We start from the raw sequence: 453215 nt of genomic DNA on the forward strand, positions 1-453215 counted from the left end.
TCTGCGCGACTGGATCGGGCGCGAAGAGCGCCAGTCCGAACTTCTCACCGCGGCTCAGGTGCAGCGGTTCAATGCGACCTTCGACCGTGAAGGCCCGCTCGAGGACGGGGCCGAAGCGCCGCTGCTCATTCACCTGTGTCTGTGTCAGCCCGCCGTGCCCGGCGCGCAGCTTGGCCCGGACGGGCATCCGGCGCGCGGAGGCTTTCTGCCGCCGGTTCCCCTGCCCCGCCGCATGTGGGCAGGCGGCGCTTTCGAGTTTCATGACGCACCGCGCATCGGCGAGACGATCACCCGCCGCTCGGTGATCGAAGATGTGACCCTGAAACATGGGCGCAGCGGTGTGCTGTGTTTCGTGACCGTCACCCATCATATCAGCGCGGGCCCGCGCCCGCTGCTCACCGAGCGGCAGGACATCGTCTATCGCGAGGCCGGTGGGGCCGAACCCCCTGCCATGCCGCCCGCGCCCGCCGGGGCCGCGCGGCGGATGCTGCCGCCCGATCCGGTTCTGCTGTTCCGCTACTCGGCGCTGAGCTTCAACGGCCACCGCATACATTATGATGCCCCCTATGCGACGGGCGAAGAGGGCTATCCCGGTCTGATCGTGCACGGCCCGCTGCAGGCCACGCTGCTGGCGCAATTCGCCGCCGATCTGCGCGGCGCGGTGCCCGCGCGCTTCAGCTTCCGCAGCCTTGCGCCGATCTTCGACACCCATGCCTTCTCGCTCAACGCCTGCGCCGAGGGCGACGGGCTGGGCCTGTGGACCGCTGCCGAGGATGGGCCGTTGGCGATGCATGCCGAAGCCGTGTGGTAGGCGGCGGTGCGTGATGCATTATCGTGCCGCAGGCAGCGGCGGGGAATGATTATCGCTCATCGTCCTTGCCTTGAGCGTGCTCCGATGCATCTTCTGCAATGTGTCCACCTTTAGCCTTACGCCGAGATGACAGCCCCAGAGACCCTGCCCCCGTCGCTTCGCGACTATATTCTAAAGTCCAACATCGCGCTTGCGGTGTCCCAGACCGAAGACGACGCGCCGCTCATCTTGGTAAATGACGCTTTCTGCAAACTGACCGGTTACAGCAATGAAGAGGTGGTCGGACACAACTGCCGCTTCTTGCAGGGCCCGGACACCAGCGAAGAGATGCGTCAGCCGCTGCATGATTTTGTGCATGGCGAGGGCCCGGACAATGGCCGCTTTCCGATCCTGAATTATCGCAAGGACGGCAGCAGCTTTCTCAACTTCGTCTTCATGACGCGGCTGCTTGGCGCGGAGCGCAAGCCGCGCTTCATTCTGGCCTCGCAGTTCGACATGACGACGGCGCTGCGCCGCTCGGAGCTGTCGCACAATGATGAGAAGCTGCGCCGCGTGCTGAGCGATGTGGAGCAGATCGGGCGCGAGTTCGGGCTGGCGATGGTGGGCTCGGCACAATTGATTGCGGACTCGATCGCGATGATGGCAAAGCTGTCACTTGACGAAGACGAGCGCTGAGACGACAGGCGCGAACAGGCAGCGAACGGACCCCAGATGAAAGACAAGGATCTCCAGCAGGGCGAGATGACCCGCGAAGAGCGCGAGCGCCTCTGCATCGTGGGCATCGGCGCGTCCGCGGGTGGGCTCGAAGCGATCCGCGAGATGCTGGCGGAGGCGCGGGCCGAGAGCAATCTGGCCTATGTGGTGATCCAGCACCTCGATCCGAACCACGAAAGCCTGCTGGCCGAGCTTCTGGCGCGCCATACCGAGCTGCGGGTGCGGCAGGCCTCCGGCGGCGAGAAGATCGAGGTGGGCAATGTCTATATCATCCCGCCGGGGCATGGGCTGTCGGTGACGGATGGTGTGCTGAACCTGACCGAGTTCGCGCAGCCGCGCGGGCTGCGGCGACCGATCGACGATTTCTTTGAAAGCCTCGCGGTGGATCAGGGGCGCTTTGCCGCCTGCGTGATCCTGTCGGGCACCGGAGCGGACGGCAGCGCCGGGCTGCGGGCGATCAAAGAGCATGGCGGGCTGTGCCTCGTGCAGGAGCCGGGCACCGCGAAATATGACGGCATGCCGACCTCGGCGCAGAACACCGGGCTGGTGGATTTTGTGCGGCGTCCCGACCAGATCGTCGAGGCGATCGAGCAGTTCTATGCGCATACGCTTTACGACACTGCCGACCGGCAGTTGGCGAACACCGTCGAGGCGCATCTGGAAGACATCTGCTCGGTGGTGCGCAACTTCGTCGGGCATGATTTCTCGGGCTATAAGAAGTCGACGCTGATCCGCCGGGTGCAGCGGCGTATTCAGGTGCTCGATCTGCCCGACGCCAGCGCCTATCTCAAGCGGGTGCGGGCCGACTCGCGCGAGTGCGAGGTTCTGTTCCGCGAGTTGCTGATCAACGTCACCCGCTTTTTCCGCGATCCGGCGCATTTCGACCGGCTGCGCGAGACGGCGGTGAAGCCGCTGATCCGGGATGCGGGCAGTGATGACGAGATCCGCATCTGGGTGCCGGGCTGCTCCAGCGGCGAGGAAGCCTATACCATCGCGATGATGTTCGCCGACGAGGCGCGGCAACAGCAGCGCACGGTCAATATCCAGCTTTTCGCCACCGACATCGACGAGCAGATGCTGCGCATCGCCCGAGAGGCGACCTATCCGCAGGCGGCGCTGGCCGACATCCCCGAGGCGATGCGCGACAGTTACACGATTGCCCTCGACGGGCGGTTCCGCATCTCGGCCAAGATCCGCGACATGATCCGTTTCTCGGTGCACTCGATCGTGCGCGATCCGCCGTTTTCGAACATCGACCTGCTGTCCTGCCGCAACCTGCTGATCTACTTCGGCGACACGCTGCAGTCCTCGGCGCTGCCGATCTTCCATTACGCGCTGAAGCCCGGCGCGACGCTGTTCCTTGGCCCGTCCGAGACCGTCGGGCGCTATGACCATATCTTCAAGCCGCTGGATCAGAGCGCGCGGATCTTTCAGCGCAACAACAGCAGGCCGGAATATCCGCTGCATCTGCGCAGCCCGCAGCGCACCCAAAGCTCGGGCCGCCGCCATGCGGAAACCGATTCCGAGCCGCCGACCCGCCTCGACTGGGGCCAGAGCGATGTCGCCGAGCGGATCCTCTCGGCCTATGCGCCGGCAACGCTGCGCGTGACGCCGCGCGGCGAGATCCTGCGTTCGACCGGCAAGCTGGGCAAATATCTCGAAATCACGCCCGGACAGGACAGCGATAATTTCGCCCCCTCGCTGGCGCGCGCGGGCGTGCGCGAAGCGCTTTCGGCAATCCTGCGGCAGGTGGCGCGCGGCAAGAAACGCACCATTTCGCGCGATCTTTCGGCGCGGTCGGAGTTCGGCCAGCAGTCGTTTGACCTGATCGCCGACCCGCTGGAGGATGGCACGATCCTTCTGGTGTTCCGCGACCGCGACCGCTTCGAGGCGCTGGACGACGACGAGTTTGAGGAACTCGACCCCACCGACAGCCATGTGCAGAGCCTAGAGCACGAGCTGCGCGACACCCGCGCCCGGCTGCACACCACGGTGGAGGAACTGGAGACCGCGAATGAGGAGCTGAAAAGCTCCAACGAAGAAATGATGTCGATGAACGAGGAGCTTCAGTCGACCAACGAAGAGCTTTCGACGGTCAACGACGAGCTCAAGAGCAAGGTCGACGAGCTGTCGGTGGCCAACGCCGATCTGACCAACTTCTTCGTGTCGACCGCGCTGCCGCTGGTGGTGGTCGATCAGCGCATGGCGATCCGCAATTTCACCGATGCGATCCAGTCGATCTATCCGTTCCGCGGCACCGACCGGGGCCGCCCGCTGACCGAAGTCACCAGCACGCTGCGCCAGAACGAAGAGGTGCTGACCGCCATCGGCGAGGTGATGCGCGACGGCGACGTGCGCCATATGCGGGTCAACGACCGGGCGGACAGCCGCACGTGGTCGCTGGTCATCACGCCCTATCGCAGCCGCGATGGCGATCTGAACGGCGCGACGCTGGTCTTCACCGAAGTGACCGACTCGCTGCGGCTTGAGGCGGCGCTGAAGCATGAGGGCGAACGCCTGCGGCTGGCGCTCGACGTCTCGGGCCTTGCGGTCTGGGAGTGCGATCCGAAGGCGGGCACGCTCATTCTCGACGACAGTGGCCGGCGGATGCTAGGCATCGACGCAACGCAGCTGTCGGTGACCGAACTGCTCAACGCCGTCGAGCCGGGACAACGCGACGCGGTGGAAGCGGAGTTTAAAACCGCCCTGTCGGACGGCGAGATGCTCGATTTGATTATGAAGCTTGCCTCGGACGGGCCGCACGCCCGCTCGATCCAATTGGTCGGACGGCGCATCGCGACGCAAAGCGCCGAGCGGGTGCTGGGCGTGCTTTTCGACGTGACCGAAGAGCAGGACGCCAAAGACGTGCGCGAGATGATGCTGCGCGAGATGAACCACCGGGTGAAGAACATGTTCTCGATCATCTCGAGCATGGTGCGCATGGCCGGGCGCCGAGCGGAGTCGATCCCCGGTCTGGTCGATGGCGTGCAGACGCGGATCAACGCTCTGGCGCGGTCGCATGACCTGACGCAACGCTCGCCGCGCGCCCGTCACTTCAGTCTAGAGGATGCGGTCCGCGCCTCGATCGAGCCCTATCAGGGCGACGCCGAGGTGACGATCTCCGGTCCGGCGGTGCCCGTGGCCAATCATGAGCTGACCTCGCTCTCGCTGCTGCTGCACGAATGGTCGACCAACGCGTCGAAATACGGTGTCTTTGGGCATTCTCCGGGCCGGCTTGAGGTGAATTGGACACAGGACGGCGGCGCTGTGGAATTGACATGGAACGAAATCCACGAAGCGCGTGTTGAACCTGACAACGGAGCCGAGGGCTTCGGCTCGACGCTGGTCCAACTTTCGGCCGTGCAGCTGAACGGAACGGTCTCTGTCGAATACGGTGATCACGAACGAAGGATGGTGCTGCGCTATGTCCCCGATGAGCGGTGAGACGACCTCGGCTAAGGGCAAGGTGATGATCTGCGAGGACGAGGTGATCGTCGCGATGGATCTGCAGATGCTCCTCGAGGATTTCGGCTATGAGGTGATCGGCCCCTTCCCCAGCGTGGCACAGGGGTTGGCCGCCATCGAAGGGCTGCGCCCCGATGTTGCGCTGCTCGACGTGCGGCTGAAGGATGGCGAGGTCTATCCTCTGGCCGACCGGCTGCAGGAGTTGGGCGTTGGGCTGGTGTTCCAGTCCGGGCACGTCAACGAAGAAGAGATCGCCGCGCGCTACCCGCAGGCGCGCTGCAGCCTCAAGCCGATCAACCCGGCGGGCCTGCAGATGGCGCTGACCAAGGCGGCGATGACGGGCACGACCTGCGGCGCCACCAGCTAACGGCGCTTGCGGGTGGCGCTTCAGGCGGGCAGCACCGCCGCCATGGCGCTCATCGCGACCACCCAAGAGGCGAGCACGGCTCCGGCGACACGGCCCAGCTTCGCCTGAGCGATATCGGCAATTCCCCAGACCAGCAGGCTGAAGGCGGCGATCCCCAAGAGCCCGCCCAATCCCGCCAGCAGCCCCTGCCGCGACAGACCCGCCGGGTCTCCGGCAAGACCGGCGAGCGCCCCTGTGGCTGCCGCCAGCACAATCACCAGAGTCCGCGGCAGCGCCGCGCCCCAGAGCGCCAGCGCCCCCAGCAGCAGCGCCGACAGCGCGATGACGCGCAGCGGCAGGCTTGTTGCGGGCCAGAGCGGATGCAGGATTATTGCGGCGGCGGAGGCCAGCAGCAGGACCGGCAGGGCGATGCGCACATTGGCAATCGGCTGGCGCGCCAGAAAGATCGCCAGCGCGGCCAGCAGCAGCGTCTGCTCGGGCGCCATCAGCGGGTGCAGCAGCCCCGCGTAGAACGGCCCCAGATCCCCGAACGCGTCATGCGCCGAGGCCGCGCCCGGCAACGCCAGAAGCGGCGCCGCGAGCAGTGCCCGCCGCGCCGTGGTGCCGATGCTCACAGCGCGCCGACCAGAAACACCGCACCGAAGGCCGCGATCACCCCGCCAGCGCCGCGCACGGCCAGCGTGCCCAGCTTGGTGCGGGTGAGCATCCCGAAGGCGATCCCGGCAAGGTGCAATAGCCCGGTGCCGATCACGAAACCGCCCGCATAAGCCAGCGGATGCACCGCGCCCGGCATCTCGGCGCCATGGGCGTGGCCGTGGAAGATCGCAAAGACCGCCACGACGATTGCCGCCACCGTCAGCGGCGGCCGGGCGGCGAAGAGCACCGCAAGGCCGATCACCACGCCCGAGGCGGCGATGCCGATCTCGATCCCCGGCAGCGGCACACCGGCGGCGCCCAGCATACCGCCAAACGCCATGACCAGCGGGAAGGTCACCGGCAGCAGCCAGATCGCGGGCTGACCGAGGAACGCGCCCCACAGGCCCACGGCAACCATGGCGATGACGTGATCCCAGCCAAAGATCGGATGCAGGAAGCCGGTGATGAACCCGCCCGCGGCGACGTCCCCGGAATGCGCCAGCGCGGGCGCGGCGGAGATCAGAGTGATCAGGGTGAAGCTCGCCGCAGCGGCGGCAATCTGTCTGGAATGCATGGCAAAAATCCTTTCTCGCCCGAAATAGCCGGACCCGGCGAAGAGTGCCACGCAGAAAAGCGAAAGGCGAGTGGTTTACTCTGGCTTCTGCGCTTGGGCGAGCATCGTCATCTCTGGGATCATCGGCCCGACCGTGACCTCGGCGAACCCGGCCTGCCCAAGCGCCGACGACAAACCCGACGCGTCGAGCGAGGCGGCCTGCGGCGTGAAGGCGGTGTGCTGCAACTGCCAGAGCGCGGTGAGATGCGGCCCGCTTCGGTCGCCGCGCACCACAAAGTCATGCACCAGCAGCAGCCCGCCGGGACGCAGCGCGCGGAAAGCGGCCTCGAAAAGCGGCGCATGGGCCGCGGCGGGCACACCCGACAGAAGGTAAGACATAAGCACGACGTCCTGCGCCTCTGGCCAGTCAAGGTTGGTGGCATCGGCTTCTTTATAGGTGATGCGCTCCTCAAGGCCCGCCTCCGCCACCTTCTCGCGCCCGACGGCGACGACATTGGGGAAATCGACAATGGTCGAATGCAGTTGCGGGAAGGCCTTGCAAAAGGTGATCGAGAAGGCCCCGGTGCCGCCGCCCACGTCCAGCATCCGCCGCGCATTCGACAGATCGTGCCGCCTTGCCAGAACGCCCGCCGGACCCAGCGAGCCCGCGTGCTGGCTGTCGGAATAGAGCCGCGCCTCTTCGGGATCCGAAAACCACTGTGCATAAGACCCGGTGGCGCCTTCGGGCAGATCGTCCTTCAGCGCCGGTTCAAGCTGGCTCATCAACGGGTACATCTGGCGGCCAACCTGCAGGCGCAGGTAGTCGCTGAAATCATATTTCTCGCCCTTCACCAGAAAAGCGGCGGCCGCGGGGGAATTGGCAAAGCGGCCTCCTTCGACCGACACCACCCCCAGCCCGGTCAGCGCGGTGAGCAGCGTGCGCGCGCGTTCGGGATGCAGATCGCAGGCGGCGCCGATCTCCTCGGCGCTGCGCGGCCCCTCGGCCAATGCGTCGAACAGGCCAAACTCCAGCGCGGCAAACAGCGCTTTTGATCCCATGAAGCCGAAGGCGATGTCGGAAATCTCGTGTGCTTCGCTGAGCAATGTCATGCGGTCTCCCTCTCCGTTGACCCTCAAGACGTAGCAAGCGGGGCGTGCGAAAGACAGGAAAAGCCGGAAAGCGCGCTTAGAGGTCGCGGCGCGAGAGGATGTCGGCGAGCACGATATAAGACGCCGCCACATGGCTGCGCATCAGCCCGCGCGCAGCTTCGGCATCCTGCGCGAGGATCGCTTGGGCGATGGAATCATGCTCGGCGCGCGAGCTGCCCAGCCGCGAGGTGTCCACATGGAAGTTCGCCGTCCGCCACGCCTGCGTGCGCAGGTTGAGCTCATCCAGAACCGAGGAAAGCGCGGCGTTGCGCGCGCCGGTCTTGAGCGTGGCATGGAAGCGCGCGTTGATCGCACTGTAGCGCTCGGCATCGTCGCCGCAGTTTTTGCCCTCTTCGAGAATGGCCTGCATGTGCTGGCGCTCGATCTCGGTCATCCGATGCGCCGCGAGCGCGGCCAGCACGCTTTCCACCTCGCCCACCGCCTCGAAGAGCTCGGCCAGATCGCTGGCCTTCATCTGCCGGACCACGAAGGCGCGCCGCGCGCCGCGCTCGGCGAGATTGGCCTGCTCGAGCCGGTGCAGCGCCTCGCGGACCGGGGTGCGCGAAACACCGAACTGTTCGGCCAAGGCCTGCTCGGCCAGCGGCTCACCGGGCTGCATCCGGCCCGCAACGATCCGGTCCACAAGCGTGTCGAAAATGCTTTCTGCTGTCCGAATAATCATCCGCCGCGCGCCTTCGCCAAAATGAACACTTTTATCTTGTTTATGTATACATGTGCCCGCAACCTGAAATCACGTGACGACAGGTCGGTACCGGAGGAAACAGAAAAAATGCCGTCCATTTGGGCTGAACGCCAAGAAAACCGGGGGAACCGGGCAGATTCGGCCCTTTGCACTCATCCGTACAAGGGAGGAGATCATGCCAACAGGAGAGACAAGACATGACGCAAGTCGACCACAAGAAAGTGCTCGCCGAGCGCCTCTCGGCCCGCTTCGGCCGCCGGGCGGTCCTCAAGGGTCTCGGGGCCGGCATCGTCGCCGCCACCAGCGCCGGCAGCTTCCCGGCCATCGCGCGCGCGCAGCAGAGCGGCCACCTGAAGATCGCCTCGGTCAAGGTGATCGACACGCTTGATCCGCATTTCACCGGCTTCCTGTCGGCGATCCAGATCATCAACAACATCCACAACGGCCTGCTGAAGATCGCCTATGACGGCGAGCAGGTGACCTTCGAGCCCGATCTGGCCGAGAGCTGGGATCTCGAAGACGACAAAACCCATGTGTTCAAGCTGCGCGAAGGCGTGAAATTCCACGACGGCACCCCCTGCGACGCCGAAGCGGTGAAATTCTCGCTGCTGCGCGTCAAGGAAGGCGAGCCGAAATCGCCGCACGCGTGGAAGCTGGAACTGCTCGAAGAGATCGAGGTCGTCGACGATCTGACCGTGAAGCTGCACTTCTCGCAACCCTATGCGTTCCTGCCCGTTGCACTGAACGGCTCGACCGGCCGCGCCGGCACCATCGTCAGCCCCGCCGCCGCGCAGAAATACGGCACCGACTATGGCCGCAACCCGGTCGGCACCGGCCCGTTCAAATTCGTCTCGTGGCGCGAGAATGACGCCATCGAGCTGGAGGCCAACACCGAGTATTTCGAGGAAGGCCTGCCGAAGCTCGAACGCGTCACCTTCGTGCTGATGAACGAGGCTTCGACCGCGCTGGCGGCGCTGATGTCGGGCCAGATCGACGGCATGACCGACTGCCCGATGCAGCTGGTGGATCAGGTCGACGCCTTCCCCAAGGCGACGCTCTACGGTGAGATCGAAGGCAACTACACGTTCGTCGGCATGAACTGCAAGAAAGGCCCGTTCACCGACATCAACCTGCGCCGCGCCGTCGCATGGGCGCTGGACCGCGAGAAACTGGTGAAACAGGCCTATTTCGGACGTGCCCAGCAGGCCTATACCCCGATCTCGCCGCCGATGACCGGCTTCTTCGATCCCGATATCGCCACCTCGGGCCGCGGCCAGTGGTTCGATCTCGAGAAGGCCAAGGAATTCCGCGCCATGGCGGAAAATCAGGGCGAGATCGAGGTCACCTACATGATGGCCGAGCGTGGCCCGGTGGGCACCCGCGTGGCGCAGACCGTGGCACCGATGCTGGCCGAGATCGGCATCAAGGTGAACCTCGAGCTGATCGAACCCGCCGCATGGGTCAAGCGCCGCAACGAGGGCGACTTCGACCTTTACGACTTCGAGTGGGTGGCCGACCTCGACCCCGACGAGACCATCTACCCCGAGTTCAAATCGGACGGGGCGTGGAACTTCTGCGGCTGGGTCAACACCGACTTCGACGATCTGTGCAAGCAGGCGCAGGTGATCCTTGAAACCGAAGAGCGCGCCAAGCTCTACCATTCGGCAGAAGACCTGCTGATGGATGAGGCGCCGATCGCGATCATGGCGCATATGCCGATCTACAAAGTGTTCTCGAACAAGGTGCAGGGCTTCAACTACATCCCCGCCGACCTCGTGAACCTGCATACGGTCAGCCTCGCCTGATGATACTGGTCCAGACTCTCGGAAAGATCGGGCAGACGCTCGTCGTGCTGTTCATCGTCTCGGTGGCCACCTTCGGACTTCTGAAGCTGGCGCCGGGCGACCCGGTGCAGATCATGCTCGGCTCGGAATACTCGCAAGAGGCCTATGAGTCGCTCACCGCCGAAATGGGTCTGGACCGGCCCTTTCTGGCCCAATACGCCGATTGGGCGGTAAACTTCGTGTCGGGCGACTGGGGCACCTCCTTTGTCGCCCGCACCGACATCTTCACCTATGCCTTCAAAGAGGCGCTGCCGGTGACGCTGACGCTGGCGAGCTTCTCGCTCGCCTTCGCGGTGCTGATCGGGGTGCCGCTTGGCGTGCTGTCGGCGGTCAAGAAAGACACCGCCTTCGACGCGGGCTCGGCGGTGTTTGCGCTGACCGGCACCGCCTTTCCGTCGTTCCTGCTTGGTATCCTCCTGATCTGGTTCTTTGGCGTGAAACTGGGGCTGTTTCCGGTGATGGGATATGTCTCGCCGTGGGAGGATTTCTGGGGCGGCATCTATCACATGATCCTGCCGGGGCTGACGCTGTCGACCTATTTCATCGCGATGATCACCCGCCTCACCCGCGCCACGCTGATCGAAGTGCTCGACCAGCCCTATATCGCCGCCGCCCGCGCGCGCGGCGAGCCCAGCTGGCGGGTGATCTGGGTGCATGGCGTGCGCAATATCGCCATGCCGCTGGTGACCATCCTCGGGCTGCAACTGGGCACGCTGCTGCAGGGCACCGTGCTGACGGAAACCGTGTTCAACCTGCCGGGCATCGGCCAAATGCTGACCTCGGCGGTGCTGGGGCGCGAGTACATGGTGGTGCAGGCGGGCGTGATGATGACCGCCTTCCTGTTCATCGCGGTCAACCTGCTGGTGGACCTGTCCTACCCGATCCTTGACCCAAGACTGAGAGACCGCAAATGAGCGCAGAGGCCACCAATTCCCCGGCCCCCGCAACGCTGCCGCCCGCCGGGCCGCAGCCCGGCCACAGAAGCCCCGGCAAGGCGCGCCGCGCCCGGCGCTCGATCTTTCTGCGCCGCCCGTTCTTCACCGTGGCGCTGATCGTGGCGCTTGGCTACGTGCTGGCCGCCGTCTTCGCGCCCTTCGTCGCGCCCTATGATCCGGTCATGCAGTCGATGGAGGCGATGATGCAGCCGCCCAGCGGCGCGCATCCGCTGGGCACCGACAGCTATGGGCAGGACATCCTCTCGCGGGTCATCTACGGCGCGCGCTACGCGCTGGTGATCGGCATCTTCTCGGTGCTCATCGGCGCCGCCGGAGGGCTGGTGATCGGCCTTGCCGCCGGGCTGTCGGGCGGTTGGGTGGAATGGGCGCTGATGCGGCTCATCAACTCGATCCTCGCCCTGCCCTCGCTGATCCTCGCCGTCGCCTTCATCGCCATTCTCGGGCAGGGCGTCGACAAGGTGGTGATCGCCGTGGGGCTTTCCATGGTGGGTCCATTCTCGCGCACCGTGCGCGCCGACGTCATGCAGGTGAAGGTGCAGGGCTTTGTCGAGGCGGCGCACCTCATGTCGATCCCCTCGCTGCAGGTGATCCGCCGCCACATCCTGCCCAATGTGATCTTTCCGCTGGCGGTGCAGGTGACGATCCGCATCTCCGAGGCCATCCTCGTGTCGTCCTCGCTGTCCTTCCTCGGCATCGGCGTGACACCCCCCACCCCCGACTGGGGCCTGATGATCGCCGAAGGGCGCGATTTCGTCAGCTTCGCGCCGTGGATGTCGGCGATGCCCGGCTTCGCGCTCGCGCTGCTGCTGATCGCGCTGTCGATCGTCGGCGACGGCATCCGCGAAGAATACGACCCCAAGAGCCGGAGAGGCGCATGATGGTGCAGCAAATAAACGCCGAGGCGCTGCTGAGCGTCTCGGATCTGACCGTGTATCGCGGTCCGGCGAAAATCCTCGACCGGGTGAGCCTGTCGCTCGCCAAGGGCGAAACGCTGGCTCTGGTCGGCGAAAGCGGCGCGGGCAAATCCACCATCGCCACCGCGCTGATGCAGCTGCTGGACGGGGCCGATGTGGAGGGCAGCGCCGAGTTCGAAGGCGCGGGCGATCTGCTGTCGCTGCGGCCACGCCAGATGGTGAAGCTGCGCGGCCAGCGCCTGTCGATGATCTTTCAGGACGCGGGCGCGGCGCTCAACCCGGCCTATACGGTGGGACGGCAGCTGATCACCACGCTGCGCCGCAACCTCGGCCTCTCGCGCGACGAGGCGCGGACCCGTGCCATCGAGCTTTTCACTCAAGTCGGCATCAATGACGCCGAGGCGCGGCTTTCGGCTTTCCCGCATCAGCTTTCGGGCGGCATGCAGCAGCGGGTCATGGTGGCCATCGCGCTGGCCTGCAACCCCGATCTGCTGCTGGCGGACGAGCCCACATCGGCGCTCGATGTGACCATTCAGGCGCAGATCATCCGGCTGATCCTGCAGCTCACCCGCGAGCGCGGCGCGAGCTGCATCTTCGTGCTGCACGATCTGGCGCTGGCGAGCCAGTCCTGCGACCGGATCGTGGTGCTTTATGCCGGGCAGGTCGTGGAATCCGGCCCCGCCGAGGAGGTGCTGAAGCGGCACCGCCACCCCTATACGCGCCAATTGGAAAGCTGCGTGCTGGAGATCGGGCGCAAGGATCTGGTGGCCCCAGAGGGCACCGTGCCCTCGCATGACCAGATGCCCGCCGGATGCCGCTTTGCCACTCGCTGCCCGCGGGCGCTGGCGAAATGCGCCGGAGACGCGCCGCCGCTGACCCCCGCCGATCCGGCGCGCAGCGGCGCGCGTGACCATCTCTTTGCCTGCTGGAACCCGGAATGATGCTCGATACCGCCAAAGCCGACACCGCCCCGGCCCGCACCGCGCCAGTCTTCGAGCTCATCGAGGTCGAGAAGGTCTTTCAGGTGCGCCCGCCGGGCCGCCGCTTCACCCGCGAGAAAGTGGGGCTGCGCGCGCTCGACGGCGTGCGGCTCAGCGTCGAGAAGGGCGCGTCGCTGGCGCTGGTGGGCGAAAGCGGCTCGGGCAAGTCCACCCTGCTGCGCGTGCTGCTGGGGCTTGATGCGCCAAGCGGCGGGCGGGCGCTTTATCATGGCCGTCCGATCCGCGAGGTGCGCGCCGAAGGGCCGGGCTTTGCCCGCGATGTGGCCATGGTCTATCAGGATGCGCGCGGCTCGCTCGATCCGCGGATGACCATCGGCGCGCTGATCGCCGAACCCTTGCGCCATTTCGGCATCGTGCCGAAGGCGCAGGAAGAGGCGCGTGTGGCCGAGTTGTTGCAGCGCGTCGGCCTGCCCGCCGATGCGGCGAAACGCTATCCCTCGGCGCTTTCGGGCGGTCAGGTGCGCCGCGTCGCCATCGCCCGCGCGCTGGCCTCCGAGCCTTCGGTGCTGGTGGCCGACGAGGCGGTCTCGGGGCTGGATGTCTCGACGCAGGCGCAGCTTCTGACGCTGCTGCGCAGGCTGCAGCAGGAGATGGGGCTAACGCTGGTCTTCATCACCCATGATCTGGGCGTCGCCAGCTACCTCTGCGAGCAGATCGCCATTATGTACCTTGGGCGCATCGTCGAGACCGGCCCGACGGACGCCGTGTTGAACGCCCCCGCGCATCCCTATGCCGCCGCGCTGCGCGGTGCCGCGCCGCGCTTCTTCGAGCCGATGCCCGAGCCGCTGCCGGGCGAGATCCCAAGCCCGCTCGATCTGCCCAAGGGCTGCCGCTTCTCGACCCGCTGCCCCATGGCGCGCGAGGATTGCCGCGCCCGCGACCCGCAGCTTGGACGCTACGGCACCGGCCGCGCGGTGGCCTGCCTGCATCCGCTCAGCCCATCAGACACTTGACGAGACTCTGCCGAGACCGCCATCACTCACGGAAAAACACTCGGCACCTTTTATCACCGACAGGACGACCCACGCATGTTCGACTTCTTTTCCGCACGACGCCCCAGCACGCTGGCCTCGCAGGCGATGATCGCCACTTCGCATCCGCTGTCCACCGCCGCTGGCCTCGAGGTTCTCTCGGCGGGTGGCAATGCGGTCGATGCAGCAATCGCCGCCGTCGCGGTGCAATGCGTGGTGGATCCGCTGATGACCGGCATCGGCGGCGATTGCTTTGCGCTCTATGCACCGAAGGGCGGCGCGGTGAAGGCGCTGAACGGCTCGGGCCGCGCGCCCGCCGCCGCCACCGTCGCGGCGCTGAAGGACGCGGGCCTCGGCGATGAGATCCCCCAGACCAGCCCGCATTCGGTGACCATCCCCGGCGCGATCTCGGCATGGTGCCGCCTGCATGAGGACCACGGCTCGATGCCGCTGGCGAAGCTCTTCGAGCGGGCCATCGGCTATGCGGAAAACGGCTATGCGGTGACCCCGCGCGTGGCGCAGGACTGGGCCGAAAATGCCGAACTGGTCGGCAAGGACGAGCACGCCGCCAAGGTCTTCCTGCCTGGCGGGCGCGCCCCGCTGGCGGGCGAGCGCCACGCGCAGCCGCTGCTGGCGGACCGCCTGCGCGAGATTGCCGAGAAGGGCGCGGCGGGCTTCTATCAGGGCGAGACCGCCGCGAGGATGGCCGCGCATCTGCAATCGCTGGGCGGGCTGCACACGACCCAGGATTTCCACGACGGCACCGATCAGGCGTTCTGGACCGATCCGATCTCGGCCCCCTACGGCGGTTATGACGTGGTCGAGTGCCCGCCCAACGGGCAGGGGCTCGCGGCTCTGCTGATCCTGCGCATCCTGTCGAAATTCGACATGGCCGCCGAGATGTCAGAGGCCGACCGCATCCACCTGCACGCCGAGGCCACCAAGCTGGCCTACCACCACCGCGACGCGCTGATCGCCGATCCGGCGCATTGCGAGGGCGTGGTGGAAACCCTGCTGTCGGATGAGGTCATCGACACGCTCGCCGCGCGTATCGACATGGGCCGCGCCATGCCGCCCGCGCTTTGGGACGAGCCCGAGCACAAGGACACGATCTATCTGTCGGTGGTCGATGCCGAGGGCAACGCGATCTCCTTCATCAACTCGATCTTCCACGGCTTCGGCTCGACCCGCCTCGACCCCGAGACCGGCGTGCTGTTCCACTCGCGCGGCGCGTCCTTCCGGCTGATCGAGGGGCACCCGAACGCCATCGCCCCGCACAAGCGCCCGATGCACACGATCATCCCCGGCATGCTCTGCAAGGACGGCGTGGCGGTGATGCCCTTCGGCGTGATGGGCGGGCAATATCAGGCGGCGGGCCACGCGGCCTTCTTGTCCGGCGTGCTCGATCTCGGGCTGGACCTGCAGGCGGCGATGGACGCGCCGCGCAGCTTCGCCTTCGGCGATGAGTTGCAGATCGAGCCGAGCGTGTCGGAAGAGGCGCGCGCCGAGCTCGAAGCCCGTGGCCACAAGCTCAAGGTCATGGACAGCCCCATCGGCGGCAGTCAGGCGATCCGCATCAGCGAGGAGACCGGGCTGCTCTCGGGCGGGTCGGACACGCGCAAGGACGGCATGGCGCTCGGCTTCTGACCCCTTGCCCTGCGGCGCAGGGCAGCCATGCACAAAGCGCGCGGGGGCGGCCATTGAACCACCCCGCTGCCGACAATAAATAGACTGCAGTCTACGAGGCGCCCGCAGACCGGGCGCCTTTTTTCGTTCCATGGTCCCCCCGCGCGTTTCCACCGGCAAATCCAAAGGCACATCCAAAGGCAAAGTTTTTGCGACGGAAGCTGCGGCGGTCCCCGTGTAACCCTCTGAAAGCAATTCGGAGCAGCCCATGAGTTTGCGCAAAACAGCCGTAATCATCGCCCTGCTCGCCCTTGCTGGCGCAGGGGCGGGCTGGGCCTATTTGGACCGCAGCGCCGCCCCCGCCGAGACCGGGCCGCAGACCGTCGCCGTCTCGACGGGCACGGTCGAAAGCACCGTTCTGGCCACCGGGCTGATCGAGGCCGAGAACCTCGTTTCGGTGGGTGCCCGCACCTCGGGGCTGATCGAGGAACTGGCGGTTGCGGTCGGTGACGAGGTGGCGCAGGGCGATCTTATCGCGCGCATCAACTCGCTGGAGCAACAGAACGCCGTGGCGCAAGCCAAGGCCGATCTGGCGCAGATCGAGGCGGAGATCGAGGCCAAACAGGCCGAGATCCGTCAGTCCGAACTGGACCTCGAACGTCAGCAGGGATTGAGCGCGAAGCGTCTGTCGGCCACATCCGACCTCGAAGCCGCCGAGGCGACGCTGGCGATGAACAAAGCCAACCTGCAATCGCTGAACGCACAGCAGGCGCGCGCCGAGATCGAGGTGTCGACCGCCGAGCTTGATCTCGAGCGCACCAAGATCACCGCGCCGATCGATGGCACAGTGGTGGCGGTGGTCAACGGCGAGGGCACCACGGTGAACGCCTCGCAGGAGGCACCGACCATCGTCAAACTCGCGCAGCTTGACCAGATGGAGGTGAAGGCCGAGATCTCCGAGGCCGATGTGGTGAACGTGAAGCCGGGCCAAGAGGTGGAATTCACCCTGCTCGGCGCGCCGGATCTGACCTATCGGGCAGAACTCGCCTCTGTCGAACCCGCGCCCTCGTCGATCGAGGATGACGACGAGATCGATACCGACAGCGCGATCTATTACAACGCCCGCTTTACCGTCGAGAACGCCGACCGGCTGCTGCGGATCGGCATGTCGGCGGATGTGACAATCTTCCTTGGCCGCGCCGAGGATGTGCCGACGCTGCCGCTGGCGCTGCTGCCCGACGCCGGCCCCGACGGGCGCACCATGCTCGACGTGCTGGGCGCGGACGGTCGCCCCAAGCGGCAGGTGATCGAGGTCGGGCTGAAGGGCGCCACCTCGTTCGAGGTCGCCGCCGGGCTGGAGCCGGGGGACGAGGTGATCTCTTCCGCCCCGCCCGCACCGCCAGGCGGCGCGCAGGACAGCGGTCGCGGGCCGGGTGGCCGGGGCGGCCCGCCGCCGATGATGGGCCTTTGAGGAGCGCATCATGGCACTCATAGAGCTTTCCGATATCGAGCGGTCCTTCACCGCAGGCGAGCAGACCGTGCGCGTGCTGCGCGGCATCGACCTTTGCATCGAGGCGGGCGAGATGGTCGCGATCATCGGCCAGTCCGGATCGGGCAAGTCGACGCTGATGAACATCCTCGGCTGCCTCGACCGACCCACCACAGGCAGCTACCGTTTCGACGGGCGCGATGTGCAGCAACTGAGCGATCTCGATCTGGCCGAGCTGCGCCGCGACCACTTCGGCTTCATCTTCCAGCGTTATCAGCTGATGGCCGAGCTAGATGCGGTGGGCAACGTCGAGATCCCCGCCGTCTACCGCGGCGCGGCGCGCAAGGCGCGGCGCGAGCGGGCCAAGGCGCTGCTCACTCGGCTGGGCCTTGGCGAGCGGCTCGGCAACAAGCCCGGCGCGCTCTCGGGCGGCCAGCAGCAGCGGGTCTCGGTGGCGCGCGCGCTGATCAACGGCGGCGAGGTGATCCTTGCCGACGAGCCCACCGGCGCGCTCGACAGCGCCTCGGGGGCCGAGCTGATGGGACTTCTGCGCGAGCTTCATGCCGAGGGGCACACGGTGATCCTCGTCACCCACGACCCGCAGATCGCCGAGGCCGCCGACCGGGTGATCGAGATCTCCGATGGCGAGATCACCGCCGACACCCGCAAGCGCCCGCACAACGCACCCGCTCGCGTGGAAACGGATCACCCCGCCGCTTCGGGTCTTGGCGCGCTGGCCGACCGGCTGCGCGAGGCGACGCGCATGGCGCTGAAGTCCATGGCCTCGCACAAGCTGCGCTCGTTCCTGACCATGCTCGGGATCATCATCGGCATCACCTCGGTGGTCTCGGTGGTGGCGCTTGGCAACGGCAGCCAGCAGAAGGTGCTGGAGAATATCTCGTCGATCGGCACCTCGACCATCGACATCCGCCCCGGTACCGGCTTCGGCGACCGCCGCGCCAACCGCGTCGACACGCTGGTCGGCGGCGATGCGGATGCGCTGGACGGGCGCGCCTTCGCCGCCTCGGTCTCGCCCGAGGTCTCGACCACCGCCACGGTGATCCACGCGGGCACCAGCGCCTCGGCCTCGGTCAAGGGCGTCTCGGCGGGCTATTTCCAACTGGGCGCCTACTCGGTGGCCGAGGGCGCGACATTCACCGAGGCCGACCTTAGGGCGCGCGCGCAGGTGGCGGTGCTGGACAGCGACGCCGCCGAAACCTTCTTTGGCACCGAAAGCCCGCTTGGCCAACGCGTGATGATCGGCCGCGTGCCGCTGCAGGTGATCGGCGTGGTGGAGGCCTCGGGTGCCAGCTTTGGCCCGCAGTCGATCAAGGTCTTCACCCCCTACACCACCGCCATGGCGCGGATCACCGGTGGCGAGACGGTGGATTCCATCTCGGTGCAGGTGGTCGATGATTACGACATGGATCAGGCCGAGCAGGAGATCACCGCGATCCTCAGCCAGCGCCACGGCACGGTGGATTTCTTCCTGACCAACACCGACACGATCCGCGAGACGATCCAGAGCACCTCGCAGACGCTCACATGGCTGATCTCGGCCATCGCGCTGATCTCGCTCTTCGTCGGCGGCATCGGGGTGATGAACATCATGCTGGTCTCGGTCACCGAACGCACGCGCGAGATCGGCATCCGCAAGGCGGTGGGCGCGCGGCAGTCGGACATCACCGCGCAGTTTCTGATCGAGGCCGTTCTGGTGTGCCTAATCGGCGGCGCGCTGGGGGTGGTTCTGGCCTTCGGCTTCGGCGCGCTGATGGGCGTCGTGGCCCCCTCGATGCGGATGGTCTACTCCGGCGCGACCGTGGCGGCGGCCTTCGGCTCGGCAACGCTGATCGGCGTGGTGTTCGGCTATCTGCCCGCGCGCTCGGCCTCGAAGCTCGACCCGGTGGTGGCGCTGGCGCGGGAGTGAGGACGGAACGCGAGCCGGGCGGGCGCCGGCCCGTCCGGGCGGGCTGGCGCTCGCCCGGCGGCTTCGCCTTGATTCCGGGCGCGATTGCGCGCTGTCCCAGTCAGCCTACCGATACGCCCCCGCTTCGTGCAGCCCCTGCTCGAAGCGGGTGATATGCGAGAGCGCCCCGTCTGACTGCACGATCATCGCCGCCACGATGGCCTCGGCCATGGCGAAACTGCCCAGCATGCTCGGTAGCGGCTGCGGCCCATGCATCTGCGGCATCAGCACCACATCGGCGCCATGGGCCAGCGGACTGTCCGTGGTATCGGTGATGGCGATGGTCCGCGCGCCTTGCCGAAGGGCCAGTTCATGCGCGGCGATGGTCTCGACCGAGTAGTGCCGGAAGGAGATCGACAGCACCACATCCGCCGGACCCGCGAGCGCGATCCGGTCGCGGATATCGCCGGGCGCGGAGGCGCGCGGCGCGATATTGTCAAAGGCCATGCGGGCGACATAGCCAAGATAGTCGGCGATGGCGTAGCAACTGCGCACCCCGAAGACATGCACCTGCCGCGCGTTCAGCATCAGGGCGGCCGCCGCCTCGATCGCGGCGCAGTTCTTCTCTGTAAAGGCGCTGTCGAGATTGCGATGGCCCAACTCGTGGATGGCATCCAGAACCGACGCGGCATCATGCCCCGAGAGCGCCCCGGCGCGGGGGCCATAAAGATCGCCGCCCCGGCGCAGCGCATCCTGAAAGGCGTTGCGGCAGGCCTCATAGCCGGAAAATCCCAGCGCCTGCGACAGGCGCACAACCGTGTTTGCATTCGCCCCGGACCGATCGGCCAGCCCGCGCACCGAGTTCAGCGCGATCTCTTCGGGTTGCTCCGCAGCCCAGCGGGCCAAGGCCGCCACGCGCGGCGCGCCGGACTCTCCGAGCCGTCGCAGCGCGCCCGCAAGTTCATCGAGGGATAGGGACGTTGTCAGAGCAGTCTCCCCAAGGCTTTACCCGGCAGAATTCCGTCCTAGGTAAACGGTATTGGCAAAACGATACAAATGTTTTGTTTTGCTTGACCGGGGGGAATGAAATGTTTCACTGACACGTGAGATCCGAATCTCGGACAAACTCAGGGAGACATTCAACATGACCAAACCGCTGATCGGCGCCCTTGTCGCTGCCGCAACGGCCTTTGGCGCAGGCGCAGCCGCCGCGCAGGACCAGACCTTCATTTCGATCGGGACCGGCGGCGTCACCGGCGTCTATTACCCCACCGGCGGCGCGATCTGCCGTCTTGTGAACCGTGGCCGCTCCGAGCACGGCATCCGCTGCGGCGTGGAGTCGACCGGCGGCTCGGTGTTCAACATCAACGCCATCCGTGGCGGCGAGCTGGAATTCGGCGTCGCCCAGTCCGACTGGCAGTACCACGCTTACAACGGCACCTCGCGCTTTGAGGAAACCGGCGCCTTCGAAGGCCTGCGCGCGGTCTTCTCGGTGCACCCCGAGCCTTTCACCGTGGTCGCCCGCGCCGATGCGGGCATCGAGACCTTTGAGGACCTCAAGGGCAAGCGCGTGAATGTCGGCAACCCCGGTTCGGGCCAGCGCGGCACGATGGAAGTGCTGATGGGCAAGCTGGGCTGGACGATGGACGATTTCGCCGTGGCCTCCGAGCTGCAGGCGGCCGAGCAGTCGCAGGCGCTCTGCGACAACAACATCGACGCGATGGTCTACACCGTCGGCCACCCGTCGGGCTCGATTCAGGAAGCCACCACCGCCTGCGACTCGGTGCTGGTCGAAGTGTCGGGCGAAGCGGTTGATGAGCTTGTCTCCGAGAACCCCTTCTACCGCACCGCCACCATCCCCGGCGGCATGTATCGCGGCAATGACGAAGACACCCACACCTTCGGTGTTGGCGCGACCTTCGTCAGCTCCGAAGACGTTCCGGAAGATGTGGTCTACGAAGTGGTGAAAGCCGTGTTCGAGAACATCGACCAGTTCCGCGGCCTGCACCCGGCCTTCGCCAACCTCGACCCCAAAGAAATGGCGTCTGCCGGTCTGTCGGCGCCGCTGCACGCCGGTGCCGAGCGCTATTTCAAGGAAGCTGGCCTGATCGAGTAAGATCGGCACAGCTTTCGCAAAGACAGTCGGCCCGGGCGCTCAGAGCAGCGCCCGGGCCTTACCGGAAGACGGCATCAGAGGGGCCTCAGCATGAGCGACAATCCACAGCAGGGCGGACGCCAGTTCAGCGACGAGGAGCTTCAGGACCTCGTTGCCAGCACGGACAGTGGCGCGCGCGCGCCGAGCAACCGCTACGTCGCGATGCTGATCGCCGGGCTGGCGCTGGCGTGGTCGCTGTTCCAGCTTTGGATCGCGCAGCCGCAGCTTTGGTTCGCCGACATCCTGCCCGCGCTGAACTCGTCGCAGACCAGGCCCATTCACCTCACCTTCGCCATTCTTCTGGCCTTCCTCGCATATCCGGCGCTCAAGTCCTCACCGCGCGACCGCGTGCCGCTGACTGACTGGCTGCTGATGGCGGTGGGCGGCTTCTGCGCCTTCTACGTCTTTCTCTTCTCCGACCACCTCGCGATGACCGCCCGCTCCGGCCTGCCGACGCAGCTGCAGGTGATCATCGGCGCGGTCGGCCTGCTGATCCTGCTCGAAGCCAGCCGCCGCGCGCTGGGACCGGCGCTGACCATCGTCGGCGCGCTGTTCCTGCTGTACGCCTACATGGGCACCGGCTGGCTGATCCCCGAACTGATCGAGCACGAGGGCCTGTCGTTCACCGCGCTGATCAACGCGCAATGGCTCGACACCGCGGGCGTCTTTGGCATTCCGCTGGGGGTTTCGACCGCCTTCGTCTTCCTCTTCGTGCTGTTCGGCTCGCTGCTCGATAAGGCGGGCGCGGGCAACTACTTCATCAAGCTGGCCTTTGCCGGGCTCGGCCACCTGCGCGGCGGCCCGGCCAAAGCCGCGGTGGTGGGCTCGGCGATGACCGGCCTGATCTCGGGCTCGTCGATCGCCAACGTGGTGACCACCGGCACCTTCACCATCCCGCTGATGAAGCGCGTCGGCTTTTCCAACGAGCAGGCCGGCTCGGTCGAAGTCGCCTCTTCGGTCAATGGCCAGATCATGCCGCCGGTGATGGGCGCCGCCGCCTTCCTGATGGTCGAGTTCATCGGCATCTCTTACGTCGAGGTGATCAAACACGCCTTCATCCCGGCGGTGATCTCTTACATCGCGCTGGTCTACATCGTGCACCTTGAGGCGCTGAAAAAGGACATGACCGCGCTTGGCGAGGCCAAGTCCTTTGCCGGGATGATCCTCAAGTTCTTCATCGGCTTTGCCGTCGCCGGTGCCGGGTTCACCGCGCTGATCTACGTCGTCGGCGCCCTGAAGGGCGCGATGCCCGCGCTGGCCGGGCCGATCATGATGCTGGTGCTGGCTGGCCTCTACCTCTGGCTGGTGGCCATCGCCGCGCGCCGCCCCGATCTCGAGGTGGACGATCCGAACAACCCGTCAATCAAGCTGCCCACGGTGGGCGAGGTCTATGCCACCGGCCTGCACTACATCCTGCCCATAGTGGTGCTGGTGTGGTTCCTGATGGTCGAACGTCAGAGCCCGGCGAAATCGGCCTTCTACGCCACCGCGCTGATGCTGCTGATCATCATCACCCAGCGCCCGCTGAAGGCGGTGTTCCGCGGCGAAGGCGCGCATCTGGCGGCCGAGTTCAAGGCGGGCTTTGGCGATCTGATCGAGGGGCTCATCGCCGGGGCGCGCAACATGATCGGCATCGGCGTCGCCACGGCGGCGGCGGGCATCATCGTCGCCACCGTCACCAAGACCCCCATCGGCACCGAGCTTGCGGGCCTCGTCGAGCAGCTTTCGGGCGGCAGCCTGATCATCATGCTGATCCTCGTGGGTCTCTTCTCGCTGATCCTTGGCATGGGCCTGCCGACCACCGCCAACTACATCGTGGTCTCGTCGCTGATGGCCAATGTGGTGGTCTCGCTTGGCGCGCAAGAAGGGCTGATTGTTCCGCTGATCGCGGCGCATCTCTTCGTGTTTTACTTCGGCATCATGGCCGATGTGACGCCGCCCGTGGGTCTTGCCTCCTTCGCCGCCGCCGCCGTGTCGGGAGGCGATCCGATCAAGACCGGCTTTACCGCCTTCTTCTACTCGCTGCGGACCGTCGCGCTGCCCTTCCTGTTCATCTTCAATCCCACGCTGATCCTCTATGGCGTCGACCTCGGCACCGCCTCGGGTATCCTCCACGCGGCCTTCGTCTTCGTGGTGGCGACCTTCGCCATGCTGCTCTTCGCCGCCGCGACGCAGGGCTATTTCCTTGCCCGTTCGCGCATTTGGGAAAGCGCGGCGCTGCTGCTGGTCGCCTTCACCCTCTTCGTGCCCAACGTCTGGCTGAACTGGGTGCAGAGCCCGTTCGAGAATGTGCCCCCCGCGCAGTTCGAGCAGGTGCTGGCCGATCTGCCCGAGGGCAGCCGCATCCGGCTGGAAATCGCAGGGCCGGACTTCAACACCGGCGAGACCGCCTCGACCACGCTGGTCATGGACGCCCATGGCGACAGCGCGCAGGAGCGGATCGACAATTCCGGCCTGATGCTCTTCCCCGAGGGCGATGTTGTGAAGCTTGACGAGCCGATGTTCGGCACGCCCACCGCCGAGAAACTGGCAAACTTCGACTTCTACGCCGATACGCCGGTCACCCTCGCCTCGGTTCTCGTGCCGCAGGATCGTCTGCCCGCACAGATCTTTTACATCCCCGCGCTGCTGCTGCTGGGGCTGGTCATCCTGATGCAACGCCGTCGCCAGACCAAGCCGGCCTTCTGAGGAGCGAAGCCATGTATAAGACGATCCTTCTGCCCGTCGATCTCTCGGCCCCCACCAGTTGGACCAAGGCGCTGCCCACCGCGTTGCAGCTCGGCGGCGAGGGCGTGGTGCTGCATGTGGTGACCGTGCTGCCCGATTTCGGCATGTCGGTGGTTAGCGGCTTCTTCAAGGAGGGCTTCGAGAAAGGGGCCCTGCAAGAGGTCGGCGAAAAGCTGAAGACTTGGGTGAATGAGAACGTCCCCGACAGCGTCATCGTGCATCCGCATGTGCTGCACGGGCGCATCTACGACGAGATCCTGCGCGCCGCCGACAAGCTCTCGGTCGATGCCATCGTGCTGGCCTCGCACACCCCCGAACTTGCGGACTACCTGCTGGGGCCGAACGCCGCCCGGGTGGTCCGCCATGCCAAACAATCTGTCTTCGTCGTGCGCGGCGAATAACCGGAGAACTTCAATGGGACATGTCTTCGGACGCTCGAACGCGCAGCTGCCTTTGGCGGTGCGCGGCGAGGGATGCTATATCCACGACGCGGAGGGCCGCGCCTATCTCGACGGCTCGGGCGGCGCGGCGGTGTCCTGCCTCGGGCATTCCGACCCGGACGTGAGAGCCGCGATCCATGCGCAGCTCGACCAGCTGGCCTTTGCCCACACCGGCTTTTTCACCTCCGAGCCCGCCGAAGGGCTGGCCGATCTGCTGATCCAGAACGCGCCGCAGGGGATCGACAAGGTCTACCTGCTGTCGGGCGGCTCGGAAGCGGTCGAGGCGGCGATCAAGCTCGCGCGGCAGTATTTCCTCGAGACCGGCCAGCCGCAGCGGCACCGGGTGATCGCCCGCCGCCAGAGCTATCACGGCAACACGCTCGGGGCGCTGGCCGCCGGGGGCAACGCATGGCGCCGCGAGAAATACGCGCCGCTGCTGGTCGAAACCTCGCATATCGCGCCCTGCTATGAGTACCGCCTGCGCGAAGACGGCGAGAGCGCCGAGGCCTACGGGCTGCGCGCCGCCGACGAGCTGGAGGCGGAGATCCAGCGCCTCGGGGCGGAGTTGGTCATGGCCTTCATCGCCGAGCCGGTGGTGGGTGCCACGGCGGGCGCGGTTCCGGCGGTCGAGGGGTATTTCAAGCGCATCCGCGAGATCTGCGACCGCCACGGCGTGCTGCTGATCCTCGACGAGGTGATGTGCGGCATGGGCCGCACCGGCACGCTGTTTGCCTGCGAGCACGATGGCGTCTCGCCCGACATCGTGACCATCGCCAAGGGCCTTGGTGCGGGCTACATGCCGATCGGGGCAATGCTCTGCACCTCGGCCATCTATAATGCCATCGCCGAAGGCTCCGGCGCGTTCCAGCACGGCCACACCTACCACGGCCACCCGCTTGCCGCCGCTGCCGGGCGCGCGGTGCTCACCGCCATTCTGGAGCGTGATCTGCTGACGCAAGTGCGCAGCCGGGGCGCCTCTCTACAGGCGGCGCTGACCGAGGCACTCGGCCAGCATCCGCATGTGGGCGACATCCGTGGGCGCGGCCTCTTCCGCGGCGTCGAACTGGTCGAGGACCGTGCCAGCAAGACCCCCTTCGATCCGTCGTTAAAGATCAACGGCAAGGTTAAGAAATTCGCCATGGAAGAGGGGCTGATCTGCTATCCGGCGGGCGGCACGCTCGACGGCAAGCATGGCGATCACGTGCTGCTGGCACCGCCCTTCATCATCTCCGAAGAGCAGATCGGCGAGTTGGTGGGCAAGCTCTCGCGCGCCATCGACCGGGCCATCGCCGCATGAGCCGATTGGCACATCTGCCGCGCATCATGCTGGCCCCCAACGGCGCGCGCCGCACGCGCGCGGGCCACCCTGCCCTGCCCGAGACGATCCCGCAGATCGTCGGGGCGGCGCGGAGCGCTTTCGCCGCCGGTGCAGAGGCGCTGCACGCCCATGTGCGCGACGCCGAGGCCAAGCACTTACTCGACGCCGGGCTCTACCGCGAACTGCTGGCAGAGATGGCGCGCGCGGTCCCCGAGATGCCAGTTCAGATCACCACCGAGGCGGTCGGGCTCTACGCCCCCGAGGCGCAGCGCGCTATGGTGCGCGCGCTGAGGCCCGAGGGTGTCTCGGTCGCCCTGCGCGAGATGTGGCCCGACCCCGGCCCCGACGCCGAGGCGCAGCGCTTCTATGCAGAGACCGACGCCGAGGGCATCGCCCTTCAGCACATCCTTTATGCCCCCGAACAGGTGACGCGGTTGGCGCATCTGGCAACCGAGGGGCTGATCCCGTCGCCCCGGCAGGTGCTCTTCGTCCTTGGCCGCTACGCGCCGCCGACACTGGCCCAGCCCGAAGACCTCGATGGTTTCCTGCGCGCGGCGGAGGCGCTGCCACAGGGCGTGCAATGGGCCGTCTGCGCCTTCGGGCGCACCGAAGAGGCCTGCCTGCTGCGCGCGGCCGAACTGGGCGGCGGCATGCGGATCGGCTTTGAGAACAACATCGAGCGCCCCGATGGCAGCCCGGCCAAGGACAACGCGGGACAGGTCGCCGCGCTTGTCTCGGCGCTGGCCGCGCGGGCAGAAAAGGTCTGAGCCGGGACCGGCCCAGACCAAACGCGTAAGCGCTCAGGCCTCGGCCAACTCCGCCTCGGCACCCTGCCCCCGGCGCCCGACCGTCCACAGCAGCCACGCCAGCGACGCGGGCACCAGCAGCCCCAGCGCCATCGGCAGGGGCGTCCCGCTGCCCCCGAGCGCCACGCAGGACGACACCGAGAAGGCCAGCCCGAACTGGATCGCCCCAAGCAGCGCCGAGCCGATGCCCGCGCCCTCGCGCGCCGCGCCCATGGTGATCGCCATGGCGTTGGCGCTCAGCAGGCCGACCATGCCGATCGCCAGCCACAGCGGTGCCACGAAGACCCACAGCGCCTCGGTGCCCGACAGCACGACCAGCGCCAGCCCCGCCAGCGCGTAGACCGGCAGTCCCGCCGCCATGATGCGGGCCGGGTCGAACCGGTCGAGCAGCTTGTTGTTGAGCTGACCCGACAGGAACAGCGCCGCCGCAATCGCCGCAAAGAGCAGGCCGTAGGACAGCGAGCTGAGCCCGAAGACGCCCTGAAACACGCCCGACGAGCCGGTGATGAAGGCGAACATGCCGCCTTGGATCAGCGCCGCGACCACAGCCGGGACGACAAACTCGCGCCGCGACAGCAGGTGGCCCGCGGTGCGCGCGGCGCTGCGGAACGGCGCAGAGACCCGGCGCTCGCGCGGCAGCGTTTCGGGGATCACCAGCACCGAGAGTGCAAGGGCCAGCAGACCCACCAGCACCATCGCCACGAAGATCGAACGCCAGCCAAAGCCTTCGAGCAGCAGGCTGCCCAGCGTCGGCGACACGATCGGCCCGAGGGTCATCAGCATCACCAGAACGGTCATCGCCTTGGCCGCCTGCCGCCCCTCGTAAAGATCGTTGACCACCGCGCGGCCCACCACCATGCCCGCGCAGGCCCCCACCGCCTGCAGCAACCGCAGCGCGTTGAAGAGCGCGATGTCCTCGACCATGAGCAGCGCCACCGAACAGCCCGAGAAGAGCGCGACGCCCGCCAGCAGCGGACCCTTGCGCCCATAGGCATCAAGCAGTGGCCCCATCACCAGCTGACCAAGGCAGAGCCCGAGAAAGAACAGCGACAGCGACAGTTCGATGGTGGAATGGCTGGTGCCGAAGGCTTCGGCGATATCGCCCATGGCGGCAAGATACATGTCGGTCGCAAGCGGCGGAAAGATCGACAGCAGCGCCAGCGTCGCGGTGATCGCGGTGCGGCGGCCTTGGCTGAGCGAAATGGGTGGAGAGCTTGCGGGCTGCGGTTGCTGCATGGCGAATTTTCCGATCTGTTATGAACGCCCGCTCCGGCGCGGGCTGAATAATGGACTTGAGTCTAGAAAGCACTTAGTAGACTGAAGTCCATAAATCAATGCAGTCGTTCTGTGCGGCTGCAGACAGGAGTATGTGCATGTCGGATGAGGCAAGGCAGGGCGGCAGACCGCGCGACGAGGAAGCGGGCCGCGCGTTGAAGGCGGCGGCGCTGCGCCTCGTGCGGGAACGCGGCTATGCGAAGATGTCGATCGCCGCTATTGCCCAAGCCGCCGGGGTGGCGCGACAGACGCTTTACAATCGCTGGAACACCAAGGCCGATCTGGTGCTCGACGCGGTGTTCGAAGAAGCCGGGCGCAATGTCGCTTTCCCGGCTTCGGACGAGTCCAGCAGCTCTGCCGCGCAGCTCGAAGCCTTCCTCGCGCAGGTCTTCGCGCATCTCACCGAGGATGGCGACACGCTCTGCGCCCTGATCGCCGCCGCTCAGGAAGACGACGGGTTCCGCACGGCGCTGCACACGCGGTTTGTGGCACCCCGCGAAGCGATCGTCACCGACCTGCTGCGCCGGGCGCAAGCGCGCGGCGAGCTTGCCGCAGGGCGCGATCCGCTGATCCTGTCGCAGATGATCCACGGCGCTTTCTGGTACCGGCTGCTCAATGGTGCGCCGGTGGATGCGGATCTGGCCCGGGCGCTTGCCGCCGAAGTGTTTGCGCCCTAAGGCCGTGGAAATTGGCCTGCGGCGCGCGGGGATTTGTCACCGGTTCACCACAACTTGACCGGGATTGCCGCAATCAGGCTGCCGCAAAGGCGAAACTTGATTGAAACGCTCATCTATGCGCGCGATACGCCGCGATACGCCCGCGCGTTTCTTTTGATGATTGCCGACCCGAGCCCTGATGCCCCTCGCCCAAACCCTTTCTTCCAGCCGCGCCGACCGCCCGCCGCGTCTTGCCACGATGAACGCGCGTCTGGCCCAGATCGAAGCGGGGCTCGCGGGGCTCATGCTCGCGGCGGTGCTGATGATCAGCTGTGCTGGCGCTGTGGCGCGCAGCCTTGGCACGCCGCTGATCTGGGCCGATGAGGCGGCGGTGGCTGCGATGGTCTGGTCGGGCTTTCTCGGCGCTGCGGCGCTGTTTGGCCGCCGCGGACATATGGCGCTGACCTTCCTGCCCGAGCGCCTTGGCCGCTGCGGCACCGCAGCCCTGCGGGTGCTGGTGGATGCGCTGCTGCTGGCAGGCTTTGCCGGGCTCGGGCTTGTGGTCTGGCGCTGGTTCGACCTGCCGGGGCTGCGCGCCGCCGGTTCGGCGCAGGCGCTGGCGGATGCGAGCTTCAACTTTCTTTACCTCGAACCGACGCAGACGCTGGGCATCCGCAAGATCTGGATCTGGCTGGTGCTGCCGCTCTTCACCCTCGGCGGCACGCTGCACGCCGCGCTGCTGCTGGCCATGGACCTGCGCGGAGAGACCCCGCAATGATCCCCGTCTTTGCCTTTGCCGGGATGCTGACCCTTGCCGTGCCGATCGCGGCGGCGCTGGCGCTGAGCGCGGTGCTGCTGATCATCCTGCGCGGCGACATGATCCTTTTTGCCAGCCTGCCGCAGCAATTCGTCGCCGGGATCGAAAGCTATGGCCTGCTGGCGCTGCCGCTCTTCATTCTGCTGGGCGAGGCGATGAACGCGGGCGGCTCGGGACGGCGACTGATCGCGCTGGCGGGGCTGCTGGTCGGGCCGGTGCGCGGCGGTCTGGCCTATGTGAGCCTTATCGCCAACGTCATGCTTGCCGCGATCCTTGGCTCGACCGTCGCCCAGCTGACGGTGATGAGCCGTATGGCGGTGCCGCAGATGGTCCGCGCGGGCTATCCGCGCGCCGATGCCGTGGCGCTGACCGCCGCGGGTGCGATGCTGGCCCCGGTGATACCGCCGTCGATGCTGTTCATCCTCTACGGGGTGATCGCGCAGGTGCCCATTGGCGATCTCTTTGTCGCCGGGCTGGTCCCCGGCGCGCTGATGGGGCTGGCGTTCTTCGGCGTGATCTACTGGCGGGCGCGGCGTGTGCCATGGCCGGGAGGAGCGACTGACGGTGCCGCCTCTGGCGAGGTCGAAGCTGCGTATTTGGGGAACAATGAAAGGGCGCGGGTGCTGCGCGAGGCGCTGCCGGCGCTGCTGATCCCGCTCTTTGTCGTGGTCTCGATCCTCTGCGGGATTGCCACACCGACCGAAGCTGGCGGGCTGGCGGCGCTGCTGGCATTGGGGCTGGGGCTTTTTGTCTACCGCGAGATCACCCTTTCGGATCTGCCGGGGCTGTTCACACGCGCGGCGCTTGGGGCGGCGGTGGTGCTGTTTCTGGTGGCCTGCGCGCAGCTTCTGGCGTGGGTGCTGGCCTATGCGGGCATCCCGGCGCAACTGGGCAGCTGGCTTTCCGCCAGCACCGAGAGCCCGCTTGTGTTCCTACTGCTGCTGAACCTGCTGCTGCTCGGTGTGGGCATGGTGATGGACCCGATCCCGGCGCTGCTGCTGACGGTGCCGGTGCTGCTGCCGCTGGGCACCGGGCAATACGGGCTCGATCCGGTGCATCTGGGGCTGGTGATCTGCATGAACCTGTCGCTTGGCCTGCTGACGCCGCCCGTCGGCGCCGGGCTCTTCGCGGCGGCGAGCCTTTCGGGCGAGCCCGCCGGACGCATCGCCGCGCGGCTGATGCCCTTTCTCGCAGCCGCTTTCGCGGTGTTGATCGCCGTGTCGATATGGCCGCTGCTGACCATCTAGGAGGACCCCCCATGGACCGTCGTACGTTCGTGAAAACCGTCATCGCGGGCAGCGCGCTGAGCGCCGCCCCTGCCCTGCCAGCGCTGGCCGGTCCCGGCACGCTGCGCATCGGGCTGATCACCCCGCCGAGCCACCAGTGGAGCAAGAGCGCCGAGGCGCTGGCCGCGCGGCTGGCAGAGGCCAGCGGCGGGCGGATTGCGCTGTCGGTACATGCGGCGGGTCAGCTCGGCAGCGAGGCGCAGATGCTGCAGCAATTGCAGGCAGGCGCGCTTGATATGGCCTTCCTGACGCTGGGCGAGCTGTCGAACCGCAACGCGCAGTTCGGCGCGCTCACCGCGCCCTATCTGGTGCGCGACATGGGTCAGGCGCGGCGCTTGCTGGCTGGCGCCACGGCGCAGGAACTGCTGGCCAAGGCCGGGCGGCTGGGGCTGGTCGGGCTGGGCTTTGGCATGGCGGGGATGCGGCAGGTGCTGCTGCGCAACCCGGCTCCGACCGGGGCGGCGCTGCAGGGACGCAAGATCCGCACCGTGCCTCTGGCGCAGGAACTGGACTTCTGGCGCCGCGTCGGGGCCGCGCCGACGCCGCTGCCGCTGCCCGCGCTTTACGATGCGCTGGCCAACGGCCAGATCGACGGCATGCAGATCGACTTCGAAGGCACTTGGAACAGCCGCTATTTCGAACATGCCTCCGAGATGCTGGCCTCGGATCACATGATCTTCCCGATGATCGCCGTGGGGTCTGGGCGGCGATGGGCGACGCTGTCAGATAAGGAGCGCGCGCTGATCGACGGCGCGGTGGCACAGACGCTGGAAGAGCTGCGCGCGACCTACGAGGAAATCGACGCGATCTACCGCGCGAAGATCGAGGAGGCAGGTTTCCCGGTTCGATCGGTGGACCGCAGCTATTTCGGCGGTGCCGTCGACGCATGGTACAGCGAATGGCGGGTCAAGACGCCGGTGCTGGAACGGCTTGAAGCCGAGGCGGCCGAGCTTTGAGGTGCCGCGCGGGGCATCGCCATGTGGCGGCGCCCCGCGCCAGGTCTCAGCCGCGGCCCGCCATGCGGCGCAGCGTGCCATCACGCCACAGCCCTTCGTGCAGCGCGACCATGGCGATGTGACCGGCGATCACCACGCCCATGATCCAGCCAAGCTCGCCGTGCAGCAGGTTGCCCGGCGCCGTGGCCCAAGCCAGTTCCGCCTCGCGCGGGGCGAAAATCTGCGTCCCAAAAGGGGCAAAGCCGCGGGTGCCGCCCCATGCCCGCAGCAGCGCCAGCGTCGGGATCGCCAGCATCAGCAGGTAGAGCACCCCATGCCCGGCCGCTGCCGCCTTGCCCAGCGGCCCCTCGCCATGCGACGGGCGGCGCTTGCGGCTCAGGATCGCCCAGACCACCCGCAGCACCACCAGCAGGAAGATCACGAAGCCCACGCTCTGGTGCGTGCCGACGAAAAATCCGGTGAACCCGTTGCGTCCAAAGAGCAGCTTCAATCCCATGCCGAGGAACTGCCAGAGGATCAGCGCCGCCAGCGCCCAGTGCAGCAGCCGCGAGATGGCGCCATAGCGCGTTTCACTGTCGAGCAATTGCATGTGTCTAATATCTCCGAGAAATTTAGGGGCCCGAGAGCCCGTCTACCATCACCATGACGCGCCCTTCCGAGCAGCGTTCGACCCGTGCGTCGATGCCGTAGACCCGCGACAGGCTGTCCGGCGTCAGCACCTCCGAAGGCGCGCCCGCCGCGTGCAGCGCGCCGCCCTCCAGCAGCACCACCCGGTCGGCCCATTGCGCCGCCAGCGCCAGATCGTGCAGCACCGCGATCACGATGCGCCCCTCGCGCGCCAGCTTGCGCGCCTCCGACAGCAGGTGGAATTGCCGCGCCAGATCGAGCGCCGAGGTCGGCTCATCGAGCAGCAGAAGCTGCGGATCGCGGATCATCGCCTGCGCCAGACCCACGGCCTGCCGCTGCCCGCCCGAGAGCGCCGCCATCGGGCGCATCGCCAGATCGGCCAGCCCGAAACGCTTTAGCACCTCCAGCGCGTGGCGCGCCGCCGCCGGGCCGCGCAACGTGCGCCCGGTCAGCCCGCCGCCGGCGTTCATCGCAACCATCAGGCTGTCGAGCACCGAAAGCGCCGAGCGGCTTTCCAACGTCTGCGGCATGAAGCCGACGCGCTTGGCCTGTTCGGCGCGGGAAAGACCGTGCAGCGCTTGCCCTTCCAGCGTGATCTCGCCGCTCGAAGGCAGCAGCCCGGCGATGGCCCGCAGCAGCGTGGACTTGCCGGCAGCGTTGGGCCCGGCGATCACCGCGAACTCGCTTCTGGCGAAGGGCGGCAGCGTCAGCCCGTCGATCACCTTGCGCGCGCCGCGCGCCACCGAAAGGCCCTTGATCTCGAGGCTCATCGCATGTCCTTCCGCAGTACGAGGGCGAAGAACACCGGCAGGCCGACCAGCGAGGTCACGATGCCCACCGGCAGCAGGATGCCCGGCACCAGCAGTTTCGAGGCGACCGAGGCCAGCGACATCAGCAGCGCCCCGGTGAAGAGGCTCGCAGGCAGCAGGAAGCGATGATCCTCGCCCACCGCCATGCGCGCGATATGCGGCCCGGCAAGGCCGACGAAGCCGATCACCCCGACCATCGAGACCGAAGCGGCGGCCAGCAGGCTCACCCGCACCAGCGTCCAGCGCCGCAGGTGCGCCACGTCGAGGCCAAAGCCCTGCGCCTGATCATTGCCAAGCCGCAGCGCCGTCAGCCGCCAAGAGGCGGCCAGCGAGAACGGCAGGCAGGCGCCCAGCACCAGCGCCAGCACCGCGATGCCCTCCCATCGCGCGTTGACGAGGCTGCCCATGGTCCAGAACACCAGTTGCTGCAGCGCATCGGGGGAGGCGACGAATTGTACCAGCGCCAGCAGCGCTGCGGCGGTGAAATTGACCGCGATGCCGAGCAGGATCACCACCTCGGAGCCGCCGCCGCGCAGGGCCGAGGCCAGTTGCAGCAGCCCCAGCGCCAGCAGCGCAAAGAGGAAGGCGTTGCCCGAGACGGCCCAGAGCGCCGGAATGCCGGGGATCGCGAGGCCGAGCACGATGGCGACCCCTGCGCCAAGCGCCGCAGACGCCGAAATGCCCAGCGTGAAGGGCTCGGCCAGCGGGTTGTCGAGCACGGTCTGCATCTCCGCCCCCGAGAGCGACAGCGCCGCGCCCACCAGCAGCGCCATGACCGCCACCGGCAGGCGCACCTGCCAGACGATCACCTCCGCCGCCTTGGGCACCTCGCCCAGTCCGGTCAGCGCGCGCAGCACCTGATCGAGCGGCAGGCCAGAGGGGCCCGACACCAGATCGAGCAGCACCGAGGCCAGCGCCCCCAGACCCAGCAGCACGACCAACAGAACCCGCCGCTGGCTGCGCCGGGACTGTTCGGCCAGAATGGTCTCGATCGCGGTCATTCGCTTTCGATCCAATAGCTTCCGGTCATATCGACGGGCGAGAACCGCGCTTCGAATTCGGCCATGGTGGCCTTGGGGTCGAGATCGGCGAAAAGCTCTGGGTGGAAGCGTTTGGCCAGCGCCTCGATGAGCGCGATATGGGCGGGGAAGTCGTTGAACAGATGCCAGATGCCGATGGCGTGCCCTTCGGAGACCGCGCGCAGATCGGCAAAGCCGGGCGCTGCGAGCAGCTGCGCAAAGCTTGCCTGCGCGGTGCCTTCGTCGATGCCAGCGCCCAGCACCAGCCCGCCGCGCGCCTGCATATGGGCGCCGCCGGTGGCGAGATAGACATCCGGGTCAGCCGCCAGCAAATTCTCGAGCCCGACGTTGCCCATCACCCCCGGCACGCTGTCGCGGCCGATGTTGTAGCCGCCCGCCGCCTCGACGAACTCGTCGAACACGCCCGGCCCAACGGTGGCGCAGCAATTGGTCGGCGCGGCGTGCACATGGATGAAGACGCGCGGCGGCTCGGGCTGGGCGGCCTTCAGCTTTGCGCGGATCGCGGACAGATGCTCCTCGTAGAAGGCGGCGAACTCCTCGGCCCGCGCCTCGGCCCCGGTCAGCGTGCCGATCAGCCGCAGGCTGGGCAGCGTATTCTCGAGCGGCGCGGTGAAGAAATCGACAAAGGCCACGGGGATGCCCGCCGCCTGAAGCTGGCGCAGCGGCATTTCCATCTGCGGCGCGTCCGCATCCATCACGCTCAGCAGCACCAGATCGGGCATCAGCGCGATGGTGCTCTCGACCGAGAGCAGCCGGTTGCCCGCCCCCACCGGCGCCACATCCTTCAGCGCCGGAAACTTGGCGAGATAGGCGTCATAGGTGGCCGGGTCGAGCCCCTTGTCCTGCCGCCAGCCGGCGACCAGCGACACCGGATCATCATGCAGCATCCCCAACACCGCAAGATGCCGCCCCTCGCCCAGCACAATGCGTTTCGCGGGCGCGTCCAGAACCACTTCGCGCCCAGCGATATCCGTCACCCGGATCTCGGCCTGCACCGGCAGCGCCAAAAGCGTCAGCAGCGGCACGAGAGCCAGAAACAATGCCGGGAGCCATCCGGCCCGGATATTGCGCGGATGCCTGAGACGAGGCGTCATAGGGGTCCTTTCTTTGGCGCGATCGGCCATTGCAGCCGGCGCCAAGGGAATTTACTCGAGTGCTATTGTCAACTAATAAGCCCGCGAGCGGAATGCCATGCGAAACCCTGCCTCAGAGCCCAATTTGCCGCCGCATCGCGGGCGGGCGGCCACGCTGGACATCCTCGCAACGCCACTGTCCTCACATGTGCTGAGCAGCCGGGTGCTGCCGCGCGAGACCTGCGGCCCCGAGGCAAAAGAGGCTCCGGCGACGCGCGTTTTTCTCGCGCTGCCCAAGGCCCCGGCGCCCGAGGGCGGCTGGCCGATCCTCTATATGCTTGATGGCAATGCCGCCTTCGATTTCCTGACGCCCGCGCTGCTCGAAGCGGTTCCGGGGCTGATCGTCGTCGGCATCGGCTATGACACCGACAAGCAATTCGCCCGCGCCCATCGCATCTTTGACTATTCGCCGCCCGAGACGCCGGGCGCCGCGCCGCGGCCCGACCCGCATCACCCCGAGCGCATGGCGGGCGGCGGCGAGCGGTTTCTTGACCGGCTGACCGGCGGCATCCGCACAGAGATCGAGCAGGGCCTGCCCGTGGACGCCGCGCGCCGCACGCTCTGGGGGCACAGTTTCGGCGGGCTCTTCACGCTCTATACCGCGCTGAGCCTGCCCGGCGCCTTTGCCCGCTACGTCGCGATCAGCCCCTCGGTCTGGTGGGACGAGGCTTTGGTGACCCGGCTGATCGACACGCGGAAGATCACCGATGGCCCCGCGCGGGCGCTGCATTTCGGCGTCGGCGACCGCGAGAAACGCACCGGCAGCGCTGGTGCGCAGCCCGACGGGCCGCCGCCGCCGACCCTGCGGATGATCGAGCGGCTGCGCGGCACCCCCGCCGGGCTGGAGATCAGCGCGCAGGTCTTTCCCGGCGCTGTGCATATCGCCTCGCTGCCCGCCTCGCTGCCGGGCACGCTGGCGCTGGCCGCCCGCGCCTGACCTCAGGCGCGGCGCGCGCCCGGGACACATGCGGCCACCTCGGCCTCGGCCATACGGGCCGAAAACTCCGGCCCCAGCCGCTCTGCCGCAGCCTGCGAGACCATCTCGGGGTGCAGCAGCGGCAGGTCGAGCGCATCGACCGCCGCGACATGCGGCTGCCACAGACCCGCGTGCAGATCGCGCCCGGCATGATCACGCGCGGCGCGCACATGCAGCACGCGCCCGCAATAGTGGCGCTGGTCGTGACCCCGGATCAGCCGGTTGGTGCCGGTGACCAGTTGCACCACCGCGTCGAGCACGCCATCGGGCAGGCTGCCGAGCGGCGTGCCGCCCTGCTTCAGAAAGCCCACCACCGCCGCGCGGCTGTCGAGCTCTGGGTGGCTGTCGGGGTCATGCCCTGCGATGGCCAAGAGCGCACGCAGCGCCTCGGCGTCGGTGAGTTCGGGCTCTGCCTGCCAACATTCCGCCGGATAGGCGTCGAGCATCGCCACCAGTCCCACCGCGCGTCCGCGCGCCGAAAGCTCCACCGCCACTTCCTGCGCGAGGATGCCGCCCACCGACCAACCGGCAAGGTGGATCATCCCCTGAGGGGCCTGCGCCGAGATACGTTCGGCATAATCGGCGGCAAGACTGCGCAGGCTGCCCGGTAGGGCCTCACCGGTCAGCAGCGGCGATTGCAGCGCGTAGACCGGGCGGGGCTCGGTCAGCGCCCGTGCCAGCCGCCGGTAGCCCCAGCCAAGCCCCCCCGCCGGATGCAGGATGAAGAGCGGCGCGCCCTCGCCGCCCGCCAACGGCAACAGCGGCGCCAGACCAGCGCGGGCGGTGTCGGCCATCTCTAGCGCGCGGGCAAGCTGCGCCAGCCCCGGCGTCTCGAAGATCTGCCCCAGCCCCGGATCCTGCCCGAAGGTGGCCTCAATGCGGAAACTCAGCGTCAGCGCGGTCAGGCTGTCGCCGCCCAGATCGAAGAAATCCGCCTCGCGGCTCGGCGTGTCGGGCAGATGCAGCACCTCGCGGTAGAGCGCGGCGAGGCGCTCTTCGACCGGACCGACCGGCGGCGCGCCTTGCGGCATCTCCAGCAGCGGCGCGGGCAGCGCCTTGCGGTCGAGCTTGCCCGAGGTGGTCATCGGCCAGCTTTCCAGCGTGACAACCGCAGTAGGCACCATATGCGCGGGCAGCGCGGTGGCCAGCTCGGCCAGCAGCGGCGCGCTATCGAAACCGGGCGCGGCGAGCACATAGGCCACCAGCCGCGGCTCGGCACCGCCATCGCTGCGGGCCAGCACCACGGCGTCGCGCACGAGGCCGGTTTGCTTGATCGCCGCCTCGATCTCTCCCGGCTCGATGCGCATGCCGCGGATTTTCACCTGATGATCGGCGCGCCCGGCATAGACCACCGCGCCATCGGGGCGCAGGTAGGCCACATCGCCGGTGGCATAGAGCCGCTCGCCGGGCCGAAAGGGATCGGGGATGAACCGCTCTTCGGTCAGGTCGGGCCGCCCCAGATAGCCGCGCGCCAGTTGCACGCCGCCAAGGTAGAGCTGCCCATGCACGCCCGGCGGCACCGGGCGCATGCGCCTGTCCAGCACCTGAACGCGGGTGTTCCAGACCGGGAAGCCAATCGGCAGCGGCGCGCTGCGATCCTCCGGCGCGGCGTCCCAATAGGTGACATCCACCGCCGCCTCGGTCGGGCCATAGAGGTTGTGAAGCTGGGCGCTGATCCGTGCGTGGAAGCGCTCGCGATGCTCGGCGGTCAGCGCCTCGCCCGAGCAGAACACGCGGGTCAGCGCCAGACCTTCGGAGGCCGGGGCTTCGAGGAAGGCTGAGAGCATCGAGGGCACGAAATGCATCGTGGTGATCGCCTCGCGGCGCACCAGCCGGGCGATGGCCGACGGGTCGCGATGCGCGCCGGGCGCGGCAAAGACCTGCGTGGCGCCGCAGAGGAAGGGCAGAAACAGCTCCCAGACCGACACATCAAAGGTGGTGGGGGTCTTCTGCAAAATGCGATCGCCGGGCCCAAAGCCATAGTGATCGCGCATCCACAGCAGCCGGTTCACGATGGCGCGGTGCTCGATCATCACCCCCTTGGGCTCGCCGGTGGAGCCAGAGGTGAAGAGGATATAGGCCAGATCATCCGGGGTGATGCCGGGCTCGGGCGCTGCGCCGGTCGCGGGCCAGTCTTCGGGCGCGAAAGGCGCCATGCCGCCCGCGTCGAGATCGCGCTCCGCCAGCAGCGCCACCGCGCCCGTGCGTTCGATCAGCACGGCAAGGCGCGGCGGCGGGTTCTCGGGGTCGAGCGGCACATAGGCGGCCCCGGCGCGCAGGATCGCCACCAGCGCCACCGCCAGATGCTCCGAGCGCGGCAGCGCCACGGCGACCACCTTGCCCGGGCCTGCGCCCCGCGCGCGCAGCGCGGCGGCCAGCGCGGCGGACCGGCGATCCAGCTCGGCATAGCTGAGCGTCCGATCCTCGAAGACCACGGCGGGTGCATCCGGCGTCGCCGCCATCTGCGCGGTGATCAGCTCGGTCAGCGTGGTCTGCGGCAGCGGATGGTCCGTGGCGTTGACCTCATGCACCGCCCAGTGCTGCTCGGACGCGGTCAGCGTCGGCACTTCGGCGAGCGTTTCCGCCTCAAGCGCGGCGGTGAGGAACGCCGCCAGCCGGTGCAGATGCGCGCGGGCGTCTTCGGCGGTATAGAGCGCCGGATTGCTGTCGATCTCCAGCGACAGCGAGGTGGTCGCGTCGCCGCGGAAGGTGGCGGTGATGTCATCCACCGCTCCCGCGCCGAGGATGTGCAGATGCGCCTCGAGCCCGGCAAAGCGCGGCGGCATGTCAAAAGGCTGCACGTTGATCATTGGCCCGTAGAGCCGCGCGTCGATGGCGGTGCGGCGCAGGTCGCGGCGCAGCTGCTCCGAGCGGTAACGACCGTGCTTGCGCAGCGCGGCAAGACGCTGTGCCTCGGTCTTCAGAAGCCCCTCAAGCGGCGCATCCTCGTCCGGCGCGCAGCGGTAGGGCAGCACGTTCATCCACATGCAGGGCACGCGGGCGGCCTTGGAGCCCATGCGGGCCATGAACGGCAGGCCATAGACCCGCTCGCCGCTGCCCGAAACGCGCGAGAAATAGGCCGCGCTCAGCACGGTCAGCGCGTCGGGCCAGCCAACGCCAGCGGATTTGGCGCGCGCCTTCAGCGCGGAGCAGACCTCTAGCGGCAGATCGAGCCGCGCCCGGTCGAAACGGGTGGAGGTCACGGCGCGGCCCTCGGCGGGCCCGGCGACGGTTTCCAGCCCGCGCATCTCGCCGCGCCAGAAGGCCCCATCCTCGGCGCGCCGGTCCGAGTTGCGATAGGCGTCCGCATCCTCCAGAACCGGCTCCAGCCCCGGGAAGGCGGAGGGCGCGGGTTTGCCCAGCGTCGCGGCGGAATAGATCTCGCCCACCCGGTTGGTCAGCAGCACGATGCCAAAACCGTCGGTGGCCAGATGGTGAATGCGCTCGTACCAGAAGGCCCGGTCCGGCCGAAGGAGGTAGAGCGCGAAATGCCCGGCCTGCTCGGCGGCGAGATCAATCGCGCGGCCACTGTCGGCCTGCATCCGCGCCAGCGCCTCGGCCTCGGGATCGTCCTGCGCCGACAGATCGACCACTTCGAGCCGCGGCCCCTGCTCGGCCAGCCATTGCCGGGGCGCGCCCTCCACCATGCCGAAGCGCAGACGCAGCGCCGGTGTCTGCGCGACAGCGGCATCGAAAGCGCGGGTAAATCGGGCGACATCGAGCGGGCCGCAAAGTTCGATATACTGCCCGCAGTTGAAGATCGGGTTCGCGCGGTCGAGCGCCTGCGCGTACCAAAGCCCCTCCTGCGCCTCGGTCAGCGGGAAGGCCTGCGCCGCGGCCCCCATGTCAGGCCCCCGCGCGCTGCGCGGCGACCACGCCCCACCATGCGCCGAAGGTCTGATGCTCCCAAATCTCCGAAAGATCGCCCTCTTCGCCCTCGTCCTGCCATGTCATCACCAGCGACATCAGGCGCATGGAATCGAGCCCCAGATCGAAGAGGTTGGCCTCGTCGGTGATCTCTTCGGGGGCAATCTCCAGCGCTTCGGCGATATCGGCGCGCATCTTATCCTTGCTGAGGCTCATGCGGCGTCTCCTTTGTTCAGGTAGTTGTCTTTCAGCGCCGCGCGCAGCGCCTTGCGGCTGACCTTGCCCACGGCGGTGGTCTGGAACTCGGGCACAAAGACGATCTGGTCGGGCACCTTGAACTCGGCGATGCCGCGGCCGCGGACAAAGGCCTTGAGGTCTTTGGACTGCACGTCCCCCGCTTCCGCGCGCACCACGAAAGCGCAGGTCTTCTCGCCAAGGAACTTGTCGGGCAGCGCCACGACGGCGGCATCGAAAACCCCTTCATGCGCGATCAGGTGATCCTCGACCTCTTCGGCAGAGATCTTCTCGCCTGCGCGGTTGATGTGGTCGCCAGCGCGGCCCCGCACCTCTAGGTAGCCGCCGGGCAGGCGCCGCACCACGTCGCCGGTGCGATAAAAGCCGTCGGGGGTGAAACTGCGGGCGTTGGCCGAAGGCTCTTCGTGGTAGCCGCGGATCGTGTAGGGCCCGCGGGTGTAAAGGTTGCCGGGCTCGCCCTCGGGCACCGGTTTGCCCTCGTCGTCGAGCACCAGCACCTCGTCGTCGGGGCTGATCGGGCGGCCCTGGGTGTTGATGATGATCTCTTCGGGATCGTCGAGACGGGTGTAATTCACCAGCCCCTCGGCCATGCCAAAGACCTGCTGCAGCGTGCAGCCCAGCACCGGGCGCACTTTTGCCGCTGCCTCGGGGATGAATTTCGCACCGCCGACGCCAAGCACCTCAAGGCTCGACAAATCGTGTTTGCTGCGCGGCGCGGCCTGCATCCACAGCAGCGCCAGCGGCGGCACAAGGCCGGTGATCGTCACGCCATGTTCGGCGATCAGCCGGAAGGCGACGTCGGGCTGCGGGTTCGGGCTCATGACCACGGTGCCGCCCACATGCAGCACGCCAAGATAGCCGGGCGAACTCATCGGGAAGTTATGCGCCGCGGGCAGCGCGCAGAGATAGACGCTGCGTTCGCTCAGCCCGCAGATCTCGGCCGAGGCGCGGACGCTATAGAGATAATCGTCATGGGTGCGCGGGATCAGCTTCGGCAGGCCAGTGGAGCCGCCGGAGATCTGCAGAAAGGCCACCGCCTGCGGATCGCGCGGCACCGGGGCGCTCAGCCCCTTCCCGCCCAGCGCGTCAAACGCGGTGAATTCCCCGGGATCGCCTGCAACGATCACATGCTCGACGCCGTCGACCTCCGCCAGCACACGGCGGGCGAGCGGCAGGTAGTCGAACCCGTCGTGCCGGTCGGCGACCACATAGGCGCGCGCGCCGGATTTGGCGGCGAGATGCAGCACCTCGGTCTCGCGGTGCGCGGGCAGCGCGTAGACCGGGATCAGCCCCGCATAGAAGAGGCCAAAGGCTGCGACGAGGAACTCGGCCCGGTTCGGCATCTGCAGCAGCACCCGCTCGCCCGGCTTCAGCGCCAGTTCGGCAAAGCCCTCGGCTGCGATCCGGGCGCGGCGCGCCAGTTCGGCATAGCTCCAACGGGCCTCACCGGCGATCACGGCCATGCGCTCGGGATACGCCTGCGCCAGCCGGTCGAGCATCTGGCCGAAGGTTTCGCCCTGCCAATGACCCTTTTCGACGTAGGTTTGCGCCAGTTTCTCGGGCCAAATTTGCTCGGGGGTCGTCATGCTCGATGCTCCGGCTTTGCAATGCAGGGTGGCGACGCGCGCCGTTCCTTCGCGCTATCAATCACTACAAATTTAGTCAACTTACAATACCGTGTATTTTGATCAGGTATTGATCCGCGAGAAACCGCCTGACAAATCTAGGAAATTTTTAAGGTGCCGCAGGCCGTCAGCTGTCGAGCCGCGCAATTCGCTCGCGGGCTGCCTCGGCCATGAAGTCGACGAAGAGGCGGATCTTGGGGTCCTGCAGCTTTCTGTGCAGGAAGAGGCAGCCGAAAGTCGACGGCAGCGGCGGCGTTGTGGGCAGCACTTCGACCAGCGCGCCGCTGTCCAGGTGGCGCGCCACCTCCAGCCGTGGTCGATTGGCGATCCCATGCCCCTCCAGCGCCCAGGCGGTCAGCACATCGCCGTCGTCGGCATCGAACCGACCAGCGACCTCAAGACGGCGCAGCCCGGTCTCGGTCTTCAGTTGCCAGAAGTATTCGGGCGAGCGCGGGTAGCGCAGCAGCAGGCAGTTGTGCCGCCCGCCCAGAAGGTCCTCGGGCGTTTCGGGCATGCCGCGCTTTTCGAGATAGGAGGGCGCTGCGCAAAGCACGCGCGGGCAATCGTAGATCTGTCGCAGCTTGAAGTTGGAATCTTTCGCCACCCCCAGGAAAAACGCCACATCCAGCCGCTCTGCCATCAGGTCGACCTGCCGGTCCGACAGGCGCATCTGCACCTGAACCTCGGGGTATTTCTCGGTGAAGGCGGGCACCAGCGGCGCGATGATCCGGCGTCCGATGCCAAGCGGCGCGGTCACGCGCAGCGCCCCGCGCGGCGTTTCCGAGAAATTGGCCACCACCGCTTCGGCCTCATCGACCGAGGCCAGCACCGTCTTGGCCTGATCGTAGAACACCCGCCCCACCTCTGTCGGGCTGATGGAGCGTGTGGTGCGGTTGAACAGGCGCACGCCAAGGCGGCTCTCAAGTTCCTTGATCCGCTTGCTGGCCACCGCAGGCGTCAGACGCAGGTCGCGCCCGCCCGAGGTGATGCTGCCCAGTTCCACCACCCGGACAAAGACCCGCAGGCTTTCGATATATTGCATGGCTGACCTCCGTGACCCCGGCATACTACGGCCGGCGACAGATTATTATCAACAATCCGTATAAAGTCCTTGGCGAAACCACGCGTATTCAGAGAGAGTGCGCGCTGCTAGCGTCCCCCTCCGTAAACCCAGCCACATGCTCAGCCACGGAGGGATGCATGACGCACCGGAGCGAGATCCGTTTTCTGCTCAACGGAAGGACCGTGAGCCTGCCTCAGGTTCCGGCGACGCAGACCCTGCTCGATTTCCTGCGGCTCGAACGTCGCCTCACCGGCACCAAGGAAGGCTGCGCCGAGGGTGACTGCGGGGCCTGCACCGTGCTCGTCGGGCGTCTGCATGAGGGCGCATTGCGGTATGAGGCGGTCAACGCCTGCATCCGCTTCGTCGCTTCGCTCGATGGCTGCCACGTGGTGACGGTCGAGCACCTCTCGGGCCCGGACGGCGCGCTGCACCCGGTGCAGCGGGCGATGGTCGAACATCACGGCGCGCAATGCGGCTTTTGCACGCCGGGCATCGTCATGTCGCTCTATGCGCTCTGGATGCAGACCCCGCAACCGAGCGAGGCGCAGGTAGAGACGGCACTGCAGGGCAACCTTTGCCGCTGCACCGGCTACGCGCCGATCATCCGCGCCGCCGTGGCGGTAAGCGAGTATGGAACGCCCGAGGCGGATCATCTGATGCAGGAGCGCGGGCGCGTGGCGGCGGAGCTGCTGGCCCTCAAGGATGGACGCCGGGTCGAGACCGGCCCCGACGGCGACCGCGCGATCCTGCCCGCCGATCTAGATGATTTCGCCGACGCCTATGCCGCGCATCCGCAGGCGACGGTGATTGCCGGATCGACCGATGTGGGCCTCTGGGTCACCAAGTTCCTGCGCCCGATCTCGCCCGCGATCTTCATCGCCCATCTCGATGCGTTGAAAGCGGTGGAGGTCACCGAAGGCGCGATCACCCTTGGCGCAGGCGTCAGCTATTCGGAAGTGCAGCCGCTGATCGCCGAGCATCTGCCGCATCTCCAGGAATACTGGGACCGTATCGCGGGCTGGCAGGTGCGCAACATGGGCACGGTCGGCGGCAATATCGCCAATGGCTCGCCCATCGGTGACACGCCCCCGGTGCTGATCGCGCTTGGGGCCGAGGTCACGCTGCGCCATGGCCAAACCCGCCGGACCCTGCCGCTCGAGGCGTTCTTTATCGACTACGGCAAGCAAGACCGCCGCCCCGGTGAGTTCGTGGAGAGCATCCGCGTGCCGCTGCCGTCGCCCGCCACGCGCTGCGCGGCGTATAAAATCTCCAAGCGCCGGGACGAAGACATCTCTGCCGTCGCCGCCGGGATCAGCGTCACCGTCGAGGGCGGTGTGATCCAGAGCGCCCGTATCGCGCTTGGCGGGATGGCGGCCACCCCGAAACGCGCCGGAAAGGCCGAGGCCGCGCTGCGGGGCCAGCCGTGGAGCGAGGCCAGCTTTGCCGCGGCTGCCCGCGCCATGGCCGAAGATTTCGCCCCGCTCAGCGACTGGCGGGCCAGCGCCGACTACCGGATGCGCGTCGCCCAGAACCTGCTGCGGCGGTTCTTTCTCGAACAGGATGGCCAGCCCGTCCGCCTGAGCGCCTGAGGGAGGAGAGACATGAAACATCAGCCCAACATCCGCGGCGCGGTCCACGAGGATCGCCAACACGACAGCGCAATCAAGCATGTGCGCGGCATCGCCGAATACACCGACGATATCGCCGAACCCATTGGCACGCTGCACGCCTATCTCGGGGTCTCTTCGGTGGCCCATGCCACGCTGAAGCGGCTCGACCTTTCCACCGTGCGTGCTGCCCCCGGCGTGGTCGACGTGCTCACCGCCGCCGACATCCCCGGCCACAATGACATCAGCCCCACCGGACGCGGCGATGAGCCGGTCTTCCCCACCGAGAAGATCGAGTTTCACGGCCAGCCGCTCTTTGCGGTGATCGCCGAGACCCGCGATGCCGCCCGCAGGGCCACCGCGCTCGCCAAGGTCGAGGCCGAGGTGCTGCCCCATGCGCTGGGTCCGATCGAAGCGCAGGAGGCGGGCTATCCGCATATCACCGACCCGCTGAAGCTTGAACGTGGCGAGGTTGAGACCGCGATGGCCACGGCACCGCACCGTCTGCAAGGGCGGCTCGCGGTGGGCGGACAGGACCATATGTACCTCGAAGGGCAGATCGCCTTTGCCCTGCCGGGCGAGGATGAAGACGTCATCGTGCATTGCTCGACCCAGCACCCGAGCGAGGCGCAGCACATGGTGGCGCATGTCTTGGGCGTGCCCTCGAACGCCGTGGTGGTGAACGTGCGGCGCATGGGCGGCGGCTTTGGCGGCAAGGAAAGCCAGATGAACCTTTTCGCCGTGGTCGCGGCGATGGCCGCCAAGCGGCTGAACCGCCCGGTGAAGATCCGCCCCGACCGCGATCAGGACATGACCGCCACCGGCAAGCGGCATGATTTCGTCATCGATTACGACGTGGCGTTCGACGGCGCGGGCCGCATCCGCGCGGTGGACGGCAGTTTTGCCGCGCGCTGCGGCTGGTCGTCGGATCTGTCGGGTCCGGTCACCGACCGCGCGCTCTTTCACGCCGACAACGCCTATTTCTACCCGCACGTCCGGCTGCAGAGCCGCCCGATGAAAACCAACACCGTCTCGAACACCGCCTTCCGCGGCTTCGGCGGGCCGCAGGGCGTGGTCGCCGCCGAGCGGATGATCGAAGAGATCGCCTATGCGCTTGGCAAGGATTCGCTGGAGGTGCGCAAGGCGAACTTCTACGGCGACGCGCATGATGGCCGGAACCTGACGCCCTACCATCAGGAAGTGGCCGACAACATCATCGGCCGCGTGGTCTCGGAACTGGAAGAGAGCTGCGACTACCAGCAGCGCCGCCGTGACATCCTCGCGTTCAACGCGCAGGGCGGCGTGCTGCGCAAGGGCATCGCGCTGACCCCGGTGAAGTTTGGCATCTCCTTCACCGCGACCCACTACAATCAGGCCGGCGCGCTGATCCACGTCTATTCGGACGGCTCGATCCACCTCAACCACGGCGGCACCGAGATGGGTCAGGGGCTCAACACCAAAGTGGCGCAAGTGGTGGCCGACGCCTTCCAAGTGGATTTCGAGCGCATCAAGATCACCCGCACCACCACCGAGAAAGTGCCCAACACCTCGGCCACCGCCGCCTCGTCAGGCTCGGACCTCAACGGCATGGCGGCGCTTGATGCCGCCGACCAGATCAAGGCACGGCTGGTCGACTTTGTCGCCGGACACTGGGGCGTGCGCCCCGAAGAGGTGCGCTTTGTGCCGGGCCATCTGCAGGTCGGCGCGCAACTGCTGCCGTGGAACGAGGTGATCAAGGCTGCCTATATGGCGCGCGTGCATCTTTCGGCGGCGGGGTTCTACAAGACGCCCGACATCCATTGGGACCGCGCGGCAGGCAAGGGGCGGCCCTTCTACTACTTCGCCTATGGCGCGTCCTGCTCGGAGGTCACCATCGACACGCTGACCGGCGAGTACCGCGTCGAGCGCACCGACATCCTGCACGACGTCGGACGCTCGCTGAACCCGGTGCTCGACCGCGGGCAGGTCGAGGGGGCCTTTGTTCAAGGTATGGGCTGGCTGACCACCGAAGAACTGTGGTGGGACGACCAGGGCGCGCTGCGCACCCATGCGCCTTCGACCTACAAGATCCCGCTCGCCTCGGACCGGCCGCGCGTCTTCAACGTGAACCTCGCCGAATGGTCGCAGAACCGCGAGCGCACCATCAAGCGCAGCAAGGCCGTGGGCGAGCCGCCCTTCATGCTGGGCATCTCGGTCCTTGAGGCGCTGTCGATGGCCGTCGCCAGCGTCGCGGACTACCGCGAATGCCCGCGCCTCGACGCGCCCGCGACGCCCGAACGCGTGCTGCTGGCGGTCGAACGGCTGGCGGGGCAGTCATGAGCACGCTCGACGCCTTGCTGAGCGCACCCGGCCCGCTCGCGCGGGTGCGGCTGAGCCGGGTGCGCGGCTCTTCGCCGCGTGAGGCAGGATGCGAGATGTATGTCGGCGAGGCCTCCCGCCATGGCACCATCGGCGGCGGCCAGCTCGAACACCGGGCCATCGCCGCGGCGCGGGCACTGCTGGCACGCGGCGATCTGGCCGAGACGCTGGATGTGCCGCTTGGTCCCGAGATCGGGCAATGCTGCGGTGGGCGGGTCGAGGTCGCGCTGAGCCGCATGAGCGCAAAGGACCGGCGCGCGGCGCGGGCGCGGGCGGCAGAGGAGGCCGCCGCGCTGCCCATGGTGCAAATCCACGGCGCGGGTCATGTGGGGCGGGCGCTGGCGGATTTGCTGCAGCACCTGCCGGTGCGCTGCGTTCTGATCGACAGCCGCGCCGAGGAACTGGCGCTGAGCGCCGCGCGGGTCGAGACCCGTCTCACCCCCCTGCCCGAGCTTGAGATCGCCATGGCCCCGCCGGGCAGCGCCTTCGTCGTGCTGACCCATGACCATGCGCTCGACTTTCTCTGTGCCTCGGCGGCGCTGCAGCGGGATGATGCGCGCTACGTCGGGCTGATCGGGTCGGCCACAAAACGCGAGAAGTTCCGCCGCTTCGCGCGGGATCAGTGCGACGGGCTGGAGACCCACGCGCTCACCTGCCCGATCGGCGCACAGGGCAGCCGCGACAAACGCCCCGAGGTGATCGCCGCCTTTGTCGTGGCCGAGGTGCTGACCGCCCTCACCCGCCAGCAAGGCGCGGCGCAGCCCGTGGCCTTCGCCGCCGAGTAACCCCCGCGCCCGCCCGAAGAGGAGCGGGCGGCGCGGGACAATCGCAAGCAACCCGAGGAGATCCCACATGCGGGAAGGGAGTTACACCTACAAGCTGTTCTCACGCAGCGATTTCAGCGCCTTCTGGGCGCTGTTCACCGACAATCTGATCAACCTGATGGTGCTGGCGGGTGTTTGCCAGTTCGTCTTTGGCATGCCGTCCGAGATCGTCTATGGCCGCATCCTGCCCGGCGCGGCGGTGGCGATCCTGTCGGGCGTCGCGGCCTATGTGGTGCTGGCCAAACGCGCCGCCGCGCGCCACGGGCGCGACGTCACCGCCCTGCCCTACGGCATCTCGACGCCGGTGATGTTCGTCTATCTCTTCGGGGTCATCGGCCCGATCTACTGGGCCACCAACGATCCCACGCTGGCATGGCAGGTGGGCATAGGCGCGGGCTTCATCGGCGGCATCGTCGCCGCCCTCGGGGCCATCGTCGGACCGTGGCTGAAGCGGGTCACACCGCGCGCCGGGATGCTTGGCACGCTCTGCGGCATCGCGCTGGTGTTCATCGGCACCGTGCCGCTGGCGACGATCTTCGAGCAGCCCTACATCGGTTTTGCCTCACTGATCATCATCCTCTGGGGGCTTGTCGGGCGCTTCCGCCTGCCGTTCAACATCCCCGCGGGCCTGCTGGCGCTGATCGTCGGCACCGCCGTCGCCTTCAGCATCGGCGAGGCGCGGATCAGCCTCGAGGGCACCGGCTTCTACCCGCCGCTGCCCTATGTGGGGGATCTGATCGCGGGCATTCAGCACCTCTTTGCCAACCCCGAGCTCTTCCTCGTGCTGGTGCCAGTGCAGATCTACAATTTCATCGAGACGATGAACAACGTCGAGAGCGCCGAAAGCGCCGGGGATCACTACCCGGTCGGCGTCTGCCAGATCACCGACGGGCTTGGCACGATGATCGGCGCGGTCTTCGGCTCGCCCTTCCCCACCACCGCCTATATCGGCCACCCGGCCTATAAGCGCATGGGCGCGCATGCGGGCTATATCATCGGTGTCGGCACGGTGATCCCGCTCGCCGCCTTCCTTGGCCTGCTGGCCTTTCTCAACAACCTGATCCCCGAGGCGGCCGCCGCGCCGGTGCTGGTCTTCGTGGCGCTGAGCCTGATCACCAACACCGCCCATTGCGTGAAGCCCGCGCATATGGCTGCCGTCACCATCGCGATGATGCCGCATGTGTCCTCCTTCCTGATGATCAAATGGGGGGCGCTGATGGGCGCGCTGCAGGCGACCGGCGTCGAAGGAATGCCGCAGCTTGGTGACGAGGCGCTGACCGCCGCGCTGCTGCAACAGGGCGCGCATTTCGCCGGGCATCTCTCGCTGAGCCAAGGCGCGATCCTGACCGGGCTTATCTGGGGCGCCATCGTCGCCAGCGTGATCGACGGGCGGTTCCGCAACGCCGGGGGCTTCGCGCTCGCGGCCGCGCTGATGTCGCTGGTGGGGATCATCCACGGTGCCAGCCTGCATTGGCCCGCGCTCGGCCCGGTCTCGGCCGGTTACCTGATCGCCGCCGCCTTCCTCTATATCTACCCGCTGTTCCACCGCGAGGGTGCTGCGCACAACGAACATCTGGTGGTCGAAGAACCGCCCGCCGCGCCCGCTGAATAACCGCGGCACACTCTCTGGCGGCGCGGGCCCTATCCCGGCCCGCGCCGCTCTTTCCCTCCCCGCCCGTTCCCGAAAGGTATCCCCATGAAGACCGACCAAGTGCTCCTGCGCGGACGCATCCTCAGTTTCACTGCCGAACCGCAGGGCCCCGAGGACCATGCCGCCTATCGCTATATCGAGGACGGGGCGATCCTGATCGCGGGCGGGATCATTCGCGGCACCGGCAGCTATGATCAACTGGCCCGGCAGGCGCCGAGCGTGCCGGTGGTGGACCACCGCCCGCATCTGCTGATGCCCGGTTTCATCGACACCCACATCCATTTCCCGCAGGTTCAGGTCATCGCCTCTTGGGGCGCGCAACTGCTCGACTGGCTGAACAGCTACACCTTCCCTGAAGAGACCCGTTTCGCCGATCCCGCCCATGCCGAAGCCATGGCCGACTGGTTCATGACCCAGCTATGCGCCCATGGCACCACCAGCGCCGTTGCCTATGCGTCGGTGCATGAAACCTCTGCCGAGGCGTTCTTCAGCGCCGCCGCGCGCCGCGACATGCGGATGATCACCGGCAAGGTGATGATGGACCGCAACGCGCCCGAGGCGCTGCGCGACACGCCGCAGTCGGGCTATGACGCCACCAAGCGGCTGATCGCCCGCTGGCATGGCAAGGGCCGCGCCAGCTATGCCATCACGCCGCGCTTCGCCATCACCTCCAGCCCTGAGCAGATGGAGATGGCGGGCGCGGTCACCGCCGAGCATCCCGAATGCTATGTGCAGACCCACCTGTCGGAAAACCGCGACGAGATCGCCTATACGCTGAGCCTTTATCCCGACGCGCTCGACTACCTAGGCGTTTACGAGCGCTATGGCCTGCTTGGCCCCAAGGCGCTGCTGGGCCATTCGATCCACCTCGAGCCGCGCGAAATTGACCTGCTGGCCGAGACTGGCGCCAAGCCGGTGTTCTGCCCGACCTCGAACCTTTTCCTTGGCAGCGGGCTTTTTGACGATGCCGGGCTGCGCGGGCGCGGGATCACCAATGCCATCGCGACGGACGTCGGCGCGGGCACCAGCTACTCGATGCTGCAGACGCTGAACGAGGCCTACAAGGTGTTGCAGTTGCAGGGCCAGAAGCTGCATCCGCTGCGTGCCTTCCATTGGATCACCCGCGGCAATGCCGTGGCGCTGGGGCTGGAGGACAAGATCGGCACGCTGGAGCCGGGGACCGAGGCGGATATCGTGGTGCTCGACAGCGCGGCGACCGAGCCGATGGCGCTGCGGATGCAGCGGTCCGAGACGCTGAGCGAGGAACTCTTCGTGCTGCAAATGCTGGGCGATGATCGTGCGGTGGCCGAGACCTATGTGGCGGGCACCCCGCAGAAGATCGGCGCGCGCGCGGCGCAGCACCCAGCGTTGCAACCCGCCTGACGCGCGAGGCTGGCCCGCCGCTGGTGGGCCGGCAGAGCGGCTTTTCCTTCCTGCATTGCCGAAAAACCGGGCACGATTTTCTTGTTTTCCAAGAAAGACCTTTCGTCTCGCGCCCTGTCGCCCCCGGCGCAGCCGCCGCCCATACTCGGGGCAATGCCTCTCCGACCGGAACCAGAAATGACCACCAATTACTACGCCCCCACCGGCGGCCACCCGCCGCAGAGCCAACTGCTGACCGACCGCGCGGTGTTCACCGATGCCTACGCGGTGATCCCCAAGGGCACGATGCGCGACATCGTCACCAGCTTTCTGCCGTTCTGGGAAGAAACCCGCCTCTGGGTTCTGTCCCGCCCGCTCAGCGGCTTTGCCGAGACCTTCTCGCAGTACATCATGGAAGTGCAGCCGGGCGGCGGCTCGGACCATCCCGAAACCGACGCGGGCGCCGAGGGCGCGCTCTTCGTCGTGGAGGGCGAAGCCACGCTCACCGTCGAGGGCGAAAGCCACGTGCTGCGCGAAGGCGGCTATGCCTTCCTGCCGCCCGCCACGCTCTGGACCCTGCGCAACAAGGGTGATGACACCCTGCGCTTCCACTGGATCCGCAAGGCCTATGAGGCCGTGCCCGGCCTGCCCCACCCCGAGGTGATCATCGCCAACGAGCAGGACATCGCGCCCACGCCGATGCCCGGCACCGACGGCAAATGGGCGACCACCCGTTTCGTCGACCCCAGCGACCTGCGTCATGACATGCATGTCACCGTGGTGACCTTCGAGCCCGGCGCGGTCATCCCCTTTGCCGAGACCCATGTGATGGAGCACGGGCTCTACGTACTGGAGGGCAAGGCGGTCTACCGGCTCAATCAAGACTGGGTCGAGGTCGAGGCCGGGGATTACATGTGGCTGCGCGCTTTCTGCCCGCAGGCCTGCTACGCGGGCGGGCCGGGCCGGTTCCGCTACCTGCTCTACAAGGACGTGAACCGACATATGGCGCTGCGCCCTTCTGGCGCCGCCCAGCCCATGCCTGCGGCAAAGAAGGTCAGCGCTCCGGCGGAGTGACCCCACCAATCGCCGACGTCAATTCCCGAGCCGCGCGCATCACCGCGCGGCTCGTTTCATCCGTCATGTCCTCGCGCATGCGGATCGTCGGGCCGGAGACGGAAATCCCAGCCGCCGCCTCGCCCGAGGCATCGAAGACCGCCGCCGCGATGCATCGCATCCCGAGGTTCTTTTCTTCGGCGTCAATGGAATAGCCCCGCGCCCGGATCGCCGCGAGATCGGCGCGCAGCGCCTCGGGCTCGGCCAGCGTATGCGCGGTGAACCGCTCCATCTTACGCGCCAGCAGCTTCTCCAAACGCTCCCCAGCCATCTCGGCCAGCAGCGCCTTGCCGATGCCCGAGGCATGCAGCGGCGACAGCGTGCCCGGCGGAAAGAAGGCGCGGATGCTCTCGTGGGTTTCGACCTGACTGACAAACAGCACCGAGGCCTCGCGCACGATGCCGAGGTTGGCGGTTTCCCCAGTCTCCTCCATCAGCGCGCGCAAGATCGGGCGCGCCCGCTCCACAAGGCTGGTGCGGCGCAGGAAGCGCGCGCCGATGACAAAGGCCTGCGGGCCGATGTGCCAAAGCTGCTCGGCAGGGTCGAACTCGACCAGCCGCCGCCCCTCGAGCGTGACGAGGATGCGGTAAACCGTGGCCGGAGACTGCCGCAGGTCGCCCGCCAGTTCCGAGAGGGTCAGGCCGGGATGGGCGCTCAGGTAGTCCAGCACCTCCATCGCCCGGTCGAGCGATTTGATGGTGTTCTGCGCGCTGTTGTCCTCCCAACCACGCGGCCTGCCACGGGCGCGGCGGGGGCTGGTTTCGGCATCTTTCGGAGAATCCATCAAATCTCTTTCATTCTACTTGAAAGCCGAATTCACCATATGAAAAAATCAACCATCTGACAACGTTCGATATTCTCGATCAGTACGGTTTTGAAAAACGATTTCAAAAAAGTTTCCTCGCGCGGACAGCCCGTCTACGGTGGCTTTCAGCGACCAGAGGAGGTGGCCATGAGCTTTCAGAACCCCGTTTTCATTCCGGGCCCGACCAACATCCCAGAGAGCCTGCGCAAGGCCTGCGACATGCCGACGATCGACCATCGCTCGCCGCTGTTTGGGCAGATCCTGCACCCCGCGCGCGAGGGCGTGCGCCGTGTGCTGAAGAGCGCCAGCGCCGAGGTGTTCATCTTTCCCTCGACCGGCACCGGCGGCTGGGAGACGGCGCTGACAAACACGCTCTCGCCGGGCGATACCGTGCTGGCGGCGCGCAATGGCATGTTCAGCCACCGCTGGATCGACATGTGCCAGCGCCACGGGCTGAGCGTCGAAGTGGTGGAGACCCCGTGGGGCGAGGGCCTGCCCGCAGACCGCTACGCCGAGATCCTCGCCGCCGACAAAAGCCGCCGCATCAAGGCCGTGCTCGCCACTCATAACGAGACCGCCACCGGCGTGCGCTCGGACATCGCCGCGGTGCGCCGCGCGCTCGACGATGCGGATCATCCGGCGCTGCTGTTTGTCGATGGCGTCAGCTCGATCGCCTCGATGGATTTCCGGTTTGACGATTGGGGCGTCGATGTCGCCGTCACCGGCTCGCAGAAGGGCTTCATGCTGCCTCCGGGCCTTGCCATCACCGGCTTCAGCGAGAAGGCCATGGCGGTGACGCAAACCGCAAAACTGCCGCGCACGTTCTTCGACGTGCATGACATGGCCAAGGGCTATGCTAATGATGCCTACCCCTACACGCCCGCCGTCGGCCTGCTGAACGGGCTCAACGAGGCCTGCCGCATGCTGCTGGACGAGGGTCTGGAAAATGTCTTTGCCCGTCACCACCGCATCGCCGAGGGCGTGCGCGCTGCCGTCGGCGCATGGGGGCTGGAGCTTTGCGCAGCCTCGCCCGTTCTCTATTCGGACACGGTCAGCGCGATCCGCACGCCGGAAGGGTTCAACGCCACCGATATCGTCAGCCACGCCGCGCAGACCTATGGCGTCGCCTTCGGCACGGGGCTTGGCGAGGTTGCCGGGAAAGTGTTCCGCATCGGGCATCTGGGCAGCCTGACCGACGTCATGGCGCTGTCGGGTCTTGCCACGGCCGAGATGTGCATGAAGGATTTGGGGCTGAAGATCACTCTGGGCTCGGGTGTCGCGGCGGCGCAGGAGGTTTACCGCGCCAGCACCGCCACCGCCCGCAACGCCCGTCAGGAGGCCGCGTGATGAAGGATATCGCGCTGAACATCCCCACCTATGACGACATGCTGGCGGCGCATGATCGGATCGCGCCGCACATCCATCGCACCCCGGTGCTGACCTCGTCGTTCCTGAACGAGCTCACCGGCGCGCAGCTGTTCTTCAAGTGCGAGAACTTCCAGAAGGCCGGGGCCTTCAAGGTGCGCGGCGCGTCCAATGCGGTCTTTGGCCTCACCGATGCCGAGGCAGCACGGGGCGTCTGCACCCACAGCTCGGGCAACCACGCCCTGTCGCTGAGCTACGCCGCCGGGCGGCGCGGTATCCCGTGCAATGTGGTCATGCCGCGCAGCGCGCCGCAGGCCAAGAAGGACGCAGTGCGCGGCTACGGCGGGATCATCACCGAATGCGAGCCGTCCACCTCGTCGCGCGAGGCGGTGTTCGCCGAGGTGCAGGCGGCCACGGGCGGCGATTTCATCCACCCCTATAACGATGCGCGCGTCATCGCGGGGCAAGGCACCTGCTCGCGCGAGTTCATGGAACAGACCGATGGTCTCGACATGGTGCTCGCCCCGATCGGCGGCGGCGGGATGATCTCGGGCACCTGCCTGACGCTCTCCACGCTGGCCCCCGAGGTGCAGGTCATCGCAGCCGAGCCCGAGCAGGCCGATGACGCCTACCGCAGCTTCAAGGCCGGGCACATCATCGCCGATGACGCCCCCGAAACGGTGGCTGACGGGCTGAAGGTGCCGCTCAAGGATCTGACGTGGCATTTCGTCTCGAACCACGTGAGCGACATTCTCACCGCGTCTGAAGACGAGATCATCGACGCGATGAAGCTGATCTGGAAGCGCATGAAAATCGTGATGGAGCCCAGCAGCGCCGTGCCGCTTGCCACTATCCTCAAGAACCGCGACCGTTTCGCTGGCAAGCGCGTCGGTCTCATCATCACCGGCGGCAATGTCGATCTCGACCGCCTGCCGTGGACAAAAGGAGCCTGAGCCATGAACGCACCCGTGACTTTCGACCAACTCGAGGTGGGCTATGACGTGCCGGCGCTGCCCGGCATGGACGAGGCAGACATCCAGACGCCCTGCCTCGTGCTCGATCTGGACGCGCTCGAGCGCAATATCCGCAAGATGGGCGACTACGCCCGCGCCCACAACATGCGCCACCGCGTGCACGGCAAGATGCACAAATCGGTCGACGTGGCGAAGCTGCAGATGCGGCTTGGCGGCGCGGTCGGCGTGTGCTGCCAGAAGGTGTCGGAGGCCGAGGTCTTCGTGCGCGGCGGCATCAAGGACGTGCTGGTCTCGAACCAAGTGCGCGACGCGCGCAAGATCGACCGGCTGGCGCGGCTGCCGAAGTTGGGCGCAAAGATCATCGTCTGCGTCGATGACCTCGCCAATGTTGCCGAGCTGTCGGACGCCGCGCAGCGCCACGGCACCACGCTCGAATGCTTTGTCGAGATCGACTGCGGCGCGGGCCGCTGCGGCGTGACCACTGCCGAGGCGGTGGTGGAGATCGCGCAGGCCATCGGTGCCGCCGAAGGGCTCAAGTTCACCGGCATTCAGGCGTACCAAGGCGCGATGCAGCACCTCGACAGCTATGAGGCGCGGCGCGAGAAACTGGCCATCGCCATCGCGCAGGTCGAAGAGGCCGTGGCGGCGCTGGAGGCAGCGGGGCTGAAGCCCGAACTGGTCTCGGGCGGCGGCACCGGCAGCTACTATTTCGAGAGCAACTCGGGCGTCTACAACGAGCTGCAGTGCGGGTCTTACGCCTTCATGGATGCGGACTATGGCCGCATCCGCGACAAGGACGGAAACCGCATCGACAACGGCGAGTGGGAAAACGCCTTCTTCATCCTCACGCAGGTGATGAGCCACGCCAAGCCCGAGATCGCGGTCTGTGACGCGGGCCTCAAGGCGCAGTCGGTGGACAGCGGCCTGCCGGTGATCTTTGGCCGGACCGACGTGGAGTACACCAAATGCTCGGACGAGCATGGCGTGATCGCCGACCCGAGCGGCGTGCTGAAGGTGGGCGACAAGCTGAAGCTCGTGCCGGGCCACTGCGACCCCACCGCCAATGTGCACGATTGGTACGTCGGCGTGCGCGGCGGCAAGGTCGAGACGCTCTGGCCGGTCTCGGCCCGCGGCAAAGCCTACTGATCAAGCATCACATTATTTTGCCCCGTGCCCGGACCGACCTCCGGGCACGCCTCGCCCGCGCGCTCTCTTGTCCCGGCGCGCGGGCGCTTTTCTTTGAAAGGAGAGCTTCATGCTCATCGTTCCCGAACGCGAGATCGCCAGCCTGATGACCCGCGACGCCGCCTTTGCCGCGGTCGAGAAAGTGTTTGCCGCAATGGCCACCGGCGACGCCTACAACTTCCCCGTCGTGCGCGAGGCCATCGGTCATGAAGACGCGCTCTACGGCTTCAAGGGCGGCTTTGATCGCTCGGGCCTGACGCTGGGGCTGAAGGCCGGAGGCTACTGGCCCAACAACCTCGCGACGCGTGGCATCATCAACCACCAGTCCACGGTGTTTCTTTTCGACCCGGACACCGGCAAGGCCAAGGCGATGGTCGGCGGCAATCTTTTGACCGCGCTGCGCACCGCCGCGGCCTCTTCGGTGTCGATCCGGCACCTTGCGCGCGAAGACGCACGGGTGATCGGCATGGTCGGCGCGGGCCATCAGGCGACCTTCCAACTGCGCGCCGCGCTTGAGCAGCGTGAGTTCGACAAGGTCATCGGCTGGAACCTGCACCCCGAGATGCTGCCCAACCTCGAGAAGGTGGCCGCCGAGGCGGGCGTGCCCTTCGAGGCGGTGGATCTGCCGGGCATGCGTGAGGCCGATGTGATCATCTCGATCACCTCGTCGTTCGACGCGATCCTCATGGCCGAGCATGTCTCGCCCGGCTGCCACATCGCCTGCATGGGCACCGACACCAAGGGCAAGCAGGAGGTCTCTCCGGCGCTGCTGGCCAAGGCCACGGTGTTCACCGACGAGGTGGCGCAGTCGGTCTCAATCGGCGAGGCGCAGCACGCGGTGGCGCAGGGGCTGATCGACGAGAGCGCCATCACCCAGCTTGGCGCGGTGATCAATGGCGCGCATCCGGGGCGCGCTTCGGCCGAAGAGATCACCCTCTTTGACGGCACCGGCGTGGGCCTGCAGGATCTCGCGGTCGCCGCGGCGGTGGTCGATCTGGCGGTCGAGAAGGGCATCGCGATTGAGGTCGATTTCTGACGACAGCGTTCAGATGGAGACGCCAAGGGCGGGGGCTTTGCCTCCGCCCTTTCTTCTTGACCTCTTGGTGCGATGAGAGACGGGCGAGCGCCTGCCCGTGGGGTGGCGCTCTGACTTGGGAAGTCGCCGCTTTATCCCCATCACATCCGGATGACCTCAATCCCCGCAAGAGGATGAAGAGCGCCAGCCCGCCGGGACGGGCAAGCGCTCGCCCGGCGGCCTTCGGCCTTGGTTCCGGGCCACTTGCGCGCAGACCATTCGCCGGAACTGCCGAACCAGACACCCACGCAACCTCCAAAAACAAACGGCGCGCCCCCGAAGGGACGCGCCGCAGCTTCCACCTAAGGTCGATCGGGTCAGACCCTCTCGCCGCGCGGCTCCTCTCCGCGATGGCCGGCGAGGCCGCCCGAGACCTCTTCGGTGGATTCCTCGGCCAGTTCCTCCGGCAGCACGAGGTTGAGCACGATGGCGATCAGCGCGGCGGGCAGGATCCCCGAAGCCCCCAGAATGCGCAGCGTGTCGGGCAGGTGCTGCAGCGCATTGGGCGCGCCCGGCGCGACGTTCAGCACCTCCAGTTGCAGCCCCAGACCGATCGACAGCGCCACGGCGAAGATCACCATGTTGCGCCGCGTCCAGTCGACGTCGGACAGCATCGAGATGCCCGAGGCCACGACCATGCCGAACATCACGATCACGCCGCCGCCCAGCACCTCGATCGGCACGGTGCGGATCACCCCACCGACCTTCGGCACCAGCCCGCAGACGATCAGGAAGATCGCGCCGATGGTCACCACATGGCGGCTCATCACGCCGGTCATGGCGATCAGCCCGACGTTCTGGCTGAACGAGGTGTTGGGAAAGCCGCCAAAGATGCCCGCGATGGCCGAACCGATGCCGTCGGCATAGGTGGCGCCAGAGATCTCGCGGTCGGTCGCCTCGCGGCCCGCGCCGCCCTTGGTGATGCCCGAGACGTCACCGACGGTTTCAACCGCCGAGACGAAAGCCATCAGGCAAAAGCCGATCACCGAGGCGATGGAGAACTCGAGGCCATAGCGGAACGGTTCCGGCAGCGCGAAGGCGGCGGCGTTCTGCCACGAGCCGCTGATGGCCTCGAGGGTCAGCATGCCGGTGAAGAGCGCATAGACATAGCCCACCAGGATGCCGATCAGCACCGCCGAGATGCTCAGCATGCCACGGGCAAAGAACTTCAGCCCCAGCGTCACCGCCAGCACCACCAGCGCCGCCGACCAAGAGGCCCACGAGCCGTAGCTTGCGGCGCCGCTCGCCTTGGCGGGCACACCGCCCGCGGCATATTCGATGCCTACCTTGACCAGCGCGAGGCCGATCATCGTCACCACAAGGCCGGTCACCAGCGGCGGCAGGGCAAAGCGGATGCGCCCGATCACAGTGCCAAGCAGCGCGTGGAACACGCCGCCCACGAGGATGCCGCCAAACATGGCGGCGAGCCCGTCCACACCCTTGCCCGCAACCAGCGGGATCATGATCGGGATGAAGGCAAAGGATGTGCCCTGCACGATGGGCAGTGCCGCGCCCACGGGGCCGAGGGTGATCGTCTGCAGCAGCGTCGCCACCCCGGCGAACAGCATCGACATCTGGATGAGATAGAGCAGTTCGGGGAAGTCCGGGCTGTTCGAGCCAAAGCCGAAGCCAGCGGCACCGGCGACGATGATCGCAGGCGTCACGTTTGAGACGAACATTGCCAGCACATGCTGAATCCCGAGCGGGATCGCCTTGTGCAGCGCGGGGGTGAAATCCGGATCGCGCAATTGCTCCGGTGTTCCGAGACTGTGGTCGGTCATGTCTTAGTCAGCTCCCTGGTGGGGCGCGGGGCCGGTCTTGCTGCCGACATCCTCACGCGGTGGCGTGAATGAGGTAGGGTTCGTCGAACCAGTGCTCCTCGAGGTTGGGCCCCTCGCCGATCCGGTCGATCACGGCGAAAAGTCCCGGCGCGTGCAGCGGGGTCAGCACCCCGTGCCACGTGCCGCGGTGGAAATTGATGCCCTGACCGGGGCGGGTCAGGAAGGCGCGGGGCGCGCCGGGGCGGCCGCCTGCGTCCGGCGCGACCACCACGAGGAAAGGATCAAAGCTCATCGGCACGAAGGCCTGACTGCCCTGCGGATGCCGCTCGACCATCTCGAGCCGCAGCGGCAGCTGGCGCGGCTCGGCCTTGAACAGGCTGATCCCGGCGCGGCCGTCGGTGATGTCGAGCGTGGCGCGGTCGTGGAACCGCCCGCAAAGCCCCTGATTGATGATCTTGTCGGGCGTGCCATCCGCCTCCAGCACCTCGCCAAACGGGGCGAAGGCTGCGGCGGTCAGCGGCGCGGCGTCGATCCGGCTCATGCGCCGAGCTTGTCGATCAGCCGCAGTTCGGCGATCCGTTCGACCTGACGGCAGGCCTCGGCGAACTCGGTGGCGCGGTCGTTCTCGATACGGCGGCGGAAGGCCTGCATGATCGACGCTTTGTCGTTGTCGCGCACCGCGATGATGAAGGGAAAGCCGAATTTCGCGGTGTAAGTCTCGTTGAGTTCGGTGAAAGCGGCGCGCTCGTCGTCGGTGAGCGCGTCGAGCCCGGCGCCCGCCTGTTCAGAGGTCGACTCCGCCGTCAGGCGCTTGGCCTGCGCCAGTTTTCCCGCAAGGTCGGGGTGCGCGGTCAGCACCGCCAGTCGCTTCTCGTCAGGGGCGTCGCGGAACACCCGCGCCAGCACCGAATGCACGCCCAGCGCGCTGTCATGCGTCGGGCCAAGCTGCAGCGCATGGGCGCCCTCGGCGATCCACGGGCTGTGCTCGAAGACACCGCCGAACGCCTCGGTGAAGCTGGCCCGGTCCATCTCGGAGGGACGCGGGCCCGCCTTCGCAGGATGCTGCGCCGCCCAATGATCGGCGATCTGCTCGCGCGTGGCGAACCAGACCCCGTCGTGCGAGGCCATATACGCCAGCACCCGCTTCAGCGCCGCGACGCGGCCCGGGCGACCGACCAGACGGCAGTGCAGCCCGATCGACAGCATCTTCGGCGCGCCCTCCTGCCCTTCCTCATAGAGCGTGTCGAAACTGTCGCGCAGGTAGCTTTCGAACTGGTCGCCAGAGTTGAACCCCTGCGGCGAGGCAAATCTCATGTCATTGGCATCGAGCGTGTAGGGCACGATCAGCTGATCCTTGCCCGCGACCCGGCTCCAATAGGGCAGATCATCGGCGTAGCTGTCGGCGATATAGGCGAAATCGCCCTCTTCGGCGGCGAGCCGGACCGTGTTCATAGAGCAGCGCCCGGTGTACCAGCCGCGTGGCGGCGCGCCGGTCACCAGCGTGTGCAGGCGGATCGCCTCACGGATCTGCGCGCGCTCTTCTTCCTCGGGCATATCCTTGTGCTCGACCCATTTGAGCCCATGCGAGGCGATCTCCCAGCCGGCGCGCTTCATCGCGGCAACCTGCTCGGGCGCGCGGGCAAGCGCGGTGGCGACGCCATAGACGGTGACGGGGATATCCTTCAGCAGCCGGTGCAGCCGCCAGAACCCGGCGCGGGCGCCGTATTCATAGATCGACTCCATGTTCCAATGGCGCTGGCCGGGCCATTGCGCGGCTCCGACGATCTCTGAAAGGAACGCCTCAGACGCCGCATCACCGTGCAGGACGTTGTTCTCGCCGCCCTCCTCGTAGTTGACCACGATCTGCACCGCGATCTTGGCGCCGTTCGGCCAGCGGGCATCGGGCGGCGTCTCTCCATAGCCGGTCAGGTCGCGGGGATAGCGGGTCGCGGGCAGCGGGCTCAACAGCGTCATGGGGGACGGGCTCCTTCGGTGTTGCCTCCGGGTCATCCCACACGTGTAATCCGGAAAATACCGGATGATTTTCAAATTCCGTTTGAAGCTGCCTCAACCGCCTTGCCGGCGCGCGGGCACACTCCTAGCGCCCGCTTTCCGCCGCGCGCTGCTCGGCCTGACGGATCGCTGCCCCGATGCGGTCGGTCACATAGTCCATGAAGAGCCGCGTCTTTGGGTCCTGCCCGCGGCGGTGCGTGAACAGACAGGCCATCTGGATCGGCTCCGGCGGGGTGGCCTCGGCCACCGGCACCAGCCGCCCGCTGCGCAGATACTCGGCCACCTCGAAGACCGGCTTCAGCGCGATCCCCTCGCCCGCCAGAGCCCAATCGGTCAGCACGTCGCCGTCATCGGACTCATAGCGCCCCGAGACGGCAAAACGCTTCGTGCCCTCGGGCGTGCGCAGCGGCCATTGAAACTCCGTCGCGCCGGGGAAGCGCAGGTTGAGGCATTCGTGCTTTTCCGCGATCAGCGCCTCACCCGAGGTCGGGTTGCCACGCCGCGCGACGTAGCTGGGCGCGGCGCAGAGCACGCGCGCGACGTCGGCGATCTTGCGCATCCGCAGGGTGCTGTCTTCGGGCTGGCCAAGGAAGAACGCCAGATCGAGCCCTTCGGTGGTGAGATCAACCTTACGGTCCGACAGGCGCAGGCGGATCTGCACCTCGGGATATTCGCGCAGGAACCCCGGCACCTGCGCAGCGATCAGCCGCCGCCCCACCCCCAGCGGCGCCGCGACGAAGAGCGAACCCTTGGGATTTTCGGTCAGCTGCGCCACCTGCGCCTCGGCGCTCTCGAGTGCCTCCAGCACCTCGCGCGCGCCGGTATAGAAGGCGCGGCCCTGCTCTGTGGCGGTGAGATTGCGGGTGGTGCGCTGGAACAGCCGCACGTTCAGATGATCCTCGAGCTGCGAGATTCGCGCCGAGGTGACCGCCGGCGAGATGCGCAGGTCGCGACCCGCGGCGGACATGCTGCCCAACTCATAGACACGCACGAAGGTCCGGATATTGTCGAGGTAGGACATTTTTCGGAATTTCTTGAAACTGCTTGGTAGAACCCGGAGATAGCAGAATAATCGACGCCGAACTAGGGTGCGGCATAACCATAAGAGGGAGACACCGGGATGTATGATCTCGCCATCATCTGGGACTGGCTGGGCTTTGCCGTGCGCTGGCTGCACGTGATCACCGCGATCGCGTGGATTGGCTCGTCGTTCTATTTCATCGCGCTCGACCTCGGTCTGCGCAAGGTGCCGCATCTGCCCGTCGGCGCCCATGGCGAGGAATGGCAGGTCCATGGCGGCGGTTTCTACCACATCCAGAAGTACCTCGTGGCCCCCGAGCAGATGCCCGACCACCTGACGTGGTTCAAATGGGAAAGCTATGCCACATGGCTTTCGGGCGCGGGCCTTCTGATGATCGTCTACTGGGCGGGCGGCGAGCTTTTCCTGATCGACCCCACCAAAGCGGACATCTCGCTGTTCCAGGGCATCGTGATCTCGGCGCTGTCGCTGACCATCGGCTGGCTGATCTACGACCGGCTGTGCAAATCGAAGCTGGGCGAGACGCCGACGCTGCTGATGGTGCTGCTTTTCGTGATGTTGGTGGTGATGTCATGGGGCTACAACCATGTGTTCACCGGCCGCGCCGCGCTGCTGCACCTTGGGGCGTTCACCGCCACCATCATGACCGCCAATGTGTTCTTCATCATTATGCCGAACCAGCGCATCGTGGTGGATGACCTCAAGAACGGCCGCACCCCCGATCCCAAATACGGCAAGATCGCCAAGCTGCGCTCGACCCATAACAACTATCTGACGCTGCCCGTCGTATTTTTGATGCTGTCGAACCACTACCCGCTGGCCTTCGCCACCGACAATGCGTGGATCATCGCCAGCCTTGTCTTCCTGATGGGCGTGACGATCCGCCATTTCTTCAACTCGATGCACGCCCGCAAGGGGGCGCCCTATTGGACATGGGTCGCCACCGCGCTGCTCTTCATCGCCATCGCGTGGCTGTCCACGGCCCCGATGATGGACACTTACGAGGAGGCCGCAGCGCGGCCCCTCACCCCCTATGAAGAGAAATTCGCCGGGGCAGATGGCTTTGAGGATGCCTATTACGCGGTCGTCGGAAATTGCTCGATGTGCCACGCACGCGAGCCTTCCTGGGACGGTCTGAACCATCCGCCCAAGGGCGTCGTGCTGGAGACGGAGTCGGATGTCGCCCGCCACGCCAAGCTGGTGTTCTTGCAGGCCGGTGCCAGCCATGCGATGCCGCCGCCCAACGCGATCCAGATGGATCCCGAGGCGCGCCGCGAGATCGTCAACTGGTATCACGCCGCGACCAAAGGCTGAGCCCCGGCGGCAGCGCGCACCCCAAGCCACCCTGTGCTGGGGGCGTTGCCGCCCACCCGCGCAGAGCTACTTCTCTTTCATTCGTCACCGACATCGCCCTCAAAGAAGGGCCGGTCGCACAAGGGGAGTATTCATGCGCACGTCTGTCACTTCGATGATCGTTGCGACCGCGACTGTGGTCAGCACAGCGGCTTTTGCCGAAGACATTTCCTACACCGTCAATGACGAAGCCTTCACCGGCTATTGGGCCGAGGCGGCATCGCCCAAAGGCCTCGTCCTGATCATGCACGATTGGGACGGGATGACCGATTACGAACGCGAGCGGGCCAACATGCTGGCCGAGATGGGCTATAACGCCTTCGCTCTGGACATGTTTGGTGACAAGACACCCACCGAGACGGTCGATCACCGCCGCGCGGCGACGGGTGCGCTCTATGAAGACCGCGAGCGGATGCGCAGCTTGATCAAGGCGGGCGTGGATGAAGCCCTGTCGCGCTCGGACGTCGCGCAGATGGTGGTCATGGGGTATTGCTTCGGCGGTGCCGTGGCGCTCGAAATGGCACGCAGCGACATGGCGGACACCGCAAGCGGCTATGCCACCTTTCACGGCGGGCTGACGACACCCGAAGGCCAGACATGGCAGGGTGATGAGCCGCCGGTCCTCGTGATGCATGGCGGCGCGGACAGCTCCATCAAGATGGAGGACGTCGCCACGCTCGCGGGCGAGCTTGAAGGCGCTGGCACGACCTACACGATCGAGGTGTTCTCGGGGGCGCCGCACGCCTTCACGGTGTTCGGCTCCGACAACTACCAAGAGCGCGCCGATGTCGCGAGCTGGGAATCCTTCAACCGCTTTCTGTCGGCGCAATTGCCGGGCTGACAGGCGTATCATGAGCTTCGGAGCCTTCCCCCGGAAGTCTCCGGCCGGAGATTACGCCTGTGCCCCGCTCACGCAGCCAGTCGTTCCTCCAGATCCAGCCACATGGTCGCCATGCCCTGACGCCGCGAGAGCTCCTCGTAGCCAGCCGAAAGATAGGCGTTATGCGCGGGGCCATTGTCGACCTCGACCTTCAGCGTGAGGGTCAAAGCACCAAGATCCCGCGCCGCCTGCTCCACGAGATCCGTGAGCTCTGCACCCGCACCGCCACGCGCCTCTTCGGCCACATAGGCGTATGTGAGATGCCGCACCTCGGGACCAACACCCACGCGCAGGGCGAAGAACCCAACGTCCCGACCCGCGTCATCGCGAAGGTAAAACGAAGCGTCGTCACGCTCGCCAAGCCACTTGCGATGCCACTCCATCTCATCGAAGGGCACTTTGGCGTTGGGATTGAGCAAGGGTATCTCGGCGTCCGGCAGCATTGCCGCCAAGGGAGCCAGATCGCGGTCACGGTTGTGGCGCAGGGTGAGGGCCATGGGTCCTTCCTTCGGCTGGGCCCGGCGCCCGCGCGCCGGGGGCAAAATGAAAGCCGCGTGCCTGCCACAGCCGCCCCGCTCGGGTCAACCCGGGGATCCGCAGGCTCGACCGACAGTTTTCATCCGCGAATGAAGGGCTTTCTTTTTAGATTTCGAAGCTCAGCCTCCTCAACTTGGCCGAAATCGCCGGAATGTTGAGAAACTGGTGGCTGTTTCACCAGCAGCGGTAAGACGCAAGTCGCGCAAATTTCGTATTATTTTAGTCGGGTATTGAGCATTCCTTGGGATCGTGACACACAGAGGGCAATTCGGAGTTAAACTTCCCCGCATTGCCAGCCTCGGGCATCCTTTGCCGGGCCAGCCATCCAAGGAAAAGTCAGGAGACCCCAGTGTTGCGTACTCTCCGCATGAGCCTGCCGCTTCTCGCGTTGCTGCCCCTCCCCCTCGCGGCCCAAGAAACCGCACCGGCAGTCGGCCTCACGATCGAACTGAACGCCACCAAAGGCGTCGAACAGGGCTGCCAGCTGAGCTTTCTTATCCGCAATGGCCATGAGACCGACATCGACAGCGCCATCTACGAGACGGTGCTGCTCGACACCAGCGGCCAGGTCGACCGGCTGACGCTGTTTGATTTCGGCGAATTGCCTGCGGGACGCCCGCGTGTCCGGCAGTTCGTGGTTCCCGGCACGGGGTGTGACGGGCTGGGCCAAATTCTCATCAATGGCGCGAGCCGCTGCGAAGCGGCTGGCGGCGAGTCGGACCTCTGCACCAAGGGACTCGACCTGAAGTCGCGCAGCGACGTGGAGGTGATCGGATGATCGACATGGTTGTTGATGGCGTGCGTCGCATCGCCGAACTGGGCGGGCCGGTTGTTCTGCTGCTGGTCGCCGTCTCGCTGCTGACGCTGGCGGTGGTGTTCTACAAGCTCTGGCAGTTCGCAGCCTCAGGCGTCGGGCGTCACGCGGCGCTGCGCGACGCGGTGAGAGCGTGGGATCGCGGCGATCGCGCCGGGGCCCGTGAGGCGCTGAACCGCTCGCGCTCTTACCTGCGCCCGGTGATCGACATGGCGATGTCGGGCCAGAGCGATGCCGCCCGGCTCGAGGCCGAGGCCGAGACCCGTTTCGCGCGTCTCGAGAAGGGCTTCCGCCTGCTCGATTCCGTGGCGCAGCTGGCGCCGCTGCTGGGTCTCTTTGGCACGGTGCTGGGGATGATTTCGGCGTTTCAGGCGCTGCAGGATGCGGGCAGTCAGGTCGATCCGTCGATCCTCGCGGGCGGCATCTGGGTGGCGCTGATGACCACCGCCGTCGGGCTCGTGGTCGCCATGCCCACTTCGGTGGTGCTGAGCTGGTTCGAGGCGCGGATGGAATCCGAACGCGTGCTGGCCGAACGCGCGGTGCACACCATCCTCTCTCCCACCGGCAGCCAAGAGATGCAGGCACAGGCGCAAGGGGCGCCGCGCCATGCGTAAGATGCGCCGGCGGCGGAAGCTGTCGATGACCTCGCTCATCGACGTGATCTTCCTGCTGCTGCTGTTCTTCATGCTGACCTCGACCTTCACGCGCTTTGCCGAGGTGGAACTAGCCGCCGCCGGGTCGGGCGCCGCGGTCTCTGGCGAGACAAAGCCGCTGTTCCTGCAACTCGGGGCCGAGGATCTGCGCCTCAACGGCACCGTGCTGACCTTGGAAGATCTCCCGGCCAAGCTCGACGAGACCCGCGGCGACACCGCCGAGGGGGCCGAGCCCAAGCCGCTGATCGTGGCGCTGCGCGGCGAGGTCAATTCGCAACGGCTGACGGATCTGCTGGTCGTCCTGCGCGGCGTCAGCGGCTACCGCGCCATGGTTCTCGGAGCGTCCTGATGCGCCGCAGAAAACAGAAATCCGAACGCGAGCCGACGATCGCGCTGATCAACATCGTGTTCCTGATGCTGGTGTTCTTCCTTGTGGCCGGCACCGTTGCCCGGCCGCTCGATCCCGATCTGAAGCTGGTCCACACCGCCGATCTGCAGGGCGCCTCGCCCGCCGACGCTTTGGTGCTGCATGCCGATGGCACGATGAGCGTGCAGGGCACGCCGATCGAAGACAGCGCCGCCGCGCTTGAGATGCTCGGCGATGGGGCCAAGACGCTGGCCCGCATCGTGCCGGACCGCGATCTGCCCGCCGCCGATCTGATCCGCGTCGGGCGCGAATTGCGCGCCGCCGGGGCCGAGAAAGTGGTGATCGTCACCGAAAGGGGGCTGGAATGATCGCGTCCTCGCGCAAGGTGAAAATCGCCGCAGCGGTGCTCGCGCTTTCGGCGCATGGCGCCGCGGTGCTGGCGGTGATGCCGCCCAATGAGACCGCCGAGATGGAAGGCATGTCGGGCGGCACCGATCTCGCGCTCGGCACAGCTTTTGCCGACATGGCCGTGGGCACGCTCAGCAGCGATCCCACCGAAGAGACCGCCGAGCCGATCACCCCCGAAGAGGTGACGCCAGAGCAGGTCGAGCCGGTGCCGCAGGCGCAGCCCGAGACCGTCACCGCGCAACGCCCGGTCGAGCCGACCCCTTCGGACACCCCCGAGCCTGCGGAAGACGTGACCGCCGCCCTGCCCGTGGTGCCGCCGCTCGAGGCGGAGCCGGTGGTGCCCGTCGCCCCCACCGAGCAGGTAGAGCCCGAAGAGCTGCCAGATACGCTGGAAGCCTTGCCGCCCGAGACCGTCACCCCGGCGGAGCCCGAGGTCGCCGAGGCCACGCCGACCGAGCCGGAAACGCTGGAGCCCGAGCCGCAGGAGCCGGAGACGGTGGAGGCCACAGAGCCAGAGCCGGAGTCCGAAACCACACCAGAAACCGAGGTCACCGAGGCCGCGCCGCAAAGCTCCATGCGGCCAAAACCGCGCAGCCCGGACCTTGCCGAGCGCCAGCGCACCCCCGCACCGCAGCCCAAGCCTCAGCCGAAGCGCGAGCCGGATCCCGAACCGCGGCGGCAGGCGCAGCAGCCGCAGGGCAATGCTGATCGCAATGCCACAGCCGGGGCGGCCACGGGCCGCGCGGGCGGCACCTCCGCCACGTCCGGCAGCGGTGGCCAGTCGCGCGAAGCGGGCAATGCCGCCGTCAGCAACTATCCGGGACAGGTGATGCGCAAGCTCTCGCGTGTGCCGCGACCACGGATCAACGCCCGCGGCTCGGCGGTGGTGGCCTTCCGCGTGTCCGGTGGCGGCGGGCTGGCCGGTCTTTCGGTGGCGCGCAGCTCGGGCTCCTCTGCCCTCGACCAAGCCGCGCTGCGCGTGGTGCGCAGCGCCGCACCCTTCCCCGCGCCGCCTGCGGGAGCGCAGACCAGCTTTACCGTCCAGATCAAGGGACGCTGAAGACCCCCGCGGCGCGAGGCGGCTTTACAGCTGCACCGCGCCGCGGGCCATCGCCAGAGACGCGGCCTGTTCGACCGTCGCGGTGCCCAGCTTCAGACAGACATTCCGGATCTGCCGCAGCACGTGCTCCTGCGTCACATGCAGCCGCTCGGCAACTTCAACCGGGCTCAGGCCAACGCCCGAAAAGCACAGCATGTCGCGCTCCTCCTGCGTGAGCAGCGGCCAGCCCGACCCGAAGGACAGATCGTCGGCGTCCGCCCTGCCCGGAGGCTGCAGCGCCAGCGACAGCATCGTCGAAATCGCCGTGAAGGCCCGCTGCGTTCCCGGCCCGAAAAGCGAGGTGGGGTCTTTTCCGCAGTAGAGGACCACAACCTGATCGGTCGCGCCAAAGGGCATCATCCGCCCCACGAAGTAGCGATAGCCATTGAGCAGCGCAGCGGCCTGCAGGTGTCTCCGCGCCTGTTCCTCGCGCGTTGGCCGGGCCTTCGATGTGTCGAGAAACTCGGGCATCTTGCCCGCGATCGCCGCACATCGCAGCGGATCAACGCGATAAAGCTCGCACTCGCGGTATTCTTCGAACCACTCGTCCGAGGCAGAGCTGCGCATCCAGACCAAGTCACGGCTGTCCTTCATCAAGGCACCTGCGCCCACCGCTTTGGCACCGATCCGCCGCGAAATGGCGACCACCGTCTCCCAGATTTCCTGATCATTGCCGGCCGCTGCCAGCTTGTCCGCGGTGTCGATCAATAGGTTTGCGTAGCGGCTCGATCCGATCACGTCGAAGTCATCCCATGCGTATCCCGACACCGACCAATCACGATGGCTGACGCTACGCCAGCACGAACGGCAAGGTCTTCTCGAAATCCAGAGTTGAACTGTGATCAGTGCTCAAGGACAGGGCAAAATCCCGTCAAATTCGCGACTTAGAGCACGAGGCCACCGCGCACCAACATCAGCGACATCGCCTGTTCCGGGCAGGGCGTGCCGAGCCGCCGACACGCGCGCTCCAGAAGCCGTTGCACCTGCGAGACCGGCCTCGCGAGGTGATCGGCAATCTGCTCGGGGTGCAGGCCTTGCCCCAGATAGCTCAGCACGTCGCGTTCGGCGCTGCTGAGCCGCGACCAAGGCGCGCCAAACGCCCGGTCGCCAAAATCGTTCAGCCCCGGCGTCCGCATCGCCGCAGACAGCATCGCCGAAACCGCGCGGAACGCCTGCGCCGTGCCGCTTCCGAACAGCTCGGACGGGTGGCGCTCGCAGGCCAGCGCAAAGGTGTGCTCGGCAGCGCCTTCGACCCATGTGTGATTGACGTAGTGACGATAGCCATGCGCCAGCGCCAGTTCGTGCAGATCCCGCGCCCTCGGGTCGGTCTGCAGCGGCAGCCGCGCCGCGATATCCATGTAACGCGGCACATGGCCCGCGATGGCGGCGCTCTGGATCGGATCGACCTCGTAAAGCCGCTCCGCGGTGAACGGCTCGAGAAACCGCTCTTCCATCGAGGTGCGCACCCATGCCACGCCGCGGCTGTCGCGCATCACGGCACCGCAGGTCATGGCGCGGGCCCCGATCTTGTTGCCGATGGCAACGGCGACGTCCCACGTCTCGCGGGGGCTGTGGGCCTCGGCGAGGCGTGCAGCGGTTTCCATCACCAGATCGGCGTAGCGTGTCGTCACCTAGGCCCCATGCATCGACAGGTCTTTGCCAGACCATCAGTGCACGGCGCCCCGGCAAAATCCAGCAGGTAACGTTCTCTTAACCTTCAACCAGAAGCAGAGAGCGCCACGCCTGCGAACACCACGATCAACCCAAAGATGATCGCCGCCAGCCGCATCACCAGCGGGGCCCGCCCGATCAGCCCGTAGGAGATCAGCGCCAGCCCCAGCCCGACGCGGACAAAGGCGAACAGCGCCCGGCCCGGTGCCTCGGCCAGTTCCAGCAGGCCGGGGTTGGCCACCATACCCAGCGGAATGATGTAGAGCCCCACTCCCAGCGCCATGGCGCTGCCCGCGACCTTCACCCAGTTTTCGCCGATCATGCCCGCCGCGATGAAAACCGCGCCGCAGACCGGCGGGGTGATGGTCGACAGCAGCGCGAACCAGAAGACGAAAAGATGCGCCTGCAGCGGCTCGAGCCCCAGCTGCGTAAGCGCCGGTCCGGCGACCGACACGCAGATCACATAGGCAGCGGTGGTCGGCACCTCCATGCCCAGAACAAGGCAGGCGAGCGCGGTGAGGATCAGCGAGGGCCAGAGCATCCCGCCCGAGCCCGAGAGGATCAGCGAGGTGATCTTTACCCCAAGGCCGGTGACCGCCAGCACGCCAATGACGATCGACGCGCACAGGATGATCGAGGCGATCATCGCCACTTGTTTGGCCGAATTGACCAGCGCCGAGGCCACCCGCTCGCCGGTCTGGCGCGCATCGAAGCTCAGCGAGCCGTTGGTCAGCAGCAGCAGCGCCCCCGCGAGGATCGCAAGGCAGGCGGCGTATTGCGGCGTGTAACCCAGCCCGAACATGCCGATCATCAGCACGGTGAAGGGGACGAGGAAGAACAGCGATGTGATGATCACGTCGCGCTTCGCCGGTCGGTCCGCTTCGGCGATGCCCTTGAGGTCATAGCGCGTGGCATAGGCGTTGATGCCCACCCAGACCGCCCAGAAATACAGGATCGCCGGCAGGATCGCCGCGCCCATGATCTGCGTGTAGGGCGTGCCGGTGAGCTCGACCATGACGAAGGCGCCCGCACCCATCAGCGGCGGCATGATCTGCCCACCCGAGGAGGCCACGGCCTCGACCCCGGCGGCGAGCTTCTTGGGGTAGCCCAGTTTCGTCATCGCGGGCAGGGTGATCGCGCCGGTCGAGGCGACGTTGGCGCTGGCCGAGCCCGAGATCGAGCCAAACAGCGCCGAGGACAGCACCGAGACCTTGGCCGCGCCGCCCTTCAGCCGCCCAGCGGCGGCGGCGGCGACATTCATGAAGCCCTGCCCCGCCTCACCGGCGTTGAGCACCGCGCCGAAGATCACAAAGATCGACACCACGCCCACCGATGTCGCGGTCAGCGAGCCCCAGAGGCCGCCCTCGGCGATGGTCATCGTGCCCAGAAAGCTCTGGATCGGTGTGCCCGCGTGGCCGAACTCGCCGGGGATGTGCTGCCCGAAAAGCGCATAGGCCAGCGCGATCACCGCCACCAGTGGCAGCGGCCAGCCGATGGCGCGGCGCGCGGCCTCGATCACGCAGAGCAGCAGCACCGCCGCCACGCCGATCTGGAAGTCGCTTTCCAGAAAGCCGTATTGATCGCCCAGCATCTCGTGGTTCAGCGCGATCCAGCCAGCGGCGCCGAAGCCCAGCACCGTCAGCACCGCGCCCGAGATCAGTTGCCAGCGCCCGGTGGCGCCAAAGATGAAGACCCACGGCAGGATCACCGCCATGTGGAGCGGACGGCTGACGAGGTTGGGCACCAGACCCGAGAAGATGAGCCCGAGGTGATAGACCACGACCAGCGCCGCCAGTCCGATCCACACCGCCCGCTTCCATGCCGCCTGCGGCATCTGCGTCTCAAGCCCCATCGTCTGCCTCTTTCTCAAATGAGGTCGGGCCGGACAATGTTGCCCGGCCCGCCTGAACTGGTTTTACGCGGAGTTACTTCTGCGCGTCCGGCAGCGCAATGCCCGCTTCTTCGTAGTAGCGCACGGCGCCCGGATGCATCTCGCCTTCGACGTTCTTTAGCAGCGCCGGATCGACACCCGTCCACCAGGGCGACTCCGCGCCCATGCGCGCCTTTTCTTCCCAGAAGGTCTTGGTCAGCTGATAGGCGGTCTCATCGTCCATCTTGGTGGTCGTATAGGCGATCACCGGCAGCGAGGTGGTGGTGATGTCGGCGTCCTGCCCGGCGTAGGTGCCGGCGGGGATCACCAGCTTGGCACGGCCGGTCTCGGCGACCTGTTCGTCGCTCAGCGACAGCACGGTCACATCGGTCGAGGCGGCGGCCTCAACGACGTTGGGCGCGGGGAAGCTTCCTGCGGTGACAAAGCCGTCGATCTGGCCATTCTTCAGCGCCGGGACGGCGTTCGACAGTTCCACGTCGGCGATCTCGACCTTGCCGTCGAGGCCGAAGAGACCGAGGTACTTCTCGCCCTCACGGGCACCGAAGCTGCCCTTGCCGAGCAGAAGGGTCTTGCCCTCCAGCGCGGCGAAATCGGTCGCGCCGCTATCTTTCGACATGACGAAATGCATGGTCAGCGAGGGCAGCGGAAAGAGCGCGCGGATCTCGCCGAAGGCAGGGTTGCCCTTGCCCTCGAACGCACCGGTGCCATTGCGGGCGCCGCTGACCAAAGCGGGCGGCGAGGTGAAGACGTAATCGCCGCCACGGGCGCGCACTTCCATCACGTTCTGCTGGCTGCCTTGGCTTTCCTCGACGGTGACGATCACGCCGCCATCGGTGCCTGCCTTCATCGCCTCGGCGATCTGCACGGCCATCTGGTAATAGGACGAGCCTGACTTGGCCGCCTTCAGCGTGACCCGGGTTTCGGCCTGCGCCGGCAGGGCTGCCAGCGTGGCGAGGCTGGCCGCAAGCGCGGCCTTTGCGAGAAATTTCATCGTGAGGCTCCTCCTGGACTTCGCGCGCGACCTAAACACCTGTGATCACGCGCGGTCAAGCAGATGGCCGCAAGCGGGCCTGCGCCTCAGCGTGTCCCGAAGCAGAAACTCATCTCGGCGCGGCGCAGCTCGCCGGGCCGCAGCACCGGGCTTTGCGCGCCCCAGCTTTCGGGCATGTTGATCGCATCGGGCCAGATCTGCGGCTCGAGGCAGATGGCATCATGTTTGCGCGCGGCATAGCCGCCTTTGCCCGGCACCGTCCCGTCGAGGAAATTGCCGGTGTAGACCTGCAGGCCGGGAAGGTTGGTGCTCATCCACATGACCCGCCCGCTCACCGCGTCCGACAGTTCCACCTCGCCCGCGTCCAGACACAGGCAATGATCATAGCCGTCGAGCGCCCCCGAGCGCACCGCAGTCAGCGGCTGCCGGCCCTCGCGGAAATCGAAAGGGCTGGCGCCCACCGGCACCACGCCCGTGGGGATCTTGGCCTCATCGACCGTCAGATAGCGCGACGCGGGCACCTTCAGCCGATATTCCAGCGCCGAGTTCGGACGCCCCGCCAGCGCCGAGATCCCGGCCAGCGCAAAGAAACTGTGGTTGGTCATCGACACCAGCGTCGGCGCGTCGGTCTCGGCCTCATAGGTGATCGTCAGACAAGGCTGGCCGCCGTCGTTCGTGCGCAGGGCATAGCAGGCGCGGGCCAGAAGCTGCCCCGGAAAGCCCTGATCACCCGCTGCGCTGACCATCTCCAGCGTGACCGCGCCATCGCCAAGCTCGGAAACCTGCCAGTTGCGCCGGTCGAACCCGTCGGGACCGCCGTGCAGCGTGGTTTGGCCTTCGTTCCGCGCCAGATGGTAGGTCTTGCCGTCGAGATCGAAGCGCCCCCCGGCGATGCGGTTGGCCACGCGCCCCACGGTGGCGCCATAGAAGGTGCGGTGCTCGACGTAGCCCGCCAGATCGTCGAAGCCGAGCACGATGTCATCGAGTCGCCCGTCGCGGTCGGGCACATGCAGCGCCTGCAGCGCCGCACCATAGGTGATCACCTCGGCGCGCACGTCTCCGGCGCGCAGGGTGATGCGCTCGATCGGCGCCCCACCCGGCGTCGCGCCGAAAACATGTCGCTCAGGGATCATCATGGAAGGCCTCGACACGGCTCTGCGCGCCCAGCAGGAAAGCGTCGGCCACCAGTTGCAGCGGCGCGAGATCGACGTCGGATTCGCCCGCCGCGATCAGCTCGGCGAAGCGGGCATAGAGGCGGCGGTACTCGCGGTCCTCGGCGGCGATGCGCGCCTCTCCTCCGAAAAACAGCTTTGCCCCGCCCTCGCGCAGCAGCACCTCGGGGCCATCGGTTTCCACCCGGATATCCCATGTCTGCGGGCCGGTCTGGCGCCAGTCGAACTCGGCCACCACCTGCGCGCCCGAGGCGGTCAGCATGTCGAGCTTGGCGGCAATGGGCGCCTGCTTGTTCTGCGGCACTTCCAGATGCGCCGAGACCGGATGCACCGGCTCGGGCAGGATGCGGGTGAGGATCGACAGCGCGTTGATCCCCGGATCGAAGACGCCAAGCCCGCCCGGCTGCCAGATCCATTCCTGACCCGGATGCCAGTGCCGCACGTCTTCCTTCCAGATGATCTCGGCCCGCTTGATCTTGGCCCCGGCCAGCAGCGCGCGCGCGTCCTCGACCGCCGCCGCCTCGCGCGAGTGCCACGTGGCAAACAGCGTCACGCCCCTGTCGCGCGCAAGCCGCGCCAGCCCTTCGACCTCGGAAACGCTCGCCCCCGGCGGCTTTTCCAGCATCACATGCTTGCCCGCGCGGATCGCCGCCACCGCCTGCTCGAAGCGGCCCTGCGGCGGCGTGCAAAGCGAGATCGCCTGCAGGCCGGGCTCTTTGGCCAGCATTTCGTCGATGTCGTGATAGGAGGGCAGCGTGTCATGCCCGGCGTGGCGGCTGGCGATGGCGGCCAGCTGCAGCGCCGGCACATCCTCGAGCGAGGGCAGATGCTGGTTGCGCGCGATGGTGCCAAGGCCGACGAGGCCAAGCTGGATCGGATCGCTCATCAGGCGTCTCCCCTGTCGAGTATAAAGGCGGGCTCTGCCCGGCCCTGCCCCGCGCCAAGCTGGGCAAAGAGCTTGCCCGACAGCGGCGCCTCGGCCAGCGCGTCCGGGCCAAGGCCCTGCGTCGCCGTGGTGCAGTAAAGCGTGGTGAAATCCGGCCCGCCAAAGGCCGGGCAAGTGCTGTGCGGCGCGGGCATCTCGTGGCGCGCGCCAAGCACGCCCTCGGGCGAAACCTCGATCACCGCCCCAGCCCCCCAGAGCGCGACCCAGAGCGTGCCCGAGGCATCGGTGAGCGCGCCATCGGGGCTCAGCCCGTGTTCGGCGAAATCGACAAAAAGCTCTGGCTCCGCCGCGGGCCAGCCCGCCGCGTCCAGCGCCACGCGGTAGAGATGCGCCTTGGCGGTGTCGGCGAAATAGCCGCAGCCGCGATCTTGGTCGAAGCAGATGGCGTTGGGAATGCTGATGCGGTCCGCGATGGTGCGCAGCGCCCCCTCGGCATAGCGGTAGATCGCGCCGGCCTTGTGTTCGGCCTGCTTGCCCATGGTGCCGATCCAGAACCCGCCCCAAGGGTCCGCGCGCCCGTCGTTCGAGCGGGTCGAGGCACAGTCCTTTTCCAGATCGACGAGATGCCCGAAGACACCGGTGGTCACGTCATATTCCCAAAGCCCGGTCTCCGAGGCGATGAGCATACGGTCCCGGTCGATCCATGCCGCGGCAGAGCACATTTCGGTCAGCGGCACGTCCCGCGTGTGCCCCGAGGCGGGATGATGCGACAGCAGGCGTTTGCCGGTGATGTCGAACCAGAAGATCTCGCCGCGAAGGGGGTGCCACAGCGCCCCCTCGCCCAATTTGCAGGTCCGGTCGTCAAACAGATCCATCAGTGGCTGTCCTTGCCCACATCATTGCCGCGGCACCCCTTGAGGAAGTCGAGGTCCGCGCCGGTGTCGGCGCCTTCGACGTGGCTCTGGTGCAGCCATGCGTAGCCGCTGCCGGGCAGATCATGCGTCGGCGACCATGCGGCAAGGCGCGCGGCCAGTTCCTCATCGGGAATGTCGAGGTGCAGACGGCGGCTTTCCACATCAAGCTCGATCATGTCGCCATCCTTGACCACCGCCAGCGGCCCACCCGCCGCAGCCTCGGGCGAGGTGTGCAGGATCACCGTGCCATAGGCGGTGCCCGACATGCGCGCGTCCGAGATGCGGATCATGTCGGTGATGCCCTTCTTCAGCACCTTGGGCGGCAGGCCCATGTTGCCGACCTCGGCCATGCCCGGATAGCCCTTGGGCCCGCAGTTCTTCAGCACCATGATGCAGGTCTCGTCGATGTCGAGCGCCTCGTCATTGATCTTGGCCTTGTAGTCGTCGATGTCCTCGAAGACGACGGCGCGGCCCTTGTGCTTGAGCAGATGCGCCGAGGCCGCCGAGGGTTTCAGCACCGCGCCCTTGGGCGCGAGGTTGCCGCGCAGCACGGCGATGCCGCCCTGCTGGGTCAGCGCCTTCTCAAGCGGCAGGATGACGTCCTCGTTGTGGTTCACCACGTCTTTGACCTCATCCCAGATGCTGGCGCCCGAGACCGTCAGCGCGTCCTTGTGCAGCTGGTCGCTCTCGCCGAGGCGTTTGAGCACCACCGGCAGGCCACCCGCGTAGAAGAACTCTTCCATCAGGTATTTGCCCGAGGGCATCAGGTTGACGATGGTCGCCACGTCGCGCCCGCAGCGGTCCCAGTCGTCGAGCGTCAGGTCGATGCCCACCCGGCCCGCCAGCGCCAGCATGTGGATCACCGCATTGGTCGAGCCGCCGATGGCGCCATTGGTGCGGATGGCGTTCTCGAAAGCCTCTTTGGTCAGGATGTCCGACGGCTTCAGGTCGTCCTTCACCATCTGCACGATGCGGCGACCCGAAAGCTGCGCCATCACACGGCGGCGACTGTCCACCGCCGGGATCGCCGCATTGCCGGAGAGCGCCATGCCAAGCGCCTCGGCCATCGAGGCCATCGACGACGCCGTGCCCATCGTGTTGCAGGTGCCCGAGGAGCGGGACATGGACTGCTCCGCCTCGAGGAACTCCTCTTGCGTCATCTCGCCGGCCTTCACCATCTCGGAGAACTTCCACAGATGCGTGCCCGACCCCACGCGCTCGCCCTGGAAATAGCCGTTGAGCATGGGCCCCCCGGTCACGACGATCGACGGCACGTCACAAGAAGCCGCCGCCATCATCAACGAGGGCGTGGTCTTGTCGCAGCCGACCATCAGCACCGCGCCGTCAATCGGCTGGCCGCGGATGGTCTCCTCGATGGCCAGCGCCGCGAGGTTGCGGAACATCATCGCCGTGGGACGGAAGGTGTTTTCCGAGGCCGAGAATACCGGCACCTCGACCGGGAAGCCGCCAGCCTCCCAAACGCCCGCCTTCACCTTTTCCGCCAGCTCGCGCAGGTGGCCGTTGCAGGGGGTGAGATCGGACCAGGTGTTGAGGATGCCGATGATCGGACGCCCGTCGAACAGGTCGTGCGGGTAGCCTTGGTTCTTCAGCCAGCCACGGTGGTAGATCGTGTCGCGCGAGTTGCCCGAATACCAATGGGTCGAGCGCAGCTTGCGCGGCCAGGGGGCGGGGGTGAAATCCTTGACGGACATGGGTGCCTCCAGAGCGGCTTTATCGGGGGCTGAGCGCGCGGCTCAGCCCTGTTTCGATTTGTTGTAGACGTCGAAGATCACGGCAGCGAGCAGCACCAGCCCCTTGATCATCTGCTGGTAGTCGATGCCGATGCCCATGATCGACATGCCGTTGTTCATCACGCCCATGATGAAGGCGCCGACCACCGCGCCGACGATTTTGCCCGAGCCGCCCGCCATCGACGCGCCGCCGATGAACACCGCCGCGATCACGTCCAGCTCCATGCCGAAGCCGGCCTTGGGGGTCGCGGTGTTAAGACGCGCGGCGAAAACCAGACCCGCCAGCGCCGCCAGCACGCCCATGTTGACGAAGGCGAGGAAGGTCAGACGCTCGGTCTTGATGCCCGAGAGCTTGGCCGCCTTGCGGTTGCCACCCAGCGCATAGATGCGGCGACCGATCACCGTTTTCTGGGTGATGAAGGCGTAGATGATGATCAGCACGCCCATGGTGACCAGCACGTTGGGCATGCCGCGGAAGGTGGCGATTTTGTAGGTCAGGAACAGCAGCGCGCCGCAGACGATGGCATTGCGGATCCAGAAGAAGTTGGCGGGCTCGCCCTCGATGCCATAGGCCTTGTCACGGGCGCGCTCGCGCAGCCCCAGCCAGACGATGGTGACGGCGGCGATGACGCCCACGGCCATGGCCAGCAGGTTGAAGTTGCGCGACCCGGCGATCTCGGCCAGCCCGGAAGTCATTGCAGCCGGGAAGAGATCGGGCACGAAGCCGGTCGACAGCATCTGGAAGCCCGGCGGGAACGGCCCCACCGACTGCCCCTGCAGCAGCCACAGCGAGGCGCCGCGGAACACCAGCATCCCCGCAAGCGTCACGATGAACGAGGGGATCGACCAATAAGCCACCCAATAGCCCTGCGCCGCGCCGATCAGGCCGCCGACGATCAGACAGGCGAGGATGGTCAAGGGCACGGGCCAATCCCATTGCACGATCATCACCGCCGCCAACGCGCCGATGAAGCCCAGCACCGAGCCGACCGAGAGGTCGATGTTGCCCGAGACGATGACGATGAGCATCCCCAGCGCCATGATGATGATATAGCTGTTCTGCAGGAACAGGTTGGTGATGTTCACCGGGCGCATCAGCGTGCCGCCGGTCACCGCCTGAAAGAACACCATGATGGCGATCAGCGCGAAGAGCAGCCCGTATTCACGCATGTGGTTGCGCAGGTAGTGCTTGAGCCCTTGGCTTTCAGGCTGGCCTGCGGTTTCTGCCGTTTGAGTGGACATGTCCCCTCCCCCTCACTCGCTGACGATGAGCGACATGATGCGCTCTTGGCTGGCTTCCTCGGCGGAGAGTTCCCCGACAAAAGCGCCTTCGTTCATGACATAGATGCGGTCGCACATGCCCAAGAGCTCGGGCATCTCCGACGAGATCATCACCACGGCTTTGCCCTCGGCGGACAGCTCGTTGATGATCGAATAGATTTCGTATTTCGCGCCGACGTCGATGCCGCGCGTGGGCTCGTCGAGGATCAGCACTTCGGGCTCGGTGAACAGCCATTTGGCCAGCACCACCTTCTGCTGGTTGCCGCCCGACAGGTTGCCGACCTGCTGCATCACCGTGGGCGTGCGCGTGGCCAGCGCCTTGCGGTAGCGCTCGGCGACCTCGGTCTCCTCAGCCTCGTTCAGCACGCCCTTGTCCGAAACGCCGCCAAGGTTCGACAGCGTGGTGTTAAAGCGAATGCTCTCGTCGAGGATGAGCCCCAGAGACTTGCGGTCCTCGGTGACATAGGCGAGGCCGTTGCTAATGGCGCGGTCCACTTTCGACACGTCGATCGGCTTGCCGTGCAGCGACACCTCGCCCGAGATGTTCCGCCCCCAGCTTTGACCAAAGATCGACATGGCCAGCTCGGTCCGGCCCGAGCCCATGACGCCCGCGATGCCGACGACCTCACCCGCGCGGACGTTGAAACTGATGTTCTTGATGACCTGCCGCTCGGCGTGCTCGGGGTGCCAGACGTTCCAGTCCTTCACCGCCATCACCACCTCGCCGGCGCGGCGGGTGCGGTCGGGATAGCGCTGCGACATGTCGCGGCCCACCATGTCCCGCACGATCTGATCTTCCGAGAGGCCCTGCGAGGCATCAAGCTCGGACACTGCCATGCCGTCGCGGATCACGGTGACCGTGTCGGCGACATAGCGCACCTCGTTGAGCTTGTGCGAGATGATGATGCAGGTCACGCCCTGCGCCTTCAGCTCGAGCATCAGGTCGAGCAGCTTGCGGCTGTCGTTCTCCTGCAGCGCCGCCGTCGGCTCATCGAGGATCAGCAGCTTCACGTCTTTCGAAAGCGCCTTGGCGATCTCGACAAGCTGCTGTTTGCCCACGCCGATGCTGTCGACCAGCGTGCCCGGCGCGTCGCGCAGGCCCACTTTGGCCAGCAGTTCCTCGGTGCGACGGAAGGTCTCCTGCCACTGGATCACGCCGCCTTTCTGTCGCTCGTTGCCAAGAAAAATGTTCTCGGCAATCGACAGCTGCGGCACCAGCGCCAGTTCCTGGTGGATGATGACGATGCCCTTGTCTTCGCTGTCGCGCAGCGTTTTGAACTCGGCGAGCCCGCCATCGTAATGGATTTCCCCGTCGTAGCTGCCCACGGGATAGACCCCGGAGAGCACCTTCATCAGGGTCGATTTCCCGGCGCCATTCTCGCCGCAGATCGCGTGGATCTCGCCTTCGCGGACCTGAAGGTTCACCTGGTCGAGCGCTTTCACACCAGGGAATTCCTTGGTGATGTCGCGCATCTCGAGCAGAAGAGTCATGACCCGTACCTGCCTTGTATGAAGTGAAGGTCGGGGGAGGCCAAAGGGCCTCCCCCTGATGTCATGCCCCCGGAAACAAGAAGGGGCATGGCGGGAGGATCACTTGATCTGATCTTCGGTGTAGTAACCCGAGCCGATCAGAACCTCTTCCCAGTTCGAGGCGTCCACCGGGACGGGCTCGAGCAGGTAGGACGGGACGACCTTCACGCCGTTGTCGTAGGTCTCGGTGTCGTTGATCTCGGGCTCGGAGCCTTCCATCACGGCGTTGACCATGCCGACGGTGACGCGGGCCAGTTCACGGGTGTCCTTGAAGATGGTCGAATATTGCTCGCCTGCGAGGATCGATTTCACCGACTGCACTTCGGCGTCCTGACCGGTGACGATCGGCATCTTCAGATCGCCCGAGCCATAACCGACGCCCTTGAGCGACGAGAGAATGCCGATGGACAGACCGTCATAGGGTGCGAGCACGCCGTGCACGTCCTTGTCGGTGTAGTTGGCCGACAGGATGTTATCCATGCGCGCCTGCGCCACCGCGCCGTCCCAGCGCAGCGTGCCGACCTTGTCCATGCCCATCTGGCCGGACTGGACGACGATGTCACCGCTGTCGATCAGCGGCTGCAGCACCGACATGGCACCATTGTAGAAGAAGTAGGCGTTGTTGTCGTCCGGCGAGCCGCCGAAGAGCTCGACGTTCCACGGCTTGCTGTCGGGGAAGCGCTCTTCGAGACCTTCCACCAGCGAGGTCGCCTGCTGCACGCCCACTTTGAAGTTGTCGAAGGTGGCGTAATAGTCGACGTCGCCGCTGTCGCGGATCAGGCGGTCATAGGCCACGATGCGCACGCCCGAGGCGGCAGCGTTGGCCAGAGCGTTCGACAGGGTGGTGCCATCGATGGCGGCGATCACCAGCACGTCGACACCCTTGGTCACCATGTTCTCGATCTGCGCGAGCTGGTTGGGGATGTCGTCTTCTGCGTATTGCAGATCGGTCTCGTAGCCGGCTTCCTCCAGCTGCTTGACCATGTTGTTGCCGTCGTCGATCCAGCGCGCCGAGCTTTTGGTCGGCATGGCGATGCCAACGGTGCCCTTGTCCTGGGCGAATGCCGCGCTGGAAAGCGCAACAAGGCTCACCGCGAGCGCACCCGCGAGTTTCTTGAAAGTCATCGGTATCCTCCCGTTAAGGGGGCGTCTCCCGCACCCCACTTGTCCCCGCGGACTCCTTATGGACTCCCTTGGCGACGTCAAAAGTCCTACTTAATGGCGACATACCGAACAAATACCATTATTGGTAATCTGCATATCGGTATAGGTATGTGATATGTCCGAGCTTCTGAAGAACCTGCGCCCCGCCCAAATCCGCCTGATCGCCGCCATTGCGGAACACGGGCAGTTGCAAGTGGCGGCGAATGTGTGCCGGATGACCCAGCCCGGTGCCTCACGGATGCTTGCTGATCTGGAAAAAGCGGTGGGTGCGCAGCTGTTCAGCCGCACGCCGAAGGGGATGGAGCCCACGCCCACCGGCGCGCTGCTCGCGCGGCACGCCCGGCGCATCGAGCATGACCTGCGCCGCATGGCCGAGGATTTCGACGATTTGCACTCGGGCCTTGGCGGCACGGTGCGGGTCGGCGCAGTCACCGGCCCGGCGCTTGGCCAGCTGGTGCCACAGGTGCAGCGGCTGAAGGCCGAGTCGCGCTCGGTGGACATCTCGATCGAAGTCGCCCCTTCAGTGGCACTGGTGCAGGCGCTGGAGCGCGGCGAGCTGGATTTCGCCCTCGCCCGCCTGCCACCGCAGGTGAACGAGCGCGAGTTCCTGATCGAGCCCGCGCGTGACGAAATCGTCCAGCTGCTCGTGCGCGAGGGGCACCCGATGCTGGCGCAGGGACCGGTGGCCATCGCCGATCTGCATGGCACGCGCTGGATCCTGCAGCAGCGCGGCGCGCCGATCCGCGCCGCCATCGAGACCGCCTTTCACGACGAGGGGCTGACCGCGCCGCCCGATGTGATCACCACCTCCTCGCTGCTGGCGATCATCGCGCTGCTAAAGGATTCAGACGCCGTCGCGCCCATGTCGCAAGAGGTGATCGACCTGATGCTGGAGCCGCCTGTCTCGGCCGATCTGCGGCGGCTGCGGCTGAACCGGCTGATCACTGTCGAGCCCTATCTGATCATTCAGGCGCGCGGACGCCATCTGTCGACCGCCGCAGAGCGGCTGCTGACCATGGTGCAGGAAAGCATCCGGGCGTTCTGAGCCGGATCAGCCCGCCCGTTTCACCCCGCCCGCGGGCGCGTCCGTCACGACTTTTTCCATCGCCCGCCTTGCTGCATCCGGCGCCCCGGCGCGGATCGCGTCGACGATGGCGCAATGCTTGTCGACGCTGCGCGCCAGATCTCCGGGATCGCGCGCCTCCTCGGCCTCGGCGATCAGCTGCGCATAAAGCGCCGCCTGCACGAGGTCTCCGAGCGATTGCAAAAAGCGGTTGCCCGAAAGCTGCAGGATCAGCTTGTGAAACTCCAGATCGGCCATGGCAAAGGCACTGCGGCTCTCGGCCTGCGCCAGCGCCTCGCAGCTTGCGGCAAGGCGCTTGTGCTCTTCCGGCCCGGCCCGCTCGGCCACCAGCGCCGCCGCAGAGGGTTCGATGATCAGGCGGATCTCGCTGAGATCATGCACGAAGCGCCCCGGCGTCTTCTGCTCGGAATGCCAGCGCAGCACGTCGGGATCGAACATATTCCACTCGGACGACGGCTGCACCCGCGTGCCGACCTTCGCCTTCGAGGCCAGCATCCCCTTGGCGATCAGCGTCTTCTTCGCCTCACGGATCACCGTGCGCGACACGCCGAACATCTCTTCAAGGTCCGGGTCGAGCGGGATCATCGCGCGTTCGGGATATTCCCCGGCGACAATGGCCAGCCCAAGCTGGTCGACAACATGGGTGGTATGGCTTTGGGCGCGGTCAGAAAAACCGCCGCCCGCCGTCAAAGTCATGATCGCGCGTCTGATGCGGTCAGATGCCTTATGCGCGCCGTCGTTGCCCAACCCAAACCCTTCTGCAGCATGATGAAGGCGAACAGCAGGCCCCCGATCACGATCTTCGTCCACCAGCTCGAAAGCGTGCCGTCAAAGACGATATACGTCTGTATCAGCCCCATGATCAGAATGCCAAAGAAAGTGCCAGCGACAAATCCGCTGCCCCCGGTCAGAAGCGTGCCGCCGATGACCACAGCGGCGATGGCATCAAGCTCCACCCCCACCGTCGCCAGCGAGTAGCCCGCCGAGGTGTAGAGCGTGTAGACGATCCCCGCGAGCCCGGCCAAACCGCCCGAGACGGCATAGATGCCGATGGTCGTGCGCGCCCGCGGCACGCCCATCAGTTGCGCCGTCTGCGCCGAGCCGCCGATGGCATAGACGTTCTGCCCAAAGCGCGTCCGGTGCAGCACGATCATCGCCGACACATAGGTCAGCAGCATCAGCGCCCCGGTGAGCCGGAACCGCCCGCCGCCCGGCGCCTTCCAATAGAGCGACTGCAGCCAATCATAGAACTCGTGCGTGATCGGCACGGACTCGGTCGACAGCACATAGGCCAGCCCGCGCATCAGGAACATGCCCGCCAGCGTGACGATGAAGGGCGGCATCTCGAGGTAGTGGATGATCCCGCCCATGGCCGCGCCAAAGCCGGTGGTGATCAGCAGCACCAGCGCGAAGGCCACCAGCGGGTGAATGGAGGTGTCGCGCAGGATCACCGCAAGGAAGACCCCGGTAAAGGCGATCACCGAGCCGACCGAGAGGTCGATGCCACCCGACAGGATCACGAAGGTCATGCCGACCGCGGTGATCCCAAGGAAGGCGTTGTCGGTCAGCAGGTTGGCCACCACCCGCGTCGAGGCCATCGCCGGGTATTGCGCAGCGCAGAGGACGAAGGCCAGCACGAAGGTTGCCAGCGTGATGTAAAGCGGAAGCTTGGTGGACTGGCTCACGGCTGGCCCTCCTCTGGCTGGGTCCGCCGCGCCGGCTTGGGCCGCTCGCGCAGGACCGGCCCGGTCGAGGCGCGCAGCAGGTAGAGGCTGTGGCGCACGCGCGGGCTCTGGATGACGAGGATGGCGATGATGATCAGCGCCTTGATGACGAGGTTGAACTCCACCGGCATGCCCGACAGCAGGATCAGCGAATTGACCCCCTGGATGATCAGCGCCCCCAGCAGCGACGCGGTGATCGAGAACCGCCCTCCAAGCAGCGAATTGCCTCCGATGACCACGGCGAGGATCGCGTCCAGCTCCATCCACAGCCCGGCGTTATTGGCATCCGCGCCCTTGATGTCGGCGGCGACGATGACGCCCGCCAGCGCCGCGCAGAGCCCCGAGACCAGATAGACCGCGATCAGCAGCACCCGCGCGTTGATCCCTGCAAGGCGCGAGGAGGTCTGGTTGATCCCCACCGCCTCGATCAGCAGGCCAAGCGCAGAGCGGCGGATCACAAGGCCCACGGCACAGGCCACGGCGATCCACAGCCAGATCGGCGTCGGCACGGCGGCGATGGTGCCCGCGCCGAGCCGGATCAGGCCGGGATCGTTGAACGTGAGGATCGCGCCCTCGGTCAGCAGCTGCGCGATGCCGCGCCCGGCGACCATCAGCACCAGCGTCGCGACGATGGGCTGGATGCGGAAAATCGCCACCAGCACGCCGTTCCACAGCCCGCAGGCCGCGCCCGCCGCCAGCGCCATGAGCACGGCCACCGTCCAATGCGCGCCGCCGACCACGGCCGAGGCGCCGACCGCGCCGGCGATGGCCATCACCGCGCCAACCGACAGGTCGATGCCGCGCGTGGCGATGACAAGCGTCATGCCGGTGGCCAGAAGTGCGGTGGGTGCGCCGCGGTTGAGCACGTCGATCAGGTTGCCGAAGAGCCGCCCGTGCTGGAACTCGACGTGGAAAAACCCGCGAAAGACCAGAAAGTTGGCCCCCAGCACCAGCGCCAGAATGATGATCTGCGGCATCACCCGCCTCAGCGTGGATGTCATCATGCCGCGTCCTCCGCCGCGATGGCCTCGACGATGGCCTTGGTGGAAATCTCGGCGCCCGAAAGCTCGCCCACCTGCCGCCGGTCCCGCAGCACAACGATGCGCGAGGAATAGGCCACCAGTTCCTCCATCTCCGAAGAGGCGACGATCAGCGCCATGCCCTTTTCGCGCAGCTGCTCGATAAGCGCGATGATCTCGGCGTGCGCGCCGACGTCGATGCCGCGCGTCGGCTCGTCGAGGATCAGCAGTTCCGGCTCGGTCGCCAGCCAGCGCGCCAGCAGCGCCTTTTGCTGGTTGCCGCCCGACAGCAGGCGGATCGGCATGTCCAGCGAGGCGAGGCGGATATCCAGCGCCTTCACGTAGTGCTGGGCGATCTCCTCGGCCTTGGCGCGGGGAATAGGGCGGTGCCAGCCCTGACGCGCCTGCAACGACAGGATGATGTTCTCGCGCACCGACAGATCGCCGACGATGCCGTCGGTCTTGCGATCCTCGGGGCAGAGCGCAAAGCGGTTGCGGATCGCCTCGCGCGGGTTGGTGATGCGCAGCCCCCTGCCCCGCAGTTCGGCCGTGCCCTGATCCGCCGCGACCACGCCAAAGACCACATTGGCGGTCTCGCTGCGGCCCGAGCCAAGCAGCCCGGCAAGGCCAACCACCTCACCCTCGCGGATGTCCATATCAAACGGCTCGATGCTGCCGCGCTTGCCGAAGCCCTTGAGCGACAGCAGCACTTCACCCGGCTCGGACTGCGCACGGTGATGCGTCGCCGCCTCGAGCTGGCGGCCGAGCATCAGGGTGACGATCTCGGTCTGGCTGACATCGGCAAGCCGCCGCGTGCCCACCACCCGGCCATTGCGCAGGATGGTGGCGCGGTCCGAGATGGCAAAAACCTGATCGAGGAAATGGGTGATGAAGACGATGGCCAGCCCCCTGCCCTTCAGCCGCTCGATCACCGAGAACAGCAGCTGCACCTCGTCATGGTCGAGGCTGGCGGTGGGCTCATCGAGGATCAGAACCTTGCCCGACAGCTCGACGGCGCGGGCGATGGCGACGATCTGCTGGATGGCGATGGAATAGCTGTCCAAAAGGCGGCTCGGGTCGATGTCGAGTCCATAGTCGCGCAGCACCTCGCGCGCCTCGGCCCGCATCCTGCGGTGATCGACCATGCCCCAGCGCATCGGCTGGCGGCCCAGAAAGAGGTTTTCGGCCACCGTCAGGTTCGGCAGCAGGTTCACCTCCTGATAGACCGTGCCGATGCCGAGGCTCTGACTGTCCAGCGGATCGCGCGGATCGATCTCGGCGCCCGCAAGCGCGATCGTGCCGCCGTCGCGGGTGTAGGCTCCCGTCAGGCATTTGATCAGCGTGGATTTTCCCGCGCCATTCTCGCCGAGGAGCGCATGCACCTCGCCCGGATAGAGCGCCAGTTCGACGTCATCGAGCGCGATGGCGCCCGGAAAGAATTTGCTGATGCCGCGCGCGTGCAGCACCGGTTCTGGCGTGACCATCCCGTGTCCTCCCCCCTGAAACAGGGCCCCTTTGCAGGGCAATGCGCCCCCCGGCCCCCGCCGGAAGGCGCCCTTGGCAGGGGCATCACCCCCGCCGCGCAGCGTCAGTATCCGAGATCCTTCTTGCTCTCGTAAATGGCCGCGTTGTCGTCATCGCTGGTGTAGAGCTTGGACTCGGTCTGGATCCACTTCGGCGGCATGGTGCCGTCCTTCCAGTACGCCTCCAGCACGTCAAAGGCCGGGCCCGCCATATTCGGCGTCAGCTCCACCGTGGCATTGGCCTCGCCTGCCTTCATCGCCAGATGGATGTCGGGCACCGAGTTGATGGAGACGATCTTGATGTCCTCGCCCGGCTTCAGACCCGCCTCTTTGATCGCCTGGATCGCGCCGACGGCCATGTCGTCGTTATGCGCATAGAGCGCGCAGATGTTCTCGCCGCCCTCGGACTTGAGGAAGCTCTCCATCACCACCTTGCCCTGCGCCCGGGTGAAATCGCCGGTCTGGCTGCGAGTGATGCTGACATTGTCGGCCGCCGCGATGGCCTCTTCAAAGCCCTTCTTGCGCGAGATGGCGGGCGACGAGCCGGTGGTGCCCTGAAGCTCGACCACCGGGCAGTCGGCATCGCCCACGGCCTCGACCAGCCAGTTGCCCGCCACCATGCCCTCATGCACCTGATCCGAGGTGACGGCGGTCATATAGAGGTCTTCGGGCGCGTCGATGTTGCGGTCGAGCAGGATCACCGGGATCTCGGCGTCTTTCGCCTCTTCCAGCACCTCTTCCCAGCCGGTGGCGACGACCGGAGCGAGCAGGATCGCATCGACCCCCTGCGCCACGAAGCTGCGGAGCGCCTTTATCTGGTTTTCCTGCTTCTGCTGCGCGTCGGCGAACTTCAGCGTGATCCCGCGCTCCTCGGCCTGTTGCTTGGTCACCGTGGTCTCGGCGGCGCGCCAGCCGGACTCCGATCCGATTTGGCTGAAGCCCACGGTCTCGCCTTCGGCAAAAGCGACGGCAGGCACAAGGATAGCGGCGCTTGCGAGCAAGCTTTTCAATATATTCATGATTTCCTCCCTTGGACCTCTCCTCAGGTCCTGAGGTTATTAAGTATTACTTTATTACTATTGTAAAGCGCCCTGTTGCGGCGCTCTTGGTGCGGGCTTCCAGCCTCGGAACCATCGGGGGCGCTGCCCCCGCCGCCGCTGGCGCGGCGACTCCCCCGGGATATTTCCGTCTAGACGAAGGCTCAGGAGCCGATCTCGATCCGGCGCAGGCCGGGAAATTCCTGTTGGGCCATTCCGTGCAGCGGGCGCATGTGGTGCGTCAGCACGTATTGCGCGGCGAAGGCCGACGGGGCCTTGAGCATCAGCAGGCCGTTGTCGAAGCTTTCGAGCGCAAGCCCCGAGAACCAGCTACGATAGAGGCCCGGATCGCTTTGCGCCAGCCGCGCCAGCGTGCGCGGCCACGGCGTCTCGGCCGGCGGCACGGGCTCGGCACCGCGGGCCGCGGCGAAATCCACGCGGACGACCTTTTCGGCGGGCGGCGCGTCTTGCGGTTGCTGCACCTCCATCCGGGCCGAGAAATCGGGGCCAACCTTGTCCCAATGCGGCTCGCTCAGCCGGTAAATCTCTGCGTAGTTCAGCCGGTAGGCCGCCACCCTGCCCCGAACGCCGGGGCGCAGCTGCAGCAGGATCTCAAGCTTGGTCAGACGTTTGACCTCTCGCTTCACGGTTCGCTCGTCCACCGACCAGAGCCGGGCCATTTCGCGCTGCCCCACGGTCAGCTCGTCGTTGCGCCAGTTGTAGCGCGCCGTGACGAGCGCCACGAGCCGCAGCATCGAGGTCTGGAATCCGGGCGATCCGTTCAGCCCGGCCACCGCTATGGCGGTCAATAGGTCATATTTCTGAGACCCTGCCTGAGGTCCCGTAAATCGTTTGAAGTCCATGCTCGTCTGCTCTGCCGCCTGATTGGGTTCGGCTTCATTGGCCGATTCCCCGTTGGCTTCGACAGTGCTGGATTTTCCCGTCGTTTGTCAACGGGGGCTCAAATACGGGACGGGATCCCTAATCCAAATTTATTTGGAAAAAATCGGTATATTGGTAATGGGTGACACACAAGCTGACACCGTTTCAAGGGGGGATTGTCACCATATCTGCCCCTTCCCGGCTGAGGGTGTCACGAAAACTGTGCCTGACCCGCCGCAGAAATCCCGTAAATCTGAAAATCTTCGCGAAAATACGAGAAATCGAGAACTCCGGGTTTTGCCCTTTCTGCAATTCGCGTTATTGAAAGGACAGTAACAGAAAACACGAGCAGGCTCATGAGAGATCATACAGACCTTCAATCGATGAACGAACGCAGCCTTGCGCAGCAGGCTGCGGTGCGTCGCGCGACCTTCTCCCCGGCAGAGGAAAAGATCCTGCGTCCCTTCTCTATCTGGGAGATCAGCCACTTCATGTTCGACGTGCCCGCGGACACGCTGCGCAAGAAGCTGGCCGATGATCCCTCGCTGCCGCAGGGCTCTGTCGAGGAGGATGGCCGCCAGCGGTGGTTCACCCTGCAAGAGATCAATGAGCTGCGCCGCCGCCTGCGCTTCCGCGGCAAGTCACTGCTGCCCCACCGCCCGGCCGGGCGCGCGATGCGCGTCGCGGTGTCGAACTTCAAGGGCGGCGTTGGAAAGACGGTCGTGGCCCAGCACCTCGCCAATGCCGCCGCGCTCGACGGCTACCGCGTGCTGGTGATCGACTTCGACCCGCAGGCGACGATGACCCACTCCATGGGCCTCACCGAGGTGAAGGAATGGAACACCGTCTGGGGCATCATGTGCCGCGACCTCTGCCGCGAGGCGGACCGTATCGCCGCCGCATATGATGACCCCGCGGACTGCCCCTACCCCACCGCCGATGAGCTGCCCGAGGATGTGCAGTCGATCGGCGCGCAGCGCATCCAGGACTTCATCCAAAAGACCGCCTGGCCGACCATCGACATCATCCCCTCCTGTGCCAACGCCGCCTTCGTCGAGTTCGCCTCGGCGCAGTACCGCGCCATGCACAAAGCGTGGAGCTTCTTCGGCTGCGTCTCGCGCTACCTCGATGAGCTGCCCGAGGACCAATATGACCTCATCATCTTCGACTGCCCGCCGGCGATCGGCTACCAGTCGCTGAACGCGGCCTTCGCGGCGGACATCCTCTATATCCCCTCGGGCCCCGGCTATTGGGAATATGACTCCACCACCAGCTTCCTTGGTCAGCTTGGCGATGCGCTCGAGGATATCTCGGACGGGTTCGCCAAGGTCGCCGAAGATGCGGGCATCCGCCTGCCCAAGCGCTTCGCCGACGTGCGCCTGCTGATGACGCGCTTCGAGCAATCGAACCCGCTGCACGTCGCGATGATGGACGCCTTCCGCAATGTCTTTGGCGCCGACGTCTGTAAGCACGCCATCGAGATGACCCGTGCGGTCGAACAGTCGGGCCGCTTCCAGCAATCGGTCTATGAGCAGGACTATCGCCAGATGACCCGCGAGACGTGGAAGCGGGCTCGGCAGAGTTTTGACTCCGCCTATGATGAGTTCAAGGAAGTGGTGCTGCGCGCATGGGAAGCAAAAGGCGCGAAGGAAGAGGTTGAAGCATGAGCAGCAAGAACAAGTTCGGTTTCGGCCCGATCGAGCCCGCGCAGGTCAAACCGCGCCGCCGTGATCCCGGTCCGATGGGCGCGGCGGTGCGCGAAGCTGCGAGCAGCATGACCGAGAGCACCGAGAACCTCGTCGAGCAGCGCCGTCAGAATGCGACGGACGCCAAAGCGTTCCGGCTCGCGCAGGAAGAGGGTCGCGTTCTGGTGGCGGTGCCGCTTGAAGACATCCGCACCGATGATCTGCCGCGCGACCGTCTGGACCTTTCCAGTGTCGCCGCGTCCGACGAGATGGAAGAGCTCAAGGCCTCGATCCGCGAGCGTGGGCAGAAAGAGCCGATCGAGGTCTATCGCACCGAGACCGGCTTTCAGCTGAAAAAAGGCTGGCGGCGTCTGACCGCGTTGCAGCAACTGCTGACGGAAACCGGCGACGCGCGGTTTGCCAAGGCCGTGGCGCGCGTCGCAGAAGAGGCGGGGACGCGGATCGATCTCTATATCGACATGGTCGAAGAGAACGTGATCCGTGAAGACCTCAGCTTCGCCGAGATGGCGCAGGTCGCGATCACCGCCGCGCAGGACACCGGGCTCGACGGGATGGGGGCCGAAGAACTGGTCGGCCGCATTTATGCGTCGCTGCATAAGATGAAGCGCTCTTACATCCGCAGCTTTGTCTATCTGCTCGACCATCTCGATGAGGCGCTGCCCTATCCGAAATCCGTGTCGCGCAACCTCGGTGTCGACGTGGCGCGCAAGATGCAGGCCGCGCCGGGCCGGATTGCTTCGCTGAAATCGGCGCTGTCGAACGCCAGTTCCGTGGATGAGCAGACAGACGTGTTGAAGAAGTTCGTTCTCAGCGCTGAACGGTCCGAGGGCAAAGCCGAGCAGGCTCCGCGCCAGCGCAGCGTGAAATACGAATTTCACGTGGGCCTGTCGAAGGTGACCGCGCGCAAGGGCGAGTGCCGTATCCTCTCTGAGATCGATTTCTCCTCGGTGGACCGTAAGCGGCTGCAGAAGGCGGTTGAGGCGTTCGAGGCGGTTCTGCGCGACGAGTAACCCGCGGGTTACAGGGCAGGGGGCGGTAACCCGGCCCACAAACTAAGGCATGAGAGGCCGGTAACCCATGGGTTACCGGCCTTTTGCTTGGGTGGGTGATTTAGGGCAGGGGGCGCCCATCGCGAGAGTGGCTATAGGCCCCGAAGCGCGCCGCTCTGAGCATCCTGATTGTCGTGCAGTCTGGTGCGGGGAGCCATCCGTCAGCCGGTGACTGAGGCTGCGCTGCGGCGCGAGTGGGAAGGCGATATCTGATGCGACTCTGGGTAACCCATGGGTTACCCAGAGTTGCCGGGCAGGGCGTTCAGACAGGCCAAGTCGGTTTTTGCGAAGTCGGTGTCCGCTTCAATTTGCAGCGCAAAAGGCGACCCAAGAGCAGCGGCAAAACTGGTGCATGATCACACCGCGCGATCCGGGTTCAGTCGCATGCGGGATCGGCAATACCGGGAGTCGTGGAAAACGCGGAAAATCAGGTGATTCGGGCCAAAATCACTGCGAATCAGGGCTTTGGAGCCAATTCGGAACTCATATCAGGCCTTAAATGCATGTAAAACAACAAAAAACCCGACGGTTTTCACCGCCGGGCAGGAGGCAGACGCCCCGAAAGCCGGAAATAGGCCGAAAAACCGCAGTCTCAGATGATCCCGCCGCCCGCGCCACTGACCTCGGGGCGCTCCGCAGAAACCTTCGCGCGGTAGTTCGATGCCCGATACGCGGCGACCGGATCAATCGCCGCGCCCGCCTCAAAGCGGGCCATGGCGAGGATCGGTTCGACGTCGGTGCGATAGGCGGCCTTGAGCGTCGCAGCCGCCATCAGCGCGTCGTTCTCTTGCTGGAAGCCTGCAAGGGCAGGGCGGTCCACCAACAAAGCCTGCGCATAGGCCCGGCGCACCTCGTTGGCCGAGGAAATCAGGCTCTCGATAGGGTCGGTGACGTTGTGCGACTGATCCAGCATATGGGCAGGCGCAAAGCCCTCGTTGCCCTCCGCCGCGACCAACTCGTTGAACACGAGGAACAGCCGGAACGGGTCTATGCTGCCGGTGTCGAGGTCGTCGTCGCCGTATTTGCTGTCATTGAAATGGAAGCCGCCCAGCTTGCCGAACTGGATGAGCCGCGCCACGATCATCTCGATATTGGTGTTGGGCGCGTGGTGCCCCAGATCGACGAGGCAGAGCGCTTTGTCCCCCAGCTCCTTGGCGATCAGATAGTTCGTCCCCCAGTCCTGCACGACGGTGGAATAGAAGGCGGGCTCGAACATCTTGTGCTCGGACAGCAGCCGCCAGTCCTCGGGCAGAGCCTTGTAGATATCCTTCATGGACCCGAGGTAGCGCTCGAACTGCGCGGTCAGATCGGTCTGTCCCGGGAAGTTCGAACCGTCGCCGATCCACACCGTCAGGGCCTTGGAGCCAAGCGCCTCGCCAATTTCGATGCATTCAAGGTTGTGCTCCACCGCCTGCGCGCGCACCGCCGGATCGGTGTGCGACAGCGAGCCGAACTTGTAGCTCAGAGCCTGCCCCGGCTGATCCTGAAAGGTGTTTGAGTTCATCGCATCAAAGCCAAGCCCCAGCTCGGCGGCTTTCTGGCGCAGCGCTGCGGGATCGGCCTTGTCCCACGGGATGTGCAGCGAAACGCTGGGCGTCGCGGCGGTGAGCTGATGGATGACCCCGCAATCGTCGAGCTTGTCGAAGATGTCCCGCGGCTCTCCGCCGCCGGGAAAGCGGGCGAACCGGGTGCCGCCGGTGCCCACGCCCCAACTGGGCACAGCCACGCCATAAGAGCCTACTTTGCGCTTGATAGTGTCGATATCGACCCCGCGCCGGGCCAGTTGCGCGCCCAGCATTTCGTAGTCGAACTTGAGCGCATCGGCGCGCCCCTCGTTCTGCGTGGCGATCAGATCGCTGCTAATCATCAAATCCCTCCCATGCCGCCTCTCCCGTGGCGGCTGCTGGCGGGCGGGACGCTCGCCCCGCCGCCGTATCAGACACAGTTTTGGCCGAAACAGAGCCTTATCTCGTGAAGGCTTCCTTGTTGCCGGCATCGACGTTGAGGATGTTGCCGGTAGATTTTGCCGAGAGGTCAGAGGCGAGGAAATAGGCCGCCTCGGCGATATCCTCGGGCAGCACCGAGCGCTTGAGCATCGAGCGGTTGCGGTACATCTCTTCGAGGCCCGCCTTGTCGGTGCCGTAGGTCGAGGCGCGCTGGTCGAGCCATTCGCCCTCCCAGATGCGCGAGCCGCGCAGCACCGCGTCGGGGTTCACCACATTGACCCGGATGCCATGCTCGGCGCCTTCCAGCGCGAGGCAGCGGGCGAGGTGCAGTTCCGACGCCTTTGCGGTGCAATAGGCCGAGGCGTTGGGCGAAGCGGCAAGCCCGTTCTTCGAGCCGATGAACACTAGCGCGCCGCCGAGGCCTTGTTTGCGCAGCAGGCGGAACGCCTCCCGCGAGGCCAGGAAATAGCCCGTCGAGAGGATGTCCATATTGCGCGACCAGAGCGCCAAGGATGTCTCTTCCACCGGTGCAGAGGAGGCGATGCCCGCGTTCGACACCAGAATATCGACGCCGCCGAACGCCACACAGGTCTCTGCATAGGCGCGCGCCACGGCGTCTTCGCGGGTCACATCCATGGCGACCGAGCGCACGACATCGCTGGAATAGAGACTGGAAAGCTCGGTGCGGACCCTCTCTGCGGCACTGATGTCGATGTCGGCCAGCACCACGCAGGCCCCTTCGCGCAGCAGGCGCTCCGCCGTGGCCGCACCGATGCCGCCGCCGCCGCCGGTGACCAGCGCGATACGCCCTGCGAGCGACTTGGGCTTGGGCATGCGCTGCAGCTTGGCCTCTTCCAGCAGCCAATACTCGATATCAAAGGCCTCCTGCTCGGGCAGGCCCTGATAGTCGCTGACCGCAGACGCGCCGCGCATCACATTGATCGCATTCACATAGAACTCGCCCGAGATGCGCGCTGTCGCCTTGTCCTTGGCGAAGGTGATCATGCCGACGCCGGGGATGAGATAGACCACCGCATTGGGGTCGCGCAGGGCCGGGGAGGTCTCGCGCTTGCAGCGCTCGTAATAGGCGGTGTAGGCGTCGCGGTAGGCCTCGACCTGCGCAGGCAATTCGGCAAGAACAGAGTCTATATCGGGGTTTTCAGGGTCGAATGCCACAACCAGCGGCGCGATCTTGGTGCGCAGGAAATGGTCCGGGCAGGAGGTGCCCATAGGGGCGAGCGTCTCGAGCGCGCGTGCGTTGACGAACTCCAGCACCGCCTCCTGATCGTCGAAATGCCCGACCATATGCTGATTGCCGGACACCATGCCGCGAATGGCGGGCATCAGCGCGGCCGCAACCTCGCGGCGCGCCTCGGGGGCGAGGCTCTGGTGCTTGGCACCGCCGAAGGCCGGGGTGCCCGAGGTCTTCTCTTCGAGCCATGCGATGGCTTCGTTGATGATCCCGATGGTGGTCGCGTAACAGCTCTCGGCGGTATCGCCCCATGTGAAGAGACCATGGCTTTCCAGCACCACGCCGTCCGCCTCGGGGTTCTCGCGGCAGAACGTCTCGAGCCAGAGGCCAAGCTCGTAGCCGGGCCGCTTCCACGGCAGCCAGCCGATGCGGTCGCCAAAGATCTCCCGTGTTAGAGCCTGCGACTCCGTCGAGGCGGCGATGGCAATGATCGCGTCGGCATGCATGTGGTCCACATGCGCGCGGGGGACATAGGCGTGGAGGGGCGTGTCGATGGAGGCCGCGCGCGGGTTCAGGTTGAAGGTGCAATGGGGCAGGTAGCCGACCATCTCGTCTTCGTGCTCGGGTCCGCGATAGACGCCCTTCAGCGCGCGCAGTTTGTCCATATAGAGGGTCGAAAACCCGTCCAGCTTCATCGAGCCAACATCGCCGCCAGAGCCTTTGACCCAGAGCACCTCGACCTCGCTCCCGGTGAGCGGATCGCGTTCCATCACTTTGGCCGAGGTGTTGCCGCCGCCGTAATTGGTGATTCTCTTGTCCGACCCCAGAAGGTTCGAGCGGTAGAGCAACTTTTCCGGCTCGCTCATCGCCGCCGCCTTGTCGCTATCCCACAGATTTTGCAGGCGGTCCTTGGCCCGTGTCAGCATGGTGTCCTCCCAATGTTGCGGTCCGATATGGCCGCCTCCTCGCCCTGAAAGCTGCGGCGCTGCGCTCATTCTGTCAACCACAAACAATCAAAAACAATCATGCTGCGGCGCAGTATGATTGAAAATGAAAAAACGTGATTGACTTGATGAGGGATTCGTCCAATCTGAGCGGAACAGGAGGACCCGATGCACGAAACCGAGCGCCATAGGATCATATTGTCTGCTGTTCAGGAGCGGCCGATCGTGACGGTCTCGGAACTCGTGTCTCTGACCGGCACCTCCGAGGCGACGATCCGGCGCGACATTGCCACGCTGCATGCCGCCAAGCGGCTGCGCCGTGTCCGTGGCGGCGCCGAGGCGCTGACCCCGCCGCCGCTGCCGGGGCTGGCCGGGCGCACCTTCGCGGTGAACCAGGCGATCAACAGCGACCAGAAGCAGGCCATCGCCCGCGAGGCCGTGGCGCTCTGCGATGATGGCGAGGCGATCATCATCAACGGCGGGACAACCACCTTTCAGATGGTGCACCCGCTGGCCAACCGCCGGCTGCAGGTGCTGACCAACAGTTTTCCCATCGCCGAACATCTGCTGAAGAATTCCAAGAACACGGTGATGCTGCCCGGTGGGGCGCTCTACCGCGAACAGAACATCATCCTGTCGCCCTTCGCGAGCGACATGACACGGCACTATTATGCCAAGCGCATGTTCATGGGGGCCCACGCTCTGGGGCCCATCGGGCTGATGGAAGCCGACCCGCTGCTGATTCAGGCAGAAGAGAAGCTCATCGATCAGGCCGACGAGCTGGTCGTGCTGGTCGACAGTTCGAAATTCGACAACCGCTCGAGCCTCGTGCTCTGCCCGCTCGAGCGCATCGACATCGTGATTACCGATGAAGGCATTTCCGACCGCACCGCCTCGATGTTGGAGGCAGCCGAGATCCGGCTGATCGTGGCGCAGACCGGTCGAGTGCGAGACGCCGGGGCGGGGTGACCGCCGCGGCACATAAGGAACGGCTCATAACTTAGGGAGGAGACAATGGGCATTACGAGACGGATTTTCGGAGGCACGGCGCTTGCGGCGCTGATGCTGGCGGGCGGTGCCGCGCAGGCGCAGGACAATGTCCGCATCGCGCTGGTGGTGAAAGCGCTCGGCATCGGCTTCTTCGAGGCCGCCGCCAAAGGCGCCGAGGAGGCCGCCAGCGAGCTTGGCAATGTCGAGGTGATCTACACCGGCCCCACCGACACCACCGCCGAAGGGCAGATCGAGGTGATCAACTCGCTGATCGCACAGCGCGTGGACGCCATCGCGGTCTCGGCCAATGACACCGACGCGCTGGTGCCCGCCCTGAAGAAGGCGATGCAGCGCGGCATCACGGTGATCTCATGGGACAGCGGCGTCGCGCCCGAGGGGCGGCAACTGCATCTCAACCCCTCGTCGAACCCGCTTATCGGCAATATGATCATCAAGCTCGCCGCCGACAATCTGCCCGAGGGCGGTGAGGTCGCGGTGCTCTCGGCCACCACCACATCGACGAACCAGAACATCTGGATCGACGAGATGAACAAGGTGATGGGCGACTATCCGGGCATCGAGGTGGTGACCACGGTTTATGGCGACGATCTTGCCGACAAATCCTACCGCGAGGCGCAGGGCCTGATGCAGACCTATCCCGACCTCGACGCGATCATCGCGCCGACCTCGGTGGGCATCGTCGCCGCCGCGCGTGCGGTCGAGGACGCTGGCAAAGTGGGGCAGGTGAATGTCACCGGCCTTGGCCTGCCGTCCGAGATGGCGGGCGCGATCGAGAGCGGCGCGTCGAAAAGCTTTGCCATCTGGAACCCGATCGATCTGGGCTATTCGGCCACCTATCTCGCCTATGAGCTGGCCACCGGCGACGCCGAGGCCGCACCGGGCGCCGAGATCCCCATGGGCCGCATGGGCACGCTGACCCTCGATGACAACAATGAGGGCGCCATGGCCGATCCCTTCGTCTATGACGCCAGCAATATCGACGAGTTCAAGAGCATCTTCTGATCCGCGCCTGAACCCGGCGCAGAGTCTGGCCCCGGCGCGCCGCAGCGCCGGGGTTGCACCCAAACCCATGAACCCGGGGGCCTCGATGCAAGTCAGCCTCACCACCCCGCCCGTCGCAGCAGCGCCGGCCGATGCCGCGCCCGTGCTGCGGCTCGAGGGGATCACCAAGACATTTCCCGGCGTGAAGGCGCTCGATGGGGTCACGCTCGAGCTTTACCCCGGTCAGGTCACCGCGCTGGTGGGCGAGAATGGCGCGGGCAAATCGACCATCGTGAAAACGCTCACCGGCATCTATCAGCCCGATGGCGGCACCATCACCCTTGGCGGCGCGCCGGTGCATTTCGCCACCGCGCAGGACGCCACCGCCGCCGGGATCACCGCGATCCATCAGGAGACGGTGCTCTTCGACGAGCTTTCCGTCGCCGAGAACATCTTCATCGGTCACGCGCCGCGCGGCCGCTTCGGGCTGATCGACTGGCCGAAGATGCGCAAGGCCGCGCAGGAGATCCTGTCGCGCATCGACGCCGATCTCGATCCCGACATGCCGCTGCGCGAGCTTGGCATCGCCTCGAAACACCTCGTGGCCATCGCCCGCGCGCTGTCGGTGGACGCGCGCGTGGTCATCATGGACGAGCCCACCGCCGCGCTGTCGCACAAAGAAATCGAAGAGCTTTATGAACTGGTCGAGCGGCTGCGCGCCGAGGGCCGCGCGATCCTCTTCATCTCCCATAAGTTCGACGAGATCTTCCGCATCGCCGACCGCTACACGGTGTTTCGCGACGGGCAGCACGTGGGCTCGGGTCTCATCTCAGAGGTCGATGAGGCCGAACTGGTGCGCCTGATGGTGGGCCGCTCGGTGGATCAGATCTTTCCGCAGCGCGCCCATAACGTCGGCGATGAGGTGCTGAAAGTGGTGGGCTACGCCCATCCCACCGAGTTCGACGAGATCAATTTCACCCTGCGCCGGGGCGAGATCCTCGGCTTTTACGGTCTGGTGGGGGCCGGGCGCTCCGAGGTGATGCAGGCGCTGTTTGGCGTGACCAGACCCAGCAAGGGCGCGGTGCGCATCGACGGGCAGGTGCGGGTGATCCGCTCGCCCGCCGAGGCGGTCGAAAATGGCATCGTCTATGTGCCCGAGGATCGCGGCAAGCAGGGCGCCGTCATCGGCCTGCCGATCTTCCAGAATGTCACGCTGCCCTCGCTGGCGCAGACCTCGCGCCGCGGCTTCCTGCGGCTGTCGCAGGAATTTGTCCTCGCGCGCGAGTATACCGAACGCCTCGACCTGCGCGCCGCCGCGCTGGATCAGGACGTCGGCAATCTCTCGGGCGGCAACCAGCAGAAGGTGGTGATCGCCAAATGGCTGGCGACCCAGCCCAAGGTGATCATCCTCGACGAGCCCACCAAGGGCATCGACATCGGCTCCAAGGCCGCCGTGCATGGATTCATGGCCGAACTTGCCGCGCAGGGCCTGTCGGTGATCATGGTCAGCTCGGAAATCCCCGAGGTGCTGGGCATGTCCGACCGCGTCATCGTCATGCGCGAGGGCCTCATTGCCGCCGAGCTGGAGGGCGATGCGCTGACCCCGGAAAACCTCGTCCGCCACGCCGCCGGGATCGGAGCGCAGCCATGACCCGCGCGCCCGCCCATGCCGCTTCTTCTCTTTCCAAATACGCCGGGGGTGAATTCGCGCAGCGAAGAGGGGGCAGCGCCCCCAACCGCCCTCTGGTTTCTGCGCCTGACCAGGGAGCCTGTGTATGACGACCTTCCTGAAATCCCGCGAAGCGATCCTCTGCGCGGCCATCCTTGCGCTGCTCGCGCTGATCGCCAGCCGCTTTCCGGCCTTTGTGGCGCCCGGCAACCTTGTGCGGGTCTTCACCGACACCTCGCCGCTGATCCTGCTGGCGCTGGGGCAGACCGTGGTGATCCTCACCCGCTGCATCGACCTGTCGGTGGCCGCCAATCTCGCGCTCACCGGCATGGTCTGCGCCATGCTCAACGCCGCCTATCCCGGCGTGCCGGTGGCGGTGATCCTGCTGCTCGCGCTCGCCATGGGGGCACTCATGGGCATGTTCAACGGGCTGCTCGTGTGGAAGCTGAACATCCCGCCCATCGTGGTGACGCTGGGCACGATGACCATCTATCGCGGCATCATCTTCGTCATCTCCGGCGGCGCATGGGTCAATGCGCATGAGATGAGCGCGGCCTTCACCGGCTTTCCGCGGGCCAACCTGCTAGGCCTGCCGGTCCTCGCATGGATCGCCATCGCCGTCACCGCGCTGTTTCTGATCGGCATCGCCCGCGCGCCGCTGGGCCGGGCCTTCTACGCCGTGGGCGGTAACCCGCATGCGGCGGTCTACACCGGCATCGACGTGGGCCGCACGCAGTTCATGGCCTTCACCATCTCGGGCATGCTGGCTGGGCTGACGGGCTATCTTTGGGTGGCGCGCTACTCGGTGGCCTATGTGGACATTGCCGGCGGGTTCGAGCTGGAGGTGGTCGCCGCCTGCGTGATCGGCGGCATCTCGATCGCCGGAGGGGCTGGGACGATCCTCGGCACGCTCCTCGGGGCGCTGTTTCTGGGCATCGTCAAGAACGCCCTGCCGGTGGTCGACATCTCCCCCTTCTGGCAACTGGCCATCTCCGGCACGGCGATCATCGTCGCGGTGGCGTTCAACGCCCGCTCGGGGCGCTCGAGAGGCCGTATCATCCTCAAGCGGGCGGAGGGCCACGCATGACCGATAGCGCTATCATCGCGAAAGGCGACACGGCCAAAAACGGGCCCACCGATAACCATACAGATACCCATCATGACAAGACGGCCCCGCGTCACATCCCCGACCGGCTGCACAGCCCGGTCCAGCGGCTGCTGAAAAGCTGGGAACTGTTGCTCTTTGCCGTGGCGGTGGCGATCTTCACCGCCAACAGTTTCGCCTCGCCCTATTTCCTCGACGCGTGGAACCTCAGCGACGCCACCTTCAACTTCACCGAAAAGGCGATGATCGCCTTTGCCATGGCGCTGCTGATCATCAGCGGCGAGATCGACCTTTCGGTCGCCTCGATCATCGCATTGGCCTCCACCGCCATGGGCGCCGCCGCGCAATATGGGGCGGGCACCCCCGAGCTGGTGCTGATCGGCCTTGCCACGGGTCTGATCTGCGGCACGGTCAACGGGCTGCTGGTGACAAAGATGGGGCTGCCGTCGATCGTGGTCACCATCGGCACGATGAGCCTCTTCCGCGGCATTTCCTATATCGTGCTCGGCGACGGCGCTTACCGCGGCTACCCGCCCGAGTTCGCCTTCTTCGGCCAAGGCTACGTCGCTTGGGTGATCTCCTTCGAGTTCGTACTCTTCGCGCTGCTCGCCGTGCTCTATTACCTGCTGCTGCATCGGACCAACTTTGGCCGCATGGTCTATGCCATCGGCAACAACCCCACCGCCGCCAGCTTTTCCGGCATCCGCGTGGCGCGGGTGAAGTTCATCCTCTTCCTGCTGACCGGGCTCATGTCGGGCGTCGCGGCGATCTGCCTGACGTCGCGGCTCGGCTCGACGCGGCCCTCCATCGCCTTTGGCTGGGAGCTTGAGGTGGTGACCATGGTGGTGCTCGGCGGCGTGTCGATCCTCGGCGGCTCGGGCTCTATCCCCGGCGTGGTGATCGCCGCCTTCGTCATGGGGCTGGTGACCTTCGGGCTCGGGCTTCTGAACGTGCCGGGCATCGTCATGTCGATCTTCATCGGCGCGCTGCTGATCGGGGTGATCGCCCTGCCGCGGCTCTGGGCGATGTGGAGGCGCTGATGGAGAAATATGCTTTCCGCATGGTGCTCAACCCCGGCTGCGCCGAAGAGTACAAACGCCGCCATGATGCGATCTGGCCCGAACTGGCCGCATTGCTGAAAGACGCGGGCGTCGAGGATTACTCGATCCACCTCGACCCCGAGACCAACCATCTCTTCGGTGTGCTTTGGCGGTGCGAGGATCACGGTATGGACGCGCTGCCGCAGACCGAGGTCATGCAGCGCTGGTGGGCGCATATGGCCGATATCATGCAGACCAACCCCGACAACGAACCGCTGGCCGTGCCGCTGCAACCGATGTTTCATCTGCCATGAGCGGGCGGAACCCTCCACGCCGTGTCGCCGTCTGGGACATCGGCAAGACCAACGCCAAGCTGGCCTTGGTCGATATGCAGAGCCTGTCCGAGATCGCCGTGCGGACGCGGCCCAACACCGTCCGGACGGACGGGCCCTATCCGCATTACGACATCGACGGGCTTTGGGAGTTTCTGATGGAGGGGCTGAGCGCGCTGCAGGCCGAGCAGGGGATCGACGCGATCAGCATCACCACCCATGGCGCCTCGCTGGCGCTGCTGGACAGCGCCGGGGAACTTGCCTGCCCGGTGCTGGATTACGAACACACAGGTCCCGACGATCTGGCCGAGGCGTATGACGCCATCCGGCCCGGCTTTGCCCGGACCGGCTCGCCGCGGCTGCCGATGGGGCTCAATGCCGGGGCGCAGCTGCATTGGCTGCTGCAAACTCAGACGGGCCTGCGTGACCGGCTGGCGCAGGTGGTGACCTATCCGCAGTATTGGTCGGGCCGGCTCACCGGGTGCTTTGGCTGCGAATATACCTCGCTTGGCTGTCACACCGATCTGTGGATGCCGCGCGAGGCGGGCTTTTCGCCGCTGGTCGCGGCGCTGGGGCTCGAGGGGAAGATGGCGCCGCTCAATCATGCCAGCGACTGCGCCGGGCACATCCTGCCGCAGATCGCCGCCCGCACCGGGCTTGCGCCGGACACCCCCGTGATGTCCGGCATCCACGATTCCAACGCCTCGCTGCTGCCGCATCTGCGCAGCCTGCCGCAGCCCTTTGCGGTGGTCTCCACCGGGACATGGGTGATCTCCATGGCGGTGGGGGGGCGGCAGATAGCGCTCGATCCGGCGCGCGATCTGCTGATCAACGTCAACGCGGATGGCGGGCCGACCCCGTCGGCGCGCTTCATGGGCGGGCGCGAATACGATCTGTTGAAAGCGCAGATCGCGCCGCATGATCCCGCTGATGTGGCCGCAGTCTTGGCACGGGGTGCGCATTTGCGGCCCTCGGTCGAGCTCAGCTCGGGGCCGTTCCCCGGCCAGCAGGGCGGCTGGAGCGCGGCGATGAGCCCGGGCGAGAAATCCGTGGCGCTTGCGTTCTACCTCGGGCTGATGACCGCCGAATGCCTGTCGCTGATCGGGGCCGAAGGGCCGATCCTTGTCGAAGGGCCATTCGCCCGCAATGATCTTCTGCTCGACATGCTCGCCGTCGCGACCGGGCGCCAGATTGCCTGCTCGCCTTCGGCCACCGGCACCAGCATCGGCGCGGCGCTTCTGGCGACCGGCGTGGCACCGAAAGGGGCGGTGCAGCCGCACGCGGTCACATTGGACCGGGCGGCGCTGGCGGATTACGCCGCGGCATGGCGGGCGGCGGTGGGCGCTGCGCCCACCGAGGGGCCTTTCGCCCGCCGCGCAAACGGCTAGGGTGCGCGCAAGCGAGGCGGTTTCCGCCCAGCCATGCGCGATTTCCCGAATCCGAGAGGTTTTCCCATGTCATCCCCAACCCTTCCCCAGACCATCGCCGTCATCGGCACCGGCACCATCGGTGCCAGCTGGGCGACGCTGTTCCTTGGCGCCGGTCTCAGCGTCCGCGCCAGCGATCCCGGCGCCGGAGCCGAAGCCAAGCTCCGCGAGTTCATCCGCGCCGCATGGCCGTCGATGGAAGCGCTTGGCCAGACCTCGGGCCGCAGCGCCGAGGATGCGCTCGCCGCGCTTGCGTTTTTCGCCAGCCCCGAAGAGGCCGCCACCGGCGCGGACCTGGTGCAAGAAAACGCCCCCGAGCGCATCGAGATCAAGCGTGAGACCTACGCCAAGCTCGAGTCGGCGCTGGCGCCGGACGTGGTGATCGCCTCGTCGACCAGCGGCATCATGCCCAGCGAGTTGCAGGCCGAGATGACACACCCCGAGCGGCTGGTGGTTGGTCACCCGTTCAACCCGCCGCACCTTGTGCCGCTGGTCGAAGTGGTGCCGGGCAAGCTGACCTCGGCGGCGGCGGTCGAGGCCGCGATGGCCTTGTACACATCGGTGGGCAAGGTGCCGATCAAGCTGAACCGCGAGATGATCGGCCATATCGCCAACCGCCTGCAGGCCGCTGTGCTGCGCGAAAGCGTCTACCTTGCGCGCGAGGGCGTGGCGTCGATGCAGGACATCGACCTTGCGGCGTCCATGGGGCCGGGCCAGAGGTGGGCCTTCATCGGGCAGGGCAAGATCTTTGCGCTGGCGGGCGGCGTCGGCGGCATGGGGCATTTCCTCGATCACCTCGGCGAGGCGGTCGAGACATGGTGGGACGATCTGGGCGACGCGCGGCTTGATCCCGACACCCGCGCCATGCTGACCGAGGCCTATGGCACGCCGACCGAGGAAAGCTTTGCCAAGGATGTCGCCTTCCGCGACGCGGCCCTGCTGCGCCGTCTCAAGGCGCTGTCGGAGGATGCCGAAGGCGAAAGTCCGGAACAAGGCGCGTAGCGCCGCCGGACAAGCGCCGGCCCGTCCGGGCGGGCTGGCGCTTTTTCATTGAAGCGCAGGGGATCGAGGTTCGTCGGATCTGCCTGACATAAAGTGCTAACCTCCGACGCCGCAGCGCCACCCCACGGGCCGGCGCTTGTCCGGCTTCATCCCGACACATGCGCCAAAAGCAGGCTGCTTTCCGAGTTGAGCACCCCCGGCACGTCGCGGATCTCGCGCAGCACCCGGTCGAAATTCACCAGCGAGTCCGTCCTGATCTCCACCACCAGATCCCATGCGCCGTTGGTGGCGTGGATGGTCGAGACCTCGGGGATGCGCGTCAGCGTGCGGATCACATTGCGCGACAGCCGCCCCTGCAGCTCTACCATGGTGATCGCGCGCACCTCGCCTTCCACATCCTGATCGGTCTCGATGGTGAACCGCCGGATCCGCCCTTCGGCCACCAGCGCCTCGAGCCGGGCGCGCGCGGTGGTGCGCGAGATGCCAACGGTCTGCGCAAGCTGCGTGATCGGCATGCGCGCGTCGCCGCGCAGCGCGGCGATGATCGCACGGTCGGTTTTCGGAAGTGGGCTCATGCTGTACGGTTTGACTCATATGCTGATCAAAGTGAGCAGATACTAATGCGTTTTGATCACATTGACGATCACATTCGTCAGCAACTCGCGGCATCATGCGCGCAAGCATAACGGAGAGACCATGCCCAGAACCTGTTCCCTTCTCGGCGCCCCGATCCAGACCGGCGCGTCGCAACCGGGCTGCCTGATGGGGCCCGCCAGCCTGCGCACCGCCGGGCTCGAGCCGACCTTGGCCGGGCTCGACTGGCAGGTGACCGACCTTGGCGACCTCAGCATTCCCGCGGTGTCCCCGCGGGGACACGCCAATGGCGCGATCCACAACCTCGCCGAAACCATCGCATGGATCGAGGTGCTGGAAGCCGCCGCTTTCGACGCCGCCAGCGCGCATGATCTGCCGATCTTCATGGGTGGCGATCACTCGATGTCAGCGGGCACCGTCGCGGGGATGGCGCGCTACGCGCAAGAGCAGGGGCGTCCGCTCTTTGTGCTCTGGCTCGATGCGCACCCCGATCTGCATTCGCTCGACACCACGGAAAGCGGCAATCTGCACGGTACTCCGGTGAACTATTTCACCGGCCAGTCCGGCAATGACGCCTACCCGCCGCTCGCCGCCGCCGTGCCGACCCAGAACATCTGCATGATGGGCATCCGCTCGGTCGACCGGGCCGAGCACAGGCTGATCTCGGAACATGGGATCGAGGTGCACGACATGCGCGCCATCGACGAGACCGGCGTTCTGGCGCCGCTGAAGACCTTTCTCGAAAAGGTAAAGGCAGCGAACGGTCTGCTGCACGTCAGCTTCGACGTGGATTTCCTCGAACCGGGCATTGCGCCCGCCGTGGGCACCACCGTGCCCGGCGGCGCCACCTTCCGCGAGGCGCATCTGATCATGGAGACCCTCGGGGACTCCGGGCTGGTGCGCTCGCTCGACCTTGTTGAGCTTAACCCTTTCCTCGATGAGCGCGGGCGCACGGCGAAACTGCTGTGCGACCTGACGGCGAGCCTCTTTGGCCGCCGCGTGCTTGACCGTATGACCCGGAGCTTCTGATGATGGCCGTGAACCCTTCCGATCTCAAACCCTCGGCGCTGGCCTTCGTGCCCTTCGTGTCGGTCGAGAACATGATGAAACTCGTGCACGCCCATGGCGTCGAAGCCTTCATCACCGGGCTTGCCGAGGTGATCGAGGATGACTTCAAACGCTGGCCCGAGTTCGACAAGACACCGCGCGTCGCCAGCCACTCGCGCGACGGGGTGATCGAGCTGATGCCGACGGCGGATGCCGAAAACTACGGCTTCAAATACGTCAACGGTCACCCCAAGAACATGCGCGAGGGCTATCAGACTGTCACCGCCTTCGGCGTGCTTTCGTCGGTGGCCAATGGCTATCCGATCCTGCTCACCGAGATGACCCTGCTGACCGCGCTGCGCACGGCGGCGACCTCGGCGCTGGTCGGCAAATACCTTGCGCCGAAAGGGGCCGAGGTCATGGCGATGATCGGCAATGGCGCGCAATGCGAATTTCAGGCGCTGGCCTTCCGCGCGCTTTGCGGCATCAACCGCCTGCGGCTTTATGATGTGGACCCGGCGGCGACCGACAAGGCCGAGCGGAACCTTCTGGCGCAGGGCTTCGACGTTGTGCGCTGCGACAGCCCGGAAGCGGCGGTCGAAGGGGCGCAGGTGATCACCACCTGCACCGCCGACAAGCAATATGCCACGATCCTGACCGACAATATGGTTGGCAGCGGCGTGCACATCAACGCCATCGGCGGCGACTGCCCGGGCAAGACCGAGCTGCACCGCGATATCCTTCTGCGCTCGGACATCTTCGTGGAATACCCCGAGCAGACCCGGATCGAGGGCGAAATCCAGCAGCTGGACGAAGATCACCCGGTGACCGAACTGTGGCAGGTGATGCGCGGCGAGGTGGCCGGACGGCGCGAGCCGAAGCAGATCACGCTGTTTGACTCGGTCGGCTTTGCGATCGAGGATTTCTCGGCGCTGCGCTACGTGCACCGGCTGGTCGAGGGTGGGGCGTTCTGCGAGCAGCTTGACCTGCTGGCCGACCCCGACGATCCCCGCGATCTGTTTGGGATGCTGACCCGCGCAGGCTAAACGCCAGTTTGCCCGGCGGCGGCTTTAGGCGCCCTCAGGTGCCGTAGGCCGCCAAGAAAACGCGCACCGCGTCCTTTGCGACGCGGGCGATTTCATCCTCGCTCGGCGCATCGGGGCGGCGGCCAAAGAGCCGTGGCCGCCATGTGAGCGTGGTCGAAAGTTCCACGAACTGACCGGCGGCTAGCTCGGTGTCGGTGACCTTGAGGTTGCCCGCCTCGGTCTCGCGCTGCAGGAAATCCTGCAGGCAGCTCAGGAAATGCCGTGCGCCTGCATCGTAAAAGCGCGTGCCCAATTCGGGCATGCGCTCGACCACGCTGATGACGATGCGCTGCGCGCGGATCACCTCTTCGGAATTGAGCTGCGTCGACAGGCCCATGGCATAGGCATAGAGCCTTTCTTCGATGGTCCCGGCGTCGGCCAGACGCTCGAAGATGCCATCAAAGAAATCCTTTCGCTTCTCCTCGACCAGCGCGACGAAGAGATCTTCCTTATTCTCGAAGTAGACATAGAGCGTGCCCTTCGAGACCCCCGCCGCCTTGCAGATGCTGTTCATCGAGGCAGCGTCGAATCCCTGATCGACAAAGACCTGCCATGCGCCGTCGAGGATCTGACGGCGCTTCTGAGGATCTTCGCCCGCCGCGTGGCGGCGTTTTTGCGCGCAGGCCTTGGCCCGCTCCGAGAGGATATCGAGTTTCATGCCTCTGATATAATCGAACCGACCGGTTCGATGAAGTCTTGATTTCGTAAGGGCACCCGCCTATGTGGTATCGAACCGAGCGGTTCGATCCGTCGAATCTCCCCCCGCTTGGTGCTTTGTCCCGAGATCCGAAAGTCCGCCCCATGTCCCGTCACGACCGCATTGAAGCCACCGATCCCGACACACGTCCCGCAGCGTCGCAGCCTGAACAGGCCACCACTCACGAAGACGCGGCGCCGCCGAAAAAGTCCGGACGGAAGAAGCGCATCCTTGGGGGGATCGCGCTGATCGCACTGCTGGCCGGGGGATATGAGGGCTATGGCTGGTGGACCGAGGGGCGGTTCATGGTCGAGACCGACGATGCCTATGTGCAGGCGGATCTCTCGCTGGTCTCGTCCAAGCTGCAGGGCTACGTCGAAGAGATCCCGGTGCAGGCCAACCAGCATGTCTCCAAAGGGGACGTGCTGGTGCGTATCGAAGATGGCGACTACCGCATCGCGCTGGAACAGGCGCAGGCGCAATTGCCGACACTCGAGCGCACGCTGGCCCGGATCGACGCGCAGACCGCCGCGGCGCAGGCCAGCGTCACGCAGGCCGAAGCCGAGCTTTCCGCCGCTGAGGCCGCGCTGCGCACGGCGCAAACGGCTCAGGTGCGGGCGCAGGGACTGGCCGAGCGCAAGGTAACCTCGCAGGCCGATCTCGACGATGCCAATGAGGCGCTTGAGACCGCCAAGGCAAACAAGGCCGCCGCCGAGGCGGCGATCAAGGGGGCTGAGGCACAGGTCGAAGTGCTGAAAGCCGAGCGCGCTGAGACCGAGAGCAGCCGCCGCGAGATGGAACTCGACATCGCGCAGGCGCAGCGCGACCTCGATCACACGGTGCTGCGCGCGCCCTTTGACGGCACGGTCGCCAATATCGCCATCGAAGAAGGCGAGTTGGTCAGCATCGGCGCGCGGCTTGCCGCCGTGGTGCCGGACCACGGGCTCTACGTCGAGGCCAACTACAAAGAAACCCAGCTCGCCCATATCCAGCCCGGCGAGACCGCGAAGGTCAGCATCGACGCGCTGGAAGGCCATGAGATCGAAGGCCGCGTGGTTTCGGTCGCGCCGGCCACGGGCTCGGTCTTCTCGCTGCTGCCGGCGGACAATGCCACCGGCAACTTCACCAAGATCGTGCAGCGCGTGCCGGTGCGGATCGAACTGCCCGAGGACACCCCCGGCCTGCGCGCGGGCCTGTCGGTGGTGGTGGAGATCGACCAGCGCACCGCGCCTGAGGGCACCGAAGTTGCAGGGGTCTCGGAATGAGCACCGACGCAGATATCAAGGCCGGAGAACCCGAGCTGACGCCGCGCAGGGTCGCGGCGTTTTTCGTCATGGTCTTCGGCATGTTCATGGCGATCCTCGACATTCAGATCGTCTCGGCCTCGCTGCCGGAGATTCAGGCGGGTCTTGGCGCCTCATCGGATGAGATCAGCTGGGTGCAGACCTCGTATCTCATCGCCGAGGTGATCATGATCCCGCTCTCGGGCCTTCTGGGGCGGATGATGTCGACGCGCTATCTGTTTGCCGTGTCGGCGGGGGGCTTCACCATCGCCTCGTTCCTTTGCGCCACGTCGGGCTCGATAGGTGAGATGATCCTGTGGCGCGCGGTGCAGGGCTTTCTGGGCGGCGGCATGATCCCGTCGGTTTTCGCCGCGGCCTTCACGCTGTTCCCGGCCTCGAAACGGGCCATCGTCTCGCCGATGATCGGGCTGGTGGCGACGCTGGCGCCCACGGTGGGCCCCACAGTGGGGGGCTATCTCAGCCACGCGATGAGCTGGCACTGGCTGTTTCTGGTGAACGTCCCGGCGGGCATCCTTGTGACCATCGGCGTGCTGGCGCTGGTGGATTTCGACAAGCCCGAGTGGAAGCTCTTTGACACGTTCGACTGGATCGGCCTTGGCGCGCTGGCCTGTTTCCTTGGCGCGATGGAATACGTGCTGGAAGAAGGGCCGGGCAACGACTGGTTTCAGGATGAGATCGTCGCCGTGCTGTTCGTGGTCATGGTCGTGGGCGGCGTCATCACCTTCTGGCGGGCGTTCACCCTGAAGAACCCGGTGGTGGATTTCTCGGCCTTTTCCGACACCAACTTTGCCGTCGGATCGCTGTTCAGCTTCGTGATGGGCATCGGGCTTTACGGGATGACCTATCTCTACCCGCTCTACCTGAGCTCGATCCGCGATTACGACAGCCTGATGACCGGGCAGACGGTCTTTGTCTCGGGGCTTGCGATGTTCGCCTCGGCACCGCTGGCGGGCATCCTGTCGTCGAAGATGGACCTGCGGCTGATGCTGTTGCTGGGCTTTCTGGGCTTCGGGGTGTCGTCGTGGATGCTGACCGGCATGACCGCCGAGTGGGACTTCCAAGAGCTGCTCTGGCCGCAGGTGCTGCGCGGGCTGTCGCTAATGATCTGCATGGTGCCGATCAACAACCTCGCGCTTGGCACGCTGCCGCCGGAGAAGATGAAGAGCGCCTCGGGCCTTTACAACCTGATGCGCAACCTTGGCGGCGCGGTGGGGCTGGCGGTGATCAACACGCTGCTCACCGACCGGGGGGCGCTGCACACGGCGCGGCTCAATGAGGCGGTGAACTGGAACAACCCCGAGGCGCTGCGGCAGCTCGACATGCTTGCGCAGAACCTCGCGGCGCAGGGCATCGACGGCGACAAGGGCGCGCTGCAGCAGATGGCCGGGCGCGTGGCGCAGCAGGCGACGGTGATGTCCTTCATCGACGTGTTCATGCTGATCACCGTGCTCTTTGCCGGGCTGGCGGTGATGGCGCTGGCGATGAAGCCGCCGAAAGCCGGGGCAGGGGGCGCGGCGCACTGACGCTGTGGCCCGGAACAAAGCCGAAGGCCGCCGGGCAAGCGCCGGCCCGTCCCCACGGGCTGGCGCTTTGTCATTGTTGTGCTGCGCTCGCGGGGTGCTCGGATTTGGCAGGGATAAAGTGCAGACCTCGAGTGGATTTGCGCCACCCCCCGGGCCGGCGCTCGCCCGGCTCGCAAAATGTCCAAACCCAACAGAAAAGGCCGCCGGATAGTCCGGCGGCCTTTTTGTCATTCTGTAAGCGGAGCCTCAGCCCTTGCGGTGCTTCTTGGGGCCGGCTTTCTTGTGGGCACCGTCGGTGTCGCGGAAGGTCTTCTTGGCACCGAACTTGCCCTTGGGCTTGTCGCCGTCACGGCGCGGGCGGTCGAAGTCGCCGTCCTCGGACTTGCGCTTGAAGCCACCTTTGCCGGGGCCGCCGAAGGCCTTCTTCTTGAAGCCGCCTTCCTTGCGGAACCCGCCGCCGTCCTTCTTGAAGCCGCCGGGCTTCTTGGGGCCGCGCGGCGCGCCTTTCAGTTCCTCCGGGAGGCCATCGACCTCTTCCATCACGAGGCCCTGCGCCACTTCCATGTCGGGGCCGAGCGCCTCGAGGAAACCGTCGACCGCATTGGCGGCGATCTCGACGTAGGTCAGCTCATCGGCGATGCGGATGGCGCCAAGCAACTCGCGGGTGATCTGGCCGGCGCGGCAGATCTTCGGCAGCAGCCAACGCGGGTTGGCATTGCCTTCACGGCCCACGGTCACGGTGAACCAGCGGCTCGGGCCAAAGGGCTCGGAGCGCGGCGCGCGCTCGGGGCGCGCATCCACCGGCAGCAGTTCCTCGGGGGCAGAGCGCAGGCCGCGCCACTGGCGGACCATGGCGGCGGCGATCTGCTCTGCCGAGTATTTCTCGGTGATCTGCTTGATCAGCGTCTCGTCGGTCTCGGGCGAGGGATCGGTCCAGATCGGATCACCCATCAGGCGGGCTTCGTCCTTTTCAAGGACGGCATCGGCGCTGGGGGCTTCGAGCCATTCGGCCTCGACCTTGGCAAAGCGCATGATGCGCTCGGCCTTCTTGCGGTCGCGCAGCTGCACGATCAGCGCCGAGATACCCTTGCGACCGGCGCGGCCGGTGCGGCCCGAGCGGTGCAGCAGCGCTTCGTTGCTTTGCGGCAGTTCGGCGTGGATCACCAGATCGAGGTTCGGCAGGTCGATGCCGCGGGCGGCCACATCGGTGGCCACACAGACGCGGGCGCGACCGTCGCGCATCGCCTGCAGCGCGTGGCTGCGTTCGTCCTGGCTCAGCTCGCCCGAAAGGCCGACCACGGCGAAGCCGCGGTTGGTCAGACGCGTGACCAGCCGCGCCACGGTGGCGCGGGTGTTGGCAAAGACGATGGCATTGGGCGCTTCGTGAAAGCGCAGCAGGTTGGTGATCGCGTTTTCCTGATCGCCCTGCGCCACGGTGATCGCCTGATAGGAGATGTCCGAGTGCTGCTTCGAACCGCCCTGCACCGAGACGCGCTGCGAGTCGCGCTGGTAGCGCTGCGCCAGCTGCGCGATCTGCGGCGAGACGGTGGCCGAGAACAGCAGGGTCTGCCGCTCGGGGTTGGAGGCTTCGAGAATGGTCTCGAGGTCTTCGCGGAAGCCGAGGTCGAGCATCTCGTCGGCCTCGTCGAGCACCACGGCCTTGACCTGCGACAGGTCAAGCGCGCCGCGGCGTAGGTGGTCGCAAAGACGGCCGGGGGTGGCGACGACGATATGCGCGCCGCGCTCCAGCGCCCGACGCTCGGTGCGCGCGTCCATGCCGCCCACGCAGGAGGCCATCACGGCGCCCGCTTCGGCATAGAGCCACGACAGTTCGCGTTTCACCTGCAGCGCCAGCTCGCGCGTCGGCGCGATGATCAGCGCTTCGGGGGCACCGGCGGCGCCGAAGCTTTCGGCGTCACCCAGAACGGCGGGGGCGATGGCGAGGCCGAAGCCCACCGTCTTGCCAGAGCCGGTCTGGGCGGAAACCAGAAGGTCGGCACCGGCGAGCGCGGTGTCGGTCACCGCTTCCTGTACCGGGGTGAGTGTTTCGTATCCGCGGGCTTGCAGAGCGGCTGCGAGGGTCTGTTTCAAAGTCTGAGATCCGATCCAAGGACTGTCGGCGAAGGATGTCGGTACGAGGAGTTAGACCGAGTCAGGGCGCCGGGAAAGGGTGCGCTATATACCCTGCATCCGAGTCCGTAAAGCGTCGATTAGGGTCAGCCGAGCATGGCCGAGATGAGATAGAAGCATACCGCCGACAGCAATGCCGAGGCCGGGACGGTGACCACCCACGCGGCGGCGATGGTCAGGAAATGCGAGCGGCGCACCAGTTTGCGGCGCTGACGCTCTTCCACCGGAAGCGGCTTGCGGCCATTGGCCTTGTTCAGTTTGCGGGCGCGGCGGGCCATGTACCATTCGCGGAAAAAGCCCACGCCGAAGATGCCGCCAACGGCGATATGGGTGGAGCTGACCGGCAGGCCGAGCCACGAGGCGATGATCACCGTCACCGCTGCCGAGAGCGCCACGCAATAGGCGCGCATCGGGTTGAGCTTGGTGATCTGGCTGCCGACCATGCGAATGAGCCGCGGGCCGAAGAGGATCAGACCGCAGGAGATGCCCACCGCGCCGATCACCATCACCCAAAGCGGGATGGACACTTCGGACGCGCCTTCGGTGCCGGTCTGCAGCGCATCGACGATGGCCGCCAGCGGGCCAACGGCGTTGGCCACGTCATTGGCGCCATGCGCAAAGGACAGAAGCGCCGCCGAGACCACCAGCGGCAGCCGGAACAGCACCTTCAGCGAGGCGTTGCGGTTTTCCAGCCCTTCGGACTGGCGGCGCACCAGCGGCACCGAGATCAGGCCGATGAGGATCGCCGCGCCAAGGCCGATCAGCAGCGCCATCGGCATGTCGATATGCATCACCTTCTTCAGGCCCTTGAGCGCGAGATAGGTGGCAAACGCGCCCGACATCAGGCCGATCAGCACCGGCACCCAGACACGGGCGGCGGCGATACGGTCGGGGACATACATCACCCGCCACTTGATGAAGGCCAGCATCCCGGCGGCGATCACCCCGCCCATCACCGGCGAGATCACCCAGCTTGCGGCGATGGCGCCCATGGTTGGCCAGTTCACCGTGGCAAAGCCCGCCGCGGCGATGCCCGCGCCCATCACGCCGCCAACGACGGCATGGGTGGTGGAAACCGGCGCGCCGATCCATGTGGCGAGGTTGACCCAGAGCGCCGCCGAGAGCAGCGCCGCCAGCATCGCCTGCACGAAGAGTCCGCCGTGATCGAGGCTGGTGGGGTCGATGATGCCCTTGGAAATGGTCGAGACCACATCGCCGCCCGCCAGCAGCGCGCCGGCGCTTTCGCAGATCGCGGCAATGGCGATGGCCCCGGCCATCGACAGCGCGTTCGAGCCCACGGCGGGGCCCATGTTGTTGGCCACATCATTCGCGCCGATGTTGAGCGCCATATAGGCTCCGAAGGCGGCGGCGACGACGATGATCATCGTGCCGGGCGTGGCACCGGCGACAAGACCGGCGAGCAGTGCCATCAGGGCGATAAAGACCAGCGAGACGCCCAGACCGACGAGCGGGCGCGCGGTATAGAGCGACGCCGACTCGAGCAGGGACATCCGGTTGAGGTCCTTGTCCAGCGTCGGCCAATCTTTATTGGTGTCATGCGCGCTCATCGCCGCATCCTTCATCCGTGTCAGTCAGAGAGCGGCGGTCAGCGAAACTTTTCGAGCGCTTTCAGGATCGCCGGCAGGCGGCGGAACAGGGCGCTGAGCTCTGGTTCTTGAACCATGCCCGCAGCCTCTTCGGGGCTGACCCAGCGCCGCTCGCGCTGCCCGGCCTCGGGGAAGTTATCTTCGAGTTTCGTGACCTCGGTCGCATAGACATGCACTTTGGTGTCCACCGGCAGGCCGCCATCGAGCCGCTTGTCATAGTGGTAGGTGCCGATCTCGGTGGGCGGAACGACGGGCGGGGTGACCCCGGCCTCTTCCCACGCCTCGCCCATCGCGGCGCCTGCGGCGTCGAGTCCGGCCTTCGGCCAGCCCTTGGGCACCACCCAGCGCCCGGTGTCGCGCGATGTGATCAGCAGAACCTCGAGCGCGCCGCCGTCCGGGGCATAGCGGTAGCACATCGCCGCGATCTGGAATTGCGGCGGCCGCCGGAAGGCCGGGCCAAGAAGCGTATGCAAGAGTTTCCGAAACATGGCGGGCCTCCTAACACCAAAGGATCGGCGACATCAATCTGTCATAGGGCTCTGTCGCTTTTGTGTCGCATCTGTGACGCATGGTCATCGGCCTTGGGGATGGGCTTTTGCTGCGCTCATCTGCTTGACGGCGGCCCGGCGGAGCCACAGCTTACCGCTCAAAACAGACAAAAGGAGCTTGCCATGACGTCCACAGCCATCGACCCCGAGCTGATCGACCGCCTTGCCGAGGTTGCCGTGCGCACCGGCGTAAACCTGCAGGAAGGTCAGCAACTTGTGCTGACCGCACCGGTTTCGGCGCTGCCGCTGGTGCGGGCGGTGACCCGCGCCGCCTATCGCGCCGGTGCCTCGCTGGTGACCCCGCTGCTTTCGGATTCGGAGGTTGCGCTCGCGCGCTTCGAAGACGGTCAGGACGTCACCTTCGATGTGGCGCCCGGCTGGCTCTATAACGGTATGGCCGAGGCCTTCGGCGAGGGCGCGGCGCGCATGGCGATCGTCGGCGAGGACCCGATGCTGCTTGCTGAACAGGACCCGGCAAAGGTCTCGCGAGTCGGCAAGGCGAACTCCAAGGCCTACAAACCGGCGATGGAAGAGATCACCAACTTCAAGATCAACTGGTCGATCTGCGCATGGCCGGGCGTGGCATGGGCCAAGCGCATGTTCCCCGAGCTTTCCGAACCCGAGGCGCAGGCCAAGCTGGCCGAGGCGATCTTTGCCGCCTCGCGCGTCGATCAGGCCGATCCCGTCGCCGCTTGGGCCGAGCATAACGCCGCGCTGCGCACCCGCACCGAATGGCTGAACTCCGAACGGTTCGCGGCGCTGCATTTCACCGGTCCGGGCACCGATCTGACGGTGGGGCTGGCCGATGATCACGAGTGGCACGGCGGGGCCAGTTCGGCGCAGAACGGCGTGCAGTGCAATCCCAACATCCCCACCGAGGAAGTGTTCACCACGCCGCACGCGCAGAAGGTCGAAGGCACCGTGCGGTCGACCAAGCCGCTGTCGCATCAGGGCAGTCTGATTGACGGCATCGAGGTGCGGTTCGAAGGCGGCCGCATCGTCGAGGCCAAGGCCGAGAAGGGCGAGGCGGTGCTGAAGGAACTCCTGGCGACCGACGAGGGCGCGGCGCGTCTTGGCGAAGTGGCGCTGGTGCCGCATGGCTCGCCGATCTCGCAGTCGGGTCTGCTGTTCTACAACACGTTGTTCGACGAGAACGCCGCCTGCCACATCGCGCTTGGCCAGTGCTATTCGAAGTGCTTCCTCGAGGGCGCCTCGCTGAATGCCGAGGAGATCGCGGCCAAGGGCGGCAACAGCTCGATGATCCACGTCGACTGGATGATCGGCGGGCCGGAGACTGATATCGACGGCATCCGCGCGGATGGCACCCGCGTGCCGGTCTTCCGCAAGGGCGAATGGGCCTGATCGCGCGCGCGCTTCGGCGCATGCGCCAATGACATCCCCCGGCCCGGACGGTTTCCCCCGTCCGGGCCGGTTTTCTTTAAGGTCGCAGTTTCGACAAAAGTCTTAACGCTACGTTAATTTTGCTGATGGCCCATGGGCCAACTCGCGCTACACTGGCCGCCGCTGCCACACGAGTGAGGGGGGTTGGATCATGCGCAAGACACGGACGGTGACCATCAGCGGAGAGATCCTCTCCTATGCCGAGGGTCTGGTCGCCCGGGGCGAATATCACGACATCGATGCCGCGATCGAAGGCGAGCTTCTGAAGGCGCGCGCCCGGCGTTCGGGCAAGATCAGCCCGTTCCAGAACGAGCTGCGCCAACGCCTGATGATCCAGCCCGACCAGTCGAGCGAGATGGCCCTCACCGCCGAGCCGTTCTTCGGCAACGACCCGGCGCTGGCGCGCATCCTCGACGACCGCAGCTGAGGGCATCTGCCGCGATCAATCGTGATCGTCGCGCGGGCGACCGTGTTCGGTCAGCGCGGCGATCAGCGCAGAGAGCACCTCTGCGCGGCTGCTTGTCGGGCGCTGCACGAGCCCGAGCCTGCGGTGAATGGGAGGCGCGCCGAAGGGAAACCAGTCCAGCGCCGCGGTGATTAAATCCTGCAGCGCCACATAGGGGATGATCGCAAAGCCCATCCCCGCGCGCACGCAGCCCACCACCGCCGTCATCGTATTGACCGAGACCACCTGCCGCGGCGCCACGCCAAGCCGGGCGATCTCGGTGTCGATCTGCCGTGCCAGCGGCACCTGCGTGCGGTAGCGGATATAGGGCACGCGGCGGATGAGGTCTTGGATCGCCAGCCCGCCGGTGCCCGGCGGGGTGATCACCACCAAGGGCTCGCTCAGTACCTCGGTCCAGCGCAGGCTTGGCGGTACCGCCACATGCTCGGCCACCAATGCGGCGTCGAGCTGCCCCGAGACCACTTCGGCCATCAGTTCTTCGGACATGCCGATGCGCAGGCGATAGGTCAGCTCGGGAAAGCGTCCCCGCAGGGACGCCAGCGCCTGCGGCACCAATGAGTTGGCCCCGGTCCGCAATGTGCCGAGCGCCAGCGTTCCGCCAACCTCGCCGCCGCTGACCGAGGATTTGGTCTCGGTCACGATGCGCAGGATCTGCCGGGCGGAGCGCAGCATTTCGGCGCCCTTGGCGGTGAGCACCGGCGGGCGGCGCGTGCGGTCGTAGAGCCGCACGCCCAGTTCCGCCTCGAGCGCCGAGACCTGCTGGCTGACCGCAGAGGCGGTGAGATTGACCGCCTGCGCCGCAGCGGCGAAGCCGCCGTGCTGCTCGATGGCGAGAAGGGTTTCAAGCTGACGTGTATCCATGGTTGTAAGTTAAGCAAAACTACAAATGATGGCAATAATTACGCGCTTTGTGTGGCTTGGGCTTGTGTTACGTCTTTTGGCGCAAGCAAAACCACTGGCGGGCAAACCGCCGGTTCGCAACAGGGAGCCTCCCCAATGAAACTCCGCACGGGCTTTGCCGCCCTTCTTACCGCAGCCACCATGATCGCCGCGCCCGCCAGCGCCGCCGATTATCCCGATCACCCGGTCGAGTTCATCGTGCCGTGGTCGCCGGGTGGCGGCTCGGACACGCTGATGCGTCTGATCGCCGGCAACATCGAGCCCTATCTCGGCACCGAGATGCCGATCATCAACATGCCCGGCGTCGGCGGCACCGTCGGCCTGCGCGAAGCCTCGCGCCGCGATGCCGACGGCTACACCATCAGCCAAGTGCACGAAGGCCTGCTGGTCGCGACCGAAACCGGCATCACCGATCTGGCGTGGGACGATTTCGAGCCGATCGCGCTGATGACCGCCTCGCCGCAGTACCTTGTGGTGCACCCGACCGAGGACTACTCGGATTTCGAGGAATTCGTCGCCTACGCCAAAGAGCACCCGGGTGAGATCACCATGGGCGTGACGCTGGGCGGTGTGCCGCACCTGCACGCGGCGATGATCGAACAGGCCTATGGCCTGCAGTTCCAATACGTCGGCTATGAAGGCACCGGCGAGCGCGTCCGCGCCCTCGTTGGCGGCAACCTCGACGCGGCGATCGGCGACATCTCCTCGTCGAAGCAATTCGTCGACAATGGCGATCTGCAATTCCTCGCCGTTGGCGCCACCGAGCGTGCGGCAGAAGCACCCGACGTGCCGACCTTCAAGGAACTCGGCGCCGACCTCGAACTGCAGGTGACCCGCGGCATCGTGATGCCGAAGGGCGCGCCGGAAGAAGCCCGCGACACGCTGGAAGCGGCGCTTGAAGAGCTGTCGAAGGACGAGACCTATATCGAGCAGACCAACAATGCCGGTGCATCGGTCATGTTCCGTGGTCAGGACGCCTACAGCGCCTATCTCGCCAAGCTCGACGAGACCGTGAAGTCGCTCTCCGAGGTTCTCGCACCGTGAGCGAGACCGGCTACGACAAGAAGCTGGCAAAGGAGGCGGGCGAGGTCGCCCGTCTCCTGAGCTATGTGCTGATCCTTTTCGCCTCGGTCGGTCTGTTTCTTGCAGCGGCCGGGATTCCGACATCGCGTTTCGAGCGCCTCGGCGCTGGCGCCTTCCCCAAGATCGTCTTTGCAGGCATCGCCTTGATGGCGGTTGTCGCCATCATCGACGCGCTGCGCAAAATCCCCTCGGACGCCTATGGCCGTTTCGCCGCGCAGACCTGCGCATGGGCGCGCCGCAGCTACCTCGTTTTCGTGACGCTGGCGGCGCTGGCGGTCTACCTGATCCTGATCCCGGTGCTGGGCTTCTCCATCGCCAGCTTCCTCTTCATCCTCGGGGTGCAACTGGTGCTGATGCCGCGCCGTCCGGCGACCATGCTGATCGCGGTGATCGTGGCGGTTGTGTTCTCCTTCGGGCTGAACTGGCTGTTCGCCGAGGTCTTCAACGTCTTCCTGCCGCGCGGGGTGCTCTGACATGGACAGCTTTATCTCTGGCGTCGCGCAGATTTTCACGCTCGCCACGCTGATCTACATGCTTGCCGGCTCGGTGGCGGGCATCATCGCCGCCGCCATCCCCGGCTTTACCGTCACCATGGCCATCGTGCTGACGCTGCCGCTGACCTTCACCATGGAGCCGCTTCAAGGCATCGCGGTGATGCTGTCGGTCTATGTGGGCGGCTACACCGGCGGGCTCATCTCGGCGGCGCTGCTGGGTATTCCCGGCACGCCCTCGTCGGTCGCCACCACCTTCGACGCCTTCCCCATGGCCCGCCGCGGCGAGCCGGGACGCGCGCTGTCGCTGGGTGTCTGGGCCTCGTTCTTTGGCACCATCATTTCGACGCTGGTGCTGATCGTGGCCGCGCCGCCGCTGGCGATGTTCGCGGTGAAACTCGGCCCGTGGGAATATTTCTCGCTGATCGTTTTCGCGCTGACCATCGTCGCCTCGCTGGTGGGCGACAGCGTGATCCGCGGCATGCTGGCGGGGCTGATCGGTCTTGCCATCTCGACCGTCGGTGCCGACCCGATCATGGGCCGCCCGCGCTTTGATTTCGGCATCGAGATGCTGCAGTCGGGCCTGCCGTTCCTCGTGGTGCTGATCGGCATCTTCGCGATCTCGCAGCTGACCTCCGAGGTCGAGGACGCCAAATCCGTCCGCTCGGGCAATGCGCTGGTCACCGGCGCCATCGACTTCCAGACCTGGAAGGTGATGAAAGAAGTGCTGATGCGCCCGGTGAACCTGATCCGCTCGTCCATCGTCGGCGTGCTGATCGGCGCGCTGCCGGGGGCTGGTGGCTCGATCGCCAACCTCGTCGCCTATGATCAGGCCAAGCGCAATTCCAAGGATCCCGACAGCTTTGGCAAGGGCAATCCCGATGGTGTTGTCGCTTCGGAGGCGGGCAACTCGGCCACCGCCGGTGGCGGCCTTATCCCGCTGATCGGGCTCGGCATTCCGGGCTCGGCGGTGGATGCGATCCTGATGGCCTCGCTGATGGTGCACGGCATTTCCGTAGGCCCGCGGCTGATCATGGATCACGCCGATCTGGTCTATGGCATGTTCGTCGCCATGGCCGTGGCCTCGCTGATGATGCTGGTGGTCTCGGTGCTGTCGATGCGCCTCTTCCTGCGTGTTGCCGAAGTTCCGAAATGGCTGATCGTCCCGGTGGTGATGGTCTGCTGCGTCGTCGGATCCTTCGCGCTGAACAACCGGGTGACCGATCTCTACCTGCTCGGCTTCATCGGGCTGGCGGGCTATGCGCTGCGCGCGCTCGGCTACTCGCTGGCGCCGCTGGTGCTGGGCGTGATCCTTGGCCCGATCGCCGAAACCAACCTGCGCCGGGCGCTGATGACCAACGAGGACCCGAGCCTCTTTTTCACCCGCCCGATCAGCCTGATCTTCCTTATCGCAGCCGTGCTTTCGATCGCTTGGGCGATCCGCGGCCACCTCAAACACCGTAAAACCTCCGGGAGGAGTTCCGATGCGTCTGCGTCATGATCCCGTCTACCCGTCGCGCCGCTCGCCCGTTCTGGCCGAGAACGTCGTGGCGACCTCTCAGCCCCTCGCCACGCAGGCGGGCCTGACCATCCTGCAGCAGGGCGGCAACGCGGTGGATGCCGCGATTGCCACCGCCGCCGCGCTGACCGTGGTCGAGCCCACGGGCAACGGCCTCGGCTCGGATGCCTTCTGCATCCTCTGGGACGGCAAGCAGTTGCACGGTCTCAACGCCTCGGGCCGCGCGCCTGCGGCATGGTCGCCCGAGCGGTTCCCCAATGGCATGCCGCAGCACGGCTGGGATGCGGTCACGGTGCCCGGCGCGGTCAGCGCGTGGGTCGAACTCTCGGAGCGCTTTGGCAAGCTGGGTCTGGCGACGGTGCTGGCTCCGGCGATCCGCTATGCCGAGGAAGGGTTCATCGTCTCGCCGGTGATCGCCACGCTTTGGGCCAAGGGGGCCGAGACGCTGGGTAAGCAGCCCGGTTTCGCCGAGACCTTCATGCCCGGCGGGCGCACGCCGAAAGCCGGCGAGCGGTTCCGCAATCCGGGCGCTGCGCGCACTCTGCGGGCGATTGCCGAGACCAAGGGCCGTGCCTTCTATGAGGGAGAGATTGCCGAGGAAATCATCGCCTTCTCGAACGCCAATGGCGGCGCGATGACGATGGAAGACCTCGCGGCTCAGAAGCCCGACTGGTGCGGCACCGTCAGCCAGTCCTTTGACGATGTGGAACTGCACGAGATCCCGCCGAACGGGCAGGGGATCGCGGCGCTCATGGCGCTGGGGATGCTGCAGCACACCTCGATCCGCGAGCATGGCCCGGACGATCTGACCGCCGTGCACCTGCAGATCGAGGCGATCAAGCTGGCCTATGCCGACCTGCACGCCTATGTCGCTGATCGCGATCACATGACCGAGGTCGACGAGACCGCGCTGCTTGACGCCGACTATCTGAAGTCGCGCGCGGCGCTGATCTCGGAAGACAAGGCGCAGGACTTCGGCCCCGGTGCGCCGAAGCGCGGCGGCACGGTGCTGCTGAACGTGGCCGATGCCTCGGGGATGATGATCAGCTTCATCCAGTCCAACTATGCGGGCTTTGGCTCGGGCGTGGTGGTGCCGGGCACCGGCGTGTCGATGCAGAACCGTGGCTTCGGCTTCACCACCGAAGACGGCCATCCGAACCAGGTGGCCGGCGGCAAGCGCCCGTTCCACACCATCATTCCGGGCTTTGCCATGAAGAACGGCGCGCCGCTGATGGCCTACGGCATGATGGGCGGGCCGATCCAGGCACAGGGCCATATGCAGCTGCTGCTGCGCACCGAGCTTTGGGAGCAGGACGTGCAGACCGCCGCCGACGCCCCGCGCTGGCGGATGATCCAAGGGCTCGACGTGGCCTGTGAGCCGAGCATGGCGCCCGAACTTCTGGACGGGCTCAAAGCGCTTGGGCACAAGGTGCAGATCGAAGCCCCGGACAACGCCTTTGGTTTCGGCGGAGCACAGTTGGTGCATCGTCTGCCGGAAGGCGGCTATGCGGCGGGCTCGGATCCGCGTAAGGATGGGCAAGCCGCGGGCTTCTGAAGCCCCGGCAGACCCCCGCAAGTTTGGGTGAGGGCGCGGGGCAAGCCGCGCCTTCGCCATTGAAGGGAGCGGCGCGCGCGCCGACGAGGAAAGAGCAGGAGACGAGATGAAGTATCTCAAACGCATCGGCATCGACACTTATATGCTGCTGCTGATCGCGACGGTGTGCCTTGGCGTGCTGCTGCCCGCGCAGGGCTTGGCGGCTGCCGGGCTGAAGCATGTGACCTTCTGGGCCGTCGCGCTGCTGTTCTTTCTTTATGGCGCAAAGCTCGACCCCAGTTCGGTACGCGCGGGGCTGATGAACTGGCGGCTGCAGGGGCTGACCTTCGCCGCGACCTACCTGATGTTCCCGGTGATCGGTCTTGCGCTGGCGGCCATCTTCTCGCCCGCGCTGGGGGCGACGGTAACGCTGGGGCTGATGTTCCTGTCGGTGCTGCCCTCGACAGTGCAATCGTCGATCGCCTTCACCTCGATCGCGGGCGGCAATGTGCCGGCGGCGATCTGCGCCGCTTCGGTGTCGAACATCGTCGGCGTGGTGCTGACCCCGCTCTTGGTGGCGCTGCTGCTGCACACCGGCGATGGCGGCGTCAGCCTCGACTCGGTGATCAAGATCGGCACGCAGATCCTGCTGCCCTTCGTGGTCGGGCAGATCGCGCGGCCGTGGATCGGGGGCTTTGTGAAAAAGCACAAGGTTCTGACCATGGTGGTTGACCGTGGCTCTATCCTGTTGATCGTCTATTCGGCGTTCAGCGCGGGCACGGTGTCTGGGCTCTGGCAGTCGATCCCGGTGGCCAGCCTGATCATGCTGGCGCTGGTGGTGCTTGTCTTTCTTGCCATCACCATGGGGCTGATGGTCGGAGCCGGAAAGCTCTTCGGTCTGCCGTATCCGGACCGTGCGGTGCTGTTCTACTGCGGTTCGACCAAGAGCCTCGCATCGGGCCTGCCTATCGCGACGGCGCTTTTTGCGGCGGACAAGGTGGGCGCGATCGTGCTGCCGGTGATGATCTATCACATGAGCCAGCTTCTGGTCTGTGCCTTCATCTCACAAAAGGCGGCCCGGCGTGAAGAGGCGGGCGCGGTTCCCGCGAGTTGAGCGGCTTCCCAATGCGATACCCGAAAAGACCCGGCTGGCGCCGGGTCTTTTTCTTTTTGAGACGCCTCCCTCTCTCCCTGCCTGCCTGCTTTGGCGGCGGCATAGGAAAAGCCTAATCAAGACGGAAGAACTTCGTAATTTTTTCGATGTTTCCCGAGCGTTAGAAGGGGCAGTATCGGCCCGTCGCCACGGAAGGACTGCGCATGCCCAAGGAAACCATCGATACGCTCGTCATCGGCGCCGGTCAGGCCGGTGTGGCCATGAGCGAGCATCTGGGGCGCGCGGGCATCCCGCATCTGGTGCTCGAGAAAGACCGCATCGCCGAGCGCTGGCGCAGCGGGCGCTGGGATTCGCTGGTGGCCAATGGACCCGCGTGGCACGACCGCTTTCCCGGCATGGAGTTCGACGGCGACGGCGAGGCCTTCGTCGGCAAGGATGATGTGGCCGACTACTTCGAGCGCTACGCCGGAAAGCTGGGCGCGCCGATCCGCTGCGGCGTCGAGGTGACGCGGCTCACGCGGCTGGACGGGCAGGCCGGGTTCCGGGTCGAGACCTCGGACGGGGTGATCGAAGCGCGCAACGTGGTCTCGGCGACCGGGCCGTTCCAGACGCCGGTGATCCCGCCGGTGGTGCCGCAGGACGCGCCGGTCACGCAGCTGCATTCCGCCGCCTATCGCAACCCGCAGGCGCTGCCCGAGGGGGCGGTGCTGGTGGTCGGCACGGGCTCTTCCGGCGTGCAGATCGCGGATGAGCTGAACCGGGCCGGACGGCAGGTCTATCTCTCGGTCGGTCCGCATGGGCGCCCGCCGCGGCGCTACCGCGAGCGCGATTTCGTCTGGTGGCTGGGGGTTCTGGGCCTTTGGGACATCGAAGCCCCGGCGCCCGGCACCGAGCATGTGACCATCGCCGTCAGCGGCGCCGAAGGCGGGCGCACCATCGACTTCCGCCGTCTCGCGTCGGAAGGGATCACGCTGGTGGGCCGGACGGAAAGCTACGCCGCAGGGCGCATCAGCTTTGCCGGGGATTTGCGCGCCAATGTCGAGGGCGGGGATGCCGACTACCTTGCCATGCTCGACAAGGCCGACGCTTTCGTGGCGCGCAACGGGCTCGACCTGCCCGAAGAGCCCGAGGCCCGTGCGCTTCTGCCGGATCCGCACTGCATGCTGTCGCCGCTTGAGGCGCTGGATCTGACCGAGGCGGGGATCACCAGCATCATCTGGGCCACGGGCTATGCGCTCGATTATGGCTGGATGGAGCTCGATGTGTTCGACGAAACCGGCCGCCCGCGTCACCAGCGCGGCGTCTCGCCCGAGCGCGGGCTCTATTTCCTTGGCCTGCCGTGGCTGTCCCGGCGGGGCTCGAGCTTTATCTGGGGGGTCTGGCACGATGCAAAGCACATCGCCGATCAGATCGCCATCCAGCACACCTATGACACCTATGATGCCGAGGCCCGTGGCCTTGGCAGCGGCAGCGAAGCCGCAGAATAACCAACGGAGCGCCAGATGGCCCACACCCGCATTCGCAAGTTCAACACCAAGGACACCTACCCCGAGCAGAAGCTCGACAACGATCTGTGTCAGGCGGTGGTCGCCGAGGGCAAGATGGTGTTCCTGCGCGGTCAGTGCCCGCAGAACCTCGACGATGCCAAGAACATCGAAAGCCATGACCCGGTCGAGCAGACCCATAAGGTCATGCAGAACATCAAGCAGTTGATGGAAGAATGCGGCGGCGCCATGGAGCATGTGTGCCGGGTGCAGGTGTTTCTGACCGACGTGCGCAACCGCGAGGCGGTGTACCGGACCATGGGCGAGTACATCAAGGGGGTGCACCCGGTGTCCACTGGCCTCGTTGTGACTGCGCTGGCGCGTCCCGACTGGCTGGTCGAGATCGAGGCGACCGCCGTCATCCCCCATGATTACAAGGGCTGACCCCGCATGACTTTTTCGCTCGTCGCCCGCTGTCCCGAGACCGGCATGTTCGGTCTGGTGATCTCGTCCTCGTCGCCCGCCGTCGCGGCGCGCTGCTCATATGCGCGTGCCGGGGTCGGGGCGGTGGCCTCGCAGAATGTCACCGATCCCTCGCTCGGGCCGCTGGCGCTGGATCTCATGCAGGCGGGCAAATCCGCACCCGAGGCCATCGAGGAGGTGCGCGCGCGCGGCAAGTTCATCGAATACCGGCAGGTGCTGGCGGTGGACAGCGCGGGCTGCACCGCAATTCACTCGGGGCCGAACTCGCTGGGCATCTGGACGCAGGCGCAGGCCGAGAACGCTGCGGCGGGCGGCAATCTTCTGGCCAATGACAGCGTGCCCGAGGCGATGGTCGACGGCTACCTTGGCGCCACGGGGCACATCGGGGACCGGCTGATCGCCGCGCTACGCGCCGGGCTGATGGCGGGCGGCGAGGCGGGGCCGGTGCATTCGGCGGGAATGAAGATCGTCGATCAGGTCAGCTGGCCCGTGGCCGATCTGCGCTGCGACTGGACCGAGGCGTGCCCGATCGATGCGGTCGCCAAAGCGTGGGAGGTCTACAAGCCGCAGATGGACGCCTATGTGCAGCGCGCGCTCGATCCGCGCGAAGCGCCGTCCTACGGCGTGCCAGGCGACGAATAACGGTAGGGCAGGTAAAGACAGGGCAGGTAAAGGCGGGGCAGGGCGGCCAAGGGCCGCCTTGCCTTTAGGCTCAGGGTCCGGCGACTCAGCCGACGATCAGTTGCTTGAGCTTCAGCGCCTCATATTCCAGCGCGGTGAGCCGGTAGTTCACCACGTCACCGATCGAGACCATGCCGATCAGCGCGCCGTCCTCGAGCACCGGCAGGTGACGGAACCGCCCGTCGGTCATCCGGCGCAGCACCCGCACCAGCGTCTCGTCGCGCCCGCAGGTCTCGAGCTCGGAGGTCATCAGATCGGCCACGGTCTTGGGCAGCGTGCCGCCGGGGGTGTCGGCAAGCTGCCGCACGACGTCGCGCTCGGACAGGATGCCGACCAATTCGCCCTGCGGGTTCTTCACCAGCAGCGCGCCGATCCGCTTGTCGCGCAGAATCTTCACCGCCTCGGCGATGGTCTCCTGCGGCTGGATCCAGAAAAGCTCGCCGCTCTTGGCGTCCAGAACATGGCCGACCGTCGCTTCGGCAGCCGAGAGATTCGTCTCGATCGATTGGCTGTGAGTTGTTTCGTGCTGGTCGTCGTCGCGGGTATGAGGCTTGTATGATGCGGGCATGATGCTCCCCTCCTTGAACCTCTCTTAGGTTAGTGCAATCAGCGCACCTGTAAACGCATTCCGACGGAGAGCCGTGCCCCATGCCCGAGATGACGCTCACACCGGCCATCGCAACGGTGATCTTCGTGATCGCCTGCCTTGCGGGATATCGCTATCGCAGCGTGTGGAAGGCCGAGGGGCCGCGCTGGCAATTGTGGCTGTTCGGCTTGGTGGCGGCGGTGTGCCTGCTGGTGCTTGGGCTGACGCCGCTGACCGTGGGGTGAGGCTGCTCTGGCTACACCGCGAGCCGGGCGAGCGGCTGCCCGTGGGATGGCGCAGCAACTTTCGAACGGGGCACTTTATGGGGGCCAAATCCGCGTGACCTCATAGCTTTTCCTATCGACAGCAAAGCGCCAGCCCGCCGGGACGGGCAGCCGCTTGCCCGGCGCCTTCGGCTTGATTCCGGGCCGGGTAGAGCGGGACACGTCACACGACAAACGAAAACGCCGGCCCAAGGGCCGGCGTTTCGCTATCTGTCAGGTCACCCGCAGCTCAGGTGGCGGCGCGTTCCTCACGCTCCATGTCCTCGAGCATCTTGCGGGCCTTGGGGCAGTGCAGGCGGTCGCGCAGCGGGCTGTCGGGATCGATCTCTTGCTTGCAGACCACGCAGTGATCGGCCCCGGCGATGGCGTTGAGCCCGCCGCAGCTGCCCTTGATCGTGCGCCCGTTGAGGATGACGCCAAGCGCCATGCCCAGCATCACGATCATCAGAAGTCCGAAAGCAAGGATGAAGGTCGACACTGCGCCCTCCTTTCAGCGGTTGCGGCGGTTTAGGCTCAGGCCTGCAGCGCGGTGAAGCGCTTGCTCGGCGTCAGTTCGAAGCCTTTGTCGCCCGCTTCGCCGGCACGATCAATGAAGAGCACCGCCATATCACGCTCATTTGCGATCTCGAGACCGCGCTCGCGGCCCAGCACCAGCAGGGCGGTCGCCCAAGCGTCGGCCAGCATGGCGTTCTCGGTCATCACGGTCACCGAGGCGGTGCTGTGGGTGACCGGACGGCCAGTGGTGGCGTCGATGATGTGCGAGTAGCGCTTGCCTTCGTAGTCGAAGAAGTTGCGGTAGTCGCCCGAGGTCGCCATGCCCATGTCCGACACGGCCACGACCTGCTGAACGCCGCGGTTAAAGGCTTCGGGCGTCTCGATGCCGATGTGCCACGGCTGGCCATCGGGGTTCTTGCCCGCGGTGTAGAGATCGCCGCCGACCTCGACCATGTAGTCGGTGATGCCGAAGCTGGCGAGGGTGCGCGACACCTGATCGATGCCGAAGCCCTTGCCGATCGCCGACAGGTAAACTTCTGCGTCGGGGCGCATCTTCTGCAGCGCGCGGTCGCCGACGTTGACCGACTGGGACTGGCCGCAGCAGGCCAGCGCCTGTGCGATTTCCGAATCGCTGGGCATGTCGGCGCGGGTCTTGCCTGCGCCAAAGCCCCAGAGGTCGAGCAGCGGGCCGACGGTGACATCGAAGCGGCCATCGGTGGCGGCGTTGATCTCTTGCGCGGCCTTCATCACATGCGCGACTTCATGCGACACGGCGAAGTCGTCGGTGGCGCCTGCGGCGTTGAAGCGCGAGATTTCCGAGCTGGAATCCCAGTTCGACATCTGCGCGTTCACCTGTGCCAGGCTGGCGTCCACGGCCTTTTGCAGCTCGGCCTTGTCGATCTTGTTGCTGTGGTCGATCGCGGCGATCGAATAGCTGGTGCCCATGGTCAGGCCGGAGAGTTCGAGGACAGACCATCCTTTCTTGCACGCTGCCAATGCAAAGGGCATCACGAGGAAGCTACGGCGAGAGAAGGTAAGAGGGTTCATCCGGGATCTCCGCAAGAAACTGTTGGGTCGACGATGAGACAAAGGGCTTCTGAGCCGTTTTGGCGGGTGATTTAATATTAAATTCGAAACTTTCTCGTCAAACTCTTCCAAACTGCGGCTTAGCGGCGCATAAGGCTGCCGGAAAATGGACAGGACGAAGCGACGTGCAGCAATATACGTTGAGGAAAGGTCTCGATGTCCCGGTGCTGGGGACACCCGAAGGCGGAATCGAAGACGGTGCAACGGTCCGGACCGTTGCAGTTCTGGGGCAGGATTACATCGGTTTGAAGCCGAGACTGGCGGTTCAGGAGGGCGATATCATCGCCCCTGGCGCGCCGATCTTTGCCCATAAGGATACCCCCGAAGTGCAGGTGACTGCGCCGGTATCTGGCCGAATCAAGGCGATCAACCGCGGCGCCCGCCGCGTGCTGATCAGCGTCGAGATCGAGGTCGACCCGAGCGCAGCAGAGCCGGTGGATTTCTCCTCTGTGGGGGATTCGAGCACCGCGGACGGTCTGGCCGAGCGCCTCTGTGCGTCGGGCCTGTGGACGTCGTTCCGCACCCGCCCCTACTCGAAGGTGCCCGCCGCCGACGCGCGCCCTGCGGCAATCTTCGTCACCGCGATGGACAGCGAGCCGCTCTCGGGCGACGCCGCGGCGATCATCGCCGAGGATGGCGCCGCCTTCAGCCGTGGCCTGCAGGCGATCACCGCGCTGACCGAGGGCAACACCTACCTTTGTCAGGAAATTGGCAAGGACGTGCCCGGCGCCGACCTGCCGGGAATCACTGCAGCGGGCTTCTCGGGGCCGCATCCCGCGGGCCTTGCTGGCACGCATATGCATTTCCTCGAGCCGCCGTCGAACGCCAAGACGGTCTGGACCATCGGCTATCACGACGTGATCGCCATCGGGAAACTGCTGGAAACCGGCAGGCTTGATTCGTCGCGCACCATCGCCCTCTCGGGTCCGATGTGCAGCCGTCCGCGCCTCGTGCGCACCGTGGCGGGCGCGTCGATGACCGATCTGCTCGGCGATGACCTGAACACCGATACGCCGCTGCGGGTGATCTCGGGCTCGATTCTCAGCGGTCGCGCCGGCGAAGGCCCGACGGCCTATCTGGGCCGCTACGCGCGCCAGATCACGGTGATCAAGGAAGACCACGAGCAGATTCCGATGGGCTGGATTCGTCCGATGCCCTCGAAATACGCGGTTCAGCCGGTGCTCGGCTCGGCCTTCACCAAGAAGCTCTATGCGCTGACCTCGAACCTCAACGGTGGTCGCCGCGCCATGGTGCCGATCGGCACCTTCGAAAAGCTGATGCCGCAGGACTTCCTGCCGACTCAGCTGCTGCGGGCTCTGCTGGTGATGGACACCGATCAGGCTCAGGCGCTTGGCGCGCTGGAGCTGGATGAAGAGGACCTCGGCCTCTGCGGCTTTGCCTGCCCGGCCAAATACGAATATGGCATCGCCCTGCGCGACAGCCTCAGCAAGATCGAGAAGGAGGGGTAAGGCCTTGGGTCTTCGCAATTTCTTTGATCGGATCGAGCCGCAATTCCTGAAGGGCGGCCGCTTCGAGAAGTACTTCCCCATCTACGAGATGGTGGAGAGCTTCATCTACACCCCGAAGACGGTGACCACCGCCGCGCCGCACGCCCGCTCGTACATCGATATGAAGCGGATCATGACTTATGTGGTGCTGGCGACGATCCCCTGCATCCTCTTCGGCATGTATAACACCGGTCTGCAGACCAACATGGCGATCGCCGAATATGGCGCATCGGGCTGGCGCGCGGCGATCATCGACGCGCTGGGAATCGGGTTCAACCCGTCCAACCCGCTGGCCAACATCCTGCATGGGCTGCTGTATTTCCTGCCGATCTACATCGTGACGCTGGTTGCGGGCGGCATCTTCGAGGTGATCTTCTCGGTCGTGCGCGGCCACGAAGTGAACGAGGGCTTCCTCGTGACCTCGATGCTCTACACGCTGATCATGCCGGCCTCTGCACCGCTGTGGCAGGTCGCGCTCGGCATCATCTTTGGCGTGGTGATCGGCAAGGAAGTCTTTGGCGGCACCGGCAAGAACTTCCTCAACCCGGCACTGGTCGGACGTGCGTTCCTCTACTTCGCCTATCCGGCGCAGATGTCGGGCGACACGATCTGGACCCCGGTTGACGGTTTCTCGGGCGCAACCGCGCTGGCGGTGGGTGCAAGCGACGGCGTCGACGCGCTGCCGCAGCACGGCATCACCTGGATGGACGCCTTCATCGGCACGATTCAGGGCTGTATCGGCGAGACCTCGACGCTGGCCTGCCTGATCGGTCTGGCCTTCCTGCTTGTCACGAAAATCGCCAACTGGCGCCTGATCGTCGGCTGTCTGGGCGGGATGATCGCTTTCTCGACGCTGCTCAACCTGATTGGCTCCGACAGCAACCCGATGTTCGCCATGCCGTGGTACTGGCATCTGGTGATCGGCGGTTACGCCTTCGGCCTCGTGTTTATGGTGACCGAGCCGGTCTCGGCCAGCCACACCAACGTCGGGCGCTACATCTACGGCGCGCTGATCGGTTTCATGGTTGTGATGATCCGTGTCATCAACCCGGCTTTCCCCGAGGGGATGATGCTTGCGATCCTGTTCGGCAACGTGTTCGCGCCGCTGATCGACTACTTCGTCGTTCAGGCCAACATCAAACGGAGGGCCAAGCGCAATGTCTGACACCAATGCGAACAAAGGCATGATCCGCCGTTTTCTGGACATGCCGCCGGATTCCACCGCCAAGACGGTGACCGTGGCTGTGGTGCTCTGCCTCGTGGCGTCGATGATCGTGTCGGCCGCAGCGGTTTCGCTGCGCCCGGTGCAGGACACCAACCGCCTGCGCGACAAGCAGCGCAACGTTCTGGAAGTGGCGGGCGTCTATCAGCCCGGCATGGATGTGGCCGAGGCGTTTGCCGATTTCGAACCGCATGTTCTGGAGCTGGCAACCGGCGAGTTCACCGATCAATACGACGTCGAGACCTTCGACGAACTGGCGACCTCGGGCGATCCCGCTCTGGTGCGCGCGCTCGACGAGGACCCGGCGGGTCTTGGCGGCACGCAGCAGATCTTCCAGATGGTCTATATCCTGCGCGACGACGCCGGTGAGATCGACAAGGTTGTGCTGCCGATCGAGGGCTACGGCCTGTGGTCCACACTCTACGGCTTCATCGCGCTGGAAGAGAACGGCAACGACATTTACGGCCTGCAGTTCTACCAGCAGGGCGAGACCCCCGGCCTTGGCGCCGAGGTGGACAACCCGCGCTGGAAAGCGCTCTGGAACGGCAAGAAGCTGCGTGACGAAGACGGCACGCTGCAGATCACCGTCGCCAAGCAGCCGCCCGCAGCGGGCCGCGAGTACTATATCGATGCGCTGGCCGGGGCCACCCTGACCTCGCGCGGTGTCGACAACCTGGTCCGCTTCTGGATGGGTGAACAGGGCTTCGGCCCGTTCCTCGAGCGGCTTAAGGCAGGAGAGATCTGATGGCCCAGACCCGCAAATCCCAGCTCGTCGATCCGCTGATCGACAACAACCCGATCACCCTTCAGGTGCTTGGCATCTGTTCGGCGCTCGCCGTGACCTCCTCGCTGAAGGTGGCGCTGGTGATGGCCATTGCCGTGACCTTCGTGACCGCCTTTTCGTCGATGTTCATTTCGATGCTGCGCAACCAGATCCCGGGCTCGATCCGGATCATCGTGCAGATGGTGATCATCGCGTCGCTGGTGATCCTCGTCGACCAGCTGCTCAAGGCCTATGCCTACGAGACCTCCAAGACGCTGTCGGTCTTCGTCGGCCTGATCATCACCAACTGTATCGTGATGGGCCGCGCCGAAGCCTTCGCCATGAGCAACCCGCCGGGCGCAAGCTTTGTCGACGGTCTGGGCAACGGTCTTGGCTATGGGCTGATCCTGATGGTCGTCGGCGTGATCCGCGAGTTCTTTGGCTCGGGCTCGCTGTTCGGCATCACCATCATGGAGACCGTGAACAACGGCGGCTGGTATGTGCCCAACGGCCTGCTGCTGCTGCCGCCCTCGGCCTTCTTCGTCATCGGCCTGCTGATCTGGGCGATCCGCGCGTGGAAGCCGGGCCAGGTCGAAGAGCGTGAATACAAGATCCAGAGCGTGGAGGCGCACTGATGGAAGGTCTCATCTCACTCGCAGTCAAGGCGATCTTCGTCGAGAACCTTGCGCTGTCCTTCTTCCTCGGGATGTGTACCTTCATCGCCGTGTCGAAGAAGATCGCAACGGCCATGGGGCTTGGCGTGTCGGTGATGATCGTGCAGGCGATCACCGTGCCCGCCAACAACCTGATCCTCGACTATCTTCTCGCGCCGGGCGCGCTGGCCTGGGCCGGTTTCCCGGACATCGACCTCACCTTCCTCGGCCTGATCTCCTACATCGGGGTGATCGCCGCGCTGGTGCAGATCCTCGAGATGGTGCTCGATAAGTACTTCCCGCCACTCTACAACGCGCTGGGGGTCTACCTGCCGCTGATCACCGTGAACTGCGCCATCTTGGGTGGCTCGCTGTTCATGGTCGAACGTTCGTATGACTTCGCCGAGAGCGTGACTTATGGCATCTCGTCGGGCTTCGGCTGGGCGCTGGCGATCACCGCCATGGCCGGTGTGCGCGAGAAGCTGAAGTACTCGGACATTCCCGACGGGCTGCAGGGCCTTGGCATCACCTTCATCACCGCAGGTCTGATGGCTATGGCCTTCATGTCCTTCAGCGGCGTGAATCTCTGAGGCAGGAGGACAAAGACCAATGGAAACTTTCAGCCTCGGCGTCATCCTCTTCACCCTGATCGTGATCGCACTGGTGGCCGTCATTCTGGCCGCGCGCTCGCGTCTGGTGTCGACGGGCAACGTCAACATCACCATCAACGGCGAGAAGACCATCTCGGTCCCCGCCGGCGGCAAGCTGCTGCAGACCCTCGCCGGTCAAAAGCTTTTCGTGCCCTCCGCCTGCGGCGGCGGCGGCACCTGCGCCCAGTGCCGGGTGCGCGTGCATTCGGGCGGCGGGTCGATCCTGCCCACCGAAGAGAGCCACATCACCAAGCGTGAGGCCGCCTGCGGTGACCGCCTGTCCTGTCAGGTCGCGGTCAAGCAGGACATGGACATCGAAGTTCCCGAAGAGGTCTTCGGCGTCAAGAAATGGGAATGCGAGGTCATCTCCAACGAGAACGTCGCCACCTTCATCAAGGCGCTGGTCCTGAAACTGCCGGAAGGCGAGGACGTCAACTTCCGCGCCGGTGGCTACATCCAGATCGAAGCGCCCGCGCACAAGCTGTCGTATAAGGACTTCGACGTTGCCGAGGAGTACCGGAGCGACTGGGACAAGTTCAACCTGTGGCAGTACGAGTTGACGGTCGAAGAGCCGATCGAACGCGCCTACTCGATGGCCAACTACCCGGACGAAAAGGGCATCATCATGCTCAACGTCCGCGTGGCGTCGCCGCCGCCGGGCTCGACCGGCATCCCGGCAGGTCAGATGTCGTCCTACATCTTCAACCTCAAGCCCGGCGACAAGGTCACCATCTCGGGTCCGTTTGGCGAGTTTTTCGCCCGCGACACCAAGAAGGAAATGGTCTTCATCGGCGGCGGCGCGGGCATGGCCCCGATGCGCTCGCACATCTTCGACCAGCTCAAGCGGCTCGAGAACCGCGACCGGAAGATCTCCTTCTGGTACGGTGCCCGCTCGAAGCGCGAGATGTTCTTCGTCGAGGATTTCGACGAGCTGGCCAAAGAGTTCGACAACTTCGAATGGCACGTCGCCCTGTCAGACGCGCTGCCCGAGGACGAGTGGAAGGGCTACACTGGCTTCATCCACAACGTGCTCTACGAAGAGTATCTGAAGAACCACCCGGCCCCCGAGGACTGCGAGTTCTACATGTGCGGCCCGCCCATCATGAACCAGTCGGTCATCAACATGCTGCTGGATCTGGGCGTGGACCGAGAGGACATCATGCTCGACGACTTCGGCGGCTAAGCCGGAAGTTCGGAGAAAACGAAAGGCGGGGTCGTGGCCCCGCCTTTTGCATTTCTAAGGCTTCGTGGTGTCGTCGCCTCAGCCCTCGTACAGCTCCAGCGGCAGCCCATCGGGATCGGCGAAGAAGGTAAACCGCTTGCCGGTCAGTGCATCCACGCGCACCGGCTCGACAGTCACGCCCGCCGCCTCGAGCCGCGCAACGGCGGCGTCCATATCGGCCACGGTGAAGGCGAGGTGACGCAGCCCCTTGGCTTCGGGGCGCGAGACCCGCTCGGGCGGGTTGGGAAAGCTGAACAGCTCCAGCTGTCCGCCGCCGGGCACCGCGAGGTCGAGCTTCCAGCTGTCGCGCTCGGCGCGGTGCGTCTCGGCGATCACCGTGAGGCCGAGCAGGTCCACATAGAAGGCGCGGCTGCGGGCGTAATCGCCGCAGATCAGCGCCACGTGATGAAGGCCGTGCAGCATGGTGGTCCTTTCCGCGCTCTATGCTTGGGGCCCGTTATGGGCCCTCGCAGAGGTGCCTCCAATGCGAAACAGCCGGGGCATGGAAATTTACCGAACGTTCAGAGCTTTGGCGCAGGCTTGCCGGGAAAGGAGCCCGCGAGATGAGCTTGCAAACGTCCGATGCGCACTATGGGTCGAGCACAGTTTGGCTCGCGCAGTTGCAGCTTGCCAGCCTCAGCGCTCGCGCCGGGCCAGATGGGGTGGAGGCAGAGGTTGGCGTCTTGTCTATCGGTGCTGCTGGCGTGGGCGGCGACGTAGAAGGGGACGATACCCGCCTGTTGCGAGGTGCCGAAGTGCGGAGCGAGGCCCGCGCTGAAAGCGATGCGCCGCAATCGAGAAACGGCGCTTCCGATACGCGCGAGCGCGGACTGGCCGATGCCAGAGAGCGCGGCTTGGGACGCATCCGCGGTCGCATGCGCCGGATGGCGCGCGCGCTGCTGCACCTGCAAGGCGGCAGGAAGGGCAACGGCGTGGCCATCTATTCCGGCGGTGCGTCAGGCGCACCGGCGAGCAGCGGTAGTCAGCTCGCGGCCGCTGGGTCGTCATCGGGCCCTGCACTCTCGATCAGGGCTGGCCAAATCGCGGCGCTCTATACCGGTGCCGGGCATGACGCGCTAACGGTAGGGGCGCAGCGGGTCCAGAACATCCACACCGACGGCGGCGCGCCGAGCTCTCAGGGCGGCAATGATGCCTTGGCGGTGCGGGCGGAAGAGGTGAGTTCGGTCTACACCGGGGGCGGCAATGATGCGCTGGCGATGATCGCCGGGTCGGTCCGCGGCATCTACACCGGCGATGGTAGCGACGCGCTTAGTATCGCCGCTGAAACCGTGGCGGATATATACACCGATCCCGGACCACGCACGCTGGCCCAAGCGGGCGCTGATACACTCACGATCACCGCGCGCGAGGTGAGTTCGGTCTACACCGGGCGCGGGGCCGATGGGGTCAGTATCGCCGCGCACAGCATCACCTCGCTCTATACCGGCGCTGGCGAAGATGTGGTGGCCCTGAAGGCGGGGCTGCTCGGCGGCATCTATACCGGGGCGGGCCGGGACGCGGTGGGCATCGATGCGGTGGTCGGCGCCGCGCAGCTCTCGCGTCTGAGCGCTGATCCGTCCGAGCCTTGGAGGCTTGGCGATACGATTGAGGCGCGGCTACGCGCCGTGCGCAGCACGACCACCGATGTGCACAGCGGGGCAGGGGACGATGTGCTTTCGGTCACCGTCGCAGAGACGATCGCGCTGGAGGCAGGCGCGGGCGACGATACCCTTGTGCTCGGCGGCGGGACGATTGCGCTGCGCTATGGGGCGGGCGACGGCCATGACACGGTCACTCTGGCGCCGGGCAGCGAGGTGGTCGTGCAACTGGGTGAGGATGCGCAAGACTGGTCCTTCAGCCGCGAGGGCGACAGCCTGTTGCTGCAGATCGGCAGCGGCTCCATCCGCTTCGAAGGGGTCAGCCAGAGCGCTGCGATCGGCGTGGCCAGCTGGGGAGCGGACGAATTGGCGCTTCTGCACAGTCAGCCAGAGCTGGACGCATTGGCATGAAACTTGGCATGAAAAAGGCGCAGTGGTCCGAAGGGCAACCAGACACCGATCGCCGGATCAGACGAACTGCTCTCGGATCAGCCGCTCCTCCAGCCCATGGCCCGGATCAAACATCACGCGATGCGCGACGGTCGGCTCGGAGCGAATATCGACCCGAACCACATCGCGCACCGACTGGCTGTCCGCTTCGGCCATGACCGGGCGCTTCTCATGTTCGAGCACCTCAAAGCACACCTCCGCCGCCTTCGGCAGCAGCGCCCCGCGCCAGCGCCGCGGCCGAAAGGCCGCGACGGCGGTCAGCGCCAGAACCTCCGAGCCGATGGGCAATATCGGCCCATGCGCCGAGTAGTTGTAGGCGGTCGAGCCAGCGGGGGTGGCCAGCAGCGCGCCGTCGCACACCAGTTCGGGCAGGCGCAGCTTGCCGTCCACATGGATCGCCAGCCGCGCGGCCTGCGGGCCGGTGCGCAGCAGCGAGACCTCGTTGATCGCCAGTGCCTCATGGATCCGGCCATCGACGGTGGTGGCGCGCATCGAAAGCGGGTTGATCACCGCTTCTTCGGCTTCGCGCAGCCGCTCTTCCAGCCCGTGTTCGGAATAGGCGTTCATCAAGAAGCCCACGGTGCCGCGGTTCATGCCGTAGACCGGCACGTTGAGTTCCTGCGTGCGGTGCAGGGTCTGCAACATGAAGCCGTCGCCCCCCAGCGCCACGATCACATCCGCGCCCTGCTCGGTGTGGTCGCCGTAGCGGTTGCTCAGCGCGGCATGGGCAGCCTGCGCGATGGGCGCGCGCGAGGCGCAGAAGGCAATTCTCAGCGACATGGGGACAAAGGCCTTGGGTGTCCTGCGGTTTCCTGTCCCTGACGGGACGTTCCGAAACAATCACAAGTTTTCCCGGGCCGCCAGAGAGGGCGCAAGAGAAACGCAAGCTGTCGCTTTGACATCTTTGCGTTACGCGCGGTTTCCTTTACTCAGGCCGCGGAACTCGAATCCTTGACACTCCGGAGGCTTGCCCATGACCGCAGCGCCCAATGACACCGGCTTCTTCACCGAAGAGCTTTCGTCGCGTGATCCCGAACTTTTCGCAGCCATCACCGGCGAGCTTGGCCGCCAGCGGGACGAGATCGAACTGATCGCGTCCGAGAACATCGTCTCCCATGCCGTCATGCAGGCACAGGGCTCGGTGCTCACCAACAAATACGCCGAAGGCTACCCGGGCAAGCGCTACTACGGCGGCTGCGATTGGGTGGACGTGGCCGAGAACCTCGCCATCGACCGCGCCAAGCAGCTTTTCGGCTGCGAGTTCGCCAATGTGCAGCCGAACTCCGGCAGCCAGGCCAACCAGGGTGTGTATCAGGCGTTGATCCAGCCCGGCGACACGATCCTCGGCATGAGCCTCGACGCGGGCGGTCACCTGACCCATGGCGCAAAGCCCAACCAGTCGGGCAAATGGTTCAACGCCATCCAATACGGCGTGCGCAAGCAGGACAACCTGCTGGATTACGATCAGGTGCAGGAGCTGGCCAACGAGCATAAGCCCAAGCTGATCGTCGCGGGCGGCTCGGCCATTCCGCGCCAGATCGACTTTGCCAAGATGCGCGAGATCGCCGACAGTGTTGGCGCCTATCTGATGGTCGACATGGCCCACTTCGCGGGCCTCGTGGCCGGTGGCGAGCACCCGTCGCCCTTCCCGCACGCGCATGTGGCCACCACCACCACGCACAAAACCCTGCGCGGCCCGCGCGGCGGCATGATCCTGACCAACGATGAGACCATCGCCAAGAAGGTCAACTCGGCGATCTTCCCCGGCATTCAGGGCGGCCCGCTGATGCATGTCATCGCCGGCAAGGCTGTGGCCTTCGGCGAAGCGCTGCGCCCCGAGTTCAAGGATTACGCCAAGCAGGTGATCGCCAACGCGCAGGCGCTGTCGGATCAGCTGATCAAGGGCGGGCTCGACACGGTGACCCATGGCACCGACACGCATGTGGTGCTGGTTGACCTGCGCCCCAAGGGTGTGAAGGGCAACGCGACCGAGAAGGCTCTGGGCCGCGCGCATATCACCTGCAACAAGAACGGCGTGCCGTTCGACCCGGAAAAGCCGACCGTGACCTCGGGCATCCGTCTCGGCTCGCCCGCCGGGACCACCCGCGGCTTCGGCGAGGCGGAGTTCCGCAAGATCGCCGACTGGATCATCGAGGTGGTCGACGGTCTGGCGGCCAACGGCGAAGAGGGCAATGCCGAGGTCGAAGCCAAGGTGAAGGCCGAGGTGCAGGAGTTCCTCAAGGGCTTCCCGATGTACCCGACGCTCTGAGCTTCGGTTCATTGAGAAATTGAGGGGCGGGCCGGAAGGCCCGCTCTTTTTTGTTGTTTTAGGGTGATTTGGTAGTCGGGCGAGCGGCTGCCCGTGGGATGGCGCCGAGACGGTTGGGGTCGGCGCTTTATCTCGGCCACGTCCGTCAAACACACGATCTCCGCGCAAGGGAAACAAAGCGCCAGCCCGCCGGGACGGGCAGGCGCTGGCCCGGCGGCTTCGCCTTGATTCCGGGCGGACTCCCCACTTGCTCATATTGAGGGTCCTTCGGCAAATACATGCGTCGCGCATCTATTTTCCCGCAGCCCCCTTGGCGACGCGGGAAAAAACCGCTCTACCTTGGCGGCAGGCCCCTCGCTTCTGTCGCTCCCAAGGGCCGGCGACCAGCCCCCGAGAGCCCCCCGAGAGCCATGCCCACCAAATCCGCCTCGCCCCTCACCGTCCTGCGCATCCCGGCGTTCCGCGCCCGCTGGACGGCGTCCATGGCCTCGAACCTCGGCACGTTGGTGCAGTCGGTGGGCGCGGGCTGGATGATGACGCAAATCTCCGACAGCGACGCGATGGTGGCTCTGGTGCAGGCGGGTGTGTCGGTGCCGGCGATGTTGTTCGCGATCTTCGCCGGGACGCTGGCGGATAATTTCGACCGCCGCCGGGTGATGATCGGTGCGCAGCTTTTCATGATGGCCTCGGCGGCGCTGCTCTGCACGCTGGCGTGGTTCGAGCTTCTGACGCCTTGGCTGCTGTTGGTGCTGACCTTCCTGATCGGCACCGGATCGACCTTCTTCAACCCGTCGTGGCAGGCCTCGCTGGGCGACATCGTGCCGCGCAACGATCTGCCCTCGGCGGTGGCGCTGAACTCGATGGCCTTCAACGCCATGCGCTCGGTCGGTCCGGCGATCGGCGGCGTCATTGTCGCCGTGGCAGGGGCAGCGGCGGCCTTCGCGCTGAACGCGGTGAGCTATCTGCCGATGATCGCCGTGCTTTGGCGCTGGAAGTCGCCGCCGCCGGACAGTTCGCTGCCGCCCGAGCCGATGCGGCTCGCAGTGGGCTCGGGGCTGCGCTATGTCGCCATGTCGCCGAACCTGATGAACGTCATGGCGCGCGCCTTCCTCTTTGGCTTGGGATCGGTCGCAGTGCTGTCGCTGCTGCCGCTGATCGCCCATGAGAGGCTGGGCGGCGACGCCTCGACCTTCGGGATCATGCTGGGCTGTTTCGGCGTCGGCGCGGTGATCGGCGCGCTCAACAACGCGCGGCTGCGCGACCGGTTCGACAACGAGCATCTGGTGCGGGTCGCGGCGCTGGCGGCGGTGACCGGCACGTCGATCCTTGCGGTGGCGCCGACGCTGCTGCTGTGCCTGCCCGCGCTGCTGCTCAACGGCATGGCGTGGACCGTTGCGCTGTCGCTGTTCAACGTGACGGTGCAGCTGTCGACGCCGCGCTGGGTCGTCGGGCGGGCCATCGCGCTCTACCAGTCGGCCAGCTTCGGCGGCATGGCGGCAGGCAGCTGGGTCTGGGGCTCGGTGTCGGACGGCTGGGGGCTCAGCACGGCGCTCGGCGGCGCGGCGGTGCTGCTGGCGATCGCCGCCGTGGTCGGCTTCAAGATGCCGCTGCCGGAATACAGCGATCTCGATCTGTCGCCGCTCGACCGCTTCAAAGAGCCGGTGCTGCATCTCGACCTGAAGATGCGCAGCGGTCCGATCGTCGCCTCGACGGAGTTCGAGATCGACCCGGACGATGTGCCGGAGTTCCTTGCGATCATGGCCGAGCGCCGCCGCGTGCGCATCCGGGACGGGGCGCAGAACTGGGTGCTGATGCGCGATCTCGAGAACCCGCGGATGTGGGAAGAGACCTACCACGTGCCCACATGGGTCGAATACATCCGCCACAACACCCGCCGGACCAAGGCCGACGGCGGCACCTTCGAGCGGCTGATGGCGCTGCACCGCGGGCCGGAGCGTCCGCACACCCGCCGGATGATCGAGCGTCAGTCGATCCCGCGCCGCCGCAGCGGGGTCTATGATTTCAACATCTGAGGCGGCGCGGCTAGCGCTTCAGGTGTTGTCACTGTCCTCGTCATAGCCCTCGTCGCCGCGCCGGAACGAGGTCACCCGATCTTCGCGCGCGTGATAGGGCGTGCCCTCCTCGGGCGGCGCGGGTTTGGTTGCCTCTTCGGTGAAGGGCAGCGCGCCGGGCTTGGCCATATGCACATGCATGTCGGTCTGCGGGAAGGGGATCGAGATCCCCTCGCGGTCGAAGGCCTCCTTCACCTGCCGGGTGAGGTCCCAATACACCGTCCAGTAATCCTCGACATTCACCCAAGGCCGGCAGATGAAATCCACCGAACTGGCCCCCAGAGCATTGACCCGCACCACCGGCGCCGGATCGTCGAGGATCAGCGGATGCTCGGCCACCACCTTCTCGAGCACCTCCTGCGCCTTTTCGATCGAGTCGCCGTAGCCGATGCCGAAGGTCAGATCGACGCGGCGCGTGGCGCTGGCGGTGACATTGGTGATCACGTCGCCCCAGACCTTGGAGTTGGGGATGACGATCACCTGATTGTCGGGCGTCAGCACGGTGGTAGAGACGATGGACACCGATTGCACCGTGCCGCCGGTGCCCGCCACGGTGACGTAATCGCCCTCGTCAAAGGGCCGGTTGATCATGATCATAAGTCCCGCCGCAAGGTTGCCCAGCGTGTCCTGCATGGCGAAGGCGATGATGAAGGACGCGCCGCCAACCAGAGCGAAGAGCGGTGTGACGTCGATCCCCAAGGCGCTGAGCACGATCATCAACCCGAACGCGATGGTCAGCCAGTAGATCACCATGACGATGAAGGCCTGCAGCAGTTTCGACAGGTCGGGCACCCGCGAGAGCGCCCGGCGCGCCACGCCGCGCACCGCGCGGGCGAGGATCAGCAGGCCCAGCAGCGAGCCGACGATGACCGCCACGCGCAGCGCCAGCTGCACGCCGCCATCTTCATCCGTCGCCCAATTCGCCGCCTGCGACAGCAGCGTGCGCCAATCGGCGCGCTGGGTTTCGTCGACATGGATGGCCGCCCGGTAGGCGCGGTAGCCCGCAACCTCGGCCTCGTCGCCGCCCTTGGCTTCCAGCGCGGCGACCACGGTGCTGAGGTTCTCGAAAGCGTCATTGCGGACCTCGGTAAGCTGGGTCAGCCGCTCGCGCGGCACCTCTTCGCCATTGGCCTCGCGGGCATTGATCGCCATCTGCTCTTGCACCACCGCCTTGGTCATGCCCTTGGCGATCCCCTCCCAGGCCTGCGCCAGCTGCGAAAGCTCGGCGGCGGTCAGCGGCAGCGTGCGCAGCGCCAGTTCGTCAGACGGAATCGACGGATTGGCCAGCGCGGTGAGCAGCGCAGCATCGCTCTCGGGTTCCAGCGGCGCATCGGCGGCGCCCGCCGCCGAGAGCACCTCGGGCCGGCTGATCGCGGCCTGACGGCCCCGTTCCTCGGCACCTTCGATCACTTGCTCGGCGGGGGAGGGCGGCTCTTCGGCAGCCGCCTCGGGCGGGGCATCGGCGGTTTCCTGCGCGGTGGCGGGGTAGGCGATGAAGGCGGTCAGAGAAAGCAGGAGAATGGAAAGAAGTCGCAATATGTCGCGCGGCATGTAGGCCTCGATTCAAGTCGTGATTTCAATGGATTGGTAAGTAACAAAAAGACTTGTTTCGAGTTTAGCAGGACAGCGGCGCAGACACACCACCCAAGGGCGTCTCAAGGCGCCGTTCCTCGCATTTGCCGCGAGCGCGCGCTTTGCCATGCCCACATGAGTGGCGGTCGGACAAAAGAAAACCACCCGGCGTCGCCGCCGGGTGGTCCCCTGATCAGTACCTAAGAACTGCGCGTCAGTCCGGGTTCTTGGCGAAGCGCAGGTAGGGCAGCTTGATGTCCAGCGCGCCGTATTTCGCGGCCGCCGCCTCGTTGTCGAGCGACAGGGCGACGATCACGTCCTGACCGGTCTCCCAGTTCGCCGGGGTCGCCAGCGGCTGCTCATAGGTGCGCTGCAGACCGTCGAGCGCGCGCAGCACCTCGGCGAAGTTGCGGCCCACCGACATCGGGTAGGTCATCATCAGCTGCACCTTCTTGTTCGGCGCGACGATGAAGACCGAGCGCACGGTGGCGCTGTCCGCCGGGGTGCGACCGTCGGGCAGATAGGCATCGGCGGGCAGCATGTCGAGCGCCTTGGCCACTTCCAGCCCGTCATCGGCGATGATCGGGAAGCCCGCTTCGGAACCGGCCACCGCTTCGATGTCGCCTTTCCACTTCTTGTGCTCTTCGACGCCGTCGACCGAAATGCCCATCACCTTGGTGCCGCGCTTGGCCCATTCGTCGGCCAGCTGTGCGACCGCGCCGAACTCGGTGGTGCAGACGGGGGTGAAGTCCTTCGGGTGCGAAAACAGGATCGCCCAGCTGTCGCCGATCCAGTCGTGCAGGTCGTATTCGCCCTGATCGGTGACCACGTGAAGGTTCGGGATGGTGTCGTTGATGCGAAGAGCCATTGGAATAGTCCTTTCCTGTCCGAGTGATCGGCGTTTGGTCTCGCGAAATAGATACGTCCTGCAAACACGATGTAAAGAGGCCGCTTGCGGAGCCCGCGACGCAGTGACACTGTGCCGCCAGGGATAATTTGATCAAATCAAGACTTACTTCCAGACTTGCGGAGAGCATCATGATCGAGAAGCGCCAGTTCTACATCGACGGTCAATGGGTGGACCCGGTCACGCCGCGCGACCACGCCGTGATCAACCCGGCCACCGAAGAGCCCTGCGCGGTCATCTCGCTGGGCGATCAGGCCGACACCGACGCCGCCGTCGCCGCCGCCAAGGCCGCGCTGCCGGGCTGGATGGCGATGCCGGTGGCCGAGCGGATCGGCTATGTCGAAAAGCTGCTCGAGGTCTATAAGGCGCGCGCCGAAGAGATGGCGCAGGCGATGACCCTCGAGATGGGCGCGCCGATCTCGCTGTCGCGCTCGGATCAGGTCGGGGCGGGCACCTTCCACCTCACCAATTTCATCCGCGCCGCCAAGGAGTTCCCCTTTGAGCACGCGCTGCGCGAGGACATTCCCGAGCACCGGATCATCCATGAAGCGGTGGGCGTCGCGGCGCTGATCACCCCGTGGAACTGGCCGATGAACCAGGTGACGCTGAAGGTCGGTGCCGCCGCGGTGGCGGGCTGCACCATGGTGCTGAAACCTTCCGAGGAAAGCCCGCTCGACGCCATCCTCTTTGCCGAGATGATGGATGAGGCCGGGTTCCCGAAGGGCGTTTTCAACCTCGTCAACGGTGATGGCGCGCGCGTCGGCACGCAGCTGTCGTCGCATGTGGACGTGGATATGGTCAGCTTCACCGGCTCGACCCGCGCGGGCCGGGCGATTTCGAAGGCGGCCGCCGATACTCTCAAGCGCGTCCACCTCGAACTGGGCGGCAAGGGCGCCAACCTCGTCTTCGCCGATGCCGATCCAGAGGCGGTGAAACGCGGCGTGCTGCACATGATGGAAAACTCCGGCCAGAGCTGTAACGCGCCCTCGCGCATGATGGTCGAAGCGCCCTTCTACGACACGGCGGTCGAGCAGGCGGCAAAGGCCGCCGAGGCGGTGAAGGTCGGCGACCCGCAGCAGGAAGGCGATCACATCGGCCCGGTGGTCAATGAGGTCCAATGGGGCAAGATCCAGGACCTCATCCAGAAGGGCATCGACGAAGGCGCGCGTCTCGTGGCGGGCGGCCTTGGCCGTCCCGAAGGGCTGAACAAGGGCTTTTATGTGCGCCCCACGGTCTTTGCCGATGTGACCCCCGAGATGACCATCGCGCGCGAAGAGATCTTTGGCCCGGTGCTCTCGGTGATGAAGTTCGAGACCGAGGAAGAGGCGGTGCGCGTCGCCAATGACACGCCCTATGGGCTCACCAACTACGTGCAGAGCCAGGATGCCGCGCGGGTGAACCGGCTGACCCGGCAGCTGCGCTCGGGCATGGTGCAGAACAACGGCACCGGCCGCGCCGCGGGCGCGCCCTTCGGCGGCATGAAACAGTCGGGCAATGGCCGCGAGGGTGGCTCCTTCGGCATTCTCGACTTCCTCGAGGTGAAATCGGTCAGCGGCTGGGCCGCCGAGTAACCCTTTCATTGTTCTGAAAATACGCATGGCGCGGCGCTCTCCACGGGCGCCGCGCTTGACGTTTCAGCACGGCGCCTCCGGCGGGAGTATTTGAGGAAAGATGAAAGGCCCTCTCAGAGCCCGAGCTTTTCCAGCGCAACGTCCAGCGGTGCGGGGTCTTTGAAGCGCAGGCGGACCGGCAGGCTCAGCACCTTGGGGCGGAAGGCGGCGGGCAGGCGCGCGGCGTCCTTCTCGGTGGTGACAAGCTGTGCGCCCAGCATCTGCGCCTCGCGCTCCAGCCTTGTGAGCAGCGCGGCGGTGAAGGGCTGGTGATCCTCCAGAGCCTCACCCCGAACGATCTCGGCACCGAGGCTGCGGAGCGTGGCAAAAAACTTCTCGGGATGGCCGATGCCAGCGAAGGCCAGTGCGCGCAGATCCTGCCAGTCCATGCCGGTCTGCAGCGGCTCCAGCGCGCCGCGCAGGCGGGGCAGGGCGATCTGATCGCCCCATTGCGCATCGAAGGTCCGCTGCGCGTCGTCGCCGCCAATCGAGAGCAGCAGATCGGCGCGCTGCAGACCCACCGCCACCGGCTCGCGCAGGGGGCCGGCGGGCAGGCAGCGGCCATTGCCGAAACCGTAGCGCGCGTCGACCACGATAATCGAGAGGTCCTTGGCCAGGCCGGGGTTCTGGAAGCCATCGTCGAGGATGATCGCCTTGGCGCCCGCCGCAACGGCAGCGCGCGCGCCCTCGGCGCGGTCGCGCGACACCCAGACCCGCCCGAAGGCGGCCAGCAGCAGCGGCTCGTCACCGACCTCGGCGGCGCTATGCTGGCGCGGGTCGACCTCGACCGGTCCCGAGAGGCTGCCGCCATGCCCGCGCGAGACCACATGCGCGCCCGCCTCGCGCAGCCGCTCGAGCAGAGCTATGACGGTCGGGGTCTTGCCGGTGCCGCCGGCGTTGATATTGCCGACGCAGATCACCGGGACGCCGACGCGCGCGCCGGACCCCTTGGCCACGCGCCGCGCGGTGGCGGCTGCGGTGAGCGCGCCCAGCGGCGCGAGCAGCCGCGCCTGCCATGCAGGGGCCTCGGGGGCGGTTTGCCAGAAGCCGGGCGCGCGCATCAGGCGTGCTCCGCTTCGTCGAACCAGCCGCAGGCCAGCGCGATCATCTCGTCGGTCAGCTCGGCGCCCTCGGTGATCACATCCCAGCCCGCATGGGCCATGGCGGCGGCGCGGTCGGGGGCCACAAGCTGCGTGAGCGCCGCGCCGAGCGAGTTGAAATCGCGCACGATGCGCGCCGCGCCCGCCTCGGCAAGCCGCGAATAGGCGGGCAGATGACGCCCGACGTTGGGTCCGTAAAGCAGGGCCGTGCCATGCGCCGCCGCCTCCATCGGATCCTCGCCGCCGTGGCCGTTGACCAGCGAGCCGCCAAGGAAGGCCACCGGCGCCAGCCGGTACCACAGGCCCAGTTCCGAGGCGTCCTCGGTGACCAGAACCTGCGTGTTCTCATCTGGCATTTCACCCGCTTCCCATGCGCAGAGCCGCAGCCCGGAGGCCCGCGCCGCCTCGGCGATTTCGGGGGCGAGATCATAGGTGGCGGGCACGAGGATGAGCAGCAGCCGGTGCGCGAGGCGCACCGCGCGTTTATGCGCCAGCAGCACCTCCTCGGCCTCGCGCGCGCTGCGCAGCCGCGCGGCGAGCCAGACCGGGCGTCCGGTCAGAACCCCGGCCATCTCTTCATAAAGCGCCGCGTTGCAATCGAGCGGCGGTGCGCTGTCGGTGATCGGGCCGGTGGCGGGCATGGCGCGCTCTTCGACGCCGGCGCGGCGCAGGCGGCGGCGGGCGGGGTCATCCACCGGGCAGATACGGTCGAACAGCTGCAGCGTCGCGCCTGCCGGGTCCGGCACCCAGCTGGGCGCGGGACTGGTCCATGGCGCGTCGCGGGCGTCGAGCAGCACCAGCTTGGTGCCCGTGTCCTGCATCCTCTGCAGCAGCGCCGGACGCAGCTTCTGACCGATCCAGAAACACACCTGCGGATGCCAATGGGCGCAGAAGGCCTCGACCTCCGCCGGGGTCTCTCCGGGCAGGGGGACGGACAGCGCGCCTTCCGGCGGGTGGTCGGGCTGCCCGGTCACCATGAGCGACAGGTCGGGCCGCTGGACCAGCAGCCGCGCGGCCAGAGCCGCAAGCGCGCGGCCCGAGCCGGGCCCGCCCGCGTGCAGCCAGAGCAGCGCGCCACTAGGACGCGGCGGGGCGCTGACCGGCGGCGCGGCGCCGCCGCGACCGCGGGCGTAGGCCAGATAGGCCGCAAGGGAAAACGGCCTGCGCCCCATGCGGGTCAGCCGAGTTCTTCGGTCGGCGACACTTCGGTTTCCTCGTCCCGCAGACGGTGGATATGGGCGATGAAGTAGCGCATGTGGGCGTTGTCCACGGTGCGCTGCGCCTCGGCCTTCCAGGCGTCATAGGCAGAGGCGTAATCGGGGTACATGCCGACGATATGGATGTCGTTCACGTCCTTGAACACGGATTTTTCGGGGGTGACGAGCTCGCCGCCGAAGACGAGGTGAAGTCGTTGAGGCATGGGGGATCCTTTCCCGTGTTGACGCGCGCAACCTACTTTCTGCGGCCGCAGCGTCAAGATTCGACCGCGGGTCAGGTATTTTCCGTGATCACGAGACGACGATCGGGTGGCGCAGGCAGATCGCTCAGGGGCCGGTTAAGGGGCGAGGGTCAGCCGGTTCATGATGTCGCCATGCAGCGCCGGGTTGGCCGCGACAACGCCCGGGTGCTGCGGATGGCGCGCGTTGAACCGCAGCGGGCGGCCCAGCCGGTCGGTGACCGTGGCGCCAGCCTCCTGCAGCAGCAGCGTGCCGGCGGCGATGTCCCACTCCCACGTCGGGCGGAAGGTCAGCATGGCATCGAACCGGCCTTCGGCCACCAGTCCCAGCCGGTAGGCCAGCGAGGGCCGGTGCGCGCGGCGCAGCGGCGGCAGCGGCACGCGCCAATAGGGCGCGTCGATCACCGGGCGCGGGGCGAGAACTTCGGCCTCTTCCAGCACCGAAGTGCCGGTGGTGCGGATCGGCACGCCGTTGAGCGTCACGCCCTGACCGGCGGCGGCGCTGTAGAGCAGGTCGCGCTTCGGCAGGTAGACGGCGGCGGCGGTGATGCGCCTGTTCTCGGCGACCGCGAGCGAATGCGCCCATGTGTCGGCGCCCTCGATAAAGCTGCGGGTGCCGTCGATCGGGTCGATGATGAACACCCGCTCGGCGGCGTGGCGGGCGGGGTCTTCGGCGCTTTCTTCGGACAGCCAGCCATAGGAGGGGCGGGCGCCGCGCAGGGTGCTGCCAAGAAGGTCGTTCACCGCCAGATCGGCGGCGGTCACCGGGCTGCCGTCCGCCTCCTTGCGCCGCACGTCGAGATCATTGGCGCCGAAGGATTGCGCCAGCACGCCCGCCTCGCGGGCGGCGCGCTCGAGCAGCAGGCGGTCGCTGTCACTCGCCGGCAAGCGTCAGCCCCTCGACCAGCAGCGAGGGCACCACCCGCGACAGCCACGGCCGCGCATCATTGGCCGGCACGAGCGAGCGCAGCATCTGCCGCAGGTTGCCCGCGATGGTGACGCCCGAGACCGGATAGGCCAGCTCGCCGTTCTCGATCCACCAGCCAGCCGCCCCGCGCGAGTAGTCGCCGGTGTTGGGGTTGATCGTCGCGCCGATCATCGAGGTGACCAGAAGGCCCCGGCCCATCTCGGCGATCAGTTGCGCGCGGGTCTTCTCGCCCTGCGTCAGCGCAAGGTTCCAGACCGTCGGCGAAGGGCCCGAGGAGGGCCCGCGCGCGGCGTTGCCGGTGGGGGCCATCCCAAGCTTGCGGGCGTTGGCCAGATCAAGCGTCCAGCCCTGCAGCACACCGTCCTTGACCAGCGCGCGGCGCTGCGTCGGCAGGCCCTCGGCGTCGAAGGGGCGCGAGCCCGACACGCGGGCGCGGTGTGGATCCTCGATCAGCGACAGGCCATCGGGCAGCACCGGCTCGCCGAGCGCGTCGCGCAGCCAAGAGCCGCCGCGCGCCACCGCCGCGCCATTGGCCGCCGAGACCAGATGCCCGATCAGCGAGGCCGAGATACGCTCGTCGAACAGAACCGGGTAGGCGCCGGTCTTAGGTTTGCGAGGGTTCAGCCGCTCCAGCGCGCGCTCAGCGGCGCTTTGGCCGATCTCGGCGGGGCTGCGCAGGTCGCATTGGAAGGTGCGGCTGTCGCCATCATAGTCGCGCTCCATGCCCAGCCCGCTGCCGGCGATGGCGACGCAGGAGGTGGAGCGCGAGGTGCGGGCGTAGCCGCCGGAAAAGCCGTTGCTGGCGGCAAGATGCACGCGCTGCGCGCCGTAAGAGGCCGACGAGGCCTGCACCTGCGTGATGCCGCTCACCGCCAGCGCGGCGGCTTCAGCCTCCAGCGCATCGCGCTGCAGCGCGTCGGGTGCCGGATCGGCGGCGGGGTCGGCCAGTTCGAGCGCCGCAAGATCCCAGTCCTGCGCCAGCTGCGAAGGATCGGCGAGCCCGGCATAAGGGTCTTCGGGGGCTTCGCGGGCCATGGCCACGGCGCGTTCGGCCATGGCGCGCAGCGTCTCGGGCTTCACGTCCGAGGCCGATACCACCGCGCTGCGCTGGCCGATCAGCACGCGCAGCCCGATGTCGGTGCCCTCGGCGCGTTCGGCCTGTTCCAGCGCGCCGCCGCGCACGTCGATGCTGAGCGAGGTGCCGTCGATGGCGATGGCGTCGGCAGCATCCGCGCCCGCCTGTTTCGCCACGTCGAGCAGTTGCGCGGTCAGCGATTGCAGGTCCTTGGCTTCGTTGCGATCCATCACGCCGTCCATGTCACCTCCGGAAGTCTTTGATATCTGGGTAGGCCGCGGGGACCTGCAAGGCAAGCCGGGGGCGCGGCGATAGCGCCACCTTCGGCGGCGCAAAGGCGGGGCTGCTCAGCTCGATGGCTCGACCACCCCGACGATGGGGCCGAGCGGGCGACCGATGTCGGTGCGCCCAAAGTCGGGCGCGAAGAGCCGCGAGACATTGCCGTCGAAGAACAGCGCGTTGGGCATCTCCAGCCCGTCGCGGAACAGCGTGCCGAACTCGTAAAAGCTCACCGGTTCCTCCGAGATGGCAAAGATCAGATCCTTGCCGTCCGCCGAGGTGCCGACGCCGTTGCGGATGTAGCGCGACGTGCTGTCTGGCAGGAACCGCGGGTGCAGTTCGCCGTCGATGACCAGCATCGGCCCGGATTGCGTGGCATAGCGGCACTGCGGCTTCTTGGCGAGGAAGTCGCGGGTCTCATAGACCTCTGCGGTGCCTTCCGCGACGCACAGGATGCCGTTCGGCAGCAGGCCAAAGTTGCCGGGGCCGGGGCTGGAGATGACGCGCATCTCCTCGGTGCCGTCCTCGACATAATGGCCGACGGGGGCGCGGTCCTCGTGGTACATGCCCGCGTTCATCGCGAAGACCAGCCGCTCCCCCTTTTCGCGCAGCGCGGCGTCCAGCGTGGCGAAATGCCCCCAGACCTCGCCGCCCGGCGCGCGCAGGAAGGTGCGCAGATCCTCGTCCGCGCCGACCCGGCAGAGCGTGTAGTCGCGATCCTCGAAGGTCTTGCTTTCACAGCTTACCGCGGCGGCCAGCGAAGGCACGAGCGCCGCCGCCGCCAGCGACAGCGCGGTCAGGGCGGCGCGCAGGCTCACGCGTCGTCGTCCTCGTCCGAGGGGCCATCAAGGTCGCGGCGCACCTCTTCTTGCGAGAACAGCCGCCGGGTTTCATCGAGCCGGTCAAAGGTCTCGTCGAGGCGGAAGCGCAGATCGGGCGCGTATTTCAGCGTCATCTCTTTCGAGATCGCGCGGCGCAGCTCGGATTTGTTGCGCTCGAGCAGCTCGAACATGTTGCCGCTGTCCTTGCCGCCAAGGGGCACCACATAGGCGGTGGCCACCTTGAGATCGGGCGAGCAACGCACTTCGCCGACGGTGATCGAAAGCCGGTTCAGCTCGGGGTCGTGCACATCGCCGCGATTGAGCACGTCCGCCAAGGTCCGGCGAATGAGTTCGCCGACCCGAAGCTGTCTCTGGCTGGGGCCGGAGCCCTCGTGGAATCTGTTTTTTGCCATGGCGCAGACATAGGCCTCCCGCAGGGCTTTGCCAAGAAGATGTCAACGAGATCTGCACGCGGCGCGGCGGGGTAGATGGCCGCATTCCTCACCACTCTTTCTCGCTAGTGGCGTCCACGGGCGGAAAGCGCCCTCTGCGGCAGCGCGCCTTCCTTTGGGACATCTGCTTTGCCAACCGCCCCGAGGCAGAGTAAGCCGGGCGCAAAGCTACGCGGAACGGAGAGCAAGATGTCGGAACTGCCGGGGATTGTCGTCACGGGCGTGTCGGGGCGCATGGGCCAGATGCTGGTGCGCGAGGTGTTGGCCAGCGACAAGGTCAAACTCGTCGGCGCGGTCGAGCGTGAGGGCAATGATTGGGTGGGCCGCGATCTCGGCACCTGCATGGGCGGGACCGAGATGGGCATCACCGTCAGCGATGACCCGCTCGAGACCTTCGCCAAGGCGCAGGCGGTGCTCGACTTCACTGCGCCGGCCGCAACGGTGCAGTTCGCCGAACTGGCGGCGCAGGCCCGCGCGGTGCATGTGATCGGCACCACCGGCCTCGAAGAGAGCGATCTGGAAAAGATCCGCGCCGCCGCGCGTCACGCGGTGATCGTCCGCGCCGGCAACATGAGCCTTGGGGTCAATCTTCTCACCAAGCTGACCAAGCAGGTGGCCGCGGCGCTCGACGAGGATTGGGACATCGAGATCGTCGAGATGCACCACAACCGCAAGGTCGACGCGCCCTCGGGCACCGCGCTGATGCTGGGCGAGGCGGCGGCAGAGGGCCGGGGTGTGACGCTCTCGGAAGCCTCGGACCGGGGCCGCGACGGCATCACCGGCGCGCGCGAGCGCGGCACCATCGGCTTTGCCGCGCTGCGCGGCGGTGACGTGGTGGGTGAGCATGAGGTGATCTTTGCCGCCGCGGGCGAGCGGATCTCGCTCAAGCACATCGCCTCGGACCGTGCGCTCTTTGCTCGCGGTGCGCTGAAGGCGGCGGTCTGGGGGCAGGACAAGGCACCGGGCGAGTATGATATGCTCGACGTGCTTGGCCTCGGCGACTGACCTCAGCGACGGGTTTGCGCGCTTGATTCAGGCGCAGATACACTGGGCCGGGCTGCGCGCAGCCCGGTCGCGATCTGCCCAACGACCAGCGGTACAAGGCTCAGGCCAAAGGCCAGCCCCAGCCCGGCCCCGCCCGGAGAGGGCAGGCGCAGCACCTGCGACAGGCCCGGCAGCCACAGCGCCACGGCGATGAGCCCGGTGCAGAGCGCCAGCGCGCCCCAGACATAGGGGTTGCGCAGCACGTCATTGTCCCAAAGCCCGGTTCCCGGCGCGCGCATGTTGAAGACGTTCCACAGCTGCGCCAGCGCCAGCGTCACGAAGGCGACGGTGATCGCCTCCTCGCCGGGCAGATGCAGCGCATAGAGCGCCAGCGCAAAGGCCCCCAACGTCGCAGCGGCCAGCAGACCGCCAAGCGCGGTGATCCAGACCCATTGCGCGCGGCCAAGGATCGGCTCCGCGGGATCGCGCGGCGGGCGCTGCATCTCCTGCGCATCGCCGCGGCCCATCCCCAGCGCGAAGGCGGGGAAAACATCGGTCACGAGGTTGAGAAAGAGGATCTGCAGCGGCAGCAGCGGCGCAGGCAGCCCGGCGCTGACCGCCAGCGTGACAACCAGCACCTCGCACAGGTTGCACGACATCAGATAGACCACGAACTTGCGGATATTGCCGAAGATCACCCGGCCCTGATGCACCGCCTCGACGATGGTGGCGAGACGGTCGTCGCGCAGCACCATATGCGCCGCCTCGCGGGCCACCTGCGTGCCGCGCTGGCCCATGGCGATGCCGATGTCGGCCTTCTTCAGCGCCGGGGCGTCATTCACCCCGTCGCCGGTCATCGCAACGATCTCGCCGTCGCGCTGATAGGCGGCGACCAGCGCCAGCTTCATGTCCGGCGCGACGCGGGCGAAAACATCGGCGCGGCGCAGTCGGGCGCGGTCGTCCTCGCTGGCGGTGGCGGGATCGAACCCGGCGAGCGCGCTGCCCTCGATCACCTCTGCCGCGCCCTCATGCAGACCCGCGTCGCGGGCGATGCGGGCGGCGGTCTGGGCGTGATCGCCGGTGATCATCACCACGCGGATCCCCGCGGCGCGGCAGGCGGCGATGGCGGGGGGCACATCGGCGCGCAGCGGATCGGCGAAACACACCAGCCCCAGCAGGGTCAGCCCCTCGTAGGGCGCCTCATCCGGGGTTGCGGCATGTTTCATCGCCAGCGCCAGCCCGCGCAGACCATCCGCCGCCGCCGCCTCGTTGCGCGCCAGCCAGCGGGCACGCGCGGTCTCGTCGAGGTGGGTCTCGCCTGATGCGCTCAGAACCCGGTCGCAGACCTCAAGCACCGACTCCGGTGCGCCCTTCACCGCATAGAGCACGCCGCCGTCGCTCGCGTGCACCGTCGCCATCATGCGCCGTTCCGGATCGAAAGCATGCTCGGTCAGCGCCGGGGTGTCCGCTGCAATGCCCGCGTCTTTCGCCGCCTCCAGAAGCGCCAGTTCCATCGGATCGCCGGTGCCGCGCGTGCCGTCCTGCCCAAGCTCGGCGCCGTTGCACAGCGTGCCGATCCGCAGCGCCAGCGCGAGGGGGGATCCCTTTGCCACGGCGTCTTGCGGCGGGAACGAGGTATCGCCCCCGTCCAGCAGGTAGCGCGCCACCTGCATGCGGTTCTCGGTGAGCGTGCCGGTTTTGTCGGTGAGGATCACCGTCGTCGCGCCCAGCGTTTCCACCGACGCGAGCCGCGTGATCACCGCGTTGTGCCGCGCCATGCGCCACATGCCCCGCGCAAGGCAGAGCGTCGCGACCACCGGCAGCCCCTCGGGGATTGCCGCTACGGCGAGCGCGACGCCGGTCTGGATCATGTCGATCAGCGCATGGCCGCGCGCCACCCCGGCGCCGATCATCACCAGCGCGAGGGCCAGCGTCAGCCACACCAGCTTTTGCCCCAGCCGCGCCAGCCGCCGTTCCAGCGGCGACGCCTCGGCCTCGGCCTCCTGCGCCAGTTTCGAGATGCGGCCCAGCTCGGTCGCCATCCCGGTGGCGGTGACGAGGGCCTCACCGCTGCCGCGGGTCAGCGCCGTGCCCTTGAAGACCATGCTGCGGCGTTCGGCGGGCGGAGCCTCGGGCGCGGCGGGATCGGCGCTCTTCTCCACTGGCAGCGATTCGCCGGTAAGCACGGATTCATCGGCATAGAGCCCCGAGGCGCGCGTCAGCCGCAGATCGGCGGTGATCACGTCGCCCGCTTCGAGGATCACCGCGTCGCCGGGCACCAGATCGCGGGCATCCACCATCCGCGCGGCGCCGCCCCGGCGCACGCGGGTCTGCACCTCGGCCATATGCAGCAGCGCCTCCATCGAGCGGGCGGCGCGCAATTCGGTGAAAAAGCCGATGGCGGTGTTGAGTGCCAGCACCGCGAGGATCGCCAGCGCCTCTACGTGATCCTGCACCAGCAGCGAAAACCCGGCGGCCGCGACCAGCAGCCAGACGATGACGCTGCGCAATTGGTGCAGGAGCAGCGTCAGCAGGCTTTGGGGTTTCTGCTCGCGCAGCCGGTTCGGGCCGACCTGTGCCAGCCGCTTGGCGGCCTCCGCCTCGGACAGGCCGGCACCCGGCGCCACGCCAAGGCGGGTCGCCGTGTCCTCGGCGCTCAGCGCGTGAAAGCCGGTTTCGGCAGGGGGCGGCACGCTTTACCTCTTTGATCGACGGATAATCCGACGATTGCCAAGGCGGGCGGGCGCGTCAACAGGCGCTGGCGTCGCGGGAGGTGCGCGATCTCAGAAGTCGATCGCGATGCCTTTCTTCTCCCAGTCGCCATAGCGCGCCGGGTCGAGCCCGTCGCGGCCGCCGTATTCCTTGGCCTGCGGGGCCTTGGCGCGGGCCTCGGCTTCGGCCTTGCGGCGCGCTTCGGCCTCGGCCAGCGCGCGCTGCGCGGCGGGGGGAAGATCGGCGGAAATCTCGGGGCGTGTCTCGTCGCTCATGGCTATGCCCTCCTCGGGCGCGCTTTCCTTGCGTGGGTCCCCTTGATATAGGCCCCGGGATCAGGCGCGGGCAAGACCCGCAGGTTCGCGGAGTGGGTCCGATGGCAGAGAGCACAAAACGCCCCGGCAAGGGCAAGCGTCCGGGCAAGACCAAGGAGACCCCGTCGGCGAGCCCCGCGCGGGCCGCGGCGGTGGCGTTGCTTGGGCAGGTGCTGGGGCAAGGGCGCCAGCTGAGCGACGCCATGCAGGCCGGATCCTTTGCGCGGCTCGATCCGGCGGACCGCGCGGCGGCGCAGCGGCTGGCGACCGATGTGCTGCGCAACCTGCCACGCTGCGATCAGGTGCTGAAGCCGCGACTGCGCAAGGCGCCGCCGCTGTCGGTGCGCAACGTGCTGCGGCTTGGCGCCTATGAGCTTTGCACCGGCGGCGCGGCGCATGGGGTGGTGAACGATTGCGTCAGCCTGATTTCCGCCGATCGTAAGACCAAGACCATGTCGGGCATGGTCAACGCTGTGCTGCGAAGGCTCGCCGACGAGGGCCCCGAGCTGTGGGCCAAACTGCGCGTGCCGCGCCTGCCGCGCTGGCTGCGCGATCCGCTGGTCGCGGCATGGGGCAGCCCTGCTGTTGCGGAGATGGAGCGCGCACATCTGGCGGGCGCTCCGCTTGATATTTCCGTCAGCGCGGATGCCGAAGGCTGGGCCGAGCGGCTTGGGGCCGACCTTCTGCCCACCGGCTCGCTGCGGCTGGCGGATCCCGGTCAGGTCTCGGCGCTGCCCGGCTTCGACGAGGGCGGATGGTGGGTGCAGGATGCCGCCGCGGCGCTGCCCGCCAAGCTGCTGGGCGACGTGAAGGGCCTGCACGTGCTGGACATGTGCGCCGCGCCGGGGGGCAAGACGCTGCAACTGGCCGCAGGCGGGGCCGAGGTCACGGCGCTCGATCTTTCGGAAGGCCGCATGGCGCGGGTGCTCGAGAACCTCATCCGCACCGGGCTGAAGGCCAAGACGCAGGTGGGCGACGCGCTGGAGGCGACCGGCAGCTATGATGCGATCTTGCTGGACGCGCCCTGTTCGGCCACCGGCACTATCCGCCGCCACCCCGATCTGCCCCATGCCAAGCAAGGCGAGGGCATTTCGGAGCTGATCGGCCTGCAGGAGGCGATGCTCGATCACGCGCTGTCGCTGCTGAAGCCGGGCGGGCGTCTGGTGTTCTGTACCTGCTCGCTGCTGCCCGATGAGGGCGAATGCCACATCGAAGAGGCGCTGACGCGCCACGACGGGCTGAAGGTGCTGCCGCTCGACGCGCCGTGGATCGAAGAGGGCTGGCGCAGCGAGGAAGGCGGCCTGCGGCTGCGTCCGGACTTCTGGCCCGAGCGCGGCGGCATGGACGGCTTTTACATGGCGGTTCTGGAAAAGCCCGCCGGGTAAGCCTGCCTCGTTTCCGGGCGGCGGGGCCGCCCGGCGTTGCGCGTAGGTCGCAAAGGCCGGTGTTTGGCATCGCGTTTGCGCGATTTAAGCCGCTTGCCCGGTGACTTGCGCCTCTGCCGGGTCTACCCTTGCCGCAAAAGCCCCGAGGCGGGCAGAAGGGCAGGGCATGGTAGATATGGCGAGCTGGTCGGTCACCACCACGCAGTTTCTCAACCGCGTGCATTCGCGGCTCGCCGCGCGGGCCGGAAGCGCCACCGCCTTTGTCTCGCAGCCCGAGCCTCGCGCGACCGGCCAATTTGCCCGCGGGCGGCAGCTCTGCGCCGGGAACCTGATGTTCGCCGGCTATCTGGCCGAAGCACCGGGCACCAGCATCTGGGACATCGAGGTCGACGACAGCGCGTGGCAGGAAGAGATCCACGCCTTCGGCTGGCTCGACGATCTTGCGGCGGTGGGGGACGCGCAGGCGCGGGACCTCGCGCAGAACTGGCTGATGGGCTGGATCGACCGCTTTGGGCGCGGCACCGGGCCGGGCTGGGTGCCCGAGCTTTCGGGGCGGCGGCTGATCCGCTGGATCCACCACGCGCTGTTCCTGCTGCGCGGCATGACCCCCGAGCAATCGACGCGCTTCTACCGCGCGCTGGCGGCGCAGACCCGCTTTCTGGCCAAGCGGCGGGGTGCGGCGTTGCCCGGACTGCCGCGCTTCGAGGCGCTCACCGGGCTGATCTATGCGTCGCTTTCGCTGGAAGGGATGGGCGCATATCTCGATCCGGCGCGCCGCGCCTTGGATCTGGAGTGCACCCGGCAGATCGACGTGGCGGGCGGGCTGCCGACGCGCAACCCCGAAGAACTGCTTGAGGTCTTCACCCTGCTGACATGGGCGCGCGCGGCACTGGAAGAGGGCGATATCGAGCCCGGTCCCGCGCATCTGAACGCGATCACCCGCATCGCGCCGAGCCTGCGCGCGCTGCGTCATGCCGATGGCGGGCTGGCGCGGTTCCACGGTGGCGGGCGCGGCGCCGAGGGGCGGCTCGATCAGGCGCTGGCGGCCTCTGGCGTGCGGCGCCGCCCGGTCGAGGGGCTGGCCATGGGCTTCGCGCGGCTGGCAGGCGGGCGCAGCACGGTGATCATCGACGCCGCCGCGCCTCCGGCGGGGCGCGCCTCCGCCGAGGCGCATGCCGCGACGCTGGGCTTTGAGCTGACCTCGGGGCGGCGACCGCTGATCGTCAGTTGCGGTGCGGGTAAAGTCTTTGGTGAGGAATGGCGCCGCGCGGGACGCGCCACGCCCTCGCATTCAACGCTGTGCCTTGATGCCTCGTCCAGTTCCAAGCTCGGCGCGCGGCGCCGGATCGGCGGCATCGAGCGCGAATTGATCGTCGAGGCGCCGGGCGATGTGCCGGTGGAGCTCGAGCAGGACGCCTCTGGATGGCGCTTCGAAGGCGCGCATGACGGCTGGAAGCGCAGCCACGGGCTGACCCACGCGCGCAAGCTGGAACTGACGCTGGATGGGCGCATGCTGTCGGGTGAAGACATGCTGTTTGCGCTCGACGCCGGGGATCGCAAAGCCTTTGACCGGCGGATCGACAAGGCGGGGCTTTCGGGCATTCCCTATGAGATTCGTTTTCACCTGCATCCCGACGTGGATGCCGAGATCGACATGGGTGGCACGGCGGTCTCTCTGGCGCTGCGGTCGGGCGAGATCTGGGTGTTTCGCACCGAGCCGGGCGCGGATTTATCCCTTGAAAGCTCGGTTTACCTCGAAAAGGGCCGTTTGAGGCCCCGCGGGGCGCAACAGATCGTTTTATCCGGGCGCGCGATAGAGTATGCGACGCGCATCCGCTGGTCGCTGGGTAAAGCGCAGGACACCGCTGTCGCGATCCGAGACCTTGCCCAGGACGAGCCGGATGTGACGCTCTGAACCATCTGGGACCCTCCTTATGCCTGATCTGCACCCCGTCGCCCGCGCTCTGATTTCCGTCTCCGACAAGACCGGTCTCATCGACCTGGCCAAGGCGCTGAGCGCAAGGGGTGTCGAGCTGCTCTCCACCGGCGGCTCCGCCAAGGCGATCCGCGAGGCGGGCCTCACGGTGCGCGACGTGTCGGATGTGACCGAATTCCCCGAGATGATGGACGGCCGCGTCAAGACGCTGCACCCGCGCGTCCACGGCGGCCTGCTGGCGCTGCGTGACAACCCCGCGCATGTCGAGGCGATGAAGGCGCATGGCATCACCGGGATCGACCTGCTGGTGGTCAACCTCTACCCGTTCGAGGAAACCGTCGCCAAGGGCGCCGATTATGACACCTGCATCGAGAACATCGACATCGGCGGTCCGGCGATGATCCGCGCCGCGGCGAAGAACCACGCCTTCGTCAACGTCGTGACCGATGTGGCCGACTACGAGGCGCTGCTTGCCGAGCTTGACGCCAATGACGGCGCGACCACCTATGCCTTCCGCCAGAAGCTGGCGCAGGTCGCCTATGCCCGCACCGGCGCCTATGACGCCGCGGTCTCGACCTGGATGGCCGCTGCGCTGAGCGACGACGCGCCGCGCCGCCGGGTATTCTCGGGCGAGATCGCCCAGACCCTTCGCTATGGTGAGAACCCGCACCAGAAAGCCGCCTTCTACCGTGACGGTTCGGACCGTCCGGGTGTGGCGACCGCCGTGCAGCATCAGGGCAAGGAACTGAGCTACAACAACATCAACGACACCGATGCCGCCTTCGAGCTGGTCTCGGAGTTCCTGCCCGCCGACGGCCCGGCCTGCGCGATCATCAAGCACGCCAACCCCTGCGGCGTCGCCAAGGGCGCGACCCTGAAGGAAGCCTACCAGAAGGCCTTCGACTGCGACCGCACCTCGGCCTTCGGCGGCATCGTCGCGCTGAACAAGCCGCTGGATGCCGAGACCGCCGAGGCGATCACCGAGATCTTCACCGAGGTGGTGATCGCGCCGGGCGCCGATGATGCGGCCAAGGAGATCTTTGCCAAGAAGAAGAACCTGCGCCTGCTGACCACCAACGGCCTTGCCAACACCGCAGAGCCGGGGCTCGCCTATCGTCAGGTGTCGGGCGGCATGCTCGTGCAGGACAAGGACAACGGTCTGATCACGCTGGAAGATCTCAAAGTGGTCACCAAGCGCCAGCCCTCGGACGCGGAACTGCAGGACCTGCTGTTCGCGTGGAAAGTCGCCAAGCACGTGAAGTCGAACGCCATCGTCTACGTCAAGAACGGCGCCACAGTCGGTGTGGGCGCGGGCCAGATGAGCCGCGTCGACTCGGCGCTGATCGCCGCCAAGAAGGCCGAACGCATGGCCGAGGCGCTGGAGCTTCCCGAGGCGCTGACCAAAGGCTCTGCCGTGGCCTCCGACGCCTTCTTCCCCTTTGCTGACGGTCTGCTCGAAGCGGCGGCTGCAGGCGCGACCACGGTGATCCAGCCGGGCGGCTCGATGCGCGACAATGAGGTGATCGCGGCGGCTGACGAGGCGGGCCTTGCCATGGTCTTCACCGGGATGCGCCACTTCCGGCACTGAAACCGGGCAGGGACAGGGGCAGGGACGGGGGCTCTGCCCCCTCTTGGCCGATGGCCAATTCACCCCCGGACGTATTTGTGGAAAGATGAAAGAGGGGCCCTGCCGGGGCCTCTCTTTGCATTTGCGCAATTGGATTTGCCCGATGGGATTTGAGGGAGTGATTGGCGTGAAGGGATTTCTGGCGGTCGCGCTGATGCTGGCCGGGATGGGCTTTGCGGCGCCGGCGGCGGCGCAAGAGGCCGAGCGCGCGGCGCTGCAGGCGCTTTTGAGCGATGGGGCAGGGGCGGTGACGGTCACGCCCGAGTTTGCCCAAGCGGTGCCCGAGGCGCAGCTGGATGGCCTTTTGCAGACATTGGCGGCGCAGGTGGGGCCGGTCGAGGAGATTGATCTGCAGCCCAGCGGCGCCGGCGAGTTGCGCAGCGCCACTCATCAGGTGCCGGTGCGCATCGTGCTTGATGATCAAGGCCGGATCGCCGGGCTGAGGTTCGGCGCGCCAGAGCCGCTGGTGGCCGATCTGCGCGCGGCGGTGGCGGGGCTGGAGGGGCTCGGCGCCGAGGTCGCTTGGCTGGTGCAGCGCGATGGCGAGGTGCTGGCGGCGCAGGGCGCGGCGCATCCGCTGGCGGTGGCCTCGGCCTTCAAGCTGGGGATCCTTTCGGTGCTGGCGCGCGAGGTGCGGGCCGGCAAGACCGATTGGGATCGGGTGCTGCGGATCGCGGAGCCGCACCGCTCGCTGCCCACCGGGCGGCTGCAGGATTTCCCGACGGATGCGCCGGTGACGCTGCACACCGCCGCGCTGCTGATGATTGCCGAGAGCGACAATACCGCCACCGATCTGCTGCTTGATCTGCTGGGCCGCGAGACCGTGGCCGAGGAATTGGGGATCGCGCCCGAGGCGCTGCTCTCGACGCGGGAGTTCTTTGCGCTGAAGGCCGATCCCGTGGCGGCGCAGGTCTGGCGCGATGCCGAGCCCGAAGCGCGGCCATCCATCGCCGCCGAAGCCGCGATCCTGCCGCCCGATGTTGCGGCGGTGAATGGCCCGTCGGTGCCCGGCATCGAGTGGTATCTGCCGCTCGAGACCCTTTGCGCGCTGATCGAGCCGATGGCCGATCTGCCGCTGCTGCAACTCAATCCCGGCCCGGCCTCGGGTCTTGCCCCGGCGGCCTACAAGGGCGGCTCGGAGCCCGGCGTGCTGAATTTCACCCTTGCCCTGCACGACAGCGAGGAGCGGCTGATCTGCGCCGCGCTTACCGTCAACGACCCCGGCCCGATCGACGAGATCGCGGCCAGCGGCGCCTTCCGCGCGCTGCTGCGCCGCGCCATGGCGCAGCCGTGAGCCGGGCGGGGCTTTCCCTCTGCCGGCGCTGCCTGTAGACCGATGCGCGTGGAGCGGGGCGGGGCCCCGGCAATAGGAGACCTCATGCGTCTGGTATCGGTGACCGCGCTGATCACCTTCGTGGTGGATCAGCTTTCGAAATGGCTCGTGGTGCATGTGATGGGGCTCGCGCAGCGGCAGGCGATCGACGTGCTGCCGCCGTTCCTCAACTTCCGCATGGCGTGGAACCGCGGCGTGAATTTCGGACTGTTCGCCGATGACGCGGCAGCGGCGCGCTGGACGTTGATCGCCGTGGCGCTGGGGATCGTTCTGTTTGTGGCGGTCTGGCTGCGGCGCGATCCGCCGGGGCGGCTGGGGCTGATCTCGGGCGGTCTGTTGATCGGCGGCGCGCTTGGCAATGTGGTCGACCGGCTGCTCTATGGCGCGGTGGCGGACTTCCTCAACATGTCGTGCTGCGGGCTCGACAACCCCTTTGCCTTCAACGTCGCCGATATCGCAATTTTTGCCGGTGCCGTGGGGCTTGTGCTGTTTTCCGGCAATTCCCAGCCGGGCAAGCGTAAAAAGGCCCCGTGACGGGGCGCGCCGGATCGTATAGAGCGGACCCAGAGGCAAGAACCGGAGTATGGCCATGAAGCTGCCGCATCTCGTGCTGATGCTCGGAGTGACCGGGCTCGTCGCCTGCACGACGAGTGATCGCACGCTGCACCAAATGCGCAACAACCGCGGCACCCCCGAGGAGTTCGCCATTGTGCCGAACAAGCCGCTGCAGATGCCGCAGAGCTTTGCCGAGCTTCCTGCGCCGACGCCGGGCAGCGCCAACCGCACCGAGCAGACGCCGCGTCAGGACGCGGTGGCGGCGCTTGGTGGCAACCCCGCGCAATTGGCGGTGGGCGACGTGCCGGGCCGCGATGCCGCGCTGGTGAACCGCGCCTCGCGCTTTGGTCGTGACGGCAATATCCGCGCGCAGCTGGCGGTCGAGGATGCGCAGTTCCGCAAGGATCGCTCGATCTTCAACTGGCGGCTCTTTAAGGACGATGAGTACAACCGGGCGTATCGCACGCAGATGCTCGACCCCTATGCCGTGCTGAACGCCTATCGCGGCGCGGGTGCCCGCACCCCTTCGGCACCACCCGGAGGCGAGTGAGCGCGCAGCGCATCACGATCGTGCAAGCCCAGCTTGGAAAGCCTGCTCCCGCCGCCTAGGTTGGGAGCAGTTTTCATTTTAGCGGAGATTGGGGCTTGCAGATGAAGTCATGGACCGCGGCGCTGGCCGCGATGGTGCTTTCCGCGATGCCGCTGCGCGCCGAGACGCCGCAGAAGACACCGGTCACCACCTTCTCGCTCGACAACGGCATGCAGGTCGTGGTGGTCGAGGATCACCGCGCGCCAGTGGTGGTGCATATGGTCTGGTACAAGGCAGGCTCGGCGGATGAGACCGCCGGCACCTCGGGCATCGCGCATTTCCTCGAGCATCTGATGTTCAAGGGCACCGACGAGTTGGAGTCCGGGGAGTTTTCGAAGGTGGTGGCGCAGAACGGCGGCACCGACAACGCCTTCACCTCCTTCGACCAGACCGCCTATCACCAGCGCGTCGCCGCCGACCGGCTGGGGCTGATGATGGAGATGGAGGCCGACCGGATGGTCAACCTGCATCTCACCGAGGAAGAGATTGCCACCGAGCGCGACGTGATCCTCGAAGAGCGCAGCATGCGCATCGACAATGACCCCGGCGCGCTGCTGCGCGAGCAGATGGGCGCCTCGCTTTACCTCAACCACCGCTACGGCGTGCCGGTGATCGGCTGGCGCCGTGAGATGGAAGAGCTCGACCGCGACGACGCGCTGGCCTTCTACAAACGGTTCTACGCCCCCAATAACGCCATCCTCGTTGTTGCCGGTGACACCACGCCGGATGAGGTGCGCAGCCTTGCCGAAGAGACCTATGGCAAGCTGCAGCCGAACCCCGACCTCGCTGCCGAGCGGGTGCGCCCGCAGGAGCCGCCGCAGCTTGCCGCGCGCCATATCGAGATGGAAGATCCGCGCGTTGCCCAGCCCTATGTGATGCGCCGCTACCTCGCGCCCGAACGCGACCCGGGCGATCAGACAGAGGCCGCCGCGCTGACCCTGCTGGCCGAAGTGCTTGGCGGCGGTCAGACCTCGGTGCTGAACCAGTCGCTGCAATTCGATCAGAAAAAGGCGATCTACGTGGGGGCCTTCTACGATGGCACCTCTTATGACGACGGCAGCTTCGGCTTTGGGTTGGTCCCGGCCCCCGGCGTGTCGCTGGAAGAGGCCGAAGAGGCGCTCGACGCGGAACTGGCGCAGTTCATCGAAGATGGCGTCGATCCCGAGCAGCTTGACCGGATCAAGTTCCAGATGCGCGCTGCCGAGACCTATGAGCGTGACGACGTCGCCAGCGTGGCGCAGCGCTATGGCAATGCGCTGACCTCAGGGCTGACCATCGACGACGTTCAGGCATGGCCCGAACTGCTGCAGGAGGTCACCGGCGAGGACATCGTCGCCGCCGCCCGCGAGGTTCTGGACAAGCGCCATTCGGTGACCGGCTACCTGAGCAGCCCCGCCGGGACGTCGCAGGCCGCTCAGCCCGGCGCCGTTCCGCCCTCCATGCCGCAGACCGAGGTGACCCAATGAACGCTCGCACCGTAATGATGCCGCTCTTTGCGGCGGCCACCTCGCTGATGTTTGCCCTGCCCGCCGCGGCGGAGGTCGACATCCAGCAGATCGAAACCCCCATGGGCTTCAAAGCGTGGCTGGTCGAAGAGCCCTCGATCCCTTTCACCTCGCTCGAGATCCGCTTCAAAGGCGGAACTTCGCTGGATGCGCCGGGCAAGCGCGGTGCCACCAACCTGATGGTGGGGCTGCTGGAAGAGGGCGCTGGCGGATATGACGCGCAGGGGTTCGCAGCCGAATCCGAGGCGCTGGCCGCCAGCTTCGGATATGACGCGGGGCCGGATTCGGTGTCGGTCTCGGCGCGCTTTCTGACCGAGAACCGCGATGAGGCCGCCGAGCTTCTGCGCCAGAGCCTGATCGAGCCGAGCTTTTCCGAGACCGCGATCGAGCGCGTGCGCCAGCAGGTGATCTCGGGCATTCGCAGCGACGCGAAGGATCCCGATTCCATTGCCAGCGCGACGTTCGACGAGGCCGTCTTTGGCGATCACCCCTACGCCACCGATCAATCCGGCACGGTGGGGAGCGTCAAAGCCCTGACCCGCGATGACATCGTCGACGCGTGGCAGGGGGCCATGGCCAAGGACCGGGTTTATATCGCCGCCACCGGCGACATCAGCCCCGATGAGTTGTCGGCGCTGATCGACAATCTTCTGGGTGATCTGCCCGAGACCGGCACGGCGATGCCCGAGGGCTATGACGTCGAGACCACGGCGGGCACCACCGTGGTGCCCTTCGACACGCCGCAATCGGTGGCCATTTTCGGGCACAAGGGCATGAAGCGCGACGATCCCGATTTCTTCGCCGCCTATGTGATGAACACGATCCTTGGCGGCGGCGGCTTTGAGGCGCGGCTGATGAGCGAGGTGCGCGAAAAGCGCGGGCTGACCTATGGCGTCTATTCCTACCTCGTGCCGATGGATCACGCCGAGCTTTACCTCGGCCGTGTTGCCTCATCCAACGACCGTATCGGCGAGGCGATCGAGGTGATCCGGGACGAATGGGCGAAGATGGCCGAGAACGGTGCAACCGAGGCCGAGCTCGAGCAGGCCAAGACCTATCTCACCGGCGCCTATCCGCTGCGCTTCGATGGTAATGGGCCGATCGCGCGCATCCTCGTGGGCATGCAGATGGACGGGCTGACCCCCGATTACATCGCCACGCGCAACGACAATATCGAGGCGGTCACGCTCGCGGACGTCAAACGCGTCGCGGGCGAGCTTCTGAAGCCGGACGCGCTGCGCTTTGTGGTGGTGGGCCAGCCGGAAGGCGTCGAAAGCGACGACGCGGGCTGAGCGCGCGCCGCGCGTAATCCACAATCGAGCCATAGAAAAAGGGGCGGGCCAGAAACAGGCCCGCCCCTTCGTCTAGATCGAAATATCCCGGGGGTACGGGGGCAGAGCCCCCGTTTTAACTGCATTCGGTGCAGAGCCCCGGTCAGAAGCTCAGTTCATCAGCCCCGCGTGGCGCAGCGCCGCGTCGATGCGCGCGCGCACCGGCTCGGTCACCGGCAGCAGCGGCAGGCGCATTTCCTCGTCGCAGAGGCCAAGGCGGCTCATGGCGTATTTCGCGCCGCAGAGGCCGGGCTCGGCAAAGATCGCCTGATGCAGCGGCATCAGCCGGTCCTGCAGGTCCAGCGCCTTGCCGTAGTCCCCGGCGAGGGTCGCCGCCTGCACCTGCGCACAGAGCGCCGGAGCGACGTTTGCGGTGACCGAGATCACGCCGACGCCGCCTTGCGCGTTGAAGCCATGCGCGGTGGCGTCTTCACCCGAGATCTGCAGGAAGTCCTTGCCGCAGGTGATGCGCTGCTGGCTGACCCGTGCGAGATCGCCGGTGGCGTCCTTGACGCCGACGATGCGCGGCAGTTTGGCCAGCTCGCCCATGGTGGCGGGGCTCATGTCCACCACCGAGCGGCCGGGGATGTTGTAGATGATGATCGGCAGATTGGTGGCGTCGTGGATCGCGGTGAAATGCGCGATCAGCCCGGCCTGCGTCGGCTTGTTGTAATAGGGGGTCACAACCAGCGCCGCCTGCGCGCCGACTTTCTCGGCAAACTGGGTGAAATGCACCGCCTCAGCAGTGGAATTCGACCCGGCCCCGGCGATCACCGGGATGCGGCCCGCGGCGGTCTTCACCACGCATTCAATGACCGCTTCATGCTCTTCGTAGCTGAGGGTAGGGCTCTCGCCGGTGGTGCCAACGGGGACCAGCGCCGAGCTGCCCTCTGCCACATGCCAGTCGACGAGTTTCTTGAGCGCGTCAAAATCTACGACGCCGTCTTTAAACGGCGTGACCAGTGCTGGCATCGAACCTTTGAACATGACACGCTCCTTGAATGTTGATGTGTTCGTTTCGCTATCGCGAAGCGCCGGTCTGGAGGGAATGTGAATTGGAACGCTCCAAGCCCCGCGCTAAGCTTCGCCGCGTGTCTATTCCTTTTCGCCAGGGAAATTGCAAGCTCATGTCGCGCCTCCGCGCCGCTCTCCTGCTGCTTCTCGCCATTCTCGCAACGCCCGCGCTGTCTCAGGACCGGCCCCTCGCCAAGGCGATGGCCGACATGCGCTCGGGCAACTGGGCCTCTGCGCTGATCGAGTCGCGCGGCGACGGTCAGGCTGCGCTCGATGTCATCCTTTGGAACTACCTGCGCGCCAGCCGGGGGGAGGCACCGCAGGTGATGGATTTCATCCGCCGCAACCCCGACTGGCCGGGCATGCCCTATCTGCGCGAGAAGAGCGAGATCGCCATCTCCGAGGCGGATCTGCCCACCATCCGCGAGTTTTTCGCCGGTCATCTGCCGCAGACCGGGGCCGGCGCTCTGGCGCTGGCGCGGGCGCATATGGCCGAAAAAGAGCGCGGTGCCGCCGAGGCCGATATCGTGCTGGCGTGGCGCACGCTGCCGCTCAGTTCCGAAGAGCGGCAGACCTTCCTGCGCGACTGGGGTGACTTGCTGAAGCCGCACCATGAAGCGCGGCTCGACATGGCGCTGTGGCAGGGCTGGGAGGACAATGCCCGCGCGCTGCTGCCGCTGGTCTCGGACGGTTGGCGCAAGCTCGCCGAGGCGCGGCTGGCGCTGCGCGGCCTGCAGGCTGGTGTGGATACGCGGATCGAGGCGATTCCCGCCTCCTTGGCCGATGACCCCGGCCTTGCCTACGAGCGTTTCCTGTGGCGGGTGCGCAAGAACCGCGACGAGGATGCCATTTCCTTGCTGCTCGAACGCTCGAGCAGTGCCGATGCGCTTGGAGAGCCCTGGGCCTGGGCCGAGCGTCGTGACGATCTGGCGCATGAGAAGATGCGCCGCGGCGATCCTGAGACCGCCTATGCCATCGCCTCGCGCCACGGGCTGACCGAGGGCGATCAATACGCGGCGCTGGAATGGCTTTCGGGCTTCATCGCGCTGCGGTTCCTCGACGATCCGCAGACCGCGCTCAGCCATTTCCGCAACCACGATGGCGCGGTGACCTCGCCGATCTCAAAGGGCCGTTCCGGCTACTGGATGGGCCGCGCACTGGAGGCGATGGGCGACACCGAGGGCGCGCGCCAAGCCTATGCGCAGGGTGCGCGCTATCAGACGTCGTTTTATGGGCTGCTTGCCGCCGAACGCGCCGGGCTGCCGCCGGATCCCAAGCTGGCGGGCACCGAGGAGTTTCCCGACTGGCGCGAGGCCCCCTTCACCAAGAGCAGCGTCTATAACGCCGCCGTGCTGCTGCTGGCCTCGGGCGAGACCTCGCTGGGCGAGCGCTTCCTGACGCATCTCGCCGAGGGGCTGGACCGGCAGCAGATCGGCCAGCTTGGCCAGATGCTCGCCGAGATGCAGCGCCCGCATGTGGAGGTGATGGTCGGCAAGCGCGCGGCGCAATACGGCATCGAAATGCCGGGGCCGTATTATGCGCTGCACCCGGATCTGCTGAAGGCGAGCTTCCCGATCCCGCGCGAGATGGTTCTGTCGATCGCGCGGCGCGAGTCGGAGTTTGATCCGAGGGTGGTGTCGGGCGCCGGGGCGCGGGGTCTGATGCAGCTGATGCCGGGCACCGCCAAAGAGGTCGCGGGCTGGCTGGGCGTGCCCTACAGTTTCGACGGGTTGCTCGACAATCCGGGCTATAACGCCAAGCTTGGCGCGCGCTACCTGCAAAGCCTGTCTCAGCAGTTCGACGGCAACGTGGTGATGATGGCGGCGGGTTATAACGCGGGGCCGTCGCGGCCGCTCAGCTGGATGAAGATTTTCGGCAACCCGCTGAAGGGCGAGATCGACATGATCGACTGGATCGAAATGATCCCCTTCAACGAGACCCGGAACTACGTGATGCGCGTCTCGGAAAGCCTGCCGGTCTATCGCGCCCGGCTCGGCCTAGACCCGCATCCGGTTCCGTTCAGCGAGGAACTTAAGGGCAGCACGCTGCTGCCGGTGGCCGAGCAATGAGGTGACGGCTGGGCCGCGGGCTGCGGCCCATTCGGTGCGTTAGCCCTTCGCGCCGAGCCCCATCTGCATCAGCGTCTTGCGCACCGATTTCACCCCGTAGAGCGCATCCAGCGCCGTGGCGCGGGCGTCGCGCAGCAGCGGGTTCGACAGCATCGAGGTGCGGTTCAGCGCGGTGATCCCGGCCACGCGGGCGCGGATGTCGGGCATACGCTTACGCGCATAAGCGTCCAGCATCGGGGCCTCGCCAAGCGCGCCCGGCCGGGCCACCGCGAGATCATGCAGCACCTTCATGTCGGCCAGCGACATGTTCAGCCCCTGCGCGCCAATGGGCGGCACCACATGCGCGGCTTCGGCCACCAGCGCAAGGCGCTGGCCGGTGAGGCTTTCGGCGTGCTGGGCGATGATCGGCCAGATGCTGCGGCGCGAGGCCAGTTTCAGCGGCCCGAACAGGTGACACGAGCGTTCGGACATGGCGGCCTCGAAGGCCTCGTCATCCAGCGCCATCAGCGCCTCGGCCTTGGGGCCTTCCTCCATCCACACGACCGCCGACGACGGGCGGCCCTCGAAATCGGGCAGGGGAACCAGTGTGAACGGCCCGCCGGTGCGGTGGATTTCGGTGGACACATTCTCGTGCGGGATCGGATGCGTGGTGGCGAAGGCCAGCGCCTTCTGACCAAAGCGCGTGGTCTTCACGCCGATCCCCGCCGCCTGCCGCATCGGCGAGTTCCGCCCATCGGCGGCGATCACCAGCCGCGTGCGGATGCGGCGCCCGTCGCTGAGCGTGACGCGGGCTTCGGCCTCGCGGGTGAACAGCGCGGTGGTGGCGGTGCCGGGCAGGAAAGTGACGCGCTCCATCTCGTGCAGATGGGCAGAGATCTCGCGCCTCAGCAGCCAGTTGGGAAGGTTCCAGCCGAAGGGCAGTTCAGAGATCTCGGCGCTGTCGAAATCCTTGACGATGCGCGGCTCGGGCAGGTCTCCGCCAGCATCGACGATGCGCATCACCTGCAGCGGCATGGCGTGCGGGGCAAGGCGCTCCCACAGGCCCGCCTCGGCGAGAAAGGCCTGTGCGGGCTGCAGAAAGGCGGTGCTGCGCAGATCGGCGCCCTGCGCCTCGCGCTCGGTCACCGGCGGCGCCGGATCGACGCAAAGCACCGAAAATCCGGCGCTTCCAAAGGCGGCGGCTGCGGTGAGCCCGGCGATCCCGCCGCCCGAGATGAGAATGTCGTAATCCATGACCGCTCTCCTTTGCGCCTCTATCTAGGGCAGGCGGGCGGGTATGGCCATGCGGCTTACTTGCCGACGGTGATCCACAGGATCATGAAGTAGCACACCGGCACCAGCGCCAGCGCGGTCATCGCCAGACCCACCGGGCCGAAGGCAACGGTGTTGATCGCGCCGATCACCAGCAGCAGCGCTGCTACAAGGAAAAGCACGGCTTCGCCGCGGCTCTCGCGCGTGGCGGGGGCATGGTCGGCGTGATCGGCTTGGGTGGTTGCGGTGACGTCGGTCGCGGTCATCGGTATCTCCTGCTTGGGCCCTGCAGCAGATAGGGGGCGCGTCTCCGCGCTCCCATTGTGAAAAATGTCGCATGGCGGCACGGGCGGGGTCTTTCGGCACGGTGGTGCGCGCCGGGGCTCAGCTGAGCCTTGCGAGGAAGGCCGCGAGGTCGTCGGTATGGTGATGGATATGCTCACCTTTTGCCCGTTCCGGCGCGACATGCACCGTGCGCATCCCCATGGCATGGGGTGCGGCAAGATTACGCGGGTCGTCCTCGAACATGGCGGCGGTGGCGGTGTCGGTGCCATCAAGGGCAAACACCGTCTCGAAGGCCTGCGTTTCGGGCTTCGGGCGATACCCGGCGTTTTCGACGCCATAGATCGCGTCGAAAGCGGCATCGAGGCCGCGTGCCTCCAGCACCCGCGCCGCATAGGGCGCGCTGCCGTTGGTGTAGACGATCTTGCGCCCGGGCAGCCCGGCGATCAGCTCGGCCAGATGCGGATCGGGGGTGAGCGCATCGAAGGAGATGTCGTGCACCTCGGTCAGATAGGCGTCAGGGTCGAGCTCGTGGTTGGCCATCAGCCCCGCCAGCGTGGTGCCGTGATCCATCCAATAGCGTTTGCGCAGGGCGTTGGCCTCGGCGGCGCCAAGACCGGTGACGCGCATCACCACGTCGTTCATCTTGCGTTCGATCTGGTCGAACAGGCGCACCGCCGGAGAATAGAGCGTGTTGTCGAGGTCGAAGACCCAGTGGCGCACGTGGGAGAAATGCTGCTTTACCATAGCGCGCAACCTACGCCGCCGGGCGGCGGGCGGCAATGGGTGGCAACGGGCACCGATGCCACCGGACTGCGACCTTGATGCCGCAGCGGCGGGCGCGACAAAGGGGGGCGTTGATCCCAAGGCCCCGCTACCGCTATCTTGTCACATCACTTATGAAGGACCCCCCGCAGATGAGCCAGATCCGGACGCCGAACAAGGATGCCTATACGCTGATCCTCGAGGCGATCGATCAGGGGGTCTATCGGCCCGGCGACCGGCTGGTGGAAAGCGAACTGGCCGAGCGTTTCGGCGTCTCGCGCACGCCGATCCGCGAGGCGCTGCAGCGGCTCGAGACGCAATCTCTGCTGGCGCGCGACGGGCGCTCGCTGATCGTCGCCTCTCTCGATCACAACCAGATGGCCGAGCTGTACGTGGTGCGCACCGAACTTGAAGGGCTGGCGGCCCGGCTCGCGGCGCGGCATGCCACCGAAGAGGAAGTGAAGGTGCTGCGCGACATGATCGAGGAAGACCGCGCGCTGCTCAACGATCCGGCGGCGCTGGCCCGCGCCAACCGGCGCTTTCACCGGATGATCCAACTGGCCTCGCACAACCGCTATCTGGTGCAGCAGCTTGACCTCGTGCACCGCTCCATGGCGCTGATGGCCACCACCTCGCTGGCCGCCGAGGGGCGTGGCACCGATGCGCTGGCGGAACACGCCGCGATTGTCGATGCCATCGCGCGCCGCGACGAAGAGGCCGCGGACCGGGCGCTGCGCGAGCATATCTCTGCCGCCTTCGTGACCCGCCTCAAGCTCGACAGCCGCAAGACCGCCTAACCACCTCAGCGCCGCTCTTCGGGGATATCCGCATCCGGATGGTCGGGGGAGGACCGCCCGTGGGCGGTCTTGTCCCAGTAGAAGGGGCGGGCAAAGATCTCCCACAGCGCCTTGTAGATGGCGATTGTGCCGAGCGGGAAATAGAGAAACAGCGTCGGCACCCACAGCAGCAGCCCCGGATGCGGGCTGCGCGCCACCCCCGCGAGGCCAAGCAACAGCGTCACGCCCTCGCCAAGCAGCAGCAGACCGGTGACCGCTTTCAGCAGCGCGATGCTTTCGGGGCCGGCGAAAGGATGCGGCCAGCCCAGCAGGATCGGCCAGAACGACCAGAAGAGCGGTGCGAGGAGGAATTGCACCGTGCCGGTCAGCAGCAGAAGCTGCAGTCCCAGCAGCCGCCACGCGCCAAGCTGACGCAATGCCCGGCGCGGGTGCCGCATGTGCACGAACCATGTGATCATATAGCCCTTCAGCCAGCGCGAGCGCTGGCGGATCCATGGCCAAAGGCGACAGTTGGCCTCTTCGCGCGTCACCAGCGGCAAAAGATCGGTGCGATAGCCGAAGCGGGCGAGGCGAAACCCCAGATCGGCGTCTTCGGTGACGTTATGGGCGTCCCATCCGCCGACCCGCTCCAGCGCGGTGCGGCGAAAGAACACCGTGGTGCCCCCCAGCGGAATCGCAAAGCCGAGCCGGAGGAAACCGGGCAAGAGAATGCGGAACCACGCGGCGTATTCGATGGTGAAACAGCGCGAGATCCAATTTGCGTGCGGGTTGTAGAAGTCCAGAATGCCCTGCACGCAGCCAAGCTCGGGCGGGGCGCGTCCGAAATGGGCCGCCATCATCCGCAGCTGACCCTGCGCCGGGCTGTCCTCGGCGTCATAGATGCCGATGAGCGCGCCGCGGGCAAAGTTGAGCGCGTAGTTGAGCGCGCGCGGCTTGGTGGTGATCGTGCCGCCGGGCACCTCGATGACCCGCATCCACGGCGGCAGTGCGGCGTCTTTCAGGGCGCGCCGGGTCGTGCTGTCTTCGGCTTCGAGCACCAGCAGCACATCGAGCAGCGCGCGCGGATAGTCGAGGCGGCCGAGCCGCTGGACCAGCGTTTCGGCGATCGCTTCTTCGCGGTGCAGCGGCACCAGCAGGCTGACCGGGGGCAGCCGGTTCCCCTCGGGCGGTGGGGCGGGCGGCAGCGGCGGCAGCCCGACGACGAACGCGGAAATCTTGGCAATCTGGCCGAGCAGCAGCGTCACCGAGGCGATCATCAGCCCCGCAAGGAAGAAGGCGGTGGGCGCGATCAGCAACAGGGACAGGCAGAGCAGGGCCGAGGCGCCAAGCAGCGCGCAGCGCTCGGCGGGCAGCCTGTTGAGGTCACGGCAGCTGAGCTCCGTGGGCAGGGCCTGCTCGGCGGCCTCTGCAAACGCCGCGCCATAGCGGGCGGCGATCTCGTCGAAGATGTCCTGCTCGGTCACAAGGGCCATCTCGACCGGGCCGCGATGGCTGATCAGATGGGCGCGCAGGCGGGCGAAGCTTTCGGGGTGCGCGACGGCCAGCACCAGCGTCTCGCCGCGTCGAAGCCACGGCAGCCCCGCGTGACGCAGGCACAGATGCGGCGGCAGCAGGGGGGCAAGCTCGGGCGCGGGCGGTGTGAGGCTGCGCATCAGCGCCGGGGCGCCATGACAGCGCGCAAGCGTGTCGCGCAGGCGCGCAGGCGAGACATGCCCCTCGGCGATCAAATGGCGGGTAAGGTCGGTGTCGTCATGGCGGCTGCGGGCCAGCGCTTCGAGCGCTTGCGGGGCATCGAGCGCGCCGTCTTCGAGCAGAACCGCGCACACGGGGCGCCCGCGGTCATGGCCGCGGGACACGCGGCGCTGGTCTTCGAACGTCGGAGGCGGTTTCGGCATGGGATGCTCCTGACCTTTCCGGGCGCGGATAGGTCAGGGCATCGCGGTAAACACAGGGTTAAATTGTGCGCATCACAGAAACAATGCGCACAATGTTCCCTGCATGATCACATGCTGTTCACGAACCGTTCGAACAAGTAGAAGCTGTCCTGCGGGCCGGGGCTGGCTTCGGGGTGATGCTGGACCGAGAACACCGGACGGTCGGTCATGCGAATCCCGCAGTTCGACCCGTCGAAGAGGCTGACGTGGCTTTCGACCACACCCGCAGGCAGGGTCTGCCCGTCGACGGCGAACCCGTGGTTCATCGAGGTGATCTCGACCTTGCCGGTGTCGATCTCTTTCACCGGGTGGTTGGCGCCATGGTGGCCGTGGTTCATCTTGATGGTCTTGGCGCCGAGCGCCAGCGCCAGCATCTGGTGACCGAGGCAGATGCCGAAGACCGGCAGATCGGTGTCGTCGAGGATACCCTTGATCATCGGCACCGCGTAAGCGCCAGTGGCGGCGGGGTCGCCCGGGCCATTCGACAGGAAGACGCCGTCGGGGTTATGCGCCAGCACCTCTTCTTTGGTGGCGGTCGCGGGCAGCACGGTCACTTCGCAACCCGCCGAGGCGAGGCAGCGCAGGATGTTGCGCTTGGCACCATAGTCGATGGCGACCACTTTCTTGCGCGGGTTGGTCTGCGGCAGGTAGCCATCGGGCCACGCCCACCGCATCTCGTCCCAGCGGTAGCTCTGGGCGCAGGTCACGCCTTTGGCAAGGTCGACCCCGGTGAGGCCCGGGAAGGCGCGCGCGGAGGCGACCAGCGCCTCGACGTCGAACACGCCCTCGGGGTTGTGCGCGATGGCCACATGCGGGGCACCCTGCTGCCGGATCGCCCGGGTCAGACGGCGGGTGTCGATGCCGCCGATGGCAATGCGCCCGCGCGAGGCGAGCCATTGCGACAGTTCCTGCACCGCGCGCCAGTTCGACGATTGCGTGGGCATCCACTTCACCACCATGCCCGCAGCAACCGGATCGCCGGTTTCGTCATCTTCAGGGTTCACGCCGACGTTGCCGATGTGCGGGAAGGTGAAGGTGACGATCTGCCCGGCGTAGGACGGATCGGTCATGATCTCTTGATAGCCGGACATGGAGGTGTTGAAGCAAAGTTCGGCCTGCGCCTCGCCGGTTGCGCCGAAGCCCTGTCCATAAAACAGCGTCCCATCGGCGAGCGCGAGGCATGCGGTAGGCTTTTGGGGGGTGGCGAGCGACATGGCGCGACTCCTGTTCGGATCTGGGCGGGAAGCAAATCGCGCCATGCCTAAGGGAAGCCGGGGAAAGGGTCAAGTGCTGATTTTCCTATAGAAATATAGCAAAATCAATGGGTTGCATTGGTATAGGGCGGGATTGCGCGCGCGAAGGGCTTTCTGTAGTGTCAGGGTTTGGAAACGTCAGGGGATATCCGTTCCTATGGAATTGCGTGAACGCATCAAGGCTGCGACCAAGCAGGCGATGAAAGACAAGGACAGCCAGCGGCTCTCGACGCTGCGGCTGATCTCTGCCGCAGTGAAGGATCGCGACATTGCCGCCCGTGCCGAGGGTAACGACGATGGCGTCGAGGATGCCGAACTGCTGTCGATCCTCGCCAAGATGGTCAAGCAACGCCGTGAGAGCGCGCGCACCTACGAAGAGGGCGGGCGGCTCGATCTTGCCGAGGCGGAACTGGCCGAGATCCCGGTGATCGAGGAGTTCCTCCCGAAGCCGATGAGCGAAGACGAGGTCTCGCAGGCGGTCAGCGCGGCAGTCTCCGAGGTGGGTGCCAGCTCGATCCGCGATATGGGCCGGGTGATGGGCGTGCTGAAGACGCGCTATCAGGGCCGCATGGACTTTGGTGCCGTGGGCCCGATGGTCAAGGACCGGCTCGCCGCCGCGGGCTGAGCAGTGCAAAAGCCTTCAAAGGCTTTTGCAACTCTCTTCAAAGAGAGTTGCAGCACAGATGTCAGGGGGCGGGAAACTCTTCCGCCACCTGCGCCAGTTCAGCGGCATCTTCGAGGCGGAAGCGCTGGACAAAACGGGTCTTGAACCCCACGCGGCCCCGGCGCGCGCCGAAGTTCTCCCCGTGATTGAGCACATAGAGCACCGAAGGCCGCTGCAGCGGCACCGGCGCCTGCCCCGAAAGCGCGGCGAGATAGGGGAACATCCGGTGCTCGTGCTGCGTCATCTCGCGCAGGAAGGTGGCGCTTTGTGGCAGCGCCGGGTCGTGATGCAGCGCCATGCACGATCCGCAGAGCTTCCAGAACGGCTTGCGCAGCGGCAGGGCCACAGTTGGCGCGCCCGCCAGCGCCACATCGCCGGTGGCGTGGTCCATGACATAGCCCTGCTCCACCAGATAGCCCGGCGCCTGACGCGCCAGCATCTCCGCCACGGCGCCATCGCGCAGCAGGTCGTCGGCGTCGAAGCTCATCACATAGGCCGGGGCTTTGCAGACCCTGCCGAGATGATTGCAGAGCGCCGCCAGCTTGCGCCACTTGTCATTGCCGGGGGTCGGGTCGTCGAAGGGCAGCCAGCTGATCCTCTCGTCTTCGGCGAGCGCGCCCGGTAGGGGCGGGCGCTGCTGGCAGCAGATCACCGCGCGCCACGCGCCGCTCTGGCGCCGAAAGCTTTGAAGGGTCTGGGCCAGCCGCTCGGTCACCGCCTGCCAATCGCCCACATGCTCTGGCCCGACCAGTGGGAGGAGGAAGACCACCTCTTCGGCGCGCGGGCGAGGGCGGCCATGGCGGGCCGCGCGCAGCGCCAGCGCCGCTTGCTCGGAAGGGGCGGGCGACAGGCGTTCAGCGAGAGACGGCGACAGCGCGGCGGCAAGACGCAGGGCGCGGCGCTTCATCTTCGGGGTGGCAGGAACCTGAGCCATGGATACCTTTCGCGCGGTCAGGGCCGCGCCATGAGCCGCAGCCGGTCGGAGAGCTCGAGATAGAGCGCCTTGCGCTCCTCTTCGCTCAGAAATGCGCCGATCTCAACCTCGCGCCCCGCCCCCTTGAGCGTCACATAGTAGGGTACCGGCCCGCCGCTCTCATGCATCTGCGCGCTGACCCAATAGGTGTTGCTCTGCCAGTCCTGCGCCGGGCCGCGCGGGTTGTGCCGCAAAAGCTGGGTCGTTTCGGGGCTGAGGGTGAGCACTTCGAGGATTTGCCGGTCCTTCTCGTTGCGCCGCAGCGCGTACCAGATCCCCCAGAGCGCGGCGAGCATGAAGGGCAGCAGCCCCCAGAGCAGAAGCGTGCCCAAGAGGCCGTAGAAGGGGATCAGCGCCATGAAGAAGAAGATCCCGATGAAGGTGACGAACCCCTTGGCCGACAGCGACTGATGCGGCCAGAGCCTCAGCTCTGCCTCCTGCGTGCCGTCTCCCCCCGTGTCCATCGTCCAAGTGTATGGCATGGCTGGAATGTATCACCCGCCCGCGGTCTGCCCAATGGGATTTGCCGCCTCGCGGCTGATCCAGCCCGTGGTCAGCGCCTCGGCCCATTCCGCGCGGCCCCGGCTGCGGGCGCGCTGTGCCATGCGCGCGGGATCATAGGGGACATGATGATGCGCGACGTGCCAAGCCGCGCCCTCGGTTTCCAGCACCGCGAAACAGGCGTGGGGCGTGCCGGTCTCGACCACATGCGGTACCGGGTGAATGTCGGTGTAGCCCGGACATCCGACGCTGCCGGGGTTCACGACGCAGTGCCGTTGCCAGCTGACAACGCGCGGCAGATGGGTGTGGGCGCAAAGCACCAGCGGCTGCGGGATCCCCTGAAGATGCCGGGCGATCTGCGCGGCACCGGCGGGATGGACCATGCCGCCCGCGTCCACGTCATGCAGCCAGTAGCGATCATCGGCGCCGGGCGTGGCATGGCAGAGAAAGGCCTCGCCCATCTCCAGCGTTACCGGCAGGGCGCGCAGCCAGTCCAGCGCATCCGGCGGCAGCTCGTCATGGGCCGCGCGGTCAGACATGCCCATCTCTTCTGGCGTCTGGCTGATCAGGTAGCGGTCATGGTTGCCGCGCACCGTGGGCATCGGGCGGGCGCGGAGGATCTCCCACGTCTCACCGGCCGCGAGCGGACCGCTGAACATATCGCCGAGGTTCACCACGAGCTCGATCTGCATGGCATCTATGCGCGCCAGCACCGCGCTCAAGGCGTCGGAATTGCCGTGAATGTCGGCGATGGCGGCGAAGCGGCGGGGCAGGGGCATCGTGGGAACCTTGCTGTGGCGGTCCCGCAAATGAGAACCGGCCCCGAGGGTTCCCCCGGGGCCGGTCTATGTCAATCGCTCAGAGCGTTATGCGCTCAGTGGGCGGGGTGCTTGTCCCAATCCTCGCGCTTCGGCAGCTGCTCGAACGTGTGCTCGGGCGGCGGCGAAGGCAGGGTCCACTCCAGCGTGTCCGCGTATTCGTTCCACGGGTTGTTCTGGGTGCAGGCCGCGCCTTTGCGCAGCGAGTGCCACATGATCCAGAAGAAGAAGAGGAACGAGGCGAAGGAGATGATCGCGCCCCAGCTCGACACATGGTTCCAGAGGGCAAAGGCCTCGGGGTAGTCGATGTAGCGGCGCGGCATGCCCTGACGGCCAAGGAAGTGCTGCGGGAAGAAGGTCAGGTTCGCACCGACGAACATGACGTAGAAGTGCAGCTTGCCCGCCCACTCGGGGTACATCTTGCCGGTCATCTTGGGGAAGTAGAAGTAAATCCCCGCGAAGATCGCAAAGACGGCACCCAGCGACATCACGTAGTGGAAGTGCGCGACCACATAGTAGGTGTCGTGGTAGGCGCGGTCGACGCCAGCCTGGCTCAGCACCACGCCGGTCACGCCGCCGACGGTGAAGAGGATCAGGAAGCCGATCGCCCAGAGCATCGGCGTCTTGAACTCGATCGAGCCGCCCCACATCGTCGCGATCCAGCTGAACACCTTCACGCCCGTCGGCACCGCGATGACCATCGTGGCCAGCATGAAGTAGCTCTGCTGGGTCAGCGACATGCCCACGGTGTACATGTGGTGGGCCCAGACAACGAAGCCAAGCGCGCCGATCGCGATGATCGCCCAGACCATCGGCAGGTAGCCGAAGACCGGCTTGCGCGAGAAGGTCGCGATCACATGGCTGATGATGCCGAAGCCGGGCAGGATCACGATGTAAACTTCCGGGTGGCCGAAGAACCACAGGATGTGCTGGTAAAGCACCGGATCACCGCCGCCAGCGGGGTTGAAGAAGGTCGTCCCGAAGTTGCGGTCGGTCAGCAGCATGGTGATCGCGCCGGCCAGAACCGGCAGCGACAGCAGGATCAGCCACGAGGTGACGAAGATCGACCACGAGAACAGCGGCACCTTGAACAGCGTCATGCCCGGGGCGCGCATGTTCAGGAAGGTGGTGATCATGTTGATCGCGCCAAGGATCGACGAGGCACCCGAGACGTGCACAGCAAAGATCGCAAGGTCGGTCGACATGCCCGCTTCATTGGTCGACAGCGGCGGATAAAGCACCCAGCCGATGCCCGAGCCGAGCTGGCCGTTGCCGCCCGGCGCGAAGACCGAGCAGACCGCCAGCGTCGAGCCAGCCACATAGAGCCAGTAGCTGAGGTTGTTCATCCGCGGGAAGGCCATGTCCGGCGCGCCGATCTGCAGCGGCATGAAGTAGTTGCCGAAACCGCCGAACAGCGCGGGAATCACCACGAAGAACATCATCAGGATGCCGTGGCCGGTGATCATCACGTTCCACAGGTGCCCGTTGGGCGTACAGTTCTCGACCGCGGTCGGGAACAGGCGCGCGCCTTCCATGCACATGTACTGGACGCCGGGGCTCATCAGCTCCAGACGCATGTAAACGGTGAAGGCCACCGAGATGAGACCAACAAACGCTGCGGTAATCAGGTAGAGAATCCCGATATCCTTGTGGTTCGTCGACATGAACCAACGGGTAAAGAACCCGCGGTCGTCCTCGTGCTCGTGGCCGTGAATGGCTGCATCTGCCATTGCGTGCCTCCTGTATAGGTACGTCCCTCGCAAGGGCGCGCACTAAACTCCTCCACGCCCTTAGTCTGATCATCCTTTTAGAATGCGACCAACTTCCGGGCAATCATCTCCTTTGATCCAGATCAAAATTAATTGTCGCACCCCCCTGCGCGTCTCACCTTGGTGTGAGAATTCAGCGGCTGGCGGGGGTGGGGTATTCCAGACCTGCGCCAAGACCGGGCCGGCGGTATGGTTCTGTGGTGCCGTCTCGTCTCCACCCGGGTGCCAACCGTTCCCGCCAGCTTGGTTCCGGCCCGGCCTGGTTCCTGCCCGGTTCCTGCCCGCGCAACGGTTCGCGGCCAACGCGGCACAGCGCCCCCGGCCTTGGCGCCGGGGGACGCACCCGCCCCTGCCGCGCCAGCTCCCAGATCGCCGCAGGGGCGGCTCCTGTTTGGCAGCGAAAATGTTCGTAGATGAGCGCGAAGTCAGGCGGCGGGCCAGCACGCAGCAAGCCCGGCCATCCGCGCGCGATCCTCATCGTCGAGGGGTCCAGTGGCGCCGGGGCGAAAGCGGTCGCGGAAGGATTTCAGCAGCGCATCGAGCTGTTCGGGCTCTGTCCGATAGCCGAAGCGATGCGCGTCCTGCCGGAACTGGTCGGGCGCGTCGCCGGGTGTCTGCGGCGCGGCATCGACGGCCAGCCCCTTTTGCACCAGACGGGCCCAGTCGAAGCGCGGGCCGGGGTCGATCTTGCGTCCCGGCGCCATGCAGGCATGGCCGATCACCCGCTGCGGCGGGATCTGCCAGCGCTCGAGGATGCCGCAAAGCAGCACCTCCAGCGCGTCCATCTGCGCGTCGGGGAAAGGCTCGTCGCCGGTGTTGGCGATCTCGATGCCGATCGAGCGGGAGTTGACCTCGGCGACCGAGCCCCATGCGCCCAGCCCGGCGTGCCACGCGCGCATCTCTTCGGTCACCAGCTGCCAGCAGGTGCCGTCATAGCCCAGCACGTAATGCGCAGAGACGCCGCTTTCGGAGTTGCACAGCCAGTCGCGCGCCGCTTCGGCGCTTTTCATCGCGGTGTAGTGCAGCACTACGATGTCGGGCCGCGCCCCAAGTCGGCGCGGCCCGAAATTGTCGGAGGGGTGCCAGATCGGCTGCACCTGCCCGTCAGTAGCCGCGCACGGCGCGGAAGGGGGCCGGATCCCAGCTACAGGCGAAGCCGTCGCCATCGGGGTCGATGCCGTTGCGGTCCTTCTCGGGGCCACCGTCGGCAAGGAAGGCTTCTTGCGCGCGGTCGGTGGTCTCGTATTTGGCGCAGTTGCGCTGCGCCTTCGCATCCGACGAGAAGCTCGAACGGCTGTAGAGCGGCGTGCCCACCGGGTTGGTGGTCTGCAGCGCATAGGCCACGATGTTCGGCGCATCCGAGTCGGGGCGCGCGGGCAGGTCGGTCGGGGCGACCACCTCATATTGCGCGCGGTTCTGCTGGATCAGGGCCTTGTCGTCGGCGATGGTCCGTTCGGCCGAGACCGCGTCAAAGCTGTTCTCTTCCGAAAGCCCTGCGGAATCGGTCACCGACTGCGGTGCCGGAGTGGCGGCGGCGGTGGGCAGCGGCGCGCCCTCTGCCGGGCCGTCGAGCACCGAGGTCGCCGCGGCGACCGCCGGGTCGCTGGAATCGCGACCTGCCGGCGGCAGCGTCGAGGAATCCACCGGCGCGCTGCCTTCGAGCGCGGCGTCACGCTGCGCGCGCTCGGCCTGATAGCTTCCGTAGTCGTCAAAACCGACCCCCGGCCCGCTGTCGGGGATCGGGGTGGTGCAGGCGGTCAGCGCGAGCAGAGCCGCGCCACCGAAGAAAATGCGAGTCATCACTCTGCCCTCGTCCTTTATTCCGGCGCCGTTACCACCACTTGGCGGGTTTCGACGCGAACCCGGCGGCCTGCTCCAGCGCATAGGCGGTGTTGAGCAGGTCGCCCTCTTCCCACGGACGCCCGATCAGCTGCAGCCCAAGCGGCAGCCCCTTGGAATCGAGTCCCGTCGGGACCGAAACGCCCGGAAGCCCGGCAAGGTTCAGTGTAACCGTGAACACGTCATTGAGATACATCTGCACCGGATCGGCGGTCTTCATTTCTCCGATACCAAAGGCCGAAGAGGGCGTCGCGGGCGCGAGGATCGCGTCGACCCCTGCGGCGAAGGCATCCTCGAAGTCCTTCTTGATCAGCGTGCGGACCTTGCGGGCGCGGTTGTAATAGGCGTCGTAGAAGCCCGCCGACAGCACATAGGTGCCGACCATGATGCGGCGCTGCACCTCAAGGCCGAAGCCTTCGGCGCGGGTCTTCTCGTACATGTCGTTGATGCCTTCGCCCTGGCTCAGCTTGGCGCGGTGGCCGTAGCGCACCCCGTCATAGCGGGCGAGGTTCGACGAGGCTTCCGCCGGGGCGATCACATAGTAGGCCGGCAGCGCGTATTTGGTATGCGGCAGCGAGATCTCGACGACCTTCGCGCCCGCATCTTCCAGCATCTTCGCGCCCTCGTCCCAGAGCTTCGAGATTTCCTCAGGCATGCCGTCGACGCGGTATTCGCGGGGAATGCCGATGGTTTTGCCGCGGATGTCGCCGGTCAGCATCGCCTCGAAGTCGGGCACGGGCAGATCGGCCGAAGTCGAATCCTTGGGATCGTGGCCGCACATCGCTTGCAGCATGATCGCCGCGTCGCGCACGTCCTTGGTCATCGGGCCAGCCTGATCGAGCGAGCTGGCGTAGGCGACAATGCCCCAACGCGAGCAGCGCCCGTAGGTCGGCTTGATGCCGGTGATGCCGGTGAAGGCGGCGGGCTGGCGGATCGAGCCGCCGGTGTCGGTGCCGGTGGCCGCAAGGCACAGGTCCGCCGAAACCGCCGAAGCCGAGCCGCCCGACGAGCCGCCGGGGGTCAGCTTGGTGTCGTCGCCGGTGCGCTTCCACGGGTTCACCGCGGGGCCGTAGCAGGTGTTTTCGTTCGAGCTGCCCATGGCGAACTCGTCCATGTTGAGCTTGCCCAGCATGACCGCGCCCGCGTCGAACAGCTGGCTGGTGACGGTCAATTCATACTCGGGGGTGAAGCCCTCGAGGATCGCCGAGGCCGCCTGCGACGGCACACCCTTGGTGCAGAAGAGATCCTTCACGCCGATCGGCAGGCCGCACATGGCAGGCGCGTCGCCCGCCTTGATGCGCGCGTCGGCGGCCTTGGCCTGCTCCAGCGCGATCTCGGGGGTCTTGTGCACGAAAGCGCCAAGCGCATCCGCGCCCTCGATCACCTTCAGGCAGGCTTCGGTCAGTTCGACCGAAGTCACGTCGCCCTTGCGCAGCGCGTCGCGTGCCTCAGAGAGCTTGAGCTTGTTCAGTTCGGTCATTCCACCACCTTCGGCACGGCAAAGAACCCTTCGCGGGCATCGGGGGCGTTCGCGAGGATCTTTTCCTGCATGTTGCCATCGGTCACGCCATCGGCGCGGCGCTTGAGGCGCATCGGGGTCACCGAGACCATCGGCTCGACGCCCTCCACGTCCACCTCGTTCAGCTGCTCGATGAAGTCGAGGATATTGCTGAATTCCTGTGCCAGCGCCGGAAGCGCCTCGTCTTCCACGCGGATGCGTGCCAGCTTGGCGACACGTGCCGCCGTCTGAATGTCGATCGACATGGGTTCCCCCTGTCCGTGAATGTCCGTCAAAGTCCCGTTGCCTTTACCCCCCCGAGCAACGCCCCGCAAGGCGCTGCGAGGGGGAGGAGTGCCTGGTCGCCCGGAATCAAGCCGAAGGCGCCGGGCGCGCGCCTGCCCGTCCCGGCGGGCTGGCGCTTTGTCATCGGTGCGCAACAGATCGAAAGCGCGCGGAACTGGCCGGGATCTGGCTGGGATAAAGTGCAGACCTCAAGCGTAGCAGCGCCATCCCACGGGCAGGCGCCCGCCCGGCGCGCGCTGCGCAGAGGGATGAGCGCTCCACGCTCGACAGCCCCCCTCTGGCGCGCTAGGTCAGTCTCAGTTCCATTTCCCAGCAACAAGACCGTCCGAGCCGTGCCCCAGTTCCTTTCCCGCCTCTCTCTGCTGCCGCTGCTGCTGGCCGCCTCGCTTCTCTCGGCCTGCGCAGGCACCCGCGATCCGCATGTGCCCGCGCCGCCGCCCTCTGAATACCTCGCGCTGGCGCAAGCGATCGAGGATCTCGGTCCGGGTGTCGATCCCGAGGAAGCGCAGCGCATGGCGCGCATCTCGATCGACTACCCGCGCGAGCTTGCGGTGAAATGGAACGTCACCGACCCGGCCTATATCCACAACATCAAGGTCAACAACGGCACCCGCCCGCGTGGCCTGTGCTACCAGTGGGCCGACGATCTGCAGGCCCGGCTCGAGCAGGAGAATTTCCAGACCATCGACATGCACCGCGGCATCGCCAACGCGCTGAAGACGTTCCGCATCGAGCACAGCTCGGTCATCGTCAGCCACAAGGGCGGCACGATGAAAGAGGGCATCGTGCTCGATCCCTGGCGCTTTGGCGGTGAGCTCTACTGGGGGCCGGTGGTGGATGACCACAAATACCCGTGGGTCGAGCGGCAGGAAGTCTTTGCCACCAAGCGGGCGCTGCGCCTGCAGGAGGGCTGAGCGCTATTCCAGCGTGTAAGGCAGGATGCCGCGACGCTCGGGGTGGATCGACATCTTCTTCTCGAGCGGCGGCACCGAGCGCTGGTGGCAGTCGGTGCGCTCGCAGATGCGGCACGAGATGCCGATCGGCTCGAACGCCCGGTCGCGGCTGAGGTCCATACCGTCTGCATAGACCAGCGCGCCCGCGTGTTTCACCTCGCATCCCAGCGCGATGGCAAAGCGCCGCACCGGGGCGCCGAAGCGGCCCGCCGGTTTGGTGACATCGCGGGCCAGCAGCACATAGCGCGCCCCATCGGGTGTTTCGGCCAATTGGCGGAGGAACTGGTTCGGCGTCTCAAAGGCCTGATGCACATTCCACAGCGGGCAGGCCCCGCCGAAACGGGCGAATTGCAACCGCGTGGCCGAGTGGCGCTTGGTGATGGTTCCGGCCTGATCGACGCGCGCAAAGAAGAAGGGAATGCCCTTGGCGCCGGGTCTTTGCAGCGTCGAGAGCCGATGCGCCACCTGCTCGACCGAGGCACCAAAGCGCGCGGCCAGAAGCTCCAGATCGTGGCGGGTTTCCTGCGCCGCCTCCAGCAGCCGCGCATAGGGCATCATCACCGCCCCGGCGAAGTAATTGGCAAGGCCGAGCTTGGCGATGCCGCGCGCGGTTTCCGACTGGAAGCGGGCGAGATCGAGCGTCGCCTCCAGCAGCTTTTCCTGCCGCAGCAGCGCCACTTGGATCAGCATCTGGAAGGTCAGCGTCTCGGGCTGCGCCAGCGACGAGAGGGTCAGCACCCGCCGCTCGGCGTCATAGTTGCGCAGCGGTGCGGACTGCTGAAACTCGACGGTGATACCCCGCTCGCGCAGATGCGCGAGCACCGCGCCGCGCAGGTCGGCGCCGCCTTGCCCCAGCCCGTGCGCGTAATGCTCGGCGGCGCGGTCCACGGCATCGATGTAATTGTCGCAATAGTGGAAGAAGTCGCGCACCTCTTCCCAAGGCGAGGGCTGCATCTGCGTGCCCTCGCGCCCCAGCGCCTCATCGAGCGAGGCGAGCCGCTCGTGGGTCTGCCGGTAGGCGCGGTGAAGCTCCAGAAACGCGCGGGCAAGGGCGGGGGCGTTGGAGGCGGTGAGCCGCAGATCGGCCAAGGGCGGCGTGTGCTCGCCAAAAATCGGGTCAGCCAGCGCCTCGCGCATGTCCGAGATCAACCGCTCGGAATCGCCCTGACCCAGTTCGGTCACGTCGAAGCCGAACTCTTGCGCCAGCGCGAGCACCACCGTGGTCGAGACCGGGCGGTTGTTGTTTTCCATCTGGTTCAGATAGGGCAGGGAAATCCCGAGCTTCGCCGCGAATTCTTTCTGGGTCAGCCCCAGCCGTCCGCGCAGATCGCGCAGCTTCGCCCCGGCATAGAGTTTCCGTGTTGCCATGTTTGCGCCTTTGCTCCCCACTGGGAACAATTTTGCAAACTCCTTACCCGGCGTCCAGACCTGCGAGCCGTCTTTCGCGCCAGAACACCACGAGGATCGACAGTATTGCCGCGACCGAGGTCGCCATCATCAGCCACAGCAGCGGCCATGCGCCGGTGCCCGGCTGCAGCAGCGCCCCGGCCAGCGCCGAGAGCGCCGCGCCGCCGCCGATCATGATTGCGCCGCCGAGGCCCGAGGCTGTGCCTGCCAGATGCGGGCGCACCGAGAGCGTGCCTGCGGTGGCATTGGGAATGGTCATGCCGTTGCCAAGGCCGACGAAGCACATGAAGCCAAAGAAGATCAGCGCCGAGCCGCCGGTCAGCGCAAAGGTGATCAGCGCGGCGCCAAGGCCAGCGGTCAGGATCAGCGAGCCCCAGAGGATCATCTTGTTGATGCCGATGCGGGCCGAGAATTTTCCCGAAATCCAGTTGCCGAGGAAGTAGCCCACCGCCGGCGCGCCAAAGTGCAGGCCCAGCGACGCCGGGGTCAGTCCGAACACTTCGGACCCGACGAAGGGCGCGCCGCCGAGGTAGGAAAAGAACGCGCCCGACGAGAAGGCGCAGGCCAGTGCGTAGCCCCAGAAGCGCGGCGAGGTGAGCAGTTCGGGGTATTCGCGGAACTGCTGCGCCAGCGACAGGCCGGAGGCGGTCGAGGTCTCGCCAAGGTCGCGCCAGCTCAGCCACAGCACCGCGCCGCCGAGAATGAACAGCATCCAGAAGATCGCCTTCCAGCCCATCAACTCGCCAAGCGCGCCGCCGATCACCGGGCCGACCATCGGCACCACGGCGACGCCCATGGTGACATAGGCGATCATCGAGGCGGCTTCTTCCTGGCTGACCATGTCGCGCACCACGGCGCGGCTCAGCACCATGGCGGTGACGATCACCGCCTGACACATGCGGAAGAACAGGAAGAGCGACACATTCGGCGCAAAGATGCAGCCCAGCGTCGCCACCATGAACAGCGCCACGCCCCAGAGGATCACCGGGCGGCGTCCCAGCTTGTCCGAGATCGGGCCGATCACCACCTGCAGCGCCGCGTTGACGGCGAGGTAGATCGCCACCGAAAGCTGCATCAGCCGGTATTCCGTGTCGAAATATGCCGTCATCTGCGGCAGCGACGGCAGGAATACGTTCATCGCAAGCGCTGAAAGCCCGGCAAGCAGGACAAGCGTGACAAGATGTGGCGGGGTCGAGGCGTCTAGAAAACGGACGCGGGCTTTGGTGCTCATGGGTTTCCCGTATGCCGGGGGCCTCTCAAAGTCCACGTGTATCATCGCGTTGAAGCAATTTTTGCTAATTTGCTATTTGCTCAAGGAGGTATTTCCTGAGTTTGCAAATTTGCCGAATTTGACTTGAGTGCAAGGGCCTCCACTGTATGGTCCGGGCAAACGGAGAGGATTGGACATGAAAGACATTCTTCACGAGCTGGAGGCGCGCCGCGCCGATGCACGTCTTGGCGGTGGCCAGAAGCGGATCGACACGCAGCACGCCAAAGGCAAGCTGACCGCGCGCGAACGCATCGAGCTGCTGCTCGACGAGGGCAGTTTCGAAGAATACGACATGTTCGTCTCGCATCGCTGCACCGATTTCGGCATGGAAAAGAACCGTCCCAGCGGCGACGGGGTGATCACCGGCTGGGGCACGATCAACGGGCGCATGGTCTATGTGTTCAGTCAGGACTTCACCGTGCTCGGCGGGTCGGTCTCGGCCACCCATGCCATGAAGATCTGCAAGATCATGGATATGGCCATGCAGAACGGCGCGCCGGTGATCGGCCTCAACGATTCCGGCGGCGCGCGCATTCAGGAAGGCGTCGACAGCCTCGCGGGCTACGCCGAGATCTTCCAGCGCAACATCATGGCGTCGGGCGTGATCCCGCAGATCTCCGTCATCATGGGGCCCTGCGCGGGCGGCGCGGTCTACAGCCCGGCGATGACCGACTTCATCTTCATGGTGAAAGACACCTCCTATATGTTCGTCACCGGCCCCGATGTGGTGAAGACGGTGACCAACGAGGTGGTGACCGCAGAGGAACTTGGCGGCGCGACCACCCACACCCGCAAATCCTCGGTTGCCGATGGCGCTTTCGAGAATGACGTCGAGGCGCTGGCCGAAGTGCGCCGCCTTGTCGATTTCCTGCCGCTCAACAACCGCGAGAAGCCGCCGGTGCGGCCCTTCTTCGACGAGGTGGAGCGGGTGGAAAGCTCGCTCGACACGATCATCCCCGAGAATGCGAACCAGCCCTACGACATGAAGGAGCTGATCACCAAAGTCGCGGATGAGGGGGATTTCTACGAGATCCAGGAAGAGCACGCCAAGAACATCATCACCGGCTTCATCCGCCTCGAAGGCCAGACGGTGGGCGTGGTGGCGAACCAGCCGATGGTGCTGGCGGGCTGCCTCGATATCGACAGCTCGAAGAAAGCCGCGCGTTTCGTGCGTTTCTGCGACTGTTTCGAGATCCCGCTGCTGACCTTCGTCGACGTGCCGGGCTTCCTGCCGGGCACCTCGCAGGAATACGGCGGCGTGATCAAGCATGGTGCCAAGCTGCTCTTTGCCTTTGGCGAGGCGACGGTGCCCAAGGTTACGGTGATCACCCGCAAGGCCTATGGCGGGGCCTATGACGTGATGAGCTCCAAGCACCTGCGCGGCGATGTGAACTACGCATGGCCCACCGCCGAGATCGCGGTGATGGGCGCGAAGGGCGCGACCGAGATCATCCACCGCGCCGACCTTGGCGATGCCGAGAAGATCGCCAAGCACACGGCCGACTATGAGGATCGCTTTGCCAATCCCTTCGTGGCGGCCGAGCGGGGCTTCATCGACGAGGTGATCCAGCCGCGCTCTACCCGTCGCCGGGTCAGCCGGGCTTTCGCGATGCTGAGAAACAAACAGCTCAGCAATCCGTGGAAGAAGCACGACAACATTCCGCTCTGAGCCGGAGAGACCGATGCGCGTGAAGGGATGGCATATGGAACGCGAGGGCGAGGCACTGACCCTCGCCCGGCGCAGCCCGGCGCGGTTCGACCTGAAGGTCGAGACGCTGCTGCCGCCCGTTGGCCGCCTTGAGCGGCTGGCGCATCAGGTCCGGCAGGACATGTGGCGGGCGTTGCGCGATCTGCGCGGCTTCGCGCCCGTGGTGCGGGTGCGCCCCTGCGCGGGCGGGGTGAGCGTCGAGGCCGGAGGAGAGGTTGCCGGGGCGCTGCCGCGCAAGGCGGTCGAGGCTCGGATCGCCGAAGTTCTGGAAGACCGCGCCAACCGGGCGCGCTGGGTAAACTGGGCGGCCTGAGCGCCGTAGCGGACCGCTGCACGAGATGAGGAACGGGGAGATCCTTGTGACGAGGGTGATCGGATTTGGCATTCTGGCGTTGGCTGCGGCCATCGCGCCGGGCCAGACCACGGCGCAAGAGGAGAGCGCCGTGGCAGTGCCCTCTGGCATGCCCGTCACCTTCTACAACTCGCTTTGGGACAGCGCCTCTTCGACCGAGCGTTTTCGCTTCCTTGCGCCCCGTATCGGGGGTGACATGCCGATGGACTTTGCCGCTGTGTCACCTGACATGCAGCATTTGTGCGACAGTTTCGCGCTACCGCGGCTTGGCGGTCGCGACAAGCTGCCTGCGCTGATCGTGATCTCGCTTATGGCTGAACCGGTCGCATTTGGTGATCCCGCACCCGGAATACCCCAATATTTCGAAGCCTATAGCCCAAAAGGCGGGATTTGCGCATGGGAGGCCTTCTGATCATGACCCCTGCACGCGCGGAAATCCGCTCATTTTCCTCTTATTTTACGGGTCCGGCGGGAGAATTTTTGCTCTCGAAGCGAGTTACGTATTTCTTTTTCGTAACTTGCGCTATGTTGGGGAATGATTGCACGCGAGCAATCGTAACACCGGAACGAGGGTTGGCAGGGCCGATACGGTCTGTCCGCCCTGAAGAATCTGACAGGAGATCAAGATGTCCAAGAGCATCCAACTGCTTGCCATGCTCGGCTTCGTTGCCACCCTTTCCGCTTGCGGCGGCCAGCAGGAAGAAGAGTACGTGGTCGTGGATCCCGAGCCCGTTACCGCGGAGCCCGTCTACACCGGCAAGTACAAGTAACTTGCCGACGGGACGGGCCTTCGGGTCCGTCCCGCCTTACCGGCCCCGCAGGGCCGACTACCACCGCCCGCTTCCACGGGCCCTTACAAAGGGGGGCCCGGTATGCTGAAGCACCGTGGCTTTCCGAGCCGGCTTCCCGGCACGGACTTTCAATTCACCATTCGCCGAGCCAATCCCAAAGGGATCACCGCGATCACGCGGCGCGAGCGCTATCGTGACCGCAAGGCGGCCGACAAGCGCGCGGACCTTGGGTTCATGGCGTCGCTCTGGGCGCATTTCGGCGATCAGCCCTTCGAACGCGGAAACCTCGATGCCGGGCGGCTGTCCTGGCTCTTTGGCCGCGAAGTGCTGCCCTACGACGATCCTTTCGATCCCGAAAGCTACGAGGCGATGCTGATCATCGATCCGGTGGTCGCGCGTGCCTCGTTCCCCGAAGCCTTCGAAGAGGGGAACGAATGGGCGTGAACTCGCTGTCCTTTCCGCGTGATGCGCGGAAACAGGCCGGTCTGGCATATCCTTTTGGATATCGCTTGGAGACGGCCGGCGAGTCGTGCAGCCTGACGGTGTTGCGGGCAATGACGCGGCGTTCTGCTGCGCTCGTTGCTCACCGTTACCCTTCCCCTCGCGGGCGCTGCGGCTCATCCCCTGACCGCACGCCCGCTTCTTTTCTTTCAGAGCACGGCGCATCGGCGTTTGGTTTTGCCAAGCGCAGAGCAGATTTGCGCGCGACCGCCAGCCTGTCGTCGCGTCAACGCAGTGGCCGATCGGCAGGCTTGCGCAGCGCCGCCCACCCGGATCGGCGGGCGGGCGCCCACGCCGGGACAAAAGCAAAAGATGTATGGAACCTTCACCAATTCCGTGGCGTTGAGGAGCGACTTCAACTTACGGAACACAGGGAGTTTCCCACATGCAAAACGTTATCCGCATTGTCGCAGTCCTCGGGGTTTTTGGTGTCGCAGCCTGTGAGAACTCGGACCTTCCGCGCGCAGGCATCGGCGCTGGCGCAGGCTATCTCGTCGACCGCGCCACGGGTGGTGACGGCACCATCGGTGCTGCTGTCGGCGCGACCGCAGGCGTGGTCTGCGACGACGTCACCCCGCAGTACTGCAACTAATCACGCGCAGCGGCGCGGCGAGCTTCGCCGCCCACTGTCAGTAACGATTTCCAAGGCCACCGGAGCGTTTCGCTCCGGTGGCCTTTTTGCTGCGCCGTCGCCCGCTTCGACGCCAGCCAGCATCCCCGCCAACACCCCCGATACTCTGTCAGCCGCGCCCCGGGCCTGCGGCCAAAAAACGCGCCAAAAAACGCTACGAAAGGGAGAGACATGTTCGACAAGATCCTGATCGCCAACCGCGGTGAGATCGCCTGCCGGGTCATCAAGACCGCGCGCAAGATGGGCATTCAGACCGTGGCGGTCTATTCGGACGCCGACAAACACGCGCTGCACGTGGACATGGCGGATGAGGCGGTGCACATCGGCCCGCCGCAGGCCAACCAGTCCTACATCGTGATCGACAAGATCATGGGCGCGATCCAGCAGACCGGCGCGCAGGCGGTGCATCCGGGCTATGGCTTCCTGTCGGAAAACCCCAAGTTCGCCGAGGCGCTCGAAGCCGCGGGCGTTGCCTTCATCGGCCCGCCCAAGGGCGCGATCGAAGCGATGGGCGACAAGATCACCTCGAAGAAGATCGCCCAAGAGGCCGGTGTCTCGACCGTGCCCGGCTATATGGGGCTGATCGAGGATGCCGACGAGGCGGTGAAGATCTCGGGCGAGATCGGCTACCCGGTGATGATCAAGGCCTCGGCTGGCGGCGGCGGCAAGGGGATGCGCATCGCATGGACCGACGAGGAGGCGCGCGAGGGCTTCCAGAGCTCGAAGAACGAGGCGGCCAACTCCTTCGGCGACGACCGGATCTTTATCGAGAAATTCGTCACCCAGCCGCGCCACATCGAGATTCAGGTGCTCTGCGACGCGCATGGGGGCGGCATCTACCTCAACGAGCGCGAATGCTCGATCCAGCGCCGCAACCAGAAGGTCGTCGAAGAGGCCCCGAGCCCCTTCCTCGATCCCGAGACCCGCAAGGCGATGGGCGAGCAGGCGGTCGCTCTGGCCAAGGCGGTGGGCTACACCAGCGCCGGTACGGTGGAATTCATCGTCGATGGCGAAAAGAACTTCTACTTCCTCGAGATGAACACCCGTCTGCAGGTGGAACACCCGGTGACCGAGCTGATCACCGGCGTCGATCTGGTCGAGCAGATGATCCGCGTCGCCAATGGCGAGCCGCTGTCGATCACCCAGGACGATGTGAAGATTGACGGCTGGGCGATCGAGAACCGCCTTTATGCCGAGGATCCCTATCGCGGCTTCCTGCCCTCCATCGGGCGCCTCACCCGCTACCGTCCGCCCGCCGAGGGCGAGCTGCATGGCGGCATCGTGCGCAACGACACCGGCGTCTACGAAGGTGGCGAGATCTCGATGTATTACGACCCGATGATCGCCAAGCTCTGCACATGGGCGCCGACCCGCGAGCAGGCGATCGAGGTCATGCGCAACGCGCTCGACAGTTTCGAGGTCGAGGGCATCGGGCACAACCTGCCGTTCCTTGCCGCTGTCATGGACCACGAGCGTTTTATCTCGGGCAATATCACCACCGCTTTCATCGCCGAGGAATATCCCGACGGCTTCGAAGGGGTGACGCTGGCCGAGCCCGCGCTGCGCGACGTGGCCGCCGCCTGCGCCGCGATGAACCGGGTGGCCGAGATCCGGCGCACCCGCATCTCCGGCACGCTCGACAACCATGAGCGCAAGGTGGGCGATCACTGGAACGTCACGCTGCAGGGCGAAAGTTTCGATCTGGTGCTCAGCGCCGACAAGGACGGCACCTCGGTCGAGTTTGCCGACGGCGCGACGCTGCGGGTCACCGGTACATGGACCCCGGGGCAGGCGCTGGCGCATATGCAGGTGGACGGCAAGCCGCTGGTGCTGAAGGTCGGCAAGATCCCCGGCGGGTTCCACATCCGCAGCCGCGGCGCCGATCTGAAGGTCAACGTGCGCACCCCGCGGCAGGCCGAACTTGCACGGCTGATGCCCGAGAAACTGCCGCCCGACACCTCGAAGATGCTGCTCTGTCCGATGCCGGGCCTCATCGTGAAGGTGAACGTGGCCGAAGGCGACGAGGTTCAGGAAGGTCAGGCGCTCTGCACCGTCGAGGCGATGAAGATGGAGAACATCCTGCGCGCCGAGCGCAAGGGCACCGTCAAGAAGGTCAACGCCGGGCCGGGCGACAGTCTGGCGGTGGACGACGTGATCATGGAGTTCGAATGAGCCCATGGTCGGCGCGCCGCGCATAGGGCTCAGAGGCGGGGGCCTCGGCTCCCGCTACTGCCGCAGCGCGTCGCGGCGGTCGCGCACCTCTTGCTGGCGCAGCGGCTGCTTGTCGATGGAGCGGGTGATCTCGCGCACGTCCCACGGGCTGGGTTTGCGCAGGATGACCGTGCCGTCCTTGGCCAGCAGCATGATCATGAAGCCGCGCGGGCGCATCGCCCGGCGGATCGGGCTGCGCGCGGCGGGGTCGGTATCGGTGATCACCACGACATCGCGATCGGTCAGCGCGTCGAGCCGCTCGGTGATTAGTTGGATCTGCTGCACGTATCGCGGATCGCTGGGGTTGTCGGCAAAGACCAGCAGTGGGCGCTTGAGCCAGAGAAACTCGTCGAGCGTCGACTCGCCCGCCGGGCGGATCGGCTCGTCGATGCTGGGCGTCTCGGCACCCTGTGCCGCCCCGAATCCCGCGGCGAGGGTGAGAAATCCAAGCAGGGCGAGGGCGATACGTCGGTTCATACTTCAAAATATAGGCAAAGCTCCGGCGGCTGCACAGGGCTTGCCGCGTGGGCTGACGAAAAATTTAGGCACGGCTTGCGCCAAAGGGCGTCTCGGCGCTGCTGGATGATCACGAACGGAGGATGCCGCGCAGGTCGGGACCGCCCGCCTGCGGGCTGCTAGGAGAGAGGACGAGAGGATGACGGCCAAGAAGGACGACTGGCGCCAGCTCGCGGAGAAGGAACTGCGGGGGCGCCCGCTCGATGACCTGACGTGGCACACGCTCGAGGGGATCGACGTGCAGCCGCTCTATACCGCCGAGGACACGGCGGATCTGCCGCATATGGGCACGCTGCCGGGCTTTGGGCCCTTCACCCGCGGGGTGAAGGCGACGATGTACGCGGGCCGTCCGTGGACCATCCGGCAGTATGCCGGGTTCTCCACCGCCGAAGACTCCAACGCCTTCTACCGCAAGGCGCTGGCGGCGGGGCAGCAGGGCGTCTCGGTGGCCTTCGATCTGGCCACCCACCGCGGCTATGACAGCGACCACGAGCGCGTCGTCGGCGATGTCGGCAAGGCGGGCGTGGCGATCGACAGCGTCGAGGACATGAAGATCCTCTTCGACGGGATTCCGCTCGACAAGATCTCTGTGTCGATGACGATGAACGGCGCGGTGATCCCGATCCTCGCCAGCTTCATCGTTGTGGGCGAGGAGCAGGGGCATGACCGCGCGGTGCTTTCGGGGACCATCCAGAACGACATCCTCAAGGAGTTCATGGTCCGCAACACCTACATCTACCCGCCCGAGCCTTCGATGCGGATCATCTCGGACATCATCGAATACACCTCCAACGAGATGCCGAAATTCAACTCGATCTCGATCTCCGGCTACCACATGCAGGAGGCCGGGGCGAACCTCGTGCAGGAACTGGCCTACACGCTGGCCGATGGGCGCGAATACGTGCGCGCGGCGATCGAGGCGGGCATGGATGTCGACAAATTCGCCGGGCGGCTGTCGTTCTTCTTCGCCATCGGCATGAACTTCTTCATGGAGGCGGCCAAGCTGCGCGCGGCGCGCACGCTCTGGCACCGCATCATGACCGAGTTCGGCGCCAAGTCCGACCGCTCGAAGATGCTGCGCACCCACTGCCAGACCTCCGGTGTCAGCCTGCAGGAGCAGGACCCCTACAACAACGTCATCCGCACCGCCTATGAGGCGATGAGCGCGGTGCTCGGTGGCACCCAGTCGCTGCACACCAACGCGCTTGACGAGGCGATCGCGCTGCCCACCGAGTTTTCGGCCCGGATCGCGCGCAACACCCAGCTCATCCTGCAGGAAGAGACCGGGGTGACCAATGTGGTCGACCCGCTGGCGGGGTCTTACTACGTGGAAAGCCTCACCAACGAGCTGATCGAGAAGGCATGGGCGCTGATCGAAGAGGTCGAGGAGATGGGCGGCATGACCAAAGCCGTCGCCTCGGGCATGCCGAAGCTGCGGATCGAAGAGACCGCCGCGCGCCGTCAGGCGCAGATCGACCGCGGCGAAGAGGTGATCGTCGGCGTCAACAAATACCGCAAGGACAAGGAAGACCCGATCGACATCCTCGATATCGACAACGCCAAAGTCCGCGAGAGCCAGATCGCGCGGCTGGAAAAGGTGCGGTCGAGCCGGGATCAAGCGGCCTGTGACGCGGCGCTGGCCGAGCTCACCCGCCGTGCGCAAGAGGGCGGCAACCTGCTGGAAGCCGCGGTCGAAGCCGCCCGTGCTCGGGCCTCTGTCGGAGAGATTTCCATGGCCATGGAAAAGGAATTCGGGCGCCATCGCGCCGAGGTGAAGACCCTCGCCGGGGTTTATGGCGCCGCCTACGAAGGCGACGAGGGCTTTGCCCAGATCCAAAAGGACGTCGAGAGCTTCGCGGAGGCCGAAGGCCGCCGTCCGCGGATGCTGGTGGTCAAGATGGGCCAGGACGGTCACGACCGCGGCGCCAAGGTCATCGCCACCGCCTTTGCCGACATCGGCTTTGACGTGGACGTCGGCCCGCTGTTCCAGACGCCCGCCGAAGCGGCGCAGGACGCCATCGACAACGACGTGCATATCGTCGGCATCTCGTCGCAGGCCGCCGGGCACAAGACGCTCGCGCCGCAACTGGTCGAGGAACTGAAGGCGCAGGGCGCAGGGGATATCATCGTGATCTGCGGCGGGGTGATCCCGCATCAGGATTACGAGTTCCTCTATAAGGCCGGGGTCAAGGCGATCTTTGGGCCGGGCACCAATATCCCGGCTGCCGCCAAAGAGATCCTCGGCCTCATCGGCACGTCGCGCGCCGCCGAGTAAGCCGCGCGCCCCAGATCGTGCCGCTGGCTCAGATCAGCGGCACGAAGGGCACGCCGCAGGCGGCAAGGCCGAGGGTGGCGATCAGCATCACGGTCAGGGTGCGGATTTTCATGGGCGTGCTCCTTGCCTCATGGCGGCCGGTTCCGTTGCCCGCCGCCTTTGCCGGGCAGACTATGTGCTGCCGCCGCATCGGGCCAGCGCTGCACGACATTTTCTTGTGCCCGCGTGTCCATTTCCCGATTGCACCCCCCTTCGCCACGGATAACGTGGTGCGGGTGCAACAAGGCCGGAGGGACGATGCTCGAGCTTGATCATGTGGCGGTGCTTGGGGAGACGCTGGCAGAGGCTGTGAGCCATGCCGAAAGCGCCTTGGGGCTGCCGCTTTCGCCGGGCGGGGCGCATCCCGATTTCGGCACGCATAACTTCCTGCTCGGGCTGGAAAACGACCTATATCTCGAGGCCATCGCCGTCGATCCTTCGGCGCCTGATCCCGGGCGTCCGCGCTGGTTCGGGCTCGATGGGTTCGCAGGGCCCGCGCGGCTCGACAAATGGGTGTGCCGGGTGCCGGATCTGGATGCGGCTTTGAAGGTGCTTCCTATGGCAGGGGAGGCGGTGGCAGTCACCCGCGGCGCGCTCAGCTGGAAGATCTCGGTGCCGCGCGACGGGCAGCTGCCCTTTGACGGCATGTTCCCGGCGCTGATCGAATGGGTCAGCCCGGTGCCGCCGGGCGTGTCGCTTGCAGGGGCGGGCATCCGGCTCGACCGGCTGACCGTGGCGCATCCGCAGGCCGATGAGTTGCAGGCGCTGCTCGCACCGCATCTGAACGTGCCGCTGGCCGAGTTCGAGGTCGAGGCCAAGCCCGCCCTGCGTGGCAGTTTCGTCACCGTCTCGGGCTCGCGGGTGCTGCAATGATCATCCGCGCCGCCAGCAGTGAGGACGCCGCCGCCATCACGGCGATCTGGAACCCGATCATCGACGAAAGCGCCGCTACCTTTACCAACCTGCGCAAAACGCCCGAGGGTCTGCTGGCCGACATCGCGGCGCGCGGTCCGGCCTTTCTCGTGGCCGAGGAAGACGGGCTGTTGCTGGGCTTTGCCACCTTCTTTGCGTTTCGCGGCGGGCCGGGCTATGCCCAAACCAAGGAGCACACGGTGATCCTCGGCCCGGCGGCGCGCGGGCGCGGCGTGGGACGGGCGCTGATGACCGCCCTGATGGCAGAGGCGCGCGGGCAGGGGGTGCATTCGCTCTTTGCCGGGGTCTCGGGCGAGAACGGCGCGGGCGTCGCCTTCCATGCGGCGCTGGGCTTTCGCGAGGTCGCCCGGCTGCCGGAAGTGGGTTTCAAGTTCGGACGCTGGATGGATCTGGTGCTGATGCAGAAATTCCTGTGACCGCTCTCGGTGAAGCCTGGCCTCACCCGGTTCTGACAGAAAATTTAGCCAACTTCTCATTGTCGCACTGACAGTTGCCGCGTTGCCGCGTAAACTGGGGAAATGTCGATTTGGTCGCGCATCTCCGAAGCTCTCGCCGCCCTTGCCAAGGGCGAGGGGCTTACCGCTGTCTTCGAGAAACTTCGCCAGCCGCCGGAACGCAGCGTCGCCTTCACCATCGCGGTCATCGCGCTGTCGGCAAAGATGGCCAAGGCTGACGGGCAGGTCACGCGCAATGAGGTCGCCGCCTTCCGCGAGATCTTTACCATCGCCCCCGAGGATGAGGCGGCGGCGGCGCGGGTGTTCAACCTCGCGCGGCAGGACGTCGCGGGCTTTGAGGAATATGCCCGCCGCATCCGCCGCATGTTCGACAGCAACGCGGAGCAACTGTCGGATCTGATGGAGGGGCTGTTCTACATCGCGCTGGCCGATGGCGATTACCACAGCGCCGAGAACGCCTTCCTCGAACGGGTGGCCGAGATTTTTGGCATTTCCGACAATGCCTTCCGGGCGCTGCGGGCGCGCTTTGTGCCCGATGCCGTGCCCGATCCTTTCACCGTGCTCGGGGTCAGCCCCGACATGCCCATCGCCGACATTCGCAAGCAATGGCGCAAACTGGTCCGCGAGAGCCACCCCGATGTGATGTGCGCCCGTGGCCTGCCCGAAGAGGCGATCAAGCTTTCGGAAAAGCGCCTGATCGACATCAACCGGGCTTGGGAAGAGATCTCGGCCCGCGAACAGGTCTGATCCGATGCGGCTCGCCACCTACAATGTGGAGTGGTTCGACGACCTCTTCAGCAAGCGGGGCGAGCTTCTGATCGACGACCATTGGTCCGGGCGGCGCGATGTCACCCGCGCGCAGCAGGCCGAGGCGCTGGGGATGGTGTTCACCGCGATGGATGCCGACGCGGTGATGATCATCGAAGCCCCCGACACCGGCATCCGCCGCGACACGCGGCGCGCGCTGCACAGTTTCGCCGAGGCCTTCGATCTGCGCGCCCGCGAGGTTCTGGTGGGCTTCGTCAACGACACGCAGCAAGAGATCGCGCTGCTCTATGACCCGGATGTGCTGACGGCGCGCCATGTGCCCGGGCACAGCGCGGATGCGCCGCGTTTCGACGGCACGGCGCAGATCGACCTCGGGATCGGCGACGGCGATGAGGCGGTGATCTTTTCCAAACCGCCGCTCGAGGTCGAACTGACCGTGGCGGGCGGGCGCAGCCTCCGCCTTCTCGGAACGCATCTGAAATCCAAGGCCCCGCATGGCGCGCAGGGCGCGGCCGAGGTCAGACGCCTCGCCATCGCCAACCGCCGCAAGCAACTGGCGCAGGCGATCTGGCTGCGCCGCCGGGTCGACGCGCTCTTGCAGGATGGCGAGAGCGTGGTGGTTCTTGGCGATCTCAACGATGGTCCCGGCGTCGATGAATACGAGAATGTCTTTGGCCGAAGCTCGGTCGAGGTGATCCTCGGCGACGGCGAGACCGCGCTCTACGATCCGCACGCCAGCGAGGCGCTGCGCGGCAAGCTCACGCCCCAGCCGACCACCGCGCGATTCTATATCGAGCCGGAGAAGCGCTACCTGCAGGCGCTGCTCGACTACATTATGGTCTCGCAGGATCTGCGCGAGGTGGCGCAGGGCTGGCGCATCTGGCACCCGTTCGAAGACGCCCGCTGCTGGCAGGCGCCGGACCTCTGCAGCGCGCTGCTGGCGGCGTCGGATCACTTCCCGGTCACGCTGGATCTCGCCATCTGACCGGCCCATCCGGCTGCAGGGACAGGCTTTCTCTACCGCGACTCAGCCCGCCGCCCTATATTGCGTGGCATGAGACGCATGTTTCCCCTCGCCCTCGCGGCCAGCCTCGCCGGTGCCTCTCTGGTGCCCCTCGCAACTTCCGTGCTGGCGCAGCAGGAGGCGCAGCCCGACACCGAACCGCTGATAGAGGAGGACACCCCGGAGGAGGGGCGCAGCCTGATGGAGCGCGGCGCCGATATGTTCCTGCGCGGGCTGCGCGACGAGATCGACCCCGCCGTGCAGGATCTCAAGCGGCTGGCCGACCGCATGGGCCCGGCGCTGCAGAGCTTCGTCGAAGAGATGGGTCCGGCCATGGCCGAACTGTCGGACAAGGTCGAGGATTGGACGCTCTATGAGGCGCCCGAGATGCTGCCCAATGGCGACATCCTGATCCGCCGCCGCGAGAAGCTCGATCCCGATGCGATGCCCGAAGACGCCCCCGATCTGCCCGAGCCCGGCCCCGGCGGCGAGGTCGAACTCTGAGTCTTCGGCAGCGGTTCAGATCAGCGCCCGCGGCTCCTCGCCGTCGATCTCCAGCAGCAGCGCTTTGGCCGACAGTGCCTTGGCCAGCGAGTTCAGCCGCGCCTCGGCCACTTCGCCATAAAGCGGCGCCGCATCGCGGGTCAGCTGTAGCCGCAGCTCGCGCGCCTCGGGGTCCCAGTGGAACTGCGCCCCGTCCTCGCGGGTGACATCCGACATCCACAGCATCGAGCCGAAGCGCATGGCCTTACCGAGGATCTCGGCGGCCTGCGTGCGCTCCTTGTCGAGCAACGCATAAAAATCCTCGAACCGGGTGCCCTCGCGCTTGTTGCGGTAGCGGTGCAGCAGCGCAAGGCCAAGAAACACCCGCTCGGGGTGGTCGAGCCCGCCAAGGTTGGCGCGGGTGGCATTGTCGAAACAGGTCTCGGCCCGATAGTCGGGATGCGCGCGCCAACTGACGTCATGCAGCAGGCAAGCCGCCTTCACGATGCGCAGCTCAGCCTCGCTGGCCTCGGGGAAAAGCGGCAGCACGAAACGGTACAGCTTTTTGCCAAAGCCCGGCAGCCGCGCATCCTTGGCCTCGGAAAAGCGGCAGGCCTCGATCAGCGGGTCGCGGTCGCGCAGCATCTGCGGCATCTGCTCGTAAAGCAGCCCCTCGCGGATACCATAGCTCGAGATGGCGATGGCGGTGGGCTCAAAGACCTTCAGCAGCTCCTCCAGCACTTCGGCGGCAAAGGGCACAAGGCTCATGCGCGCGGAAGAAATGCCGCAGGCGCTGCGCAGCGCGTCGAGGTCTGCACCTTCGATGAACTTCAGCGTCTCTCGCGCGTTCTCGAGGGTCATCCGATATTCGTGCAGCACATGCAGCGGATAGCCTAGGCGCTCCATGTCGATGCGCGCGATGGCCCGCCACGAGCCGCCCACCAGAAACAGCGGCATCGGCGCGCTGCCCATGCGCTCGGCCAGCTCGGCGATGGCTTTGCTAATGTATTTCTCGCGCGCCTTCTTGCCGCCCTTGAGATCCTTGAACTTCAGCGGCCCCAGCGCCGATGTGGCGCGCTTGCCGATATGGCCGCCGCGCACTTCGGCCAGTTCCATCGACGAGCCGCCGATGTCGCTCACCAGCCCGTCAGCGCCGGGCCAGCCCAGCAGAACGCCCTGCGCCGACAGTCGGGCTTCCTCGTCGCCGTCGATCACCCAGATCTTGAGGCCGGTGGCCTGCTCGATCTCGGCGCGGAAGGCCGGACCATCCTCGGCGTCGCGCATGGCGGCGGTGGCCACGGCGGTCAGCGGCGGCAGGTCCATGCCGCGCGCCAAGGTCTGAAAGCGCTGCAGCGCCGCCAGCGCGCGGGTCTTGCCCTCGGGGTTCAGCCGTCCGGTCTCGGACATGCCTGCCCCCAGCCCGCACATGATCTTCTCGTTGTAGAAATACGCCGGGCTGCGGGCCGCGCCGTCAAACACGACAAGCCGCACCGAGTTCGACCCGATGTCGACCACGCCGACCCGCGACAGCCGTCGCGCGCGCGGATCGTCGAAGAGCGGCTTGCCGAAGAGGCCCGCGTCGCTCTGGCTGGAGTCGCCGTTACCGTCCATCTGCTCCTCCGGCATTGGTCTTCCGGTTTCATCTAGCACGGAGAGGCCGAAGCGCAAAAGAGAGTTCGCGGCGGCAAACCTCTCTGCCGCAGCGGCACCCGCAAGCCCATTGTTCGCCCCCATGTCCGCCCCTGTGTCCGCTCCCTCGGCCGCGCCCGCTTCAGGTGCACCGCGCCCAGGAAAACTGCGCCCAGGCAAAACCGCGTCCCCGGCTTCTTCTCTTTCCAAATACGCATATCCGGCAGCGCCGCGCGCGATGCCGCCGGGATCGGGCTCAGACCGCCGCCGCCTGCACCTCGGCGACGATGCCGTCGACGACCTGCGCCAGCAGCGCCTCGTCCTCGCATTCGGCCATCACCCGGATCAGCGGCTCGGTGCCCGACTTGCGGATCAGCAGGCGCCCCCGGCCCGAGAGCGTCGCCTCGGCCTCGGCGATGGCCCCCTGCACGCTGGCGGCCTCCAGCGGGGTCTGCCCGGCGCCGAAGCGCACGTTCTTCAGCAGCTGCGGCACCGGCTCGAAGTTGCGCGCAAGGTGGCTCGCGGGCTGGCCGGTGCGCACCATCTCTGCAAGGAACTGCAGCCCCGCCATCAGCCCGTCGCCGGTGGTGGCGTAATCGGTCATCACGATGTGGCCGGACTGCTCGCCGCCGAGGTTGTAGCCCTTGGCGCGCATCATCTCGACCACATAGCGGTCGCCCACTTTGGTGCGGGCCAGCGTCAGCCCCCGGTCATCGAGATAGCGCTCCAGCCCGAGGTTCGACATCACCGTGGCGACCAGCGTGCCGCCCGAGAGCCGGTCTTCCTCGGCCCAGCGGCCCGCCATCAGCGCCATGATCTGATCGCCGTCGGCCACGGTGCCCTTCTCGTCGATCAGGATTACCCGGTCAGCATCGCCATCAAGGCAGATGCCCACATCCGCGCCATGCGCCACCACCGTCTCGGCGGCGGTCTGCGGCTTGGTCGAGCCGCATTGGTCGTTGATGTTGAGCCCGTTCGGATGGGTGCCCACCGGGATCACCTCGGCGCCCAGCTCCCAAAGCACTTCGGGCGCGGCGCGATAGGCGGCGCCATTGGCGCAGTCGATCACCACCTTCATGCCATCGAGGCGCATGCCATGCGGGAAGCTCGACTTCACCCGCTCCTGATAGCGGAAGCGCCCGTCGTCGATGCGTTTGGCGCGGCCGATGTTGCCGGCCTGCGCGGGCTCGACGCCCGAGGCCACCAGCGCCTCGATCTCGCTCTCTGCCTCATCCGACAGTTTGAAACCGTCGGGGCCAAAGAACTTGATGCCATTGTCATGCGCCGGGTTGTGCGAGGCCGAGATCATGATGCCCACATCGGCGCGCATCGACGGCGTCAGCAGCCCCACGGCGGGGGTCGGGACGGGGCCCAGCAGCAGCACGCTCATGCCCGTCGAGGTGAGGCCGGCGGTCAGCGCGGTCTCGAACATATAGCCCGACAGCCGCGTGTCCTTGCCGATCACCACCCGGTGCGTGCCGCCCGCCTCGCGGCGGAAATAGCGCCCGGCGGCGGCGCCGATGGCCAGCGCCATCTCGGCGGTCATCGGGTGCATATTGGCGGTGCCGCGCACCCCGTCGGTTCCGAACAGTTTGCGACTCATCTGGAGCCTCCTTCTTCGACAGCCTGCCAGAGCGTCAGCGCCTGACGGGTTTGCGGCACGTCGTGCACACGGATGATCTGGATCCCCTGTGCCGCCCCGGCAAGGGCAACAGCGATGGATCCGGGAAAACGTTGCGCGGCGTCACCCTCGCCCGAGAGCTTGCCGATGAAGCCCTTGCGCGAAACGCCCAGCAGGATGGCGCAGCCGAGCCCATGAAAAATCGACAGCCCGTTCAGCAGCGCAAGGTTCTGCTCCAGCGTCTTGGCAAAGCCGATGCCGGGATCGACGACGATCTTCTCGCGCGGCAGCCCGGCATGTTCGAGCGCGTGGATCTGCGTCTCGAGGAAGTCATAGACGTCGAGCAGCACGTCCTCATAGTCGGTCTCGGAGGTCATCGTCTCGGGGGTGCCGCGCATATGCATGACGCAGACCGGCAGGCGCGCGGAGGCGCAAAACTCGGTCATCTCGGGATCGAAGACGAGGCCCGAGACATCGTTGATCAGCGTCGCCCCGGCCTCGGCGGCGGCGCGGGCGACGGCGGCCTTGCGGGTGTCGACCGAGATCGGCACACCCTTCAGCGCCTCGGTCACCGGCACGACGCGGGCGATCTCTTCGGCCACCGGCACCTCGGGCGCGCCGGGGCGGGTGCTCTCGCCGCCGATGTCGAGGATCTCGGCGCCATCGTCCAGCATCTGCCGCGCGCGGGCGATGGACTCGGCCACCGAGCCATCGGTGCCGCCGTCCGAGAAACTGTCGGGCGTGACGTTGAGGATGCCCATGATCCGGCAGCCCTGCATCGACAGGCCCGCCACAGGCTCGCGCGGGGCGGTCAGCCGGGCCAGCACGTCCTGCGGCACTTCGGCGGCGGGGATCACCGTGACCGGCGCGCCGCGGGCATGGCGCGCGCAATGGGTGAACCAATGCGGGCCACCCGCCAGCGGCAGGGCATCCTCTGGGCGGGGCGTGGCGGTCTGGACGAGCGGTCGGTATCGGGCAGTCATTCTAGTGCTGTGCCCGATGCGCTGCGGCTTGGCAAGCCGGGGCTGCCGGGCTCAGAGGCTGGGGTTTCCAACTGTTACAGATCGCGCGGGCACGGTCACATCCGCGGGCGGCTCTTCGCCGATCATCACCAGTTCGCGCGCCTCCATCAGCCCGGCGAACCACGCGGCCAGCTCTGCCGGATCTTCGGGGTGGGCGTGATGCCCGGCGGGCGTGTCGAGCACGATCTTCGAGGGTGCCCAGATGCAGCTCTGGCCGTTCTTCATCGCCCAGTCGAGTTCGGTCCGGGTGGCCACCACCTTGGCGCGGGGATCGCGCGCGGCAAGCGTCCATGCGTTCTGTTCGATGGCCAGAAGGTCGATCCGGCGCTGCGCCAGCGGATGCGCGGCGCTGGGGCGGGGGCCGTCCGGCAAACCGACGCAGAGGATCACCGGCGCGCCCAAAGCCTCGGCCTGATCGAGCCAGCCCTTAAGCGCGGCATCCGCGATGGCGGCGTTCGACAGGTAGATCACCCGCGGGTGCGGCCGCTCGCGCGCCGCATCCTGCGCCGAGCCCACCGGCTCGCCGTCGCGGGCGCGGACGATCTCGACCCCCAGCGCACCGGGGCCGCGATCCAGCTTCTCGATCCGCACGAAGACCCGCAGCGCCTGCGGCTCCAGCAGGATGCGCTCGGCGATGCGCTCGGCCAGCGTCTCCAGCAGGTTGAGCCGTTCGGCCTCCAGCTCGGCGGCGATGGCCTCGGTCACCTTGTCGTAAGAGAGGATCAGATCGACGTCGTCTTCCAGCGCGCCCTTACCGGGGGCCACTTCGACCACGACATTGAAGCGCACGCGCTGCGGATGGCCGCGCTCGGCCTGAAAGGCGCCGATCTCGACCTCGACCACATGGTCACGCAGCGAGATACGGTCGCGCGGCGTTTCGCCCGCGGTGGCAATGGCGCGTTCGTCGGGATGGGCGAAGGCGAGGCGGATTTCGTCGGCCATGGCAGCGGCTCCGAATGGAAAAGTGCCGCCTCTCTAGCAGGGGCTTTCCGCAAGGGCGACCCCGCGAACGTCGCCGCGGGGACGAAAAGCGGCCTCAGTTCGAGCTGACGCGATACCCGGCGCGATAAAAGTAATGCGCGCCGATGCTGGCGGTCTTGGTGAACTTGCGCGCCCAGCTGGGGCGCACGGCGCGGGTGTGATAGAAGGTGGCGCCCTTGGTCAGCACGCGCGGCGCGCCGGTCATCACCGCCTTGGCGACTTTCGCCACGCGGTCCCAAGCGGCCTTTTCGCTCACATGCTCGGGGCGGCCATCGCAGGTGTAGGAGAACTGGCAGGCGTGCAGCCGCCCGGTGCCCTGATTGACCACGCCGCAGATCGAGCCGGGGAAGCGCGGGCTGTCGACCCGGTTCATGATCACCTCGGCCACCGCGAACTGACCCTGCAGGCTTTCGCCGCGGGCCTCGAAGTACAGCGCTTCTGCGAGGCACTGGAACTGCGCGCCGCCCGTGGCCTGGGGCTGGGTGGCGAGCCAGCTCTTGTCGTAGCTCGGCCCTTTCACCGCGCTGGCAGAGATCGGGGTGATCATGCTGCGCAGATGCGAAGAATTTGCGGAACGAAGTGCGCTCTGCTCGAGTTTAACGAGGTGACGGATACTATCATGCTGAATGTCAGCACGAGCGGGCAGGGCTGCCCAAAAGGCAGCGATGGCGATCGCGATGGCACGAAACATTCTGGGCTCTCACATCTCGGGGAGGCTAACGCAGGGTTGCCGAAATCTGGGGCGATTTACAAAAATGTCGCCTAATGGTCCAGCCTGATGGAGTCACACAAAAGTATCGGTGCCGTATCCTTTCGAGGGAAACGGCTTATTTAGGGCGAAAATCGGGCAAAACCTACCCGATCTTGTGTTTGATCGCGAGCTGTGCGGCAGCAAGTCGCGCCACCGGAACCCGGAACGGAGAGCAGCTCACATAGTCGATGCCCGCCTCTCGGCAGAATGCAATCGAATCAGGATCGCCGCCATGCTCGCCGCAAATCGACAGCATGATTCCCCCGTTACCGTGTCTTCCGCGCTCCACTCCGATGCGGATCAACTCGCCCACACCCTCGGGATCGAGCCGGTGGAACGGGTCCTCGGCAAAGACGCCCTGCTGCACGTAATGCGACATGAAGCGCCCCGCGTCGTCGCGCGAGAGGCCATAGGTCATCTGCGTAAGGTCGTTGGTGCCGAAAGACATGAAGTCGGCATGCTGGGCGATCTCGTCGGCGCGCAGACAGGCGCGCGGGGTTTCGACCATCACGCCGAGCGAATAGTCGAAATCGCGCCCGCGCTCATTGCGCACGGCGGCGGCCACCGCGTCGATGCGCGTCTTGACCAGTTCCACCTCTTTCATCGCCGAAACGAGCGGCAGCATGATCTCGGGCTCGACCGGGGCACCGTCCTGCGAGGCGTCGATCGTGGCCTCAAAGATGGCGCGGGCCTGCATGTCGTAGATCTCGGGCACCGCGATGCCGAGACGCACGCCGCGCATGCCCAGCATCGGGTTGTATTCACCCATGGATTCCACCCGCCGCGTCACATCGCTGACCGGCAGATCCAGCGCCTCGGCGAGATCGCGCAGCCCGGCGCGGTCGGTGGGCAGGAACTCGTGCAGGGGCGGATCGAATAGGCGGATGCAGACGGGCATGCCTTCCATGATCCGGAAAAGCTCTGTGAAATCCGCGCGTTGCATCGGAAGCAGGCGCGCCAGCGCGGCCTTGCGGTCATCGGGGCTGTCGGCAAAGATCATCTCGCGCATCGGCGTGATGCGATCCGCCTCAAAGAACATATGCTCGGTCCGGCACAGGCCGATCCCCTGCGCCGCAAAGTTGCGGGCCGTGGCGGCATCGGCGGGCGTGTCGGCGTTGGCGCGGATGCCGATGTCGCGCGCCTCATCGGCCCATGACATGAACGTATGGAAGGCGTCGTCCAGCGCCGCCTCGACCATCTGCGGAGCCCCGGCCAGCACCTGACCCGACGAGCCGTCGATGGTGATCACATCGCCCTCGCTGAAGCGGCGACCGTCCTGCGAAATCAGCACCTTATCGTTCAGCCGGAAGCCCATGTTCGCGGCGCCCACCACCGAAGGCAGGCCAAGGCCGCGGCCGATCACCGCCGCATGGCTGGTCATGCCGCCGCGCTCGGTCAGCACCGCGGCGGCCACATGCATGCCGCGCACGTCCTCGGGCGAGGTCTCGCGGCGGACAAGGATGCAGGGCTCGCCACGCGCGGCAGAGGCCTGCGCCTCGGCGGCGTTGAAGACGATCTTGCCGGTGGCCGCACCGGGCGAGGCGGCCACGCCGCGTCCGATCACATCGCGCTCGGCCTCGGGCGAGACCTGCCGGTGCAGCAGTTCCGAAAGCCCGCGCGGTTCGACCCGCATCAGCGCCTCTTCGCGGCTGATGATGCCATCCTCGGCCAGCCGCACGGCGATGCGCAGCGCGGCACGGGGCGAGCGTTTCACCCGCACCCCGTCAAGGATGTGCACGCGGCCATTTTCCAGCGTGAACTCGATCTGCATCTCGGCGCGCAGCCGCTGGCGCATCAGCCGAGCGTGGCTTTTGAGTTGCTCGAACGCCTCCGGCGCCATCTCTTCCAGCGACGGCCCGCGCCGGTCGCGCTCCAGAAACAGCGCTTCGCCTTCATTGTGCAGCGCCTCGCGGCCCTGACTCTGGTGCAGGTAGCGCCCGGTGATCTGCGGCAGCCCGGTGTCGGAATTGACCAGCTGCAGCACGCCCGAGCCGCATTCGCCCGCGCCCAGACCCAGCGCCATCTCTTGCACGATCAGGCCCAGCCCGGCATCCACCGGCGCGCCCTTGGCCTGCCGCAGCAGCCGCGCCGTGGTGCCTTCCCATGCCCGCGCCATGGTGCGCAGCACCGCTGCAAGCTGCACTGCCGCATCCTGCGGGAAGGGCTCTTCGGCCTCTTCCTCATAGGCGTGCAGCGCATCGGTCAGCCCCTGCTGGCCGGTGCTTTCGATCTCTTCAAAGACATCCGGGTCCAGCCGCGCCACATGGATCGCGTAGCTGACCACGAACCGCATATAGAGCGCCGAGGCCGCCTCGGCGCCGAGGCTGTCGGAATATTCCACAAAGGTGGCGTCATTCATCCCGATGTTCAGCACCGAGCCGGGCCCGCCCCAATCAGGGTCCTCGGACGAGGGGCGCACGCACAGCAGCGTGCCCGGCGGGAACTGCGCAAGGATCAACTCTGGCGGCGGCATTTCGCCCTGCGCGATGCGATGCACCGTCTCAAAGCTCAGCGCCACGGTGCGCGGCACCGGCAGGTCAAGCCGAACCAGCCGCTGCAGGCATTTCGCCCGGCCGCCATGGGTCGGCGTCGCGATGGGCGCCGAGGGGGTGATCAGCGTGACATGCGGGTCATCGGCCTGCGTGTCGGGTCGGTATGTGTCGGGCATGACAGGCCCCTGTTACTCTGCGCTGCAGAATAGCCCGGAAAAGGGGCCGTGCCCTAACATCTTTTACGGCACGGCCTCTGTGACGGGACGTTACGGCACCACGAGCGCCGCCTCTGGGGCAGGGGCGTCAGCCCTCGACCCGGCTCAGATCGGCCACTTGCAGACAGATCTGGCGAATGCGCGACAGCAGGTTCAGCCGGTTGCGGCGCACCACCTGATTGTCCGAGTTCACCTGAACCGCCTCGAAGAAGGCGTCGATCGGCGCGCGCAGGCCCGCCATCGCGCCCATGGCGGCGGCGAAATCTTCGGCCTCCATCGCGGGCTTGATCTCGGCCTCGGCCTTGTCGAGCGCGGCAAACAGCGCCTTTTCCTCGTCGCTTTCGGCGAATTTCGGATCGGCGCCAAAGCTGTATTCGACCCCGTCCTTCTCTTCGGCCTGCGTCAGGATGTTGTTGGCGCGCTTGAAGCCCTGCACGAGGTTCTCGCCATCGTCGGTGCCAAGGAAGGCGCCAAGCGCCTCGGCGCGTTTCACCACCAGCAGCAGATCGTCCGAGCCGGGCATCGCCAGCACGGCGTCGATCACATCGTGGCGGATGCCTTCGCCCTTGAGGTGCACCTTCAGGCGGTCGTGGAAGAAGGTCAGCAGATCATCCGACAGATCCGGCACCACCTTGCCGACCTTGCGCAGCACCGAACCCTCCTCGGCGGGGGCCTTGTCCTCGAACTTGCTCAGAACCGCCTTGAACGCCGCGCCAAAGACGCCGTGATCGGCGATCTCGTCGATCAGCGTGTCGAGCGCTTCAAGCTCTGCCTCTTCGGCCTCGGCATGCAGATGCGCCTTCTGGCGCACGATCTGCGCGTCGATGTAGCGATCCAGCGGCAGGCGCAGACCGTTCGACAGCACCAGACGGATCACCCCAAGCGCCGCACGGCGCAGCGCGAAGGGGTCCTTCGAGCCGGTGGGCTTCTCGTCGATCGCCCAGAAGCCGGTCAGCGTGTCGAGCTTGTCGGCCAGCGCCACCGAGACAGAGACCGGCGCGGTCGGCACGTCGTCCGACGGGCCAAGCGGCGAGTAATGCTCTTGGCAGGCGGCGGCCACTTCCGCGGGCAGCTGCGCGGCGGTGGCATAATAGCGACCCATCAGGCCCTGAAGTTCGGGGAACTCATAGACCATTTCCGACGACAGATCGGCCTTGGCCACGGTGGCGGCTTGCTGCGACAGCGCAGCATCGGCGCCCACGGCAGGGGCCAGTTCCGCCGCCAGCGCGGCGATGCGCCCGATGCGGTCCTTCTGGCTGCCCAGCTTGTTGTGGAAGGTCACATTGCCCAGACGGTCGGTCCATGCGGTGAGCCCTTCGGATTTGGCCACGCGCAGGTCGTTCTCCCAAAAGAACTTGGCGTCCGACAGGCGCGCCGACAGAACCTTCTGGTTGCCCGCAAGGATGGTCGCGCCATCGTCGGCGGTCTCGATGTTGGCGACGGTGACAAAGCGCTCGATCTGGCCCGACGCGGTGTTTTTCACCGAAAAGAACTTCTGGTGCTCTTTCATCGAGGTCTGCAGCACCTCGGGCGGCAGTTGCAGGAATTCCGCGCCGATCTCGCCCATCAGCACCACCGGCCATTCCACCAGCCCGGCCACTTCGGCGAGCAGGCCGCGGTCCTCGACCACCTCCAGCCCGGCGGCAAAGGCGCGGTTGGTGGCGTCATGCCAGATGGTGTCGGCGCGCTCGGCGGGGTTCAGCACCACTTTGGCGCGCTTGAGCTTGGCCTCGTAGTCGTCGAACGAGCTGACCTCAAACGCATCCGGCCCCATGAAGCGGTGGCCGCGCGTGGTCTTGCCCGCGACGATCCCGTCGATCTCCAGCGGCACCACTTCGGCACCCTGCTCGTCGGTCAGCAGGCACAGGATCGAATGCAGCGGACGCACCCAGCGCAGCGAGCCCGCGCCCCAGCGCATGGACTTCGGCCACGGGAAATTGCGGACGGTCTTTTCCAGCACCTCGGCAACGATCTCGGCAGCCGGGCGACCGGGCTTTTCGATGATGGCGAAAAGCACGCGGCCCTTCTTGTCCTCACGCTCTTCGCACTGCTCGCGGGTCACCCCGGCGCCGCGCAGAAAGCCCTCGATGGCCTTTTCCGGCGCGTCGACTTTGGGGCCACGGCGCTCTTCGCGGGTGGCGGGCGAGGCGGCCAGCAGGCCCTGAACGGTCAGCGTCAGGCGGCGCGGGGTCGAGAAGGCGGCGGCACCGGCATAGGTCAGACCGGCCTCGACCAGACCGTCGGTGACGAGCTTCTTCAGGTCCTCGGCGGCACGCGATTGCATCCGGGCCGGGATTTCTTCGGAAAAGAGTTCGATCAGCAGGTCGGGCATGGTCTCACCAGGATAAATTTCGCCTGCGGGGATAGACCCCAATGGCGCTGGCGTCCAGCCGTTTGCGGGAAACTCCTGCGCGCTTTGGCGCGCGCAGGCGCGCTGGCTCAGCTGCGGGGCATTTTCAGCACGACATTGCGCCCGGATTTGACGTAGCGCAGCTCGTCGCTGTCAATCGCCGCGATGCGGCCGCCGTCGATCCGATCCCCCACCTGCACCTTCTGGTATTTGCCCGAGGGCAGGCGCACCAGCGCGCGGCGGTCCGAGTCCTTGCCGTAGATGCCGATCAGCGCCACGTCACGCAGGTCGATCTGATGACGCTGCGTGGCATTGCCGGCCACACCCGCACTTTGCGGCACGCTCGGCCCGGCGGGAATCTGCGCCGCCTGCTGGCGGGCGTCCTCGACGATCGTCTCCATGGTGCGCGGGCGCGGCAGCGGCGTCAGCGAAGCCCCGATGGCCTGCTCTGTGGTCGGCAGATCCAGCGCCGCGGCCTCTTCTTGCGGGGTCAGCGGGCGCATCTGCGGGCGCATCTGCTCAAGCTCGGCCAGCGAGACACCGCCCAGCACCGCGCGCTCGGTCTGTTCAATGAGATCGCCGGGGCGGCCCTGCGGGCGGAACTGCTGCAGTGCCGGATCCGCGTCGGTGGCCAGAGCGGCGGTGGTCAGAACCTCGTCCTGCGTCTCTGCCGCCTCCGTGTCCGCTGGCGTTGCGGGCGCATCGGCCTCGGCGGTCTCGTTGGCGTCGGGCGCGGTCTCGCTCTGCGGTGCGGCCTCGGGCGTGGCCTGCACCTCCGGCGCACTGGCCGGGTCGGGATCGCGCAGCGGCGGGGTCTGCGGCGGCAGGCCGGTAAAGATCCGCACCCCGTCGGGCGAGACGGTGCCCTCGGGCGTCGCCTTCACCAGCCCGCGGTCGTCGAGATCAAAGCGCACGCCCGGACCGGGCGGCAGGCGCACTGGCTGCAGGCCAAGGTCCTCGCGCGGGGTGCCATCGAGATCGGGCAGGGCCACGGCGTCGAACTGCTGCACCTCGGGGTCGATCGAGGCGACATAGACGTCTTCGGCATCGGTGAGCGGCGGGCGGTTCGGCGCATTGGGCGCGCGCTGCCAGATGCCGTCGACGGCATAGCGCGCGGCGGCGTCATCGGCGCTCATCCGGGTGCGCGGGGTCATCCCCGGCTCGAGCGGCGGCGCATCCTCCAGCCCCTCGCTGGCGGCGGGCGGCAGTTCCAGCGCGGCCAGTTCGGCATCGCCAGCCTCTTCCTCGGCTGCGAGCGCAGGCGCCACCTCGGCCACATCGGTCTCGGTCTCTGTGCTTGTTTCCGTGCTTGCAGGCGCGGTCAGCGGCGCAGCGGGGGTTTCGCGCGGCGCAAAGAACTGAGCGATCTCATCCTTCATGAAGACCGACGCCCAAGCGGCGACGCCCAGCAGGAAGAGCAGCAGCAGAAGCGTCAGCACAAGCCCGAGGAAGCGCGGCTTGCCGCCCACCTTCTGGCCGCTGCGGGCGCCGAAGATGGTCATCTGTTCGCGTTCCTGCTCGGGGCTGAGCGAACTGGCGGCGCGGCGCGCGGTGGCACTCTGGTCACTCTGGCCCTGCCCACCCTGTCCCAACTCACGCTGCAGCGCGGCCACGCGGGCGCGGCCCGACACGGGCGTCACGCCAGAGGGGTCCACCGGCTCCGACACCGGCGGGCGCGGCGTGACCTGCTTGATGCCCTGCGTGGTTTCCGAGCCGGTCTGCGGCTCGGGCGGGGTTTTGATCGGGGCAAAGCTCGGACGCGAGGCCGCCTGCGGGGCGCTGGCGCCATTGGCGCCACTTGGCGCCTCGCGGCGTTTGCCAAAGCCAAAGCCGCGGCGTTTGGCGCTCGCCTCCGGCGCATCGGGTTTCGCCTCCGGCTCGGGGGCAGGCGCGGCGGCGCGCAGATCTTTCCCTTTGGGCGCAGCGACATGGGTGCGGCCCATGGTCAGGCGCGGCGCGGCTTCGGGCGCCGGAGGCACGGCGTCGCGGCTTGCGCGGACGCTGCTGAAGCTCGGCGCGGCGGGCGGCGCCGTGGGCGCGCTCATCGCCGGGCGGGCCGCGGTCTGCAATTCAGGTTCAGGCGTGGGTTCAGGCGCGGGTTCGGGGAACTCTGGCAAAGGCGGCGCGGGCTCCGGGTCGCTCTGGGCGGCGGTCGGCTCTTCCGGCGCTTTGCTGGGCTCGGTGACGGGCTCGGGCTCTGCCGGAGCGGACGGCACTTCAGCGGAGGCAGTGGACTCTGCGCTGTCCGAAGCTGTTGCCGAAGCAGCGGGCGCTGCTGCCGCAACAGCAGTGGCAGAGGTCTCCTCCGCTGCGTGTTCCGCCCCGTGTTCCGGCTCAGCTTCGGGCTCCAGCAAGATCACCTTGGCCGGACGCTCGGGCGCGGCCCCGGTCCATCCGCTCGCCGGGCCGAAATAGGCCGCGCCGCGGAAAGTGCCCGAGGGCGGGATCGCGGCGAACATCACCGGCTCGAACCCGCGCTCGCGCAGGAAAGCCTCGGCCTCGTTCATCGTCTCGCGCGCCACCGCAGCCCCGAGCAAAGTCGTGCCTGAGAGCGACCAGTCAAGCACCAGATCGGCCACCGGGTAGGGCGTCGCCCCATCGAGCGCCGCCTCAAGCGCCGCGCGCCGCACGGACTGGCTGTCGCCGGGGTCGGGCAATTCGATGTAGCGCACCTGATCGTTGGGCAGGAAGATCGCCACCTCTGTCCCCGCGGGGTCAGCCTCGAGCGCGCGGCTGCGCAGCCCGTCAAATGCCCCGGCGGAAAACGGAGCCTCGGCCAAGGGCCGCCAGCCGCCCGCCTGTCGGCGCAGCAGGGTCAGGCCCTCGGAGGAAAGCGAAAGCGCGAAATCTGGTACCATGCGCGGGTCTCTAGCACTGCTCTTGGAGCTATGGGAGTCTCGGGGCTCCTTGCCCTCATCCTACAGCAGGTCTTCGCTCAGCGAAAGAACCGGGCGCTGCCGGGACTTGCCGCGAGGCCCCGCGATACCGACATTGTGAGGCGGACTTCAAGTGAAAGGATGTTTCCATGCGCAGAGTTTCGCGCCCCATGTCCCGCCCAAAGACGCGCTCGGTGAAAAGCCATGTCGCGCTGATGGCCGCCACCTGCCTTGCCCTTGCCGCCCCGGCGGTTGCCATGGCGCAGGAGGCGCAGGCGCCGCGGATCACCGTCACCGGTGAGGGCGAAGTGGCGGCCACGCCCGATATGGCGCGGGTCAGCCTTGGGATCACTGCGCAGAACGCCAAGGCGGATGCGGCGATGAACGAGGCCTCGCAGGTGGCCGAGACGCTGATCGCCCGGCTTGATGAATTGGGGATTGAGGCGCGCGACCGGCAAAGCTCGGACATCTCGCTGCGGCCGCTCTGGTCGGGTGGCAACGATGGCACCGAGCGGGTGATCAGCGGCTTTGAAGCGGGCAACCAGCTGAGCGTCCGGGTGCGCGATCTGGACCGGCTCGGCGAGGTGCTGGGCGCGGTGCTTGAAGACGGGGCGAACCAGCTGTCGGGGCTGAGCTTTGGCCTGCAGGATCCAAAGCCGGTGATGGAAGACGCGCGCCGCGCGGCGGTAGAGGACGCGATGCAGAAGGCCCGCGTTCTGGCCGAGGCGGCGGGGCTGAGCCTCGGGCCGGTGCTCTCGATCGCCGAGGCCGGTGGCGGCGGGCAGGCCCCCGCACCGATGATGGAGATGGCGCGGGCCTCCGCGGTGCCCGTGGCGGCGGGCGAGACGGTGCTGAGCACGCAGGTCACCATGGTCTTTGAGCTGGGCGAGGCGGCGGAGTAAATCGCCGTCCCCGCGGGGACGGTGCCAAAGCGGCGGCCCTATTGATTGTCCCCGCGGATCCCTGTCCCCGCGGGGACAGCCATCTCAGGAGGTGGGTTTGGGCGTGACCGTGCTCCCGGCGGTGCGCAGGTCCACGATCTTTTTGAATAGGTCGAACCAGAACTGCGCGCCCAGCGTGACCCCGAAGGCGATGAGCACCCAGCCGATGACCTGCGGCACTGAGGGCCAGTGATACCCCTTATCTTCCGGCGCGGTGCCGCAGGCGCGACTGAATAGGGGGATCAGCGCTTCGCCATCGCGAGGCGGCTGGCAGGTCCATCCGAGCGGCACCTCAAGCTTGCCCAGCGAGGCAACGGCAGCGTCATAGGCTGTTTGCGCCGATGTCTGGTCCGAGGCGGAGCCCTCGGCAAGACCATTTTCTTCAAGATCTTCTATGATCGATTTCGCCAGTTCGGTACGTGCAGGCAGCGTCTCTTGCGCCATCAGTTGCTCGGTATAGCCGAGGAGGTCGATGTTCGAGCCCGCGGCCAGCACAAAGCCGATCACAAAGAGCATCTTGCGTGTGCTGCGCAGATACCACCCCTGCGCGCGGGCGATGAGTTCGGCGTATTCGGCCTCAAGGGCGATCCGTCGGCGGTCAAGTGTGGTGCGGAACTCTGCCATTTCACTCTCGATCAGCGCCGAGAGCTCGGCCACCCCGCGCAGGGCCATTTGCCGGTTCAACTCGCCAATCGGCAATGCAGTGAGGCTCTGCTCGAGAAGCGCGCGATAGTCCTCGCGCTCCTTGTTGGCCCGGGTTTCGAGCTTGGCCATCTCGTCGGGGTCGAGCAGCACGGCCAGGACGGAAAGCGCGGCCTGCCGGGGCTCGATCGCCGAGGGACGCCGCCTGATCGATGTGATGGTTCCCGAAAGGCTGCGTGGACGCATCAGAGCCTTTATCTCCGGGCGATCGTAAAAGGCCTTCACCAGATCAGGCTCAGGAGAGACTTTCTGTCCGGAGCCCTTTGCCTTCTTCTTCTCGCGTTCAAGCAGGTTGTGGATCACCTGTGCCAGCGTCTTGCCGCGCAGATTGCGCAGGTTGTCGGCGATGGCCTCATTGATGGCGGTGGCGAGAAGGGTGAAAACGACCATGACCGCAAGAACGCAGATCGCGGCGTCGAAGAGCGCTGGAAGCGACATAGCTGTCTCCATGGGGAATTGGCGGGTCCGGGCCAGAGTGCGGGCGGAACCTTAGGAAGCCGTTAACCAAGATCGGGAAGCGCGCGGGGGCGGCATAGGGCAGCCCCCGGCTGGCTGTGCGAGGGTGTAGGCGCAGGCCTCAGGTGAAGAAGGGCGAGACGCCGCCGGAGGTGATGACCACGGGCTCCGCCGCTTCATCGAAGGGTTTCACCGTCATCTCAAAGCGGTCCTTGGTGTAGCACAGCGCCTGTTCCTCCAGGATACCAAGGGCAACCTTCTCGCCCATGCGCAGGCTGTCGTAGTAGTCGGTGAAGTAGTGGACGCCCGCCATATTGCGGCCGATCGAAATATTGGCGGCCAGCTTGTTCAACTCGCCCTCGAGCGTGAGGGGCTCTGCTGAAGCGACGGCACGCAAGCAGTGCGTGTTATCGGGATCGATCTCATAGCGCATGGTCTCATACTGCGCGGCATCCACTGCGCCCGGGTCGGGCGGCCTGCGGAACGCGATCTTGCCATCCGGGCCACGCGCGAGAACCGCATCGGTATCGAAGAAGGCCTTGAGGATGGTCACGCAGGCCCCGGCGACGGTGGCGTGACCGGCACCATAGGCCGGGTGCATGGGCGAGCCCTCTTTGAAGGCCATGGGCAGCAGCACCGTGTTCGCGGCTGCGACGCTCTGGTTGTGCGCGCGGATCTTGCTCAGCAGGGTCGAGACCGGGGAGTCGAGCTTTCCGCGCATGGTCTGGAACAGATTGATGCCGGTGGCTGTGTTGATCGCGCTCGCCTTATGGATACGCCCGGCCAGCGCCTCAGGACGCAGGCGGCGATGGTTGTTGAACTTCTGGAAGCGCACGGCCTTGAGCGCGCGGGTCGCCACCTCGGTGACCAGCGTCAGCACATGCGGCCCACCCCAGAGCGCGAAGCCGCCGGTGCCGTGGTTCTTGTACTTGCCCATGCCGGAAAGATGGTCGAACCCCGTGTCGAAGGGCGCTTCCTGTCCCAGAAGGATCAAGCAGGCATTGAGATAGGCCTGATAAAGCGCGTCGAAATGCACATAGGTCGCCATGTCGCGGGGCGTGGTGATGAAGCGCGGGCCGCCCGCGGTGAAGGATTGTTTCTTATTGCCGGGCACATTGGCGCCGTCCTGAATTGCCAGAAAGCTGCCCTCGGTCATCATGTAGTCGTCGCATTCCTCTGCCTGGGGCACGCGCTGGTCGATCCGCTGGGCGCCGTACATGATGTAGCCCTCTTCGGGAGTGGACTTCTGCCCGACAGTCTCGGAGCCCATCAGCAGGAATTGCGACAGATAGGGGCCGGTCTCGACGCCGCGGGTCGAGCCGCGAAAAATCGTGCCGCGGGTGACCGCGCCGGGCTGCTCGGGCGCGGGGAAGGGTTTGCGCGGGCGGGCCGGAATGTCTTCGGGGCCGTCGTCGAGCTCGCCAACGGGCAGGGCCGCCTGTCGGGCGGCTTTGTTTGGGGCGTCCGGCGCAAGCGGATAGCCCGCTTCGCTGGGATAGCCTTCGGTGGCGTATTCAAGGTCATTCAGCCGCGCCACCGCCGCGTCGATGAGGGCGCTTTGCGCGGCCATTGCAGGGTCAGGCGTGTCGTCAGTGAACAGCGCGAAGGGCACGTCGCGCAGCAGGGCAAGCTCGTAGACCTCTGCCATCTCGTAGGTGAGCTGCGCGGAGCCGAGACGGGGCGGCGGCGGCATGGTGACAGCCTGCGGGTCGGGGCCCTGAAGCTCGAAGACATGGCCCGCGGTGGGAGCCTCCCATTGCCGGTAGTCGCTGCCTACGGCAGCGGCAATCGCACTGGCATCATTGAGGCCTAGGGTGAAGAAGTCGACCACGCCTCTGGCGATAAAATGCCGGAACCGGTCGAAATGATCCGGGTCCTGCACAAGAAACGTGGTGCAATTGTGTTTCAGCCCCTTGGTGAAGCTCATGGAGAAATGAAGCGGCTTGGTCGGGTCCTGCCGCCGCTCCAGTTCCTCATCACCGTTCTGGAGATGCTCTTCGGGGCCGCGGTCGGCAGCGATGCTTGTGGCATAGTTGCGGATCGCTTGGGAAAATATCTTTCGGGCTTTGGGATCGTCAATGAGTGTGCCGGGCATTTCGAAAACCTCTGAAATTGCTTTGGATGAATGAAAATGGCGCTCTGCGGAATAAATGAGTGCGCGGCTCTATTACTCGCGCAAAGATATCACGGCACGCGCAGCCCCGAAGTCGGGGATTCATCCTGCTGAGTGGAGGTTTTCCGGACTTCCGCTTTAAAGTATCGGCGGAGGAAACGGTATTTCGGTGCGAAATTGAGGTGCTGGGCGGTTTGTCCTCAGGCGCGGGGCATCACCTCGACGCAGAGCACCGTGGGCAGGTGGCGCACCAGTTCGTCCCAGCTGTCGCCCTCGTCAGAGGAGCCGAAGACCGAGCCCGTGTTGGTGCCGAAATAGACCCCGGCGGGGCTGGCGCTGTCCACCGCCATAGCCTGTCGCAGCACGGTGAAGAAACAGCCCTCTTGCGGCAGCCCTTTGCGGCAGGCCTGCCAGCTTTCGCCACCATCGCGCGAGCGCCAGACGGCGGCGCTGGCCTGGGGCGGGAAACGTCCGGCCATGTCGCCGTTGAGCGGCAGCGTCCAGATCGTGTCGGGATCGCTTGGGTGCACGCCGATGGGAAAGCCGAAGGTCGAGGGCAGTCCGTCGGTGATCTCGTCCCAGCTGCGCCCGCCATCGCGCGAGCGGTACACGCCGTGGTGGTTCTGCTGATAAAGCAGATCGGCCTCGCCCGCCGCGCGGCCCATGTTGTGCACGCAATGCCCGGTCTCATGCTCGTCGCCGGCGGCGGGGTGGCTGCTGGGCTGGCTGGGAGCGTTGGAGCGGCGGTTGCGGCGCTCCCACGTGGTGCCGCCGTCCTCGGTGGCAAAGACCCCGGCGGCGGAGATCGCCAGCCACATGCGTTTCGGATCGGCGGGATCGGTGACGATCGTGTGCAGCGTCAGCCCCGCGGCGCCGGGGTTCCAGCTGTCGGCAGAGGGGTGATTGCGCAGGCTTTCGATTTCGTCCCAGCTGTCGCCGCCATCGCTGCTGGCATAGAGCGCGGCAGGTTTGCCGCCCGCGTAGAGCTTGCCCGGCGTGGCCTTCAGCGACCAAAGCGCCTGCAGCTGCCCGGTGAAGGGCGCCGGGCCGGAGGGCGCGACGCCGAGCTGCGCGGCAAGCTCGGGATCGGCGGCCATCCATTCGTCCATCTGCCCGCCCGCAAGCTTTGACAGCTGCCATGCGCCCGAGCCGTTGCGCCGCCAGACCCCGGCACCGAACCACTCGTTGCCGCCCGCCGCCCAGATGGTGCCGCTTTCCGCATCGCCCGCCATATGGTTGATCGGCCAGCCCTCGCAGAAGGGGCCTTCGGCGGTCCAGCCGGCGTCACCTTGGCTGACCACGAAAGCGCCTTTGGTGGTGCCGACGAGAAGCGTGGGTGCGGTGCTCATGGCGTCTCCTCCTGAGATGGGTTGATATCAACGTACCATGAGTCGCGGCGATCCCTGACGGGCATTTGCGGGGCGCGCGAAAAATCGCGGAAGCGGCGCTTGACCTGGAGCGCGCTCCAGCACCTAGACTGGGGGGCGTCGCACGAAAACGGAGCAGGATGGAGACGGGCATGAAGATCGGAGATCTGGCGCGGCGCACGGGGCTGAGCGTCGACACGCTGCGCTATTACGAGAAGATCGGTCTTTTGCCGCGGGCGGCGCGGGATGACGGCGGGCGGCGGATCTATGACGCCGATACGCTGACTTGGGTGGCGTTCCTGAAACGGCTCAGGACCACCGGCATGCCGATCCGCGACATGCTGCGCTATGCCCGGCTGCGGGCGGAAGGCCCGACCACCGGCCCAGACCGGCAGGCATTGCTGGAAGAGCATCGCGCGGCGGTGCGGGCGCGGGTGGCCGAGCTGCAGTCCTGCCTGACCGTTCTCGACGACAAGATTGCCGGCTATGCCGGTGCCTTATCCGAAAGGACGGATCATGACGCATCAGACACAGACACCGCAGCCCGAGATGACACGGCTGGAGCGCGGCGCGCGGGCGCTGGCGGAGATTGACGGCAGCGCGGGCGAGGCCGTGGTCGCGGCGCTTGCGGATATCGCGCCCGATTTCGCCACGCTGCTGCTCGAGTTTCCCTTTGGCGATATCTACACGCGGCCCGGCCTTGGCCTGCGCGAGCGCGAGGTGGCGACGATCGCGGCGCTCTGCGCCATGGGCACGGCGCAGCCGCAGCTCAAGGTGCATATCGAGGCGGGGCTGAACGTCGGCCTGAGCCGCGAGGAGATCACCGAGATCCTCATGCAGATGGCGGTCTACGCGGGGTTTCCGGCGGCGCTGAACGGGCTGTTTGCCGCGCGGGAGGTCTTTGCCGCGCGCGATGCCGAACCCGCCTGAGCCTCAGCGCATCCACAGGCCCGCGCGTTTGAGCGGGTTGCGGATGCCCTGTTCGCGCCGGGGCAGGTCGTTCCGGTCGAACATGGCGCGCACCTTCGCGCCGCGCCCTTGGTAGATGTAGCGCAGGAAGGGCTCATGCTCTTTCAGCAGCTTCTTCACCCGGTTGGGCGCGGCGATGGCCTCGAGAAACGCCACCAGCTCGTCGCTTTCGCGGGCATAGAGCAGCGGCATGGCGCGGTAATGGCAGCTGTGGCTGCCGTCGAGCAGCCCCGTCGGCAGGGTGCCCCGCCCGCCGCCGAGCCCGTGGATGACCAAGGGCAGCGCCACCTGATCGAGCCAGGGATCGAGGCTCTGGCATTGCAGTGCCTTGGGCGGGTCGTCGCGGATGGTCAGCGCGGTGTCCAGAAAGCGGCGGCCAAAGCGCTGCGGGCACTCGTAGAAGAAAAACCCGGCGTTGAAATAGAGGTAGTGCTGCCAGTAGCCTTCGGGCCAGTGGGGATCGAGCGAGCTGGCGAAATCGAGGCCGAAGCGGTCGTAGAGCGATTTCCAGATCTGCGTGTAGCCGGGGCCGTAAAGTTCGATCTGCGGCCACGTCCCCTCGCGCTTCATCGAGGCGGTGGGGCGGGTGAAGTCGAAGGGCACTTCGGACAGATCGCCGGTGATCAGCGTGTCGGTGTCGAAAAAGACGAAGGGCTCGCCCGGCGGCAGCGCGAAAAGCGCCTCGATCTTGTTGCCATAGGGGTAGGCGTGGCCGAAGTGGCGGCTTTCGAAGGGGATGATCTCTGCGCCGAGGTCGCGCAGGATGTCGCAGGCCTCGGGCGACATGCGCGGATCGCGGGGCCAGAGCGGGCCGGGCTGCGGCTCGGCGACGAAGAGCTTTGCGCGGCCCTCGGGGGTGGCGGCATCCAGCGACAGGGCAAAGAGCACGGCCTCATATTGCAGCCGCCCGGCATGCCCGACGATGAGGATATTGAGCGGGGTGTCGCGCCCAGTGGTGGGTCCGGTGGTGCTCGCGGTGGTGCGCCCGGTAATGCTCCCGGTGGTGCCTGTCATTCTGCCCGGCCTTTTGCCCGTGTTTGCGGCACTATAGGCATGAAGCGCCGCGCCCGGAAGCGGGGGGTGGCGCAGACGCCTGTGGGCTGTGGCAATGCGGGCAGAGGGCCGACCCGCCCGGGATCAAGCCGAAGGCGCCGGGCGAGCGCCTGCCCGTCCCGGCGGGCTGGCGCTCTTGTGAGTCTGAGCAACGTAAATAAGTCTCACGGATTTGGCTGGGATAAAGCGCAGACCTCAACAGGTGCAGCGCCACCCCACGGGCAGGCGCGCGCCCGGCTCGCGGTGCGCGGGGATGAAACAGCGCCTGCCCGTCCCGCACGCCAAAGGCGTGCACACATGGGGTAGTGGGAGGGGCAGGCGCTTGCCCGGCGGCTTCGCCTTGTTCCGGGCAGGGGCTGCGAGAGGCCTCAGAGCGTGATGGGCAGCATTACCTCGGGCTCGATCACCTGTACGCCGGGCAGACCTTCGGTCAGCTTGGCGGCGGATTGCTCGAGCGCGGGGAAGGTGCGGTAGTGGCAGGGGATGACCGTGTCGAAATCGAAGTAGGTTTTCGACGCCCAGGCCGCCATCTCCATGTCCATCGTGTAATAGCCACCGGCGCTGAGGATGCCGATGTCGGGTTTGTAGTACTGCCCGATCCACGCCATGTCGGCCATGATCGCGGTGTCGCCCGAGAAGTAGATGGTCTTGCCTTCGCCCTTGATGATGAAGCCGGTTTCCATGCCCGCGTATTTGGGGCCTTCGTCGGTGGGTAGCGACGAGCTGTGCGAGGCCGGCACCATGCTGACGCTGACCTTGCCGAAGCTGATCGTGCCGCCCTTGTTGAAGGCGTGGCCCTCGACCGCGCCCTTGCCGTGCAGCTGGCCGGCCAGTTCCACCATGCCCGAGACCGGCGCCTTGGTGCGCTGGCTGACCTCGACGGCGTTGTCGGTGTGGTCGAAGTGGCCGTGAGTGATGAGGATCTGTGTCACATCCTTCAGCGCGTCCTCGACGCGGTCTTCGGGGAAGACGGGGTTGCCGATGACCCAAGGGTCGATCAGCAGGACCTGATCCTCGATCTCGATGCGGAAGCTGCCGTGGCCAAGCCAGATGATGTTCATGGGATCTCTCCGTAACCTTGCGTCATGTCGGGTTGGCACGGAGGGTAGCACGGGGAAAATGACGGGCAAGCAAAGGGGTGGTGCTGCTCGCGCTGGCGCGAGCGTGGTGCCCGTCATTGCCAGAAAGAGAACTGCCGACCAGAGGGGAGGCCCTGGCCGGCAGACCCTGATCCGCTCCCATCACGGGGTGGGAGGCGCGGGGAGCGGATCATCCCGTGCTGGGCTTCAGAAGAAGCCCAGCTTGTTGGGGTTGTAGCTGACCAGCATGTTCTTGGTCTGCTGATAGTGGTCGAGCATCATCTTGTGGTTCTCGCGTCCGACGCCCGATTGCTTGTAGCCGCCAAAGGCCGCGTGGGCGGGATAGGCGTGGTAGTTGTTCACCCAGACCCGGCCCGCCTCGATGGCGCGGCCAAAGCGGTAGGCGCGGGTGCCGTCGCGGGTCCAGACGCCAGCGCCGAGGCCGTACATCGTGTCATTGGCGATGGCGAGCGCCTCGGCCTCGTCCTTGAAGGTGGTGACAGAGACCACCGGGCCAAAGATTTCTTCTTGGAAGACCCGCATCTTGTTGTGGCCCTTGAGGATCGTCGGCTCGATGTAAAAGCCGTTCTCCAGCCCGTCGATCTGCGCCGCCTTGCCGCCGGTGAGCACCTCTGCGCCTTCCTCGACGCCGATGGTCAGATACGAGAGGATCTTGTCCTGCTGTTCCTGGCTGGCCTGCGCGCCGACCATCGTCGCCATCTCGCGCGGATCGCCGCGCTGGATCGCCTCGACGCGGGCGATGGCGCGCTTGATGAACTCCTCGTAGATGTCCTCTTGGATGAGCGCGCGGCTCGGGCAGGTGCAGACCTCGCCTTGGTTGAAGGCAAAGAGCACGAAACCCTCGACCGCCTTGTCGAGGAAGGCGTCATCCTCGGCCATCACGTCCGAGAAGAAGATGTTGGGGGATTTGCCGCCCAGTTCCAGCGTCACCGGGATTAGGTTCTCGGTCGCCGCCTGCATGATCTTGCGGCCGGTCTCGGTGGAGCCGGTGAAGGCGATCTTGGCGATGCGCGGGCTGCTGGCGAGCGGCGCGCCCACTTCGGCGCCCATGCCGTTGACCACATTGAGCACGCCGTTCGGCAGCAGATCGGCGATGCATTCGATCAGCACCATGATCGCGGCGGGGGTCTGCTCGGCGGGTTTGAGCACGATGCAATTGCCGGCGGCGAGCGCGGGGGCGAGCTTCCACGCCGCCATCAGCACCGAGAAGTTCCACGGGATGATCTGCCCGACCACGCCGAGCGGCTCGTGGAAGTGATAGGCCACGGTGTCGTGGTCAATCTCGGACATATTGCCTTCCTGCGCCCGCAGCACGCCCGCGAAATAGCGGAAGTGATCGACCGAGAGCGGGATGTCGGCGGCGGTGGTCTCGCGGATCGGCTTGCCGTTGTCCCATGTCTCGGCGGTGGCGATGAACTCGAGGTTCTCTTCGATGCGGTCGGCGATCTTCAGCAGGATGTTGGAACGTTCGGTGGCCGAGGTCTTGCCCCAAGCCTCGCGCGCCGCATGGGCGGCGTCGAGCGCCAGCTCCACATCCTCGGCAGTGGAGCGGGCCACTTCGCAGACCTTCGCGCCGGTGATCGGGGTGATGTTGTCGAAATACTGGCCTTTCACCGGGGGGGTGAACTTGCCGCCGATGAAGTTGTCGTAACGGGTGCGGAAGGGCGACGTGTAATCTGCCGCGACCTGAGTCATCTCGTTCATGGGGTATCCTCCTCAAAGCCCGGTCCTCCACCGGGGCATGAAAGGAGTGTGCGAGGGGAATGCGCGTTCGTCAGCCGGGGGCGGAGCGGTCGCGGGGGCAAGCTGTCTCGCTGGTGAGACAGGTTCGCGTGGGGAGATGAGGGGGCAGGGCGGGTTCCGCGCTTACGACAGGCCCAGCTTCTTCATTCGGCGGTAGAAGGTGGCGCGGCCAACGCCGAGCATGCGCGCGGCCTCGGAGACATTGCCCTGCGTGCGGGCGAGGGCGCGGACCATGGCGGCGCGCTCGGCGCGCTCGAAGCCCGAGGTTTCGTCCTCGCGCCCAAAAAGATCGCTGGCTGGGCGCGCTGGCAGCGGGCCGGTGCTCGCGAGCCCGAAGGAGCGGCGTGCGGCGCGGGTGGCGCCCTGCACCAGATCGTCGCGGTCCACCGCCAGCAGCACCGAAGCCTCGCTGTCCTCGGCATCGGCGACGATGATGCGCGCCTCGGGGAAGGCGGCGCGGAAGGTGTCGGCCTCGATCTGCCGGGCGGTCTGGGCGACCATGGCGGCGATCAGCCGGTTAAAGGCCTCGGTCTGATCGGCGCGGGCGGAAGAGACGTCGAGCGCGCCGATGAGTTCGCCCTCGGGGCCGAAGATCGGCGCGTCCATGCAGCTCATCGCGGTGTTGCGGGCGTGGAAATGCTCGTCGCGGTGAATCACCACGCGGCGCGCCTCGGCGATACAGGTGCCGATGCCATTGGTGCCCTCGGAGGCCTCGGACCAGTCCGAGCCGGGGGTGAGCCCCCATGCGCGGAACACCCCCATGTCGCTGTCACCGGCGCGCAGGTCGAGCACCACGCCCTCGGCATCGGTGAGCAGCACACCGCAGCCGGAACTGCCGAGCATCTGATGCAGCGCGTCGAGTTTTGGCATGGCGATGCGCAGCATCACCTCCGAGCGCTCGAGCCGTTCGGCGAGCGCCTGCTGGGTGATCGTCTGCACGCCGTCCTTCTGCGCCGGATCGAGACCGTGATGCGACAGCGACCGGCGCCACGAGGCGGCCAGCCGCGAGCGCGCGGCGGCGGCGGGGTCGGTCGCGGTTTCCACCACGCGGGCGGCGTGCCGGGATGCGGTCGTCATGATGCAGACGTCATGGGCATTGTCCTCCGAAGGGAGACGATACAGCATGATCGGCCTTCGCCAAGTCACATTTCCGGTCACGGGGTTGGGGCGCAATTTGTTAAGGCGCAATTTGGCGGTGCTGCGCGTTTGCCCCGCGGCCTGCGTCTGGCCGCGGGGGGATTTGCGTATTTTTAAAGAGAAGAAGGACCTTGGGATGGGGCCCCTGCGGTGGGAGGCTCAGGCGAGCGCGGCTATGGCGGCGGCGATCTGCGCCTCCAGCCCGGCGGGGCCGGCGGGGATGATGCGCGGCGGGTTGAGCGCCTTGATGCCATAATAGCCCGCCTTGATGTGATCTAGGTCCACCGTCTCGGTGATACCGCCGGTGCTCAGCATGCGCAGCATATGGGCATGCATGTGCGGGTGATCCTCGAGCCGCCGGATGTTGCACTTGAAGAGCCCGTGATAGGCCGCGTCGAAGCGGATCGAGGTGACGAAAATGCGGATGTCGGTCTCGGTCAGCCGGTCGCCGAAATAGAACGGACGGCCGTCCGAAAGGCGCGCTTCGATGCGGGCCATCTCGTCGAAAAGCTGGGTCACCGCCTCGTCATAGGCTTCTTGGCTGCTGGCAAAGCCCGCCTTGTAGACGCCGTTGTTGTAGAGCCGGTAGATTTGCGCGCTCTCGCGGTCGATCTCTTGCACGAGGTCCTCGGGGGCGAGGCGGAGGCCGGAGGGCGCGATGCCCTCGAAGGCGGTGTCGAACATGCGCACGATGTCGGCGCTTTCATTGTTCACCATGACGCCCTGTTTCTCGTCCCAGAGCACCGGCACCGTGGCGCGGCCCGAGACATGCGGATCGGCGCGTGTGTAAAGCTCGTGCAGGTGGCTTGCGCCGTAGAGCGGGTCTGTATCCGCGCCGGGAAAGCCGCCGAAGCTCCAGCCCTGATCGTCGAGCCTCGGGTTGACCACGGTGACCGGGATGATCTCTTCGAGGCCCTTGAGCTTGCGGGCGATCAGCGTGCGCGAGGCCCAGGGGCAGATCAGCGCCACATAGAGCCGGTAGCGTCCGGGCTCGGCCTTGAAGCCACCGGTGCCGGTGGGGCCGGCGCTGCCATCGGGGGTGATCCAGTTGCGAAAGCTCGACTCCTGCCGCACGAAGCGGCCCTTCTCATCGGCTTTCTGCACCGGCTGCCAGTTGGCGGTCCATTTTCCGTCGATCAGCATGGTCTCAGTCCTTCTGGCTCAGGGTGAAGGTGGTGCCCCACGGATCGGTGAGCGGGGTTTCTGCGCGGGAGCGGCTGCGGATCGCGGCGATCTCGTCCCGTGTGCCGCGCAGTTCGATCTCGGTCAGCCCGGTGGCGGGTCCATTGCGCGGGCCTGCGCCGCGGCTGTTCCAGATATTCGAGGCGAGATGGTGGTGATAGCCGCCCGAGCCATAGAAGGTCGCGCCCGGATAGTGGTTGGTCACCGCCATGCCGAGGGTTTCGGCGTAGAAGGCTTCTGCCGGATCAAGGCGGCCCACCTGCAGGTGGACGTGGCCGATGACCGTATCCTCGGGCGCGCCCTGCCACGTCGCGGTGGCGCTGTTCGCCACGTCCTGCAGGTCCAGATGGTTGGTCGCCATTTCGATCTCGCCGCCGCGGTGCGTCCACTGATCGCGCGGGCGGTCGATGTAGATCTCGATGCCGTTGCCCTCGGGGTCGGCCAGATAGAGCGCCTCGCTGACGAGGTGGTCCGAAGCGCCCTGCAGCGGGATGCGGGTCGCGGCGGCATGGTGCAGCCAAGCGCCGAGATCGGCGCGCGACGGCAGCAGGAAGGCCACGTGGAAAAGCCCGGCCTCGCGCGGTGAATGGCGCGGTGCGGATGTGTCCTGACGCAGCGCGATAAGGCTGCGGCCATGGGCGCCGAAGCGGGCCTCGGTGCCGTCCTGCGACAGTTTTTCGAGGCCGAGGGCGGATTGGTAGAAGTCGCCGACCTTTGCCAAATCGTTCACGGTCAGGCTCACCTGTCCGATATCGAGGGGGGCGTCGCTGGTTGCCATGATGTCTCTCCGTCTGCGGTCCCCGCGGGGCGGGGAAAGGGGTGGGCAGCGCTGGCTGCCGTTGAGAGCAATATGCGGGCTGGCCTTTGTGAAAGAAATGGCGAGTATGTGGTAATACTATCCACATATCGTTCGGAATGAGCCATGGACATCGTCGATCAGATTCGCGCCTTTGTCGCCACCGCGCAGACCGGGTCCTTCACTGCCGCCGCCGAGCGCATGGGGGTGTCGAACCGGCTGACATCGAAATATGTCGCCGAGCTTGAGGCGCGGCTGGGCACGCGGCTTTTGCAGCGCACCACGCGGCGGGTGGGGCTGACCCCGGCGGGCGAGAAACTGCTGGTGCGCGCACCGGCGTGGCTGGAGGAACTCGAAGAACTGCTCGGCTCGGTGGAGCATGAGGCGCGGGGCTTTTCCGGGGTACTGCGGGTGGCGGCGCCGCTGACCTTCGGAGAGATTTACGCCGCCGATCTGCTGAGCCGCTTCGCCGCGCCGCATCCCGAACTGTCGGTGGAGTTGCGGCTGTCGGATGCCTACACCGACCTTGCTTTGGAGGGGATCGATCTGGCCTTTCGCATCGGGCGGCTGACCGACAATACGCTCAAGGCGCGGCGGCTGTGCCGCTTTGGCATGAAGGTGGTGGCCTCTCCGGCCTATGTGGCCGCGCATGGCGCGCCCGAGAGCGCCGAGGCGCTGGCCGGGCACGCCTGCATTCACGACAGCAACCAGCGCAGCCCGCGCTGGCGGTTCGGGGCGGACGGCGCGCTGCGCGAGGTGCAGATCGCCAGCCGCTTTGCGGTGAATAGCGCCCGCGTGGCGCGCGATATGGCGCTGGCGGGGCAGGGGATCGCCTATTGTCCCGAATTCGTGGTGACCGGCGATCTCGAGGCGGGGCGGCTGGTGGAACTGCTGGCGCAAGAGAAGAAGCCGCAGCACGATCTGAGCGCGGTTTACCTCGAAGGCGCGATGCTGCCGCGCAAGGTACGCGCGCTGGTGGAGTTCGCCGCCGAGGACGTGAAGACCCACCTGCTGGCGGGCTAGCGCTGGTCTTGTAGGGTCAGGTCTCGCAGGGCCCAGTCTCGCACGGCATGGCGCCGAAGGTCTCGTCGAAGCTGCGGCGCAGGGCGACATCGAGATCGTCCATGGTCACCGGCAGGCCGAGATTGACCAGCGAGGTCACGCCGTAATTGGTGATGCCGCAGGGCACGATGCCACTGAAATGCGACAGGTCCGGTTCGACGTTGATCGAGATGCCGTGGAAGCTGACCCATTTGCGCAGGCGGATGCCGATGGCGGCGATCTTGTCCTCGGTCACGCTGCCATCCGCGAGACGCGGCTTGTCGGGCCGTTCGACCCAGACGCCGACGCGGCCGTCGCGGATATGGCCGGTGACGTTGAATTCTGCCAGCGCCGCGATCACCCATGCCTCGAGTTGGCGCACGAAGCAGCGCACGTCGCGCCCGCGCTTGGCCACGTCGAGCATGACATAGACCACGCGCTGTCCCGGGCCGTGATAGGTGTATTGCCCGCCGCGCTTGGTGTCGAAGACCGGGAAGCGGTCGGGCTCGCGCAGGTCTTCGGGCTTGGCGGAGGTGCCGGCGGTGTAGAGCGGCGGGTGCTCGACCAGCCAGATGAGTTCCTCGGCCTCGCCCGCGGCAATCGCGGCGGCGCGGGCTTCCATGAAGGCGACGGCTTCGTCATAGCCGGTCAGCCCGTCTGTCGTGATCCACTCAACCATGGCTGAGCGATTAGGCGCTTGCGCTTGACAGGTCAATACGCCCGCGCCGACACTGGTGCAGGTATATTTCAAATAAATCCTTAACGATTTTCCGCCCAATTCCCGGATCTTTTCGCAAAGAGCCAAGCAATTCATTTAATTGGAGGAAAACCTCATGAAGTCTCGTTCTATTGCTGGGATCATTTCTCTCAGCATTGCCGTAACGCCGATTCCCGCGCTCGCCGACAATGCCTTTGTTGGTGGTCTGGTCGGAGGAATGATCGGCAGCGCCATTGCCAACCAGCCCAAAAGGCAGGTTGTTACCAAACGCTACGTCGCGCCGCGCAAGAGCACGCCCAAGAGCGCGCCCAAGCCCGCGGTCTCTTCGGCCACGCGTGAGGCCAACCGCATGACGCAGACGGCGCTCAATTACTTCGGGTTCGATGCGGGCACCCCGGACGGGATACTTGGCAGTCGGTCGCGCTCTGCGATTTCGACCTATCAGGGCCATATGGGGTACACGCCGACGGGCCAGCTGACGCAATATGAAAGAGATTTCCTCGTCTCCTCCTACCGCCGTGCGCAGGCGGGCGGTCCGGCCACGGCGCAGCAGGTGGCCTCGAACCCGCAGGGCGTCCGCGGGTTGCTCATCGCGTATCGTGACGGGCAGGTGAACCGTCCCGGTGATGCCGGGGCCGGGGCGATCGCCGGTCACTATGGGTTGCCAGCGGTGGTGGCCGAAGCGGTGAATGAAATCGCCAAAAGCTCTGATCCTTCTGCCGAACAACTGGTGCAGCGTTCGGGCTTTATTCAGCTGTCAGATATCAATGGCGATGGCCGGACGGATTACATTCTCGACACCTCGGTGACTGGATCGGCCTTCTGGTGCAATGCCCAGAGCTGTGCCGTGCGGGTCTTTGCCTCCACGCCCGAGGGCTATGAGCGCAACGACTTCCAGGCGTTCAACGTCACGCCGGCGATGTTCAGCTGCACGCGCGGCACCTGCTCCAAGGACGGCGGGCCGCAGATGGCGGCGGCCCCGGTTCCCTCCACCCCGGCACCTGCGCCCGAGTTGCCGCAAACGCAGATGGCTTCGGCGGCCACACCTGTGCCTTCGGCGCAGCCCGTGGTCCAATCCGCGGCGGCCCCGGCTCCGGCGGCGGAACCGGCGATCCCGGATTTCTTCGGCGGTGGCGCAGTGGCCGAGGCGTCGCTGCAGTCGCGCTGCAATACGGTCAGCCTGATGACCTCGACAAACGGCGGCTACATCACGCCCGCAACGCTGTCCGATCCCTCCGCCGCGCTGGCCGAGCAACTGTGCCTCGCGCGGACCTATGCGATTGCCAAGGGCGAGGATCTGATCGCCAAAGTGCCGGGCGCGACGCCGGAGAAAGTGGCGCAGCAATGTGCAGGCTTCGGCAAGCTGCTGCGAGAGCAGGTCTCGGCGGTGTCGCTGCGTCCGCGCGACGCGGTGGTGAGCGAGGTCGGCAGCTTCGTGCTCGCCTCGGGCATGGCACCCGCGCAACTGGAGAAGACCGCGATGATCTGCCTCTCGGCGGGCTACCGGGTCGATGACCTTGATGCGGCGATGGGCTCTGCGCTGGTGCTGGTGTCACTGGGCAAGGCGCCCTATGCCGAGCTGATCGGCCACCATTTGTCGCAGGGCATCGGCGCGAGCCATCGCGACGATCTGGCGGCAGGCTGGTATGGGCAGGCGCTTGAGGCGCTGGAGGGCGGCAGCACGCCGGTTTTCTCGCCGGGGATGCCGGAGCGCACGGCGCTGCTGCGCAAGGCTTCGATGTTGCTGGGCGGCGGAACCGAGGCGGCTTCGGCGGCGCCCGCGGTCGTTCCGGCGGCGCAGGAGATCCCGGTCTTCAGCGTCGGCGAGTAAGCTGACGCTGAGGTAGCAGAGGTCGGGCCGGGCGGCTTGTTGCGGCCCGGTCTTTGCATGGTTTGGTCGCGAAAGAAGGGCCTGTGAGGGGGCGTGCAAAAAACTTTTGCACAAACTGCGATTTTCCTCTTCACATCCCCCGCGGGCTTCGTTAGAGACCGCCTCACCAAGTCAAGACAGTGCGGTCGTGGCGGAATTGGTAGACGCGCAGCGTTGAGGTCGCTGTGGGGTAACTCCCGTGGAAGTTCGAGTCTTCTCGACCGCACCATTTTCTTCTTCCAGAAAATCAAAGAGATATTCCCCTTAGGGGTTGGCTCTTGCTGACCATCTCACAGACCGTGACATTTTGCTGTGTGGCGGGCCTTGTTATGCCAATCGAACGACAGGGCGAGGAGCCCCTTTCCCCGCTGGCTTCAGGCGACGGCCTTGATCTCGGCCCTTCCAAGGTCCGAGGCGCGGGTCATTATGGCGATGCGGGCCAGTCATTCGCCATCACCGCGGAAACTCATGTCGGTGCTGTCCACTGCCCGGCAGGGCTTGCGGCGCAATGTCCCGAAAGGAGATCAGCAAATTCAGGGGCTGGCCGGAGCATCAATAAAAGGCTGAACCGCGATCCGCGCCTGACGGCGAAAGGGTCGAATGGTCCGACGCCGGTCAGCCGAGGCTGGCCATCTCGATTAGGCTCGCCACAAGACGGACGGTTTGGCGGAGCGGTGGGCCGAAGAGGACCGGTCGCGTCAGGTAGCTCTGAACGGCGCTGTTGGAGAGCCTCCAACACAGCTGCCTACGCTTGCCGCGTCTCTTCGCGTACCGGGTCATTTCCGGATCGAACCAGACCGACAGCGGCCCACATCGCCACAGCGAAGCGATGTCGAAACTAACGCCAAGGACCGGAATTCGACAAGGAAGCTAGCGCCCGAGATCATCGTCTCTCGCCTCGAGAGCGACGGCATACCCGTCGAGGTCAGGGGGCGCTTGAGCGGCCTCAGCACAAACTCGAATTTTCAAGTGGGGGACTTCTGGTAGCGGAGGAGGGACTTGAACCCCCGACACGCGGATTATGATTCCGCTGCTCTAACCAACTGAGCTACTCCGCCAAGAAGTGGGGGCTGAATATGGTTCTGGCGCGGTATCGTCAAGCGGAAAAAACACCTGCCGCAGCGGAAATTTCCAACTTTCTCGGACCGGCGCCAGAGACGCTATTTCACGATGGTTTCGTCGCGCACGAAGAGGTTCGCCCAAGCCCTGTCGACCAGGTCCGGGGTCATCTTGTAGGGCCAGCCTTCGAAGTCGCAGATCGCCTTCATCTGGTCGATCAGGAACACTGGCTGGTAGTTGGCATAGACGTTGTCGATGGTCGGATATTTGGTCTTCAGCAGGTGCACGAGCGAGGCCTCGTCGAGCACCATCTGCTTTTTGCGGGCGACCATGGCGAAGATTTTCAGGAAGTCCTGCTGGTTCGGGCCGTCGATCTTGATCTTGAAGAAGATCCGGCGCAGCGCCGCCTTGTCGAAGATCTCGTTGGGATGGAAGTTGGTCGAGAAAATCACCAGCGTGTCGAACGGAACCTCGAATTTCTCGCCCGATTGCAGGGCGAGGATGTCCTTGTTTTCCTCCAGCGGCACGATCCAGCGGTTGACCAGTTTCTGCGGCGGTTCGGCCTGACGTCCAAGGTCGTCGACGATGAACAGACCGCCGGTGGATTTCAGCTGCAGCGGCGCCTGATAGGTGCGGGCGGTGGGGTTGTAGACCAGATCGAGCATGTCCAGCGACAGCTCGCCGCCGGTGATCACCGTGGGCCGGTCGCACAGCACGTAGCGCGTGTCGAAGCGGTTGTTGCGGCGCAGGCGGGTGGGGTCCTCGATGTCGCTCTCGGCGGCGGAATGCACGATCGGGTCGTAGACGGTGATCACCTGACCGGAGTACTCGATGGCGCGCGGCACGAAGATGCGGTCGCCGAGCGCGGCACGGATGCCGTTTGAGATCGAGGATTTACCGTTGCCCGGCGGGCCGTACATCAGGATCGACCGGCCAGCGCTCACCGCCGGGCCGAGGTGCGAGATCAGATCGTCGGGCAGCACGAGATGCCCCATTGCGCCGGTCAGCGCCTCGCGGGTCATCTGGATGTTGCGGATCGACTGACGCTTCACCTGTTCGCGATAGGCCGACAGCGGCACCGGCATGGGGCCGAAATATTCCGACTGCGAGAGCGCATCCAGCGCCCGCGCCTTGCCGCTGTCGGTCAGCTGGTAGTTCATCTCGCTGCTGCCCACCTCGCCGCGGGTGCCCATGGCTTCGATGAGCCCGTGGCTGCGTCCGAGGTCGACCAGTTCTTGGGTGATCACGATCGGCAGGCAGATCGCATGGGCCAGATCGGTGACTTTATTGGTGTTGTTGCGGAACATGGTCTTGAGAACGATGTCGCGCATCATCGTGCGCGGAAGCACCATGTCTTCGAGCCGCTTCGGCGCCGGGGGCGCGATCACGCTGGTGGTTTGCATGTTCATCGGTCGGTGGTCCCTGATCTGGCCTGCGCGGCGCCATCCTTCTTGCCGCACAGGAAGCCGCATCATTGTGGCAAGAGCTTGGCTTGGGGCGGGAATTGCAGCGGCGCCGGAGCGGCGGTGCAAAGGCGCGGCGGCTTGTGTCGCGCGACCGGCTGCGCGAGGCTGGTGCCCGATGCAGGATGACGCAGGATCAGGAGATGACGATGGGCGCGCAGGTGACGGTAGGTGTGATCGGGGGAACGGGGATGCTGGGGCGGAGCCTTGTCACCGGGCTGCTTGCAAGCGGGGAGGTGGCGGCGAAAGCGCTCTGGGTCTCGAACCGCTCGGGCCGTGCCGAGGGGCTGCCAGACGGGGTGCAGGCGACAGCCGAGGCGCAGGCGTTGGTTGCGGCCTGCGATGTGGTGATCCTGTCGGTGCCGCCCGCGCAGTTCGGCGCGCTGGAGATCGACGCGTCGGGCAAGCTGGTGATCTCTGTCATGGCCGGTGTCAGCGCCGCGCGGATCGCCGAGCACACCGGCGCCGAGCGGGTGGTGCGCGCCATGTCGAGCCCGGCCGCTGCACGGCGGCTGGCCTTCTCGCCGTGGTGCGGGGCGCTGTCCGCCGAGGATCGCGCGCAAGTGACGCGGCTGCTCGGCGCATGTGGCAGCACCGCCGAAGTGCCTGATGAGGCGCAGATCGAGATCTTCACCGCGATGACCGGGCCGGTGCCGGGCTTCGTTGCGCAGCTTGCGGCCTCCATGGCCGATTACGCCGAACGCCGGGGTGTCGCGCCCGACGTGGCGGATATGGCGGTGCGGCAGTTGTTTCTGGCCTCGGGTGAGATGCTGGCCGGGGATCCGCAAACCGCCTCGGCGCATGTGCGCGGCATGATCGACTACGCGGGCACAACCGCGGCGGGGCTTCTGGCGATGCAGGAGGCGGGGTTTCAGGATGCGGTCGATGCGGGGCTGGACGCTGCCGTGGCGCGCACGCGCGAGATCGCGGGGTAGGGGCCGCCGCTCAGGCGGGCTCGGCCCCATAGAGGGCACCCAGAAGCAGATAGAGGCCCAGCGTGCCGCCAAGGGCCAGCCCCATGGGAAAGCGGCTGCCGCTCTCCCAACTGGCCCAGCCGGGGGCAAGGCGGCGCAGCGGCGTGGCACGCACCAGCCGGTGGCTGACGAAGGCGGCAAAGAGTGTCGCGGCAAAAAGCGCCATGACAAAGCGCAGATCGCCAAGGTGGATGAACGGCGCGGCGGCGGCGGCGAATTTCGCATCGCCCGCGCCAACGGCCCCCCCGGCGTTCAGCGCGATGCCTGCCAGAAGCACGGCCATCAGCTGCACGTAACGCCATGCGTAATCGCCCAAAGGCAGGACAAAGGGGCCGATGACGACGAAGACCACGAAGAGCGCGATCACCGATTTATTGAGGATCTTCATCCACTTCATATCGGTGTAGCAAACCCAGAGGCAGATGGGCAGCACCAGCGGGAGGAACCAGAGCGCAGCGGATGCGGAAATCACCAGCACCTCCCCAGCCTCAGTTCACCACGGGCGCTTCGAGGGCGTCCAGCGCGCGGGCGGCCGCTTCGAAGTGCTGCGGATGGGTCTCAAGCGCGTCGCGCAGCAGGCCTTTGCCAATCTCCACATCCCCGCGTTTCACCGCCGCAAGTCCCAGCGTCTGCAGCAGTTCCGCGCGTTCGATCTGGGTCATATCCATCACCGGCAGCGTGTAGTTGCCCTGCGCGCCACGGGCCAGCACGAGGTTGTTCTTGGCGGTGAAGAGCTTGGGATCGCGGCGGATGGCGTCGCCAAAGAGCTTTTCGGCGTCGGCGTAATCGCCACGGCTCAGCTTCGAATAGCCCCAGTTGTTGAGCACGGAGGCGGGCTTGGTCGTCAGCCCCGAGGCGATCTCGTAGAAGCTGTCGGCCTTTTGCCACTGCTGGTGGCTGTCGGCGATCATCGCTTCGAGCCGGTAGCGCTGGAACGTCTCATGGGTTGGCGGGATGGTGCCCAGCACCTGCTCTGCCTTGTCCCAGTTGTTGTTGCGGATCAGCGCATCTGCAAGCGCCACGCTGTCTTCGTTGCTGGCGCCCTGATGCGCGACCACCTGCGTCCACGCGGTGACGGCCTCGGGATAGCGCTTGGCACGGACGAGAGATTTCGCAAGGCCGCGCTGAAAATCGATGCGTTCGGGCTGCTGATCGGCGCTGCGCGAGAAATAGGCCACGGCCTCTTCGGGGTCGCCAGCGCTCAGCATCACTTCGGTAAGGCCTGCGCCGTCGATGGCGTTCACCCCGGTGAACTCGCGGTCCACGGCATCCTTGTCGATGTCTTTGCTGCAGGCGGACAGGGCGATGAGACCCGCCGCGCAGGCGATCAAAACGTTCCGGTGGCGCATTTTCTGCGTCCTTTTGCTGCTCTTGCCTCGTCTGGGGCCTGTTTTCAGGCCAAGGGCTTAGCCGCCGTGCCGGATCAGATAATCGCCACCGCCCCGGCGGATCAGCCTATAGTCTTGATTTTGCGCCGGATCATAACCCGTATCGTCCAGCTTTGCGAGCGCCAAGCGCAGGTTGTCGCGGATTTCGTCGCTTTCGCCGTTGTCCAGCGCGTAGGCGCGGCGGAACACCTCGGCCGCTTCCGAGGTCTGATCTGAGTTGATCAGCACGACGCCAAGGTTGTTCCAAGCGGCGGGCCAGTCCGGTTCGACCTCGACGGCGCGGCGCAGCAGGGTCTCGGCCTGCCCGAGCCGACCGAGGGCAAGGTTGGCCGAACCGAGCGAGCTGAGCACCTCTGCGGTGAGCCCATGCGTGCCAGCGGCGCGGGTGTAGGCCTCGAGCGCCAGTTCTGCCTGTCCCGCCTGCATCAGCCGGTGCCCGACGAGCAACTGATCGACCTCGGAGCCTCTGGGATCGAGGGCAGGGGCGAAGGGCGTTCCGGGCTCTTGTTCGAGCGTGTCGGTCCGCCCGAACGCACCAAGGCCGCCCGAGGAACAGGCGGCCAAGATGAGCGGAATGAGTATGAGCGTCAGTGCGCGCGGCATGTGGCCTATTTGACGAGACTTCCGATGTTCGAGATGCCCACCACCGAAGGACCAACGAGGATCATCAGCAGCGGCGGCACCGTGAGGATCATAGTGGTCAGCGTCATCTTTGTCGGCAGCTTGTTTGCCTTTTCCTCGGCGCGCATGACCCTTTTGTCACGCATTTCGGCGGCGTAGATGCGCAGAGAGTCGGCGATCGAGGTGCCGAAGGATGCGGCCTGGTTCAGCACGGTGACAAAAGACGACACATCCTGCACGCCGCAGCGCTCGCCCATGTCGTTGAGCACGGCAGATTTCTCTTTGCCCGCCTTCATCTCGTTGCTGATGATCTCGAACTCGTCGGCCAGCGCCGGATAGGAGGCGCGCAGCTCGCCGGCGACGCGGCGGATCGACTGGTCGAGCGACTGACCCGCCTCGACGCAGACCAGCATCATGTCGAGCGCGTCGGGAAATCCCTCGACGATTTGCTGGCGGCGCTCTTCGACGCGGCGGGTGACCCAGTATTTCGGCGCGAAATATCCCGCGGCGCCCGGGCCGATCATGAAAAGCATCTTCTCATGCAGGGGGGCGTCAGGCGTGCCGAGCACCAACATGTAATAGGCCGATCCCACAGCCAGAAGGCCCAGCCCCAGCGCCATTTGCGCGAAGTAGTAGATGCGCACCGCGTCGCGCGAGCGATAGCCGGCCTGCATGAGCTTCATGCGGATGGCGCTCAGTTCCTCGGCGGTCTGCGGTTCGAGGTATTGGGCGTATTTGTTGAGCTTCTCATTGCGCCGCGTGTCGCGCAGCACCGCGCGGGTTTCCTTCTCCATCTTCTTGCGCGATGTCTCGCGCAGCTTGTCCATCGGATCGGGGCGCGAGCGCAGCATCAGCGGAATGCTGGCGAGGATCAGCAGAAAGGCGAGGCCGGCGACGACCAACAGCGGTCCGGCAGGGCCGAGCTTGGCGGTGATCAGCGTATTGAGCGTGTCGAGCATGGCAGGGGCCTCAGACTTTGATGTTCACGAGCATCCGCATGACCACGAGGTTGGCGGTCAGGAAGATGGCCACGGCAAAGCAGCAGGGGATGAAGAGCGGGTGATCCAGCACTTCGTCGTAATAGTGCGGATCGAGGACCTGGATCGCCAGCAGCACCACCAGCGGGAAGCCCGAGAGGAACTTGCCGGACCATTGCGCCTCGGCGGTGATGGCTTTGACGCGGCGGAACAGGCGGAAACGGGCGCGGATCACCTTGGCCAGACCGTCGAGGATCTCGGCGAGGTTGCCGCCTGACTGCTGCTGGATGGTCACCGCCACGGCGAGGAAGCGAAGGTCCTGCATGTCGAGCCGTTCGGCCATATGCTTGAGTGCCTCGCCGATGTCGCGGCCATAGGTGGCCTCGTCCGAGATCACGCCGAATTCGGTGGCCAGCGGGTCCTTGATCTCTTTCGACACGATGGTGATTGCCGAGCTGAACGGGTAGCCGACGCGCAGGCTGCGCACCATCAGTTCCACCGCGTCGGGCAATTGCTCTTCGATCAGCGCGAGGCGCTTCTTGGCCTTGTTGTTCACCCACATGAAGACGCCGCCGACGCCGATGACGACCCCCATAATCACGCGCACCGGCAGCGTGGCTTCGGTGCCCATCGTGAGACCGAAGAAGGCAAAGACGCTGACCCCGATCATGATCAGGATCAGTTGCTGCGGGGTAAAGGCCAGCGCGGCCTTTTGCGCGCGATCGGCCAGCAGCGAATAGAGCGGGATGCCGCGCCGGTCGAGATGCTGGTCCATCTCCTTGCGCAGCTTGGCCAGAACCTCTTCGCGGCTGTCGTGCTTGTTCAGCATCTCCAGCCTGCGGTTGACCCGGCTGTTGAGGCTGATCGATTTGCCAAAAGCAACGAGATAGACACCCTCGACCAGCACCAGAACGCCGATGAAGATCAGGCCGTAGATGATCGGTTCTGCACTCAGCATGGCGCTTACTCCGGACGGAAGGGTTCGTAGATCGAGGGCGGCACGTCATAGCCCCACATGCGGAAGCGCTCGGAGAAGTGGCTGCGCACGCCGGTGGCAGTGAAATGGCCGAGGATCTTGTTCTCGGGGGTGAGGCCGACGCGCTGGTAGCGGAACACTTCCTGCATCGAGATCACGTCGCCTTCCATGCCGGTGATCTCGGTGATCGAGGTCATCCGGCGCGAGCCATCCTGCAGGCGGCTGGCCTGTACGAGGATGTGCACCGCCGAGGAAATCTGGCTGCGCATGGCCTTCAGCGGCATCTCGACCCCGGCCATGGCGATCATGTTCTCGAGGCGCGAGATGGCGTCGCGCGGGTTGTTGGCGTGGATCGTGGTCATCGAGCCGTCGTGGCCGGTGTTCATCGCCTGCAGCATGTCGATCACTTCCTCGCCGCGCGTCTCGCCGACGATGATGCGGTCGGGGCGCATCCGCAGCGCGTTCTTCAGACAGTCACGCGGGGTAACCGCGCCCTTGCCCTCGACGTTCGGCGGACGGCTTTCCATCCGGCCCACATGGGTCTGCTGCAGCTGAAGTTCGGCGGTGTCTTCGATGGTCAGGATGCGTTCGCTGTCGTCGATGAAGGACGACAGGGCGTTGAGCGTGGTGGTCTTGCCCGAACCGGTACCGCCCGAGACGATGACATTGAGGCGGGTGGCGACGGCGGCCTGCAGGTAGACGGCCATTTCCTCGGTGAAGGCGCCAAAGTTCACCAGATCGTCGATGCCCAGCTTGTCCTTTTTGAATTTCCGGATCGACACCAGCGAGCCGTCCACCGCGATGGGGGGCACCATGGCGTTGAAGCGCGAGCCGTCGGCAAGGCGGGCGTCGACATAGGGATTGGATTCATCGACCCGGCGTCCCACGGCGGAAACGATCTTGTCGATGATCCGCATCAGATGGCGTTCATCCTTGAAGGTGACGTCCGAGATCTGCAGCTTGCCATTGCGTTCAACGAAAATCTGCCGCGGGCCGTTCACGAGGATATCCGAGACGGTGTCGTCCTTCAGCAGCGTCTCAAGCGGCCCCAGACCTTTGACCTCGTCATAGAGCTCTTGGTTCAGCGTGCTGCGTTCCTCGCGGTTCAGCACGATGCCCTTTTCCTGCAGCGACTCGGTGGCGATCGCGGCGATTTCCTCGCGCAGTTCGCCCTCGCTGGCCTGGTCGATGGCGGCAAGGTTCAGGTTGTCGAGCAGCGCGCGGTGCAGCTCCAGCTTGATCTCGCCGAGCCGTTCCTTGCGTTTCTTCTCGCGATCCTGCGGTGCCGCCTCGGCGGCGCGCGGCGGCTTGGGCTTGCGCATGGACTGCGGCTTTTCGGCGCTGGCCTTGGGCGCGGCGACGGTGGTCGCAGCAGCTTCCTCAACCGGGGCAGGGGCCACCGCGACAGGTTTCGACGGTGTCTTTTTGTAACGAGAAAACATGGCGGGCTCCTATCACGCGGCTTCCGCATCCGATTGGCCGATGGCGTAGAGCTCGGCGGCCAGTTTGGCGATTTCTTTACGCAGCGGGTTCTTGGCCGCCTGGCGGGCCAGCGGCACGCCATGGTCGCCAGCCATCTGCACTTGCTTGCCGCCGTCGGGCAGCAGCACACTGAAGTCGATGCCCAGACCTTCGGCCATGCGCTTGGCGCGGGTCTTGCCCTGTAGGTCGGTGAATTTCGGGGCGTGGTTCAGCACAAAGCGGATCTTCTCGAAGGGCAGATCCTCGGATTGCAGCGCCCGCTTCAGGCGCAGCGCATTCTGTGCCGAGCGCATGTCGAGTTCGACCAGCGCGAAAAACACCTGCGCCTCGGTCAGAACGGTGTCGGTCCAGTCCGAGATCGCCTTGGGCAGATCGACCACTACAAAATCGAAATGCTCGCGTGCGACGTCGAGCAGCGCCTTCACGTCCGTGGGCGAGAGCATGTCCATCGGCAGCATGTCCGGCGGCGCGGTGAGAACCTGCAGTTGGTCCTCATAGGGCACCAGCGCCTGACCGAAGCTGTCACCGTCCATCGAGGGGATATCGCTGAGCAGTTCCAGAACCGCCTCGCGGCGGGGCAGGTCGAGGTAGGTGGCGACGGTGCCAAATTGCAGGCTGAGGTCGATCAGGCAGACCCGCGGCGCCGCATCCTTGCGCACGGTGGCAAGTTCCCATGCGAGGTTCACTGCGAATGTGGTTGTGCCGGTGCCGCCGCAGAGCCCCTGCGCGGCGATCAGAATGCCATCGCCGCCGCCCTTGAGCTTCGTGCCGTGTTCCGCCGCCGGGACAGCCGCCGCCGCCTCGGCGCGGGCGCGCAGGCGGCTCACCGCGTTGGCCAGTTCACCTTCGGGCAGCGGGTAGGGCGCGAATTCGTCAGCGCCGCCCCGCAGCAGCTGGTGCAGGGCCGCGGGGGTCACATCTTCGGCGATCAGAATGACCTTGATGCCGCGTTCGATCGCGCGGCCGATGATCTTGCACAGAAGCGGAAGATTGTTCTCATCCTCGCTGTCCATGGCGAGCGCGATGAATTCCAGCGTGCCGGCGTCTGGCTGGCCGAGGAAGGTCAGCGCCTCCTCAAAGCCGAGATCGCCCCAGCCCTCGCCGAGAAGCGTTTCCATATCCTCGATGAGCAGGTCGAAATTCTGCACATCCCGGCTGACCGTGCAGGCCAGGATCGGTGCGGGGGCGCTCTGCCGCTCGAGTTTGGTCGTCATGCTTCTGTCCTCTGCCTCTGGCGGGAAGGCGGCGGGCAGGGCGCATATGGCGCTCTGGCACTTCCGACCGCGCGCGGACCGACTCGAGTCTGAGCCGGGACCGCCCCGCTAGAGCAGAAATTGTCGGTCAAGTGGGGCAACATTTTGACCGAAAAACCGTAATTGTACGGTATTCTTGGACGATGGCCCCTGCGGGTCCGGCGTTACTCGCCGCCGCCCGTCAGGGTCGTGCCGGTGACCGTGCTGGTCGGCTCCGCGCTGCGCACATATTCGCGGTAGATCACCTCGGCATATTTGCCATCCAACAGGTTGGGGTGATCCTGCACGAAGCCCGACACTTCAGTGACCGTGCGGCGGTTGCGCCGCTCGCGGCCCTCGGTGACGATCAGTGGCTGGGTCTCGCCAAAGGAGACCACCGCTTCGAGCCGCGACGTCGAGATGCCCTGCGTGGCAAGGAATCGCACCACCGCCTGCGCCCGGCGCAGGCCGAGCGACTTGTTGTAGGCGGCGTTGCCGACGAGATCGGTGTGGCCGTAGACTCGGAAACGGATCTCGGGGAACTGGCGAATCCAAGTGGCCTGCTGGCGCAGCACCTGCTGCGCGGCGGCATCGAGAACCGTGCTGTTGAAGGCAAAGTTCACCATGCTGGGCACTTCGGAGGCAAAGCGGCTGGAGAGGTCGAGCACGTAGTTCTGCTGACCGGTCATCACCAGCGAGTTGTTCATCGTGGCGTTGCCGAAGTTGCCGCCATCGACATCAGAGCCGGTTTCCTGCTGCGAGCAGCCCGCGACAAGCGCCAGCGCGAGGGCGGCACTGCCGCCTTTGATCATCATCCGTGTTGTCCGCACCAGTCCTGCCCGCATCAGATCAATCCATCACATAGCCGTAAGAGCCGCTGAAGTCCTGCTTGGCGACTTCGCCCGCCGCGCCCCGCACCGGGCGTTTGCCCTCGTCGGTGGTGCGGCCATAAAGGAAGAGATCGCGCTCGGACGGCGGACGGACACGGTCGGTCGGCAGCGCCAGCGCCTGACCGCGGGTCGGGGTGACCAGATGCGGCGTGACGATGATCACCAGTTCGGACTGCTGGCGGCTGTATTCGGCGCTGCGGAACAGCGCGCCAAGCACCGGCACATCGCCAAGCCACGGCACCTGACCGTTAAGGTCGGTGAAATCATCCTGCAGAAGTCCCGCGATGGCAAAGCTCTCGCCGTCCCGCATCTCGACAGTGGTCGAGGTTTCGCGGCGGCGGAAGGCGTCGATGCGGATGCTTTCCTGATCAAAGCCATTGGTGCTGTCGATCGACGAGACCGCGGCCTTCAGTTCGAGGTTGATGAGATCGCCATCGACCACGCGGGGAATGAAGTTCAGCTCGACGCCGAAGGGTTTGAACTCGACCGAGATTGTGCCCTCGTCCTGCGCCACCGGCACCGGATATTCGCCGCCCGCGAGGAAGGTCGCCTCTTGGCCCGAAAGCGCGGTCAGGTTGGGCTCGGCCAGCGTGCGCACCACGCCTTTCAATTCCAGCGCTTCAAGCAGGATGCCCACTTCGAGCCCGCCAGCGTTGAAGCCAAAGAGCGCGGCACCCTCGGTGTCTTCCGAGAGGGTCAGGGCAGAGCCCAGTTCGTTCTCATTCTGCAGCCAGCTGCCGGATTCAGAGTTGAGCCCGAGATCGCCGCCCAGCAGGTCGCCGCCCACCGAAAGCGAGCTGCGCAGGGTCTTGGCGACCGAGCGCTGCATCTCGGCGAAACGCACCTTCAGCATCACCTGCTGCACGCCGCCCACCGACATCAGGTTCGACACGCGCTCGGGCGCATAGCGTTCGGCAAGGTCCAGCGCCCGCTGCAGCTTTTGCGTGCTCGACACTGTGCCGGACAGCACGATGCCGTCGTTCGCGGTGCGCACCTCGATCTTTTCGCCGGGCAGGATTTGGCGCAGACGCTCTTTGAACTCGGTGACATCGGCGGCGACGCGCACGTCGACATTGGTGATCAGCTGCCCTGCCGCATCCAGAATGGTGAGCGTGGTGGTGCCCGGCGTCTTGCCCAGCACATAGATCGTACGATCCGAGAGCGACGAGATGTCAGCGATGGCGGGGTTGGCGATTGAAAGCTCGGCGAAGGGCGTGTCGCTTTCCACCACGACGGCGCGGTTCATCGGAACGCTCAGCGCGCTTTCGGTGCCAGTGCGGACGACGCGCAGGCTCTCGGCCTGTGCCGCTGGGGCAAGGGCACTCACGCTCAGCGCCAGCCCGAAGAGGGCCGCCTTGAAGATGCTGTCAGCTGTCATGTGACCTGCCTTTCGATCACGCCTCGGAGGCGGGTCTTTTTGCCCGCAATTGCCGTCACTCTGCGCGCAATGCCGATTTTATGCAATAATCAATGGGTTCGCTGCGTCTCTTGCTGTGGATCCATGGCAACAAATAGGCAGTTCCGTTCACGAAAACGGGACGCCCAAAGGGCGCCCCGCATGAGGGTCTTGGCCTGAGAGGGGCTGCCAAGGGACGCAGCAACCCTTTGATACTGCGTTAGTTGGTGCAGGGAATCGCGATCTCTGCCACCTCGCCCCCACGGCGCACGCGGGTGGTGCAGACTTGCGGGCGTTTCTGCTCGGGCTCGGCCTGGGTCTTGGCGAAGCCCAGCAGCACACGCTGGTCCACCTCGATGGCCTCGGCGACGGTCGTGTCATTGGCATTCATCAGCGACAGCGAAAGGCGACCGGTGCTTTGCGCCTGCGCCAGCGAGGCGATCTGCTGCGGGCTGGCGGCCACGGTGACCGAGCGCGCCACGCTGACATCGGCGTCTTCCATATCGGAGGTCTGGTCGATGGCGAGCAGGCGTACCCCGGTCTGGATCAGCTTGGTGAACTCGCCGCGCGGACGGTTGAGATCATCTGTGGCGACGCGGCCTGTCCAATAGACGTCGACGCGGTCGCCCGGTCGCAGGAAGCCAGACACCCCCGAATGCACGTCGACCTTGATGGCAAAGGCGCGCTGCCCCGGCTCCAGCCGCGAGGTCAGACCCGCGTCGCCGCCGGGCTCGCTGATCTTGACGGGCACCACCGCTTCGAATTTCTCGATCGGGCGCATGGCCACGCGCGGCGCATCGCCTTCGTGAAACAGCGGCGTTTCAGCGTCGAACGCGCCTTCGGGCATGATCTCCACCGGCCAAGGCGCCAGCTTGACGTCGTCCGGCGTGACGATCTGGCCGTGCGCGATGGCGCGGGTGGTCACATAGATCTTCTTGGTGGGCACGGCTGCGACCGATTTCGCGCGCTCTTCTTGCAGCGCGGTCTGATAACTGCCGATATAATTCTGCGCCATATAGACAGCGAAGCCGGCAAGCCCGAGCCCCGCGATCAGAACCAGTCCGAAAAGCAGTCGCATGTCATACCCTTTCGCGACAGGGCCGCGCGCGGCCCATGCATCCTGTTGCGCACGTCAGGCTGTTTCCTGCGCGCTACCAGTCACCGAAGATGCCCGAGGATTGTGTTGAAAACTGGCCCGTTCTGGGCTTTCACCGCGGCAGTTGCGGGGCGGGGGCGAGATCAGGGCAGCGCCAATGGGCCTCGGATCAAACGTCAGCGGCCCCGAACGCAGATCGGACCGCGCCCATAGGGTGCAGCCGGAGGAATGCCCTGCGTGGGCGGTGATCAAGAGGTGAAGCGGTGCCTGCTCAGCACCCCGAAAATGCCGAAATTATGGACGGCGTCGGGAAAGGTCAGTCGAAGATGCTGGCTTCTTCTTCGACGGCGGTTCCGACGGTTCCAAGCAGGTCGGCGGCGGAATTGCGCGTCGCATAGGCGACGATCCCGGTGAGCGCGACCACGGCGGCGGTGAGCACGACCCAGTCGACGGTGACTGCGCCGGCCTCATTGCTTGCAAAGCGTCTCAGGAACTTGCGCATCATGTCATCCTTGTCGGCGGAACACTGCGTCGACGGAAAACTCTGTCGACGAACCATTGTCGGCGAAACAATCAGGGACAGCAGAACAATCCAACGTCTGGATCGCTGCCGGAGTGGTATCGCCGGGCTACCCAACCCGGCGATACAATCTCATGCGCGGTTGCGCGGAGTATTAGCCGCCGAACAGCTCGGTCTCGTGATCGCCAACGGCGTCGCCGGTTGCGGACAGCAGCGCGTTGGCGCTGTCGCCGATCATCGAGTAGGCGCCGAGCGCCATGGCCACCACGGCTGCGGTCAGCACGACCCAGTCCACAGTCACTGCGCCGTCTTCGTCCTTGCGGAAGGTTTTGATGAACTTAAGCATTTGTCTCTCTCCGTAAATCCAGTTTGCTTCCTTCAACCGGCGTGGTCCCGTTCGCGGGCCTCTCTCATTGCCCTGTTCCCTCGCGGCCTGGGACTATAAAGCCCCTGGATTGAGGCGGGAATTTGGCACAATCGGATTGTTTTTGCAGTCGCCCTTGAAAGTGGCGTTTTCGCGCTAATGCATTGTTTTGCAATGGTAATGCTGAGAATGCCAAGGCGTTTCTGGCAAAAGCGCGCCAACGAAGGGGGGATTTGCCACGATTGTGCACGGAATCAGTGGCTTGACTTGGTTGCCCAGCCGATCTGTGCAACACTCAAATCAGCCATTGGGCCTTGGCCCGGCGCATAAAAACGACTCGATCCGCCGCAGCGCAGAAGGTCGGGCGGCAAAACGCAGAGTGTCGAAACAACGCGCGCCAGCACCATCGGCGGTGCAGGCAGAAATACAGGCAGAGACTTACAGGCGCAGATTTTCAGGCACAGATTTTCAGGCAGGCCGCCGCAGTCCGAACACCCGGACCGGCGGCAGATTGGGCAGGCAGCAGTGACCTCCACAGGCAGACTTCTCGCATCCGCGGGGCTTGCGATGCTCGTGAGCTTCTCCGCCATCTCGTCATATGCGGAGCAGCCCGCGCCCTTCGCCGATTTCTCCGCCAAGCGGGTGACCCCTCCGAAACCCGGCACAAAGAAGCGGATCACCGTGCAAATCGCGCCCGCCCCGCCAAAACCCGTGCCGCTGGCGCGCGAGCCGGAGGCAGAGGCGCCGCCTGCGGGGAGGCGCGCCGAGGGCGGCGGCACCTACGCATGGTTCTGGCAGGCGGTCTCGCCGGAACTGGCGGCCTCCGGTCCGGGGCGGCTGGAGCCCGCGCTGCTCAAGCTTGCCAGCCCGCCGCAGGGCGGCGGCGTGCATGCGCCACGGCTGCAGCAACTGCAGGACATCGCCGCGCGCTACGGCCGCGACCTGCTCGGCGCCACGGTCGGATCGCGCGTGTCCCCGGCGCTCGCGCTGGCGGTGATGGCGGTGGAATCGGGCGGGCGCAGCGATGCGGTCAGCCGCGCCGGGGCGCAGGGGCTGATGCAGCTGATGCCCGCCACCGCCGCGCGCTTCGGTGTCGCCAATGCGCTCGATCCGGTGCAGAACATCAAGGGCGGTGTGGCTTTCCTCGATTTCCTGATGGAGCGGTTCGATGGCGATCCGATCCTCGTGCTGGCCGGATATAACGCGGGCGAAAACTCCATCCCGCAGTATCAGGGCGTGCCGCCCTACGCCGAGACCCGCGACTATGTGCCCAAGGTGCTGGCTGCCTTCACCGTCGCCAAGGGGCTCTGCCTCACGCCGCCGCAACTGATCTCGGACGGCTGCGTCTTCCGCGTCAGCGCCAACTGAGCCCTTCTTCTCTTTCCAAATACGCCGGGGGAGACGCGCGCAGCGCGGCGGGGGCAGCGCCCCCCAACAAACGCGGCGAGCCGGGCGCGACCACCGCCAGCCCCTCGACGCGCCCGCGCCGATCCCGCATAACCGCGCGCATGGATCATCTGCCCATCGACGCCGCCCTTCCCGATCTCATTTCCGCCCTGCGTGCCGAGGGCCGCGCGGTGCTGCAGGCGCCGCCCGGCGCCGGCAAGACCACCCGTGTGCCGTTGGCGATGCTCAAAGCGGGGCTCACCAAGGGCCGCATCCTGATGCTCGAGCCGCGCCGCCTTGCCGCGCGCGCCGCCGCCACGCGTATGGCCGAGACGCTGGGCGAGGCCGCGGGCGAGACGGTGGGCTACCGTATCCGCGGCGAAAGCAAGACTTCCAAAGCCACCCGGATCGAGGTGGTGACCGAGGGCATTCTCACCCGGATGATTCAGGCCGACCCTGAACTTGCGGGCATTGGCGCGGTGATCTTCGATGAGTTCCACGAACGCTCGCTCAACGCCGATCTGGGGCTGGCGCTCTGTCTCGAGATCGCCGGGGCGCTGCGCGACGATCTGCTGCTGCTGGCCATGTCGGCGACGCTCGATGCGGGGCCGGTGGGCGAGCTGATGCAAGCGCCGGTCATCACCTCCGAGGGCCGCAGCTTTCCTGTCGAGGATCGCTGGCTTGATCGCGCCGTGCCCAAGGGCCAGCGCTTCGAGCCCGCGATGGCCGAGCTGATCGAGCGTGCCGCGCGCGAAACCACCGGGGGCATTCTCGCCTTTCTGCCGGGGGAGGGCGAAATTCGCCGTACCGAGGGGCTTTTGAAGGGCCGGCTGCCCAAGGATGTGACCATTCGTCCGCTCTTTGGAGCCATGGAGTTCGCCGCGCAGCGCGCCGCCATCCGGCCCGAGGCGCAGGGACGCAAGCTGGTGCTCGCCACGTCGATCGCCGAGACCTCGCTGACCATCGAGGACATCCGCGTGGTGGTCGACGGGGGCCGCGCCCGCCGGGCGCGCTTCGATCCCGGCTCGGGCATGTCGCGTCTGGTCACAGAGAAAGTCACGCGCGCCGAGGCGACGCAGCGCGCGGGTCGCGGGGGCCGGGTGGCCGAGGGCATCGCCTATAAGCTCTGGACCAAAGGTGAGGAGGGCGCGCTGCAGGCGTTTCCCCCCGCCGAGATCGAAACCGCCGATCTGTCGGGGCTGGCGCTGGAACTGGCGCTCTGGGGCGCCACGCCCGAGGACCTGCCGTTCCTCACCGCACCGCACCCCGGTGCCTACGCCGAGGCCTGCGCGCTGCTGACCATGCTTGGCGCGCTTGATGGCTCTGGCCGGATCACCGAGCATGGCCGCGCGCTGGCGCGCCTGCCGCTGCACCCGCGTCTGGCCCATATGCTCAGCCTCGCCGGGCCCGAGGCCGCGCCGCTTGCCGCGTTGCTGGCCGAGCGCGACCCGCTGCGCGGCGCGCCTTCGGACCTTGCCTTTCGGCTCGAGGCGATCCGCGATCTGCGGCGCTTCAGCCAGAGCCGCCCCTATGAGGTGAACCGCGCGGCGCTGGAGCGCATCAAGACCGAGGCCAAGCGCCTCGCCCGCGCAGGGGGCGCAGGCAGCGCCGAGGATGCGCTTTCGCCCGCGGCGCAGGCGGCGCTGGCCTATCCCGACCGGATCGGTCTGCGCCGCAAGGGCGATGCGCCGCGCTTCCAGCTGTCGGGCGGTAAGGGCGCGGTGATGGATGATGGTGACCCGCTGGCTGGCACCCGCCTGATCGTGGTCACCGACACCGATGGCAACCCGCGCGAGGCGCGCATCCGGCAGGCGATCCCGATCCCCGAATCCGAACTGCGCGATCTCTTTGGCGCGCAGATCGCCTGGCACGATGTCTGCGCGTGGTCGAAGCGCGAGCGCCGCGTCGTCGCCCGTCGGCAAGAGCGGTTCGGGGCCATCGCGCTCGACGACCGCCTGTGGAAAGAGGCACCTCCCGAGGCCATCGCGCAGGCCATGCTGGAGGGGGTGCGCGATCTGGGGCTGGCGCTGTCGGATGCCGCCCGCCGCTTCTGCGCGCGGGTCGAGATTGGCCGCGAGGCGGGGCTGGGCCTGCCGGACATGGGCGCCGAGGCACTGATGGCAGAGCTCGAGGACTGGCTGCTGCCCTATCTCACCGGGGTGAAGACCGCAGAGGACTGGAAGCGCTTCGACCTTCTGCCTGCGCTGCGCGCGCGGCTCGACTGGGGGCAGATGCAGGCGCTGGATGCGTCGGTGCCGGGCAAGTTCGTTACGCCGCTGGGGCGCGAGATTCCCATCGACTATTCCGGCGAGCATCCCGAGATCACCCTGCGCATCCAAGAGATGTTCGGCCAGCGCGAGCACCCGAGGGTTGGCAAGCAGCCGCTGCGGGTGACTCTTCTGTCGCCCGCGCGTCGCCCGGTGCAGACGACAATGGACCTGCCGGGCTTCTGGCAGGGCTCTTATGCCGACGTGCGCAAGGACATGAAGGCGCAATACCCCAAGCATCCATGGCCCGAAGACCCGCGCGAGGCCGATCCGACGCTGCGCGCCAAGCCGCGCGGGCGCTGATCGGCGCTCGCGCATGGATTAGGTGGAGCCTAATCCATAGTGACGCATTGGTTTCTTTTTTCTCACTCATAGCTGGCGCACCTTCCACCGCGAAGACCCCGGTCGGGAGCTAAGACGCTGACCCGCAGGCCGTTTGTGCGCTACAGCCGCATCTCTGCCTGCCGGTGCTCGGCTTGAGTAGCCCCTTCCGTGGTTCAGAAAATTGGACCCTCTGATTTGCACGGAAGGACTCACCGATGTCGGTTGAGAAAACAGGAGCCCTCGTCATCGGCGCCGGGCAGGCCGGGATCGCCGCGAGCGAGCACCTTGGCGCCAATGGCATTTCGCATATCGTCCTCGAAAGAAAGCGCATCGCAGAGCGCTGGCGGTCGGAGCGCTGGGATTCTCTGGTCGCCAACGGCCCGGCGTGGCACGACCGCTTCCCCGGACGGGAGTTCGCGGGGGATCCAGAGGCCTTTGTGCCCAAGGAAAAGGTCGCCGATTACTTCGAAGCTTATGCGCAGCAGATCAACGCGCCGGTGCGTTGCGGCGTTGAGGTGACCAAGGTCAGCCGTCTTGAGGGCCGTCCCGGCTTCCGCGTCGAAACCTCCGATGGTGTGATCGAGGCCGACTATGTGATCTCGGCCACCGGGGCCTTCCAGCAGCCGTCGATCCCGCCGCTGGTGCCCGCTTCGGTGCCTGTCGCGCAACTGCATTCCAGCCAGTATCGCAATCCAGCGCAACTGGCCGAGGGCGCGGTGCTGGTCGTTGGCGCGGGATCTTCGGGCGTGCAAATCGCGGACGAGCTGCTTGCGTCCGGGCGCAAGGTCTATCTCTCGGTGGGGCCGCACGACCGCCCGCCGCGCGCCTACCGGGGCCGTGATTTCGTCTGGTGGCTGGGGGTACTCAACAAATGGGACGCCGAGGCCAACCCTGCGTCCGAGCACACCACCATCGCCGTCAGCGGTGCGCATGGCGGACACACGGTGGATTTCCGCAAGCTCGCCGCGCGCGGCATGGTGCTGCTGGGCCGCACCGAAAGCTTTGAGGAAGGCACCTTCGCCTTTGCGCCTGATCTGGAACGGAACATCGAGGCGGGCGACGCCAATTACCTTTCGCTGCTGGATGAGGCCGATGCCTATGTGGCGGCCAATGGTCTCGATCTGCCGCAGGAGCCCGAAGCCCGCCGCATTGGGGCGGATCCGGCCTGCATGACCGATCCGATCCTGTCGCTCGATCTCGCCGAAGCCGGGATCTCCACGATCCTCTGGGCCACTGGATTTCACAGCGACTACAGCTGGCTGGCGGTCGATGCGCTGGATGGGGCGGGAAAGCCGCGCCACCAGCGCGGGGTGTCCAGCGTGCCGGGGGTCTATTTCCTCGGGCTGCCCTGGCAGACGCGGCGCGGGTCCTCGTTCATCTGGGGCGTCTGGCACGACGCGAAATATGTGGTCGATCACATCGCCAAGCAGCGCGGCTATCTCGCCTATGCCCCGGCGGTCGCGCCGGTGACAGAGCCCGCCTGACCCCACCCACTGCCATAGCCCGCGCCCGGAAGCTGCCCTCCGGGCGCGGGCGCATATGACAAGACCAATCGCGGCGCGTCGCAGCTGCCGCCCGGAGACAAACAATGCAGACCCTCTCGCACTACACCACCCGCGCCGCGGCGCTGACCTTCCGCACCCAATGCTGGATCGACGGACGCTATGTGCCCTCCGCCTCCGGCGCGCGCTTCGAGACGGTGAATCCCGCCACAGCCGAAGTGCTGACCGATGTCGCCCGTGGCGGCGCCGAGGATATCGACTGCGCCGTGGCCGCCGCCCGGCGCGCCTTCGAGGACCGGCGCTGGTCGGGCAAGACGCCGGGCGAGCGCAAAGAGGTGATGCTGCGCCTCGCGACCCTGCTGCGCGAGAACCTTGAGGAACTGGCGCTGCTGGACACGCTCGATATGGGCAAGCCGATCTGGGAGACGGTCAATGTCGACGCGCCGGGCTCGGCGCATTTCTTTCAGTGGCACGCCGAAGCGATCGACAAGCTCTACGATGAGGTCGCCCCCACCGGTGGGCGCGACGTAGCGCTGATCCGCCGCGTGCCGCTTGGCGTGGTGGGCGCGGTGGTGCCGTGGAACTTCCCGCTCGACATGGCCACGTGGAAGCTGGCCCCGGCATTGGTGGCGGGCAACTCGGTGGTGCTCAAGCCCGCCGAGCAGTCGCCGCTGTCGGCCCTGCGCCTTGCTGAACTCGCCGCCGAGGCGGGCCTGCCCGACGGCGTGCTGAACGTGGTGCCGGGCTTTGGCGAAGACGCCGGGCAGGCGCTTGGTCGTCACCCGGACGTGGATTGCCTCGTGTTCACCGGATCCACCGAGGTGGGCAAGATGTTCCAGCGCTACGCCGGTGAGAGCAACATGAAGCAGGTCTGGCTGGAGACCGGTGGCAAGAGCCCGAACCTGATCTTCGCCGACGCCGATCTTGATGCCGCCGCCGACAAGGCCGCCTTCGGCATCTTCTTCAATCAGGGCGAGGTCTGTTCGGCCAACTCTCGGATGCTGGTGCATGAAAGCATCGCGGAGGAGATGATCCAGCGGATGAAGTCCCGTGCCGAGGCCATTGTGCCGGGCAACCCGCTTGATCCCGAGACCAAGATGGGCGCCATGGTCGATGCCCGCCACGCCGAGCGCGTCGCGGGGTTTCTCGCCTCGGGCAAGCAGGACAGCCGCCTGATCGCGGGCGGTGAGCGGCTGACGATTGGTGGCTCGGATGCTTTCATCCAGCCGACGGTTTTTGCGGATGTCCCGCGTGATGCGCGCATCGCCCGCGAGGAAATCTTTGGCCCGGTGCTGTCGATCCAGACCTTCAAGGATGACGCCGAGGCCATCGCCATCGCCAATGACAGCGTCTACGGCCTTGCCGCCTCGGTCTGGACCCGCGACCTCAGCCGCGCCATGTCGGTATCGGACGCGCTGGTCGCCGGCACGGTCTCGGTCAACACCGTCGATGCGCTCTCGGCCATGACCCCCTTTGGCGGTATGAAGCAATCGGGCTTTGGCCGCGATTTGTCGATCCACTCCTTCGACAAATACTCGGCGCTGAAGACCGTCTGGATCAGCTATTGAGGGTTCCGGCGCAGCGGGGCGGGGTGTATTAGGGCAAGCCTAACGCACCCCGTCCCGGAGGAAGACGTGCCCTTACGCTTTACCCTGCGCCAGATGGAATATTTCGTTGCCGTGGGCGAGTGCGGCTCGATCGCGCTCGCCGCTGAAAAGGTGAATGTCTCCTCTCCGTCGATCTCTGCGGCGATCTCGCAGCTGGAGGCGGAGTTCGGCCTGCAGCTGTTCATCCGCCGCCATGCCCACGGGCTGTCGCTGACGCAGGGCGGGGCGCGTTTCATGACCGTGGCGCGCGACCTGCTCGAGAAGGCCGCGACGCTCAACGATCTCGCCAATGACATCTCGGGGCAGGTGCGCGGCCCGCTCAACGTGGGCTGCCTGCTGACTTTCGCGCAGATCGTGCTGCCGCAGCTGCGCCGCAGCTTTGTCGATGCGTGGCCCGACGTCGAGTTCCGCCAGTTCGAGCGCGACCAGCAAGAGCTGTTCGACGGGCTGCGCTCGGCACGCATCGACGTGGCGCTGACCTATGATCTGAACGTGCCCTCCGACCTCGAATTCCTGCCGCTGATCGAGCTTCCGCCCTTCGCCTTGGTGCACGAGGGGCACGAGTTGGCGGCGCTCGACAGCGTCACCCCTGCCGAGCTGTCGGACTATCCCATGGTGCTGCTCGACCTGCCGATGAGCGGTGAGTATTTCCTGTCGTTCTTCACCAAGCTCGGGATCACACCGATGATTGCGGAACGCACCCGCGACATCGCGGTGATGCGCTCGCTTGTGGCCAATGGGTTCGGCTACGGCATGGGCAACACCCACCCGGCGACCGACCTTGCCCCCGATGGCCGCCGCCTGAAGTTCATCCCGATGACCGGACCTGTGCGGACGCTCAAGCTGGGGCTGCTGATGAGCGAGGGCGCGCGCAGTTCCCGGACGATCCGGGCCTTCATTGATCACGCGCAGGCAGAGATCACCGAGACCCGCGCTCCGGGCCTGAAGATGCGCCCGTGACGGCGCTATATATCTGACCCAATTTCATTTTTTACGCCAAATGCTGCGCAGGCAAGCTGCTTCCTAATTCAGCAATTAGGGTGAGGCTAACTCAAGCTTTCAGAAGGTATAATTTACTCGAACCTTACTCCGACCGATCAAAGCACCGAGCCCGGCACGACGACACGCCGCAAGGAGAAGACGGTGCGAAACCCCAGCTACGATATCCTGTTCGAACCCGCCAAGATCGGCCCACTGACCGCGAAGAACCGGTTCTACCAAGTGCCGCATTGCAACGGTGGCGGCTATCGCGATCCCTCTGCCGTTGCGGCCATGCGCGGCGTGAAGGCCGAGGGCGGCTGGGGCGTGATCTTCACCGAGCAGACCGAGATGCACCACACCTCGGAGATCACCCCGTTCATCGAGCAGCGCCTCTGGGACGACGCCGACATCCCAGCGCTGCGCCGCATGTCCGACGCGATGAAGACCAAGGGCGCGCTGGCTGGCATCCAGCTGGCCTATTCCGGCATCAACGGCCCGAACCTCTACACCAAGGAGGTGCCGCTGGCCCCCTCGGCGCTGCCGATCCGCACCTTCACCAATGACCCGGTGCAGGCGCGCGCGATGGACAAGACCGACATCCGCGATCTGCGCCGCTGGTTCGTCAATGCTGCCAAGCGCTCGAAAATCGCCGGGTTTGACCTGATCTGCCTCTACGGCGCGCATGGCTTCGGCATCTTCCAGCACTTCCTGTCGCGCGCCACCAATCAGCGCACGGACGAATACGGCGGCTCGCTGGAGAACCGCGCCCGCTTCGTCAACGAGGTGATCGCCGACATGCGCGACGCGGTGGGCGACACCATGGGCATCACCCTGCGTGTCAGCCTCGACGAGACCATCGGCCAGCTCGGCTTTTCCAACGCCGAGGTGCGCGAGTTCATCGAGATGAACGCCGACCTGCCGGACCTCTGGGATCTGGCGCAGGGCACTTGGGAAGATTGCTCGGGCCCCTCGCGTTTTAAGGAAGAGGCGGCGCAGGAGGTGCTGGTCAACGGCATCCGCGAGCTGACCTCAAAGCCGGTGGTGGGCGTCGGCCGCTTCACCTCGCCCGACGTGATGGCGCGGCTGGTGCGGCAGGGCGTGCTCGACTTCATCGGCTGCGCCCGCCCGTCGATCGCCGATCCTTTCCTGCCCAAGAAGATCGAGGAAGGCCGGATCGAGGACATCCGCGAATGCATCGGCTGCAACATCTGCATCACTGGCGACATGACCATGTCGATCAGCCGCTGCACCCAGAACCCCACCTTCATGGAAGAGTGGCGCAAGGATTGGCACCCCGAGACGATGAACGCCAAAGGCGGCAGTTCGAACGCACTGATCGTCGGGGCGGGCCCTGCCGGTCTCGAAGCGGCACGCGCGCTGGCGGTGCGCGGCTATGACGTGGCGCTGGCCGAGGCGGGCACCGAACTGGGCGGCCGGGTCGCCCGTGAGCGGCTGCTGCCCGGGCTTTCGGCATGGGGCCGCGTCGTCGATTATCGCAGCTATCAGCTGTCGCAGCGCGCCAACGCCGAGACCTATTTCGACAGCCGCCTCACCGCGCAGGACATCCTCGAGTTCGGTTTCGAGAACGTGTGCATCGCCACCGGCTCGCACTGGCGCGCCGATGGGGTCTCGCGCCAGCACGTGGTGCCGATGCCCGCCGATCCGGCGATGCCGGTCTTCACCCCCGACGACATCATGGCAGGCAAGCTGCCCAAGGGCGAGGTCGTGCTTTTTGACGACGATCACTACTACATGGGCGGCGTCATCGCCGAGCTGTTGGCCAAGGCGGGCTGCAAGGTGACCTTCGTCACCCCCTCGGCCTATGTGTCGGACTGGACGCTCAACACGCTCGAACAGGCGGCGATCCACAAGCGGCTGGTCGAGGCGGGCGTGAAGATCGTGCTCAACACCGGCATTGCCGAATTGAAGGCGGGCGAGGTCGTGACCGAATGCACCTACACCGGCCGGACCTCGGCCATCGGCTGCGAGGCCGTAGTGATGGTCGCCTCCCGCATCTCTGATGATGCGCTCTATCACGAGCTGAAGGCGCGTGAGGACGAGTGGGCCGACGCTGGCATCAAGTCGGTCAAGCTGATCGGCGACGCGGCAGCCCCCGGCCCGATCGCATGGGCGACCTACGCCGGTCACCGCTACGCCCGCGAGCTCGACATGCCCGACATCGGCGACGCGCTGCCGTTCCGCCGCGAGGTCACGCAACTCGCCTAACCCCCGTCCGGCGCCGCAGGGGAGGGCGGCGCCGGGCCCCAGACACAGGGATCTCACCATGACACGCGGAAAGGCCGTAGAAGTCTTCAACGTCTCGAAACGCTTCGGCGACTATCAGGCGCTCGACCACGTCGATTTCACCATCCACGAGAACGAGTTCTTCACCCTGCTGGGGCCTTCGGGCTGCGGCAAGACCACGCTGCTGCGGATGATCGCCGGCTTCGAGACCCCCAGCGAGGGCGCCATCGTGCTCTTCGGGCAGGAGATCGACCAACTGCCCGCGCACAAGCGGCGGGTGAACACCGTCTTTCAGAGCTATGCGCTCTTTCCGCATATGACGCTGGCGCAGAACATCGCCTTCGGCCTCGAGAACCTCGGCTGGGACAAGGCGCGGCGCGAGGCGCGCGTCGCCGAGATGCTTGAGCTGGTGCATATGACCGCCTTTGCCAGCCGCCGCCCCGATCAGCTTTCGGGTGGGCAACGCCAGCGCATCGCATTGGCCCGCGCGCTCGCCCCCGAACCCAAGGTGCTGCTGCTGGACGAGCCGCTCTCTGCGCTCGACCTGAAGCTGCGGCAGGCCATGCGCGATGAGTTGCGCGCGCTGCAGCGCAAGACCGGCATCACCTTCATCTTCGTCACTCACGATCAAGAAGAGGCGCTCGACATGTCCGACCGCATCTGCGTGCTGGGGCAGGGGCGGGTGCAGCAGATCGGCACGCCCGCCGAGATTTACGAAGAGCCCGAGAACCGCTTTGTCGCTGACTTCATCGGCGAGAGCAATTTCCTCGACGCCGAGGTGATCTCGCTCGACGGGGCGCGCGCGCGGATCCGCACACCGCTGGGGCTGGAGTTCGACGCGGCGCAAAAGGGGCTGACCGGCACCGGCCCGGCCACCATGTCGCTGCGCCCCGAGAAGATCGGCCTACAGGATCAGGCCACGGGCAACGTGATGACCGGCACCATCCGGTCGCGCAACTATATGGGCGGCTACACACATTTCGTCGTCGAGACCGGCGGTGCAAGCCTGCGCGTCTCGCGCCGCAATGCGCTCAGTCAGGCCGAAAGCTACGCCATCGGGCAGGAGGTCCGCCTTGGCTTCCGCGACGAGTTGGTGCGGGTGCTGGCGCAATGAGGGGCGCACGCATCTGGGGCCTGATGCCCGCATGGGTGCTGATGCTGGGCACGCTGATGGTGCCGCTGCTGATCGTCGCCGCCGTCTCGGTGGCCGAGCGCGGCTCCTACGGCGGCTTTGCGTGGGATTTCAACCCGCTCTCCTATCGCGGCATCCTGTTCAGCGAGGATTGGGACGGCAATCTCGTCTTCGATCCCAAGTATCTGGCCATCATCGCCCGTACACTGCTGCTGGCCGGGGCCACGACGCTGATCTGCATGATCCTCGCGTTGCCTGTGGCCTATGTGATCGCCACCCGCCCGCCGCGGATGAAGGCGATTTTGATCTATCTCGTCACGCTGCCGTTCTGGGTGTCGATGATCGTGCGGGTCTATGCGTGGCTGATCATTCTCGGAAACGAGGGTTTCTTGGGCCGCTTCTGGCACTGGATCGGCGGCGAGGGCACGTTGCTCTTCACCCCCGGCGCGATGCTGGTGGGCATGGTCTACAGCTACATCCCGCTGATGGTGCTGCCGGTCTTCGCCGCGATCGAAAAGCTCGACCCGGCGCTGCTGGAGGCAGGGGCTGACCTTTACGCCAGCCGCTGGACCACGGCGCGCCGGGTGATCCTGCCGCTGACATGGCCGGGGCTCGCCGCGGGCGCGGTGCTGGTCTTTGTTCCGGCGCTCGGCACGGTGCTCGAGCCGATGCTGCTGGGCGGCGGCAAGCAGATGATGATGGGCACGCTGATCCAAACTCAGTTCGGCGGCGCGCGCAACTGGCCCTTCGGGGCGGCGGTGGCGCTGGTGCTGATGGCGATGGTGGTCATCGTGCTGCTGATCAACGCGCGCCGCGCGATGCGCAAGGAGGCCCGGGCATGAGCAAGGCGCACAACGTCCGCCACTACCCCGGCTCGGGGCTGGTCACTTGGGTGTTCTTCCTGTGGCTCTACGCGCCCATCGCCGTGGTGATCTGGTTCTCGTTCAACGAAAACCGTCTCGTCTCGGTGTGGACCGGCTTTTCAATGAAGTGGTACGAGGCCGCGCTGACCAACCGCGCGCTGCTCGATGCGCTGCGTGTCTCGCTGACCGTAGCGATCATCGCCACCACCGTGTCGACGCTGGTCGCGCTTTCGGCGGCCATGGTGCTCAGCCGCAACGAGACCATGCGCTTTCGCCGCCTGTCGGAGGCCGTGGTCAACCTGCCGCTGCTGCTGCCCGAGATCGTGGTTGCCGTGGCCTCGCTGATCCTCTTCTCGCAGCTGGGATTCTCGAACGGCATGGCGCGGCTGATCGTGGCGCATTCGGCCTTCTGCACGCCGTTTGCCTTCCTGCCGATCCGCGCCCGGATGCAGGGCATGAGCCGCGATTACGAAGAGGCTGCCAAAGACCTTTACGCATCCCCCTTCACCGCCTTCCGGCGGGTGACGCTGCCGCTGATCCTGCCCGGCGTCTTTGCCGGGGCGATGCTGGCCTTCGTGATCTCGATGGACGATTTCATCACCTCGAACCTGCTCGCCACCGGCGGCACCACCACGTTGCCGGTCTATATCTTCGGCCTGATCAAGCAGGGCACCACGCCCGAGCTCAACGCGATCTCGACCCTGCTGATCCTCGCCTCTCTCATCATCGCGACCTTCGCGCTGGTCCTGTCGGCCCGGTCGATGCGGCGCGGCTGATACCTCCCAACGAAAAACCAACAGGAGAGACATCCATGAAACTCAAGACCCTCCTCGGCGCGGCCACCGCCATCGCGCTGGCGCTGCCGGCCCATGCGGGCGGCACGCTCAATCTCTACACCTGGTCGGATTCCATCGCTCCCGAACTCATCGAGAAATTCGAGGCGCAGACCGGCATGACCGTCAATACCGACGGTTTCCAGTCCAACGAGGATGCGCTGACCAAACTGCAGGCTGGCTCGTCGGGCTATGACATCGTGACCCCCTCGCAGCACTTCGTGAAGATCATGATCGACGAGGGGCTGCTCGAAGACATCGGTGCGAAAAATCTCGCCGCCTACGCGCAGGTGGACGACAAATGGAAGGGCCAGTGGTGGGATCCCGAGAACGCCTATTCGATCCCGCTTGCCTATGGCACCGCAGGTTTTGCGGTGAACCGCGACGTCTATGAGGGCCCGATCGACAGCTGGGAGGTCTATTTCACCCCGCCCGCCGATCTGAAGGGCAAGGTGGCCTCGCTGTCTTACCCGGATGAGGTTGTGGGCGCGGCGCAGCTCTACCTCGGCGTGCCCTTCTGCTCGGAGGACAAATCCGAGATGAAGAAGGTCTACGATCTGCTGATGGCGCAAAAGCCCGACGTGGCCGCCTACAGCTCGGACAACATCGAAAACCGCATCGGCACCGGTGAGGTCGGCGCGCACTTCTGGTGGGACGGCAACGTGCTGAAAACCCGCAACGCAGGCTCGAACATCGTCTACGCCGAGCCCAAAGAGGGTCTCGTCGGCTGGCTCGACAGCTTCGTCGTGCCGAAGGGCGCCGAGAACGTCGAAGGCGCGAAGCAGTTCATCGACTTCATGTCCGAGGTGGAGAACGCGACCATCCAGTACAACTACTACGCCCACTCTTCGCCGGTGGAGCTGGACCTCGAGAAGGCCAAATACACCCCCGAGAACGCCCCCGAGCTGTTCCCGACGGTGCCGGTCGAATTCTCCAAGGCCTGCTCGCCCGCGGCGCAGGATCTGGTGACCAAGGTCTGGACCGACCTGCTGCAATAAGCGCTGAACCCGCAATTGCCACGCCCGGCCGGAGACGCTCTGGCCGGGCGCCTTCCATTGATCGAAAGCCCCGATGCCATGACCCGCACCAGCCCGCAGACGCTCGAAATCCACAATGCGCGCGACATCTTCAGCCGCGCGCCCGTGTCCCTGCGGCTCAAGGATGGGCGGATCGACTGGATCGGTGCGCCCGGTTCCATGCCAGACGGAGAGATGCCCGCACGGCGGATCGAGGCGGAGGGGCTCTGGGTCTCGCCCGGCCTCTGCGACAGTCATCTGCACCTCTTTCAGGGCGGCGTGACGCTGGGCCAGTTGAACCTTTTTGGGATCGACACCCGCGCAGCGTTCGCGGCGGCGCTGACCGCCTATCGCCAAGGCCGCGAAGACAGCCCTTTGCTCTGCGCCATTTCGGCGAATTATGAAATTCTCGGCCCCGGCACGCGGCCCGACCGCCATGCTCTTGATGCGCTGCTGCCCGATCAACCGCTGATGGTCTACGCGGTCGATCTGCACACCGCATGGGCCAACACTGCCGCGCTTGCCGCGGCGGGGCTGATGGATGAAATCCCGGAGGTGAAGAACGCCGAGATCGTGCTCGGAGCGGATGGCAAACCGAACGGCGAGCTGCGCGAGGGCAATGCCATGCGCCTTGTTGGCAAGCTCTCGGCCCATGGCGGGCGCGACAATGCGGCGATGGCGGGCGATGAGCCCGGCCCGGTGAGCGAGGCCGACCGTGCCGCCGACAAGGCTGCCATTGCCGCCGCTATGAAGGCCTGCGCCGCCTATGGGATCACCACCGCCGTCAATATGGACGGCAATCTCTATCAGGCCGAGCTGCTCTCGGAGATGGAGCGGGATGGCGCGCTGCCGATCCGCGTCTCCTTGGCGATGCGGCTGTCGCCCTCGCATGACGACGCCCGCATCAATGAGCTGATCGAGGCCGCCACGCGCAAAGGCTCGGAGAAGCTCTCCTTTGGCCGCATCAAGATGTTCCTCGATGGCGTCTTCGACACATGGACCGCCTATCGCACCGATGATTACCCGGACCGTCAGGGCTTTCGCAGCGCGCCGCTGTTCACGCACGAGCGCTTTACCGCGCTTTGCGAAGAGGCCGATGCGAGGGGGCTGCAAATTCAGGTGCATTGCGTCGGCGATGCCGCCGTGCGCACGGCGCTCGACGGCTATGAGGCGGCGCGCGCGAAGAACGGTGCCCGTGATGCCCGCCACCGGGTCGAGCATATCGACATGCTGCATCCGGACGATCTGGCCCGCTTCGCCGCGCTCGACGTGGTGGCCTCGATGCAGCCGGTGCATCCGCCGGGCTCCAGCGGCCTGCCGCTCGAGCCGACCGTGTCGATCATGGGCCGTGACCGTTGGCAGGACACATTTCCATGGAAGACCCTGCAGGACGCGGGTGCCACGCTCGCCTTTGGCACCGACTGGCCGACCGCGCCGCTCTCGCCGTTCAATGCGATCCATTCGGCGCTCTCGCGAGAGCCGTGGGCCGAGGATGTGCCGGACCAGCGCATTCCGTTCGAGGCGGTGATCGAAGCCTATACGTCCGGCGGGGCCCATGCGCTCTTTGCCGAGGGCACACGCGGGGCGCTGCAGCCGGGCATGGCGGCGGATGTGGTGCTGCTCGATGGCGATCCGCGGGCGCTGGTCGCGGGTGCTGGCGCCTGCCGGGCCGCGCTCACCATCTGCGATGGCGCCGTGGTCTTTGAGGCAGACGCATGAGGCTGGCCCGCGTTGAAGAGCTGCTCGCCACGCTGGTCGGATTTCCCACGGTGTCGGCCAGTTCGAACCTCGCGCTGATCGACTGGGTTGAAGATTTCCTGAGCGGGGCGGGTTTCACCGTGACCCGCATCGCGGCAGAAGGGGCGCCCAAAGCCGGGCTGCTGGCGCGCTTCGGCGCGGGCGATGGGGGCGTTCTGCTGTCGGCCCACACCGATGTGGTGCCAACGGATGGGCAGAGCTGGAGCGTCGATCCGTTTTCCCTGACCCGGCGCGGGGATCGTCTGCTTGGGCGCGGGACCACCGATATGAAGGGGTTCATCGCCTGCGTGCTCGCTCTGGCCGAAACGCTGCGCGACGCCCCGCCCGCGCGCCCGGTGATGATCGCGCTCAGCTGGGATGAGGAAGTGGGCTGCCGCGGCATCCCGCAGATGATCGACCGGGTGATCCCCGAACTTGGCCGCCCTGACCTCTGCATCGTCGGAGAGCCGACGCTGATGCGCCTCGGCATCGGGCACAAGGGCAAGGCGAGCTACCGCGCCACCTGCCACGGCGAGGCGGGGCATTCGGCCATGGCGCCGCGCTTCACCAATGCGCTGCATCTCGCCGCTGACCTGATCGCGGCCCTGCGCGCCGCGCAGGAGCGGTTGAACGGAAGCGGCGCGCAGGATGCGGCCTATGATGTCGCCAGTTCCACCGTGCACGCCGGACGGATGCAGGGCGGCGTGGCGCTCAACATCGTGCCCGAGCATGCCGAGGTGGAGTTCGAAATCCGCCATCTGGCGCAGGAGCGGGCCGAGGACATCCTCGCGGGGATCGAAAGTGGCCTGCCCGAAGGGATCGAGATCACCCGCACCGGCGCCTATCCCGGCCTCGACACCGACCCGTCCCGGCCAGAGATCGCGCCTCTGGCGGCATTGCTGCCCGATGCCGCGCCGCTCAAGGTCTCCTATGGCACCGAGGCGGGCTTCTTTGCCGCGCTGGGGATTCCCACAGTGGTCTGCGGGCCGGGCACCATGGCAGACGGGCACCAGCCCGACGAATCCATCGCCCGCGCTCAGCTGCAGCTCTGCTGCGACGTGCTGGATCGGTTGCTGCGCGGCTGACCCCCGTTCCGGGGCCCGCCTAGGCTCTCTCATCTCGCTGCGATTTTTCCGCGCGGTGCTGCCGCGCGGGTGGACATTGCCCGCGCCCGTGGCCCAAATCGGGGCAAACGGAGCGAGGTGGCATGGATATCGAGGATCTGGCAGCACGGATCGAGGCCGGGGAGCGGCGCGCTCTGGCACGCGCAATCACGCTGGTGGAAAGCGGGCGTGCCGATCACCGGGCGCAGGCAACGGCGCTGATGGAGCGGCTGCGCGGGCAGGGCCGGGGCCGGGAAGGGCTGCGCATCGGTCTCTCGGGCACGCCCGGCGTCGGCAAATCCACCTTCATCGAGGCCTTCGGCATGATGCTGACGGGGCAGGGGCTCAAGGTCGCCGTGCTGGCGGTCGATCCGTCCTCGGCGCGGTCGGGGGGCTCTATCCTCGGCGACAAGACCCGCATGGAGCGGCTCTCGCGCGACCGTAACGCCTTTATTCGGCCCTCTCCGGCGCAATCCCAGTTGGGCGGTGTGGCGCGCCGCACGCGCGAGGCAATCGGTCTGTGCGAGGCCGCTGGCTTCGACGTGATCCTGATCGAGACCGTGGGCGTAGGGCAGTCCGAAACCATGGTGGCTGAGATGTCCGATCTCTTCCTGCTGCTGCTGGCCCCGGCGGGCGGCGACGAGCTGCAGGGGGTCAAGCGCGGGATCATGGAGACCGCCGACATCATCCTCATCAACAAGGCCGATGGCGACCTCAAGGCCACGGCGACACGCACCTGCGCCGACTATGCAGGCGCGCTGCGGCTGCTGCGCAAGCGTCCGCAAGACCCAGACGGTTTTCCCAAGGCGCTCACCGTCTCTGCGCTCGAGGAGGCGGGGCTGGAGGCCGCGTGGCAGGAGATGCAGGCACTGACCGACTGGCGCCGCGAGGCCGGTCAATTTGCCGCCCGCCGCGCCGAGCAGGCCCGCCACTGGTTCGAGGCGGAGGTGCGCGAGGGGCTGCTCTCGCGGCTGCGTCAGGAGCCGGTGCGCGGCGCCATGGCGGCGCTTGCAAGCCGCGTCGAATCCGGCGAGATAGTGCCCGCGCGCGCGGCAGATGAAATCCTCCGGACTTATCTACCGGCCTTTGCCGGGAAGGGCACTTGACGCCAACCGGCCTTGGAGCTAGAGAGGCGCGACCAGATTCCGGGCGCTGTGAAAGCGGCGCCCTTTGATATTGGCGGAAGGCCCGCTTTCGCCCCGAGACATGAAGGAATGGACCAAATGTCGCGCGTATGCGAACTGACCGGCAAAGGCCCCATGACGGGCCACAACGTGAGCCACGCCAACAACAAAACCAAGCGTCGCTTTCTGCCCAACCTGAACGACGTTACTCTGCAGTCGGAAACCCTTGGCCGCGGCGTTAAGCTGCGCATCTCGGCTTCCGCTCTGCGTTCGGTCGACCACCGCGGTGGCCTCGACAAGTTCCTCGCCAAGGCGAAGGACACCGAACTGAGCGCCAACGCGCTGAAAGTCAAAAAAGAAATCGCAAAGGCTCAGACGGCGCAAGCCTAATCTGGTCCACAGAGATTTCCACAGCCCCGAAGCAGCCCGCTTCGGGGCTGTTTTCGTTTGTTTTCATGTATTTGATTTACATTGACCCGCGTGAGCGCCTGATCTTCCCCAGAAGTTATCCCCACGTCATGCCCTTGCGTCGCCTCTGGGGATGGTTCACGAAACCGCAGTAAGCTTCGGTGTTTGGGGAGGAATGTTAAACATGCAGGTGAACCTTTTTGCGGCGATGGCGCTGGCGCTGTCCACAGTGGTAGCCGGACACGCCAAGGCCGAGATCATTGTCGAGGATGCCTACGCCCGCGCGGCCATGCCCTCGGCGCCCACCGGCGCGATCTTCATGACGTTGCGCAACGACGGCCCCGAGGACGAGCAACTCGTTTCGGTTGAGTCGGACGCCGCCGCCAAGACCGAGCTTCACACCCATATCGCCGGCGAGGATGGCGTGATGCGGATGCGCCCGATCGAGGGCGGGCTGGTGATTCCCGCCGGTGGCAGCCACGCGCTGGCCCGCGGCGGCGACCACGTCATGCTGATGGGCCTCAGCCGCCCGCTCGATCAGGGCACACAGGTCGGCCTGACGCTGGGGTTCGAGTCGGGCGAAGAGATTCGCATCGATGTGCCGGTCGATTTGGATCGCTGAGCTTCAGCCCGCCAGCAGCTCCTCAACCCAAAGCGGCACGATCCGGCTCGCCGGTCCGACCCGATGCTCGGCAAAGAGCCGCGAGCCGTCGCTGTCGGCGAGGTTGAGCTCCACCGTATGGGCGCCGGCATAGGTCGCCTCCTGCACGAAACCAGCGGCAGGATAGACCTGCCCGGAAGTGCCAATGGCGGCAAAGAGATCGCAGCTTTCGAGGTGCTCGGCGATCTCGTCCATGTAATAGGGCATCTCTCCGAACCAGACGATGTCGGGGCGCGTCGCCGCGCGCCCGCACGTAGGGCAGGGATCGGCAGGGGCCATGACCAGCGGCGCCGCCCAGCGGGCGCCGCACACGGCGCAGAGCGCGCCTTCAAGCGCCCCATGCATGTGCAGTGCCGAGGCGCCCGCCGCCTCATGCAGCCCGTCGACGTTCTGCGTCACAAGGATCACCTCGCCCGCATGCTCGCGCTGCAGACGCGCAAGGGCGGCATGGGCCGCGTTGGCCGTGGCCTCGGCGGCCTGCGCGCGGCGGGCGTTGTAGAAGTCATGCACCAGCGTGGGGTTGCGGGCAAAACCCTCGGGCGTGGCCACATCCTCGATCCGGTGCTGCGCCCAAAGCCCGCCCTCGTCGCGGAAGGTGCCCAGCCCGCTTTCGGCAGAGATGCCCGCCCCGGTGAGAATGACGATCTTGCCCAGCTTTGCCAATTTGTCCGTCTCCTGCTTTGCGCCTGCCGCGTGGACAGGCTATCACCGGCCCCGGAAGGAGACCCGCATGGCTTACCGTATCCTCTTTGTCTGCTTGGGCAATATCTGCCGCTCTCCCTCGGCCGAGGGGGTGCTGCGTGTGAGGGCCGCAGAGCGCGGCGTCGCGCTCGAGATCGACAGCGCCGGCACCGGAGACTGGCATGTGGGCGAGCCGCCCTACGGTCCGATGCAGCGCGCGGCGCGGACCCGCGGCTACGATCTGTCGCGGCTGCGCGCGCGGCAGGTGGCGGCCGAGGATTTCCACCGCTTCGATCTGATCATCGCCATGGATCCGTCGAACCTCGAAAATCTCGAGCGCTTGCGCCCGGCACAGGGCGGGGCCGAGCTGCGCCTCTTCACCGATTACGCGCCGGGCAGTGGCGCCACCGAGGTGCCCGATCCCTACTACACACGCGATTTTGACGGCACGCTCGAGCTCATCGAACGCGCCGCAGAGGGCCTGCTGGACACGCTTTCGCGCTGAGGCGCTGTTGCGCCGAAGGATCGCCTCGGGCGGTGTGCGCTGCGGCGGGTGGACAGCCCGTGCCGCATGCGCCATTGAGACGCTAGGTAATATCAAGGCGCATCAGGCGTCGGGGCAGATCGAAGGGTAGTAGAATGGCAAACGGAACCTTTGCAGTGCTCATGCTGATCGCGGGTCTCAGCGACATGGGCGTCAATTATTGCGGGACGTCGAACGGCTGCGTCGGCAGCAATGAAACCTCGCCGCGGCTCGCCTTCTCGGCAGGCTCGGTGGTCGAGCGCCACGCCGAGGCGAAGCCCGAGGTCTACCTGCGCTATGATTTCGGTCGCAAGTTCGGCCCCTTCGGTCAGGCCATCGGCGTGTCGCTGGCCGAGGATGGCGAAAGCTGGATCGGCTATGGCGCAACGTGGAACACCGCGCTCGGCAACACGCCCTTCTATGCCGAACTGCACGCCATGCCGGGGCTTTATGCCGACAATGGCGGCTTCGAGCTTGGCGGTCCGATCGAGTTCCGCTCGGGGATCGAACTGGGCTATGAGAACCGCATGGGCTGGCGCTTTGGCCTCAGCTATGATCACCGTTCGAACGCCGACATCTACGACAACAACCCCGGCATCGAAACGGTTCAGTTCCGGGTCAGCATCCCGACCCGCTGAGCGCGCATTTCCGCCGAGCTTGAGACAGGCGTCCCTTGGGGGCGCCTTTTTCTTTGTGCGGCCCAACAAATTCGTCAATTTGGATGTATCGCTTTGGCGCGCCCGCGGAGGCGCTGTACCATGGGCCGCAGACCTCAGAGGGGGAGAGCCCAAATGTCCGCGCATCGCTATCGCATGTCCCACTCCATCGCCGCCTATGTCGCGCCTTTGGCCGCTTGTGCCACGCTTCTGCTGGCGGGCACAGCGCACGCCCAAATGCAGGGCCATGGCGCAGGAGGGCACATGGGAAGCCAGATGGGCGCGGGCATGATGCATGGCCATGGCGCCGATGGCGCCGGGCATGATGAGGTCACCATGCCGGGTCTGCGCGGTCTCAACGCCACGCCCGAGGAAAGCGCCGAGCTTGCCACCCTTTTCCGCAATTTTCCCACCTTCACGCGCGAGGTCACCAATCTGCCGGACGGCATCAGGACGGTGACGCGCTCCTCCGATCCAGAGGTGATGGACGTGCTCATCAGCCATGTCACCGGGATGATCGCGAGGGTCGAGGCCGGGGACGATCCCAAGGTCTTCATCCAGAGCCCGACGCTCGACATCTTTTTCGCCCGCCCCGAGGCAATCAACACGCAGATCGAGGTGACGGACGCCGGGATTGTCGTCACCCAGACCTCGGATGATCCGCAGATGGTCGCGGCGCTGCACACCCATGCCGCCGAGGTTTCGGACATGGCCGCACGCGGCATGCAGGCGGTGCACGAGCGGATGATGCATCAGGGCGGCTGAGCTGCCCGCTTCCAGATTTGGAAAAAGGGCCGGGGTGATCGCCACCTCGGCCCTTTCATCTTTCCCCAAATACTCACCTTCCGCCCGCCCCGCCAAAGCGGCGTCGGGCAGGGGCGCCTCGCTTACCCCAGCGCTTCGTCGCAGCGCGCGCAGGTGGACGAATGGCTGTGCGTGCCCACATCAGGCAGGATCTTCCAGCAGCGCTGGCATTTCTCGCCCTCGGCCTTTTCAAAGACCACGCCCACATTCGGCACATCGGCCATGCGGAAGGCCTCTGCCGGGGCCGGATCGGCGGTGAGCGCGACGTCCGAGGTGATGCAGATATCCTCGAAGGCGACCGACTTCAGCGCCTCGAGCATCTCCGCATCCTCCACATGCACCACCGGGGCCGCCTCGAGCGAGGCGCCGATGACCTTCTCGGTGCGCTGCAGCTCCAGCGCCGCGGTGACTGCGCGGCGAGCAAGGCGCACCTTGCCCCATTTCTCGGCCAGTGCGGCATCGCGCCAGTCGGTCGGGGTGGCGGGGAAGTCCTGCAGGTGCACCGAGCTTTGCTCGCCCGGGAAGCGGTCCAGCCAGACGTCTTCCATGGTGAAGGGCAGCACCGGCGCGAGCCATGTGGTCAGGCGGTGGAACAGCAGGTCCATGACCGTGCGGGCGGCCTTGCGGCGGGCGGTGTCGCCGTCGCAGTAAAGCGCGTCCTTGCGGATGTCGAAGTAGAAGGCCGACAGATCCACGGTGCAGAAGGTGAAAACCTGCTGGAACACGTGCTGGAAGTCATAGGCGCGGTAGCCTTCACGGACCACCTCGTCGAGCTCGGCGAGACGGTGCAGCACCCAGCGCTCCAGCTCGGGCATGTCGGCGGCGTCGACCCGGTCGCTCTCTTCGAAGTGGCCAAGCGCGCCGAGCATGAAGCGCATGGTGTTGCGCAGGCGGCGGTAGCTGTCGGCCACACCCTTGAGGATCTCCGGCCCGATCCGCTGGTCGGCGGTGTAATCGGTCTGGGCGACCCAGAGGCGCAGGATGTCGGCGCCGTACTGTTTGATCACCTCTTCGGGCACGATGGTATTGCCGAGCGATTTGGACATCTTGTTGCCCTTCTCGTCCAGCGTGAAGCCATGGGTGACCACGTTGCGATAGGGCGCGTGGCCGGTGGTGCCGACCGACTGCAGCAGCGAGCTGTGGAACCAGCCGCGGTGCTGGTCGGTGCCTTCCATATAGACGTCGGCGATGCCGTCCTTGGTGCCATCGGCGCGGTCGCGCAGCACGAAGGCATGGGTCGAGCCACTATCGAACCACACGTCGAGCACGTCGTAGACCTGCTCCCATTCATCGGCGTTGTAATCCGCACCGAGGAAGCGCTCCTTCGCGCCTTCCGCGTACCAACAATCGGCGCCCTCGGCCTCGAAGGCCTCGCAGATGCGCGCGTTCACCGCCGGGTCCTTCAGCAGGAAGCCCTCGTCGGTAGGCAGCGCGCCCTTCTTGGTGAAGCAGGTCAGCGGCACGCCCCAGGCGCGCTGGCGCGAGAGCACCCAGTCCGGACGCGCTTCCATCATCGAGTAGAGACGGTTGCGGCCCGATTGCGGTGTCCATTTCACCTGATCGATGCAGGTGAGGGCACGGTCGCGGATGGTCTTGCCGTTCTCGTCCTGCCCGTCCTGCACGTCGCGGTCGATGGCGGCGAACCACTGCGGCGTGTTGCGGAAGATCACCGGCGCCTTGGAGCGCCAGCTGTGCGGGTAGGAGTGGGTGACCCGGCCACGCGCGATGATGCCGCCAGCCTCGACCAGCTTGGCGATCACGGCGTTGTTGGCCTTGCCTTCCTTGCCCTTCTGATCGAACACGCGCAGCCCGGCGAAGAACGGCACATGCGGCAGGAACTCGGATTCCTCGCCCACGTTGTGGGTCATCCGGTCGATCCAGTTGCGCTTGACGAAACACTCATAGTCGTCGGCGCCGTGGCTGGGGGCCGTGTGCACAAAGCCGGTGCCCGCGTCGTCGGTGACATGGTCGCCGTCGATCATCGGCACGTCGTAGTCCCAGAACCCCTCGGCGCCGTCGACGCCGCGCAGCGGGTGGGCGAGGGTCATGCCCGACAGTTCATCGGCCGAAACGCTGCGCTTGCGCGAGACCATATCGGGCTCGAGGCGGGCGGCTTTGAACACGTCGCCGGCCAGCTTGTCGGCCACGACGTAGAGATCGCCCACCGAGCACCAGCATTCCTCGGGGGTGCCGGTGACCTCGTAGAGGCCGTATTCGATCTGCGGGTGATAGGCGACGGCCTTGTTCGACGGGATGGTCCAGGGGGTGGTGGTCCAGATCACCACGCGCGCGCCATCAAGCTCGCCGCCCGAGACGATTTTGAACGGCACCCAGATCGTGTGCGACTTGTGGTCGTGGTATTCGATCTCGGCCTCGGCCAGCGCGGTCTTTTCGACCGGCGACCACATGACCGGCTTCGAGCCCTGATAGAGCGTGCCGTTCATCAGGAACTTCTGGAACTCTTCCGCGATCACCCGCTCGGCGTGGAACGCCATGGTCAGATAGGGATCGTCCCAGTTGCCGGTGATGCCAAGGCGCTTGAACTCGTCGCGCTGGATGTCGACCCAACCTTCGGCGAACTTGCGGCATTCCTGCCGGAAGTCGATGACCGGAACCTCGTCCTTGTTCTTGCCCTTCTTGCGGTACTGCTCTTCGATCTTCCACTCGATCGGCAGGCCGTGGCAGTCCCAGCCCGGCACATAGCGCGCATCATGGCCCATCATCTGGTGCGAGCGCACGATCATGTCCTTGATCGTCTTGTTCAGCGCGTGGCCGATGTGCAGGTGACCGTTGGCGTAGGGCGGGCCGTCGTGCAGCGTGAAGGGCGTGCGCGTGCCGTCCTCGGCCTTGTCGCGCAGCCGGTCGTAGATGCCGATCTTGGCCCAACGCTCCAGCCATTCCGGCTCGCGCTTGGGCAGGCCCGCGCGCATCGGAAAGTCGGTCTTCGGAAGGTTCAGCGTGTCCTTGTAGTCAGGCGTCTGGGTGGTGGTGTCGGCGCACATGTTCTGCGGTCCCGGAAATGATGTCGGATGTCTGAGAAAGGTCGGCGCGGCGGTCCATACGCCTTGTCCCGGCGGCTCTATTGATCAGAGCGCCGGGCATGTAATTCGAATGATGATCGCATTGCGGGGCATCATGCGCGCCTTATAGGCAAGCGACTCGCGATGGTCCAGAGCTTGCGCGCGGTGCCCAAGGCTGGTGCCGAAATACACGCCATGGGCGGAAATCCCCCGGTGACGCTGCGGCAGTCCGGCGCTCTGGCGCCGCCTGGCCCCAGGCGCTGGCGGGGATCGGCCAATGCCCCAAGGGGGATTTGGCGGCTGCGCGCCGAATTCCGCAATCGCGAAGGAAGTGAAGGACCCTCCGGACCAAAATGAGGTTGTTACGGGCAGACGCAGTGCACGCCGGGCTTTCGCGGCCCGTGCCGGGTGCACCCATAGTGAACCCATGGAGGCTCGATGGCCTATCGTGACGAAGATCTGCCGCGTGGCGGCGCCTATGGCTCGACCCTGAGGGCAGAGCCGACCATGCGTATTGCAGAGCCGCCGCAGACCGGCGCCTTCGGTAATTTTGCCGGAGGTCTTCTGGTGGCGGTCCTGCTTGTGCTCGGCCTGATGGTCGGGATCGGAACCCTGCGCGTGCACGGGGATGGGGACCTCCCCGCCGCCACGCCGGGGGGCGGAGCCATAAGCTCCGTTCCGGGGGAGTGAGGCGGTACCGACGCTGCCGGCTTCCTGAGTGCGCCGGCCAATTGTGGCTGGCGTTTGGTACCCTCTCGTCCTGCCGCAAGGGACCCGCTACCACTCACGGATGGTCCGGGCGGGGGGCTGCTTTTTGATGGAGCCCGCGTAACGGGGTCTCCTCTGGCCAGCGCCGCCGGTGAATGCTCTCGCGATCCGTCGCGGCGCTGGCTGCCCTCAAAGCGCGCCGTCAAAGCGCGAAAAGTCGCCCGACGACAAAGGCGATGCCCGCGGCCGTGCCGCCGATGGCCAGCGTCTCGAGCCCCGAGCGCCACCACGGGCTGAGCGACCAGCGGCTCTTGTAGGCGCCGATCGCGAAGAAGCAGGCGAGCGTCAGCACGGTGGTCACTGCCAGAGCGTTCTCCAGCCCCAGAACGAAGGGCAGCAGCGGCACCAGCCCGGCGGCGAGGAAGGCGGCGAACGTGGCCAGCGCGGCGCGCATCGGCTGCGGGTCCACCGACGACAGCCCATGATCGCCGGCCAGCAACTGCCTGCACCAATTCTCGGGTTTGGCGGCGATCTGTGCTGTCGCCGCCTCCAGCACCTCACCGGAGAGACCCTGCCGGGCCAAATGCGCGCGCAGGTCGCGGCGGGCCGCCTCTGGAGCGGTGTCGACACGGGTGCACTCGGCCAGCCGAAGCCGCTCCAGATCGTCGCGCTCGGCCTTGGTGCCCGAATAATTGCCCGCCGCCATCGAGAACCCGTCGGCCAGCACATTGGCAAAGCCTAGCGCGAGGATGATGAAGGGCGACAGCTCGGCTCCGGCCACCCCGGCGACGATGGCGAAAGTGGTCACCGATCCGTCGATGGCGCCATAGACGATGTCGCGCAGCCGTCCGTGGCCCTCGGGCTGCGGCAGGTCGGTGGAGATGTCGGGCTGGCTGGTCATGCGGCTGGCTCCTGCTTGCGGGCATAGAGTGACCCTGCCGCAGCGCGCGCGCCTTGTCTTTGATCAACTTGTCTTTGATCAACTTGCCTTTGATCATCCTGCGCCGCGATGGACGCCGCCGCCAGATGGCGCGCTCAGCCCTTGCTGCTGTCCTTCATCACCAGCCCGGCCAGCGCGGTGCGGATGATGTCGCGCACCGGCGGGCGTTTGCGGCGGATGAAGGGCAGGGGGCGGCAGACCTCGATCGCCGCCACGCCGACCCGCGCGGTCAGCGCGCCATTCACCATCCCCTCGCCGAAGCGGCGCGAGAGCTTGCCCAGAAGGCCGCCGCCGAGCACCGGCTCGAGCATGTCGTCCCCGATCGCCACCGCGCCAGTGGCCACCAGATGCGACATCACCGCCCGCGTCAGCCGCCAGCTGCCCAGCGTGCCCGAACGCCCGCCGTAGATCTCGGCGATGCGGCGGATCATGCGGATGTTGGATGAAAGCGCGGCGATCACATCGACCAGCGCCAGCGGCACCAACGCAGTCACCGTCGCCACCTGCCGCGCCGCCGCCTCGACCTCGCGCCGGGCGGCGCGGTCGAGCGGTTCCAGAAGTTCGTTCTCGGCCAGCCCGATCAGCCCCGAGGCGTCAAAGACCTCCTCGCCGCGCTCTTTTAGCCGCTGCCGGCCCCAGCGCGTGTCCTCGCGACCCGCGTAGAGCGACGACAGATCGGCCACCAGCTTGCGCGCCGCCTTGAGGTCTTCGGCAGCCAGCGCGGCATCGGCGGCGCGGTGCAGCGCATCCACCTTGGCAAGCCGCGAGATCGCCGCCAGTTCCTTGACCACGATGGCCAGCGCGACCAGCACAAAAAGCGCAATGAGCACCGTCACCGCCAGCCCCAGCAGCGGCACCGAGGCAATGAGATCGGTCACGAAGCGCCATGCGGCGATCGAGATCAGCGTGGTCAGCAGCGTGCCCGCCAGAGCCCAGAACCAGCGCGCCAGCTTCGACGGGCGGCGGGCGGCGAGCGCCGCGGCGGTGGTCATCGCCTGCCCCTGCGGGCCGGGAAGGTCGGGCTCGGGCACCGGCGGTGCCTCGGACGGGCTGGCCGCCGGTCCTTGATCCTCGTCGAGATCAATCAGGATCGGGCCCTGACGCGGCGGTTTGTTCGGGGGCAGGTCGCTCATCCGCGGGCCTCCATGCTGGGGGAGGCCTGCGCCTCCCAGACGTAGAAAAGATCGGGCAGGCCCTCGTCATTGGCCGAGCCGTCGCCGCGGCGCATGACCGCAAATCCGGCGCGCTCGTAGAACCGCCGGGCCTGCGTGTTGGCGACGAAGGTCCAGAGCTCCAGCCGTTCAGCGGCCTCTTTCGCCGCATCAAGCAGCGCCCGTCCGACGCCGCTTCCCTGCGCCTGCGGTGTCACGAAGAGCGCATGCACATAGCCCTCCTCGCGGGCCAAAAAGCCCTGCAGCCGCCCGTCTTCGGCCTCGGCCACGGTGACCCAGCCGCGCGCGATCATCTGACCGGCGTGGGCGATGTCTTCGGCGCCGCTGTGCAGCACCGGCTTCCACGGGTGCGCCGCCACCGCGTCGGAGATCATCGCACCAAGCTGGCCCGCATCGGTGGAGCGCGCCGCGCGCAGGGTCGGGGCAGGGGCGCTCACAGCCGGTCCCCAAAGAGGAACTGCGCCGCGCGGTCGAGGCGGATATGCGGCGGACCCTCGCCGGGTTTCAGCGTGAGCGGGGCCGGGGCGAAGCGCATGATCTCATAGTCATCGCCCAGCCATTGCTCGGCCCCTTCGCGCGCCGGGGTCAGCAGATGTGCCGGATCCTCGGGCAGCGCACCGGGATAGAAGGCCGCCTGCCGTCCGCGCGAGCCATCGGGGTTCAGCAGCGTGCCGCGCACACAGTCAAGCTCGCGCCCCTCATGCGGCAGCGTCTGCTCGACGGTGGCACGCAGCGCGGCCATGGACATCGCCGAGGTCTCGGCTCCCGCGAACCGCGCACGGTCGCGGGCCTCGCGGGTCAGCGCCTCCATGATCGCGGTCAGCCGCCCGTGTTGGCTGTGGTGCAGGTGGTCGGCCTTGGTGGCGGCAAAGAGGATCTTTTCCACCCGCCGCCCGCGCAGCAATTGCGTCAGCCACGCATTGGGGCCGGGACGAAAGGCGCCGAGGATCCCGGCCATGGTGCGGCGCAGATCCTCCAGCGCCTGCGGCCCGGCGTGGATCGCGCCAAGCGCATCCACCAGCACGATCTGCCGGTCGATGCGCGAAAAGTGATCGCGGAAGAAGGGTTTGACGATCTGCGACTTATAGGCCTCGAACCGCCGCTCCATCTCGCGCCAGAGCCCGCGCCGCGCGGGGTCGTCGGGCTTGGGCAGCGGCGCGAAGGTCAGCGCCGGGCTGCCTTCCTTCTCGCCGGGCAGCAGGAAGCGCCCCGGCGTACAGTCCGAAAACCCCGCCTCGCGGGCAATGTTCAGCGCCTCGGTGAAAGAGGCGGCCAGCGCCTTGGCCTTCGGCTCGGAGAACTCCTCGTTGGGATCGACCCCGCCGATCAGCGCAAGGAAAGGCTCGGCGCCGGGCCGCTGCGGCAGGCGTTTGAGTGTCGCGTCGGTCCACGCCTCAAAGCTCTGTTCGAGCAGCGAGAGGTCAAGCAGCCATTCGCCCGGGTAGTCGACGATATCGAGATGCAGGGTGCGCGGCCCCTGTAGCCCCGCCAGCATGCCCGTGGGGCGCACCTTCAGCGACAGCCGCAGTTCGGAAACCGCGCGCGTGCTCTCGGGCCAATGCGGCGTGCGGGCGGTGAGCGCGGCGAGATGGGTCTCATAGTCGAAGCGCGGCACCGTGTCGTCGGGCTGGGGCTGCAGATAGGCGGCGAGGATGCGCGCCTCGGCCTCGGCAGCCAGCTGCGGCATGCGCCCGCGGTCGAGCAGATTGGCCACCAGCGAGGTGATGAAGACGGTCTTGCCCGCCCGCGACAGCCCGGTGACGCCGAGGCGGATCACCGGCTCGAAGAAGGTTTCAGACAGCGTGTCACTGACGTTGCCGACGCCGCGGCTGAGCGTGTCGGCAATGGTTCCGATGACCAAAGTGGAGCCCCTCGTTCTGCGTTTGATGTAACAGATAGAGGCGGATGCGCCCGGTTGCCAGTGGTGCGGGCCAAGGTTGCAGTCCGGGGTCGGTCTTGGTGGAGGGGGCGCTGCCCCCTCGGCGCTATGCGCCTCACCCCCGGGATATTTGTGCCAAGAGGAAGTGGCGGGCGTTCGCGGGGATTGCTGGGGGCGCGGCGGCGGGGTAAGGGGCACGCCATGCCCAGATACGCGCTTTTGGTGGAATATGATGGCGGGCCCTTCGCGGGCTGGCAGCGTCAGGCGGATCAGCCCTCGGTTCAGGGGGCGATCGAAGCCGCCTTGGCGAAACTCGAAAAGCGCGATCATACGATCGCCGCCGCCGGGCGCACCGATGCGGGTGTGCACGCGCGCGGGCAGGTGGCCCATTGCGACATGGAGAAGGTCTGGGATCCGTTCCGTCTGGGAGAGGCGCTGAACTTCCATCTCAAACCCGCGCCGGTCGCGATCCGCGCCTGCGCCGCGGTGGATGACGACTGGCACGCGCGCTTCTCGGCCATGGAGCGGCGCTATCTTTTCCGGGTGTTGGAGCGCCGCGCGCCCGCGACGCTGGAGAAGGGGCAGGTCTGGCGGGTGATGAATCCGCTGTCGCTGGAGGCGATGCGCGAGGGCGCGGCGCATCTTATCGGCCTGCATGATTTCACCACCTTCCGCTCGACCATGTGTCAGGCCGCCTCGCCGGTGAAGACGCTGGACGACTGCCGGATCGAAGCGGTCGAGACCGGCGCGGGCACCGAATACCACTTCCACCTGCGCGCCCGCAGCTTCCTGCACAATCAGGTGCGCTCGATTGTCGGCACGCTGGAGCGCGTCGGCGCGGGCAGTTGGCAGCCCGAGGATGTGAAGGCGGCGCTGCAGGCCGCCGACCGCGCCGCCTGCGGCCCGGTGTGCCCGCCCGATGGGCTTTATCTGATGGGTGTCGGCTATCCCGGCGATCCCTTCGGCAGCTGAGCCCGCGTAAGGTGCTTGATTTACGCCGCGAAACCCGGCAAGAGCAGCGCCATGACGCAAGTGATCCGAATCCGACGAGCCTGAGCTCCTCCCTTCGTGCCCAATCCGGGCGCGCCGCATACGCTTGTCCGTCTGACATCCCCTTTGAAAACTTGACTTGGCCCCGGGCCCTTGGCACCAATCGGGCCTCATTGCAGAGGAAGACCCAATGATCCCCTCCGTCCTGCCGACCTATTCGCGCGCGCCGCTTCACTTTGTGAAGGGCGAAGGCTGCTGGCTGATCGAGGAGGACGGGCGCCGATTTCTCGACATGGGCAGCGGCATCGCGGTGAACGCTCTGGGCCACGCGCATCCGGCGCTGGTGGCCGCGCTCACCGAGCAGGCAAACAACCTGTGGCACGTGTCGAACCTCTATGAGATCCCGCAGCAGCAGGCGCTGGCCGACAAGCTGGTTGCCGCGACCTTTGCCGACACGGTGTTCTTCACCAACTCCGGCACCGAAAGCTGCGAGCTGGCGGTGAAGATGGCGCGCAAATACTGGTACGAGAAGGGCCAGCCCGAGAAGACCGACATCATCGCCTTCACCGGCTCGTTCCACGGCCGGTCCTCGGCGGGCATCGCCGCCGCGGGCACCGAAAAGATGGTCAAAGGCTTCGGGCCGATCCTGCCGGGCTTCAAACATCTGCCCTTCGGTGACATGGAGGCGCTCGAAGCGGCGATCGACGAGCACACCGGTGCCATCCTGATCGAGCCGGTGCAGGGCGAAGGCGGCATCCGCCCGCTGCCCGACGACCAGCTCAAGGCGCTGCGCAAGCTCTGCGACGAGCGCGGCGTGCTGCTGATCCTCGACGAGGTGCAATGCGGCATGGGCCGGACCGGGCGTCTCTTCGCGCATGAGTTCGCGGGGATCACCCCCGACATCATGATGGTCGCCAAGGGCATCGGCGGGGGCTTCCCGCTGGGCGCGGTGCTGGCCACCGAAGAGGCGGCCTCGGGCATGACCGCGGGCACCCATGGCTCGACCTATGGCGGCAACCCGCTGGCCTGCGCCGTCGGCGGTGCGGTGATGGACGTGATCTGCGCCGAGGGCTTCCTCGACGAGGTGAGCCGCAAGGCGGGCCTCATGCGCCAAAAGCTCGAAGGCCTCGTCGCCGCCCATCCCGATATCTTCGAGGAAGTGCGCGGACAGGGGCTGATGATTGGCCTCAAGACCAAGGTCGCCCCGGGCGATTTCGTCAAGGCGGGCTATGCGCAGGAGCTGATCACCGTGCCCGCCGCCGACAATATCGTGCGCCTGCTGCCGCCGCTCAACATCACCGAGGAGGAGATCGCCGAGGCGGTTGCCCGTCTGGACGCAACGGCCGCCGCTCTGGAGGCCGCCGCCTGATCTTCCTCTTGGCAAAAATATCCCGGGGGAGTCCGCCGTAAGGCGGGCGGGGGCAGCGCCCCCACCTCCCGGCCCAACAACAAAGACCCGACAGATGAACCATTTTCTCGACATCCATAAAACCGACCCGGCGGACCTGCGGTCGATCATCGACAGCGCCAAAGCCATCAAGGACAGCCGCAACGGTCGCCCCAAGGCCATGGCCGATGACGAAACCCCGCTCGCGGGCCGCATGGTGGCGCTGATCTTCGAGAAGCCCTCGACCCGGACCCGCGTGTCCTTTGATGTGGGCGTGCGGCAGATGGGCGGGCAGAGCATGGTGCTCTCGGGCAGCGACATGCAGCTTGGCCACGGCGAGACCATCGCCGACACCGCCCGGGTGCTGTCGCGCTTTGTCGACATGATCATGATCCGCACCTTCGACGAAGCGGTGCTGACCGAGATGGCCGAGTTTGCCACCGTGCCGGTGATCAACGGTCTGACCGACCGCACCCATCCGTGCCAGATCATGGCCGATATCCTCACGTTCGAAGAGCACCGCGGCCCGATCAAGGGCAAGAAAGTGGTCTGGTGCGGCGACGGCAACAACGTCTGCGCCTCCTTCCTGCACGCCGCCGGGCGCTTTGGGTTCGATCTGACCTTCACCGGCCCGGTGCAGCTTGATCCCGAGATGGAATTCGTCGGGCTGGCGCGCAACGAAGGTGCCACGGTGACCATCGAGCGCGACCCGTTCAAGGCGGTCGAGGGCGCCGATCTGGTGGTCTCGGACACTTGGGTGTCGATGCATGACGCGCAAAGCGCTCGCGAGCGGCGTCACAATATGCTGCGGCCCTATCAGGTGAACGAAAAGCTGATGGAGGCCGCGGGCAAGGACGCGCTCTTCATGCATTGCCTGCCGGCGCACCGCGGCGAGGAAGTGACCTCGGAGGTCATGGACGGGCCGCAGTCGGTGATCTGGGATGAGGCCGAGAACCGTTTGCACGCGCAAAAGGCGATCATGCGCTGGTGCGTCGGCGGCTGATATTGGGTCTGGGCCGCTTGCTTGGATGAGGGGGGCTCTGCCCCCGCCCGCCTGACGGCGGTCTCCCCCGGCGTATTTTGAAAGAGAAGAAGCCGGGTGGCAGCGCCCGGCTTTTTTTGGTTTTGCGGGGGGCACAAGCCATGCACAGCCCATGTGCATCGGCGGCAACGGGCGGCGGCTTGTCATGGCGGCTGTTATCGCTACCTTTCGCGCAGAACGCATAGGAGGCTTCCATGGCAGACCCGCAGATCGGCATTTTCGGATTGGGCACGATGGGGGCCGCGCTGGCGCTCAACATGGCCGACAATGGCATTTCCATCGCCGTCTCGAACCGCAGCGCGGATCCCATCACGGCATTTCTGAAACGTGCCGAGCCCTTCGCGGCGCAGGTGCAGGCGCTGGACACGCTCGAGCAGCTAATCGAGGCGCTGCCGACGCCGCGGCTGCTTTTGGCGATGATCCCCTCGACCGCGCCGATGGATGAGTTTCTGACCCATGTGATCCCGCTGCTGGCGGCGGGCGACACGGTGATCGACGCGGGCAACGCCGATTTCCACGCGACCCGCGCCCGCGCCGCGCAACTGGCCGAGCATGGGCTGCATTTCGTCGGCCTTGGCGTCTCGGGCGGCGAGGATGGGGCGCGGCACGGTCCGTCGATGATGTTCGGTGGCGCGATGGACAGCTGGCAGGGGCTGCAGCCGATCCTGTCGAAGATCGCCGCCCGTTTCGAGGGCGCGCCCTGCGTCGACCGCATGGGGCCCGATGGCGCCGGGCATTTCGTCAAGACGGTGCACAATGGCATCGAATATGCCGACATGCAGATGATCGCCGAGGTCTACGACCTGCTGCGCAATGGCGCGGGGCTCTCGCCGGCGCAGATTGGCGCGCAGTTCAGCCGCTGGAACGAAGGGCCGCTGGAAAGCTACCTCTTCGAGATCACCGGCACGGTGCTGGGCTATGAGGATGCGCTGGGCGACGGGCCGGTGGTGGATGCCATCCTCGACCGCGCCGGACAGAAGGGCACCGGGCGCTGGACCGCGATCGAGGCGGTCAAGCTCGGCCAGTCGGCGACGATGATCGAGGGCGCGGTGGCGGCGCGGGCGTGGTCGGCGGAAAAGCCGCTGCGCGAGCTGGCCGGGGCGGCGCTCGGCAGCGACCGCGAGGCGTTTTCGCCCGAGCCTGACGATCTGGAAGCGGCGCTGCTGGCGGCGCGTATCCTTGAGTATGCGCAGGGCTTCCGCATTCTGGCGGCGGCCTCGGAAGACTATGACTGGCAGCTTGATTTTGCCCGTATCGCCGAGATCTGGCGCGCCGGCTGCATCATCCGGGCAAGGCTGCTGGACGATATCGCCAGCGCCTTCCGCGCCGGCGCGCCCGAGGGGCAGCTTTTCCTCGCGCCGCGCTTTGCCGAGGTCTTCGAGGTGGGCATCCCAGCGCTGCGGCGGCTGGTGTCGCAGGGGATCGCGGCGGGCTATCCGCTGCCGGTTCTCTCCTCTGCGCTGGCCTTCTGGGACACGCTGCGCCAGCCGCGCGGCACTGCGGCGCTTGTTCAGGCGCAGCGCGATTTCTTCGGGCGTCATGGGTTTGACCGGGTCGATGGTAAGGACGCGCATCACGGCCCTTGGTGGGATTGACCCGCTGCCCGCGTCTGGGGCGCCGCCTGTGCACGGGACGTGTCTGTGCGGCGCAGGGCGTTGCCGCTCGCGGTTTCCGGCCTAGCTTGCCTCTGCACGGAGCGCGGTCTTGATTTGAGCGTGCTTCCCGCGCAGCATTTCTGCCGAGGTGGTCTGGCCGACATAATCTGGCCAGTTTGATCGGGCCAGATTGACCAAGGCAGGCCCCGGGCAAGAGATGAGGCGGAGCCGATGCTGTCGATGAAATACGAGCTGCTGGGCGGGCTGGGTCTGTTTGGCGCGCTCTTCGTGATCTTGGTGCAGCCCGGTTCTGAAAAAGAGCGCAAGGCGCTGAGCGCCACGATCGAGACGGCGCGCGAGACGGTCTCTTACGACGTCTTCGGGCCGCAATAGACCCGTCCCGGCGCGCGCGCTTGCCTTGTGCCCGGTGATGTTGAGAACTGCATTGCGGGTGTTCCGGCCGGGCCCCGAGTAACGAGGATAAAGACCATGTTTTCGCGCCTGACCTCCGGGGTGACCGGCCTGAAAGGGGCCGTTCTTGCCCTTCCGATCCTGCTTGCGGCCTGCACCGATCCCGCGGTGGTGGCGCAGCCTCAGAGCTTTGATGCCTCCACCGAGCTTGCCATCGCCTGCCGCCATGACGAGGCCTTGGCCACGCTCGCCAGTACCGAGGCGGCGCGCGGCGGCAGCACCAGCGCCAGCGAGTTGCAGCGGGTGATCTTGCTGCGCAATGCCGGGCGGACCATGGATGCGGCCAGCGTGCTGCGTGAGCGCAACGCGCGCGACGATGTGACCGCCGACGAGGCGGTGCAGTCGGGCACGCAGATTGAAGACGCGCTCGACAGCATTCGCGCGCAACGTGCGGCGCGCAGCGGAAGCCGCAGCTGCGGCTGACCTGCGGGGCGCTCTGGGGTGGGGGGTGCCGCAGCGCTGATGTCGCCGGACGCCGGACTGTGGTATAACCAAGGCAGGGAGGATGTGGGCCGGACCGGTCTGCATAGTGCATAAGGGCGACCCGCGGGTCCTTCCCCGGAGGAGTCGTTATGCCAACATTCATAGTGACAGGGTGCTACACGGCGGCGGCCTTGAAGGGCATGATCGCCGAGCCCAGCGACCGCGCCGAGGGCGCACGTTCGGTGGTCGAGGCTACGGGCGGCAAGATGCTTGCCTATTACGCGACGACCGGCGCGACCGACTGGATGGTGATCGTCGACGTGTCTGACGTGCACGATCTTCTGGCCAGCCTGATGGGGGTTGGAGCCTCGGGGATGGTGAGCAACATCCAGACCGTCCGGGCGTTTTCCGCCGAAGAACTCATGGACATGCAGAAGAAGGCCGGGAAGGCGGCGCAGAGCTACAAATCGCCGGGATGAGGCGGCGCGCATGATCGGGGCGGCGTTGTGCCGCCCCTGCTTTGGGGCGCGGTATTAAGCCCGCAGCACGGCGCCGGGGTTCATGATGCCCGCAGGGTCGAGCGCCGCCTTGATCGCCCGCATCGCCGCCAGTTTCGCGGGGTCGGAGTACCGCTCCAGATCAGGCACCTTCAGTCGCCCGATGCCGTGCTCGGCGCTGACCGAGCCGCCCATCTCGTTCACCAGATCATGCACGCAGCGCTGCACGTCGGCGCGCTGGCTTTCATACTCCTGCTTCTTGCGGCCCTTCGGCGGAAAGACGTTGTAATGCAGGTTGCCGTCGCCGAGATGGCCGAAGCAGTTGACCCGGAAATCGCCAAGCTGCGCCAGCCGGTCCAGCCCGGTCTCGATGAACTCGGGCAGGGCGCTCAGCGGCAGCGAGACGTCATGGCTGGCGATCGCGCCGATATGGCGGTTGGCCTCGGGGATGCGCTCGCGGATGTCCCAGAACTGCTGCGCCTGCGCCTGCGACTGGGCGACCAGCCCGTCGCTGACCAGCCCCGCTTCCATCCCGGCGGCAAAGAGCGTCTCGAGCGCCGTCTCGGGCTCCATGCCCTGGGCCAGCCCAAGATCGACGAGAACGCACCACGCCGGAGCCTCGGGCCACGGCTGGCGCAGGCCCGGGAGGGCCTCGGAGAGGAAATCGAAACTCATGCGCCCGATCAGTTCAAAGGCGCTGACCATCTCGCCAAGCTGCTCGCGGGCCAAGGCCAGCAGGTCCAGCGCGGCGGCGGGGCTCTCGACGGCAAGCAGCGCGGTGCCGGTGCTGGCGGGGATCGGAGACAGTTTCAGCGCGGCGGCGGTGATCACCCCCAGCGTGCCTTCGGCGCCGACCAGCAGCCCGCGCAGATCGTAGCCAGTGTTGTCCTTGCGCAGCCGCTTCAGCCCGTGCCAGATCGAGCCGTCGGGCAGCACGGCCTCCAGCCCCAGCACCTGCTCGCGGGCGTTGCCGTAGCGCAGCACGTTGAGCCCGCCCGCGTTGGTCGAGAGCAGCCCGCCGATGCGCGCGGTGCCCTCTGAGGCGAGCGAGAGTGGGAACAGCCGACCGGCGTCCTGCGCGGCGCTTTGCACATCGGCCAGCACCGCGCCCGCCTCGGCGACCAGCACGTTTTCCTGGGGGTAGACGGCGCGCACCGCCGACATGCGCTCCAGCGAGATCAGCAGCGGCGCGGGGCCATCTGGGGCGATCTGCCCGCCCACCAGCCCGGTGCCGCCGCCATAGGGAAGCACGCCGACGCGCGCGGCGTTGCAGGCGCGGACGATGGTCGAGACCTCTTCGACGGTGCGCGGCAGCGCCACCCAGCGCGACACCCCCTGCCAGCGCCCGCGCGGCTCTTCAAGGTAGCGCGGCTCGGCGCGGCGCAGCGTGTCTTCGGGCAGCGCGCGGCTCAGGGTTTCGGCAAAACCGTCATCGGCGGCATTGAGCGGCATGTCGGACAGGGGAATTGCAGTCTGGGGCATTGCGGTCTCCGTTTCCTGCGCCCGTGATACCGCGCTCACCGGCGATGCCAAGCCCTGCGCGCGTTGCCGCGATGCGGGCGAAGCGGCGGTAGAGCGGTGCCATCAGCAGCGGCGTCAGGAACATCGGCACCTGATAGCAGCCGATGAACAGCAGCAGCGGGTCGGTGACGCCGGTGGGCAGGGCGACGAGGAACAGCCCGATGTTGCGGTTGCCGGCGATCATCGCCAGCGCCTCGAGCCCTTCGCGGCGGCCCGCGCGGGCGAGCGCCCAGCCCACCAGCACCTGCGGCCCGAGGTTGGCGACGAAGGCCAGCGCCAGCCATGCCAGCAACTCGCCGGGCCGCTCCAGCAGGGCGGGCCGGATTTCCGAGGTCAGCGCCAGCACGATCACCGTCATCAGCAGCGCCGAGGCCCCGTCGAGCTGTGCCAAGGCGCGGGGGCCGGGATCTGGCAGCAGCCACGGGCGCAGGGCGAAGGCGATGCCGGTGGCCAGCAGGATCACCACCAGCAGTTTCAGCGCCGTGCCAAGGATGCCCGTCGCGCCGCCGAGCGCGGGCAGCAGGGCAAAGACCGGCAGCGTTGTCAGCGGCAGCACCAGCATTCCCAAGATCAGCAGCCGCAGCGCCGGACCGGGATCGCCGCCGACCATCAGCGTCAGATTGGGGCTGCTGGCGAGCGGCGCGGCGGCGAGCATCAGGATCACCGACAGCGCGGCGGGGCTGTCCAGTAGGCCAAAGGGCGCTATGAGCGCCACCAGCACCAGCGGCGCGATCAGCTGGAATGCGAGCGTGGCGCCGAGGTTGCCGCGCAGGTGCCGGGTCGCGCCAAGCGCCGCGCGCGGGCCGATGCGCAGGGCGGCGGTGAAGAGCATCACCGCCACCAGTTCCGACAGCCAAGGCCGCACAAGATGCGCGACGTCCGGCACGGCGATGCCGAAGGTCAGGCCGATCAGCATCAGCCAGCGCGCGTGACGGGCAAGAAAGGGCAGTGGGCTCACGCGAAACGGTCCGGCGAGAAGGGCGCGACGTCGATATTGGGCCGCTGCGCGCTGACCAACTGTGCCAGCAGACGGCCGGTCTTGGGTCCGGCGGTCAGCCCCACATGGTCATGCCCGAAGCCAAGGAACGCACCCCTGAGAGCCGGCGCCGCGCCGATCAGCGGCAGCGAGTCCGAGACCGAGGGGCGGTGGCCCATCCATTCGACCTCATGTTTCCACGTCAGTTCGGGCATCGCCTTGGCGATGCAGCGGCGCAGCAGCTCGAAGGGCGCCTTCGAGGGCGGCGCGTCGAGCCCGCCAAACTCGACGATGCCCGCCAGCCGCAGCCGGCCCTCCATCGGGGTGGCGACGAATTTCTGCGCGGCGAACATCACCGGGGCGCGGGGCATCATCGAGGGCTCCCACAGCTCGAGGTGATAGCCGCGCTCGCTCTCCAGCGGGGCCGCGACGCCCAGACGCTTGGCCAGCGGGCCGGACCAGACGCCGGTGGTGATCACGGCGGCATCGCAGGGCAGGGTCTCGCCGCCGATGCGCAGGCCGGTCAGCGCGCCGTTCTCTTCAGCAAAATCCGTCACCTCACCGATCACCAGCCGCGCGCCGAGGCTTTGGGCATGGGCCGCCAGCGCCTTCACATAAGCGCCGGGGTCGGTGATGCGGCCATGATCCGGCTGGCGCACCCCCAGCGCGAAGCTTTCGCTCATCGCCGGATCGTAGCGCTGGAAGGCACCGTTCTCGAGCACCTCATGGGCAAAGCCGAGCGCGCTTTTGGTCTGCCAGGTGAAGGCGTCGGCCTCGAAGGCGGCGCGGTCGGGGTAGGCGTAGACGTAATCGCCCGGCACCAGCCATTTCTCGGCGGGGGTGCCTGCGGCGAGCGCCTGGTGATCGGCAAGGCTGTCGCCGATGAGGGGCGCGATGGCACGGGCGCGGCGCAGCGCGGCCTCGGCGCTTGCCTCGCCCATGTAGCGGCGCAGCCATGGCAGCAGCTTTGGCAGGTAGGACCAGCGCAGGAACAGCGGCTGGTCGGGATCGAGCAGCATTTTCGGGGCCTTGGCCCAGAGGCCGGGGCCGGGCACCGGCAGCACCGCCGCCGCCGCCAGCACGCCGCCATTGCCGTGACTGGTGCCCGTGGCCGGGCCCTCGCGGTCGATCAGCACAACCTCGTGGCCATCGCGCAGCAGCGCAATCGCCGTGCTGACGCCGACAATCCCCGCACCGATCACTGCCACCGTCTTCTTCATCTTCGGCTCCCTGCGCCCGTGTTCGCCGCCCTTGGGGGCGGTGATGTCATCGCGCGCCATAAGGCGCCGTTGCGGCAGCTTGTGCAAGGGGGCTATGGCGCGTGCGGGGAGCGGGGCGAGCGCCTGCCCGTGGGGGTGAAGGGCATGGGCGCATGCATGGCTGTCCCTTCCGAAGTGTCGCGTAGGAGATGGGGGCTGGAGTTGGTGCTGTCGCCCGGAATCAAGCCGAAGGCGCCGGGCGAGCGACGGCCCGTCCCGGCGGGCTGGCGCTTTGGTCACGGAGCACGGCGTTCGGGTGTCTTCCGGGCTTGGCCTGAATAAAGCGCCGACCTCAATCGTGGCGGCGCCACCCCACGGGCCATCGCTCGCCCGGCGCCTTCTTTCGTAGTGTGGGAAAAGAAAAGGGCCGGAGCTTTCGCCCCGGCCCTTGGAGTTCAGATAAACCCGGTCACATCGCCGCGCGGAACAGCGCCTCGAGGTTCTCTTCGGTCAGCTCGATCGGGTTGCCGCCGCAGGAGGGATCCTTGATCGCGCCTTTCACCAGCTCGGGGATCGACGCTTCGGTCACGCCGAGCGCGGTCAGCCCTTTGGGCACGCCGAGGCTGTCGTTGAGCTCGTCCACGAAGGCGCAGAACCCGTCAAAGCCGCCCTCGATGCCGAGATAGCCCGCTGCCTTGTCGAAGCGTTCGCGGATCGCATCCGCGTTGAACTTCAGCACGGCGGGCATGCAGACCGCGTTGGTGGTGCCGTGGTGGGTGCCGAAATGCGCGCCGATGGGATGGCTCATGGCGTGGATCGCGCCGAGGCCCTTCTGGAAGGCGGTGGCGCCCATGGCGGCGGCGCTCATCATCTGCGCGCGCGCCTCGATGTCGGTGCCATCGGCATAGGCACGGGGCAGGTAGTCGATCACCAGCCGCATGCCCTCGAGCGCGATGCCCTGCGACATGGGATGGTAGTGCGGCGAGGAGAAGGCCTCTACGCAATGGGCAAACGCGTCGAGCCCGGTGCCGGCGGTGATCGCCTTGGGCATGCCGACGGTCAGCTCGGGATCGCAGATCACCACGGCGGGAAGCATCTTGGGGTGGAAGATGATCTTCTTCTCATGGGTTTCGGAGTTGGTCAGCACGCCCGCGCGCCCGACCTCCGAGCCGGTGCCCGCGGTGGTCGGCACGGCGACGATGGGGGCGATGGCGGCGGCGTCGGCGCGGGTCCACCAGTCGCCGATGTCCTCGAAATCCCAGACCGGGCGGTTTTGCCCGGCCATGAAGGCCACGCATTTGCCAAGGTCGAGGCCGGAGCCGCCGCCGAAAGCGATCACCCCGTCATAGCCGCCCGCGTTATAGGCCTCGACGCCCGCGGCAAGGTTGCGCTCGTTGGGGTTGGGATCGACGTCGGCGAAAAGCCCGCATTCGAGGCCCGCGGTTTCCAGCACCGCGATGGTGCTTTCGGTGACCGGCAGGGCAGCAAGGCCGCGGTCGGTGACCAGCAGCGGCTTGGTGATGCCAGCCTGCGCGCAGGCGGCGGGCAGTTCCGCGATGCGGCCCGCGCCGAACTTGATGGCGGTGGGGTAGGACCAATTGGCGGTGAGGCTCATTTCGTCACCTTCTTGAGATGGTAGGATTTGGGGCGGGTGAGGTTGTGATAGCCGATGACCGACAGGCCGCCGCCGCGCCCGGTCTGCTTGCAGCCGGTCCAGCACAGGCCGGGATCGAGGTAATCGGCGCGGTTCATGAAGATGGTTCCGGTTTCGATGGCATCGCCCACGGCCTGCGCGCGCTCGACGTCCTGCGTCCAGAGCGAGGCGGTGAGGCCGAAGGGGCTGTCGTTCATCAGGGCGATGGCCTCGGCATCGTCCTTGACGGGCATGATGCCCACGACCGGGCCGAAGCTTTCGTCGCGCATGACGCGCATCTCGTGGCTGACATCGGTGAGGATCTGCGGCGTCAGATAGGCGCCGCCGTCATCCTCGGGGAGGGTGTCGATATGCGCCTTGGCGCCCATCTCCAGCGCCTCTTTGATCTGCGCGCGCACCTCATCCGCAAAACGGACGTTGGCCATCGGGCCGATGGTGGTCGCCTCGTCGAGCGGGTTGCCGAGCTTGTAGCCTTTGACCACCGCCACGGCCTTTTCGACGAAGGCGTCAAAAAGGCTTTCGTGCACGTAGATCCGCTCGATCCCACAGCAGCACTGGCCGGAGTTGAACATGGCGCCGTCGATCAGCGTGTCGACCGCCGCGTCCACATCCGCATCCTCCATCACATAGCCCGGATCCTTGCCGCCAAGCTCCAGCCCGAGGCCGGTGAAGGTGCCCGCCGCAGCGCGCTCGATGGCCTTGCCGCCGCCGACCGAGCCGGTGAAGTTGACGAAGTTGAAGGCGCCTTCGGCGATCAGCGCCGACGTGGTGTCATGGTCGAGATAGAGGTTCTGGAACACCGCCTCGGGCACGCCCGCCTTGTGGAAGGCATTGGCCAGCCGCTCGCCGACCAGCAGCGTCTGCGTCGCGCCCTTCAGCACCACGGTGTTGCCCGCGATGAGCGCCGGAGCCACGGTGTTGATCGCGGTCATATAGGGGTAGTTCCACGGCGAGACCACGAAGACCACGCCATGCGGCACGCGCTTGATGTAGCGCTTGAAGGTGGCATCCTCGCCAACCTCGATGTCCGCCAGCGCGCCTTCGGCGATCTTTGCCATATGCGAGGCGCGCTCGTTGAAGCCGCCGAACTCGCCGCCGTAGCGGACCGGGCGGCCCATCATCTGCGCCAGTTCGGGGACGATCTGATCGTTCTGCGCGCCGATCTCGGCGACGCCCTTCATCACCAGCTCGATACGCTCGGCCAGCGGGCGGGCGGCCCATGCGGCCTGCGCGGCGCGGGCCGATGCCGCGGCCTCGCGGGCCATCTCCAGCGAAAGGGTCTCACGCGTGGCAAAGACCGAGCCGTCGATGGGGGAAATGCAGTTCAGCGTTGTCATAGTGTCCTCTTCACGCTCTCTCGAAGCCGCGCGCCAGCTCGTAGTCGGTGACGGCGCGGTCGAAATCTTGCTGCTCGATGTTGGCGGCATGGGCGTAGTGATCCACCACCTTATCACCGAAGGCGGCGCGCATCATCTTCGAGCCGTCAAAGGCGAGGATGGCGGCGCGCAGGGTGCTGGGCACGTCGGGCACATCGTCCATGCCGTAAACATCACCCTGTGCCGGGTCGGGCAGCTCGAGCTTCTCTTCAATTCCCGCAAGGCCCGCCGCCAGCTGCGCGGCGCAGGCGAGATAGGGGTTCATGTCCGAGCCGGGGATGCGGCATTCGATGCGCACGCCCTTGCTGTCCTCGCCGACGAGGCGGAACCCGGCGGTGCGGTTGTCGATGCTCCACGCGGTCTTGGTGGGGGCGAAGGTGCCCGGCGTGAAGCGTTTGTAGCTGTTGATGTAGGGCGCCATGAACAGCGTCACGTCGGGCGCGTATTTCAGCAAGCCCGCGACGTAATGCTTCATGGTCTGCGACATGCCATGCGCGCCGTCCTTGTCGTAGAAGGCGTTGTCATCGCCCGCGAACAGCGACTGGTGGATATGCGCGGCGCTGCCCACTTTGTCGGCCTGCCACTTCGACATGAAGGTCGCGGCGTGGCCGTGCTGGTGGGCGATCTCTTTGACCGCGTGTTTGGCCAGCGCGTGATGGTCGGCGCAGGCCAGCGCGTCGGCGTAGCGGATGTTGAGCTCTTCCTGCCCGGTCTCGGCCTCGCCCTTGGTGCATTCCACCGGCACGCCCATGGCATAGAGATGGTTGCGGATCGGCCGCAGGACGTATTCCTCGCGGCTGGTGAGCTGGATGGAATAATCCTGATTGTAGGGTGAGAGCGTCTCGAGATCGCGCCAGCCGCTGTGGCGGATCTCGTCGAAGGAGCGCGCGTAGAGAAAGAACTCCAGCTCGGTCGCCATCATCGGGGTGAGGCCCATGGCCTCGGCGCGGGCGATCTGCGCCTGCAGGATCTGGCGCGGCAACTCGAACGCCGGAGCGTGGGTGTGGTGATCCATCACGTCGCACAGGATCATCGCGGTGCCCTCGAGCCACGGCACGGGGCGCAGCGTCGCGAGATCGGGCTTCATCACATAGTCGCCGTAGCCCGAGGCCCAGCTTGTCGAGGCAAAGCCTTCGGGGGTGCTCATCACGAGGTCTGTCGCCAGCAGGTAGTTGCAGCAATGGGTCTCGTTGATCGCCTGCTCGAGGAAGTTCGAGATGTGGAAGCGCTTGCCCTGCAGACGGCCCTGCATGTCGATGATGCAGGCAAGCACGGTGTCGATCTCACCGCTCTTGGCGGCATCCTTGAGTTGGTCGAGAGTCATTGGGGCAGCCATTCCGGGGCTCCTTGCTGGGCAGGCCGCGAAGGCATCGCGGCATCGTCGTCTCTTGGTTCTACAGAGCTGGCCCCCGCGCAAGATGCGCGGAGGCCGGGTGTCGTAAGGGAAGTGGATCAGAAGGTGTAGGGCGGGCCGGCTTGGTTGATCACGCCGTTGTACTCTTCGAAGATCGACACGACCTTGGCGTGCACTTCGCCTTCCTGCGCGATCTCTTTCCAGAACTCCTTGGCGGCGTTCTCGACCTCGGCCCATTCTTCCGGCGGCACCGAGCGCAGCTGCAGCTTGTCGCCGGTGGCGCGCAGCTTGGCTTCGCCGCCCCAGTACCACTGGTTGCGGTAGGTGTCGGCGGCCTTGATCGCGGACATCACCAGCGTCTTGAGGTGCTCGGGCAGGTCGGCCCAACGCTGCTGGTTCACGAAGATCGACCCGATCCACGCGCCCGAGATATTGTTGGTGAGGAAGTAGTCGGTCACTTCCGCCCAGCCCACGGTGTAGTCTTCGGTGATGCCCGACCACGCCATGCCGTCAAGCTCGCCGGTCTGCACGGCAACTTCGGCATCCTCATAGGGGATGTTCACCGGCACCACGCCGAACTGGCTCAGGAAGCGGCCAGCGGTGGGGAAGGTGTAGAGCTTCAGCCCGTCGAGATCGGCAAGGCTGGTGATCTCTTTCTTGGTGTTGAAGTTGCACGGGTCCTGACCGGCGGCCGAGAGCCACGTGACGCCGACCTTCTCGTACTCGGCGCGCCAGATGTCGGCGAGGCCGTACTGCTCGAAGAGCACCGGCACGTCGAGGATGTGCTTGGTAGCAAAGGGGAAGTAGCCGCCGAAGACGCGCATCGGGGTCGGCGAGGCCATGAAGTCGTCATCCGAGTGCACGGCGTCGATGGTGCCGCGCTGCAGCGCCTGAAACAGCTCGCCGGTGGGCACGATCTGGTCGGCGTAGTAAAGCTCGATCTCCAGCTCGCCCTGTGCGGCGGTGTTGATGTAGTCGATGATCGGCTTGGTCACCTGCTCGCCGAGGGCGGCGCCCGCGTAGGTCTGGAAGCGCCATTTGATCGGTTCCTGTGCGCGGCCGATGGAGGGCGCGGCCAGCGCCGCCGGAGCGGCGAGGGCGGCCCCGCTGAGGATCTTGCGTCGTGTCAGGGTCATCTTGTCTCTCCTGTTGGATGGTTGAAGTATGCGCCCCTCTTTGCGGGGGTCTCTTTTTTACTTGTCGTAAACCAGGTCCGGCAGCCAAAGGGCGAGCTCGGGGAAGATCATGATGATGGCAAGCACCACGGTCATCACACCGACGAAGGGGATGATCGACGTGTAGATGTCGCGCAGGCCGATCTCGGGCGGGGCCATGGCGCGCATCAGGAAGAGGTTATAGCCGAAGGGCGGTGTCATATAGGCGATCTGGCAGGTGATCGTGTAAAGCACACCGTACCACACCAGATCGAAACCGAGTGCCCCCACCAGCGGCACATAGAGCGGGGCCACGATCACCAGCATTGCCGTGTCGTCGAGGAATGTGCCCATGACGATGAAGCTCAGCTGCATCAGGATGAGGATCATCCACGGCGAGAGGCCCAGCTTTTCGGTGAACAGTGTTTCGATGGCATTGACCGCGCCCAGCCCGTCGAACACCGCGCCGAAGGCGAGGGCGGCAAGGATGATCCACATGAACATGCACGACACGCCCAGCGTCTGCCGCACCGAGGTCTCGAAAACCTCGCGGGTCATCCGGCCCTTGATCACCGCGGCCAAGAAGGCGGCGATGGCACCGATGGCCGAGCTTTCCACAAGCGAGGTCCAGCCGTTGACGAAGGGCACCATCATCACCGCGAAGATGATCAGCGGCAGCAGGCCCGCGCTCAGCAGGCGCAGCTTTTCCGACATGGGAATGTCGCGGTCGGCCTTGGGCAACACCGGTCCGAGCGCGGGGTTCAGGCGGCAGCGGATGATGATGTAGATGATGAAGCCCGCGGCCATCACCAGTCCGGGAATGATCCCTGCCAGCCACAGCTGGCCCACCGGCTGGCGCGCGATCATCGCATAGAGCACCAGCACCACAGAGGGCGGCACGAGGATGCCCAGACTTGATCCGGCTTGGATCACCCCGGTGACCATGCGCTTGTCGTAGCCGCGTTTCAGAAGTTCGGGCAGGGCGATTGTGGCGCCGATGGCCATGCCCGCGACCGACAGGCCGTTCATCGCCGAGATCAGCACCATCAGCCCGATGGTGCCCACCGCCAGACCTCCGGGCAGCCCGCCCATCCAGACGTGGAACATCTTGTAGAGATCATCGGCGATCTTCAATTCCGACAGCACATAGCCCATGAAGATGAACATCGGCAGGGTCAGCAGCGGGTACCATTTCATCAGCTTGATCGAGGCGGCAAAGCCCAGATCAAAGCCGCCACGATCCCCCCAGAGGAACAGCGCCGCCAGTACGGCGACAAAGCCGATGGCGCCGAACACGCGCTGGCCGGTCAGCAGAAGGCCGAGCATGCCCGAGAACATGACAATAGCGATCAGGTCTTGCGACATCAGATTTCCTCTCCGCGGATGCGGGCGATGTCGCGGAAGAACTCGGCGACGCATTGCAGGATCATCAGCGTGACCCCGAAGCACAGGATGACTTTCACCGGCCAGACGTAGGGCCGCCACGCGCTCGGGCTGCGCTCGAGATAGCCCATGAGCTCACCCGCCGCGTCCGGCCCGCCGGTGACGAAGGCCCAGATCAGCTGGCCGAAAAACTTGAATGGCTCGGTGCCGAAATAGCCAAAACTGTAGGCGGTGGAGCTGATCGCCCCCCAGAGCAGCACGCCGAGGTAGAACAGCAGGAACCAGATGGTGATCACATCGACCATCGCTTTGCGGCGCGGCGACCAGTCGCCATAGAAAAAGTCCATCCGCACGTTCGAGCCCATCTGGATCGAATAGGGTCCGCCCAGCACGTAATAGGCGACCATGATGAACTGGGCGGTCTCCAGCGTCCAAAGCGTGGGGGTGAAGAAAGTCTTCGACACCGACGACCAGAGCAGCACGCCGATCAGCGCAAAGATCAGATACATGGCGAACCGCCCGATGAGGCGGTTCATCCGGTCGATGATGCGGACATAAGAGACCATGGCCTCAGGCATTGTTCGTCTCCGTAAGTCCAAGCCCCGCCAGCGCTGGGCGCAGCAGGGTCAGCAGTTCGCCGGCGATGGTCTCGATGCCGGTCTCATCGGCCAGCAGGTCGTTGCGGACCTCGATCATCACGTTCGGCAGATCATTCCCCATGCCGTGCAGTTTCAGCGAATGGGTCACCCCGTCCTCGGGGCCATAGGGATCGTTTCGGGCGATGCGGCGACCGGGCAGGCGGGTCGCTTCTTCGAGCATATAGTCGGCGAGACGGCTGTCTTCGTCGTGCAGGATGCCGATCTCGACCTCGCGCTGGATGCCGAACCATGTGGGCGTGAAGCTGTGCACGGTGACAAGGGCAAAGGGCGTGCCCAGCGTCTTGCGGGTGACCACGGCGCCGGTCACGGCGGCGCAGAACGGATCGTAGATGTCGCGGGCGCGCTGCGCGCGGGCGGCCTCGTCGAGCGAGCGGTTGCCCGGCACTTCGACGGTCTCGGTCTTTTCGGGCATCGCCGAGGGCACCTCGGGCGGGCGGTTGAGATCATAGACCAGCCGCGAGATCGCGCCTGCCACCAGCGGCGCATCCAGCGCCTCGGCCATCCGCTCGGCAAGGGCCAGCGCGCCCGGGTCCCATGCGGCGTGGCTCTGCCGGTCGGCCTCGGAAAGGCCGAGCCCGTCGTAGCGTGCGGGAATGGCGTTGGAGGCGTGTTCGCACAGGAACAGGGCCGGGCCTTTTCCCATGGCCCTGCGTACCTCGAATGCGGTCGCGTCCTCTTGCTGCACGGCTGTCCCCCTCGTGTTTGGAAAAACCTTTCCACGCGGCTCGTAATGCGTCAATATTTTTTCAGAGCGGGTTCCCGCAACTCCGGGGGGGCGCGAAGGGCCCTGAATATCTGCTCAAATTTTGGACCTCAGACGAAGAGGAGCCGCCGTTGACCAGCCCGACAGGCACCGTGCGCCAGCTCATTCGTGAGCATTACGCGCATCTGACCAACTCGGAGCGCAAGTTCGCGCAGGCCTTGCTCGACGATTACCCCGGCGCGGGAATCGCCTCGATCACCGCTGCGGCCTCCAACGCCGGGGTCTCGACACCGACGGTGGCGCGGATGGTGCAGAAGCTGGGGTTCAAGGGCTATCCGGCCTTCCACGCCGCTCTGCTGTCGGAATTGCAGGCCAAAGTCTCGGGCCCCGAGGCGCGGCGCGCGGTCTGGGCCTCGGAGGCGCCCGAGTCGCATCTGCTCAACCGGTTTGCCGAGGCGGTGACGCAGAATCTGCGCCAGACCTTCGCCAATATCGATGCCGCCCAGTTCGATGCGGCGGCCAAGCGGCTGGCCTCGACCGACGGGCGGCTCTACGTGGTTGGCGGGCGGATCACCCGGTCGCTGGCCGAATATGCCTTCACCCACTTTCAGGCGATCCGCGCGCGGGTGACGCATCTGACCTCCTCTTCCGCCACATGGCCGCACTATGTGCTGGACATGACCGAAGGCGACACGCTGCTGATCTTCGACATCCGCCGCTATGAAGAGAACCTGCTGCGGCTGGCCGAGATCGCGCGGGCGCGCGGCATGCAGGTGATCCTGATCACCGATCAATGGGCGAGCCCGATCTCCAGCGTCGCCGATCACGCGTTCAATTGCTGGGTCGAGATCCCCTCGGCGTGGGATTCCAACATTTCCACGCTGTCGCTGGTCGAGGCGCTGGTCGCCGCGGCGCAGGAAGAGCGCTGGCCCGATGCCCGCGAGCGGTTCGAGCGGCTGGATGAGTTGTTCGAACTGACGCGGCTGTTCAGGAAGCCGTGAGGCGCCGACCCGCCCGGAGCAAAAGCCGAAGGCCGCCGGGCGAGCGCCTGCCCGTCCCGGCGGGCTGGCGCTTTGCCATCGAGGCGCGACGCTCGGGCGGCATCCGGATTTGGCAAAGATAAAGTGCAGACCACAGCCGATGCAGCGCCATCCCACGGGCAGGCGCTCGCCCGGCGCTGGCCCGGCGGCCTTCGGCCTTGTTCCGGGCAGGCGCTCGCCCCGGCTCTTGCTCCAGATAAAAGAAGCCCCCGGCGCTGTGAGGGGCGACGGGGGCAGGCTGGGAGAAACAGGCTCCCTTGGGGTGTGCCATGCGGGCGGTGTCGGAAGGCCAAAGCTTCCGCGTCGGTCGCGGCGCAAGTGATGATCACCTTGCGGCGTCCGGCCAAATCTGGATGTGCCTCAAGTCCGCGTAAGGGTGCGGCACTATCCTCCCCCGCGCGTCTATGAAGAGATCACACCAAATTCTGGTGACCCGAGTTCGTGCGGCAGTCTTTCCTCCCTTGCCACGCGATCTACAGTTGCGGTCTTGTCCGTTCTGGTGTGATCTGAGATCACAGTTGCAGAAGGGCTTGGTAAGAGTCAACGGGGAGTTAGGGGACATGGGGCAAATTTCAGAGAATCCGCCGCAGCAACGGCCGCGCACCTTGGCCGATCAGGTGCATGAAACGCTGTGCGAAATGCTGCTTTCGGGCCAACTCAAGCCGCGCGATCGCATTTCGCTGCGCGATCTGGCCGAGCGGCTGGACGTGTCGATGATGCCGGTGCGCGAGGCGGTAAGTCGGCTGGCCGCCAGTGGCGCGCTGCTGGTCGAGCCGAAGCGCGCGGTGCAGGTGCCGCTGATCAGTGCTGCGGAGTTCGAGGATCTGACCGAGATGCGCATGCTCACCGAAGGGCAGGCGGCGCGGCTGGCGGCAGAGCGCGCCTCGCCCGAGCAGATCGAAGAGATTCTGGCGCTGGCGGCGCGGTTCGAGGACCTGCTCGACAGCGCCTATGGCACCGCCGAGCCGGTGGCAGCCAACAAGGACCTGCATTTCGCGCTGTATCGCGCGGCGGGATCGCCGGTGCTCATGGATGTGATCCGCATGCTCTGGCTCAAGGCCGGGCCGATCATCAACTACGACATCGGGGTGAGCAGCCTGCCGCTGGAAGAGGAGATGACGCGCTCGCGCACGCACCATTCGCGCAGCCACCATCGGCAGCTGTGCGAGGCGCTGGAGGCGCGCGACGCAGAGGCGGCGGCGCTGGCGGTGACCGAAGACATCCGCGTGGCCTCGGAACTGATCCGGGCGCGCGCGGAGGAGGAATTGGAAGACAGCAGGAGGAGGTTGTTACCGTGAATTTGGAACTTGAAGGCGCGCGGGTCATCGTGACCGCGGGCGCGCAGGGCATCGGGCGGGCCATCGTCGAGGGGTTTCTGGCCGAAGGCGCGCTTGTAGCCACCTGCGACATCGACGAGGCGGCGCTTGCCGCGCTGCCGGAGGAGGTCTGGCGCCAGCGCTGTGACGTCTCGGACCCGGCGCAGATCGAGAGCTTCATGCAGGCGGCCATCGCCGAGCTTGGCGGTCTCGACGTGCTGGTCAACAACGCCGGGATCGCCGGGCCGACGGGGCCGGTGGAGGAGATCGATCCGGCGGAATGGGAGCGCTGCCTGACGGTCTGTCTCAGCTCGCAGTTCCACTGCGTGCGTCACGCGGTTCCGGCGCTGCGCGAAAGCGGCAATGCCTCGATCATCAACCTGTCGTCCATGGCCGGGCGCGTCGGCTTTGCGCTGCGCACGCCCTATGCGGCGGCGAAGTGGGGGGTGATCGGCTTTACCAAGTCGCTGTCGATCGAACTGGGCGGCAGCGGCATAAGGGCCAATGCGATCCTGCCGGGCATCGTCGCCGGTGACCGCCAGCGCCGGGTTCTGGAGGCCAAGGCGCAGCGGCTTGGCAAAAGCTTCGATGAGGTCGAGGCGGCGGCGTTTTCCTATACCTCGCTCAAGGAATACGTGGAGCCGCAGCAGATCGCCGACCAGATCCTGTTCCTCGCCAGCCCGCGCGGGCGCACCATCTCTGGGCAGGCGGTGTCGATCTGCGGCGATTGCCAGATGCTCGCGTAACGCGGGCTGCGGTTCAGCTCCGTAAGTCCAGCCCCGGCTTACCCCTGGGGCTGGGCTGCCGTATTTGCCGGGCAGGGGGCAATCGCCTCTTCGGTGCGTTCGAGCACCAGCAGGGTCATCATCCCCACTGGCGGCAGCGCCCGCCGTTCGACCAGCCGAAGCCCCGGCGTGTCCAGCACCACCGAGATGTCGAAGTCCGAGTGCCAGCCGATGCGGTCGGCGAATTTCGCCGTGCGGCGGGACAGATGCGCCAGCGGCCCCTGTTTGCGGGCGAAATGGTTCGACATGATGAGCTGGCCACCGGGTTTGAGCACCCGCACCATCTCGCGCATGACGCGCTGGGGTTCGGGCACCACCGAGATCATATGCATGGCCACCACCCGGTCGAAGCTACCGTCGGCGAACTCAAGCTCGCGCGCATCCATGCGCTGCAGGGCTGCGATATGCGGAAGCTGCATCCGGGCGACGCGGCGCTTGGCCTGCGCCAGCATCTCGGCGCTGTAATCGACGCCGGTCACCTTCATGTGGCGCGGCAGCAGCGGCAGCGAGAGCCCGGTGCCGACCCCGACCTCGAGCACCGTTGCGCCCTCGGGCCCTTCGACCCGGCGGCAGGCGGCGCGGCGCGCGGCCTGCGTGATGGCTCCGAACGTCTGATCGTAGATCGGAGCCCAGCGGGCATAGACGGTTGTGGCGGCGCGTGGATCCAAGATGCCCTCCCTGCATCACCGTCCCGAAGCGCACGGGACAGTCACGGCATAACATGGCGTTAGCCGGGGCGCGAGGCACAGGACCGCGATTTGGCAGAGGCTTGCCCGCGATCGGGTGCGGCGGCGGGCCTCGCTGGCGGCGCGGGATGCGTATTTCAGAGCGAATGTCGCCTCCTTGGGTGTCCACGCTTTACATGAAAGGGTGCCTCAAGCGGCTGTGATCCGCTGGGCGTCTCACCGCCCGTTTGCCGCCGCGCGCCCGGCGATGTTCCGCGAGCCGGATTTGACGGGCAGAGCGCCGCCGCCGGCATGGCGGCCTGACGGCAAGTCCTTGCCACATCATCGGGTTTTGGCGCGGCGGGCTTTGAAACGACCGGGTTTGACGCCTAGCTCAGCCTCAACGCCGCGGGATACCCCCGCGTCGGCAGGCAAACGGAAGGAGACTTCTATGAAACTCAAGTCGACCCTGCTCAAGTCCACTGTCATCGCAGCGCTGGTTGCGGCCCCCATGGCTCCGGTGATGGCGCAGACCGCCACGCCCGAAGCCCCCGCAGAAGCCCCGGCGCAAAGCCAGGCTCCGGTCGAGACCCCGGCACCGGCGGCTGATTTCAGCGACGAGCAGCTGACCGCCTTTGTCGATGCCGCCACGCAGGTGCAGGCGGTGCAGCAGGACTACATGATGCAGATCGAGGGCATCGAAGAGCCCGAAGGGAAGCAGAAGCTGGTCGAGGAAGCGCAGGCCGAAATGGCCGACGCGGTGAACGAGACCGACGGCATGGACGTCAACACCTACAACGAGATCGGTCAGGCGGCGCAGGCCGACCCGCAGCTCAACGAGCGCATCATGGCGATGCTGCAGGAGCGCACGCCCGCCAGCCCCGAGACAATGACTGAGTGACCCCCCTCACATACCGGTCATTGCGAGCCGTCCCTTCGGGGGCGGCTCTTTTCGTGCGGTGCAGCCGCATTTGGCTGCGCCTCACTCTAGCGGCGCGGCCTCTTCGATTTGCGTTTCGACTTGCGTTTCGATCTGCGCCTCGGGCAGCGCTTCGCTGGGCGCATCATCAGGCACAAAGACCACCCGGCCGATCTTGCGGTTCGGCCCCCAGTTGCGGTGCTTGAGCATGCCGTCGACGATGTAGAGATCCTCGATCTTATAGGCGGCGCGTGTGCCGCTCTCGTCCTGCACCTCGATGAAGGGCGTCAGCGTGTCTTCTTCGAGACGGAAAAAGCGCGGGTCGGCATGGGCCTCGAAGTCACGCATGATCATCAGCACCGTGTCGTAATCGGTGATGCGCTCGTCGACGAAATAGGCGCAGGTGGCCTCATAGCCCGCGCCGCCCGCGCCGAGGATCAGCGCCGGAACCCAGATCGCCGGGTTGGCCGCCGCCGCGGCTGCGGCCGCGCCGCCACCCTCCAGCAGCCCCGCCGCGCCGCCCGAGGCGGCCAGCTTGCCGCCCAGCAGCGTGAGCCCGCTGGTGGCATTGACCAGCGTGTAAAAGCCGCCTTCGCCTGCCGTGCCGGTCACCTGCCGGGCCGCATCGGTCGCGGCGCGCGCGGCATCGCCCACGGCGTCGCCGACCAGCCGGCTGGGCCGGTAGTCGCAGATCGCGGCGGACAGGGAGGCGGTGGAGACCAGCAGCGCCACAGTGGCGCCCATGCAGGGTCTCAGGATCTTCGGTGCGGGCATCGGAAAGCTCCCATGCAGGTGGCGGTGAAGAGGGGATGTAGCGCGGCCCCGCGCGGGGCCCAACGTGAAAGGCCGGGGCGCATTCGCCCCGGCCTGCCGTTCCATACCAAACCGGGTTGCCCCGGGTCAGCTGTCCATCTTGAGTGCGGAGATGAAGGCTTCCTGCGGGATCTCGACCTTGCCGAACTGCCGCATCTTCTTCTTACCGGCCTTCTGCTTCTCGAGCAGTTTCTTCTTCCGGGTGGCGTCACCGCCGTAGCATTTGGCGGTCACGTCCTTGCGCATCGCCGACAGGGTCTCGCGCGCGATCACCTTGCCGCCGATCGCCGCCTGGATCGGGATCTTGAACATGTGGCGCGGGATCAGCTCTTTGAGCTTCTCGCACATGGCGCGGCCGCGCATCTCGGCGCGCTCGCGGTGCACCATCATCGCCAGCGCGTCGACCGGCTCGTCGTTCACCAGGATCGACATCTTCACGAGGTTGTCCTCGCGGTAGCCGATCATGTCGTAATCGAAGGAGGCATAGCCTTTGGTCACCGATTTCAGCCGGTCGTAGAAGTCGAAGACCACCTCGTTGAGCGGCAGATCGTAGACCGTCATCGCGCGCCCGCCCACATAGGTCAGGTCGAGCTGCAGGCCGCGGCGCTCTTGGCACAGCTTCAGCACGTCGCCGAGATACTCATCGGGCACCATGATGGTGGCCTTGATGCGCGGCTCTTCGATGTGATCCACGGTCGACATGTCGGGCATGTCGGCGGGGTTGTGCAGGTCGCGGCGCTCGCCGTCCTTGGTGTAGAGGTGGTAGATCACCGACGGCGCGGTGGTGATCAGCTCGATGCCATACTCGCGCTCGAGACGGTCGCGGATCACCTCAAGGTGCAGCAGCCCGAGGAAACCGCAGCGGAAGCCGAAGCCGAGCGCCGCCGAGGTTTCCATCTCGAAGGTGAACGACGCGTCGTTCAGCGCCAGCTTCTCAATGGCGTCGCGCATGTCCTCGAAGTCATTCGCATCCACCGGGAAGAGCCCGCAGAACACCACCGGCACCGAGGGTTTGAAGCCCGGCAGCGGGTCGGCGCATTGCTTCTTCTCGTGGGTGATCGTGTCGCCGACGCGGGTGTCGCGGACCTGCTTGATCGAGGCGTTGAGATAGCCGATCTCGCCCGGGCCGAGCTCCTGCACGTTGGTCATCTTGGGGCGGTAGACGCCGACATCGTCGACATCATAGGTGCCGCCGGTCTTCATCATGCGGATGCGGTCGCCCTTCTTCAGCACGCCGTCGATGATCCGCACGATACAGATCACACCGAGATACTGGTCGTATTTGGAATCCACCAGCATCGCCTTCAGCGGCTTGTTGCGGTCGCCTTCCGTCGGGGCGGGCAGACGCTGCACGATGGCTTCCAGCACGTCGGGGATGCCGACGCCGGTCTTGGCCGAGATCAGGCAGGCGTTGGAGGCGTCGATGCCGATCACATCCTCGATCTGCTCTTTCACCCGGTCGGGTTCGGCGGCGGGCAGGTCGACCTTGTTGAGCACCGGCACGATCTCATGATCGGCGTCGATGGCGGTGTAGACATTGGCCAGCGTCTGCGCCTCGACCCCCTGCGTGGCGTCGACCACCAGCAGCGAGCCTTCGACCGCATGCATCGAGCGCGCGACTTCATAGGCGAAGTCGACGTGGCCGGGCGTGTCGATGAGGTTCAGCACATAGGTCTCGCCGTCCTGCGCCGGGTATTCGATGCGGACGGTGTTGGCCTTGATGGTGATGCCCCGCTCGCGCTCGATATCCATCGAGTCGAGCATTTGCTCCTGCATGTCGCGTTCGGCGACGGTGCCGGTGAGCTGAATCAGCCGGTCGGCCAGGGTGGATTTCCCGTGGTCGATGTGGGCAACGATGGAGAAGTTACGGATATGCGCGAGATCGGTCATGATTGGGTCGATATGTAAGGGTTTTCGCGCCCGGTCAAGCCCGCGCGCGCGGGCCTTCGCGGCGTCACGCCCCTCGCGGTGGCAACGCGCTGCTGCCCGACCGCTTCCGGCGCGCGATCGCCCGCCGTTCCAGCACCGCGCGCGCAGCGCGCCGGCACCGGCTCCCACGCGCTCTGCATGGGCGCAAACCCCCATGGCGCAAGGCTAGCCCCTTCTTCTCTTTGACAAATACGCCGGGGGTGAATTGGCCGCAGGCCAAGAGGGGGCAGCGCCCCCAGAACGGCGGCAGGACGATCGCGCTAGGGCCAATGACCGCTGCGTCCAGCAACGAATCGGTGAATTGAAAAACCCGTTCGCATGGGGCATTCTGCTGCAAAGCCTCGATGAGGAGGGCGCAAAGCCCCGGAGGCACAGGCAAGGGCAGCGAATGGGCAGGCGGATGAAGCCAATTTATCTGGTGACAATTCTCGCGTTCGTGGCGGGCTGCGGCGGCGGCTCGCGCGACTATGACGTGACGCGCTTCGCGACCGGACCGGTCAGCAAGGCGTGCATGAATTCCGACCGCAAAGCGCGCAGCCGGGCGCTCTGCGGGTGCGTGCAGGCAGCGGCGGACACCGAACTCAGCTACGGCGATCAGCGCAAGGCCGTCGGCTTCTATCGCGATCCCCATCGCGCGCAGGAAGTGCGTCAGTCCGACCGCAGCTCGGACCGCGATTTCTGGAAGCGCTACTCGGCCTTCGTCAATCGCGCCGAAAGCCTGTGCCGCGGGATTTGATCGCCCGCAGGCGCGGTGGCTGGGGCGGGGCGGGCTCATCGACCAATGCATTGCGACTTTTGACCTCAGGGCGCGGCGCTAAACGCGAGCGCCCCAGAGCGCTTTGCATGTCGCGCGACCGCACCACCCATCCCACCGGCTGCATCCCTTGGAAAGCTGCATCTGCGGCCCGACATTTGCGACAACACGCCGCTGCGCGCCTCTGTCCTCTTTAAACGTGAGGGCCCATGCGCCACCTTTGTGCGATGCAAACCGAGGTGCCTCCTATGTCCCATCTGCCGCCGGAGACCGGCATGCCGGCCAAACCCGCCGGCTCCGCCACCGCGAGCGCCGAGCGTGAGACATGGCCCGCCGTCTGGCGCGGCTTTCGTCGGCGCTGTCCGAGTTGCGGCAACGGGCCGATCCTGCGCTCCTATCTCAAGGTGCGCGATCATTGCCCCGTGTGCCGCGAGGATCTGCATCACCATCGCGCCGACGACGGCCCGGCCTATCTGACGATCCTCATCGTCGGCCATATCATGGCGCCGGCGCTGCTTTGGGTGTTCACCACGTGGCGGCCCGAGCCGCTGATCCTGATCACGATCTTCCTTATTGGCTGCATCGGGCTTTCCCTCTACCTTCTGCCGCGACTGAAGGGGGCGATCGTGGGCTTCCAATGGGCGCGCGAGATGCATGGTTTCGCGCGCGAGCCCTGAGCCCGCGCAACGACGTCCCCGCCGATAAGACCGCAGGAAGGCAGGGCAGAGGCATGAGCAGCGACAAGACAGCGATCCGCGACGCATCCACGGTGATCGTGCTGCGCGACCGGGACAGCCGTCCCAGCATCCTGATGGGCCAGCGCGGCGCGGCGGCGGCCTTCATGCCCAACAAGTTCGTGTTTCCCGGCGGCGCGGTGGACGAGGTCGACGCCGAGGTGAAGCTGGCCGGTCCGCTGCCCGCGCTCTGCGCCGCGCGGCTGGCCGAGGATGCGCCCGCGGGCCGCGCCAGCGCGCTGGCGGCGGCGGCGATCCGCGAGCTTTGGGAAGAGACCGGGCAGATCCTTGGCTGGCCGGGCAAATGGCCGGTCGCCCCGGAGGGCTGGGAGGGGTTTGCCGAGACCGGCCACCGCCCCGACGCTTCGGCGCTGCAATTCGTGTTCCGCGCGATCACCCCGCCGGGCCGTCCCCGGCGCTTCGACGCGCGCTTCTTCCTTGTCGAGGCCGAAGCGCTGCGCAGCGACCCCGATGATTTCTCTGCCGCCTCGGATGAGCTGTCGCACCTGCAATGGGTGCCGCTCGACGAGGTGCGCCGCTTCGATCTGCCGTTCATCACCGAGGTGGTGCTGGCCGAGGTTGCCGCCCGCGTCGAAGACCGCAAGCCGCCGCGCTCGGTGCCGTTCTTCCGCAATGATGATGAGGAAAGCCTCTTCCTGCGCCTGCGGGGCCGCGCGCCGGACCAGCCCGAAAGCGACCGCCCGCGCCGTCAGCTGCGTATCAGAAGGTAATAGCCCGCGAAAAGCAGCGCCGCGAGCAGGGCGAGGTTGAACATCAGCCCGCCCAGAACGCCCAACTGCCAGTAGCGGCGGCGGGCCTTGGCGTCGATGCCTTCAAGATGGGCGGCGACGCGGGTTTCGGCCCGGCGCAGCGCCTGCATATCGATCTGTTTGGCGAGCTTGGGGTGGCCGGTCATGCCCTGCGCCGCGCGCAGCTGTGCCAGATCGCGCCGTGCCCACCGCGGCAGGCGATGCGCCGCGCGCCTCGCGCGCTTCTCGAAACTGCCCTTGCCGAGCCCGAGGCGGCTTTCGAAGAGCGGCATCAGCCGTGCGCCGATTTGAAGGTCCTGATCCATAGGCGCACAGTCAGGGATTTGTCGGGGCCGCGCAACGTCCTTCGAAGGAAGTTGCAAATCTCTTCGAAGAGATTTGGCCGCGCGGCCCCAGCGCTTTTGGCCTTTTCCCACCCGCGCCCGCGGCTTAGACAGGGCGCATGCTGAACATGATCCGCCACGGCTCCGCCACCGATCTTCCGCCGCTCGTCATCGTGCATGGGCTCTTTGGCTCCGCCCGCAACTGGGGCGTGATCGCCAAGCGGCTGTCGGACCGGCGTGAGGTGATCGCGGTGGACCAGCGCAACCACGGCGACAGCCCGCGCAGCGAGAGCCACAGCTATCCCGACATGGCCGCCGACATCGCCGAGGTGATCGAGAGCCTTGGCGGCACGGCCGACGTTCTGGGCCATTCCATGGGCGGCAAGGCGGTCATGGTGCTGGCGCTGACCCGCCCGGATCTGGTGAACAGGGCCATTCTCGCCGACATCGCGCCGGTGACCTATACGCACAGCCAGATGGAAAACATCGAGGCCATGCGCGCCGTGGATCTGACGCAGGTCGAGAAGCGGTCCGAGGCGAACGACCAACTGGCCGCGCATATCTCCGATCCGACGCTGCGCAGTTTCTTCACCCAGTCGCTCGACCTGCAGAACAAAGGCTGGAAGCTGAACCTCGACGTGCTGGCGGCGGAAATGCCGAAGATCATCGGGTTTCCGCAGATCGACGGGCAGTTCGACGGGCCTGCGCTGTTCTTGTCGGGGGCGAACTCGGACTATGTGCAGGCCGAGCACAGGCCGCGGATCAAAGAGCTGTTTCCGAATGCGAAATTCGCGAAACTACCGGGCTGCGGTCATTGGTTGCACGCCGAGAAGCCGCGCGAGTTCGAAGCGGCGGTGCGGGCTTTCCTCGATCTGACCGCCTGAAAACCGCCTGAGTTCTGATCGCCCGAGGCTGGGCCCTCTGCCGGTTTTGCGGGCGCTGAGGGTGGGCAATTCGAATTTCCCAAATCGGCGCATTCCCGTTCCGAAAAATCCCTGTCTTTCCCTTGCTCCGGGGAGGGCAGAGCGGCTTGTAGTTTCCGAAAGCCTTATGTTCGGAAAGGAAAGCCCCTATGCGCGCGCAGCCCTCAGTCGCCTTCGAGCAGGTGCAGCCTGCCGTCGAGCCAGGGCAGTTGGCGCAGCGCGGGGCTGATCACCAGATCCGAGACCAACTGGCGCATGGTGCGCGCCACGTCGCGTGGCACACGGTCGGCCCAATCGGCGGCGGAGAAAAGCGAAATGGTGCGCGAGAAGGGCTTGATGGGCAGCGGATGCGCCTCGATCCGGTCGTGCACCCGCGCCGCGCGCATGAAGCCGAGCGGCGTGGTGATGCCCCAGCCCACGCCGCGCGCCACCAGCGTCATCAGCGACAGATGGGCGCCGATCTCGAACCGCTCGGGGAAGTCGAGCTTGAGCCGCGACAGATGCGTTTCGATCTGCCGTCCGATCAACTGGTCGCGGTCGTAGCGCAGCAGCGGCAGCGCCGACATGAGCGCCTCGGTGCCGCCCGCCTCGCGCGCCTTGCCGCGCGGCGCCACCAGCACGAAGGGATCGCGCACAAGCGGGTATTCGATCACCCCCTGCGCCGCCGTGCCGGGGCTGGCAGCGATGGCGATATGCAGGTGGCGATCGGTCATCGCCTGCATGATCTCATGACTTGGCGCGGTCACCAGCTTGAAGCGGCAGCGGGTCATGTTCTCGGCGAGGATGGTGACCAGTTGCGGCGTCAGATCATTGTCGAAATCGTCGATGACGCCGAGGTTGAGCTGCGACAGATGGGTCAGATCCATCACCGTCAGCTCGTTCTGCGCCAGCCGCAACTGGCCCAGCACCGCCTGCGTGCGCATCAGGAACGAGCGTCCCGCCGGGGTCAGTTGCATCGGCCGGCGACCGTGATCGACGAGATCGGCACCAAGCGCGGTTTCGAGATTGCGCAACTGCTGGCTCACCGCGGGCTGGCTGAGCCCGGTGCGTTCGGCCGCCTGCGCCACCGAGCCGCTGGCGGCCAGCGCCTCGAACACCTCCAGCCCGCGCAGGGTGATCCCCTTCATCAGCATCGGTTCGTCCCTCATCCGCTGTGGCGCCGCCGTGCCGGTTCCCGACTGCGCCATGGCTTGGTCCGGGCGGGGCCCGGGCTCGGCTCGACCCTCGCACAGATTTACAAAATCCGAAACTCCCAAGCGACAGGCCAGTGTTTTCTCCCATGTCCGTAACCTATCTCAAATCCGCTCCCGGCCTGCCTCCGCGCTCTGCCGCCGATACCGCCGACATCGTACAGATCATGCTGGCGCGGCTGCGCAGCGAAGGTGCCGAGGCGGCGCGCGACTACGCCGCGCGGCTGGACGGCTGGCAGGGTGACATCCTCGTGCCCGCCGCGCGGCTGGCCGAGGCGCAGCGGGCGCTGCCGGTCTCGCTGCTGGAAGATATCTCCTACGCGCACGCCAACATCCGCGCTTTTGCGCAGGCGCAGCGCGCCTCGGTGCAGGAGTTCGAGGTTGAACTGCGCCCCGGCCTGCGCGCCGGGCAAAGGCTTATCCCGGTGGGCTGTGCCGGCTGCTACGTGCCGGGCGGGCGCTACGCGCATATCGCTTCGGCGCTGATGACCGTGACCACCGCGCGGGCCGCCGGGGTCGAGACGGTCATCGCCTGCTCGGCGCCGGGCCCGGAGGGTATCCATCCGGCGATCCTGCACGCGCTGCATGTGGCGGGGGTGGACGAGGTGCTGACGCTTGGCGGGGTGCAGGGCATCGCCGCGATGGCCTTCGGCCTCTTCGGTCAGCCCGAGGCGGATATCCTTGCGGGGCCGGGCAATCAGTTCGTCGCAGAGGCCAAGCGGCAGCTGTTCGGGCCGGTGGGGATCGACATGGTCGCGGGGCCCACCGACGTGATGATCCTTGCCAATTCCTCCGCCGATCCGGACCTGGTCGCGCTCGATCTTTTGGGGCAGGCCGAGCATGGGGGCAATTCGCCGGTCTGGCTGGCCACCGATCACCGCCCGCTGGCCGAAGCGGTGATCGAGCGCCTGCCGCGCCTTGCGCAGACGCTGCCCGACCCCAACCGGAGCGCCGCGCGCGAGGCCTGGGCGCAGCTTGGCGAGGTGATGCTGGTGCCCGGCCGTGAGGAACTGGCGGCGCTGGCGGATCACTATGCGCCCGAGCATCTGCATGTGCAGGCCCGCGACCTGCCGTGGTGGCGCGCGCGGCTGCGCGCCTATGGCTCGCTGTTTCTGGGCGCTCAGACCACGGTTGCCTTCGGCGACAAGGCGGCAGGGCCAAACCATGTGCTGCCCACGGGCCGCGCGGCGCGGCACACGGGCGGGCTGTCGGTGCATAAGTTCCTCAAATGCGTGACATGGCAGGAAGCGGACCCGCAGGCGCTGCCCGATCTCGCCCGCGCCAGCGCCGGGATTTCCCGCGCCGAAGGGATGGAGGGCCATGCCCGCAGCGCCGAGGCGCGGCTCGCGCCGGCCCCGCTGCGCGCGGTCGGATGAGGGTGCGGCGCAGATAAACTGCGCTGGTCACGGCCCTGTGATGCTCCTCCAAGGGTTTGATATATAGCGCATTTCTGACATCGCTTTGTCCGACCCGCACAAACCCGCGAAAATTTCTTCTCTCGCAGCGACGGGACCGTTCCGGCGCTGCGTAAAAGCTTGTGATCGGCAGGCACTGAGGCCTCCGGCGAAAGTAGCGATGAATGAGGAGATCGCAGCGATGACACGCATGAACAAACTGATGACCGGTGCCGCCCTTGTGGTTCTGGGCACGGCGAGCCTTGCCTTTGCTGCAACCGACGCCAAGCCGATGGGCCCCCGTGGCGATCGCCCGGCGCCCATGACGCAGATGTTCGAGACCTTCGACACCGATGGCAACGGCAGCATCAGCCGCGACGAATTCGCGGCCAACGGCCCGGCGGCGGGTTTTGCCGACGCCTATGCGGTGGCGGATGCCGATGGCAACGGTGAATTGGAAGGCGACGAGTTGATCGCCTTTGCCGATGCCCGCAAGGCGGCGCGCGAAGCGCAGCAGCTGGAGATGCGCAAGGCGCGCATGGAGCAGCGTATGCTCGAGCGGTTCGATGCCGATGAAGACGGCAAACTGACGCTCGAAGAGATGCAGGCGCAGGGGCCGATGGGCTTCTTCGACCGCTTCGATGCAGATGAGAACGGCGAAGTCAGTCAGGACGAACTGGCACAGGCCGGCCCGATGCGTCAGGGCCCCGGCGGCGAAGGCCCGCGCGGCGGCAAAGACCGGATGATGCGCCATGACGGCGGTCAGGGTGGCCAGTTCCGCGGCGAGCAAGGCCATGGCGGCCACGGTGGCCACGGCGGTCAGAAGGGCATGGGCTTCAAGCGCGGCCCGCAGGACGGCGGCGGCCCGCGTGGCGGCGAAGGTCCGCGCGGCGGCGGCATGCACGACTTCTGGCAGTACTGAACGGAACCGGGCGGGCCGCGCGTTGCGGCCCCCCGGCCATTGCGTGGCCCGGCGCTTCGGGCTAGCGCAGAGGAATGGACCGGATGCCCTTTGATGCCATGAGCGAAGCAAGCGACGAGGCGTTGCTGGCGGCCTATGCCGCCGGTGATCAGACCGCGGCACGGGCGCTGGTTCAGCGCCTTGCGCCGCGCGCCTTTGGCCATGCCGTCCGGATGCTGGGCGACCGGGCCGAGGCGGAAGATGTGGCGCAGGACGCCCTGTTGCGGCTGTGGCGCGCCGCGCCGGGCTGGCGCGACGGCGAAGCGAAGGTCTCGACATGGCTCTACCGGGTCGTGTCCAATCTTTGCATCGACCGGATTCGTCGCCGCCGCGGCGGAACGGTGGATCTGGACGAGATCGCCGAACCTGCCGATCCGGCCCCCGGGGCCGAGGCGGCGCTGCAGGGCCGCGCCCGCGAAGGCGCCCTGCAAGAAGCGCTGGACGCGCTGCCCGAGCGGCAGCGGCAGGCGGTGGTCTTGCGGCATCTCGAGGGGCTTTCGAACCCCGAGATCGCCGGGATCATGGAGATTGGCGTGCGCGCGGTGGAAAGCCTGACCGCGCGTGGCCGCAAGGCGCTCGAGGGTCTGCTGGCCGGAAAGCGCGCAGAGCTGGGGTACGACGATGACTGACGAGCGCAGGATTGAAGAAGGGGATCTCGGCCCCCTGTTCGAGGCGGAACGGCGCGACGCCGCGCTGCCCTCGGGGGACTGGATGGCGCGTATGGAGGCGCTGGCGCTCGCCGAGCAGCCCGCCCCGCGCCCGGCTGACGTGCCCCGTGCCGCCGCGTCTCGTGGCGGCGGCTGGCGCGCCGCGCTGCGCGCCTTCGGAGGTTGGCCCGCGATGGCCGGGCTCGCGGCGGCCTGCGCTGCAGGTGTGTGGATCGGTGTTGTCTCGCCCGATGCGATGTCGACGCTGATCTCTTACGACACCAGCAGCACACTCTCGGCGCTCGACCCGTCGAGCGGCTTTGACTACGCGATGTTGGGACTTTGAGAATGGCATCTGAAACACCGAAACCGGCGAGCTCGCAGGCTGGCGGCAGCAATGGGCGCTCGCCGCGCTGGATGCGCTGGCTGCTGCTCGGCTCGCTGGCGCTAAACCTCGCGGTCGTGGGGATCGTCGCGGGCGGCGTGCTGCGTCACGGCGGGCCCGATCGCAACGGGCCGCCGCGCGGCCGTGACTTTATCGCGCCCTATACCTCGGCTTTCTCCGACTCGCAGCGCCGCGAATTGGGGCGCGAGCTTTTCGCCTCCTTCGAGCGCAAGCGCGGCGACGCACGACCTCCGGCACCGTTCCGCGCCTATCGCGAGACGTTGGAACTGCTGCGCGCTGAGCCCTTTGACCGGGCGGGGTTCGAGCAGGTGTTGAGCGCCCAAGATGCGCGGGCTGCGGAGCGGCAAAAGATGGGCCAGCAGGTGCTGGTGGACTATGTCTCGGGGCTGTCGCCCGACGAGCGGGCTGCCTATGCCAATCGGCTTGAAATGAAGCTCGACGAGTTGGCGAAACGCCTGCCTCCGAAAAAGCGCGACTGAGCGCGCGCCGGACGGAAAGTTCTGTCCGGCATAGACGCTTGGTCAGCGCCGCAGGGCGCGCGGCGCGTCCTGCAGGCTGGGAGGCGCGAGCGCCGTTCTGCCCAGATGCACCTGATTGCGCCCGGCGTGTTTGGCGCGGTAGAGCGCTTGGTCCGCCCGCTTTAGCGCCTCCTCCGCGGTGTCCGGCCCGTAGCTGAGGGCCAGTCCGATGCTGATGGTGACCTGCGGCGCGCAAAGCGGCTGTGTCGCGACCCGCCTGCACAGCTGCTCTGCCGTGGCAAGCGCTTGCGCGGCATCGGTGTTCGGCAGCGCGATGAGGAATTCCTCGCCCCCGAAACGCGCCACGAGGTCGGCGCTTCGCAGGTCGCGCGCCAGCGTTCGCGCCGTGGCCGCGAGCACCTGATCGCCCACCGGGTGCCCGCAGCGGTCGTTCACCGTTTTGAAATGGTCGAGGTCCGCAAGAAGGATCGCCAGTGGCTCGGCCTGTTGCTGCGCCTGTTCCAGCATCCGTGCCAGATGCGGCAGAGCATAGCGGCGATTGTGAAGCCCGGTGAGCGGATCGGTGACCGCGGCGCGCAGCCCTTTGCGCAGCGCCTTTCGGTGGCTTTGGACCCGCCGCGCCCGACTGATGAGACGGGGCAGACGCAGGGCCAGTTCCAACGGATCGAGCCCGCCCGCCATCACATCGTCGGCCCCGAGGTCGAGCGCCTTGGCCGTGATCTCCGGCTGGCCGGGGCCGGTGACATAGACAATGCAAGGCGGATGTCCGCGCCGCTGCATGCGCAACTGCGACAGGAGCGCGAGCCCGCTGCCAGCGCCGCACCCGGTGTCGACGAGAATGATCGCCTCTGACGCAGGCGTACGCGCCGCCAAGAGCCGCGCGGGCTCGGCGGTGCGCAGCTGCGCGTCGAGCGCGATACGAAGCTGCGCCGCGGTCGCATCGAGGGCCGGGTCGGCTGTGAGCGGAAGCAGCGTGATCTTGGGCGGCCTGCTGAACCCTTGCGGCGCTTCGGCGAGACCCAAGGCACGCTGGGTGTCGTCGCGCATCCGCATTTCGTCGCGCGTGCGGGCATGGCTCAGCAAATTGCGCAGCCGGGCCAGCAGCACCTCGCCATCGCTGCGGGCAATGACATCATCCGCGCCGACAGCGAGTAGCGCCAGCCGTTCCTCTGGGCGGTCCTCGTCGGAGCGCAGCACAAGCGGCGTATCGCGATGACCGCCAAGCGCCCTGAGCCGGGTGCAGAAGGTGGTGCCGCACATATCTGGCAGCATGCTGCCCGCAATCACCAGATCAGGCGGCGTCGCGGCGGCGAGCCGCAGCGCTTCGGCGCCGCTCTCGGCGGTGGTGACCGTATAGAAAGCCGAAGCCAGCTTGGCCCGCAGCAGGATGCGCTGCTCGGCGGTGGCCTCGGCGATGAGGATCCGTCCTGTCATCTCGTCCAATCGTTCTCCTGCCGCGGCGCGGCGCCCTTCGCGCTAATGCCCGCCCGCGGCCTCCTCCAGCCAGCGCGGGGCATGGTTCCATTCGTCCCGTTGGGTCCCTAAGAAGCACCCGCACCTATGCGTGGCGGGCGGGGCTTGCATCCGAATGCGCGCTCAGTCTTTATGAAAACTGGTTAAAAAAGCCTTTCGAAATCCGGGAGAGACGCGAAGATGCTGGGCCGCGACCAAGCAGAACTGATCGGCTTAGAGGCCGCCGCATGGCTGGCCGCCAATGACGAGCTCTTGCCGGTCTTCCTTGGGGCGACCGGGGCCTCGATCGACGACTTTCGCTCGAATCTTTCCGATCCGGGCTTTCAGGGCGCCGTGCTGGATTTCCTGCTGATGGACGACGCATGGGTTCGGGCGTTCTGCGACGAAAGCGGCCATGCCTATGATGTGCCGTTTCAGGCGCGCCAGCATATGCCCGGCGGTGGCGAAGTGCATTGGACATGAGCCTGTTGCGCCGCCGTGCCGATGGGGTGCTGTTCGACAAGGACGGCACATTGTTCGATTTTGCGCGCACATGGAACGCTTGGGCGTTGACGGTGATGCGGCAGCTTGCCGGGGGCGAGGCTGCATTGATCTCGGCCATGGCGCGGGAACTGCGCTTTGACCTCGAGACCGAGACTTTCTTCAAGGACAGCCCGGTGATTGCCGGGACCAATCGCGAGGCCGCCGAATGTCTGGCCCGCGGGCTGGGGCGCGCCGATGTCGGCGAGATCGAGGCATATCTCGCGGCCGAGGCGGCACGCGCGCCGCTGTCGGAGGCCGTGCCGCTGCTGCCGCTGCTGGACGGGCTGGCGCGCGAGGGTCTGCGGCTTGGGGTCATGACCAACGACAGCGAGACCTCGGCGCTGGCGCAACTGCGCGGGGCAGGGGTGGCGCAGAGCTTTGACTTCATTGCCGGTTTTGACAGCGGCCATGGCGCGAAACCCTCGCCAGAGCCGCTGCTGGCTTTTGCCACGGCTGTTGCGCTGGACCCTGCGCGGGTGGTCATGGTCGGTGACAGCACCCATGATCTTGAGGCCGGGCGGGCTGCGGGAATGATGACGGTTGCGGTGCTCACCGGCCCTGCGGAAGCTGACGATCTTTCTCCCCATGCCGATGTGGTGTTGCCGGATATCGGCCATCTGCCCTTGTGGCTGAAGTCTGAGGTCGCCTGATCAGGGACATCTGCCCAGTCCCTGACGGTTTACCGCTCCATTAATCTCTCTGCGCTAAAACTCTGGCGGGCCTGTCTGGTGGCAGGCCTGCTTTGAGACGGGTTCGAGGATCGCGCTCGACAATCGCGCTCGAGGATCGCCGTCAAGGATCGCAATGGAAACCCCAAAGACAGGAGGATGGGCGGATGCACGGGCTGGTCGCCCGAACACTCCAGTGCTTCTTGCAGGACACTTATGGGCCCGACCTCTGGCGAGAGATCGCGACCCGCGCGCGGCTCGAACTGCCGGATTTCGAGGCGATGCTCGACTATGAGGCGCAGCTTGTCGGGCGCGTTCTGCAGGCCGCCGAAACCGAGCTCGGCAAACCGCGCGACGTCATGCTGGAGGATATCGGCACCTATCTCATCACCCATCCCAACAACGAGGGTCTGCGCCGGTTGATGCGCTACGGCGGTGAGGATTTCGTCGACTTCCTGCACTCGCTCGAGGAACTGCCGGGGCGCGCGCGGCTCGCGGTGCCTGACCTCGATCTGCCGTTGCTGGAATTGCGCGATGTGGCCTCCCGGCAGTTCACACTCATCTGTCACTGCAGGCCGCCCGCGAGCACCGGTTTTTCCCACGTCATGGCTGGCGTGCTGCGCGCCATGGCGGATGATTACGGCGCGCTGGCATTGCTCGAGCTGCGCGGCGGAAGCGGAAGCTGCGAGCTCATCGACATTACGGTGATCGAGACCGCCTTTGCCGAGGGGCGCCGGTTCGATCTGGGCGCGCATGGGGCAGGGCGCCGCCGATGACGGAACTGAGCCTGCCACAGACCACGCTCGATGCGCTCTGTCCCATGCACCTGCGTTTGGATGCGAGCGGCCGGATCGTCGCGCTGGGTCCGACCCTGCGCCGCGTGCTGCGCGGGGGCGCAGAGCGGACGGGGGCAGACTTCAGCGGCCAGCACTTCACCAGCCTTCTCGAGATTTTCCGTCCGCGCCGGATCACCGACATCCCCCAGCTTCACGCGGCGTCTGGCCGTAAACTGCATGTTCGCTTCACCGGTCGCGCCGAAGAGCGCCGTGGCGGTCTGCGAGGCCTTGCGCTGCCGGACACGGGCGGCGGGGCGGTGCTCAACCTGTCGTTCGGTATCGGCGTGGTCGAGGCGGTGCGCGATCACGCGCTGACCAGCAGCGATTTCGCCCCGACCGATCTTGCCATAGACATGCTCTATCTTGTCGAGGCGAAATCCGCCGCGATGGAGGCCTCGCGCACGCTCAACCGGCGTCTGCAAGGGGCGATGCTGGCTGCCGAGCAGCGTGCCTTCACCGATCCTCTGACCGGCTTGCGCAATCGCCGCGCGGTGACCCATGCGCTGGCCGAACTGCTGCGCCGGGATGCTGAATTTGCGCTGATGCATGTGGACCTCGATTTCTTCAAGCGGGTCAATGACACGCTGGGCCATGGGGCAGGGGACCGCGTGCTGCAGCAGGTGGCGCGGATCATGCTTGAGCTCACGCGGCGTGACGACACGGTGGCGCGGGTGGGCGGCGATGAGTTCATCATCATCCTCGTCGGGCTCACCGACGCCGAGCGGCTGTCGGAACTGGCCGAGCATCTGATCCGGCGTCTCGAGGCGCCTGTGGCCTTGGGAGAAGATCGCGCGCGGATCTCGGCCAGCATCGGCATTGCCGCCAATGGGGAGGCTGCGCGCTATCGCAGCGCCAGCGCGCTGCTCGAGGATTCCGACACAGCGCTTTACGCGGCCAAGCGCGCGGGCCGCGGACAACACGCGTTCTTTCGGCGCCCGCCCGAGGGTGTCACCCGCGGGCAGGGCGATGCTCTCAGGGCCGCGCCGGAGGGCAATTCCGGGCGCGACGGCCCAGAGCCAAAGGGTCGCGACGGGGCTGCCGCTAGGTGAAGTAAAAAAGACCAAGAAATTTTCCAGAAGGGGGTTGCGCCCCTCCGGCCTCTGGCGTAAATCCCGCGCCACGGTTGGGGCGTAGCCAAGTGGTAAGGCACCGGTTTTTGGTACCGCGCACCGTAGGTTCGAATCCTACCGCCCCAGCCAATGACATCCAAAAATTCCATACCCTCCAATGGGATAGCCGCTGATCAGGCGGCCAGCCTCCCGTCACCACGACGCGGTGGTTCACAAACTGGTTCACATAGATCAGGGCGTCGAACTCAGGAACCGTCGAGAAGATGGGGGCTTCATCTCGTCCGCAGAAACGGGGTCTTCTACTTCCGGCGCCGCTGGCCGGAAAAACTCCGGCGTCTCGGCGCTCCGGCATTTTTGTCGGTTTCGCTTCGCACCCACTTCCTCCGCGACGCGGTCAAACGGTCTGCAGACCTGCTGTCCGCCATCGAAACAGGAGAAAGAAAAGTGCTCGAACAATTTCAGAACACGGCGGCCAACGATAATCAGGTCAAGGCGATGCTGCAGTCCATGGTGCGACGCGCGGTCTCGGAGATGATCGCGCGACAAGAGCGCGATGCGCCGACCGTGTCGCCGGACACCTATCTGGAGAACCTTGCGCTCGAGACGCGCCAGATCACCGACGCTCAACGCAGCCGGGATTGGCAACTGGCGGAACGCTTTGCAGCGGGCGCTGCAATAGAGAATGGGTTGGATACCACCGCTGTGGCGGCGCCGCAGGTTGCGCGGCAGGTTCTCGCGCTCATGCGTCAGCTGAACGATTTGGCGGCACACGTAGACCGGGAATTCGCAGACCCCCTGCATGCCACTCAGGACCTCCTCCTCAGGCACAATCTGCCCGCAACTTCTGAAGCTCTGCAGCCCCCGATGGGCCTCAATTTCGGTGGCAGTTGCTTATCGATTTGCAAAGCGCCCTGCCGGATCAGCGCTTTTTCCTCGGAGGAGCAGTAGAAGAACACGGCTTCCTGCTTTTCCGAGGAGACCGCACCCCGCGCGGTCCGGTTGGGGTTCGAAGGGGAGGCTTGCCGCCCCTCGCAAGGCCCCGGTTCAACGGTCGAAGACCTAGAACCGGGTCGCCTTGCTCTTTGCTCAGACTGCTTGATGTTCGAAGTCACCATGCCACCTCCGCACGGCGAAGCTCCGGTTCAGAAACCAGGTCACGCAACAGCAGGACACGAGCGTCCATGACGACCGTCACTGGGTTCTCGCCTTCACGGAAGCCGCGTGAGCGGGCGACGTCCAGAACCGCCTTCATGCGTTGTGCGACACGACGAGCGGTCTCATGCTTCTCGGTCCAGATCGGGGAGAGGACCTGCAAGACCTCTGGCTGATCAATCTCAGACACAGGCAAGCGGCCGATCTTGGGGAAGGCGTAATCTGCGAGCGTGTTGATCCACTGCTGACCGTGCTTCGGGTTCTTCCAGGTCGGCAGACGCTCGATATGGACCTGACGCGCGACCTCCTCAAAGCATGGTACCTCCTTGTCGCGATGGTACTTCGGCTTCAGCCCCTGCTTGGCGAGGCGCCGCTATTCAAGCGCCCGTTCTCGGGCGACTGTCAGGCTTAAGATGGCAGCGCCGCCTAGACCGAAGTCCGTTCGGTTGGGCTTTCCTTGGCGGTTGCGCTGACCCTTCACTGTGACCCGCACGATCCACCGGCGGGCACCGGATGGGTCAACCACGAGGTAGAGGCCATTGCCGTCGCCGTGCCGCCCTGTGCCCAGGGTGCGGACGAGATTCTTGGTCAGTTTGCCGGAGGTGTAGGCCATCGGACGTACCACCTTTCATACCACGGAACGAATAGAACCGAGCGCAATCGAAGTGAAACGAACGCAATCAACGAAAGAGAATAAGCGCATCAGTCCATAGACTTATACGCTATCAAGCGCCCCAGAGCCATTCAATCAAAATGGTAGATGGCGGAGACGAAGGGATTCGAACCCTCGAGACCCTTCCGGGCCTACTCCCTTAGCAGGGGAGCGCCTTCGACCACTCGGCCACGTCTCCGCGGACCCGTATATTGACCAACCCACGGGGAAACAAGGCGTTTTTGCAGGGTTTTAGCAGATTTTTTTAAGCCCCTGTTTTCCTTGGTTTTCACCCATTTTCACCCGTTTTCACCGGCGTTTTCCGCGCAATCCGCGCAAAATCCGCGCACCCGCGTTCCGGTTTGTTCTCAATGGGTTGCAAATTAATGTTTGCAACGCACAGATTTTTGTGCGCATCAATACGCGATCGCATCGATTGAGATGTTACCCTTGACTTTCCGCCCTGGCCTTGCGCCAGGGCGGTTTTTTTATGCCCAGGCGGCGCCCACCAGGGCCGCGATAAACGCCGCGTTGTGCTCTAGCTCGGCAAGGCTGCCATTGTTGTCGAGCACAAGATCCGCATCCTCGGGCCCCAGCTCGATCGGCTCGGCCGAGGCCCCCAGGCGCGCCTCGGCATCCACCCAGATCACCGCATCGAAGAACACCCGCGCGCGGTCGAACTCGGCGCGCCCGCGCAGCCCCACATAGATCGCATGATGCTCGAGGAGCTGCTCGGCCAGCGAGGGGCCGGGGCGTAGATTGTAGGCCGCCATCGCGTGAAACCAGAGTGCGCGATGATTGCGCCGATCGGCATAGGCGGCGGCAAAATCCGGGTAGAGATCGGCCACCAGCGGCCAGACCGCGACACGCCCGGCGAACTCGCTCGAGCTGATGTGCGAAAGACGAAGGCGGCGCGCGAGGATCGCGGCCGCCTCATCTTTTCCGTGCTCGCCCTGGCCGATCACCAGGAGGCGCGGCCGCAATCGGTCAAAACGGGATTTCATCATCGATATCCCGGCGCGGGCCGCCGCCAGTGTTGCCAGCACCGCCGGTGTCGCCGGCGCCGCTAGTGCCGCCAGCACCGCCCCCGGCGCCGCCCCCATAGCCCGAGCCGCCATAGCCCCCGCCCGAGCTGCCCCGATCGCCCTCGCGCCGGCCGTCCAGGAGCGTCAGCTCGCCCCGGTAAGGGCGCAGCACCACCTCTGTCGAATAGCGATCCTGGCCGTTTTGATCCTGCCATTTGCGGGTCTCGAGCTGCCCCTCGATGTAGACCTTTGAGCCCTTGCGCAGATATTGCTCGGCGATCCGCGCCAGCGGCTCGGAGAAAATCGCCACTGAGTGCCATTCGGTGCGCTCCCGTCTCTCGCCGGTGTTGCGGTCCTTCCAGTTCTCAGAGGTGGCAATCCGCATATTGCAGACCTTGCCGCCGTTCTGGAATGTGCGCACCTCGGGATCGGCCCCGAGATTGCCCACCAGGATCACCTTGTTGACCGATCCGGCCATGTTTCACCTCTCGCTTGCCAGGCACGTAAAAACCCCGCGCCAATTTGCGGATCGGACGCGGGGCAAAAAAAACAGGTTGGAACAGATCAACCGAAGCCCGAGAAAGGCACCTCGATTTCCGTTTGCTTTGCGTCCAGGCAAGCCCTTTCCGGTTAGGGATATTGATGCGGCTGGCGCCCGCCGCCGGCACCGACCAAAAGGGCCGGCACCGAACAGCCTAGGCGCCAGAGGTTCGCGAAAGTTACGCGGCCGCCTCGAGCTTGAAGCCAAGGGCCTCGAGGCGCTCCATCACATACCGCTCAGCGAGCCGATCGAGCACCGTGTCGCCCGGCACCAGCGCGCGGATCGCACCGGGCACGCTGGCGCGCGCATAGTCCAGGGCCTCGGCCTTGAGGGCATCGAGGCCGGCAGCCGGGCCGCGTGCGGCGGCCGCTTTGGCGCCGGTCATAATCGCCGAGTGCAGCGCCTCGCGGTGGCGCGCCTCGATCTCGATGCCAGTGGCGGCCTGGATCGCGCCGGTTGCGCGCTTGAGCAGGAACGTCAGCACCGCGCCGAACAGGCCGAGCAGCGCCGGGGTGATGTAGGTCATAAGATCGTGCATAGGGTTTCCTTTCGATCAGGAGGGAGAGGGCCGCGGCTCACGCCGCGGCGATGATTTTCTGGATGGCCGCGAGTTGGGCCTCGGCCCGGCGCGCGCGGTAGAGGGCCGAGGCGAGCGTGACGCCAGCCGGCACCTCGATCTCGACACCATCGGGAAACTCGATCGAGGCGCCCGCCTCGATCTCGGGCTCGGCCGGTTCGGCGACCAGCTCACCGATCGCCACCAGCTCCTCGTGCAGAGCGCCGCGGGTTTTCGGCCCGGCAATGCCATCGACCTTGAGCCCGGCATCATCCTGGAACAGGCGCACCGCCTCGGGCCCGTATCCGAGCAGCACCAGGGCCGCGCGGGTGAAGCGCTCGAGCCGATCGGGAAAGCCGTTGAGCCCGCCGTTGATGCGCCGGGTGATCATCTCGATGTCGGCCGCATCGGCGTAGGCATTGAGCCCGCGGCTCTGCCAATACCAGATCGGCCCCAGGCCCTCCCAAGGGTCTGTATTCATCAGATCGGGATCGGCGACGAAATCGGGCGCCTCGGCATCGACCTCGGCGCGGCACCAATCGCGAAACTCGCGGGTGTTGGCTTTGCCGGTGATCTGAATGCCCGTGCGGCCGCGGTAGAGATATCCATCGCCATCGGCCTCGGGCGTGTTGCCGAGATCGGTGCGCGTATCGTACCGCGCCTGCGCGGCCGTTGGCGTGGCGCCCCAGATCTCGCGATCGTAACGAAAGCCCGCGCTTTCATGCGCGATCTGAGCCAGGAAGTGCGCCAGGCGGTGCGGCCGATCGAGGCCAGCGCCGGAGCCATGCGCATCGAGGCCCGCGAGGATCGAGCGCATATTGTCATTGGCCGGCCGGCCTGCGATGGCCGCCAGCTTGTCGAGATCAAGCATTTCGATTTCCCATAAAAAAGCCCCGCTCGAGGGCGGGGCGGTCAAAGCGGCGCGGGAGGGGAGGGCGCCTTAGTCGTGACGGGCGCGCAGCACCGCCGTATCGCGGCGCAGCGCCTCGGTATCGTCCTGGAGCCGATCGAGGCGGCCGACCACCTCTTTGAGGATCGCGCGATTGCCGCGCACCTCCTCGAGCACGTATTCGGTGCGATCGGTTTCCGGTGCCGGCAGCCCGACCTCGACGGGATCGCGCTTCACACCGCGCAGCGCCGCGATGATGGCCGCGCCGACGCCGCCGACAAAGGCGACAATCCCGGCCCAGGCCTCGGGCTCAATGGCATTGAGTACGGCGGTAAATTCCAACATCAGCGGAGGCCCTGTAAGCTGCGAGTACGTCGAAAGCGGCGAGCACCAGGTAGGTGCCGACGCCGGTGTTTAGGGCGGCCTGCTCCCCAGCCACGAAGGGCAGCGCGAAGATCGCCGAGATGCTTGCGAAGATGCCGGCGCCGACGATCGCGCCAGCACCGCGCCAGAGCGGCGAGGCCTTCACATTGCCGTTGGCATAAAGCCCGGCCATACGGATCGCGGCGATGAGCGTTAGCACCATGATCATCGCGCCCTCATCGAGCCCAAGCCCGACGAAACCGGAAAAGCTGCGCGAGGCGGCAAGCGTGTTTCCTGGCAGCACCAGGATCACCGCGAAGGCAAGCAACACGCTCGAGGTGAGCCATTCGAGGCCGCGGCCGTTTTGCAAAAACGTATGTCGGAGGTTCATGGGTTTACCTGAATTTGTAGAGGCTCACGGCGAGCCACATGAGCAGCCGCCGCCAGGCCGCCACGCGATCGGCGGCCAGCACATCGGCGAAAACCCCGCCAGCGGTGAGACGGCCGCAGCGCTGCCCCAAGAGCCAATCATGCAGGCAAGCGGCCCGGAGATACTCGGGCGCCGCGGGATTGAACGCCCAGGCCAGCGCCGGCGGCACCGAGACATCGAAGCGAAAGCCGGCCGGCACCTCGAGGCGCGCGACCGATCCAGCGCAGCCGAGATCCCAGATCAGGGCGCGCGTGACGACATAGGCGCCGCCACACGGCCGATACCAATCAGCCAAACCTGCGCTCACGCGGCCGCCCGGAACCCATCGAGCGCCGCGGTGATTTCCTCGCGCGTCTCGGCCGCCTCGATCGCGAGCTTGGCGGTCTGCCGGTTGCCTTCGAGCGGCGCCGCAGCCTCTTGCCATTGCGCCGACATTTGCAGCCAGAGCTGCGCCAGCTCGGCCGCGCCTGGCGCCGTCACACCCACCTCGGCCGCGAGCAGCGGAAAGCCTGAGAGATCGGCCGGCTCAGCCTCGAGCGCCTGATACGCCTTGGCCTCGATCTCTTTGCGCAGGTACACCATGTCTTGCCCCGGCAGCTCGGTGACAAAGGCTAGGCGCAACGAGCGAGACAGGTGCTCGATCTCAGACAGAGCGTAGGCACGATAGGCGTCGAGATCGGCCGGGCTCGCCTCGCCGAACCCTTCGGTCTCCAGCGGCGCGGGCCACGCGGGGCTTTCTTCGAGCACGCGGCGCACGGCGGCGGGCATCTCGTAGTTGGTGGTGAAGAACTGCTGCTGGAACTCGGAGAGCGTCAGATAAGCCTTCGCGGCCATGTGGACGTGCCGGTGGTCGTCACCCGGTGCTGAGTTGCCGAGGGACATGACGCCCTTGAGCATGGGCAGAGACCACGCCGCATCGGGATCGGTAAGGGCCGCGTAGTGACTCTCCATCAGGTCGATCAGCGCGGAGTAGGAGTGAAGTTTTTGCATGGGCCTTCCTTAGACGGGATTGTTGGTGGTGAAGGTGTCGAGCGCGGCGGCAAAGTCGGACTCGGCCTGCGCCAGCTCGGTGAGCGTGGTCGCGGCGGTGACGTCGGCCTTGGCCTGCGCCCGGATGTTCTCGAGGCCGCCCGCGAGCGCGCGCCACTGCGCGGCCATGTTGAGCCATAGCTGCGCCAGCTCGTAGGTGGTGGGTGCGGTGATCCCCACCTCCCCGGCGAGCAGCGGGAACTCCGCCAGATCGGCCGGAGGGTTGGTCAGCGCGATATACGCTTTCGCCTCGTTCTCCTTGGCCTGATAGATCATGTCCTGACCGGGCAAGGTCGTGATGTAGGCAGAGCGCGCCGTGCTGAGCGCAGCGTCCACGCGTTCCAGAACCGGTCGGCGCGCGAGGTCCATTTCACGGACACGGCTTTGGTCGGTGCGGCCAATCTGGATCATACCGTCACCTCGAAGCTCGCGCAGAGCACCTGCCACGGCGCGGGAGGCGCGATCTCGATGTTGTAGTGGCCCGAGTGGGCGAACTGCAGCGTCTCCGTCCAACCCTCAACATCGGTCACCATGTCCAGCGCCGGAGCATCCTCAAACCGGGCACCAACGATCACTCGCGTTCCGAGTGGAAGCGGCGGAATAGTGAGCAGGCCCCCATCTGGCTCATCAACGGGGATGACCGGGCGGGGAAGGAACTCTCCCTCTTCGGAGAGATAGCAGCGAGCGAGAGTGCCCATGTTTTTGAGAAACTCATTCGGAGCCAGCATGGCCCCGATAGGCGCGACCGCGGCCATCCCCGCGGTCGCGACACAGTCATTTTCGTCAAGGAATGCATATGCCTGCATGGCGCTCACCTCCGAATGCAGCGTGCAGATATTGCGAGGCTGCGCATGTTGGTATTGGTCCCACCAGTGCCGATCTTGGTCCAGCGCACGCGGAACTGGATGTTGTCACACTCGGCCATCATGGTGTTGGAAGCGTAGTAGAAGTCCCATTCAGTCCCGCTTTGCACGTTTACGTCAAACGAGACGCCGACGCTTTCCCAGCCCTGCCACGACCCGCTCACATAAAGGCGGCGCTCTACGAAGATGCGGTAAGTTGTGTTGGGGGCAGGCTCTCTGATTTCACCGCCAAGCCCGATAAACCAAAGGTCTGCAAGGCCGGACCCGACCCCCATTGCCGCTCCGGTAAAGACCGTGGTGGTGCTCCCGGTGCTGATCTCGCGCTGGTTACTGTCGATCTGAGAGTAGAGGTCAGACACTGAGCCAACCTGCAGGCTGCCCCGCACGATCAGATCGTTGAACTGCGCGCCGCCGCTCTTGTTGATCGCCCAGCCCTGAGAGCCCGACTGATAGTTGTCCGAGCGCAGATCGCCCGAGAAGATGCCCATGCCCGCCGTGATCGAGCCGGTGGTGATCTTCCCACCATCGATGGTGGTGCTGGTCGCGTTGATCCGCGCCGCCGGGTTGTTGGCTCGCGCCGCAACATCGCTCGCGTTGGTGCCGCCGATCTTCACACCGTTCGGGAGGGAGGTGCCCGAGGTGATCTTGGCCGCACTCAGCGTGCCGGAGATGTTGGCGTCGGAGATGTAGGCGGTGGTGATGGTCGCGAGTTCCGCAATCAAGCTCGCCGTGTCGATGTTGCGCGCCGTGATCGTGTTGGTGATGATCTGGCCGCCGTCGATGTAGGTGTAGCCACCCACACTGTAGGGCGTCAGCTCACTGGCGTTCGGCACCGTCTGCACTAGCTGCGGCTTGTGCAGGAACAGGTAGCTGTCGCCCTGACCCGATTGGGTCGCCAGCTTGCGGATGTGAATGCAGGCAAAGGCCGCATTCGAGGGCGCCTGCCCACGGCAAACGACGCTCAGCCACTCGTCGGGATTGTCGGAGCTATAGGACCCGACGGGGATGTCTACGTGGGGCGCATAGCCGATGGTGTTGCCAGAGGCATCACGCCACTGGATCCGCAATTCACCCGTGCAGCGGTGCATCGAGAATTTACCACTGACCTCGTAATACTGGTTGGGCGTGACCGGCGCGCCAATTGCAAGGCCGCCGTCGTTGCTCGCAACACCCCTCGAAATGACGTCGGAATAGCCGCTCGTATCACCGCTGGTTTGGTGCATAACGAGGGTCGGATAGTCGGCCCCCGCGAAGGTAGCGCCGGGCGAACGCACCTTGAAATCGGTGTCAGCCCCCGCCGCACCACTGGGATAGAACCACCAACCGCGCGTGCCCGCCACGAAGTCGGTGTTCTGCAGCAGGTTCTTACCAAGACCAACCGAGAGCTGATCGGTTGTGATCGAGCCAGTCTCGATCTTGTTGCCGTTGATCGTCGTGGCATCGGAGGTGCCGCGCCAGTCGCTGAGCGTCGTGCCGCCCGAGATGGTGATCTTGCCGGGGTTGATGTTGGTGCTCGGGCCGGAGTTGATGCGCGACGCCGGGTTGCTGGCTCGCGACTGGATGGTCCCGAGGCTGTCGCCGGACACCTTGATCGTGTTGCTGAGCGTCGTGTTCGCGGTGAGGATGTCCGCATCTAGCGTGCCCTCGATGTGCGCCTGACGAATGAAGGCCGTGCTGATCTGCGCGATGCCTTCGGTGAGGCTTCCCGGCTCGCCGGTGATGATGAGTTTGTTCGCCTTGATCGAACCATCGACGATCAGCTCGCCCGCGTTGGCGCGGCGCAGCACGATCCGATCCACCGCGACCCAACGGGCCGTGCTCTGGGTGTTGTGGTTGTAAAGCTCAAAGCCCGCGAAGTAGGCGCCGGACGCGGGCGTCATTTGCTTCTCAAAGCGGGTCCAGCCGGTGGTAAGAGCACCGTTCCCGACGATGTCGGAATAGCCGATGTTGTTCCTGTTCTGGTCATACCAGCGGATGCGCGCCCAGAAGCCTTGCGACATCGCGTCGCTGGCGCGCGCCTCGGTCTCAGCCCAGTAGGATTGTCCCTGCCGGACCGGCACAAGAAGATCGCTCCCATCGGGCAGACGCGTAGAGACCGAGGTCGTCAGATCATCCGGGCCCTTACGCAGAAGAAGCGCGCGGTCGCCCGAAGATTTGACGCCCGTCAGGCTGATGTCGCCGCCGGAGGGGATGGAGTTGCTGAACTGGCCGATCAGGTCCGGGTCGGTGCCCCAAGACCCGAAGGTGAACATGTTGTCCCAGTCCATGACGCCGAACTTGGTCGCGACGATGGCGCCGGTCGCGATCTCGCGCGAGGTGATCGCGCCGGCGGTGAGGATCGCCGCCGAGATCGAGTTTGTGTCGATGTGGTCCGCGTCGATCTCTCCGACGCCGATCTTCGAGGCCGTGATCGCGCCGTCGACGATCATCTCGCCCGCCATCATGCGGCGCACGCTGATGTCGTCGAGCCGGACGGCGCCAGAGCTGCCGTTGCCGTTTGCAAGGCTGATGCGGAAAGCGCTGCAGTCGTCCGGGATGGTGAACTCGCCGGTTAGCTTTTTCCAGACGCCTTCGGACCCGATTTGGGATGCGCCGTAAGACACGGCGCCGAGGAAGTCGGCGTTGTCGTCGCGGTAGAACCGGATCTTGAAGTTGCTGTCGCCGTTCCAGCCACCCTCACTACGCGCCCAAAGCTCCACGGTGAACTTGTCGCCGGGATTGCAGGTGATCCGCTTGGGCAGGACCGAGGTTTGCGCGTTGGTGTTGATGTAGAGGCACTGGGAGCCAGTGTGTGGGACGCCGGCGAGCGTCATGCCCGGCATGATCGGCCACGGGTTTGCGTCCGCGTCTTCGAAGTCCGATCCGGCCACGAGGTTGGTAAAGTCGCCGACGAGGATTTTGTCGGAGGTGACTGCGCCCGCGGCGATTTTCTCGGCGGTGATCGAGCCGACATCGAGATGGTCGGCCTTGATGGTGCCGTCCACGATCAGCTCGGCACCATTGGCGCGGTTCATGAACGCGTCATCGAAGTAGGCCGTGCCCGCATTCTGCGAGTAGATGACGAACTCGAAAATCGCATAGGCGGCGTTCGCCGGCGCCGTTCGAATTCCCGTGACGAGCTGCCAAACCGTGGTGACATCGCCACCATTCATCAGCACGCCGCTGTTCCCGATTTCGCTGCCGTCCTTGTCGCGCCACGTCACGCGGCACCCGACGGTGCTACACGCCAGATCGTTGGTGCCTTTGACATAGCAGGCGGCGCGGATCATATCGCCCGGAGAGACGCTCATCCATTTGAGGTTGCGAGCCGCCGCGGACGACGTGCCCGTGCGGTAGATGCGACGCTTGCCCGAGTGTGCGAGCGAGGAATTCTCGAGCGCGAAGGAGCCGAGATCCCACCCCTCATCGCCGTAGTCGAACCGGCAGTTGTCCACCGCATTGGTCAGATCGCTCAGCGTGAGCCGGCTGGCGGTGATGGAGTTCGCCGCGATGTGGGCCGCGGTGATCTCGCCCGCCGCGATTTCGTTGGCGGTCACAGCGCCCGCCGCGAGCTGGTCGGTGTCGACCGAGCCAGCGGTGAGCACGGCGGTGCGGATCGAGGTTGTGTCGATATGGGCCGCCGTGATCGAGCCGTCGACGATCAGCTCACCGCCCGTCTTCCGACGCACGATGATCTGATCGAAGAACAGGTTCTGGATCGTGGTCTGCGAGCTGTGGTTGTAGAGACGGATGCGGAAGAAGTGCGCGTTGCTTGGCGGCGTCACGTCTTTGGCATAGGTCACCCAGCTGCCTGTGATGGGTGCGTTGCCCATTAGGTCAGTGTTGGTGCCAAGGAAGTTTTCGTCGGCGTCATACCAGTTCAGGCGCAGATAGGCGCCCGCACTGGTGCTCGCCTGATTGGTCCGAATGGCCGTCTCGACGTAAAGCTTCTCGCTCGGCGTCACCGGCACCAGCTGGTTCAGGTCCGCGTAGAGGCTGTTGTTGCCGGCGGCATCCTTCTGCAGCAGAAGAATATACCGACCCTTGCCGCCGTAGTCGGCCCCGTTCAGCTTTCGAGCCCTGCCGTTCCCGCTGACGACGGTGAAGTAGTCTTCGGGGTCGTCACTCATCGCCCCGTTGGGCACGAGGTTCGTCATGTCGGTGATTAGCAGGTTCGACGCGCGGATCGAGCCCGCCGCGATCTCGGTCGAGGTGATGGCCCCAGCCTTGATCTGACCCGCGGTGATCGTGTTGGCCGCGATCTGGGACGCTGTGAGTGTGCCCGTGACATCGGTGGCCGGAACAGCCGCAGTCCACGCTCCGTCCTTGTATCGGTAGAGCTTGCCGTCGCCAGTAAGCGTCGCGGTGCGACCGTTATAGTTGCCAGTGGCGGGCAGCGCGTCGACGATCTCAACCGCCGTCAGACCCGACGCGAATTTCGCGATGGTCATCTCGCCATCTTTGATCTGGCTCGCGACGATCTCGCCCGAGATGTCAGTCGCGGCCACGGCCGCCGTCCAGCCGGACGCGGTGTAGCGGTAGAGCTTGCCGTCGGTGCTCAGGTAGACAGTGCGCCCGTTCGTGTTGCCCGAGGTCGGCAGCGCGCTGACGTATTCGATGGCCTTGACGTTCGAGGCCATCTTGCTCGCGTCGATCACCTGATTGGCGATCTGCGGCCCCTGCACCTGCCCGGTGAGCTTGCTGGTGGCGAGGCTGGCGATCTTTTCGCTGGTGATTTCACCTTCGATGTCGTCGGCAGACACGGCCGCGGTCCACGCGCCGTCCACGTAGCGATAGAGCTTGCCGTCGGTGGTGAGCGTCACCGTCCGGTTCGGGTAGTTCCCTTCCGTCGGCAGCGTGTCCACGATCTTGATCGGCTGGAGGCCGAGCGCGAAGGAGGTCTCATCAACGATGCCGCTGATGTCCTCGGCAGTAACGCCGAGCTTTGCGGGGATCGTCACGCTCTCGCCGTTCGACCAATCCGAACGGTTGCCGGAGGTGTCGACCGCGCGCACCCAATAGAACTTAGTGAGGTCAGCCTCGAGCGTGCCAAAGCCGTCGCGCACGAAGGTGGTCGCGAGGCTCTTGTAGATCGGCGAGGTAGGGTTCACGCCGGGCGCGGACGCGCTGTCCTTCTCGACGATCTCGTAGAAGGCCAGATCGCTCTCGGCGTTCTCGTCCCACTCGAGCCAGACAGCTTTTACACCGAGCTGCGCCGCCAAGCCGGTTGGTGCAGCCGGCGGCACGGTATCGAGGGCCGCGGTATGCGCGACCTCGCCGCTATAGGCGCTGCGCCGCGTGCCGTTGACCGTGCGCACCCGCGCAGCCAGCGAGGTGCCAGGCAGCGCATCGAAGGTATAGCGCGAGGTCGACACGGAAACGCCAATGAAGTTGCCGCCCGCCTCGGAAACTTCAAAGTCATAGCCGGTTGCCGGCGTCATCGCATCCCAGCTTGCCGTGATCCGCGTGCGGCCGTCTGCGGCGATCTCGGAAGTTAGCACAAGGCCGGTCGGGATCGAGGGTGCATCAAAGCCGCCGCTCACCACCTCCTCGGAAACATCGGCAACACCGAGCTGCACATTGTCGGTCGTGACCGGCTGCCAGGCGCCCCAGGAATAGGCGCCTGCGCCCGAGAGGAAGCTGGCACGGCACTCATAGTCCGTATTTGGCAGAACCCCCTCGCTGATCATGGTGGCGCCTGCGCTCACGTCCAGAGCCTTGCCGGCGGCTGCCGCCTGGCCAACCGGGCGCATCTCCCAGGCCACCGCCCGCACGCCCTTGGAAACTGGCGTCCAGGTCAGCGAGATTGCCGGGCGGCGCGCAGCGCCGGAGGCATCGCGGATCGTGGCCGCAGCGAAAACCGCGGCGATCGCGGGCGGGTTCGGGGCATCCGAGGCGGCGGTGATCACGCCAGCCGAAACCCAGCCGCGCGTGCGCCCGCTGCCGGAGGTTGCCGCCACCTGCACCTCGTATTCTGCGCCCTCGGTAAGCCCGCCAGTGAGCAGCGCTTGCTCGGCCGCGCCAACCGTTTCGCCATAGCTCCATTGCTCGCCGGTCAAACTCTCGCGCCAGCGAAGCTGCAGCGTTACGCCGGCCATATTCTGCCCGGTGGTCACAGGGGCAAGCTGCACCGAAATGCGCGGCGTAACCGCGCCATTGGCGGCGATGAGCTGCGTTCGCCGATCGGAATACGCTGAGAGCACAACCGGCGCAGGCGGCAGGTTGATCGCTGCAGGATCGCGCGGCGTGGTGACGATCGGCGAGTAAACCGGCAGCGGCCCGGTGGCGGCCTCGAGGATCTCGGGCACGGCATCGACCACCTCGATACGCGCGCTTTCATCGGTGTCAGGAAAGACGCCAACCACCAGGAAATCGGCGGTGCGCTGTGCCGGCTCCTCGATCGCCACCAGGTCGCCGGCGGCGATGTCACCGATCGCGATCGCCTCGCCAGCCGTCCAGGTGCGAGACGCGGGATCGGCCGGAGAAAAAGCCGAGAACTCGCGCACGCCTCCGATATTGCGCACCGTCATGCGCAGCGCGGCCTGATCGAAATCGAAAAGATCATCGAGCACGATCGAGGCGACATTTCCGGCGCCGTCGCCGATCACCTCGCGGATGCGCGCGGCGCCGATGCCGATCATCGGTACATCATGCACCAGCCGGATTTTATCGCCGCGGGTGCAGCGAATATGCTCCCAATCGGCATAGAACTGGTGCCGCTCGACGCGGTTCTGTGCAACCGCCAGGTGATAGCGGCCGAGGCGATAGGCGTTGCCCTCATCTTCGTCCGCAGCGGTCACCACCACACCGGGCAGCTCAAGCTCCTCGGTCTCGCGCGCGGTCATGCGGGTGAAGCCATCGATGCCGACAAACACCTCGTCTTGCTGCCACTCGAGGCGCTCGGAGATCACCTTGACGCGAAAGCCGTGGATCTCTCGCGGGAAAGTGAGCTTGGCCGAGTAACCCCAGGAATTGCGCGGTGTGAACACCTGGCGCACCGGACCGGCCGCACCGTCGCGCACGATCGACCAGCGAAAATCGGCGAGCGTGCGCCGCGCGCGGCCGGCGGCCGCGATGATGTCTAGCACCTCGGAAACCTGGCTTGGCGTATCCACGACATAATCGCAGGTCCAATGCGGCTCCTCCTCGGCCCAGGCGCGAAAGGCCTCGAGGTCAATGCGCCGATCCTCGACGGGGCGGCGCAGGTGAGTGCCACGAAGCCCCTGCAGGAAGGCCCAGGCGGGATGCCGCACCGGCTGCGGATCGGACCAGCTCGAGCCATCCCAGACCGGCGCGAGCTGCTGCACGATCGCATTGAGGCTGTCGATCTGGCCGTTGAGCTGATCGCTTGCCTTGATGCGAAACGCGATCTCGGCGATGCCCTCATGGCTCGGCAGATCGCCATCGCGGAAAGAGCGGATCGCGGTGAGCGTGGCGCTGTTGTAATCGCCCGCGTCGTCATCGATGAAGTTGCGCCGGGTGATACGGATCGCGTATTGGCCCGGCTCGGCAAAATCGATCGTCTTTGTCACGCGGTAGAGGCCGACCACCTTGGCCTCATAGGTGGTGGTGCCAAGATCGATCCAATCGGCCTCATCGAGGCCGCCCTCGAGCGACTGATACTCAAATTGGAAATTGGCGTTAAAGGTTTTCTGATCGCCGTCATCGTTGGTGCGATAGAGGCCTTGCGGAAAAGTGAGATCCACCGCGGCGCTCGAGGTGTCGAGCCGCGTATATTTGACAAGCGCATCATCCTGCTGCGGAACGTCGCTATAGCCATCCTCGGCCACGTCGCTCGCGTAGAGGCGCATTGCCTCGCTGCCTTGGCGCCAGCCTGCCGCCTCAACCTGATAGGAGGCGCTCGCGTTGGTGATCGTAATGCCTTCATTCGAGCGCCGGCGGGTCACCTTTCTCTCGACATCGGCCTCGCTCACGCCGGTGACGCGCACGCGCCACATGCGGGCGATGCCATCGGTGAAAGGGCCCGCGGTGAAGGTCTGCGCGGCCGCAAGGTCGGTGTAGGTTGCCGCGGTCGACCAGGTGCCCACGCCCACCTCGGCAACCTCGACCACAGCCGAGACGCCGGCGACGTAATAGAGCGCGGTCGGCTCGAGCGAGATCGAGACGGATTTGGCGGGCTGCGCCGGCTGATAGGTGTATTCCTCGCCCACATCGCCGAGCAGCTTTCGAGGCGCCTGGCTCTCCTCGGCCCGAGGCTTCACCAGCTCGGCGAGCTGCGGCATGTTGGCCAGCGTGCGCGCCTCATCCACGTTGAGAAATTCCAGCTCAACGCCGTCATATTCCCAAATTGGCGTGGTGCCGATCATCAGCGTTTCGAGCGCAACAGGCCCATAGCCGAAGGTCATGCGGCCGCGATAGTAGATGTCGCGCCCGACCGTCTCAGAGTAGCCGGTGGCGGTCATCGGCGGGAACATGCGATGCCGGCCGATCACATAGGGAAAGGCGCCGTAGCGGTTCACCGCGTTGCTGATGCCGGTGATCGCGTAATTCTGCACACCGCCCGAGGCGTTGGTGCTGGCCGGAGGGATGAGCGCCTGGATCGCCAGCGCACCCACCACCGAGATCGCGGCGACGGTGAGCGAATAGGCCCAAGAGCCCAGGTTGAGCGCGGTGGCTGCAGCGGTCGCCGCGTGCGGCAGGGCAGCCGAGAGCACCAGGGCGATCGAGCCCGGATCGCGCACGGCAAAAGCCACCTCTACCCGCGTGCCAGGGCGCGGGCGGGTCTTACCCCACATGGTGAGCGGCACCTCAGTGATCTCGCCGCCGCGGATCAGGCGCACGATCGGGATGCCATAGCGCTCGGTATCGAGGTCCAGCTCGCGCACGATCTCCGCAACCGTGGCGCCGGCCGGAACCTCGCGGCGCACCGCTTGCCTCTTGAGCGGGTGCGATTGGCCCCAGGCCTCGATCATCTTGGTGTCGTCAAGCAAAGCGATAAATTCCCTCGAGCTTTCCGATCCAGCTCGCGCCACGCCAGCGCTCGAGGCGGCTGGCGGCGATCCGATCGGTGTGCAGCATGTCTTGATCATTAAGGGCAAAGCCCAGGTGCAGCGGGCGCCCCGCCGATAGAAACAGGAGCGCATCGCCCTCTTGCGCATTCGCCACGCGGCTCACCTGGCCGCGATAGGCCTCGACCACACCGCGGCGCACCGCCTGCTCGACGCTGCAGGCCGGGTCAGGGATGACGCGGCCGTAACGGGCGCGATGCAGGGCGAGAAAGAGGCCGAGACAATCGAAAGCCTCGGGGCCCCGGCCAAGATCGGCATAGGGCAGCCCGATCCATTCATCTGTCCACATTCAGAACAGGCCGGGCGTTGTCGCGGGGCTCATGGTGAGCCGGCCAAAGGCCTCCTCGAGGATCGGCTCGAGGGTCATCACGCCGCTGATCGTGTCGGCGTCATACTCGATGCCGGAGATGTAGACCTCGAAAGGCCCCATCTCGATCACCTCGGGCGCCGACACCAGAACATAAGTCACCACCCCGAGCACCGAGCCGGTCACGCCGCGGAACTCGCCGATGATCTCCCGGCTCACGTTCTGCGCGCGCCAGCGCATCACCGGGTTGCCCTCATCCTCATCATCGGGCAGCGCCAGATCGAAGGGGAAAGGCTTGTATTCGAGCCCGTCATGCGTGAGCGCCTTAGCATCACGCACCAGAGCCACAGGCGCGGCCCAGGAGGAGTGCGAGAGCATGAGCAGCGGCACAAGTACCTGCCCGCTTTCCTGCGCATAGGTCTCGGCCGCCAGAAGGTCGGAAATCTCTCTCACGGCAGCACCTCGAGCGTTGCCGAGACGGTGACGCCGAGCTTGTTCGATGTGATCTCGTACTCAGACACGAAATCATAGCTGTGCGTGATGCCGGTGATCGGGTCGACCGCATCAAAGGACAAAACGCCCATGCGCAAATCATCCCGATAGAAAGCCTCGAACTGCGCGAGCTGCGCGATCGTGAGGTAAGAGATTTTCCCCGAGAACGGCCGCGCGGCCGCGCTTGTGCGCAGCCGGCGCTTGTCGGGCCCAGTGCTCATTTCCGAGCGCTTGATATGTCCCGAGGGGCCGCTCAGCTTGTAACCGCTGCGGCTCGAGAAAAACGGCAGATCATTCGGCCAGCTCGGCATGATCACTTCCCTTTCGGATTGGGGCGCACGCCGTAGCGGGCGCGCATGGCGCCATCACCGGCGCCGGAATTGAGCAGCGAACTCAGCTCGCGCCGCAGATCGATCTGTGTGTTGCCCCGCGCATCACGCCGGGCTTCGACCTCGACGCCGGCGTAATTGTTCACCGAGATATCGCCCTGTTTGAGGGTGACGCCCGAGCCGCCGCTGCCCGCGCTCACGACACCGGCCATCGCGCCGCCCTCGGCAAATTTCGGGATTTCGCGCCGGCGCAGCGCTTCCATGAACTCGAGCCCGTAGTAATCCACCGCGGCCGCCGGCTGCATGAACTCACCGCGCGAGCCCCAGAAAAGCAGATTGTCCTGCTTTTTGCTGCCGGCCCCATGCAGCATGCCAGCCGCGCGCGGCACGCCCTGGAAGCCACCACCACCGGCGCGCCGCGGCAACGGGCCGCCAGAGCTGTAAAGCCCGCCCGCGGCCATGGTGGCCTCGGCCTCGCCCACCAGGTAGGAGAGCGCGGCCAGGAAGTCACTGCCGAGTGCGAGCTTGACCAGCTCCACCCCGTCGCCACTGGCACCGCATTTGCGGCAGAAGAAAACGCCCTTGGCCGTGTTGATGTTGAGCCGGTCCGAGTCGGTGCGCTCATGTCCGCCGCAGTTCGGGCACGGGCCGGCTTTTTCGCTCGCGGTGATCCTAGCGAGCCGCAGGCCGAGCTGCTCGGCCACACGGCCGATCGGGATCATCCGCGCCTCATGTAGCCGGCCATCGTCACGCATCGGCCGGCGTCTCGAAAGAAAAGCCCGGCGCCACCTCGAGGCGATAGCCGACTTCGCGCAGCGATCGGATCACCACGGGCAAGCCGGCACGCTGCATCGCCCGGCGGATCGCCGAGACGCGCGGGCGCATGTTGCGCGGATCGATCCACTCCTCGAGCGGCCGGGTTGCCATAGCTGCCGCGAGCAACCCCTCGAGCGAGACAAAGCGGCCGCGCCGGCGATAGAGCGCATGCAGGATGCGCGCCTCTTGCGGCGGCAGGCGCAGGCCGAGATCGGCTAGGCGGTCGAAAAACTCAGGGGTTGGATCGAGGTAGAACTCGAGCAGATCGAGCACATAGGGCAGCCGATCGGCCTCGGGCAGCGCCATAACCTCGGCGGCAATCGTGTTGCGGATCATGACTGCACCCATTTGCGTTCCCAGCGGTCGCAATGATCGGCACCCCGATCGGGGCGCATCAGGAGTGCGAATTTCGAACAGGGCGCCGGGCCGCCCCGCAGCTCGCCGTCGAAAAATGCGCAGGTGCCGCAGACGCGACGCAAGTGCAGCGGGCAGCTCGCGAGGCGCGGGTTGGCATTGTCGCGGCGAAAGCCGATGTGCGGCGCCGGCGCGGGCATGCGAAAACCGTCATTGCTCATCGCTTCCCCCTCCGCTTTGCGCCGGCGGCGATCGGGTTGAGGGGATTGCGCGGCAGCGCGCCGGGCGCATCGCGCAGCACGCGGATATAGCCGCCGATGATTTCCGCGGCGACGGCCTCGGGCGGCACCTCGAGTTGCTGCGCAAGCGCCTCGACATCACGCCGCACGTTGCGCTCGAGGGAGTTGAGCACGCTTTCAGCCATGAGCGGCCTCGGCGATCTCCGCAATCTGCAGTGGCGGAAGCTCGAGGTTTTTGGCACGGGCCCGGCGGCTGAGATCTTCGAAAACCCGCGAGGCGGTGCCGAGGCGCAGATCCTTGCCTTCGCCGCTCAGAAAGTAGCGCAGCGAATTTTTTCCCAGGCCTAGCGCTACGCCGTAGGAGGAGGGCGCCAGCTCGAGAAGCAAGAGCGATTTTTCGAGCCAGGGGCGGAAGGCTTCGGGCGCCGGGATGGCCGCAGTATCGCCTTGCGCGCTTAACTTTTCACAGTGCCGTGTCGTTTGTTCCTGCATGCTGCCACCTTTGCTTGCCCGAGATCGTCACGATCTTGCGTCAACTCACGATCTTTCAAAATGCATCGCACAGTAAAATGTGCCATGACAACAAAAAAATATGCAGATGCGCAACTCCGAGGGCATTGCGCTTTTACTGCGGATTTCCCAGTTAAATGTGATAGGCTAACACCACGAACAGATGGAACAGTAGAATGATGATGGAACTAGAGATGGTTGAGGCACCCCACCTTTCCGATGAGGAGCGCATGGACATTATTCGCAAAAACATCCGCCTTGCGGTGTCTTTGCGAGAAACGAACTTTGCTGAGGTTGCGCGAAAGGCCGGCTTGTCACGTAATGCGGTGTCACAATTTGTGTCAAAGAGAACCTCGATCAGTCATCAAAACTTGCTCAAGGTCTGCGACGTGCTCAACGTCCCGGTGTCGCTTTTGCACGTCCCGGATAGCATGACAGAGGGCCGCATCAAGCTGCAGCTCGCGCTGGAGAAATTGCCCCCGCATCTGATCGAACAGGCCATCGCGGAGGCGAAGAAGTCAGGAGGATGATTGCCCGAGCGACGGTGCAATCCGTCGCTTCTTTTCATCCTCGGCTTTCAGCTTCAACAAACGCTCGGCCAAATCTTCCAGATCAGCATCATGCCAACCCTTTGTTTTTGAGTGCATTTCGTTGAAAAATTTCTCATCTGGCATAACGCGACCGCCTCCAAATCCAGTGTTACCCATTTCACGCGCGGGTTGTGCCCCCCGCTGCGTCAAACGTCTTAGACACATCCCTGTATTCGGGGCAAGCGCTTTTTATTATAGCTTTTGCACAGTATACTGTGCTACGCCTCTCGGAGATAACCGAAGAGGCTCACCATGCGATCACAGTTTTCGACCGATCCCCGCCGTGATCTCGGGGCACACATGCTTGACTTGGCATGCCGCGCCAGCGCGTCAATCGCCGCCCTTCTGCTTGCGATCGTCGTGCTATCCAATAGCCCCGCGGCGGTGCTGCCATGAGTATCTTGTTGTCCGATATCATCGCCCAAAGCAGGGGGGATACGGCCGTGCTCATCGCCTTGATCCGCTCCCATGGCGGCACGGTGATCGCCGCCGAGCAGAACAGCCAACCGGACGCTCGCCTACAGATCGCCAGCATCCGGTTTCGTGGCGTCACCGGCGTGGGGCCCGGCCTGATTGGCGCAGCGAAGGACTGGCAGCGGATCGCTGCTGGGCAGGTGCGACAATGAGTGCGGCCGATGATCTCGAGCGCCTCCTCTCCTCCGATGAGGCGGTGGAGTATCTCGCCAGCCGCGGCATCCAGACCTCGCGGCGGCTGCTCGACAAGCTGCGCGCCGAGGGCGCCTTGCCCTGGGTGCGGGCGCGAGGCCGCGTGCGGATCCTTTACAAGCCAGCCGAATTGGTTGGCGCGTTCATCACCGAGGAGAGACGCCCATGCCGCTCAAACGCTACCGCCGAACGCCCGGCGGCAACTGGTATCTCCGCGGCACCGTCGCGGGCCAGTCAATTCACGAAAGCACTGGAACGTGCTCGGCGGCCGAGGCCGACGCAATCAAATTCCGGCGCGAGAAAGAACTCCGCGAGCGTCATGCTTTTGGCCGCCAGGCAACACTAACCTTTGCCGAGGCCGCGCTTGCTTACATGGACGCCGGCGGCGAGTTTCGTTTCCTGGCGCGCATCCTCGAGTACTTTGGCGAAAACACGCTCCTGGCCGAGATCGACAACGCCAAGGTGAATGAAGTGGCTGCGGCGCTTTACCCGACCGCCGCACCCGACACGATCAACCGCCAGCTCATCACGCCGATCTCGGCGGTGCTCAATATGGCGGTTGATGAGGGGCTGGCCGAGCCACGCAAGCTCAAACGCCGCAAGGGCGGCCGCGCACGCACCCGCTGGCTCAGTCCCGGGGAGGCTGAGCGGTTGATCAAAGCCGCGGCCGATCTGCACCCGCATATTCTTCCCGCGCTTGGCTTCATGCTTGGCGGCGGCTGCCGCGCATCCGAGGCGCTGGCGATCGATATGGCGAATTTCTACCCGGCAACGGTTGAGGCCTGGCTGCCCGACACGAAAAACGGGTTTCCACGCATGATCCAGATGCCAGGCCGCTCGCTCGAGCTAATCATGGCGCAAGAGCTTCCCGACGCGGGCGCGATCTGCCGTACCCCCAAGGGCAAGCCCTATGTGCAGCGCGAGAACGGCGGCGGCCAGATCTCGGCCGCCTTCGGCGCCTGCGTCCGCGCGGCGAAGCTCGATCCCGATGAGGTCACTCCGCACGTCCTGCGCCACACTTGGGCAACATGGTTCTATGCCCAGACCAAAGATTTCGGCGGGCTGATCGATATCGGCGGCTGGCGTAAGACGGATATGGCAATGCGCTATCGCAAGATTGCTCCAGCCGATCTGCCGCGGCGGCTGTTTGCCCACGGCTGGGATTTCACCGCTCTCGGCGAGCGTGCCGCGATCGCAGCGGCGAACAACGCTCACCGCCAGGATCAGGGACCATCCATCGCGAGGCACCTTCGGGTTATCGAATGACGAGGGGCGCGATAGCGCACGTTTTGCTCGCGGTCTGAGCCAATTTCCTCTGATGGTACCAAGGTGTTACCAGAATGCGAGGAAACGCTTCTTGAAACTTAAAGCCGCCACCTTTGCTGCTCGCTGCCTGCGATGGCGCATATATGGCCAATGGTATTATGGAGCCTCTCGAGACGCCTGGCACCTGGCGCTGGCGCACCTTTGCTGATCCTGCCAGCGGCCGGGGAGATGCCGATGCCGAAGCGGGCAGGATGCGTGCCCTATCAAAGCTGATGAGCGAAACGCGGGGCTGTACGCGCGGCTATCGCATCACCGTTCGCCACGTAGCGCTCAAAAGTGTCTCGCCGCTCGGCGGCCGCCTCTATGACGTGTTCTACACGGTGGATTGCCAGCCGAGCTGACTACGATTGAACTGCAATACCGGTGTCAGCTCAGAACTTCCTGTCAATCCGGTTTCAGTGCTGCCTCGAAGCCAGCCTGAAGTGGCCGTTATTGGTGCGAGGCTAGGCGATAGGATATCACGGTGGCTCAAGTGGCATTGAGCAACAAGAGCACTCTAAGGGCGCTCAGATCGAGAGGTAGCTCAGGTCAGCCGGAGGGAGGGCCGGCAGCCTCTCCCGACTTGAAGCGGACTGCATCGATGGTAAGGTCCCGCAAACACTAGTGAACTTGGATTTAGAGCATGGCGCCCCAGAAAGACCTGGACATAACCACAATACTACACATCAGCGACTTCCACTTTTCGGGTAAAAAGCGGAGAGATCAGAAGATCGTAGTCGATGCGTTGATAAACGATCTTGCCTCCAACTGTGTCGGTTATAGAAAACCAGACGTGTTGCTATTTACGGGCGACCTCGTTCAAGCTGCAGGCGCTGACCGACACGACGAAGCTTATGACTTTCTGCTGTCGCGCGCTGGGGAAGCAGTCGGCCTTTCTGACGAAAGAATATTCATAGCGCCGGGGAATCACGATGTGGAAAGCGAAGTGGTTGACTCCTCTGCGGACCTCCACCTCAGTTGGCGGGCGATGGATCGTGAAAGCCTCAATGCGTCATACTCCGAAGGCGTATTCTCTGAAATTATCCAGAGTAAATTCAAGTCATATACAGACTTAGACGATTACCTAAGTGACGATCTAAAGGTATACTCAAACGATTTCGGATGCGTACATCGAATTCCTGGAATTGACTTAGATATAGTGACCTTCAACACAGCGGTTTTTTCCAAAGGGGGGTCAAAAAAGCTGCCAAAAGATGAGGGGGATATGGCAATACCAGAATTTGCAATTTTTGAGTTGTGTGAGCAGGTTAAATCGCAATTCTGCATCGCCGTTACCCACCACCCCCTCCACGCAATGAATGAAGAAACTGCAAAAATTCTGAAAAAACATATTCAATCAAAGGCGAGCATTCATCTCTTTGGTCATATGCACGACCCTAGCATTGAGAACATCCAGGCTATGGATGGCGACGTGTATGCGTCTCAAGCTGGAGCGATATATACGCATCGCACACAGTATTACATTGGCTACTCCATCATTTCGTACTCTAGGAAAACGAAATCTGTAGAGACAGTCCTTAGAAAATTTTACCCTGACCGATCCGTTTTTGACGCGGATATAGGGAGAGTGCCTAACGGAATTTTTTATCCCACAGGCGCTTCGCGACATTTCTGGAATAATCAAGTTACGCCGTTTGATGAGGGGGAGCTAAAGACCCACATTTCTGAGGTTGGTCCTATAGAGATGTTCCTGAATCGCGAGAGTGCAGAAACCGAGAGAGAAGTACTCGAGCACTTTGTCACTCCACCTCTAGTCAGACAACACGCCCCCAGTGATGCTGACGAGGATTCTGACCGCAGACGCGCGGACGGCATCGGTGTAGATGATATTCTCTTCGGTCGTGGAAATGAGATTGTTATTGCAGCTCCAGAGCATGGTCGAACAATGTTTCTGCGCCACCTTCAAATAAAGACATTCCTAAATCAGAAGGATCAGCCCAACCTTCCAATTTTTATAGAATTTCCCGACATAAAAACAAATCTCGCTTCTGTTATGAGGCTAATTAGATCCAACGCAATCACGCTTCCGCCTGGAGTAGATGTGGAAGACCTGATGTCGCTTGGATACTGCACCATCCTCGTTGATGACGTTGACTTTTCATCTACAGCCCGCTTCAAGGCATTCAGGGAACTTCTCTCTAGATATCCAAAGGTTCGATACATCATCTCGGCGCCCAAAAACGATGTCTTTGCTGCCGGAAATCTATCAATGCCTGACCTCCCTCTGCATTTTGACACTCTGGAAGTTTGCGCGTTGGGCCGCCGGCAGATGCGGAAGCTAGTAAAGAAACTCAACCCAGAGGCCAACCAGGACATCCTTCTAGAAAAGATTCACTTGGAATTTACGCAAATGAATCTGCCCTTCACGGCAGCGAATGGCACCATTTTGATGGAGATCTATGATTCCTTTCCTGATTTCAAGGCGATCAATAGGTCCGTCATTATAGAACAGTTCGTTGATACAAGCTTGCGCAAAGCGTCAGCAGACCAAGTTAGACGAGAGACTTTTGACTTCACAAATAAGACATCTTTGCTGGCCAGTATTGCCGCTTGGATGTCATACAATGATGACTACAAGCCCAACTATGAGGCTCTGAGAGCTTACGTGCATTCGTATCTGGATGACTTGGGCCTCATCGCGAACGTTGATGATCTTCTGCGAGAGTTCTTTGATGCAAGGATTGTAGTGAGTTGCTCCGAAGGGAGAGTGACCTTTAGGTATAGATCGGTACTTGAGTACTTTATATCACTCCACATGGTTATGGACCCATCCTACCGCGATTGGATTCTCGATGAGGAAAGGTACCTTCAGTATGTAAATGAAATCCAGTTCTACGCGGGGAAGATGCGTGGAGACTCCGAGCTGATCGGCACAATTTCCGAGCGCTTCATTGAGATCCTCAAGGAGTGTCACAGAGAGTTTCCATTCTTTGACATCGAGAAGGTGTCACAGCTTTCGCTGCCATCCGGGTCCGACGAAACGTCGATTGAGAGCATCTCTGATCAACTCCAAGCTCCACCGTTGACAGAAGATGAGAGAGATCAAGAAATCGAGGCTGAGCTGCCTAAAGACGTCGAGGACAGGCAGGAAGTTTTTCGGCCACAAATCAGTGATTTGGGCTCGCGATTGCTCGTGGCCTTGTTCCTATACTCCGGCGTACTCAAGAACCTGGAATCAATTAAAGACATTGAAAAGAGGCGCCATTTGTCGCTCGTGCTACGCGGCTGGAGCTTTTTCCTTGGTCTTTCCCTTGTGATCGTCCCTGAGCTCGCCAGGAAGAGAAAATACAAGCTAAATGGTGTTAATTATACAGTCAACGCACCCAAATCTATGTCGAACAACGATCTCTCCCGTGTAATCGCATTGAGTTTACCCACCGGCATCTCCTCGTTTATTAAGTCCAGCTTGGGAACTGAGAAGCTGGAGCGTCAGCTAACACAGCCAACATTGGAAGAGAAAGCCGACCCTCTCCTGTATGAATTTTTCCGTGTTGCTCTGATAGCAGACCTGAGGCTGCCCGCAACTGCTTCCGCCATTCGCGAATTCCTGATTTCTTGCAGAGGCAGCGATTATATGAAGCAGGCAATTATCTGGAAAGTTAAGGAGACAAGGCGCCTGAATGGATTTGATGAAACTCAATTTACGAAAATTATTCCGACAATTTCGGAGGCCATCGCAGATGTGAAAGGCGGAAAGAGATCGGAGAGAGTTAAGGCGAAGAGCTCCCAGATACAGAAATTCAAGAGGCAGAGTATTCTAATGAAAATGCAGAGAAACCAGGAAGACCGAGACTGAAGTGATATCTCGGTAAAATTCAAGCTCCTTGCCTGAGGTGCTGCCAGGAAGAAGTGCGCGGAGTGGAGGTCTTTATGCTGTCCGCTCCGCATACCAAGCGATATATGATCGCTTTAAAACATTCTGTCGATCTTTATGTTGCCTGATTATATCTCCTTCAATGCTTGCTTCATCCATATTTCTTCATCAAAGACCCTTCGCGTTAATTTCTGCGGCGCTAGTATTGGGAACGAACTCCTTGATGCCCTAAGGCAAAGTCAGCGGAGCGACCGGCAACTCTCTGCGTTGAGCGATCCTTGGGATAGTCAGGACACACCTATGCACAACCGCATCAGCCGGTAGCTGTCACTCGTCACAGGTGCAGCGTGCCGCCAAGATCAGCAGGGGTGCAAAATTCTATTTCCAACTTCTCCAAGCTCAACTGTCTCCCCCTCCCGTACAGGTTTAATTATGAATTTAATATCTTCGATACATGCGTGATCCTGAGGCTGACGTTCCATTAGGAAATAAAATCCGTCGCTCTTTTGAAGAAGGTAGAAGCTCTCCCCGTCCAAAAACGTAACTACAGAATTGCTGTACTTTATTTGGGATACTAAGGCTTGGTGGCCCAGGAAGTACATAAAAACTGAACAAGAAAATGCAATGCAAGAGGGCCATCCCTTCGTAAAAATAAATCTACCGTAAAAACTGCCTAGCGCGCGATTGACCATGCCGGCCTCATCGAATCTGCGGTGCTTGAGGTAGGTCGAATGAGAGGCGAATCCAACAAACACGACGAACAAAAGAAATCCCGCGAGGATTTTTGCGATCAATGGAAAGTCCCATCCGCCAAAGAAGTAGTAAAAGAAATTTGTGCCCCAGGCTGATAGGAAGACTAGATTGAAGTAAGTCCAAAACCTTCTTCGTACCACAATTGTAAAGCGCCTAAGCATAATGGGGCGTCTCGGCGACCAAAGCGATAGGGCAATGCGAAGTGATACGACTACGCTAATAAGTCCGATATTGTCGTACGCTGTTGTTACTCCTGCCTTGGCAATCGCCTCAAATACGCTGATGAATGCATTCAGGGTATCAAACCTAAACCCCAGTCTGTCAAAGGATGGCGGCAGAAGTCTCTCATATCCAAATTTGAAACTAGTAAATGAAAGTATGAGAAGCCCAAGGGCAATCGCCCACGTTGTGGGTGAGGTTAGTAGCGACTGCCTTTTAAAGCTATCTAGCATTACAGTTTTTCTTCGTAGGCGCATAAAGGACCCTTTGTGATTTCACAAAAATCACGTCAGTAGTGTATGTTGTTTTCTGAACTTACGGCACGTTACGAGTTCACTCCCATTTTGCACTACCGTTGCCGACCGCTAGACGCTAGCCCTATAGGCACTTCAAGGGCGTTCCACTTTGTACTGAGAGGCAACTGCGGACCTTGCTCCCAGCTGTGCTCCGCCACGGATATGTGCCTATGGCCCACCGATCGCGCAACGGTGGTGCGGTGACCCTCTGCGCTCTGTGTTAAGTGGAACCTGCGGACCACACTGGACGCCATTCCATAATGCATGAAGCCCAGGTGATTTCCGGACTTTTTTCTGCGGTGAGTGATCAGCGGCCGCTATTGCGTGCGCCGGGTGTCACCATGCCGAGTTCGCATTGCGCTAGCGCGACGGCCGCGACCTCGCCGGACGCGAGCAACGCGGTTCCGGTGCCTGGGCTGCCTCCTAGTGTGCCATCTGGCCTTTCGAATTTGACCTTGGGGCTCACCCAGCAGATCGCATCGGCCCAGAAGGCGAATTCTTGGAACCAGGGCGCTGAAGTGCGATCAGGCACGAGGGCAATGCCATCACCATGCATGAAAAACCTGTGCAGCCATGCCCGCTTTTGGCGCTGATGCCCAAAGGGCGGATTTATCCATACCCGTCCGTACCAATCCCGATTAAGCGCGTTGTCGATGCGGTGATACCAATTCCACGCTGGCACATGACGGGGCCCCTCGATGGGCGCAGCTACGTCGAGGTCGAAGTGCAGCCCGATCGCACTGAAAATATACGGTGGTGTGTACCACTCATCCGTCTCGCCGGCTTTCTCATATGCCGCCATCAGATGCCCGCCGCCAGTGGGCCTATCGCGGGTTTCGAGGTCCGCGCCGGCAGCCAGCCCTCGAAAAGCGCAGCGCCGCCGATGCCCTGGCCGACAGGCCTCGCCAGCACCCAACCCAGAACGAAATCTTCAGCGGCAAAGCCCAGAGGCGAGGCGACCACGCAACTGCCGGCCATCTTTTGCGCCAGATCGCGCCGGCCGCTCGAGCACGGACGATCGCCAAGCCGTAGCGAATGCCCGCTGAGATCTGCGATAACGTCGCAGGCCGTCGGATGCGGCCCTACCAGCCTCGCCTCGAGCGGAGCTAGGGCCTCGGGCTGCCCGCCCGAGGGCAAAGAAGGCGCGGCGATCGACACCCTAGCAGAATCCAGCTCGAGCGCGTCGAGCCGCATGCTCAGCGAAGCCTCCTCCGGCGCAAATTTGAGATCCTCCGCGCGCCGCCTCCTCCTCGACCAGCTCGCGCGAGATTCCGAGGGCGGCGCCGAGGTCGACCACACGCCCGCCGGTGCGGCCACAGGCCGCGCAGGCGGGCGGGGCGGAGCTGGCGCCGCGGACGCGCTCGATCGGCGCCTCGATCTGTCGGATATCACTCGCGCTGCAGGGACAGGTGAAACCGTGGCCAAGGAAGTCATTGGAGAGCTTTCGGGTGCGCTGGATCATAGCGAGGCGGGTCTAGGTCTAGGTCTAGGTCTAGGTCTAGGTCTAGGTCTCGGCCGAGGTGCAGCGCGCGCAGGGCTCTTCGTCACAGAGCGTGCCGCCGTTGCGCGCGCGGCAGATATCTTGGGCGCTGCTCATGACGTGCGCCCTTTCTGCTCCAGACGCGCGCGCTGCCGGCGCACCTGGCGCGAGATCGGCGCCGGCCGCGGGTTCGTGCTGCGCGCGCTAGAGACGCTGAGCTTGCCAAGGCGGGGCCGGTCTTGGCTGGGCTTCGTCGGGCGTTCGGCGGTGCGCGGGAAATGCGCGAGCGCGGCCAGGGCGAGCGCACCGAGGGAGGCGAGGATCTTCATTCTGCCTCCCCCGTGCCGCTGCAATCATCGCAGATCTTGGAGTCGGCATTGCGCCAATCGCAGCCGACATATTTGCCGGTGCTGGCATTGATGCGCAGGGCGCCGTGGCCGTTGCAGGTGCCGCAGGGGCGGGCTTTTTCCTTGGTCATGGGTCACACCTTATTTCTGGCATGACCCGACACTGCGTCAGGAGGGTGCGGGAAAGTTACGCGGGCACCTCGAGCCGAGCGAGGATGTTCCGTGCGCCGCGCTGCACTGTCGGCAAGTCAGGATTTCCCATCAGCTCATATAGGCCGGTGAGATAGTGGAGATGATCAGCAAAATCCCAGGCCCCAGCGACCGGATCAAATGGGGGATGGTCAATGTCAAAGGCGTCGAGCTGCTCATAGACAGTCCAGAGTTGATCAGCCGCCCGTTCGTGCTCAATCCCTCGCCGTGGGAAAGCTCCTCGACGTGGTGCGAGGCCTTCGAGCCGCCTCTCTGCACGCAGCACGCGGAGACGAAGCTCGGCAAACCGATCGGCTTCCTGCTGCGCCTTGTGCGCTGCAGCGGCGCGCCTACGATCGGGCGTTGCGTGGATATACAGCCAGAGCCGCCAGGCCAGCCACCCCATCAGGACGATGAAAACGAAGCGCGCCAGCGTCATCCAGAGCGGCGCGACCTGCGCCATGCCCCAAGGAGAGAAACCAAAGATGCCGCACGCAAGGGCAAAGCCGATGGCAAGCGATACGTCGAGCGCTTTCATCGCACTCACCGCCGCATTCAAAGTCTCAGAAATACCCATGCCCACCTCACTGCAATCGCGGCGATTAAGCTCGAGCGGCGGCACAATGGCAAGCGCTCGGCGAAAAAACGCCGATTGTGCCGCGATATCAGGGCGTTGCGCGCAAAAATGAAAGACCCGCGCAAAATCCGCGCATGCGCCGCGCTGTGAGGCGAATTTTTGTAATGATTTCAGGGGGTTTGGGGCGGCTTGGCGCGACCCTTAGCAGGGGAGCGCCTTCGACCACTCGGCCACGTCTCCGTCGACGCGTATAGCCTGCCAAGCGTAGGATCTACAAGGCGAAATTCGCTTTGCCGGTCAATTTCTCTACAGCCTCGCCAAGCCCTTGAAATAGCGCCAAAACGGCGTGGATTGCGACGGTTATGGGCTAGATTTGATCTTCATTCGCAGGTTGTAAAGTAAGGATTTTTGCTCGCACAAGGGGCCATTCAGGACCGCGGGCGCCAACTTCCTCGGGCGCGGTGGCGCCTTCTCCCAAGGAGGCCCAAACTTAGCGTTTCCGCGTGTAGCCAAGCGAGCCGTCCTCCTTCTCGGAGCGGAGGTCTGACGATGGAGAGCGAACGTCAGAACTGGACTGTGCGCGCCGCCACGCGGGTGACGGCCCCTAGCGGCGATAAGCCCTCAAGGTGACGTCCGGGTGAATGGTGTAGCTGCCGGTGGCCTTCGGATTTTCGGTAGGGTCGGGTTGCTGATCCCAACCCGAGCCGAGGGATAGAACCGATGACCAAACCGATGATGGACCTTCGCGCGCTCGCCCAGATGAGCGCCGAACCGCACACGACAAAGGAACCACACAGGGCAAAGAACCCCGTCACCCTCCTCAGTGCATGCGGGGGACCATCAGAAAACAGGGGCGCCATAGGTGGGGCGCTTCCGGGGCTCATTGTTGCAATTCGTTAGATTCAGGCAAACATCACGAAAAGATTGACGCTCACCGTTGGCCCGTCCCTTAATGGGGCGGACTCGCGAAATGCGCGTCTCGGGCTGCGGAGGAGGTAGCTCGGGGCATCCGGAGAACCGGCGCGCATCGGGGGCCAAGGGAGGAGACAATTTGGCATATATGTCCGAGGGCGCAGAGGGTCTGCGCTCTGTTCCGGCCCTGTTGCAGCGCAACGCGCGGCAGCATGCGGCCCGTCCCGCCTATCGGGAAAAGGAATTCGGCATCTGGCAGAGCTGGAGCTGGGCGGAAACGCTGGAAGAGATCGAGGCGCTGGCTCTGGGGCTTCTGAACCTCGGGGTGGCACCGGGCGACCATGTGGCGGTGATCGGCCGCAACCGCCCGACGCTCTATTGGTCGATGGTGGCGGCGCAGATGGCAGGCGCGGTGCCGGTGCCGCTCTATCAGGACGCGGTGGCCGAAGAGATGGAATATGTGCTGCAGCATTGCGGCGCGCGTTTCGTCATCGCCGCCGATCAGGAGCAGGTCGACAAGGTCATCGAGATTCAGGACGACCTGCATCAGTTCGAGCATATGATCTACGTCGATCCGCGCGGCATGCGGAAGTACGATCACCGTGCGCTGCACGACTATGCCCATGTGCAGGCACAGGGCCGGGCCGCCCGCGACGAGCTGATCGGAGAGCTGGAAAAGCGCCGCTCGGGCCTTGGCTATGACGACACCTGCGTGATGCTCTACACGTCTGGCACCACCGGCAAGCCCAAGGGCGTGGTGCTGTCGAACCGCAATATCATCGAGACGGCCAAGGCGTCGTCCGAGTTCGATCATCTGACCCCTGGCGAGGAGGTGCTCGCCTATCTGCCCATGGCGTGGGTGGGCGATTTCATCTTCTCCATCGGTCAGGCCTATTGGAACGGGTTCTGCGTGAACTGCCCCGAGTTCGCCGAGACGATGATGACCGACCTGCGCGAGATCGCTCCCAGCTATTATTTCGCGCCCCCGCGGGTGTTCGAGACGCAGCTGACGCAGATCATGATCCGGATGGAGGACGCAGGGGCTTTCAAGCGCAAGCTGTTCCACCATTTCCTGAACCACGCCAAGGTCGTGGGGCCGAAAATCCTCGACGGCAAACCGGTGGGAACGCTGGAGCGGATCAAATACGCGCTCGGCGAATTCATGGTCTACGGGCCGCTGAAGAACACGCTCGGGTTTTCCCGCGTGCGCGTCGGCTACACCGCCGGCGAGGCGATCGGGCCGGAGATCTTCGATTTCTACCGGGCGCTTGGGATCAACCTCAAACAGCTTTACGGGCAGACCGAAGCCTCGGTTTTCATCACCCAGCAGCCGGACAATGAGGTGCGGCCCGATACCGTGGGCGTGCCGTCGCCCGGCGTGGAGATCCGCATCGCCGAGAGCGGCGAGGTCTTCTACCGCTCGCCCGGCGTCTTTGTGGAATACTACCAGAACCCCGACAGCACGGCGGGCACGAAGGACGCGGAGGGCTGGGTTGCCACCGGCGACGCGGGCTTCATCGAAGAGGCCACGGGGCATCTGCGGATCATCGACCGCGCCAAGGACGTGGGCAAGATGGCGGATGGCGCGCTCTTTGCGCCGAAATACGTGGAGAACAAGCTCAAGTTCTATCCCAACATCCTTGAGGCCGTGGTCTTCGGCAATGGCCGCGACCGCTGCACCGCCTTCATCAACATCGACCTTACGGCGGTGGGCAATTGGGCCGAGCGCAACAACATCGCCTATGGCTCCTATCAGGAACTGGCGGGGCACCCGCGGGTGCTGGAGATGATCCAGAGCCATGTGGAAGAGGTGAATGCCAGCGTGGCCGGGGACGAGATGCTCTCGGGCTGCCAGATCCACCGCTTCCTCGTGCTGCACAAGGAACTGGATGCCGATGATGGCGAGCTGACCCGCACCCGCAAGGTGCGCCGCAACATCATCGCCGAGAAATACGCGGACCTGCTGGGCGCGCTCTATGACGGGTCGGACAGCATCTACACCGAAACCGAGGTCACCTATGAGGACGGGCGCAAAGGTCGGATCAAGGCGACGCTGGCCATCCGCGATGCGCAGGTCGTGCCGGTGGTGCCCAAACCGATGGCGGCGGAATGATGGACGGGTCGGGTCTGAGTATTTCAGGGAAAGATGAAAGGCGGGATGCCGTGAAAGATGCCAGCAAAGAGGTGGGCTACGTCACCGAGGATGGGCGGCAGATCGGCGGAACGCTGATGGAGCTGCGCAATATTACCCTTAAGTTTGGTGGGGTTGTGGCGATCAAGGATATCTCTTTCGACATTCGCGAGGGAGAGATACGGGCGATCATCGGCCCCAATGGGGCGGGCAAATCCTCGATGCTCAACATCATCTCGGGCTTCTACACGCCCTCTGAGGGGGAGCTTTGGTACAAGGGCGCGAAACGCCCGCCGATGAAACCCTATGAGGTGGCGCGGCTTGGCGTGGCGCGGACCTTTCAGAACATCGCGCTGTTCGAGGGGATGACGGTGCTCGACAACGTCATGACCGGGCGGCTCACCAAGATGAAGGCGGGGATCGCCAGTCAGGCGATCTGGTGGGGCCGCGCCCGCGACGAAGAGATTGCCAACCGCGAGATCGTCGAGAAAGTCATTGATTTTCTTGAGATTCAGAGCATTCGCAAGACGCCGGTGGGGCGGCTGCCCTATGGTCTCAAGAAGCGCGTGGAACTGGCGCGGGCGCTGGCGGCGGAGCCCTCGCTCTTGCTGCTCGACGAGCCGATGGCGGGGATGAACGTCGAGGAGAAAGAGGACATGAGCCGCTTCATCCTCGATGTGAACGACGAGTTCGGCACCACCATCTGCCTTATCGAACACGACATGGGCGTGGTCATGGATCTGTCGGATCGGGTGGTCGTGATGGACTACGGCAAGAAGATCGGCGACGGCCCGCCGGAGGAGGTGCGCCAGAACCAAGACGTGATCGACGCCTACCTGGGCGTGGCCCATTGAGCGGCCGAGAGGAGGGGGCACACCCCATGCACAATCCATGCACACCCCATGCATATGAGCCGCGCATCCTGGCGGGAGGAACCACATGCTGAGCGACATCTTCATCAAGCCCTTCGCCGATATGATCGAGGCGCCGGACTTCCTGCTGCAGGTGCTCTGGGAGGGGCTGGTTTCGGGCATCCTTTACGCGCTGATCGCGCTCGGCTTCGTGCTGATCTTCCGCAGTTCGCGGATCTTCAACTTCGCGCAGGGCATCATGGTGGTCTTTGCCGCGCTGACCCTCGTCGGGCTGCACGCCATGGGCATCCCGGCGTGGATCAGCGTGGTGCTGACGCTGGGCGTGATGTTCGTGCTGGCGGTGAGCATCGAACGGGTGGTGCTGCGCCCGCTGGTGGGCCAGCCGGATATCATCCTCTTCATGGCCACCATCGGCATCACGCTCTTTCTGATCGGCCTTGGCGAGATCATCTTTGGCGGTGAGAACAAGGTGATGATCACCGAGGAACTGGGCATCCCCACCGACTCGGTGCTGCTGGAGCCTTGGGGCGGGCTGCTGATCCTCGAGCAGAAGGACATCACGGCGGTGATCGTCGCGGCGCTTCTGGTGGTCGGCCTGCTGCTGTTCCTCGGCAAGACCCGCATGGGCCGCGCCATCCGCGCGCTGGGAGACGACCATCAGGCGGCGCTGTCGGTGGGCATCTCGCTGCAGACGATCTGGGTGCTGGTCTGGTTCATTGCGGGCATCATCGCGCTGGTGACCGGCATCGCATGGGGCGCGCGCGCAGGCGTCAGCTTTGCGCTGGAGGTGATCGCCTACAAGGCGCTGCCGGTGTTGATGCTGGGCGGGCTCGAAAGCATCACCGGCGCGATCATCGGCGGGCTGATGATCGGCATGCTGGAGAAGCTGTTCGAGATCTACTGGGGCCAGCCGCTGATGGGCGGCAACACCGAGACGTGGTTCGCCTTCGTGCTGGCGCTGATCGTGCTGCTGTTCCGCCCGCAGGGGCTGTTCGGGGAACGCATCATCGAAAGGGTCTAGGGCTGCTCCCGGCGGAGGGTGTCCCACATGTGGACCCTTGGGCGGGAGTATTTTTGGAAAGATGAAAGCATCACTGCGTTGGCCCGGCGGATCATGGGCGCCAAGCTGGGATGCGTATTTTCGGAACAATGAAAGGCCAAGGGAGGGCGAGATGGCGAAACTTGTGGCGATCCTGAATGTCGTGGCCTGGGCCGGTTTCTGGGCCTTCGGCTACCTCGCGCTGACCAGCGGCGAAGGCCGGGTGCTGCCAGCGCTGCTGCTGGCGGCGGTGGGCGGCGGGGCCGGGCTCTGGGCGTGGTTCTGGCTGGTGCGGCATACCGAGGCGACGGGCTATGCGCCTGCGCCGAAGCGGGCCTACCCGGAAGAGACGCAGGGGCCGGGCGTGACCGGCTGAGACGGTTAGGGCCGCGGCGGGGGAGGAGGAGCCTTCGCGTGGCCCGCGCCGGGAGGCGCAAATAGGAAGAGCTGCCGGGAGGCGCGAAGAGGAAGAGCCGCCGCGAGGCGCAAAGAGGAAGTGCTGCCGAAAGGCGCAGGTGAGACAGGCGCGCGAGGCGCGTGAGGGAGCGGCGCCGCAGCGCGCCGGGAGAGGGAGAAACGGATGCTCTATCGCACGGCGGGGCAATTCAAGACGAGTTACAAGTCGGACATGGCGCTGTTCCCGGTCCGTCAGGATGCGGTGCTGCTGATGGTGATCCTCGGCTTTGCCTGGGTGGTCTTTCCGCTCACGGCCAGCGAGTTCGCCTTTCAGACGCTGCTGATCCCGATCCTGATCTACGCGCTGGCGGCGCAGGGCCTGAACATCCTGACGGGCTATGCCGGGCAGTTGAGCCTTGGCACCGCGGCCTTCATGGGGGTGGGGGCCTATGCCTGCTACAAGCTGGTGACGCTGTTTCCGTGGATGAACCCGGTGATCGCGATCCTGCTGTCGGGCGTCTTCAGCGCCGGTGTCGGCGTGGCCTTCGGTATTCCCTCCCTGCGCATCAAGGGGTTCTACCTCGCCATTGCCACGCTCGCGGCGCAGTTCTTTCTGGTCTGGCTGTTCGAGAAATGGGGCTGGCTTTACAACTACAACGCCTCGGGCGCGATCCAGGTGCCGAACCTCGACATGTTCGGGCTTTACGTGGCGGGGCCGCAGGCAAGCTCGATCGTGCAGTATTACGTGGTGCTGGCGGTGGTCACGCTGATGACCGTGGTCTGCATCAACCTTACCCGCGGCAACCTCGGGCGCAGCTGGAAGGCGACGCGCGACATGGACATCGCCGCCGAGCTGATCGGCATCAACCTGATGCGCTCGAAGCTGACCGCCTTTGCCGTCTCGTCCTACGTGGTGGGCGTGGCGGGGGCGCTTTTCGTCTTCATGTGGCGCGGCGCGGCGGAGCCGAACCTCTTCGACATTCCGCTGAGCTTCCGCATCCTTTTCATCGCCATCATCGGCGGGCTGGGATCGATCCTTGGCAATTATCTGGGCGCGATCCTCATCGTTGGCTTGCCGGTGGTGCTGGGCACGGTGCCCGAGGCACTGGGGCTGCCGATCAGCTCGGCCACGGTCGAGCATCTGAACATCATGATCGTCGGCGCGCTCATCGTTTTCTTCCTGATCATCGAGCCGCATGGGCTGGCCCGTCTCTGGGCGCTGATCCGGGAGAAGCTGATCATCTGGCCCTTCCCGCATTGAGGAGGCGCGGGCCGGGCTTTTCACATCATCGAAGATCTTTGGGAGGAGACAGGATGAAGATGTTGACCAAACTCGCGGGGGCCGCGGCGCTGGGTGCGCTGATGGCCGGGTCCATGGCCGGGAGCGCGCTGGCCGAGGGGCTGTTCACGCCGAACCTCGCCTATCGCACCGGGCCGTTTGCCGCCACCGGCATCCCGCTGATGAACGGGCAGAAGGACTATATGGAGCTGATGAACGCCCGCGACGGTGGCATCGGCGGCATCGCCATCGACTTTGACGAATGCGAGACCGGCTATTCCACCGAGAAGGGCGTCGAGTGCTACGAGAAGACCAAGGGCAAGGCGATCGTGACCCAGCCCTGGTCCACCGGCATCACGCTGCAGGTTCTGCCGAAGACCAACGTCGATGAGATTCCGATCCTCGCGCCCGGCTACGGCTTCTCGCCGATGGCGGACGGCAAGGTGTTCCAATGGGCGTTCAACACGCCGCTGAGCTATTGGGACGGGGCGTCGATCCTGGTCAAATATCTTGGCGAGCAGGGCGATCTGAGCGGCAAGAAGATCGCCTTCCTGCATCTCGACCACCCGTTCGGCAAGGAGCCGCTGCCCTATCTCGAGGCGGCTGCCGAGGCGCAGGGCTTTGAGCTGGTGCCGATCCCGGTGGGTCTGAAGGAGATGCAGAACCAATCGGCGCAATGGCTGCAGATCCGCCGCGAGCGTCCCGACTATGTGATCATGTGGGGCTGGGGCGCGATGAACGCCGGCGCCATCACCGAAGCGGTGAAGACCAAATTCCCGATAGAGAACATGCTGGGCGTCTGGTGGGCCGGGCATGACGCCGATCTCAAGATCGTCGGCGAGGACGGCAAGGGCTACAAGTCCGTCAGCTGGTCCTTCCCGAACCCCGAGGCGCCGATCATGGCCGACCTGCAGAAATATGTGGTCGAGCCGGGCAAGACCCAGAGCAACCCCGAGGAAATGTCGGGCGTGTTCTATTCGCGCGGGCTGGTGATCTCGATGATCCTCGGCGAGGGCATCCGCGTGGCGCAGGAACATGCGGGCAAAGCCGATATCTCGCCCGCCGATCTGCGCTGGGGTCTGGAGAACCTCGACATCTCCGAGGCGCGGCTCGAGGAGCTGGGGATGACCGGCATGGTGCCGCCGTTCAGCACGTCGTGTGACAACCACACCGGCCATTCGGGCGGCTGGATCCTCGAATGGGACGGCGAGAAATTCGTCAAAGCCTCGGATCTCATCATGCCGGACGCCGACATGATCGCGCCGCTCGAGCAGAAGGCGGCGATGGACTACGCCGATGCCAACCAGCCGTGGCCGGTCAACGAGGATTGCGGCGGCTGAGCTGACCTTCCGGCGGCGGCGCTGCTGTCGCCGCCGGGCCCATGCGTATTTGGAAAGAGAAGAAGATGCTGGACGCTGTGCAGACAGGCGAGACCTCTTCCCCCGGCGGGGCGGCGCGCGAGGCGCTGCTGGAGGTCAACAATATCGAGGTGATCTACAACCATGTGATCCTCGTGCTGAAGGGCGTGTCGCTGAAGGTGCCGCAGGGCGGCATCACCGCGCTTCTGGGCGGCAATGGCGCGGGCAAGACCACCACGCTCAAGGCGATCTCGAACCTGCTGCACTCCGAGCGCGGCGAGGTGACCAAGGGCACGATCTCTTACCGCGGCGAGCGGGTGCAGGATCTGGACCCGGCGGCGCTGGTCAAGCGCGGCGTTATTCAGGTGATGGAGGGGCGGCATTGTTTCGAGCATCTCACCGTGGAAGAGAACCTGATGACCGGCGCCTTCACCCGCCGCGACGGCAAGGCGGCGGTGATGCAGGATCTGGAGATGGTCTATGAGTATTTCCCGCGCCTCAAGGAGCGCCGGAAAAGTCAGGCGGGCTATACCTCGGGCGGCGAGCAGCAGATGTGCGCCATCGGGCGGGCGCTGATGAGCCGACCGAAGATGATCTTGCTGGATGAGCCCTCGATGGGGCTGGCGCCGCAGCTGGTGGAGCAGATCTTTCAGATCGTGAAGGCGGTGAACGAGGGCGAGGGCGTGTCGTTCCTGCTGGCCGAGCAGAACACCAATGTGGCGCTGCGCTATGCCCATGACGGCTATATTCTGGAAAACGGCAGGGTGGTGATGGACGGGCCGGCGCAGGCGCTGCGCGAGAACCCGGACGTGAAGGAGTTCTATCTCGGCATGTCCGACGAGGGGCGCAAATCCTTCCGCGACGTGCGCTCCTATCGCCGCCGCAAGCGGTGGCTGGCGTGAATGCGCTGCTTCCTCGCGCTGCCGCTGCCCGAGGCGCTGATCGCGCCGCTCTTGGCGGTGCAGGGCGCGGTGCCGGTGGGACGCGCCGTGCCCGAGGAGAACCTGCATGTGACGCTGGCCTTCCTTGGAGACGTCGCGGAGGCCGATTTGAGGGAGCTGGATCTGGAGCTTGGCGGGGCCGCCTTGCCGGGCTGTTTCTTGCAGGTGGCGGGGTTGGAGACCTTCGGCGGGCGGGCGCCCAAGCTGCTGGCTGCGGCGCTGCGGCCAGACCCGGGGCTGCTGGCGCTGCAGGCCCGCGTGGTCCGCGCCTGCCGGGCGGCGGGGATCGAACTGGAGCGGCGGCGGTTTCGCCCGCATGTGACCTTGCTGCGCTTCGGCGCGGGGCTGCGCGGCGATGGGATCGCGCGGCTTGAACGGGCGGTGGCCGGGCTTGCGGGGCTGACCACAGGGGCCGAGACGGGGGCAGAGACCGGGGCGGAGGCGGCAGAGGAGCTGCGGCTCGTCGCCTCGACGCTGACGCCCGAGGGGGCGCTTTACGAGACATTGGCGGCCTACCCGCTGCCACCGCCTTCCGGCGCCGCCGGGAGCGGAGAGGAGAGGTTTGGCCTGTGAGGTCTGGCCTGTGAGCTTTGGGCTTTGAGAAGGAGGCTCGGATGAGCAGCTATTACGACGATCTGGAGACCCGCAGCGCCGAGGCGCGCGCCGCCGCTCTGGCTGAGGCGCTGCCGGAGCAGATCGCCCGTGCGCAGGCGCTGCCGGGGTATGCCGAGATTCTGGCTGGTGTCGATGCGGCGAGCATCACCAGCCGCGCGGCGCTGGCCCACCTGCCGGTGCTGCGCAAGTCCGATCTGGGCAAGGCGCAGGCCGGGGCGGCCCCCTTCGGCGGGTTCACCACGCGGCCCGCCTCGGGGTTTGCGCATGTGTTCCAGTCGCCGGGGCCGATCTATGAGCCGGGCGGCGGCGATCATGATTGGTGGCGGCTGGGGCGGTTCCTGCATGCCGCCGGGATCGGCAGCGGTGACATCGTGCAAAACTGCTTTGGCTATCACCTGACGCCCGCCGGGATGATCTTTGAAAGCGGCGCGCGGGCGGTGGGAGCGGCTGTGCTGCCCGCCGGGACCGGCCAGACCGAGCTGCAGGTGCGGGCGGCTGCCGATGTCGGCGTCACCGCTTATGCCGGCACGCCCGATTATCTCAAGGTGATCCTCGAGAAGGCCGATGCGCTGGGGGTGGAGCTGGCGATCACCAAGTCGGCGGTTTCGGGCGGGGCGCTGTTTCCGTCGCTGCGGGCGTTCTACGCCGAGCGCGGCATTTCGTGCCTGCAGTGCTATGCCACTGCCGATCTGGGGATGATCGCCTATGAGAGCCCGAGCATGGAGGGCATGGTGGTGGACGAGCGGGTGATCGTCGAGATCGTCACGCCCGGCACTGGCGATCCGGTGCCCGAGGGCGAGGTCGGCGAGGTGGTGGTGACCACGCTCAACCCCGATTACCCGCTGATCCGCTTCGCCACCGGCGACATGTCGGCGGTGCTGCCGGGGGTCAGCCCCTGCGGGCGCAGCAATATGCGCATCAAGGGCTGGATGGGCCGGGCGGATCAGACCACCAAGATCAAGGGCATGTTCGTGCGCCCCGAGCAGGTGGCGGCGCTGGTGGCGCGCCATGCCGAGATCGACCGCGCCCGCGTGGTGGCCAGCCGCGAGGGCGAGATGGACGTGATGACCGTGCGGATCGAGACCGCCTCTGGCGATGCCGGGGCCTTTGAGGGCAGCGTGGCCGAGGTGCTGAAGCTCAAGGGCAAGGTCGAGCTTGTGGCGCCGGGGGCGCTGCCGCGCGACGGTGTGGTGATCGAGGACACGCGCAGCTACGAGTGAGCCGGCCTCAGCGCAGCAGCGCGGAGTAGAGCAGCAGCCCCCAAGGCTCGAGCGCTTTGTGGACCTGCGCCCAGGCGGTGCCAAAGGTGATCGGATCGAGCCGCGCTGCCTGCGCGATCTGCGCAAGGCTGCGGCGGCCGTCGATTGCCGCGAGCGCGGCGGCCGCTCCCTTGGGCAGGGTCAGCGTGGTCTCCACACCGCCCAGTTTCACCGGCAGGGGCCGGCCCTGCGCCACGGCCTTGGCCAACGGCGCGCGCTGCACGCCGCGAAAATGCGGCACGAGGTTGCGGTTTGCGGGCGTTGCGCGGGTCTCTTCCGCGCTGTCGGGCACCGCATAGGCGGTGTGCATGCGGATCGTCCCGCGCAGCTTTTCCGCCAGCGCCATCTGCGTTGCGGCGGGCATGGCCTCGGGGACCTCGGTGATCTGCGCCAGATCGTAGAGCGCTGGCGTGGTGAAGCCCGCGAGGCGCCAGCCGGTGGCCGCAAGTGTTTCCAGAAGCTCGGGCACCGAATAGCTGCGGTCCTGCCCGTGCAGCAGCAGGTCATAGAACCCGGCGTCCGAGGCGTGGTGATCGCCAAGGTTGCGGTTGGCGGCGAAGGGGTGGCCCTCGGGAAGTTCGGCGACGATGCGCTGCGCGCGGGCGAGGCGGTCCTGCGGGGGCAGGCCATCGAAGAGCGCGCCAAAGGCCTCCTGCAGCGGGTAGACGCCGGAGCGCCCATAGGGCGCATAGACCATGAAACCGAGGCCGCCGCCGGGGGCGAGCGCGGCGCGCAGCGCGGCAAAGCCAGCTTGCGGGTCGGGCAAATGGTGCAGCACGCCGCAGCAGTCGATGTAGTCGAACCGGCCATAGTCGGGCGCATCGAGCAGGCTGGCGGTATGGAAGGTGATGCCCGTGAGGCCGCGCCGCGCCGCGCGCGCCTCGGCGACGGCCCGCGAGGCGGTGGACAGATCGAGATAGGTGATCTCATAGGGCTTGCCAGCCTTGCTCAGCAGGGTGGCGAGCTGGATCAGCCCGTCGCCCGTGCCGCCGCCGGCGACCAGCACGCGCAGCGGCTGCGACCAGTCGCGGCAGCCGCGCCAGAGCCAGTGGTCCATCTCCAGCGGATGCGAGGGCGAGCCGGTGATCAGCCGCTTGTCCTCATCGGCAGGGTCGCGCTCGGGGTAGGGGTAGCTTTCGTATTGCTCTTTGACCGTGACCATCCCTGCTCCCTTCCGGCGTTTCGGGGGAAGTTCTGGCATGCGGGCCGGGAAAGGCCAAGCCTCAGCGCGGCTTGCGGGCGATCTCGAATTTCGTTTCGAGCAAGGCCATCTCGCGGATCAGCCTGCGGCGTTCGTCGCGGTCGGCGGTCTCGCGCAGCTCGTCGCGCAGCGCCGCGATCTGGCGGCGGAGCGCCACCGCCTCGGGCACCGCGCCATTGTCCTTAAGGATGCGGGTCATCACCGCGTTCTCGGGATCGTCGCAGGCGGGCAGGGGCTTGCCGGCGCCCGGCAGATTGTCGAAGGCGCCCTCGGCGTCGGCCTTGGCGATGCGGGCGTTGATCAGGTCGATGAGCGGATGGTCCATGGCGCGGCCTGCTGTTGGCGAAGGCTTCAGTCTAGCCCGGCGCGGGCGGCTCGGGAAGAGGAGGGGGCGCTGCCCCCTCGCCGCTGCGCGGCTCACCCCCGGCGTATTTGGCAAGAGAAGAAGCGGGGTGTCTTCTTCTCTTTGAAAATACGCCCGGGGGGTACGGGGGGCTGGCCCCCCGCTTGGGCTGTGGTACGGGGGGCTGGCCCCCCGTATTGGCTGCGGTATGGGCGGGGCTCAGAGCACCTCGCCGAGCACCGTCTCGAGCCGCGCCACGGTGCCGTCCACGTCTTTCAGCTTGTCGAGACCGAAGAGACCAAGGCGGAAGGTCGAGAAGCCCGCGGGCTCGTCCACCTGCAGCGGCACGCCGGAAGCGATCTGCGTGCCCTTCTCGGCGAAGGCGCGGCCGCTCTTCACCTCGGGATCGGTGGTGTAGCTGACCACCACGCCCGGCGCGCCATAGCCTTCGGCGGCGACCGAGGTCACGCCCTTGGAGGCCAGAAGCTCGCGCACCCGGCGGCCCAGCTCGAACTGCGCGGCTTTGGCTTCGGCGAAGCCGAACGCGCGGGTCTCGGCCATGGCATCGCGGAACATGCGCAGCCCGTCGGTGGGCATGGTGGCGTGATAGGCGTGGCCGCCCGCCTCATAGGCGGCGGTGATGTCGCGCCATTTCTTCAGATCGAGCGCGAAACTGTCGGAGGTGGTCTCGTCCAGCCGGTCGAGCGCGCGCTGCGACATCATCACGAGGCCCGCGCAGGGGGTGGAACTCCAGCCCTTCTGCGGCGCCGAGAGCAGCACGTCGACGCCGGTCGCCTGCATGTCGACCCAGGCGCAGCCCGAGGCGATGCAGTCGAGCACCATCAGCGCGCCGACCTCATGCGCCGCGCTCGCCAGCGCCGTGACATAATCGTCGGGCAGGATGATGCCCGCGGCGGTTTCCACATGCGGCGCGAAGACGATGTCGGGCTCTTCTTCGCGGATCTTCGCGGTGACCTCTTCGATCGGGGCGGGGGCGAAGGGCACCTCGAGGCCGTTGCCGGTGGGCCGGGCCTTCATCACGGTGACCTCGCCGCCGAAGCCGCCGGTCTCGAAAATCTGGCTCCAGCGGAAGGAGAACCAGCCGTTGCGAACCACCAGCGCCTTGGCGCCGCGGCCGAACTGGCGGGCCACCGCCTCCATGCCGTAGGTGCCGCCGCCGGGCACGATGGCGACGCCGCTCGCGCCATAGACCTCGCGCAGGCCCGCCGAGATATCGCGCATCACCTCCTGAAAGGCCGCGGACATGTGGTTGAGCGAGCGGTCCGTGAAGACCACCGAGAATTCGTCGAGACCGCTTGGGTCCACATCCTTGCGCAGCGCCATTGGCATACTCCTTTGCTGTTGCAGAGGGGGTTAGCGCGTTGCGCCGGGATTGGCAAAACCTCCGATGGTCGCGATCACGCTATGGGGAGCACGTCAAAGCGGGCCTTAAAGCGGACCGGAAAGCGGTCCGGGCCGGCGCTCTTCGCTCAGCACGACGTTGGCTTCCACATGGCCGACGCCGGGCAGGGTCATGATGCGCCGCCGCAGCACCCGTTCGAAATCCGGCAGGTCGCGGGCGATCACGCGCAGTCGGTAGTCGAAGGCACCCAGCACATGTTCGACGATCTGCACTTCGGGGATGGCGGACACGGCGCGCTCGAAATCCTCGAGGCTGACCCGCCCCTTGGTGGCGAGTTTCACGCCCAGAAAGACGGTGACGCCGAACCCCAGTGCTTCGAGGTCGAGGTCGAGCCGCGGCTTGCGAAAGACGCCCGCGTCGCGCAGCCGCTGGATGCGGCGCCAGCAGGCGGGCTGCGAGAGGCCGAGCTTGCGGCCCAAAGCGCCGGCGCTGGCGCTGGCATCCTCGGCCAGCGCGCGCACGAGGGCGCGGTCGATGTCGTCGAGATCCATCACGCGGTCTCCGGTCTCATAGCGGCACCGTCTCGTCCGAGCGCACCAGTGCCACATGCATCAGCGCCTCGATGTCGGAGATATGCGGCAGCGGCAGGATTTGCCCGCGGTAGAGCTGCTGGTAATGCGCGAGGTCGCGGGCGATCACCGCCAAGCGCACGTCGATCGAGCCGAGGAAGGTCTGGATCTCGATCACCTCGGGCACCTTGCGGGCGGCGTCGATGAACTCATCGAAGGCGCGCGGGGCGGTTTTGTCGAGGGTCACCCGCAGCGACACTTCCAGCTCATAGCCAAGCGCGGGCCAGTGAATCACCCCGCGGGTGCCGCGCAGCACGCCTTTTTCGCGCATGGCGGCAAGTCGCCGCGCCAGCGTCGAGGCGGTGACGCCCGCGCGTTCGGCCAGTTCGGCGCCGGGCAGGTCCGGTGCGGCCTGAAACTGGCGCAGGATGCGCCTGTCGGTATCATCAAGCATGATTTCGCCGTTAATCGATCATTCCGAGAATGATCTTTCATCTTTCCGGCAAATACTCAAGAAAAACGCAACCCGTATCGGTTCGCGGTGCCTATGTTGTCCCTCACAACGAAGCGGCGATCAATCGCCCGCACACCAAGGAAGGAAAGACCCATGCGCGTCTATTATGATCGTGATTGCGACATCAACCTGATCAAGGACAAGAAAGTGGCGATCCTCGGCTACGGCAGCCAGGGTCACGCCCACGCGCTGAACCTGCGCGACAGCGGTGCCAAGAACCTCGTCGTCGCCCTGCGCGAAGGCTCGCCCTCGGCCAAGAAAGCCGAAGCGGAAGGCCTGCAGGTCATGGGCATCGCCGAAGCGGCGGCCTGGTGCGACCTGATCATGTTCACCATGCCCGATGAACTTCAGGCCGAGACCTACAAGAAATACGTGCATGACAACCTGAAGGAAGGCTCCGCCATCGCCTTCGCCCACGGCCTGAACGTGCACTTCGGCCTGATCGAGCCGAAGCCGGGCGTCGACGTCATCATGATGGCGCCGAAGGGTCCGGGCCACACCGTGCGCGGCGAATACACCAAAGGCGGCGGCGTGCCCTGCCTCGTGGCCGTGAACAACGACGCCTCGGGCAAAGCGCTTGAGATCGGCCTGTCGTATTGCTCGGCCATCGGTGGCGGCCGCTCGGGCATCATCGAGACCAACTTCCGCGAAGAGTGCGAAACCGACCTCTTCGGCGAGCAGGCGGTTCTCTGCGGTGGCCTCGTGGAACTGATCCGCTGCGGCTTCGAGACGCTGGTGGAAGCGGGCTACGCGCCCGAGATGGCCTACTTCGAGTGCCTGCACGAAGTGAAGCTGATCGTTGACCTGATCTATGAAGGCGGCATCGCCAACATGGATTACTCGATCTCCAACACCGCCGAGTATGGCCAGTATGTCACCGGCCCGCGCATCCTGCCCTACGAGCAGACCAAGAAGGCGATGAAGGAAGTTCTGACCGACATCCAGCAGGGCAAATTCGTCCGCGACTTCATGCTGGAAAACACCGTGGGCCAGCCGACCCTCAAAGCCTCGCGCCGTGCCAACGACGAGCACATGATCGAAGAGACCGGTGCCAAGCTGCGCGGCATGATGCCGTGGATCTCGGCTGGCAAGATGGTCGACAAAGCAAAGAACTGATCGGAGCTTTCCTCCGGACAGACGAAAGGCGCGGGATATCCCGCGCCTTTTTCATTTTGGCCAGTGCCGGACCGGCCTTCGCTCTATGGCGGTCCGCCTGATCCCGAGCGGGCAAGCGGCTCAGTCGGTCTTCTTCGACTCGTTCTGCGCTTTCATCCGCGCCAGAAGCTCTGCCTTGCTGGCTTTGCCGCCGGTGCCGGCCTTGCCTTCACGCTTGAGGTCTTCGGCCTTGAATTTGGGCTTGTTCGAGCCCGGGCGCGCGCCGCCCATCTTGCTGTAATCCATGACCCGATCCTTTCCGGCTGCCATGACGATGCTGTGGATGGCGTCACATGCCCGAAAGCCAGCCTTACAGCAAGCGCCATGTTCGGCCCGCCGGTCGAGAGATATCGGCGGGTATTGAATTGGCGGGGGAGAAAAAGGGGCGCAAGCGGTGGCGGTGGATTTTCTCTATATCAGATGCTTCGTTTAAATTGAGAAGCCGGGTTTGCCGAATTGAGGCTCAACCAATAGTAGATTGATCGTCCAGGTTTTCTGGCGATTATATTCGGTCATGCGTGTTGACCTTTTTGAAGGTGAGTTGTTCTTTGCGCCAACACCTCTGGGTTGTTTCTGCGACTGCAGCGTAAGTTTATTCGCTGAGTCCGCGCCTGAATATTTCAGAATGAGCCGCTTAAGGTGCTGATAATATTAAGAATACCATCTGTTGACACAATTTGTTTTTGTTTCTACGCTGCCAATAAGTATTTCTTAATTTCCATTTTTAGCCTGGGAGAGAGTTTCTTTAAAATCTCTGTTCGGTTTTGCCTTTTCCGGATTTTCCCGGGTATGTTTTTTTAAGTTATAGATTCAAAAGAAATTCCGCTCTCTGGCCGCCTTAGGTGCCGGAGCATTATCATGGTCGTCTCGAACAATTTCTCGTCCAGCTCGCTTGAGCTGAATGGTCAGGTGTCGCTGTCGCAGCCCACTGCGCTGGTCTGGGGCCCGGATGGGCGGCTCTATGTGACCGAAAACGGCGGTACGGTGAACGTTCTCACCGTCAAGTTCGGCGACCCCGATCCCAGCGACAGCGACAACACCGTCTCGTTCTACGTCGAGTCCGCTGTGTCGATGCAGCTCGACATTCAGAACCACAATGACGACGGCAGCCTGAGCAACAGCAGCAGCCGGCAGGTCACCGGGATCGACGTGACCCAGCAATATGATGCGGCTGGCAACGCGCTTTACGTGGATTCAAACGGCAATCTGACGACCGAGGCGGCGGGCAATGTCGCGGCCACGACGATCTATGTCACCTCCAGCGACATGCGCATCGGGGCAGGGGGATCTGGCAACGACGCCAATCTCGACACCAATTCCGGTGTCATCACCATGATGGAGCAGAACGGCACCAATTCGTGGGATCAGGTGGACATCATCCGCGGTCTGCCGCGCTCGGAAGAGAACCACGCCACCAACGGTCTGGAGATGATCCAGGAGGTGGACGAGAACGGCGTTTTGATCTCGGAACGGCTGATCGTGGCGCAGGGCGGCAATGCCAACACCGGCGCGCCATCGAACAACTTTGCGGGCCAGCAGGAGCAGCCGCTTTCGGCGGCGATCCTCGAGGTCGATGTTTCGGGCCTGAAGGCCATGGGCGCGCAGACCGACGGCGACGGGCGGAGCTATATCTACGATCTGCCGACGCTCGACGATCCGACCCGCAGCGGCACCGAGGACAGCAATGATCCCAACGGCGGCAACGACGGGTTTAACAGCGCCAAGCTCGACTATGACGGGCTGGTGTCGATCTATTCGGCTGGCTACCGCAACGCCTATGATGTCGAGGTGACCGAGGACGGCCGCGTCTGGACCTATGACAACGGCGCGAACAACAGCTGGGGCGGACGCCCGATCGGCGAGGCGGGCGACAACGGCAGCACCACCGATTACGCGCAGGATCCCGACTACATCGCGACCAACCTCAACAATGGCGACGGCAACTCCAGCGACGACATCAACGAGCCGAGCGGCTGGAACCCCTCGAACAACGACAACTTCCACGAGGTGACCCGCTCCGACGATCTCGACGGGCGGAGCCTGTCGGTGGGCGGCAATGGTCCGGTGGCGACCTACACCGGACCGGATGGGCTGACCTATGTCTACGGCGGCCACCCCAACCCGACGCGCGCCGAGGGCGCCAAGGCGGGCCTGCTGTTCTCGCCGGGCGGCGGCACGGACAACGCCTATCTGCTGGTCTCGAACCTTTCGAGCTATGACGAGGGCACCGACGATTACACGCAGGTCGCGGCGTGGCTGGCAGAGGTCGAAGCGGGCAGCGGTGCGCTTGGCACCGGAGATCTGACCGACAAGGTCATCGCGGTGACCCCCGGCGTCGAATACGACATTTACGCCATGGCCGATGGCTCTGGCGTGGCGGTGGTGGCCGGGGGCACGGCGCCCGCAGGCGGCACGCTGCTCGGGCAGGCGGGTCTGCCCTCGGACATTGCCGAGATCGTGGATTGGGTGAACCCAGTCGAGGGCGACTACCTCGAGGCGGGCAAGACCGACGGGGCGCTCGACAGCGGCAAGGGCTCGATCAACGGGCTGGCGGAATACACCTCGACCATCATGGACGAGGGTGACGTCAAAATGTCCGGCGCGATCATCGCCAGCGTCTACAACGGCGGCGATCTGATCATCATGGGCCGCAACGAAGACGGCTCGATGTCCTCGACCGGTGGCACCAATGCGCAGGCCACAGACCGCGCGGTCTATCAGGGATTTGGCGCGCCGCTTGGTCTGGCCACCATCGGTGACGACTTTGCCGAGCGCGGGCTCAGCCAGCCGTTCCAAGGCTCGATCTGGTCGGCGGTCTACGGTCAGAACAATCAGGGCGGCTTTACCGTCTACATCGAAGTGCTGCAGCCCAACAATGGCGCGGTGCCGCTGGCGGGGTCGGAGATCGTCGATCCGGACGATTGGGACCTTGATGGCGTCGACAAATACAACGACCCCTTTGAATTCAGTGCGAGCAACGGGTTTGATCTGTCGGCGGGGCAGAAGATCGTGCTGGACTTCAACCCGCAGTCGACCGATTTCAACGGCACGCTGGCAGGCAATACGGGTCTGCTGGGCGCGGCGCTGGACGGGCCGAACTCGCTGGCCGGGCCGCTGGCAGGCAGCAGCGGCACCGACAATATCCAAGAGGCTGGCGCGACCGCCAACCAAGATGCGCGCACCGGCACCTATCTGCAGAACGCCGGGGATCTGCTGAACTCGTCGGAGCAGGCTGATGGCCTCTTCGACATCGCGGGCAATATCATCCCCGGTGGCAACGCGCCGATCCTGCAGATCAAAGAGGTGGTGCCGGGCACGATGGTCGGTCAGGCCAACACCGCGCGCGATGCGCTGCAGACCGCCTTTATCCCCGATCCCGACGTTGGCCGCGTGGTGGCCACGGTGACCGCCAAGAACTGGGTTCTGGGCAGCACCATCGCCGCTGATCAGCTGGTGGGCATGGTCTATGGCGACGGCACGCAGTCGAATTTCCTGCGGCTGGTGTTCGGCGAGGTCGGCGGCGTGCCGGGGATCGAGGTCGGCTATGAGCTGGGCGATGCTGGCTATGTTGCGCTGGCCGAGATCGCCGTGCCCGATCTGACAGCCAACGGCAAGGAGTTGATCGACCTGCGGCTTGAGATCGACATCGACGACGGCTTTGCAGTGCGCGCCTTCTACCGTCTGGGGGATGACGCCAGCCTGAGCGGCACCGCCTTCACCGAGATCGATCTTGGCAACTTCAGCCTGCCTGCGGGCGTGCTGCAGGATGTGCTGACCGGGGATCACACGATCAGTGACGGCGACACCACGCTCAGCTCGGGCGCCGCCATCGGTGTCGTGGCCGAGACCAGCGACGGCAACCCGCTGCAGGCCATCGACTTCCACAACATCGAGATCGAAGGCTTCGGCAATGAGATCGACGCCACGACCGCGGCGGAGGTCGGGCAAGCAGGCACCACGGGATATGACCGGGTGATCTACACCGGCAGCGAGACCAACCTTGCGCTGGCCTCTGATGTCGAGGAGTTCGACGGATCCGGCTCGGGTGCCGATTACGCGATCACCGCCAATGCGCTCGACAATAAGATCGTCGTGGGCAGCGGCGCCAATACTGTGACCTCGGGCGATGGCGACGACACGATCGTCGGCACGCTGACCGATTTTGATGGCGATGAGATCACCGACTTTACGCCCGGCGATCAGCTGGTCATTTCGGGGGCCACCACCGACGGGCTGAATGTGAGCTATGACGCGGGGTCCGCGCTGGTGACGATCAACGGCAGCCAGATCGCCTTCACCGGGCCGGATTTTGTCGACTTCGATCCGGCCGATGGAAACAGCATTTTCAATTTCACCGACAGCTCTGAAGGGCTGGTGGTCAGCACCGCGCCCGCGCTCAGCCCGGTGATCGCCATCAACGCCGGCGGCCCGGCCGTCACAGGCGTGACCGTGCGCGAGCAACTGGTCGACTTCGTCGCCAATACCGCCGGTGGAGCGGGGGATGGTTATACTTCTACCGGCAACTACAAGAGCTATTCGAATGCCACGTCGCTGTCTTACGACTTCCCCGGGACCGAGCTGGATGGGGTGCATGCCTATGAGCGGTCGTCGGCCTCGGAAGACAACTGGGGCTATTCCATCGATGTCGAGAACGGCGAGTATCTCGTCGATCTGATCTATGCGGAGATCTACCACGGTTTCGTCAACAGCTCTGACCCGGATGACCTTCGCCAGTTCGACGTGTTCCTTGAGGGCACGCAGGTCGAGGACAATTACGACATCATCGACGACGCTGGCGGGGCCGGGGTCGAGGTCATTAAATCCTACGCGGTGACCGTGAATGACGGCGTCCTGAACATCGAGTTCAATAAGGAGGTCGACCAAGCGAAGCTCTCGGGTCTTGTGGTCTGGCAAGTCGGCGGCACCTATGAGCCGCCCGCCGACACCACCAACCCCGAGATCGTCTCGATCGACGTGGACAACCCGCAGAGCGTGCAGGACGGCACCCGCACCGCCACCGTCGAGTTGCAGGACAACGCGGGCTTTGACGAGGCCGATTTCGCCGGTCTGGACGGCTCGGAACTGGTGTTCTCGGGGATTGTGCCAGAGACCGTCTCGGCGCCGCAGGTCACGCTCAGCAACGGCGGCACCACCGCGACGCTGCAATACACTCTGACCGCGACCGGCAATGCATGGCCGAACGGCGAGGGCGAGATCGCCATCGCCGCCGGTGCCTATCAGGATGTGGCGGGCAACGGCACAGCTGCGTCCAGCGGCGCCTTCATCCTCGAGCCGGGGCTCAACTCGCTGGTCAAGGGCGCGCTGGCGCTGGCGATCAACGTCGGCCCGGTGAGCAATGGCACCGCTGCGCTGGATGGGGACAATGACACCACCTACGGCGGCGCGATCACCGGCGATACGATCCTCGGGATCGATCTGCAGGCGGATGATCCGGCTTACTACAGCCCCAGCTCGAAGACCTCGAGCAACATCGACGGTCTGCTCGGCGCGACCGGATCGAACCTCGCGCTCGACGGCTCGGCGCTGCACACCTATCGCAACTCCGCCGCCGGGTCCTTCACCGCAAGCTATCCCATCGAAAACGGGGTTTATGTGGTCGAGCTGCACTTTGCCGAGCTTTATCACACCACTGGCGGCAACCGTCAGGGCGACTACACGATCAATGGCGAGCCGTGGGTGTCGGATTACGACGCCTTCACGGATGCGGGCGGGGCGGACACGCCGACCTTCATCACCAAGACCGTCACCGTCACCGACGGGCAGATCGTCATCGACGTGAATGCGGATATAGGCGAGCCGGGCTGGAATGCCATCGTGGTCTATGACGCCATCGCCGCGAGCACGCCCGCCACTGTCTCGGTGGCCGACGTCTCGGTGAACGAAGGCGAGGACGCGGTGCTGACCTTCACGCGCATCGGCGACAGCAGCGAGGATGTCACCATCGCCTTCACGGTGACGCCGGGCACCGCAACGAGCGACGATTATGGCCCGGCAAGCCCGGCCTCTCCGGTCGTCATTCCCGCAGGGCAGAACTTCGTGCAGGTGACCATTTCAACGATCAACGACAGCGATGAGGAAGGTGCCGAGAGCTTCGCCGTGACGATCACCTCGGCCACGATGACCTCGGGCGATGCGGTCATCGACGGCGGCACCGGCACGGTGACCATCGCCGCCAGCGACAGCAGCCTGCAGATCCCTGCCGGGGGCACGCTGCTCGATCTGGATTTCGAGACCGATGGCGCGCCGCTGGTCGAAGGCGGCTTTGACGATGCGCTGGGCGGCAGTGGCGCGCTCGACGCGACGGTGGACGTCTCGGTGAGCGGCGGCAAGCTGGTGGTCAACACGTCGAACGGCGACCTTTCTGCGGCGGGGTCCACCGCCTCGAAGAACGATTTCGTCAAGACCATCGACCTGTCGGACGCGGGGCTTGAGCAGATCTACATCACAACGCAATTCGACAACCCGTTCCCGCAGGCGCTGGCCGATCAGGGCATCACCACCGGCGTGATCCCCAACTATGCGCAGTTGGGCATTGTCATCGCCACGGCGGATGGGCTGGGGCAGGATGCGGGCAAGCATCTCAAGCTGATCTTCGGCGGCAATGGCGGCAATGCGGTGCAGATGTGGTCGCACAATGTGCTCGACCAAAAACCGCTGCTGGCGGATATTTCGGCAGCCGCCGCTGTGCCCTTTGCGCTGGCCGATATCGCCAAGGTCGAACTGTCGCTCCGCATCGATACGCTCACCGACGAGGCGGCGCAGATCGTGACCTTCTACGATGCGGGCGGCGCGATCCTTGGCGGCGTGCGCCCCGAGGCGACCTCGGGCTTCCTGACCGCGGCACCGGTGGCGTTGCCGCCGGATGTGCTGGCGGCCATCGAGGCCGGCAGCGCGCAGGTCGGGGTGACCTCGACCGACTACAACGACGGTTTTGCGAGCTTCGAGGCGAGCTGGGATTTCCTGCAGGTGTCCTCGCCGCAATACACCGGCGATCCGGTCGGCGACACCACCGGGCCGAGCGCCTCTGTCACCGTGACCGCGCCGACCGCCGACACCGATCCGATGGTTGTCACGGTGGTCTATGCGGATACCTCGGACATCGACCCGTCCAGCATCGGCGGCGAAGACATCTCGGTCAGCGGGCCGAGCGTAGCGGGCGCGATCAGCCTCAGCTCCTTCGATGAGGCCAGCAACACGGCGATCTACAGCGTCGCCGCACCGGCCGGTGGCTGGGCAGAGGGGGCATATACCGCCAGCGTGGTGGCGGGCGAGATCGCCGATCTGGCGGCGACGCCCAACCTCAACCCGGGCGGCGAGAGCGATGGCGTGACGCTGACTTTCGCCTCGGCTCCGCAGCCGGGCGAGGTGCTGCTGGCGATCAACGCCGGGGGCGGCATCGTGGACGGTGCGGCCTATGGGCTGGGCGACGTGGATTTTGTGGCCGATGATGCCGCCTTCTGGGATCTGTCCGGCGCGAGCTCCAGCGGCGCCAACAACAGCGGCAGCGGCCAGACCTTCACCGGCGCGGCGCTGCCCGACGATGTGTTCACCTCGGAACGCTGGGCGAACAGCTTCTCGCTCGACGTCGACCTGCCCGACGGCAGCTATGTGGTCGAGCTCTACCTCGCCGAAACCTTCCAAGGGGTGGCCAATGGCGACGGTGTCGGCTCGCGCATCTTCGACGTGGAGATCGAGGGCGAGACGGTGCTCGACGATTATGACCTCTTCGACGATGGCGATGGGGTGCTCGGCAATGGCACCGGCGCGCCGCTGGTGAAGATCGTCAAAACCTTTGACGCCGTGGTGTCGGATGGGCAACTCAACGTGGTCTTCGACGCGCTTGGGGCTGATGCGCAGGACAACGCCAAGATCAGCGCCATCGTGGTGCGCGCGGCACCCAGCACGGGTGAGACGCTGGTCTCGATCGAAGGGCCGGGCGAGATTGCCGAGATCGGCGATGGCGTCGATCAGGATGTCACCTTCACGCTGAGCGTGCCGGATGCCGGGTTCACCGGCGATCTCGATGTCACGCTGTCGGTGGATGGAGCCTCGACGCCGGTGACGCTGAGCTTCGTCGATGGCGCGGCCAGCTATGTGGTGCCGGTGCCGACCGACACGCGCTGGAATGGCGCCGAGACGGTGACCGTTGCCCTGCTTTCGGTGGAGACCGCGGGCTATGCGGTGAATATAGCCGCCGCCACGGGCACCGCCACGCTGACCGAGGACGATCCGGCGGACAGCCATGACCTCGACGGTGCGGGGGGGGCCGATCCGGTGGTCGTCGGCGATTTCTCGGACGACCGGCTTGCGCCGAGCGACATTGGCGCGATGCAGATCGGCGACAATATCCTATATGCCAGCCAGCAGGGTGACGGGCAGCCGGGCGACCGCGACCGCGATTACATCACCTTCACCGTGCCCGAGGGCATGGTGCTGAGCGCGCTGGTGCTTGATGGCTACGTGTCGACCAGCACCGACAATGCGGGCTTTATGGGGCTGCAGGAGGGCAGCGCGGTCACCGTCGATCCGGTGACCGGCGCCCCCGACGGCAGCGAGGGGCTGCTGGCGGGCATGGTCTATGGCGATGGCAACCTCAACAACGACCTGCTGCCGATCCTCGCCGCTGGCGATCCCAATGATGCGCAGGGGGCCGATTTCCCCGGCTTCACCGCGCCGCTCGGGGCGGGGACCTATACGCTGTGGCTCAACCAGGGCGGCGCGCTGACCAGCGTGACGCTGCGCGCGGTGGTGGAGAGCGATGGCTCGGATCCCACCGATATCGACGGTGACGGCATTCTCAACACCGCCGATCCCTTCGCCTATGACGGCGAGAACGGCATGGGCAAGGTGCTGGCCGAGAACGTCAGCTTCCGTCAGGACTTCGACACCGACACGGCCGATCTCTTCAGCGCCGAAGCGGGCTTTTCGGGCATCCTCGTGAACCCGGCCTTCAGCCCGGCGGGCACCTCTGCAGACGACCCCTATGGCGACCGCACGACCGAGGCGACGAGCCTCATTGAAGGCGGCAAGCTGAAGATCGAGTCCAGCGAGACGGACATCTATTCCACCGGCACCGGCACCAACAACACGATCAAGGACAACTACCAGTCGGGGGCCGATGTGTCCGGGGTCGACAGCTTCTCGGTCGAGGGGCGCATCGAGGCCGGGTTCCTTGGCGCGATCCCGCTGCAATACGCCTCGTTCGGGATCACCCTCGGGGCGGGGGGGACGGATGACTACATCAAGTTCGTCCTTGGCGGCGCGGGCAATGATCCACGCATCCAGCTGGCGCAGGAAAACAGCCTGACCGGCGTCAAGGAAGAGAACATCGTGCTCAGCGCGCAGTCGCCGGCGGTCGTCGAGGAGGACATCGCCGCAGTGGTGTTCCGGCTCGACGTGGACAAGTCGGGCAGCGTGGCGACGCTGGTCGGCACGGCCACCCTGCTTGATGCCAGTGACGCGGTGATCGCGACGATCACCACCGCGAGCCGCGATATCACCGGCTCTCTGGCGGCGGCGCTGGCGGGGCAGAACACGCTCACCGGCGGCACGGGCGGCATCGCCTATGGCGTGGCGATCACCGACTGGAGCAATGGCGATACCAACCGCTTTACCGGCGAGTGGGACTATCTGGAGATCAGCGGCCCGGTGGCCAATGTCGCTCCGGGCGTCGCGCTGGCCAATGCACTCCCCTCAATCGACGAGAATGTCGACACCACCAGTTCGGTGAAGATCGCCGATATCGTGATCACCGACGATGGGCTGGGCAGCAACGCGCTGAGCCTGTCGGGGGCGGATGCGGCGCTCTTCGAGATCGTCGATCCGGGCACCGGGCCAGAGCTGCATCTGCAGGCTGGCGTGATGCTGGACTTCGAGACGCTGGCGCAACTGTCGGTCAGTGTGGATGTGGATGACGACACGGTCGGCGTCTCTCCCGATGCCAGCGCGGCGCTGCTCTTGGACGTGAACGACTCGATCGAGCGGCAGCAGCAGGTCGACGATCCGGGCAATCTGCCTGCGGATGACGCGGGCGGCACCGACGAGATCGACACCGTGGTCTATAGCGGCAGCGGCGAGGTCGGAAGCTCTGGCACGCCCTATCAGATGCCCGGCACGGTCGAGAATTTCGACGCCACGGGCAGCGGCACGGTGCATGTCAAAGGCACCAGCGGTGACAATGTGATCGGCGTCGGTTCCGGCGCGGGTGACGAGGTTGACCTCACCGATGGCGGCAATGACACTGTGACCGGCACGGGAACGGAGCTGGATGGCACCTCGGTCTCGGGCTTTACCGCTGGCGATCAGCTGGTGGTCGAAGGGGCGGGCAGCACCGCCTCGGTAATCGAAGTGACCAACGGCTCGACCATCCTCGGCATCGACAGCGATGGCGACGGCGCGGTCGATACCACGGTGACGCTGGCGGAAACCTATGGCCCCGGTGAGATTCAGAGCATCGTGCAGGACGGAAGCCTGATCATCACGGTGAACGGCGCGCCCAACACACCGCCCACCGCCACGCCCGACGACGCGCAGGTGGTGATCAACGGCACGCTGACGCTCACGCCTGCGGTTCTTATGGACAATGACAGCGACGCTGACGGCGATGCGCTGAGCTTTGCGGGCGTCGACAACCCGCAGAACGGCACGGTGCTGTTCGAAGACGGGCAGATCAACTTTACCCCGACGCCGGGCTTCACCGGCACCGCCAGCTTCGACTACACGATCACCGATGCGTTCGGCGCACCGGCGACGACGACGGTCACCGTCGAAGTGCTGCCCGAAGCGCCGGATACCGGCATCACCGACATGGTGTTCGACGCGGGCGCGCTCAGCGCCTTCGACAACCAGGATCTGAACGGGGCCTATAGCATCGAGGATGCGGGCGCGACGCTGGCTCTGACCGGCAACACGTGGAAGAAGCTGCTGCTGGCCGAGCCGCTGGAAGTCACCGAGGACATGGTGATGCGCTTCACCTTCGCGGCGGGTCAGACCGGCGAGATCATGGCCATTGGTCTCGGCAACGACAACAGCTTCCTCAGCAAGGGCGATCAGGTGCTCTTCCAACTGGGCGGCTCGCAGGGCTGGAGCGCCTACGCCGAGCAGGGCTTCCGGACCTATCAGTCCGGCGACGGCGAGGTCAGTTTCGAGATCCCGCTTGGCGCATGGGCGGGCCAAAGCTTCCAGTATCTGCATTTCATCAACGACGATGACGGCGCGGATGCGGCCACCGGCACGTTCTCGAACCTGCAGTTCGTCCGCAGCACCACGGCCAATCTCGATCCGATCGCGGTGGATGACCCGGATGTTGCGATCGCCAGCGGCGAGACCGCGACCATCTTCCCCGCCGATCTGCTGGCCAATGACAGCGATCCCGATGGCGGTGCGCTGACGGTGACCGGGGTTTCGGCGGCGGTGAACGGCGAGGTGCTTTTCGAAGACGGGCTGATCTATTTCACCCCGACGCCGGGCTTTGCCGGTGAGGCGAGCTTTGTCTACACGATCACCGATCCCGATGGCGGCACGGATACCGCGACGGTGACGCTCAACGTCAACAGCGCGCCGGTGGCGGTGCAGGACGATTTTGTCACCGGCGCGGATGAGGCGCTGCCGCTCACCGTAGCTGAGCTGACCGGCAACGACACCGATGCCGACGGTGATGAGATCACCCTGACCGGTGTGACCGCGCGCAGCGGCGGCACGGTATCGCTGGAGGACGGGCAGGTGCTCTTTACCCCGGCGGCGGGCTTTGTCGGTACCGCGGTCTTTGACTATGAGATCACCGATGCGCGCGGCGGCACCGCCACGGGCACGGCGACGGTGGTGGTCGGCACGCCGGTCGATGACGGTATCCTCGACATCGACTTCAGCAGCTTCGAGATCACCTCTTATGCGGGCAACGATGAGACCCCCGAGGGCATCGCGGTGACGCCGACTTCGATCGAGCTGACCGGCAATACCTGGAAGAAGGTGGCGCTGCCCGGCGGCTTCACCATCGACGCCGAGACGGTGCTGCGTTTTGAGTTCAGCGCCAGCCAGATCGGCGAGATCATGGGCATCGGGCTGGAGACCAACAACAGCTTTGGCAACTCGCAGCAGATCCTCTTCCAGCTGGCGGGGCGGCAGGACTGGTCGAACTACGCGCGGCAGGAATACGCGGGCTACAGCGCCGGTGACGGCACGGTTAGTTTTGCGATCCCGCTGGGCGAGTTCGCCGGGCAGAGCTTCTCGCACATGGTGTTCATCAATGATGACGACCGTGACGCTATCGGCAATCTGACCTTCTCGAACGTGCAGCTGACCTCGGCTCTGGCGGATCTGCCGCCGGTCTTCACCGGGGATGCTGCGCTGGAGATCGCCGAAAACGAGAGCGATCTGGGCGTCATTCCGGCCACCGACCCCGAAGGCGGCGCGCTGACCTATGCGATTGGCGGCGGGGCCGATGCGGCGCTCTTCTCGATCGATCCGAGCAGCGGCGCTCTGGCGTTCAACACGGCGCCCGACTTCGAAAACCCGACCGACTTTGACGGCGACAATGTCTATGAGGTCACGGTCACCGCAAGCGACGGCTCGACCGTGACGCCTGCCGACCTTCTGGTCACCGTGACCGGCGTCAATGAGGCACCGACGATCAGCGGCACCATCGCGCCCGCCGCGACAGAGGATGGCACGCCGACAAGCGTTGATCTTTCGGCGCTGGTTCTGGCGGATGTGGACCTTGGCGATGTGCCGGTGCTGCGGGTGGAACTCGCAGGCGGCGCGCCGCTGCCGGCGGGCATCACGCTCGACGGCACCACGCTGCAGGTGGCCGACACCACCGCGGTGGGCAGCTATGACATCACCGTCTATGCAAACGACGGGCTGCTCGACAGCGAGGTGCCGGTGAGCTTTGCGCTCGATGTGACGAGCGGAGAGACCGGCCCGAGCGTGCTGCTGCGGATCAACGCCTTTGGCCCAGAGGTCGCCGCGCTTGACGGTGGCCCGGTCTGGAGCGGCGATGGCAACGGGGCACCCAACAGCCCCTATCTGACCACCAGCAACGACCGGGGCGACATCCAAGGCTACAGCGGCACGCTCGCCGCGATCCCCGAGGGTGTGCCCGAGGCGGTGCTCGACACCGCGCGCTCGTCCGATGCGCCTTTCACCTACAGCGTTCCCGTGGGCGATCTGCTGGGCAATGGCACCTACCTCGTGCGGCTCTACATGGCCGAGCTTTACGGGCCCAATCAGGTCAGTGGCTCGCGGGTCTTTGACATCAGCGTCGAGGGCACGACCACGGGTGTTCTGGACAATTTCGACCCCTCGGCCAGCGGGGCTGCGGGCGATGTGACGGTGATCAGCTATCAGGCCACGGTCAGCGACGGGGTGCTCGACATCTCGTTCCTGCAGGATGGGATTGATGGCGCGGACAATCCGATCGTCAACGCCATCGAGATCCTCTCGGGAGAGCCGATCGTCGACACCGATGCGCCCGCCGCGGTGATCGCCCTGTCGAACCCGGCGGATGAGACCTCGCCGCTTCTGGTCAATGTCACGCTCAGCGATCTGAGCGGCATCGACGCCAGCACGCTGGGCGATGAGGATCTGTCGCTTGCCATCGGCGGAGCGCAGGTCGCGGCGGCGGTCAGCTTCCTCGGCTTTGCGGGCGGCGTCGCCAGCTACGAGATCGCTGCGCCAAGCGGCGGCTGGGTCGATGGCAGCGCCATCGAGGTTACGCTGAGCGCAGGCGAGGTCGCGGATCTGGCGGAAACGCCGAACCTCAATGCCCAGACGGTGCAGGGGCTGACCCTGTCGCTGGGCGGCGGTGAGCCTCCGGTGGGGTATGATGCGGCCAAGGAGCTTGGCGGCAATCTCGATGGTGATGGTCTGATCAACTCGGCAGATGGCGACATCGACGGGGATGGCATCGCCAACCTTGCCGACCGTGCCGCCTATGATGCGACCAACGCGGGTGTGGTGCTTTCGGACCTCGGCGAGGTCGTGCTCGACTTCACCACCATGGCCGATGGCACCTCGCCCTTTGCCGCCGGGTTCACCGGCGCGGCGCAGACCGCCGACGGCAGTGCCGAGCTGAACTACGCCACCAACAACGGGGCGCAGGTCAGCGGCGGGCGGCTGCAATTCCAGACCAGCGACCCCGACACCAATGACGGCCAGCAGGCCTTCACCTTCCTTGCCGATGTCGCAAGCGACTTCACCTTCGAAGGCGTCTTCGACAATCCGGTGTTCGGCGGGACAGAACTGCAGACCTTCTCGCAATACGGGCTGATCGTCTCGCTGACCGGCGCGGCGGGCGCCTCGACCGGCGTGGATGGCGATTTCGTCAAGCTGGTCACCGGCAACCCCGGTGACGGTTTCGAGATCTCCGGGCGCGGCAGCTTCTCGGGCACGGATCTGAAAATCCCCTATCCGGGCAGCGTCACGGCCACCAGCTTTGCGCAGGTAAAGCTGACGCTGGCGGCGGATGTTTCGGCGGGCAATTTCACCGGCTACTACGAGCTGCTGGATGACACTGGCGCGACGCTGGCCTCGGGAACCGTCGGAACGGTCACCCCGGATGCGGGCAGCGCCATGGCCGGAGTTCTGGCCGGAACCTCCTCGATCATCCCGGCCTTCGGGGTGACCTCGACCGACTTCGGGGCGGGCGGCGCCTTCACCATGGGCGTCGAGAGCATGAAGCTGACCGAGGGCAGCGGCGGGCCGGTCGATCCGCCCTCTGATCCCGATGACGCTCTGTCGATCCTGCAGGCGCTGACCGATGTGGATGCAAACGGCAGCTACGGGTCCGGCGAGGTCGGCAGCGCAGAGCTGCGGATCATGGACGGCGTCGATAACGTGCAGTCCTCGAACTACGGCACCAACTCGTTCCAGTTGCAGAACACCGGCGACAAGCAGATCGCCGCAGTGGTGATCGACTTCCGCAATGCGCTCTACGGGGACAGTGTGGTCGATGCCGATGGCTCGGGCGGCGACAGCGTCGCCAAGGATTTCGCCATCAACAGCGGCGCGGGCGAGACGGGTGCGTTCTTTGACACCGGCAGCGGCTATATCTTTGCCGGGGACGCGCCTTTGCCCAACACCACGGGCACCGGCCTTGCCTCCAGCGGCGGCTTCCGCGGGTTGGTGATCAAGGCCGATGGCAGTGGCTTTGACACTGGCGAGACCATCGGCTTCTCGGGCGACATGGATCCGAACTCTGTGGCCGGTCTGACCAAGGCGTCGATCGACGCTGGCGCGGTCAACAGCTGGGACGTGGGCGGCGTGTCGGGGGCCGAGCTGATCGGTTCGAGCTTCACCGTGATGTTCGATGACGGCACTTTCGCCACGGGCTTTGTCGGCGGCGAGGGCACGCAGGCCGGCAGCACCGGCTTTGCCTCGCAGGACGTCAGCGCGGCCACGGCAACGGTTTCGGTGAATGGCACCGGCTCGTCTTCGACGGGCACCTACGGCGGCACGATCCCCGAGATCATCGTCGCGGGCACGCCGGGCGATACGGTGCGCGTCACGCTGAGCCGCGGCCTCAACCCGGTGACCAACACCTCGAACGGCATCGCGCAACTGGTCGAAGACCGGCTGGCGGACGCACATCCCGAGTTCCAGGCCAGCAACGCCGCCGACTTCCAGTTCTACGACATCGTCATCGGCGCGGGCGGCACGGCCACGCTGCCGGACAATGCCTTTGACTGGACGACGCCTGACAGCGGTCAGGACTTCGGCGGCACCGCGTTCACCAACGGGTTCGACACGGCTCCGGCGGTGGTCGGCGCGGCGGTGATCGACTCCGGCTCGAAGATGCCGCTGGGGGCCACCGACCGGGTCTATCTGACCAATCAGGGCGGACCGGTCGAAGGTGGCGGCGGCGGCGGCACCGGCGCCGAGGGCTACTACCAGATCATCGGCTCGGGCAACTCGGCGCGCTTCAAGGTGCAGATCGAGGATCCGAACGCCAATGGCGGTACCAACCCCGGCGGTCAATGGACCTATGTCGAAGGGGATGATCCGGGCACGCAGGACAACACCCAAGGCACCGGCCACTACTACTGGGGCGCGGAGGAAAGCAGCACCGCGATCAATGCGCCGCAGCAAGACAGCTTCCTTGTCTACGAGGTGTTCATCCCCGAGGGCGAAGAGGGCGTCTACAACTTCCGCGTCCGCTCGTCCCGCGACACCAATGATCCCGGCGATCAGCGCAACGACATCTGGCTGCGCATAGACGACGACGCCGAGGCGCTGCAGACCAACTCGACCAACAGCGTGTCGAGCGGCGGCTTCGTGAAACTCTACGGCGCCTCGACGAACTGGGGTTGGGCGGGGCAGATCGACAGCGTGTCGGAGTCCGATCCCAACTTCACCGCCTCGTTCAACCTGACCGCGGGCTTCCACACCATCACGCTGGCGGGCCGCAGCCAAGGCTTCCACGTCGACTTCTGGGAGATGTATAAGGGCAGCGCGCCCTCGGGCGGCGCGTCGAACTCGGCCTTCATCTCCACCGGTGAGGATACCTTTGCGCCGGTTGTCACGGCGGCAAGCGCGCCGGATGTGACCGTCGAGGGCGGCACCACCACCACGGTGACGGTGACCTTCAGCGACAATGTGGCCATCGATGTCTCGACCATTGACGCTGGCGACATCGCGGTGTCGGGGCCGGGCGGTGCGGTCTCGGTGACCGGGGTCAGCCTGAATGCGGGCAGCGACGGCACGCCGCGCAGCGCCACCTACACGCTCGCAGCCCCCGGCGGCAGCTGGGACGTGGCGGACGAGGGCAGCTACACGGTTGCGCTGCTTTCCGGCGAGGTGCTGGACACCAGCGGCAACGCGGTGGCCCCGAACGCCTCGCTGACCAGCTTCGAGGTCGCCATTGGCAGCGCCCCGGTGGGCGATCCCTTCCGGGTCGAGGCCGAAAGCCTCTCGTTGCAGGGCTTCTCGGTGCAAAGCAACGGCCACGCCTCGAACAATCAGTTCATTCAGGCGTCTGGCTCGGGGGCGCATACCGCCAGCTACACCTTTGCCGCGGCAGCGGGGACCTATGATCTGACGCTCGGCTACTACGACGAGTCCGACGGTCAGTCGCAGCTCAGCGTGCTGGTCAACAATGTGCTGGTCGAAACCTTCGTCTGGGATCTGGATGCGGGCGGCACCATCGTCAACAGCACCTCTGCCGCAGAGCACACGATCTCGGATCTGGTGCTGAACGCGGGGGATGTGCTGGAACTTTCGGGCACGCCGGACGGCGGAGAGCCGCTGCGCATCGACTTCCTCGACTTCGTGCCGACAAGCGGCGGTGGAGGCGGCGGCGGTGGTGGCGATCCGACCGACAGCACCAATCCGGTGGTCACCGCGGCCAGTGCGGCCAATGTGTCGGCGGCGGGAGGCGGCAGCACCACCGTTTCGGTTACCTTCTCCGACAACGTGGGCATCGACGTCTCGAGCATCGATCCGGGCGATCTTACGGTGACCGGACCGGGCGGGGCGCTGTCGGTGACGGGGGTCAGCCTCAGCTCTGGCAGCGATGGCGCGCCGCGCACCGCGACCTACACCGTCGCCGCGCCCGGCGGCAGCTGGGACGTGGGCGACAACGGCGTCTACAGCGTCGCGCTGGATGGCGGAGAAGTGCTCGACACCAGCGGCAACGCGGTGGCCGCGAACGGCTCTCTGGCCAGCTTCAACGTCAGCATCGCGACCACGCCGCCGCCCAGCTCGGACCCGGTGCGGATCGAGGCCGAAGCCATGACGCTGGAAGAGGGCTTTGTCGTGAACAGCAACAGCCACGCGTCGGAAGGGCAGCTCATCAAGGCCAGCGGATCGGCGGGCCATGTGGCGAGCTTCGTCTTCGCCGAGACGGCGGGGCTCTACAACTTCACGCTGGGCCATTTCGATGAATCCGACGGCCAGTCGCAGCTCGATCTGCTGGTGAACGATCTGCTGGTCGACAGTTTCATCTGGGATCAGGACGCTGGCAGCAACATCGTCAACAGCACGTCCTTTGCCACGCATCAGACCTTTGGCGTGGCGCTGGAGGCGGGCGACGTGGTGTCCCTTTCGGGCAGCCCGGACGGCGGCGAGCCGCTGCGGATCGACTATCTCGACTACGTCTTCGTGTCGTGAGCTAAGTTACCCTCGCCAAGTGCGCCTCCGGGGGAAACCTCGGGGGCGCGCAGCTTTTTGGGCCTGCTGTTTCGGGCCTAGCGCGCGGCGGTCTTCACGTGGTCGACAAAGGCACGCAGCGCGGGCGGCATCAGGCGCCGCTCGCTGAAATAGAGCGAAGGACCGGGGAAGGGGGGCGTCCACTCATCCAGAACCTGCACCAGCGTTCCTGCCCGCAGATCCGGCTGAAGATAGTCGTCGAAGCCATAGATCAGCCCATGCCCGGCGCGGGCCGGGATCAAGGCCGCAATGGTGGAATTCACCGCAAGCCGGCCCTTGGGAAACCGCTCGAAGGCTTTGCCGTCTTTCTCGAACGACCAAGGCAGCGTGTTGCCGCCGCCAAAGACATGGGTGATGCAGCTGTGACGCTCCAGATCGTCGGGGTGCCGCGGCACGCCGTGGCGCTTCAGGTAGTCCGGTGCTCCGGCGACGATCATGCGCTGATCCGGCCCCAGACGCACGGCGATCATATCCTGCGCCAAGCTCTCGTCGTAGCGCAGCCCCGCGTCGAAGCCGCGTCCGATCACATCGACCAGATCGCCCTCGCTCACCACTTCGACGCGCACGCCGGGATGCTTCTCGAGGAACGAGCTCACCAGTGGCATCAGCCGCAGTTCAATCGCCGGGGCGGGCCCGTTGATGCGGATGCGCCCAGTCAGGACCTCGCGGTTTCCGCCCGATGTGACCGAGGCCGCCGCTTCATCGAGCACGGCAATCGCGTCGCGGGTGCGCTCCAGAAGCCGCTCGCCTTCCTCGGTCAGCGAGGTGCTGCGCGTGGTCCGGTTGAGCAGGCGCACGCCGAGCCGCGCCTCAAGCTCGCGAATGCGCTCGCTCAGCGTCGAGGGAGAGATCGCCAGTTCCGCCGCGGCGCGACGGAAGTTGAGATGCCGCGCGACCGCCACGAATTGCGCGAGTGTGTTGAGGTCTATCTGCTGCATTGTTCGGTTATCCGAATAGCCTATGGGGATGTGTACTATTCTCCGGATGCCGGGGGCAACGTATCTCTTGCGCCAGAGGCGGCCGGAGCGGCTGGCCGCCACAGCGCAAAGGACCCTCTCATGACTGGTAAGATTTCTGAAATGACTTCGGGAAAGATCGCTCTCATCACTGGCGCGAGCCGCGGCCTCGGCCGATCCGCCGCGCTGCATCTCGCCCGCGCCGGCGTTCATGTGATCGGCACCTACAACAGCTCGAAAGCGGCTGCCGACGAGGTGGCGCGCGAGATCGAAGCGGAAGGTGTCAGCGCGGTGATGCTGCCCTTCGATGCCGAGGCCGAAGACTTCGGCGCTTTCGCCGCGAGCCTCGCCGGGGCGCTGCAGCAGACCTTCGGGCGCGAGAGTTTCGACTTCCTGCTGAACAACGCGGGGATCGGCTACAACCGCGCCATCGCCGAGACCGAGGCGGCGCAGCTTGACCTTCTCTACCGCGTGCATCTGCGCACGCCCTTCCTGCTGACGCAGGCGCTGCTGCCGATGATCGCGGATGGCGGGGCGGTGCTCTTCGTCTCCTCGGGGCTCGCCCGTTTCACCCTGCCGGGCTATGGGGCCTATGCCTCGATGAAAGGCGCGGTGGAGGTGTTGACCCGTTACGCGGCGCAGGAACTGGGGCCGCGTGGCATCCGGGTGAATTGCCTTGCGCCGGGCGCCATCGCCACCGATTTCAGCGGCGGCGTCGTGCGCGACAACGCCGAGGTCAACGCCAAGGTGGCGGGCATGATCGCCCTTGGCCGCGTCGGCGAGCCCGAGGATATCGGTGCCGGTGTCGCGGCGCTGCTGTCGGACGGCATGGGCTGGATGTCGGGGCAGCGGGTCGAACTGTCGGGCGGTCAGGGTCTCTGAGCCTTCCCTGAAAGCACAGGGCCGGCCACGCGCTGAGCGCGGGCCGGCCCCTTGGTTGCGGTCCCCCAAAGGGGCCGCGGCCTTACTGCAGAACGGCTGCCAGACGCTCGCGCGCGGCATCATCCAGCCAGGTCGCCCAGACGTCGGGCTGCGAGGTCAGGAAGTAGACTGCGCCTTCCTCGCCCGAGGCCGAGTTGTCGTCCATCCAGCGCAGGATGTCGTTCATGTCGTCCACCGGGAAGGACATTTTCGACAGGAAATCCGCCAGTTCGGGGTGCTCTTCCTGAAAGCTGTCGGTGACGGCGGTCTTCACCGGGGCGGGCGGGTAGGAGCTGCGCACAAGGCCGGTCGCACCTTCGTCCTGCGCCGCCTCATAGGATTCCTCGACGAATTCGCCCATGTCGACGCGCACCATGTCGTATTTGCCCAGCACGGCGGTCGGCGCCCAGTAATAGCCGAACCACGGCTCGTGATCCTCGTAGGCTGCCGCGATGGAGGTCGCCAGCGTCTCGCCCGAGCCGTGGTCGAAGATCTCGATCCCCGCCTCCTCGACGCCGAAGACCGGCAGCATGTTGTCGTTGATGGTGCGGCAGCCCCAGCCCTCGGGGCAGTTGTGGAAGCGCCCGCCGACCAGTTCGGGGTTCTCGAGGATGCCGTCGATCGTGGCGAGCTCGGGGTGCTCTTCGACCAGATAGGCGGGCACATACCAGCCGTCGATCCCGCCCGGTTCCAGCACCGAACCCAGCTCGATCAGATTGCCCTCGCCGGTGAGCCGGTCATAGGCCGCGCCCGCGCCGTTGATCCAAAGCTCGGTGACAATGTCCGGATCGCCGTTCTCGGCCACCGAGGTCATCGCGGGGATCGTGTCGGAGGGTACGACGGTCACGTCGCAGCCGTAGCCTTGGGTGAGGATGAAATCGGCGACATTGGTTACCACCGAGGCCGACGCCCAGCCCATCTCGGTGATCGAGACCTCGCCGCAGCTGTCATCCTGCGCCTGTGCGGCGGTCGAGAGGGTCAGGGCAGTGAGGGTGAGGGCGGTGGTCGTTAGGTATTTCTTCATAAGTCCCCTGTTGGGTCAGGTCACGATGCGTCGCACCCCGGCGAGGCGTCAGGCCGTCACCGGGGGCTCCGGCATCGCCAGAGTTTGATGTTATGGGTTGTAGGGCAGCTACATAGAGTGTTTCGCCGGGAATGACACCCCCGGAGCCGGACTAGGTTGGAAGGTGGCAAAGGCGCAGCCGCGGGGCCCCCGGACTAATAAGCCCGGCAGGCGCGGGGCCATGCCGGGCTGAGCTATGAAAATCGCCAATCGAAATGATCGGCCCCCCGGGCCAGCGAAATGGCTGGGCGGATCCGAGGGGCAGGGTCTACCAAACTACCGTTTACACACACGCGAACCCTGCCCAGACCCTAGAAGATGAGGGGTGAATTTTTCGCAAAAAGCGCAGTTGGGCCTTATTTCGTGGGGCTCTCTGACGGGGAATCGGCTCTGCTTGGGCCGAAACAAAAAGGCGCGCCCCTGCCGAGAGGGACGCGCCTTCAGTTGGTCGCCGGGCCTGCGCCCGGCGGTTGAGGCAGGCTCAATTGGGAAGCGCGCCGCAGAAGCCGCCGCTGGCGACGCTGCCTGAGCCGAAGGCCAGCATGGCCGGGGCCTGATAGGGGTTGGGCGCCCAGTTTGCGAGATCGAAGGCCAGCAGCGCGGCCAGCAGCAGCAGGGCGAGCGAGGCAGTGAAAGCGCGGGTCATGAGCGCGCCTCCAGTCCCAGCAGCGGCCGCAGCCGGATGCCGAGGAACGCGCCCGCGAAGGCCGCGACGAACCACACCCAGCCGTGCAGGCTGCCGGTGGAGATGCCCGAGAAGAACGCCCCGACATTGCAGCCAAAGGCCAGCCGCGACGAGTAGCCTAGCAAGAAGCCCGCGACGATGGTCGCGATCCATGCCCGCGCCGGGTAGCTGGGCAGCTTGGCCGCCAGCGCGCCGCGCCGCCATGCGGCGACACCGAAGGCACCCGCGATGATGCCGATGTCGGTGAGCGAGGTATAGTCGGTCAGCACGCTCGACTGCACCCGCTCCATCGAGCCCGGCGCCGCCCAGAAGGCCGAGGCCGAAAGGTCTCCGCCAAGCGCGGCATAGCCTTTGGCGACCCAGAGCCCGAGCCCATAGACCACGCCCCACGGCTGCCCCGCGACCAGCAGGTTGCCAATGGCGAGTAGCGCCAGCAGGACGGCGGCGATGGCATGGCGGCGGCTCAGTTTCACCGTGCCCGGTGCCGCGCGCCACAGGAAGATCGCGGCAGCAATGGCCAGCAGCACCAGCGTCACGCCAAGGCCGGTGGTGCCCGAGAGGGTGAGGATGGGCAGTGAGCCGAGGCCGGTCCACCAGATCAGGTTGTAAGCTCCGGCAAAGCTGCCGAGGGCGAAGAAGGGCAGGGCCAGCAGGCTGACGGGGTTGCCGCTGCCCGCGTTGACCAGCGTGCCCGAGCCGCAGCCCAGTACGATCTGCATGCAGGCGCCAAAGACGAAGGCGCCGCCGACCATGGCAAAGCCGATGGGGGCCTGCGCGCCCATGAGTTCCCCGGCGTGGCTGGTCAGCAGCGGGATGGCGACCACCGAAACCAGCGCGATAGACAGCAGCTGAGCCAGCACCCCCGAGGGTTCACGGCGCAGGATCATCGCCCGCCACGGCCCGGCAAAGCCGAAGCGCATGCCTTCGAGTGCGATGCCGAAGCCGAGCCCGATGGCCAGCAGCAACCCGTAACGCGCCCCGGCGAACAGCGAGACCAGCGCCACGAGCACAAGCGCGCCGAGGATCAGCCCGGCGCGCTTTCCGATGGCGCTTGCAGGGGCGGTCTGCGCCGCCCCCGAAATGCTTGCTTGGCTCATCAGTTGCCCCCGGTGACTTGGTTCAGGAGGTTGCGAAAGAGGCCCGGCGCGTTCTGCATCTCACCGCCGGTCTTGGAGTATTCCACCATCGAGCCGGGGTAGAGCTTGACGTTCTCGAGGCCCGCCATCTCGCTCAGCGCGAACCAGTTGGTCGCCGCCCAGTGGCCGGTGTTGCAGAACGAGACGATCTCTTGCCCGTCGCTGACGCCAAGCGAGGCTTTGAGTTCCTGCACGTCCGAGATCTGGCCGATGGCGGTAGCGCCGCTCTGGAAGAAGCGGGTGTAGGGGTAGTTCTCGGCGCCGGGCAGGGTGCCGGGCTTTTCTGCGGCACCATGCGCCTTCTTGCCCTCGTAGAAGGCCTCGGGACGGGCGTCGAGCAGCAGCGCCTGCTGCTCGCCTGCCACCACGTCGGCGACCTCGGGGGTCTCGGCGGTCCAGGCGTCGTTCCAGCTGATGTCCAGCTCGGTCGGCTCGGGCGTCACGGCGTCCTTGCTGACCGGCAGCCCAGCGTTGACCCAGGCCTGCGCGCCGCCGTTGAGGATCGACAGCTCGGTGAAGCCAGAGCTTTTCAGCGTCCAGTAGACGCGGGCTGCGGCGCCGAACTCGGTGTCGGTGGCGCCCTGCGCGACGATCACGATGGGCGCGTCGGTTTGCAGGCCCAGCTCTTCGTAGGTGGCCTCCAGCTGGTCGACGGGAACCGTCGCGCCGGGGTTCTCGGACGGGCCGCGGAACAGGCCGTAGGGCGCGGCGACCGCGCCTTCGATGTGGCCATCGGCATAGGCATCGCCGCGGATGTCGAGCACGGTGGGCGCATCGGTGTCGGCAAGGGCGGTCTCAAGCTCGGAGGCCGAGACCAGCGGGCCGAGAGTGGCGGCCAGCGCGGTGGATGCGCAAAGACCGGTGATCGCGGCACTGAGGGCAAATGCTTTGTACATCATGGGAGTGGCCTTTCGGAGTGTCTTCTGATTTGGGCCTTATTTCGTCCCGCAGGCGGCGGGCGGCAAGGGCTCGGCCGCGCCGCGCCCGCGCCGGAGGAGGGACAGCGCTCCGGCATGCAAGCCTAGCATGGACCGGTGATTTGGCAGAGCGCCAAGCCCGGGAAACCCTCCCACTTGCAGCGGGGCGTGCAAGACGCTGTTCTTATTTCAGCGATGAAGGCAGAGCGCACGGCTGAGCCTGTTCCGGCGCGCTGCCTGGCAAAGCGCGCTCTGCCGGGCGTATCGCTCACTCGAGTCCGCTGCGTCGGGCGTCCCAGAGGGTGATGGCAAAGAGCACGAAGCCGCTCGCGCTCAGCGCCGCGCCGACATAGCCCGAGGCCGGGAAATCATGCCCGGCAGCAATCACCCGCGCGGCAAGGAACGGGCCCACCGCATTGGCGACATTGAAGGCCGCGTGGTGCAGCGCGGCGGCAAGCTGCTGCGCCTCGCCAGCGACGTTCATCAGCCGCGTCTGCATCACCGTCGAAACGCCGCCCAGCACACTGATGCACAGCACCGCGATGCCCATGGTCCAGAGCCCGCCAGCCACGGCGGTGGGAAACAGCGCCAGCACCACCGCGCCGCCGCCAAAGGCCGCATAGGCGGTGAGGTTGAGGTTGCGGTCGGCCAAGGCCCCCATCGCGAGGTTGAAGATGATCATGCCGAACCCGGCCACCATCAGCATCAGCGCCACCATGTCGTCTGAGGCGCCCAACGTGGTTTTCACCGTCGAGGCGATATAGGTGTAGACCGAAAAGAACCCGCCAAAGCCCACCGCGCCGGTGGCCAGCGTCAGCCAGACCTGCCGGTTCTTGAGGGCGCCCAACTCGCGCAGCGGGTTGGCGTTGGGGTCCGCCGGGGTGCGCGGGGCTTTCAGATAGACCGCCAGCGCGGTCGCCAGCGACAGCGCGCCGACCACCGCAAAGCCCGAACGCCAGCCGATGTATTGGCTCATCCAGCTTGCTGCGGGCACGCCGATGGTGGTGGCGATGCTAAGGCCCAGAAACACCCGCGAGACCGCTGTGGCCCGCTTGTTGCGCGGCACGATCGAGGCGGCGACCAGCGCGGCGACGCCGAAGTAGGCGCCATGCGGCAGTCCCGAGAAAAAGCGCGAGACGGTGAACAGCCCGAAGCTTGGGGCGATCGCCGAGAGCGTGTTGAAGAGGGCGAAGGCGAGCATCAGCCAAATCAGCAGCATGCGCTTGCGCATCTTGGCGCCGGCCACGGCCAGCACCGGCGCGCCGACGACGACGCCGAGCGCATAGGCGCTGATCGCATCGGCGGCGCGCGCCTCGCTGACGCCGAGATCGCTGGCAAAGCTGGGCAGAAGCGCCATCGAGGCGAACTCGGTGGTGCCGATGGCGAAGCCGCCCAAGGACAGCGCGAAGAGCACCATGCGTGCCGACAATTCCTTCGCGACGCGCGCCGTCTGGCCAGCGGCGTGTTCGGCCGTTGTATCGGTCATGCAAACCTACTTCGTGTTCTGGGAATCGGAAAAGGGATCCCGGGTGTGCCCCTCCCTGCGTCCACAGCTAGGGCGGTCGCATGGGGCGGGCAACCCGGCGAGCAAGTGGGATCGCGGAAATTTGTGTTGGCTGCCGGGGATTTGCGCAAGGTCAGGCACGAATGCGCGCGGGTTTATCGCGGCCCCGGTGCCGCATCGCCTCGACAGGACCGCTCGTACGGGTCACGGGCGATGGACGCAGGCGCATCGCGCTGCTATCAGGCGCGCGAGCGATAACAGGAGAGGCGCCATGTCGAGCCACGGGGACCCCATTCCGATGATTGCCCGCAAATCTGCGGGACTTAAGGGCGAGGCCAACGTGCCCGGCGACAAGTCGATCTCGCACCGGTCGCTGATCCTAGGCGCGATGGCGGTGGGCGAGACAAAGGTGACCGGACTGCTCGAAGGGCAGGACGTGCTCGACACCGCCAAGGCGATGCAAGCCTTCGGCGCCGAAGTCGAAAAGCGCGGCGACACATGGCATGTGCATGGCGTCGGCGTTGGCGGCTTTGCCGAGCCGGGCAATGTCATCGATTGCGGCAACTCCGGCACCGGCGTGCGGCTGATCATGGGCGCCATGGCCACAACGCCGATCACCGCCACGTTCACCGGCGACGCGTCGCTGAACAAGAGGCCCATGGCCCGCGTCACCGATCCGCTGGCGCTGTTCGGCGCGCGCGCCTACGGGCGTTCGGGCGGGCGGCTGCCGATGACCATCGTCGGCGCTGCCGATGCGATCCCGGTGCGCTACGCCACCCCGGTGCCCTCGGCGCAGGTGAAATCGGCGGTGCTGCTGGCCGGGCTCAACGCCCCCGGCGAGACCGTGGTGATCGAGCGCGAGGCGACCCGCGATCACTCCGAGCGGATGCTCACCGGTTTTGGCGCGCAGGTCACCACCGAAGAGACCGACGAGGGCCGGGTGATCACGCTTGTGGGTCAGCCCGAGCTGAAGCCGCAGACCATCATCGTGCCGCGCGATCCTTCATCGGCGGCCTTCCCGGTCTGCGCCGCGCTGATCACCGAGGGGTCGGACGTGCTGGTGCCCAACATCGGCCTCAACCCCACCCGCGCGGGGCTGTTTTTTACCCTGCAGGAGATGGGCGCCGATCTGACCTTCGAGAACATGCGCGAAGAGGGCGGCGAGCCCGTCGCCGATCTGCGCGCCAAATTCTCGCCCGATCTCAAGGGCATCGAAGTTCCCGCCGAGCGCGCTGCCAGCATGATCGATGAATATCCGGTGCTGTCGGTGGTCGCGGCCTTCGCGCAGGGCAAGACCCATATGCCCGGCGTCAAGGAACTGCGGGTGAAGGAAAGCGACCGCATCGACGCCATGGCCACGGGCCTGCGCCTCAACGGCGTGGAGGTCGACGAGGGCGAGGATTGGTGGACGGTGCATGGCCGTGGCTTCGGCGACGTGAAAGGCGGCGCCACGGCGCAGAGCCATCTCGACCACCGCATCGCCATGTCCTTCCTCGTGATGGGGCTGGCCACCGAAGAGCCGGTGCGCGTCGATGACGGCGGTCCGATCGCCACCTCCTTCCCGATCTTCGAAAACCTGATGACCTCGCTGGGTGCCGATCTGGGCCGCGAGGCGTGAGCCGCCTGCTGCCGGTCGTCGCGGCGCTGGCCGCCGCGCTGCTGCTGTGCATGGGGTATTATGCCGCCACCGTGCTCTGGCCCGGTGCCAGCGGGCTGCTGCCCTTCGATCTGCGCGCGCTCGGCTATTCCGCCCTCGACGCGCAGCAATACCTGCTGGCGCTGAGCGAACGCGCCCGTGCAGTCTATCTGCTCGAGATGCGCTGGCTGGGGCTCGCCTTCCGCGTGGCCTTCGGCATTACGATGATCCTCGGGGCTGTCGCGCTGTCGCGTGGACGTGCCTGGTGGCGGCGCGGGGTCTTCGTGCTGCTGGCGCTGGCGTGGATCGGCGCGGACGCCGCCGAGAACCTGTTGATCAACGAGATGTTGCTGCGCGGGCCTGTCGCGCTTGACCATGCGTTGGTGGATTGGGCGAGCCTCTTCACCCGGCTGAAGTTCGTCCTGCTGGCAATCTGCGGCGTGATGCTGTTCAGCCTTTGGCGGCAGGGGCCGAAACGCTGAGCGGGACGCGCCGGGGGGCTGGCCGGGTGTCTGCTTGAAGGGCGCCGGGCAGCGGGCGATAAAGACCGCGATCTGACGAAAGGACACCTCATGGCCTTTACCATCGCCATCGACGGGCCGGCGGCTGCCGGCAAGGGCACGATCAGCCGTGCCGTGGCGGCGCATTTCGGCTTTGCGCATCTCGACACCGGGCTGCTCTATCGCGCCGTGGGGCGCAAGATGTTGGACGGCACCGATCCGACCGAGGCCGCGCTGGCGCTGGTGCCCGAGGACCTGCAGGCTGAGGGGCTGCGCACCGCCGATGTGGGCATCGCCGCCTCGCGGGTTGCGGTGATCCCCGAGGTGCGCGCGGCCCTGCTCGACTTCCAGCGCGCCTTTGCCCGCCGCGACGGCGGGGCGGTGCTCGACGGGCGCGACATCGGCACGGTGATCTGTCCCGAGGCCGAGGCCAAGCTCTTTGTCACCGCCAGCGCAGAGGTGCGTGCCCGGCGGCGGTTCGAGGAACTGGTCGCGGGCGGCGCCGAGACCGATTACCAGACGGTGCTGAACGACACCCGCGAGCGCGACCACCGCGACGCCACCCGCGCCGACGCGCCGCTGAAACCGGCGGAGGACGCAGTGATGATCGACACTTCGAAAATGGATATCGACGCGGCGGTCGCCGCGGCCATCGCCGCGATCGTATCCCGCGGCGCCACCGCAGGGGAGGGCACGGCATGAAGACGATGCGTATGGGACAAGGCGGGCCGGAGCTTCCCGCTTTCGGCATCGGGGCAATGTCCTTCGCCGATTTTTACGGCGAGACCACCGAGGCCAATTCGCATGCGGTGCTCGACGCGGCGGTCGAGGCCGGGGTGCGCCATGTGGACACCTCCAACGTCTACGGCATGGGGCGCTCGGAAAAGGCCATCGGCAGCTGGCTCAAGGCGCGTTCAGGCGGGCGCGAGATGCTGCATATCGCCACCAAGGCCGGGATCACCAAGGATGCGGCGGGCAAGCGCTGCTACGACAATTCGCCCGAGCATCTGGAGGCCGAGCTTGATGGCTCGCTGCAGCGGCTCGGCATCGAGCAGGTTGATCTGTTCTACGTGCACCGGCGCGAGCAGGCCCGGCCCATCGAGGAGGTGACGCAGACGCTCGCCGGCCTCGTGAAGAAGGGCAAGATCGCCGCCTTCGGCTTTTCCGAGATCGCGCCGTCGTCGCTGCGCCGCGCCGCCGCCGTGCATCCCGTTGCGGCGGTGCAATCGGAGTATTCGCTGCAGACGCGGATCGTCGAACTGGGGCTGGTGCAGGCCTGCGCCGAGCTTGGCACCGCGCTGGTCGCCTTCTCCCCCGTGGGGCGCTCGCTGCTGACCAATCACCCGCTGTCGCGCGAGGCGGTGGCCGCAAGCGCCTTCATGTCGGTGAACCCGCGCTTTGTTGAACCGAACCTGACGGCCAATCTCGCCATCACCGACAAGTTCCGCGCGCTGGCTGCCGAGATGGGCGTGCCCGCGGCGGGCCTGTCGATCGCATGGCTGCTGAGCCGCGGCGAGCACATCATCCCGATCCCCGGCACGCGGTCGGTCGATCACCTCAGAGAGTTGCTGGCGGGTACGAAGATCACGCTCTCGGCAACGGATCTGGCGCGGATCGAAGAGGTGCTGCCGGTGGGCTGGGCGCATGGCGACCGCTACTCGGCGGCGCAGGCCAACGGGCCGGAGAGCTATAGCTGAAGTTTGCACGGACGGTGAGCGTGGCAGGGGGCGCGGCCCCCTCGCCGCTGCGCGGCTCACCCCCGGCGTGTTTTTGGAACAATGAAAGGGGCTGGCATGTCGCATGTCACCCTCGTGCGGCACGGGCAGGCCAATACCCATGCCAAGGACGAGATCAATTACGACCGGCTGAGCGAGCTTGGCAAGCAGCAGGCGCGCTGGCTGGGGGCGCATATGCGCGGCAGCGGCGAGGTCTTTGCCCGCGCCTATAGTGGCACGCTGCGGCGGCACCAAGAGACGGCGGCCGAGATGGAGCTGGGTCTTGAGGTGGTGGAAGATGCGCGGCTGAACGAGCTGGAATATTTCACCATGGCGCAGCTCATGCAGCAGCAGCACGGCATTGCGCTGCCGCCCGATCGCGAAGGCTTCATCCTGCATCTGCCGCAGCTCTTCACCTATTGGCGCGAGGGCAGGCTCGAGGGCGTACCCGAGAGTTTTGCCGATTTCGAGGCGCGGGTGGATGACGTGCTGGCCGAGATCAGCGCTGGCTCCGGCCGCGCGGTCGTGGTCACCTCGGGCGGGCTCATCGGCATGGCGATGCGGGTGACCATGGGGCTTGAGATGAAGGCGCTGGCGCATGCCTGCCTTGCCATCGAGAACACCTCGGTGCACCGCTTCCAGCCGATTTCCACCGGGCTGTGCTTGACGATGTTCAACGCCGTGCCGCATCTTGAAAGCGCCGAGCGCGCGCTGTCGCGGACGCATATCTGAGGCGCGCCTCTCTGCGGCTTTCACCCCGGCCCGCTTTTCTATAGGCAGGCGGGGAAGATGGCTGTGGAGAGAAACATGACACATCTGTGGGTGCGCGCCGAGCAACGGGCGAACGAGGACCGGGTGGGCGTCACGCCCGAGGGTGTGAAGGCGCTGGTCGCGGCGGGGCTGCGGGTCACTGTCGAGGAAAGCCGCGCGCGGGTGATCGGCATCGAGGGCTATCGCGCCGCGGGCGCCGAGATCGCCCCCGAGAACAGCTGGCCCGAGGCGCCCGAGGATGCGCTGATCTTCGGCCTCAAGGAATTGCCCGAGGACGGCACGCCGCTGCGCCACCGCCACATCATGTTCGGCCATGCCTTCAAGGGCCAGCCCTCGGGGCAGCAGCTGCTGAAGCGCTTCGTCGCGGGTGGCGGGGCGCTTTATGACCTTGAGTATCTTGTGGACGATCAGGGCCGCCGCGTCGCCGCCTTTGGCTATTGGGCGGGCTATGCGGGCGCGGCGGTGACGCTGCTGTCCTATGCCGCGCAGCAGCAGGGCGGGCTCTGCGCGCCGGTCTCGGTCTGGCCGAGCGCCGGGGCGATGGAAGCTTCGGTGCGTGACGCGCTCGACGCAGCGGGCGGGGTGCGGCCAAAGGCCCTGGTCATCGGCGCGCTGGGGCGCGTCGGCACCGGCGCCAGCGATCTTTGCGAGAAGCTCGGGCTGCAGGTCACCAAATGGGACATGGCCGAGACCGCTCATGGCGGGCCGTTCCCGCAGGTGCTGGAGCATGAGGTCTTTTTCAACTGCATCCTCGCGCGGCCCGGCACGCCGGTCTTTGTGCCCGCTGCGGCAAGCCTCGAGCCGCGCAAGCTTCGCGCCATCGGCGACATCGCCTGCGACCCCGACAGTGACTTCTCGCCGGTGAAGGTCTATGACCGCGTCACCGACTGGCAGGCGCCGGCGCTGCGGGTCCATGATGATCCGCCGCTCGACGTGATGGCCATCGACAACCTTCCCTCGCTCTTGCCCCGCGAGAGCTCGGAGGATTTTGCCGCGCAGCTGCTGCCGCATCTTCTGGCGCTTCCGGCGCTGGATGCGGGTGTGTGGGGCCGCGCGGCCGACACTTACACGACGTATATTACGGAGGAACTTGCATGATCCATTGGTGCGGAACGGGACTTTCATCCATCCCGGGGCTGCGGCGGCTGATCGAAGCCGGGCATGACGTCATGGTGTGGAACCGCACCGAGACAAAGGCGCGCGAAGCGGTCGGCGATCTGACCAACCGCATCCTCGCCTTCGCGCCCGAAGCGGTCGAGTTGGCGGTGCAGCCGGGCGACGTGATTGTCTCGATGCTGCCCGGGGATTGGCACGTGATGCTGGCCGAGATCGCCATCAAGAAGGGCGCGCATTTCGTCTCGTCCTCCTATATCTCGCCGGAAATGAAGGGGCTCGACGCCAAGGCCAAAGAGGCCGGTGTTGCGCTGGTCAATGAGGTCGGGCTCGACCCGGGCATCGACCATCTGATGGCGCATGATCTTGTCGCCGCCTATCGCGCGTCCGACGCGTTTGATCCGGCCAATGAGATCAGTTTCCTGAGCTATTGCGGCGGCGTGCCGAAAGAGGCCAACGCCTTCCGCTACAAGTTCTCTTGGGCGCCGGTCGGCGTGCTGAAGGCGCTGCGCTCGCCCTCGCGCTCGATCCGCCACTTCGAAGAGCTGAACGTGCAGCGCCCGTGGGACGCGCTGTCGCGCTACGACGCGCCGCTCGATCCGCCCGAGAGCTTCGAGGTCTATCCCAACCGCGACTCGCTGCCGTTCATCGCGCAGTATGAGTTCGGCGAGGACTGGAAGGTGAAGGACTTCGTGCGCGGCACGCTGCGCCTCAACGGCTGGTCCGAGGCGTGGAAGGACGTCTTCGCCGAGGTCGAGACCGCCGATGACGCGCGGCTTTCGGCGCTGGCGGGTGAGTTGCTGGCCGAGAACAAATATGCCGAGGGCGAGCCCGACCGGGTGGTGCTCTGCGTCACGCTGAAGGCCGAAAAGGCGGGCGAGACCGTCTGGCACAAGACCTGGGTGATGGACGCCTGGGGCGACGCGCGCGGCTCGGCCATGGCGCGGCTGGTGTCGATGCCGGTCTCTTGGGCGATCGAGGCGGTGCTGAACCGCGAGATCGCGCCGGGTGTCTCGGCGGCGCCCTCGGATCCCAAGCTGGTCACGCGCTGGCTGGGCGGGGTCGAAAGCCTTGCGCAGCGGATGATGCGCGTCGACGAGGCGGGCTGAGGCGGCGCGGCTCCGGTCGTTTTCCAAAGGCGCCCTCGCAGCTTGCTGCGGGGGCTTTTTTATACGCGCAGGGGCGTGGCTGGCGCTTACATCCGGCGGGCGCGGGCCAGTTCAGAGAGCGCGATCAGCAGCAGCGCTGCTGCGGCGATGACGAAGAGCCAGTTGCCGACGTAGCCGAAGAGCAGCGCCCCCGCGATGCCGCCGAGCGCGAAACAGCCCAGCGTCAGCCCGTGCAGCGTGAGTTTCGGCAGCGCCTCGCGCCTTGCCGTTTCGCCGCCGAGCAGCGCGGCCAGTCCGATGCCGATATCTGTGGCCATGCCCGAGACATGCGTGGTGCGCACGCGGGCGCTCGAGATCATCGTCGTGACGGCGTTCTGCAGGCCCATCACAAAGCTCAGCCCCAAGACAAGCAGGGGCTCCGATCCGCCGCCGGGCGCATTGATAAGGGCAGCGCCGAGAGCCAGGAGAAATCCGGCCTCTGCGGCGATCGCCAGAGCGTAGATTGCACCGATCCGCCGCCGCGTCCCCCATTGCACGCCAAGCGCGGCAAGCCCGGCGCCGCAGACGAAGGCGGCGGTGAGCGCGGCGAAGGCCAGAGCGGCGAGCAACTCGCCGTGGGCCAGGTGATCGGCGAGGGCCGAGACGTTGCCGGTCATATTGGCGGTAAAAGAGCCAGCGATCAGAAAGCCGACCGCGTTGAGCGCCCCGGCGATCGACGACAGCAGCCCCGCGAGGAGCAGGTCCACGCGCCTCGTGCGGTCATCTCCGGTGCGGATCAGCATGTCGGTTCCCTGTCGCGGCGCATCCCGATGGCGCCTGGTGCCGGGGGCGGCAGGGGCAGGGGCGCGGCGTCGGAACTGTTGCGCCGCCGGACACCCGGCGTCAAGCGCTGCGGAGGCTGTCGCGCGCGCCGCGGCGGGCGCGGACCATGTTGATCTTGCGATATTCCTGCAGCCCGGTGACCTCGCGCCCGACCCAGGTCGGCAGTGTCAGAGGCGTGTCCACCTGCGGCAGTTCCACCTCGGTGACGATGATGCCCGCCAGAAGGCCGCTGTAGACGTCGACCATCCAGACAAGATCGCCGTGCGGCACGTAGTGGCGGGTCTTCTCGACCACCTCGCCATCGCAATGCGAGGCCAGCATCTCTTCGGCGTCTTGCGCCGGGATCGGGTATTCGAACTCATCGCGTGCAAGGCCGACGCGGGCACCTTTGATGCACAGCGTGGCGCGGTCATCGTAAAAGCGGACCCGTGCCTTGCGCCCGCCCGCGGCCGCGATCAGCCCGTCCCGCAAACGCTCGCTCTTGGTCATCGAGGCTTTCCAACCCTCATGGGTCACGAGGAACTTGCGTTCGATTTCTTTCGCCACGCCGGGGGTGCCTTCGATTAATTACTGGGCGGTTTACAAACGATGGATTAGCCGCGCTTTTCGGGAAAGGCCACAGACAAAGACGCTACGTCGGGCTGCTTTTGGCGATTTCAGAGTGCGGGAACCGAGGTGCCGTCGCGGCACCAAAAAGGCGCGCCCCAAAGGGCGCGCCTCGCGTCGCTGTGCCGGGTTGTTCTTCCGGTGATTACTGCGCCGCTTCGTAGTGCTCGTCGAGCACTTCGGCGAAGTCGTCATAGGACATGTTCGAGTAGGGCTTGCCGTCGATGATGAACGAAGGCGTTGCCGAGATGTCGTCGCGCGTGGCGTTTTCCTGATACCATTCGACCAGTGCCTTGAGCTTGGCGCCATCGTTCATGCAGGCGTCGAGCTTGTCCTTGCCGATGCCAGCCATCAGGCCGATCTTGCGCAGCTCGTCGGCGATGCCCTGATCCGAGCCCGCTTTGACCCACGAAGATTGCGTCTCATAGATCATGTCGGAGATGCCAAAGAACTTCTCGGGGCCGCCGCAGCGTGCGACCATGGCCGCCCACATGCCGTATTTGTCGAAATAGACATCGCGGTAGACCAGTTTGACCTTGCCGGTCTTGATGTAGTTCTCCTCGATCTGCGGCAGCACCTCGTTCGAGAAACGCGCGCAGTGCGGGCAGGTGAAGGAGGCGTATTCGACGATCTCGACGGGGGCGTCGGCATCGCCCTTCACCATCTCGATGATTTCGGGCGCTTCATCGGAGCTGGCCTCGCTGCTTGCCTCCTGTGCGGCGGCCGCGCCGGGCAGGGCGATCCCCGTGGGCGTGACGCGGGGCGCCTCGAGCAGCCAGCCGCCACCAAGGGCGAAGGCGGTCGCAAGCGCGGCGACGGGAAGAATGCGGGTCATGTAAGGTCCTCTTGTGGTTGCCTTGTCACGGCGTGTTCAGCGCCGCGATTTCGAAATGACGTTGCCAGCCAGACGCTCCAGTGCCTGCCGCAGCCCGTCGTCGTGAATGTCTCCGGCCACCTGATGGGCCTCGGCTTTGATCTCGGGAGAGGGCTCTGGCTTTTCAACCTTTTGCGCGTGACCAAAGGCGACGCGGCCCTCGGCAAAGCCGGTGCTGGCGGTCTGGGTGATGCGGATGCGGGCGATGGCATTGTAGCCGTAGAGCGCGTTGACCTTGTCGCGCAGCTGCTCTTTCTGCATCTCCAGCAGCGGCGCGTTGGCACCGGTGGTGAGCAGGGTTAGCGTCGCGCCAAAGGCCTTGCGGCCATAGCTCACCTCGACCGGGCGAGCGATGGCGGCCACATCGGCGCCGACGATCTCTTCCCAATGGGTCAGCAGCCGCGACTGCGCGAAGCCGCGGCTCTCGCTCGCCTTGCGGATCTGCGCGTTCAGCAGCCCCGATGTCTTGGCGAAGCCATATGTGGTGGTGTTGCGCCGTGCCATCTTAAATCCCTCTCTGCGGACCTATTCTAGTGACCCCGCATTCACGTGCCAGCAAGGAATTGCTTTTGTCGTCGATGATCAAGGGAATGTCAGCCATGCGTGACAGTGCGCGGGCCGAAGATCTGCTCACCTGGTATGACCGCCACGCGCGCGAGCTGCCGTGGCGAGTGAGCCCTGCCGCGCATGCGGCGGGTGTGCGGCCCGATCCCTACCGCGTGTGGATGTCCGAGATCATGCTGCAGCAGACCACTGTGGCGGCGGTGAAAAGCTATTTTGAAACATTTACGTCGCGCTGGCCGACGGTCAGCGATCTTGCCGCGGCCGAGGATGCCGACGTGATGGCGGCATGGGCCGGGCTGGGCTATTACGCCCGCGCTCGCAACCTGCTGAAATGCGCGCGGGTGGTGGCGGATCAGCATGGCGGCGTTTTTCCGCAAAGCCTCGACGGGCTGCGCGCGCTGCCCGGTGTCGGGCCCTATACCGCGGCGGCGGTGGCGGCGATCGCTTTCGATCTGCCCGAGACGGTGGTGGACGGCAACGTCGAGCGGGTCATGGCGCGGCTGCACGACGAGCATATGCCGCTGCCGCAGTCGAAGCCGGTGCTGACGGAATATGCCGCCGCGCTGACGCCGCAGCAGCGGCCCGGCGATTATGCGCAGGCGGTGATGGATCTGGGCGCCACCATCTGCACGCCGCGCAACCCGGCCTGCGGTCTCTGCCCGTGGCGCACCGCTTGCGCCGCATGGGATCACGGCACGCAGGCAGAGCTGCCGAAGAAAGCCCCCAAGAAGCGCAAGCCGACGCGCCACGGCATCGCCTATCTGGTCAAGCGGGTGGATGGCGCATGGCTGCTGGAGCGCCGCCCCGACAGCGGGCTCTTGGGCGGGATGCTGGGCTGGCCGGGCTCGGACTGGGGCGAGGAGGCACCCGCCGACGCGCCGCCGATCCGCGCCGAGTGGAAGACGCTCAACGCCGAGGCGCGCCACACCTTCACACATTTCCACCTGCGCCTGACGGTAAAGACCGCGCTGGTGCCGATGGAGCGCCAGCCCGAGCGGGGGGCGTTCGTCGAGGCGGAGGTGTTTGACCCCGAAGACCTGCCCACGGTCATGCGCAAGGCTTTCGCTCTGACCTCGGGCTGAGCCGGGCCTCATGATTTAGTCTGTCCCTTGGCTGAGGCTGTGCGGCAACGTCACGCCGCCCCGGCCCTTGGGTCGCATTGACCGGAGCGGCCGGATCGGGACAAGCTGCGGCGCAAGGCCCTCAGCACGCGACCTGCGCCAGCCAGAGGCGATGTTTGGGGCAGACGTTGGGGACGAGTGCATGATCGCTGCAGAGAAATTCGCGCGCTGGACGGCCGCCGCGCCGTTCTGGTTGGTCTATATCCTGCCGGTTCTGGTCTGGCTGGGCGCGCTGAACGGCGGGCTCTGGGTGCTGCTGCCGCCCTTGGCCACATGGTATCTCTTCTCGGCGCTGGATGCGGCGCTGGGGCTGAACACCGAGAACGCCGATCCGCAGACCGAAGAGCGGGCGCTGCTTTGGTACCGCGCCGGGGTGATGCTCTGGGCGCCGGTGCAATTCGTCACGTTGTTTGCGCTGATCTGGTACGTCTCGGGCAATGACGCGCTGACCACCTTGGAGAAATTCGGCGTCTTCTTCGGCACGGGGGTGATGACCGGCACGGTGGGGATCGTCTACTCGCATGAGCTTTTGCACCAGCGCAACAACCTCGAGCGGCGGCTCGGGGACTGGCTGCTGGCCATGGTGCTTTATTCGCATTTCCGCTCGGAGCACCTGCTGGTGCATCACGTCTGGGTCGGCACGCCGCGCGATCCGGTCACCGCGCGCTACAACGAGGGCTTTCACCGCTACTACCCGCGGGTGCTGCGCGAATGCCCGGTTTCGGCCTTCCGCGCCGAGAAGAAGCTGCTGGCCCGCCGCGGCCTGCCGTGGTGGCACCGGCGCAACCCGTTCTGGCTCTATCTCGGGCTGCAGCTTGCCATGCTGGCGCTGGCGCTGATCGTCGGCGGCTGGGGCGGGCTGGCGCTGTTCCTCGTGCAGGCGGGCGTGGCGATCTGGCAGCTGGAGCTGACCAATTACGTCGAGCATTACGCGCTGACCCGAGAGTACCTCGGGGACGGGCGCTACGAGCACGTCAAGCCGCACCATTCGTGGAACTCGGCGCACACGGCGACCAACTGGCTGCTGATCAACCTGCAGCGCCACTCGGACCACCACTACAAGCCCGACCGGCGCTTTCCGCTGCTGCAGAACTACGCCGAGACCGAGGCGCCGCAGCTGCCCTACGGCTATCCGGTGATGACCATGGCGGCGATGGTGCCCCCGGTCTGGCGAAGGGTGATGAACCCCAAGGTGAAGGCGTGGCGGCGGCAATGGTATCCGCAGATCGAGGATTGGTCGGACTACAACAAGGCGCGCACGCCCCTGCCAAAGGGCTCGGCCTGACGAGGCTGCAGCGCCGCCGGGGGTTTCACACCCCCGGACCCCCGTGGGATATTTTTCTCTAGACGAAGCGGGCGGGCAGGCGCAGGGATTGCAATCGCTCCGGGCGGCCCGCAACATGGGCGGCGAAAGACCACAAGAGGTGCGATATGTCGCTCGAGAAAGCCGCCCGCGCGGTGCGTGAAAACGCCTATGTTCCCTATTCGAAATTCAAGGTGGGGGCGGCGATGCTGGCGCCCTCGGGGAAAATTTACGCCGGCTGCAACGTCGAGAATGTCGCCTATCCCGAGGGCACCTGCGCCGAGGCCGGGGCGATCGCGGCCATGGTCGCGGCGGGCGAGACGGAGATCGTCGAGGCCTATGTCATCGCCGATTGCGAACACCCGCTGCCGCCCTGTGGCGGCTGCCGGCAGAAACTGGCCGAGTTTGGCAAGACCCATGCCAAGGTGACGCTGGCCACCACCGATGGCGCAACGCTGGAGACCACCGTGGGCGAACTGCTGCCCGGCGCCTTCGGCACGGGGCATATGGACCGCGCCTGATGGACGCGCGGACGGTCATCGCGGCACTGCGGCGCGGAGAGGAGCCCTCTGGCGCGGCGCTGCGCTGGTTCGCCGAAGGGCTGGCGAGCGGCGCGGTGAGCGATGCGCAGGCCGGGGCCTTTGCCATGGGGGTCTGCCTGCGCGGGCTTTCGGAAGAGGCGCGCGCGGCGCTGACGCTGGCGATGCGCGACAGCGGCCATGTGCTGCGCTGGGATCTGCCGGGGCCGGTGCTCGACAAGCATTCCACCGGCGGCGTGGGCGATTGCGTCAGCCTCGTGCTGGCGCCGATGCTGGCGGCCTGCGGGGTCTATGTGCCGATGATCTCGGGGCGCGGGCTGGGCCATACCGGCGGCACGCTCGACAAGCTCGAGGCGATCCCCGGCTATGACACCGCGCCTTCGGAGGAGCGGCTGCGCGACGTGCTGCGCGAGGCGGGCTGCGCCATCGTCTCGGCCTCGGACGGCATCGCGCCCGCCGACAAGCGGCTCTACGCCATCCGCGACGTGAGCGCGACGGTGGAGAGCCTCGATCTCATCACCGCCTCGATTCTGTCGAAGAAACTGGCGGCGGGGCTCGAGGGGCTGGTGCTCGACGTGAAGGTCGGTTCGGGCGCCTTCATGAAGACCATGGAGGAGGCGCGGGAGCTGGCGCGCTCGCTGGTCGGCACCGCGAATGCGGCGGGCTGCCCGACCACGGCGCTGATCACCGATATGGATCAGCCGCTGGCCGATGCGCTTGGCAATGCGCTGGAAGTGCGCTGCGTCATGCAGGTGTTGACCGAGGGCGCGGGCGGGCCGCTGCTCGATCTGTCAGTGGCGCTGGGGGCCGAGCTTTTGGCCAGCGCCGGGATCGAAGGCGGCGCGGCGCGGCTGCGCGAGACCGTCACGAGCGGCGCGGCGGCAGAGCGCTTTGGGCGCATGGTCGCGGGGCTGGGCGGGCCGTCGGATTTTGTCGAGCGCTGGCGCGACCTGCTTCCGGCAGCGCCGGTGGTGCTGGATGTGCCCGCGCCCGAGGCGGGCCATGTGGCGGTGATGGATGGCGAAGCGCTGGGGCTTGCCGTGGTGCATCTTGGCGGGGGGCGCGAGGTCGAGACGGACCGCGTCGATCCCGCCGTCGGCCTGTCGGATGTGCTGCGGCTCGGCCAGCTGGTCGAGACGGGGCAGCCCTTGGCGCGGGTCCATGCCGCCAGCCGCGCGGCGGCGGAGGCGGCGGCTGCTGCGGTGACGGCGGCGATCCGTCTTGGCGATGCGCCGGACGTGGCGCCTTTGGTGCGGGAAAGGATCGCCTGATGCGGGCATTTCTGGTGGTGATGGATTCGGTGGGCATCGGCGGTGCGCCGGATGCGGCGAGTTATTTCAACGCAGGTGTCCCCGACACCGGGGCGAACACGCTGGCGCATATCGCGCAGGCCTGCGCCGCAGGCCGGGCGGAAGAGGGGCGCAGCGGCCGGCTGCATCTGCCGGTGCTGGATGCGCTGGGGCTGGGCGCAGCAACCCGTCTTGCCAGCGGCGACGAGGTGCCGGGGCTGGAGGCGGAGCCTTCGGCGCTCTGGGGCGCGGCGAGCGAGTGCTCGAAGGGCAAGGACACGCCTTCGGGCCATTGGGAGCTGGCGGGTCTGCCAGTGCCATGGGACTGGCACTATTTCCCCGAGGCAGCGCCGGTCTTTCCGGCGGACCTGCTGGCAGAGGTCTGCAAGATCGCCGGGGTCGCGGGCACGCTGGGCAATTGCCACGGCTCGGGCACGGTGATGCTCGAAGAGTACGGCGCAGAGCATGAGCGCAGCGGCTGGCCGATCTGCTACACCTCCGCCGACAGCGTCTTTCAGATCGCCGCACATGAAGAGAGCTTCGGGCTCGATCGCCTGCTGGCGCTTTGCGAGGCAATCGCGCCGACGCTGCACCAGATGAAGGTCGGCCGGGTCATCGCGCGCCCCTTCGTTGGCAGCCCCGGCAGCTACAAGCGCACCACCAACCGGCATGATTACGCGATCACCCCGCCCGAGCCAATCCTCACCAATTGGGTGCAGGACGCCGGGCGGCGCGTCTATGCGGTGGGCAAGATCGGCGACATCTTCTCGATGCAAGGGATCGACGAGCTGCGCAAAGGCGATGACGCCACGCTCATGCGGCACCTTGGCGATCTCGTTGACGGCGCCGAGGAGGGCTCGCTCACCTTCGCCAATTTCGTCGAGTTCGACAGTCTCTACGGCCACCGGCGCGATGTCTCTGGCTACGCCCGCGCGCTCGAATGGTTCGACGCCGAGCTTGGCAGGCTGCTGCCGCGCCTGCGTGAAGGGGATCTGCTGCTGATCACAGCCGATCACGGCAATGACCCCACGTGGGTTGGCACCGACCACACGCGCGAGCGGGTTCCGGTCCTCGTGCATCTGCTTGAACATGGCCGCAAGTCGGGGCAGATCGGGCGGATCGACTTTGCCGATGTGGCAGCCAGCATCGCGGCGCACCTTGGGGTGCCCGCACAAGGACCGGGAAGGAGCTTCCTTTGAGAGACCCCAGAGACCACGACGAGGAGAGCCTGCACCGGATCAAGGCGCTGCCGAAGGTGGAGTTGCACCTGCATATCGAGGGCGCCGCGCCGCCAGCCTTCATCCGCGGGCTGGCGCAGGAAAAGAAGGTGCGCCTTGACGGGGTCTTTGCCGAGGATGGCACCTATGAGTACCGCGACTTCGTGCATTTCCTGCAGACCTATGAGGCGGCGACCTCGGTGCTCCGTTCGCCCGAGGATTACGCCCGGCTGACCCGCGCTGTGCTCGAGGAATGCGCGAACAACGGCGTGATCTACGCCGAGACCTTCATCTCGCCCGACTTCTGCGGCGGCGGTGATCTGGGCGCATGGCGCGAGTATCTGCACGCCATGCAGGAGGCGGCCGATGCGGCCGAGCGCGACATGGGCATCACCCTGCGCGGCATCGTCACCTGCGTGCGTCACTTCGGGCCGGAGGTTGCCAAGAAATCGGCGCTCTGCGCGGCCGAGACGGCGGGCGAGTGGATCACCGGCTTTGGCATGGGCGGCGACGAGAACAAGGGCGAGCAGCGCGACTTTGCCTATAGTTTCGACATGGCGCGCGAGGCGGGGCTGCGGCTCACCACCCACGCGGGCGAATGGCGCGGCCCGCAGGAGGTGCGCAACGCCATCGAGCATCTCGGGGTCGAGCGTATCGGCCATGGCGTGCGCGCCATCGAGGATCTGGCGCTGGTCGATCTGATCGCCGAAAAGGGCATCACGCTGGAAGTCTGCCCGGGCTCGAACGTCCAGCTTGGCGTTTACCCCAAGCTCTCGGCGCATCCGATCCAGAAGCTGCGCGCGCGCGGCGCCAAGGTGACCATTTCCACCGACGATCCGCCCTTTTTCCATTCCACCATGGTGCAGGAGTATGAAAACCTTGCACGCACCTTCGGTTGGGAGGAAGAGGACTTCACCGAGATTGCCAAGACCTCTGCCAATGCGGCCTTCTGCTCGGCCGACACGCGCGAGGCGCTGCTGAAAAGACTGGAGAGCGCATGAAACACCTGACCGTTGTCGATCACCCGCTGGTGCAGCACAAACTGACCCTGATGCGCGAGAAGGATACGTCGACCGCCTCCTTCCGCCAGTTGCTGCGCGAGATTTCCCTGCTGCTGGCCTATGAGGTCACCCGCGAGCTGCCGGTGACCACCAAGCAGATCGAAACCCCGATGTGCGAGATGGCCGCCCCCACGATCGAGGGCAAGAAGCTGGCGCTGGTGTCGATCCTGCGCGCGGGCAACGGCCTGCTCGACGGCATTCTCGAGCTGATCCCCGCCGCCCGCGTCGGCTTTGTCGGGCTTTACCGCGACGAGGAAACGCTCGAGCCGGTGCAATATTACTTCAAGGTGCCCAAGAACCTCGAAGACCGCACGGTGATCGCCGTCGATCCGATGCTGGCCACGGGCAATTCCTCGGTCGCCGCGATCGACCTTTTGAAGCAGGCGGGCGCCAAGAATGTCATCTTCCTGTGCCTTCTGGCCTCGCCCGAAGGGGTCAAACGGATGGAAGAGGCGCATCCCGATGTGCCGATCATCACCGCCGCGCTGGACGAGAAACTCAACGAGAAGGGCTATATCGTTCCGGGACTAGGGGATGCGGGCGATCGCATGTTCGGCACAAAATAAGCCCTCTCAACGCTTTACAGCTTTGGGGGCTTCATGCAAAGCTGAAAGGGTAGTTTCCGGGGGACGACATGCGTTTCAAAGTGCTGGCCAACATTCTGGCGGGTCCCGCCACCCTAGCTCTCAGCGCCCTGTCCGCCGCGCCCACGCTGGCGCAGCGGATCGACACCATCAGCGAGCCGGCGGAGGTGCCGCCGGCCAGCTATGAGGCCGCGCAATATGTGGACAGCAAGGGCTGCGTCTTCGTGCGCGCGGGCTTTGACGATGCGGTGATCTGGGTGCCGCGGGTCAGCCGCGCTGGCGATCCGGTCTGCGGCTACGCGCCGAGCCTCGGCGCCAGCGCCCGCACCGCGACGCGCACCGTCGAAGCGCCTGCGGCCCAACCGGCCCCGAAACCCGCGCCGGCCACCAAGCCTGCCGCACAGCCGGTCGCGACGGCGACGGCTCCGGTGGCTGCCCCGGCGCCCGCTCCGGTCCGCACCACCAGCCGCACGACCTCGGCGCAGCCCATGGCCACGGTCGCCTCGAAACCCGCCAGCGCCCCGGCTCCGGTGGTCAAGGCCCCGGCCTCGAAGCCGCCCGCCGCGCCCGCGCCGCGCGTGGTTGCCACCGTACCTGCGCCGAGCCGTGCTCCGGCGCCGGTGGCCCCCGGCAGCAAGCTGGTCGGCGGGGCCTGCCCGCCGGGCTTCTCGGGCGAGATCACAAGCAATGGACGGCGCGTGCGCTGTGGCCCGCAGACCGCGCCCTATGTCACCGAGGTGCGCCGCGGCGAGGCGCCCGGACCGGGCAAGAACGTCTATTACAATCACGGCGGCGGCAGGGGCAGCTGGGAAGAGGGCGCTCTGATGGTGCCCGGCAGCACCCGCATCTTGCCGCGCAACGTCTATGAGGAAGGCCCGGCAGAGCGCACCGTGCTGCCCGCGGGCTACCGCCCGGCGTGGGAGGATGACCGGCTCAATCCGCATCGCGCGCTGCAGACCGTCGAGGGTTATTACGACAGCCAGCGCATCTGGACCCAGACCGTGCCGCGCGCCTCGACCGCCGGAACCCGTGTGACCGCGCGCGCGCCGCGGGTGCGCTTCGAAGGCGATCCCGATCTTGTTCTGGTGCAGGCCCCGCGCAGCAGCGGCGCGACCACACTCACCGCCGCAGCCTCCGACAGCGCTTCGGCGACTGCCGCAGGCCCCAAGTTTGTCGAGATCGGCGCCTTCACCACCGGCGACAAGGCCGCCGAGGCGCGCCGCCGCCTGCAGGCTGCTGGCCTGCCGGTGCAGATGCTCCAGCGCGGCTCGGACGAGATGCGCCGCCTGCGCGTCGGTCCCTACAGCGATGCCCGCGCCGCCAGCCGCGCGCTGGCGCAAGTCCACGCCACCGGCTACCGCGAGGCCTACCTGCGCTGAGCCCCGCCTCTTCTTCTCTTTAAAAATACGCAAAAAGACCCGCCGGGGATCCTGCCCAAGCGCCGGAGGGAACAGCGCGGCTTTGCCGCCTGCTCAGCCGCCGCAGATGCCCTGCAGGCGCACCCAATCGGCGTCGCTGACCACTGGCGCGCTGCCTTCTTTGGCGCGCGGATCGGCCTCGACCAGCCCCAGAACGCTCTCACCGGTGATGTCCTGCGCATAGGCGTAGGGCGAGCTGCGCAGCTCGATCTTGGCGAAGCCGTCGAGCAGCACGTTTTGCGGCAGCGAAGCATGCGGGCGGGTCAGCAGGTCTTCGGCGTAGCTTTCCAGCGCGCCTTCGGGCATCGAGCCGGTGGTCAGCAGGCGCAGGCTCGGCCAGAGCCCGGCGTGACCCAGCAATTCACCCAGCGGATCGGTCTGCTTGGCGCGCAGCGACTCGGCGAGGATATAGCCCGCCGCCACGTCCGGATCTTCGTAGTCTTCGAGCAGACTGCCAGAGACGAGGATCAGCCCGCCGGGCAGATGCGCCGTGTCGCGCACACCGTCGCGCAGCACCACCAGATCGTTGCGGCGGGCGTCTCCCAGCACGCGCGCGGCCAGATGGCGCAGCGGGCGCGCCGCCTCGGCGCTGGTGCAGGGGCGGCCCGAGACGCGGGCGATCTGCGTCAGCAGCGCCTGACCGATCTCGACGCGCTTGGCGCGGGGCACCACACGTTCGGCATGGTTGAGCAAAGCGCCGGGCAGCCACAGCAGCGCACCGGCCAGCACCAGCGCCGCCACGCCGCCGATCAACCGCAGCCGCAGCTTGCCGGGCTTCGGGCGGCGCCGCTCGATGTCACGCAGCACGCGGTCGATGGCGTCGATCATCGTCGCCTCGTCCTCGGCCAACTCCAGCGTCTCGCCGGGATCGCCATCGGGATGGTAGAGCGCCGGAGAGCGGCCCTTGTTGGCGCGCACCACAGCGGCCATCGACCAATGCGACAGCGCCCGCCCGGAGATATCCGACACGGTCAGCGTGGCATCGCCCATCGACAGGATCACCTCGCGCCGCTGAGCCTCTGGCTCGGGCCGCCAAAGCGCGGTGGCTTCGAGGCGTTGATACTCCTTGAGGGCGGTCATGCGTGGGGCGGTCTCGGGCGCGGTCTTCTCAAAAGGTTTTTCTCGCGGGCTTTCTCTGGGCCGTCTCGGGGCTGCTCAGCCTCGGGTTCGCATCTGATTACCAAGCTCCCTGCTCAGGGGCAATCGCCTGCGCGCGCCAAGGCCCTCGCAAGCGCAGGCGGCGCGGCCACGGTGGCGAAAAAGACGCGCTGTGCGGGGCGCTTGCGAATGGTCCTGCGCGGCGGGCGGCGCTAGGGTCGGCGCATGATCATCTCGCGCGGCCGTGGCTATATTTTCGTGCATATCCCCAAGACCGGCGGCACCTCTCTGGCGCGGGCGCTGGAGGCGCGGGCGCATCGCGACGATATCCTGATCGGCGACACGCCGAAGGCGCAGAAACGCCGCGGGCGGCTGCGCGGGCTGGTGCCGCGCGGGCGGCTCTGGAAGCACTCCACGCTGGCCGATATCGACGGCATCGTGACCCCGGAAGAGATCGCCCGGATGCGGCGCGTCGCGCTGGTGCGCAATCCGTGGGACCGGATGGTGAGCTATTACCACTGGCTGCAGACGCAGGCGTTCGCGCATCCGGCGGTCGCGCTGGCGCAGGGTTTGGACTTCTCGGCGTTCCTGCTGCATCCGCAGACCAGCGCCAGCCTGCGCGGCTGGCCCAGCTCGCGCTATCTGCGCGACGCGGCGGGCACCGATCGCGGCGATATCTGGATACGGCTGGAGCATCTTGGCGAGGACCTCGCGCCCTTCGAGGCGCATCTGGGCTTCGCGCTCGATCTGCCGTGGGACAATGCCTCGGACCGGCGGCGCGACTATCGCGGCTACTACTCGGATCAGCTGGCGCAGCATGTTGCGGAAAGCTGTGCCGAAGACATCGCGCACTTTGGCTATCGCTTCGGCTGACGGGCACCCAGCGCCGGAAATTCGGCCAATCCGCCGCCTTCGAGAAAAATAATGTCCATTAATGGGCAGAGGTCAGTTTTGTTAACCTTTTCTTAATTCCGGCAGGATTTGACTGGCCACGTGGCCCGGAGCGGAAGCATGTATGGGCCGCGCCAGAGGGTGGGTCTTACTGACGGTCGTTTCCGTTTTCTGTATGCTGGCAAGCATTTGATCGCAGTATTCCCGGCCCGCCCTCTGGTTTTTTTTGGCCCGCGTCCGGCCTTAGCGGATCGGGTCGAGCAACGCGTCCTTCAGGCTGCAATCCTTAACGACATCGCGGCCGCAAGGCACGGGATCGAGGTCTTTTGACAAGCACAGCCGCGCTTCTTGGATGCGCCCCGCTTGGCAGGTGATGGTCAGCATGTCGGGCTCCAGCCCCGGGTTGGCCTTCAGAAAAGCCTCTTCGACCACCTGCGCGGGCAGGGTGACCGGATCCTCCAGACGCCGCAGAACCTCGGGACGTTTGACCGCCCCATAAGCGCGGCGGGCGAGGGCGAAATACGCCTCGGCGGGCAGCCCGGCGCAGGACCCGTGCTTTTTCCACTGGTACCAAGCCAGACCGGGCGTGCCCATGATGTCGGCCATGGCGGCGGTTTCGGCGCGGCTCGGCGCGCGCACCGATGTGTCGCAATAAGAGGGGTAGCCGCGCTCATATTGCGGCCAGAGCCCGTGCAGCACCCAGCCAAGCGCGCGGTCGCATTGCGGTGAGTTGCGCGCCTCGCCCTCGAGCGCGCACCACGTCGGCGACCAGCTCAGCGACAGCACGTAATAGTCGAAACGGCCCGCGCGGTCGCCATCCGCACGGGCGGGGTCGGCGGTTCCGGCGAGAACGGCACAGGCGAGCAGGATCAGCAGGGCACGCATTTTCTCTTTCCTCTTGGGTTGCGCGCGACTATATAGGCCCGAAGTTCCCCGACAACGGAAACCCGTCCTGGAGAAGTAATCCGGGACCTCCCGAGGCCAACGCCTTGGGGGAGGGGAGAAGATTTACGTAGGAGATGACCCATGGCAAAACTGCTGCATCCCAAGGCGACCGCTGTCTGGCTCGTCGACAACACCACCCTGACTTTCAAGCAGATTGCCGATTTCACCGGCATGCACGAACTGGAAATCCAAGGCATCGCCGACGGCGACGTGGCCGGCGGCGTGAAGGGCTTTGACCCGGTCGCCAACAACCAGATCGAGCAGATCGACATCGACAAGGCCGAGAAGAATCCGCTCGCCAAGCTGAAGCTGAAGTACAACCCCGCCGCTGTCGACGAAGACAAGCGCCGCGGTCCGCGCTACACCCCGCTGTCGAAGCGTCAGGACCGTCCGAACGCGATCCTGTGGCTGGTGAAATTCCACCCCGAGCTGACCGACGGCCAGATCTCCAAGCTGGTGGGCACCACCAAGCCGACGATCCAGTCGATCCGCGAGCGCACCCACTGGAACATCCAGAACATGCAGCCGATCGATCCGGTCGCGCTGGGTCTGTGCCGCCAGTCCGAGCTTGATGCCGCCGTTGCCAAGGCCGCGAAGAACCGCGACGAGGTGATGACCGACGACGAGCGCCGCAAGCTGGTGTCGACCGAGCAGAGCCTCGGCATGGACGCCGAGCCGCGCCTGCCCTCGGCGATCGAAGGTCTCGAGACCTTCACGCTCTCCGATCCGCGCGGCGAGGACGACGAGGAAGAAGACAAGGGTCCGAGCGATTTCTCGGATGCCGACAGCTTCTTCAACCTGCCGTCGAACGATGACGACGACGAGGACGACAGCGAGGACCCGCGCGGCTGATCCGCGTCTCGCGAGGATTTCGAAAGGCCCGCCGCAAGCGATTGCGGCGGGCCTTTTCTTTTGCGGTGGTGGGCAGTTGCGCGGCCCTCACGGCAGCGATTGACGCCGCCTCATCCGAGGCGTATCGCCCGCGGCGATGCACCCGTCAGAGGTGCAGCGTGTCGCCCGCCGCGTGGCCATTTCCGGCAAATGAGCGGGCCCCTTGGAACAGACAAGTGATGCTGGGAACCGCTTTTCCCTGTGGCGATCCCGTGGCCGAGCGCCGCGCGGGCTTTGCCGAGACCCTCGCGCATCTCGGCGACATGGCCGGTGCGGTCGAGGTGCTCATGGGCGTGATGCAGATCGTGCCCGATTGGGCTGCGGGCTGGTTCCGTCTGGGCGAATGGCTCGAAGGCTGCGGCGCTGTCGAGGCCGCGGCTGAGGCTTGGGACAAGGCGGTGGCGGCCGATCCCCGCGACCCGCTCGGCGCGGGGCTGCGGCGGGGTGTGCCGGTGGCCGAGACCATGCCTCCGGCCTTCGTCGAGCTGCTCTTTGACCAATACGCGCCGCGGTTCGACCGCTCGCTGGTCGGGCGGCTGGAGTACCGCGGCCCGGAGCTGCTGATCGCCGCGCTGCGCGGGCAGGGGTTCGTCCGGGCCGAGCGGGCGCTGGACCTTGGCTGCGGCACGGGGCTGATGGGTGCGGTGCTGCGCGATCGCTGCGGCTGGCTCGTCGGCTATGACATCTCGGCGGGGATGCTGGCCGAGGCCGCGGTGAAAGGCGATTACGACCAGCTCGAAAAGCGCGACATCGCGCTGCTGGAGCTGGACGGCACGGCGCACGACCTGATCGTGGCGGCGGATGTCTTTATCTACCTCGGCGCGCTCGAGCGGGTGATCGGCTGGTGCGCCGGGGCGCTGGCGCCGGGCGGGCACCTTGCGTTCACCGTCGAGCTTGGAGACGCGCCGGTGCAGCTGCGCGAAAGCCGCCGCTTTGCCCATTCGCGCTTCTATGTCGAACAGCTTTTGGCGCAGGCCGGGTTTGTCGGGGTGGCGTTCGAAGACTGCGTTCTGCGGCAGGATCGTGGTGCCGATGTGCCCGCGCTGGTGGTCACCGCGCGGGCGCCGGTTCTGGTGCAGGACCGGGAAGGGGACGCCGCCGAAGCGCTGGCGTAAGCACCCGGCGCGGCTCAGAACCGGTAGGTGAGCCGCGCGCTCAGCGCCTCGGTGCCGTCGAAATCCGAGGCCGCCTCGATCCGCGCGCCAAAGCCGCTGCTACCCTCGAAACCAAGCCCGACGGCCAGTTGATCCTCGCTCAGCAGATCGGTCGCGCCAAGGCTGCCGCCCGCCACATACTCGAGGTCGGGCTGATCGCCGCCGTTCACCACATAGGCGGCGTAGGGGCGCAGCAGGCCGCCCTTGGCCCGCATCGGCGCACCCATTTCAAGGCGCATCGAGGTGGCATAGGTCACGCGATCCTGCACCTGGGCATCCGTGCCATGCAGCTCGTAATCCCCGGTGGCATGGCGCAGCACGTCGCCGGACACCACGAGGTCGATCCCGGTGGCCGGTGCCTCGCCCTGTTTCAGCATCGTCTCGCCGCGCAGGCTGAGGCCCAGCAGGCGGCCATTGTGGTCGGTGCTGCCGCTGACCGTGTCGGGGCTGGACAGCTTATTGTGCGTGCGCCCTATGTAGAGCGCCGCGGCATAATCCACGTCATGCGCCGCCCCGGCATAGCCCGCACCAAGGAAATACGACCGGATGCGTGCCTCGCCAAGATCGCCATCCACCTCCGACGCGCCCTGCGCGTAGCCCATGAAGGCCGACAGGCCGCTGCCGAACCCATAGCCCAGAACGGCGCCACGGCTGTTGTAATCCGAGCCCTGCGCATCGTCGGGGTTGGTGCTGCCACCGGCGGCATAGCCCGAGGTGAAAGCGCCGGGCCGCTGCGCATCCAGCGCGCTATGGCCGATGCCAAGGCCGATCTCGCGCGACAGCAGGTCCATCTGCGACAGCGAGGCGGCTTCCTGCGCCCGTGCGGCGGGCAGGGCGAGCACAAGGCTGGAGACGAAAGCGAGGGGAAGGGCGAGCGGGAGGGAGGATGCGCGGGTCATGGCAGCGCTGTAGCGCCAAGGCGGGCGCCCGCCCAGATGGCAGCTGTCACAGACGCGTTACGCTGGGGCGCACAGACGCGTTACGCTGCGGCGGGCAGGCGCTCAGAGCTTGCGACGGGCGTTGAGCGCTGCGGTGATCGTGCCGTCGTCGAGATAGTCGAGCTCGCCGCCGATCGGCACGCCCTGCGCCAGCGAGCTGAGCGCCACGCGGGTCTCAAGCTGGTCGGCGATATAATGGGCGGTGGTCTGGCCATCGACGGTGGCGTTGAGCGCGAGGATCACCTCGGTGATCCCTTCGCTCTCGACCCGCGCCACAAGCTGCGGGATGCGCAGCTCTTCTGGGCCGACGCGGTCGAGCGCCGAGAGCGTGCCGCCCAGCACGTGATAGCGCCCCTTGAAACTGCCGCCGCGCTCCATGGCCCAAAGATCGCCCACGTCCTCGACCACGCAAAGCTGGCCGTTGCCGCGGCGCTCGTCGGCGCAGATCGGGCAGATCTCTTCGGTGCCGACATTGCCGCAATTGAGGCACTCGCGGGCGCTGGCGGCGACCCGGCTCATTAGCTCGGCCAGCGGCGTCAGCTGCAGCTCACGCTTGCGGATGAGATGCAGCACCGTGCGCCGCGCCGAACGCGGCCCGAGGCCCGGCAGGCGGGCCATCATCTCGATCAGCGCGTCGATCTCGCTGCGGTCGGGCATGGGGGAGGGACCTTCTGTGCCGCGGCCCGCATCCGCGGGACCTCGCAGAGCGCCTTGCGGCGCTCCGCTCTGTCCGGCCATACGCGGGGCCTGCGGCGGGCGCCTTAGAACGGCATCTTCATGTCGGCGGGCAGGCCCATCTCTTCGGTGAGCTTGCGCATCTCCTGCTCGGCGCGCTCCTGCGCCTTGGCCTGCGCGTCCTTGACCGCGGCAAGGATGAGGTCCTCGACCACTTCCTTGTCGTCGCTGTTGAAGATCGAGGGATCGATGTCGAGACCCTTGAGCTCGCCCTTGGCGGTGGCCGTCGCCTTGACGAGGCCCGCACCGGACTCGCCGGTGACCATCGTGGTGTGCAGGCCTTCCTGCAGCTCGGCCATCTTGCCTTGCATCTCCTGCGCGGCCTTCATCATCTTGGTCATATCGCCAAGACCGCCCAATCCTTTGAACATCTGATCTCTCCTGTCTGAGGCTTGGTTCTCTAGATACGGATGACACCGGCAGGCGACAAGGGCGGGGCTTGCGTATTTGCGGAACAATGAAGGGCGGGCGCGGGCCAAAAACACCGCGCCGTGAGTATTTGGGGAAAGATGAAAGCGTCTTGGCGCCCGGCATGGCGGGCGCCGATCTTACTTGCCGTCGCGGCCCGCGGCCTCGTCGAGCAGCCGGGTGAGCAGCAGCGCGGCGCCGCCGATCATCAGTGAGCGACCGAGCGAGTCGGTGACATTGGTGGGCGCGAAGGCGGCCACGTGATCGCGACTGGTGAGCGCCGCGCGGCGGGCCTTCGAGCGGCGGGGCAGGTTGCCGAACTGGCGCGGCTCGGGCACATGGCCGATGCGCGGCTTGGCCTTCAGCAGCGCCGCGCCGATCGCCAGCAGGCCGCCGGCAAAGAGCATCGGGGCAAGGCGCTCGCGGCGGCTGGCGGGCAGCGCGTCGTTCACGCGGGCGCGCAGCGCGGGCAGGCTGGCCTTATGGGCGAGGTCGGTGGCTTTGCTGGTGTCGAAATTCATCGCGGGTCCTCCGGGTGTGAAAAAGGTCAAACCCGGAAGCGCCCCGGATGTTCCCGGCTCAGTCTTCCTCGAAGGGATCCCATTCGTCCTCGACCTCGGGCAGCGCCTCGACGGCGGCCTGCTGCTGCTCGGCCTCTGGGGTGCGGATCTCGACGATCTTGGCCTTGGGGAAAGCGGCGATGGCGGCTTGCACCAGCGGGTGTTGCTCGGCCTCGGCGCGCAGCGCCAGCTCGGCGGCATCGCGTTTCTCGACGATGGTCGGCGTCTCGCAGCCATTGACCAGCGAGACCCCCCAGCGCGCGCCGGTGAAGCGCTGCAGCGCGCTGCCGAGACGCTGCGCCAGATCGGGCGACGCCTTGGCGGCGGGGGTGAACTCGATACGCCCCGGCTGATAGGCGGCAAGGCGCACGCCGCCCTCGACCTCGACCAGCAGCTTCACGTCGCGGTTGGCGCGGATCAGCTCGAGCACATGCTCGAAGGTGGGATAGCGGGCGAGCGCATTGTTCTGGGCCACGGCCGGGACGGCGTTGCCGTAGCTGGCACCGGACATTGCACCCGACATCGCACTGGGACCGGCGGGGCCGGGATGGGTGGGCTGCGCCGCGCTGCCATAGGCCTGCGTGCTGCCGCCCTGCGCCGGGGTGCCGCCCGCAGGCGCATGGGCGTAGCCACCACCGCCGGGGCCCGGAGGCGGCGGCGGGGGCGTGTCCTGCAGCTTGCGCAGCAGTTCCTCGGGCGAGGGCAGCTCGGCCACATGGGTCAGCCGGATCACCGCCATCTCGGCAGCCATCATCGCGTTGGGCGCCTGCGCCACTTCTTCCAGCGCTTTCAGCAGCATCTGCCACATGCGGGTGAGCGGGCGCATTCCGAGGTTCTGCGCCAGCGCCGCGCCGCGGGCGCGCTCGTCGGGGCCGACGGTGGGATCCTCGGCGGCCTCGGGGGTGATCTTCACCACCGAAATCCAATGGGTCAGCTCTGCCAGATCGCGCAGCACCGCCATCGGGTCGGCACCTTCGGCATATTGCTCGGACAGTTCGGTCAGCGCGCCCGGCGCGTCGCCATGCATGATCTTCTCGAAGAGATCCATCACGCGGCCACGGTCGGCGAGGCCGAGCATGGCGCGGACCTGATCGGCGGTGGTCTCGCCCGCGCCGTGGCTGATCGCCTGATCGAGCAGGGACGTGGCGTCGCGCGCCGAGCCTTCGGCGGCACGGGTGATCAGCGCCAGCGCATCATCGGTGATTTCGGCGCTTTCACGGCTGGCGATCTTGCGCAGCAGGTCGATCATCACCTCGGGCTCGATGCGGCGCAGATCGAAACGCTGGCAGCGCGAGAGCACCGTCACCGGCACCTTGCGGATCTCGGTGGTGGCGAAGATGAATTTCACATGCGCGGGCGGCTCTTCCAGCGTCTTGAGCAGCGCGTTGAATGCGCTGTTCGAGAGCATGTGCACCTCGTCGATGATGTAGATCTTGTAGCGCGCCGAGGCCGCCCGGTAGTGCACGCTGTCGATGATCTCGCGGATGTCGCCGACGCCGGTGTTGGAGGCGGCGTCCATCTCCAGCACGTCCACATGGCGGCCTTCCATGATCGCGCGGCAATGCTCGCACTGGCCGCAGGGCTCGGTGGTGGGCCCGCCGGTGCCGTCGGGGCCGACGCAGTTCATGCCCTTGGCGATGATCCGGGCGGTGGTGGTCTTCCCGGTGCCGCGGATGCCGGTCATGATGAAGGCCTGCGCGATGCGGTCGGCCTTGAAGGCGTTCTTCAGGGTGCGCACCATGGCATCCTGCCCGACGAGATCGGCAAAGGTCTCGGGGCGGTACTTGCGGGCGAGAACCTGATACTTGGGGCTGTCGTCAGTCATGGAATCCGTGGCGCTCCTTCGGTCGCGGCCAAGGTAAGGCGGGGGAGGGAGGAGGTAAAGCGGGCCGTCGGGAATGGGCGTCCACAAGGCGCCGATCCGTCGGACCCGCGCCACAGTCCTTTGCCACTCACACTTGCCGCCCATGGTGCCCACTTCCCCAAACCCCACCGCTCTGCTATGACCGCCGCAGGCCCGCCGGCAGGGGGCCGCCCGGTCCGCGGAAAGCGCCCGCACCTGCCTTTGCGAGCCGATCTCAAATCATTCGGTTTCACTCCTGCCCGGACCAGCGGACCATCGGGCGATGACGGAGGACACCGGCATGCTCTTTCCCGACCCCTTTTCTGGGCCGACCCCATCCATCGACGATCTGCGCCGTGAAGCGCGCCGCCTGCACAAATCCTATGAGGCGGGCGACCGCACCGCGCGCGAACGGTTGCGCGACGCACCGCCGCGCGGCGACGACCGGCCGCTCAAACGCGCCGATTTCCTGCAGGTCGTGGCGCGTGAGCGCGGCTATGAAAGCTGGCCCAAGCTCAAGCTTGCGGCGGAGACGCAGGGGCTGGACCGCGCGGCGCGTATCCAGCGGCTGAAGATCGCGCTCTATCACGGGCAGATGCCGGTGGTGGAGTGGCTGTTGGCGGAGACGCCGGACCTTGCGGACGGGCATTTCGGCCTGCTCTGCGCGCTGTGCGATCTGCCGTCCGTCGAGGCGGCGCTGGCGGCGCGCCCGGAGTTGGCGACTGCGCGCTTCGGTCCGCGCAGCGCGCTGCTGCATCTGGCCTTTTCACGCTGGCAGACGCGCCAGCCAGAGGCCAAGGCTGCCGCGCTGCAGATCGCCCGGCTGCTGGTCGCCTATGGTGCCGATGTCAACGATGCCGAAGAGATGCCGGGCGGCGTACGCCATTCGGCGCTCTACGGGGCGCTCTGCCACGGGCGGAACATCGAACTGGCGCGCTGGCTGCTGGCGCAGGGGGCCTCGGCCAATGATGGCGAGTCGCTCTATCACTCGGTGGAGCCGGGGGGCGGCGAAGCGCTGGCGCTGCTGCTGGACCATGGTGCCGATCCTCGGGGCACGAACGCGCTGCTGCGGGCGCTGGATTTTCACGACCACGGGGCGGTGCAGCTGTTGCTTGCGCATGGGGCCGACCCGAATGACGCCGCCGCGCCGATCCCGGCCCTGCACCACGCCGCGCGGCGCGGCTGCGACCGCCGGATGATCGATCTGCTGTTGGAAGCGGGGGCCGATCCGGCGCGGGAGTGGCGCTGGAGCACGGCCTATGCCTATGCGCGAGTAATGGACTGCGCGCCCTTGGCCGAGGCGCTGGAGGCGCGCGGGCTGCAAAGGCCGCTGTCTCGCGAAGAGGCGTTGATGGCCGAGGCGGCGCAGGGGCGCACCACCCCCGGTGCCTTCATCGACCCCGCCGCGCTGCCGCCCGCCTATGACGGGCTGATGCGCGATCTGGCGGACCGTCCGGAGCGGCTGGGACAGATCAAGGCGCTGGTGGCGCTTGGCCTGCCCTATGACGCGCCGGATGCGCTGGATGGTGTGCCGCCGGTGCAGGCCGCGGCTTGGGGCGGTCATCCCGAGCTGCTTGGCTATTTCCTGTCGCTGCGGCCCGACCTCGGCCATGTGAACCACCACGGCGGCACGCTGCTCGGCGCGCTGCTGCATGGCGCGGATCATGCGCCGGAAGGGTCGGGACGCGATCACCTCGCCTGTCTGACGCTGCTGCTGGACCACGGCGTCGCGCTGCCGCGCAAGGCAATGGCGATGGTCGGGCGGAGCGATCTGGCCGCGGCGCTGGCCGCATGGGCCAAGGCGCATCCCGGGCAGCTCGTCTGAGCTGAAAGGGTGGCCCTTAGGGCTCGCCATATGCGGGAAATTTGTTCCCTAAAGCCCCGGCAGCGCCTATCATCGGCGCTGCCGGCAGGCATTTTTTCATACAAGGAATTTTATCATGCGACTGAGAGGTGTGCGCCGCAGCAGCAATGTCGAAGACCGCCGCCGGTCCGGTGGCGGGCGCGTTGCCGTAGGCGGCGGGCTTGGCGGTATTGCGCTGCTCGTGGTTCTGGCGATCGGCTATTTCGCCGGTGTCGACGTCACGCCGCTGCTCAACGACAGCACGATGCAGACCTCTTCCGAGCCGCGCGAGCTTACGCCGCAGGAACAGCTGGCCGGCGAGTTTGCCGCGCAGGTGCTCGCCACCACCGAGCAGGTCTGGGGACAGGTTCTGCCCGAGCAGGCGGGGATCGACTACCGCCCGCCGGTGCTGGTGCTGTTCTCGGGCCAGACCGCCTCTCCCTGCGGCGGTGCGAGCGGGGCCACCGGGCCGTTCTACTGTCCGTTGGATCAGCAGGCCTATCTAGACACCGAGTTCTTTGCCACCATGGAACAGCGGCTTGGCGCCGAGGGCGATTTCGCCGCCGCCTATGTGATCGCCCATGAGGTGGCGCACCATGTGCAGAACCTTCTGGGGATCCTGCCCGAGGTCGAGAAGCTGCGCCAGCAGGCCAGCGAGGTGCAGGCCAACGCCCTGACCGTGCGGCTGGAGTTGCAGGCCGATTGCTTGTCGGGGGTCTGGGGCAGCCATGTGGATGGCATCCTCGAGCCGGGCGACGTGGAAGAGGCGCTCAACGCCGCGCGGATGATCGGTGATGATCTGTTGCAAAAGCGCGCCGGGCGGGTGCCGCAGCCGCATACGTTCACCCATGGCACCAGCGCGCAGCGCTCGGGCTGGTTCGCGCGCGGCTATGAGGCCGGGAACATCGCGGCCTGCGACACATTCTCGAGCGATGACATCTGAGCCGATGATCATCTACGCGCTCCCGGTCTCGGAGGGCATTCTTGCCATCTCGCCGATGCCGGGGGCGGGGGGCGATTTGCCGGGGGATGTGGCGCATGTGACCGAATGGCGCCCGGCGATGGTGATCACCCTCGTCACCGAGGCCGAACTGCAGGCCGCAGGCGCGGGCCTGCTCGGTACGCAGGTGCAGGATCACGGCACGCGCTGGGTGCATCTGCCGATCCCCGACTTCGGCACGCCGCCCGAGCGTATGCGCGCCCGTTGGCCGGAGGTCAGCGCGCAGGTGCTGCGGGCGCTGGCGGGCGGCGGGCGCGTGCTGGTGCATTGCCGCGGCGGCTGCGGGCGATCGGGGATGGTGGCGCTGCGGCTGATGATCGAGGCGGGCGAGGCTCCGGACGAGGCGCTGGCGCGGCTGCGCCACCTGCGGCCCTGCGCGGTGGAGACCGAGGCGCAGATGGACTGGGCCATGCAGGCGCCGCGCGGCGCCGCGCTCTTCCTGCGCCATATGGACTGAAGCCGCGAAGCGCCGCTGCGTCAGCGCATTGCAACGCCGTCCGCGCCCGGCTACATCGCAGGTAAAGGAGCCAGCCCACGCCAGCCCGACCCTTCCCGGATCGTTCAGGAGATGGCGCATGGACCTCAGCCGCAGACGCTTTACCACATCATTGACCGCCCTTGCGGGGCTCGCAGCGACCCCCGCGCTGGCGCAGCGGCGGCAGCCCCCGGTCAGCTTTCCGCTTTTCGACGCGCCGCCAAGCAGCCACGCGCTTGCACAGTTCGACGTCACCGCCGACGGGCTTGGCTATCGCCTGTTCATCGCGGCGCCGCGCGGCGCGGCGCCCTCGGGTGGCTGGCCCTCGCTGTGGATGCTCGACGGCAACGCCGCCTTCAGCCGCCTGAGCGCGGCGCAGCTGACAGCGCATCCGGGGCTGGCGGTGGTCGGCATCGGATATCCCATCGAAGAAGGTTTCGACGGCGCGGCGCGCGCCCGGGACTACACTCCGAAACCGCTGGAGACGCCAAAACATGGCCGCGGGCGGGGTTGGGAGTTTGGCGGGCAGGCGGCGTTCCGCGCCCGCCTGCTGGGGCCGCTGGCCGCGGCGCTTGCAACGCATGCCCCGCTCGACCCGGCGCGGCGCTCTTTGTGGGGGCACTCCTATGGCGGTGTTTTCGCGCTGGCGACGCTCCTGTCCGCGCCCGGGTCCTTCCGCGCCTATATGCCGATCAGCCCATCCACCGGCTTCGGCGGAGGCGCATTGCAGGCGATGGCCGCCGGGGCGCCGCAATTGGAGCGTGGCAGGGCGGAGGTTCTGATGATGCTCGGCGACAATGAGCATCGCTCGGGAACGCCTGACCTGCCCGAGCCGCGGCCCAATCCCGACACGATGGCGATGGCCGAGCGGCTGGCGCAGCGGCCCGACCTGCACGTGCAACTGGAGGTGCTGAAAGGGCTGGGCCACGGCGCGACCTTCGCGGCGTCTTTCCCGCGCTGTTGCGCGCTGGCGGAGGCGTGAGAGGTCTTGCTCAGGGAAAGACCAGATACCCTCCGCGCCCGCCGTCGAGCGTGAAGCTGGCGCTGCTGCCGGTGCCTTCCTCGGGCGTGGCGAAAAGCGCGTTGCCCTGCGCCCCGTCGGTGCAGGCCAGCGCCGAGCCCATGCTCGGGAAAATCGCGGGCGGGCCGTCGAGTTGGCCGAGACAGGTGACGCGGGTCTCGGGCAGGGTCAGCAGCAGCACGTAATTCTCGCCGTCGGAACTGAGCACCTGCGCCAAAGCCGCGCCGCCGCCGTTCATCTCGCCCACGCCCTGCAGGGCTTGGCCGGGCGCGGTGCTCGGCGTCGCCACGGGGGCGCGCTCGACCATCGGCGGCTGCGTGACGCGGGAGGCGGTGGCGGGCGGCGCGCTGACGACTGGCGCGCTCACGACCGGCGCGCCGGGAGAGTTGCGGATCTGCCGGGTTCCGGCCGGGCTGTTCCGCTCGATGGTCATCACCGGCTCGCGCACCGATCCATCGGCGCCGGGCAGGTTGGCGCCAAGATCAAGCGACAGCCCAAAGCCGCCGCCATAGGCTGGGCCGTAGCCGCCGCCGCCGGACCATCCGGGCCATCCGGGGCGCTGCGGCCAGTGGGGCCGGCCCGGGCGATGGGGACGGTCCGAGGGCGAGCCGGGACGCCAATCGGGGCGCCAGTCGGGCCGTGAGGGCCAGCGGAAAGGCCGCTCGACGCTTTGCGCGGCGTCGATGTTCTGCGGCGAGACCTGCGCCGCGACGGGCGCAGAAACGCCGGGCAGCAGCGGCAGGGTCAGCAGGGCAACAAGGCAGGCGATCCGGTGCATCGGCGCGGCTTTCGGCTGGAATGGCTCTTTGCTCACAATGACATGGAAGGCGCGGTCGTGGAAGGGGAGGGCCCGCGCACCCCCTTCCGTCGCACGGCGTGGCCAAAGGGTGGGGGCGCTGCCCCCGCCGCGCGATGCGCGACTCCCCCGGCGTATTTTGAAAGAGAAGAAGCGGGCGGCTCAGCGCTGGGCGAGGCCCGCGGGATCGAAGGCGTGGATCTGCGCGGGATCGAAGGCGAGGCCGCAGCGCGCGCCGGGGGTGAGGCCGGTGTCGCCCTGCGCCCGCACCGTCAGCTTGCCCGCCTCGCCGCAGTCGGCGATCACATAGGTGTCGGCGCCAAGGTATTCGAGCACGTCCACCGTGCCGTCGATCTGTCCGCTGCCGGGCTCGGTCAGGGTGATATGCTCGGGGCGGATGCCGATCTGCTCGGCGCCTGCGGGCATCGGCGCGGCGAGGCGCAACCCGGGCGTCGTCGCGGCAAAGACGTTCATCTTCGGCGAGCCGATGAACTGCGCCACGAAGAGGTTGCCGGGCCGCTCGTAAAGCTCGCGCGGGCTGCCGACCTGACTGACCCGCCCCCCTTCCAGCACCACGATGCGGTCGGCCAGCGTCATCGCCTCGACCTGATCATGGGTGACATAGATCATCGTCGAGCCGAGCGCCTGATGCAGTTTGGCGATCTCGTAGCGCATCTCGACCCGCAGCGCCGCGTCTAGGTTCGACAGCGGCTCGTCAAAGAGGAAGGCGGTGGGGTCACGCACGATCGAGCGGCCAATGGCGACACGCTGGCGCTGGCCGCCCGAGAGGTCCTTGGGCCGCCGCTCCAGCAGCGGTTCCAGCTTCAGCACCCGCGCCGCCTCATCAACCTTGGCGGTGATCTCGTCCTTGCTGGCGCCCGCGGCCTTGAGCGAGAAGCCCATGTTCTCGCGCACCGACATATGCGGGTAGAGCGCGTAGCTTTGGAACACCATCGCCAGCCCGCGCTGCGCCGGCGGCTCGGCGGTGGCGTCGCGCCCGCCGATGACGATCTGCCCGCGCGAGGTCTCCTCGAGCCCGGCGATCATCCGCAGCAGGGTGGATTTTCCGCAGCCCGAGGGGCCGACGAAGATGATGAATTCGCCCTCGTCGATGGCAAGGTCGACGCCCTTGATCACCTGCGCGTCGCCGTACCATTTCTCGACGGAGTTCAGCTCGATCCCAGCCATGTCAGTCCTTTCCAAACCTGCGCGCGGGCGATGCCGCCGCGCCTGCGCCTTGCGGCGCGATCATCCTTTCACCGACCCGGCGGTGAGCCCCTTGGTCATGAAGCGTTCGAGCCCGAGGAACAGCACCATGATCGGTACGGTGGCGATCACCGAGCCCGCCATCAGGTGTTGGCGCGGCACCTCGGAAGAGTTCAGCGAGGCGATGCCGCGGGTCAGGGTGAATTTGTTCGGGTCATCGAGCAGCATGAAGGCCAGCAGGAACTCGTTCCATGCGATCATGAAGACATAGAGCGAGACCGAGGCCAGCGCCGGCAGCGACAGCGGCAGGGTGATCTTCCAGATCACCTTGAGCCGCGACAGCCCGTCCATCAGCCCGGCCTCCTCGACCTCCGAGGGCAGGCCGCGGAAGTAGCCCTGCAGCATGTAAAGCGCCACGGGGATGGTGGTGACCGGGTAGATCAGCACGATGCCAAAGATGGTGTTGCGCAGGCCGGTCATCGAAAAGGCGATGTAGATCGGCAGCGCCAGCACGATCATCGGCACCATGTAGATCAGCAGGATCGAGCGCGAGAACAGCTTTTGCCCGCGGAAGCGCAGCCGCGCTACGGCATAGGCACCGGGGATGGCGAAGGCGAGCGTGATCAGCACGGTCAGCACCGAGACGTAGAAAGACGTCCAGAGATACGAGCCGAAATTATAGTCCCGCATCAGTTCGACGTAAGACCGGAAGAGGCCCCAGCCCTGGCTCAGGTCGAGTGAGAAATCGAGCGGGTTCTGCACCAGCGCGGCTTGGTTCTTCAGCGAGGTCATCACCATCACGTAGAACGGGATGAGCACGATCGCGGTGAAGAAGATATAGCCAAAGCCGGTAAGGAAGCGGATCACCGCCGCCTCGAAGACATGGCGGGTGAGCGCGCCCTCGGGGGTCTTGTCGAGGATCTTCCACAGCCCCAGCGCGGTAAACAGAACCGCCGCCAAGAGCCCGGTCCAACGCGCCGCGGTCGAGGCCTCTGGCGCGATGGCGAGCGGCGCCAGCCCGGTCAGCGCCGCCAGCGCCAGCATCGCTGCGCCGAGCGCTACGGGCAGCACGGGCCGCGCCACGCCGCCCCAGCGCAGACAGGCCAGCCCCATCAGCGCCCCCAGCGGCAGCGAAAGCCAGACCGGGCGGAACCCGGCGCCGGTGGCAAAGCTCATGGCGACCGCCACGGTGGTGGCGATGACGAAGCACCAGAGCGCTCCCAGCACGGGCCCGGTGACATATCCAAAGCGCATCGCTTTCATGGCGTCCCCCTGCTTCGTCTAGAGAAAAATATCCCGGGGGTCCGGGGGCTGGCCCCCGGTCCGGCGCTGTTCACACGCGGAATTAATGCGAATGCAGACATCACAGCCCTTCCTCCCGGCTCATCACGCGGAAGAAGAACAGCGAGAAGAGGATCAGCGACAGGAAGATCACCACCGCCACCGCCGCGCCCGCGCCGATGTTCGACAGGGCGAAGGCCTGCTCGTAGACGTTGACCGTCAGCACCCGGGTTCCGGCGTTGCCGCCGGTCAGCAGGAAGATGTCGTCGAACTTGTTGAAGGTCCAGATGAAGCGCAGCAGGAACAGCACCGACAGGATGCCCAGGAGCTGCGGCAGCGACAGGTAGCGGAACTTCTGGAAGGGCGAGGCGCCATCCATATCGGCGGCCTCATACATGTCGGTGTCGATCGACTGCATCCGCGCGAGGATGAAGAGGAACGACAGCGGGAAGTAGCGCCAGATCTCAAAGAGCGTCACCATGATCAGCGCCAAGGGCCGCTCGCCGAAGAAGTTGATCGCCTGCGAGGTCACCCCCATCTGCATCAAAAGCGCATTGGCCGAGCCCGAGTAGGGATCGAACAGCAGGATCCACGCGAAAGCCACGGCGATCACCGGGGCGACATAGGGAAAGAGGTAGAGCCCGCGCAGGATGCCCTGTCCGCGAAAGCTCTTGTCGAGCAACATCGCCGCGAAAAGCCCGAGGATCAGCGCGCCCGCGGTGCCGAAGACGGTGTAGAAAAGCGTGACGCCAAGCACCGACCAGAACTCCGAGCCTTGGAAGATGCGGGCGAAGTTTTCCAGCGTGAAGCTGGAGAAGGAGGTCAGCACGTTGTTCGCGCGGCCGGTGATTACGGGCTCGCTTGCTTCGACATCGGGGCCGTCGAAATAGGATGGCTCGGCGGCGACGGGAATGCGGATCTGGTCGCGAAAGCCGCCCTCCCAGTCGCCAAGATCGCAGGTCAGCGTGCTGCCCTCGAGTGTGCAGCGCGGGTCCATCTCGGTGGCACTCAGACCGTCGGGCCATGTGTCGGTCAGCGTGACGCCGGTGATTGCCTGATCCTGCGAGGAGTTGCGCAGCCGGTAGCGCAGGTAAGCGTCCGGATCGCCCTCGTCGAGATCGCCGCGGATGTCCTCGCGCACCACCGGCGCGGGCGGGCGCAGCTCGGCGAGGCCGATGGGTTTGAAGGCGATCCAGAACACCGCAAGCAGCGGCAGGATCACCACCAGCGCCACGGCGGCGAGCGTCGGGAACAGCAGGCCCCAGGCCAGCCGCGCCTCGCGGCGGGCGAGGGGACCCATGCCCTTGGGCGGGCGGGCCATGTCAGGTGGAACGGGTTCCGTCATGGCACCCTCCGGTCTTGCACGTCGGAAAAGGAAGCGGGGCGCCGGAAGGGCGCCCCGCCATGTGGGATGTTTACTGGATCGCGCTCAGCTCGTCGTTGAGCTGGCTGACCGCCTCGGCGGCGTCGATCTCATCGTCGATATAGGCGCGGACCACGCGGTTCGCCGCTTGGCTGTTGACCATCTTCGAGGCCAGCGCCATCTGGCCCACATCGGCCCCCCAGCGCTGCGCCACGTCGAGGCCGGCAACAAGCTCGTCCACGGTCTCTTCACCGTAGAGATCGACAAGCGAGGCCTGACGGTCGACGCCGACGGGCAGTTTGGACCATTCGGTGACGAACATCTCGGGGTCGTCGTCGGTGCCGCGGCGGACGGGGAATTTGCCCTCGGGCGCGATGGCCAGCGTGTCGAGATAGCCCGCGTCCATCGAGAATTTGACGAATTCCTCGGCGACATCGGTGTTGGCATCGCCGGTCACGCCAAGGAAGTTCAGCTCGGCAAAGGCGGCGCCATCGGGGTTCGAGGGGCCCGAGAAGTTGGTGACGATGCCGGTCTTGCCAGCAAGCTCCGCCGAGGTCGGATCATCGGTGATCGTCGGCGGCGCGCTGTCGCGCAGGCCCGCAAGCTCGTCGAGGATGAAGGGCGACCAGATGGTCATCGCGGTGTTGCCCGAGAAATAGATCGTGCGGGCCTGATCCCAGTAGAGATCCCCCGGCGGCGAGGCCTTGGCGATCGCCTTGTAGAAATCCAGAACTTCGGTGGTTGCCGCTTCATCAAGCTCGGCAAAGCCGTCGGAGCCCACCGGAGAGACGCCATTGGCAAGGAAGACATGTTCCAGCACCTGGCTCATGAAGGCTTCGTCGACCTTCGTGGCAGCGACGAAACCGTACATCTCGGGCGGGTTGTGCAGCTTTTCGATCGCCGCTTCCACCGCGGCATAGCTGGTCGGCGGCTCGAGCCCGGCCTCTTCAAAGAGGTCCTTGCGGTAGATGATCATCTGCGTCCAGCCATCGGCGGGAACCGAGGCGAAACCGCCGTCGAACTCGGCCATCTGCAGCGCGCCGGGGGCGAAAGTGGCACCGCCCAGGTCCTCGATGATGTCGGTGGCGGCGTCGGGATCGAGAATGCCCGCCTCGGCCCAGGGCAGGGCGTAGGACAGCGGGTGGTAGATCACATCGGGCATGTCTCCGGCGGCATAGGCGGCGGTGGCGCGGGTGCCCATCTCGCTTTCGGTGACCGGGATGACCTCGACCTCATGGCCGGTCTCTTCGGTGAAGGCCTTCGCCATGGCCTCCTGCTTGGCAAGGCGCTCGGGCTGTTCTTCGATGGTCCAGAACCGGATCGTGTCGGCCTGTGCCATTCCGGCGGTCAGCACCATCGCCAAAGCGGTGCCGCCGAGAATCCGGCGTTTGATGGATGTCATGGTGTCCTCCTGTTGTCGGTTTTTATCCCGCGGGCAGAAGGGGCGGCCCGAAAAAGTGAGCCGGGCGCGTGGTTTGCAATCTGTGGGAGAGCCGTTCGCGCGCGATCACGCCGCGGCGCAGCAGATGCTCCTCCCTCAAAAACCCCTTCACCAACGTATGCATGTCAACAATCTCCTGCCCGGAGACTTGGCGCTCAAAGCGCTTTAGGCAAGGAAAAAAGACGCCGCAACGCAGCAACTTAGGAGGTTTTGGGGTCAGATAGAGACTTTTTCGAGCAATGCCTCGCGATCGATCTCGCCGGACTGTCCAGAGAGCGACACTTCGCCCCGGGTGACCGCATAGAAACTGTCGGCCAGCCCCCAGGTGAAATCGAAATACTGCTCGACCAGAACCACCGCCATGTCGCCCTGATCGCGCAGCTGCGCGATGACGCGGCCGATCTGCTGGATGATATTGGGCTGGATGCCCTCGGTCGGCTCGTCTAGAAGCAGCACGCGGGGCCGGGTGATCAGCGCGCGGGCGATGGCGAGCTGCTGCTGCTGGCCGCCCGACAGATCGCCGCCGCGCCGCTGCAGGAAGTCCTTGAGGATCGGGAACAGCTCGAAGATATGCGCCGGCACGCCGCGCTCGGAGCGGTCGAGACAGGCAAAGCCCGACTCGAGGTTCTCCTGCACGGTCATCAGCGGGAAGATCTCGCGCCCCTGCGGCACATAGGCGATGCCCGCGCGCGCCGCCTGATAGGCGTTGAGGTGATCGAGCGGCTTGCCGTCGAGGCTGATCGCGCCGCTCGAGTAGGGGTGGCGCCCGGCGATGGCCTTCAGCAGCGAGGTTTTGCCCACGCCATTGGTGCCCATCACCGCGGTGACCTTGCCCGGCTCTGCCGCGAGGCTAATGCCGTGGAGGATCTGGCTCTGCCCGTAATGCAGGGTGAGGTTGTCGACTTTCAGCATGGCATCTCACTCCATCCGCAAATCTCTTCGAAGAGATTTGCAACGTCCTTCGAAGGACGTCGCAGGTCCGCGTGTGTCTTCATCGTCCCAGATAGACGTCGATGACGTCCTGATTGGCGGTCACATGGTCCAGCGAGCCCTCGGCCAGCACCGAGCCCTCGCACAGCACCGTCACCTTGCAATCGAGCCGCCGCACGAATTCCATGTCGTGCTCGACCACCACCACAGCGTGTTTCTGCGCGGCGCGGCGCAGCAGGTCGGTGGTGTGCTCGCGCTCGGCGGGGGTCATCCCCGCCGCGGGCTCGTCGACCAGCAGCAGACGCGGGTCCTGCGCCAGCAGCATGCCGATCTCGAGCCATTGCTTCTGTCCGTGGCTAAGCTCGCCCGAGACCCTGCCAAGCTGGTCGGTGAGGCCGATCTCCTCGGCGATGCTCTCGATCCGCTCCGACCCGGCTTTGGTCTTGCTGTAGAACAGCACATCGAAGGGCCCGCGCTTGTTTTTGAGCGCCATGGCGAGGTTCTCGCGCACGGTCTGCGCCTCGAACACTGTCGGCTTCTGGAACTTGCGCCCCACGCCCGAGCGGGCGATCTGGCTTTCGCTCATCTTCAGCAGCGACACGGATTTCTCGCCCCAGAGCACGCGGCCCTCGTCGGGGCGCGTCTTGCCGGTGATGATGTCCATGAAGGTGGTCTTGCCGGCGCCATTGGGGCCGATGATGGCGCGCAGTTCCGGCTCACCGATGCGGAAGCTGAGGTTGTTGATCGCCTTGAAGCCATCGAAGCTGACGGAGACGCCGGACATCTCGAGCAGGGTCTTCATTTCTCTTCCTCCCCCTCGACGGTGCGGTGCGCGCCCATGTCGGGGCCGAAGTCGCCAACCCGCTCGGGCACCGGATGGCGGCGGGTGAACAGGTCGAACAGCCCGCCGATGCCCTTGGGCGCCAGCAGCGTGACCGCCACGAAGCTGAGCCCCAACAGCACCAGCCACCAGTCGGTCCAGTTGATCGTGTAGAAGCCAAGATTGATGTTGGGCGCGCCGCCGCCGGTGAACCAGCTCGACAGCAGTGACACCACCGCCGCGCCAAGCGCCGCGCCGTAGAGCCGCCCGCGCCCGCCGATGGCGACCCAGACCGCGAGGTAGATCGAGGCGATGGGGGCGATCTCGGCGGGGTTGATGATGCCCGCCTGCGGATAGTAGAGCGCGCCCGCAAGGCCCGAAACGATGCCGGTCAGCGTGAAGATGAAGAGCTTGTAGCTCTCCACATGGTAGCCGAGGAAGCGCACCCGGTTCTCATTGTCGCGGATGCCGCGGATCACCGAACCCATCTTGCCCGAGACCACCCAGGCAAAGAGCAGATAGCCAAGGCCGAGCGCCGCCGCCGAGGCCCAGAAGAACCAGATCGAGATGGTCGCCTGCGGCACCGCGTCGAGCCCCGGCAGGTTCTGCAGGCCCGACAGCCCGTTGTTGCCGCGCAGCCCGGCCTCGTTCTGGAAGAGATAAAGCGACAGCGCCAGCGTCATCGCCTGCGTCAGGATCGACAGGTAAACCCCGGTGACCCGGCTGCGGAACGCCAGCCAGCCAAAGACCAGCGCCAGCACGCCCGGCACCAGCACCACGAGCAGCAGCTGCAGCGTCAGACTATGGGCAAAGCCCCAGAGCCACGGGAAATCGGCGCTGCCCACCACGCCGAAAATCTGCTGGCCGATGGCGTCGTGGATCTCTTCGGGGGTGGGCGGGACCGGCGCGGCGCGCAGGCTTTCGGCGATGATCAGCTCGGTCCGGGCGTACATCAGCCACATGCCGATCATGTAACCGCCGAGCCCGAAGAATGCCATGTGCCCAAGGCTGAGGATGCCGGTGTAGCCCCAGACCACATCCATCGCCACGGCGACGAGCATCAGGCACAGCGTTTTGCCCAGCGTCTTGACGAAGGAGGTCGACAGGAACCCGGTGCCGGTCGCAGGTGCCAGCACGGTCACCAGCACAACGAACAGCGCGAGGGCCAGCAGGAACCATGCGACGGATTTGTTCTGCGCGAAGAAGCTGGTCATGCGAAGGCTCCCTTGGTCGCGAGGGAGAGGAGGCTCTGCCAGCCGTTCCCCAGTTGGGGGCTCCGCCCACCGTTCCTGATTTGGGAGCTCTGCTCACCGTTCCTAATTTGGGGGCTCTGCCCACCGTCCCCCGTTTGGGGGCTCCGCCCCCGGGCTGCTGCGCGGCTCTCCCCCGGGATATTTTCACCAAGAGGAAGAGCAGGGCGCATGCGGGCTTTCATCTTTCCGCAAATACTCCCGCCAGAGGCGGCCCGGCGCTGGCCAGAGGTGAGACAGATGTAGGATGTGTCCATGATCAATCTCCCGCCGCGCGGCCCTTGAGGGCGACGATGCCCTTTGGCCGGAACTGGATGAAGAGGATGATGAAGAGGATCATATAGGTCTGCGCCGCCAGCGTGTTGCTGGGGTTCATCCATTCGATGCCCTTTTGCAGGATGCCGATCAGCGCGGCGCCCGCGAGCGTGCCCCAGACGTTGCCGACACCGCCCACGACCACGGTCATGAAGCTCTGCACGATGTAGTTGGCGCCCATCTCCGAGGTGACCTGCGCATAAAGGCCGATGGCGATGCCCGCGATCCCCGCGATGCCAGAGCCGAGGCCGAAGGTCAGCATGTTGATCTTGTCGGGGTTGATGCCCATCGAGGCCGCCATGCCGGGGTTCTGAGTGACCGCGCGGACCTCGAGGCCGATGCGGGTCTTGTTCAGGATGAACAGGATCAGGCACAGGAACACCAGCGCCAGCACGAAGATCGCGATGCGGATATTGGCGATGCCGGCGACGTCGTTGATGATCCACGCCCCGTCGAGCCAATGCGGCGAGGTGAGCGGGCGGGCCTGCGTGCCGAAGATGTTCTTGGCGAGCTGCTGCAGTGCGATGGAGATGCCGAAGGTGGCGAGCAGCGTCTCGAGCGGGCGGTGATAGAGCCAGCGGATCACCAGCCGCTCCATCGCCACGCCCGCGGCGAAGGTGATCACGAAGGCCAGCGGCAGCGCGACGATCAGCGACAGCGTGTAATCGGGGATGATCTGCTGCACCACGTAGCCGGTGTAGGCGCCCATCATGATGAACTCGCCATGGGCCATGTTGATCACCCCCATCACGCCGAAGGTGATGGCAAGGCCGATGGCGGCGAGGAAGTAGATCGAGGCGAGCGACAGCGAGTTGAGGCCAAAGTCCAGCGCCTGCCACATGCCGACGCGGGTGCGCACGCTTTTCAGCGCGTCCTCGGCGGCGGCGGTGATGGTCGGATCTTCTTCGGTGTATTCCTCATAGAAGACGTGGGAGGCGAGGGCGGTCTCGCGGTCCTCTTCGGTGACGCGGGGCGGCACGGTGCCGGCCTCGGCCAGCGCGGCATAGGCGCGCTCGCGCCCGGCCTCTGTGCCAAGCTGGCCCACCGGCACACCCGCGACGGCACCGCCGTCGATATTGGCGGTGAGCGCGGCTTTGATCTGCTCGCGGCTCTGCACCGGCCGCGCCAGATCGGCGCTCACGAGGCGGGCATAGGCCTCGGCCTCGGTCAGATCCTCTCCGGGGGTCAGCTCGCGGGCGATATTGGCCCCTTCGGGCAGGCTCTCGGCGACGCCGGAGCGGGTGGTGAGGATCTGATTGAGCACCGCGCGCACGTCGACGCTCAGCTCGGAAGACAGCGCCTCGATCGCGGCGATGCGGGCCTCGGGCGTGGCGCCGAAACTTGCGGTGAGCATGCCGTCGAGACGCTTCTTGCGGGCCAGCACTCCGGGGTCTTCTTCGGTCTCGATGGAGGCGCGCAGCGGCTCGATCTGATCGGCGGAAGGACTGCGGGCGATGGAGTTGAGCGCGGCGATGCGGTTCGAGATCTCGGGGTCCGACAGTTGGAACTGCACCAGAGCGCTGGCGATGACCCGGCGCACGCCACCATTGGGGCGGATCTGATCCATATCGCCGCTAGGGGCGGTGCCAGCGCTTTCGCCGGTCGCCACATCGGTCAGCGCGAAGCCGTCGCCGTCCTTCTTGGCATAGTAGAACTGCCCGTCGCTTTCGTGCTGATAGACTTCGCGGTCGGCCCAGGCCTGCAGGAAGGCCGGAACGCCCGGATCGCCGGAGTCGACGAGCGCGCCGATGAGATCGCCGACGGTCTGACGACCGGGCTTGGCCACCTCGTCGGAATATTGCTGCAGGATTGCCGTGAGGCCCGTCTGCTGCGCCAGTGCCGCGAGCGGCGCGGTGATCAGGCAAAGCAGGAGCGCAAGGGCAGGCAGAAGCGCGCGCGGCATGGACGGCCCCCGGATAAAGCTACGGAAATAGTCGGAACGTGAAGGCGCGGGCGCGCAGAGTGAGGCGCGCCCGCGGGGAGGAGTTCAGATCAGTAGTTCGACTGGATCTGCACGCAGGTTTCGGTCTCGGTGTTGTACATACCGCACTCGAGATCTTTCCAATCGGACTTCAGAACCGCCGAGTCGGGCAGGTAGTCGGTCCATGCGTCGCCCGGAACCGGATCGGTTTCCGAGATGATGTCGAACTGACCGTCGGCGCGGATCTCGCCGATCAGCACCGGCTTCGACAGGTGGTGGTTCACGCCCATCACGGCGGTGCCGCCGGTCAGGTTCGGGTACTCTTGGCCCCACATCGCCTCGCGCACGGCGTCGACATCGGTGGTTTCCGCCGCTTCGACCGCGTTCACCCACATGTTGAAGCCGATGTAATGGGCTTCCATCGGGTCGTTGGTCACGCGGGCATCGTCGCCGATGAAGGCGTGCCACTCGTCGATGAACTCGGCGTTGGCGTCGGTTTCGGCGGTCATGAAGTAGTTCCACGCGGCGAGGTGGCCGACGAGGTTCGAGGTGTCGAGACCCGAGAGCTCTTCTTCACCGACCGAGAAGGCCACCACGGGGATGTCGTCCGCCGAGACGCCCTGCGCCGCCAGTTCCTTGTAGAAGCCGATGTTGGCGTCGCCGTTGATCGTCGAGATCACGCCGACCTGCTTGCCGTCGGCGCCGAGCGCGACCACGTCGGACACGATGGTCGACCAGTCGGAGTGGCCGAAGGGAGTGTAGTTGATGAAGATGTCTTCCTCGGCGATGCCCTTATCCTTGAGGTAAGCCTCGAGGATGCGGTTCGTGGTGCGCGGATAGACATAGTCGGTGCCCAGAAGGGCGAACTTCTCGACGCCAAGCTCGTCGAGGAAGTAATCGGTGGCCGGGATCGCCTGCTGGTTCGGGGCGGCGCCGGTGTAGAAGACGTTTTTCGAGCTTTCCTCGCCTTCATACTGAACGGGGTAGAAGTAGAGCGCGTTGAGCTCTTCGATCACCGGCAGCACGGCCTTGCGCGAGGCGGAGGTCCAGGAGCCGAAGATCACGTCGACCTCGTCGTTGGAGATCAGCTCGCGCGCCTTTTCGGCAAACAGCGGCCAATCGGAGGCGGGGTCTTTCACCACGGCTTCAAGCTCGCAGCCCAGCAGGCCGCCGGCCTTGTTCTGCTTGTCGATCAGCATCAGCATGGTGTCTTTCAGCGTGGTTTCCGAAATCGCCATGGTGCCGGAGAGCGAGTGCAGCACACCCACTTTGATCGGGCAGTTGGCGTCCTGCGCCGAAACCGCACCGGCCGAGATCATGGCAAGAGCTGCCACGCTGGAAAATTTCATTGCTTTGATCATGTTCTACATCCCTAGAGAGCGGTCTCTTCGGGCCCCGCACGGAACGGCTCTTGTGGCCGGTGATCTGGGCGGGTCCTCCTCCGCTTCGATTATCGTTGTGCCGCTGGCGGCTGCCCTGTTCCGGACTTTGACCGCCGCGGCTCCCCGTTGCTGATGCGCCGTTTTGCGGCGCCCCCTTCGGATACCTAAGGCCGCGCAGCGCGCCACTTTGTTTCGGATGAGGCGCAGCGGCTCACGGGGCCGTGATTAATTTCAGTGCGGCGAAATGCGCGGGCGTCTAATTTTTGTGCAAAATGAATGCGCATTCAGCGGCATTTTCCGGCAAACTCCGGCTAAACTGAGGTGAATACTCACAAGATCGGATTCGACATGGCGAAATCGCTCTTTTTTTGGGCAACCAAATCGGCGCCAAGATCGTTTTTCGACATGAGGGGCTTTTCCTCCGGTCGCGAAACATGGAACGTGAGCCTCAGAGCGAAGGGATTATTATGAGCGCCACGAAGCCAGCGATTTTCAATGAGATGTTGAGCGGCGACGATGTTCGCCCGTCCTATCAGAATCTGGAGAAATGGTATCGGTCCATGCCGGCCGAACTGCGCAGCCTCAAACAAAGCGAGGCCGAGGCGCTGTTCAGGCGGGTCGGGATCACCTTTGCCGTTTATGGCGAAGGTGGGGACCCCGAGCGGCTGATCCCGTTCGACATGTTCCCGCGTGTGCTGACCGCGCTGGAGTGGCGCAAACTCGATCACGGCGTGCGGCAGCGGGCCGCGGCGCTGAACGCCTTTCTGGCCGACGTCTACGACCGGCGCGAGATCATCCGCGCGGGCCGTATCCCCGAACATCTGGTCACCAACAACGAAGCCTTCGAGAAGGCGGCCATCGGCTTCCGTCCGCCGCGCGGCGTGTTCAGCCATATTGTCGGCGTCGATCTGGTGCGCACCGGACCCGATCAGTTCTACGTTCTGGAAGACAACTGCCGGACGCCCTCGGGCGTGAGCTACATGCTGCAGAACCGCGAGATCATGATGCGCATGTTCCCGCAGCTGTTCATGGAAAGCCGCATCCGTCCGGTCGATGGCTATGCCGGCCTGCTGAAAAAGACGCTGGCTTCGGTCGCCCCGCAGAAATGCCAAGGCGAGCCGAATGTGGTGATCCTCACACCGGGGCAGTTCAACTCGGCCTATTACGAGCACAGCTTCCTTGCCGACCTGATGGGCGTGGAACTGGTCGAAGGGCAGGACCTGTTTGTCGAGGGCGATTTCGTCTGGATGAAGACCACCGAGGGCCCCAAGAAGGTCGATGTGATCTATCGCCGGATCGACGACGCCTTCATCGACCCGCTGTGCTTCAAGCCCGATTCCATGCTGGGCGTGCCGGGCCTGATGAGCGTCTACCGCTCGGGCGGCGTGACCATCTGCTCGGCTCCCGGCGCGGGCGTGGCCGACGACAAGGCGATCTACACCTATGTGCCCGAGATGATCCGCTTTTATCTCGGCGAGGAACCGATCCTCGAGAACGTGCCCACATGGCAATGCGCCAAGGCCGATGACTGCAAATACGTGCTCGAGAACCTGTCGGAGCTTGTGGTCAAGGAAGTGCACGGCTCGGGCGGCTACGGCATGCTTGTCGGGCCGAAATCCGACAAATCGACCATCGAGTCCTTTGCCGCGAAGATCCGCAAGAACCCCGAGAATTACATCGCCCAGCCGACGCTGGCGCTCTCGGCCTGTCCCACGTTCGTCGAAGAGGGGATCGCGCCGCGTCACGTCGACCTGCGCCCCTATTGCCTTGTCGGCGAGAACATCGAGCTGGTGCCCGGCGGCCTGACCCGCGTGGCGCTGACCGAAGGCTCGCTCGTGGTGAACTCGTCGCAGGGCGGCGGGGTCAAGGACACCTGGGTATTGGCGGAGTGACGACATGCTGAGCCGGACTGCAGATCACCTTTACTGGATGGCGCGCTACATCGAGCGCGCCGAAACCACCGCCCGCCTGCTGGAGGTTGGGGCGCGCAACGCGCTGCTGCCCAACGCCACCGGCGGCTATCGCAACGACTGGGAGGCCGTGCTTCTGGCCAAGGGCGCACTCGAGCCCTTCATCGAGAAGTACAAGGACACCAACCAGCGCAATATCGAGACCTTTCTGTTCTTCGATGCCGACAACCCCAGTTCGGTGTTCTCCTGCCTCGCCGCGGCGCGCGAGAATGCCCGTGTCGTGCGCACCGCGCTGACCGCGCCCGCGTGGGATGCGATCAACTCGTCGTTTCAGGAACTCAGACAGCTTCAGCGCACCGAGCGCAGCAAGCTGATGGTCACCGATCTTTGCGAATGGACGCTGCGCGCCTGCCAGTTGATCCGCGGCGCCTTCATGTCGACGCAGCTGCGCAACGACGGTTACGACTTCATGGGCATCGGCACGACCATCGAGCGGGCCGACAACACGGCCCGGCTGATCGACGTGAAATACTACGTGCTGCTGCCTTCGGTGAATTACGTCGGCTCGGGGCTCGACCAGAGCCAATGGGCGCTGCTGCTGCAGTCGATGACCGCGCAGCGCGCCTTCAACTGGAGTTATCAGGGCGAGATCACCGCCGCCAAGATCGCGCATCTGCTGATCCTCAACCGGCGCTTCCCGCGCTCGCTGCGGGCCTGCGTGCAATGGTATTGCGAGCATCTCGACGACCTGGCCGAGAACTACCAAAACGGCACGGAGGCGCAGGAGGTGGCGCATAAGCTGCTGGACGATTTGCGCAATGCGACGGTGGACGATATCTTTGAAGAGGGGCTGCACGAGTTCCTTGCCCGGTTCATGACCCGCAACGCCGAGGTCGCGACCACCGTGCACAATGTCTACCTGAGTGGGATGCCGGCATGAGACTTTCCGTCCGCCATATCACCCGTTACCGCTTTGATCAGCCGGTGCGCGGCATCGTGCAGTCGCAAAAACTCTGGCCTGCGTCGAGCGCGGGCCAGCGCATCCTGACATGGGAGGTCACCTCCGAAGGCGCGCAGACCGGCGCGGAATTCGTCGATGGCGGCGGTGACATGATCCGCCTTGCCACATGGCGTGGCCCGCTGACCGAACTGACCGTCGAAGTGCTGGGCGAGGTCGAGACGACCGATCTGTTCGGCGTTCTGCGCGATCATCGTGAGCGGGTGCCGCCTTCGGCCTATCTGCGCCCGACGCGCCAGGTCGAAGCCGATGCCGAGCTGAAGATGCTCTCTGCCGTGGCGCTGAAAGGGATGGAGGGCGCAAGCGCGCTCGACCGTGCCCATGCGCTGAGCCGCGCCGTCTCGGGCGCCATTGCCTATAAACCGGGCGAGACGCAGCCGCACACCACCGCCGCCGAGGCGCTGGCCGGGGGCGTCGGCGTGTGTCAGGACCACGCCCATGCGCTGATCTCGGTGGCGCATGCGGCGGATATGCCCGCGCGCTATGTGACCGGCTATCTGCAGGCGAACGAGGATGGCAGCCCGCATGAGGCCAGCCACGCCTGGGCCGAGATTCGGGTGCCCGAACTGGGCTGGGTCGGCTTCGACGCCGCCAATGAATGCTGCCCCGATGACCGCTACGTGCGGCTCGGCTCGGGCTATGACGCGCTCGACGCCGCGCCGATCCGCGGGCTGGTGCAGGGCGGCACGCCCGAGGAGGAGCTGGAGGTCGAGGTCGTGGTGACCGCGGGCCAGCAACAGCAGCAGCAATAAGCGCGCGACCTATCCGTTCGTTCAGGATTGCGACGCTAAGGTAGGGCGGCTATATCAGTGCGCTGCTAGCCTTCAAGGGACTCAGGGACAGATGACATATTGCGTCGGATTGCTGCTGGATGCGGGCGTTGTCCTGCTGTCCGACACGCGCACCAATGCGGGGCTCGACAATATCGCGACCTACCGCAAAATGTTCCTGTTCGAGGCTCCCGGCGAGCGGGCGATCGGGATCATGACCGCTGGGTCGCTGTCGATCACCCAGACCGTCATCGCGCGCCTGAACGAGGCCAATGACGATCCCGACTCGGATCGCGCCATCCTGCGCGCCAGCGGCATGCTGCAGGTGGCCGAGATTGTCGGTGCCACCCTGTCTGACGTGACCTCCGAGGTGTCGGGCAAGATGGAGCGGATGAATCAGAACGCCACCGCCTCGATGATTGTGGCGGGCCAGCGCAGGGGGGGGCCGATGCGCATGTTCCTCGTCTATCCCGAGGGCAATTTCATCGAAGCGACGCCCGACACGCCCTTCCTGCAGATCGGTGAGCATAAATACGGCAAGCCGATCCTCGACCGTGTGATCTCCTCCGAGACCACGCTCGCCGACGCCGAGAAGGCGGTGCTGCTGTCGATGGATTCGACGCTGCGCTCGAACCTCAGCGTGGGCATGCCGCTGGATTTTGCGGTGATCGAGCGCGACGCGCTGGCGGTCACCCTTCGGCGGCGGATCGAGCCCACCGATGAGGCGTTTCAGAAGATGAGCCACGACTGGTCCGAGGCGCTGCGCAACGCCTTTCAGGAAATCGACGCGGTCTGATCCTCGCCGATACGGCGGGCCAAAGTGCGTGCGGGCTGCCGCGTGCCGGCTGCTGTGTGCCAGTAGGTGCGTGCGTTCCGGTTTGAGCTGGGGCGATTGCATATGTGCCGGTCCTCAGAACAGGGTGATCTCCGTCTGCGGTGGCTTGGGCGGCGTGATCGGCGCGACCGCCTCGATCTCGCCGGGCACGATGAACTGCCGGACACGCCCGTCCGTCGCCCAGAAGCGGATGCGCCGCGCCGACGTCCCCCCGGTGCTTTCCGAGGCCAGAGGGATTGCCTCGTTCTGCAGAAACTCCTTGGCAAAGCGCACGTTCGAAGCGCCAATGTCGCGCAATTGGCTCAGCATATTTGCCCCGCCAAAGAGCTTCGCGGTGAGCCGTGTCTTGCGCGCCCCGCGTTTCAGCAGCCCGTTGATCAGAAGTTCCATCGAATACGCCCCGTAGCGCACGTTCTCTCCTTCCTTCCCGGCCCGCTCCGGTAGGAGGAAATGGTTCATTCCGCCTACTCTGGCCTCGGGGTCAGTGAGGCAGACGGCGACGCAGGATCCCAGAACGGTCGACAGAACCTCGGTTGGGGCGGAGGAAATCCGGTACTCGCCTTGGATGACATTCACCAGCTTTTCGGCACTCTCGGTCATGGCGCGGATCTCCTTCCACAGTGGCTGGGGGCATCCGCCGCGCAGGCGCGCAGAAGCGCGGGGCCGATCTCGGGGAGGGGCAAGGTCGATTGCGCCGCGCCCAACTCGCGCGCGGCGCGGGGCATGCCGTAAACGATGCAGCTCGCCTCGTCCTGGGCGATGGTGGTCGCACCCGCCTCGCGCAGCGCCTTGAGCCCCTGAGCGCCGTCGCGCCCCATGCCGGTGAGCAATGCCGCCACCGCCCGCGACGCGCCGGGCAGGGCGGAGGTAAAGAGCGCGTCCACCGACGGCATGTGGCCGGAGATCGGCTCGCCCGCGCGCAACGCAATCCGCATCGGCTTGCCGCCTGCCAGATGCAAATGCGCGCGGCTGCCTGCCGCGATCACCACCTGCCCGTGATCCACCCTTTGGCCATCCCGCGCGGGGCGCACCTCGGCGGCGCATTGCCTGTCCAGAAGCCGTGTGAGGCTGTCGCCAAAGCCGCCGCCGGTGTGTTGTACGATAAACGTCGGCGGGCAGTCCTGCGGAAAGGACGACAGCACCGTAAGCAAGGCGTCGACGCCGCCGGTCGAGGCGCCAAGCAGGATAAAACGATTGCCTTTCGGCCCTGCGCTAGCGACGGGCGGCGGGGCCACGGGGGCCCCACGTCGGCGCGTGGTGCGGGTTAGCGTGCGCAGTTCGGCAACCAACTGGTCGGGCGGAATGCCGGGGTCGATGGCGAAAAGGTCCGACCTTTTGTCCCACGGGCTGGCGGGCGCACCGGGGCGGGGCGCGCTGCGCGCCTTGATCACCAGCCAGCGCACGTCGAGCGTGGCGAAAAGTGCGCGCATGACCTCAAACTCAGGCAGCATGGCGAGCCCCTCGCCGATCAGAACCGCCATGGGCTCGCGCTCTTCCACAGCGGTGTATGTCGTCATCAGATCGTGGGTCTCGGAGATCACATCGATGGCCTCCGCGCCGCGCAGTCCCGCCGAGATCTGTCGGCGTAGAGCCAAATCGGTATGGGCGACGATCAGGGATATCTTCGGCATCGATTGCGGCCTCCATGGCCTCGAAAGGTGGGTCGTTTGGCCCGGTCACACGCAGTTGCACCCGCCGTTATCTAAGTATCTCTGGGATATACATGCGACGCCTGTCGTCTATCCCAACGCGCGCGCAGGCCAACTTCGTCCGCAATTTGCATTGCTGGCGTCGGCGTTCCGGGCGGGTATGCGGCGTGGTTGGGTCCTTCCCTGTCGCTTCCAGTTTTCTCCACACGGATACCTTGTCCGGGTCCGGCAAATTCCAGAGTGGTTCGGGTGACGCGCCTTCGCGGCTGAGTGCAGATGAGTGCAGAATGGAGCAGGCGCATCAGAACATTTCCGGAGCATTGGGCGTCAGTGCTTCGTTCTTTGCGCCGCCAAGCCTCCCTGCAAGTTCGCGCAGGGGAATGCGACTGAGCGCGTCCTGCAGATCGAGAGCCGTTTCACTGTCCAACTGGCGCGCAAGCCGTTCGACATAGCCCGCCAAAGCCTCGGTCGATTGCGCGAGCACGTCCAGTTCCTGAAAGGCGGTGATCGCGACGGAGCCGAGACGCGCATCCGCACTGTCGGAATAGAGGTGCTCCATCCCATGCTCGAGCCGCTCGAGCCGTTGCTGCAGGCGACGTATTTCCCGTGACAGAAGCCATGTCGCCTCATGGGCGGTGAGGGGAACGCTGACGCTGGTCATTTTCAGAGCCGCCCCACCACACTTTCGATGCATTGCTTCATGGCGATGGACGTAAAAGGCTTCTTTATCATATTGTTGAGCCCCAACTGTTTGGCCTGCGTCACCATGTCGGGTGTCGGTTTTCCGGTCACCAGAATGAAGCCAATCTTCTGGGTCGCACGGTTCTGGCGCACCGCTTTGAGTAGGCCAAGTCCATCCATATTGGGCATATTGAAATCGGAAAGCACCAAGTGCACGGGGCTCGCTGCGAGCCGGGCAAGCGCCTTGCTGCCATCGTTTTCGGTGATGTAATTGCTGATCCCAATCTCGTCGAGGGCTTGGGTGATGAGGCCGCGGCTTGTGGCCATGTCGTCCACCACCATGATCCGCAGCAAATCCTTCAAACTCATCTTGTTCTCCTAAGTCAGCTGCGTCGGTGCGGGCAGCGCGCGCTTGCGGTAGGTGGTGACTCCAGCGGTCGCGAACTCATTGGTGGCAGGGCCGGAAAGCCGTTCCGAGTGGCCAATGAACAGAAACCCTCCCGCGCGCAGCATGGCGGCAAATCGGGTCCAGAGGCGCTGTTGAGTGTCCTGATCGAAGTAGATTGCGACGTTTCGGCAGAAGATCGCATCGAAGGGTCCTTTGAACGGCCAGTCGCAGATGAGATTGAGTTCGGCAAAGCTGATCAAACGCTTCAGGTCCTGACTGATCTCGACCTGCTCGGGCTCGCCAGGCGTGGGTATCAACCAACGGCTCTGAAAGGAGCTGGGCACCGCCGCGCAATCTTCGCGCAGGTAACTGCCGCGCCGTGCGCGGCGCAAAATTGCTGGATCGATATCGGTGGCCAGAATTCGTAGATCTGCAGGGAGCGATTGGAGCCCGTCCAGCAGCGTCATAGCTATTGAGAAAGGTTCGGGCCCCGAGGAACAGCCAGCTGACCAAATACGGATGCGGTTCTGTTTGGCGAGTTCCGGGAGCAGCACGTCGCGCAGCGTGTCGAAATGATGTTTCTCGCGGAAAAAGCTGGTCACATTGGTGGTGAGAGCAGAGACAAGTTCGAGCCGTTCATCGGCCTCATCTGCGCGGTCGACAAGAGCCATATACTCGCGAAAAGAGGACAAGCCGCGTGCCCGCAGCCGCCGCGCGAGGCGAGAATAGACCAATGGCTTTTTGCTGACCGCGAGGCTGAGGCCAAACTCCGCCCGCGCAAGTCGTGCCAGCGCTTCGAAATCCGCGTCGGAGAAAGAGAACTCCTCCGGCATTTCGGCAGCCGCGGCGAGGTTCATGCGGCGGCCCCCCCGTCTTGGTCGAGTACCGCGTCGAGATTGACCACACGGACCATGGTTTCGCCGACGGAAATCACGCCGAGAATGGCTTGTCTGGCGGCGTCGGATTTCATGTCCGGCGTTTCCTGTATCGAGGATTTTGCCACCGACAGGATCTCGGAGACGGATTCCACCAGCAGGCCGATCGTCGTGCCGCCCGCCGCCGCGACGATGACCACATTGCGCTCATTGTCCGGGGTCTCGCCAAGCCCGAAGCGGGCGGAGAGGTCAAAGATTGGGATGACCGCGCCGCGCAGGTTCATCACGCCGAGCACATCGTCCGGAGTGTGCGGCAGCTTGGTGACCGGGGTCCAGCGGCGGATCTCGCGGATTTGCATGATCTCGAGGCAGAAACTCTGGTTTCCAGCAGAAAATGTGATGAATTCGAACTGCGTCTCGGTCGGTCCCTCGTCGGCGTCAAGCATGGCGAAGCTCCAGTTTCGGGGGGGTGATCGCGGGGAAATAGGGGGCGGCGGGCTGCAATTTGACCACTTCTTCTGGGTCGAGGATCAGGGCGATCTTGCCATCGCCAAGGATCGTCGCGGCCGAAACGCCGGGGATCGCGGCGTAGTTGCTCTCAAGGCTCTTTATGACGACTTGCCGCTGGTCGTGGATGGCCTCGACCCTCAGTGCGGTGAGGCCTTGGCTTTCAGTGCTGACAAGCAGGAGTACGCCTTCTCCCGCGGCCTTTCGCGAGGCTGCGAGGCCGAGGTTAAACGCCACATCGACCACAGGCACATAGGCGCCACGCACCAGGATCACCACGCCTTTGGTTCCGACGGCGTGCAGGTCGCGCTGGCTTGGGCGGATGGTTTCGATGATCGAGGCGATTGGGATGACCATCGTCTGATCCGCGACGGAGATCACGAAGCCGTCCATCACGGCCAGCGTGAGGGGAAGAACGATGGTAAATGTCGTGCCCGCACCCGGCGTGGAGGCGATTGACACCCGTCCGCCGAGCGCGGCGACCGCGTTTTTCACCACATCCATTCCGACGCCGCGCCCCGAGAGGTTCGAAACCTCGCTGGCGGTGGAGAAGCCGGGCAGGAAGAGGAGGTTGTCGATCTCTGCCTCGGACAATTCGGCCTCGGGCGCGATGAGCCCTTTCTCGATGGCTTTTTCGAGAATTCGGGCGCGATTGAGCCCGGCGCCGTCGTCGGCGATTTCTATGAAGACGCTGCCCGAACGGTGCGATGCGGAGAGCCGGATGGTGCCCACCGCTTCTTTGCCAGCTTCAGCACGGCGCTCGGCCTTTTCCAGCCCGTGATCAACGGCGTTTCGCACCATATGCGTCAGCGGGTCGGCGAGCCTTTCGATCACCGTCTTGTCGACTTCGGTGGAATCGCCGACGGTCACCAGCCGGGCTTTCTTGCCCGTTGCCTCCGCGGCCTCGCGCACGATGCGCGACATGCGCTGAAAGAGCGGCTTCACTGGCTGAGCTCGGATCGCCATCACCCCTTCCTGAATGTCGCGCGCCAGCAGCTTGTAAGCTTCCAGCTCGTTGGTCAGATGCGCTACCGCCGGTAGTTCCAGTTCTTCGATGCGCTGCGAGATCATTGCTTGATTGATGATCAACTCGCCCACGGTGTTGATGAGCCGGTCGACGCGTTCGAGATCGACCCGCAGCGTTGGCCTTGGTCCGCGCGCCTCGCCACGCGCCTCGGCCAGCCGTGCTTCGGGGGCGTCTGCGGGGATGCTGCGGGCATCCGGCGCGGGCGGAGTTGCTGGGCCAGCCTCGGACGGAGCGCTGGGCTGGGCGGGGGTGGGTGCGTCGGGCATTTCGCCGTCAGTCTCGCGGATGTCGAGATCGCATAGGGATTCCACAAATTCGAAGATCTCGTGCAGCACGGTCTCGGGCTCTGCGGTTTCGAGCAGAATGGTCCAGGACATCACCGCGCCATTGGGATCGAAGGCATCGAATTCGGGCAGGCCCGAGAGGTCCGCCGTGACCTGTACCTCGCCAAGCTCGGCCAGCGCGTCAAACAGCAGCAATGGTTCGTGGCCATTGGCGTAGAGCGCCGGCGTTGGCTTGAAATGGATCCGGAAGCGGCGCAGGGAGCCGCCTTCGTTCTCAGCGTCGGGCACCGCCTCGGACGGCTCGGCGAGGTCGAGCGGCGCTGCGTCAAACGCGAGGGTCACGGCGTCGAAGCTGAAGCTGTCATCCTTGTCCGCCTCGCCGAGGTAGCTGTCCAACTCCTTGAGGATCGTGGCCTCGGACTCGGCATTGGGCTCGCGCTCGTCGCGTGCCGCCTCGACCAGATCGGCAAGCTGATCGCCAGAGCGGTGGAAGAGATGCATCAGCTCTTCGGTGACCTTGAGCTCGTGGCTGCGGACCTTGTCCATCACCGTCTCGAAGGTGTGCGCAAAGCTGACCAACCGGTCGAGGGCGAAGGCTCCGGCGCCGCCCTTGATCGAATGCACGGCGCGGAAGACCGCGTTGACCACATCCATGTCGTCCGGGTCCTGCTCCATGGAGGAGAGTCCCTCCACCAGAGCCTCGAGCAGTTCCTCGCATTCCTCGAAGAATGTATCGCGGATCGAATTTCCCGACATTGCCTAGCTCCTACGCCATATGCCCGGTGAGCCGTCGCAGAACCGACACCAGCGACGCATCGTCGAAAGGTTTCACGATCCAGCCGGTCGCCCCTGCGCTGCGCGCCCGGGCCTTGAGATCGGCGCCGCTTTCGGTGGTCAGCACGATGATCGGGACGGTGGTGCGGTTGGGACCGTTGCGCAGCTCTTCGATCACCCCGAACCCATCGAGATTGGGCATATTGATGTCGGTGATCACCACGTCGGGTTCGACTTCGGAGAATTGTTCGACCCCTTCGACGCCGTCGCAGGCGGAATGAAATTCGAAGCCCGCGCCTTCGAGCGAGACGCGCAGCAAGTTGCGGATCGTGCGGGAGTCGTCGATCGCAAGGACCTTGGTCGTCATTGCTCTGCCTCCTTGCCGGTCGGGCTGGCCATGGTGGATGTGTCGGTGGTTTCGGAAGTGGTAGTTTCGGAATTGGCGGGGTCGGGACTTGCGGGGCCAATACTGGCAGAAGCGGAACTGGCGGTTTCGGCGCTGGCGGGCGCCGCGCGGTGCCCGGGCGGATCGAAATGGCCAGGAGAGAGACCGAGCCGCTCCAGCCCGGAGCGGAAGGATTCGGTGATCTCGGTCAGTGAGAAGGGCAGGTTTTCCGCCGCCCATTGCTTCTGTGCCACGAGCAGGATCTGCAGCCGGTGCGCATCAAGCCGCAGGACATCGCGGACGGAGATCGAGACCGGAGCATGGCGCGCGCCGAGCAGGAAGGGAACAAGCGGGTCCTCGCCATTGCGGTTGCGCGCGGGGTCGAGCACGTGGCTGTGAAGCTCTGTCATCGCGAATTCGGTCCTTTCCCACGGGAGCGCCTGGGCCGCCCACAGCCTGATCACCAAAGCTTTGCCTAAGGGCCCGTGCGAGCCGGTATCGCGCGTGCAACGTGGCAAGGGGGGGCTGCCCCGATGCACGGCCTGCCGGTGCCCGCACGGGCCCCTGAACAGGATCGAGAACTACAGGCCGGGTCTTAACAAAGCGTTCTGGCGCGCGGGGAAACTGGTTCAGCGGCTTTGTGCGGGGCCGTGCTTGCATCCGCCGGGTTGGGAGCGCACAAATCTCCAAACACAGCCTGGCAGGGAGCGGGATGATGACGCGGAACGGTGGAGAACTGGTGGTGGAATGCCTGATGGCACTAGGGGCGACACGCGCCTTCGGGGTGCCGGGGGAGAGCTATCTGGCGGTGCTCGACGCGATGCATGACACCGGCGGCAAGCTCGATTTCGTGCTCTGCCGACAGGAGGGGGGCGCGGCCTTCATGGCGGCGGCGCATGGCAAGCTCACCGGCAGCCCGGGCATCTGCATGGTCACCCGTGGTCCCGGCGCGACCAACGCTTCGATCGGCGTGCATACGGCGATGCAGGACAGCGTGCCGATGATCCTGCTGGTGGGGCAGGTGGCGACCGACATGAAGGAGCGCGAGGCGTTTCAGGAACTGGACTATCGCGCGGTCTTTGGCCCGATGGCGAAATGGGCGACCGAGATCGAACAGGTTGAACGTATTCCCGAAATTCTCTCCCGCGCATGGATCACGGCGACCACCGGGCGCCCCGGGCCGGTGGTCGTGGCGCTGCCCGAGGATGTGCTCATGGCGCAGACCGACACGCCCGCGCTGAGCGGCCCGGCCAAGGTCTTTCCCGCCGAGCCCTCGGCGGACGCGATGGCCGAAACCATGTCGCTGCTGCAGCAGGCGCAGCGGCCACTCATCGTGCTTGGGGGGGCGCATTGGGATGGTCCCTCGCGCGCCGCGCTGCAGGGCTTTGCCGAGGCCTCCGACATCCCGATCATCACCTCTTTCCGCTATCAGGATCAGGTCGACAGCGCCTCGCCCTGCTTCTGCGGCGATGCGGGCGTGGGCATGACCGCCGGGGTCAAGGCGCTGCTGCGCGACGCCGATGTGATCCTCGCACTGGGCACGCGCTTCGGCGAGAATATGACCGATGGCTACACGCTGCTCGAGGTGCCCGAGCCGCGGCAGAAGATTATCCATGTGCACGGCTCGGACCGCGAGATTGGCAAGGTTTATCAGCCGGTTCTGGGTATTCACGCCGATCCCGGACGTTTCGTGCAGGCGCTGCCCGCGCATGTTTCGGGCAAATGGACCGCTTGGCGCTCCGAGGCGCGCGCGGCCTATCTCGCCTTCATCGACAAGGCACCGGCGCAGCCCGGACCGGTCGATATGGTCGCCGTTTGCCGCCACATGCGCGAGGTCTTGGGGACCGATCTGGTGCTGACCAATGGCGCGGGCAATTTCACCGTTTGGCCGACCCGCTTCTTCAGGTTCCGTCCCGGGATGCGGATGCTGTCGCCGCAGTCGGGGGCCATGGGTTACGGTGTGCCCGCCGCGGTAGCGGCAAAACTGGCGCGGCCCGAATCCACGGTGATCTGCTTTGCCGGGGACGGCGATTTCCAGATGACCGGCCAAGAGCTTTCGGCGGCCCGTCAGGCCGGGGCAGCAGTGATCGTGCTGGTGCTCAACAATGGCACCTATGGAACGATCCGCGCCCATCAGGAGCGCGAATTCCCCGAGCGGGTCAGCGGCACCTCGATCGTCAATCCCGATTTCGCGGCGCTCGGGCAGGCCTACGGCCTGCATGGCGAGCGGGTGAGCAACACCGAAGATTTCGCCGCCGCCTTCGAGCGCGCCCGCGCCGCGCCGCATGGGGCCGTTCTGGAACTGGAGATCGCCGCCGAGGCGCTGACCCCCTACCGTACGCTCAGCGACATCCGTGCCGGAGGGCTGGCCGCCAAGGCCTGAGATCCGGCGCACGGGCCTGCAGAACCGCATGGAGCCTCGCGCTGCAGGGGCTCCATGCGCATTCACGTAGTCCTCAGTCGGGGCTCAGTTGGGCTGAAAGTGGCGGTAGAAGTTGCGGAAGAACCCGTCAGGCGACAGCCATTCCTCCCAGACCTCGCGCACCCGCTTTTGCTGATCGACGAAAGCCTCGTCGCTGAGGCCGCGGTGATGGGCCAGAAGGATCTCGCCCGCGCGGTCGTGCTGATCCTCGGGGACCCAGACCAACTCTTTGTGCCAGTCGATCAACCCGTCATAGGGCAGCACGCAGCCGGTATCTAAGAAGAGCGGCGGCCGCCCGGCTGCCATGATCTCGTAAAAGCGCAGGGAGTAATTGCCCACGCCCCGAACGCACAGGCTGTAATCGCAATCGCGCAGGTTGCCGAGGAAGACCTCCAGCGCACTCTGTCGCGCCTCGGTCTTCGCGTCTGCGCTGGCTTTCTTGTTGGCACCGGCGAAGAAGTCGCCGCGCAATAGGAACTGCGTGTCGATCCCCGGCGTGTCGAGCAGCGTCTGCACGGCTTTGGCGCGCAGAAACTTGTAGCGGTAACTCTTGCGCAGCGGGGCCGAATAACCGCTCATCCGGCGCTCGGACAGTCGCGGCAGCGAGGTGCGCGCGAACTGGATCGCCCGTGTTTTCACGCGGGGCCGCGTGACTTGGCCACAAAAGCCGATCGACGGGCTCTGCTGCTTCTCGCGCAGAGGGGCGGGGCCGCTCATGTGATCGGGGACCCAAGCCGGAAGGCCAAACTCATTCGAGCGGCGCTCTCCTTCAACCGTCGGCGTGAACAAAAGCGCGTTGGGCGCGGGAAACTTGTAGTCGAAGTCGCGCTCGTGAAAGACGATGACCTGCTTGCCCGCATCGGCGGCTTTTTGGGCAAATTGCAGGGCAACTTCGGTGGTGCCGTCGGCGAGGTAGCGGTGCCATGTGCTGGGCAGCACGGCAAATTGTGCGTCGTCCATCGTGTCGGCAAGTTCGAAATAGCCCGGCCCGTTTGCCTTGTAGGCGTCGAACACATTGGTGCCCTCTGACCAGAACGTCGATTCCTCGTTGCCGAGGAAGGGGATGAGCATCGCGCAGTGCATTTGGTTCACGGGGGAGGCGTATTCAGGATCGGTAAAAAGTCGCAGACGCATGAAAACTCCGGTTGATACAATGCCGCCGCCGGGACGGAGGGTTCCTGAAGCAATAAATCAATAAACTTTGCATGTGTTGTGGCGGCTAAAAATGGCCACGTGAGAGCAAGTTAGGAAAGGCCGCGCCGATTGGCAAGCGGCGCTGGTGCCGGCTTTGCTGCAGGCCGGCGAAACTGGACAGTTCGCCAGGGTCCGTTGACTGCCGATCGACAAGCTTTGCTAATTTTCGCGGCAGCCCAAGGTTTTCTACCCGCGCCGGGTTGAGAAGCCGCGCGTCAGTGCACATGGTTGGACGACGCAAGCCGCCCTGATAGATGCCGCGACACATCGCCCTGATACATCGCCCTCACGCAGAGACCCGCATGGCCTTTCCCGCACGCTACACCCCTCTTGCCCTGACGGGCATTGCCACCCTTGCCAGCACCACCGCCGCGATCGCGCTCAGTCCGGCTTGGCTGCCGGTCGCCCTCGCCACCGGTGCGCTGACCGCGCTTGGCGCGCGCGACCTGACGCAGAAACGCCACTCGGTGCTGCGCAACTACCCGGTCATTGGCCATATGCGGTTCTTGCTGGAATCGATCCGCCCGGAGATCCGCCAGTACATGCTGGAGAGCGATCGCGACGAGGAGCCGTTTTCGCGCGAGTCCCGTGCGCTGGTCTACCAGCGCGCCAAGGGCGTGGAGGACAAGCGCCCCTTCGGCACCACAGAGAACGTCTATAGCTCGGGCTATGCCTGGATCACCCATTCGGCGGCCCCGGTGCATATCACCGACAGCGACTTCCGCGTCGAGATCGGCGGTCCGGACTGCCGCCAGCCCTATGCCGCGTCGCTGTTCAACATCTCGGCCATGAGCTTTGGCTCGCTCTCGGCCAATGCGATCCTTGCGCTGAACACCGGCGCCAAGAAGGGCGGGTTTGCGCATGACACCGGCGAGGGCTCGGTGTCGAGATACCACCGAGAAGGTGGAGGCGACCTGATTTTCCAGGTGGCCTCGGGCTATTTCGGCTGCCGCAATGATGATGGCAGTTTCTCGCCCGAGAAGTTTCGCGCTCAGGCGGCCGACCCGCAGGTGAAGATGATCGAGCTAAAGCTCAGTCAGGGCGCCAAGCCCGGCCATGGCGGCATGCTTCCGGCGGCCAAGATCACCCCGGAGATTTCCGAGGCGCGCGGCATCCCCATGGACCGCGACTGCATCTCTCCGGCGGCGCACCCGAGCTTTTCGACGCCGAAGGGCATGATGGAATTCATCGGCCAGTTGCGCACGCTTTCGGAGGGCAAGCCGGTGGGCTTCAAGCTCTGCATCGGGCACCGGCGTGAGTTCATGTGCATGGTGAAGGCCATGCTCGAGACGGGGATCGTACCCGATTTCATCGTGGTGGACGGCAGCGAGGGCGGCACCGGCGCGGCCCCGCTGGAGTTTGCCAACCGGGTCGGCATGCCGATGCTCGAGGGGCTGAGCTTCGTCAACGCGACGCTGCGCGGCGCGGGGCTGCGGGAACAGGTCAAAGTCGGCGCGGCGGGCAAGATCACCTCGGCGTTCCACATTGCCCGCGCGCTCGCGCTCGGCGCGGATTGGTGTAACTCGGCGCGCGGCTACATGTTCTCCATCGGTTGCATTCAGGCCCAGGCGTGTCACACCAACAAATGCCCGGTGGGCATCGCGACGCAGGACCCCAAGCGCTCGCGGGCGCTCGACGTGGGCGACAAATCCGACCGCGTCGCGCGCTACCACGCCAACACCATGCGGGCCTTGGGCGAGCTTGCCGGTGCGGCGGGGCTCACCCACCCGATCGACTTCCGCCCGTATCACTTCATGTTCCGCGAGAAGGACAACACCTTCACCGACGGCAATGTGGCCTATCCCTACGTGCCGAACGGCTTCCTGATCTCGGGCGAGATCATTCCCGAACTGGAGGAGTGGCACGAACGCTGGTCGCGCGCCTCGGCGGACAGTTTCAAGACTGACAAGATTCCCGAGGGCCCCTTCGACGTGCCCGCGGCGCGCGTCGCCTGAGGGCGGCGCAGCCGACGCCGACGCTCCGCGCCCGCAGCGCATCGAGGCGAGCTCAGCGTATCGCCTCGATGCCATCGTGGGATGGCTGCGGTATCAATGCGCATGTCCGCTAGAGCCGCCCGAGAGCCGCCCGTCACGACGAAGAAATGGTCGCTCATGGGCCATCCTCGGGTTTGACAGGGGAAAAGCGCTGCGAAGCGATCGACACGCCAGGAGCGGCGATCGAGGCAGCATGGATTTTCGTAGGGAAAACAGCACCGGTCTGCGTGGCAGAGGCAAATCCTCTGACAAGAAAGGCAGAACTATCTGGTGCTTTCCAAAGGAGTGGGAAGGGGCACATAGTTTTGCCTTTGAGCGTCAAAATTTCCTTTTGAATTCAGTACCCCGAAATCTCGATGCTGAACTGAAGCTGCCTTTTTCGTCAGATAGGGTTGCCTCTCGGAAGATATGAGAAAAGCCGACACAGTGGTCGGCTTTCTCAAGGCTTGTCGTGTCAGAAGGTCTTGGGGATGGAATGCACGGGCTGCGGCCCCATCAGGCAGTAAGATCCAGCGGCGTTCCTGACCTTATATCTAGCTCACATCGCGACGGCGAAAGATGATCCGGTTCTCGCCGTTGAAGATGAGTGGTTCGACGCCGTTTTTGTAAAGCTCGCGGCAGAGATTGGCGGTATCGCATCGCAGCTCGTGAGCAAGATCGGCAGCCGAGATGAAGTGTTCGCCGAACGCTGCGACGGAGGCCTCATCGACCACCCGCCAGCGTTCGGAGGACCTTTTGGCCTTCGGAGCAGCACTCAAGTAGCCTGCGTTCACCAGATTGCGGATTGTTGCGGTATCGACCCTTAGCTTACCGGCAGCTTCCGACATGCTGATCGCACCAGCTGAGCGCTGGCCTATGGCCGTTTTCGCCCGCTCGACAGATATCAGGAAATCGTTGAACCTTGGGTCTGCGCCCGTAGCACAGCGTAGCGGAATGTCATGTTCGAAAATCAGGTTCAGGAGTTCGAGGGTCGAGCATTGGCACGCGGGCGTGGCCGCAATGAGGGAAGCCTCATCATTGGCCGGTTCCAAATCAGGGCGTGTTTGGCGGTATAGGCGACCGATAAAAGCGTCGAGATCCTCCCTTCGGAAATACGGCGCGTTTCGGGCCATCTCTCCTGCTTTCTTGATGAGCCCTTCCACGACGAACGTGCGCAGCAGGTGGATGTCAAGCCCGAGATAGTCTGCCGCGTCGAACCCGCGTAGCATGCTGTTGGTTTCATTGGCGAGCTTTTGCAGCGTCTCCCGTGACGGGTAGCGATGATAGGTGATGGCATCGGATTTGCCCGATTTCGAGATGTCGCCACGCTCCAAGAGCTTATGGCGCAGCATCCGTTCGTCGATGCTGTAGGCCTTCGCGCCTCTTCGAAGGGAGTACACCTGTTGCCTGTCGCAACGTATCCGCAGGACTGTGCTACCGACGAGCACGGGATAGGTCCGCAGGATGTAGTCGAAGACCATCTGACGGATGTCATCGAAGGCGGCATCATCCTCACGCTGGGACAGCCAGGTCAGGAAAGAACCTGCAATCGCACCGTAGGTGTGACAGCCAGGGCCTGCCTTCAAGCGAAGCTCTTCAAGCACTGCGACCATCTGATCAGGCCCGTTGCATAGGACGTTGTATCCGGCTGCACCGGCCTCAAGCCATTGTCGTTCGGTCGTTTCCGCTCGGCTGGCTTTGGGGCCTTGTGTCAGCAAAAGGCCGAAATTTTCGCAAAGCTGTGCCGCGACATGGAACTCCAGCGTGTCGAGCCAACGGCCCGCAGACGTGCCATCCAATCGGCCAAGGAGGTAGCGCTCCAGAGATCGCGCATCTTCGGCAACAATCTGAATGTTGGCTATGTCCATGTTGTCGACTATCCGCGCGAAATCATAGCTGTGCTTGTGATGCGAGGGAGGCGGGACCTCGATCAACATGCAAGAATGCCGGGCGCAGGTTCGAATTGAAGTGAGTTGCCATGCCCCGAGATGAAACGGGCCATGGGCACCCTGCTCTGAAAGAGCTTCAGCGGCACATTTCGGGCATCCTCGGATCGTGCTTCGGCTGTAGGCCGTGAACCTCGGCGCCTCTGCCCCTAGCTGATAATTAGTCTTCGACGGGGCGTGGGGCGTCCAGGTGCGGAGTGTGGTGGGATCACACCCGACGAGTGCGGCAACCCGCTCGATCTCCACCGGGTCGCCGACCTTCAGGGCGCGATAGGAAATGCTCATGTCGGCGCAGAAAGACTGAAGGCTGGCAGTCCCGTTCTTCCGCGCAATGCGGGACGCAAGCGACGTCGCGCTTTCACCGGGTACCGGGGTGACGGTGAGGGGAAGCGGCTTGAGGGGTGACAACATCATGTGCGGTTCTCCCGAGAAAACACCTGCCGGGCGTCGATGCGCATGAAGTCCGGCACGACAAACGGGTTGAACTCGGCATCGCAGGAGGTCCGCCGATGGTAGGCCCTGATGAAATTGTGCCGGTTCAGAGTCTTCTGGCCATGCAGATAGGCATCCTCGATGGCGTCGAGGATCAGGACGATGGCAATGCCGAACTGGTTTGCCGCAGCATGGACCACGCGTTCGCCGTGGGATAACTCCAGAACGTCATCCTCTGGTTCGAGCTGCGCCAGTTCGCAGTAGTTCTCGAGCAAGTCGAGAATATCATCACCATATGCGGCGGGGGATAGGCTCTCGAAACGAACGGTCCTCATGCGTCGAGCGAGCTGGTGGTCGTGGTTGAGGATGTCTTCCAGCTCGTTTGTGCCCGACAGAATGATCCCAACTGGCCATTCCGGGTCCGTCATCAGAGTCTTCAGCATGGATGTCACTGAATCCAGCTCGTGCTTGGTGCCCCGCGACGCCAGGTCCTGCGCCTCGTCGAGATGCACGAACAAAACGCGCCGCTCCTTCAGGTGATGTTGGACCAGGTCCCAGATGTACCAGGCATGGCGATCGGCACCGATAGGGTAACCGAGCGCCCGAAGGAGCATCTGCCCTACGAATTTCAGCGTTGCAGGTGATGGCACCCGCAAGCTGATGATGGTTGAATCTCCGTATCCCTGATCGGCCAGCCGCTGCCTTTCTTGGGCAAGAAGATGGGTGATTGCCGCGCTTTTTCCGGCCCCGGAGTGCCCGGACAGGGCAAGCCCTTGCGCCTCGCTGATACGGTCGGTCTGGATGTCTACGAGCCTTTTCTCAGCGAGGATGGAGAACCCTTCTGCCAGAGGAACGAAGCGCTCGTGATCGACGAAATACGCCTTCAGTTCAGCGACCCGTTGTGCCGCTTGGGTGATCAGATCATTTCCCATCGTTGAACCCCCAGCGTCTGCGGTTCTTGCGTCTCGTTCGGCGCTCGGAGACCGGCCTGTTATCGTCGCTGTCCGGCTTCCGTGATGTGTCCGTTAGCGGGGTAATGGAGATTGCGTCATTGAGCAGGTCTTTGCTCGGCGGCATGTATCCCAACCGCTGCTCATCAGAGCGGAGCGGATAGTGCAGTGCCGCATCCGCGCGGGCGACTTCCACGTCGGTCACATGGAAAGGGGTCAGGGCGCGCAGAGCGAATGCGCGGCGGTTCGCTTCGGAGATCCGCGCGATTGCCCGCTGGACCTTGGGCGCGTCTAACTGCGCGTTACTAGCGTGCGCGTGGCGAACGGCACGCATGCCTTCTCGCAGCTCTTCGAAGCTCACGCCCTCAAAGCCAGGCTGATTGGCGAGCGCAGGATACCAGGATGCACCGACCTTGACGGCTATCCATCCGATGTCTTGCAGATCGACCCTGATTTCCACCTCCCGTACTGGAGAGTGTAGATGCGCTTCTCGCAACGCCTCGCAGCTATAGCTTAGGCCCGAGAACAGGACGCCCTCTTTATTAAATTTCCGGGATTTAGCTCGCCCAAATGCTTTTCGAAGGGTCAGGCCATCCGGAACCGGAGGCGTCCCGTGTTCAGCCACCAGCCGCTTCCAGGCTGCATTCGGAGTTTCCCCGTTCAGAGAGCCATGCGGTTGGTTGTGGTAGATATCAACAATATAGGTCAGCAGGACCTTGATCAGGTCGTCGTCACACAGACAGGCGAGCATTTCTGAAGGATAGTCGCCGCGATCGATGGTGTCGAAAAAGGTTCGACCTGCCAAGAGCGGCATGAGCTGATGTCCGAGTGTGCGGAAGAAGGACTTGATGTGCCCCCGCATCCAGGGAATTCCAGCTGGCGGCAAATGCGACGTGACCCCGAGCGAAGCTACCGTCGTCTGGAAGGCATCCGAGACGAAGGCAGGCCCCATGTCGGTCACGAGGGTCCCGATCCCGCCATGATGATGCCATGTGCTCTCGCATTCGGCCGCCTGGGCCAGCGGGGTCTTGTCCTCGAAAATCTGCCGCAGCGCACGGATTGCATCATCTGAGTTCGGATTGTCGGCCAGTCGCATCGACACGACACATTTCGTGGCGCAGTCGATCGCAAGATACATCCAGCGCCGCCCTGTCTCGAATTTCTTCTGCCGATCCGGCGGCAGGTGCTCCCAGATGCCTGTCAGCGTCAGTAACGATATGACGTCGAGCTTGTTTTCATCCATCTCGACCCGCTCCATGGGCCGCACGACATCGGGACCGTTGCTGCTCATTGCGAATTTCCTGGCGGCTGCAGACACGCCAAATCGTTTTGCGCAGACGTAGAATGGGTCTGCCGAGTCCAATCGGCGTTTAACGCTGGAGGCAGAGGGGATCGTGAGCGGCGTTGCCCCCGCGCTGGCTCTGCGCGCGTTCTCTTCGGCGAACAGTGCCCGAGTCTCCTGAATAGACTGGACCTTGGTTGGTTGCTGCGTGTCGGCGTAAATCTCGATGACCTGGTTCATCAGGGCTTCCCCCTTCGGACACCAGCGCCGGCTCCGATTGCCGGATAGGTGAGTGGCCGGAATGAGAGAAAGTGCAGAGTAGCCTGCAGCCTGATAGGAGCGGACCCACTGCAAGACCGTTCGGCTTCCCGGCAGCTTACGAACTTTTATTTCCTTGCCCGGTCGTATCTTGGCAAAGGCCGCTGCGCCTTCGCCAACGAGCCTGGCCGTCACTGATGCGAGCTGCGCTTTGGCCTGCTCATATGCCCGCTGCGTGCGTTTGATGAGGCCCGCAGCTTCGAGAGCTAGGAAGGCGTCACAGACGGCCTTCCGCCAGATCACCAGCCGTGCGGTCTTTTCCGACAGTTCGCTGATGACCTCTACCGGCTTGTTGCGACGCGCCTCTTGCGTAGCCCGGTCAAAATATCCTGGAAAATATTTGGTATCTGGGCGACGCATCATCTCAGCAAGTTCTTGGTGAGAAAAAGCCTCTGTGACCCCTGGCTGGCCTACACGCCCATAGATACCGCCGTGCTCGTTGGTCTCAATCGGGTAGATCGCGACACCCGCAGTGATAATCATGTCAGAGGTCGACAAGCGGAAGTGAGGAATCATGCTGCGGCCTCCACTAGAGAGGGGCGCGACCAAGCGAGCGTCCGCGCCGCTTCAGCGGCAGCCTGTCGGTCAATGTGTTGGTCCGTAACGAGCAGCACGCGATCCGCAAATGACTTGGTTACTGCCGCAGAGACAGCTTCGAGCTCGGATGCAAAGTTCAGCTTCAGTACACGCGGCATGGGTTTGATGGCCACGGCGATGCGCTCCCCGTCCGTTTTCGTGACCAAGAAATCGAAGACATGTCGCGCGGGGCGGCCGTCAGTGCCGACATAGGATATCGCCGGGGGTTGCTCGCGGATGTGGTGCACGTCGTCGCGTACCAACATCAGGCAGAGGAAGGCGTATTCGAGCGCACTCTCGAAGTGGATGATGCGCGGGCGCTCGAAGCCGGGCAGCTGTGCGACCATCGAGCCGCGCAGGCTCCCTTTAGAACGGCGCGCAGGCACTCGGGTCGCGTGGCTCGGCTCCGGCCCGCGGTAGAACAAGGTGTTGTACATGATGTTTTGGAGCGCACCTCACCTGGGCGCCGACCCATGTGGATCGGAGCAGGCGCGGGGCGACATCCCCCTATGTTTGAGATGAGTTTGACTGCCCTGCCGAGAGACGCCCCGGCAGGTTGACTTTTCGTGAGACTCAGGGGATGAATAAGGGGTCGCGACCAACGACACTTATTCAAAAGGCCTTCCTGTTAGCGCAGGAGGGTCTTTTTATTTCCCGATGTCAGGTTTTGTTTGCCGCGCTGTCCTCCTCTGCTGGGTAACGGTCGGGGAAGAGCTTCTGGGGAGTTGTACCAAGCTGAGTTGCGATGGCGGACTGCACACGGTGCGAACGACGATAGCCTTGGCTAACTACCGTCACGCTGCTCTGCTTGATGCCGAGCGTGCGGGCGATTTCCGCCATGCTCGACCCGGCTTGCCGAAGCCTGCACTTCAGCTGCTCGTGATTGTGCAAATCTACCTTCATGGCCTGATGCAAGTCCTTAGACTCCGTTCTTACCCACTCCAACAGTGATTCGGAGATTGATTCGTCGTGCAAGTTTTCTTCGGCTGCGGAGGCGTTTTCTCAGATTTTGTCGGGCTGCTTTGCCGATCAAACCGAGAATACCGGCAAGCTTCAGACCTGATGACTTTGCACTGCCGGTTTACCGCGCCAAGGTTGTCACTGAAGGAGCGACTCCAGTGACAACGCAACGAAGTGAAGAAGAACGACGACTTCGGGAGGCTCGGGAACAACTCGAAGCTGCCAAGAGTGTTATTGCTGAACTGGAAGGCCCACGCCTTCGGCTGCGCGTATCCCGTAGAAAACTCGCGTGCCAAAAAGCCACACAGTCAGAAGCGGCGGGGACACAAGCCCAGGCGGTAGATGTCAGCGATGTTGGGGCAGAGCCGCAGGACCCTGTTCGCAAGGTGCTGCGGGGCGGAGAAAAGCCTCGGTTGCCGGAGTTGGCTGAGGTCAAGCGGATATATGAGGAAATGCCGTCACTGGACCAAGTGGCGCAGGCTTTGGCACGAGACCGCCGTGCGGCAGTCAAAGCTTTGGCCGCCGCAGGGATCGACATAAAAGAAGATATTGCGAAACAGTGGGACTCGGGCAGTTCTCTGCGTGAGCTGCACAAGCGGCATGGTCCAGGATGCGATACGATTTCGAGATGGATCAAGAGTACTGGCCGCAAAGTCCAACCGCGAAACGCCAACCGTCAGTGCGATGAAGCGCTGATCGTCGAGACGTATTTAAAGACACGATCCGCAAACCGATGCGCCCTGGTGGCAGGTGTTTCATGGGAAAAAGCGCGGAACATCCTGCGGAAGCGGGGAATGTGGGAGAAGTAACCGCTTCGTACCAAGAGCTGAAGGAACCTACCATCAACGAGGACAGCATGGTCAAGCCGACGCATCCGGATCAGCATGAGTTGCACGATTG

At 65.9% G+C, this 453215-nt stretch carries 406 protein-coding genes, 4 tRNA genes and 3 pseudogenes (2 of these 413 only partly in view); 202 read left to right on the forward strand and 211 right to left on the reverse strand.

The window, feature by feature from the left end:
- The 4 genes from ACXAD2_RS22105 to ACXAD2_RS22120 all read left to right on the forward strand — a co-directional run.
- Positions 1 to 811 carry the 3' portion of an HTD2 family dehydratase gene (locus ACXAD2_RS22105; protein ID WP_475175066.1) on the forward strand. The gene continues 20 nt to the left of window position 1, outside the view, so the window shows 811 of its 831 coding nt (coding positions 21-831); the start codon falls outside the window, past its left edge; it ends in the stop codon at positions 809 to 811.
- 195 nt (positions 812 to 1006) lie between these two features.
- A complete protein-coding gene (locus ACXAD2_RS22110; protein WP_475175072.1) occupies positions 1007 to 1486 on the forward strand; it encodes a PAS domain-containing protein in 480 nt (159 codons plus the stop codon).
- A gap of 36 nt (positions 1487 to 1522) precedes the next feature.
- On the forward strand, positions 1523 to 4969 hold the full coding sequence (locus ACXAD2_RS22115) for a chemotaxis protein CheB (RefSeq protein ID WP_475175074.1): 3447 nt from the start codon (positions 1523 to 1525) through the stop codon (positions 4967 to 4969).
- On the forward strand, positions 4950 to 5357 hold the full coding sequence (locus ACXAD2_RS22120; RefSeq protein WP_475175079.1) for a response regulator: 408 nt from the start codon (positions 4950 to 4952) through the stop codon (positions 5355 to 5357). The genes ACXAD2_RS22115 and ACXAD2_RS22120 overlap by 20 nt, the downstream gene beginning before the upstream one ends.
- A 20-nt stretch (positions 5358 to 5377) precedes the next feature.
- On the opposite strand, the gene ACXAD2_RS22125 is transcribed toward ACXAD2_RS22120, so the two are convergent.
- The 4 genes from ACXAD2_RS22125 to ACXAD2_RS22140 all read right to left on the reverse strand — a co-directional run bounded on the left by ACXAD2_RS22125 (position 5378) and on the right by ACXAD2_RS22140 (position 8377).
- The gene (locus tag ACXAD2_RS22125; protein ID WP_475175081.1) at positions 5378 to 5971 is read right to left on the reverse strand and encodes a HupE/UreJ family protein; all 594 of its coding nucleotides are present in this window, start codon (positions 5969 to 5971) and stop codon (positions 5378 to 5380) included.
- Positions 5968 to 6567 carry a HupE/UreJ family protein gene (locus tag ACXAD2_RS22130; protein ID WP_475175085.1) on the reverse strand — a complete coding sequence of 200 codons (600 nt, stop codon included), beginning with the start codon at positions 6565 to 6567 and terminating at the stop codon, positions 5968 to 5970. The genes ACXAD2_RS22125 and ACXAD2_RS22130 overlap by 4 nt, the downstream gene beginning before the upstream one ends.
- Before the next feature lie 75 nt (positions 6568 to 6642).
- Positions 6643 to 7656 carry a methyltransferase gene (locus ACXAD2_RS22135; protein WP_475175087.1) on the reverse strand — a complete coding sequence of 338 codons (1014 nt, stop codon included), beginning with the start codon at positions 7654 to 7656 and terminating at the stop codon, positions 6643 to 6645.
- A gap of 76 nt (positions 7657 to 7732) precedes the next feature.
- Positions 7733 to 8377, reverse strand: coding sequence for a GntR family transcriptional regulator (locus ACXAD2_RS22140; RefSeq protein ID WP_083191323.1), 645 nt, complete (start codon positions 8375 to 8377; stop codon positions 7733 to 7735).
- 218 nt (positions 8378 to 8595) lie between these two features.
- Between ACXAD2_RS22140 and ACXAD2_RS22145 the strand changes: the two genes are divergently transcribed.
- The 8 genes from ACXAD2_RS22145 to ACXAD2_RS22180 all read left to right on the forward strand — a co-directional run bounded on the left by ACXAD2_RS22145 (position 8596) and on the right by ACXAD2_RS22180 (position 19126).
- The gene (locus ACXAD2_RS22145) at positions 8596 to 10203 is read left to right on the forward strand and encodes an ABC transporter substrate-binding protein (RefSeq protein WP_475175090.1); all 1608 of its coding nucleotides are present in this window, start codon (positions 8596 to 8598) and stop codon (positions 10201 to 10203) included.
- Positions 10203 to 11156, forward strand: coding sequence for an ABC transporter permease (locus ACXAD2_RS22150; RefSeq protein WP_203595290.1), 954 nt, complete (start codon positions 10203 to 10205; stop codon positions 11154 to 11156). Before ACXAD2_RS22145 ends, ACXAD2_RS22150 begins: the two co-directional genes overlap by 1 nt.
- Positions 11153 to 12076, forward strand: a complete 924-nt coding sequence (locus tag ACXAD2_RS22155; RefSeq protein ID WP_475175093.1) for an ABC transporter permease — start codon at positions 11153 to 11155, stop codon at positions 12074 to 12076. The genes ACXAD2_RS22150 and ACXAD2_RS22155 overlap by 4 nt, the downstream gene beginning before the upstream one ends.
- Entirely contained in the window at positions 12073 to 13053 is a 981-nt protein-coding gene (locus tag ACXAD2_RS22160; protein ID WP_224907081.1) for an ABC transporter ATP-binding protein, read from the forward strand. Before ACXAD2_RS22155 ends, ACXAD2_RS22160 begins: the two co-directional genes overlap by 4 nt.
- Positions 13050 to 14066, forward strand: coding sequence for an ABC transporter ATP-binding protein (locus ACXAD2_RS22165; protein WP_164179177.1), 1017 nt, complete (start codon positions 13050 to 13052; stop codon positions 14064 to 14066). The genes ACXAD2_RS22160 and ACXAD2_RS22165 overlap by 4 nt, the downstream gene beginning before the upstream one ends.
- A 75-nt stretch (positions 14067 to 14141) precedes the next feature.
- Positions 14142 to 15731: a gamma-glutamyltransferase gene (gene ggt / locus ACXAD2_RS22170; protein WP_475175097.1), complete on the forward strand. Its 1590-nt coding sequence runs from the start codon at positions 14142 to 14144 to the stop codon at positions 15729 to 15731.
- A 247-nt stretch (positions 15732 to 15978) separates the two neighbouring features.
- On the forward strand, positions 15979 to 17181 hold the full coding sequence (locus ACXAD2_RS22175) for an efflux RND transporter periplasmic adaptor subunit (RefSeq protein ID WP_475175100.1): 1203 nt from the start codon (positions 15979 to 15981) through the stop codon (positions 17179 to 17181).
- A gap of 10 nt (positions 17182 to 17191) precedes the next feature.
- A complete protein-coding gene (locus tag ACXAD2_RS22180) occupies positions 17192 to 19126 on the forward strand; it encodes a MacB family efflux pump subunit (RefSeq protein ID WP_475175102.1) in 1935 nt (644 codons plus the stop codon).
- 105 nt (positions 19127 to 19231) lie between these two features.
- Here ACXAD2_RS22180 and ACXAD2_RS22185 read toward each other — a convergent pair whose 3' ends face one another.
- The gene (locus ACXAD2_RS22185) at positions 19232 to 20020 is read right to left on the reverse strand and encodes a MurR/RpiR family transcriptional regulator (RefSeq protein ID WP_475175105.1); all 789 of its coding nucleotides are present in this window, start codon (positions 20018 to 20020) and stop codon (positions 19232 to 19234) included.
- A 229-nt stretch (positions 20021 to 20249) separates the two neighbouring features.
- Between ACXAD2_RS22185 and ACXAD2_RS22190 the strand changes: the two genes are divergently transcribed.
- The 5 genes from ACXAD2_RS22190 to ACXAD2_RS22210 all read left to right on the forward strand — a co-directional run bounded on the left by ACXAD2_RS22190 (position 20250) and on the right by ACXAD2_RS22210 (position 26512).
- On the forward strand, positions 20250 to 21221 hold the full coding sequence (locus tag ACXAD2_RS22190; protein ID WP_066108140.1) for a TAXI family TRAP transporter solute-binding subunit: 972 nt from the start codon (positions 20250 to 20252) through the stop codon (positions 21219 to 21221).
- A 90-nt stretch (positions 21222 to 21311) separates the two neighbouring features.
- Positions 21312 to 23948, forward strand: coding sequence for a TRAP transporter permease (locus ACXAD2_RS22195; RefSeq protein ID WP_475175107.1), 2637 nt, complete (start codon positions 21312 to 21314; stop codon positions 23946 to 23948).
- An 11-nt stretch (positions 23949 to 23959) separates the two neighbouring features.
- Positions 23960 to 24388 (forward strand): universal stress protein, encoded by a 429-nt coding sequence (locus ACXAD2_RS22200; protein ID WP_475175109.1) that lies wholly within the window; start codon positions 23960 to 23962, stop codon positions 24386 to 24388.
- Positions 24389 to 24401: 13 nt separating this feature from the next.
- Positions 24402 to 25724, forward strand: coding sequence for an aspartate aminotransferase family protein (locus tag ACXAD2_RS22205; RefSeq protein ID WP_475175112.1), 1323 nt, complete (start codon positions 24402 to 24404; stop codon positions 25722 to 25724).
- Positions 25721 to 26512: a beta-keto acid cleavage family enzyme gene (locus ACXAD2_RS22210; protein ID WP_475175114.1), complete on the forward strand. Its 792-nt coding sequence runs from the start codon at positions 25721 to 25723 to the stop codon at positions 26510 to 26512. The genes ACXAD2_RS22205 and ACXAD2_RS22210 overlap by 4 nt, the downstream gene beginning before the upstream one ends.
- Positions 26513 to 26545: 33 nt before the next feature.
- On the opposite strand, the gene ACXAD2_RS22215 is transcribed toward ACXAD2_RS22210, so the two are convergent.
- Positions 26546 to 27787 carry a multidrug effflux MFS transporter gene (locus ACXAD2_RS22215; protein ID WP_475175116.1) on the reverse strand — a complete coding sequence of 414 codons (1242 nt, stop codon included), beginning with the start codon at positions 27785 to 27787 and terminating at the stop codon, positions 26546 to 26548.
- A 137-nt stretch (positions 27788 to 27924) separates the two neighbouring features.
- Here ACXAD2_RS22215 and ACXAD2_RS22220 point away from each other — a divergent pair, with 137 nt between their 5' ends.
- The 4 genes from ACXAD2_RS22220 (at position 27925) to ACXAD2_RS22235 (ending at position 31541) form a co-directional block, all read left to right on the forward strand.
- Positions 27925 to 28503: a TetR/AcrR family transcriptional regulator gene (locus ACXAD2_RS22220; RefSeq protein WP_475175119.1), complete on the forward strand. Its 579-nt coding sequence runs from the start codon at positions 27925 to 27927 to the stop codon at positions 28501 to 28503.
- Positions 28504 to 28681: 178 nt separating this feature from the next.
- The gene (locus tag ACXAD2_RS22225; protein WP_475175122.1) at positions 28682 to 29260 is read left to right on the forward strand and encodes a TRAP transporter small permease; all 579 of its coding nucleotides are present in this window, start codon (positions 28682 to 28684) and stop codon (positions 29258 to 29260) included.
- A complete protein-coding gene (locus ACXAD2_RS22230) occupies positions 29257 to 30546 on the forward strand; it encodes a TRAP transporter large permease (protein WP_475175125.1) in 1290 nt (429 codons plus the stop codon). The genes ACXAD2_RS22225 and ACXAD2_RS22230 overlap by 4 nt, the downstream gene beginning before the upstream one ends.
- Before the next feature lie 11 nt (positions 30547 to 30557).
- Complete coding sequence (locus ACXAD2_RS22235; protein WP_475175128.1) at positions 30558 to 31541, forward strand: TRAP transporter substrate-binding protein; 984 nt, start codon at positions 30558 to 30560, stop codon at positions 31539 to 31541.
- A gap of 46 nt (positions 31542 to 31587) precedes the next feature.
- Here ACXAD2_RS22235 and ACXAD2_RS22240 read toward each other — a convergent pair whose 3' ends face one another.
- From ACXAD2_RS22240 to ACXAD2_RS22255, 4 genes are read right to left on the reverse strand one after another with little or no spacing between them, the layout of a single operon-like run.
- The gene (locus tag ACXAD2_RS22240) at positions 31588 to 32130 is read right to left on the reverse strand and encodes a cytochrome b (protein WP_475175130.1); all 543 of its coding nucleotides are present in this window, start codon (positions 32128 to 32130) and stop codon (positions 31588 to 31590) included.
- 22 nt (positions 32131 to 32152) lie between these two features.
- Entirely contained in the window at positions 32153 to 32938 is a 786-nt protein-coding gene (locus tag ACXAD2_RS22245) for an ABC transporter ATP-binding protein (RefSeq protein WP_475175133.1), read from the reverse strand.
- Positions 32935 to 33978, reverse strand: coding sequence for a FecCD family ABC transporter permease (locus ACXAD2_RS22250; RefSeq protein ID WP_475175135.1), 1044 nt, complete (start codon positions 33976 to 33978; stop codon positions 32935 to 32937). The genes ACXAD2_RS22245 and ACXAD2_RS22250 overlap by 4 nt, the downstream gene beginning before the upstream one ends.
- A complete protein-coding gene (locus ACXAD2_RS22255; RefSeq protein WP_475175138.1) occupies positions 33975 to 35057 on the reverse strand; it encodes an ABC transporter substrate-binding protein in 1083 nt (360 codons plus the stop codon). Before ACXAD2_RS22255 ends, ACXAD2_RS22250 begins: the two co-directional genes overlap by 4 nt.
- Positions 35058 to 35208: 151 nt before the next feature.
- Between ACXAD2_RS22255 and ACXAD2_RS22260 the strand changes: the two genes are divergently transcribed.
- Positions 35209 to 36087, forward strand: coding sequence for an alpha/beta hydrolase (locus ACXAD2_RS22260; protein ID WP_475175141.1), 879 nt, complete (start codon positions 35209 to 35211; stop codon positions 36085 to 36087).
- 2 nt (positions 36088 to 36089) lie between these two features.
- Here ACXAD2_RS22260 and ACXAD2_RS22265 read toward each other — a convergent pair whose 3' ends face one another.
- From ACXAD2_RS22265 to ACXAD2_RS22280, 4 genes are all read right to left on the reverse strand, one after another.
- Entirely contained in the window at positions 36090 to 39971 is a 3882-nt protein-coding gene (locus ACXAD2_RS22265; protein ID WP_475175144.1) for an amino acid adenylation domain-containing protein, read from the reverse strand.
- Position 39972: 1 nt separating this feature from the next.
- A complete protein-coding gene (locus ACXAD2_RS22270) occupies positions 39973 to 40209 on the reverse strand; it encodes a phosphopantetheine-binding protein (protein WP_066108181.1) in 237 nt (78 codons plus the stop codon).
- A complete protein-coding gene (locus ACXAD2_RS22275) occupies positions 40206 to 41834 on the reverse strand; it encodes a (2,3-dihydroxybenzoyl)adenylate synthase (RefSeq protein ID WP_475175146.1) in 1629 nt (542 codons plus the stop codon). Before ACXAD2_RS22275 ends, ACXAD2_RS22270 begins: the two co-directional genes overlap by 4 nt.
- A gap of 166 nt (positions 41835 to 42000) precedes the next feature.
- Positions 42001 to 42915 (reverse strand): LysR family transcriptional regulator, encoded by a 915-nt coding sequence (locus ACXAD2_RS22280; RefSeq protein WP_475175149.1) that lies wholly within the window; start codon positions 42913 to 42915, stop codon positions 42001 to 42003.
- Positions 42916 to 43073: 158 nt separating this feature from the next.
- Between ACXAD2_RS22280 and xdhA the strand changes: the two genes are divergently transcribed.
- The 6 genes from xdhA (at position 43074) to ACXAD2_RS22310 (ending at position 51812) form a co-directional block, all read left to right on the forward strand.
- On the forward strand, positions 43074 to 44525 hold the full coding sequence (gene xdhA, locus ACXAD2_RS22285) for a xanthine dehydrogenase small subunit (protein WP_475175152.1): 1452 nt from the start codon (positions 43074 to 43076) through the stop codon (positions 44523 to 44525).
- 12 nt (positions 44526 to 44537) lie between these two features.
- Complete coding sequence (gene xdhB, locus ACXAD2_RS22290) at positions 44538 to 46862, forward strand: xanthine dehydrogenase molybdopterin binding subunit (RefSeq protein ID WP_475175154.1); 2325 nt, start codon at positions 44538 to 44540, stop codon at positions 46860 to 46862.
- Positions 46859 to 47686 carry a xanthine dehydrogenase accessory protein XdhC gene (gene xdhC, locus ACXAD2_RS22295; RefSeq protein WP_475175156.1) on the forward strand — a complete coding sequence of 276 codons (828 nt, stop codon included), beginning with the start codon at positions 46859 to 46861 and terminating at the stop codon, positions 47684 to 47686. The genes xdhB and xdhC overlap by 4 nt, the downstream gene beginning before the upstream one ends.
- 67 nt (positions 47687 to 47753) lie before the next feature.
- Entirely contained in the window at positions 47754 to 49337 is a 1584-nt protein-coding gene (locus tag ACXAD2_RS22300; protein WP_475175159.1) for a xanthine/uracil/vitamin C permease, read from the forward strand.
- An 84-nt stretch (positions 49338 to 49421) separates the two neighbouring features.
- Positions 49422 to 50759 carry a guanine deaminase gene (guaD, locus tag ACXAD2_RS22305; RefSeq protein ID WP_475175161.1) on the forward strand — a complete coding sequence of 446 codons (1338 nt, stop codon included), beginning with the start codon at positions 49422 to 49424 and terminating at the stop codon, positions 50757 to 50759.
- Positions 50760 to 50936: 177 nt separating this feature from the next.
- Positions 50937 to 51812 carry a bifunctional allantoicase/(S)-ureidoglycine aminohydrolase gene (locus ACXAD2_RS22310; protein WP_475175163.1) on the forward strand — a complete coding sequence of 292 codons (876 nt, stop codon included), beginning with the start codon at positions 50937 to 50939 and terminating at the stop codon, positions 51810 to 51812.
- On the opposite strand, the gene bhcR is transcribed toward ACXAD2_RS22310, so the two are convergent.
- Positions 51793 to 52635 (reverse strand): HTH-type transcriptional regulator BhcR, encoded by an 843-nt coding sequence (bhcR, locus tag ACXAD2_RS22315; RefSeq protein ID WP_066108211.1) that lies wholly within the window; start codon positions 52633 to 52635, stop codon positions 51793 to 51795. The two genes, ACXAD2_RS22310 and bhcR, sit on opposite strands and share 20 nt — an antisense overlap.
- A gap of 168 nt (positions 52636 to 52803) precedes the next feature.
- Here bhcR and bhcA point away from each other — a divergent pair, with 168 nt between their 5' ends.
- The 4 genes from bhcA (at position 52804) to bhcD (ending at position 57216) form a co-directional block, all read left to right on the forward strand.
- A complete protein-coding gene (bhcA, locus tag ACXAD2_RS22320; RefSeq protein WP_475175167.1) occupies positions 52804 to 54003 on the forward strand; it encodes an L-aspartate--glyoxylate aminotransferase BhcA in 1200 nt (399 codons plus the stop codon).
- Entirely contained in the window at positions 54003 to 54974 is a 972-nt protein-coding gene (bhcB, locus tag ACXAD2_RS22325) for a beta-hydroxyaspartate dehydratase BhcB (protein WP_475175169.1), read from the forward strand. Before bhcA ends, bhcB begins: the two co-directional genes overlap by 1 nt.
- 3 nt (positions 54975 to 54977) lie before the next feature.
- Positions 54978 to 56141: a 3-hydroxy-D-aspartate aldolase BhcC gene (bhcC, locus tag ACXAD2_RS22330; RefSeq protein ID WP_475175172.1), complete on the forward strand. Its 1164-nt coding sequence runs from the start codon at positions 54978 to 54980 to the stop codon at positions 56139 to 56141.
- Positions 56142 to 56250: 109 nt separating this feature from the next.
- Complete coding sequence (gene bhcD, locus ACXAD2_RS22335) at positions 56251 to 57216, forward strand: iminosuccinate reductase BhcD (protein WP_475175174.1); 966 nt, start codon at positions 56251 to 56253, stop codon at positions 57214 to 57216.
- 356 nt (positions 57217 to 57572) lie between these two features.
- On the opposite strand, the gene ACXAD2_RS22340 is transcribed toward bhcD, so the two are convergent.
- From ACXAD2_RS22340 to ACXAD2_RS22355, 4 genes are all read right to left on the reverse strand, one after another.
- Positions 57573 to 59036, reverse strand: a complete 1464-nt coding sequence (locus ACXAD2_RS22340; RefSeq protein WP_475175176.1) for a uracil-xanthine permease family protein — start codon at positions 59034 to 59036, stop codon at positions 57573 to 57575.
- 52 nt (positions 59037 to 59088) lie between these two features.
- On the reverse strand, positions 59089 to 59577 hold the full coding sequence (locus ACXAD2_RS22345; protein WP_475175179.1) for an ureidoglycolate lyase: 489 nt from the start codon (positions 59575 to 59577) through the stop codon (positions 59089 to 59091).
- Entirely contained in the window at positions 59574 to 61010 is a 1437-nt protein-coding gene (gene puuE, locus ACXAD2_RS22350) for an allantoinase PuuE (protein ID WP_475175181.1), read from the reverse strand. Before puuE ends, ACXAD2_RS22345 begins: the two co-directional genes overlap by 4 nt.
- A gap of 124 nt (positions 61011 to 61134) precedes the next feature.
- Positions 61135 to 62070 carry a LysR family transcriptional regulator gene (locus ACXAD2_RS22355; protein WP_475175183.1) on the reverse strand — a complete coding sequence of 312 codons (936 nt, stop codon included), beginning with the start codon at positions 62068 to 62070 and terminating at the stop codon, positions 61135 to 61137.
- A 99-nt stretch (positions 62071 to 62169) separates the two neighbouring features.
- Between ACXAD2_RS22355 and ACXAD2_RS22360 the strand changes: the two genes are divergently transcribed.
- On the forward strand, positions 62170 to 63402 hold the full coding sequence (locus tag ACXAD2_RS22360; RefSeq protein WP_475175185.1) for a urate hydroxylase PuuD: 1233 nt from the start codon (positions 62170 to 62172) through the stop codon (positions 63400 to 63402).
- A gap of 133 nt (positions 63403 to 63535) precedes the next feature.
- Positions 63536 to 64282: a dienelactone hydrolase family protein gene (locus tag ACXAD2_RS22365; protein ID WP_475175188.1), complete on the forward strand. Its 747-nt coding sequence runs from the start codon at positions 63536 to 63538 to the stop codon at positions 64280 to 64282.
- 68 nt (positions 64283 to 64350) lie between these two features.
- Here ACXAD2_RS22365 and ACXAD2_RS22370 read toward each other — a convergent pair whose 3' ends face one another.
- Positions 64351 to 64818: a GNAT family N-acetyltransferase gene (locus ACXAD2_RS22370; RefSeq protein WP_164179250.1), complete on the reverse strand. Its 468-nt coding sequence runs from the start codon at positions 64816 to 64818 to the stop codon at positions 64351 to 64353.
- A 389-nt stretch (positions 64819 to 65207) separates the two neighbouring features.
- Between ACXAD2_RS22370 and ACXAD2_RS22375 the strand changes: the two genes are divergently transcribed.
- The 5 genes from ACXAD2_RS22375 to ACXAD2_RS22395 are packed head-to-tail and all read left to right on the forward strand — an operon-like array spanning position 65208 to position 68160.
- The gene (locus tag ACXAD2_RS22375) at positions 65208 to 65636 is read left to right on the forward strand and encodes a hypothetical protein (RefSeq protein WP_475175190.1); all 429 of its coding nucleotides are present in this window, start codon (positions 65208 to 65210) and stop codon (positions 65634 to 65636) included.
- Positions 65633 to 66286, forward strand: a complete 654-nt coding sequence (locus tag ACXAD2_RS22380) for a MotA/TolQ/ExbB proton channel family protein (RefSeq protein ID WP_475175193.1) — start codon at positions 65633 to 65635, stop codon at positions 66284 to 66286. The genes ACXAD2_RS22375 and ACXAD2_RS22380 overlap by 4 nt, the downstream gene beginning before the upstream one ends.
- Positions 66279 to 66674: a biopolymer transporter ExbD gene (locus ACXAD2_RS22385; RefSeq protein WP_224907120.1), complete on the forward strand. Its 396-nt coding sequence runs from the start codon at positions 66279 to 66281 to the stop codon at positions 66672 to 66674. Before ACXAD2_RS22380 ends, ACXAD2_RS22385 begins: the two co-directional genes overlap by 8 nt.
- On the forward strand, positions 66674 to 67060 hold the full coding sequence (locus ACXAD2_RS22390; protein WP_475175197.1) for an ExbD/TolR family protein: 387 nt from the start codon (positions 66674 to 66676) through the stop codon (positions 67058 to 67060). Before ACXAD2_RS22385 ends, ACXAD2_RS22390 begins: the two co-directional genes overlap by 1 nt.
- Positions 67057 to 68160, forward strand: a complete 1104-nt coding sequence (locus ACXAD2_RS22395) for a TonB family protein (protein ID WP_475175200.1) — start codon at positions 67057 to 67059, stop codon at positions 68158 to 68160. The genes ACXAD2_RS22390 and ACXAD2_RS22395 overlap by 4 nt, the downstream gene beginning before the upstream one ends.
- Before the next feature lie 24 nt (positions 68161 to 68184).
- Here ACXAD2_RS22395 and ACXAD2_RS22400 read toward each other — a convergent pair whose 3' ends face one another.
- The 11 genes from ACXAD2_RS22400 to chvE all read right to left on the reverse strand — a co-directional run bounded on the left by ACXAD2_RS22400 (position 68185) and on the right by chvE (position 81411).
- The gene (locus ACXAD2_RS22400; RefSeq protein ID WP_475175203.1) at positions 68185 to 68967 is read right to left on the reverse strand and encodes a helix-turn-helix transcriptional regulator; all 783 of its coding nucleotides are present in this window, start codon (positions 68965 to 68967) and stop codon (positions 68185 to 68187) included.
- Between the two features lie 116 nt (positions 68968 to 69083).
- On the reverse strand, positions 69084 to 69830 hold the full coding sequence (locus tag ACXAD2_RS22405; protein ID WP_475175208.1) for a helix-turn-helix transcriptional regulator: 747 nt from the start codon (positions 69828 to 69830) through the stop codon (positions 69084 to 69086).
- A gap of 86 nt (positions 69831 to 69916) precedes the next feature.
- Complete coding sequence (locus ACXAD2_RS22410) at positions 69917 to 71722, reverse strand: TRAP transporter permease (RefSeq protein WP_475175212.1); 1806 nt, start codon at positions 71720 to 71722, stop codon at positions 69917 to 69919.
- 73 nt (positions 71723 to 71795) lie between these two features.
- The gene (locus ACXAD2_RS22415; protein ID WP_475175215.1) at positions 71796 to 72752 is read right to left on the reverse strand and encodes a TAXI family TRAP transporter solute-binding subunit; all 957 of its coding nucleotides are present in this window, start codon (positions 72750 to 72752) and stop codon (positions 71796 to 71798) included.
- Between the two features lie 86 nt (positions 72753 to 72838).
- Complete coding sequence (locus tag ACXAD2_RS22420; protein ID WP_475175221.1) at positions 72839 to 73888, reverse strand: aldose epimerase family protein; 1050 nt, start codon at positions 73886 to 73888, stop codon at positions 72839 to 72841.
- Positions 73875 to 74810 (reverse strand): Gfo/Idh/MocA family protein, encoded by a 936-nt coding sequence (locus ACXAD2_RS22425; RefSeq protein ID WP_475175226.1) that lies wholly within the window; start codon positions 74808 to 74810, stop codon positions 73875 to 73877. The genes ACXAD2_RS22420 and ACXAD2_RS22425 overlap by 14 nt, the downstream gene beginning before the upstream one ends.
- Complete coding sequence (locus ACXAD2_RS22430; RefSeq protein ID WP_475175228.1) at positions 74810 to 75685, reverse strand: SMP-30/gluconolactonase/LRE family protein; 876 nt, start codon at positions 75683 to 75685, stop codon at positions 74810 to 74812. Before ACXAD2_RS22430 ends, ACXAD2_RS22425 begins: the two co-directional genes overlap by 1 nt.
- Positions 75685 to 77436, reverse strand: a complete 1752-nt coding sequence (gene araD, locus ACXAD2_RS22435; RefSeq protein WP_475175230.1) for an L-arabinonate dehydratase — start codon at positions 77434 to 77436, stop codon at positions 75685 to 75687. Before araD ends, ACXAD2_RS22430 begins: the two co-directional genes overlap by 1 nt.
- A 42-nt stretch (positions 77437 to 77478) precedes the next feature.
- Positions 77479 to 78717, reverse strand: a complete 1239-nt coding sequence (gene mmsB / locus ACXAD2_RS22440) for a multiple monosaccharide ABC transporter permease (RefSeq protein ID WP_475175233.1) — start codon at positions 78715 to 78717, stop codon at positions 77479 to 77481.
- A 12-nt stretch (positions 78718 to 78729) separates the two neighbouring features.
- Positions 78730 to 80247 carry a multiple monosaccharide ABC transporter ATP-binding protein gene (gene mmsA, locus ACXAD2_RS22445; RefSeq protein ID WP_475175235.1) on the reverse strand — a complete coding sequence of 506 codons (1518 nt, stop codon included), beginning with the start codon at positions 80245 to 80247 and terminating at the stop codon, positions 78730 to 78732.
- Between the two features lie 99 nt (positions 80248 to 80346).
- Positions 80347 to 81411, reverse strand: a complete 1065-nt coding sequence (gene chvE / locus ACXAD2_RS22450; protein WP_224907131.1) for a multiple monosaccharide ABC transporter substrate-binding protein — start codon at positions 81409 to 81411, stop codon at positions 80347 to 80349.
- A 154-nt stretch (positions 81412 to 81565) separates the two neighbouring features.
- Here chvE and ACXAD2_RS22455 point away from each other — a divergent pair, with 154 nt between their 5' ends.
- Complete coding sequence (locus ACXAD2_RS22455) at positions 81566 to 82495, forward strand: LysR family transcriptional regulator (protein WP_475175239.1); 930 nt, start codon at positions 81566 to 81568, stop codon at positions 82493 to 82495.
- A gap of 6 nt (positions 82496 to 82501) precedes the next feature.
- On the opposite strand, the gene ACXAD2_RS22460 is transcribed toward ACXAD2_RS22455, so the two are convergent.
- The 7 genes from ACXAD2_RS22460 to ACXAD2_RS22490 all read right to left on the reverse strand — a co-directional run bounded on the left by ACXAD2_RS22460 (position 82502) and on the right by ACXAD2_RS22490 (position 89077).
- Entirely contained in the window at positions 82502 to 83230 is a 729-nt protein-coding gene (locus tag ACXAD2_RS22460; protein ID WP_066108293.1) for a FadR/GntR family transcriptional regulator, read from the reverse strand.
- Positions 83227 to 84219, reverse strand: a complete 993-nt coding sequence (gene yjfF, locus ACXAD2_RS22465; protein WP_475175241.1) for a galactofuranose ABC transporter, permease protein YjfF — start codon at positions 84217 to 84219, stop codon at positions 83227 to 83229. Before yjfF ends, ACXAD2_RS22460 begins: the two co-directional genes overlap by 4 nt.
- Positions 84216 to 85262: an ABC transporter permease gene (locus ACXAD2_RS22470; RefSeq protein WP_475175244.1), complete on the reverse strand. Its 1047-nt coding sequence runs from the start codon at positions 85260 to 85262 to the stop codon at positions 84216 to 84218. Before ACXAD2_RS22470 ends, yjfF begins: the two co-directional genes overlap by 4 nt.
- Entirely contained in the window at positions 85259 to 86761 is a 1503-nt protein-coding gene (locus ACXAD2_RS22475; protein WP_224907133.1) for a sugar ABC transporter ATP-binding protein, read from the reverse strand. Before ACXAD2_RS22475 ends, ACXAD2_RS22470 begins: the two co-directional genes overlap by 4 nt.
- A gap of 104 nt (positions 86762 to 86865) precedes the next feature.
- On the reverse strand, positions 86866 to 87819 hold the full coding sequence (ytfQ, locus tag ACXAD2_RS22480; protein WP_475175251.1) for a galactofuranose ABC transporter, galactofuranose-binding protein YtfQ: 954 nt from the start codon (positions 87817 to 87819) through the stop codon (positions 86866 to 86868).
- A gap of 182 nt (positions 87820 to 88001) precedes the next feature.
- The gene (locus tag ACXAD2_RS22485; RefSeq protein ID WP_475175253.1) at positions 88002 to 88700 is read right to left on the reverse strand and encodes a DnaA N-terminal domain-containing protein; all 699 of its coding nucleotides are present in this window, start codon (positions 88698 to 88700) and stop codon (positions 88002 to 88004) included.
- A 230-nt stretch (positions 88701 to 88930) separates the two neighbouring features.
- Positions 88931 to 89077, reverse strand: coding sequence for a hypothetical protein (locus ACXAD2_RS22490; protein ID WP_475175258.1), 147 nt, complete (start codon positions 89075 to 89077; stop codon positions 88931 to 88933).
- Between ACXAD2_RS22490 and ACXAD2_RS22495 the strand changes: the two genes are divergently transcribed.
- Positions 89076 to 90386: an AAA family ATPase gene (locus ACXAD2_RS22495; protein WP_157374215.1), complete on the forward strand. Its 1311-nt coding sequence runs from the start codon at positions 89076 to 89078 to the stop codon at positions 90384 to 90386. The genes ACXAD2_RS22490 and ACXAD2_RS22495 overlap by 2 nt on opposite strands.
- Positions 90383 to 91435, forward strand: a complete 1053-nt coding sequence (locus ACXAD2_RS22500; RefSeq protein WP_475175263.1) for a ParB N-terminal domain-containing protein — start codon at positions 90383 to 90385, stop codon at positions 91433 to 91435. The genes ACXAD2_RS22495 and ACXAD2_RS22500 overlap by 4 nt, the downstream gene beginning before the upstream one ends.
- Before the next feature lie 631 nt (positions 91436 to 92066).
- Here ACXAD2_RS22500 and rhaI read toward each other — a convergent pair.
- Both rhaI and ACXAD2_RS22510 read right to left on the reverse strand, forming a co-directional pair.
- Positions 92067 to 93341: an L-rhamnose catabolism isomerase gene (gene rhaI, locus ACXAD2_RS22505; protein ID WP_475175266.1), complete on the reverse strand. Its 1275-nt coding sequence runs from the start codon at positions 93339 to 93341 to the stop codon at positions 92067 to 92069.
- Positions 93342 to 93438: 97 nt separating this feature from the next.
- Positions 93439 to 95538: a bifunctional rhamnulose-1-phosphate aldolase/short-chain dehydrogenase gene (locus tag ACXAD2_RS22510; protein ID WP_475175268.1), complete on the reverse strand. Its 2100-nt coding sequence runs from the start codon at positions 95536 to 95538 to the stop codon at positions 93439 to 93441.
- Between the two features lie 186 nt (positions 95539 to 95724).
- Between ACXAD2_RS22510 and ACXAD2_RS22515 the strand changes: the two genes are divergently transcribed.
- The 8 genes from ACXAD2_RS22515 (at position 95725) to ACXAD2_RS22550 (ending at position 104123) form a co-directional block, all read left to right on the forward strand.
- Positions 95725 to 96525: a DeoR/GlpR family DNA-binding transcription regulator gene (locus ACXAD2_RS22515; protein WP_164179324.1), complete on the forward strand. Its 801-nt coding sequence runs from the start codon at positions 95725 to 95727 to the stop codon at positions 96523 to 96525.
- Positions 96526 to 96570: 45 nt separating this feature from the next.
- Complete coding sequence (rhaS, locus tag ACXAD2_RS22520) at positions 96571 to 97569, forward strand: rhamnose ABC transporter substrate-binding protein (protein WP_475175272.1); 999 nt, start codon at positions 96571 to 96573, stop codon at positions 97567 to 97569.
- An 85-nt stretch (positions 97570 to 97654) separates the two neighbouring features.
- Entirely contained in the window at positions 97655 to 99199 is a 1545-nt protein-coding gene (locus ACXAD2_RS22525) for a sugar ABC transporter ATP-binding protein (protein WP_475175275.1), read from the forward strand.
- Positions 99200 to 99323: 124 nt separating this feature from the next.
- Positions 99324 to 100304 carry an ABC transporter permease gene (locus ACXAD2_RS22530; protein ID WP_164179327.1) on the forward strand — a complete coding sequence of 327 codons (981 nt, stop codon included), beginning with the start codon at positions 99324 to 99326 and terminating at the stop codon, positions 100302 to 100304.
- Complete coding sequence (locus ACXAD2_RS22535) at positions 100301 to 101362, forward strand: ABC transporter permease (protein ID WP_475175279.1); 1062 nt, start codon at positions 100301 to 100303, stop codon at positions 101360 to 101362. The genes ACXAD2_RS22530 and ACXAD2_RS22535 overlap by 4 nt, the downstream gene beginning before the upstream one ends.
- A complete protein-coding gene (rhaM, locus tag ACXAD2_RS22540) occupies positions 101362 to 101676 on the forward strand; it encodes an L-rhamnose mutarotase (RefSeq protein ID WP_475175281.1) in 315 nt (104 codons plus the stop codon). The genes ACXAD2_RS22535 and rhaM overlap by 1 nt, the downstream gene beginning before the upstream one ends.
- Positions 101673 to 103082 carry an FGGY-family carbohydrate kinase gene (locus tag ACXAD2_RS22545; protein ID WP_475175285.1) on the forward strand — a complete coding sequence of 470 codons (1410 nt, stop codon included), beginning with the start codon at positions 101673 to 101675 and terminating at the stop codon, positions 103080 to 103082. The genes rhaM and ACXAD2_RS22545 overlap by 4 nt, the downstream gene beginning before the upstream one ends.
- Before the next feature lie 66 nt (positions 103083 to 103148).
- On the forward strand, positions 103149 to 104123 hold the full coding sequence (locus ACXAD2_RS22550) for a 3-hydroxyacyl-CoA dehydrogenase NAD-binding domain-containing protein (protein ID WP_475175289.1): 975 nt from the start codon (positions 103149 to 103151) through the stop codon (positions 104121 to 104123).
- Between the two features lie 146 nt (positions 104124 to 104269).
- On the opposite strand, the gene ACXAD2_RS22555 is transcribed toward ACXAD2_RS22550, so the two are convergent.
- Positions 104270 to 104698, reverse strand: coding sequence for an Lrp/AsnC family transcriptional regulator (locus ACXAD2_RS22555; RefSeq protein ID WP_066108342.1), 429 nt, complete (start codon positions 104696 to 104698; stop codon positions 104270 to 104272).
- Positions 104699 to 104819: 121 nt separating this feature from the next.
- On the opposite strand from ACXAD2_RS22555, the gene rocF reads away from it, so the two are divergent.
- Both rocF and ACXAD2_RS22565 read left to right on the forward strand, forming a co-directional pair.
- On the forward strand, positions 104820 to 105746 hold the full coding sequence (gene rocF, locus ACXAD2_RS22560; protein WP_066108345.1) for an arginase: 927 nt from the start codon (positions 104820 to 104822) through the stop codon (positions 105744 to 105746).
- A 2-nt stretch (positions 105747 to 105748) separates the two neighbouring features.
- Positions 105749 to 106810, forward strand: a complete 1062-nt coding sequence (locus ACXAD2_RS22565) for an ornithine cyclodeaminase (RefSeq protein WP_475178353.1) — start codon at positions 105749 to 105751, stop codon at positions 106808 to 106810.
- A 34-nt stretch (positions 106811 to 106844) separates the two neighbouring features.
- Here the strand turns inward: ACXAD2_RS22565 and ACXAD2_RS22570 are convergent, their stop codons facing one another.
- Complete coding sequence (locus tag ACXAD2_RS22570; protein WP_475175296.1) at positions 106845 to 107507, reverse strand: TetR/AcrR family transcriptional regulator; 663 nt, start codon at positions 107505 to 107507, stop codon at positions 106845 to 106847.
- A 143-nt stretch (positions 107508 to 107650) separates the two neighbouring features.
- Between ACXAD2_RS22570 and ACXAD2_RS22575 the strand changes: the two genes are divergently transcribed.
- The gene (locus ACXAD2_RS22575) at positions 107651 to 108811 is read left to right on the forward strand and encodes an HlyD family secretion protein (protein WP_475175300.1); all 1161 of its coding nucleotides are present in this window, start codon (positions 107651 to 107653) and stop codon (positions 108809 to 108811) included.
- Positions 108808 to 110373, forward strand: coding sequence for a DHA2 family efflux MFS transporter permease subunit (locus ACXAD2_RS22580; protein WP_475175302.1), 1566 nt, complete (start codon positions 108808 to 108810; stop codon positions 110371 to 110373). Before ACXAD2_RS22575 ends, ACXAD2_RS22580 begins: the two co-directional genes overlap by 4 nt.
- Positions 110374 to 110619: 246 nt before the next feature.
- Here ACXAD2_RS22580 and ACXAD2_RS22585 read toward each other — a convergent pair whose 3' ends face one another.
- The 3 genes from ACXAD2_RS22585 to ACXAD2_RS22595 all read right to left on the reverse strand — a co-directional run bounded on the left by ACXAD2_RS22585 (position 110620) and on the right by ACXAD2_RS22595 (position 114598).
- Positions 110620 to 112464 carry a DEAD/DEAH box helicase gene (locus ACXAD2_RS22585; protein WP_475175305.1) on the reverse strand — a complete coding sequence of 615 codons (1845 nt, stop codon included), beginning with the start codon at positions 112462 to 112464 and terminating at the stop codon, positions 110620 to 110622.
- A 125-nt stretch (positions 112465 to 112589) separates the two neighbouring features.
- The gene (locus ACXAD2_RS22590) at positions 112590 to 114071 is read right to left on the reverse strand and encodes an inorganic phosphate transporter (protein WP_066110411.1); all 1482 of its coding nucleotides are present in this window, start codon (positions 114069 to 114071) and stop codon (positions 112590 to 112592) included.
- 38 nt (positions 114072 to 114109) lie between these two features.
- A complete protein-coding gene (locus ACXAD2_RS22595) occupies positions 114110 to 114598 on the reverse strand; it encodes an NUDIX hydrolase (protein ID WP_475175309.1) in 489 nt (162 codons plus the stop codon).
- A 183-nt stretch (positions 114599 to 114781) separates the two neighbouring features.
- On the opposite strand from ACXAD2_RS22595, the gene ACXAD2_RS22600 reads away from it, so the two are divergent.
- Both ACXAD2_RS22600 and ACXAD2_RS22605 read left to right on the forward strand, forming a co-directional pair.
- Positions 114782 to 116020 (forward strand): aminopeptidase, encoded by a 1239-nt coding sequence (locus ACXAD2_RS22600; RefSeq protein ID WP_164179348.1) that lies wholly within the window; start codon positions 114782 to 114784, stop codon positions 116018 to 116020.
- A gap of 190 nt (positions 116021 to 116210) precedes the next feature.
- Positions 116211 to 116486 carry a hypothetical protein gene (locus ACXAD2_RS22605; RefSeq protein WP_066108367.1) on the forward strand — a complete coding sequence of 92 codons (276 nt, stop codon included), beginning with the start codon at positions 116211 to 116213 and terminating at the stop codon, positions 116484 to 116486.
- 15 nt (positions 116487 to 116501) lie between these two features.
- Here the strand turns inward: ACXAD2_RS22605 and ACXAD2_RS22610 are convergent, their stop codons facing one another.
- Positions 116502 to 117386 carry a LysR family transcriptional regulator gene (locus tag ACXAD2_RS22610; protein ID WP_475175316.1) on the reverse strand — a complete coding sequence of 295 codons (885 nt, stop codon included), beginning with the start codon at positions 117384 to 117386 and terminating at the stop codon, positions 116502 to 116504.
- A 135-nt stretch (positions 117387 to 117521) separates the two neighbouring features.
- Here ACXAD2_RS22610 and ACXAD2_RS22615 point away from each other — a divergent pair, with 135 nt between their 5' ends.
- The 8 genes from ACXAD2_RS22615 (at position 117522) to ACXAD2_RS22650 (ending at position 125775) form a co-directional block, all read left to right on the forward strand.
- Positions 117522 to 118469 (forward strand): Bug family tripartite tricarboxylate transporter substrate binding protein, encoded by a 948-nt coding sequence (locus tag ACXAD2_RS22615; RefSeq protein ID WP_475175320.1) that lies wholly within the window; start codon positions 117522 to 117524, stop codon positions 118467 to 118469.
- Positions 118466 to 118981: a tripartite tricarboxylate transporter TctB family protein gene (locus tag ACXAD2_RS22620; RefSeq protein WP_475175323.1), complete on the forward strand. Its 516-nt coding sequence runs from the start codon at positions 118466 to 118468 to the stop codon at positions 118979 to 118981. The genes ACXAD2_RS22615 and ACXAD2_RS22620 overlap by 4 nt, the downstream gene beginning before the upstream one ends.
- A gap of 1 nt (position 118982) precedes the next feature.
- Positions 118983 to 120500, forward strand: a complete 1518-nt coding sequence (locus ACXAD2_RS22625; RefSeq protein WP_164179356.1) for a tripartite tricarboxylate transporter permease — start codon at positions 118983 to 118985, stop codon at positions 120498 to 120500.
- A complete protein-coding gene (locus ACXAD2_RS22630) occupies positions 120484 to 122073 on the forward strand; it encodes a gamma-glutamyltransferase family protein (RefSeq protein ID WP_475175327.1) in 1590 nt (529 codons plus the stop codon). The genes ACXAD2_RS22625 and ACXAD2_RS22630 overlap by 17 nt, the downstream gene beginning before the upstream one ends.
- Before the next feature lie 106 nt (positions 122074 to 122179).
- Entirely contained in the window at positions 122180 to 123166 is a 987-nt protein-coding gene (locus ACXAD2_RS22635; protein ID WP_475175333.1) for a bile acid:sodium symporter family protein, read from the forward strand.
- Positions 123167 to 123369: 203 nt separating this feature from the next.
- Positions 123370 to 124653: a flavin-containing monooxygenase gene (locus ACXAD2_RS22640; RefSeq protein WP_475175336.1), complete on the forward strand. Its 1284-nt coding sequence runs from the start codon at positions 123370 to 123372 to the stop codon at positions 124651 to 124653.
- Positions 124654 to 124668: 15 nt separating this feature from the next.
- A complete protein-coding gene (locus ACXAD2_RS22645; protein WP_066108390.1) occupies positions 124669 to 125094 on the forward strand; it encodes a RidA family protein in 426 nt (141 codons plus the stop codon).
- 6 nt (positions 125095 to 125100) lie between these two features.
- A complete protein-coding gene (locus ACXAD2_RS22650; RefSeq protein WP_475175342.1) occupies positions 125101 to 125775 on the forward strand; it encodes a DUF1028 domain-containing protein in 675 nt (224 codons plus the stop codon).
- Between the two features lie 85 nt (positions 125776 to 125860).
- Here ACXAD2_RS22650 and ACXAD2_RS22655 read toward each other — a convergent pair whose 3' ends face one another.
- On the reverse strand, positions 125861 to 126382 hold the full coding sequence (locus tag ACXAD2_RS22655; protein WP_224907287.1) for a CBS domain-containing protein: 522 nt from the start codon (positions 126380 to 126382) through the stop codon (positions 125861 to 125863).
- 80 nt (positions 126383 to 126462) lie between these two features.
- Between ACXAD2_RS22655 and ACXAD2_RS22660 the strand changes: the two genes are divergently transcribed.
- Positions 126463 to 126645 (forward strand): hypothetical protein, encoded by a 183-nt coding sequence (locus tag ACXAD2_RS22660; protein ID WP_475175348.1) that lies wholly within the window; start codon positions 126463 to 126465, stop codon positions 126643 to 126645.
- A 268-nt stretch (positions 126646 to 126913) separates the two neighbouring features.
- Here the strand turns inward: ACXAD2_RS22660 and nqrM are convergent, their stop codons facing one another.
- Together nqrM and ACXAD2_RS22670 are read right to left on the reverse strand one after the other, a co-directional pair.
- Positions 126914 to 127162 carry a (Na+)-NQR maturation NqrM gene (nqrM, locus tag ACXAD2_RS22665; RefSeq protein ID WP_164179365.1) on the reverse strand — a complete coding sequence of 83 codons (249 nt, stop codon included), beginning with the start codon at positions 127160 to 127162 and terminating at the stop codon, positions 126914 to 126916.
- Positions 127163 to 127197: 35 nt separating this feature from the next.
- Complete coding sequence (locus ACXAD2_RS22670) at positions 127198 to 128226, reverse strand: FAD:protein FMN transferase (protein ID WP_475175352.1); 1029 nt, start codon at positions 128224 to 128226, stop codon at positions 127198 to 127200.
- A gap of 164 nt (positions 128227 to 128390) precedes the next feature.
- Between ACXAD2_RS22670 and ACXAD2_RS22675 the strand changes: the two genes are divergently transcribed.
- From ACXAD2_RS22675 to nqrF, 6 genes are read left to right on the forward strand one after another with little or no spacing between them, the layout of a single operon-like run.
- Positions 128391 to 129734 carry a Na(+)-translocating NADH-quinone reductase subunit A gene (locus tag ACXAD2_RS22675; protein ID WP_475175355.1) on the forward strand — a complete coding sequence of 448 codons (1344 nt, stop codon included), beginning with the start codon at positions 128391 to 128393 and terminating at the stop codon, positions 129732 to 129734.
- A 4-nt stretch (positions 129735 to 129738) separates the two neighbouring features.
- Positions 129739 to 130938 (forward strand): NADH:ubiquinone reductase (Na(+)-transporting) subunit B, encoded by a 1200-nt coding sequence (locus ACXAD2_RS22680; RefSeq protein ID WP_475175357.1) that lies wholly within the window; start codon positions 129739 to 129741, stop codon positions 130936 to 130938.
- Complete coding sequence (locus ACXAD2_RS22685; RefSeq protein ID WP_475175360.1) at positions 130931 to 131740, forward strand: Na(+)-translocating NADH-quinone reductase subunit C; 810 nt, start codon at positions 130931 to 130933, stop codon at positions 131738 to 131740. Before ACXAD2_RS22680 ends, ACXAD2_RS22685 begins: the two co-directional genes overlap by 8 nt.
- The gene (locus tag ACXAD2_RS22690; protein ID WP_475175362.1) at positions 131740 to 132393 is read left to right on the forward strand and encodes an NADH:ubiquinone reductase (Na(+)-transporting) subunit D; all 654 of its coding nucleotides are present in this window, start codon (positions 131740 to 131742) and stop codon (positions 132391 to 132393) included. The genes ACXAD2_RS22685 and ACXAD2_RS22690 overlap by 1 nt, the downstream gene beginning before the upstream one ends.
- Positions 132393 to 133001: an NADH:ubiquinone reductase (Na(+)-transporting) subunit E gene (gene nqrE / locus ACXAD2_RS22695; RefSeq protein WP_475175365.1), complete on the forward strand. Its 609-nt coding sequence runs from the start codon at positions 132393 to 132395 to the stop codon at positions 132999 to 133001. Before ACXAD2_RS22690 ends, nqrE begins: the two co-directional genes overlap by 1 nt.
- 19 nt (positions 133002 to 133020) lie before the next feature.
- A complete protein-coding gene (gene nqrF, locus ACXAD2_RS22700) occupies positions 133021 to 134244 on the forward strand; it encodes an NADH:ubiquinone reductase (Na(+)-transporting) subunit F (RefSeq protein WP_475175370.1) in 1224 nt (407 codons plus the stop codon).
- Between the two features lie 78 nt (positions 134245 to 134322).
- Here nqrF and gloA2 read toward each other — a convergent pair whose 3' ends face one another.
- Positions 134323 to 134706, reverse strand: a complete 384-nt coding sequence (gene gloA2, locus ACXAD2_RS22705) for an SMU1112c/YaeR family gloxylase I-like metalloprotein (RefSeq protein WP_475175372.1) — start codon at positions 134704 to 134706, stop codon at positions 134323 to 134325.
- 140 nt (positions 134707 to 134846) lie between these two features.
- Here gloA2 and ACXAD2_RS22710 point away from each other — a divergent pair, with 140 nt between their 5' ends.
- Positions 134847 to 136292: a hypothetical protein gene (locus ACXAD2_RS22710; RefSeq protein WP_475175377.1), complete on the forward strand. Its 1446-nt coding sequence runs from the start codon at positions 134847 to 134849 to the stop codon at positions 136290 to 136292.
- Positions 136293 to 136349: 57 nt separating this feature from the next.
- Here the strand turns inward: ACXAD2_RS22710 and ACXAD2_RS22715 are convergent, their stop codons facing one another.
- Positions 136350 to 137111: an NAD kinase gene (locus ACXAD2_RS22715; protein ID WP_164179379.1), complete on the reverse strand. Its 762-nt coding sequence runs from the start codon at positions 137109 to 137111 to the stop codon at positions 136350 to 136352.
- Between the two features lie 193 nt (positions 137112 to 137304).
- On the opposite strand from ACXAD2_RS22715, the gene glyA reads away from it, so the two are divergent.
- Both glyA and ACXAD2_RS22725 read left to right on the forward strand, forming a co-directional pair.
- Complete coding sequence (gene glyA / locus ACXAD2_RS22720) at positions 137305 to 138600, forward strand: serine hydroxymethyltransferase (protein WP_224907294.1); 1296 nt, start codon at positions 137305 to 137307, stop codon at positions 138598 to 138600.
- A 410-nt stretch (positions 138601 to 139010) separates the two neighbouring features.
- A complete protein-coding gene (locus ACXAD2_RS22725) occupies positions 139011 to 140633 on the forward strand; it encodes an MFS transporter (protein WP_224907295.1) in 1623 nt (540 codons plus the stop codon).
- 18 nt (positions 140634 to 140651) lie between these two features.
- On the opposite strand, the gene ACXAD2_RS22730 is transcribed toward ACXAD2_RS22725, so the two are convergent.
- Complete coding sequence (locus ACXAD2_RS22730) at positions 140652 to 142223, reverse strand: mechanosensitive ion channel family protein (protein WP_475175390.1); 1572 nt, start codon at positions 142221 to 142223, stop codon at positions 140652 to 140654.
- 235 nt (positions 142224 to 142458) lie between these two features.
- Positions 142459 to 143112 carry a peroxiredoxin gene (locus ACXAD2_RS22735; protein WP_475175393.1) on the reverse strand — a complete coding sequence of 218 codons (654 nt, stop codon included), beginning with the start codon at positions 143110 to 143112 and terminating at the stop codon, positions 142459 to 142461.
- A gap of 170 nt (positions 143113 to 143282) precedes the next feature.
- Here ACXAD2_RS22735 and ACXAD2_RS22740 point away from each other — a divergent pair, with 170 nt between their 5' ends.
- Complete coding sequence (locus ACXAD2_RS22740; RefSeq protein WP_475175395.1) at positions 143283 to 144722, forward strand: aldehyde dehydrogenase family protein; 1440 nt, start codon at positions 143283 to 143285, stop codon at positions 144720 to 144722.
- Positions 144723 to 144835: 113 nt separating this feature from the next.
- Here ACXAD2_RS22740 and lpxK read toward each other — a convergent pair whose 3' ends face one another.
- The 7 genes from lpxK to rbfA all read right to left on the reverse strand — a co-directional run bounded on the left by lpxK (position 144836) and on the right by rbfA (position 150833).
- Positions 144836 to 145822: a tetraacyldisaccharide 4'-kinase gene (gene lpxK, locus ACXAD2_RS22745; RefSeq protein WP_475175398.1), complete on the reverse strand. Its 987-nt coding sequence runs from the start codon at positions 145820 to 145822 to the stop codon at positions 144836 to 144838.
- Positions 145822 to 147033 carry a 3-deoxy-D-manno-octulosonic acid transferase gene (locus ACXAD2_RS22750; RefSeq protein ID WP_475175400.1) on the reverse strand — a complete coding sequence of 404 codons (1212 nt, stop codon included), beginning with the start codon at positions 147031 to 147033 and terminating at the stop codon, positions 145822 to 145824. The genes lpxK and ACXAD2_RS22750 overlap by 1 nt, the downstream gene beginning before the upstream one ends.
- Positions 147034 to 147038: 5 nt before the next feature.
- On the reverse strand, positions 147039 to 147281 hold the full coding sequence (locus ACXAD2_RS22755; RefSeq protein WP_066108458.1) for a DUF4170 domain-containing protein: 243 nt from the start codon (positions 147279 to 147281) through the stop codon (positions 147039 to 147041).
- 135 nt (positions 147282 to 147416) lie between these two features.
- Complete coding sequence (locus ACXAD2_RS22760; RefSeq protein WP_475175404.1) at positions 147417 to 148205, reverse strand: inositol monophosphatase family protein; 789 nt, start codon at positions 148203 to 148205, stop codon at positions 147417 to 147419.
- Entirely contained in the window at positions 148192 to 149550 is a 1359-nt protein-coding gene (locus ACXAD2_RS22765; protein ID WP_475175410.1) for a TldD/PmbA family protein, read from the reverse strand. The genes ACXAD2_RS22760 and ACXAD2_RS22765 overlap by 14 nt, the downstream gene beginning before the upstream one ends.
- A gap of 117 nt (positions 149551 to 149667) precedes the next feature.
- Positions 149668 to 150411: a phosphodiester glycosidase family protein gene (locus tag ACXAD2_RS22770; RefSeq protein WP_475178356.1), complete on the reverse strand. Its 744-nt coding sequence runs from the start codon at positions 150409 to 150411 to the stop codon at positions 149668 to 149670.
- A 2-nt stretch (positions 150412 to 150413) separates the two neighbouring features.
- Positions 150414 to 150833 carry a 30S ribosome-binding factor RbfA gene (rbfA, locus tag ACXAD2_RS22775; RefSeq protein WP_224907302.1) on the reverse strand — a complete coding sequence of 140 codons (420 nt, stop codon included), beginning with the start codon at positions 150831 to 150833 and terminating at the stop codon, positions 150414 to 150416.
- Between the two features lie 228 nt (positions 150834 to 151061).
- Here rbfA and dapB point away from each other — a divergent pair, with 228 nt between their 5' ends.
- The gene (dapB, locus tag ACXAD2_RS22780; protein WP_066108466.1) at positions 151062 to 151877 is read left to right on the forward strand and encodes a 4-hydroxy-tetrahydrodipicolinate reductase; all 816 of its coding nucleotides are present in this window, start codon (positions 151062 to 151064) and stop codon (positions 151875 to 151877) included.
- Between the two features lie 2 nt (positions 151878 to 151879).
- Here dapB and ACXAD2_RS22785 read toward each other — a convergent pair whose 3' ends face one another.
- Both ACXAD2_RS22785 and ACXAD2_RS22790 read right to left on the reverse strand, forming a co-directional pair.
- On the reverse strand, positions 151880 to 154549 hold the full coding sequence (locus ACXAD2_RS22785) for a cation-translocating P-type ATPase (RefSeq protein WP_475175424.1): 2670 nt from the start codon (positions 154547 to 154549) through the stop codon (positions 151880 to 151882).
- 90 nt (positions 154550 to 154639) lie between these two features.
- Positions 154640 to 154843 carry a DUF1674 domain-containing protein gene (locus ACXAD2_RS22790; protein WP_066108468.1) on the reverse strand — a complete coding sequence of 68 codons (204 nt, stop codon included), beginning with the start codon at positions 154841 to 154843 and terminating at the stop codon, positions 154640 to 154642.
- A gap of 101 nt (positions 154844 to 154944) precedes the next feature.
- Here ACXAD2_RS22790 and ACXAD2_RS22795 point away from each other — a divergent pair, with 101 nt between their 5' ends.
- The 8 genes from ACXAD2_RS22795 to ACXAD2_RS22830 all read left to right on the forward strand — a co-directional run bounded on the left by ACXAD2_RS22795 (position 154945) and on the right by ACXAD2_RS22830 (position 165104).
- Positions 154945 to 156267, forward strand: coding sequence for an RsmB/NOP family class I SAM-dependent RNA methyltransferase (locus ACXAD2_RS22795; protein ID WP_475175433.1), 1323 nt, complete (start codon positions 154945 to 154947; stop codon positions 156265 to 156267).
- Between the two features lie 166 nt (positions 156268 to 156433).
- Entirely contained in the window at positions 156434 to 158182 is a 1749-nt protein-coding gene (locus ACXAD2_RS22800; protein ID WP_475175440.1) for a heparinase II/III family protein, read from the forward strand.
- 19 nt (positions 158183 to 158201) lie between these two features.
- A complete protein-coding gene (purH, locus tag ACXAD2_RS22805; RefSeq protein WP_475175444.1) occupies positions 158202 to 159791 on the forward strand; it encodes a bifunctional phosphoribosylaminoimidazolecarboxamide formyltransferase/IMP cyclohydrolase in 1590 nt (529 codons plus the stop codon).
- Positions 159792 to 159957: 166 nt separating this feature from the next.
- Positions 159958 to 161124 (forward strand): serine hydrolase, encoded by a 1167-nt coding sequence (locus ACXAD2_RS22810; RefSeq protein WP_475175447.1) that lies wholly within the window; start codon positions 159958 to 159960, stop codon positions 161122 to 161124.
- Positions 161125 to 161208: 84 nt separating this feature from the next.
- Entirely contained in the window at positions 161209 to 161697 is a 489-nt protein-coding gene (gene lspA, locus ACXAD2_RS22815; RefSeq protein WP_164179403.1) for a signal peptidase II, read from the forward strand.
- Between the two features lie 55 nt (positions 161698 to 161752).
- A complete protein-coding gene (locus ACXAD2_RS22820) occupies positions 161753 to 162268 on the forward strand; it encodes a DUF3035 domain-containing protein (protein ID WP_475175453.1) in 516 nt (171 codons plus the stop codon).
- 101 nt (positions 162269 to 162369) lie between these two features.
- Positions 162370 to 163773, forward strand: coding sequence for a M16 family metallopeptidase (locus ACXAD2_RS22825; protein WP_475175456.1), 1404 nt, complete (start codon positions 162370 to 162372; stop codon positions 163771 to 163773).
- A gap of 14 nt (positions 163774 to 163787) precedes the next feature.
- Positions 163788 to 165104 carry a M16 family metallopeptidase gene (locus tag ACXAD2_RS22830; protein WP_475178360.1) on the forward strand — a complete coding sequence of 439 codons (1317 nt, stop codon included), beginning with the start codon at positions 163788 to 163790 and terminating at the stop codon, positions 165102 to 165104.
- A 150-nt stretch (positions 165105 to 165254) separates the two neighbouring features.
- On the opposite strand, the gene dapA is transcribed toward ACXAD2_RS22830, so the two are convergent.
- Positions 165255 to 166130: a 4-hydroxy-tetrahydrodipicolinate synthase gene (gene dapA, locus ACXAD2_RS22835; protein WP_164179409.1), complete on the reverse strand. Its 876-nt coding sequence runs from the start codon at positions 166128 to 166130 to the stop codon at positions 165255 to 165257.
- A gap of 140 nt (positions 166131 to 166270) precedes the next feature.
- On the opposite strand from dapA, the gene ACXAD2_RS22840 reads away from it, so the two are divergent.
- Positions 166271 to 168226, forward strand: a complete 1956-nt coding sequence (locus ACXAD2_RS22840; RefSeq protein ID WP_475175459.1) for a lytic transglycosylase domain-containing protein — start codon at positions 166271 to 166273, stop codon at positions 168224 to 168226.
- Between the two features lie 39 nt (positions 168227 to 168265).
- Here the strand turns inward: ACXAD2_RS22840 and ACXAD2_RS22845 are convergent, their stop codons facing one another.
- The 3 genes from ACXAD2_RS22845 to ACXAD2_RS22855 all read right to left on the reverse strand — a co-directional run bounded on the left by ACXAD2_RS22845 (position 168266) and on the right by ACXAD2_RS22855 (position 170506).
- Complete coding sequence (locus ACXAD2_RS22845; protein ID WP_475175462.1) at positions 168266 to 169459, reverse strand: UbiH/UbiF family hydroxylase; 1194 nt, start codon at positions 169457 to 169459, stop codon at positions 168266 to 168268.
- Positions 169460 to 169515: 56 nt separating this feature from the next.
- Positions 169516 to 169743: a hypothetical protein gene (locus ACXAD2_RS22850; protein WP_066108488.1), complete on the reverse strand. Its 228-nt coding sequence runs from the start codon at positions 169741 to 169743 to the stop codon at positions 169516 to 169518.
- Positions 169744 to 169861: 118 nt separating this feature from the next.
- Positions 169862 to 170506: a pyrimidine 5'-nucleotidase gene (locus ACXAD2_RS22855; protein ID WP_475175465.1), complete on the reverse strand. Its 645-nt coding sequence runs from the start codon at positions 170504 to 170506 to the stop codon at positions 169862 to 169864.
- 170 nt (positions 170507 to 170676) lie between these two features.
- On the opposite strand from ACXAD2_RS22855, the gene ACXAD2_RS22860 reads away from it, so the two are divergent.
- Positions 170677 to 171321 (forward strand): GntR family transcriptional regulator, encoded by a 645-nt coding sequence (locus ACXAD2_RS22860; protein WP_066108491.1) that lies wholly within the window; start codon positions 170677 to 170679, stop codon positions 171319 to 171321.
- A 5-nt stretch (positions 171322 to 171326) separates the two neighbouring features.
- Here the strand turns inward: ACXAD2_RS22860 and ACXAD2_RS22865 are convergent, their stop codons facing one another.
- A complete protein-coding gene (locus ACXAD2_RS22865) occupies positions 171327 to 173216 on the reverse strand; it encodes a glycosyltransferase family 2 protein (protein WP_475175473.1) in 1890 nt (629 codons plus the stop codon).
- A 107-nt stretch (positions 173217 to 173323) separates the two neighbouring features.
- Positions 173324 to 174469, reverse strand: a complete 1146-nt coding sequence (carA, locus tag ACXAD2_RS22870) for a glutamine-hydrolyzing carbamoyl-phosphate synthase small subunit (protein WP_066108495.1) — start codon at positions 174467 to 174469, stop codon at positions 173324 to 173326.
- Between the two features lie 196 nt (positions 174470 to 174665).
- Here carA and ACXAD2_RS22875 point away from each other — a divergent pair, with 196 nt between their 5' ends.
- Complete coding sequence (locus ACXAD2_RS22875) at positions 174666 to 175133, forward strand: GatB/YqeY domain-containing protein (protein WP_066108498.1); 468 nt, start codon at positions 174666 to 174668, stop codon at positions 175131 to 175133.
- A gap of 61 nt (positions 175134 to 175194) precedes the next feature.
- Here the strand turns inward: ACXAD2_RS22875 and ACXAD2_RS22880 are convergent, their stop codons facing one another.
- The 8 genes from ACXAD2_RS22880 to gatC all read right to left on the reverse strand — a co-directional run bounded on the left by ACXAD2_RS22880 (position 175195) and on the right by gatC (position 182836).
- On the reverse strand, positions 175195 to 176106 hold the full coding sequence (locus ACXAD2_RS22880) for a hypothetical protein (protein ID WP_475175481.1): 912 nt from the start codon (positions 176104 to 176106) through the stop codon (positions 175195 to 175197).
- Positions 176107 to 176123: 17 nt separating this feature from the next.
- On the reverse strand, positions 176124 to 176627 hold the full coding sequence (locus ACXAD2_RS22885; protein ID WP_475175486.1) for a DUF2244 domain-containing protein: 504 nt from the start codon (positions 176625 to 176627) through the stop codon (positions 176124 to 176126).
- Positions 176628 to 176639: 12 nt separating this feature from the next.
- The gene (locus ACXAD2_RS22890) at positions 176640 to 177425 is read right to left on the reverse strand and encodes a metallophosphoesterase family protein (RefSeq protein WP_475175491.1); all 786 of its coding nucleotides are present in this window, start codon (positions 177423 to 177425) and stop codon (positions 176640 to 176642) included.
- Positions 177426 to 177520: 95 nt separating this feature from the next.
- Positions 177521 to 179194 (reverse strand): cytochrome c oxidase subunit I, encoded by a 1674-nt coding sequence (gene ctaD / locus ACXAD2_RS22895; RefSeq protein WP_066108512.1) that lies wholly within the window; start codon positions 179192 to 179194, stop codon positions 177521 to 177523.
- Positions 179195 to 179658: 464 nt separating this feature from the next.
- Complete coding sequence (locus tag ACXAD2_RS22900) at positions 179659 to 180330, reverse strand: N-acetylmuramoyl-L-alanine amidase (protein WP_475175494.1); 672 nt, start codon at positions 180328 to 180330, stop codon at positions 179659 to 179661.
- Between the two features lie 7 nt (positions 180331 to 180337).
- Complete coding sequence (locus ACXAD2_RS22905) at positions 180338 to 181033, reverse strand: hypothetical protein (RefSeq protein WP_475178365.1); 696 nt, start codon at positions 181031 to 181033, stop codon at positions 180338 to 180340.
- Between the two features lie 31 nt (positions 181034 to 181064).
- On the reverse strand, positions 181065 to 182552 hold the full coding sequence (gene gatA, locus ACXAD2_RS22910) for an Asp-tRNA(Asn)/Glu-tRNA(Gln) amidotransferase subunit GatA (protein ID WP_475175497.1): 1488 nt from the start codon (positions 182550 to 182552) through the stop codon (positions 181065 to 181067).
- The gene (gatC, locus tag ACXAD2_RS22915; RefSeq protein WP_475175501.1) at positions 182549 to 182836 is read right to left on the reverse strand and encodes an Asp-tRNA(Asn)/Glu-tRNA(Gln) amidotransferase subunit GatC; all 288 of its coding nucleotides are present in this window, start codon (positions 182834 to 182836) and stop codon (positions 182549 to 182551) included. Before gatC ends, gatA begins: the two co-directional genes overlap by 4 nt.
- A 372-nt stretch (positions 182837 to 183208) precedes the next feature.
- Here gatC and ACXAD2_RS22920 point away from each other — a divergent pair, with 372 nt between their 5' ends.
- Positions 183209 to 183790: a hypothetical protein gene (locus ACXAD2_RS22920; protein WP_475175506.1), complete on the forward strand. Its 582-nt coding sequence runs from the start codon at positions 183209 to 183211 to the stop codon at positions 183788 to 183790.
- A gap of 3 nt (positions 183791 to 183793) precedes the next feature.
- On the opposite strand, the gene ACXAD2_RS22925 is transcribed toward ACXAD2_RS22920, so the two are convergent.
- Together ACXAD2_RS22925 and ACXAD2_RS22930 are read right to left on the reverse strand one after the other, a co-directional pair.
- Positions 183794 to 185197 (reverse strand): helix-turn-helix domain-containing protein, encoded by a 1404-nt coding sequence (locus tag ACXAD2_RS22925; RefSeq protein ID WP_164179442.1) that lies wholly within the window; start codon positions 185195 to 185197, stop codon positions 183794 to 183796.
- 43 nt (positions 185198 to 185240) lie between these two features.
- Entirely contained in the window at positions 185241 to 186467 is a 1227-nt protein-coding gene (locus ACXAD2_RS22930) for a multidrug effflux MFS transporter (RefSeq protein ID WP_475175512.1), read from the reverse strand.
- A gap of 175 nt (positions 186468 to 186642) precedes the next feature.
- Here ACXAD2_RS22930 and ACXAD2_RS22935 point away from each other — a divergent pair, with 175 nt between their 5' ends.
- The 7 genes from ACXAD2_RS22935 (at position 186643) to ACXAD2_RS22965 (ending at position 192661) form a co-directional block, all read left to right on the forward strand.
- The gene (locus ACXAD2_RS22935; RefSeq protein WP_224906037.1) at positions 186643 to 188175 is read left to right on the forward strand and encodes an acyl-CoA carboxylase subunit beta; all 1533 of its coding nucleotides are present in this window, start codon (positions 186643 to 186645) and stop codon (positions 188173 to 188175) included.
- 13 nt (positions 188176 to 188188) lie between these two features.
- Positions 188189 to 188527, forward strand: coding sequence for a hypothetical protein (locus ACXAD2_RS22940; RefSeq protein WP_164179448.1), 339 nt, complete (start codon positions 188189 to 188191; stop codon positions 188525 to 188527).
- Positions 188528 to 188573: 46 nt separating this feature from the next.
- The gene (locus ACXAD2_RS22945; RefSeq protein ID WP_475175521.1) at positions 188574 to 188978 is read left to right on the forward strand and encodes a DUF6497 family protein; all 405 of its coding nucleotides are present in this window, start codon (positions 188574 to 188576) and stop codon (positions 188976 to 188978) included.
- 214 nt (positions 188979 to 189192) lie between these two features.
- Entirely contained in the window at positions 189193 to 189336 is a 144-nt protein-coding gene (locus tag ACXAD2_RS22950) for a hypothetical protein (RefSeq protein WP_176806568.1), read from the forward strand.
- A 102-nt stretch (positions 189337 to 189438) separates the two neighbouring features.
- Complete coding sequence (locus ACXAD2_RS22955) at positions 189439 to 189801, forward strand: hypothetical protein (RefSeq protein ID WP_066108543.1); 363 nt, start codon at positions 189439 to 189441, stop codon at positions 189799 to 189801.
- A gap of 442 nt (positions 189802 to 190243) precedes the next feature.
- Positions 190244 to 190450, forward strand: coding sequence for a hypothetical protein (locus tag ACXAD2_RS22960; RefSeq protein ID WP_066108546.1), 207 nt, complete (start codon positions 190244 to 190246; stop codon positions 190448 to 190450).
- Positions 190451 to 190660: 210 nt separating this feature from the next.
- Entirely contained in the window at positions 190661 to 192661 is a 2001-nt protein-coding gene (locus ACXAD2_RS22965; RefSeq protein WP_475175531.1) for an acetyl-CoA carboxylase biotin carboxylase subunit, read from the forward strand.
- A 54-nt stretch (positions 192662 to 192715) separates the two neighbouring features.
- Here ACXAD2_RS22965 and ACXAD2_RS22970 read toward each other — a convergent pair whose 3' ends face one another.
- On the reverse strand, positions 192716 to 193177 hold the full coding sequence (locus ACXAD2_RS22970; protein ID WP_475175533.1) for a DUF4174 domain-containing protein: 462 nt from the start codon (positions 193175 to 193177) through the stop codon (positions 192716 to 192718).
- Between the two features lie 178 nt (positions 193178 to 193355).
- On the opposite strand from ACXAD2_RS22970, the gene scpA reads away from it, so the two are divergent.
- Complete coding sequence (scpA, locus tag ACXAD2_RS22975; RefSeq protein WP_475175537.1) at positions 193356 to 195491, forward strand: methylmalonyl-CoA mutase; 2136 nt, start codon at positions 193356 to 193358, stop codon at positions 195489 to 195491.
- Between the two features lie 28 nt (positions 195492 to 195519).
- On the opposite strand, the gene ACXAD2_RS22980 is transcribed toward scpA, so the two are convergent.
- Positions 195520 to 195702: a hypothetical protein gene (locus ACXAD2_RS22980; RefSeq protein WP_475175539.1), complete on the reverse strand. Its 183-nt coding sequence runs from the start codon at positions 195700 to 195702 to the stop codon at positions 195520 to 195522.
- 86 nt (positions 195703 to 195788) lie between these two features.
- Between ACXAD2_RS22980 and ACXAD2_RS22985 the strand changes: the two genes are divergently transcribed.
- The 5 genes from ACXAD2_RS22985 (at position 195789) to ACXAD2_RS23005 (ending at position 199193) form a co-directional block, all read left to right on the forward strand.
- Entirely contained in the window at positions 195789 to 196403 is a 615-nt protein-coding gene (locus tag ACXAD2_RS22985) for a VOC family protein (RefSeq protein ID WP_475175543.1), read from the forward strand.
- Entirely contained in the window at positions 196400 to 196879 is a 480-nt protein-coding gene (locus ACXAD2_RS22990; RefSeq protein ID WP_475175548.1) for an N-acetyltransferase family protein, read from the forward strand. The genes ACXAD2_RS22985 and ACXAD2_RS22990 overlap by 4 nt, the downstream gene beginning before the upstream one ends.
- A gap of 102 nt (positions 196880 to 196981) precedes the next feature.
- Positions 196982 to 197665 (forward strand): TerB family tellurite resistance protein, encoded by a 684-nt coding sequence (locus ACXAD2_RS22995; RefSeq protein WP_475175552.1) that lies wholly within the window; start codon positions 196982 to 196984, stop codon positions 197663 to 197665.
- Between the two features lie 4 nt (positions 197666 to 197669).
- Entirely contained in the window at positions 197670 to 198671 is a 1002-nt protein-coding gene (locus ACXAD2_RS23000; protein ID WP_475175556.1) for an endonuclease/exonuclease/phosphatase family protein, read from the forward strand.
- Positions 198672 to 198749: 78 nt separating this feature from the next.
- On the forward strand, positions 198750 to 199193 hold the full coding sequence (locus ACXAD2_RS23005) for a hypothetical protein (protein WP_475175557.1): 444 nt from the start codon (positions 198750 to 198752) through the stop codon (positions 199191 to 199193).
- A 15-nt stretch (positions 199194 to 199208) separates the two neighbouring features.
- Here the strand turns inward: ACXAD2_RS23005 and ACXAD2_RS23010 are convergent, their stop codons facing one another.
- The 8 genes from ACXAD2_RS23010 to ACXAD2_RS23045 form a co-directional block, all read right to left on the reverse strand.
- The gene (locus tag ACXAD2_RS23010) at positions 199209 to 200783 is read right to left on the reverse strand and encodes a Ppx/GppA family phosphatase (RefSeq protein ID WP_475175561.1); all 1575 of its coding nucleotides are present in this window, start codon (positions 200781 to 200783) and stop codon (positions 199209 to 199211) included.
- A 274-nt stretch (positions 200784 to 201057) separates the two neighbouring features.
- The gene (gene glmM / locus ACXAD2_RS23015) at positions 201058 to 202404 is read right to left on the reverse strand and encodes a phosphoglucosamine mutase (protein ID WP_475175563.1); all 1347 of its coding nucleotides are present in this window, start codon (positions 202402 to 202404) and stop codon (positions 201058 to 201060) included.
- On the reverse strand, positions 202401 to 203405 hold the full coding sequence (gene folP / locus ACXAD2_RS23020; protein ID WP_475175565.1) for a dihydropteroate synthase: 1005 nt from the start codon (positions 203403 to 203405) through the stop codon (positions 202401 to 202403). Before folP ends, glmM begins: the two co-directional genes overlap by 4 nt.
- Before the next feature lie 51 nt (positions 203406 to 203456).
- Positions 203457 to 204386 (reverse strand): dihydroneopterin aldolase, encoded by a 930-nt coding sequence (locus ACXAD2_RS23025; RefSeq protein WP_475175569.1) that lies wholly within the window; start codon positions 204384 to 204386, stop codon positions 203457 to 203459.
- A 94-nt stretch (positions 204387 to 204480) separates the two neighbouring features.
- Positions 204481 to 204972 (reverse strand): cell wall hydrolase, encoded by a 492-nt coding sequence (locus tag ACXAD2_RS23030; protein WP_475175571.1) that lies wholly within the window; start codon positions 204970 to 204972, stop codon positions 204481 to 204483.
- Positions 204973 to 205279: 307 nt separating this feature from the next.
- The gene (locus ACXAD2_RS23035) at positions 205280 to 207844 is read right to left on the reverse strand and encodes a putative PEP-binding protein (protein ID WP_066108583.1); all 2565 of its coding nucleotides are present in this window, start codon (positions 207842 to 207844) and stop codon (positions 205280 to 205282) included.
- Between the two features lie 127 nt (positions 207845 to 207971).
- Positions 207972 to 210215, reverse strand: coding sequence for a glycine--tRNA ligase subunit beta (glyS, locus tag ACXAD2_RS23040; RefSeq protein ID WP_475175574.1), 2244 nt, complete (start codon positions 210213 to 210215; stop codon positions 207972 to 207974).
- A gap of 107 nt (positions 210216 to 210322) precedes the next feature.
- Complete coding sequence (locus ACXAD2_RS23045; protein ID WP_475175575.1) at positions 210323 to 213091, reverse strand: hypothetical protein; 2769 nt, start codon at positions 213089 to 213091, stop codon at positions 210323 to 210325.
- Positions 213092 to 213258: 167 nt separating this feature from the next.
- Here ACXAD2_RS23045 and ACXAD2_RS23050 point away from each other — a divergent pair, with 167 nt between their 5' ends.
- On the forward strand, positions 213259 to 214011 hold the full coding sequence (locus ACXAD2_RS23050) for an SIMPL domain-containing protein (protein WP_475175578.1): 753 nt from the start codon (positions 213259 to 213261) through the stop codon (positions 214009 to 214011).
- Between the two features lie 84 nt (positions 214012 to 214095).
- Here the strand turns inward: ACXAD2_RS23050 and ACXAD2_RS23055 are convergent, their stop codons facing one another.
- The 3 genes from ACXAD2_RS23055 to ACXAD2_RS23065 all read right to left on the reverse strand — a co-directional run bounded on the left by ACXAD2_RS23055 (position 214096) and on the right by ACXAD2_RS23065 (position 218670).
- Positions 214096 to 215190, reverse strand: a complete 1095-nt coding sequence (locus tag ACXAD2_RS23055) for a hypothetical protein (RefSeq protein WP_475175580.1) — start codon at positions 215188 to 215190, stop codon at positions 214096 to 214098.
- A 139-nt stretch (positions 215191 to 215329) separates the two neighbouring features.
- Complete coding sequence (locus ACXAD2_RS23060; protein ID WP_475175584.1) at positions 215330 to 217303, reverse strand: vanadium-dependent haloperoxidase; 1974 nt, start codon at positions 217301 to 217303, stop codon at positions 215330 to 215332.
- Positions 217304 to 217521: 218 nt separating this feature from the next.
- On the reverse strand, positions 217522 to 218670 hold the full coding sequence (locus ACXAD2_RS23065) for an exo-alpha-sialidase (RefSeq protein ID WP_475175587.1): 1149 nt from the start codon (positions 218668 to 218670) through the stop codon (positions 217522 to 217524).
- A 170-nt stretch (positions 218671 to 218840) separates the two neighbouring features.
- On the opposite strand from ACXAD2_RS23065, the gene ACXAD2_RS23070 reads away from it, so the two are divergent.
- Together ACXAD2_RS23070 and ACXAD2_RS23075 are read left to right on the forward strand one after the other, a co-directional pair.
- Complete coding sequence (locus ACXAD2_RS23070; RefSeq protein ID WP_475175588.1) at positions 218841 to 219281, forward strand: MerR family transcriptional regulator; 441 nt, start codon at positions 218841 to 218843, stop codon at positions 219279 to 219281.
- Positions 219205 to 219618, forward strand: coding sequence for a carboxymuconolactone decarboxylase family protein (locus ACXAD2_RS23075; RefSeq protein WP_475175589.1), 414 nt, complete (start codon positions 219205 to 219207; stop codon positions 219616 to 219618). Before ACXAD2_RS23070 ends, ACXAD2_RS23075 begins: the two co-directional genes overlap by 77 nt.
- 3 nt (positions 219619 to 219621) lie before the next feature.
- On the opposite strand, the gene ACXAD2_RS23080 is transcribed toward ACXAD2_RS23075, so the two are convergent.
- The 6 genes from ACXAD2_RS23080 to ACXAD2_RS23105 form a co-directional block, all read right to left on the reverse strand.
- Entirely contained in the window at positions 219622 to 220671 is a 1050-nt protein-coding gene (locus ACXAD2_RS23080) for a hypothetical protein (protein ID WP_475175592.1), read from the reverse strand.
- Between the two features lie 407 nt (positions 220672 to 221078).
- Positions 221079 to 221771 (reverse strand): metal-dependent hydrolase, encoded by a 693-nt coding sequence (locus ACXAD2_RS23085; protein ID WP_475175593.1) that lies wholly within the window; start codon positions 221769 to 221771, stop codon positions 221079 to 221081.
- 225 nt (positions 221772 to 221996) lie between these two features.
- The gene (adh, locus tag ACXAD2_RS23090; protein WP_475175597.1) at positions 221997 to 223514 is read right to left on the reverse strand and encodes an aldehyde dehydrogenase; all 1518 of its coding nucleotides are present in this window, start codon (positions 223512 to 223514) and stop codon (positions 221997 to 221999) included.
- Between the two features lie 162 nt (positions 223515 to 223676).
- Positions 223677 to 224630, reverse strand: a complete 954-nt coding sequence (locus ACXAD2_RS23095) for a helix-turn-helix domain-containing protein (protein ID WP_475175600.1) — start codon at positions 224628 to 224630, stop codon at positions 223677 to 223679.
- A gap of 219 nt (positions 224631 to 224849) precedes the next feature.
- Positions 224850 to 225833, reverse strand: a complete 984-nt coding sequence (locus ACXAD2_RS23100; RefSeq protein ID WP_475175603.1) for a glutathione S-transferase family protein — start codon at positions 225831 to 225833, stop codon at positions 224850 to 224852.
- 4 nt (positions 225834 to 225837) lie between these two features.
- Positions 225838 to 226650 carry a VOC family protein gene (locus ACXAD2_RS23105; RefSeq protein WP_475175606.1) on the reverse strand — a complete coding sequence of 271 codons (813 nt, stop codon included), beginning with the start codon at positions 226648 to 226650 and terminating at the stop codon, positions 225838 to 225840.
- A gap of 144 nt (positions 226651 to 226794) precedes the next feature.
- On the opposite strand from ACXAD2_RS23105, the gene ACXAD2_RS23110 reads away from it, so the two are divergent.
- Positions 226795 to 227691: a LysR family transcriptional regulator gene (locus ACXAD2_RS23110; RefSeq protein WP_475175609.1), complete on the forward strand. Its 897-nt coding sequence runs from the start codon at positions 226795 to 226797 to the stop codon at positions 227689 to 227691.
- Between the two features lie 16 nt (positions 227692 to 227707).
- On the opposite strand, the gene lipB is transcribed toward ACXAD2_RS23110, so the two are convergent.
- Positions 227708 to 228523 (reverse strand): lipoyl(octanoyl) transferase LipB, encoded by an 816-nt coding sequence (lipB, locus tag ACXAD2_RS23115; RefSeq protein ID WP_475175613.1) that lies wholly within the window; start codon positions 228521 to 228523, stop codon positions 227708 to 227710.
- A 19-nt stretch (positions 228524 to 228542) separates the two neighbouring features.
- Between lipB and ACXAD2_RS23120 the strand changes: the two genes are divergently transcribed.
- Positions 228543 to 230258, forward strand: coding sequence for a peptidoglycan-binding domain-containing protein (locus ACXAD2_RS23120; protein ID WP_475175616.1), 1716 nt, complete (start codon positions 228543 to 228545; stop codon positions 230256 to 230258).
- A gap of 181 nt (positions 230259 to 230439) precedes the next feature.
- A tRNA-Leu gene (locus ACXAD2_RS23125) sits at positions 230440 to 230526 on the forward strand.
- Between the two features lie 217 nt (positions 230527 to 230743).
- Here the strand turns inward: ACXAD2_RS23125 and ACXAD2_RS23130 are convergent.
- The 3 genes and pseudogenes from ACXAD2_RS23130 to ACXAD2_RS23140 all read right to left on the reverse strand — a co-directional run.
- Positions 230744 to 231155, reverse strand: a pseudogene (locus ACXAD2_RS23130) (transposase); the annotation flags it as partial.
- A 123-nt stretch (positions 231156 to 231278) separates the two neighbouring features.
- Positions 231279 to 231355 (reverse strand) — tRNA-Met (locus ACXAD2_RS23135).
- A gap of 102 nt (positions 231356 to 231457) precedes the next feature.
- Entirely contained in the window at positions 231458 to 232765 is a 1308-nt protein-coding gene (locus tag ACXAD2_RS23140) for a P-loop NTPase family protein (RefSeq protein WP_224906089.1), read from the reverse strand.
- Between the two features lie 179 nt (positions 232766 to 232944).
- Here ACXAD2_RS23140 and ACXAD2_RS23145 point away from each other — a divergent pair, with 179 nt between their 5' ends.
- Entirely contained in the window at positions 232945 to 233754 is an 810-nt protein-coding gene (locus ACXAD2_RS23145) for a pyrroline-5-carboxylate reductase family protein (RefSeq protein WP_475175618.1), read from the forward strand.
- A 10-nt stretch (positions 233755 to 233764) separates the two neighbouring features.
- Here the strand turns inward: ACXAD2_RS23145 and ACXAD2_RS23150 are convergent, their stop codons facing one another.
- The 12 genes from ACXAD2_RS23150 to ACXAD2_RS23205 all read right to left on the reverse strand — a co-directional run bounded on the left by ACXAD2_RS23150 (position 233765) and on the right by ACXAD2_RS23205 (position 244717).
- Positions 233765 to 234271, reverse strand: a complete 507-nt coding sequence (locus ACXAD2_RS23150; protein WP_224906093.1) for a prepilin peptidase — start codon at positions 234269 to 234271, stop codon at positions 233765 to 233767.
- A 10-nt stretch (positions 234272 to 234281) separates the two neighbouring features.
- Positions 234282 to 235142 carry a tetratricopeptide repeat protein gene (locus ACXAD2_RS23155; protein ID WP_066108006.1) on the reverse strand — a complete coding sequence of 287 codons (861 nt, stop codon included), beginning with the start codon at positions 235140 to 235142 and terminating at the stop codon, positions 234282 to 234284.
- A 57-nt stretch (positions 235143 to 235199) separates the two neighbouring features.
- Positions 235200 to 235784 carry a tetratricopeptide repeat protein gene (locus ACXAD2_RS23160; RefSeq protein ID WP_224906097.1) on the reverse strand — a complete coding sequence of 195 codons (585 nt, stop codon included), beginning with the start codon at positions 235782 to 235784 and terminating at the stop codon, positions 235200 to 235202.
- A 5-nt stretch (positions 235785 to 235789) separates the two neighbouring features.
- Positions 235790 to 236761, reverse strand: a complete 972-nt coding sequence (locus ACXAD2_RS23165) for a type II secretion system F family protein (RefSeq protein ID WP_475175624.1) — start codon at positions 236759 to 236761, stop codon at positions 235790 to 235792.
- A 10-nt stretch (positions 236762 to 236771) separates the two neighbouring features.
- Complete coding sequence (locus tag ACXAD2_RS23170) at positions 236772 to 237737, reverse strand: type II secretion system F family protein (protein WP_475175628.1); 966 nt, start codon at positions 237735 to 237737, stop codon at positions 236772 to 236774.
- Positions 237738 to 237742: 5 nt separating this feature from the next.
- Positions 237743 to 239197 (reverse strand): CpaF family protein, encoded by a 1455-nt coding sequence (locus tag ACXAD2_RS23175; RefSeq protein ID WP_475175631.1) that lies wholly within the window; start codon positions 239195 to 239197, stop codon positions 237743 to 237745.
- Between the two features lie 12 nt (positions 239198 to 239209).
- On the reverse strand, positions 239210 to 240451 hold the full coding sequence (locus tag ACXAD2_RS23180; RefSeq protein WP_475175633.1) for a CpaE/TadZ family protein: 1242 nt from the start codon (positions 240449 to 240451) through the stop codon (positions 239210 to 239212).
- Positions 240452 to 240654: 203 nt separating this feature from the next.
- Positions 240655 to 241281: an OmpA family protein gene (locus ACXAD2_RS23185; RefSeq protein WP_224906278.1), complete on the reverse strand. Its 627-nt coding sequence runs from the start codon at positions 241279 to 241281 to the stop codon at positions 240655 to 240657.
- A 37-nt stretch (positions 241282 to 241318) separates the two neighbouring features.
- Complete coding sequence (locus ACXAD2_RS23190; protein WP_475175637.1) at positions 241319 to 242737, reverse strand: type II and III secretion system protein family protein; 1419 nt, start codon at positions 242735 to 242737, stop codon at positions 241319 to 241321.
- A 238-nt stretch (positions 242738 to 242975) separates the two neighbouring features.
- Positions 242976 to 243833: a Flp pilus assembly protein CpaB gene (gene cpaB / locus ACXAD2_RS23195; RefSeq protein ID WP_475175640.1), complete on the reverse strand. Its 858-nt coding sequence runs from the start codon at positions 243831 to 243833 to the stop codon at positions 242976 to 242978.
- Between the two features lie 334 nt (positions 243834 to 244167).
- Positions 244168 to 244353: a hypothetical protein gene (locus ACXAD2_RS23200; RefSeq protein WP_224906103.1), complete on the reverse strand. Its 186-nt coding sequence runs from the start codon at positions 244351 to 244353 to the stop codon at positions 244168 to 244170.
- Between the two features lie 172 nt (positions 244354 to 244525).
- Entirely contained in the window at positions 244526 to 244717 is a 192-nt protein-coding gene (locus ACXAD2_RS23205; protein WP_475175642.1) for a Flp family type IVb pilin, read from the reverse strand.
- Between the two features lie 585 nt (positions 244718 to 245302).
- Here ACXAD2_RS23205 and ACXAD2_RS23210 point away from each other — a divergent pair.
- From ACXAD2_RS23210 to ACXAD2_RS23280, 15 genes are all read left to right on the forward strand, one after another.
- The gene (locus tag ACXAD2_RS23210) at positions 245303 to 246103 is read left to right on the forward strand and encodes a lytic transglycosylase domain-containing protein (protein ID WP_475175644.1); all 801 of its coding nucleotides are present in this window, start codon (positions 245303 to 245305) and stop codon (positions 246101 to 246103) included.
- Positions 246104 to 246243: 140 nt separating this feature from the next.
- Positions 246244 to 248691, forward strand: coding sequence for an ATP-dependent helicase HrpB (hrpB, locus tag ACXAD2_RS23215; protein ID WP_475175646.1), 2448 nt, complete (start codon positions 246244 to 246246; stop codon positions 248689 to 248691).
- A 236-nt stretch (positions 248692 to 248927) separates the two neighbouring features.
- Positions 248928 to 250196: a flavin-containing monooxygenase gene (locus tag ACXAD2_RS23220; RefSeq protein WP_475175648.1), complete on the forward strand. Its 1269-nt coding sequence runs from the start codon at positions 248928 to 248930 to the stop codon at positions 250194 to 250196.
- A 104-nt stretch (positions 250197 to 250300) separates the two neighbouring features.
- Positions 250301 to 251782 carry an aldehyde dehydrogenase gene (locus ACXAD2_RS23225; RefSeq protein WP_475175650.1) on the forward strand — a complete coding sequence of 494 codons (1482 nt, stop codon included), beginning with the start codon at positions 250301 to 250303 and terminating at the stop codon, positions 251780 to 251782.
- A 66-nt stretch (positions 251783 to 251848) separates the two neighbouring features.
- Positions 251849 to 252781 (forward strand): LysR family transcriptional regulator, encoded by a 933-nt coding sequence (locus ACXAD2_RS23230; RefSeq protein WP_475175653.1) that lies wholly within the window; start codon positions 251849 to 251851, stop codon positions 252779 to 252781.
- 183 nt (positions 252782 to 252964) lie between these two features.
- Positions 252965 to 255028: an oxidoreductase gene (locus tag ACXAD2_RS23235; RefSeq protein ID WP_475175654.1), complete on the forward strand. Its 2064-nt coding sequence runs from the start codon at positions 252965 to 252967 to the stop codon at positions 255026 to 255028.
- Positions 255029 to 255086: 58 nt separating this feature from the next.
- Positions 255087 to 256160: an ABC transporter ATP-binding protein gene (locus ACXAD2_RS23240; RefSeq protein ID WP_475175657.1), complete on the forward strand. Its 1074-nt coding sequence runs from the start codon at positions 255087 to 255089 to the stop codon at positions 256158 to 256160.
- Positions 256157 to 257020 carry an ABC transporter permease gene (locus ACXAD2_RS23245; RefSeq protein ID WP_066107956.1) on the forward strand — a complete coding sequence of 288 codons (864 nt, stop codon included), beginning with the start codon at positions 256157 to 256159 and terminating at the stop codon, positions 257018 to 257020. Before ACXAD2_RS23240 ends, ACXAD2_RS23245 begins: the two co-directional genes overlap by 4 nt.
- Complete coding sequence (locus tag ACXAD2_RS23250; protein ID WP_475175660.1) at positions 257017 to 257817, forward strand: ABC transporter permease; 801 nt, start codon at positions 257017 to 257019, stop codon at positions 257815 to 257817. The genes ACXAD2_RS23245 and ACXAD2_RS23250 overlap by 4 nt, the downstream gene beginning before the upstream one ends.
- Before the next feature lie 35 nt (positions 257818 to 257852).
- Positions 257853 to 258872, forward strand: a complete 1020-nt coding sequence (locus ACXAD2_RS23255) for an extracellular solute-binding protein (RefSeq protein ID WP_475175663.1) — start codon at positions 257853 to 257855, stop codon at positions 258870 to 258872.
- Positions 258873 to 258950: 78 nt separating this feature from the next.
- On the forward strand, positions 258951 to 260609 hold the full coding sequence (locus tag ACXAD2_RS23260) for an amidohydrolase (protein WP_475175665.1): 1659 nt from the start codon (positions 258951 to 258953) through the stop codon (positions 260607 to 260609).
- Positions 260606 to 261712 carry an acetylornithine deacetylase gene (argE, locus tag ACXAD2_RS23265; RefSeq protein WP_475175667.1) on the forward strand — a complete coding sequence of 369 codons (1107 nt, stop codon included), beginning with the start codon at positions 260606 to 260608 and terminating at the stop codon, positions 261710 to 261712. Before ACXAD2_RS23260 ends, argE begins: the two co-directional genes overlap by 4 nt.
- A 122-nt stretch (positions 261713 to 261834) precedes the next feature.
- Complete coding sequence (gene meaB / locus ACXAD2_RS23270; RefSeq protein WP_475175671.1) at positions 261835 to 262836, forward strand: methylmalonyl Co-A mutase-associated GTPase MeaB; 1002 nt, start codon at positions 261835 to 261837, stop codon at positions 262834 to 262836.
- Positions 262837 to 262953: 117 nt separating this feature from the next.
- Complete coding sequence (rpmB, locus tag ACXAD2_RS23275) at positions 262954 to 263244, forward strand: 50S ribosomal protein L28 (protein WP_066107943.1); 291 nt, start codon at positions 262954 to 262956, stop codon at positions 263242 to 263244.
- A gap of 202 nt (positions 263245 to 263446) precedes the next feature.
- Positions 263447 to 263884, forward strand: coding sequence for a copper chaperone PCu(A)C (locus ACXAD2_RS23280; RefSeq protein WP_475175676.1), 438 nt, complete (start codon positions 263447 to 263449; stop codon positions 263882 to 263884).
- Positions 263885 to 263887: 3 nt separating this feature from the next.
- Here the strand turns inward: ACXAD2_RS23280 and ACXAD2_RS23285 are convergent, their stop codons facing one another.
- Positions 263888 to 264577: an NAD-dependent deacylase gene (locus ACXAD2_RS23285; protein ID WP_475178369.1), complete on the reverse strand. Its 690-nt coding sequence runs from the start codon at positions 264575 to 264577 to the stop codon at positions 263888 to 263890.
- Between the two features lie 76 nt (positions 264578 to 264653).
- On the opposite strand from ACXAD2_RS23285, the gene ACXAD2_RS23290 reads away from it, so the two are divergent.
- The 3 genes from ACXAD2_RS23290 to ACXAD2_RS23300 all read left to right on the forward strand — a co-directional run bounded on the left by ACXAD2_RS23290 (position 264654) and on the right by ACXAD2_RS23300 (position 266548).
- Positions 264654 to 265109, forward strand: a complete 456-nt coding sequence (locus tag ACXAD2_RS23290; RefSeq protein WP_475175679.1) for a low molecular weight protein-tyrosine-phosphatase — start codon at positions 264654 to 264656, stop codon at positions 265107 to 265109.
- A gap of 134 nt (positions 265110 to 265243) precedes the next feature.
- Positions 265244 to 265765, forward strand: coding sequence for an acyloxyacyl hydrolase (locus tag ACXAD2_RS23295; RefSeq protein WP_475175682.1), 522 nt, complete (start codon positions 265244 to 265246; stop codon positions 265763 to 265765).
- 282 nt (positions 265766 to 266047) lie between these two features.
- Entirely contained in the window at positions 266048 to 266548 is a 501-nt protein-coding gene (locus ACXAD2_RS23300; protein ID WP_475175686.1) for a hypothetical protein, read from the forward strand.
- A 122-nt stretch (positions 266549 to 266670) separates the two neighbouring features.
- Here ACXAD2_RS23300 and ileS read toward each other — a convergent pair whose 3' ends face one another.
- Positions 266671 to 269589: an isoleucine--tRNA ligase gene (gene ileS, locus ACXAD2_RS23305; protein WP_475175690.1), complete on the reverse strand. Its 2919-nt coding sequence runs from the start codon at positions 269587 to 269589 to the stop codon at positions 266671 to 266673.
- Between the two features lie 456 nt (positions 269590 to 270045).
- Here ileS and ACXAD2_RS23310 point away from each other — a divergent pair, with 456 nt between their 5' ends.
- Positions 270046 to 270297, forward strand: coding sequence for a hypothetical protein (locus ACXAD2_RS23310; RefSeq protein ID WP_475175691.1), 252 nt, complete (start codon positions 270046 to 270048; stop codon positions 270295 to 270297).
- A 220-nt stretch (positions 270298 to 270517) separates the two neighbouring features.
- On the opposite strand, the gene ACXAD2_RS23315 is transcribed toward ACXAD2_RS23310, so the two are convergent.
- The 4 genes from ACXAD2_RS23315 to ACXAD2_RS23330 form a co-directional block, all read right to left on the reverse strand.
- Positions 270518 to 271216, reverse strand: a complete 699-nt coding sequence (locus ACXAD2_RS23315; RefSeq protein WP_475175694.1) for a VIT1/CCC1 transporter family protein — start codon at positions 271214 to 271216, stop codon at positions 270518 to 270520.
- Positions 271217 to 271350: 134 nt separating this feature from the next.
- Positions 271351 to 272388, reverse strand: coding sequence for a YcjF family protein (locus ACXAD2_RS23320; RefSeq protein ID WP_475175698.1), 1038 nt, complete (start codon positions 272386 to 272388; stop codon positions 271351 to 271353).
- Positions 272385 to 272864, reverse strand: a complete 480-nt coding sequence (locus tag ACXAD2_RS23325) for a GNAT family N-acetyltransferase (protein WP_475175700.1) — start codon at positions 272862 to 272864, stop codon at positions 272385 to 272387. The genes ACXAD2_RS23320 and ACXAD2_RS23325 overlap by 4 nt, the downstream gene beginning before the upstream one ends.
- Positions 272861 to 274288 carry a YcjX family GTP-binding protein gene (locus ACXAD2_RS23330; RefSeq protein ID WP_475175703.1) on the reverse strand — a complete coding sequence of 476 codons (1428 nt, stop codon included), beginning with the start codon at positions 274286 to 274288 and terminating at the stop codon, positions 272861 to 272863. Before ACXAD2_RS23330 ends, ACXAD2_RS23325 begins: the two co-directional genes overlap by 4 nt.
- 219 nt (positions 274289 to 274507) lie before the next feature.
- Between ACXAD2_RS23330 and truA the strand changes: the two genes are divergently transcribed.
- The 7 genes from truA (at position 274508) to ACXAD2_RS23365 (ending at position 280693) form a co-directional block, all read left to right on the forward strand.
- The gene (gene truA / locus ACXAD2_RS23335; RefSeq protein WP_475175707.1) at positions 274508 to 275278 is read left to right on the forward strand and encodes a tRNA pseudouridine(38-40) synthase TruA; all 771 of its coding nucleotides are present in this window, start codon (positions 274508 to 274510) and stop codon (positions 275276 to 275278) included.
- A 208-nt stretch (positions 275279 to 275486) separates the two neighbouring features.
- A complete protein-coding gene (locus ACXAD2_RS23340) occupies positions 275487 to 276665 on the forward strand; it encodes an acetylornithine transaminase (protein ID WP_475175708.1) in 1179 nt (392 codons plus the stop codon).
- A 94-nt stretch (positions 276666 to 276759) separates the two neighbouring features.
- Complete coding sequence (argF, locus tag ACXAD2_RS23345) at positions 276760 to 277686, forward strand: ornithine carbamoyltransferase (protein ID WP_164184300.1); 927 nt, start codon at positions 276760 to 276762, stop codon at positions 277684 to 277686.
- A 233-nt stretch (positions 277687 to 277919) separates the two neighbouring features.
- Entirely contained in the window at positions 277920 to 279320 is a 1401-nt protein-coding gene (gene gndA, locus ACXAD2_RS23350; RefSeq protein ID WP_475175713.1) for an NADP-dependent phosphogluconate dehydrogenase, read from the forward strand.
- 231 nt (positions 279321 to 279551) lie between these two features.
- Entirely contained in the window at positions 279552 to 279713 is a 162-nt protein-coding gene (locus ACXAD2_RS23355; protein WP_475175718.1) for a hypothetical protein, read from the forward strand.
- A 96-nt stretch (positions 279714 to 279809) separates the two neighbouring features.
- On the forward strand, positions 279810 to 280214 hold the full coding sequence (locus ACXAD2_RS23360) for a hypothetical protein (RefSeq protein ID WP_475175721.1): 405 nt from the start codon (positions 279810 to 279812) through the stop codon (positions 280212 to 280214).
- A gap of 149 nt (positions 280215 to 280363) precedes the next feature.
- A complete protein-coding gene (locus tag ACXAD2_RS23365) occupies positions 280364 to 280693 on the forward strand; it encodes a GYD domain-containing protein (protein ID WP_066107904.1) in 330 nt (109 codons plus the stop codon).
- Between the two features lie 54 nt (positions 280694 to 280747).
- Here ACXAD2_RS23365 and ACXAD2_RS23370 read toward each other — a convergent pair whose 3' ends face one another.
- The 10 genes from ACXAD2_RS23370 to ACXAD2_RS23415 form a co-directional block, all read right to left on the reverse strand.
- A complete protein-coding gene (locus tag ACXAD2_RS23370; protein WP_475178371.1) occupies positions 280748 to 282163 on the reverse strand; it encodes an FAD-binding oxidoreductase in 1416 nt (471 codons plus the stop codon).
- Entirely contained in the window at positions 282141 to 283190 is a 1050-nt protein-coding gene (locus tag ACXAD2_RS23375; protein ID WP_475175725.1) for a hypothetical protein, read from the reverse strand. The genes ACXAD2_RS23370 and ACXAD2_RS23375 overlap by 23 nt, the downstream gene beginning before the upstream one ends.
- Positions 283187 to 284428, reverse strand: coding sequence for an NAD(P)/FAD-dependent oxidoreductase (locus ACXAD2_RS23380; protein WP_475175729.1), 1242 nt, complete (start codon positions 284426 to 284428; stop codon positions 283187 to 283189). Before ACXAD2_RS23380 ends, ACXAD2_RS23375 begins: the two co-directional genes overlap by 4 nt.
- A gap of 448 nt (positions 284429 to 284876) precedes the next feature.
- On the reverse strand, positions 284877 to 286022 hold the full coding sequence (locus ACXAD2_RS23385; protein WP_475175731.1) for an iron-containing alcohol dehydrogenase: 1146 nt from the start codon (positions 286020 to 286022) through the stop codon (positions 284877 to 284879).
- Positions 286019 to 287398, reverse strand: a complete 1380-nt coding sequence (locus ACXAD2_RS23390) for an aldehyde dehydrogenase family protein (RefSeq protein WP_475175734.1) — start codon at positions 287396 to 287398, stop codon at positions 286019 to 286021. Before ACXAD2_RS23390 ends, ACXAD2_RS23385 begins: the two co-directional genes overlap by 4 nt.
- A 10-nt stretch (positions 287399 to 287408) precedes the next feature.
- Positions 287409 to 288773, reverse strand: a complete 1365-nt coding sequence (locus ACXAD2_RS23395) for a glutamine synthetase family protein (protein ID WP_475175735.1) — start codon at positions 288771 to 288773, stop codon at positions 287409 to 287411.
- 116 nt (positions 288774 to 288889) lie between these two features.
- Complete coding sequence (locus ACXAD2_RS23400; RefSeq protein WP_475175739.1) at positions 288890 to 289927, reverse strand: TRAP transporter substrate-binding protein; 1038 nt, start codon at positions 289925 to 289927, stop codon at positions 288890 to 288892.
- A 57-nt stretch (positions 289928 to 289984) separates the two neighbouring features.
- Positions 289985 to 291310, reverse strand: a complete 1326-nt coding sequence (locus ACXAD2_RS23405; RefSeq protein ID WP_475175740.1) for a TRAP transporter large permease — start codon at positions 291308 to 291310, stop codon at positions 289985 to 289987.
- Entirely contained in the window at positions 291310 to 291906 is a 597-nt protein-coding gene (locus ACXAD2_RS23410; protein WP_475175743.1) for a TRAP transporter small permease subunit, read from the reverse strand. Before ACXAD2_RS23410 ends, ACXAD2_RS23405 begins: the two co-directional genes overlap by 1 nt.
- Positions 291899 to 292630 carry an N-formylglutamate amidohydrolase gene (locus tag ACXAD2_RS23415; RefSeq protein ID WP_475175748.1) on the reverse strand — a complete coding sequence of 244 codons (732 nt, stop codon included), beginning with the start codon at positions 292628 to 292630 and terminating at the stop codon, positions 291899 to 291901. Before ACXAD2_RS23415 ends, ACXAD2_RS23410 begins: the two co-directional genes overlap by 8 nt.
- Before the next feature lie 191 nt (positions 292631 to 292821).
- Here ACXAD2_RS23415 and ACXAD2_RS23420 point away from each other — a divergent pair, with 191 nt between their 5' ends.
- The 3 genes from ACXAD2_RS23420 to ACXAD2_RS23430 all read left to right on the forward strand — a co-directional run bounded on the left by ACXAD2_RS23420 (position 292822) and on the right by ACXAD2_RS23430 (position 295792).
- Positions 292822 to 293691 (forward strand): MurR/RpiR family transcriptional regulator, encoded by an 870-nt coding sequence (locus ACXAD2_RS23420; RefSeq protein WP_164184309.1) that lies wholly within the window; start codon positions 292822 to 292824, stop codon positions 293689 to 293691.
- Between the two features lie 599 nt (positions 293692 to 294290).
- Positions 294291 to 295028, forward strand: a complete 738-nt coding sequence (locus ACXAD2_RS23425; protein WP_475175754.1) for a GntR family transcriptional regulator — start codon at positions 294291 to 294293, stop codon at positions 295026 to 295028.
- Positions 295025 to 295792 carry an SDR family oxidoreductase gene (locus ACXAD2_RS23430; protein WP_224906159.1) on the forward strand — a complete coding sequence of 256 codons (768 nt, stop codon included), beginning with the start codon at positions 295025 to 295027 and terminating at the stop codon, positions 295790 to 295792. The genes ACXAD2_RS23425 and ACXAD2_RS23430 overlap by 4 nt, the downstream gene beginning before the upstream one ends.
- Positions 295793 to 295830: 38 nt before the next feature.
- Here the strand turns inward: ACXAD2_RS23430 and ACXAD2_RS23435 are convergent, their stop codons facing one another.
- Positions 295831 to 296499, reverse strand: coding sequence for a class I SAM-dependent methyltransferase (locus ACXAD2_RS23435; protein ID WP_475175758.1), 669 nt, complete (start codon positions 296497 to 296499; stop codon positions 295831 to 295833).
- Between the two features lie 448 nt (positions 296500 to 296947).
- Between ACXAD2_RS23435 and ACXAD2_RS23440 the strand changes: the two genes are divergently transcribed.
- Positions 296948 to 297397 (forward strand): DUF4168 domain-containing protein, encoded by a 450-nt coding sequence (locus ACXAD2_RS23440; protein WP_475175762.1) that lies wholly within the window; start codon positions 296948 to 296950, stop codon positions 297395 to 297397.
- Between the two features lie 81 nt (positions 297398 to 297478).
- Here the strand turns inward: ACXAD2_RS23440 and ACXAD2_RS23445 are convergent, their stop codons facing one another.
- Positions 297479 to 298189: a hypothetical protein gene (locus tag ACXAD2_RS23445; RefSeq protein ID WP_475175768.1), complete on the reverse strand. Its 711-nt coding sequence runs from the start codon at positions 298187 to 298189 to the stop codon at positions 297479 to 297481.
- Between the two features lie 126 nt (positions 298190 to 298315).
- Positions 298316 to 300118 carry a translation elongation factor 4 gene (gene lepA / locus ACXAD2_RS23450; RefSeq protein ID WP_066107849.1) on the reverse strand — a complete coding sequence of 601 codons (1803 nt, stop codon included), beginning with the start codon at positions 300116 to 300118 and terminating at the stop codon, positions 298316 to 298318.
- A 340-nt stretch (positions 300119 to 300458) separates the two neighbouring features.
- Between lepA and ACXAD2_RS23455 the strand changes: the two genes are divergently transcribed.
- The 3 genes from ACXAD2_RS23455 to ACXAD2_RS23465 all read left to right on the forward strand — a co-directional run bounded on the left by ACXAD2_RS23455 (position 300459) and on the right by ACXAD2_RS23465 (position 302376).
- A complete protein-coding gene (locus ACXAD2_RS23455; RefSeq protein WP_475175774.1) occupies positions 300459 to 300893 on the forward strand; it encodes a hypothetical protein in 435 nt (144 codons plus the stop codon).
- Between the two features lie 266 nt (positions 300894 to 301159).
- A complete protein-coding gene (locus ACXAD2_RS23460; RefSeq protein WP_475175777.1) occupies positions 301160 to 301588 on the forward strand; it encodes a DUF983 domain-containing protein in 429 nt (142 codons plus the stop codon).
- 53 nt (positions 301589 to 301641) lie between these two features.
- The gene (locus tag ACXAD2_RS23465; protein WP_475175782.1) at positions 301642 to 302376 is read left to right on the forward strand and encodes an NUDIX hydrolase; all 735 of its coding nucleotides are present in this window, start codon (positions 301642 to 301644) and stop codon (positions 302374 to 302376) included.
- Here the strand turns inward: ACXAD2_RS23465 and ACXAD2_RS23470 are convergent.
- Positions 302355 to 302720, reverse strand: coding sequence for a hypothetical protein (locus ACXAD2_RS23470; RefSeq protein ID WP_475175786.1), 366 nt, complete (start codon positions 302718 to 302720; stop codon positions 302355 to 302357). The genes ACXAD2_RS23465 and ACXAD2_RS23470 overlap by 22 nt on opposite strands.
- A 137-nt stretch (positions 302721 to 302857) precedes the next feature.
- Here ACXAD2_RS23470 and ACXAD2_RS23475 point away from each other — a divergent pair, with 137 nt between their 5' ends.
- Positions 302858 to 303622: an alpha/beta fold hydrolase gene (locus tag ACXAD2_RS23475; protein WP_475175790.1), complete on the forward strand. Its 765-nt coding sequence runs from the start codon at positions 302858 to 302860 to the stop codon at positions 303620 to 303622.
- 203 nt (positions 303623 to 303825) lie between these two features.
- On the opposite strand, the gene ACXAD2_RS23480 is transcribed toward ACXAD2_RS23475, so the two are convergent.
- Positions 303826 to 304794: a LysR family transcriptional regulator gene (locus ACXAD2_RS23480; RefSeq protein ID WP_475178374.1), complete on the reverse strand. Its 969-nt coding sequence runs from the start codon at positions 304792 to 304794 to the stop codon at positions 303826 to 303828.
- Positions 304795 to 304940: 146 nt separating this feature from the next.
- On the opposite strand from ACXAD2_RS23480, the gene hisD reads away from it, so the two are divergent.
- The 5 genes from hisD (at position 304941) to ACXAD2_RS23505 (ending at position 308738) form a co-directional block, all read left to right on the forward strand.
- Complete coding sequence (gene hisD, locus ACXAD2_RS23485; protein ID WP_475175792.1) at positions 304941 to 306227, forward strand: histidinol dehydrogenase; 1287 nt, start codon at positions 304941 to 304943, stop codon at positions 306225 to 306227.
- A gap of 220 nt (positions 306228 to 306447) precedes the next feature.
- Positions 306448 to 307167, forward strand: a complete 720-nt coding sequence (locus ACXAD2_RS23490) for an EF-hand domain-containing protein (RefSeq protein ID WP_475175795.1) — start codon at positions 306448 to 306450, stop codon at positions 307165 to 307167.
- Positions 307168 to 307250: 83 nt separating this feature from the next.
- On the forward strand, positions 307251 to 307835 hold the full coding sequence (locus ACXAD2_RS23495; RefSeq protein ID WP_475175800.1) for an RNA polymerase sigma factor: 585 nt from the start codon (positions 307251 to 307253) through the stop codon (positions 307833 to 307835).
- Positions 307828 to 308199: a hypothetical protein gene (locus ACXAD2_RS23500; RefSeq protein ID WP_475175803.1), complete on the forward strand. Its 372-nt coding sequence runs from the start codon at positions 307828 to 307830 to the stop codon at positions 308197 to 308199. The genes ACXAD2_RS23495 and ACXAD2_RS23500 overlap by 8 nt, the downstream gene beginning before the upstream one ends.
- A gap of 2 nt (positions 308200 to 308201) precedes the next feature.
- A complete protein-coding gene (locus tag ACXAD2_RS23505; RefSeq protein ID WP_475175806.1) occupies positions 308202 to 308738 on the forward strand; it encodes a periplasmic heavy metal sensor in 537 nt (178 codons plus the stop codon).
- 42 nt (positions 308739 to 308780) lie between these two features.
- Here the strand turns inward: ACXAD2_RS23505 and ACXAD2_RS23510 are convergent, their stop codons facing one another.
- Positions 308781 to 310172, reverse strand: a complete 1392-nt coding sequence (locus tag ACXAD2_RS23510) for a diguanylate cyclase (RefSeq protein ID WP_475178377.1) — start codon at positions 310170 to 310172, stop codon at positions 308781 to 308783.
- Between the two features lie 219 nt (positions 310173 to 310391).
- Here ACXAD2_RS23510 and ACXAD2_RS23515 point away from each other — a divergent pair, with 219 nt between their 5' ends.
- From ACXAD2_RS23515 to ACXAD2_RS23545, 7 genes and pseudogenes are all read left to right on the forward strand, one after another.
- Positions 310392 to 310673 carry a DUF3572 domain-containing protein gene (locus ACXAD2_RS23515; RefSeq protein WP_475175809.1) on the forward strand — a complete coding sequence of 94 codons (282 nt, stop codon included), beginning with the start codon at positions 310392 to 310394 and terminating at the stop codon, positions 310671 to 310673.
- Positions 310670 to 311383 carry an HAD family hydrolase gene (locus ACXAD2_RS23520; RefSeq protein ID WP_475175810.1) on the forward strand — a complete coding sequence of 238 codons (714 nt, stop codon included), beginning with the start codon at positions 310670 to 310672 and terminating at the stop codon, positions 311381 to 311383. Before ACXAD2_RS23515 ends, ACXAD2_RS23520 begins: the two co-directional genes overlap by 4 nt.
- A gap of 185 nt (positions 311384 to 311568) precedes the next feature.
- Positions 311569 to 312177 carry a heme NO-binding domain-containing protein gene (locus ACXAD2_RS23525; protein WP_475175813.1) on the forward strand — a complete coding sequence of 203 codons (609 nt, stop codon included), beginning with the start codon at positions 311569 to 311571 and terminating at the stop codon, positions 312175 to 312177.
- Positions 312174 to 313286, forward strand: coding sequence for a diguanylate cyclase domain-containing protein (locus ACXAD2_RS23530; RefSeq protein ID WP_475175814.1), 1113 nt, complete (start codon positions 312174 to 312176; stop codon positions 313284 to 313286). The genes ACXAD2_RS23525 and ACXAD2_RS23530 overlap by 4 nt, the downstream gene beginning before the upstream one ends.
- A gap of 75 nt (positions 313287 to 313361) precedes the next feature.
- A tRNA-Gln gene (locus ACXAD2_RS23535) sits at positions 313362 to 313436 on the forward strand.
- Positions 313437 to 313724: pseudogene (locus ACXAD2_RS23540) on the forward strand (DUF6538 domain-containing protein); the annotation flags it as partial.
- A gap of 27 nt (positions 313725 to 313751) precedes the next feature.
- Positions 313752 to 314255 (forward strand): hypothetical protein, encoded by a 504-nt coding sequence (locus ACXAD2_RS23545; protein WP_475178435.1) that lies wholly within the window; start codon positions 313752 to 313754, stop codon positions 314253 to 314255.
- Between the two features lie 160 nt (positions 314256 to 314415).
- Here the strand turns inward: ACXAD2_RS23545 and ACXAD2_RS23550 are convergent, their stop codons facing one another.
- From ACXAD2_RS23550 to ACXAD2_RS23655, 22 genes are all read right to left on the reverse strand, one after another.
- Positions 314416 to 314811 (reverse strand): tyrosine-type recombinase/integrase, encoded by a 396-nt coding sequence (locus tag ACXAD2_RS23550; protein WP_475178380.1) that lies wholly within the window; start codon positions 314809 to 314811, stop codon positions 314416 to 314418.
- 21 nt (positions 314812 to 314832) lie between these two features.
- Positions 314833 to 315072 carry an Arm DNA-binding domain-containing protein gene (locus ACXAD2_RS23555; RefSeq protein ID WP_475175819.1) on the reverse strand — a complete coding sequence of 80 codons (240 nt, stop codon included), beginning with the start codon at positions 315070 to 315072 and terminating at the stop codon, positions 314833 to 314835.
- Positions 315073 to 315220: 148 nt separating this feature from the next.
- Positions 315221 to 315310 (reverse strand) — tRNA-Ser (locus tag ACXAD2_RS23560).
- A 289-nt stretch (positions 315311 to 315599) separates the two neighbouring features.
- The gene (locus ACXAD2_RS23565) at positions 315600 to 316115 is read right to left on the reverse strand and encodes a hypothetical protein (RefSeq protein WP_475175822.1); all 516 of its coding nucleotides are present in this window, start codon (positions 316113 to 316115) and stop codon (positions 315600 to 315602) included.
- Positions 316099 to 316614 (reverse strand): single-stranded DNA-binding protein, encoded by a 516-nt coding sequence (ssb, locus tag ACXAD2_RS23570; RefSeq protein ID WP_475175825.1) that lies wholly within the window; start codon positions 316612 to 316614, stop codon positions 316099 to 316101. Before ssb ends, ACXAD2_RS23565 begins: the two co-directional genes overlap by 17 nt.
- Positions 316615 to 316855: 241 nt before the next feature.
- Positions 316856 to 317215: a hypothetical protein gene (locus ACXAD2_RS23575; protein WP_475175828.1), complete on the reverse strand. Its 360-nt coding sequence runs from the start codon at positions 317213 to 317215 to the stop codon at positions 316856 to 316858.
- Positions 317216 to 317252: 37 nt separating this feature from the next.
- The gene (locus ACXAD2_RS23580) at positions 317253 to 318104 is read right to left on the reverse strand and encodes a peptidoglycan-binding protein (RefSeq protein WP_475175829.1); all 852 of its coding nucleotides are present in this window, start codon (positions 318102 to 318104) and stop codon (positions 317253 to 317255) included.
- A 69-nt stretch (positions 318105 to 318173) separates the two neighbouring features.
- Complete coding sequence (locus ACXAD2_RS23585; RefSeq protein ID WP_475175833.1) at positions 318174 to 318467, reverse strand: hypothetical protein; 294 nt, start codon at positions 318465 to 318467, stop codon at positions 318174 to 318176.
- Positions 318433 to 318876 (reverse strand): hypothetical protein, encoded by a 444-nt coding sequence (locus tag ACXAD2_RS23590; RefSeq protein WP_475175835.1) that lies wholly within the window; start codon positions 318874 to 318876, stop codon positions 318433 to 318435. Before ACXAD2_RS23590 ends, ACXAD2_RS23585 begins: the two co-directional genes overlap by 35 nt.
- Positions 318877 to 318880: 4 nt before the next feature.
- Positions 318881 to 319210: a DUF1353 domain-containing protein gene (locus ACXAD2_RS23595; protein ID WP_475175838.1), complete on the reverse strand. Its 330-nt coding sequence runs from the start codon at positions 319208 to 319210 to the stop codon at positions 318881 to 318883.
- 8 nt (positions 319211 to 319218) lie between these two features.
- Positions 319219 to 319905 (reverse strand): hypothetical protein, encoded by a 687-nt coding sequence (locus tag ACXAD2_RS23600; protein ID WP_475175840.1) that lies wholly within the window; start codon positions 319903 to 319905, stop codon positions 319219 to 319221.
- 9 nt (positions 319906 to 319914) lie between these two features.
- On the reverse strand, positions 319915 to 320355 hold the full coding sequence (locus tag ACXAD2_RS23605) for a hypothetical protein (RefSeq protein ID WP_475175843.1): 441 nt from the start codon (positions 320353 to 320355) through the stop codon (positions 319915 to 319917).
- Positions 320352 to 320750, reverse strand: coding sequence for a hypothetical protein (locus tag ACXAD2_RS23610; protein ID WP_475175844.1), 399 nt, complete (start codon positions 320748 to 320750; stop codon positions 320352 to 320354). The genes ACXAD2_RS23605 and ACXAD2_RS23610 overlap by 4 nt, the downstream gene beginning before the upstream one ends.
- Positions 320751 to 320755: 5 nt before the next feature.
- Positions 320756 to 329737, reverse strand: coding sequence for a host specificity factor TipJ family phage tail protein (locus ACXAD2_RS23615; protein ID WP_475175847.1), 8982 nt, complete (start codon positions 329735 to 329737; stop codon positions 320756 to 320758).
- Positions 329730 to 330104, reverse strand: coding sequence for an NlpC/P60 family protein (locus tag ACXAD2_RS23620; protein WP_475175850.1), 375 nt, complete (start codon positions 330102 to 330104; stop codon positions 329730 to 329732). The genes ACXAD2_RS23615 and ACXAD2_RS23620 overlap by 8 nt, the downstream gene beginning before the upstream one ends.
- A complete protein-coding gene (locus ACXAD2_RS23625) occupies positions 330105 to 330575 on the reverse strand; it encodes a DUF1833 family protein (protein WP_475175852.1) in 471 nt (156 codons plus the stop codon).
- On the reverse strand, positions 330572 to 330925 hold the full coding sequence (locus ACXAD2_RS23630) for a hypothetical protein (protein WP_475175854.1): 354 nt from the start codon (positions 330923 to 330925) through the stop codon (positions 330572 to 330574). The genes ACXAD2_RS23625 and ACXAD2_RS23630 overlap by 4 nt, the downstream gene beginning before the upstream one ends.
- A gap of 2 nt (positions 330926 to 330927) precedes the next feature.
- Positions 330928 to 331665, reverse strand: a complete 738-nt coding sequence (locus ACXAD2_RS23635) for a primase-helicase zinc-binding domain-containing protein (RefSeq protein WP_475175856.1) — start codon at positions 331663 to 331665, stop codon at positions 330928 to 330930.
- Positions 331666 to 331690: 25 nt separating this feature from the next.
- Positions 331691 to 332095, reverse strand: coding sequence for a winged helix-turn-helix domain-containing protein (locus tag ACXAD2_RS23640; RefSeq protein WP_475175858.1), 405 nt, complete (start codon positions 332093 to 332095; stop codon positions 331691 to 331693).
- The gene (locus ACXAD2_RS23645; protein ID WP_475175862.1) at positions 332092 to 332334 is read right to left on the reverse strand and encodes a hypothetical protein; all 243 of its coding nucleotides are present in this window, start codon (positions 332332 to 332334) and stop codon (positions 332092 to 332094) included. The genes ACXAD2_RS23640 and ACXAD2_RS23645 overlap by 4 nt, the downstream gene beginning before the upstream one ends.
- Positions 332331 to 332537 (reverse strand): hypothetical protein, encoded by a 207-nt coding sequence (locus tag ACXAD2_RS23650; RefSeq protein ID WP_475175865.1) that lies wholly within the window; start codon positions 332535 to 332537, stop codon positions 332331 to 332333. The genes ACXAD2_RS23645 and ACXAD2_RS23650 overlap by 4 nt, the downstream gene beginning before the upstream one ends.
- A complete protein-coding gene (locus ACXAD2_RS23655) occupies positions 332530 to 332844 on the reverse strand; it encodes a hypothetical protein (RefSeq protein WP_475175868.1) in 315 nt (104 codons plus the stop codon). Before ACXAD2_RS23655 ends, ACXAD2_RS23650 begins: the two co-directional genes overlap by 8 nt.
- A gap of 194 nt (positions 332845 to 333038) precedes the next feature.
- Here ACXAD2_RS23655 and ACXAD2_RS23660 point away from each other — a divergent pair, with 194 nt between their 5' ends.
- On the forward strand, positions 333039 to 333392 hold the full coding sequence (locus ACXAD2_RS23660) for a helix-turn-helix domain-containing protein (protein ID WP_475175870.1): 354 nt from the start codon (positions 333039 to 333041) through the stop codon (positions 333390 to 333392).
- Here the strand turns inward: ACXAD2_RS23660 and ACXAD2_RS23665 are convergent.
- Positions 333381 to 333536: a hypothetical protein gene (locus ACXAD2_RS23665; protein WP_475175872.1), complete on the reverse strand. Its 156-nt coding sequence runs from the start codon at positions 333534 to 333536 to the stop codon at positions 333381 to 333383. The genes ACXAD2_RS23660 and ACXAD2_RS23665 overlap by 12 nt on opposite strands.
- 320 nt (positions 333537 to 333856) lie before the next feature.
- Here ACXAD2_RS23665 and ACXAD2_RS23670 point away from each other — a divergent pair, with 320 nt between their 5' ends.
- The 4 genes from ACXAD2_RS23670 (at position 333857) to ACXAD2_RS23685 (ending at position 339240) form a co-directional block, all read left to right on the forward strand.
- A complete protein-coding gene (locus tag ACXAD2_RS23670) occupies positions 333857 to 334078 on the forward strand; it encodes a hypothetical protein (RefSeq protein WP_475175875.1) in 222 nt (73 codons plus the stop codon).
- A 205-nt stretch (positions 334079 to 334283) separates the two neighbouring features.
- A complete protein-coding gene (locus ACXAD2_RS23675) occupies positions 334284 to 335384 on the forward strand; it encodes a tyrosine-type recombinase/integrase (RefSeq protein ID WP_475175879.1) in 1101 nt (366 codons plus the stop codon).
- Positions 335385 to 335527: 143 nt separating this feature from the next.
- On the forward strand, positions 335528 to 335785 hold the full coding sequence (locus tag ACXAD2_RS23680) for a hypothetical protein (RefSeq protein WP_475175883.1): 258 nt from the start codon (positions 335528 to 335530) through the stop codon (positions 335783 to 335785).
- 281 nt (positions 335786 to 336066) lie between these two features.
- A complete protein-coding gene (locus ACXAD2_RS23685) occupies positions 336067 to 339240 on the forward strand; it encodes a metallophosphoesterase (protein WP_475175886.1) in 3174 nt (1057 codons plus the stop codon).
- A 377-nt stretch (positions 339241 to 339617) separates the two neighbouring features.
- Here ACXAD2_RS23685 and ACXAD2_RS23690 read toward each other — a convergent pair whose 3' ends face one another.
- The 5 genes from ACXAD2_RS23690 to ACXAD2_RS23710 form a co-directional block, all read right to left on the reverse strand.
- On the reverse strand, positions 339618 to 340463 hold the full coding sequence (locus ACXAD2_RS23690) for a LapA family protein (protein WP_475175890.1): 846 nt from the start codon (positions 340461 to 340463) through the stop codon (positions 339618 to 339620).
- Between the two features lie 370 nt (positions 340464 to 340833).
- Positions 340834 to 341328 (reverse strand): DNA N-6-adenine-methyltransferase, encoded by a 495-nt coding sequence (locus tag ACXAD2_RS23695; protein WP_475175892.1) that lies wholly within the window; start codon positions 341326 to 341328, stop codon positions 340834 to 340836.
- Positions 341328 to 341504, reverse strand: coding sequence for a hypothetical protein (locus ACXAD2_RS23700; RefSeq protein ID WP_475175895.1), 177 nt, complete (start codon positions 341502 to 341504; stop codon positions 341328 to 341330). Before ACXAD2_RS23700 ends, ACXAD2_RS23695 begins: the two co-directional genes overlap by 1 nt.
- A gap of 615 nt (positions 341505 to 342119) precedes the next feature.
- The gene (locus tag ACXAD2_RS23705) at positions 342120 to 342335 is read right to left on the reverse strand and encodes a hypothetical protein (RefSeq protein ID WP_475175899.1); all 216 of its coding nucleotides are present in this window, start codon (positions 342333 to 342335) and stop codon (positions 342120 to 342122) included.
- Positions 342332 to 342484: a hypothetical protein gene (locus ACXAD2_RS23710; RefSeq protein WP_475175904.1), complete on the reverse strand. Its 153-nt coding sequence runs from the start codon at positions 342482 to 342484 to the stop codon at positions 342332 to 342334. The genes ACXAD2_RS23705 and ACXAD2_RS23710 overlap by 4 nt, the downstream gene beginning before the upstream one ends.
- A gap of 161 nt (positions 342485 to 342645) precedes the next feature.
- Between ACXAD2_RS23710 and ACXAD2_RS23715 the strand changes: the two genes are divergently transcribed.
- From ACXAD2_RS23715 to ACXAD2_RS23760, 10 genes are all read left to right on the forward strand, one after another.
- Positions 342646 to 343269, forward strand: coding sequence for a hypothetical protein (locus ACXAD2_RS23715; RefSeq protein ID WP_475175908.1), 624 nt, complete (start codon positions 342646 to 342648; stop codon positions 343267 to 343269).
- Positions 343270 to 344179: 910 nt separating this feature from the next.
- Complete coding sequence (locus ACXAD2_RS23720) at positions 344180 to 346144, forward strand: AMP-binding protein (protein ID WP_475178385.1); 1965 nt, start codon at positions 344180 to 344182, stop codon at positions 346142 to 346144.
- 116 nt (positions 346145 to 346260) lie between these two features.
- Positions 346261 to 347016 (forward strand): ABC transporter ATP-binding protein, encoded by a 756-nt coding sequence (locus tag ACXAD2_RS23725; protein WP_442974839.1) that lies wholly within the window; start codon positions 346261 to 346263, stop codon positions 347014 to 347016.
- 85 nt (positions 347017 to 347101) lie between these two features.
- The gene (locus tag ACXAD2_RS23730; protein WP_066108634.1) at positions 347102 to 348055 is read left to right on the forward strand and encodes a branched-chain amino acid ABC transporter permease; all 954 of its coding nucleotides are present in this window, start codon (positions 347102 to 347104) and stop codon (positions 348053 to 348055) included.
- A gap of 151 nt (positions 348056 to 348206) precedes the next feature.
- Complete coding sequence (locus tag ACXAD2_RS23735) at positions 348207 to 348449, forward strand: hypothetical protein (RefSeq protein ID WP_066108637.1); 243 nt, start codon at positions 348207 to 348209, stop codon at positions 348447 to 348449.
- A gap of 204 nt (positions 348450 to 348653) precedes the next feature.
- On the forward strand, positions 348654 to 349730 hold the full coding sequence (locus ACXAD2_RS23740; protein ID WP_164183671.1) for a branched-chain amino acid ABC transporter permease: 1077 nt from the start codon (positions 348654 to 348656) through the stop codon (positions 349728 to 349730).
- A gap of 53 nt (positions 349731 to 349783) precedes the next feature.
- Complete coding sequence (locus tag ACXAD2_RS23745; RefSeq protein ID WP_475175916.1) at positions 349784 to 351088, forward strand: ABC transporter substrate-binding protein; 1305 nt, start codon at positions 349784 to 349786, stop codon at positions 351086 to 351088.
- A gap of 65 nt (positions 351089 to 351153) precedes the next feature.
- The gene (locus ACXAD2_RS23750) at positions 351154 to 352008 is read left to right on the forward strand and encodes an ABC transporter ATP-binding protein (protein WP_066108647.1); all 855 of its coding nucleotides are present in this window, start codon (positions 351154 to 351156) and stop codon (positions 352006 to 352008) included.
- A complete protein-coding gene (gene thpR, locus ACXAD2_RS23755; protein ID WP_475175922.1) occupies positions 352009 to 352620 on the forward strand; it encodes an RNA 2',3'-cyclic phosphodiesterase in 612 nt (203 codons plus the stop codon).
- Positions 352621 to 352661: 41 nt separating this feature from the next.
- Complete coding sequence (locus tag ACXAD2_RS23760) at positions 352662 to 353882, forward strand: phenylacetate--CoA ligase family protein (RefSeq protein WP_475175925.1); 1221 nt, start codon at positions 352662 to 352664, stop codon at positions 353880 to 353882.
- Between the two features lie 7 nt (positions 353883 to 353889).
- Here the strand turns inward: ACXAD2_RS23760 and ACXAD2_RS23765 are convergent, their stop codons facing one another.
- The 5 genes from ACXAD2_RS23765 to ACXAD2_RS23785 form a co-directional block, all read right to left on the reverse strand.
- Entirely contained in the window at positions 353890 to 355083 is a 1194-nt protein-coding gene (locus ACXAD2_RS23765; RefSeq protein WP_475175929.1) for a class I SAM-dependent methyltransferase, read from the reverse strand.
- Positions 355084 to 355144: 61 nt separating this feature from the next.
- The gene (locus ACXAD2_RS23770) at positions 355145 to 355447 is read right to left on the reverse strand and encodes a DnaJ family domain-containing protein (protein ID WP_066108659.1); all 303 of its coding nucleotides are present in this window, start codon (positions 355445 to 355447) and stop codon (positions 355145 to 355147) included.
- A 237-nt stretch (positions 355448 to 355684) separates the two neighbouring features.
- The gene (locus tag ACXAD2_RS23775) at positions 355685 to 356809 is read right to left on the reverse strand and encodes an aminotransferase class V-fold PLP-dependent enzyme (RefSeq protein WP_475175934.1); all 1125 of its coding nucleotides are present in this window, start codon (positions 356807 to 356809) and stop codon (positions 355685 to 355687) included.
- Positions 356810 to 356914: 105 nt separating this feature from the next.
- Positions 356915 to 357382: an Lrp/AsnC family transcriptional regulator gene (locus ACXAD2_RS23780; protein WP_475175936.1), complete on the reverse strand. Its 468-nt coding sequence runs from the start codon at positions 357380 to 357382 to the stop codon at positions 356915 to 356917.
- A gap of 13 nt (positions 357383 to 357395) precedes the next feature.
- A complete protein-coding gene (locus tag ACXAD2_RS23785; RefSeq protein ID WP_066108670.1) occupies positions 357396 to 357851 on the reverse strand; it encodes an Lrp/AsnC family transcriptional regulator in 456 nt (151 codons plus the stop codon).
- 93 nt (positions 357852 to 357944) lie between these two features.
- Here ACXAD2_RS23785 and ilvC point away from each other — a divergent pair, with 93 nt between their 5' ends.
- Positions 357945 to 359027: a ketol-acid reductoisomerase gene (ilvC, locus tag ACXAD2_RS23790; protein WP_475175944.1), complete on the forward strand. Its 1083-nt coding sequence runs from the start codon at positions 357945 to 357947 to the stop codon at positions 359025 to 359027.
- Positions 359028 to 359147: 120 nt separating this feature from the next.
- Here ilvC and ACXAD2_RS23795 read toward each other — a convergent pair whose 3' ends face one another.
- Complete coding sequence (locus ACXAD2_RS23795; RefSeq protein WP_193789551.1) at positions 359148 to 359312, reverse strand: hypothetical protein; 165 nt, start codon at positions 359310 to 359312, stop codon at positions 359148 to 359150.
- Positions 359313 to 359924: 612 nt separating this feature from the next.
- Between ACXAD2_RS23795 and ACXAD2_RS23800 the strand changes: the two genes are divergently transcribed.
- The gene (locus ACXAD2_RS23800; RefSeq protein WP_475175950.1) at positions 359925 to 377189 is read left to right on the forward strand and encodes a malectin domain-containing carbohydrate-binding protein; all 17265 of its coding nucleotides are present in this window, start codon (positions 359925 to 359927) and stop codon (positions 377187 to 377189) included.
- A gap of 77 nt (positions 377190 to 377266) precedes the next feature.
- Here ACXAD2_RS23800 and ACXAD2_RS23805 read toward each other — a convergent pair whose 3' ends face one another.
- Entirely contained in the window at positions 377267 to 378166 is a 900-nt protein-coding gene (locus ACXAD2_RS23805; protein WP_475175955.1) for a LysR family transcriptional regulator, read from the reverse strand.
- Positions 378167 to 378286: 120 nt separating this feature from the next.
- Here ACXAD2_RS23805 and ACXAD2_RS23810 point away from each other — a divergent pair, with 120 nt between their 5' ends.
- Positions 378287 to 379066, forward strand: coding sequence for an SDR family NAD(P)-dependent oxidoreductase (locus tag ACXAD2_RS23810; RefSeq protein ID WP_475175956.1), 780 nt, complete (start codon positions 378287 to 378289; stop codon positions 379064 to 379066).
- 82 nt (positions 379067 to 379148) lie between these two features.
- Here the strand turns inward: ACXAD2_RS23810 and ACXAD2_RS23815 are convergent, their stop codons facing one another.
- From ACXAD2_RS23815 to ACXAD2_RS23835, 5 genes are all read right to left on the reverse strand, one after another.
- Positions 379149 to 380129: an ABC transporter substrate-binding protein gene (locus ACXAD2_RS23815; RefSeq protein WP_475175961.1), complete on the reverse strand. Its 981-nt coding sequence runs from the start codon at positions 380127 to 380129 to the stop codon at positions 379149 to 379151.
- A 520-nt stretch (positions 380130 to 380649) separates the two neighbouring features.
- Positions 380650 to 380814 (reverse strand): hypothetical protein, encoded by a 165-nt coding sequence (locus ACXAD2_RS23820; RefSeq protein ID WP_193789552.1) that lies wholly within the window; start codon positions 380812 to 380814, stop codon positions 380650 to 380652.
- Positions 380811 to 381950 (reverse strand): YeeE/YedE family protein, encoded by a 1140-nt coding sequence (locus ACXAD2_RS23825; RefSeq protein WP_475175966.1) that lies wholly within the window; start codon positions 381948 to 381950, stop codon positions 380811 to 380813. The genes ACXAD2_RS23820 and ACXAD2_RS23825 overlap by 4 nt, the downstream gene beginning before the upstream one ends.
- The gene (locus tag ACXAD2_RS23830) at positions 381950 to 382888 is read right to left on the reverse strand and encodes a sulfurtransferase (RefSeq protein WP_475175969.1); all 939 of its coding nucleotides are present in this window, start codon (positions 382886 to 382888) and stop codon (positions 381950 to 381952) included. Before ACXAD2_RS23830 ends, ACXAD2_RS23825 begins: the two co-directional genes overlap by 1 nt.
- Before the next feature lie 286 nt (positions 382889 to 383174).
- The gene (locus tag ACXAD2_RS23835; RefSeq protein WP_475175971.1) at positions 383175 to 384392 is read right to left on the reverse strand and encodes an MFS transporter; all 1218 of its coding nucleotides are present in this window, start codon (positions 384390 to 384392) and stop codon (positions 383175 to 383177) included.
- 289 nt (positions 384393 to 384681) lie between these two features.
- On the opposite strand from ACXAD2_RS23835, the gene aroA reads away from it, so the two are divergent.
- The 7 genes from aroA (at position 384682) to ACXAD2_RS23870 (ending at position 391254) form a co-directional block, all read left to right on the forward strand.
- A complete protein-coding gene (gene aroA, locus ACXAD2_RS23840) occupies positions 384682 to 386028 on the forward strand; it encodes a 3-phosphoshikimate 1-carboxyvinyltransferase (RefSeq protein ID WP_066108696.1) in 1347 nt (448 codons plus the stop codon).
- Complete coding sequence (locus tag ACXAD2_RS23845) at positions 386025 to 386528, forward strand: hypothetical protein (protein WP_475175973.1); 504 nt, start codon at positions 386025 to 386027, stop codon at positions 386526 to 386528. The genes aroA and ACXAD2_RS23845 overlap by 4 nt, the downstream gene beginning before the upstream one ends.
- 90 nt (positions 386529 to 386618) lie before the next feature.
- Positions 386619 to 387248 carry a (d)CMP kinase gene (locus tag ACXAD2_RS23850; RefSeq protein ID WP_475175976.1) on the forward strand — a complete coding sequence of 210 codons (630 nt, stop codon included), beginning with the start codon at positions 386619 to 386621 and terminating at the stop codon, positions 387246 to 387248.
- Positions 387245 to 388243, forward strand: a complete 999-nt coding sequence (locus ACXAD2_RS23855) for an aldo/keto reductase (RefSeq protein WP_475175979.1) — start codon at positions 387245 to 387247, stop codon at positions 388241 to 388243. Before ACXAD2_RS23850 ends, ACXAD2_RS23855 begins: the two co-directional genes overlap by 4 nt.
- A 96-nt stretch (positions 388244 to 388339) precedes the next feature.
- A complete protein-coding gene (locus ACXAD2_RS23860) occupies positions 388340 to 388993 on the forward strand; it encodes a histidine phosphatase family protein (protein WP_475175984.1) in 654 nt (217 codons plus the stop codon).
- A 75-nt stretch (positions 388994 to 389068) separates the two neighbouring features.
- Positions 389069 to 390130 carry a saccharopine dehydrogenase gene (locus tag ACXAD2_RS23865; RefSeq protein ID WP_475175990.1) on the forward strand — a complete coding sequence of 354 codons (1062 nt, stop codon included), beginning with the start codon at positions 389069 to 389071 and terminating at the stop codon, positions 390128 to 390130.
- The gene (locus tag ACXAD2_RS23870) at positions 390127 to 391254 is read left to right on the forward strand and encodes a saccharopine dehydrogenase C-terminal domain-containing protein (protein WP_475175992.1); all 1128 of its coding nucleotides are present in this window, start codon (positions 390127 to 390129) and stop codon (positions 391252 to 391254) included. The genes ACXAD2_RS23865 and ACXAD2_RS23870 overlap by 4 nt, the downstream gene beginning before the upstream one ends.
- Before the next feature lie 86 nt (positions 391255 to 391340).
- On the opposite strand, the gene ACXAD2_RS23875 is transcribed toward ACXAD2_RS23870, so the two are convergent.
- The 4 genes from ACXAD2_RS23875 to ACXAD2_RS23890 all read right to left on the reverse strand — a co-directional run bounded on the left by ACXAD2_RS23875 (position 391341) and on the right by ACXAD2_RS23890 (position 394060).
- Positions 391341 to 392036, reverse strand: a complete 696-nt coding sequence (locus ACXAD2_RS23875; RefSeq protein ID WP_475175995.1) for a YoaK family protein — start codon at positions 392034 to 392036, stop codon at positions 391341 to 391343.
- A gap of 100 nt (positions 392037 to 392136) precedes the next feature.
- Positions 392137 to 392622, reverse strand: coding sequence for a CYTH domain-containing protein (locus ACXAD2_RS23880; protein WP_475176000.1), 486 nt, complete (start codon positions 392620 to 392622; stop codon positions 392137 to 392139).
- 205 nt (positions 392623 to 392827) lie between these two features.
- On the reverse strand, positions 392828 to 393517 hold the full coding sequence (locus tag ACXAD2_RS23885) for a DsbA family protein (protein WP_066108723.1): 690 nt from the start codon (positions 393515 to 393517) through the stop codon (positions 392828 to 392830).
- Between the two features lie 36 nt (positions 393518 to 393553).
- Entirely contained in the window at positions 393554 to 394060 is a 507-nt protein-coding gene (locus ACXAD2_RS23890) for a DUF721 domain-containing protein (RefSeq protein ID WP_224905209.1), read from the reverse strand.
- Between the two features lie 95 nt (positions 394061 to 394155).
- Here ACXAD2_RS23890 and mutY point away from each other — a divergent pair, with 95 nt between their 5' ends.
- The 8 genes and pseudogenes from mutY (at position 394156) to ACXAD2_RS23930 (ending at position 402613) form a co-directional block, all read left to right on the forward strand.
- Positions 394156 to 395202, forward strand: a complete 1047-nt coding sequence (gene mutY / locus ACXAD2_RS23895; RefSeq protein WP_475176012.1) for an A/G-specific adenine glycosylase — start codon at positions 394156 to 394158, stop codon at positions 395200 to 395202.
- Positions 395203 to 395383: 181 nt separating this feature from the next.
- On the forward strand, positions 395384 to 396526 hold the full coding sequence (locus ACXAD2_RS23900) for an alkane 1-monooxygenase (RefSeq protein WP_475176016.1): 1143 nt from the start codon (positions 395384 to 395386) through the stop codon (positions 396524 to 396526).
- A 143-nt stretch (positions 396527 to 396669) separates the two neighbouring features.
- Positions 396670 to 397065, forward strand: a pseudogene (locus ACXAD2_RS23905) (cytidine deaminase); the annotation flags it as partial.
- Positions 397065 to 398354 carry a thymidine phosphorylase gene (locus ACXAD2_RS23910; protein WP_475176020.1) on the forward strand — a complete coding sequence of 430 codons (1290 nt, stop codon included), beginning with the start codon at positions 397065 to 397067 and terminating at the stop codon, positions 398352 to 398354. The pseudogene ACXAD2_RS23905 and the gene ACXAD2_RS23910, both read left to right, overlap by 1 nt.
- Positions 398351 to 399571, forward strand: coding sequence for a phosphopentomutase (locus tag ACXAD2_RS23915; RefSeq protein ID WP_475178388.1), 1221 nt, complete (start codon positions 398351 to 398353; stop codon positions 399569 to 399571). Before ACXAD2_RS23910 ends, ACXAD2_RS23915 begins: the two co-directional genes overlap by 4 nt.
- Positions 399568 to 400590, forward strand: a complete 1023-nt coding sequence (locus ACXAD2_RS23920) for an adenosine deaminase (RefSeq protein ID WP_475176025.1) — start codon at positions 399568 to 399570, stop codon at positions 400588 to 400590. Before ACXAD2_RS23915 ends, ACXAD2_RS23920 begins: the two co-directional genes overlap by 4 nt.
- On the forward strand, positions 400587 to 401216 hold the full coding sequence (upp, locus tag ACXAD2_RS23925; protein ID WP_066108741.1) for a uracil phosphoribosyltransferase: 630 nt from the start codon (positions 400587 to 400589) through the stop codon (positions 401214 to 401216). Before ACXAD2_RS23920 ends, upp begins: the two co-directional genes overlap by 4 nt.
- Before the next feature lie 68 nt (positions 401217 to 401284).
- Positions 401285 to 402613: an SPOR domain-containing protein gene (locus ACXAD2_RS23930; RefSeq protein WP_475176032.1), complete on the forward strand. Its 1329-nt coding sequence runs from the start codon at positions 401285 to 401287 to the stop codon at positions 402611 to 402613.
- Positions 402614 to 402706: 93 nt separating this feature from the next.
- Here the strand turns inward: ACXAD2_RS23930 and ACXAD2_RS23935 are convergent, their stop codons facing one another.
- Positions 402707 to 403732 carry a hypothetical protein gene (locus ACXAD2_RS23935; protein WP_475176036.1) on the reverse strand — a complete coding sequence of 342 codons (1026 nt, stop codon included), beginning with the start codon at positions 403730 to 403732 and terminating at the stop codon, positions 402707 to 402709.
- A gap of 243 nt (positions 403733 to 403975) precedes the next feature.
- Here ACXAD2_RS23935 and ACXAD2_RS23940 point away from each other — a divergent pair, with 243 nt between their 5' ends.
- Complete coding sequence (locus tag ACXAD2_RS23940) at positions 403976 to 404623, forward strand: sulfotransferase family 2 domain-containing protein (RefSeq protein ID WP_475176039.1); 648 nt, start codon at positions 403976 to 403978, stop codon at positions 404621 to 404623.
- 261 nt (positions 404624 to 404884) lie between these two features.
- Here ACXAD2_RS23940 and ACXAD2_RS23945 read toward each other — a convergent pair whose 3' ends face one another.
- Positions 404885 to 405526 carry a ribonuclease T2 family protein gene (locus ACXAD2_RS23945; protein ID WP_475176045.1) on the reverse strand — a complete coding sequence of 214 codons (642 nt, stop codon included), beginning with the start codon at positions 405524 to 405526 and terminating at the stop codon, positions 404885 to 404887.
- Between the two features lie 141 nt (positions 405527 to 405667).
- Here ACXAD2_RS23945 and ACXAD2_RS23950 point away from each other — a divergent pair, with 141 nt between their 5' ends.
- Together ACXAD2_RS23950 and ACXAD2_RS23955 are read left to right on the forward strand one after the other, a co-directional pair.
- Positions 405668 to 406438, forward strand: a complete 771-nt coding sequence (locus ACXAD2_RS23950; RefSeq protein ID WP_066108754.1) for a DUF1013 domain-containing protein — start codon at positions 405668 to 405670, stop codon at positions 406436 to 406438.
- A 218-nt stretch (positions 406439 to 406656) separates the two neighbouring features.
- Positions 406657 to 407592, forward strand: a complete 936-nt coding sequence (locus tag ACXAD2_RS23955) for a class I SAM-dependent DNA methyltransferase (protein ID WP_475176053.1) — start codon at positions 406657 to 406659, stop codon at positions 407590 to 407592.
- Positions 407593 to 407606: 14 nt separating this feature from the next.
- On the opposite strand, the gene ACXAD2_RS23960 is transcribed toward ACXAD2_RS23955, so the two are convergent.
- From ACXAD2_RS23960 to ACXAD2_RS23980, 5 genes are all read right to left on the reverse strand, one after another.
- Positions 407607 to 408530 (reverse strand): hypothetical protein, encoded by a 924-nt coding sequence (locus ACXAD2_RS23960; RefSeq protein WP_475176057.1) that lies wholly within the window; start codon positions 408528 to 408530, stop codon positions 407607 to 407609.
- 102 nt (positions 408531 to 408632) lie between these two features.
- Positions 408633 to 409226, reverse strand: a complete 594-nt coding sequence (gene recR, locus ACXAD2_RS23965; RefSeq protein ID WP_164185201.1) for a recombination mediator RecR — start codon at positions 409224 to 409226, stop codon at positions 408633 to 408635.
- Positions 409227 to 409330: 104 nt separating this feature from the next.
- Positions 409331 to 409675, reverse strand: a complete 345-nt coding sequence (locus ACXAD2_RS23970; RefSeq protein ID WP_066108765.1) for a YbaB/EbfC family nucleoid-associated protein — start codon at positions 409673 to 409675, stop codon at positions 409331 to 409333.
- 177 nt (positions 409676 to 409852) lie between these two features.
- Entirely contained in the window at positions 409853 to 410233 is a 381-nt protein-coding gene (locus ACXAD2_RS23975; RefSeq protein WP_475176064.1) for a hypothetical protein, read from the reverse strand.
- Positions 410234 to 410291: 58 nt separating this feature from the next.
- Positions 410292 to 412097: a DNA polymerase III subunit gamma/tau gene (locus ACXAD2_RS23980; protein ID WP_475176067.1), complete on the reverse strand. Its 1806-nt coding sequence runs from the start codon at positions 412095 to 412097 to the stop codon at positions 410292 to 410294.
- Between the two features lie 301 nt (positions 412098 to 412398).
- Here ACXAD2_RS23980 and ACXAD2_RS23985 point away from each other — a divergent pair, with 301 nt between their 5' ends.
- The 4 genes from ACXAD2_RS23985 (at position 412399) to ACXAD2_RS24000 (ending at position 416415) form a co-directional block, all read left to right on the forward strand.
- Positions 412399 to 413940, forward strand: a complete 1542-nt coding sequence (locus ACXAD2_RS23985) for an ankyrin repeat domain-containing protein (RefSeq protein ID WP_475176069.1) — start codon at positions 412399 to 412401, stop codon at positions 413938 to 413940.
- Between the two features lie 115 nt (positions 413941 to 414055).
- Positions 414056 to 414901, forward strand: a complete 846-nt coding sequence (ypfJ, locus tag ACXAD2_RS23990) for a KPN_02809 family neutral zinc metallopeptidase (RefSeq protein ID WP_475176071.1) — start codon at positions 414056 to 414058, stop codon at positions 414899 to 414901.
- Positions 414902 to 414905: 4 nt separating this feature from the next.
- Entirely contained in the window at positions 414906 to 415415 is a 510-nt protein-coding gene (locus ACXAD2_RS23995; protein ID WP_475176075.1) for a protein-tyrosine phosphatase family protein, read from the forward strand.
- Between the two features lie 118 nt (positions 415416 to 415533).
- Entirely contained in the window at positions 415534 to 416415 is an 882-nt protein-coding gene (locus ACXAD2_RS24000; RefSeq protein WP_475176081.1) for an alpha/beta hydrolase, read from the forward strand.
- A gap of 10 nt (positions 416416 to 416425) precedes the next feature.
- On the opposite strand, the gene ACXAD2_RS24005 is transcribed toward ACXAD2_RS24000, so the two are convergent.
- The 10 genes from ACXAD2_RS24005 to urtA form a co-directional block, all read right to left on the reverse strand.
- Positions 416426 to 417232 carry a hypothetical protein gene (locus ACXAD2_RS24005; RefSeq protein ID WP_475176083.1) on the reverse strand — a complete coding sequence of 269 codons (807 nt, stop codon included), beginning with the start codon at positions 417230 to 417232 and terminating at the stop codon, positions 416426 to 416428.
- Between the two features lie 180 nt (positions 417233 to 417412).
- Positions 417413 to 418438 carry an ABC transporter ATP-binding protein gene (locus ACXAD2_RS24010; protein ID WP_475176089.1) on the reverse strand — a complete coding sequence of 342 codons (1026 nt, stop codon included), beginning with the start codon at positions 418436 to 418438 and terminating at the stop codon, positions 417413 to 417415.
- Positions 418439 to 418498: 60 nt separating this feature from the next.
- Positions 418499 to 419719 carry a carbohydrate ABC transporter permease gene (locus ACXAD2_RS24015; RefSeq protein ID WP_475176092.1) on the reverse strand — a complete coding sequence of 407 codons (1221 nt, stop codon included), beginning with the start codon at positions 419717 to 419719 and terminating at the stop codon, positions 418499 to 418501.
- A gap of 100 nt (positions 419720 to 419819) precedes the next feature.
- Positions 419820 to 421082 carry a carbohydrate ABC transporter permease gene (locus tag ACXAD2_RS24020; RefSeq protein WP_475176094.1) on the reverse strand — a complete coding sequence of 421 codons (1263 nt, stop codon included), beginning with the start codon at positions 421080 to 421082 and terminating at the stop codon, positions 419820 to 419822.
- Between the two features lie 70 nt (positions 421083 to 421152).
- A complete protein-coding gene (locus ACXAD2_RS24025) occupies positions 421153 to 422502 on the reverse strand; it encodes an ABC transporter substrate-binding protein (protein WP_475176097.1) in 1350 nt (449 codons plus the stop codon).
- Between the two features lie 255 nt (positions 422503 to 422757).
- The gene (urtE, locus tag ACXAD2_RS24030) at positions 422758 to 423453 is read right to left on the reverse strand and encodes an urea ABC transporter ATP-binding subunit UrtE (protein WP_475176099.1); all 696 of its coding nucleotides are present in this window, start codon (positions 423451 to 423453) and stop codon (positions 422758 to 422760) included.
- 79 nt (positions 423454 to 423532) lie between these two features.
- Positions 423533 to 424273 (reverse strand): urea ABC transporter ATP-binding protein UrtD, encoded by a 741-nt coding sequence (urtD, locus tag ACXAD2_RS24035; protein ID WP_475176103.1) that lies wholly within the window; start codon positions 424271 to 424273, stop codon positions 423533 to 423535.
- Entirely contained in the window at positions 424270 to 425505 is a 1236-nt protein-coding gene (urtC, locus tag ACXAD2_RS24040; RefSeq protein ID WP_475176109.1) for an urea ABC transporter permease subunit UrtC, read from the reverse strand. Before urtC ends, urtD begins: the two co-directional genes overlap by 4 nt.
- A gap of 295 nt (positions 425506 to 425800) precedes the next feature.
- A complete protein-coding gene (gene urtB, locus ACXAD2_RS24045; RefSeq protein ID WP_475176114.1) occupies positions 425801 to 427759 on the reverse strand; it encodes an urea ABC transporter permease subunit UrtB in 1959 nt (652 codons plus the stop codon).
- Between the two features lie 89 nt (positions 427760 to 427848).
- On the reverse strand, positions 427849 to 429138 hold the full coding sequence (gene urtA, locus ACXAD2_RS24050; RefSeq protein ID WP_475176118.1) for an urea ABC transporter substrate-binding protein: 1290 nt from the start codon (positions 429136 to 429138) through the stop codon (positions 427849 to 427851).
- A gap of 488 nt (positions 429139 to 429626) precedes the next feature.
- On the opposite strand from urtA, the gene ACXAD2_RS24055 reads away from it, so the two are divergent.
- From ACXAD2_RS24055 to ACXAD2_RS24070, 4 genes are all read left to right on the forward strand, one after another.
- Complete coding sequence (locus tag ACXAD2_RS24055; protein WP_475176121.1) at positions 429627 to 431051, forward strand: circularly permuted type 2 ATP-grasp protein; 1425 nt, start codon at positions 429627 to 429629, stop codon at positions 431049 to 431051.
- A 4-nt stretch (positions 431052 to 431055) separates the two neighbouring features.
- Positions 431056 to 432009 (forward strand): alpha-E domain-containing protein, encoded by a 954-nt coding sequence (locus ACXAD2_RS24060; RefSeq protein ID WP_066108812.1) that lies wholly within the window; start codon positions 431056 to 431058, stop codon positions 432007 to 432009.
- Positions 432006 to 432839, forward strand: coding sequence for a transglutaminase family protein (locus ACXAD2_RS24065; RefSeq protein WP_475176125.1), 834 nt, complete (start codon positions 432006 to 432008; stop codon positions 432837 to 432839). The genes ACXAD2_RS24060 and ACXAD2_RS24065 overlap by 4 nt, the downstream gene beginning before the upstream one ends.
- Positions 432840 to 432930: 91 nt before the next feature.
- Positions 432931 to 433653, forward strand: a complete 723-nt coding sequence (locus tag ACXAD2_RS24070; protein WP_475176127.1) for a proteasome-type protease — start codon at positions 432931 to 432933, stop codon at positions 433651 to 433653.
- A 114-nt stretch (positions 433654 to 433767) separates the two neighbouring features.
- Here the strand turns inward: ACXAD2_RS24070 and ACXAD2_RS24075 are convergent, their stop codons facing one another.
- The 9 genes from ACXAD2_RS24075 to ACXAD2_RS24115 form a co-directional block, all read right to left on the reverse strand.
- Positions 433768 to 434292 (reverse strand): chemotaxis protein CheD, encoded by a 525-nt coding sequence (locus ACXAD2_RS24075; RefSeq protein ID WP_475176131.1) that lies wholly within the window; start codon positions 434290 to 434292, stop codon positions 433768 to 433770.
- Positions 434289 to 435323 carry a CheB methylesterase domain-containing protein gene (locus ACXAD2_RS24080; RefSeq protein ID WP_475176132.1) on the reverse strand — a complete coding sequence of 345 codons (1035 nt, stop codon included), beginning with the start codon at positions 435321 to 435323 and terminating at the stop codon, positions 434289 to 434291. Before ACXAD2_RS24080 ends, ACXAD2_RS24075 begins: the two co-directional genes overlap by 4 nt.
- Positions 435324 to 435642: 319 nt before the next feature.
- Positions 435643 to 436002 (reverse strand): chemotaxis protein, encoded by a 360-nt coding sequence (locus ACXAD2_RS24085; RefSeq protein WP_475176134.1) that lies wholly within the window; start codon positions 436000 to 436002, stop codon positions 435643 to 435645.
- A gap of 2 nt (positions 436003 to 436004) precedes the next feature.
- Positions 436005 to 436391 (reverse strand): response regulator, encoded by a 387-nt coding sequence (locus tag ACXAD2_RS24090; RefSeq protein WP_475176136.1) that lies wholly within the window; start codon positions 436389 to 436391, stop codon positions 436005 to 436007.
- Between the two features lie 9 nt (positions 436392 to 436400).
- A complete protein-coding gene (locus tag ACXAD2_RS24095) occupies positions 436401 to 437267 on the reverse strand; it encodes a CheR family methyltransferase (protein ID WP_475176138.1) in 867 nt (288 codons plus the stop codon).
- Positions 437264 to 437731 (reverse strand): chemotaxis protein CheW, encoded by a 468-nt coding sequence (locus ACXAD2_RS24100; protein ID WP_066108833.1) that lies wholly within the window; start codon positions 437729 to 437731, stop codon positions 437264 to 437266. Before ACXAD2_RS24100 ends, ACXAD2_RS24095 begins: the two co-directional genes overlap by 4 nt.
- Positions 437724 to 439859, reverse strand: a complete 2136-nt coding sequence (locus tag ACXAD2_RS24105) for a chemotaxis protein CheA (protein ID WP_475176140.1) — start codon at positions 439857 to 439859, stop codon at positions 437724 to 437726. Before ACXAD2_RS24105 ends, ACXAD2_RS24100 begins: the two co-directional genes overlap by 8 nt.
- A gap of 10 nt (positions 439860 to 439869) precedes the next feature.
- Entirely contained in the window at positions 439870 to 440244 is a 375-nt protein-coding gene (locus ACXAD2_RS24110) for a response regulator (RefSeq protein ID WP_164185027.1), read from the reverse strand.
- Positions 440241 to 440672 (reverse strand): hypothetical protein, encoded by a 432-nt coding sequence (locus tag ACXAD2_RS24115; protein WP_475176142.1) that lies wholly within the window; start codon positions 440670 to 440672, stop codon positions 440241 to 440243. The genes ACXAD2_RS24110 and ACXAD2_RS24115 overlap by 4 nt, the downstream gene beginning before the upstream one ends.
- A 305-nt stretch (positions 440673 to 440977) precedes the next feature.
- Here ACXAD2_RS24115 and ACXAD2_RS24120 point away from each other — a divergent pair, with 305 nt between their 5' ends.
- Positions 440978 to 442645 carry a thiamine pyrophosphate-dependent enzyme gene (locus tag ACXAD2_RS24120; RefSeq protein ID WP_475176145.1) on the forward strand — a complete coding sequence of 556 codons (1668 nt, stop codon included), beginning with the start codon at positions 440978 to 440980 and terminating at the stop codon, positions 442643 to 442645.
- An 84-nt stretch (positions 442646 to 442729) separates the two neighbouring features.
- Here ACXAD2_RS24120 and ACXAD2_RS24125 read toward each other — a convergent pair whose 3' ends face one another.
- Positions 442730 to 443818 carry a hypothetical protein gene (locus tag ACXAD2_RS24125; protein ID WP_475176147.1) on the reverse strand — a complete coding sequence of 363 codons (1089 nt, stop codon included), beginning with the start codon at positions 443816 to 443818 and terminating at the stop codon, positions 442730 to 442732.
- A gap of 362 nt (positions 443819 to 444180) precedes the next feature.
- Between ACXAD2_RS24125 and ACXAD2_RS24130 the strand changes: the two genes are divergently transcribed.
- Positions 444181 to 445833 carry an FMN-binding glutamate synthase family protein gene (locus ACXAD2_RS24130; RefSeq protein ID WP_475176151.1) on the forward strand — a complete coding sequence of 551 codons (1653 nt, stop codon included), beginning with the start codon at positions 444181 to 444183 and terminating at the stop codon, positions 445831 to 445833.
- A 572-nt stretch (positions 445834 to 446405) separates the two neighbouring features.
- Here ACXAD2_RS24130 and ACXAD2_RS24135 read toward each other — a convergent pair.
- The 5 genes from ACXAD2_RS24135 to ACXAD2_RS24155 all read right to left on the reverse strand — a co-directional run bounded on the left by ACXAD2_RS24135 (position 446406) and on the right by ACXAD2_RS24155 (position 452270).
- Positions 446406 to 448211 carry a TniQ family protein gene (locus tag ACXAD2_RS24135; protein WP_475176153.1) on the reverse strand — a complete coding sequence of 602 codons (1806 nt, stop codon included), beginning with the start codon at positions 448209 to 448211 and terminating at the stop codon, positions 446406 to 446408.
- Entirely contained in the window at positions 448208 to 449161 is a 954-nt protein-coding gene (locus tag ACXAD2_RS24140; RefSeq protein WP_475176158.1) for an ATP-binding protein, read from the reverse strand. The genes ACXAD2_RS24135 and ACXAD2_RS24140 overlap by 4 nt, the downstream gene beginning before the upstream one ends.
- Positions 449151 to 451295: a Mu transposase C-terminal domain-containing protein gene (locus tag ACXAD2_RS24145; protein ID WP_475176163.1), complete on the reverse strand. Its 2145-nt coding sequence runs from the start codon at positions 451293 to 451295 to the stop codon at positions 449151 to 449153. Before ACXAD2_RS24145 ends, ACXAD2_RS24140 begins: the two co-directional genes overlap by 11 nt.
- The gene (locus tag ACXAD2_RS24150) at positions 451292 to 451792 is read right to left on the reverse strand and encodes a TnsA endonuclease N-terminal domain-containing protein (protein ID WP_475176168.1); all 501 of its coding nucleotides are present in this window, start codon (positions 451790 to 451792) and stop codon (positions 451292 to 451294) included. The genes ACXAD2_RS24145 and ACXAD2_RS24150 overlap by 4 nt, the downstream gene beginning before the upstream one ends.
- 223 nt (positions 451793 to 452015) lie before the next feature.
- Positions 452016 to 452270: a helix-turn-helix domain-containing protein gene (locus ACXAD2_RS24155; protein ID WP_475176171.1), complete on the reverse strand. Its 255-nt coding sequence runs from the start codon at positions 452268 to 452270 to the stop codon at positions 452016 to 452018.
- 203 nt (positions 452271 to 452473) lie between these two features.
- On the opposite strand from ACXAD2_RS24155, the gene ACXAD2_RS24160 reads away from it, so the two are divergent.
- Together ACXAD2_RS24160 and ACXAD2_RS24165 are read left to right on the forward strand one after the other, a co-directional pair.
- Positions 452474 to 453124: a hypothetical protein gene (locus ACXAD2_RS24160; protein WP_475176173.1), complete on the forward strand. Its 651-nt coding sequence runs from the start codon at positions 452474 to 452476 to the stop codon at positions 453122 to 453124.
- A gap of 47 nt (positions 453125 to 453171) precedes the next feature.
- Positions 453172 to 453215: the 5' end (the start) of a hypothetical protein gene (locus ACXAD2_RS24165; protein ID WP_475176176.1), read on the forward strand. The gene runs 151 nt beyond the window's last position; only the first 44 of its 195 coding nucleotides appear in the window; its start codon is at positions 453172 to 453174; its stop codon lies beyond the right edge, outside the window.

The organism is Salipiger sp. ABN3_019 (assembly GCF_056158605.1).

Excerpts from the sequence above, each read along its gene's own strand:
- ACXAD2_RS22950 (WP_176806568.1), top strand. The coding sequence starts at position 189,193 with ATGTCCAAGAGCATCCAACTGCTTGCCATGCTCGGCTTCGTTGCCACC.
- ACXAD2_RS22370 (WP_164179250.1), bottom strand. The coding sequence starts at position 64,818 with ATGGCCCTCACCCTGCGCCACAACCGTGACCGCGATCTGGCTCCCTTG.
- ACXAD2_RS22845 (WP_475175462.1), bottom strand. The coding sequence starts at position 169,459 with ATGGATTACGACATTCTCATCTCGGGCGGCGGGATCGCCGGGCTCACC.
- ACXAD2_RS23660 (WP_475175870.1), top strand. The coding sequence starts at position 333,039 with ATGATGATGGAACTAGAGATGGTTGAGGCACCCCACCTTTCCGATGAG.
- ACXAD2_RS22115 (WP_475175074.1), top strand. The coding sequence starts at position 1,523 with ATGAAAGACAAGGATCTCCAGCAGGGCGAGATGACCCGCGAAGAGCGC.
- ACXAD2_RS23250 (WP_475175660.1), top strand. The coding sequence starts at position 257,017 with ATGAGCAAGGCGCACAACGTCCGCCACTACCCCGGCTCGGGGCTGGTC.
- ACXAD2_RS22570 (WP_475175296.1), bottom strand. The coding sequence starts at position 107,507 with ATGAAACTCGATATCCTCTCGGAGCGGGCCAAGGCCTGCGCGCAAAAA.
- ACXAD2_RS23695 (WP_475175892.1), bottom strand. The coding sequence starts at position 341,328 with ATGGCGGCATATGAGAAAGCCGGCGAGACGGATGAGTGGTACACACCA.
- ACXAD2_RS22995 (WP_475175552.1), top strand. The coding sequence starts at position 196,982 with ATGTCGATTTGGTCGCGCATCTCCGAAGCTCTCGCCGCCCTTGCCAAG.
- ACXAD2_RS22565 (WP_475178353.1), top strand. The coding sequence starts at position 105,749 with ATGGCCGTGAACCCTTCCGATCTCAAACCCTCGGCGCTGGCCTTCGTG.
- ACXAD2_RS23835 (WP_475175971.1), bottom strand. The coding sequence starts at position 384,392 with ATGACCGATACAACGGCCGAACACGCCGCTGGCCAGACGGCGCGCGTC.
- ACXAD2_RS22195 (WP_475175107.1), top strand. The coding sequence starts at position 21,312 with ATGAGCGACAATCCACAGCAGGGCGGACGCCAGTTCAGCGACGAGGAG.
- ACXAD2_RS23795 (WP_193789551.1), bottom strand. The coding sequence starts at position 359,312 with ATGGATTACAGCAAGATGGGCGGCGCGCGCCCGGGCTCGAACAAGCCC.
- ACXAD2_RS22625 (WP_164179356.1), top strand. The coding sequence starts at position 118,983 with ATGGACAGCTTTATCTCTGGCGTCGCGCAGATTTTCACGCTCGCCACG.
- ACXAD2_RS23175 (WP_475175631.1), bottom strand. The coding sequence starts at position 239,197 with ATGTTTTCTCGTTACAAAAAGACACCGTCGAAACCTGTCGCGGTGGCC.
- ACXAD2_RS23255 (WP_475175663.1), top strand. The coding sequence starts at position 257,853 with ATGAAACTCAAGACCCTCCTCGGCGCGGCCACCGCCATCGCGCTGGCG.
- ACXAD2_RS22470 (WP_475175244.1), bottom strand. The coding sequence starts at position 85,262 with ATGATGACATCCACGCTGAGGCGGGTGATGCCGCAGATCATCATTCTG.
- ACXAD2_RS23505 (WP_475175806.1), top strand. The coding sequence starts at position 308,202 with ATGGCATCTGAAACACCGAAACCGGCGAGCTCGCAGGCTGGCGGCAGC.
- ACXAD2_RS23445 (WP_475175768.1), bottom strand. The coding sequence starts at position 298,189 with ATGCCCGCACCGAAGATCCTGAGACCCTGCATGGGCGCCACTGTGGCG.
- ACXAD2_RS22865 (WP_475175473.1), bottom strand. The coding sequence starts at position 173,216 with ATGCCGAAACCGCCTCCGACGTTCGAAGACCAGCGCCGCGTGTCCCGC.
- ACXAD2_RS23050 (WP_475175578.1), top strand. The coding sequence starts at position 213,259 with ATGCGCAGAGTTTCGCGCCCCATGTCCCGCCCAAAGACGCGCTCGGTG.
- ACXAD2_RS22880 (WP_475175481.1), bottom strand. The coding sequence starts at position 176,106 with ATGGCTCAGGTTCCTGCCACCCCGAAGATGAAGCGCCGCGCCCTGCGT.
- ACXAD2_RS23320 (WP_475175698.1), bottom strand. The coding sequence starts at position 272,388 with ATGAGCGACCTGCCCCCGAACAAACCGCCGCGTCAGGGCCCGATCCTG.
- ACXAD2_RS22260 (WP_475175141.1), top strand. The coding sequence starts at position 35,209 with ATGCGAAACCCTGCCTCAGAGCCCAATTTGCCGCCGCATCGCGGGCGG.
- chvE (WP_224907131.1), bottom strand. The coding sequence starts at position 81,411 with ATGACTTTCAAGAAACTCGCGGGTGCGCTCGCGGTGAGCCTTGTTGCG.
- ACXAD2_RS23935 (WP_475176036.1), bottom strand. The coding sequence starts at position 403,732 with ATGACCGCCCTCAAGGAGTATCAACGCCTCGAAGCCACCGCGCTTTGG.
- ACXAD2_RS23465 (WP_475175782.1), top strand. The coding sequence starts at position 301,642 with ATGAGCAGCGACAAGACAGCGATCCGCGACGCATCCACGGTGATCGTG.
- ACXAD2_RS22345 (WP_475175179.1), bottom strand. The coding sequence starts at position 59,577 with ATGAGCCGGATCGACGCCGCGCCGCTGACCGCCGCAGCCTTCGCCCCG.
- puuE (WP_475175181.1), bottom strand. The coding sequence starts at position 61,010 with ATGACGCTGTTGAGCCCGCTGCCCGCGACCCGCTATCCCCGCGACCTG.
- ACXAD2_RS23315 (WP_475175694.1), bottom strand. The coding sequence starts at position 271,216 with ATGACCAGCCAGCCCGACATCTCCACCGACCTGCCGCAGCCCGAGGGC.
- ACXAD2_RS23280 (WP_475175676.1), top strand. The coding sequence starts at position 263,447 with ATGCAGGTGAACCTTTTTGCGGCGATGGCGCTGGCGCTGTCCACAGTG.
- ACXAD2_RS22740 (WP_475175395.1), top strand. The coding sequence starts at position 143,283 with ATGATCGAGAAGCGCCAGTTCTACATCGACGGTCAATGGGTGGACCCG.
- ACXAD2_RS22750 (WP_475175400.1), bottom strand. The coding sequence starts at position 147,033 with ATGGGGCGCAGGCCGTTTTCCCTTGCGGCCTATCTGGCCTACGCCCGC.
- ACXAD2_RS23010 (WP_475175561.1), bottom strand. The coding sequence starts at position 200,783 with ATGGACGGTAACGGCGACTCCAGCCAGAGCGACGCGGGCCTCTTCGGC.
- ACXAD2_RS23490 (WP_475175795.1), top strand. The coding sequence starts at position 306,448 with ATGACACGCATGAACAAACTGATGACCGGTGCCGCCCTTGTGGTTCTG.
- ACXAD2_RS23600 (WP_475175840.1), bottom strand. The coding sequence starts at position 319,905 with ATGCAAAAACTTCACTCCTACTCCGCGCTGATCGACCTGATGGAGAGT.
- mmsA (WP_475175235.1), bottom strand. The coding sequence starts at position 80,247 with ATGACTCTTCTGCTCGAGATGCGCGACATCACCAAGGAATTCCCTGGT.
- ACXAD2_RS22425 (WP_475175226.1), bottom strand. The coding sequence starts at position 74,810 with ATGAGCGATCCGATCCAGCTTGGCCTCGTCGGCCTTGGCACCATCGCG.
- ACXAD2_RS22140 (WP_083191323.1), bottom strand. The coding sequence starts at position 8,377 with ATGATTATTCGGACAGCAGAAAGCATTTTCGACACGCTTGTGGACCGG.
- bhcC (WP_475175172.1), top strand. The coding sequence starts at position 54,978 with ATGAACGCACCCGTGACTTTCGACCAACTCGAGGTGGGCTATGACGTG.
- ACXAD2_RS23910 (WP_475176020.1), top strand. The coding sequence starts at position 397,065 with ATGGACGCGCGGACGGTCATCGCGGCACTGCGGCGCGGAGAGGAGCCC.
- ACXAD2_RS22245 (WP_475175133.1), bottom strand. The coding sequence starts at position 32,938 with ATGAGCCTCGAGATCAAGGGCCTTTCGGTGGCGCGCGGCGCGCGCAAG.
- ACXAD2_RS22595 (WP_475175309.1), bottom strand. The coding sequence starts at position 114,598 with ATGTTTCGGAAACTCTTGCATACGCTTCTTGGCCCGGCCTTCCGGCGG.
- ACXAD2_RS23515 (WP_475175809.1), top strand. The coding sequence starts at position 310,392 with ATGCTGGGCCGCGACCAAGCAGAACTGATCGGCTTAGAGGCCGCCGCA.
- ACXAD2_RS22490 (WP_475175258.1), bottom strand. The coding sequence starts at position 89,077 with ATGAGCCTGCTCGTGTTTTCTGTTACTGTCCTTTCAATAACGCGAATT.
- ACXAD2_RS22380 (WP_475175193.1), top strand. The coding sequence starts at position 65,633 with ATGATCGACATGGTTGTTGATGGCGTGCGTCGCATCGCCGAACTGGGC.
- ACXAD2_RS23980 (WP_475176067.1), bottom strand. The coding sequence starts at position 412,097 with ATGACTGACGACAGCCCCAAGTATCAGGTTCTCGCCCGCAAGTACCGC.
- ssb (WP_475175825.1), bottom strand. The coding sequence starts at position 316,614 with ATGGCCGGATCGGTCAACAAGGTGATCCTGGTGGGCAATCTCGGGGCC.
- ACXAD2_RS24060 (WP_066108812.1), top strand. The coding sequence starts at position 431,056 with ATGCTGAGCCGGACTGCAGATCACCTTTACTGGATGGCGCGCTACATC.
- xdhB (WP_475175154.1), top strand. The coding sequence starts at position 44,538 with ATGAAACATCAGCCCAACATCCGCGGCGCGGTCCACGAGGATCGCCAA.
- nqrF (WP_475175370.1), top strand. The coding sequence starts at position 133,021 with ATGGAAACTTTCAGCCTCGGCGTCATCCTCTTCACCCTGATCGTGATC.
- ACXAD2_RS22855 (WP_475175465.1), bottom strand. The coding sequence starts at position 170,506 with ATGGTAAAGCAGCATTTCTCCCACGTGCGCCACTGGGTCTTCGACCTC.
- ACXAD2_RS23100 (WP_475175603.1), bottom strand. The coding sequence starts at position 225,833 with ATGCTGATCGACGGAAAATGGACCGCCAACTGGCAGCCGGTGCAGAAA.
- ACXAD2_RS23770 (WP_066108659.1), bottom strand. The coding sequence starts at position 355,447 with ATGGACCATCCGCTCATCGACCTGATCAACGCCCGCATCGCCAAGGCC.
- rhaI (WP_475175266.1), bottom strand. The coding sequence starts at position 93,341 with ATGATTAGCAGCGATCTGATCGCCACGCAGAACGAGGGGCGCGCCGAT.
- ACXAD2_RS24055 (WP_475176121.1), top strand. The coding sequence starts at position 429,627 with ATGAGCGCCACGAAGCCAGCGATTTTCAATGAGATGTTGAGCGGCGAC.
- ACXAD2_RS22180 (WP_475175102.1), top strand. The coding sequence starts at position 17,192 with ATGGCACTCATAGAGCTTTCCGATATCGAGCGGTCCTTCACCGCAGGC.
- ACXAD2_RS24140 (WP_475176158.1), bottom strand. The coding sequence starts at position 449,161 with ATGGGAAATGATCTGATCACCCAAGCGGCACAACGGGTCGCTGAACTG.
- ACXAD2_RS22730 (WP_475175390.1), bottom strand. The coding sequence starts at position 142,223 with ATGCCGCGCGACATATTGCGACTTCTTTCCATTCTCCTGCTTTCTCTG.
- ACXAD2_RS23295 (WP_475175682.1), top strand. The coding sequence starts at position 265,244 with ATGGCAAACGGAACCTTTGCAGTGCTCATGCTGATCGCGGGTCTCAGC.
- ACXAD2_RS23690 (WP_475175890.1), bottom strand. The coding sequence starts at position 340,463 with ATGCTAGATAGCTTTAAAAGGCAGTCGCTACTAACCTCACCCACAACG.
- ACXAD2_RS23480 (WP_475178374.1), bottom strand. The coding sequence starts at position 304,794 with ATGCTGATGAAGGGGATCACCCTGCGCGGGCTGGAGGTGTTCGAGGCG.
- ACXAD2_RS22135 (WP_475175087.1), bottom strand. The coding sequence starts at position 7,656 with ATGACATTGCTCAGCGAAGCACACGAGATTTCCGACATCGCCTTCGGC.
- ACXAD2_RS23805 (WP_475175955.1), bottom strand. The coding sequence starts at position 378,166 with ATGCAGCAGATAGACCTCAACACACTCGCGCAATTCGTGGCGGTCGCG.
- ACXAD2_RS23645 (WP_475175862.1), bottom strand. The coding sequence starts at position 332,334 with ATGAGCAATGACGGTTTTCGCATGCCCGCGCCGGCGCCGCACATCGGC.
- ACXAD2_RS22830 (WP_475178360.1), top strand. The coding sequence starts at position 163,788 with ATGATGCCGCTCTTTGCGGCGGCCACCTCGCTGATGTTTGCCCTGCCC.
- ACXAD2_RS22510 (WP_475175268.1), bottom strand. The coding sequence starts at position 95,538 with ATGCTGACACGGGCCAAGGACCGCCTGCAAAATCTGTGGGATAGCGAC.
- ACXAD2_RS23875 (WP_475175995.1), bottom strand. The coding sequence starts at position 392,036 with ATGCTGATCCGCACCGGAGATGACCGCACGAGGCGCGTGGACCTGCTC.
- urtB (WP_475176114.1), bottom strand. The coding sequence starts at position 427,759 with ATGCCGCGCGCGCTTCTGCCTGCCCTTGCGCTCCTGCTTTGCCTGATC.
- ACXAD2_RS23365 (WP_066107904.1), top strand. The coding sequence starts at position 280,364 with ATGCCAACATTCATAGTGACAGGGTGCTACACGGCGGCGGCCTTGAAG.
- ACXAD2_RS23655 (WP_475175868.1), bottom strand. The coding sequence starts at position 332,844 with ATGCAGGAACAAACGACACGGCACTGTGAAAAGTTAAGCGCGCAAGGC.
- ACXAD2_RS22300 (WP_475175159.1), top strand. The coding sequence starts at position 47,754 with ATGCGGGAAGGGAGTTACACCTACAAGCTGTTCTCACGCAGCGATTTC.
- ACXAD2_RS23120 (WP_475175616.1), top strand. The coding sequence starts at position 228,543 with ATGAAGTCTCGTTCTATTGCTGGGATCATTTCTCTCAGCATTGCCGTA.
- ACXAD2_RS23415 (WP_475175748.1), bottom strand. The coding sequence starts at position 292,630 with ATGGGAAAAGGCCCGGCCCTGTTCCTGTGCGAACACGCCTCCAACGCC.
- ytfQ (WP_475175251.1), bottom strand. The coding sequence starts at position 87,819 with ATGAATATATTGAAAAGCTTGCTCGCAAGCGCCGCTATCCTTGTGCCT.
- ACXAD2_RS23190 (WP_475175637.1), bottom strand. The coding sequence starts at position 242,737 with ATGACAGCTGACAGCATCTTCAAGGCGGCCCTCTTCGGGCTGGCGCTG.
- ACXAD2_RS23160 (WP_224906097.1), bottom strand. The coding sequence starts at position 235,784 with ATGCCGCGCGCACTGACGCTCATACTCATTCCGCTCATCTTGGCCGCC.
- ACXAD2_RS22280 (WP_475175149.1), bottom strand. The coding sequence starts at position 42,915 with ATGCAATATATCGAAAGCCTGCGGGTCTTTGTCCGGGTGGTGGAACTG.
- ACXAD2_RS22825 (WP_475175456.1), top strand. The coding sequence starts at position 162,370 with ATGAAGTCATGGACCGCGGCGCTGGCCGCGATGGTGCTTTCCGCGATG.
- ACXAD2_RS24000 (WP_475176081.1), top strand. The coding sequence starts at position 415,534 with ATGGACCTCAGCCGCAGACGCTTTACCACATCATTGACCGCCCTTGCG.
- ACXAD2_RS22545 (WP_475175285.1), top strand. The coding sequence starts at position 101,673 with ATGAGCGGGCGGAACCCTCCACGCCGTGTCGCCGTCTGGGACATCGGC.
- ACXAD2_RS23380 (WP_475175729.1), bottom strand. The coding sequence starts at position 284,428 with ATGAAGAAGACGGTGGCAGTGATCGGTGCGGGGATTGTCGGCGTCAGC.
- ACXAD2_RS22990 (WP_475175548.1), top strand. The coding sequence starts at position 196,400 with ATGATCATCCGCGCCGCCAGCAGTGAGGACGCCGCCGCCATCACGGCG.
- ypfJ (WP_475176071.1), top strand. The coding sequence starts at position 414,056 with ATGCGACTGAGAGGTGTGCGCCGCAGCAGCAATGTCGAAGACCGCCGC.
- ACXAD2_RS22935 (WP_224906037.1), top strand. The coding sequence starts at position 186,643 with ATGAAAGACATTCTTCACGAGCTGGAGGCGCGCCGCGCCGATGCACGT.
- ACXAD2_RS22610 (WP_475175316.1), bottom strand. The coding sequence starts at position 117,386 with ATGGATACACGTCAGCTTGAAACCCTTCTCGCCATCGAGCAGCACGGC.
- ACXAD2_RS22575 (WP_475175300.1), top strand. The coding sequence starts at position 107,651 with ATGTCCCGTCACGACCGCATTGAAGCCACCGATCCCGACACACGTCCC.
- ACXAD2_RS23110 (WP_475175609.1), top strand. The coding sequence starts at position 226,795 with ATGGACATCGTCGATCAGATTCGCGCCTTTGTCGCCACCGCGCAGACC.
- ACXAD2_RS24095 (WP_475176138.1), bottom strand. The coding sequence starts at position 437,267 with ATGAACCTCGCCGCGGCTGCCGAAATGCCGGAGGAGTTCTCTTTCTCC.
- rhaM (WP_475175281.1), top strand. The coding sequence starts at position 101,362 with ATGGAGAAATATGCTTTCCGCATGGTGCTCAACCCCGGCTGCGCCGAA.
- ACXAD2_RS22190 (WP_066108140.1), top strand. The coding sequence starts at position 20,250 with ATGACCAAACCGCTGATCGGCGCCCTTGTCGCTGCCGCAACGGCCTTT.
- ACXAD2_RS24105 (WP_475176140.1), bottom strand. The coding sequence starts at position 439,859 with ATGTCGGGAAATTCGATCCGCGATACATTCTTCGAGGAATGCGAGGAA.
- ACXAD2_RS23940 (WP_475176039.1), top strand. The coding sequence starts at position 403,976 with ATGATCATCTCGCGCGGCCGTGGCTATATTTTCGTGCATATCCCCAAG.
- ileS (WP_475175690.1), bottom strand. The coding sequence starts at position 269,589 with ATGTGCGCCGACACCACCACCCAGACGCCTGACTACAAGGACACGCTG.
- bhcD (WP_475175174.1), top strand. The coding sequence starts at position 56,251 with ATGCTCATCGTTCCCGAACGCGAGATCGCCAGCCTGATGACCCGCGAC.
- ACXAD2_RS22415 (WP_475175215.1), bottom strand. The coding sequence starts at position 72,752 with ATGAAATTTCTCGCAAAGGCCGCGCTTGCGGCCAGCCTCGCCACGCTG.
- ACXAD2_RS23105 (WP_475175606.1), bottom strand. The coding sequence starts at position 226,650 with ATGGCAACCAGCGACGCCCCCCTCGATATCGGACAGGTGAGCCTGACC.
- ACXAD2_RS23155 (WP_066108006.1), bottom strand. The coding sequence starts at position 235,142 with ATGCGCCACCGGAACGTTTTGATCGCCTGCGCGGCGGGTCTCATCGCC.
- gloA2 (WP_475175372.1), bottom strand. The coding sequence starts at position 134,706 with ATGCTGCACGGCCTTCATCACGTGGCGCTGATCTGCGGCGATTACGCC.
- ACXAD2_RS22600 (WP_164179348.1), top strand. The coding sequence starts at position 114,782 with ATGACGTCCACAGCCATCGACCCCGAGCTGATCGACCGCCTTGCCGAG.
- ACXAD2_RS22175 (WP_475175100.1), top strand. The coding sequence starts at position 15,979 with ATGAGTTTGCGCAAAACAGCCGTAATCATCGCCCTGCTCGCCCTTGCT.
- ACXAD2_RS22860 (WP_066108491.1), top strand. The coding sequence starts at position 170,677 with ATGAGCCAGATCCGGACGCCGAACAAGGATGCCTATACGCTGATCCTC.
- ACXAD2_RS23300 (WP_475175686.1), top strand. The coding sequence starts at position 266,048 with ATGGGAAGCCAGATGGGCGCGGGCATGATGCATGGCCATGGCGCCGAT.
- ACXAD2_RS23395 (WP_475175735.1), bottom strand. The coding sequence starts at position 288,773 with ATGGCTGCCCCAATGACTCTCGACCAACTCAAGGATGCCGCCAAGAGC.
- ACXAD2_RS22310 (WP_475175163.1), top strand. The coding sequence starts at position 50,937 with ATGACCACCAATTACTACGCCCCCACCGGCGGCCACCCGCCGCAGAGC.
- ACXAD2_RS22735 (WP_475175393.1), bottom strand. The coding sequence starts at position 143,112 with ATGGCTCTTCGCATCAACGACACCATCCCGAACCTTCACGTGGTCACC.
- ACXAD2_RS23855 (WP_475175979.1), top strand. The coding sequence starts at position 387,245 with ATGAAGACGATGCGTATGGGACAAGGCGGGCCGGAGCTTCCCGCTTTC.
- ACXAD2_RS22645 (WP_066108390.1), top strand. The coding sequence starts at position 124,669 with ATGGCCCACACCCGCATTCGCAAGTTCAACACCAAGGACACCTACCCC.
- ACXAD2_RS22235 (WP_475175128.1), top strand. The coding sequence starts at position 30,558 with ATGGACCGTCGTACGTTCGTGAAAACCGTCATCGCGGGCAGCGCGCTG.
- ACXAD2_RS22795 (WP_475175433.1), top strand. The coding sequence starts at position 154,945 with ATGGCAGAGAGCACAAAACGCCCCGGCAAGGGCAAGCGTCCGGGCAAG.
- ACXAD2_RS23170 (WP_475175628.1), bottom strand. The coding sequence starts at position 237,737 with ATGCTGAGTGCAGAACCGATCATCTACGGCCTGATCTTCATCGGCGTT.
- ACXAD2_RS22725 (WP_224907295.1), top strand. The coding sequence starts at position 139,011 with ATGCCCACCAAATCCGCCTCGCCCCTCACCGTCCTGCGCATCCCGGCG.
- ACXAD2_RS24080 (WP_475176132.1), bottom strand. The coding sequence starts at position 435,323 with ATGCCGAAGATATCCCTGATCGTCGCCCATACCGATTTGGCTCTACGC.
- ACXAD2_RS23890 (WP_224905209.1), bottom strand. The coding sequence starts at position 394,060 with ATGGCACGGCGCAACACCACCACATATGGCTTCGCCAAGACATCGGGG.
- ACXAD2_RS24135 (WP_475176153.1), bottom strand. The coding sequence starts at position 448,211 with ATGATGTTGTCACCCCTCAAGCCGCTTCCCCTCACCGTCACCCCGGTA.
- ACXAD2_RS22550 (WP_475175289.1), top strand. The coding sequence starts at position 103,149 with ATGTCATCCCCAACCCTTCCCCAGACCATCGCCGTCATCGGCACCGGC.
- ACXAD2_RS22905 (WP_475178365.1), bottom strand. The coding sequence starts at position 181,033 with ATGACTCGCATTTTCTTCGGTGGCGCGGCTCTGCTCGCGCTGACCGCC.
- ACXAD2_RS22965 (WP_475175531.1), top strand. The coding sequence starts at position 190,661 with ATGTTCGACAAGATCCTGATCGCCAACCGCGGTGAGATCGCCTGCCGG.
- ACXAD2_RS22385 (WP_224907120.1), top strand. The coding sequence starts at position 66,279 with ATGCGTAAGATGCGCCGGCGGCGGAAGCTGTCGATGACCTCGCTCATC.
- ACXAD2_RS23520 (WP_475175810.1), top strand. The coding sequence starts at position 310,670 with ATGAGCCTGTTGCGCCGCCGTGCCGATGGGGTGCTGTTCGACAAGGAC.
- ACXAD2_RS23640 (WP_475175858.1), bottom strand. The coding sequence starts at position 332,095 with ATGATCCGCAACACGATTGCCGCCGAGGTTATGGCGCTGCCCGAGGCC.
- araD (WP_475175230.1), bottom strand. The coding sequence starts at position 77,436 with ATGTCCGTCAAGGATTTCACCCCCGCCCCCTGGCCGCGCAAGCTGCGC.
- ACXAD2_RS22360 (WP_475175185.1), top strand. The coding sequence starts at position 62,170 with ATGTATGATCTCGCCATCATCTGGGACTGGCTGGGCTTTGCCGTGCGC.
- ACXAD2_RS23760 (WP_475175925.1), top strand. The coding sequence starts at position 352,662 with ATGAGCAGCTATTACGACGATCTGGAGACCCGCAGCGCCGAGGCGCGC.
- glyA (WP_224907294.1), top strand. The coding sequence starts at position 137,305 with ATGACCGCAGCGCCCAATGACACCGGCTTCTTCACCGAAGAGCTTTCG.
- ACXAD2_RS22485 (WP_475175253.1), bottom strand. The coding sequence starts at position 88,700 with ATGGACTTCAAACGATTTACGGGACCTCAGGCAGGGTCTCAGAAATAT.
- urtA (WP_475176118.1), bottom strand. The coding sequence starts at position 429,138 with ATGATCAAAGCAATGAAATTTTCCAGCGTGGCAGCTCTTGCCATGATC.
- ACXAD2_RS23220 (WP_475175648.1), top strand. The coding sequence starts at position 248,928 with ATGTCGGTTGAGAAAACAGGAGCCCTCGTCATCGGCGCCGGGCAGGCC.
- ACXAD2_RS23575 (WP_475175828.1), bottom strand. The coding sequence starts at position 317,215 with ATGCACGATCTTATGACCTACATCACCCCGGCGCTGCTCGGCCTGTTC.
- ACXAD2_RS22875 (WP_066108498.1), top strand. The coding sequence starts at position 174,666 with ATGGAATTGCGTGAACGCATCAAGGCTGCGACCAAGCAGGCGATGAAA.
- ACXAD2_RS23385 (WP_475175731.1), bottom strand. The coding sequence starts at position 286,022 with ATGAGCCTCACCGCCAATTGGTCCTACCCCACCGCCATCAAGTTCGGC.
- ACXAD2_RS23865 (WP_475175990.1), top strand. The coding sequence starts at position 389,069 with ATGACACATCTGTGGGTGCGCGCCGAGCAACGGGCGAACGAGGACCGG.
- ACXAD2_RS23705 (WP_475175899.1), bottom strand. The coding sequence starts at position 342,335 with ATGAAGATCCTCGCCTCCCTCGGTGCGCTCGCCCTGGCCGCGCTCGCG.
- ACXAD2_RS22930 (WP_475175512.1), bottom strand. The coding sequence starts at position 186,467 with ATGAGCACCAAAGCCCGCGTCCGTTTTCTAGACGCCTCGACCCCGCCA.
- ACXAD2_RS23985 (WP_475176069.1), top strand. The coding sequence starts at position 412,399 with ATGACGGAGGACACCGGCATGCTCTTTCCCGACCCCTTTTCTGGGCCG.
- ACXAD2_RS23410 (WP_475175743.1), bottom strand. The coding sequence starts at position 291,906 with ATGCCTGAGGCCATGGTCTCTTATGTCCGCATCATCGACCGGATGAAC.
- ACXAD2_RS23565 (WP_475175822.1), bottom strand. The coding sequence starts at position 316,115 with ATGAAATCCCGTTTTGACCGATTGCGGCCGCGCCTCCTGGTGATCGGC.
- xdhA (WP_475175152.1), top strand. The coding sequence starts at position 43,074 with ATGACGCACCGGAGCGAGATCCGTTTTCTGCTCAACGGAAGGACCGTG.
- ACXAD2_RS22455 (WP_475175239.1), top strand. The coding sequence starts at position 81,566 with ATGTCCGAGCTTCTGAAGAACCTGCGCCCCGCCCAAATCCGCCTGATC.
- ACXAD2_RS22515 (WP_164179324.1), top strand. The coding sequence starts at position 95,725 with ATGCACGAAACCGAGCGCCATAGGATCATATTGTCTGCTGTTCAGGAG.
- ACXAD2_RS23950 (WP_066108754.1), top strand. The coding sequence starts at position 405,668 with ATGGCAAAACTGCTGCATCCCAAGGCGACCGCTGTCTGGCTCGTCGAC.
- lepA (WP_066107849.1), bottom strand. The coding sequence starts at position 300,118 with ATGACCGATCTCGCGCATATCCGTAACTTCTCCATCGTTGCCCACATC.
- ACXAD2_RS24120 (WP_475176145.1), top strand. The coding sequence starts at position 440,978 with ATGACGCGGAACGGTGGAGAACTGGTGGTGGAATGCCTGATGGCACTA.
- ACXAD2_RS22755 (WP_066108458.1), bottom strand. The coding sequence starts at position 147,281 with ATGCCTCAACGACTTCACCTCGTCTTCGGCGGCGAGCTCGTCACCCCC.
- ACXAD2_RS23370 (WP_475178371.1), bottom strand. The coding sequence starts at position 282,163 with ATGCCGCTCAATGCCGCCGATGACGGTTTTGCCGAAACCCTGAGCCGC.
- ACXAD2_RS23900 (WP_475176016.1), top strand. The coding sequence starts at position 395,384 with ATGATCGCTGCAGAGAAATTCGCGCGCTGGACGGCCGCCGCGCCGTTC.
- aroA (WP_066108696.1), top strand. The coding sequence starts at position 384,682 with ATGTCGAGCCACGGGGACCCCATTCCGATGATTGCCCGCAAATCTGCG.
- urtD (WP_475176103.1), bottom strand. The coding sequence starts at position 424,273 with ATGAAGACCCTGCTCGAGATGTCCGGCGTCTCCGTCAGCTTCGATGGC.
- ACXAD2_RS23720 (WP_475178385.1), top strand. The coding sequence starts at position 344,180 with ATGTCCGAGGGCGCAGAGGGTCTGCGCTCTGTTCCGGCCCTGTTGCAG.
- ACXAD2_RS23610 (WP_475175844.1), bottom strand. The coding sequence starts at position 320,750 with ATGCAGGCATATGCATTCCTTGACGAAAATGACTGTGTCGCGACCGCG.
- ACXAD2_RS23775 (WP_475175934.1), bottom strand. The coding sequence starts at position 356,809 with ATGGCGCTGCGCAAGGATGTGGACCCAAGCGGTCTCGACGAATTCTCG.
- ggt (WP_475175097.1), top strand. The coding sequence starts at position 14,142 with ATGTTCGACTTCTTTTCCGCACGACGCCCCAGCACGCTGGCCTCGCAG.
- ACXAD2_RS22685 (WP_475175360.1), top strand. The coding sequence starts at position 130,931 with ATGTCTGACACCAATGCGAACAAAGGCATGATCCGCCGTTTTCTGGAC.
- ACXAD2_RS22225 (WP_475175122.1), top strand. The coding sequence starts at position 28,682 with ATGCCCCTCGCCCAAACCCTTTCTTCCAGCCGCGCCGACCGCCCGCCG.
- ACXAD2_RS23635 (WP_475175856.1), bottom strand. The coding sequence starts at position 331,665 with ATGATCCCGATCGGCCGTGTGGCCGAGCAGCTCGGCCTGCGGCTCGCT.
- ACXAD2_RS23675 (WP_475175879.1), top strand. The coding sequence starts at position 334,284 with ATGCCGCTCAAACGCTACCGCCGAACGCCCGGCGGCAACTGGTATCTC.
- ACXAD2_RS23605 (WP_475175843.1), bottom strand. The coding sequence starts at position 320,355 with ATGATCCAGATTGGCCGCACCGACCAAAGCCGTGTCCGTGAAATGGAC.
- ACXAD2_RS23060 (WP_475175584.1), bottom strand. The coding sequence starts at position 217,303 with ATGCCCGGCACACTCATTGACGATCCCAAAGCCCGAAAGATATTTTCC.
- ACXAD2_RS23070 (WP_475175588.1), top strand. The coding sequence starts at position 218,841 with ATGAAGATCGGAGATCTGGCGCGGCGCACGGGGCTGAGCGTCGACACG.
- ACXAD2_RS23180 (WP_475175633.1), bottom strand. The coding sequence starts at position 240,451 with ATGACGACCAAACTCGAGCGGCAGAGCGCCCCCGCACCGATCCTGGCC.
- adh (WP_475175597.1), bottom strand. The coding sequence starts at position 223,514 with ATGAACGAGATGACTCAGGTCGCGGCAGATTACACGTCGCCCTTCCGC.
- ACXAD2_RS23960 (WP_475176057.1), bottom strand. The coding sequence starts at position 408,530 with ATGACCCGCGCATCCTCCCTCCCGCTCGCCCTTCCCCTCGCTTTCGTC.
- ACXAD2_RS22970 (WP_475175533.1), bottom strand. The coding sequence starts at position 193,177 with ATGAACCGACGTATCGCCCTCGCCCTGCTTGGATTTCTCACCCTCGCC.
- ACXAD2_RS22525 (WP_475175275.1), top strand. The coding sequence starts at position 97,655 with ATGCAAGTCAGCCTCACCACCCCGCCCGTCGCAGCAGCGCCGGCCGAT.
- ACXAD2_RS22160 (WP_224907081.1), top strand. The coding sequence starts at position 12,073 with ATGATGGTGCAGCAAATAAACGCCGAGGCGCTGCTGAGCGTCTCGGAT.
- ACXAD2_RS23665 (WP_475175872.1), bottom strand. The coding sequence starts at position 333,536 with ATGCCAGATGAGAAATTTTTCAACGAAATGCACTCAAAAACAAAGGGT.
- ACXAD2_RS23400 (WP_475175739.1), bottom strand. The coding sequence starts at position 289,927 with ATGACCCTGACACGACGCAAGATCCTCAGCGGGGCCGCCCTCGCCGCT.
- ACXAD2_RS24125 (WP_475176147.1), bottom strand. The coding sequence starts at position 443,818 with ATGCGTCTGCGACTTTTTACCGATCCTGAATACGCCTCCCCCGTGAAC.
- ACXAD2_RS22120 (WP_475175079.1), top strand. The coding sequence starts at position 4,950 with ATGTCCCCGATGAGCGGTGAGACGACCTCGGCTAAGGGCAAGGTGATG.
- bhcB (WP_475175169.1), top strand. The coding sequence starts at position 54,003 with ATGAAGGATATCGCGCTGAACATCCCCACCTATGACGACATGCTGGCG.
- ACXAD2_RS23680 (WP_475175883.1), top strand. The coding sequence starts at position 335,528 with ATGGCCAATGGTATTATGGAGCCTCTCGAGACGCCTGGCACCTGGCGC.
- ACXAD2_RS23075 (WP_475175589.1), top strand. The coding sequence starts at position 219,205 with ATGACGCATCAGACACAGACACCGCAGCCCGAGATGACACGGCTGGAG.
- rbfA (WP_224907302.1), bottom strand. The coding sequence starts at position 150,833 with ATGGCAAAAAACAGATTCCACGAGGGCTCCGGCCCCAGCCAGAGACAG.
- ACXAD2_RS23470 (WP_475175786.1), bottom strand. The coding sequence starts at position 302,720 with ATGGATCAGGACCTTCAAATCGGCGCACGGCTGATGCCGCTCTTCGAA.
- ACXAD2_RS23245 (WP_066107956.1), top strand. The coding sequence starts at position 256,157 with ATGAGGGGCGCACGCATCTGGGGCCTGATGCCCGCATGGGTGCTGATG.
- lipB (WP_475175613.1), bottom strand. The coding sequence starts at position 228,523 with ATGAATTGCTTGGCTCTTTGCGAAAAGATCCGGGAATTGGGCGGAAAA.
- ACXAD2_RS22460 (WP_066108293.1), bottom strand. The coding sequence starts at position 83,230 with ATGACTTTGACGGCGGGCGGCGGTTTTTCTGACCGCGCCCAAAGCCAT.
- ACXAD2_RS23055 (WP_475175580.1), bottom strand. The coding sequence starts at position 215,190 with ATGTCGCTTCCAGCGCTCTTCGACGCCGCGATCTGCGTTCTTGCGGTC.
- ACXAD2_RS23200 (WP_224906103.1), bottom strand. The coding sequence starts at position 244,353 with ATGCGCAAGTTCCTGAGACGCTTTGCAAGCAATGAGGCCGGCGCAGTC.
- ACXAD2_RS23555 (WP_475175819.1), bottom strand. The coding sequence starts at position 315,072 with ATGGCCTACACCTCCGGCAAACTGACCAAGAATCTCGTCCGCACCCTG.
- ACXAD2_RS23405 (WP_475175740.1), bottom strand. The coding sequence starts at position 291,310 with ATGTCGCAAGACCTGATCGCTATTGTCATGTTCTCGGGCATGCTCGGC.
- ACXAD2_RS22605 (WP_066108367.1), top strand. The coding sequence starts at position 116,211 with ATGCGCAAGACACGGACGGTGACCATCAGCGGAGAGATCCTCTCCTAT.
- ACXAD2_RS23475 (WP_475175790.1), top strand. The coding sequence starts at position 302,858 with ATGCTGAACATGATCCGCCACGGCTCCGCCACCGATCTTCCGCCGCTC.
- ACXAD2_RS22395 (WP_475175200.1), top strand. The coding sequence starts at position 67,057 with ATGATCGCGTCCTCGCGCAAGGTGAAAATCGCCGCAGCGGTGCTCGCG.
- ACXAD2_RS23005 (WP_475175557.1), top strand. The coding sequence starts at position 198,750 with ATGTTTCCCCTCGCCCTCGCGGCCAGCCTCGCCGGTGCCTCTCTGGTG.
- ACXAD2_RS22215 (WP_475175116.1), bottom strand. The coding sequence starts at position 27,787 with ATGCAGCAACCGCAGCCCGCAAGCTCTCCACCCATTTCGCTCAGCCAA.
- ACXAD2_RS24085 (WP_475176134.1), bottom strand. The coding sequence starts at position 436,002 with ATGACCAGCGTCAGCGTTCCCCTCACCGCCCATGAGGCGACATGGCTT.
- upp (WP_066108741.1), top strand. The coding sequence starts at position 400,587 with ATGAAACACCTGACCGTTGTCGATCACCCGCTGGTGCAGCACAAACTG.
- thpR (WP_475175922.1), top strand. The coding sequence starts at position 352,009 with ATGCGCTGCTTCCTCGCGCTGCCGCTGCCCGAGGCGCTGATCGCGCCG.
- ACXAD2_RS22355 (WP_475175183.1), bottom strand. The coding sequence starts at position 62,070 with ATGTCCTACCTCGACAATATCCGGACCTTCGTGCGTGTCTATGAGTTG.
- ACXAD2_RS24090 (WP_475176136.1), bottom strand. The coding sequence starts at position 436,391 with ATGAGTTTGAAGGATTTGCTGCGGATCATGGTGGTGGACGACATGGCC.
- ACXAD2_RS23590 (WP_475175835.1), bottom strand. The coding sequence starts at position 318,876 with ATGAACCTCCGACATACGTTTTTGCAAAACGGCCGCGGCCTCGAATGG.
- ACXAD2_RS23065 (WP_475175587.1), bottom strand. The coding sequence starts at position 218,670 with ATGAGCACCGCACCCACGCTTCTCGTCGGCACCACCAAAGGCGCTTTC.
- ACXAD2_RS23425 (WP_475175754.1), top strand. The coding sequence starts at position 294,291 with ATGGGGCAAATTTCAGAGAATCCGCCGCAGCAACGGCCGCGCACCTTG.
- ACXAD2_RS23970 (WP_066108765.1), bottom strand. The coding sequence starts at position 409,675 with ATGTTCAAAGGATTGGGCGGTCTTGGCGATATGACCAAGATGATGAAG.
- ACXAD2_RS23725 (WP_442974839.1), top strand. The coding sequence starts at position 346,261 with ATGGAGCTGCGCAATATTACCCTTAAGTTTGGTGGGGTTGTGGCGATC.
- ACXAD2_RS22495 (WP_157374215.1), top strand. The coding sequence starts at position 89,076 with ATGAGAGATCATACAGACCTTCAATCGATGAACGAACGCAGCCTTGCG.
- ACXAD2_RS22210 (WP_475175114.1), top strand. The coding sequence starts at position 25,721 with ATGAGCCGATTGGCACATCTGCCGCGCATCATGCTGGCCCCCAACGGC.
- ACXAD2_RS23510 (WP_475178377.1), bottom strand. The coding sequence starts at position 310,172 with ATGACAGGACGGATCCTCATCGCCGAGGCCACCGCCGAGCAGCGCATC.
- ACXAD2_RS22650 (WP_475175342.1), top strand. The coding sequence starts at position 125,101 with ATGACTTTTTCGCTCGTCGCCCGCTGTCCCGAGACCGGCATGTTCGGT.
- ACXAD2_RS23710 (WP_475175904.1), bottom strand. The coding sequence starts at position 342,484 with ATGACCAAGGAAAAAGCCCGCCCCTGCGGCACCTGCAACGGCCACGGC.
- ACXAD2_RS23210 (WP_475175644.1), top strand. The coding sequence starts at position 245,303 with ATGCTCGTGAGCTTCTCCGCCATCTCGTCATATGCGGAGCAGCCCGCG.
- ACXAD2_RS23460 (WP_475175777.1), top strand. The coding sequence starts at position 301,160 with ATGTCCCATCTGCCGCCGGAGACCGGCATGCCGGCCAAACCCGCCGGC.
- rpmB (WP_066107943.1), top strand. The coding sequence starts at position 262,954 with ATGTCGCGCGTATGCGAACTGACCGGCAAAGGCCCCATGACGGGCCAC.
- cpaB (WP_475175640.1), bottom strand. The coding sequence starts at position 243,833 with ATGCGACTGCTTTTCGGACTGGTTCTGATCGCGGGGCTCGGGCTTGCC.
- ACXAD2_RS24115 (WP_475176142.1), bottom strand. The coding sequence starts at position 440,672 with ATGACAGAGCTTCACAGCCACGTGCTCGACCCCGCGCGCAACCGCAAT.
- ACXAD2_RS23580 (WP_475175829.1), bottom strand. The coding sequence starts at position 318,104 with ATGCTTGATCTCGACAAGCTGGCGGCCATCGCAGGCCGGCCGGCCAAT.
- ACXAD2_RS23820 (WP_193789552.1), bottom strand. The coding sequence starts at position 380,814 with ATGACCCGCGCTTTCACTGCCTCGCTCGCCCTGCTGCTGCTGGCCGCG.
- ACXAD2_RS23715 (WP_475175908.1), top strand. The coding sequence starts at position 342,646 with ATGATCAGCAAAATCCCAGGCCCCAGCGACCGGATCAAATGGGGGATG.
- ACXAD2_RS23145 (WP_475175618.1), top strand. The coding sequence starts at position 232,945 with ATGACGCAGGATCAGGAGATGACGATGGGCGCGCAGGTGACGGTAGGT.
- ACXAD2_RS23185 (WP_224906278.1), bottom strand. The coding sequence starts at position 241,281 with ATGATCAAAGGCGGCAGTGCCGCCCTCGCGCTGGCGCTTGTCGCGGGC.
- ACXAD2_RS23815 (WP_475175961.1), bottom strand. The coding sequence starts at position 380,129 with ATGAAGAAATACCTAACGACCACCGCCCTCACCCTCACTGCCCTGACC.
- ACXAD2_RS22580 (WP_475175302.1), top strand. The coding sequence starts at position 108,808 with ATGAGCACCGACGCAGATATCAAGGCCGGAGAACCCGAGCTGACGCCG.
- ACXAD2_RS22890 (WP_475175491.1), bottom strand. The coding sequence starts at position 177,425 with ATGCCCCTGCCCCGCCGCTTCGCCGCCATCGCCGACATTCACGGCAAT.
- ACXAD2_RS22165 (WP_164179177.1), top strand. The coding sequence starts at position 13,050 with ATGATGCTCGATACCGCCAAAGCCGACACCGCCCCGGCCCGCACCGCG.
- gndA (WP_475175713.1), top strand. The coding sequence starts at position 277,920 with ATGGCAGACCCGCAGATCGGCATTTTCGGATTGGGCACGATGGGGGCC.
- lspA (WP_164179403.1), top strand. The coding sequence starts at position 161,209 with ATGCGTCTGGTATCGGTGACCGCGCTGATCACCTTCGTGGTGGATCAG.
- ACXAD2_RS22365 (WP_475175188.1), top strand. The coding sequence starts at position 63,536 with ATGCGCACGTCTGTCACTTCGATGATCGTTGCGACCGCGACTGTGGTC.
- ACXAD2_RS23035 (WP_066108583.1), bottom strand. The coding sequence starts at position 207,844 with ATGCCCGACACATACCGACCCGACACGCAGGCCGATGACCCGCATGTC.
- ACXAD2_RS22635 (WP_475175333.1), top strand. The coding sequence starts at position 122,180 with ATGAAGTATCTCAAACGCATCGGCATCGACACTTATATGCTGCTGCTG.
- ACXAD2_RS23440 (WP_475175762.1), top strand. The coding sequence starts at position 296,948 with ATGAAACTCAAGTCGACCCTGCTCAAGTCCACTGTCATCGCAGCGCTG.
- ACXAD2_RS23810 (WP_475175956.1), top strand. The coding sequence starts at position 378,287 with ATGACTGGTAAGATTTCTGAAATGACTTCGGGAAAGATCGCTCTCATC.
- ACXAD2_RS22275 (WP_475175146.1), bottom strand. The coding sequence starts at position 41,834 with ATGACGACCCCCGAGCAAATTTGGCCCGAGAAACTGGCGCAAACCTAC.
- rhaS (WP_475175272.1), top strand. The coding sequence starts at position 96,571 with ATGGGCATTACGAGACGGATTTTCGGAGGCACGGCGCTTGCGGCGCTG.
- ACXAD2_RS22240 (WP_475175130.1), bottom strand. The coding sequence starts at position 32,130 with ATGCAATTGCTCGACAGTGAAACGCGCTATGGCGCCATCTCGCGGCTG.
- ACXAD2_RS24015 (WP_475176092.1), bottom strand. The coding sequence starts at position 419,719 with ATGAAAGCGATGCGCTTTGGATATGTCACCGGGCCCGTGCTGGGAGCG.
- ACXAD2_RS23800 (WP_475175950.1), top strand. The coding sequence starts at position 359,925 with ATGGTCGTCTCGAACAATTTCTCGTCCAGCTCGCTTGAGCTGAATGGT.
- ACXAD2_RS23860 (WP_475175984.1), top strand. The coding sequence starts at position 388,340 with ATGTCGCATGTCACCCTCGTGCGGCACGGGCAGGCCAATACCCATGCC.
- ACXAD2_RS22590 (WP_066110411.1), bottom strand. The coding sequence starts at position 114,071 with ATGAGCGCGCATGACACCAATAAAGATTGGCCGACGCTGGACAAGGAC.
- ACXAD2_RS23360 (WP_475175721.1), top strand. The coding sequence starts at position 279,810 with ATGTTTTCGCGCCTGACCTCCGGGGTGACCGGCCTGAAAGGGGCCGTT.
- hisD (WP_475175792.1), top strand. The coding sequence starts at position 304,941 with ATGTCCGTAACCTATCTCAAATCCGCTCCCGGCCTGCCTCCGCGCTCT.
- ACXAD2_RS23765 (WP_475175929.1), bottom strand. The coding sequence starts at position 355,083 with ATGGTCACGGTCAAAGAGCAATACGAAAGCTACCCCTACCCCGAGCGC.
- guaD (WP_475175161.1), top strand. The coding sequence starts at position 49,422 with ATGAAGACCGACCAAGTGCTCCTGCGCGGACGCATCCTCAGTTTCACT.
- ACXAD2_RS24005 (WP_475176083.1), bottom strand. The coding sequence starts at position 417,232 with ATGCACCGGATCGCCTGCCTTGTTGCCCTGCTGACCCTGCCGCTGCTG.
- ACXAD2_RS22270 (WP_066108181.1), bottom strand. The coding sequence starts at position 40,209 with ATGAGCCTCAGCAAGGATAAGATGCGCGCCGATATCGCCGAAGCGCTG.
- ACXAD2_RS23045 (WP_475175575.1), bottom strand. The coding sequence starts at position 213,091 with ATGGTACCAGATTTCGCGCTTTCGCTTTCCTCCGAGGGCCTGACCCTG.
- ACXAD2_RS22420 (WP_475175221.1), bottom strand. The coding sequence starts at position 73,888 with ATGATGATCCCTGAGCGACATGTTTTCGGCGCGACGCCGGGTGGGGCG.
- ACXAD2_RS23140 (WP_224906089.1), bottom strand. The coding sequence starts at position 232,765 with ATGAACATGCAAACCACCAGCGTGATCGCGCCCCCGGCGCCGAAGCGG.
- ACXAD2_RS23650 (WP_475175865.1), bottom strand. The coding sequence starts at position 332,537 with ATGGCTGAAAGCGTGCTCAACTCCCTCGAGCGCAACGTGCGGCGTGAT.
- lpxK (WP_475175398.1), bottom strand. The coding sequence starts at position 145,822 with ATGCGCGCGCCCGGCTTCTGGCAAACCGCCCCCGAGGCCCCTGCATGG.
- ACXAD2_RS23785 (WP_066108670.1), bottom strand. The coding sequence starts at position 357,851 with ATGCTTGATGATACCGACAGGCGCATCCTGCGCCAGTTTCAGGCCGCA.
- ACXAD2_RS22850 (WP_066108488.1), bottom strand. The coding sequence starts at position 169,743 with ATGACCGCGACCGACGTCACCGCAACCACCCAAGCCGATCACGCCGAC.
- ACXAD2_RS22535 (WP_475175279.1), top strand. The coding sequence starts at position 100,301 with ATGACCGATAGCGCTATCATCGCGAAAGGCGACACGGCCAAAAACGGG.
- ACXAD2_RS23095 (WP_475175600.1), bottom strand. The coding sequence starts at position 224,630 with ATGACGACCGCATCCCGGCACGCCGCCCGCGTGGTGGAAACCGCGACC.
- ACXAD2_RS22715 (WP_164179379.1), bottom strand. The coding sequence starts at position 137,111 with ATGTCGCTGAGAATTGCCTTCTGCGCCTCGCGCGCGCCCATCGCGCAG.
- ACXAD2_RS22765 (WP_475175410.1), bottom strand. The coding sequence starts at position 149,550 with ATGGATCGCAACGAAGCCAAGGACCTGCAATCGCTGACCGCGCAACTG.
- argF (WP_164184300.1), top strand. The coding sequence starts at position 276,760 with ATGAACCATTTTCTCGACATCCATAAAACCGACCCGGCGGACCTGCGG.
- ACXAD2_RS22530 (WP_164179327.1), top strand. The coding sequence starts at position 99,324 with ATGACGACCTTCCTGAAATCCCGCGAAGCGATCCTCTGCGCGGCCATC.
- ACXAD2_RS24150 (WP_475176168.1), bottom strand. The coding sequence starts at position 451,792 with ATGTACAACACCTTGTTCTACCGCGGGCCGGAGCCGAGCCACGCGACC.
- ACXAD2_RS22145 (WP_475175090.1), top strand. The coding sequence starts at position 8,596 with ATGACGCAAGTCGACCACAAGAAAGTGCTCGCCGAGCGCCTCTCGGCC.
- ACXAD2_RS23000 (WP_475175556.1), top strand. The coding sequence starts at position 197,670 with ATGCGGCTCGCCACCTACAATGTGGAGTGGTTCGACGACCTCTTCAGC.
- ACXAD2_RS23225 (WP_475175650.1), top strand. The coding sequence starts at position 250,301 with ATGCAGACCCTCTCGCACTACACCACCCGCGCCGCGGCGCTGACCTTC.
- purH (WP_475175444.1), top strand. The coding sequence starts at position 158,202 with ATGCCTGATCTGCACCCCGTCGCCCGCGCTCTGATTTCCGTCTCCGAC.
- ACXAD2_RS22615 (WP_475175320.1), top strand. The coding sequence starts at position 117,522 with ATGAAACTCCGCACGGGCTTTGCCGCCCTTCTTACCGCAGCCACCATG.
- ACXAD2_RS22985 (WP_475175543.1), top strand. The coding sequence starts at position 195,789 with ATGCTCGAGCTTGATCATGTGGCGGTGCTTGGGGAGACGCTGGCAGAG.
- ACXAD2_RS22820 (WP_475175453.1), top strand. The coding sequence starts at position 161,753 with ATGAAGCTGCCGCATCTCGTGCTGATGCTCGGAGTGACCGGGCTCGTC.
- ACXAD2_RS22840 (WP_475175459.1), top strand. The coding sequence starts at position 166,271 with ATGTCGCGCCTCCGCGCCGCTCTCCTGCTGCTTCTCGCCATTCTCGCA.
- dapA (WP_164179409.1), bottom strand. The coding sequence starts at position 166,130 with ATGTTCAAAGGTTCGATGCCAGCACTGGTCACGCCGTTTAAAGACGGC.
- argE (WP_475175667.1), top strand. The coding sequence starts at position 260,606 with ATGAGGCTGGCCCGCGTTGAAGAGCTGCTCGCCACGCTGGTCGGATTT.
- truA (WP_475175707.1), top strand. The coding sequence starts at position 274,508 with ATGCCCAGATACGCGCTTTTGGTGGAATATGATGGCGGGCCCTTCGCG.
- ACXAD2_RS23025 (WP_475175569.1), bottom strand. The coding sequence starts at position 204,386 with ATGGCCGACGAAATCCGCCTCGCCTTCGCCCATCCCGACGAACGCGCC.
- recR (WP_164185201.1), bottom strand. The coding sequence starts at position 409,226 with ATGCCCGACCGCAGCGAGATCGACGCGCTGATCGAGATGATGGCCCGC.
- ACXAD2_RS24075 (WP_475176131.1), bottom strand. The coding sequence starts at position 434,292 with ATGACCGAGAGTGCCGAAAAGCTGGTGAATGTCATCCAAGGCGAGTAC.
- ACXAD2_RS24025 (WP_475176097.1), bottom strand. The coding sequence starts at position 422,502 with ATGACATCCATCAAACGCCGGATTCTCGGCGGCACCGCTTTGGCGATG.
- ACXAD2_RS22555 (WP_066108342.1), bottom strand. The coding sequence starts at position 104,698 with ATGAGCCCACTTCCGAAAACCGACCGTGCGATCATCGCCGCGCTGCGC.
- ACXAD2_RS22230 (WP_475175125.1), top strand. The coding sequence starts at position 29,257 with ATGATCCCCGTCTTTGCCTTTGCCGGGATGCTGACCCTTGCCGTGCCG.
- hrpB (WP_475175646.1), top strand. The coding sequence starts at position 246,244 with ATGGATCATCTGCCCATCGACGCCGCCCTTCCCGATCTCATTTCCGCC.
- urtE (WP_475176099.1), bottom strand. The coding sequence starts at position 423,453 with ATGCTGAAAGTCGACAACCTCACCCTGCATTACGGGCAGAGCCAGATC.
- ACXAD2_RS23355 (WP_475175718.1), top strand. The coding sequence starts at position 279,552 with ATGCTGTCGATGAAATACGAGCTGCTGGGCGGGCTGGGTCTGTTTGGC.
- glyS (WP_475175574.1), bottom strand. The coding sequence starts at position 210,215 with ATGCCCGACCTGCTGATCGAACTCTTTTCCGAAGAAATCCCGGCCCGG.
- ACXAD2_RS22630 (WP_475175327.1), top strand. The coding sequence starts at position 120,484 with ATGCGTCTGCGTCATGATCCCGTCTACCCGTCGCGCCGCTCGCCCGTT.
- ACXAD2_RS22710 (WP_475175377.1), top strand. The coding sequence starts at position 134,847 with ATGAGCTTGCAAACGTCCGATGCGCACTATGGGTCGAGCACAGTTTGG.
- ACXAD2_RS23995 (WP_475176075.1), top strand. The coding sequence starts at position 414,906 with ATGATCATCTACGCGCTCCCGGTCTCGGAGGGCATTCTTGCCATCTCG.
- ACXAD2_RS22925 (WP_164179442.1), bottom strand. The coding sequence starts at position 185,197 with ATGGCAACACGGAAACTCTATGCCGGGGCGAAGCTGCGCGATCTGCGC.
- ACXAD2_RS23730 (WP_066108634.1), top strand. The coding sequence starts at position 347,102 with ATGCTGAGCGACATCTTCATCAAGCCCTTCGCCGATATGATCGAGGCG.
- ACXAD2_RS23620 (WP_475175850.1), bottom strand. The coding sequence starts at position 330,104 with ATGTGGACAGATGAATGGATCGGGCTGCCCTATGCCGATCTTGGCCGG.
- ACXAD2_RS23290 (WP_475175679.1), top strand. The coding sequence starts at position 264,654 with ATGGCTTACCGTATCCTCTTTGTCTGCTTGGGCAATATCTGCCGCTCT.
- ACXAD2_RS23585 (WP_475175833.1), bottom strand. The coding sequence starts at position 318,467 with ATGTTGGAATTTACCGCCGTACTCAATGCCATTGAGCCCGAGGCCTGG.
- ACXAD2_RS23825 (WP_475175966.1), bottom strand. The coding sequence starts at position 381,950 with ATGAGCCAAGCAAGCATTTCGGGGGCGGCGCAGACCGCCCCTGCAAGC.
- ACXAD2_RS23240 (WP_475175657.1), top strand. The coding sequence starts at position 255,087 with ATGACACGCGGAAAGGCCGTAGAAGTCTTCAACGTCTCGAAACGCTTC.
- ACXAD2_RS22670 (WP_475175352.1), bottom strand. The coding sequence starts at position 128,226 with ATGAACCCTCTTACCTTCTCTCGCCGTAGCTTCCTCGTGATGCCCTTT.
- ACXAD2_RS23340 (WP_475175708.1), top strand. The coding sequence starts at position 275,487 with ATGATCCCCTCCGTCCTGCCGACCTATTCGCGCGCGCCGCTTCACTTT.
- ACXAD2_RS23390 (WP_475175734.1), bottom strand. The coding sequence starts at position 287,398 with ATGACAACGCTGAACTGCATTTCCCCCATCGACGGCTCGGTCTTTGCC.
- ACXAD2_RS24020 (WP_475176094.1), bottom strand. The coding sequence starts at position 421,082 with ATGACGGAACCCGTTCCACCTGACATGGCCCGCCCGCCCAAGGGCATG.
- ACXAD2_RS22265 (WP_475175144.1), bottom strand. The coding sequence starts at position 39,971 with ATGGGGGCCGCGGCGCAGGCCTTCCCGCTGACCGAGGCGCAGGAGGGG.
- ACXAD2_RS23930 (WP_475176032.1), top strand. The coding sequence starts at position 401,285 with ATGCGTTTCAAAGTGCTGGCCAACATTCTGGCGGGTCCCGCCACCCTA.
- nqrE (WP_475175365.1), top strand. The coding sequence starts at position 132,393 with ATGGAAGGTCTCATCTCACTCGCAGTCAAGGCGATCTTCGTCGAGAAC.
- ACXAD2_RS23030 (WP_475175571.1), bottom strand. The coding sequence starts at position 204,972 with ATGATCACCCCGATCTCTGCCAGCGCGGTGAAAGGGCCGAGCTACGAC.
- ACXAD2_RS22220 (WP_475175119.1), top strand. The coding sequence starts at position 27,925 with ATGTCGGATGAGGCAAGGCAGGGCGGCAGACCGCGCGACGAGGAAGCG.
- ACXAD2_RS23955 (WP_475176053.1), top strand. The coding sequence starts at position 406,657 with ATGCTGGGAACCGCTTTTCCCTGTGGCGATCCCGTGGCCGAGCGCCGC.
- bhcR (WP_066108211.1), bottom strand. The coding sequence starts at position 52,635 with ATGGATTCTCCGAAAGATGCCGAAACCAGCCCCCGCCGCGCCCGTGGC.
- ACXAD2_RS23745 (WP_475175916.1), top strand. The coding sequence starts at position 349,784 with ATGAAGATGTTGACCAAACTCGCGGGGGCCGCGGCGCTGGGTGCGCTG.
- carA (WP_066108495.1), bottom strand. The coding sequence starts at position 174,469 with ATGTCGCTCGCCACCCCCCAAAAGCCTACCGCATGCCTCGCGCTCGCC.
- ACXAD2_RS22390 (WP_475175197.1), top strand. The coding sequence starts at position 66,674 with ATGCGCCGCAGAAAACAGAAATCCGAACGCGAGCCGACGATCGCGCTG.
- gatC (WP_475175501.1), bottom strand. The coding sequence starts at position 182,836 with ATGTCGATCGACATTCAGACGGCGGCACGTGTCGCCAAGCTGGCACGC.
- ACXAD2_RS22130 (WP_475175085.1), bottom strand. The coding sequence starts at position 6,567 with ATGCATTCCAGACAGATTGCCGCCGCTGCGGCGAGCTTCACCCTGATC.
- glmM (WP_475175563.1), bottom strand. The coding sequence starts at position 202,404 with ATGAGTCGCAAACTGTTCGGAACCGACGGGGTGCGCGGCACCGCCAAT.
- mutY (WP_475176012.1), top strand. The coding sequence starts at position 394,156 with ATGCGTGACAGTGCGCGGGCCGAAGATCTGCTCACCTGGTATGACCGC.
- urtC (WP_475176109.1), bottom strand. The coding sequence starts at position 425,505 with ATGACCAGCTTCTTCGCGCAGAACAAATCCGTCGCATGGTTCCTGCTG.
- ACXAD2_RS22885 (WP_475175486.1), bottom strand. The coding sequence starts at position 176,627 with ATGCCATACACTTGGACGATGGACACGGGGGGAGACGGCACGCAGGAG.
- ACXAD2_RS23830 (WP_475175969.1), bottom strand. The coding sequence starts at position 382,888 with ATGATGTACAAAGCATTTGCCCTCAGTGCCGCGATCACCGGTCTTTGC.
- ACXAD2_RS22205 (WP_475175112.1), top strand. The coding sequence starts at position 24,402 with ATGGGACATGTCTTCGGACGCTCGAACGCGCAGCTGCCTTTGGCGGTG.
- ACXAD2_RS23080 (WP_475175592.1), bottom strand. The coding sequence starts at position 220,671 with ATGACAGGCACCACCGGGAGCATTACCGGGCGCACCACCGCGAGCACC.
- ACXAD2_RS22980 (WP_475175539.1), bottom strand. The coding sequence starts at position 195,702 with ATGTCGTGCAGCGCTGGCCCGATGCGGCGGCAGCACATAGTCTGCCCG.
- ACXAD2_RS23870 (WP_475175992.1), top strand. The coding sequence starts at position 390,127 with ATGATCCATTGGTGCGGAACGGGACTTTCATCCATCCCGGGGCTGCGG.
- ACXAD2_RS23945 (WP_475176045.1), bottom strand. The coding sequence starts at position 405,526 with ATGCGTGCCCTGCTGATCCTGCTCGCCTGTGCCGTTCTCGCCGGAACC.
- ACXAD2_RS23495 (WP_475175800.1), top strand. The coding sequence starts at position 307,251 with ATGCCCTTTGATGCCATGAGCGAAGCAAGCGACGAGGCGTTGCTGGCG.
- ctaD (WP_066108512.1), bottom strand. The coding sequence starts at position 179,194 with ATGGCAGATGCAGCCATTCACGGCCACGAGCACGAGGACGACCGCGGG.
- ACXAD2_RS22690 (WP_475175362.1), top strand. The coding sequence starts at position 131,740 with ATGGCCCAGACCCGCAAATCCCAGCTCGTCGATCCGCTGATCGACAAC.
- gatA (WP_475175497.1), bottom strand. The coding sequence starts at position 182,552 with ATGACCGAACTGAACAAGCTCAAGCTCTCTGAGGCACGCGACGCGCTG.
- ACXAD2_RS23630 (WP_475175854.1), bottom strand. The coding sequence starts at position 330,925 with ATGCCGAGCTGGCCGAATGATCTGCCGTTTTTCTCGAGCCGCAGCGGT.
- ACXAD2_RS24010 (WP_475176089.1), bottom strand. The coding sequence starts at position 418,438 with ATGGCTGGGATCGAGCTGAACTCCGTCGAGAAATGGTACGGCGACGCG.
- ACXAD2_RS22150 (WP_203595290.1), top strand. The coding sequence starts at position 10,203 with ATGATACTGGTCCAGACTCTCGGAAAGATCGGGCAGACGCTCGTCGTG.
- ACXAD2_RS23975 (WP_475176064.1), bottom strand. The coding sequence starts at position 410,233 with ATGAATTTCGACACCAGCAAAGCCACCGACCTCGCCCATAAGGCCAGC.
- ACXAD2_RS22640 (WP_475175336.1), top strand. The coding sequence starts at position 123,370 with ATGCCCAAGGAAACCATCGATACGCTCGTCATCGGCGCCGGTCAGGCC.
- ACXAD2_RS24070 (WP_475176127.1), top strand. The coding sequence starts at position 432,931 with ATGACATATTGCGTCGGATTGCTGCTGGATGCGGGCGTTGTCCTGCTG.
- ACXAD2_RS22655 (WP_224907287.1), bottom strand. The coding sequence starts at position 126,382 with ATGCCCGCATCATACAAGCCTCATACCCGCGACGACGACCAGCACGAA.
- ACXAD2_RS22410 (WP_475175212.1), bottom strand. The coding sequence starts at position 71,722 with ATGGGGCTTGAGACGCAGATGCCGCAGGCGGCATGGAAGCGGGCGGTG.
- ACXAD2_RS22955 (WP_066108543.1), top strand. The coding sequence starts at position 189,439 with ATGCTGAAGCACCGTGGCTTTCCGAGCCGGCTTCCCGGCACGGACTTT.
- ACXAD2_RS22790 (WP_066108468.1), bottom strand. The coding sequence starts at position 154,843 with ATGAGCGACGAGACACGCCCCGAGATTTCCGCCGATCTTCCCCCCGCC.
- ACXAD2_RS23205 (WP_475175642.1), bottom strand. The coding sequence starts at position 244,717 with ATGCTTAAGTTCATCAAAACCTTCCGCAAGGACGAAGACGGCGCAGTG.
- bhcA (WP_475175167.1), top strand. The coding sequence starts at position 52,804 with ATGAGCTTTCAGAACCCCGTTTTCATTCCGGGCCCGACCAACATCCCA.
- ACXAD2_RS22430 (WP_475175228.1), bottom strand. The coding sequence starts at position 75,685 with ATGGATCTGTTTGACGACCGGACCTGCAAATTGGGCGAGGGGGCGCTG.
- ACXAD2_RS24100 (WP_066108833.1), bottom strand. The coding sequence starts at position 437,731 with ATGCTTGACGCCGACGAGGGACCGACCGAGACGCAGTTCGAATTCATC.
- scpA (WP_475175537.1), top strand. The coding sequence starts at position 193,356 with ATGACGGCCAAGAAGGACGACTGGCGCCAGCTCGCGGAGAAGGAACTG.
- xdhC (WP_475175156.1), top strand. The coding sequence starts at position 46,859 with ATGAGCACGCTCGACGCCTTGCTGAGCGCACCCGGCCCGCTCGCGCGG.
- ACXAD2_RS23750 (WP_066108647.1), top strand. The coding sequence starts at position 351,154 with ATGCTGGACGCTGTGCAGACAGGCGAGACCTCTTCCCCCGGCGGGGCG.
- ACXAD2_RS22200 (WP_475175109.1), top strand. The coding sequence starts at position 23,960 with ATGTATAAGACGATCCTTCTGCCCGTCGATCTCTCGGCCCCCACCAGT.
- ACXAD2_RS23500 (WP_475175803.1), top strand. The coding sequence starts at position 307,828 with ATGACTGACGAGCGCAGGATTGAAGAAGGGGATCTCGGCCCCCTGTTC.
- ACXAD2_RS22340 (WP_475175176.1), bottom strand. The coding sequence starts at position 59,036 with ATGACCGACCACAGTCTCGGAACACCGGAGCAATTGCGCGATCCGGAT.
- ACXAD2_RS24110 (WP_164185027.1), bottom strand. The coding sequence starts at position 440,244 with ATGACGACCAAGGTCCTTGCGATCGACGACTCCCGCACGATCCGCAAC.
- folP (WP_475175565.1), bottom strand. The coding sequence starts at position 203,405 with ATGACTGCCCGATACCGACCGCTCGTCCAGACCGCCACGCCCCGCCCA.
- ACXAD2_RS23085 (WP_475175593.1), bottom strand. The coding sequence starts at position 221,771 with ATGAACATCATCTGGCTTGGCCACGGCAGCTTCCGCATCGAGATCGAG.
- ACXAD2_RS23850 (WP_475175976.1), top strand. The coding sequence starts at position 386,619 with ATGGCCTTTACCATCGCCATCGACGGGCCGGCGGCTGCCGGCAAGGGC.
- rocF (WP_066108345.1), top strand. The coding sequence starts at position 104,820 with ATGCCCAGAACCTGTTCCCTTCTCGGCGCCCCGATCCAGACCGGCGCG.
- ACXAD2_RS23310 (WP_475175691.1), top strand. The coding sequence starts at position 270,046 with ATGGCCTATCGTGACGAAGATCTGCCGCGTGGCGGCGCCTATGGCTCG.
- dapB (WP_066108466.1), top strand. The coding sequence starts at position 151,062 with ATGTCGGAACTGCCGGGGATTGTCGTCACGGGCGTGTCGGGGCGCATG.
- ACXAD2_RS23685 (WP_475175886.1), top strand. The coding sequence starts at position 336,067 with ATGGCGCCCCAGAAAGACCTGGACATAACCACAATACTACACATCAGC.
- ACXAD2_RS23260 (WP_475175665.1), top strand. The coding sequence starts at position 258,951 with ATGACCCGCACCAGCCCGCAGACGCTCGAAATCCACAATGCGCGCGAC.
- ACXAD2_RS23530 (WP_475175814.1), top strand. The coding sequence starts at position 312,174 with ATGACGGAACTGAGCCTGCCACAGACCACGCTCGATGCGCTCTGTCCC.
- mmsB (WP_475175233.1), bottom strand. The coding sequence starts at position 78,717 with ATGTCCACTCAAACGGCAGAAACCGCAGGCCAGCCTGAAAGCCAAGGG.
- ACXAD2_RS22155 (WP_475175093.1), top strand. The coding sequence starts at position 11,153 with ATGAGCGCAGAGGCCACCAATTCCCCGGCCCCCGCAACGCTGCCGCCC.
- ACXAD2_RS23165 (WP_475175624.1), bottom strand. The coding sequence starts at position 236,761 with ATGCTCGACACGCTCAATACGCTGATCACCGCCAAGCTCGGCCCTGCC.
- meaB (WP_475175671.1), top strand. The coding sequence starts at position 261,835 with ATGGATATCGAGGATCTGGCAGCACGGATCGAGGCCGGGGAGCGGCGC.
- ACXAD2_RS22250 (WP_475175135.1), bottom strand. The coding sequence starts at position 33,978 with ATGACCGCGATCGAGACCATTCTGGCCGAACAGTCCCGGCGCAGCCAG.
- ACXAD2_RS23735 (WP_066108637.1), top strand. The coding sequence starts at position 348,207 with ATGGCGAAACTTGTGGCGATCCTGAATGTCGTGGCCTGGGCCGGTTTC.
- ACXAD2_RS24130 (WP_475176151.1), top strand. The coding sequence starts at position 444,181 with ATGGCCTTTCCCGCACGCTACACCCCTCTTGCCCTGACGGGCATTGCC.
- ilvC (WP_475175944.1), top strand. The coding sequence starts at position 357,945 with ATGTTGTCCCTCACAACGAAGCGGCGATCAATCGCCCGCACACCAAGG.
- ACXAD2_RS23525 (WP_475175813.1), top strand. The coding sequence starts at position 311,569 with ATGCACGGGCTGGTCGCCCGAACACTCCAGTGCTTCTTGCAGGACACT.
- ACXAD2_RS23700 (WP_475175895.1), bottom strand. The coding sequence starts at position 341,504 with ATGGCCGGCAGTTGCGTGGTCGCCTCGCCTCTGGGCTTTGCCGCTGAA.
- ACXAD2_RS22800 (WP_475175440.1), top strand. The coding sequence starts at position 156,434 with ATGGTAGATATGGCGAGCTGGTCGGTCACCACCACGCAGTTTCTCAAC.
- ACXAD2_RS22475 (WP_224907133.1), bottom strand. The coding sequence starts at position 86,761 with ATGGTCACGCCAGAACCGGTGCTGCACGCGCGCGGCATCAGCAAATTC.
- ACXAD2_RS23740 (WP_164183671.1), top strand. The coding sequence starts at position 348,654 with ATGCTCTATCGCACGGCGGGGCAATTCAAGACGAGTTACAAGTCGGAC.
- ACXAD2_RS24145 (WP_475176163.1), bottom strand. The coding sequence starts at position 451,295 with ATGATTCCTCACTTCCGCTTGTCGACCTCTGACATGATTATCACTGCG.
- ACXAD2_RS22940 (WP_164179448.1), top strand. The coding sequence starts at position 188,189 with ATGCGCGTGAAGGGATGGCATATGGAACGCGAGGGCGAGGCACTGACC.
- ACXAD2_RS22660 (WP_475175348.1), top strand. The coding sequence starts at position 126,463 with ATGCCCGAGATGACGCTCACACCGGCCATCGCAACGGTGATCTTCGTG.
- ACXAD2_RS22960 (WP_066108546.1), top strand. The coding sequence starts at position 190,244 with ATGCAAAACGTTATCCGCATTGTCGCAGTCCTCGGGGTTTTTGGTGTC.
- ACXAD2_RS23885 (WP_066108723.1), bottom strand. The coding sequence starts at position 393,517 with ATGACCCGCATTCTTCCCGTCGCCGCGCTTGCGACCGCCTTCGCCCTT.
- ACXAD2_RS22500 (WP_475175263.1), top strand. The coding sequence starts at position 90,383 with ATGAGCAGCAAGAACAAGTTCGGTTTCGGCCCGATCGAGCCCGCGCAG.
- ACXAD2_RS24065 (WP_475176125.1), top strand. The coding sequence starts at position 432,006 with ATGAGACTTTCCGTCCGCCATATCACCCGTTACCGCTTTGATCAGCCG.